Annotated in this window: 383 protein-coding genes, 18 pseudogenes and 1 riboswitch (1 of these 402 cut by a window edge); of the genes and pseudogenes, 201 read left to right on the top strand and 200 right to left on the bottom strand. The window is 73.8% G+C overall.

Annotated features, from left to right (window positions below; translation table 11 throughout):
* Positions 1 to 57: 57 nt before the first annotated feature.
* The 6 genes from QHG49_RS32625 to QHG49_RS32600 all read left to right on the top strand — a co-directional run bounded on the left by QHG49_RS32625 (position 58) and on the right by QHG49_RS32600 (position 6,040).
* A complete protein-coding gene (locus QHG49_RS32625; RefSeq protein WP_145484706.1) occupies positions 58 to 1,239 on the top strand; it encodes an acyltransferase in 1,182 nt (393 codons plus the stop codon).
* 383 nt (positions 1,240 to 1,622) lie between these two features.
* Positions 1,623 to 2,519 (top strand): STAS domain-containing protein, encoded by an 897-nt coding sequence (locus QHG49_RS32620; protein ID WP_370530540.1) that lies wholly within the window; start codon positions 1,623 to 1,625, stop codon positions 2,517 to 2,519.
* Positions 2,516 to 2,896 (top strand): STAS domain-containing protein, encoded by a 381-nt coding sequence (locus QHG49_RS32615; protein ID WP_301492380.1) that lies wholly within the window; start codon positions 2,516 to 2,518, stop codon positions 2,894 to 2,896. The genes QHG49_RS32620 and QHG49_RS32615 overlap by 4 nt, the downstream gene beginning before the upstream one ends.
* On the top strand, positions 2,896 to 3,342 hold the full coding sequence (locus tag QHG49_RS32610) for an anti-sigma regulatory factor (protein ID WP_159708855.1): 447 nt from the start codon (positions 2,896 to 2,898) through the stop codon (positions 3,340 to 3,342). Before QHG49_RS32615 ends, QHG49_RS32610 begins: the two co-directional genes overlap by 1 nt.
* Positions 3,339 to 4,376 (top strand): SpoIIE family protein phosphatase, encoded by a 1,038-nt coding sequence (locus QHG49_RS32605; protein WP_301492379.1) that lies wholly within the window; start codon positions 3,339 to 3,341, stop codon positions 4,374 to 4,376. Before QHG49_RS32610 ends, QHG49_RS32605 begins: the two co-directional genes overlap by 4 nt.
* On the top strand, positions 4,373 to 6,040 hold the full coding sequence (locus tag QHG49_RS32600) for a PP2C family protein-serine/threonine phosphatase (RefSeq protein WP_159707409.1): 1,668 nt from the start codon (positions 4,373 to 4,375) through the stop codon (positions 6,038 to 6,040). Before QHG49_RS32605 ends, QHG49_RS32600 begins: the two co-directional genes overlap by 4 nt.
* A 51-nt stretch (positions 6,041 to 6,091) precedes the next feature.
* Here the strand turns inward: QHG49_RS32600 and QHG49_RS32595 are convergent, their stop codons facing one another.
* From QHG49_RS32595 to QHG49_RS32575, 5 genes are all read right to left on the bottom strand, one after another.
* Entirely contained in the window at positions 6,092 to 6,334 is a 243-nt protein-coding gene (locus tag QHG49_RS32595; protein WP_145484699.1) for a chaplin, read from the bottom strand.
* A gap of 133 nt (positions 6,335 to 6,467) precedes the next feature.
* Positions 6,468 to 8,732: a catalase gene (locus QHG49_RS32590; RefSeq protein ID WP_301492378.1), complete on the bottom strand. Its 2,265-nt coding sequence runs from the start codon at positions 8,730 to 8,732 to the stop codon at positions 6,468 to 6,470.
* 592 nt (positions 8,733 to 9,324) lie between these two features.
* Entirely contained in the window at positions 9,325 to 11,865 is a 2,541-nt protein-coding gene (locus tag QHG49_RS32585) for a discoidin domain-containing protein (RefSeq protein ID WP_145484696.1), read from the bottom strand.
* 380 nt (positions 11,866 to 12,245) lie between these two features.
* Positions 12,246 to 14,027: an RICIN domain-containing protein gene (locus tag QHG49_RS32580; RefSeq protein WP_301492377.1), complete on the bottom strand. Its 1,782-nt coding sequence runs from the start codon at positions 14,025 to 14,027 to the stop codon at positions 12,246 to 12,248.
* 138 nt (positions 14,028 to 14,165) lie between these two features.
* Positions 14,166 to 15,338 carry an NAD(P)/FAD-dependent oxidoreductase gene (locus tag QHG49_RS32575; RefSeq protein ID WP_301492375.1) on the bottom strand — a complete coding sequence of 391 codons (1,173 nt, stop codon included), beginning with the start codon at positions 15,336 to 15,338 and terminating at the stop codon, positions 14,166 to 14,168.
* Between the two features lie 230 nt (positions 15,339 to 15,568).
* Here QHG49_RS32575 and QHG49_RS32570 point away from each other — a divergent pair, with 230 nt between their 5' ends.
* Positions 15,569 to 16,576, top strand: a complete 1,008-nt coding sequence (locus QHG49_RS32570) for a Ppx/GppA family phosphatase (protein WP_301492374.1) — start codon at positions 15,569 to 15,571, stop codon at positions 16,574 to 16,576.
* A 35-nt stretch (positions 16,577 to 16,611) separates the two neighbouring features.
* Here the strand turns inward: QHG49_RS32570 and QHG49_RS32565 are convergent, their stop codons facing one another.
* Complete coding sequence (locus QHG49_RS32565) at positions 16,612 to 17,721, bottom strand: GNAT family N-acetyltransferase (RefSeq protein ID WP_301492372.1); 1,110 nt, start codon at positions 17,719 to 17,721, stop codon at positions 16,612 to 16,614.
* A gap of 211 nt (positions 17,722 to 17,932) precedes the next feature.
* On the opposite strand from QHG49_RS32565, the gene QHG49_RS32560 reads away from it, so the two are divergent.
* From QHG49_RS32560 to QHG49_RS32545, 4 genes are all read left to right on the top strand, one after another.
* Complete coding sequence (locus tag QHG49_RS32560) at positions 17,933 to 18,349, top strand: PaaI family thioesterase (protein ID WP_301492370.1); 417 nt, start codon at positions 17,933 to 17,935, stop codon at positions 18,347 to 18,349.
* A gap of 362 nt (positions 18,350 to 18,711) precedes the next feature.
* Positions 18,712 to 21,348 carry a TIM-barrel domain-containing protein gene (locus QHG49_RS32555; RefSeq protein WP_370530539.1) on the top strand — a complete coding sequence of 879 codons (2,637 nt, stop codon included), beginning with the start codon at positions 18,712 to 18,714 and terminating at the stop codon, positions 21,346 to 21,348.
* A gap of 128 nt (positions 21,349 to 21,476) precedes the next feature.
* A complete protein-coding gene (locus QHG49_RS32550; protein ID WP_301492369.1) occupies positions 21,477 to 22,691 on the top strand; it encodes a carbohydrate-binding protein in 1,215 nt (404 codons plus the stop codon).
* 192 nt (positions 22,692 to 22,883) lie between these two features.
* Positions 22,884 to 23,363 (top strand): hypothetical protein, encoded by a 480-nt coding sequence (locus tag QHG49_RS32545; protein WP_159707397.1) that lies wholly within the window; start codon positions 22,884 to 22,886, stop codon positions 23,361 to 23,363.
* Between the two features lie 52 nt (positions 23,364 to 23,415).
* Here the strand turns inward: QHG49_RS32545 and QHG49_RS32540 are convergent, their stop codons facing one another.
* From QHG49_RS32540 to QHG49_RS32525, 4 genes are all read right to left on the bottom strand, one after another.
* Positions 23,416 to 26,790 carry a pyruvate carboxylase gene (locus tag QHG49_RS32540; RefSeq protein ID WP_159707395.1) on the bottom strand — a complete coding sequence of 1,125 codons (3,375 nt, stop codon included), beginning with the start codon at positions 26,788 to 26,790 and terminating at the stop codon, positions 23,416 to 23,418.
* Positions 26,791 to 26,990: 200 nt separating this feature from the next.
* Complete coding sequence (locus tag QHG49_RS32535) at positions 26,991 to 27,887, bottom strand: hypothetical protein (RefSeq protein ID WP_301492367.1); 897 nt, start codon at positions 27,885 to 27,887, stop codon at positions 26,991 to 26,993.
* A gap of 288 nt (positions 27,888 to 28,175) precedes the next feature.
* Complete coding sequence (locus tag QHG49_RS32530) at positions 28,176 to 29,312, bottom strand: MFS transporter (protein ID WP_301492990.1); 1,137 nt, start codon at positions 29,310 to 29,312, stop codon at positions 28,176 to 28,178.
* A gap of 327 nt (positions 29,313 to 29,639) precedes the next feature.
* Positions 29,640 to 29,969 carry a DUF6343 family protein gene (locus QHG49_RS32525; protein ID WP_145484682.1) on the bottom strand — a complete coding sequence of 110 codons (330 nt, stop codon included), beginning with the start codon at positions 29,967 to 29,969 and terminating at the stop codon, positions 29,640 to 29,642.
* Positions 29,970 to 30,340: 371 nt separating this feature from the next.
* Here QHG49_RS32525 and QHG49_RS32520 point away from each other — a divergent pair, with 371 nt between their 5' ends.
* On the top strand, positions 30,341 to 31,588 hold the full coding sequence (locus tag QHG49_RS32520) for an MFS transporter (RefSeq protein ID WP_145484783.1): 1,248 nt from the start codon (positions 30,341 to 30,343) through the stop codon (positions 31,586 to 31,588).
* A 39-nt stretch (positions 31,589 to 31,627) separates the two neighbouring features.
* Here the strand turns inward: QHG49_RS32520 and QHG49_RS32515 are convergent, their stop codons facing one another.
* Genes QHG49_RS32515 through QHG49_RS32505 form a run of 3 tightly spaced genes read right to left on the bottom strand, consistent with a single transcriptional unit; the run spans position 31,628 to position 33,446 of the window.
* A complete protein-coding gene (locus tag QHG49_RS32515) occupies positions 31,628 to 32,359 on the bottom strand; it encodes a metallophosphoesterase (RefSeq protein WP_301492365.1) in 732 nt (243 codons plus the stop codon).
* Complete coding sequence (locus tag QHG49_RS32510) at positions 32,356 to 32,625, bottom strand: BON domain-containing protein (RefSeq protein ID WP_145484678.1); 270 nt, start codon at positions 32,623 to 32,625, stop codon at positions 32,356 to 32,358. Before QHG49_RS32510 ends, QHG49_RS32515 begins: the two co-directional genes overlap by 4 nt.
* The gene (locus QHG49_RS32505) at positions 32,622 to 33,446 is read right to left on the bottom strand and encodes a nucleotidyltransferase family protein (protein ID WP_301492363.1); all 825 of its coding nucleotides are present in this window, start codon (positions 33,444 to 33,446) and stop codon (positions 32,622 to 32,624) included. Before QHG49_RS32505 ends, QHG49_RS32510 begins: the two co-directional genes overlap by 4 nt.
* A gap of 178 nt (positions 33,447 to 33,624) precedes the next feature.
* Between QHG49_RS32505 and QHG49_RS32500 the strand changes: the two genes are divergently transcribed.
* Positions 33,625 to 34,815, top strand: coding sequence for a PP2C family protein-serine/threonine phosphatase (locus tag QHG49_RS32500; protein ID WP_159707389.1), 1,191 nt, complete (start codon positions 33,625 to 33,627; stop codon positions 34,813 to 34,815).
* Between the two features lie 51 nt (positions 34,816 to 34,866).
* On the opposite strand, the gene QHG49_RS32495 is transcribed toward QHG49_RS32500, so the two are convergent.
* Together QHG49_RS32495 and QHG49_RS32490 are read right to left on the bottom strand one after the other, a co-directional pair.
* Complete coding sequence (locus QHG49_RS32495; protein ID WP_145484675.1) at positions 34,867 to 35,367, bottom strand: hypothetical protein; 501 nt, start codon at positions 35,365 to 35,367, stop codon at positions 34,867 to 34,869.
* A gap of 287 nt (positions 35,368 to 35,654) precedes the next feature.
* Positions 35,655 to 36,530 (bottom strand): helix-turn-helix transcriptional regulator, encoded by an 876-nt coding sequence (locus QHG49_RS32490; protein WP_301492362.1) that lies wholly within the window; start codon positions 36,528 to 36,530, stop codon positions 35,655 to 35,657.
* Between the two features lie 375 nt (positions 36,531 to 36,905).
* Between QHG49_RS32490 and QHG49_RS32485 the strand changes: the two genes are divergently transcribed.
* Entirely contained in the window at positions 36,906 to 37,403 is a 498-nt protein-coding gene (locus tag QHG49_RS32485) for an ATP-binding protein (protein ID WP_301492359.1), read from the top strand.
* Positions 37,404 to 37,619: 216 nt separating this feature from the next.
* Here QHG49_RS32485 and QHG49_RS32480 read toward each other — a convergent pair whose 3' ends face one another.
* The 3 genes and pseudogenes from QHG49_RS32480 to QHG49_RS32470 all read right to left on the bottom strand — a co-directional run.
* Positions 37,620 to 37,931, bottom strand: a complete 312-nt coding sequence (locus tag QHG49_RS32480; RefSeq protein WP_301492358.1) for a hypothetical protein — start codon at positions 37,929 to 37,931, stop codon at positions 37,620 to 37,622.
* Between the two features lie 35 nt (positions 37,932 to 37,966).
* Positions 37,967 to 40,057: an acetoacetate decarboxylase family protein gene (locus tag QHG49_RS32475; protein ID WP_301492357.1), complete on the bottom strand. Its 2,091-nt coding sequence runs from the start codon at positions 40,055 to 40,057 to the stop codon at positions 37,967 to 37,969.
* 354 nt (positions 40,058 to 40,411) lie between these two features.
* A pseudogene (locus QHG49_RS32470) lies at positions 40,412 to 40,715 on the bottom strand (IS5/IS1182 family transposase); the annotation flags it as partial.
* A gap of 401 nt (positions 40,716 to 41,116) precedes the next feature.
* On the opposite strand from QHG49_RS32470, the gene QHG49_RS32465 reads away from it, so the two are divergent.
* The 3 genes from QHG49_RS32465 (at position 41,117) to QHG49_RS32455 (ending at position 42,811) form a co-directional block, all read left to right on the top strand.
* Positions 41,117 to 41,248 carry a hypothetical protein gene (locus tag QHG49_RS32465; protein WP_260864736.1) on the top strand — a complete coding sequence of 44 codons (132 nt, stop codon included), beginning with the start codon at positions 41,117 to 41,119 and terminating at the stop codon, positions 41,246 to 41,248.
* Between the two features lie 792 nt (positions 41,249 to 42,040).
* A complete protein-coding gene (locus tag QHG49_RS32460; protein ID WP_159707381.1) occupies positions 42,041 to 42,406 on the top strand; it encodes a hypothetical protein in 366 nt (121 codons plus the stop codon).
* A gap of 213 nt (positions 42,407 to 42,619) precedes the next feature.
* Complete coding sequence (locus QHG49_RS32455) at positions 42,620 to 42,811, top strand: hypothetical protein (RefSeq protein ID WP_301492355.1); 192 nt, start codon at positions 42,620 to 42,622, stop codon at positions 42,809 to 42,811.
* Between the two features lie 208 nt (positions 42,812 to 43,019).
* On the opposite strand, the gene QHG49_RS32450 is transcribed toward QHG49_RS32455, so the two are convergent.
* From QHG49_RS32450 to QHG49_RS32440, 3 genes are all read right to left on the bottom strand, one after another.
* Positions 43,020 to 43,868, bottom strand: a complete 849-nt coding sequence (locus QHG49_RS32450; RefSeq protein ID WP_301492354.1) for an ABC transporter permease — start codon at positions 43,866 to 43,868, stop codon at positions 43,020 to 43,022.
* Positions 43,865 to 44,824 (bottom strand): ABC transporter ATP-binding protein, encoded by a 960-nt coding sequence (locus QHG49_RS32445; protein ID WP_145484662.1) that lies wholly within the window; start codon positions 44,822 to 44,824, stop codon positions 43,865 to 43,867. Before QHG49_RS32445 ends, QHG49_RS32450 begins: the two co-directional genes overlap by 4 nt.
* Before the next feature lie 322 nt (positions 44,825 to 45,146).
* Positions 45,147 to 45,599 carry a flavodoxin family protein gene (locus tag QHG49_RS32440; protein WP_159707375.1) on the bottom strand — a complete coding sequence of 151 codons (453 nt, stop codon included), beginning with the start codon at positions 45,597 to 45,599 and terminating at the stop codon, positions 45,147 to 45,149.
* Between the two features lie 145 nt (positions 45,600 to 45,744).
* Here QHG49_RS32440 and QHG49_RS32435 point away from each other — a divergent pair, with 145 nt between their 5' ends.
* From QHG49_RS32435 to QHG49_RS32410, 6 genes are all read left to right on the top strand, one after another.
* A complete protein-coding gene (locus QHG49_RS32435) occupies positions 45,745 to 46,404 on the top strand; it encodes a bifunctional 2-polyprenyl-6-hydroxyphenol methylase/3-demethylubiquinol 3-O-methyltransferase UbiG (protein WP_301492351.1) in 660 nt (219 codons plus the stop codon).
* Between the two features lie 59 nt (positions 46,405 to 46,463).
* Positions 46,464 to 46,799 carry a hypothetical protein gene (locus tag QHG49_RS32430; RefSeq protein WP_145484656.1) on the top strand — a complete coding sequence of 112 codons (336 nt, stop codon included), beginning with the start codon at positions 46,464 to 46,466 and terminating at the stop codon, positions 46,797 to 46,799.
* Between the two features lie 234 nt (positions 46,800 to 47,033).
* A complete protein-coding gene (locus QHG49_RS32425) occupies positions 47,034 to 48,398 on the top strand; it encodes an FAD-dependent oxidoreductase (protein WP_301492350.1) in 1,365 nt (454 codons plus the stop codon).
* A 399-nt stretch (positions 48,399 to 48,797) separates the two neighbouring features.
* Positions 48,798 to 49,982, top strand: a complete 1,185-nt coding sequence (locus tag QHG49_RS32420) for a hypothetical protein (protein WP_301492349.1) — start codon at positions 48,798 to 48,800, stop codon at positions 49,980 to 49,982.
* Between the two features lie 27 nt (positions 49,983 to 50,009).
* Entirely contained in the window at positions 50,010 to 50,300 is a 291-nt protein-coding gene (locus QHG49_RS32415) for a DUF1232 domain-containing protein (protein WP_145484651.1), read from the top strand.
* A gap of 18 nt (positions 50,301 to 50,318) precedes the next feature.
* A complete protein-coding gene (locus tag QHG49_RS32410) occupies positions 50,319 to 50,723 on the top strand; it encodes a 2-phosphosulfolactate phosphatase (protein WP_159708839.1) in 405 nt (134 codons plus the stop codon).
* A gap of 33 nt (positions 50,724 to 50,756) precedes the next feature.
* Here the strand turns inward: QHG49_RS32410 and QHG49_RS32405 are convergent, their stop codons facing one another.
* Complete coding sequence (locus QHG49_RS32405; protein ID WP_301492348.1) at positions 50,757 to 51,992, bottom strand: hypothetical protein; 1,236 nt, start codon at positions 51,990 to 51,992, stop codon at positions 50,757 to 50,759.
* Positions 51,993 to 52,212: 220 nt separating this feature from the next.
* Here QHG49_RS32405 and QHG49_RS32400 point away from each other — a divergent pair, with 220 nt between their 5' ends.
* Together QHG49_RS32400 and QHG49_RS32395 are read left to right on the top strand one after the other, a co-directional pair.
* Complete coding sequence (locus QHG49_RS32400) at positions 52,213 to 54,732, top strand: GAF domain-containing SpoIIE family protein phosphatase (protein WP_301492347.1); 2,520 nt, start codon at positions 52,213 to 52,215, stop codon at positions 54,730 to 54,732.
* 286 nt (positions 54,733 to 55,018) lie between these two features.
* The gene (locus QHG49_RS32395; RefSeq protein WP_159708835.1) at positions 55,019 to 57,640 is read left to right on the top strand and encodes a SpoIIE family protein phosphatase/ATP-binding protein; all 2,622 of its coding nucleotides are present in this window, start codon (positions 55,019 to 55,021) and stop codon (positions 57,638 to 57,640) included.
* A 109-nt stretch (positions 57,641 to 57,749) separates the two neighbouring features.
* Here QHG49_RS32395 and QHG49_RS32390 read toward each other — a convergent pair whose 3' ends face one another.
* The 3 genes from QHG49_RS32390 to QHG49_RS32380 form a co-directional block, all read right to left on the bottom strand.
* Positions 57,750 to 58,250, bottom strand: a complete 501-nt coding sequence (locus tag QHG49_RS32390; RefSeq protein ID WP_301492346.1) for a nucleoside deaminase — start codon at positions 58,248 to 58,250, stop codon at positions 57,750 to 57,752.
* Positions 58,251 to 58,291: 41 nt separating this feature from the next.
* Entirely contained in the window at positions 58,292 to 58,762 is a 471-nt protein-coding gene (gene cynS / locus QHG49_RS32385) for a cyanase (protein WP_159707367.1), read from the bottom strand.
* Positions 58,763 to 58,858: 96 nt separating this feature from the next.
* The gene (locus QHG49_RS32380) at positions 58,859 to 59,443 is read right to left on the bottom strand and encodes a carbonic anhydrase (protein ID WP_159707365.1); all 585 of its coding nucleotides are present in this window, start codon (positions 59,441 to 59,443) and stop codon (positions 58,859 to 58,861) included.
* A 127-nt stretch (positions 59,444 to 59,570) separates the two neighbouring features.
* Between QHG49_RS32380 and cynR the strand changes: the two genes are divergently transcribed.
* Positions 59,571 to 60,479, top strand: coding sequence for a transcriptional regulator CynR (cynR, locus tag QHG49_RS32375; protein ID WP_159707363.1), 909 nt, complete (start codon positions 59,571 to 59,573; stop codon positions 60,477 to 60,479).
* A gap of 14 nt (positions 60,480 to 60,493) precedes the next feature.
* Here cynR and QHG49_RS32370 read toward each other — a convergent pair whose 3' ends face one another.
* Positions 60,494 to 62,341, bottom strand: coding sequence for a glycoside hydrolase family 15 protein (locus QHG49_RS32370; protein ID WP_145484637.1), 1,848 nt, complete (start codon positions 62,339 to 62,341; stop codon positions 60,494 to 60,496).
* A gap of 211 nt (positions 62,342 to 62,552) precedes the next feature.
* Here QHG49_RS32370 and QHG49_RS32365 point away from each other — a divergent pair, with 211 nt between their 5' ends.
* A complete protein-coding gene (locus QHG49_RS32365; protein ID WP_145484635.1) occupies positions 62,553 to 62,759 on the top strand; it encodes a hypothetical protein in 207 nt (68 codons plus the stop codon).
* Positions 62,760 to 63,057: 298 nt separating this feature from the next.
* Here QHG49_RS32365 and QHG49_RS32360 read toward each other — a convergent pair whose 3' ends face one another.
* Entirely contained in the window at positions 63,058 to 63,519 is a 462-nt protein-coding gene (locus QHG49_RS32360; RefSeq protein ID WP_159707359.1) for a DUF5709 domain-containing protein, read from the bottom strand.
* Positions 63,520 to 63,614: 95 nt separating this feature from the next.
* The gene (locus tag QHG49_RS32355; RefSeq protein ID WP_186337761.1) at positions 63,615 to 64,766 is read right to left on the bottom strand and encodes a HoxN/HupN/NixA family nickel/cobalt transporter; all 1,152 of its coding nucleotides are present in this window, start codon (positions 64,764 to 64,766) and stop codon (positions 63,615 to 63,617) included.
* Between the two features lie 374 nt (positions 64,767 to 65,140).
* Between QHG49_RS32355 and QHG49_RS32350 the strand changes: the two genes are divergently transcribed.
* The 6 genes from QHG49_RS32350 (at position 65,141) to QHG49_RS32325 (ending at position 70,111) form a co-directional block, all read left to right on the top strand.
* On the top strand, positions 65,141 to 65,809 hold the full coding sequence (locus QHG49_RS32350) for a DedA family protein (RefSeq protein ID WP_159707357.1): 669 nt from the start codon (positions 65,141 to 65,143) through the stop codon (positions 65,807 to 65,809).
* Positions 65,810 to 65,879: 70 nt separating this feature from the next.
* Positions 65,880 to 66,587 carry a phosphatase PAP2 family protein gene (locus QHG49_RS32345; RefSeq protein WP_301492343.1) on the top strand — a complete coding sequence of 236 codons (708 nt, stop codon included), beginning with the start codon at positions 65,880 to 65,882 and terminating at the stop codon, positions 66,585 to 66,587.
* 27 nt (positions 66,588 to 66,614) lie between these two features.
* Entirely contained in the window at positions 66,615 to 67,055 is a 441-nt protein-coding gene (locus tag QHG49_RS32340; protein WP_145484627.1) for a MarR family winged helix-turn-helix transcriptional regulator, read from the top strand.
* 46 nt (positions 67,056 to 67,101) lie between these two features.
* Entirely contained in the window at positions 67,102 to 68,856 is a 1,755-nt protein-coding gene (locus QHG49_RS32335; protein ID WP_301492340.1) for an MFS transporter, read from the top strand.
* A gap of 77 nt (positions 68,857 to 68,933) precedes the next feature.
* The gene (locus QHG49_RS32330) at positions 68,934 to 69,554 is read left to right on the top strand and encodes an isochorismatase family cysteine hydrolase (protein WP_159707353.1); all 621 of its coding nucleotides are present in this window, start codon (positions 68,934 to 68,936) and stop codon (positions 69,552 to 69,554) included.
* Positions 69,551 to 70,111 (top strand): YbhB/YbcL family Raf kinase inhibitor-like protein, encoded by a 561-nt coding sequence (locus QHG49_RS32325; protein WP_301492339.1) that lies wholly within the window; start codon positions 69,551 to 69,553, stop codon positions 70,109 to 70,111. The genes QHG49_RS32330 and QHG49_RS32325 overlap by 4 nt, the downstream gene beginning before the upstream one ends.
* Positions 70,112 to 70,153: 42 nt before the next feature.
* Here QHG49_RS32325 and QHG49_RS34230 read toward each other — a convergent pair.
* The 3 genes and pseudogenes from QHG49_RS34230 to QHG49_RS32315 all read right to left on the bottom strand — a co-directional run.
* A pseudogene (locus tag QHG49_RS34230) lies at positions 70,154 to 70,207 on the bottom strand (hypothetical protein); the annotation flags it as partial.
* A gap of 206 nt (positions 70,208 to 70,413) precedes the next feature.
* Entirely contained in the window at positions 70,414 to 71,268 is an 855-nt protein-coding gene (gene prcB, locus QHG49_RS32320; RefSeq protein WP_301492338.1) for a proteasome subunit beta, read from the bottom strand.
* Positions 71,269 to 71,295: 27 nt separating this feature from the next.
* A complete protein-coding gene (locus tag QHG49_RS32315) occupies positions 71,296 to 72,816 on the bottom strand; it encodes a hypothetical protein (RefSeq protein ID WP_301492337.1) in 1,521 nt (506 codons plus the stop codon).
* Positions 72,817 to 72,969: 153 nt separating this feature from the next.
* On the opposite strand from QHG49_RS32315, the gene QHG49_RS32310 reads away from it, so the two are divergent.
* A complete protein-coding gene (locus tag QHG49_RS32310) occupies positions 72,970 to 73,353 on the top strand; it encodes a BlaI/MecI/CopY family transcriptional regulator (RefSeq protein WP_145484618.1) in 384 nt (127 codons plus the stop codon).
* A gap of 668 nt (positions 73,354 to 74,021) precedes the next feature.
* On the top strand, positions 74,022 to 74,201 hold the full coding sequence (locus tag QHG49_RS32305; RefSeq protein WP_301492335.1) for a hypothetical protein: 180 nt from the start codon (positions 74,022 to 74,024) through the stop codon (positions 74,199 to 74,201).
* Between the two features lie 49 nt (positions 74,202 to 74,250).
* Here QHG49_RS32305 and QHG49_RS32300 read toward each other — a convergent pair whose 3' ends face one another.
* Positions 74,251 to 76,608 carry a glycoside hydrolase family 65 protein gene (locus QHG49_RS32300; RefSeq protein ID WP_301492334.1) on the bottom strand — a complete coding sequence of 786 codons (2,358 nt, stop codon included), beginning with the start codon at positions 76,606 to 76,608 and terminating at the stop codon, positions 74,251 to 74,253.
* On the bottom strand, positions 76,605 to 77,345 hold the full coding sequence (locus QHG49_RS32295) for an HAD family phosphatase (RefSeq protein WP_301492333.1): 741 nt from the start codon (positions 77,343 to 77,345) through the stop codon (positions 76,605 to 76,607). The genes QHG49_RS32300 and QHG49_RS32295 overlap by 4 nt, the downstream gene beginning before the upstream one ends.
* Positions 77,346 to 77,451: 106 nt before the next feature.
* Here QHG49_RS32295 and QHG49_RS32290 point away from each other — a divergent pair, with 106 nt between their 5' ends.
* The 4 genes from QHG49_RS32290 to QHG49_RS32275 all read left to right on the top strand — a co-directional run bounded on the left by QHG49_RS32290 (position 77,452) and on the right by QHG49_RS32275 (position 82,616).
* A complete protein-coding gene (locus tag QHG49_RS32290; RefSeq protein ID WP_159708831.1) occupies positions 77,452 to 78,102 on the top strand; it encodes a nucleoside/nucleotide kinase family protein in 651 nt (216 codons plus the stop codon).
* 308 nt (positions 78,103 to 78,410) lie between these two features.
* A complete protein-coding gene (locus QHG49_RS32285) occupies positions 78,411 to 79,328 on the top strand; it encodes a MurR/RpiR family transcriptional regulator (RefSeq protein ID WP_167532215.1) in 918 nt (305 codons plus the stop codon).
* Between the two features lie 386 nt (positions 79,329 to 79,714).
* Positions 79,715 to 80,083, top strand: coding sequence for a hypothetical protein (locus QHG49_RS32280; protein ID WP_167532222.1), 369 nt, complete (start codon positions 79,715 to 79,717; stop codon positions 80,081 to 80,083).
* Positions 80,084 to 80,225: 142 nt separating this feature from the next.
* A complete protein-coding gene (locus QHG49_RS32275) occupies positions 80,226 to 82,616 on the top strand; it encodes a SpoIIE family protein phosphatase (RefSeq protein ID WP_301492987.1) in 2,391 nt (796 codons plus the stop codon).
* 41 nt (positions 82,617 to 82,657) lie between these two features.
* Here QHG49_RS32275 and QHG49_RS32270 read toward each other — a convergent pair whose 3' ends face one another.
* Positions 82,658 to 83,143, bottom strand: coding sequence for a flavin reductase family protein (locus QHG49_RS32270; RefSeq protein WP_301492331.1), 486 nt, complete (start codon positions 83,141 to 83,143; stop codon positions 82,658 to 82,660).
* A 226-nt stretch (positions 83,144 to 83,369) separates the two neighbouring features.
* On the opposite strand from QHG49_RS32270, the gene QHG49_RS32265 reads away from it, so the two are divergent.
* Entirely contained in the window at positions 83,370 to 85,793 is a 2,424-nt protein-coding gene (locus QHG49_RS32265; RefSeq protein WP_301492329.1) for a polysaccharide lyase 8 family protein, read from the top strand.
* Here QHG49_RS32265 and QHG49_RS32260 read toward each other — a convergent pair.
* Positions 85,780 to 86,622, bottom strand: coding sequence for a hypothetical protein (locus QHG49_RS32260; protein ID WP_301492327.1), 843 nt, complete (start codon positions 86,620 to 86,622; stop codon positions 85,780 to 85,782). The genes QHG49_RS32265 and QHG49_RS32260 overlap by 14 nt on opposite strands.
* Before the next feature lie 385 nt (positions 86,623 to 87,007).
* Here QHG49_RS32260 and QHG49_RS32255 point away from each other — a divergent pair, with 385 nt between their 5' ends.
* The gene (locus tag QHG49_RS32255; protein ID WP_301492325.1) at positions 87,008 to 88,165 is read left to right on the top strand and encodes a CaiB/BaiF CoA-transferase family protein; all 1,158 of its coding nucleotides are present in this window, start codon (positions 87,008 to 87,010) and stop codon (positions 88,163 to 88,165) included.
* 35 nt (positions 88,166 to 88,200) lie between these two features.
* Here QHG49_RS32255 and QHG49_RS32250 read toward each other — a convergent pair.
* Positions 88,201 to 89,319 (bottom strand): annotated as a pseudogene (locus tag QHG49_RS32250) (substrate-binding domain-containing protein).
* A gap of 210 nt (positions 89,320 to 89,529) precedes the next feature.
* Here QHG49_RS32250 and QHG49_RS32245 point away from each other — a divergent pair.
* The 3 genes from QHG49_RS32245 to QHG49_RS32235 all read left to right on the top strand — a co-directional run bounded on the left by QHG49_RS32245 (position 89,530) and on the right by QHG49_RS32235 (position 93,901).
* Positions 89,530 to 90,291 (top strand): TetR family transcriptional regulator, encoded by a 762-nt coding sequence (locus tag QHG49_RS32245; RefSeq protein ID WP_159707329.1) that lies wholly within the window; start codon positions 89,530 to 89,532, stop codon positions 90,289 to 90,291.
* 201 nt (positions 90,292 to 90,492) lie between these two features.
* On the top strand, positions 90,493 to 90,909 hold the full coding sequence (locus QHG49_RS32240; protein WP_159707327.1) for a Zn-ribbon domain-containing OB-fold protein: 417 nt from the start codon (positions 90,493 to 90,495) through the stop codon (positions 90,907 to 90,909).
* A gap of 172 nt (positions 90,910 to 91,081) precedes the next feature.
* Positions 91,082 to 93,901, top strand: a complete 2,820-nt coding sequence (locus QHG49_RS32235) for a hypothetical protein (RefSeq protein ID WP_370530538.1) — start codon at positions 91,082 to 91,084, stop codon at positions 93,899 to 93,901.
* 31 nt (positions 93,902 to 93,932) lie between these two features.
* Here the strand turns inward: QHG49_RS32235 and QHG49_RS32230 are convergent, their stop codons facing one another.
* Together QHG49_RS32230 and QHG49_RS32225 are read right to left on the bottom strand one after the other, a co-directional pair.
* Positions 93,933 to 94,322: a PPOX class F420-dependent oxidoreductase gene (locus QHG49_RS32230; RefSeq protein ID WP_145484594.1), complete on the bottom strand. Its 390-nt coding sequence runs from the start codon at positions 94,320 to 94,322 to the stop codon at positions 93,933 to 93,935.
* A gap of 46 nt (positions 94,323 to 94,368) precedes the next feature.
* Positions 94,369 to 95,550 carry a MalY/PatB family protein gene (locus QHG49_RS32225; RefSeq protein ID WP_301492323.1) on the bottom strand — a complete coding sequence of 394 codons (1,182 nt, stop codon included), beginning with the start codon at positions 95,548 to 95,550 and terminating at the stop codon, positions 94,369 to 94,371.
* Positions 95,551 to 96,009: 459 nt separating this feature from the next.
* Here QHG49_RS32225 and QHG49_RS32220 point away from each other — a divergent pair, with 459 nt between their 5' ends.
* Both QHG49_RS32220 and QHG49_RS32215 read left to right on the top strand, forming a co-directional pair.
* Entirely contained in the window at positions 96,010 to 96,132 is a 123-nt protein-coding gene (locus tag QHG49_RS32220; protein WP_301492322.1) for a hypothetical protein, read from the top strand.
* Positions 96,133 to 96,236: 104 nt separating this feature from the next.
* Entirely contained in the window at positions 96,237 to 97,067 is an 831-nt protein-coding gene (locus QHG49_RS32215; protein WP_301492320.1) for an SAM-dependent methyltransferase, read from the top strand.
* A gap of 55 nt (positions 97,068 to 97,122) precedes the next feature.
* Here QHG49_RS32215 and QHG49_RS32210 read toward each other — a convergent pair whose 3' ends face one another.
* The 3 genes and pseudogenes from QHG49_RS32210 to QHG49_RS34225 form a co-directional block, all read right to left on the bottom strand.
* On the bottom strand, positions 97,123 to 97,308 hold the full coding sequence (locus QHG49_RS32210) for a hypothetical protein (protein WP_145484587.1): 186 nt from the start codon (positions 97,306 to 97,308) through the stop codon (positions 97,123 to 97,125).
* A gap of 238 nt (positions 97,309 to 97,546) precedes the next feature.
* The gene (locus tag QHG49_RS32205; protein WP_159707318.1) at positions 97,547 to 98,245 is read right to left on the bottom strand and encodes a L,D-transpeptidase family protein; all 699 of its coding nucleotides are present in this window, start codon (positions 98,243 to 98,245) and stop codon (positions 97,547 to 97,549) included.
* A gap of 192 nt (positions 98,246 to 98,437) precedes the next feature.
* A pseudogene (locus tag QHG49_RS34225) lies at positions 98,438 to 98,743 on the bottom strand (maleylpyruvate isomerase N-terminal domain-containing protein); the annotation flags it as partial.
* Between the two features lie 18 nt (positions 98,744 to 98,761).
* On the opposite strand from QHG49_RS34225, the gene QHG49_RS34220 reads away from it, so the two are divergent.
* Positions 98,762 to 99,223 carry a LysR substrate-binding domain-containing protein gene (locus tag QHG49_RS34220; RefSeq protein WP_370530537.1) on the top strand — a complete coding sequence of 154 codons (462 nt, stop codon included), beginning with the start codon at positions 98,762 to 98,764 and terminating at the stop codon, positions 99,221 to 99,223.
* An 88-nt stretch (positions 99,224 to 99,311) separates the two neighbouring features.
* On the opposite strand, the gene QHG49_RS32200 is transcribed toward QHG49_RS34220, so the two are convergent.
* The 4 genes from QHG49_RS32200 to QHG49_RS32185 form a co-directional block, all read right to left on the bottom strand.
* Positions 99,312 to 100,106 carry an SDR family NAD(P)-dependent oxidoreductase gene (locus QHG49_RS32200; RefSeq protein ID WP_301492319.1) on the bottom strand — a complete coding sequence of 265 codons (795 nt, stop codon included), beginning with the start codon at positions 100,104 to 100,106 and terminating at the stop codon, positions 99,312 to 99,314.
* 68 nt (positions 100,107 to 100,174) lie between these two features.
* Entirely contained in the window at positions 100,175 to 100,543 is a 369-nt protein-coding gene (locus QHG49_RS32195; protein WP_145484579.1) for a DUF4180 domain-containing protein, read from the bottom strand.
* Positions 100,544 to 100,571: 28 nt separating this feature from the next.
* Entirely contained in the window at positions 100,572 to 101,201 is a 630-nt protein-coding gene (locus QHG49_RS32190; protein WP_145484577.1) for an MBL fold metallo-hydrolase, read from the bottom strand.
* Entirely contained in the window at positions 101,201 to 102,289 is a 1,089-nt protein-coding gene (locus QHG49_RS32185; RefSeq protein WP_301492317.1) for an S-(hydroxymethyl)mycothiol dehydrogenase, read from the bottom strand. Before QHG49_RS32185 ends, QHG49_RS32190 begins: the two co-directional genes overlap by 1 nt.
* A gap of 237 nt (positions 102,290 to 102,526) precedes the next feature.
* Here QHG49_RS32185 and QHG49_RS32180 point away from each other — a divergent pair, with 237 nt between their 5' ends.
* The gene (locus QHG49_RS32180) at positions 102,527 to 103,309 is read left to right on the top strand and encodes an acyltransferase domain-containing protein (RefSeq protein WP_301492315.1); all 783 of its coding nucleotides are present in this window, start codon (positions 102,527 to 102,529) and stop codon (positions 103,307 to 103,309) included.
* Between the two features lie 78 nt (positions 103,310 to 103,387).
* Here the strand turns inward: QHG49_RS32180 and QHG49_RS32175 are convergent, their stop codons facing one another.
* Positions 103,388 to 103,684 (bottom strand): hypothetical protein, encoded by a 297-nt coding sequence (locus QHG49_RS32175; protein WP_145484572.1) that lies wholly within the window; start codon positions 103,682 to 103,684, stop codon positions 103,388 to 103,390.
* 171 nt (positions 103,685 to 103,855) lie between these two features.
* Here QHG49_RS32175 and QHG49_RS32170 point away from each other — a divergent pair, with 171 nt between their 5' ends.
* From QHG49_RS32170 to QHG49_RS32160, 3 genes are all read left to right on the top strand, one after another.
* Positions 103,856 to 104,221 carry a nuclear transport factor 2 family protein gene (locus QHG49_RS32170; RefSeq protein WP_145484570.1) on the top strand — a complete coding sequence of 122 codons (366 nt, stop codon included), beginning with the start codon at positions 103,856 to 103,858 and terminating at the stop codon, positions 104,219 to 104,221.
* On the top strand, positions 104,209 to 104,460 hold the full coding sequence (locus QHG49_RS32165; protein WP_159707308.1) for a hypothetical protein: 252 nt from the start codon (positions 104,209 to 104,211) through the stop codon (positions 104,458 to 104,460). Before QHG49_RS32170 ends, QHG49_RS32165 begins: the two co-directional genes overlap by 13 nt.
* 143 nt (positions 104,461 to 104,603) lie before the next feature.
* Positions 104,604 to 104,683: riboswitch (ZMP/ZTP riboswitch) on the top strand.
* Positions 104,684 to 104,709: 26 nt separating this feature from the next.
* On the top strand, positions 104,710 to 105,570 hold the full coding sequence (locus QHG49_RS32160) for a bifunctional 5,10-methylenetetrahydrofolate dehydrogenase/5,10-methenyltetrahydrofolate cyclohydrolase (RefSeq protein ID WP_159707306.1): 861 nt from the start codon (positions 104,710 to 104,712) through the stop codon (positions 105,568 to 105,570).
* 129 nt (positions 105,571 to 105,699) lie between these two features.
* Here the strand turns inward: QHG49_RS32160 and QHG49_RS32155 are convergent, their stop codons facing one another.
* Both QHG49_RS32155 and QHG49_RS32150 read right to left on the bottom strand, forming a co-directional pair.
* Positions 105,700 to 106,725: an alcohol dehydrogenase catalytic domain-containing protein gene (locus tag QHG49_RS32155; RefSeq protein ID WP_301492313.1), complete on the bottom strand. Its 1,026-nt coding sequence runs from the start codon at positions 106,723 to 106,725 to the stop codon at positions 105,700 to 105,702.
* 166 nt (positions 106,726 to 106,891) lie between these two features.
* Positions 106,892 to 107,072 (bottom strand): annotated as a pseudogene (locus tag QHG49_RS32150) (hypothetical protein); the annotation flags it as partial.
* A 258-nt stretch (positions 107,073 to 107,330) separates the two neighbouring features.
* On the opposite strand from QHG49_RS32150, the gene QHG49_RS32145 reads away from it, so the two are divergent.
* Both QHG49_RS32145 and QHG49_RS32140 read left to right on the top strand, forming a co-directional pair.
* Entirely contained in the window at positions 107,331 to 107,861 is a 531-nt protein-coding gene (locus QHG49_RS32145; RefSeq protein WP_301492311.1) for a (2Fe-2S)-binding protein, read from the top strand.
* Positions 107,858 to 108,150: pseudogene (locus tag QHG49_RS32140) on the top strand (xanthine dehydrogenase family protein molybdopterin-binding subunit); the annotation flags it as partial. The gene QHG49_RS32145 and the pseudogene QHG49_RS32140, both read left to right, overlap by 4 nt.
* A 248-nt stretch (positions 108,151 to 108,398) precedes the next feature.
* Here QHG49_RS32140 and QHG49_RS32135 read toward each other — a convergent pair.
* The 4 genes and pseudogenes from QHG49_RS32135 to QHG49_RS32120 form a co-directional block, all read right to left on the bottom strand.
* Complete coding sequence (locus tag QHG49_RS32135) at positions 108,399 to 108,989, bottom strand: GNAT family N-acetyltransferase (protein WP_301492310.1); 591 nt, start codon at positions 108,987 to 108,989, stop codon at positions 108,399 to 108,401.
* Between the two features lie 22 nt (positions 108,990 to 109,011).
* Positions 109,012 to 109,512: a metallophosphoesterase gene (locus QHG49_RS32130; RefSeq protein ID WP_145484562.1), complete on the bottom strand. Its 501-nt coding sequence runs from the start codon at positions 109,510 to 109,512 to the stop codon at positions 109,012 to 109,014.
* 106 nt (positions 109,513 to 109,618) lie between these two features.
* Positions 109,619 to 110,626: an SDR family oxidoreductase gene (locus tag QHG49_RS32125; protein WP_301492309.1), complete on the bottom strand. Its 1,008-nt coding sequence runs from the start codon at positions 110,624 to 110,626 to the stop codon at positions 109,619 to 109,621.
* Positions 110,627 to 110,670: 44 nt separating this feature from the next.
* Positions 110,671 to 111,790, bottom strand: a pseudogene (locus tag QHG49_RS32120) (FAD-binding oxidoreductase); the annotation flags it as partial.
* A 145-nt stretch (positions 111,791 to 111,935) separates the two neighbouring features.
* Here QHG49_RS32120 and QHG49_RS32115 point away from each other — a divergent pair.
* Together QHG49_RS32115 and QHG49_RS32110 are read left to right on the top strand one after the other, a co-directional pair.
* Positions 111,936 to 112,373: a MarR family winged helix-turn-helix transcriptional regulator gene (locus QHG49_RS32115; protein WP_145484558.1), complete on the top strand. Its 438-nt coding sequence runs from the start codon at positions 111,936 to 111,938 to the stop codon at positions 112,371 to 112,373.
* A gap of 124 nt (positions 112,374 to 112,497) precedes the next feature.
* Complete coding sequence (locus QHG49_RS32110; protein WP_145484557.1) at positions 112,498 to 113,082, top strand: isochorismatase family protein; 585 nt, start codon at positions 112,498 to 112,500, stop codon at positions 113,080 to 113,082.
* Positions 113,083 to 113,190: 108 nt separating this feature from the next.
* On the opposite strand, the gene QHG49_RS32105 is transcribed toward QHG49_RS32110, so the two are convergent.
* The 3 genes from QHG49_RS32105 to QHG49_RS32095 form a co-directional block, all read right to left on the bottom strand.
* Positions 113,191 to 113,376 (bottom strand): hypothetical protein, encoded by a 186-nt coding sequence (locus QHG49_RS32105; RefSeq protein ID WP_145484555.1) that lies wholly within the window; start codon positions 113,374 to 113,376, stop codon positions 113,191 to 113,193.
* A gap of 135 nt (positions 113,377 to 113,511) precedes the next feature.
* A complete protein-coding gene (locus QHG49_RS32100) occupies positions 113,512 to 113,880 on the bottom strand; it encodes a DUF6479 family protein (RefSeq protein ID WP_236576588.1) in 369 nt (122 codons plus the stop codon).
* 66 nt (positions 113,881 to 113,946) lie between these two features.
* Positions 113,947 to 114,234 (bottom strand): hypothetical protein, encoded by a 288-nt coding sequence (locus QHG49_RS32095; protein ID WP_145484553.1) that lies wholly within the window; start codon positions 114,232 to 114,234, stop codon positions 113,947 to 113,949.
* A 186-nt stretch (positions 114,235 to 114,420) separates the two neighbouring features.
* Here QHG49_RS32095 and QHG49_RS32090 point away from each other — a divergent pair, with 186 nt between their 5' ends.
* The 6 genes and pseudogenes from QHG49_RS32090 to QHG49_RS32065 all read left to right on the top strand — a co-directional run bounded on the left by QHG49_RS32090 (position 114,421) and on the right by QHG49_RS32065 (position 122,364).
* Entirely contained in the window at positions 114,421 to 116,565 is a 2,145-nt protein-coding gene (locus tag QHG49_RS32090) for a SpoIIE family protein phosphatase (RefSeq protein ID WP_370530536.1), read from the top strand.
* 267 nt (positions 116,566 to 116,832) lie between these two features.
* A pseudogene (locus QHG49_RS32085) lies at positions 116,833 to 117,218 on the top strand (ATP-binding cassette domain-containing protein); the annotation flags it as partial.
* A 361-nt stretch (positions 117,219 to 117,579) separates the two neighbouring features.
* On the top strand, positions 117,580 to 119,358 hold the full coding sequence (locus QHG49_RS32080) for a hypothetical protein (protein WP_301492307.1): 1,779 nt from the start codon (positions 117,580 to 117,582) through the stop codon (positions 119,356 to 119,358).
* On the top strand, positions 119,351 to 120,301 hold the full coding sequence (locus QHG49_RS32075) for a hypothetical protein (protein WP_301492306.1): 951 nt from the start codon (positions 119,351 to 119,353) through the stop codon (positions 120,299 to 120,301). Before QHG49_RS32080 ends, QHG49_RS32075 begins: the two co-directional genes overlap by 8 nt.
* 97 nt (positions 120,302 to 120,398) lie before the next feature.
* Positions 120,399 to 121,694 (top strand): MFS transporter, encoded by a 1,296-nt coding sequence (locus QHG49_RS32070; RefSeq protein WP_301492305.1) that lies wholly within the window; start codon positions 120,399 to 120,401, stop codon positions 121,692 to 121,694.
* Positions 121,695 to 121,728: 34 nt separating this feature from the next.
* Complete coding sequence (locus tag QHG49_RS32065) at positions 121,729 to 122,364, top strand: FMN-binding negative transcriptional regulator (RefSeq protein WP_145484544.1); 636 nt, start codon at positions 121,729 to 121,731, stop codon at positions 122,362 to 122,364.
* A gap of 11 nt (positions 122,365 to 122,375) precedes the next feature.
* Here the strand turns inward: QHG49_RS32065 and QHG49_RS32060 are convergent, their stop codons facing one another.
* Positions 122,376 to 123,221, bottom strand: coding sequence for a ribonuclease BN (locus QHG49_RS32060; RefSeq protein ID WP_370530535.1), 846 nt, complete (start codon positions 123,219 to 123,221; stop codon positions 122,376 to 122,378).
* A 236-nt stretch (positions 123,222 to 123,457) separates the two neighbouring features.
* Between QHG49_RS32060 and QHG49_RS32055 the strand changes: the two genes are divergently transcribed.
* A complete protein-coding gene (locus QHG49_RS32055) occupies positions 123,458 to 124,516 on the top strand; it encodes a galactosyldiacylglycerol synthase (protein WP_301492986.1) in 1,059 nt (352 codons plus the stop codon).
* A gap of 29 nt (positions 124,517 to 124,545) precedes the next feature.
* On the opposite strand, the gene QHG49_RS32050 is transcribed toward QHG49_RS32055, so the two are convergent.
* From QHG49_RS32050 to QHG49_RS32040, 3 genes are read right to left on the bottom strand one after another with little or no spacing between them, the layout of a single operon-like run.
* The gene (locus QHG49_RS32050; protein ID WP_370530534.1) at positions 124,546 to 125,307 is read right to left on the bottom strand and encodes a polysaccharide deacetylase family protein; all 762 of its coding nucleotides are present in this window, start codon (positions 125,305 to 125,307) and stop codon (positions 124,546 to 124,548) included.
* Entirely contained in the window at positions 125,300 to 126,211 is a 912-nt protein-coding gene (locus QHG49_RS32045; RefSeq protein ID WP_301492304.1) for a DMT family transporter, read from the bottom strand. The genes QHG49_RS32050 and QHG49_RS32045 overlap by 8 nt, the downstream gene beginning before the upstream one ends.
* A gap of 6 nt (positions 126,212 to 126,217) precedes the next feature.
* The gene (locus QHG49_RS32040) at positions 126,218 to 127,069 is read right to left on the bottom strand and encodes an SDR family oxidoreductase (protein WP_301492302.1); all 852 of its coding nucleotides are present in this window, start codon (positions 127,067 to 127,069) and stop codon (positions 126,218 to 126,220) included.
* A 288-nt stretch (positions 127,070 to 127,357) separates the two neighbouring features.
* On the opposite strand from QHG49_RS32040, the gene QHG49_RS32035 reads away from it, so the two are divergent.
* The 5 genes from QHG49_RS32035 to QHG49_RS32015 all read left to right on the top strand — a co-directional run bounded on the left by QHG49_RS32035 (position 127,358) and on the right by QHG49_RS32015 (position 131,154).
* On the top strand, positions 127,358 to 128,860 hold the full coding sequence (locus QHG49_RS32035; RefSeq protein WP_301492300.1) for an MFS transporter: 1,503 nt from the start codon (positions 127,358 to 127,360) through the stop codon (positions 128,858 to 128,860).
* Positions 128,861 to 129,053: 193 nt separating this feature from the next.
* Positions 129,054 to 129,245 carry a hypothetical protein gene (locus tag QHG49_RS32030; RefSeq protein WP_145484536.1) on the top strand — a complete coding sequence of 64 codons (192 nt, stop codon included), beginning with the start codon at positions 129,054 to 129,056 and terminating at the stop codon, positions 129,243 to 129,245.
* 28 nt (positions 129,246 to 129,273) lie between these two features.
* A complete protein-coding gene (locus tag QHG49_RS32025; RefSeq protein ID WP_301492297.1) occupies positions 129,274 to 130,287 on the top strand; it encodes an iron-containing redox enzyme family protein in 1,014 nt (337 codons plus the stop codon).
* A gap of 14 nt (positions 130,288 to 130,301) precedes the next feature.
* A complete protein-coding gene (locus tag QHG49_RS32020) occupies positions 130,302 to 130,976 on the top strand; it encodes a HemK2/MTQ2 family protein methyltransferase (RefSeq protein ID WP_370530533.1) in 675 nt (224 codons plus the stop codon).
* On the top strand, positions 130,957 to 131,154 hold the full coding sequence (locus QHG49_RS32015) for a CDGSH iron-sulfur domain-containing protein (RefSeq protein ID WP_145484530.1): 198 nt from the start codon (positions 130,957 to 130,959) through the stop codon (positions 131,152 to 131,154). Before QHG49_RS32020 ends, QHG49_RS32015 begins: the two co-directional genes overlap by 20 nt.
* A gap of 215 nt (positions 131,155 to 131,369) precedes the next feature.
* On the opposite strand, the gene QHG49_RS32010 is transcribed toward QHG49_RS32015, so the two are convergent.
* From QHG49_RS32010 to QHG49_RS32000, 3 genes are all read right to left on the bottom strand, one after another.
* Complete coding sequence (locus QHG49_RS32010) at positions 131,370 to 131,804, bottom strand: protease inhibitor (protein WP_159707276.1); 435 nt, start codon at positions 131,802 to 131,804, stop codon at positions 131,370 to 131,372.
* Positions 131,805 to 132,188: 384 nt separating this feature from the next.
* The gene (locus QHG49_RS32005) at positions 132,189 to 132,566 is read right to left on the bottom strand and encodes a toxin Doc (protein WP_145484527.1); all 378 of its coding nucleotides are present in this window, start codon (positions 132,564 to 132,566) and stop codon (positions 132,189 to 132,191) included.
* Positions 132,567 to 132,570: 4 nt separating this feature from the next.
* Positions 132,571 to 132,810, bottom strand: a complete 240-nt coding sequence (locus QHG49_RS32000; RefSeq protein ID WP_111581720.1) for a hypothetical protein — start codon at positions 132,808 to 132,810, stop codon at positions 132,571 to 132,573.
* A 235-nt stretch (positions 132,811 to 133,045) separates the two neighbouring features.
* Between QHG49_RS32000 and QHG49_RS31995 the strand changes: the two genes are divergently transcribed.
* Positions 133,046 to 135,445, top strand: coding sequence for a SpoIIE family protein phosphatase (locus tag QHG49_RS31995; protein WP_301492293.1), 2,400 nt, complete (start codon positions 133,046 to 133,048; stop codon positions 135,443 to 135,445).
* Here the strand turns inward: QHG49_RS31995 and QHG49_RS31990 are convergent.
* Positions 135,432 to 135,980 (bottom strand): RNA polymerase sigma factor, encoded by a 549-nt coding sequence (locus QHG49_RS31990; protein WP_159708819.1) that lies wholly within the window; start codon positions 135,978 to 135,980, stop codon positions 135,432 to 135,434. The genes QHG49_RS31995 and QHG49_RS31990 overlap by 14 nt on opposite strands.
* Positions 135,981 to 136,026: 46 nt before the next feature.
* Between QHG49_RS31990 and QHG49_RS31985 the strand changes: the two genes are divergently transcribed.
* The 4 genes from QHG49_RS31985 (at position 136,027) to QHG49_RS31970 (ending at position 140,137) form a co-directional block, all read left to right on the top strand.
* Positions 136,027 to 137,424: a serine/threonine-protein kinase gene (locus QHG49_RS31985; RefSeq protein ID WP_159707272.1), complete on the top strand. Its 1,398-nt coding sequence runs from the start codon at positions 136,027 to 136,029 to the stop codon at positions 137,422 to 137,424.
* Between the two features lie 159 nt (positions 137,425 to 137,583).
* Positions 137,584 to 138,291, top strand: coding sequence for a DUF4232 domain-containing protein (locus QHG49_RS31980; protein WP_145484521.1), 708 nt, complete (start codon positions 137,584 to 137,586; stop codon positions 138,289 to 138,291).
* 115 nt (positions 138,292 to 138,406) lie between these two features.
* The gene (locus tag QHG49_RS31975; protein ID WP_301492291.1) at positions 138,407 to 139,630 is read left to right on the top strand and encodes an SLC13 family permease; all 1,224 of its coding nucleotides are present in this window, start codon (positions 138,407 to 138,409) and stop codon (positions 139,628 to 139,630) included.
* Between the two features lie 15 nt (positions 139,631 to 139,645).
* Positions 139,646 to 140,137, top strand: coding sequence for a universal stress protein (locus QHG49_RS31970; protein ID WP_301492289.1), 492 nt, complete (start codon positions 139,646 to 139,648; stop codon positions 140,135 to 140,137).
* Between the two features lie 17 nt (positions 140,138 to 140,154).
* Here QHG49_RS31970 and QHG49_RS31965 read toward each other — a convergent pair whose 3' ends face one another.
* Complete coding sequence (locus tag QHG49_RS31965; RefSeq protein ID WP_145484516.1) at positions 140,155 to 141,123, bottom strand: aldo/keto reductase; 969 nt, start codon at positions 141,121 to 141,123, stop codon at positions 140,155 to 140,157.
* Positions 141,124 to 141,224: 101 nt separating this feature from the next.
* Between QHG49_RS31965 and QHG49_RS31960 the strand changes: the two genes are divergently transcribed.
* Together QHG49_RS31960 and QHG49_RS31955 are read left to right on the top strand one after the other, a co-directional pair.
* Positions 141,225 to 142,031 (top strand): endo alpha-1,4 polygalactosaminidase, encoded by an 807-nt coding sequence (locus tag QHG49_RS31960; protein ID WP_159707268.1) that lies wholly within the window; start codon positions 141,225 to 141,227, stop codon positions 142,029 to 142,031.
* A 135-nt stretch (positions 142,032 to 142,166) separates the two neighbouring features.
* Positions 142,167 to 143,024 (top strand): hypothetical protein, encoded by an 858-nt coding sequence (locus QHG49_RS31955; RefSeq protein ID WP_145484513.1) that lies wholly within the window; start codon positions 142,167 to 142,169, stop codon positions 143,022 to 143,024.
* Here the strand turns inward: QHG49_RS31955 and QHG49_RS31950 are convergent.
* From QHG49_RS31950 to QHG49_RS31940, 3 genes are read right to left on the bottom strand one after another with little or no spacing between them, the layout of a single operon-like run.
* A complete protein-coding gene (locus QHG49_RS31950; protein ID WP_159707266.1) occupies positions 143,021 to 143,563 on the bottom strand; it encodes a flavoprotein in 543 nt (180 codons plus the stop codon). The two genes, QHG49_RS31955 and QHG49_RS31950, sit on opposite strands and share 4 nt — an antisense overlap.
* A gap of 46 nt (positions 143,564 to 143,609) precedes the next feature.
* Positions 143,610 to 144,386, bottom strand: a complete 777-nt coding sequence (locus QHG49_RS31945; protein WP_159707264.1) for a thioesterase II family protein — start codon at positions 144,384 to 144,386, stop codon at positions 143,610 to 143,612.
* On the bottom strand, positions 144,383 to 145,381 hold the full coding sequence (locus QHG49_RS31940) for an LLM class flavin-dependent oxidoreductase (protein ID WP_145484508.1): 999 nt from the start codon (positions 145,379 to 145,381) through the stop codon (positions 144,383 to 144,385). Before QHG49_RS31940 ends, QHG49_RS31945 begins: the two co-directional genes overlap by 4 nt.
* 348 nt (positions 145,382 to 145,729) lie before the next feature.
* Here QHG49_RS31940 and QHG49_RS31935 point away from each other — a divergent pair, with 348 nt between their 5' ends.
* From QHG49_RS31935 to QHG49_RS31925, 3 genes are all read left to right on the top strand, one after another.
* Positions 145,730 to 146,599, top strand: coding sequence for an AfsR/SARP family transcriptional regulator (locus QHG49_RS31935; protein WP_236576586.1), 870 nt, complete (start codon positions 145,730 to 145,732; stop codon positions 146,597 to 146,599).
* 443 nt (positions 146,600 to 147,042) lie between these two features.
* On the top strand, positions 147,043 to 148,497 hold the full coding sequence (locus QHG49_RS31930; protein WP_301492284.1) for an NAD(P)/FAD-dependent oxidoreductase: 1,455 nt from the start codon (positions 147,043 to 147,045) through the stop codon (positions 148,495 to 148,497).
* A 199-nt stretch (positions 148,498 to 148,696) separates the two neighbouring features.
* On the top strand, positions 148,697 to 149,662 hold the full coding sequence (locus QHG49_RS31925; protein WP_301492283.1) for an alpha/beta hydrolase: 966 nt from the start codon (positions 148,697 to 148,699) through the stop codon (positions 149,660 to 149,662).
* A 214-nt stretch (positions 149,663 to 149,876) separates the two neighbouring features.
* Here QHG49_RS31925 and QHG49_RS31920 read toward each other — a convergent pair whose 3' ends face one another.
* From QHG49_RS31920 to QHG49_RS31910, 3 genes are read right to left on the bottom strand one after another with little or no spacing between them, the layout of a single operon-like run.
* Complete coding sequence (locus QHG49_RS31920) at positions 149,877 to 151,460, bottom strand: long-chain-fatty-acid--CoA ligase (RefSeq protein ID WP_370530532.1); 1,584 nt, start codon at positions 151,458 to 151,460, stop codon at positions 149,877 to 149,879.
* Positions 151,457 to 155,989 carry a type I polyketide synthase gene (locus QHG49_RS31915; protein WP_301492281.1) on the bottom strand — a complete coding sequence of 1,511 codons (4,533 nt, stop codon included), beginning with the start codon at positions 155,987 to 155,989 and terminating at the stop codon, positions 151,457 to 151,459. Before QHG49_RS31915 ends, QHG49_RS31920 begins: the two co-directional genes overlap by 4 nt.
* Before the next feature lie 25 nt (positions 155,990 to 156,014).
* Positions 156,015 to 156,278 (bottom strand): acyl carrier protein, encoded by a 264-nt coding sequence (locus tag QHG49_RS31910; protein ID WP_236576583.1) that lies wholly within the window; start codon positions 156,276 to 156,278, stop codon positions 156,015 to 156,017.
* Positions 156,279 to 156,476: 198 nt separating this feature from the next.
* On the opposite strand from QHG49_RS31910, the gene QHG49_RS31905 reads away from it, so the two are divergent.
* Positions 156,477 to 157,931, top strand: coding sequence for a CoA transferase (locus QHG49_RS31905; protein WP_159707258.1), 1,455 nt, complete (start codon positions 156,477 to 156,479; stop codon positions 157,929 to 157,931).
* Between the two features lie 56 nt (positions 157,932 to 157,987).
* Complete coding sequence (locus QHG49_RS31900; RefSeq protein ID WP_301492280.1) at positions 157,988 to 158,545, top strand: carboxymuconolactone decarboxylase family protein; 558 nt, start codon at positions 157,988 to 157,990, stop codon at positions 158,543 to 158,545.
* 780 nt (positions 158,546 to 159,325) lie between these two features.
* Here QHG49_RS31900 and QHG49_RS31895 read toward each other — a convergent pair.
* Both QHG49_RS31895 and QHG49_RS31890 read right to left on the bottom strand, forming a co-directional pair.
* On the bottom strand, positions 159,326 to 159,535 hold the full coding sequence (locus tag QHG49_RS31895; RefSeq protein WP_145484495.1) for a ferredoxin: 210 nt from the start codon (positions 159,533 to 159,535) through the stop codon (positions 159,326 to 159,328).
* A 12-nt stretch (positions 159,536 to 159,547) separates the two neighbouring features.
* A complete protein-coding gene (locus QHG49_RS31890; protein WP_301492277.1) occupies positions 159,548 to 160,777 on the bottom strand; it encodes a cytochrome P450 in 1,230 nt (409 codons plus the stop codon).
* Positions 160,778 to 161,103: 326 nt separating this feature from the next.
* Between QHG49_RS31890 and QHG49_RS31885 the strand changes: the two genes are divergently transcribed.
* Positions 161,104 to 161,553, top strand: a complete 450-nt coding sequence (locus QHG49_RS31885) for a nitroreductase family deazaflavin-dependent oxidoreductase (protein WP_145484492.1) — start codon at positions 161,104 to 161,106, stop codon at positions 161,551 to 161,553.
* A 79-nt stretch (positions 161,554 to 161,632) separates the two neighbouring features.
* On the opposite strand, the gene QHG49_RS31880 is transcribed toward QHG49_RS31885, so the two are convergent.
* Positions 161,633 to 162,544, bottom strand: coding sequence for a cation diffusion facilitator family transporter (locus tag QHG49_RS31880; protein WP_236576738.1), 912 nt, complete (start codon positions 162,542 to 162,544; stop codon positions 161,633 to 161,635).
* 290 nt (positions 162,545 to 162,834) lie between these two features.
* On the opposite strand from QHG49_RS31880, the gene QHG49_RS31875 reads away from it, so the two are divergent.
* A complete protein-coding gene (locus tag QHG49_RS31875) occupies positions 162,835 to 163,851 on the top strand; it encodes a glutathione S-transferase family protein (RefSeq protein ID WP_301492276.1) in 1,017 nt (338 codons plus the stop codon).
* A 28-nt stretch (positions 163,852 to 163,879) separates the two neighbouring features.
* Positions 163,880 to 164,164 (top strand): annotated as a pseudogene (locus tag QHG49_RS31870) (DUF4235 domain-containing protein); the annotation flags it as partial.
* A 294-nt stretch (positions 164,165 to 164,458) separates the two neighbouring features.
* Here QHG49_RS31870 and QHG49_RS31865 read toward each other — a convergent pair.
* Positions 164,459 to 164,923: a pyridoxamine 5'-phosphate oxidase family protein gene (locus QHG49_RS31865; protein WP_301492274.1), complete on the bottom strand. Its 465-nt coding sequence runs from the start codon at positions 164,921 to 164,923 to the stop codon at positions 164,459 to 164,461.
* Positions 164,924 to 165,448: 525 nt separating this feature from the next.
* Between QHG49_RS31865 and QHG49_RS31860 the strand changes: the two genes are divergently transcribed.
* Positions 165,449 to 166,399: an NADP-dependent oxidoreductase gene (locus QHG49_RS31860; RefSeq protein WP_301492272.1), complete on the top strand. Its 951-nt coding sequence runs from the start codon at positions 165,449 to 165,451 to the stop codon at positions 166,397 to 166,399.
* A 126-nt stretch (positions 166,400 to 166,525) separates the two neighbouring features.
* Entirely contained in the window at positions 166,526 to 166,906 is a 381-nt protein-coding gene (locus tag QHG49_RS31855) for an anti-sigma factor antagonist (RefSeq protein ID WP_145484480.1), read from the top strand.
* A gap of 23 nt (positions 166,907 to 166,929) precedes the next feature.
* Here QHG49_RS31855 and QHG49_RS31850 read toward each other — a convergent pair whose 3' ends face one another.
* The 8 genes from QHG49_RS31850 to QHG49_RS31815 all read right to left on the bottom strand — a co-directional run bounded on the left by QHG49_RS31850 (position 166,930) and on the right by QHG49_RS31815 (position 174,069).
* Positions 166,930 to 167,874, bottom strand: coding sequence for a ribose-phosphate pyrophosphokinase (locus QHG49_RS31850; protein WP_145484479.1), 945 nt, complete (start codon positions 167,872 to 167,874; stop codon positions 166,930 to 166,932).
* 43 nt (positions 167,875 to 167,917) lie between these two features.
* The gene (locus QHG49_RS31845; protein ID WP_301492270.1) at positions 167,918 to 170,089 is read right to left on the bottom strand and encodes a glycosyltransferase family 39 protein; all 2,172 of its coding nucleotides are present in this window, start codon (positions 170,087 to 170,089) and stop codon (positions 167,918 to 167,920) included.
* A gap of 153 nt (positions 170,090 to 170,242) precedes the next feature.
* On the bottom strand, positions 170,243 to 172,012 hold the full coding sequence (locus tag QHG49_RS31840) for a complex I subunit 5 family protein (protein WP_301492269.1): 1,770 nt from the start codon (positions 172,010 to 172,012) through the stop codon (positions 170,243 to 170,245).
* A complete protein-coding gene (locus QHG49_RS31835) occupies positions 172,012 to 172,371 on the bottom strand; it encodes a sodium:proton antiporter (RefSeq protein WP_232987066.1) in 360 nt (119 codons plus the stop codon). The genes QHG49_RS31840 and QHG49_RS31835 overlap by 1 nt, the downstream gene beginning before the upstream one ends.
* Positions 172,368 to 173,108, bottom strand: coding sequence for an MnhB domain-containing protein (locus QHG49_RS31830; protein WP_301492267.1), 741 nt, complete (start codon positions 173,106 to 173,108; stop codon positions 172,368 to 172,370). Before QHG49_RS31830 ends, QHG49_RS31835 begins: the two co-directional genes overlap by 4 nt.
* The gene (locus QHG49_RS31825) at positions 173,105 to 173,365 is read right to left on the bottom strand and encodes a hydrogenase subunit MbhD domain-containing protein (protein WP_159707236.1); all 261 of its coding nucleotides are present in this window, start codon (positions 173,363 to 173,365) and stop codon (positions 173,105 to 173,107) included. The genes QHG49_RS31830 and QHG49_RS31825 overlap by 4 nt, the downstream gene beginning before the upstream one ends.
* A 60-nt stretch (positions 173,366 to 173,425) precedes the next feature.
* Complete coding sequence (locus QHG49_RS31820; protein ID WP_301492265.1) at positions 173,426 to 173,878, bottom strand: monovalent cation/H+ antiporter complex subunit F; 453 nt, start codon at positions 173,876 to 173,878, stop codon at positions 173,426 to 173,428.
* The gene (locus QHG49_RS31815; RefSeq protein WP_145484469.1) at positions 173,875 to 174,069 is read right to left on the bottom strand and encodes a hypothetical protein; all 195 of its coding nucleotides are present in this window, start codon (positions 174,067 to 174,069) and stop codon (positions 173,875 to 173,877) included. The genes QHG49_RS31820 and QHG49_RS31815 overlap by 4 nt, the downstream gene beginning before the upstream one ends.
* Positions 174,070 to 174,347: 278 nt before the next feature.
* Between QHG49_RS31815 and QHG49_RS31810 the strand changes: the two genes are divergently transcribed.
* A complete protein-coding gene (locus QHG49_RS31810) occupies positions 174,348 to 175,592 on the top strand; it encodes a family 16 glycosylhydrolase (RefSeq protein WP_301492263.1) in 1,245 nt (414 codons plus the stop codon).
* A gap of 9 nt (positions 175,593 to 175,601) precedes the next feature.
* Here QHG49_RS31810 and QHG49_RS31805 read toward each other — a convergent pair whose 3' ends face one another.
* Positions 175,602 to 175,847, bottom strand: a complete 246-nt coding sequence (locus QHG49_RS31805) for a hypothetical protein (protein WP_145484466.1) — start codon at positions 175,845 to 175,847, stop codon at positions 175,602 to 175,604.
* Positions 175,848 to 175,999: 152 nt separating this feature from the next.
* Here QHG49_RS31805 and QHG49_RS31800 point away from each other — a divergent pair, with 152 nt between their 5' ends.
* Entirely contained in the window at positions 176,000 to 177,040 is a 1,041-nt protein-coding gene (locus tag QHG49_RS31800) for a PHP domain-containing protein (protein ID WP_301492262.1), read from the top strand.
* A gap of 47 nt (positions 177,041 to 177,087) precedes the next feature.
* A complete protein-coding gene (locus QHG49_RS31795) occupies positions 177,088 to 177,747 on the top strand; it encodes an HAD family hydrolase (protein ID WP_159707226.1) in 660 nt (219 codons plus the stop codon).
* Between the two features lie 344 nt (positions 177,748 to 178,091).
* Here QHG49_RS31795 and QHG49_RS31790 read toward each other — a convergent pair whose 3' ends face one another.
* Positions 178,092 to 178,985: an alpha/beta fold hydrolase gene (locus QHG49_RS31790; protein WP_301492260.1), complete on the bottom strand. Its 894-nt coding sequence runs from the start codon at positions 178,983 to 178,985 to the stop codon at positions 178,092 to 178,094.
* 217 nt (positions 178,986 to 179,202) lie between these two features.
* On the opposite strand from QHG49_RS31790, the gene QHG49_RS31785 reads away from it, so the two are divergent.
* Entirely contained in the window at positions 179,203 to 180,234 is a 1,032-nt protein-coding gene (locus QHG49_RS31785) for an SDR family oxidoreductase (RefSeq protein ID WP_301492259.1), read from the top strand.
* A gap of 485 nt (positions 180,235 to 180,719) precedes the next feature.
* Positions 180,720 to 181,472, top strand: coding sequence for a dienelactone hydrolase family protein (locus tag QHG49_RS31775; RefSeq protein WP_301492257.1), 753 nt, complete (start codon positions 180,720 to 180,722; stop codon positions 181,470 to 181,472).
* A gap of 40 nt (positions 181,473 to 181,512) precedes the next feature.
* Here the strand turns inward: QHG49_RS31775 and QHG49_RS31770 are convergent, their stop codons facing one another.
* Both QHG49_RS31770 and QHG49_RS31765 read right to left on the bottom strand, forming a co-directional pair.
* The gene (locus tag QHG49_RS31770) at positions 181,513 to 182,805 is read right to left on the bottom strand and encodes an ROK family transcriptional regulator (protein ID WP_159707216.1); all 1,293 of its coding nucleotides are present in this window, start codon (positions 182,803 to 182,805) and stop codon (positions 181,513 to 181,515) included.
* 141 nt (positions 182,806 to 182,946) lie between these two features.
* Entirely contained in the window at positions 182,947 to 183,831 is an 885-nt protein-coding gene (locus QHG49_RS31765) for a DUF3626 domain-containing protein (protein WP_301492256.1), read from the bottom strand.
* 83 nt (positions 183,832 to 183,914) lie between these two features.
* Here QHG49_RS31765 and QHG49_RS31760 point away from each other — a divergent pair, with 83 nt between their 5' ends.
* The 3 genes from QHG49_RS31760 (at position 183,915) to QHG49_RS31750 (ending at position 187,085) form a co-directional block, all read left to right on the top strand.
* Entirely contained in the window at positions 183,915 to 184,409 is a 495-nt protein-coding gene (locus tag QHG49_RS31760) for an FBP domain-containing protein (protein WP_301492254.1), read from the top strand.
* A 144-nt stretch (positions 184,410 to 184,553) separates the two neighbouring features.
* On the top strand, positions 184,554 to 185,804 hold the full coding sequence (locus QHG49_RS31755; RefSeq protein WP_186337749.1) for an aromatic acid exporter family protein: 1,251 nt from the start codon (positions 184,554 to 184,556) through the stop codon (positions 185,802 to 185,804).
* An 87-nt stretch (positions 185,805 to 185,891) separates the two neighbouring features.
* Complete coding sequence (locus QHG49_RS31750; protein WP_301492248.1) at positions 185,892 to 187,085, top strand: lactonase family protein; 1,194 nt, start codon at positions 185,892 to 185,894, stop codon at positions 187,083 to 187,085.
* On the opposite strand, the gene QHG49_RS31745 is transcribed toward QHG49_RS31750, so the two are convergent.
* Positions 187,053 to 187,778 (bottom strand): DUF2470 domain-containing protein, encoded by a 726-nt coding sequence (locus QHG49_RS31745; RefSeq protein WP_145484452.1) that lies wholly within the window; start codon positions 187,776 to 187,778, stop codon positions 187,053 to 187,055. The two genes, QHG49_RS31750 and QHG49_RS31745, sit on opposite strands and share 33 nt — an antisense overlap.
* A gap of 160 nt (positions 187,779 to 187,938) precedes the next feature.
* Positions 187,939 to 188,544: a TetR/AcrR family transcriptional regulator gene (locus QHG49_RS31740; RefSeq protein ID WP_145484450.1), complete on the bottom strand. Its 606-nt coding sequence runs from the start codon at positions 188,542 to 188,544 to the stop codon at positions 187,939 to 187,941.
* 121 nt (positions 188,545 to 188,665) lie between these two features.
* Here QHG49_RS31740 and QHG49_RS31735 point away from each other — a divergent pair, with 121 nt between their 5' ends.
* The gene (locus QHG49_RS31735; protein WP_159707210.1) at positions 188,666 to 190,243 is read left to right on the top strand and encodes a cytochrome P450; all 1,578 of its coding nucleotides are present in this window, start codon (positions 188,666 to 188,668) and stop codon (positions 190,241 to 190,243) included.
* Between the two features lie 377 nt (positions 190,244 to 190,620).
* Here QHG49_RS31735 and QHG49_RS31730 read toward each other — a convergent pair whose 3' ends face one another.
* Positions 190,621 to 191,469, bottom strand: a complete 849-nt coding sequence (locus tag QHG49_RS31730; protein ID WP_159707208.1) for a pentapeptide repeat-containing protein — start codon at positions 191,467 to 191,469, stop codon at positions 190,621 to 190,623.
* A 207-nt stretch (positions 191,470 to 191,676) separates the two neighbouring features.
* Between QHG49_RS31730 and QHG49_RS31725 the strand changes: the two genes are divergently transcribed.
* Positions 191,677 to 192,831: a glutathione-independent formaldehyde dehydrogenase gene (locus QHG49_RS31725; RefSeq protein WP_159708813.1), complete on the top strand. Its 1,155-nt coding sequence runs from the start codon at positions 191,677 to 191,679 to the stop codon at positions 192,829 to 192,831.
* A 55-nt stretch (positions 192,832 to 192,886) separates the two neighbouring features.
* On the opposite strand, the gene QHG49_RS31720 is transcribed toward QHG49_RS31725, so the two are convergent.
* Entirely contained in the window at positions 192,887 to 194,188 is a 1,302-nt protein-coding gene (locus QHG49_RS31720; RefSeq protein WP_301492245.1) for an alpha/beta fold hydrolase, read from the bottom strand.
* A 243-nt stretch (positions 194,189 to 194,431) separates the two neighbouring features.
* Here QHG49_RS31720 and QHG49_RS31715 point away from each other — a divergent pair, with 243 nt between their 5' ends.
* The 4 genes from QHG49_RS31715 to QHG49_RS31700 all read left to right on the top strand — a co-directional run bounded on the left by QHG49_RS31715 (position 194,432) and on the right by QHG49_RS31700 (position 198,530).
* Positions 194,432 to 195,187 (top strand): (Fe-S)-binding protein, encoded by a 756-nt coding sequence (locus tag QHG49_RS31715; RefSeq protein ID WP_159707204.1) that lies wholly within the window; start codon positions 194,432 to 194,434, stop codon positions 195,185 to 195,187.
* Positions 195,184 to 196,659, top strand: a complete 1,476-nt coding sequence (locus QHG49_RS31710; RefSeq protein ID WP_301492243.1) for a LutB/LldF family L-lactate oxidation iron-sulfur protein — start codon at positions 195,184 to 195,186, stop codon at positions 196,657 to 196,659. The genes QHG49_RS31715 and QHG49_RS31710 overlap by 4 nt, the downstream gene beginning before the upstream one ends.
* Positions 196,656 to 197,300, top strand: a complete 645-nt coding sequence (locus QHG49_RS31705; RefSeq protein ID WP_301492242.1) for an LUD domain-containing protein — start codon at positions 196,656 to 196,658, stop codon at positions 197,298 to 197,300. The genes QHG49_RS31710 and QHG49_RS31705 overlap by 4 nt, the downstream gene beginning before the upstream one ends.
* A 75-nt stretch (positions 197,301 to 197,375) precedes the next feature.
* Positions 197,376 to 198,530, top strand: a complete 1,155-nt coding sequence (locus QHG49_RS31700) for an ABC transporter ATP-binding protein (RefSeq protein ID WP_159707198.1) — start codon at positions 197,376 to 197,378, stop codon at positions 198,528 to 198,530.
* Positions 198,531 to 198,558: 28 nt separating this feature from the next.
* Here QHG49_RS31700 and QHG49_RS31695 read toward each other — a convergent pair whose 3' ends face one another.
* From QHG49_RS31695 to QHG49_RS31685, 3 genes are read right to left on the bottom strand one after another with little or no spacing between them, the layout of a single operon-like run.
* Positions 198,559 to 199,494 carry an ABC transporter substrate-binding protein gene (locus QHG49_RS31695; protein ID WP_301492239.1) on the bottom strand — a complete coding sequence of 312 codons (936 nt, stop codon included), beginning with the start codon at positions 199,492 to 199,494 and terminating at the stop codon, positions 198,559 to 198,561.
* On the bottom strand, positions 199,491 to 200,162 hold the full coding sequence (locus QHG49_RS31690; RefSeq protein WP_159707194.1) for an ABC transporter permease: 672 nt from the start codon (positions 200,160 to 200,162) through the stop codon (positions 199,491 to 199,493). The genes QHG49_RS31695 and QHG49_RS31690 overlap by 4 nt, the downstream gene beginning before the upstream one ends.
* The gene (locus tag QHG49_RS31685) at positions 200,159 to 200,839 is read right to left on the bottom strand and encodes an ABC transporter permease (RefSeq protein ID WP_145484434.1); all 681 of its coding nucleotides are present in this window, start codon (positions 200,837 to 200,839) and stop codon (positions 200,159 to 200,161) included. Before QHG49_RS31685 ends, QHG49_RS31690 begins: the two co-directional genes overlap by 4 nt.
* Positions 200,840 to 201,140: 301 nt before the next feature.
* Between QHG49_RS31685 and QHG49_RS31680 the strand changes: the two genes are divergently transcribed.
* Together QHG49_RS31680 and QHG49_RS31675 are read left to right on the top strand one after the other, a co-directional pair.
* On the top strand, positions 201,141 to 201,998 hold the full coding sequence (locus QHG49_RS31680) for a MoxR family ATPase (RefSeq protein ID WP_159707192.1): 858 nt from the start codon (positions 201,141 to 201,143) through the stop codon (positions 201,996 to 201,998).
* On the top strand, positions 201,995 to 203,347 hold the full coding sequence (locus QHG49_RS31675) for a VWA domain-containing protein (RefSeq protein ID WP_301492238.1): 1,353 nt from the start codon (positions 201,995 to 201,997) through the stop codon (positions 203,345 to 203,347). Before QHG49_RS31680 ends, QHG49_RS31675 begins: the two co-directional genes overlap by 4 nt.
* Positions 203,348 to 203,569: 222 nt before the next feature.
* On the opposite strand, the gene QHG49_RS31670 is transcribed toward QHG49_RS31675, so the two are convergent.
* Genes QHG49_RS31670 through QHG49_RS31660 form a run of 3 tightly spaced genes read right to left on the bottom strand, consistent with a single transcriptional unit; the run spans position 203,570 to position 206,416 of the window.
* On the bottom strand, positions 203,570 to 204,619 hold the full coding sequence (locus QHG49_RS31670) for a thiolase domain-containing protein (protein ID WP_159698633.1): 1,050 nt from the start codon (positions 204,617 to 204,619) through the stop codon (positions 203,570 to 203,572).
* The gene (locus QHG49_RS31665; protein WP_301492237.1) at positions 204,616 to 205,557 is read right to left on the bottom strand and encodes a Zn-ribbon domain-containing OB-fold protein; all 942 of its coding nucleotides are present in this window, start codon (positions 205,555 to 205,557) and stop codon (positions 204,616 to 204,618) included. Before QHG49_RS31665 ends, QHG49_RS31670 begins: the two co-directional genes overlap by 4 nt.
* A gap of 58 nt (positions 205,558 to 205,615) precedes the next feature.
* Entirely contained in the window at positions 205,616 to 206,416 is an 801-nt protein-coding gene (locus tag QHG49_RS31660) for a crotonase/enoyl-CoA hydratase family protein (RefSeq protein ID WP_301492236.1), read from the bottom strand.
* A gap of 168 nt (positions 206,417 to 206,584) precedes the next feature.
* On the opposite strand from QHG49_RS31660, the gene QHG49_RS31655 reads away from it, so the two are divergent.
* Positions 206,585 to 208,207 (top strand): acyl-CoA synthetase, encoded by a 1,623-nt coding sequence (locus tag QHG49_RS31655; protein WP_301492233.1) that lies wholly within the window; start codon positions 206,585 to 206,587, stop codon positions 208,205 to 208,207.
* Here the strand turns inward: QHG49_RS31655 and QHG49_RS31650 are convergent.
* Positions 208,189 to 209,115, bottom strand: a complete 927-nt coding sequence (locus QHG49_RS31650; protein WP_301492232.1) for an alpha/beta fold hydrolase — start codon at positions 209,113 to 209,115, stop codon at positions 208,189 to 208,191. The two genes, QHG49_RS31655 and QHG49_RS31650, sit on opposite strands and share 19 nt — an antisense overlap.
* A gap of 214 nt (positions 209,116 to 209,329) precedes the next feature.
* Here QHG49_RS31650 and paaK point away from each other — a divergent pair, with 214 nt between their 5' ends.
* Positions 209,330 to 210,640 (top strand): phenylacetate--CoA ligase PaaK, encoded by a 1,311-nt coding sequence (paaK, locus tag QHG49_RS31645; protein WP_301492230.1) that lies wholly within the window; start codon positions 209,330 to 209,332, stop codon positions 210,638 to 210,640.
* Positions 210,641 to 210,683: 43 nt separating this feature from the next.
* Here paaK and QHG49_RS31640 read toward each other — a convergent pair whose 3' ends face one another.
* The 5 genes and pseudogenes from QHG49_RS31640 to QHG49_RS31620 all read right to left on the bottom strand — a co-directional run.
* Positions 210,684 to 212,210: a fatty acyl-CoA synthetase gene (locus tag QHG49_RS31640; protein WP_301492229.1), complete on the bottom strand. Its 1,527-nt coding sequence runs from the start codon at positions 212,208 to 212,210 to the stop codon at positions 210,684 to 210,686.
* A 94-nt stretch (positions 212,211 to 212,304) separates the two neighbouring features.
* Positions 212,305 to 213,864 (bottom strand): acyl-CoA synthetase, encoded by a 1,560-nt coding sequence (locus tag QHG49_RS31635; RefSeq protein ID WP_159698652.1) that lies wholly within the window; start codon positions 213,862 to 213,864, stop codon positions 212,305 to 212,307.
* Complete coding sequence (locus QHG49_RS31630; protein ID WP_301492228.1) at positions 213,861 to 214,973, bottom strand: nitronate monooxygenase; 1,113 nt, start codon at positions 214,971 to 214,973, stop codon at positions 213,861 to 213,863. Before QHG49_RS31630 ends, QHG49_RS31635 begins: the two co-directional genes overlap by 4 nt.
* A 67-nt stretch (positions 214,974 to 215,040) precedes the next feature.
* On the bottom strand, positions 215,041 to 216,606 hold the full coding sequence (locus QHG49_RS31625) for an NAD(P)/FAD-dependent oxidoreductase (protein ID WP_301492226.1): 1,566 nt from the start codon (positions 216,604 to 216,606) through the stop codon (positions 215,041 to 215,043).
* Between the two features lie 41 nt (positions 216,607 to 216,647).
* Positions 216,648 to 217,254: pseudogene (locus QHG49_RS31620) on the bottom strand (oxygenase MpaB family protein); the annotation flags it as partial.
* Between QHG49_RS31620 and QHG49_RS31615 the strand changes: the two are divergent.
* From QHG49_RS31615 to QHG49_RS31595, 6 genes and pseudogenes are all read left to right on the top strand, one after another.
* Positions 217,144 to 217,887 carry a sugar nucleotide-binding protein gene (locus QHG49_RS31615; RefSeq protein ID WP_370530593.1) on the top strand — a complete coding sequence of 248 codons (744 nt, stop codon included), beginning with the start codon at positions 217,144 to 217,146 and terminating at the stop codon, positions 217,885 to 217,887. The pseudogene QHG49_RS31620 and the gene QHG49_RS31615 overlap by 111 nt on opposite strands.
* The gene (locus QHG49_RS31610) at positions 217,884 to 218,819 is read left to right on the top strand and encodes an adenosine kinase (protein ID WP_301492224.1); all 936 of its coding nucleotides are present in this window, start codon (positions 217,884 to 217,886) and stop codon (positions 218,817 to 218,819) included. The genes QHG49_RS31615 and QHG49_RS31610 overlap by 4 nt, the downstream gene beginning before the upstream one ends.
* Positions 218,816 to 218,932, top strand: a pseudogene (locus QHG49_RS34215) (lycopene cyclase family protein); the annotation flags it as partial. The gene QHG49_RS31610 and the pseudogene QHG49_RS34215, both read left to right, overlap by 4 nt.
* Positions 218,933 to 218,978: 46 nt before the next feature.
* A complete protein-coding gene (locus QHG49_RS34210; protein WP_370530592.1) occupies positions 218,979 to 219,158 on the top strand; it encodes a GMC oxidoreductase in 180 nt (59 codons plus the stop codon).
* Positions 219,159 to 219,171: 13 nt separating this feature from the next.
* Positions 219,172 to 220,131 (top strand): aldo/keto reductase family oxidoreductase, encoded by a 960-nt coding sequence (locus QHG49_RS31600; RefSeq protein WP_301492222.1) that lies wholly within the window; start codon positions 219,172 to 219,174, stop codon positions 220,129 to 220,131.
* A complete protein-coding gene (locus QHG49_RS31595; protein WP_301492221.1) occupies positions 220,128 to 220,349 on the top strand; it encodes a hypothetical protein in 222 nt (73 codons plus the stop codon). The genes QHG49_RS31600 and QHG49_RS31595 overlap by 4 nt, the downstream gene beginning before the upstream one ends.
* 37 nt (positions 220,350 to 220,386) lie before the next feature.
* Here QHG49_RS31595 and QHG49_RS31590 read toward each other — a convergent pair whose 3' ends face one another.
* Entirely contained in the window at positions 220,387 to 221,154 is a 768-nt protein-coding gene (locus tag QHG49_RS31590) for an SDR family NAD(P)-dependent oxidoreductase (RefSeq protein WP_159698670.1), read from the bottom strand.
* 230 nt (positions 221,155 to 221,384) lie between these two features.
* On the opposite strand from QHG49_RS31590, the gene QHG49_RS31585 reads away from it, so the two are divergent.
* Positions 221,385 to 221,948: a GNAT family N-acetyltransferase gene (locus QHG49_RS31585; protein ID WP_301492220.1), complete on the top strand. Its 564-nt coding sequence runs from the start codon at positions 221,385 to 221,387 to the stop codon at positions 221,946 to 221,948.
* A gap of 9 nt (positions 221,949 to 221,957) precedes the next feature.
* On the opposite strand, the gene QHG49_RS31580 is transcribed toward QHG49_RS31585, so the two are convergent.
* Together QHG49_RS31580 and QHG49_RS31575 are read right to left on the bottom strand one after the other, a co-directional pair.
* The gene (locus QHG49_RS31580) at positions 221,958 to 223,136 is read right to left on the bottom strand and encodes an acyl-CoA dehydrogenase family protein (RefSeq protein WP_301492219.1); all 1,179 of its coding nucleotides are present in this window, start codon (positions 223,134 to 223,136) and stop codon (positions 221,958 to 221,960) included.
* A gap of 72 nt (positions 223,137 to 223,208) precedes the next feature.
* On the bottom strand, positions 223,209 to 223,583 hold the full coding sequence (locus tag QHG49_RS31575) for a ferredoxin (protein WP_145489572.1): 375 nt from the start codon (positions 223,581 to 223,583) through the stop codon (positions 223,209 to 223,211).
* Positions 223,584 to 223,697: 114 nt separating this feature from the next.
* Between QHG49_RS31575 and QHG49_RS31570 the strand changes: the two genes are divergently transcribed.
* Complete coding sequence (locus QHG49_RS31570; RefSeq protein ID WP_236576204.1) at positions 223,698 to 224,063, top strand: DUF6479 family protein; 366 nt, start codon at positions 223,698 to 223,700, stop codon at positions 224,061 to 224,063.
* A 95-nt stretch (positions 224,064 to 224,158) separates the two neighbouring features.
* Here QHG49_RS31570 and QHG49_RS31565 read toward each other — a convergent pair whose 3' ends face one another.
* From QHG49_RS31565 to QHG49_RS31505, 13 genes are all read right to left on the bottom strand, one after another.
* A complete protein-coding gene (locus tag QHG49_RS31565) occupies positions 224,159 to 225,403 on the bottom strand; it encodes an ANTAR domain-containing protein (RefSeq protein WP_301492218.1) in 1,245 nt (414 codons plus the stop codon).
* 882 nt (positions 225,404 to 226,285) lie between these two features.
* Positions 226,286 to 227,284 (bottom strand): glycosyltransferase family 9 protein, encoded by a 999-nt coding sequence (locus QHG49_RS31560; protein ID WP_301492217.1) that lies wholly within the window; start codon positions 227,282 to 227,284, stop codon positions 226,286 to 226,288.
* A 70-nt stretch (positions 227,285 to 227,354) separates the two neighbouring features.
* Complete coding sequence (locus tag QHG49_RS31555) at positions 227,355 to 228,803, bottom strand: PfkB family carbohydrate kinase (protein ID WP_301492216.1); 1,449 nt, start codon at positions 228,801 to 228,803, stop codon at positions 227,355 to 227,357.
* Positions 228,800 to 229,471: an SIS domain-containing protein gene (locus tag QHG49_RS31550; protein ID WP_301492214.1), complete on the bottom strand. Its 672-nt coding sequence runs from the start codon at positions 229,469 to 229,471 to the stop codon at positions 228,800 to 228,802. Before QHG49_RS31550 ends, QHG49_RS31555 begins: the two co-directional genes overlap by 4 nt.
* Positions 229,468 to 230,700 (bottom strand): glycosyltransferase, encoded by a 1,233-nt coding sequence (locus QHG49_RS31545; protein ID WP_145489564.1) that lies wholly within the window; start codon positions 230,698 to 230,700, stop codon positions 229,468 to 229,470. The genes QHG49_RS31550 and QHG49_RS31545 overlap by 4 nt, the downstream gene beginning before the upstream one ends.
* Positions 230,697 to 231,659: a glycosyltransferase gene (locus tag QHG49_RS31540; protein WP_301492211.1), complete on the bottom strand. Its 963-nt coding sequence runs from the start codon at positions 231,657 to 231,659 to the stop codon at positions 230,697 to 230,699. Before QHG49_RS31540 ends, QHG49_RS31545 begins: the two co-directional genes overlap by 4 nt.
* Entirely contained in the window at positions 231,656 to 232,666 is a 1,011-nt protein-coding gene (locus QHG49_RS31535; protein WP_301492210.1) for a glycosyltransferase family 9 protein, read from the bottom strand. Before QHG49_RS31535 ends, QHG49_RS31540 begins: the two co-directional genes overlap by 4 nt.
* Positions 232,663 to 233,205 (bottom strand): HAD-IIIA family hydrolase, encoded by a 543-nt coding sequence (locus tag QHG49_RS31530; RefSeq protein ID WP_301492208.1) that lies wholly within the window; start codon positions 233,203 to 233,205, stop codon positions 232,663 to 232,665. Before QHG49_RS31530 ends, QHG49_RS31535 begins: the two co-directional genes overlap by 4 nt.
* Entirely contained in the window at positions 233,202 to 233,489 is a 288-nt protein-coding gene (locus QHG49_RS31525) for a hypothetical protein (RefSeq protein ID WP_301492207.1), read from the bottom strand. Before QHG49_RS31525 ends, QHG49_RS31530 begins: the two co-directional genes overlap by 4 nt.
* On the bottom strand, positions 233,486 to 234,481 hold the full coding sequence (locus QHG49_RS31520; RefSeq protein ID WP_301492206.1) for a glycosyltransferase family 2 protein: 996 nt from the start codon (positions 234,479 to 234,481) through the stop codon (positions 233,486 to 233,488). The genes QHG49_RS31525 and QHG49_RS31520 overlap by 4 nt, the downstream gene beginning before the upstream one ends.
* On the bottom strand, positions 234,478 to 236,112 hold the full coding sequence (locus tag QHG49_RS31515; protein ID WP_301492204.1) for a carbamoyltransferase C-terminal domain-containing protein: 1,635 nt from the start codon (positions 236,110 to 236,112) through the stop codon (positions 234,478 to 234,480). Before QHG49_RS31515 ends, QHG49_RS31520 begins: the two co-directional genes overlap by 4 nt.
* A 47-nt stretch (positions 236,113 to 236,159) precedes the next feature.
* Positions 236,160 to 237,167, bottom strand: a complete 1,008-nt coding sequence (locus QHG49_RS31510; protein ID WP_301492203.1) for an NAD-dependent epimerase/dehydratase family protein — start codon at positions 237,165 to 237,167, stop codon at positions 236,160 to 236,162.
* Between the two features lie 398 nt (positions 237,168 to 237,565).
* Positions 237,566 to 237,931 carry a DUF3040 domain-containing protein gene (locus tag QHG49_RS31505; RefSeq protein ID WP_301492202.1) on the bottom strand — a complete coding sequence of 122 codons (366 nt, stop codon included), beginning with the start codon at positions 237,929 to 237,931 and terminating at the stop codon, positions 237,566 to 237,568.
* A gap of 448 nt (positions 237,932 to 238,379) precedes the next feature.
* Here QHG49_RS31505 and eccCa point away from each other — a divergent pair, with 448 nt between their 5' ends.
* The 15 genes from eccCa to QHG49_RS31430 all read left to right on the top strand — a co-directional run bounded on the left by eccCa (position 238,380) and on the right by QHG49_RS31430 (position 276,853).
* Positions 238,380 to 242,375, top strand: coding sequence for a type VII secretion protein EccCa (eccCa, locus tag QHG49_RS31500; RefSeq protein WP_301492201.1), 3,996 nt, complete (start codon positions 238,380 to 238,382; stop codon positions 242,373 to 242,375).
* Positions 242,376 to 242,445: 70 nt separating this feature from the next.
* Complete coding sequence (eccD, locus tag QHG49_RS31495; RefSeq protein WP_159698715.1) at positions 242,446 to 243,840, top strand: type VII secretion integral membrane protein EccD; 1,395 nt, start codon at positions 242,446 to 242,448, stop codon at positions 243,838 to 243,840.
* A 13-nt stretch (positions 243,841 to 243,853) separates the two neighbouring features.
* On the top strand, positions 243,854 to 245,332 hold the full coding sequence (gene eccB, locus QHG49_RS31490; protein ID WP_301492200.1) for a type VII secretion protein EccB: 1,479 nt from the start codon (positions 243,854 to 243,856) through the stop codon (positions 245,330 to 245,332).
* Between the two features lie 4 nt (positions 245,333 to 245,336).
* Positions 245,337 to 248,714 carry a hypothetical protein gene (locus QHG49_RS31485; RefSeq protein WP_301492198.1) on the top strand — a complete coding sequence of 1,126 codons (3,378 nt, stop codon included), beginning with the start codon at positions 245,337 to 245,339 and terminating at the stop codon, positions 248,712 to 248,714.
* Positions 248,711 to 252,340, top strand: a complete 3,630-nt coding sequence (locus QHG49_RS31480; RefSeq protein ID WP_301492197.1) for a right-handed parallel beta-helix repeat-containing protein — start codon at positions 248,711 to 248,713, stop codon at positions 252,338 to 252,340. Before QHG49_RS31485 ends, QHG49_RS31480 begins: the two co-directional genes overlap by 4 nt.
* A gap of 151 nt (positions 252,341 to 252,491) precedes the next feature.
* A complete protein-coding gene (locus tag QHG49_RS31475) occupies positions 252,492 to 252,833 on the top strand; it encodes a WXG100 family type VII secretion target (RefSeq protein WP_111583519.1) in 342 nt (113 codons plus the stop codon).
* A gap of 64 nt (positions 252,834 to 252,897) precedes the next feature.
* Positions 252,898 to 253,185, top strand: coding sequence for a WXG100 family type VII secretion target (locus tag QHG49_RS31470; RefSeq protein ID WP_037655754.1), 288 nt, complete (start codon positions 252,898 to 252,900; stop codon positions 253,183 to 253,185).
* Positions 253,186 to 253,188: 3 nt separating this feature from the next.
* Entirely contained in the window at positions 253,189 to 253,743 is a 555-nt protein-coding gene (locus tag QHG49_RS31465; RefSeq protein WP_145489536.1) for a hypothetical protein, read from the top strand.
* Positions 253,744 to 253,834: 91 nt separating this feature from the next.
* The gene (locus tag QHG49_RS31460) at positions 253,835 to 256,969 is read left to right on the top strand and encodes a WXG100 family type VII secretion target (RefSeq protein ID WP_301492194.1); all 3,135 of its coding nucleotides are present in this window, start codon (positions 253,835 to 253,837) and stop codon (positions 256,967 to 256,969) included.
* Positions 256,970 to 257,084: 115 nt separating this feature from the next.
* The gene (locus tag QHG49_RS31455; RefSeq protein WP_145489531.1) at positions 257,085 to 257,525 is read left to right on the top strand and encodes a YbaB/EbfC family nucleoid-associated protein; all 441 of its coding nucleotides are present in this window, start codon (positions 257,085 to 257,087) and stop codon (positions 257,523 to 257,525) included.
* Between the two features lie 48 nt (positions 257,526 to 257,573).
* Positions 257,574 to 257,942: a WXG100 family type VII secretion target gene (locus tag QHG49_RS31450; RefSeq protein ID WP_145489529.1), complete on the top strand. Its 369-nt coding sequence runs from the start codon at positions 257,574 to 257,576 to the stop codon at positions 257,940 to 257,942.
* Positions 257,939 to 274,600, top strand: a complete 16,662-nt coding sequence (locus QHG49_RS31445; protein ID WP_301492191.1) for a hypothetical protein — start codon at positions 257,939 to 257,941, stop codon at positions 274,598 to 274,600. Before QHG49_RS31450 ends, QHG49_RS31445 begins: the two co-directional genes overlap by 4 nt.
* 205 nt (positions 274,601 to 274,805) lie before the next feature.
* Positions 274,806 to 275,798, top strand: a complete 993-nt coding sequence (gene dhaK / locus QHG49_RS31440; RefSeq protein WP_145489525.1) for a dihydroxyacetone kinase subunit DhaK — start codon at positions 274,806 to 274,808, stop codon at positions 275,796 to 275,798.
* 46 nt (positions 275,799 to 275,844) lie between these two features.
* On the top strand, positions 275,845 to 276,444 hold the full coding sequence (gene dhaL, locus QHG49_RS31435; RefSeq protein WP_145489523.1) for a dihydroxyacetone kinase subunit DhaL: 600 nt from the start codon (positions 275,845 to 275,847) through the stop codon (positions 276,442 to 276,444).
* A 1-nt stretch (position 276,445) separates the two neighbouring features.
* Complete coding sequence (locus tag QHG49_RS31430; protein WP_159698736.1) at positions 276,446 to 276,853, top strand: PTS-dependent dihydroxyacetone kinase phosphotransferase subunit DhaM; 408 nt, start codon at positions 276,446 to 276,448, stop codon at positions 276,851 to 276,853.
* Positions 276,854 to 276,881: 28 nt separating this feature from the next.
* Here QHG49_RS31430 and QHG49_RS31425 read toward each other — a convergent pair whose 3' ends face one another.
* A complete protein-coding gene (locus QHG49_RS31425; protein ID WP_301492980.1) occupies positions 276,882 to 277,748 on the bottom strand; it encodes a glycoside hydrolase family 75 protein in 867 nt (288 codons plus the stop codon).
* Between the two features lie 465 nt (positions 277,749 to 278,213).
* Between QHG49_RS31425 and QHG49_RS31420 the strand changes: the two genes are divergently transcribed.
* Positions 278,214 to 279,191, top strand: coding sequence for a fibronectin type III domain-containing protein (locus QHG49_RS31420; RefSeq protein WP_301492188.1), 978 nt, complete (start codon positions 278,214 to 278,216; stop codon positions 279,189 to 279,191).
* 206 nt (positions 279,192 to 279,397) lie between these two features.
* A complete protein-coding gene (locus tag QHG49_RS31415; RefSeq protein WP_145489516.1) occupies positions 279,398 to 279,961 on the top strand; it encodes a hypothetical protein in 564 nt (187 codons plus the stop codon).
* A gap of 7 nt (positions 279,962 to 279,968) precedes the next feature.
* On the opposite strand, the gene QHG49_RS31410 is transcribed toward QHG49_RS31415, so the two are convergent.
* Together QHG49_RS31410 and QHG49_RS31405 are read right to left on the bottom strand one after the other, a co-directional pair.
* Complete coding sequence (locus QHG49_RS31410; RefSeq protein ID WP_145489514.1) at positions 279,969 to 280,541, bottom strand: PadR family transcriptional regulator; 573 nt, start codon at positions 280,539 to 280,541, stop codon at positions 279,969 to 279,971.
* Between the two features lie 31 nt (positions 280,542 to 280,572).
* The gene (locus tag QHG49_RS31405; RefSeq protein ID WP_301492186.1) at positions 280,573 to 282,588 is read right to left on the bottom strand and encodes an NADPH-dependent 2,4-dienoyl-CoA reductase; all 2,016 of its coding nucleotides are present in this window, start codon (positions 282,586 to 282,588) and stop codon (positions 280,573 to 280,575) included.
* Between the two features lie 153 nt (positions 282,589 to 282,741).
* Here QHG49_RS31405 and QHG49_RS31400 point away from each other — a divergent pair.
* Positions 282,742 to 282,957 (top strand): annotated as a pseudogene (locus QHG49_RS31400) (tautomerase family protein); the annotation flags it as partial.
* 69 nt (positions 282,958 to 283,026) lie between these two features.
* On the opposite strand, the gene QHG49_RS31395 reads toward QHG49_RS31400, so the two are convergent.
* A complete protein-coding gene (locus QHG49_RS31395; RefSeq protein WP_301492184.1) occupies positions 283,027 to 283,401 on the bottom strand; it encodes a hypothetical protein in 375 nt (124 codons plus the stop codon).
* A gap of 114 nt (positions 283,402 to 283,515) precedes the next feature.
* Positions 283,516 to 284,391, bottom strand: coding sequence for a hypothetical protein (locus QHG49_RS31390; RefSeq protein ID WP_301492183.1), 876 nt, complete (start codon positions 284,389 to 284,391; stop codon positions 283,516 to 283,518).
* A 313-nt stretch (positions 284,392 to 284,704) separates the two neighbouring features.
* On the opposite strand from QHG49_RS31390, the gene QHG49_RS31385 reads away from it, so the two are divergent.
* Positions 284,705 to 286,780: a SpoIIE family protein phosphatase gene (locus tag QHG49_RS31385; RefSeq protein ID WP_301492182.1), complete on the top strand. Its 2,076-nt coding sequence runs from the start codon at positions 284,705 to 284,707 to the stop codon at positions 286,778 to 286,780.
* A gap of 54 nt (positions 286,781 to 286,834) precedes the next feature.
* Here the strand turns inward: QHG49_RS31385 and QHG49_RS31380 are convergent, their stop codons facing one another.
* On the bottom strand, positions 286,835 to 287,629 hold the full coding sequence (locus tag QHG49_RS31380) for a putative protein N(5)-glutamine methyltransferase (protein ID WP_159698757.1): 795 nt from the start codon (positions 287,627 to 287,629) through the stop codon (positions 286,835 to 286,837).
* A 310-nt stretch (positions 287,630 to 287,939) separates the two neighbouring features.
* On the opposite strand from QHG49_RS31380, the gene QHG49_RS31375 reads away from it, so the two are divergent.
* Positions 287,940 to 288,338: a MarR family winged helix-turn-helix transcriptional regulator gene (locus QHG49_RS31375; RefSeq protein WP_236576648.1), complete on the top strand. Its 399-nt coding sequence runs from the start codon at positions 287,940 to 287,942 to the stop codon at positions 288,336 to 288,338.
* 63 nt (positions 288,339 to 288,401) lie between these two features.
* Here the strand turns inward: QHG49_RS31375 and QHG49_RS31370 are convergent, their stop codons facing one another.
* Positions 288,402 to 289,220: a GNAT family N-acetyltransferase gene (locus QHG49_RS31370; protein WP_370530531.1), complete on the bottom strand. Its 819-nt coding sequence runs from the start codon at positions 289,218 to 289,220 to the stop codon at positions 288,402 to 288,404.
* 153 nt (positions 289,221 to 289,373) lie between these two features.
* Between QHG49_RS31370 and QHG49_RS31365 the strand changes: the two genes are divergently transcribed.
* The 5 genes and pseudogenes from QHG49_RS31365 to QHG49_RS31345 all read left to right on the top strand — a co-directional run bounded on the left by QHG49_RS31365 (position 289,374) and on the right by QHG49_RS31345 (position 293,876).
* A complete protein-coding gene (locus QHG49_RS31365; RefSeq protein ID WP_159698763.1) occupies positions 289,374 to 289,979 on the top strand; it encodes a sulfite oxidase-like oxidoreductase in 606 nt (201 codons plus the stop codon).
* Entirely contained in the window at positions 289,972 to 290,736 is a 765-nt protein-coding gene (locus QHG49_RS31360; RefSeq protein WP_301492181.1) for a ferredoxin reductase, read from the top strand. Before QHG49_RS31365 ends, QHG49_RS31360 begins: the two co-directional genes overlap by 8 nt.
* Positions 290,737 to 290,924: 188 nt before the next feature.
* On the top strand, positions 290,925 to 291,503 hold the full coding sequence (locus tag QHG49_RS31355) for a hypothetical protein (protein ID WP_201300505.1): 579 nt from the start codon (positions 290,925 to 290,927) through the stop codon (positions 291,501 to 291,503).
* Positions 291,504 to 291,593: 90 nt separating this feature from the next.
* Positions 291,594 to 292,577 (top strand): annotated as a pseudogene (locus QHG49_RS31350) (acetylxylan esterase); the annotation flags it as partial.
* A 99-nt stretch (positions 292,578 to 292,676) separates the two neighbouring features.
* Positions 292,677 to 293,876 carry a serine hydrolase gene (locus tag QHG49_RS31345; protein WP_145489599.1) on the top strand — a complete coding sequence of 400 codons (1,200 nt, stop codon included), beginning with the start codon at positions 292,677 to 292,679 and terminating at the stop codon, positions 293,874 to 293,876.
* A 26-nt stretch (positions 293,877 to 293,902) separates the two neighbouring features.
* Here QHG49_RS31345 and QHG49_RS31340 read toward each other — a convergent pair whose 3' ends face one another.
* A complete protein-coding gene (locus QHG49_RS31340) occupies positions 293,903 to 294,634 on the bottom strand; it encodes a class I SAM-dependent methyltransferase (protein ID WP_159707893.1) in 732 nt (243 codons plus the stop codon).
* A gap of 74 nt (positions 294,635 to 294,708) precedes the next feature.
* Between QHG49_RS31340 and QHG49_RS31335 the strand changes: the two genes are divergently transcribed.
* From QHG49_RS31335 to QHG49_RS31325, 3 genes are all read left to right on the top strand, one after another.
* Complete coding sequence (locus QHG49_RS31335; protein ID WP_301492179.1) at positions 294,709 to 295,104, top strand: nuclear transport factor 2 family protein; 396 nt, start codon at positions 294,709 to 294,711, stop codon at positions 295,102 to 295,104.
* 431 nt (positions 295,105 to 295,535) lie between these two features.
* Entirely contained in the window at positions 295,536 to 296,684 is a 1,149-nt protein-coding gene (rho, locus tag QHG49_RS31330; protein WP_301492178.1) for a transcription termination factor Rho, read from the top strand.
* 103 nt (positions 296,685 to 296,787) lie between these two features.
* Positions 296,788 to 297,999 carry a D-alanyl-D-alanine carboxypeptidase family protein gene (locus tag QHG49_RS31325; protein ID WP_301492176.1) on the top strand — a complete coding sequence of 404 codons (1,212 nt, stop codon included), beginning with the start codon at positions 296,788 to 296,790 and terminating at the stop codon, positions 297,997 to 297,999.
* Between the two features lie 272 nt (positions 298,000 to 298,271).
* Here QHG49_RS31325 and QHG49_RS31320 read toward each other — a convergent pair.
* The 10 genes and pseudogenes from QHG49_RS31320 to crcB all read right to left on the bottom strand — a co-directional run.
* Positions 298,272 to 298,874, bottom strand: a pseudogene (locus QHG49_RS31320) (glycosyltransferase family 87 protein); the annotation flags it as partial.
* A gap of 221 nt (positions 298,875 to 299,095) precedes the next feature.
* Positions 299,096 to 300,514: a polyprenol phosphomannose-dependent alpha 1,6 mannosyltransferase MptB gene (mptB, locus tag QHG49_RS31315; RefSeq protein WP_159698775.1), complete on the bottom strand. Its 1,419-nt coding sequence runs from the start codon at positions 300,512 to 300,514 to the stop codon at positions 299,096 to 299,098.
* A gap of 708 nt (positions 300,515 to 301,222) precedes the next feature.
* Entirely contained in the window at positions 301,223 to 302,161 is a 939-nt protein-coding gene (locus tag QHG49_RS31310) for a glutaminase (RefSeq protein WP_145489484.1), read from the bottom strand.
* A 63-nt stretch (positions 302,162 to 302,224) separates the two neighbouring features.
* Positions 302,225 to 303,631: an aspartate ammonia-lyase gene (gene aspA / locus QHG49_RS31305; protein WP_370530530.1), complete on the bottom strand. Its 1,407-nt coding sequence runs from the start codon at positions 303,629 to 303,631 to the stop codon at positions 302,225 to 302,227.
* 124 nt (positions 303,632 to 303,755) lie between these two features.
* Positions 303,756 to 304,754 carry an asparaginase gene (locus tag QHG49_RS31300; protein ID WP_159698778.1) on the bottom strand — a complete coding sequence of 333 codons (999 nt, stop codon included), beginning with the start codon at positions 304,752 to 304,754 and terminating at the stop codon, positions 303,756 to 303,758.
* 225 nt (positions 304,755 to 304,979) lie between these two features.
* Positions 304,980 to 305,657: a FadR/GntR family transcriptional regulator gene (locus QHG49_RS31295; RefSeq protein WP_145489593.1), complete on the bottom strand. Its 678-nt coding sequence runs from the start codon at positions 305,655 to 305,657 to the stop codon at positions 304,980 to 304,982.
* 194 nt (positions 305,658 to 305,851) lie between these two features.
* The gene (locus QHG49_RS31290) at positions 305,852 to 306,688 is read right to left on the bottom strand and encodes an undecaprenyl-diphosphate phosphatase (protein WP_145489481.1); all 837 of its coding nucleotides are present in this window, start codon (positions 306,686 to 306,688) and stop codon (positions 305,852 to 305,854) included.
* Between the two features lie 81 nt (positions 306,689 to 306,769).
* Positions 306,770 to 307,018: pseudogene (locus QHG49_RS31285) on the bottom strand (CrcB family protein); the annotation flags it as partial.
* Entirely contained in the window at positions 307,012 to 307,398 is a 387-nt protein-coding gene (locus QHG49_RS31280) for a DUF190 domain-containing protein (RefSeq protein WP_145489477.1), read from the bottom strand. The pseudogene QHG49_RS31285 and the gene QHG49_RS31280, both read right to left, overlap by 7 nt.
* Entirely contained in the window at positions 307,395 to 307,859 is a 465-nt protein-coding gene (gene crcB / locus QHG49_RS31275; protein WP_301492173.1) for a fluoride efflux transporter CrcB, read from the bottom strand. The genes QHG49_RS31280 and crcB overlap by 4 nt, the downstream gene beginning before the upstream one ends.
* Positions 307,860 to 308,145: 286 nt before the next feature.
* On the opposite strand from crcB, the gene QHG49_RS31270 reads away from it, so the two are divergent.
* The gene (locus QHG49_RS31270) at positions 308,146 to 308,502 is read left to right on the top strand and encodes a VOC family protein (protein ID WP_301492171.1); all 357 of its coding nucleotides are present in this window, start codon (positions 308,146 to 308,148) and stop codon (positions 308,500 to 308,502) included.
* 43 nt (positions 308,503 to 308,545) lie between these two features.
* Positions 308,546 to 308,944: a MarR family winged helix-turn-helix transcriptional regulator gene (locus tag QHG49_RS31265; protein WP_301492170.1), complete on the top strand. Its 399-nt coding sequence runs from the start codon at positions 308,546 to 308,548 to the stop codon at positions 308,942 to 308,944.
* A gap of 15 nt (positions 308,945 to 308,959) precedes the next feature.
* Here QHG49_RS31265 and QHG49_RS31260 read toward each other — a convergent pair whose 3' ends face one another.
* From QHG49_RS31260 to QHG49_RS31245, 4 genes are all read right to left on the bottom strand, one after another.
* Entirely contained in the window at positions 308,960 to 310,057 is a 1,098-nt protein-coding gene (locus QHG49_RS31260) for a hypothetical protein (protein WP_186337933.1), read from the bottom strand.
* 117 nt (positions 310,058 to 310,174) lie between these two features.
* Positions 310,175 to 310,573, bottom strand: a complete 399-nt coding sequence (locus QHG49_RS31255; RefSeq protein WP_145489470.1) for an SseB family protein — start codon at positions 310,571 to 310,573, stop codon at positions 310,175 to 310,177.
* Positions 310,574 to 310,733: 160 nt separating this feature from the next.
* Complete coding sequence (locus tag QHG49_RS31250) at positions 310,734 to 312,248, bottom strand: cytosine permease (RefSeq protein ID WP_145489468.1); 1,515 nt, start codon at positions 312,246 to 312,248, stop codon at positions 310,734 to 310,736.
* 83 nt (positions 312,249 to 312,331) lie between these two features.
* Entirely contained in the window at positions 312,332 to 312,484 is a 153-nt protein-coding gene (locus QHG49_RS31245; protein WP_301492167.1) for a hypothetical protein, read from the bottom strand.
* Between the two features lie 273 nt (positions 312,485 to 312,757).
* On the opposite strand from QHG49_RS31245, the gene QHG49_RS31240 reads away from it, so the two are divergent.
* The gene (locus QHG49_RS31240) at positions 312,758 to 313,837 is read left to right on the top strand and encodes an NAD(+)/NADH kinase (RefSeq protein ID WP_145489466.1); all 1,080 of its coding nucleotides are present in this window, start codon (positions 312,758 to 312,760) and stop codon (positions 313,835 to 313,837) included.
* A gap of 178 nt (positions 313,838 to 314,015) precedes the next feature.
* Here the strand turns inward: QHG49_RS31240 and QHG49_RS31235 are convergent, their stop codons facing one another.
* A complete protein-coding gene (locus tag QHG49_RS31235) occupies positions 314,016 to 314,498 on the bottom strand; it encodes a hypothetical protein (protein WP_236576207.1) in 483 nt (160 codons plus the stop codon).
* Positions 314,499 to 314,556: 58 nt separating this feature from the next.
* Positions 314,557 to 315,078 (bottom strand): SHOCT domain-containing protein, encoded by a 522-nt coding sequence (locus tag QHG49_RS31230; RefSeq protein ID WP_301492163.1) that lies wholly within the window; start codon positions 315,076 to 315,078, stop codon positions 314,557 to 314,559.
* Between the two features lie 431 nt (positions 315,079 to 315,509).
* On the opposite strand from QHG49_RS31230, the gene QHG49_RS31225 reads away from it, so the two are divergent.
* The gene (locus QHG49_RS31225) at positions 315,510 to 316,076 is read left to right on the top strand and encodes a potassium channel family protein (protein WP_159698796.1); all 567 of its coding nucleotides are present in this window, start codon (positions 315,510 to 315,512) and stop codon (positions 316,074 to 316,076) included.
* Positions 316,077 to 316,128: 52 nt separating this feature from the next.
* Here QHG49_RS31225 and QHG49_RS31220 read toward each other — a convergent pair whose 3' ends face one another.
* The 4 genes from QHG49_RS31220 to QHG49_RS31205 form a co-directional block, all read right to left on the bottom strand.
* Complete coding sequence (locus QHG49_RS31220; RefSeq protein WP_301492160.1) at positions 316,129 to 316,326, bottom strand: hypothetical protein; 198 nt, start codon at positions 316,324 to 316,326, stop codon at positions 316,129 to 316,131.
* 111 nt (positions 316,327 to 316,437) lie between these two features.
* The gene (locus tag QHG49_RS31215) at positions 316,438 to 319,332 is read right to left on the bottom strand and encodes a LuxR C-terminal-related transcriptional regulator (protein WP_301492159.1); all 2,895 of its coding nucleotides are present in this window, start codon (positions 319,330 to 319,332) and stop codon (positions 316,438 to 316,440) included.
* A gap of 98 nt (positions 319,333 to 319,430) precedes the next feature.
* A complete protein-coding gene (gene msrA, locus QHG49_RS31210) occupies positions 319,431 to 319,952 on the bottom strand; it encodes a peptide-methionine (S)-S-oxide reductase MsrA (protein WP_159698808.1) in 522 nt (173 codons plus the stop codon).
* Positions 319,953 to 320,720: 768 nt separating this feature from the next.
* Entirely contained in the window at positions 320,721 to 322,439 is a 1,719-nt protein-coding gene (locus QHG49_RS31205) for a sigma-70 family RNA polymerase sigma factor (protein ID WP_301492156.1), read from the bottom strand.
* A 314-nt stretch (positions 322,440 to 322,753) separates the two neighbouring features.
* On the opposite strand from QHG49_RS31205, the gene QHG49_RS31200 reads away from it, so the two are divergent.
* The 3 genes from QHG49_RS31200 (at position 322,754) to QHG49_RS31190 (ending at position 329,600) form a co-directional block, all read left to right on the top strand.
* The gene (locus QHG49_RS31200) at positions 322,754 to 324,505 is read left to right on the top strand and encodes a carbohydrate binding domain-containing protein (RefSeq protein WP_301492155.1); all 1,752 of its coding nucleotides are present in this window, start codon (positions 322,754 to 322,756) and stop codon (positions 324,503 to 324,505) included.
* An 84-nt stretch (positions 324,506 to 324,589) separates the two neighbouring features.
* Positions 324,590 to 326,980, top strand: coding sequence for an FUSC family protein (locus tag QHG49_RS31195; RefSeq protein WP_236576208.1), 2,391 nt, complete (start codon positions 324,590 to 324,592; stop codon positions 326,978 to 326,980).
* Positions 326,981 to 327,143: 163 nt separating this feature from the next.
* Positions 327,144 to 329,600 carry a SpoIIE family protein phosphatase gene (locus QHG49_RS31190; RefSeq protein ID WP_301492152.1) on the top strand — a complete coding sequence of 819 codons (2,457 nt, stop codon included), beginning with the start codon at positions 327,144 to 327,146 and terminating at the stop codon, positions 329,598 to 329,600.
* Between the two features lie 21 nt (positions 329,601 to 329,621).
* Here the strand turns inward: QHG49_RS31190 and QHG49_RS31185 are convergent, their stop codons facing one another.
* Positions 329,622 to 330,083, bottom strand: coding sequence for a MarR family winged helix-turn-helix transcriptional regulator (locus tag QHG49_RS31185; RefSeq protein ID WP_301492150.1), 462 nt, complete (start codon positions 330,081 to 330,083; stop codon positions 329,622 to 329,624).
* A 95-nt stretch (positions 330,084 to 330,178) separates the two neighbouring features.
* On the opposite strand from QHG49_RS31185, the gene QHG49_RS31180 reads away from it, so the two are divergent.
* Positions 330,179 to 330,550: a VOC family protein gene (locus QHG49_RS31180; RefSeq protein ID WP_301492148.1), complete on the top strand. Its 372-nt coding sequence runs from the start codon at positions 330,179 to 330,181 to the stop codon at positions 330,548 to 330,550.
* 33 nt (positions 330,551 to 330,583) lie between these two features.
* On the opposite strand, the gene QHG49_RS31175 is transcribed toward QHG49_RS31180, so the two are convergent.
* The gene (locus QHG49_RS31175) at positions 330,584 to 331,324 is read right to left on the bottom strand and encodes an FAD binding domain-containing protein (RefSeq protein WP_301492146.1); all 741 of its coding nucleotides are present in this window, start codon (positions 331,322 to 331,324) and stop codon (positions 330,584 to 330,586) included.
* A gap of 258 nt (positions 331,325 to 331,582) precedes the next feature.
* Between QHG49_RS31175 and QHG49_RS31170 the strand changes: the two genes are divergently transcribed.
* The gene (locus QHG49_RS31170) at positions 331,583 to 331,972 is read left to right on the top strand and encodes a hypothetical protein (RefSeq protein WP_145492601.1); all 390 of its coding nucleotides are present in this window, start codon (positions 331,583 to 331,585) and stop codon (positions 331,970 to 331,972) included.
* A gap of 236 nt (positions 331,973 to 332,208) precedes the next feature.
* Here the strand turns inward: QHG49_RS31170 and QHG49_RS31165 are convergent, their stop codons facing one another.
* Positions 332,209 to 333,078, bottom strand: coding sequence for a universal stress protein (locus tag QHG49_RS31165; protein WP_145492603.1), 870 nt, complete (start codon positions 333,076 to 333,078; stop codon positions 332,209 to 332,211).
* 282 nt (positions 333,079 to 333,360) lie between these two features.
* Between QHG49_RS31165 and QHG49_RS31160 the strand changes: the two genes are divergently transcribed.
* Positions 333,361 to 335,313 (top strand): PAS domain S-box protein, encoded by a 1,953-nt coding sequence (locus QHG49_RS31160; RefSeq protein ID WP_301492144.1) that lies wholly within the window; start codon positions 333,361 to 333,363, stop codon positions 335,311 to 335,313.
* 77 nt (positions 335,314 to 335,390) lie between these two features.
* Here the strand turns inward: QHG49_RS31160 and QHG49_RS31155 are convergent, their stop codons facing one another.
* The 4 genes from QHG49_RS31155 to QHG49_RS31140 are packed head-to-tail and all read right to left on the bottom strand — an operon-like array spanning position 335,391 to position 340,152.
* Positions 335,391 to 336,299 (bottom strand): carbamate kinase, encoded by a 909-nt coding sequence (locus QHG49_RS31155; RefSeq protein WP_301492142.1) that lies wholly within the window; start codon positions 336,297 to 336,299, stop codon positions 335,391 to 335,393.
* A gap of 3 nt (positions 336,300 to 336,302) precedes the next feature.
* Positions 336,303 to 337,325, bottom strand: a complete 1,023-nt coding sequence (gene argF, locus QHG49_RS31150) for an ornithine carbamoyltransferase (RefSeq protein WP_145492609.1) — start codon at positions 337,323 to 337,325, stop codon at positions 336,303 to 336,305.
* A gap of 22 nt (positions 337,326 to 337,347) precedes the next feature.
* Positions 337,348 to 338,562: an arginine deiminase gene (locus QHG49_RS31145; protein WP_145492610.1), complete on the bottom strand. Its 1,215-nt coding sequence runs from the start codon at positions 338,560 to 338,562 to the stop codon at positions 337,348 to 337,350.
* 30 nt (positions 338,563 to 338,592) lie between these two features.
* Positions 338,593 to 340,152 (bottom strand): APC family permease, encoded by a 1,560-nt coding sequence (locus tag QHG49_RS31140; RefSeq protein WP_159698835.1) that lies wholly within the window; start codon positions 340,150 to 340,152, stop codon positions 338,593 to 338,595.
* Between the two features lie 252 nt (positions 340,153 to 340,404).
* Here QHG49_RS31140 and QHG49_RS31135 point away from each other — a divergent pair, with 252 nt between their 5' ends.
* Together QHG49_RS31135 and QHG49_RS31130 are read left to right on the top strand one after the other, a co-directional pair.
* Positions 340,405 to 341,994: an oleate hydratase gene (locus QHG49_RS31135; protein WP_301492141.1), complete on the top strand. Its 1,590-nt coding sequence runs from the start codon at positions 340,405 to 340,407 to the stop codon at positions 341,992 to 341,994.
* Between the two features lie 161 nt (positions 341,995 to 342,155).
* Entirely contained in the window at positions 342,156 to 342,560 is a 405-nt protein-coding gene (locus QHG49_RS31130) for a pyridoxamine 5'-phosphate oxidase family protein (protein WP_145492615.1), read from the top strand.
* Positions 342,561 to 342,566: 6 nt separating this feature from the next.
* On the opposite strand, the gene QHG49_RS31125 is transcribed toward QHG49_RS31130, so the two are convergent.
* From QHG49_RS31125 to QHG49_RS31100, 6 genes are all read right to left on the bottom strand, one after another.
* Positions 342,567 to 343,361, bottom strand: coding sequence for a 3-hydroxybutyrate dehydrogenase (locus tag QHG49_RS31125; protein ID WP_159698838.1), 795 nt, complete (start codon positions 343,359 to 343,361; stop codon positions 342,567 to 342,569).
* Between the two features lie 85 nt (positions 343,362 to 343,446).
* Positions 343,447 to 343,926: an NUDIX domain-containing protein gene (locus QHG49_RS31120; protein WP_145492619.1), complete on the bottom strand. Its 480-nt coding sequence runs from the start codon at positions 343,924 to 343,926 to the stop codon at positions 343,447 to 343,449.
* 52 nt (positions 343,927 to 343,978) lie between these two features.
* Positions 343,979 to 345,589, bottom strand: a complete 1,611-nt coding sequence (gene lnt / locus QHG49_RS31115) for an apolipoprotein N-acyltransferase (RefSeq protein ID WP_145492621.1) — start codon at positions 345,587 to 345,589, stop codon at positions 343,979 to 343,981.
* Positions 345,590 to 345,652: 63 nt separating this feature from the next.
* Positions 345,653 to 346,204 (bottom strand): GNAT family N-acetyltransferase, encoded by a 552-nt coding sequence (locus tag QHG49_RS31110; protein WP_301492137.1) that lies wholly within the window; start codon positions 346,202 to 346,204, stop codon positions 345,653 to 345,655.
* 57 nt (positions 346,205 to 346,261) lie between these two features.
* Positions 346,262 to 346,807 (bottom strand): hypothetical protein, encoded by a 546-nt coding sequence (locus QHG49_RS31105; RefSeq protein WP_159698847.1) that lies wholly within the window; start codon positions 346,805 to 346,807, stop codon positions 346,262 to 346,264.
* Positions 346,808 to 346,924: 117 nt separating this feature from the next.
* Positions 346,925 to 347,719, bottom strand: a complete 795-nt coding sequence (locus QHG49_RS31100) for a glutamate racemase (protein ID WP_370530529.1) — start codon at positions 347,717 to 347,719, stop codon at positions 346,925 to 346,927.
* Between the two features lie 58 nt (positions 347,720 to 347,777).
* On the opposite strand from QHG49_RS31100, the gene QHG49_RS31095 reads away from it, so the two are divergent.
* Complete coding sequence (locus tag QHG49_RS31095) at positions 347,778 to 348,953, top strand: glycosyltransferase (RefSeq protein ID WP_301492135.1); 1,176 nt, start codon at positions 347,778 to 347,780, stop codon at positions 348,951 to 348,953.
* Position 348,954: 1 nt separating this feature from the next.
* On the opposite strand, the gene QHG49_RS31090 is transcribed toward QHG49_RS31095, so the two are convergent.
* Positions 348,955 to 350,379, bottom strand: a complete 1,425-nt coding sequence (locus QHG49_RS31090; RefSeq protein WP_301492975.1) for a TerD family protein — start codon at positions 350,377 to 350,379, stop codon at positions 348,955 to 348,957.
* Positions 350,380 to 350,684: 305 nt separating this feature from the next.
* Here QHG49_RS31090 and QHG49_RS31085 point away from each other — a divergent pair, with 305 nt between their 5' ends.
* The 4 genes and pseudogenes from QHG49_RS31085 to QHG49_RS31070 all read left to right on the top strand — a co-directional run bounded on the left by QHG49_RS31085 (position 350,685) and on the right by QHG49_RS31070 (position 355,449).
* Entirely contained in the window at positions 350,685 to 351,128 is a 444-nt protein-coding gene (locus tag QHG49_RS31085; protein ID WP_301492134.1) for a DUF6643 family protein, read from the top strand.
* A gap of 43 nt (positions 351,129 to 351,171) precedes the next feature.
* Positions 351,172 to 351,991 (top strand): annotated as a pseudogene (locus QHG49_RS31080) (MOSC domain-containing protein); the annotation flags it as partial.
* A 196-nt stretch (positions 351,992 to 352,187) separates the two neighbouring features.
* Positions 352,188 to 352,787 carry a hypothetical protein gene (locus tag QHG49_RS31075; protein WP_159698856.1) on the top strand — a complete coding sequence of 200 codons (600 nt, stop codon included), beginning with the start codon at positions 352,188 to 352,190 and terminating at the stop codon, positions 352,785 to 352,787.
* A gap of 220 nt (positions 352,788 to 353,007) precedes the next feature.
* Positions 353,008 to 355,449 carry a right-handed parallel beta-helix repeat-containing protein gene (locus QHG49_RS31070; protein ID WP_201300506.1) on the top strand — a complete coding sequence of 814 codons (2,442 nt, stop codon included), beginning with the start codon at positions 353,008 to 353,010 and terminating at the stop codon, positions 355,447 to 355,449.
* A 23-nt stretch (positions 355,450 to 355,472) separates the two neighbouring features.
* On the opposite strand, the gene QHG49_RS31065 is transcribed toward QHG49_RS31070, so the two are convergent.
* The gene (locus tag QHG49_RS31065) at positions 355,473 to 358,577 is read right to left on the bottom strand and encodes a hypothetical protein (protein ID WP_370530528.1); all 3,105 of its coding nucleotides are present in this window, start codon (positions 358,575 to 358,577) and stop codon (positions 355,473 to 355,475) included.
* A gap of 212 nt (positions 358,578 to 358,789) precedes the next feature.
* Here QHG49_RS31065 and QHG49_RS31060 point away from each other — a divergent pair, with 212 nt between their 5' ends.
* Together QHG49_RS31060 and QHG49_RS31055 are read left to right on the top strand one after the other, a co-directional pair.
* A complete protein-coding gene (locus QHG49_RS31060) occupies positions 358,790 to 359,692 on the top strand; it encodes a DeoR/GlpR family DNA-binding transcription regulator (protein ID WP_301492133.1) in 903 nt (300 codons plus the stop codon).
* A gap of 94 nt (positions 359,693 to 359,786) precedes the next feature.
* Positions 359,787 to 360,256, top strand: a pseudogene (locus QHG49_RS31055) (SRPBCC family protein).
* A 117-nt stretch (positions 360,257 to 360,373) separates the two neighbouring features.
* Here QHG49_RS31055 and QHG49_RS31050 read toward each other — a convergent pair.
* The gene (locus tag QHG49_RS31050; RefSeq protein ID WP_301492132.1) at positions 360,374 to 361,087 is read right to left on the bottom strand and encodes an SDR family oxidoreductase; all 714 of its coding nucleotides are present in this window, start codon (positions 361,085 to 361,087) and stop codon (positions 360,374 to 360,376) included.
* 76 nt (positions 361,088 to 361,163) lie between these two features.
* On the opposite strand from QHG49_RS31050, the gene QHG49_RS31045 reads away from it, so the two are divergent.
* On the top strand, positions 361,164 to 361,976 hold the full coding sequence (locus tag QHG49_RS31045) for a helix-turn-helix transcriptional regulator (protein ID WP_301492130.1): 813 nt from the start codon (positions 361,164 to 361,166) through the stop codon (positions 361,974 to 361,976).
* Between the two features lie 64 nt (positions 361,977 to 362,040).
* On the opposite strand, the gene QHG49_RS31040 is transcribed toward QHG49_RS31045, so the two are convergent.
* Positions 362,041 to 363,165, bottom strand: a complete 1,125-nt coding sequence (locus tag QHG49_RS31040; protein ID WP_145492810.1) for a PLP-dependent cysteine synthase family protein — start codon at positions 363,163 to 363,165, stop codon at positions 362,041 to 362,043.
* A 314-nt stretch (positions 363,166 to 363,479) separates the two neighbouring features.
* Here QHG49_RS31040 and QHG49_RS31035 point away from each other — a divergent pair, with 314 nt between their 5' ends.
* The 5 genes from QHG49_RS31035 to QHG49_RS31015 all read left to right on the top strand — a co-directional run bounded on the left by QHG49_RS31035 (position 363,480) and on the right by QHG49_RS31015 (position 367,042).
* Positions 363,480 to 363,803 (top strand): hypothetical protein, encoded by a 324-nt coding sequence (locus QHG49_RS31035; RefSeq protein ID WP_145492808.1) that lies wholly within the window; start codon positions 363,480 to 363,482, stop codon positions 363,801 to 363,803.
* Positions 363,804 to 364,218: 415 nt separating this feature from the next.
* Entirely contained in the window at positions 364,219 to 364,764 is a 546-nt protein-coding gene (locus QHG49_RS31030; RefSeq protein WP_301492128.1) for an ATP-binding protein, read from the top strand.
* A 211-nt stretch (positions 364,765 to 364,975) separates the two neighbouring features.
* A complete protein-coding gene (locus QHG49_RS31025; protein WP_236576211.1) occupies positions 364,976 to 365,539 on the top strand; it encodes a TetR/AcrR family transcriptional regulator in 564 nt (187 codons plus the stop codon).
* Between the two features lie 25 nt (positions 365,540 to 365,564).
* Complete coding sequence (locus tag QHG49_RS31020; RefSeq protein WP_301492126.1) at positions 365,565 to 366,143, top strand: DUF4865 family protein; 579 nt, start codon at positions 365,565 to 365,567, stop codon at positions 366,141 to 366,143.
* Positions 366,140 to 367,042, top strand: coding sequence for a phosphotriesterase (locus QHG49_RS31015; RefSeq protein ID WP_370530527.1), 903 nt, complete (start codon positions 366,140 to 366,142; stop codon positions 367,040 to 367,042). Before QHG49_RS31020 ends, QHG49_RS31015 begins: the two co-directional genes overlap by 4 nt.
* Positions 367,043 to 367,249: 207 nt before the next feature.
* Here the strand turns inward: QHG49_RS31015 and QHG49_RS31010 are convergent, their stop codons facing one another.
* From QHG49_RS31010 to QHG49_RS31000, 3 genes are read right to left on the bottom strand one after another with little or no spacing between them, the layout of a single operon-like run.
* Positions 367,250 to 368,488: an ROK family protein gene (locus QHG49_RS31010; RefSeq protein WP_159698874.1), complete on the bottom strand. Its 1,239-nt coding sequence runs from the start codon at positions 368,486 to 368,488 to the stop codon at positions 367,250 to 367,252.
* Positions 368,489 to 368,535: 47 nt separating this feature from the next.
* Positions 368,536 to 369,258, bottom strand: coding sequence for an alpha-ketoglutarate-dependent dioxygenase AlkB (locus QHG49_RS31005; protein ID WP_145492798.1), 723 nt, complete (start codon positions 369,256 to 369,258; stop codon positions 368,536 to 368,538).
* Between the two features lie 15 nt (positions 369,259 to 369,273).
* Complete coding sequence (locus tag QHG49_RS31000) at positions 369,274 to 370,500, bottom strand: MFS transporter (RefSeq protein WP_159698880.1); 1,227 nt, start codon at positions 370,498 to 370,500, stop codon at positions 369,274 to 369,276.
* Between the two features lie 92 nt (positions 370,501 to 370,592).
* On the opposite strand from QHG49_RS31000, the gene QHG49_RS30995 reads away from it, so the two are divergent.
* Both QHG49_RS30995 and QHG49_RS30990 read left to right on the top strand, forming a co-directional pair.
* The gene (locus QHG49_RS30995; protein WP_301492124.1) at positions 370,593 to 371,576 is read left to right on the top strand and encodes a helix-turn-helix transcriptional regulator; all 984 of its coding nucleotides are present in this window, start codon (positions 370,593 to 370,595) and stop codon (positions 371,574 to 371,576) included.
* A gap of 315 nt (positions 371,577 to 371,891) precedes the next feature.
* Complete coding sequence (locus QHG49_RS30990; RefSeq protein WP_145492818.1) at positions 371,892 to 373,025, top strand: methyltransferase; 1,134 nt, start codon at positions 371,892 to 371,894, stop codon at positions 373,023 to 373,025.
* Here the strand turns inward: QHG49_RS30990 and QHG49_RS30985 are convergent.
* Both QHG49_RS30985 and QHG49_RS30980 read right to left on the bottom strand, forming a co-directional pair.
* A complete protein-coding gene (locus QHG49_RS30985; protein WP_159707907.1) occupies positions 373,012 to 373,887 on the bottom strand; it encodes a class II fructose-bisphosphate aldolase in 876 nt (291 codons plus the stop codon). The two genes, QHG49_RS30990 and QHG49_RS30985, sit on opposite strands and share 14 nt — an antisense overlap.
* Before the next feature lie 302 nt (positions 373,888 to 374,189).
* Positions 374,190 to 375,065: pseudogene (locus QHG49_RS30980) on the bottom strand (SIS domain-containing protein); the annotation flags it as partial.
* 162 nt (positions 375,066 to 375,227) lie between these two features.
* Between QHG49_RS30980 and QHG49_RS30975 the strand changes: the two are divergent.
* Positions 375,228 to 376,007 (top strand): DeoR/GlpR family DNA-binding transcription regulator, encoded by a 780-nt coding sequence (locus QHG49_RS30975; protein WP_145492792.1) that lies wholly within the window; start codon positions 375,228 to 375,230, stop codon positions 376,005 to 376,007.
* 16 nt (positions 376,008 to 376,023) lie between these two features.
* Here the strand turns inward: QHG49_RS30975 and QHG49_RS30970 are convergent, their stop codons facing one another.
* Complete coding sequence (locus tag QHG49_RS30970; protein WP_301492119.1) at positions 376,024 to 376,422, bottom strand: luciferase family protein; 399 nt, start codon at positions 376,420 to 376,422, stop codon at positions 376,024 to 376,026.
* 178 nt (positions 376,423 to 376,600) lie between these two features.
* Positions 376,601 to 377,458, bottom strand: a complete 858-nt coding sequence (locus QHG49_RS30965) for a sigma-70 family RNA polymerase sigma factor (RefSeq protein WP_301492117.1) — start codon at positions 377,456 to 377,458, stop codon at positions 376,601 to 376,603.
* A 78-nt stretch (positions 377,459 to 377,536) separates the two neighbouring features.
* On the opposite strand from QHG49_RS30965, the gene QHG49_RS30960 reads away from it, so the two are divergent.
* Entirely contained in the window at positions 377,537 to 377,893 is a 357-nt protein-coding gene (locus QHG49_RS30960; protein ID WP_159698891.1) for a DoxX family protein, read from the top strand.
* Here QHG49_RS30960 and QHG49_RS30955 read toward each other — a convergent pair.
* On the bottom strand, positions 377,872 to 378,288 hold the full coding sequence (locus tag QHG49_RS30955; RefSeq protein WP_301492116.1) for an NUDIX domain-containing protein: 417 nt from the start codon (positions 378,286 to 378,288) through the stop codon (positions 377,872 to 377,874). The genes QHG49_RS30960 and QHG49_RS30955 overlap by 22 nt on opposite strands.
* Before the next feature lie 317 nt (positions 378,289 to 378,605).
* Between QHG49_RS30955 and QHG49_RS30950 the strand changes: the two genes are divergently transcribed.
* Entirely contained in the window at positions 378,606 to 379,856 is a 1,251-nt protein-coding gene (locus tag QHG49_RS30950; protein ID WP_301492114.1) for a helix-turn-helix transcriptional regulator, read from the top strand.
* A gap of 720 nt (positions 379,857 to 380,576) precedes the next feature.
* Positions 380,577 to 381,746 carry a methyltransferase domain-containing protein gene (locus tag QHG49_RS30945; RefSeq protein WP_301492113.1) on the top strand — a complete coding sequence of 390 codons (1,170 nt, stop codon included), beginning with the start codon at positions 380,577 to 380,579 and terminating at the stop codon, positions 381,744 to 381,746.
* Positions 381,747 to 381,944: 198 nt separating this feature from the next.
* Here the strand turns inward: QHG49_RS30945 and QHG49_RS30940 are convergent, their stop codons facing one another.
* Positions 381,945 to 382,205 carry a nuclear transport factor 2 family protein gene (locus tag QHG49_RS30940; protein WP_370530526.1) on the bottom strand — a complete coding sequence of 87 codons (261 nt, stop codon included), beginning with the start codon at positions 382,203 to 382,205 and terminating at the stop codon, positions 381,945 to 381,947.
* A gap of 244 nt (positions 382,206 to 382,449) precedes the next feature.
* Here QHG49_RS30940 and QHG49_RS30935 point away from each other — a divergent pair, with 244 nt between their 5' ends.
* From QHG49_RS30935 to QHG49_RS30925, 3 genes are all read left to right on the top strand, one after another.
* Entirely contained in the window at positions 382,450 to 383,655 is a 1,206-nt protein-coding gene (locus QHG49_RS30935) for an MFS transporter (RefSeq protein WP_301492110.1), read from the top strand.
* 243 nt (positions 383,656 to 383,898) lie between these two features.
* Positions 383,899 to 385,011: a tryptophan--tRNA ligase gene (gene trpS / locus QHG49_RS30930; RefSeq protein ID WP_301492108.1), complete on the top strand. Its 1,113-nt coding sequence runs from the start codon at positions 383,899 to 383,901 to the stop codon at positions 385,009 to 385,011.
* A 42-nt stretch (positions 385,012 to 385,053) separates the two neighbouring features.
* Positions 385,054 to 385,797, top strand: coding sequence for a maleylpyruvate isomerase family mycothiol-dependent enzyme (locus QHG49_RS30925; protein ID WP_301492106.1), 744 nt, complete (start codon positions 385,054 to 385,056; stop codon positions 385,795 to 385,797).
* A 21-nt stretch (positions 385,798 to 385,818) separates the two neighbouring features.
* On the opposite strand, the gene QHG49_RS30920 is transcribed toward QHG49_RS30925, so the two are convergent.
* Positions 385,819 to 386,217: a MarR family winged helix-turn-helix transcriptional regulator gene (locus QHG49_RS30920; RefSeq protein WP_301492105.1), complete on the bottom strand. Its 399-nt coding sequence runs from the start codon at positions 386,215 to 386,217 to the stop codon at positions 385,819 to 385,821.
* A gap of 60 nt (positions 386,218 to 386,277) precedes the next feature.
* Positions 386,278 to 386,964, bottom strand: coding sequence for a TetR/AcrR family transcriptional regulator (locus QHG49_RS30915; protein ID WP_159698912.1), 687 nt, complete (start codon positions 386,962 to 386,964; stop codon positions 386,278 to 386,280).
* Between the two features lie 128 nt (positions 386,965 to 387,092).
* On the opposite strand from QHG49_RS30915, the gene QHG49_RS30910 reads away from it, so the two are divergent.
* Positions 387,093 to 387,548 (top strand): nitroreductase family deazaflavin-dependent oxidoreductase, encoded by a 456-nt coding sequence (locus QHG49_RS30910; RefSeq protein WP_159698915.1) that lies wholly within the window; start codon positions 387,093 to 387,095, stop codon positions 387,546 to 387,548.
* Here QHG49_RS30910 and QHG49_RS30905 read toward each other — a convergent pair.
* Positions 387,538 to 388,806, bottom strand: a complete 1,269-nt coding sequence (locus tag QHG49_RS30905; RefSeq protein WP_301492104.1) for a geranylgeranyl reductase family protein — start codon at positions 388,804 to 388,806, stop codon at positions 387,538 to 387,540. The genes QHG49_RS30910 and QHG49_RS30905 overlap by 11 nt on opposite strands.
* A 169-nt stretch (positions 388,807 to 388,975) precedes the next feature.
* On the opposite strand from QHG49_RS30905, the gene QHG49_RS30900 reads away from it, so the two are divergent.
* Positions 388,976 to 390,328: a dipeptidase gene (locus QHG49_RS30900; RefSeq protein ID WP_301492103.1), complete on the top strand. Its 1,353-nt coding sequence runs from the start codon at positions 388,976 to 388,978 to the stop codon at positions 390,326 to 390,328.
* A gap of 142 nt (positions 390,329 to 390,470) precedes the next feature.
* A complete protein-coding gene (locus QHG49_RS30895; protein ID WP_301492102.1) occupies positions 390,471 to 391,220 on the top strand; it encodes an MBL fold metallo-hydrolase in 750 nt (249 codons plus the stop codon).
* Positions 391,221 to 391,222: 2 nt separating this feature from the next.
* On the opposite strand, the gene QHG49_RS30890 is transcribed toward QHG49_RS30895, so the two are convergent.
* Positions 391,223 to 392,266 carry an NUDIX hydrolase gene (locus QHG49_RS30890; RefSeq protein ID WP_159698924.1) on the bottom strand — a complete coding sequence of 348 codons (1,044 nt, stop codon included), beginning with the start codon at positions 392,264 to 392,266 and terminating at the stop codon, positions 391,223 to 391,225.
* A gap of 137 nt (positions 392,267 to 392,403) precedes the next feature.
* Complete coding sequence (locus QHG49_RS30885; RefSeq protein WP_186337992.1) at positions 392,404 to 392,622, bottom strand: hypothetical protein; 219 nt, start codon at positions 392,620 to 392,622, stop codon at positions 392,404 to 392,406.
* Positions 392,623 to 392,873: 251 nt separating this feature from the next.
* Between QHG49_RS30885 and QHG49_RS30880 the strand changes: the two genes are divergently transcribed.
* A complete protein-coding gene (locus tag QHG49_RS30880; protein ID WP_301492099.1) occupies positions 392,874 to 393,635 on the top strand; it encodes a maleylpyruvate isomerase family mycothiol-dependent enzyme in 762 nt (253 codons plus the stop codon).
* A 27-nt stretch (positions 393,636 to 393,662) separates the two neighbouring features.
* Here the strand turns inward: QHG49_RS30880 and QHG49_RS30875 are convergent, their stop codons facing one another.
* Positions 393,663 to 394,610 (bottom strand): ROK family protein, encoded by a 948-nt coding sequence (locus QHG49_RS30875; RefSeq protein ID WP_145492455.1) that lies wholly within the window; start codon positions 394,608 to 394,610, stop codon positions 393,663 to 393,665.
* Positions 394,611 to 394,828: 218 nt separating this feature from the next.
* Here QHG49_RS30875 and QHG49_RS30870 point away from each other — a divergent pair, with 218 nt between their 5' ends.
* Entirely contained in the window at positions 394,829 to 395,878 is a 1,050-nt protein-coding gene (locus tag QHG49_RS30870) for a LacI family DNA-binding transcriptional regulator (RefSeq protein WP_159698927.1), read from the top strand.
* Positions 395,879 to 396,058: 180 nt separating this feature from the next.
* Here QHG49_RS30870 and QHG49_RS30865 read toward each other — a convergent pair whose 3' ends face one another.
* From QHG49_RS30865 to QHG49_RS30845, 5 genes are all read right to left on the bottom strand, one after another.
* Positions 396,059 to 397,354: an aldolase/citrate lyase family protein gene (locus QHG49_RS30865; protein WP_301492098.1), complete on the bottom strand. Its 1,296-nt coding sequence runs from the start codon at positions 397,352 to 397,354 to the stop codon at positions 396,059 to 396,061.
* 194 nt (positions 397,355 to 397,548) lie between these two features.
* Entirely contained in the window at positions 397,549 to 398,511 is a 963-nt protein-coding gene (locus QHG49_RS30860) for an electron transfer flavoprotein subunit alpha/FixB family protein (RefSeq protein WP_159698933.1), read from the bottom strand.
* 53 nt (positions 398,512 to 398,564) lie between these two features.
* Positions 398,565 to 399,350, bottom strand: coding sequence for an electron transfer flavoprotein subunit beta/FixA family protein (locus QHG49_RS30855; RefSeq protein ID WP_145492447.1), 786 nt, complete (start codon positions 399,348 to 399,350; stop codon positions 398,565 to 398,567).
* A gap of 229 nt (positions 399,351 to 399,579) precedes the next feature.
* Positions 399,580 to 400,089, bottom strand: a complete 510-nt coding sequence (locus QHG49_RS30850; protein WP_159698936.1) for a flavin reductase family protein — start codon at positions 400,087 to 400,089, stop codon at positions 399,580 to 399,582.
* A gap of 217 nt (positions 400,090 to 400,306) precedes the next feature.
* Complete coding sequence (locus QHG49_RS30845; protein ID WP_301492094.1) at positions 400,307 to 400,747, bottom strand: thioredoxin family protein; 441 nt, start codon at positions 400,745 to 400,747, stop codon at positions 400,307 to 400,309.
* A 272-nt stretch (positions 400,748 to 401,019) separates the two neighbouring features.
* Here QHG49_RS30845 and QHG49_RS30840 point away from each other — a divergent pair, with 272 nt between their 5' ends.
* Positions 401,020 to 401,748, top strand: coding sequence for a 1-acyl-sn-glycerol-3-phosphate acyltransferase (locus QHG49_RS30840; RefSeq protein ID WP_301492093.1), 729 nt, complete (start codon positions 401,020 to 401,022; stop codon positions 401,746 to 401,748).
* A gap of 251 nt (positions 401,749 to 401,999) precedes the next feature.
* On the opposite strand, the gene QHG49_RS30835 is transcribed toward QHG49_RS30840, so the two are convergent.
* From QHG49_RS30835 to QHG49_RS30820, 4 genes are all read right to left on the bottom strand, one after another.
* Positions 402,000 to 402,593, bottom strand: coding sequence for a transglutaminase family protein (locus QHG49_RS30835; protein WP_301492092.1), 594 nt, complete (start codon positions 402,591 to 402,593; stop codon positions 402,000 to 402,002).
* 89 nt (positions 402,594 to 402,682) lie between these two features.
* Positions 402,683 to 403,753, bottom strand: a complete 1,071-nt coding sequence (locus tag QHG49_RS30830) for a low specificity L-threonine aldolase (RefSeq protein WP_145492439.1) — start codon at positions 403,751 to 403,753, stop codon at positions 402,683 to 402,685.
* A complete protein-coding gene (locus QHG49_RS30825) occupies positions 403,750 to 404,514 on the bottom strand; it encodes an SDR family NAD(P)-dependent oxidoreductase (RefSeq protein WP_145492438.1) in 765 nt (254 codons plus the stop codon). Before QHG49_RS30825 ends, QHG49_RS30830 begins: the two co-directional genes overlap by 4 nt.
* A 47-nt stretch (positions 404,515 to 404,561) precedes the next feature.
* On the bottom strand, positions 404,562 to 405,959 hold the full coding sequence (locus tag QHG49_RS30820) for a DUF6421 family protein (RefSeq protein ID WP_145492436.1): 1,398 nt from the start codon (positions 405,957 to 405,959) through the stop codon (positions 404,562 to 404,564).
* Between the two features lie 394 nt (positions 405,960 to 406,353).
* Here QHG49_RS30820 and QHG49_RS30815 point away from each other — a divergent pair, with 394 nt between their 5' ends.
* Positions 406,354 to 407,037: a glycerophosphodiester phosphodiesterase family protein gene (locus QHG49_RS30815; RefSeq protein WP_145492434.1), complete on the top strand. Its 684-nt coding sequence runs from the start codon at positions 406,354 to 406,356 to the stop codon at positions 407,035 to 407,037.
* 48 nt (positions 407,038 to 407,085) lie between these two features.
* On the opposite strand, the gene QHG49_RS30810 is transcribed toward QHG49_RS30815, so the two are convergent.
* Positions 407,086 to 407,628, bottom strand: coding sequence for a GNAT family N-acetyltransferase (locus tag QHG49_RS30810; protein ID WP_145492433.1), 543 nt, complete (start codon positions 407,626 to 407,628; stop codon positions 407,086 to 407,088).
* Positions 407,629 to 407,700: 72 nt separating this feature from the next.
* Here QHG49_RS30810 and QHG49_RS30805 point away from each other — a divergent pair, with 72 nt between their 5' ends.
* A complete protein-coding gene (locus QHG49_RS30805) occupies positions 407,701 to 408,093 on the top strand; it encodes a VOC family protein (RefSeq protein WP_159698948.1) in 393 nt (130 codons plus the stop codon).
* Between the two features lie 122 nt (positions 408,094 to 408,215).
* On the opposite strand, the gene QHG49_RS30800 is transcribed toward QHG49_RS30805, so the two are convergent.
* Positions 408,216 to 408,794 (bottom strand): MarR family winged helix-turn-helix transcriptional regulator, encoded by a 579-nt coding sequence (locus tag QHG49_RS30800; protein ID WP_128788858.1) that lies wholly within the window; start codon positions 408,792 to 408,794, stop codon positions 408,216 to 408,218.
* On the bottom strand, positions 408,791 to 410,455 hold the full coding sequence (locus QHG49_RS30795; RefSeq protein WP_301492086.1) for an FUSC family protein: 1,665 nt from the start codon (positions 410,453 to 410,455) through the stop codon (positions 408,791 to 408,793). The genes QHG49_RS30800 and QHG49_RS30795 overlap by 4 nt, the downstream gene beginning before the upstream one ends.
* Positions 410,456 to 410,654: 199 nt before the next feature.
* On the opposite strand from QHG49_RS30795, the gene QHG49_RS30790 reads away from it, so the two are divergent.
* Together QHG49_RS30790 and QHG49_RS30785 are read left to right on the top strand one after the other, a co-directional pair.
* Positions 410,655 to 411,248 carry a DUF5134 domain-containing protein gene (locus QHG49_RS30790; RefSeq protein WP_301492085.1) on the top strand — a complete coding sequence of 198 codons (594 nt, stop codon included), beginning with the start codon at positions 410,655 to 410,657 and terminating at the stop codon, positions 411,246 to 411,248.
* 85 nt (positions 411,249 to 411,333) lie between these two features.
* Positions 411,334 to 411,963: a PASTA domain-containing protein gene (locus QHG49_RS30785; RefSeq protein ID WP_301492084.1), complete on the top strand. Its 630-nt coding sequence runs from the start codon at positions 411,334 to 411,336 to the stop codon at positions 411,961 to 411,963.
* Here the strand turns inward: QHG49_RS30785 and QHG49_RS30780 are convergent.
* Positions 411,938 to 413,452 carry an FAD-dependent monooxygenase gene (locus QHG49_RS30780; RefSeq protein ID WP_301492082.1) on the bottom strand — a complete coding sequence of 505 codons (1,515 nt, stop codon included), beginning with the start codon at positions 413,450 to 413,452 and terminating at the stop codon, positions 411,938 to 411,940. The genes QHG49_RS30785 and QHG49_RS30780 overlap by 26 nt on opposite strands.
* Positions 413,453 to 413,603: 151 nt before the next feature.
* On the opposite strand from QHG49_RS30780, the gene QHG49_RS30775 reads away from it, so the two are divergent.
* From QHG49_RS30775 to QHG49_RS30760, 4 genes are all read left to right on the top strand, one after another.
* The gene (locus tag QHG49_RS30775; RefSeq protein ID WP_301492081.1) at positions 413,604 to 414,569 is read left to right on the top strand and encodes an Lrp/AsnC family transcriptional regulator; all 966 of its coding nucleotides are present in this window, start codon (positions 413,604 to 413,606) and stop codon (positions 414,567 to 414,569) included.
* A gap of 103 nt (positions 414,570 to 414,672) precedes the next feature.
* Entirely contained in the window at positions 414,673 to 415,608 is a 936-nt protein-coding gene (locus QHG49_RS30770; RefSeq protein ID WP_145492420.1) for a M56 family metallopeptidase, read from the top strand.
* A 72-nt stretch (positions 415,609 to 415,680) separates the two neighbouring features.
* Positions 415,681 to 416,391, top strand: a complete 711-nt coding sequence (locus QHG49_RS30765; protein ID WP_301492077.1) for an HAD family hydrolase — start codon at positions 415,681 to 415,683, stop codon at positions 416,389 to 416,391.
* Positions 416,392 to 416,548: 157 nt separating this feature from the next.
* A complete protein-coding gene (locus QHG49_RS30760; protein ID WP_159698960.1) occupies positions 416,549 to 417,220 on the top strand; it encodes a TetR/AcrR family transcriptional regulator in 672 nt (223 codons plus the stop codon).
* Between the two features lie 74 nt (positions 417,221 to 417,294).
* Here QHG49_RS30760 and QHG49_RS30755 read toward each other — a convergent pair whose 3' ends face one another.
* The gene (locus QHG49_RS30755) at positions 417,295 to 417,804 is read right to left on the bottom strand and encodes a DUF6214 family protein (RefSeq protein WP_301492970.1); all 510 of its coding nucleotides are present in this window, start codon (positions 417,802 to 417,804) and stop codon (positions 417,295 to 417,297) included.
* Between the two features lie 195 nt (positions 417,805 to 417,999).
* Between QHG49_RS30755 and QHG49_RS30750 the strand changes: the two genes are divergently transcribed.
* The gene (locus QHG49_RS30750; RefSeq protein ID WP_301492076.1) at positions 418,000 to 419,334 is read left to right on the top strand and encodes an FAD-dependent oxidoreductase; all 1,335 of its coding nucleotides are present in this window, start codon (positions 418,000 to 418,002) and stop codon (positions 419,332 to 419,334) included.
* A gap of 69 nt (positions 419,335 to 419,403) precedes the next feature.
* On the opposite strand, the gene QHG49_RS30745 is transcribed toward QHG49_RS30750, so the two are convergent.
* Positions 419,404 to 419,760 (bottom strand): helix-turn-helix domain-containing protein, encoded by a 357-nt coding sequence (locus QHG49_RS30745; protein WP_301492075.1) that lies wholly within the window; start codon positions 419,758 to 419,760, stop codon positions 419,404 to 419,406.
* A gap of 146 nt (positions 419,761 to 419,906) precedes the next feature.
* Here QHG49_RS30745 and QHG49_RS30740 point away from each other — a divergent pair, with 146 nt between their 5' ends.
* Positions 419,907 to 420,986 (top strand): NADH:flavin oxidoreductase/NADH oxidase, encoded by a 1,080-nt coding sequence (locus QHG49_RS30740; protein ID WP_301492073.1) that lies wholly within the window; start codon positions 419,907 to 419,909, stop codon positions 420,984 to 420,986.
* A 3-nt stretch (positions 420,987 to 420,989) separates the two neighbouring features.
* Here the strand turns inward: QHG49_RS30740 and QHG49_RS30735 are convergent, their stop codons facing one another.
* The 3 genes from QHG49_RS30735 to QHG49_RS30725 all read right to left on the bottom strand — a co-directional run bounded on the left by QHG49_RS30735 (position 420,990) and on the right by QHG49_RS30725 (position 427,805).
* Positions 420,990 to 425,306, bottom strand: coding sequence for an HAD-IC family P-type ATPase (locus QHG49_RS30735; RefSeq protein ID WP_370530591.1), 4,317 nt, complete (start codon positions 425,304 to 425,306; stop codon positions 420,990 to 420,992).
* Between the two features lie 412 nt (positions 425,307 to 425,718).
* Positions 425,719 to 426,234 carry a hypothetical protein gene (locus QHG49_RS30730; RefSeq protein WP_301492069.1) on the bottom strand — a complete coding sequence of 172 codons (516 nt, stop codon included), beginning with the start codon at positions 426,232 to 426,234 and terminating at the stop codon, positions 425,719 to 425,721.
* 809 nt (positions 426,235 to 427,043) lie between these two features.
* Complete coding sequence (locus tag QHG49_RS30725) at positions 427,044 to 427,805, bottom strand: PaaX family transcriptional regulator C-terminal domain-containing protein (RefSeq protein WP_301492068.1); 762 nt, start codon at positions 427,803 to 427,805, stop codon at positions 427,044 to 427,046.
* A gap of 83 nt (positions 427,806 to 427,888) precedes the next feature.
* Between QHG49_RS30725 and QHG49_RS30720 the strand changes: the two genes are divergently transcribed.
* A complete protein-coding gene (locus tag QHG49_RS30720) occupies positions 427,889 to 429,559 on the top strand; it encodes a DNA alkylation response protein (RefSeq protein WP_370530525.1) in 1,671 nt (556 codons plus the stop codon).
* Positions 429,560 to 429,643: 84 nt separating this feature from the next.
* Here the strand turns inward: QHG49_RS30720 and QHG49_RS30715 are convergent, their stop codons facing one another.
* Positions 429,644 to 430,225, bottom strand: a complete 582-nt coding sequence (locus QHG49_RS30715) for a hypothetical protein (protein WP_301492067.1) — start codon at positions 430,223 to 430,225, stop codon at positions 429,644 to 429,646.
* A gap of 338 nt (positions 430,226 to 430,563) precedes the next feature.
* On the opposite strand from QHG49_RS30715, the gene QHG49_RS30710 reads away from it, so the two are divergent.
* Genes QHG49_RS30710 through QHG49_RS30700 form a run of 3 tightly spaced genes read left to right on the top strand, consistent with a single transcriptional unit; the run spans position 430,564 to position 433,219 of the window.
* Positions 430,564 to 431,241 (top strand): uracil-DNA glycosylase, encoded by a 678-nt coding sequence (locus QHG49_RS30710; RefSeq protein ID WP_145486010.1) that lies wholly within the window; start codon positions 430,564 to 430,566, stop codon positions 431,239 to 431,241.
* The gene (locus tag QHG49_RS30705) at positions 431,238 to 432,281 is read left to right on the top strand and encodes an N-acetylglucosamine kinase (protein WP_301492066.1); all 1,044 of its coding nucleotides are present in this window, start codon (positions 431,238 to 431,240) and stop codon (positions 432,279 to 432,281) included. The genes QHG49_RS30710 and QHG49_RS30705 overlap by 4 nt, the downstream gene beginning before the upstream one ends.
* 11 nt (positions 432,282 to 432,292) lie before the next feature.
* A complete protein-coding gene (locus tag QHG49_RS30700; RefSeq protein ID WP_301492064.1) occupies positions 432,293 to 433,219 on the top strand; it encodes a sirohydrochlorin chelatase in 927 nt (308 codons plus the stop codon).
* 83 nt (positions 433,220 to 433,302) lie between these two features.
* Here QHG49_RS30700 and QHG49_RS30695 read toward each other — a convergent pair whose 3' ends face one another.
* Positions 433,303 to 434,328, bottom strand: a complete 1,026-nt coding sequence (locus QHG49_RS30695; RefSeq protein ID WP_370530524.1) for a lactonase family protein — start codon at positions 434,326 to 434,328, stop codon at positions 433,303 to 433,305.
* A 361-nt stretch (positions 434,329 to 434,689) separates the two neighbouring features.
* Positions 434,690 to 436,183, bottom strand: a complete 1,494-nt coding sequence (locus tag QHG49_RS30690) for an FUSC family protein (protein WP_145486013.1) — start codon at positions 436,181 to 436,183, stop codon at positions 434,690 to 434,692.
* A gap of 250 nt (positions 436,184 to 436,433) precedes the next feature.
* Between QHG49_RS30690 and QHG49_RS30685 the strand changes: the two genes are divergently transcribed.
* From QHG49_RS30685 to QHG49_RS30675, 3 genes are all read left to right on the top strand, one after another.
* Positions 436,434 to 436,910 (top strand): Lrp/AsnC family transcriptional regulator, encoded by a 477-nt coding sequence (locus tag QHG49_RS30685; protein ID WP_145486014.1) that lies wholly within the window; start codon positions 436,434 to 436,436, stop codon positions 436,908 to 436,910.
* A gap of 19 nt (positions 436,911 to 436,929) precedes the next feature.
* Positions 436,930 to 437,622: an HAD family phosphatase gene (locus tag QHG49_RS30680; RefSeq protein WP_159698995.1), complete on the top strand. Its 693-nt coding sequence runs from the start codon at positions 436,930 to 436,932 to the stop codon at positions 437,620 to 437,622.
* A gap of 109 nt (positions 437,623 to 437,731) precedes the next feature.
* On the top strand, positions 437,732 to 439,207 hold the full coding sequence (locus QHG49_RS30675; protein WP_145486016.1) for an MFS transporter: 1,476 nt from the start codon (positions 437,732 to 437,734) through the stop codon (positions 439,205 to 439,207).
* A gap of 182 nt (positions 439,208 to 439,389) precedes the next feature.
* On the opposite strand, the gene QHG49_RS30670 is transcribed toward QHG49_RS30675, so the two are convergent.
* Positions 439,390 to 440,241 carry a LysR family substrate-binding domain-containing protein gene (locus tag QHG49_RS30670; RefSeq protein ID WP_301492062.1) on the bottom strand — a complete coding sequence of 284 codons (852 nt, stop codon included), beginning with the start codon at positions 440,239 to 440,241 and terminating at the stop codon, positions 439,390 to 439,392.
* A gap of 112 nt (positions 440,242 to 440,353) precedes the next feature.
* On the opposite strand from QHG49_RS30670, the gene QHG49_RS30665 reads away from it, so the two are divergent.
* From QHG49_RS30665 to QHG49_RS30640, 6 genes are all read left to right on the top strand, one after another.
* Positions 440,354 to 440,758, top strand: a complete 405-nt coding sequence (locus QHG49_RS30665) for a DUF5997 family protein (protein ID WP_145486017.1) — start codon at positions 440,354 to 440,356, stop codon at positions 440,756 to 440,758.
* A gap of 112 nt (positions 440,759 to 440,870) precedes the next feature.
* Complete coding sequence (locus QHG49_RS30660) at positions 440,871 to 441,725, top strand: DUF4132 domain-containing protein (RefSeq protein ID WP_301492059.1); 855 nt, start codon at positions 440,871 to 440,873, stop codon at positions 441,723 to 441,725.
* Complete coding sequence (locus QHG49_RS30655) at positions 441,722 to 446,716, top strand: hypothetical protein (protein ID WP_301492057.1); 4,995 nt, start codon at positions 441,722 to 441,724, stop codon at positions 446,714 to 446,716. Before QHG49_RS30660 ends, QHG49_RS30655 begins: the two co-directional genes overlap by 4 nt.
* Positions 446,717 to 446,892: 176 nt before the next feature.
* Positions 446,893 to 448,062, top strand: a complete 1,170-nt coding sequence (locus QHG49_RS30650) for an AAA family ATPase (protein ID WP_301492056.1) — start codon at positions 446,893 to 446,895, stop codon at positions 448,060 to 448,062.
* Positions 448,063 to 448,067: 5 nt separating this feature from the next.
* Complete coding sequence (locus QHG49_RS30645) at positions 448,068 to 451,625, top strand: DUF5682 family protein (protein WP_301492054.1); 3,558 nt, start codon at positions 448,068 to 448,070, stop codon at positions 451,623 to 451,625.
* Positions 451,622 to 452,251 carry the 5' end (the start) of a hypothetical protein gene (locus QHG49_RS30640; RefSeq protein WP_301492053.1) on the top strand. The gene runs 1,098 nt beyond the window's last position, so 630 of the gene's 1,728 nt are visible here — the first part of the coding sequence; it begins with the start codon at positions 451,622 to 451,624; its stop codon lies off the right edge, out of view. Before QHG49_RS30645 ends, QHG49_RS30640 begins: the two co-directional genes overlap by 4 nt.

The following is a 452,251-nucleotide window of genomic DNA, read 5'->3' as shown; positions in this document are numbered from 1 at the left end:
GCGGGCAGCAGTCTCCTTCATTACCCACGCCAACCACCCTCTGCGGCAGGTGATTCGATGACCACGGCGACGACCCGGGCGCTCCGGACGACGCCGCTCGCCCCGACCGGCACGACGAACGCCCGGGTCCCACCCGTCGCCACTCCCTCCCTGCCGTCCCTGACGGGGCTGCGGTGGATGGCGGCACTGCTGGTGTTCGGAACGCACGTCAACAACTTCGGCTACTTCGGTGGCACCGGCGGCCACCTGGTCAACTGGGGGTTCGGTGCCGGTGCCACCGGGGTGTCGTTCTTCTTCGTCCTGTCGGGCTTCGTCCTGACCTGGTCGGCCCGGCCCGGTGACAGACCCCTCGCCTTCTGGCGGCGGCGCATCGCCCGGATCTACCCGGTGCACCTCGTCACCCTCGCCGTGGCCCTGCTGATGGCCCTCACCCTGGCGCACCAGGGCAACCCCACGCCGAAGCCCGCGCTCGCCAACGTGCTGCTGCTGCACTCCTGGTGGCACCCCTGGTGGCAGACGCTCAACCCGGTCAGCTGGTCGCTCGCCTGCGAGGCGTTCTTCTACGCCTCCTTCCCGCTGCTGATCCTGCTGCTGCGCCACCTCGGCGCACGCGCGTCGGCCGCGCTCGGCGCCCTGTCGGCGGCCTCGGTGCTGGTGCTGGCCTGGTCGGACGCGCACCACTGGTGGACGTACACGCTCTACTCGTTCCCCGCCGCGCGGCTGCCCGAGTTCGTGCTCGGCGCGGTCACCGCCCGGCTGGTGCTGCTCGGCCGGTGGCGCGGGCCGGGCCTGGAGGCGTCCCTCGCGCTGGCGATCATCGGCTACTTCCTCGTGCCCCAGGTCACCCCCGGCTATTCCGCCACGGTGTGCACGCTCACCGGGTTCGCCCTGCTCATCCCGGCGGCCGCCGTCGCCGACCTGAACGGGCTGCCGTCCCTGTGGCGGCACCGGCGCCTGGTGCGGCTCGGGGAACTGTCGTTCGCCTTCTACATGATCCATCTGCTCGTACTGCGCGCCAGCAGCAACATCCTGGGCACCAAGCCCCACTTCGGCGCCCTCGCGGGGCTCGCGGTCACCGCCGCCGCGTTCGCCGTCTCGCTCGGGCTGTCCTGGGTGCTGTACGAGGGGGTCGAGTGCCCGGCCCGACGGCTGCTGCTGCGCCGCCGGCGGTCCTCGGCGAAGCCACAGCCCGATCCCGTGCCGGCCCGCCGCGAGGCCCCCGCGGGCGCGCGGGACTGAGGGGGCAGGGCCGGACACGAGCCCGCTGCCGTGCCTGGACCCCGGCTGCGGGCTCGGTTGCGACGCGCTGCCGGAACACCTCCCGCCGCCCGGTCACGGGAGTGACGGATGTGCACCCGCGAGGGTGACATTCGCAACAGTCGGGAGACTCCGGCGCGATCCGGGGTAGACGGCCACCCGGCAGCCGCGCCGCACCGGCGCGGGGGCCACCGCCGGGACGGCTGTCACCGGGTCGGCTGTTGGTGTGAACTCGCCGTGAAATACGAGGAGTTGGCACGTCAGCGGCCTTCTCGGGTTGGCCCGGCCGGGCGGCCGGGGCTAGGGTGCCGGAACGGTGAGGATCAGCCGCCGGCCGGCGGCTCCCGGGCGGGCGAGAGGAGAGTGTGACAGTGCCGGAGGACCAGGACGCGGCAGCGTCGGCGCCGCGATCGGTGGGTTCCTTCCTGGAGCGGCGCCGGGAGCAGATCGCCCAGCGCTGGGCCGACGCGCCCCTGTTCAGGTCGGTGTTCACGGTCTCCCGGGACGAGGCCGTCGAGGCCAGCAAGGCGGTCGTGGACGCGCTGTCCGACGTGGCCGTCAGCGGACGCCTGGAGGACACCGCCGCCCCCGGGTACGCACCGGTGCGCGAGCAGCTGGCCCGGATGACACAGAACCGGGCCCGCACCGGTGCGACACCGTCCGGGATCGCCGACGAGGTGGCCGCGCTGCGCGCCCCCGCCGTCGATCTGCTGCGCGAGGAGTTCGCCGACCCGGCCGCCCCGCAGGCCCAGGAGAGCGCGCTGGCGCTGACCCTGCTGCTGGGCACCCTGCGCCTGGTCGTGATGGAGACCGCCCTGGACGCGGGCGCGGAGCTGATCGAGCGGCAGCGCCAGCAGCTGCTCGAAGTGGCCACCCCCGTCATCAAGCTGTGGGAGCACACCGTCGCCGTCCCGCTGATCGGGACCCTGGACAGCGCCCGCAGCCAGGTCGTGATGGAGTCGCTGCTGGAGGCCATCGTCGAGCAGCGCGCCCGGTACGCCATCCTGGACATCACCGGTGTGCCCACGGTGGACTCGCTGGTGGCGCAGCACCTGATGAAGACGGTGGCCGCGGCGCGGCTGATGGGGGCCGAGTGCATCGTCTCCGGTATCCGGCCGGCCATCGCGCAGACGATCGTGCAGCTCGGCATCGACCTGGGCTCGGTGCTCACCCGGGCCTCGCTCGCCGACGCGCTGGCCTACGCGCTCAGCCGGCAGGGCATCGAGGTCTCCCGCGCGCAGACGGGTGCGAACGCCCGGTGACCGAACCCGCCCCCGTCCATCCGGCCCCGGTGCCGGTACTCGCCCTGGGCGGCATACTGCTCGTCTCGCTCCAGGGCGAACTGCACGACGGCCTCGCCGAGCAGTTGCAGCAGGACCTCAGCCACCGCATCGCCGCCACCGGCGTGACCGGGGTGGTCATCGACATCTCCGGAGTGGACATCGTCGACTCCTTCCTCGGCCGGGTGCTCGCGGAGATCGCCTCCACCGCCCGGCTGCTCGCCGCCCGCACCGTCCTCGCCGGGATGCGGCCCGCCGTCGCGATCACCCTGGTCGAACTGGGGCTGGCGCTGCCCGGTCTGACCACCGCGCCGGACGTCGACCGGGCCATGGAAGTGCTGTCCCAGAGGGGGAGATGATGCAGCCGTCCGGCCAGGCGTCCGCGACCACCGTGCCCATCGGTTCGGACGCGGATCTGGCCTGGGTGCGGCAGCAGGTGCGGCAGTGCGCGGCGGCCCTCGGATTCGGGCTGGTCCAGCAGACGAAGCTGGTCACGGCGGCGAGCGAGCTGGCCCGCAACACCCTGGTGCACGGCGGTGGCGGCCACGCGGAGATCACCCCGCTGGACAACGGCCGGGCCCGCGGCCTGCGGATGAGCTTCGTCGACAGCGGCCCCGGCATCCGCGATCTGGAGCTGGCCATGACCGACGGCTACACCTCCGGCGGCGGCCTCGGCCTCGGGCTCAGCGGTGCCAAGCGGCTGGTGCAGGAGTTCAGCGTGGACACCGAGCCGGGCCGCGGCACGACCGTCACCGCCACCGCCTGGGTCGCCCAGGTGCCCTCCTCGCGATCGGGGCTGGGATGAGCCGCGTGTGGGAGGTCCCGGTGCACGACTCCACCCGCGTCCGGGACGCCGCCACGGCGGTCCGCGAGGCGTGCGGGCAGGCGGGGCTGAATCCGGAGCGTACGGCGGCCGGGGAGCTGGTGGCCACCGAGCTGGCCACCAATCTGCTCCGGCACGCGGGCGGCGGCACCCTGGTGGTCAACCTGGTGACAGCGCCGTCCGGTACGGGGACGTCGGTACGGCTGTTCGCGCTGGACCATGGTCCGGGCATCGCCGATGTCACCGCGGCCCTGCGCGACGGCTGCACCACCGCCGAGCCCTCCCTCGGCGCGGGCCTCGGCAGCTGTCTGCGCAAGGCCGACGCCTTCCAGCTGTACGGCGCCCCGGGCCGGGGCACGGTGGCGACGGCACGGATCGACCCGGAGCGCGCGCGGGTCCACCGGGCGCTCGAAGGTCCCTCGGCCGGCGGCGTCGTCGTATCGCTCGACCGGGCCGAGGCCTGCGGTGACGCCTGGGAGTGCGTGCGCCACGAGGGGCTGGTGACCCTGCTGCTCGCGGACGGGCTCGGGCACGGGCCCAAGGCCGGGCACGCGTCCGGCGCGGCGGTCACCGAGCTGCGGCGGGCCGTGCAGTCGCCGCCCCAGGAGATCCTGCGGCGGCTGCACACCGCCCTGCGCCCCACCCGGGGAGCCGCGATCGGCGTGGCCCAGGTGGACACGGTGAAGGGGGAACTCGCCTTCGCCGGGGTCGGCAACATAGGGGCCCGGCTGCGCACCTCCCACGGGTGGACGTCGCTGGTGTCGCACCCGGGGATCGTCGGGGCGTACTTCCCCGCGCATGTCCCCTTGCGCCGGGCGCCCTGGCACCGCGACAGTCTGCTCGTGCTGCACAGTGACGGGCTGCCCAGCCGCTGGACCCCGCCCGAGGACCCCCGGCTGCTCGCCCACGATCCGTCGGTGCTGGCCGCGACCGTCCTGCGGGACGCCGGCAGCCCCGCCCGCCCCCTCCGCGACGACACCAGCGTCGCCGTACTGGCCCCGGACCCGCGCCCATGACCACGACCTGCGACACCTGGACCCTGAACGGCCCCGTCGACGCGGCCCGTGCCCGTGCCCTGCTGGCGCGGCTCACGGCGGACGCGGGGGTGCCGGCGCGGGACCGCGCCCGTTTCCTCGCCGCGCTGACCGCCCTGCTGCGGCCCTGCCGGGAGGGGCGGCGGCAGCGGCTGACCGTGACCGCCGGGCAGGACCTGCACATCGCGCTGGACGGCACCGAGCCCTGGCGGCACACGCTGGCCTGTTCCGCTCCCCTGCCCCGGCCGCTGCCCCGGCCGGACGACCTGGCCGAGGCGGACCTCGCCGAGGCGCTGCTCGGCGCGGGCGAGGACACCGCCGTCGTCCTGGCCGGTCTGGACGAGGCGGAGGAGCTGGTCCGGTTCCACCGCGAGGAGCTGCACCAGACCAACCAGGGCGTGCTCGCGCTGCACGCGGAGCTGGAGGCGGCCGCGCTGGCGCAGCGGGAGCTGCTGGACGCCGAGCGGGCGGCGCGCGCGGAGGCGGAGAACGCCCGGCGGCTGCTGACCTTCCTCGCCGACGCCAGCGCGTCCCTCAACGCCTCCCTCGACCACGAGGACATCCTGCGCCGGCTGCCCAAGCTCCTCGTGCCGGAGTACGCCCGGCACGTGGACGTATGGCTGGTGGACGACGAGCGGACCCCGCCGGCCGAACGGGCCGCGGCCGCGGTGACGGCGGCCCGCACCGGGCGCCCCCAGCACGCGGGGCCGCGGCCCGGCGGGCTGCCCGGGGTGGACGATCTGCCGGCCTCGGCGCTCTCCCCCGACCGGCCGCTGCTGTGCCTGCCGCTCGGCGCGCGCACCGCGCAGGGTGTGCTGACCCTCTCGGCGCCCGGCGAGCGGTTCGCGCCGGACACCGCCGTGATGCTGCTGGAGCTGGCCCGGCGGGCGGGCATCGCGCTGGACAACGCCCGCCAGTACGAGCAGCACCGGGACGTCGCCGAGGCTCTCCAGCGCGCCCAGCTCACCGAGTTGCCGGACACAACGGGGCTCGCCCTCGCGGCCCGCTATCTGCCCGCCACGCACGGCCTGAACATCGGCGGCGACTGGTACGACGCGTTCCCGGGGCCCGACGGCAGTGTGCTGGCGGTGATCGGGGACGTCACCGGGCACGGGCTGCGGGCCGCGGTGATCATGGGCCAGTTGCGTACCGCGCTGCGCGCCTACGCGGTCGAGGGCAACGGGCCCGCCCGCATCCTCACCCTGCTGCACCGGATGCTGCGCCATCAGCAGCCGGAGCTGTACGCGACCTGTGCCATCGCCCGGTTCACACCGGGTGAGCCCGGAGTGGTGTGGGCGGCGGCCGGGCATCCGCCCGCGCTGGTGCGCGGGCCCGGGGGCGAGGTGCGGGTGCTGGACGCCAAGCCGGGGATCATGCTCGGGGTCCCGGTGCCCTACGAGTACGAGGAGCACCACGAGGAGTTGCCGGCCGGTGCCACGCTCGCGCTCTACACGGACGGTCTGGTGGAGCGCCGCTCCGCCGGGATCGACGCGGGCATAGAGCGGCTGGCGACCGCGCTGGGCACGCTCGGCGCGGCGGAGCTGGAGCGGTTGGACGGGGCGGCCGACGCGCTGCTCGAACCGATGCTGCGGGACTCCGAACACGACGACGACATCTGTCTGTTGCTCTGCCGCACCGCCGTCTGACGCGCCCGTGCGCCGGTACCCGGGACGGGGAACCGGCGCACGGGCGTGCGCTCACTGGTTGACGCAGGTGTTCCCGGCGGCCGGGTTCAGCAGCCCGATGATGTCGATGCTGTCACCGCAGACGTTGACGGGGATGTGGATCGGGACCTGGATGACGTCCCCGGACAGGAGACCCGGGCTGCCGACGGCCGTGCCGGTCGTCGGGTCGGGGTCGGCCGCGAAGGCGCTGGCGGTGCCGCCCAGCGCAAAGACGCCTGCGAGTACGGCCGTTGTGGCGATGCTGCGGATACGCATGAATCTGCCTTACTGGTCGAGCGGTAGGGACAAGCACCATCACACCCGGCCCCCGGGGGCTTCGCCTCTCCGGATACGCCGACGGGGTGGCCCCCTTCGGAGGGAACCACCCCGTGCCGGGGCCGGTGTCTGCTCAGGCGGCGGACGGGAAGCGCTCCCAGACCCGGTGCGCGCCCAGCAGCCCGACGAGTTGCCGGAGCACCGCGCTCGCGTCGTCGCCGACGATCACCCCGGGGGCGTCGAGCGGGATGCCGGCGGCCTCCAGTGACTCCTGGCCGCCCTTGGCGGCGCCGATGGCCTTGCCGTGCCGGTAGGCCTCCGTCAGCAGCAGCCCCACCCGGGGGTCGGCGGTGGACGGGACGGAGGGCAGCCCGGCCTTGGCGTCGCGGGCGCCGTACGCGTCCTCGCCGACGCCCGGGATGCCCGCCACCAGCAGGGTGTCGAACTCCACGGAGCGGGCGGTGGCATAGGTCCGCTGCACGGTCAGGGCGCCGTCGCCGGAGCCGAGTTCGCCGCCCTTGGGCGCGATGACGAGGGGGACCATGCCGCCGTCCAGCACCGCCCGGCGGACGGCCGCCACGCCGTCGAGGTCGCCGTCCTCGCCGGTGATGATGCCGACGGTCCGGCCGTCGGTGGGCCAGGTGCGGCCGAGCTGGGACAGGGCGGGGCTGGGCTCGACGTCCGCGAGCGGCCCGGTGGGCTCGGGGGCGGTCAGACCGAGCCCGTCGGCGACGCCCGCGCACAGCTCGGGGTCGATGTTGGCGAGGACCTGCAACGCCCTTTTCCGGATGGCCTGTTCGTAGCACTTGGCAAGCTCGAAGGTGTAGGCGCCGATGATGTGCTCGCGCTCCACCGGGCTCATGCTGAGCCAGAACCGGCGCGGCTGGCTGAAGTGGTCGGCGAACGACTCCGGCGCCGCGCGGACCTTGGTCGCCTCCGGCACCCGTACCGGCGCCTCGACATAGGCGCCCAGGTCGGCGCCCGCGGTGAACGGGCAGCCGCCGTCGAGGGAGTTGGGGCGGTAGGGGGCGACGCCCCGGTGCACGGCGGTCTGGTGGAGGCCGTCGCGCAGCATGTCGTTGACGGGTGCGTGCGGCCGGTTGATCGGGATCTGCGGGAAGTTGGGGCCGCCGAGTCGGGTGATCTGGGTGTCCAGGTAGGAGAAGAGCCGGCCGGCCAGCAGCGGGTCGTCGGTGATGTCGATGCCGGGGACGAGGTGGCCGACGTGGAAGGCGACCTGCTCGGTCTCGGCGAAGAAGTTCGAGGGGTTGCGGTCGAGGGTGAGCAGCCCGATCGGCTGCACCGGGGCCAGTTCCTCGGGGACGATGTTCGTCGGGTCCAGCAGGTCGATGCCCTCGAAGGTCTGGTCGGGGGTGTCGGGGAAGACCTGGATGCCGAACTCCCATTCGGGGTGGGCGCCCGCCTCGATCGCGTCGGCGAGGTCCCGGCGGTGGAAGTCGGGGTCCACGCCGCTGATGATCTGTGCCTCCTCCCACACCAGGGAGTGCACGCCCAGCTTCGGCTTCCAGTGGAACTTCACCAGGGTGGTCTCACCGGCCGCGTCGACCAGGCGGAAGGTGTGGACGCCGAAGCCCTCCATGGTGCGCAGGGAGCGCGGGATGCCCCGGTCGGACATGTTCCACAGGGTGTGGTGGGTGGCCTCGGTGTGCAGGGTGACGAAGTCCCAGAAAGTGTCGTGGGCGCTCTGTGCCTGCGGGATCTCCCGGTCGGGGTGCGGTTTGCCCGCGTGGATGACGTCCGGGAACTTGATCGCGTCCTGGATGAAGAAGACCGGGATGTTGTTGCCGACCAGGTCGAAGACGCCCTCGCTGGTGTAGAACTTCGTGGCGAAGCCGCGGGTGTCGCGGACGGTGTCGGCGGAGCCCCGGGAGCCGAGGACCGTGGAGAAGCGTACGAACACCGGGGTCTCGACGTCCTCGGCGAGGAAGGCGGCCTTGGTGACGTTCGCCGCCGTGCCGTAGCTGCGGAAGACGCCGTGGGCGGCGGAGCCGCGGGCGTGCACCACGCGCTCCGGGATGCGCTCGTGGTCGAAGTGCATCACCTTCTCGCGCAGATGGTGGTCCTGGAGGAGGACCGGGCCCCGGGGGCCCGCCTTCAGGGAGTGGTCCGTGTCGGCGAGGCGGGTGCCCTGCGCGTTGGTGAGGTAGCTGCCGCTCTGGGCCATCCGGGCCTGGTCGGCGCCGGTGGGCTGGCCGGTCGGCGAGACGGTGTCCGGGCCGGTCTGGTCGGGCTTGGGGGGCAGCGGCTCACGGGCCCCGACCGGCTCGGCGACCGGCGGCGACTCGGTGCCCGGCTTGCCGGGGATGCCCTCTTCCGGCCCCTTGCCCGCGCCTTTCAGGGCGTCCGCCGCTCGCTTCAGGGGATTCTTCTCGCTCATCAGTTCCATTCCTTCGCTGATCACGGGACGGGGTCCGGCGCGGCGGGACGCGATGGCCGAACCATTGCGGCCAGGAGTGAGCAAAGGGGGGGTGGGCCGGCCGTGTACCGAGGTCCCCGGGCCGGGGCGTCCGAAGCCGGGAATCGGGGGATCACCGGCCGGGGTGAAGTCGGACCGTCTCCCGTCGCGTTGCCGGGACAGCTGGCCCGCCGGACGCGCTGGTCCGGTCCCGGGGACCGCTCGGGCAGGGTCAAGTCCCCCTTGCCGAGGGCGTGTTCGTCAGGGGCCGGCTTCTTGACCCGGGAAAGGGCAGCACCCGGCCGCCCGCATACGACACCCTAGGGGCCGGCCCGGTCCGGCGCAGGTCGACAGGGCCGGTCAGGCACGGCTCGGGACCGGTCGGGTGGTACGGGCTCCGGTGCGGTCCGGGGTTCGGCCGTGGGCGGCGGCACGCTCGGCGGGCACCTGTTCGGCGGAGAGCGGGGCGCCGGAACACAGGAGCGCAGGGTGCCCGGGGCGCGCGGGCGCTCCGGGCACACAGTGGGTCCCGGGACCGGACCGGTGGAACCGCCCGGTCCCGGGGTGTGGCGGGTTACGGGAAGGACGTCACCTTGGAGGGGACGGTGCTGGTTCCCGAGGTGGCCGCTCCGGTGTTGTTCACGACGTGGGCGTACTGGCCGTTGCCGCCGAGGGAGATCACCAGGAGGTCGTGCAGCTTGATGCCGGGTCCCGTCGGCACCTGGAAGCCGTGGGCCTGCACGATCGAGGGGTCGGCCGTGTAGTTGCAGTAGCTGCCCAGGCCCCAGGCCTCGTGCGTGGTGACCGAGTCGTCGACCTTGTAGGCCGCGTAGCCGGTGATGCCGTCGTGGGTGATGGCGGCGGCGTTCGGGGCGTCGTACGCCTTCTCGTTCTGGAAGAAGATGGTCCTCCCGCGCTCTCCGCTCCAGTAGACGTCGTACTTGTTGAAGTGTTCGACGAACAGGCCGGTGGCGAGGACGTCGTCGCCGTTGACCCGCAGACCGTAGTCGGCGCGGTTGGTGGTCCAGCCGACGCCGCTGCCGTGGTCGGCGCGCCAGATCCAGGTGTGGTCGATGATCGTGTCGTCGCTGTTGACCACCAGCGAGTTGGTGGCGAGGCCGGGTCCGGCGCCGCCGATGCGGAAGAACACGTCCTGCACGGTGGTCGGGTTCGCGGCGTGGTCGGCGCTCGCGCCGGGGTCGCCGATGCGCAGGAGCGTGTCGGAGTTGACGGATCCGGCGTCGATCAGCAGACCGGCCAGCTTGACGCCGTCGACGTCGGAGACGTGCATGGCGTCGACGCCGTTGTCCGGGACCAGGGTGGCGAGCCCGAGGCCGAGGACCACGGTGTTCGCGCGGGTCACGTTGATGGTCTGGTCGAGGTGGTAGACGCCCGGGGTGAACAGGAGGTTGAGGCCCTGGGCGAGGGCCGCGTTGATGGTGGCCGCGGTCGCGCCCGGCTTGACGACGTAGAACTGGTCGAGCGGGAGGGAGGTGCCCGGCGTGTTCGGCCAGGAGACACCGCGGGCGTTGGTGCGCTTGGACGGGACGAACACCTTGTACGTGGAGCCGTCCAGGTACAGGAACGGCTTCTCGCGGGAGACGGGCGTGTTGTCCAGCGTGGTGTACGGGCCGCTGTCGAAGTTGGTGGCGGGCGCGCCCTGGACGCCGGAGAAGGTCATGTTCCACACGCCGTTGGTCCAGCCGCCGACCGAGCTGTCGCGGGTGTACCACTGCTGCTGGGAGTACGGGCCGACCGTGCCGTCGATCTTCGAGTCGGCGATGTAGCCGCCGGAGGCCCAGCCATAGCCGTTCGGGGCGAGGTTGAGGCCGCCCTCGACGTGGATGCGGCGGAAGGGCGCGGCCTGGGCGACGGCCCAGCGGTCGTCCCCGTTGGAGGGCCTGATGGCGAGGTTCTCGGCCGAACGCCAGAAGTTCTGGGTGGCGTTGCCGTTGAACCAGCCCGCGTCCACGGTGACATCACCGTTGATCTGGGTGTCGTCCGGGTTGAGGCCGAGGCCGGAGATCGAGGTGTAGAAGCCGATCTGGGCGTTGATGTTGTTGTAGGTGCCGGGCTTGAGCAGGAACTGGTAGCGGCCGGTGCCGAACTGGGCGGATTCCTGCTGGGCGAAGACGGAGTCGAACTTCTGCTGGAGGTTCGGCGTGGAGGGGTCGACGACGATGACGTTCGGCCCGAGGTCGCCGCCGCCCTGCACGGGCGGGGTGCCGGTGGTGCCGGTGTGCACGGCGACCTCCCACAGGGAGTAGCCGTAACCGGTGCCGCGGGCGGTGCCGTAGACGCGCACGTACCGGCCGGAGCCGCTGACGTCGTAGGAGGCGGTGCCGCCGGTGGCGCCTGTGACGCTCTTGAGGGTGCTCCAGTTCTGGCCGTCGGTGGACGTCTGGATCTGGAAGTTCTTGCCGTAGGCGGCCTCCCAGTTCAGATCCACCTTGCACAGGTCCTGGACGGAGCCGAGGTCGACCTGGACCCACTGCGGGTCGGACGCCTGGCTCGACCAGCGGGTGCCGGTGTTGCCGTCGAAGGCGGCGGAGGCGGGGGTGCCGGCGTTCTCGGTGGAGGAGGCGGCGGCCGGCTTGCCCTGGGCCGCGTTCGCCGTGCCGCAGCTGGGCTGCGCGGTGTCGGTGCTGCCGTACACCTGGAACTCCCAGAGGGAGTAGCCCCATTGGGTGGCGCGGTGCACGCCGAGCATCCGGACGTAGCGGCCCTGGCCGGAGACGTCGAGGGTGTCGTTGCCGCCGTCGGAGCCGGTGACGGACTTCAGGTCGGTCCAGTTGACGGCGTCCTTCGATATCTGGACCTTGTAGTCCTTCGCGTACGCGGCCTCCCAGTCGAGGACGACGCGCGAGACGGAGGCGGTGGCGCCGAGGTCGACCTGGAGCCACTGGGCGTCGGTGGCGGCGGAGGACCAGCGGGTCCCGGTGTCGCCGTCCACGGCGTCGGCCGCGGTGGTGCCGTAGTTCTCCTCGGAGGAGGCGGTGGCCGTCTTCCCCTGGGACAACGGCGTGTCGGCCGCGACGGCCCGGCCGTGGCCGAGGGGCAGGGTGATCAGCGCGGCCATGGCGGCCAGCGCGACACCCGCGGATCGGAATCTCATATGCGGCTCCCTGAAGACAGGTGGGTGAACCTCGATCGCTCACTACTTAGTTCACGTTTTGATTTAAGTGGCGAGACGGATGCCGCACAAGCCTTCGGGAGCCGAACGTTTCCGCGTGCCGCTCGGGGCGTCGCGTCACGTCCCTTTTCGCCCCTGCCGCCCGGCCATCGCGAGGGGGCCGACCAGCCGGCGGCGAGGCCGGCCTCGGTGGCGAAGTGCCTGGCGCCCTTCTCGTGGCGCGCGAGCCGTCCGCCGTAGAGGTCGCGTACGACGGCGGCGCCCGCCCGGGCCGCGGTCGCGGCCGGGCGGGCGTCGGATTCCCCGTGGGTGGATCGTCGTCCGCGCGGCCAATGCCTCACTCGTGCGCGGGCCCTTGGAGGTCAGCTTCGTACCGGGGTGAGCGCGAGGGTCTGCTCGGCGGCGGTGCGGCCACGGCCGACGGCGCTGTGGGTGGGGTCGGTCCAGGTGCGCACCGGGACGGTCTCCGCGCCGCGCCCGGGGTCGGCGGACAGGCCGAGGACGAGGCCGCTGTAGCGGTTGACGAGGTGGAAGGCGCCGGCCGGGGAGGCGTCCGGGATCAGGAACCACTGCTGTCCGGCGGCCGGGCTCTTCCCGCGCTGCGGGGTGACGGCCGGCCGGGTGCCCCAGGCGCGGTCCCCGGTCCTGGTGGAGTCGACGCCGAGCAGGGCGCCGGTGGCCGCGTTGGCCACGGTGTAGGCGCCGTCGCCGGTGGGCCGGAAGGTCCAGGTGGCGCGGGCCGAGGAGGCGGACCGGGCCGCGGTGGTGGAGGAGGCGCCGGGGTTCTGGGCGAGGACGCGGCCGGTGCCCGCGGCGATCCGGTAGCGGTGCCCGGTGGCCACGGGCGGGGCCGCGGGCGTGGTGGAGTCGAGGGTGAGGTCGACGTACTCGCCGTCGGCGCCGTGCGCGCAGCCGAAGGCGCAGTACGAGCGGACGGTCCTGCCCACGATCGAGGAGCTGGTGCGGTTCGCGCCGTCGAGGAACCAGCGGTACCAGGAGGCGTTCGTGTAGCCGCCGGTGTCGCCGATCAGGTGCCACTTCTGGGTGGCGAGGTCGTCGGTGGCGTAGAGGTGCTGCGGCGCGTTCCCGCTCTGGTCGACGGCCTGCGGTTCGCCGATGTACAGCCCGAGGTAGGCGTCGTAGGCGATGTTCATCACGAACAGCGGGGAGGTCGGGGGCGTCTTGCCGGCCGCGATCTGCTCGGCCGTGGTGCCGGTGTTCGCCGGGTCGTACTCGGCGGACGCGGGGGTGTGCCCGGTGGGGTGGTCGGCGTCGACGGGGACGATGTTGCTCTCCTTGCCGCCGGTGCCGGGCTGGGACCAGGCGCCGTCGTACCACTTGCGCCAGGAGCCGGGGGCCATCTTGGCGGCGATCGGGGCGCGGGCGACGTGCTCGTAGAACGCCTTCCAGCCGCCCTTCTTGTCCACGATCCGGGAGCCGTAATAGACGTAGAAGTAGCCGGAGGCGGTGTCCACGAACAGGCGCTGGTCGCCGTCGCCGTAGTCGTACGTCTGGTTCGGGAAGGCGGCCGTGTCCCCGCGCACGGTGCTGAACGGGGACGTGATGACGTGGTCCTCGATGGTCCAGGTGCGGCCCCGGTCGGTGGAGACGGCGTAGTCGACGGCGTCGAAGTGCAGCCCGTCGCCGAAGGGCTGGGGGGTGAACTCGTTGTGGACCAGGCCGTACCAGTCGCCGGTGTCGGGGTCGATCCACACGCCGGACAGGTCGCAGTAGTTCTTCTGGGAGTAGCCCGATCCGGCCGGCGGGTAGCTCGCCTCGCGGCCGGTGGGGCTGTTGTCGCACCGGGCGGTGGTGTCGTCGTTGCGGTCGGCGGGGTCGGACGGGTTCGCCGCGGTGCTCAGCGCGGTGTCGAAGGTGGCGGAGTCGAAGTCGGTGCCGGTGTAGAAGTCCCAGCTGCGCGGGTCGTTCGCGCCGTACAGGGCGGCGGACTGCTGGTAGTGGAAGGTGCCGTCCCGGTCGAGGAAGGGGCTCGCGGGGGTGTCCGTGGGGTACGGGAAGGGCACCGGGATGCCCACGGTGACGGTGTAGGCGGGGGCGGCGGACGCCGGGGAAGCGGTGGCGCCGCCCAGGACGAGGGCGACGGCCGCGGCCGCGGCGCCGCCCGCTCTGCTCAACAGTCGCACGGATGCTCCTCGTTGCCGAAGGTGATGCCGGAGGGGATACCGGCGGGCCGGTCCCACGGAACGATCAACCCCCGGCGGTGTCCCGGCAATGGACTCCCGTGCGCCGCCTCTTGCACTTTCGCGCGCGGACCGGCCCGCTCAGCCCTCCTCGGACAGCGGTGTGTCCCAGGCCAGTCGGCGGATCAGCGCGTCGTCCCGGTGGTCGGGGCGGTGGTCCGGCCCGGCGGGGCGGGCGGGGGCGTGGGTGCCTCGGGAGATGCCGCCGCTGACGGTGATGTTGTGCTCCACCCGCGGGCGCCGGTGCCGCTCGTACGCCGCGAACGCGCGGGCGGTGTCCGGCAGATCGCGCAGCGCCTTGGCGAGCACGACGGCGTCCTCCAGCGCCGTCGAGGCGCCCTGCCCGGTGGCCGGGGACGCCGCGTGGGCCGCGTCGCCGACGAGCAGCACCCTGCCGGTGTGCCAGCGGGCGCCGAGCGGCATCTCGGTGGCGTTGGTGACCATGACGGGGCCCGGGCAGGCGGCGACCAGCGCGGCGGCGGGTGTGCTGTCCTTCCGCAGCAGGGGCAGCAGTTCCTCGCGCGGTACGGCGCTGCGCGCGCCCGGCCCCCGCTCGGGCAGCGGATCGCCGCCGACGCGCGCGAACCAGTACGCCTCCCCCGTCGGCGCCTGCGCGTACCCGAAGGCGCTCTCGCTGCCGCGCACCATGGTGATGACGCCGCCGGCCGCCGTGCCCGGGGTGCCGGGTGTGCGGCCGTAGAAGACGCGCTGTCCCGCGTAGCCGGGCCGGATCTCGGGGCTGAGGGCGCGGCGGACGGCGGAGTTCACGCCGTCGGCGCCGATCAGCAGGTCGCCGGTGGCGGTACTGCCGTCCGCGAAACGCGCGGTGACGCCGTACGGCCCGTCGGTCACCGAGGTCAGCCGGGCGCCGTGGGTGAGGCGGATGCCGCGCGCCGAAACCTCCTGCTGGAGCGCGGAGTTCAGCTCGCCGCGGCGCAGACAGCGGTAGCGCAGATCGGGTTCGGCGACCTCGCCGAGCGGGACATGGGCCAGTTCGGCGCCCGCCGCGTCCAGCAGCCGCAGCGAAGTCAGCGGAAAACCGATGGCCGTCACGGCCCGGGTGGCGTCCAGCTGGGCCAGGGCGCGCATGCCGGTGCTCGCCAGGGTGAGGAAGGCGCCGATGTCCTGGTCCGCGCCGGAGTGCGCCTCGAAGACGCGCACGTCGAAGCCCGCGCGGCGCAGGCCCAGGGCGGCGGCGCTGCCCGCGATGCCGCCGCCGATCACCAGGACCCTGATCGCTTCCGTACCGGTCATGTGCCGCTCCCCATGCCGACAGTGGTGACGACCATCCAAGTACAGCCGTGGGGCGTGGGCGGCGGGTGGGGCACGGATCCGGACAGGGGCGGGACAGGGGCGGCCGTCCCGCCCTCGCGCGCCGGCGGGTGCCGGGAGTGCCCCGGGAGCCGCCCGCCGGGGCGTGGTGTGCGCACGACCGCCCCTCGGGGGCAGGCGTTCCGGCGCCCCCAGTGGGTACGGACCCGGCCATGCGGGTGAGTGTGGTGGACGCGGGATCGAACACGGTCCGACTGATGATCGCCGATGTGGAGGGGGGTGTTCCGCTGCCGGTGCACACCGTCAAGTGGAAGCTGCGCCTGTCCGAACAGGTCGGCGTGGACGGCACGATCGGTGAGGAGGCGGTGGAGCGGCTGGTGGCGGCGGTGGCCGAGGCGGGCGACACGGCGCTGCGGTGGAAGGCCGCGGGGCCGCTGGCGTTCGCCACCACCGTGGTACGGGGCGCGCCGAACCGGACGGAGGTGCTGGAGCGGGTGGCGGCCGGCACCGGGATCCGGATGTGCACCCTGCCGGGCGAGACCGAGGCCGAGCTGACGTTCCTGGCGGCCCGCCGCTGGCTCGGCTGGAACGCGGGCCCGCTCGCGCTGCTCGACATCGGCGGGGGCTCGCTGGAGGTGGCGTTCGGGCGGGGCCGGCTGCCCGACTTCGCGGCCTCGCTGCCGCTGGGCGCGAGCCGGCTGACCCGGGAGTACCTGGATGTGCAGGACCCGCCCGGGGCGGGCGAGTTGAAGGAGCTGCGCCGCCGGATCCGGCACGAGCTGCGGGACGTGGCGGCGCGGATACGGTGGGAGTCGCCGCGCACCGCCGCGGTCAGCTCCCGTACGTTCCAGCAGCTGGCCCGGCTGTGCGGGGCCGCGCCGGGGCGGTTCGGCCCGTTCGAGCCGCGCGCGCTGCGGCGCCGGGACCTGCGCGAGGCGGCGCGCACCCTGGCCGCGCTGCCCGCCGCCGAGCGCGCCCAGTTGCCCGGCATCTCCGCGCCGCGTGCCGCGCAGAGCCTGGCCGGTGCCGTCGTCGGGCACACGGCCCTGAAGCTGATGGGGCTGCGCCGGGCCGTGGTCTGCCCGTGGGCGATCCGCGAGGGCATCCTGCTGCGCTACATCGAGGACGGCGCCGACTGGTGGACGCGGACCGCGGGCGCCTCTCCCCTCGGGGCGTCGTCCTCGGCGGTGTCGCTGCGGAGCGTCGGGCCTTTTGCGTAGCGCGCGGGAGGGTGGCGGGGCCGCCCCTCCCCGGGTCAGCGCGGTTCGCCGATCCGGTCCTGGCCCTGCGCGCGGGTGCGCAGGGCGCCCGCCGTCCGCAGCAGGCGGTCGGCGGGTTCGCGCAGCCGGGGGTGGGCCAGCACGGTGTTGCGCAGGCCGCGTGCGGGGCCGCGCCACAGGCGGTGGGCGAGCGCCACCGGGTGCGGCCGGGTCAAGAAGCCCTCCCCGACCCGCAGTTCGCGGGTCTTCAGCCAGTCCTTGTACTCCTTGTCGCCGCGCCCGAGGTCCACCACGGCGACCCCGTGCCGGGAGGCGGCCTCGGCGGTGCGCAGATGCATCATCAACCCCGGTGAGTAGCGGTGCAGTTCGGGGTCGTACGCGGTGAACCAGGCCGCCAGTACCGTGCTGGACCGGGGCCCGAAGTGGGCGGCGACCGGGCGGTCCCCGGCGTAGAGCACCGACAGCACACCGGTGCAGTGCGGCGCGCGCAGGTGGAACAGCTCCTCGACGAGGGCGACGATCCAGGGCCTGGCGAACCGGTCCATGCGCCCGGTCCTGCGGTACTGCGCGGACTTCCAGCGCATGAGGGTGCGCAGCACGTCGGGGTCGCGCTCGTCGAACACGAAGCGCGCCTCGCCGACGTCCCGGCCGAGGCGGCGCTCCTTCTTCAGGGTCGTCTTCGCCTGCCCGGGGTAGGTGCCGCGCAGCCAGGCGGCGTAGTCGCCGTCGCCGGGCCGCACATCGATGACGGGCGAGGCGAAGGTGGCGGTGACGTACGGCTCGAACGGCCGCTGCCCGCCCGCGAGATGGTCGAACTCGAAGCTGCTCAGCTCGCAGGCCCGCAGCAACTCGCCCGTGTCCCAGGTGGTTCCGGGACGGTGTACCAGGGCCTGGCAGTCGGACAGTCCGAGTCCGATCGCCCGGCCGATGCCGAACGGCCCCCGCTCGTACGGCAGGAAGCCGACGTCCCGGCCGTCCTCGCGCAGCACCGCCACCCGGGCGCCGCCCCGGTGCCGGCCGACCGCGAGGGCGAACTCGGGGGCGAGGAAGGGGTTGGCGAACGCGGGCGACTCGTCCATTGCCTCGTGCCAGGCCCGGTGTTGTCCGGGCGTCAGCTCGCCGGTTCCGTGGACGGTGATCTCCACTCGGCTCCCCCGCCTTCCCGCCGCGCTGTGGGCGCCCGGTCCCCCGCCCTGCGCCGCTGCTCAAAACTGGCGAGACAGACGGACCCTGTCAAGGGCGCGCAGGGCGAGGCGGGGGCGGCCGCTCGCTCGCGGACTCCCCGTTCCGCCACGGGGGAAGGCGCCGGCTGGCAGACTCTTCGCTCACCCTGGCCCTCATGAAAGGCGGTACGTCATGACGTCCCCCATCGAGCCCGCCGAGCTGCTGGCCACCATGCCGTTCGCGGCCGGTCTCGGCATCGAGCTGCGGGAGGCCACCGCCGAGCGCACGGTGGGCTCGCTCGCCTGGTCGCCCGAGATGTGCACGGCCGGTGGCGCGCTGCACGGCGGGGCGCTGATGGCGCTGGCGGACAGCGTGGGCGCGGTGTGCGCCTACCTCAACCTCCCCGAGGGAGCGGCCGGCACCTCCACGGTCGAGTCCAAGACCAACTTCCTGCGCGCGCTCACCTCGGGACACGTCCACGCCACGGCCCGGCCGCTGCACCTCGGCGGCACCCTCATCGTGGTGCAGACGGATCTGCGGGACGACCGGGACCGGCTGGTCGGGCAGACCACGCAGACGCAGATCGTGCTGCGCGAGCAGGCCGGCTGAGACACGCGCCGAAGGGGCCGGACCGCGCCGAGGGGCGGGGTCCGGCCCTTTGTCATGTGTGCCGGGAGGCTTTCCATGCGCGCCGGAAGCCTTGTGCTGCGCGCCCGAAGGCTAGTCACGCGTGCCTGAAGGCTTGCCATGCGTTCCGGGAGGCTTGTGATGCGTGCCGGGAGGCGGGGGCCCGGCTCCTGCCGCCCGCGCCCGCGCCACCCCGGAAGGCGCCCCGGATCCGCCCGCGCTATTGACATGAACCTGTGCTTCCTCCGAGTCTTCGTGCGTGAAGTTGCTTGATTCCGCGCATCTTCAAGCACTTCCACGCATGCTCATGTACTCCGCACCGACGCGAGGGGAGCTGTTCCGCCGTGCGAAGACTCCGACACCGGGTGCCGTGGCCGGCCTGGGTGCCACTGGGGCTGGTGACCGCCCTGGCCGGCACCGCGCTGGTCGTCCCGGCGCCCGCCGCGGCCGCCGCCACCGGCGCCGTACTGGACCCCGCCCACAGCAGTGTCAGCTGGCAGAGCCCCGTCTACACCAAGGGCACCGTCGGCGACCCGAAGGACTGCCCCGCCCCCGGCACCGACCCCGACAACAAGGTCTGCGACCGCTTCGACCTGTCCGTCTCGGTACCGGCCGGATACTGGGACGACAACCCCGAGGGCGGCGTCCCGCTGGCCGTCAAGTGGGAGCACCCCACCGACGACTTCGACCTGTACGTGTACGACGACCACGGCACCCAGGTGGCCTCCAGCGCGGGCACCGCCGACCCCGAGGCCACCGTGATCCCGCGGGCGTCGGGGACGTACCACGTGGTGGTCGTGCCGTACGACGTGCACGACAACTCCTTCACCGGCACGGCGTACCTGCCCGCGACCGAGGACGCCGGTGATCTGACGTCCTTCTCGGGCGGCGCCGGCGGCTACACCATCCACGCCGGGCAGCTCACCGCGCGCGCCGACTTCCTGACGGGCGGCCAACTCCGCCTCCAGGCCGACCCGTCGGGCTCGCTGAGCGACCCGGCCGGCACCGAGATCGTGCGCGAGGAGCCGGCCGCGGAGCGGCACACCTCGTCCTTCGACGCGGGCGCCTACTACGGCATCCGGGCGCCCGGGGCCGTGCTGCGCGTGTACAAGAAGCCGCTGCGGTTCGGGCTGTACAAGGCGGACAACCGCACCCGGATCTGGCAGGAGGACAGGCCGCTGCGCTGGTCCACCGGCGGGATGCGGCAGAGCCTCGACCGCGGCGCGAACGAGCAGTTCTTCGGCGGCGGCGAGCAGAACGGCAGCTTCTCGCACCGCGGGCAGACGATGTACGTGTCCAACAGCTTCGACTGGGACGAGGGCGGCTACAACAACTCCCAGCCGTTCTACCTCTCCAGCGCGGGCTACGGCGTCTTCCGCAACACCTTCGCGCCGGGCGTGTACACCTTCGGCGCGCCGGTGACCACCGGGCAGCAGGAACGACGCCTGGACGCCTACTACTTCCTCGGTGACGCCAAGCAAGTCATCGGCAAGTACACGAAGTTGGTGGGCAAGCCGTTCATGCCGCCGGTGTACGGCCTGGAGCCCGGCGACTCCGACTGCTATCTGCACAACGCCAACCGGGGCGAGCGGCACACCCTGGACGCGCTGAAGGTCGCCGACGGCTACACCAAGAACCAGATGCCGCTGGGCTGGATGCTGGTCAACGACGGCTACGGCTGCGGCTACGAGGACCTCCAGCAGACCGCCCAGGGCCTGAACGACCACCACGCCCAGCTCGGCCTGTGGACGCAGGACGGCATCGACAAGCTGGCCGACCAGGTCAAGGCGGGCCAGCGGGTGGCCAAGCTGGACGTGGCGTGGGTCGGCAACGGCTACAAGTTCGCGCTGGACGCCTGCGACGCGGCGAAGAAGGGCATCGAGGACAACAGCGACGCCCGCGGCTTCGTCTGGCTGCCCGTCTCCTGGGCGGGCGCCCAGCGCTGCGGGGTGCTGTGGAGCGGCGACCAGCAGCTGTCCTGGGACTACATCCGCTGGCAGATCCCGACGTACGCCGGGGCGACGATGTCCGGCATCGCCTACGACACGGGCGACGTGGGCAGCATCTACCGCCACGACGCCAAGATGTACGCCCGCGACCTCCAGTGGAAGGCGTTCCTGCCGGCCATCATGACCATGGACGGCTGGGCCACCGACCTGACCACCAAGAAGCCCGCCGATCAGCAGCCGTGGCTGGACGGCGAGCCGTACACCTCCATCAACCGCAAGTACCTCCAGCTGAAGGAGCGGCTGCTGCCGTACATGTACACCCTGTCCGCCGACGCGGCGAAGAGCGGTGTGGGCGCGGTGCGTCCGCTGTGGCTGGAGTACCCGGACGACCCCGGCACCCTGGGCGCGAACGCCAAGTACGAGTTCCTGTCCGGCCCCGACTTCCTGGTCGCGCCGGTCTACCAGGACTCCGACACCCGCGACGGCATCTATCTGCCCAAGGGCACCTGGACCGACTACTGGACCGGCCGCACCTACCACGGCCCGACCACGGTCGACGGCTACCACGCGCCGCTGGACACGCTCCCGCTGTTCGTGCGCGAGGGCGCGATCGTGCCCATGTGGCCGAAGGGCACCACGAGTTGGCAGACCCGGGACCGGCACGAGCTGGACTGGGACCTGTACCCGTCGGCCCACGGCACCAGCCACTACACGCTGTACGAGGACGACGGCGTGACCCGTGACTTCGCCAAGGGCGCGGCCGCCGCCCAGCGGGTCTCCCTGCACCGGGACGCGCACGGGACGACCGTGTCCGTCGGCGCCAGCAAGGGCGCCTACCGGGGCAAGGTGGCCGCCCGGACGTACCGGTTCACCGTGCACGGCGGCTCCGCGCCCGCGCGGGTTCTGGTGAACGGCCGTCAACTTCCCCGCTCCGCCTGGTCGTTCGATCCGGCCATCCACGTCACGACGATCACCACGGCGAGCCTGCCGCTGGACCGGGGCTTCGGTCTGCGATTGGTCGACAAACAGTAAAGGGATCGTATGGTCTAGTCCAAAGAGCAGGTTGGTCTAGGCCAACTTATTGACGTGGCCGCAACAGCTCCCGGAGGGTGGGGGCTCCTCCCCCACCCGGGTCTCTCCCCACCCTCTGGAGGCACGCAGTGAGACGTCTTCACGCCTGTCTGAGCGCGGCGGCAGCCGTCGTGCTCGCCGCCGCGGGCACCACCGCCCTGGTCGCGGCCAACGCCTCGGGCGCCACTCCCCAGGACGCCCTGAGCAACCGCTGGTACGCGGCCGCCCCCTATCTGATGCCGCTGGACAACGACCCGCCGGACCCGGCCGCCATCATGGACGCCACCGGCCTCAAGGCGTTCCAGCTGGCCTTCGTGCTGGCCCCCAACGGCGGCGGCTGCTCGCCCACTTGGGGCGGTACGGCACCCGTCTCCTCGGACACCGCCGTGCAGTCGATGATCAACACCATCCGCGCCAAGGGCGGCGACGTGTCCGTCTCCATCGGCGGCTACGGCGGCACCAAGCTCGGCCAGGCCTGCGCGGACGCGGCGTCCACGGCGGCGGCGTACCAGCAGGTGATCACCAAGTACGGCCTGCACGCCATCGACTTCGACCTGGAGGAGCCGGAGTACGAGAACACCGCGGCCATCAAGAACGAGATCGGCGCGGCGAAGATCCTCCAGCAGAACAACCCGGGCCTGTACGTCTCCGTGACGACGGCCGGCACGGCGGACGGCACCGGCTGGTTCGGCAAGCAGATGCTCCTGGAGGCGAAGTCGCAGGGGTTCACCCCGAACAACTTCTCCATCATGCCCTTCGACGGCGGCTTCAACGGGGCGGCGAGCCAGACCAGCGCGCTGACCAACTTCAACTCGGTCCTCCAGTCCACCTTCGGCTGGGACGCGGCCACCGCCTACGCCCACGAGGGCTTCTCCGGCATGAACGGCCGCAGCGACACCGGCGAGATCTTCGGCCAGAGCGACTTCCAGACCGTGCTGGACTACGCGACCAGCCACCACATGGACCGCTTCACCTTCTGGTCGCTCAACCGCGACCGCCAGTGCAGCCCGCCCGACAACGGGGGCCGTACGTCCGGGACTTGTTCGAGCGTGGCGCAGAGCGACTGGGACTTCGCGAAGTACTCGGTGAAGTTCGCGGGCGTCACCCCGCCGACCGGCACCCCCACCCCCACCCCGACGCCGACCCCGACCTCGTGCAAGCCCGCGTGGAACTCGTCCACCGCGTACACGGGCGGCACCGAGGTGTCGTACGGCCAGCACAACTGGAAGGCCAAATGGTGGACCCAGAACGAGGTGCCCGGCGCCTCCACCTGGGGGCCCTGGCAGGACGAGGGCGCCTGCTGATCCCGCGCCCGCCCCGTGGCCGGGGACGCGTCCGGTGCTCGTCGCACCGGACGCGTCCCCGGCCGTCCGGCCGTCCCGGAACCGGTCCGTCCGCATGACACACGGTGCGACCTGCGCGACTGGTGGAATACGCCAAGTGGCCGTAGCGTCGAGGTGACCTGCTCGGACACGGGACGAACGGTGGGAGCGGCCATGCGCGGATCAGTGGTGGGAACGGCGGTGACCCTGGCGGCAGCGGCTCTGCTGACGGCGGGGACGACGACGGCTTCGGCCAGTCCGCCGACCGCGTCCGTGTCGCCGACGGCACGGGCCGGGGACCGGGTGCTGGTGGACTGCTTCTCCCACCGCAATGTGCGCCCCACGGACTTCATCCTGGCCTGCGGTGACGGCAACAGCCGGCTCAAGGGCCTCAACTGGACCTCTTGGGGCGCTGGCGGCGCCACGGGCACGGGCACGAACTGGGTGAACGACTGCAAGCCGTACTGCGCGGCCGGCACCTTCCACCCCTACCCGGTGGTCATCCGGCTCAGCGGCGGCACACAGTGGAAGAAGCACCCGTCCTTCGACCGCTTCACCCAGCTGACCGTGACCTACAGCGGCGCACGGCCGCAGGGGTTCCAGCACGTGATGTCGTACCCGCTCTGGGACGGCCCCACGGCGCCGCAGGGCTGAGCACACGGAAGCGGCCGAGTCCGGTTGAGGACTCGGCCGCCTTCGCGCGATCTCAGCCGATCTCGACCAGCAGGTCACCGCCCTCCACCTGCTGGATCCGGTTGATGGCCAGCCGGGACACCCGGCCCGCCTTCGGGGCCGTGATCGCGGCCTCCATCTTCATCGCCTCGATGGTGGCGACGGTGACCCCGGCCGCCACCTCGTCGCCCTCGGCCACGGAGAGCGTCACCACACCGGCGAACGGCGCGGCCACATGGTTCGGGTTCGAACGGTCGGCCTTCTCCGTCACCGGCACGTCCGAGGCGGCCGCCCGGTCCCGTACCTGGATGGGCCGCAGCTGGCCGTTGAGCGAGGACATCACCGTGCGCATACCGCGCTCGTCGGCCTCGCCGATCGCCTGCAGCTCGATCAGCAGCCGCACCCCGGGCTCCAGATCGACGGCGTACTCCTTGCCCGGGCGCAGACCGTAGAAGAACGCCTTGCTGTCCAGGACGCTGGTGTCGCCGTACGACTGCCGGTGGCTGTCGAACTCCCGGGTGGGCGCCGGGAACAGCAGCCGGTTCAGGGTCGCCCTGCGGTCCTTGGCCAGGCCCTCGCGGTCCTCGGCGGACAGCTCGGGCACCGGCTTGGCCGCGGCGCGGCCCTGGAGCGCCTTGGTGCGGAACGGCTCCGGCCAGCCGCCGGGCGGGGTGCCCAGCTCCCCGCGCAGGAAGCCGATCACCGAGTCGGGGATGTCGAACCGGTCGGGGGTCTGTTCGAAGTCCTTGGGGGAGACCCCGGCGCCCACCAGATGCAGCGCGAGGTCGCCGACCACCTTGGAGGACGGGGTGACCTTGACGAGCCGGCCGAGGATCCGGTCGGCGGCGGCGTACATCGCCTCGATGTCCTCGAAGCGGTCGCCGAGGCCGAGCGCGACGGCCTGGGTGCGCAGGTTGGACAGCTGGCCGCCCGGGATCTCGTGGTCGTAGACCCGCCCGGTCGGAGCGGCGAGGCCCGCCTCGAACGGGGCGTAGATCCGGCGCACGCCCTCCCAGTACGGCTCCAGGTCGCCGACCGCCTTGAGGTCGAGGCCGGTGGGCCGCTCGGAGTGGTCGGTGGCGGCCACGATCGCGGACAGCGACGGCTGCGAGGTCGTCCCGGCCATGGAGGCGACCGCGCCGTCCACCGCGTCCGCGCCCGCCTGGATCGCGGCGAGGTAGGTGGCGAGCTGGCCGCCCGCGGTGTCGTGGGTGTGCAGATGCACGGGCAGGTCGAACTCGCGGCGCAGCGCCGAGACCAGGGTGGCGGCGGCCGGGGCGCGCAGCAGTCCGGCCATGTCCTTGATCGCGAGGACATGGGCGCCCGCGTCGACGATCTGCTCGGCGAGCCGCAGGTAGTAGTCGAGGGTGTAGAGCCGCTCGCCGGGGTCGCTCAGGTCGCCGGTGTAGCAGAGGGCGACCTCGGCGACCGCCGTCCCGGTCTCGCGCACGGCCTCGATGGCGGGGCGCATCTGGCCGACGTCGTTGAGGGCGTCGAAGATGCGGAAGATGTCGATGCCGGTGGCGGCGGCCTCCTGTACGAAGGCGTCGGTGACCTCCGTCGGGTACGGCGTGTAGCCGACGGTGTTGCGGCCGCGCAGCAGCATCTGGAGGCAGATGTTGGGCACGGCCTCGCGCAGGGCCGCCAGCCGCTCCCAGGGGTCCTCGGCGAGGAAGCGCAGGGCGACGTCGTAGGTGGCGCCGCCCCAGCACTCCAGGGACAGCAGCTCGGGCAGGGTGCGGGCGACGACCGGGGCGACGGCCAGCAGGTCCTTGGTGCGCACCCGGGTGGCGAGCAGCGACTGGTGGGCGTCGCGGAAGGTGGTGTCGGTGACCCCGATCGTCGGCGACTCGCGCAGCCGGCGGGCGAAGCCCTCGGGGCCGAGTTCCACGAGGAGTTGGCGCGATCCGGCGGGCGGCTCGGCGGCGGCCGGCACCGGCAGCTTGGTCAACGGGTCGAACAGGTCGGGCCGTTCGCCGTGCGGTTTGTTCACCGTGACATCGGCGAGGAAGGTGAGCAGCTTGGTGCCGCGGTCCGCGGAGGAGCGGGCGGTGAGCAGATGCGGGCGCTCCTCGATGAACGAGGTGGTGATCCGCCCGGCCTGGAAGTCCGGGTCGTCCAGCACGGCCTGGAGGAAGGGGATGTTGGTGGACACCCCGCGGATGCGGAACTCGGCGACGGCGCGCCGGGCGCGGCCGATGGCGGCCTTGAAGTCCCGTCCCCGGCAGGTGAGTTTCACCAGCATCGAGTCGAAGTGGGCGCTGATCTCCGTACCGGCGTGGGTGGTTCCGCCGTCGAGGCGGATGCCGGAGCCGCCCGGCGAGCGGTAGGCGCTGATCCTGCCGGTGTCCGGGCGGAAGCCGTTGGCGGGGTCCTCGGTGGTGATACGGCACTGGAGCGCGGCCCCGTGCAGGGTGATCGTCTCCTGGGCGAGGCCGAGGTCGGCGAGGGTCTCGCCGGCGGCGATCCGCAGCTGCGCCTGGACCAGGTCGACGTCCGTGACCTCCTCGGTGACGGTGTGCTCGACCTGGATGCGGGGGTTCATCTCGATGAAGACGTGGTTGCCGTCCCGGTCGAGCAGGAACTCGACGGTGCCCGCGTTGCGGTAGCCGATCTCGCGGGCGAAGCGCACGGCGTCGGCGCAGATCCGCGTCCGCAGCTCGGGGTCGAGGTTCGGGGCGGGCGCCAGCTCGATCACCTTCTGGTGGCGGCGCTGGAGGGAGCAGTCGCGCTCGAAGAGGTGGATGACATTGCCCTCGCCGTCGGCGAGGATCTGCACCTCGATGTGGCGCGGGTCGACGACGGCCTTCTCCAGGAACACGGTCGGGTCGCCGAACGCGGACGCGGCCTCCCGGGAGGCGGCCTCGATGGACTCGCGCAGCTGGGCGGGGTCCTCGACCCGGCGCATTCCGCGCCCGCCGCCGCCCGCGACCGCCTTCACGAACACGGGGAAGCCGATGTCCTCGGCGGCCCGCACCAGTTCGTCCACGTCGGTGGAGGGCTGGGAGGAACCGAGGACCGGGACGCCGGCGGCGCGGGCGGCGGCGACCGCGCGCGCCTTGTTGCCGGTCAGCTCCAGTGTGGCCGTACCGGGGCCGACGAAGGTGATGCCCGCCTCCTCGCAGGCGCGGGCCAGCTCCGGGTTCTCGGACAGGAAGCCGTAACCGGGGTAGACGGCGTCCGCCCCGGCCCGGCGGGCGGCGGACACGATCTCCTCGACGGAGAGGTAGGCGCGCACCGGGTGCCCCGGCTCCCCGATCTCGTAGGCCTCGTCGGCCTTGAGCCGGTGGAGCGAGTTGCGGTCCTCGTGCGGGAACACGGCGACGGTGCGCGCGCCGAGTTCGTAGCCCGCCCGGAACGCGCGGATCGCGATCTCTCCGCGGTTGGCGACCAGCACCTTACGGAACATCCTGGAATCCCTTCAGCTGCCTGGCGGCGACGAACGTCATGGTGGTTGGGACACGCCCTGCCCTGCCGTTTCCCGCGCAACCCTAGGGGCTGCCCGTGCGGGGCCGTATGCGAAAACCATCACACCGACGGTGTGGGCGGCGCCACAGGTGCGCGCGGCGGTTCGGGGCGGATTTCCGGCCGGGCGCGGGCGTGTGCCGGTCAGCGTTCGAGAGAGGTCACCGCGGCGGCGGTGGGGTGGGGGGTCGCGGGGGCGGGCACGGTGGCGGAGGCGGTCACGGCGAAACCCGGGGACGCCGTAGGGGCCGTAGGGGCCGTAGGGGATGGTCCGGGGGTGCGGCGGGTGGGGAGGAGGGAGTGGACGAGGGAGCGGGCGAGGGCGCGCACTTGGGTCCGGCGGCCGTGCAGGAGGCCGAGGACGACGGCCGAGCCCACCGCGATCAGATGCTCGCGGCCGGCGAGGTTGGGGACGGCGATCGACTCCCACACCATGGAGCCGCCGGTGAGGGTGAAGACCACCGGCGCGCGCCTGATGACCGAGAGATAGGTGAACAGGCCGACGACCGCCGCCGAGGGCCCGGTGTCCAGGATGTGCCCGCAGGCGGCCGGCAGGCCGAAGCCCGACCAGCCGGGCCCGACCGCGATCATCAGCCGGGCGACCAGGGTGCCGGCCAGCGTGGTGGCGTAGGCGATCGCGAGGGTGCGGGAGCGGCCGAGGGTGAGTTCGGCGAGCGCGAAGGCCAGGAACAGCTGGGTGATGCCGGCCCAGACCGGCAGGTCGAGCGCCGGGACGTACAGCGACACCGGGGTGCGCAGCAGGGACAGCCACAGCGGCAGGTCGGCCTTGACGCCGCCGAGCCGGGTGACCCACACCGCGCCGGTGGGGTGCTGGGCGATGTCGTGGAAGAAGATGACGCCGAACGCGGCGACGAACGCCAGCAGCAGCCCGGAGAGCCCGCGCCGGGCGAGTTGCCGTACCGGGTCGACGACGATGGCGTGCCACTCGCCGCGCAGGGTGCGCGCCACGAACCGGGCGAGCCGGGCCACCGACGGGCGGAGCCGGTCGGGACGTCTTTCCGTGCTTCTCTCCCCGCTCATGAGACGCGGCAGCCCGTCACCTTCGTCTTCCCCGCACCCGTCATGCACATCGCCCCCTTCGGCCCGCGTCCGGTGATCGACCGTACGAGGCTTTTCCCAGTACCCGCTCGTTTCAGGCATCACCGGCTGGACGCCGGCCGATTTCCCCGGGCCGTGAGGTCGCACGGCCCGGGGGACAGTTCAGCGATCCGCGCGACGGTCGTCAAGATCTTTAACGGGTGGGAAGCCCCACAGGCGGACGGAAGGGAAAAGTGGGGAGGGAAGGCAACCTCTCCCCCGTCGGCCACGTCATCCGACTCGGAAGCTCTCGCCGCGGCGGCGGGCCCGGCCGGCGGCCCCGGCGAGCAGGACCGCGCAGGCCCCGGCGGTCAGCAGCCCACCGGCGAGGAAGGTGCCGCGTACGCCCGCGAGCGGCAGGATCAGCGCGCCGAGGGCGGCACCCGCCGCGATGCCGGCGTTGTAGGCGCCGGAGTTCGCCGCGAGGGCGAGGTCCGTGCGGCCGGGGGCGCAGATCAGCATCTCGTTCTGTGCGGCCATGAACACCGGTCCGAGCGCGCCGCCCGTCAGGGCGAGGAACGCCACCGCGGCCACCGGATGCGCGCCGGTCGCGCAGAGGCCGAGCATGCCGAGCGCCTGGACGGCCACGGCGGTGGTCAGCGCGGCGCGCGGGAAGCGGTCCAGGAGCGCGCCGGTGACGCCCACCCCGGCCAGGCACGCCGTGCCGAACACCACGAGCAGCAGGTCGACGGCGCCCGGCGGGAGCCCGCTCACGGCGCCGAGGAACCGCACGAGGTACGTGTATCCCGTGAACGCCCCGGTGGCGGACAGGGCGCCGGCCGTGACCACGGTCGCGAAGCGGCGGGTGTCGGGGGCGGCGCCGTGGGCGGCGGGCTCGGCCCCGGGGGGCGAGGTGGGGAGCAGCGCCGCGATCGTCACCAGCGGGACGAGACCCAGGGCGGCGAGCGCGCCCATGGGCACCCGCCAGTCGGTGTGGCCGCCCAGCCAGGTGCCGGCGGGCACGCCGAGCACGAGGGCGAGCGAACCGGCGACGGACAGCGCCCCGATCACCCGCCCGCGCACCCAGGGCGCGAACAGGCCCACCGCGACCGGGCCCGTCACCGCCCAGAACAGCGCCTGCGCGAGCGCGGTCAGCAGCCGGGCCGCGAGCAGCGGCCCGTAGGAGCGGGCGGACGCGGCGAGCAGGCTGGAGAGCACGAGCGCGGCCAGCAGTCCGGTGAGCACATGGCGCCGGGGCACCGCGCGGGTGCCGTGGGCGAGCGGCAGGGAGGCGAGGGCGACCGTCGCGCCGTAGCCGGTGACCAGGAGGCCGATCGTCGACGGCGACGCCCGCAGGCCGCGGGAGATCGCGTCCAGCAGGCCGACCGGCAGGTTCTCCGCCGTGTTGAAGGTGAAGGCGGCCAGCATGAGGGCGCCGAGCACGGCCGGGCCGCGCCAGGAGCCCGATCGCCGGGTCCCGGCCCGTTCCGCTCGCTCGACGCCGTCCGCCATGGTGTCCATGGCTCCAGCCCACCGAGTGCGCGGGGCTCGCCGCAACGTATTTCCGGCCCGAACGTATTTCCGGCCCGTGGGAACACCGGCCCCGCCGTGTGCGGGGAGGCTTCCGGACCTCGTGAACACGGCGGGGCAGGCGGTACGTGAGCAGACTGCCCCCGGAATCCGGGATTCAGTAGTGTGCGTATGGCATATTCACGCCCTGCTTCCGGCCAAAGCCGCGCAAAGCGCGCCGGGGGGTCAGCCGAGGGCGTCGTCGGTCGTGTCGCGCTCGCGTCGTCGGCGGGACGTCACCCGTACCAGGTCCAGGGCCGCGACCAGGGCGAGAACCCCGCACACCACCGCGAGGACGGTCAGGGGGCCGCTGCCGGGGCTGTCGCCTGGGCCCTGGTGCGTGGACCAGAGGGCGAAGCCCACGGTGGCGGCGGTGAAGACGGGGAGGAAGAGGGCGGAGAGGATCAGGCGCAGGCGCAGGTCGCTGCGGGCGGTGACCGGTTCGGTGCCGCTGGGGGTGCGCGGGCGGGCGCGGCGTTCCGGTGAGGGCGTTCGTCCGTGCTGGTCATCGGCCATGAAAGCCTCCTCGGACCCGTGACGGCCCGTTCCGGGGACCCCGTCCGCGTAGCCCGGCACCGGCGCTCGTAAACCGGCGCCCCGCGAAGCCTGTGAGCAACCCCACGCGCTGCTTCAACTGCCGCGCCCGTACGACGCTTTGGGTGTCGTGAGGCCTCGCTGTCCGGGGCGTTCTCCGACGTCTGCCGCCCGCCGTCTGCCACGATGGTCGACGCCCTGACCGGGTGGCCCGGCCGTGCAGCGCAGCCGGCCCGCGGGTCACCCTCGGTCACTCTTCCCCACCCCTTGGCGAGTACCCCCTCGTGTCCTTCTCCCCTGACCTGGCCGCACCCGCCTCGCGTGCGCCGTGGCGGTCGCTGCGGCACCCCGGTATGCGCTGGTGGTCGGTCGCGAACCTCGTCTCCAACGCCGGCACCTGGATGCAGCTCACGGTGCAGAACCTCCTGGTGCTGCACATCACGGGCTCGGCGGCGGCGACCGGTCTCTCGATGTCCGTGCAGGCGGCGCCCGCGCTGTTCGTGAGCCTGCTCGGCGGCGCGGCCGTGGACCGCTGGCCCCGGAAGCTGACGGTCGCGGTCAGCCAGGCCCTGCTGGGCGTGGTGGCGTTCACCATGGCGCTGCTCGTGGCCCTGGACCGGATCGACATGACGTCGCTGCTGGTGCTGGCCGCCGTGACCGGTGTGATCGCCACCGTGGACGGCCCGGCCTGTGCGCTGCTCGGCAACGATCTCGTGCCGGTCGCGGACGTGCCGTCCGCGATCGGTGTCGGCGCCCTCGTGCACAGCGCGGGGCGGCTCGCGGGCACCGCCCTGGCCGGTGTGGCGGTCGCCCTCCTCGGCACCGGCGCCGCGTACGCGGCCAACGGGCTGTCCTTCCTGTTCGTCGCGTCGGTGGTGCCGTTCCTGCGGCCCGTGCGCGCGGCCACCGGGCAGCGGCCCGTGGCCGAGGTGCGCCGCGAGCCCGAGCGGGCCGGTGCCCGGGAGGGACTCGCCTACTTCGTGCGGCGTCCCCGGCTGATGGCGCTGGCCGGGATCACCGCGATCAGCTCCGTCTTCGGCCGGAACTACGGCCTCACGCTCGCCGTCCTGGTCACCGGACCGCTCGCGGGGGGCGCCGGCTCGTTCGGCACCGTCTCCACGGTGCTGGCGATCGGCGGCATCCTCGGCGCGGTGCTCGGCGCCCGGCTGCGCAGCCCCTCGGTGCGCACGGTGGGTCTGCTCGCGGCGGCGGGCGGACTGCTCCAGGTGGTCGCCGGGCTGTCGCCGTCGCTCGCGGTGCTGCTGGTGCTGGTGCTGCCGATGGCCGTCGTGGAGTCCGTCTCGGACACCGCGGGCACGGCCGTGCTCCAGACCGATCCGCCCGCGCATCTGCGGGGCCGGGTGCTCGGGGTGTGGAGCACCATCGGCACCGTGTGGGGCCTTGGCGGGCCGCCGCTGCTGGGCCTGCTCATGCAGGCGGCGGGCGCACGGGGTGCCCTGGTCGCGGGTGGTCTGCTCATCGCCGCGTCGGTGGGCGCGGGCATGCTGCTCCGGGCCCGGGGCGGCTCGGAGCCGGTGACGGCGGTACCGGCGCCGGACGGCGACGTGCCGCGGCGGGTGGCGCTGGGTACGGCGGCCTGACGGAGCCGTACCCGGCGCGCGGCGGCCCCGGCGCCCGCTTCACTCCGGGCGGCCGGGCAGGTGGTACACGTGGAAGGCCTGGCCGATCACCGGCTGGGCGACGTTGCGGACGCGGACGCCCCCGCTGGTCATGCCGTGCTCGGTGCCGGCGTGGGCGTGGCCGTGGACGGCGAGGTCGGCGCCCGCGGTGTCGATGGCCTCGGCGAGGAGGTAGCTGCCGAGGAACGGGTAGATCTCCGGCGGCTCCCCGGCGAGGGTGTCGGGCACGGGCGAGAAGTGGGTGAGGGCGATCCGGACGTCCGGGTCCCACTGCTCCAGGTCCTTCAGGGCGGCGTGGAGTCCGTCGGCGCAGCGGCGGGTGTAGCGCACGAACTCCTTCATCAGCGGTTCGCCGAACTCGCCCGCGCAGCGTCCGACGAAACCGCCGCCGAAGCCCTTGGTGCCGGCGACCCCGATGCGCGCCTCGCCCGCGGTCACGACGGCGGCCTGGCCCTCCAGGACGTGCGCGCCCGCGTCCCGGAGGATCGCGGTGACCTCCTCGGGGTGCTCGTCGTGGTGGTCGTGGTTGCCGAGGACGGCGACGACGGGCACCTTGAGGCCCTCGATCTCCCGGGCGACGACGACGGCCTCCCCGGGAGTGCCGTGCCGGGTCAGGTCCCCGGCGAGCAGCAGGACGTCGGCGCAGTCGGGGAGCGTCTCGAAGGAGGGGCGCAGGGTGCCCTGGCTGTCGGGGCCCATGTGGATGTCGCCGACGGCCGCGACGCGGATCATGTCAGGTCCTCTCCGTGGTCGGGCGTGGCGGTGCCGGCCACGAGCAGGTCGCTGTGCAGCGGGTGGTGCGCCAGCTCCTCGCGGGCCGCGGCCAGGATCTCGTCCCGGCACCGGGCGGACGGGACGGTGCCGGTGAGCAGGACGGTGTCGCCGCGCAGTTCCAGGCGTACGCCGAGTTCGCCGAGCGTTCCCGAGGCCAGGCGTTCGGCGAGGTGGGCGACGCGGTAGTCCAGCTGGGTGTCCGCCGGGGGCGGGGCGTCGGTCATGGCCGGTCCTCACGGGGTGCGATGACGTTCAGGCGTTCGAGGAGAAAAAGGAAGGCGGCGGGCATGGGCTGCTCGCCGCAGGTGTCGCGGACGACGTCCCAGTCGACCTTCTCGCGCATGGCCCGGGCGACCGGCAGCACGGCCCCGAAGTCGCAGTAGTGCTCGCAGAACGCGCTGATCAGGCTGCGGATCAGATCGGTCGGGCAGAGCACCGGCATCAGCACCGAGTCGACCGGCAGGACATGCGCCCGGTCGAGCATCTCCGCGGTGACGGGCTGGTGGGCCAGCGTGAAGATGATGTCGACGTTCTGCCCCTGGCAGGTGGTCTTCAGCAGCCAGTCCTCGGGTGGGGTGCGCACGGCGAAACCGGCCTCGTGCAGGGTGGCCGCCACGGCGTCGGCGTCGTCGGGGAGCACGCAGAAGTCGGCGTCGTGCTGGAGGTAGCGGCTGCCGCCGTGCGCGTACACGGCGACGCTGCCCGCCAGTGCGAAGGGGTGACCGGCCCGCTTGAGCAGGGCCCCGATCCGCTTGGCGGCCTCCAGGATGGCCTGGCTGCGGTCATGGGGGAGGTCGGGGGCGCCGGGCCGCGTCTCCGGCTCGTCTGCGGGAGGGGGCTGCGGCGGGGATCCGGCGTCCGGCGGGGCCGGCCGCCGCGGCGTCTGTCCCGGTGCGGTCTGCGGCTGCGGCCCGGAATCAGGCGGGATGTCCGGCCGTACACCCCCTGCTCCCGGCTGGGTCGGGTCCGTCGCGAGGCGCAGCCCGGTGGCCTCCGGTACATCCTGCCGGCGTACGGACGCGGTCTCCTCCCCGTGGTGCGCCATGGCCCTCCCTCTCCGGCCCGTGACCCGGTGACCCGGGCGGGCACCGAGGGCCGTTCGGGTACCCGGGGCCACGACGGCGACACGGCGACGGCGGGACGAGGGGGCGGCGCGCGGGGGCTCGGGGGCGTACCGGGGGCGCAAGTGGCCGCCCGTCGCGCCCGGTAGCACGCTGGTAGGCATGGGATCTCGGGTCGGGCCGGCGGGTGAGCGGCGATTCTGGCAGTCGCCGCAGGCGCTGCTGTTGCTGCCGATCATGCTCATCGTGGTGATCACGGTGGTGGACGTACAGGCACCGGAGAGCATCCACCTCGGCCCCGCCCTGGTGATCGCGCCCGCGCTGACCCCGTCCTTCGCCGGTCCCCGGACCACGGCGGCCGTCGGCGCGCTGGCCACGCTCGCGCAGATCGTCATCGGCATCGCCCACGGCGGGATCGGCACCTCGAACCACATCGTGCAGATCATCACCCTCGCGGTGCTCTCGGTGATGGTGGTCCTCTACAGCGCCCTGCGCGAACGGCGGCAGGCCCAGCTGGCCCAGGTCCGCACGGTCGCCGAGGCCGCGCAGCACGTGCTGATGTGGCCACTGCCCGAGCAGATCGGCCCGCTGCGGATCGCCTCGCTGTACCTGGCCGCGGAGGACGAGGCCCAGATCGGCGGCGACCTCTACGCGGCGACCGTGTGCGACAACGCCGTACGGGTCCTGATCGGGGACGTCCGCGGCAAGGGGCTGCCCGCCATCGGGGAGGCCGCGCTGCTGCTCAGCGCGTTCCGGGAGAGCGCCCACCGGCACCGCACGCTGGCGGACCTGGTCGACACGCTGGAGCAGAGCGTCACCCGGTACACGGCCGATCTGGAGACGGCGGACGAGGCGGGCGAGCGGTTCGCCACCGCGCTGCTGGTGGAGATCCCGGACCGGGACCAGATCACCCGGATGACCAGCTGCGGGCATCCGCCGCCGCTGCTGCTGAGCCCGGGGCACGTGGTGACGGTGCCGAGCCTGCACCCCTCGCCGCCGCTCGGCGTGCAGGGGCTGCCGGCGAGCGTGGAGCACACGCTGGACGTCTTCTCCTTCGAGCCCGGTGACACGCTGCTGCTCTACACCGACGGCGTGGTGGAGGCCCGGGACGCGCGGGGCCGGTTCTATCCGCTGGCGGAGCGGGCGGCGCGCTGGACCGACGACAGCCCGGAGGCGCTGCTGCACCACATCCGCCGCGATCTGCTCGCCCACGCCGGGGGCCGCCTCGGCGACGACGCCGCGCTGATCGCGCTGCACCGCACCCCCGTCGACCGGCACCGCCACCACGGCCATGGGCGCGGCCACGGCCGGGCGGCCGGACGGCAGGACACGGCGGGCGCCGAGCGGTCGTAGCCCCGCCCGGCCGGGGCCGGACGGGGCGGTCGTACGGCCGTGCCGCCGGGGTCAGTCGGCCGGCCGGAGGTCGGTGATCTTCAGGGTGCGCAGGTCGGACTGGACGTCGATCCGGGTGACCGCGGCGCGCGGGCCGTCGCTCCAGGTCAGGGTCACCTGACTGGTGGCGTGGCCGGCGCCCGAACCGGTGTAGGCCACCTGCCAGCGCACCGGCACGTTCTGGGCGAAGAGGATGCCGTCGGCGTGCTCCTTGGTCTCGTAGGCGGCGACCCTCTTCTGGGCGGCCGAGGAGAGGTAGAAGGCGCGCAGGGCCTTGGCCTCGGCGCCCGCGGCCTTGTCGTCGGTGGCCCAGACGGCGTCGATGTAGGCGCCGTAGAAGTCGGCGACGTGCTGGGTGGCGTTGCGCGCGTCGCCCTGGGCGACGGCGGTGGTGCGCGCGGTGGCGGCGTGCGCGGTGGCGGGTCGGGCGAGGGCGGGCGTCACCGCGGCCAGGCTGAGGCCGGCGGCGAGGGCGAGGGCGGTGAACAGGGTCGTACGGCTGCGGACGGACATGTGTCTCGTTCCCCCGGTTTCGTGACGGGCGGGCTGGTCCCGCCCGCTGACGGCTGGTAAGACCGCGTTTCGGCAAGGGTGGTTCCGGTGGTTTCCGGATGATTCCGGGCATGCGGCAAGGCGGAAAAGGTTGCGTCGTTTTCCGGCCTCGGGGCGTGCCGGTCCGGTCATATCTCTGGTTCTACCGCTCCTCCAGCCGCCGGGCGAACCGGTCGAGGGCCATGCGGGTGCCCCGCCCGCGACCCGGACGGCGTACCGGGGATACGCGGTGGCCGGGGCAGGCCCTTCTACAGCTCCCCGCGGATCGCGCCGAGCAGGGTCTCGGTCCGGGCCGCGGGCGCCGCCTGGGCGGCGAGGCGGTCCAGGGTCTCGCGGTACGGCTCCACGTGCTCGGGCCTGTCGAGGTGGACGGCCCCGAGCAGGCCGTCGACGTAGACGGTGTCGGGCAGTTCGCAGGCCCGGAACCGGAGGAGGTGGTAGGCGGCCGCGGGCATCGCGGGGTGCGGGCCGTGCGCGAACGGCATGAGCCGCACGGTCACATGGGGCAGCCGGCCGATCTCGGCCAGGTGGTCGATCTGCGCGCGCATCGTACCGGGGCCGCCGACGGTACGACGCAGCACGGCCTCGTCCAGCACCACCCACAACCGCGGCGGTTCGGGTCCGGCGAGCAGCCGCTGCCGCCGCATCCGCAGGGCGACCCGGCGTTCGGTGGTCTCCGCCGAGGCGCCCGGGTGGGTCGCGCGGAGCAGGGCGCGGGCGTAGTCCTCGGTCTGCGACAGGCCGGGCACGCAGCTGTTCTCGTAGCCGCGGATGCGGACGGCGGCCTGCTCCAGACCGAGGTGGGCGGCGCACCGGTCGGGCACGACATCGCGGTAACCGTGCCACCGGCCAGGCTTGTCGGCCTCGCGCACCGAGCGCAGGAAGGACTCGATCGCGTGCGGGTCCGTCACACCGTAGACCCGGAGCAGCTTCTCGGCGTCCGCGAGCCGCAGCCGGGCCACCTTGGCGGCCTCCATGCGGCGGATCGTGGAGTGGCTGACCCCGATGGCGGCACCCGCCTCGGCGTGACCGAGTCCGGCCCGGATCCGCAGCTGTTCGAGCCGCCGCCCGAGGATCATGCGCAGCACGGAAGGGGCGCCGCCCCAGTCGGTCTCCGTGGTCATCCACACTCCCGGGAGCAGGCAGCAGGGTCGCCCTCGTACAGCGTCGCCGCGGGCACGCCACGCAGGGTGTGCCCCTCGGTGCAGCATGCACACGGCCGACTGCCATTTTCAACTCGCAGGTTGCGGGCCGTTGTTGGCAGGTGGGAAAGTGGGTCGACTGCTCCGGCCGACCGAGGAGCAGGCGGCGCGGCCGGTCGGGGGACCGGGCCGCGGCACGGCCTCGTGCGGGGCGGTGTGCCGTCTGCTGCGCGCGTCCGGCCGGCCCAAACCCCCCACCACGCACGGCCGGACGCTCCCCACGCGAGGCCGGACGAAAGGCGCACGGCGATGGCTCCGCCCTTCCTCCCCCGACCGCTCCACCGCCCGCCCCCGGGCGTGAGAACGGACCGGTCGTCCCGCGCGGACGGTCCGGGCCCGAGGCAGGGCGCACTGTCCGAGAAGCCCGGCCGGGCGGTCCCCGGGGCCCGACTACCCGCGTCGGACGCCTCCTTCGACCTGCCGGCCCGCTCCCTGTCCGTCGGCACCGCCCGCCGGGCCGTACGGGACCTGCTGACGGTGTGGGACGTACCCGAGGGGGTACGGGACGACGTGGTCCTGGTGGTCTCCGAGCTGATCACCAACGCGCTGGTGCACGCGGGCGGCACACGGATCACCTGCCGGCTGCACCGCGCGGCCGAGCGGATACGGGTCGAGGTGGCGGACGAGATCACCGGGGAGGCGGAAACCGCGCTCCCCGTGGCCTGCCGTCCCGGGCCGGAGGACCAGCACGGGCGCGGGCTGCTCCTGGTGGAGGCGCTGAGCCTCGGCTGGGGCGTCACCCTCCCGTCCGACCGGCCCGCCCGGGTCGTCTGGGCGGAACTGCGGTCCGCCTGAAACACCCTGCCCCACCCGGCACTTCGAGGGCGCGCGGCCGCTCCTCCAACCGCCGAACCGGACCAACCCCCACCAGTCCGAAGGATCCCCATGCACCACACCGCTCCCCTCCCCCAGCCCCTTCCGGTCGTCGACCCCTCCTGGACCCGCGCCCGCCCGAAGCCCGGCTCCGAGGAACAGCCCGACTGACCCCCCGCTCCCACTCGACTCCCCCCGTCACAGGCCTTCGCGGGGCTTCTGCGACCCCGACATCGCGCCCCGCGTCGGCCGGGCGGCGCGCGCGTGCGCGAGCAACGCCTCGGCGGCGGTGCGCAGTCGGACCGCCGCCGAGGCGCAGGCGGCCGCCTGCCGCTCCAGGGCCGGGCGGCTCCACCCGGGCGCCGCCGGACAGCCGCCGAGCGTGGCGGCGGTGTCGCGCAGACGCCGGGCGTAGCCGTCCATCAGATCGGCGTCGGCCCGCAACCGGCCGATGTGGGCCAGGAGTTCATCGGCCTGCGCCGCGCTCGCCCGGCCGGACTCGGTCACCATGGGTACTCCCAACTGGACTGTGTGCGTACGGGGCTTCAGCGCGCCAGCTCCGCGCCGCCGCCGCGGTGCGCCATGAACTGCGGGCAGGCCAGCACGAACAGGGGCCGGGCCGCGTCGATGCCGAGCCGGCGCAGCTGCCCGGCGAGAGGTTCGGCGGCCGCCGTGTCGAGCCGTACCCGCACGCCCGCGCCCGGGTGCAGCCGGAGCCAGCCGTGGGCGCGGACCAGGGTGCGTACCGTGCCGGTGCCCCGGCGGCCGTACAGGGCCCGGTCGGCGTCGGGGCAGCGGACGCCCGGCCCGAGCCGGCCCTCGACCACCAGCCCGAGATCCTCGGAGCGGGCCCGGATCTCCCTGCCCGTCAGGTCGGCCTCCGCGCGCATCCTGAGCACCGGCTGCCCCCAGACCTCCTGGGCGACCACGCGGGCCGCCTCGGTGGTGACGGCGAGCGAGAGGACGTAGCGGCCGGTGCGGCGCAGGTCGACGCGGCGCAGCAGATCGGTGACGGCGTCGTACCGGCGCGGCCGCCACAGGTCGTCCACCAGGACGGACAGGGCGATCTCGGTGTACGGGCCGATGGTGGTGCAGCGGTGCTCGTGCACGGAGAGCACGGCGAGGGCCCGGGGGCCGAGCCGGCTCGGTGTCAGCCAGTCCGCGTCGGGCAGCAGGCTCCGGGCGGCGGCCGGGTCGACGGGGAAGCAGAGGTGCGCGGCGGCGGAGTCGTAGTACCGCACCGGCACGTCGACCGGGCCCACCGTGGTGCGCACGGGGGCGGTGGCGAGGGTGAGGAAGGGGTGGCCGGCGGGCGGGTGGGCGTGATCCGTGAGCCGGTACGCCTGGGTGCGGACGACGGGGCCGCGGTAGGGGGCCAGCGCCTCGTCCAGGTCCGCGCGGGCCGCCGGGAGCAGGGTCCGCAGGTGCTCGATGTACTCGCGCAGGCGGTGGCAGAGGGGGAACTCGCGGGTGGGACCGGCGTATTCGAGGCGGTAGCGGGTGGTGTCGGCCGGGTCGGCGGGGGGCGCCGCCGGGTCGGTGCGGTGGCCGTCGGGGGCGGCCACCAGGTCGTACTGGTTGGTGACGGTGGCGATCCAGGTGCGGGGGTCGGCGGGCTTGCGGTCGCCGGACGGGGAGCCCACGGCGATGGCGTGGGTGACGCGGTAGGTGCGGCAGAAGTCCTCGTCCTGGGCGAGGTTGAGGACCGCGTTGCCGCCCTCGCCGTGGCCGATCAGGGCGAGTTCGGCGCCGCGCGGGATGCCGTGGACGGCCAGGGCGTGCGCCAGGGAGCGGGTGTACGGGGAGTCCGTCGCGCACAGGTCGCGCCAGGCGCCCACGAGATCCTGGGGGGCGTCGGCGCGGGGGCGTCCCGGGGCCGTGCCGGGGGCCTGGACGACGTAGCGGACGACGCCGTCGGGGCCGCGCACGTTCTGGACGAGGATCCGTCCGTCGGTGGACAGCGCCTCGATGTTGCGCAGGAAGCCGAGGAGCGAGCCTTCGGTGGCCATGATCCGGCGGCGCTGGTCGGTGAGGTCGACGGGCTCGGCGCCGCCCTCGGGGGTGCCGCCGCCCTCGGGCTGGCCGTCCAACAGGGCGCGCACGGCGAGGAGTTCGGATATCAGCGGGGCGAGCCCGGACAGCGCGCGCTGGGCCGTGCGGTCCCGGAGCAGGGCGCGCAGGGCCCGTACGGCGTCCTCGTCGCGGCCGGCGGTGAGGGCGCGGTCCAGCAGGCGCATGCCGGGGGTGCGGGCCAGTTCGGGGTGGTCGGTGAGTACGGCGGTGACGCGCAGCCGCAGCGAGGTGAGGGCCACGAGGGCGGCCAGGTTCGCCGTGCCGCGCGTCCGGCCCGCGAGGTGGCGGGCGCGGGTGAGGCCGCCGCGGGGCTCGGTGCCGGCGAGGCCCGGTCGCGCGGTGAGGGCCCGCAGCAGGGCCCAGTATCCGGCGGGGCCGGTGCGGGGGTGGCGGCGGGTGGCGGCGGTCAGGTCGGGGGCGGACAGGGTGGTGGCGGTGCGTTCGGACACCGCGCGGATGCCCTCGGCGATCTCCAGCACGTCCCGCGCGCAGCCGCGCAGCACGTCCCCTGGGTCCGGACCGCCCGGCGCGGGCCGCCCGGGTGCGGTGCCGTCCGCTCGCATCCAGCGCTCCCTCGGTTCGACGACGTACGACGGCTGCGGCCGCGTCGGCGGGACGCGGCCCGCGTCCATCGTGTGCCAGCCCCACCCGCCCCGCACCTCCGTCCGGGGCCGGGACGGGGGCGGCGGGGGTGCGGCTGAGCGGGGGGACGGGCCGTGGGGTGGAGGAGGGGCGGGTCGGGGGCGCCTGGGCCGTTGGCATATTCCCGGTGGCCGCACGACCCGTTACGACGAACGGGCCCGCGTCTTCCACGGCATCCTCACTGCGGCAGCGATCCGCCTACGGCTCCGCACATGATCCGCCGGACAGCGCCTAGGCCACCCGGGTGACCCGCGGCACGGGAGTCCTTGAGCCCCGTCGACGGTCCGCTCGGCCTCGTCACGACGCCGGTGGCGCTCGCGGTCGAACCCGGCGGGTCCGCCTCCGGTGCGGCCTCTGCGCCGGCGGTCGGCCCACTGGCCCCTCGGCCCCGGCATCGTGTGCCGGATCCTGCGACTTCGCGGGTAGCCGTGGTCCCGTCGGAAACGGTATGCCTTTCGCCGCCGACATGACCGAGCCGGCACCGGGGCCGGAGCCGACCTCCCGACGGCCGGAAATCCGGATCCGGTCCAGGACCTCGATCATCTGCGGGGCCTCGGCCGGACGGTCGCCGCCGGTTCCGCATCGCCCACTTCGACGGTCCCCAACCTTGGCTCAACGGGGGTGCGTTCACTCGTGCCGCGTACTTCATGTGTGAGCTTCAGCACGCCGACGCGAGAGGCTGGCACGCCGTATCAGACATGTCGTCACACGGCTCCCCCAGGTAGGGCGTTTGAGCGTGGCTTGAGCTTCGACTCAAACCGCCGAGCGACCGCTCAGCATGGCACCGGGTGCCGTTCTCCCTCTGATAGAGGGGCAGTTGCCGGGAAACGATATTCGTTGCGCTCCGGTAAAGTCGGCACACCTCTTGCCCCAGGGCCTACGCACACGCGTGGGCTGCCCGATCGGGAGCCCACGAACGCCGTGGCCTCCCCGGGACCTGCGAAATCCGCAGGCTCCAGAGGAATGGGGTGATAGGCCCGATGACTGAGCTGATCGAGTCGGAGGGGCACTGCCAGTGCTGCGGCAAGCGGGACCGGCCCGAACGGGTCGCCCGGTGGCTGGGGATTCTGGTCCGCGTGGTCTACGAGATTGCGCTGACCTGGCCCTGGTAGCGGAAAGCCCCGACCTGAGGGTCGGGGCCCGACCGGCCTGAACAGGTCGGCCGCACTGCACACGGTGTGCGAGAGAAGGTCTCACCGGGATGCTTCGCGGGCGTCGGGTGGGGCCTTCTCTTTATGCCCGAATGCGGTTACCGCCGCGTACGCAAGAGAATCTGGGCCTTTGTGATGCCAGTCACACTTGGGGGCGGCGATGCCCCCACTATGCCTTGCCTTACCGCTCCCACGACAGGGAGCCGCGTGTTGATCCGGCCACACCCAGCAGTCGACGCGGGAAACCGTGCTGGTAGTTCCCGATTTAGGTCCCGTGAGCGTGACGCATGTCACACGCCGATTGAGTGAATGTCCGTACTGGCGTGCGGTTGGATTTTGCACGGTTTGCCAGGGGATCATCATCGTGCAAGTGCAACATCAGGGCCCATCCTCGTGGGTGGCCGAACTGTACACGTCTCCTCTGACAAACACCGCCCCTTCCAGGCCCATTTCCACAAGGACCCTTCGAAACGTCTGCGCCCAAGGGCCGTCGGTGACCACATACATCCCGCCACGAAAGAACAGCGCCTCGGCGTCGGCCAAGCGGAATCTCCGGCGATGCTGCCTGTCGTCCCTGCGGACCAGGCGGGCGGCTTAAAGGGCCCAGGCATGCGAAGCCCGGGACAGCGGGGCCGCTCGGTCGGCGCCCCCGGCTCCTCAGGAGGTGCGCCCGAGCGCTTGGCTGACGATATGAACGCCCGCTGATGAGCCATCTATGCTGGTCCGCAGCATCACAGGGGGAAGGAATAGCAGGTGGACTGGCTTTGGTGGGTTCTCGTCGTCTTCTGGACGGGTGGCTTCGCGTGGGCAGCGGACAATGTCCGCACCGCACTGCGTCATCGGCACGAGCGCAAGTTGCAGCTGCTGGAGGGGGCGCGACAGGAGCGCTTGGCCCTCGAAGCAGCGAAGAAGGCTCCGGAGCCGGTGTGCGGTTGCACGCACCATCTCGCCAAACACGACAAGCAGGGTCAGTGCCACGAGCGCGTCGAGTTGCCCGTGGCCTGGGATGAGAACAAGAAGCCGCTGCGTTACGAGGCCGGCCAGTGCAACTGCCAGCAGTACGTGGGGCCGCAGCCTCTGTCGCAGGTGTTCGCGGAGAACCTGACAGATCTCGTCTGACCAGGACGGCGAGGCCGCTCTCCCGCACGCCGCCGGAGACCCGGATCCCCGCCCTCCGGTGTGCCCGGCCGTGAACGGCTGGGGATTTCCGGCGGGCAGGGGTGGCCGGCTGCTGTGCTGGAGTCGGGGACGGTGGGTGGGGCGTCGCGGTGTTGCCCAACATGCCGTATGTCTCCCCGGGGTTGGCCGAGGCACTGGCGACCGGGGTCACCGATGAGCCTGAGCGCCTCGGCGCCGCGTCCGGAGTCGGCGGTGGCGGCGGCGAAGGCCGTCGCGGGGCGGCGTCGGCGCCACAGCAACGGCAACGGCAACGGCAACGGCAACGGCAACGGCAGGCTCGCTCGCCTGCGCGGCGGGCATGGCCGTGAGCGGCAGCCGGGTGAGCGCGAGCCGGACGCGGTGTGATCCGTCGGCGGCGCCGCCGTGTCGCAGGTCCGGCAGGCAGAACGTCGGGAAGGCGACGGCCGCCCCGGCCGTGTCCAGCGCTCAGGGTCGGGCCGGCCCCGCAGCCGCCGCCCGCACCGCGCGGCCGGCGGTCCCATGGCGCCGAGTCCCTCCGTGACCGCCACGGGTACGGGGGCGGGAGACAGGGTGGTCATGGCGGGGTGCCCGGTCAGACGTCCCCGCGCCGCAGCCGGTGCGCCGCGCCCGCCAGCGCCAGCACGGTCCAGGCGAGGAAGACCAGCAGCCCGGCGCCGGGGGACAGCGAGGTGGCGTCGTGCGTGAGGGCGTACATCGCCTGGCCCGCGTTGCTCGGCAGGTAGGGGCCGATGTCGTCCTGCCAGGAACTGGGCAGCAGGGAGGCGAGGCCGGGGACGAGCATGAAGGCGGCGACCAGGACCGTGATACCGCCGGCCACCGAGCGCAGCAGGGCGCCGAGGGCCGTACCGATGACACCGACGAGGCCGAGGTAGAGCCCGGCGCCGAACAGGCCGCGGACGACGCCCGCATGACCGAGCGTCAGGGCGGCGGACGTGTCGGAGACGACGCGACTGCCGACGAGGAAGGCGGCGAACGCGCCGACCGTGCCGACGACGAGGGCGACCAGGCCGTACACCGCCGCCTTGGACCAGAGCACGGGCAGCCGGCGCGGCACCGCCGCCATGGTGGAGCGGATCATGCCGGTGGAGTACTCACCCGCCGTGACCAGCACGCCCAGCACACCGAGGGCGAGTTGGGCGAAGTTGGCGCCGAAGAGGGAGAGGCTGAGGGCCGTGGAGCGGGCGAACTCCTGGTCCATGCGGGGCGATCCCGTCATGGACCGGAAACGGTAGGAGGCGATGACGCCGAAGACGACGAGGAACAGCAGTCCCAGGCCGAGGGTGATCCAGGTGGAGCGCAGCGACCAGAGTTTGGCCCATTCGGAGGCCAGGACGCGGCGCCCGGTGACCCGGTAGACGGGGCGGCCCGGTGCGACGCCGGTGTTCCCCGCGGCTGAGGTGCTCTCGGTCAGGGTGCTCATGCGGCGCTCCCGGTGCGATCGGTGCGGGTGCCGGCGGCGTCGGGGCTCGTCGTGCCGCCGTGGTACTCGACGGCGTCCCTCGTCAGGTCCATGAAGGCCGACTCCAGGGACACCGCCTTGGTGCTCAGTTCGAACAGGGGGATGCCGTGTGCGGCGGCCTTCAGCCCGATCTCCCGGGCGCTCACCCCGCTGACCTGGAGTTCCTCCGAGCCGATCCGGCCGGTGATCTCCACGCCCGGCCCGGCGAGCACCTCCCGCAGCCGTCCCGGGTCGTCGGTGGCGACCCGGACGGTGTCCCCGCCCGCCTCGCGCACCAGGTCCCGTACGGTCGTGTCGGCGAGCAGCCGCCCCCGGCCCACGACGATCAGATGGTCCGCGACCTGCGCGACCTCGCTCATCAGGTGGGAGGACACGAAGACGGTACGGCCCTCCGCCGCGAGCGAGGTGAGCAGGTTGCGGATCCACAGGACGCCCTCGGGGTCGAGGCCGTTGACCGGCTCGTCCAGCATCACCGTGCGGGGGTCGCCGAGCAGGGCCGCGGCGATGCCGAGCCGCTGGCCCATGCCGAGCGAGAAGGAACCGGCCCGCTTGCCCGCGACGCTGCCGAGCCCGGCGAGCCCGACGACCTCGTCGACGCGGCGGCGCGGGATGCCGTGGGTCAGCGCGAGCGCCCGCAGATGCTGGTAGGCCGAGCGGCCGGGGTGCACGGACCTGGCCTCCAGCAGAGCGCCGACCTCCTGGAGCGGGGCGCGGTGACCGGCGTAGCGGCGGCCGTTGACGGTGACGGAGCCGCTGGTCGGGGCGTCGAGGCCGACGATCATGCGCATGGTGGTGGACTTCCCGGCGCCGTTCGGGCCCAGGAATCCGGTGACGGTGCCGGGTTCGACGACGAAGTCCAGTCCGTCGACCGCCGTCTTCTCGCCGTACCTCTTGGTCAGTCCTCGTGCCTCGATCATGCGGGCTCCCTCTGTCGCGGACCGCGCCGTCCGTCGTGCCCTCACGGGCGGCGGCGTCCGTCGCGTCTGACGTCTCATCCGCAACGCTAGGCGCCGAAACCCCGCATACCCGTGGCAGTAGGGGCTGAACGGGGCAGAAAGGGTGGCACCCGGGTACTGCATGTCGGGTACCGCATGTGCGGGGCGCGGTGGTGGTGCCGGTGCGGGCCGCGGTGATGGGTCTGGTGCGGTGCGCCGCGCGGGGGCGTGTCGGGGGCGGCGGCGAGGGGGCCTGCACCGTAAGGGGCGGCCCCGCCATCGCTCCGGGTACCGGCCGGTTCTCTCAGGCGGACAGGCCCGCGGCGAGGGTGGCGCCGAGTTCCCAGCAGGATTCCGTGTCGGTACGGCCGGGTTCACCCGTGACGGTGACCGGTTCGGCCGCGCGGCGCCAGCCGAGGCCGGTGGTGATGGTGTCGAGGGCGCGGACCGCGCCGGTGACGTCGTTGCCCCCGTGGACGTAGTAGCCGAAGGGACGGCCGCGGGTCTCGTCCAGGCAGGGATAGTAGATCTGGTCGAAGAAGTGTTTGAGGGCGCCGGAGATGTAGCCGAGGTTCGCGGGGGTGCCGAGGAGGTAGCCGTCGGCTTCGAGGACATCGGCGGCGGTGGCCGCGAGGGCCGCGCGGCGCACCACCCGCACGCCCTCGATCTCGGGTGCCGTGGCGCCGGAGACGACGGCCTCGAACAGGGCCTGGCAGTTGGGCGACGGGGTGTGGTGGACGATCAGCAGGGTGGGCACACCCGCACCCTGCCGGGTCCGGCGCGCGGTGCGCAAACGCGCCGTCGCGCCACGCCGTTGTGGGCGCCGCGCGCGGGTGCGAGGATGCCCGGCGTCGGCGCCGTACGGGTGCCGTGCGGGTCGGCGCCGTACGGTTCGGTGCCGCGTGACGGGAGGAGCCGTGGTGGCCGAGGACGAGCGCCGGGTGCCGGCGGCCGTGGTGTTCGACGCGCTGGGTCTCGACTACGAGAAGGCGTTCGCCTCCTCCGCGGCGCACCGGGCGTCCCTGCGGTGGCTGCTGGAGCGCCTGGCGCCGGGCAGCCGGGTGCTGGACGTGGGCTGCGGGACGGGGCGGCCGACCGCGCGGGCCCTGGCGGACGCGGGGCACCGGGTGCTCGGCGTCGATGTGTCCCCGGTGATGGTGGAGTTGGCGGAGCGGCAGGTGCCGGAGGCCGAGTTCCGTCGCGCCGACATCCGTGAACTCCCGCTGGAGGAGGGTTCGTTCGACGCGGCCTGCGCCTACTTCTCGCTGCTCCAGATGGACCGGGCCGAGCAGGAGGCGGTGGTGGGCCGGCTCGCGCGGGCGGTGCGGCCCGGCGGGTTCGTGGTGCTGGCGACCGTGCCCGTCGACGTCGAGGGCGCCGAGGGGCTCTTCATGGGGCAGCCGGTGCGGGTGACGAGCTTCGGCGCGGACGCGTTCAGGGACGTGGCGGGCCGGGCCGGACTCGCCGTACTGGCGGCGGAGCGAACGGAGTTCGCGCCGGCGCATCCCGAGGCCGTACCGGAGCCGCATCTGTTCCTGCACTGCCGGCGGCCCGCGCGGTAGCCTCTGGTCTTCCTCAAGCCGCTTGGTCCTCGGGACCCTTGGCGGCGAGGATGGTCGGCATGATGGGAATCGCGGGTCTGAACAGGAAGCACGACCACGTGCTGGTCATCCGGGACGCGGACGTGGTGTCCTCGGTCCTGCGCGAGGCGCTGGCGCAGGCCTCGCCCGAGGAGCGCCCGGGTCTGGAGCACGCGGTCGCGCTGGTCGAGTCGGCCGCGGGGGCCACCGAGGCCAAGCTGCGCGCCGACTGGACCCGCGCGAGATTGGCCGCCGTCGGCTTCACGGGCGACCTCTCCTCGGTCGCGGCGATCAAGGCTCTGCGCCAGGCGGAACCGGGGCTGAGCCTGCTGGCGGCGGTGCAGCTCCAGAAGGAGGCGCTGACCCAACCGGAATGATCCGGGCGGGTGTTCGCCGCCGCCGCGGGCGGAGCCCCGGAACGGCCGGATCCGGCACCCTAGGGGCCACAAGAGGCCGTTGGGGGTGACCGTAGGGGAAGGCCATAAGGCACCCCTAGGGAAGTCATAAGATATGCTTATGAGGTCATAGGCGGGACCCGCGTACCAACTTAGGTCTGCCTTAGCTTAGGCTTCCCGATCGAGTCGACTTTTTCACTCGAAGGGAATCTGATCATGCCGCGCCCCCTGCGGGTAGCCATCGTCGGAGCCGGCCCCGCCGGGATCTACGCCGCCGACGCCCTGCTCAAGTCCGAGGTGGCCGCCGACCCCGGCGTGTCCATCGACCTCTTCGAGCGCATGCCCGCCCCCTTCGGTCTGATCCGCTACGGCGTCGCGCCGGACCACCCGCGCATCAAGGGCATCGTCACCGCCCTCCACCAGGTGCTGGACAAGCCGCAGATCCGGCTGTTCGGCAACGTCGACTACCCGACGGACATCAGCCTGGACGACCTGCGCGACTTCTACGACGCGGTGATCTTCTCCACCGGCGCCATGGCCGACCGCGCGCTGTCCATACCCGGCATCGACCTCGACGGCTCCTATGGCGCCGCCGACTTCGTCTCCTGGTACGACGGCCACCCGGACGTGCCGCGCACCTGGCCGCTGGAGGCCGAGAAGGTCGCGGTGCTGGGCGTCGGCAACGTGGCCCTGGACGTGGCCCGCGTCCTCGCCAAGACCGCGGACGAGCTGCTGCCGACCGAGATCCCGCAGAACGTCTACGACGGTCTGAAGGCCAACAAGGCCGTGGAGATCCACGTCTTCGGCCGCCGGGGCCCGGCCCAGGCGAAGTTCAGCCCGATGGAGCTGCGCGAGCTGGACCACTCCCCCAACATCGAGGTCATCGTCGACCCCGAGGACATCGACTACGACGCCGGCTCGATCGAGACCCGGCGCGGCAACAAGCAGGCCGACATGGTCGCCAAGACCCTGGAGAACTGGGCGATCCGGGACGTCGGCGACCGCCCGCACAAGCTGTTCCTGCACTTCTTCGAGTCCCCGGCGGAGATCCTCGGCGAGGACGGCAAGGTCGTCGGCCTGCGCACCGAGCGCACCGCCCTCGACGGCACCGGCAACGTCAAGGGCACCGGCGAGTTCAAGGACTGGGACGTCACCGCCGTCTACCGCGCGGTCGGCTACCTCTCCGAGAAGCTGCCCAAGCTGCCCTGGGACCTCGGCTCGGGCACCGTCCCGGACGAGGGCGGCCGGGTCATCGAGGAGGGCGGCACGCACCTGCAGTCCACCTACGTCACCGGCTGGATCCGGCGCGGCCCGGTCGGCCTCATCGGCCACACCAAGGGCGACGCCAACGAGACGGTGTCCAACCTGCTCGCCGACCGCGCGGAAGGCCGGCTGCACACGCCCGCCTCGCCCGCGCCGGAGGCCGTGGACGCGTTCCTCGCCGGGCGCAACGTCCGGTACACCACGTGGGAGGGCTGGCACCGCCTGGACGCCGCCGAGCGCGCCCTGGGCGAACCGCAGGGCCGCGAGCGCGTGAAGATCGTGGAGCGCGAGGAGATGCTGCGCAAGAGCGGCGCATGAGCGCTCCGCGCGCTGCCTCGGCCGGGGCTGGGCTCGAACGGGGCTGAGCCTCGGCCGCCGCGGGAGGGGGCACGCGGGTAGGCGGCACTCGGGTGAGTGGAACGCGGGTGGGTGGCTGATGGCAGGGGTGCGGGTGCGGGCTGGTCGCGCGGTTCCCAGCACCCCTGGAGGATCGCCCTGCCGTCGACCGGGAGGCCGACGTGTCCGAAAGGTCCGAAAGGGCGCCCGGCGCGAGCAGGGCGCGCGCCCCGGCGGAAGCCGCTCGCACGCGCCGGGTGAAGGCTCCCGCGCGACCCCCGGGAGGGGCACGCGCCGCGCGCGGGCGTGGGGCCGTCTACGTTTCCCCGGGGCGAACCGTGATACTGGAAGGCGCACCCGCCTCCATCAGCAGATTGGCCTATGTCGAACTCCGCCACCGACCGCGCCCCCGTCCCGCAGTCCGTCTGGGCGGCCCGCGGCCGTCACACCGGCCCCACCCCCGAGGACGTCGTCCGCCGCACCCTGCGCCGGCACAAGGAGAGCGGGGACATCGACGACTTCGCCGAGCCCCCCGCACCCGAGGACGCCTCCGGGAGCGGCGCACCCCCCACGGTCTTCGAGGCACGCTGGCGGGTGGGCGGCACGGTGACGGTGCGGGCCCGGCTCACCCTCGTACCCCGGCAGGGCAAGCCACAGGGGCACGAGTGGCGGCTGGTCGCGGAGGCCGAGCGGCCGTGGGACGAGGGCTGGCCCTCGCCCGCGACGCTGTTCTGGCCCGAGGGCGGCACCGGCGACGACGGCTCCTGGGACCATCACCCCACGGTCGCGGGCGTGCGCTTCCGGCAGGTCAACGCGCTGCCCGCGGACGACAAGGAGATGCGCCGCCGGCTGCGGGAGGCCGCCCGTGAGGCCTGGTGCGTCAACCTGGTCGTGCACGAGGCCATGACCCCCGACGAGCAGGGCAGGCTGCCGCTCGCCCGGCTGCTCCCGCCCGCCCTGCGGCACCGCGTCGTGGAGCACCGCGCCGCCCCGCACCAGCTGCGCGGCGTCAACTGGGCGCTGAAGGACCTCGGCGTCGAGGTGCCGCGCGGCGGCGCCGTGATCCTGCCGCCGGACCCGGCCCCCGAGGACTACGACGGCGACCCGCACCGGGTGCGCAGCGTCTTCCTGGACGGCTCCGAGCCCCCGGAACTCCTCGCCGCGCTGCGCCACTTCGTCGCGCTGCCCCGCCCCGCGCCGCAGGACGCCACCGAGGCGCTGGCGGACCTCAGGGACAACTGGACCCTGATGACCCACCAGGAGGAGCTGGAGCGCGAACGGCGTCTCGTCACCATGTACGCCGAGGCGCTGGAGGCCATGACGAAGTCCCGGGACCTGTACAAGCAGGCCGCCGAGGAGGCCCTGGAGGCGCTGGCCGCCTACCGTGACGTACCGTCGGCCGCCCTGCCGCAGCAGCGGCCCGCCGCCAAGGCGCCCGCACCGCTCCAGCAGCTCACCCGGACGTTCGAACGGCTGCGGTTCCCCGGTCTTCCCGGCCGGGCGAAGGCGGCCCCCGAGGACTCCGCCGACGGCGCGGACGTGCCGTCCTCCGACCTGCCGTCGTAAGCCCCTCGTGCCGGACAAGGAGCCCCGATGGACACCACCACCCTGCTGCTGATCATCGCCGCCGTCGTCGCCGCGGGCCTGGCCGCCGGTGCCGTCGCGCTGCTCGTACGCCTGGTGCGCACCCGGCGTACGCTGCTGCGGGCCGGGCTGCCCACGGGGCCGCGCTGGGTGTTCTGGGGCGCGGTGGCGTATCTGCTGCTCCCGACCGATCTGCTGCCCGACCCCATCTACCTGGACGACATCGGCGTCCTGCTCCTCGCCCTGCGCAGCCTGCGCGCCGCCCGGCCGGACACTCCGGAGACACCCCGGCTGCCCTGAACCGGCGGTGCCGAGCGGATCGTGTTCGCGGGCACCCGGCGGGAGGCGCTGGCGCTGAAGGCCCGCGACCCGGGCTGGCTCGCCTTCCAGGACGGGGCGCCGGTCGCGGGCTTCGACCTCGCCGACTCGCCCGCGCGGCTGCGCCCGCTCGATGTGCGCGGCCGTACGATCGCGCAGAAGACCACCGCCGGCACGGTCGGGGCGCCGGCTGTGGCGGACGCCGGCTGGTGCTGTGCGCGAGCTTCGGCGGCCGGGGCGACCGCCGAGGTGCTGCGCCGGGCCGGGGCGCGCACGGTGACCTTCGTCGCCACCGGGGACGACGGGCGGGCGGAGGAGGATCCGGCCCGCGCCGAGTACATCACCGCCCGGGTGGGCGCCCCCGACGCCGATCCCGGGCCCTGTCTGGAGCGGGCCCCCGCCTAGAGCTGCGGGCGCTCGATCAGTCGGACCTCCGGCTCAACTCCCGCGACGACCGGGGACGTTGACCCCGAGCAGGACGGCCAGCACCACCGCGAGCGCCCCGAGCGCGGCCACCGCGGCGGCCGTACCGGCGAGCCAGGGCGGGGCCAGTGTCGCCGCCCACAGCCGTGCCGGGTCCGGCAGTCCGAACCGTCCGCCGAGCACCTGTCCCGCGCCGAGCCCGGCCGTGACCGCGAGGGCGGCCGCCGCCGCGCCGAGCCGGGCGTGCACCGCCCGCGCGGGCAGGGCGAGGCCCAGGAGCATGCACAGCGCGGAGGCGACGAGCGTGGCGCCGAGCAGCCCGTGGGAGAGCCCGGCCCAGTAGCGGGGCGCGTGGGCGGCTCCGCAGAGGAACACCAGCAGGGCGGCGACGCGGACGCCGGTGCCGGCCGGGACATGCAAAGCGGCCTTCTTCGGCGGGGGCTTCTGGACGGCGGGGTCGAGCCGCAGGAGCTTGAGCCGTGGCGCCCGGCGCGGTGAGGCCCCGGGCGGGTGTGCGTGTGAGGGGCCCTCGGCGACCGGCGCGCCGCCCTCCGGTGCCGCGGGCGCGAGTTCCCGTACCGGCCGGTCCGCGCCCGCGCCCGCGTCCGCGGCCAACTCGCCGATCAGCTCGGTCAGTTCCCCGACGGTCCGCCCGGTGGCCGCGGCCTGGACGGCGGTCCGGCGGCAGCGCGGCTCCAGGGGGGTGCGGTGCAGCAGCCGCAGCAGCGGGCCGACCTCGGCCACGGGGCGCAGCCCGGCGGCGGCGCGGAGCACGGCGTCGGCGCCTGCGGGGGTCCGCGGTGGCCGGGTGAGCAGGACCGCCAGCCGGGTGACGTCCGCGACCGAGCGGTCGACTCCCGCCGAGCGCACCGCCTCGGCCAGGGTCCGGGTGTGCTCGGGGGAGCTCTCCAGCAGGGCGATGAGGCGGACGACGTCCTCCAGCGGGCGGGTGGCGACGGCCGTACGGACCAGGCCGAGCAGCGGATCGTCGTACCGGTCGTCCTCCCCGTACTCGGACCCGTACCCGTAGCCGGACCCGGGCGCGGCCTCGGGCACCGCCTCGTGCGCGAACGTGGACGCGGCCTCGCGCGGGGCGCCGGACGCGGTCCCGGGCGGCCGTTCCGCCCAGGTCCCGGACGGCGGCGCCGACCGCGTCAGGACCCGGACCGGCCGGACGCGGACACCGGCCGTGACCGGCTCGGGCCGTATGCGGGAGTCGTCGGAACAGGTGGACGAAGAGCGGCTGGTCATCTCGGCTCCAGTGCAGGAGTGCGGCCGCACCCGACGCCCCCGACCGCGGCACGCGCAGTACGCAGTCCATTACTAGGAGCCGCTCCCCCGCGCCGCCACCCGGGTGCGGCACTGGTGTGAGAGCCCGCCGCCCCTCCCCCGCCGGGGTGCGCCCTCTGCTCCTCCTGGCGCATTCTTGCTGTGTGATCCACCCGGAGGCGGACAGGACGAGGTAGGGCCGATGGCGGGCAGCGGGGAGCGGGCGGTCCGTACACGGGCCCGGCTGACCGCGCTGCTGGCGGACGCCTCCACCGCGGCGCTCCGCGCGGCGGGCGGCCGGGTCGCGGGCGTGTATCTGCGCGCCGACGCGCCCGGCTTTCTGCGCCTGGCCGTGCTCACCGGCCTCCCCGGCCCCCTCTTCCGCACCTGGTGGCGGGTGCACGTGGACCGTCCCTTCCCCGTCTGCGACGCCTACCGGCGCGGCCTGCCCGTGGTGCTGTCCAACGCGACGGAGGCCGTGCGCCGGTACCCGCAGTTCGCGGCGGGGCTGCCGTTCCCCTTCGCCTCGGTGTACATGCCGGTGCCGGGCGGCGGTGAGCCGCTCGGGGTGCTCGCGGTGCTGCGCCCCTCGGCCGGCGACGACGACGGCGAGCCGCTGGACCGGGAACTGCTGGCCAGGCTCGCCGAGGGCCTGGGCACCGAGCTGCTCGCGCTCGCCGACGGGGACCGGGACGCCCTCGTCTGGGACGGGGAGCCGCAGTGCGTACGGCCGCCCGCGGCCCGGCCCCCGCAGGCCGCCGTCGGACGCTTCACCTGGGACCCCGGCACCCACGCGGTCCGCGCGGACGACCGGCTGCACACGCTGCTCGGCCTGGCGGCGGGCGACTTCGCGGGGACCGACACCGCGCTCGCCGAGGCGCTCGCCCCGACGGAGGCGTACCGGGTGCTGGCCGCGCTGCGCGACACCGCCGCCGGGAAACCGCCGGGCGCGCCGCTGAGCCTGCGGGCGGCCGACGGCGCGCCCCGGCTGCTGGACCTGTGGTCCGCCCCGGACGGCGGCGCGCTGCCGTCCGGGGCGGACGCGGAGGCGGAGGCGGACGGCGGCGCGCCGGCACGGGTCGGCGGCGTGGTGTTCGACCCCGGCCGGGCCGCCCTCGCCGACGGCGCCGCCGACCAGCTGCCGCAGGGCGTGTTCTGCCTGGACCGGCTGGGGGTGGTCGTCTACGCCAACGCGGCCGCGGCACGGTTCGCCGGGCAGGCGCGGGAGTCGCTGCTCGGGCGGACACTGTGGGACGCGCTGCCCTGGCTGACCGGACCGCCGTACGACGATCATCTGCGCGGCGCCCTGCTGTCCCCGGAGCCGGTGCACTTCCATGTGCGGCGGCCGGACGGGGCGCACGGCGGGTACGACGGGTTCGCGGTGTCGGTGCATCCCGGCGACGACCTGCTGACCTGCACGCTCGTCCCGGCCAGCCGGATGGAGGCGCCGGACGGGCCCCCGCCGCCGGGGCACGCGGTGGCGGCCGGGCCCTCGATGGCGGCGGCCTACCGGCCGATCGCGCTCGCCATCGCGCTGACCGACGCGGTGACGGCCCAGCAGGTGTCGGCCGTGGTGACGCAGGAGCTGCTGCCCGCGTTCGGCGGCCGCAGGCTCGCCATCCACCTGCTCCAGGAACGGCATCTCCATCTCGCGTGGGAGTCCGGTTTCCCGCCGGGGTTCCTGGAGCCGTTCGACGGGGTGGCGCTCGACGCGCGGATCCCGGCCGTGGAGACCCTGGCCACCGGGCGCCCGCTGTTCTTCGAGTCGATGCGGCAGCTGGCGCAGACGTACCCGGGGCTGCCCCTGGACGCCGAGGAGGGGGCCCGGGCGTTCCTGCCGCTGATCGCGTCCGGGCGGCCGGTCGGCTCCTGCGTCCTCGGCTTCGACCGCCCGCGCGGCTTCAGCGCGGAGGAACGTACGGCGCTCACCGCGCTCGCCGGGCTGATCGCGCACGCGATGGAGCGGGCCCGGCGCTACGACAGCGAGGCGGCCCTCGCCCGGGGCCTCCAGCAGGCCCTGCTGCCGAGCCGGCTGTCGGCGCATCCCCGGGTGGAGACGGCGGGCCGCTATCTGCCGGGCACCGAGGGCCTGGACGTGGGCGGCGACTGGTACGACGTGGTGGAGTCCGGGGACGGTCTCGCGCTGGTCATCGGGGACGTGCAGGGGCACGGGGTGCAGGCGGCGGCGACCATGGGCCAGCTGCGCAGCGCGGTGCGGGCGTTCGCGCTGGGCGACCGGCCGCCCGACGAGGTGCTCAGCGGCACCAACCATCTGCTCATCGGCCTCGACCCGGGCCAGTTCGCCAGCTGCTGCTGTCTGCGCCTGGACCCGGCCACCGGGCGCACCCGGATCGCCCGCGCCGGCCATCCGCCGCCGCTGCTGCTCTCCCCCGGCGACCGGGCCCGGGTGCTGGACATCCCCGGCGGTGTCGTCCTCGGGGTGGACCCGGAGGCGCGCTACCCGGTGACCGAGCTGGTCCTCGAACCGGACGCGATCCTCGCGCTGTACACGGACGGGCTGGTGGAGCGGGCGGGCGCCGACATCGACGACGGGATCGCCGAGCTGCGCCGGGCCCTGGACCGGGCGGGCGCGGCCGCCGGGCGGCGCGACGGCCTCACCCTGTCCGGGGTCGCCGACCGCCTCACCGCCGCCGCCCGGCACGCCGACGCCCGCCCCGACGACGTGGCCCTGCTCCTGGCGAGGAGGCTTCGCCATGGGTAGCCGCCCGGTCCGCTCGCGGTGGTTCCCGGCGGCCGGGCGGAGGTGGCGCGTCGAACGCCTGCGCCCCTTCCGCGCGCTCCTTCCCCCGGCGCGCCCCGTCCGCCTCACCCGGCACCCACTTCCCGGGGTGACGGTCTCGCCTGAAGGCGTCGGGCAGTGTAGACATGGGCACATGGTGCGACTGCCCGGCCGGCCAGTGACCCGGCCGCCCCGACCTTTCGGGCACCCGCGCGCACCACTGGCCCCGCCGCCGGACGGCCCCGGTGCGAACGGCGACCGGCCGGGCATGCTGTGGGCGGCGGTGACCGGGCGCAGCGTCGCCGGCCAGGTGTTCGTGCTCCAGGTCGTGATCGTGCTGCTGCTGGTGGTCTCGGCCGTGGTGGCCCAGGTCCTCCAGGTGCGCCACGACAGCGAGACCGAGGCCCGCAACCGCTCCCTGGCGGTGGCGCAGACGTTCGCCAACGCGCCGGGCACGGCCGCCGCGCTGCGCTCACCGGACCCGACGGCGATCCTCCAGCCGAAGGCCGAGGCCGCCCGCAAGGCGACCGGCGTGGACTTCATCGTCGTGATGAACACCCAGGGCATCCGCTACACGCACCCCCGTCCCGACCGCATAGGCAAGAAGTTCGTCGGCACCATCGGCCCGGCCGTGGCCGGCGGCACGGTCGTGGAGAAGGTCAACGGCACGCTCGGCCCGCTGGTGCAGAGCGTGGTCCCGGTCAAGGACGCGAACGGCACCGTGGTGGGGCTGGTGTCGGCCGGCATCACCACCGCGCATGTGGGCGGAGCCGCCGACCAGCAGCTGCCCCTCCTGCTCGCCGCGGCCGCCGCGGCCCTCGCGCTGGCCACCGCGGGCACCGCGCTGGTCAGCAGACGGCTGCTGCGCCAGACCCATGGCCTCGGGCCGTACGAGATGACCCGGATGTACGAGCACCATGACGCGGTGCTGCACGCGGTCCGCGAGGGCGTGCTGATCGTCGGCCGCGACGGCCGGCTGCTGCTCGCCAACGACGAGGCGCAGCGCCTGCTCGATCTGCCGAGGAACGCCGAGCGCCGACACGTCCTGGAGCTGGGCCTGGACGACGACACGGCGCGGCTGCTGGCCTCGGGGCGGGTGGCCACGGACGAGGTGCACCTGGTCAAGGACCGCCTGCTGGCGATCAACCAGCGGCCCACCGAACTGCGCGGCGGCCCGGCCGGCAGCGTCACCACGCTGCGCGACTCCACCGAGCTGCGGGCGGTCTCCGGGCGGGCCGAGGTGGCCCGGGAGCGGCTGAACATGCTGTACGACGCCGGGGTGGGCATCGGCACCAGCCTGGACGTGACCCGCACCGCCGGGGAACTGGCGGAGCTGGCGGTGCCCCGGTTCGCGGACTTCGCGACCGTGGACCTGTTCGAACCGGTGCTGAACGGGGAGGAGCCCCGGCCCGGGAGCGATCTGCGCCGGGTGGCCTGCGCGGGCATCCGCGAGGACTCCCCGCTGTACCCGGTGGAGCACCGGATCCGGTTCGTGGCGACCTCGCCGCAGGCGCACAGCCTGACGACCGGGCAGTCGGTGGTGGAGCCGCGGCTGCGCGACGCGCCGGGCTGGCGGGCGCAGGAGCCGGAGCGCACCGACAAGGTGGTGGAGTACGGCATCCACTCGCTGATCACCGTGCCGCTGCGGGCGGGCAGCCTGGTGCTGGGCGTGGCGAACTTCTGGCGTTCGGAGAAGCCGCAGCCGTTCGACACCGAGGAGCTGGCGCTCGCCGAGGAGCTGGTGGCGCGGGCCGCGGTGTCCATCGACAACGCCCGCCGGTACACGCGCGAGCACAGCATGGCGGTCACGCTCCAGCGCAGCCTGCTGCCGCGGACGCTGCCCGAGCAGGGCGCGCTGGAGATCGCGTACCGGTATCTGCCGGCGCAGTCCGGGGTGGGCGGCGACTGGTTCGACGTGCTGCCGCTGTCCGGGGCGCGGGTGGCGCTCGTGGTGGGGGACGTGGTGGGGCACGGGCTGCACGCGGCGGCGACCATGGGGCGGCTGCGCACGGCCGTGCACAACTTCTCCGCGCTGGACCTGCCCCCCGATGAACTGCTCGGTCTGCTGGACGAACTGGTGGGCCGGATCGACCAGGACGAGAACCCGGACGAGGGCGCCGCGGTGACCGGGGCGACCTGTCTGTACGCGGTGTACGACCCGGTGTCGCGGCGGTGCACCATGGCCCGCGCGGGGCATCCGCCGCCCGCGCTGGTGCGTCCGGACGGGCGGGTGGAGTTCCCGGAGATGCCGGCCGGGCCGCCGCTGGGCCTCGGCGGACTGCCGTTCGAGACGGTCGATCTGGAGCTGGGCGAGGGCAGCAGGCTGGTGCTGTACACGGACGGCCTGGTGGAGGACCGGGAGCGGGACATCGACGTCGGCCTGGAGCTGCTGGGCGACGCCCTGCGCTCGTCGCCGGACGGCTCTCCGGAGACGACCTGCCGTACCGTGCTGGAGCGGATGCCGGCCCGGCCGAGCGACGATGTGGCGCTGATCGTGGCCCGCACCCGGGTGCTGGGTCCGGACCAGGTGGCCGAGTGGGAGGTGCCGTCCGATCCGGCGGCCGTCTCCGAGGTGCGCTCCTCGGTCACCCGGGCGCTGGACGCGTGGGGCCTTGAGGAGCTGGCGTTCACGACCGAGCTGATCCTCAGCGAGCTGGTCACCAACGCCATCCGCTACGGGCGGCCCCCGATCGGGGTACGGCTGCTGCGCGACCGCACCCTGATCTGCGAGGTCTCCGACCGCAGCACGACCTCCCCGCACCTGCGCTACGCGGCGAGCACCGACGAGGGCGGCCGGGGCCTGTTCCTGGTGGCCCAGGTCGCCGACCGCTGGGGCACCCGCTACACGCCGAACGGCAAGATCATCTGGGCGGAGCAGCCGCTGCCGTAGGGGCTCGCTCCGCCCGGACCCTGCCGTCCGGCGCGCCGGTCGACCGGCGGTGGGGGGCGTCGGTCGACCGACGGCGGGGGTGGCTGTCAGCCGGTGGTGGGGGTGCCTGTCAGCCCGCGGTGGGGGCGCCGGCGACGCGGCGTTCGCCGCCGTTGTGACGCTGCCACATCCGGTAGACCTCCACCGCGTCCTCGCGCGGCTCGTACCGCATCGGCAGCCGGCGCTCGTCCCAGTTCTTGCCGAACTCCTCGTAGAAGGTGTCCAGTTCGAAGTACTTGCGGTCGTCGACGTAGTGCGGCTCGTAGGCGTCGCGGGTGGTGAGGAAGACGACCTCGTCCGGGGAGCAGTAGTACAGCGAGCCCAGGCACATCGGGCAGGGGTGGGCGAGGACGTAGACGGTCGTGCCGGTGAGGTGCTCGGTGCCCAGCTTCACGCAGGCCTCACGGACGGCGAGGATCTCCGCGTGCGCGGTCGGGTCGTTCGTCTGCGCGACCCGGTTGGGGCTCTCGGCGAGGATCTCGCCGTCCTTGACGATGACGGTGGCGAAGGGGCGGCCGCCCTCGGCGACATTGCGGCGGGCGAGGTCGATGGTGCGCTGGACGAAGTCCATGCGGTCCTCCAGAAAAGACGGGCGGATCAGAAAGGCGCGGGTCAGAAGGGCTTGGTCGGCAGGTACTTGCCGTCCAGGGTGATGACGGCGCGCTCGCCGCCCTCGGGGTCGGCGACCTTCTTGACGTCGAGCCTGAAGTTGATCGCGGAGATGATGCCGTCGCCGAACTCCTCGTGGACCAGGGCCTTGAGGGTGGTGCCGTAGACCTGGAGCATCTCGTAGAAGCGGTAGATCGTCGGGTCGGTGGGGACCGCGCCGGGGATCGAGCCGCGGGTGGGGACGGTGGTCAGCAGCAGCGCGGCGTCCGCGTCGAGACCGAGCAGTTCGGCGACGGCCTTCGCGGCGTCCTCGGGCAGGGCGTGCTGGCCGAGCACGGCGGCGGTGGTGAAGGCGACCGACAGGCCGGAGGCGTCGGCGATCTGCTGCCAGGAGAGGTCCTTGCGGGTCTTGGCCTCGACGGCGGCGACGGCCAGGTCCTGGCGGGCGGTGGGGTCGAACTGGGCGTGGATCATGGGAGGGTTCCTCACTGTGCGATGGGGATGGGTGCCGGTCGGCTCCGGCGGGGCCGGTCCGGAGATCGGGGTGTCGGGCCGCGAGCGGGGCGGGGCTCAGGCCGCGAGCGGGGCGCCGGCGGTGAGGTCCTCGACATGGCCGGTGGCGATGTCGAAGACCCAGCCGCGCACCGTGACCTGGCCTCGCGCGAGGGCGCGGGCGACGCTGGGGTGGGTGGCCAGGTTCGCCAGCTGGGCCAGCACGTTCTGCCGTACCAGGGCGGGCACGTCCGCGGCGCCCGGGGTGCGGGCCACCGAGGCGTCGGCGAGCCGCAGCCAGTCGGCGACCGCGGGGGCGCCGCTGAGGTCGTGACCGTGGGCGAGGGCGGTCATCGCGCCGCACGCGGAGTGCCCGCAGACGACGATGTCCTTGACGCCGAGCGTGCCGACGGCGTACTCGATGCTCGCCGCGACCCCGTCGGCGCCGGGGGTGCGGGCGGGGACGAGATTGCCGGCGGTGCGGATGACGAACAGCTCGCCGGGCTCGCAGCCGGTGATCAGCTCGGGCACGACGCGGGCGTCGGAGCAGCCGATGAACAGCGTGTGCGGCGTGTGGTGCGCGGCCAGGTGGCTGAACAGCTCCCGCTTGGCGGGGAAGACGTCCTGCTGGAAGCGCGCGACGCCCTGGGCGAGGTCTTGCATGGGGTCACTCCCTTTCGTGGCGGCCCGGCCCGTGGGGCCCGGCGAGATCCACCATGCATGACCTCGGGCTATAGAGTCCAAGACGTGCTGGACATGAAAGCTATTGATGCCATCTATAGTGTTGTCCATGGCCCTGGAACTGCGTCATCTGCGCTATCTGCTCGCCGTGGCCGACCACGGCGGCTTCACCCGTGCCGCCGAGGATCTGCACATCTCGCAGCCCACGCTGTCCCAGCAGATCAAGCAGCTCGAACGGACCCTCGGTGTCCAGCTGCTCGACCGCACCGGGCGGACGGTGCGCCTCACCGACGCGGGCGAGGCGTACGCCCATCACGCCCGGGGCGCGCTGCACCGGCTGGCCGCCGCCGAGCGCGCCGTCCACGATGTGCGGGACCTGAGCCGCGGGCGGCTGCGACTGGCGGTCACCCCCACGTTCACGGCCTATCTCGTCGGACCGCTCACCGCCGAGCTGCACAGCAGGCATCCCGGCATCACCCTGACCGTGCGGGAGACCACCCAGGACCGGATCGAGACGGGGCTGCTGGCCGACGAGTTCGACCTCGGCATCGCCTTCCGGGGCACCCATCTGCCGGGCATCACCGCGACCGCCCTGTTCACCGAGACGCTCACCCTGGTCACCGGCAACTCCACTGCCACCGGGGGACGTTCGGACGCGCTGCCGGTACGGGAACTCGCCGACCGCCAACTCGCGCTGCTCAGCGGCGACTTCGCCACCCGCGGCCATATCGACGCCTATCTGGAGGGCCACGGCGTCAGCCCGCGCATCGCGGTGGAGGCGAACTCCATCCAGGCCCTGACCGAGGTCGTGCAGCGCACCTCCCTGGCCACCGTCCTGCCGGACGCGATCACCCACGACCACCCCCGCCTCGTCCCCGTGCCGCTCGACCCCGCCCTGCCGACCCGCACGGTCACCCTCCTCGGCCGCGCCGACGCCTACCGCAGCGCCGCGACCCTCGCCTTCACCCGTCTCACCCATGAGCTGGTGCGCGACCGCGGGTACACGGCGGCCTCCTGAGCCGAACCCCCGGGTCAGCCGAGGGCGCGGTCGAGGTTGAAGGCGGCGCTGATCAGCGAGAGATGGGTGAACGCCTGCGGGAAGTTGCCCTGTTGCTCGCCGGTGCGGCCGATCTCCTCGGCGTACAGGCCGAGATGGTTGGCGTAGGTGAGCATTTTCTCGAAGGCGAGGCGGGCCTCGTCCACCCGGCCGGCCCGCACCAGCGCCTCGACGTACCAGAAGGAGCAGATGGAGAAGGTGCCCTCGTCGCCGCGCAGCCCGTCGGGGCTGACCAGCGGGTCGTAGCGGTAGACCAGCGAGTCGGACACCAGGTCCTCGGTGAGGGCGTCCAGCGTGGACAGCCACTTGGGGTCGGTGGGGGCGATGAACTTGGCGAGCGGCATCATCAGCACGGAGGCGTCCAGTACGTCGCCGTCCTCGTGCTGCACGAAGGCGTGCCGGTGCTCCGACCAGCCCCGGTCCATGATCCGCCGGTAGATGGCGTCCCGGGTCTGCCGCCAGCGCAGCAGTTCGGCGGGCAGCCCGCGCCGGTTGGCGAGCCGGATGGCGCGTTCCACCGCGACCCAGCACATCAGCCGCGAGTACAGGAAGTTCTTGCGGCCGCCCCGGGTCTCCCACACGCCCTCGTCGGGCTGGTCCCAGTGCTCGCAGACCCATTCGACCAGCTGGGTCACGTCGTCCCACTGCGCGCTGGAGATGGGCTGGGCCCATTTGTCGAACAGGTAGACGGAGTCGATCAGGGCGCCGTAGATGTCGAGCTGGAGCTGGTCGGCGGCGGCGTTGCCGACCCGGACCGGGGCCGAGCCCTGGTGGCCCTCCAGATGGGGCAGCTCGCGTTCGGGCAGGTCGGTGCGGCCGTCGATGCCGTACATGATCTGGAGCGGGCCGGAGGCGGCGCCGTCGCCGGGGCTGATGTGGGTGGTGAGGAAGCGCATGAACGCCTCGGCCTCGCCGCTGAAGCCGAGCCGCAGCAGCGCGTACACGGCGAAGGCGGCGTCGCGCACCCAGACGTACCGGTAGTCCCAGTTGCGCTCGCCGCCGAGCTGCTCGGGCAGGCTGGTGGTGGGGGCGGCGACGATGGCCCCGGTGGGGGCGTAGGTGAGCAGCTTGAGGGTGAGCGCGGAGCGGTGCACCATCTCGCGCCAGCGGCCCCGGTAGCGGGACTGCTGGAGCCAGCGCCGCCAGTAGGTGACGGTCGCGTTGAACTCGTGCTCGGCCTCGGCGTGGGCGCAGCCGCGCGGGGCGAGGGCGCTGTCGGCCTGGTCGAGCGCGAACACCGCCGTCTCGCCCTCGCCGAGCTTGAACTCGGCGCACGCGTCGCGGCCGTCGCACTCCATGGCCACGGTCGCGGTGAGCGCGAGGGCCAGGTCGGGCGACTCGAACAGCAGCGTGCCGTCCGTGTCGCGGACGGTGTGCTGGGCGGCGCCGTAGTCGAAGCGCGGGGCGATGAGGGCGCGGAAGGGCACACGGCCGCGTACGCACACCACCCGCCGGATCAGCCGGTGCCGCCCGGTGTCGCAGGGCTCTCCGGCGTCGGCGGAGACCGGCATGAAGTCCTGTACCTCGCCGACGCCCTCCTCGGTGAAGAAGCGCGTGATCAGCACATTGGTGTCGGGGAAGTAGAACTGCTTGGTGCGGGCCGGGACGGCGGCGGCCAGCTCGAAGCAGCCGCCACGCTCGGCGTCCAGGACGGCCGCGAAGACGCTGGGCGAGTCGAAGGACGGCGAGCAGTACCAGTCGATGGTGCCGTTGCTGCCGACCAGGGCGACCGTGCGCAGGTCGCCGATCAGGCCGTGCTCGGCGATGGGCAGGTAGCGGGGGCTCGCGGAGGTGTCCGCGGCGAACGGCGGCGTCTGGCTCATCGGCGGCCTCCCGGTGCGGGTGCGCGAACTCGTCCCGCTGTGTCTCCAGCTTAGGAGCGAGTGAGGCGGCGTGGAGTGGGCAGGCGCTCCGCACCCGTCACCGGCGTCTCCTCCGGATGCAGGGTGCGCCGCGGCGGGCAATGGTGAGAGTGTGCCCCGTTCGGCGGCACCGGCACGGATGCGGTCATCCGGACCGAGGAGGAGGCAACACATGTCGACATCCGCAACTGGAGGGTCCCGGTCGCCCGACGACCACTGCACCCCGGACTCCCTGCTCCACTCGGCTCCCCAGCAGGACGTCACCCCGGAGGACCTGGTGATGGCGGCCGGCAGGGACATCACCCCGAAGACGCTCGACTGGGCGCGCCGCAAGCTGGAGACGGAGGGTCCGTCGGCGATCGAGAAGCTGCTGCCCTGACGGGGGCGACGGGGAGCCAGGGCGGGCGGCGCGGATGGGCGCCGCCCGCCCTGGCTCGGTTCATGGGCGGGTCCGTACGGGTCAGGCCCGTATGGGGGCGAACCCGTACGGGTTCAAGTCCGTACGGGTTCAAGTCCGTACGGGGCAAGTCCCTACGGGGTCAGGTGCGGGTGGTCGGCCAGGTACGGGTGGCCGGCGGTCGATCGCGCGGTCCCCCGCACCCCTGGAGCGGCGGGCCCGGCGCCGGCCGGAGCGCGCCCGTCACTCCGCGCCCCTTACTCCGCCCGGACCGCGCCCCTCACTCCGCCCGGTCCTGCTCGTCCGGTACGACATGCACCGCGGCCTCCTCCGCGCCCGCCGCGCCCCCGTCGATGCCCACGTCCTCGGCGAAGGTGTCCGCTTCCGGGTCCCGCGCCGACAGGCGGCCCGCGCGGACGTCGCCCGCCTCGGGGTCGACGGGTTCGCCCGCGCCGCCGGGCAGGTCGCCGATGCCGTCGCCGGCCGGCTCGTCCTGGTCGGGGACCTCCTGCCGCAGCCGCTGGTCCAGGCTCTCGCCCGCGCGCTGCTCGGCGGCGGTGGTGCCGTACTTGGTGACGCCGAGGGGGCGCTCGGGCGGGGAGTAGCCCTCGTCGAGCATGTCGTCGTAGGAGCGTCCGCCGATCGCGTCCTGCGGGTCCAGGGGCGCGGCGTCCTCCTGCTCCTCGTTCGTTCCGGTGGGCTGGTAGGCGTCGTCGCCCATGGGGGCCTGCGCTTCGCTCATCGTCGGCTCCTTCCGTGCTCGCGCGGCGGTCCCGGTCCGCGTTTCCCGCAGCCGGGACGTCAACCCCGCGAATACCGGATTCGGCGCGACCGGGTTCAGTCGGCGGACTGCTCCGCCAGGCCCGAGGTCCACTTCTCCTCGATGCGGCCCGCCTTCCACACCAGCAGCGCGAGCGCCCAGGTGACGAAGAACAGGCCGACGATCACGAAGCCGACCGTGTTGAGGTCGAGCCCGGCGACCCAGTCCCAGAAGAAGCCGTGCAGGTCCATCTTGTCGGCGAGGAGCCCGAGGAGTTCGACGGAGCCGATGATCAGGGCGACGGCGACGGACAGGCCGGTGATGGTGAGGTTGTAGTAGACCTTGCGGACCGGCTTGGAGAACGCCCAGCCGTAGGCGAAGTTCATGAACGAGCCGTCGATGGTGTCCAGCAGCGACATCCCGGCCGCGAACAGCACCGGCAGGGTGAGGATCGCGTACCAGGGCAGTCCGGAGGCGGCGCCGGAGCCGGCGAGGACCAGCAGGGCGATCTCGGTGGCGGTGTCGAAGCCGAGGCCGAACAGCAGACCCAGCGGGTACATCTGCCAGGGCTTGCTGATCGAATGGGTGACGCGGCCGAGCAGGCGGTTCATGAAGCCCCGGTTGTTGAGCTGGGTCTCCAGGGCCGCCTCGTCGAAGTGGCCGGTGCGCATCTTGCGGAAGACCTTCCAGATGCCGGCCAGGATGACGAGGTTGATCACGGCGATGAGGTAGAGGAAGGCGCCGGAGACGGTCGTACCGATGAGGCCGGTGACCTCGTGCAGGTGCGAGTTGTCGTTCTGGACCGGCCCGGCCAGGGACTTCATGCCCAGGGAGAGCAGCAGGGCGAGGCCGAAGACGATGGTGGAGTGGCCGAGGGAGAACCAGAAGCCGACGGACAGCGGGCGCTGCCCGGAGCCCATCAGCTTGCGGGTGGTGTTGTCGATGGCCGCGATGTGGTCCGCGTCGAAGGCGTGCCGCATGCCGAGGGTGTACGCGGTCACGCCGATGCCGATACCGAAGGACTGGGTGCCGACGCTGAAGTGCTGGGGGGCGATGATGCCGACCAGGGTGCCCCAGCCGATGACGTGCAGGGCCAGCACGAAGGCGGCCATCGAGCCGACCCTGATCCACTCCTGGCGCGTCATGGAGCGGCGGACGCGTTGCCAGGCCGACGGCTTGGCGCCGGCCTGTGCGGGGAGGGACGGAGCGGAACCAGGGGCGGCCGTCATCGGGAGGGTCATTCCTAACGTCGTACGAGTACGGCTGCACACCACAGCCTTGTGCCATCATCCCGTACCTGCAACTGGTGTGCAGTAAAGGCGGCGGCAGGCCTTTCCCATGGTCAGGAAAAGACCATGAACAGGAAAAGGCCGCTCCCCCGGGCGGGCGGAGCGGCAAAGAGGCCGTACTCGGCGGCGCGGCCGGCCGGCGGGTCCGGGGACGCACCGGCCGCGGCGCATCCATGCGCAACCGGTCATGAACCGGTAATCCCCGGGCAAAGTCCGGGAAGGGTGCCTGTCCATGTCCGCCGGTCGCCCGGGGAACGTCTACAAATGTGTAGTCACATGTTGTCGAAGCACGTCGAAGGAAAGGGTGTGCGGCCGTGGCCACTCCCCCACATCTGGCACATCTGGCGTCGCGACTCGCGGTCAACGTGCTCGACGCCCACTCGCTGCTGGCCGCCTTCGGGGTGCTCGGCGTCGGCGTGGTGCTCTTCGCGGAGACCGGCCTGCTGATCGGGTTCTTCCTGCCCGGCGACTCGCTGCTGTTCACGGCGGGCCTGCTGTGCACCGGCACGGCCGACCGCGGGCTGCGCCTCTCGCTCGGTCCGCTGCTGGCCGCGGCGGCGCTCGGCGCGCTGGCGGGTGCCCAGTGCGGGTTCCTGATCGGCCGCAGGGCGGGCGGCGCGCTGCTGGCCCGCACCCGCTCGGCGAAGCTGCGCGAGGGCGCGCACCGCGCGGAGGAGCTGCTGGACCGGTACGGCCACGCGAAGGCGATCGTGCTGGCCCGCTTCGTGCCGGTGGTGCGTACGGTGCTGAACCCGATGGCGGGCGCGCTCGGCGTGCCGGCCCGCACCTTCGCCCTGTGGCAGGTGATCGGCGGCCTGGCCTGGAGCCTCGGCCTCACGCTGGGCGGGTACGCGCTGGGGTCCTCGATCCCGAATGTCGACAAGTACCTGCTGCCGGTGATCGCGCTGATCGTCCTGGTCTCGCTGATCCCGCTCGCGGCGGAGGTGCTGCGTTCGCGCCGGGCGGCGAAGGAGACGCCGTGACGGGCCCGGTGACGTGCGGGCCTGCGCTGCGGGCGGCGGGGGCGTACCGGGCGTGGCCGCCGTCGGCGTCGTGAGCCGCCGCAGGGCCGCGGCCGTCGTCGGTCTCGGCGTCTGCGCCTGGTCGGCGTTCGCGGCGCTGACCCTGGTCGTGGTCTCCCGGCACGGCGCCCCGCTCCCCCCGGACCGCGCCCTGCTCGCCTGGGCCCTCGGGCACCGGCCGCCGACGGCGGTCGCCGCGGCGCGCGGACTGACGGACACCGGCACGGGGGCGGTGCCGTACGCCGTGGTGGTCACGGCCGGACTGATCGCCGGCCGGACGCCCCGGCAGCGGTACGCCGCCGTCCTCACGGGCCTGCTCTGCCTCGCGCTGGGGCAGGCGGTGCGGTACGGCGTGATGGACCTGGTCGGCCGGGCCCGGCCCCCGTACGGGTACTGGAAGGCGCTCCCCTCCGGCTGGTCGTACCCCTCCGGGCACACCACCACCTCGGCCCTGGCGGCCGGGCTGCTGATCACGGCGCTGTGGCTGCGGGCCCCGCACGGCCGGGGCCCGCTGATGTCGCTGGCCGCCTGCTGGGGCGCGGGGGTCGGGCTGACCCGGATCTTTCTCGGGGTGCACTGGTCCACCGATGTGCTGGGCGGCTGGCTGTTCGCGGCGGGCTGGCTCGCCCTGCTGCTCACGGCGGCGGCCCGGTGGCTGCCCGCCGGCCTCAGGCCCGGCGCTCCGGACCCCGATTCCGCCCCGCTCGCCCCGACGGAAGAAACCCGGCGGAGATACTAAGGCAACTTTATAAGCTAGCCTTAGCATATGAGTGATGATCTGGACCCCGAGGCGGTCGCCTCGGACCTGCTCGCGGGCATCGGCGTGCTGGTGCGCCGCGTACGCCAGGTGCCGGTCGAGGGCGGGCTGACGATCCCGGAGCGCGGCGCGCTGGCGCAGCTGGACCGCTCGGGCCCCACCACCTCCTCCGCGCTGGCCCGGGAGGCGCAGATCACCGCGCAGTCCATGGGGGCGACGCTGGGCGCGCTCCAGGCCCGGGGGCTGGTCGAGCGGCGCCGGGATCCGGACGACGGCAGGCGCGTGGTGCTGACGGTGACCGACGCCGGACGGCAGGCGCTGCGGGACAAGCGCAACGCGCGGGCCGAGCTCATCGCGGGCGCCCTGACCGGCGGCGCGTTCACGCCCGCGGAGCTGGAGCGGCTCGCCGAGGCCGCCCCGCTGCTGCGACGGCTGGCCCAGAGCATCTGACGCCGACGCGCCTTTCGCGCCGACGACCCTTCGAGGAAGCAGGCCGATGACGGACCCTCCCCAGCCGCACGCCCCGTACCGCTCATCCGGTGACCGGTACAAGTGGACGGCGCTGACGAACACGACCGCCGCGGTCTTCATGTCCGCGCTGGACGGCTCCATCGTGCTGATCGCCCTCCCGGCGATCTTCCGCGGTGTGCACCTGGACCCGCTGGCCCCGGGCAACATCGCCTACCTGCTCTGGATGATCATGGGGTACCGGCTGGTCCAGGCCGTCCTGGTGGTCACGGTGGGCCGGCTGGGGGACATGTACGGCCGGGTCCGGATCTACAACTGCGGCTTCGCGGTGTTCACCTTCGCCTCGGTCCTGCTGTCCTTCGATCCCTTCGACGGCGGCCACGGGGCGATGTGGCTGATCGCCTGGCGGGTGGTGCAGGCCGTGGGCGGGTCGATGCTGACCGCGAACTCGGCGGCGATCCTGACCGACGCCTTTCCGAAGGAGCAGCGCGGTTTCGCCCTGGGCATCAACCAGGTCGCGGCGCTGGCCGGAATGTTCATCGGCCTGGTCGCGGGCGGTCTGCTGTCGGCGTGGGACTGGCGGGCGGTCTTCTGGGTGAACGTGCCCGTCGGCGTGTTCTTCACGCTGTGGGCCTACCGCACCCTGCGCGAGACCGGCGGGCGGGGCGGCGGCCGGGTCGACTGGTGGGGCAACATCACCTTCGCGGTGGGCCTCAGCGCGGTCCTGATCGCGGTCACCTTCGGTCTCCAGCCCTACGGCGGGCACACCATGGGCTGGACGAACCCCCTCGTCGAGGCGCTGATAGCCGGCGGCCTCGCGCTGCTGGCCGCGTTCGTCGTGATCGAGTGCCGCACCGCCGCGCCGATGATCCAGCTGAGCCTGTTCCGCCGCCGGGCCTTCACCTTCGGCAATCTGGCGGGCCTGGCCATCTCGATCGGGCGCGGTGGGATGCAGTTCGTGCTGATCATCTGGCTCCAGGGCATCTGGCTGCCGCTGCACGGCTACGACTACGGCGACACGCCCCTGTGGGCGGGCATCTTCATGCTGCCGCTGACGGCCGGCTTCCTCGCGGCGGGGCCGGTGTCGGGGTATCTGTCCGACCGGCTCGGCTCCCGGGGCCTGGCCACCGGCGGCGCGGTGCTGTTCGGTGCGAGTTTCCTCGGTCTGATGCTGCTGCCGATCGACTTCGGCTACGGGGCGTTCGCGGTGCTGATCGCGGTCAACGGGATCGCCAGCGGCATGTTCGCCTCCCCCAACTCCTCGGCGATCATGGGCAGTGTGCCCTCCGAGCTGCGCGGCGTCGCCTCGGGTATGCGCGCCACCTTCCAGAACTCCGGTACGGCGGTGTCGATCGGCGTGTTCTTCTCGCTGATGATCGCCGGTCTGGCGAGCCGCCTGCCGCACACCCTCACCGCGGGCCTGCGGCAGCAGGGCGTGCCCGCCCATGTCGCCGCCCAGGTCGGCGATCTGCCCCCGGTCTCCTCGCTGTTCGCCGCCCAGCTGGGCGTGAATCCGATCCGGCATCTGCTGGAGCCCAGCGGCGCCCTGGCCCGGCTGACCCCGGCGCGACAACAGGCTCTGACCGGGCGGGAGTTCTTCCCGAACCTGATCTCCGGGCCCTTCCACTCCGGGCTGGTGGTCGTGTTCGCCTTCGGCGCGGCCCTCGCCTTCCTCGCCGCGATCGCCTCCCTGCTGCGCGGCGCCAACACCCCGGCCGGGGCGCCGAAACCGCGCGAGGCGGGTGACACGGCCACCCGTCCGGACCGGCACACCAATGCCTGAGACACCGAACCGGCCCGGGCACCTTCGCTCCAGGGCCCGGCCCCGCCCCACGGACATCCACAGGAGAAGCAACCACCATGGCACTGACCACGATCGACGCGATGTGCGCCCTCGTCGTGATCGATCTCCAGAAGGGCATCGTCTCCGCCCGCACCGAGGCTCCGGTGACCGCCGCCGTCGAGCGATCGGCGCGTCTGGCGAGCGAGTTCCGGCGGCACGGCCTGCCGGTGGTCCTCGTCAACGTCACCGGACGCGCGCCGGGTCGTACGGACACCGTACGGTCCCGGGACGGCGCGCGGGCCGGGGGCGAGGCGCGGGCCGGGGGCGGCGCGCGGGCCGGGGGCGGGGCCGGGCGGCCGTCCGACTGGGCCGAACTCGTGGCCGAGCTCGGCGTCCGACCGGGCGATCATCTGATCACCAAGCGGCGGCGCAGCGCGTTCCACGACACCGGGCTCGACACCCTGCTGCGGGACCTGGGCGTCACCCAGGTCGTGCTCACCGGCATCTCGACCAGTTCGGGCGTGGAGTCGACGGCCCGCTCGGCCTCCGACCACGGCTACCACGTGGTCCTGGCCACCGACGCCATGGCCGACCCGGACGCCGAGGCGCACCGGCACAGCGTCGAACGCGTCTTCCCCAAGCTCGGCGAGACCGCCACCACGGCCGAGGTCGTCACCATGCTGGAGGCGACGCGATGAGCCTCCTGGGCCGGCTTCTGAGGAACCGCAGGGCGGGCGAGACCCATGCGGCGTGGAACATGCCCCACCTCCAGGGTCCCGGGCCGCTGACCCTCACCAGCCGGGACTTCGGCGACGGTGAGGTCATGCCGCTGGAGCAGTGCGCGAAGACCATCGGGGGTGCCGACCTCTCGCCCCACCTGGCCTGGACGGCGCCGCCGGCCGGTACCGCCCAGCTCCTGCTGGTGGTCGAGGACATCGACGTGCCGATGGCCAAGCCCGCCGTGCACTGCCTCGCCCTGATCGACCCGGCGGCCGGGCACCTCGACCAAGGCGCCCTCGGGGCACGGCGACCGGCGCCCGGCGTACGGCTGCTGCGCTCCACCATCGGCCGCGGCTACCACGGTCCGGCCCCGGTCAAGGGCCATGGCCCCCACCGCTACACGTTCCAGCTGTTCGCCCTGGCCACCCCCGTGGATCTCCCGCGCCCGGAACGGGCCCGCCCCCGTGCCTTGCTGCCCGCCGTCACCGGGCCGGTCCTCGCCCGCGGCCGCCTGACCGGCGTCTACGAGCGCTGACCCGGCCCGTCGGACACCTCGGGCGCCGACCTCGTACCGCCCGTGCTCCAGGAAGGCGCGCAGCGCCTCGGGCGTGCCGTCGTCCAGGGCCTTCTCGGCCGCCGCGCGGCGCTGGTACCGGCCATGCCGCTCCGCTCACCGCCCCGGCCTTCGCCGCCGACGCGCCCGCCACCGCCACCGTCGCCGCCACGAGCGTGGCGGCGGTGACGGACGGCTCCCGCACACCGGTCGACGACATGTCCGACGACGATGTGCGGGTCGCGGTCTTCCTCGTCGCCGCTCGGGTGACTCCGCGTCAGGGTTCAGGGTGCGACGTGCGGGCCGTCCGGGCGGCCGTCGCGCTGGCGCACCATCTCGCGGCTCAGCTCCTCGGTCTCGGCCTCCGGCAGCCGTTCGTAGCCGTCCTCGGTGATGAACGACAGGATCGGGAAGATACGGCGGTTGAGATCGGGCCCGCCGGTGGCCGAGTCGTCGTCGGCGGCGTCGTACAGCGCGTGCAGCGCGGCGAGGGCGGCCTCGCGGCGGGTCAGTCCGGGCCGGTAGAGCTTCTTGAGCGCGCCCCGGGCGTACGGCGAGCCGGAGCCCTCGGCGTGGAACTCCCGCTTCTCGTACAGACCGCCCACCGCGTCGTAGGCGAAGATGCGGCCGCCCTCGCCGGTGGGCGCGCCGAGGTCGTACCCGGCGAGCAGGGGGACGACGGCGAGGCCCTGCATGGCCTGGGCGAGGTTCTGCCGGATCATGGTCGCGAGGCGGGTCGCCTTCGCGCCCAGGGTCATCGGAATGCCCTCGATCTTCTCGAAGTGGGCCAGTTCGACCTGGTAGAGCCGCACCATGTCGAGGGCGAGCCCGACGGTGCCGGCGAAGGCGACGGCCGTGTGGTCGTCTGCCGGGTGGACCTTCTCCAGGTCCCGCTGGGCGATCAGGTTGCCCATGGTGGCCCGGCGGTCCCCGGCGAGCAGCACACCCTCGCCGTAGGTGAGCGCGAGCACCGTGGTGCCGTGCGGGAAACTGCCCTCGGCCGCGCTCGTGCCGGGCGGCAGCGGGGAGGCGGTGGGCAGCAGCCGGGGGCGGTGGGCGGCCAGGAACTCGGCGAAGGACGAGCTTCCCGGCGTGAAGAACGCCTCGTCCATGAGCCCGGCGGTGTCGTTCCCCGTCATCTGCTTCCCCTCCATAAACACGCGGTATCACCCGTCTCCTACCTGACGCGGCCTGACCGGAAACCCTTCCGCGCGCCCCGGCGTGTAGTACAACCGTCGGCTTTCGGCCGCGACCCACGGCCAGTCGCGGGCGTACCCGGGCGGTTTCGCCCCCGCCGGTACGAGGGTGGCCGTCGGAACGCGCCGGACCGTGCGCGCGAGGGCGTCCGCCGTGGTGTCGGCGTTGGGGCCGGACGTCGCGGCCGAGGCGCAGCCGGCGTAGAAGGCGACGGGCAGGGCGTCCTCGCCGGTGACCAGGCAGGGGGCGCGCACGCCGAGGCGGTGCAGGGTGGCGGCGGTGCGCGACCAGGAGCGGTGGCCGTCGGCGGCGACGCCCGCCGTGCGCGCCAGCACGGTCAGTTGGGCCCCGAGGTGGACGGCGAACGCCAGGCAGAGCGCGCCCGCGACCACCGGACGCCAGGGCCGGGGCGGGGCGCTCGCCAGGTGGAGCAGGGCGGCGGCGACGGGGAGGGCGAGGAGGGCATAGGCGGGGAGCAGGAAGCGGGGGGCCGCGTAGCCGATCAGGAACAGGTAGGGGAAGGCCGCCGACGCCGCGCACGCCACCGGCAGTGCCGTGGCCGCCGTCCGTCCGGCGCGGACCGCGTACAGCAGGGCGAGCGCGGCGAGCAGGGGCAGCGCGCACCACCAGAAGGTGACGAGCGGGCCGGGCAGCGCGCCGGCGCAGGGACGGCACAGGGTGCGGCCGCCGAGGCTGCGCAGCTGGTCGACGACGGCGAGATGCCAGCCGAGGCCGCCCTGGATCGCCGAGCCTTCGGACAGCCGGTGCAGCAGGCCGCCGTAGCGCGCGTACGCCTCGACCACCCACTCGGCGACCCCGGCCGCGAGCCCGGCGAGCAGCACGGACAGCCGCCGCCAGTGCCGGTGCCGCAGACCGACGGCGAGCAGCGGCAGGACGGCCCACACCGCGTCCATGGGCCGCATCCAGCCCATCAGCGCGGCGCCCGCGGCCAGGCCCCCGAGCGCGGCCCGGCCGGACGGGGGCACGCCCGCGCGCAGGTAGGAGCCGACCGTCACCAGGGCCCCCACCGCGACCCAGTAGTTGGGCATCGCCTGGAGGCCGTAGAAGAGGGTCACCCACAGGGAGGCGAGGAGGGCGGCGGCGAGGGTGAGGGCGCGGGGCGGGAAGAGGCCGCGCCAGGTCCGCAGGGCCAGGTACAGGGCGAGGCCGGAGAGGGCGGCGAGGTAGCAGCGCAGCAGGACCGTGGAGGACGACCACGCGGCGACCGGCGCGACGAGCAAAGAGATGCCGCGGGCCCGGGGCGCGCTGAAGTAGGCGGCGGGGGCGCGGACGCCGAACTGGCTGACGTACACCGCCTCGTCCCAGCCGAGGCCCATGCCGGGGCGGACCAGGAGCAGTTGGACGAGGGTGAAGGCGGCGGCGACGGCCGCGAGCGGGAGGGCGGCCCGGCGGCTTCGGGCGGCCTCGGACGGGGGCCGGGAGCGGGCGGATCGCGTCCCGGTGAGTACGGCGTCGGCGCTGCCGGTCATCATCCTCCCCTTCGCCCCGAAGGGGGCGGAACCGGAAAGGTCCACCCCATCACAGAGTGACCGGAGATCTCGGGCGAACCCGCCGTTCACCCCGCTGTCCGGGAAGGCGGTACGGCCCGCGAGCACCGCCACTACGCGCTGTAAGGTTGGAACATGGCTGGTACAGGGTCCCGGGGCAGGGCGGAACGGCGCAGCGCCGGGGAGCTGGAGAGCGAGGTGCTGGCCGCCCTCTGGGCCACCGACCGGCCGCTCACCCCGGCGGAGATCCAGGCCGAGATCGGCGGCGGTCTCGCGTACAACACGGTGCACACCATCCTCAAACGCCTGTACGACAAGGGGCTGGTGCTGCGGGACGCGGACGGGCGGCGCGGCGCGTACCGTCCGGCGAAGAACGCGGCCGAACTGACCGCCGAGGCCATGCGCCAGGCCCTGGACCGGGGCCCGGACCCGATCGCCGCGCTCCAGCAGTTCGTGACCGGTTTGAGCCACGAGGAGGAGCGGGCACTGCGCGAACTGCTCACCGAGGGCGACACCTGAGCCGACGGGTCCTCGCACCAGGCCCCCGTACGACGCCCGGGTACGAGGGCTTCGCACAGGGTCCGGGACACGGGGCTGCGCGCACGACGTCCACGGCAGGAGGTCTCCCGCAAAAGATCTCGCGCAGGAGATCCGATGTGTACGGCCCGCTGGCGCTGTCGCTGCCGCTCCCCCTGGCGGACCCGCTGACCGGCCGGTACGTGGCGCGGGTGCCGGCCGCGGCCGCCGTGGTGACCGCCGGGGCCACCGCCTGGACGCTGGCGCTGCTCGACGCCACGCTGCTCGGGGACGTGCCGCCGGTGGCGCGCGGTCGGGCGGGGAGGGGCGGGCAGGCGGCGGCCTCCGGTGCCGGTGGTGATCGGTCCTGCCGCGTGTCCGGCACTGGTGGTCGTCGGCGTGCGGCTGCGCTGTGCCGTACCGGCCGGGCGGCGCACCGGCCGGGCGCTGCGGCGGCTGTGCGCGGGGCAGCCGACGGACACCGGGCGGATCGTGGCCCGCGTCGGCTGTGCTGGTCACATCGGCGCTGCTGCGCGCTCCGGTCCGCCGAGCGGCGGGGGCCCCTCGCGCACGAGCGGGTCCATCGCGCCCACCGGCACAGGCGTCCTGGTGACGGCGGCCGACCCGCTCCTGTGGTCGGTGCGTTCGACCGCGAGCCACCTGGTGGAGCGGTGGGCCGACAAGCGCACTGCGGCCGTCGTACCACCGCCCACGCACCGGCGCGGGCCGCGCTCACAGCGCGGCGGGGCGACGCGGTCTGCGCGCCGCACCTCGCCGACCGCGCCGTCACCCGTCGTATCGCCGCCCTCCAAGCCGCCCCGCAGCCCGGCCTGGGAGCGCCGCCGCGCTGAGCGGACCGGGCCCGCTGCCCGGGTCTCAAGAGACCTGGAGATCCGGGTCTCAGGAGGTCTCGTTCGGTACCCGGTGGCGGGGCTGCTGCGGCAGCGGGCGGCGGATGGTCGGGGGTACCGCGCGGACGGCCGGCTCGCTCGTGGTCACCGTGATGGCGTCACCGTGGTGCCGCAGCTCCAGCGGCGGGCCGTCGAGCAGCTCGTACGTCGTCTTGTCCGCGTCGATCTCCACCCGCAGCCTGCGCCCCCGGAACTGCACATGGAAGGCGAGCCTGGAGAGCCGCTCGGGCAGCCGGGGGGCGAAGCGCAGCCGTTCGCCGTCGCGGCGCATCCCGCCGAAGCCCGCGACCAGCGCCATCCAGGTACCGGCGAGCGAGGCGATGTGCAGCCCGTCGCGGGTGTTGTGCTCCAGGTCGTGCAGGTCCATCAAAGCCGCCTCGGCCGTGTAGTCGTAGGCGAGGTCGAGATGGCCGGTCCGGGCGGCGACGACGGCCTGGCAGCAGGCGGACAGGGAGGAGTCGCGGACGGTCAGCGGCTCGTAGTAGGCGAAGTTCCGGGCGATCTGCTCCTCGTCGTACCGCTCGGCGAACCAGCTGTCGCACGTGTACAGCGCCAGCACCAAGTCGGCCTGTTTCACGACCTGTTTGCGGTAGAGGTCGAAGTACGGGAAGTGCAGCAGCAGCGGGTACTGGTCGGAGCGGGTGCCGTCGAAGTCCCAGCGCTGGTAGCGGGTGAACCCGGAGTGCTGTTCGTGGACGCGGAGTTCGGCGTTGTACGGCACGTGCATCGCCGCGGCCGCGTCCCGCCACGCCGCGCTCTCCTCCTCGTCCACCCCGAGCCGGGCGGCCTCGCGCGGATGGCGTTCGACGATGTCGGCTGCGGCCAGCAGGTTCTGACTCGCCATCAGGTTGGTGTAGGTGTTGTCGTCGGCGACCGCGCTGTACTCGTCGGGTCCGGTGACGCCGTCGAGGTGGAAGACGCCGTGGGCGTCGTGGTGGCCGAGCGAGCGCCACAACCGGGCCGTCTCCACCAGGAGTTCGACCCCGGCCTCGCGTTCGAAGGCGGTGTCGCCGGTGGCCTCGACGTAGCGGACCACGGCGTCGGCGATACCGGCGTTCACATGGAAGGCGGCGGTGCCGGCCGGCCAGTACGCCGAGCCCTCCGGCCCCGCGATGGTCCGCCAGGGGAACGCGGCCCCGGCGAGCCCCAGTTGGGCCGCACGCTCGCGGGCCTCGTCCAGGGTGCTGTGCCGCCAGCGCAGCGCCTCGGCGACGGCCGCGGGCGCGGTGTGGGTGAGCACCGGCAGCACGAACATCTCGGTGTCCCAGAACGCGTGCCCGTCGTAGCCGGAACCGGTCAGACCCTTCGCGGGTATCGCGCGCTGCTCCGCGCGGGCCCCCGCCTGCAGGACGTGGAACAGGGCGAACCGTACGGCCTGCTGGATCTCCTCGTCGCCGCTGACCTCGACGTCGGCACGTGCCCAGAAGTCGTCCAGGCAGGCCCGCTGGTCGGCGAGCAGCCCGGGCCAGCCGTCGTGGGCGGCGGCCGCGAGCGCGGCGTCGACCTGGTCGGCCATCGCGGGCAGCGAGCGGGTCGCGGACCAGCCGTGGGCGACCAGCTTCTCCACCCGCAGGCTCTGCCCGGGCTCCAGGACCGAGGTGACGGTCAGCCGGGCCAGGTCCGTGCCGCTCTCGCTGCGGGTGGTGGTGCGCTCGGGCCCGCTGACGACGTGGTCGGCGGCGACCGCGACCCGCAGACCGCTGCGCCGGGTCCGGTGCACCAGGCGCAGCCGGTTGCCCGTGGCGAAATCGTCCTCCTGCTCCAGGGGCGACTTGAGCGCCACGGCCGCGCGCGGGTCGCCGTCGGAGCCGGGCAGGCTCTCGTTGGCGACCAGCTCGGACTGGATCACCACCCGGCTGCGGGAGCCGACGGCCTCCACCTCGTACGCCACGGCGGCCACCGCGCGCTGGGTGAGCGAGACCAGCCGGGTCGAACGCACCCGGACCGTGGAACCGGCCGGCGAGGTCCACTCGCAGGTCCGCTCCAGCACCCCGCGGCGCAGGTCCAGGACCCGTTCGTGGGCGGTGAGGCGGCCGTAGCGCAGATCGAACGGCTCGTCGTCCACGAGCAGCCGCAGCACCTTGCCGTTGGTGACGTTGATGACGGTCTGGCCCGACTCCGGATAGCCGTACCCGGCCTCCGCGTACGGCAGCGGGTGCACCTCGTGCACGCCGTTCAAGTAGCTGCCGGGCAGCCCGTGCGGTTCGCCCTCGTCGAGGTTGCCGCGCCAGCCGACATGGCCGTTGGACAGCGCGAACACGGACTCGCTCTGGGCGAGCAGATCGAGGTCGAGGGTGGTCTCGCGGACCGCCCACGGCTCGACGGCGTACGACCCCTGGGTGATCACCGCTTGCCTCCCAGCTCGGCGAGGTCCGCCACGACGACGCTCGCGCCGTGCGCGTACAGCGCCTCGCGCTGGCCGACCCGGTCGAGGCCGACGACGTACCCGAAGCCGCCCGCGCGGCCCGCGTCCATCCCGGCCTGCGCGTCCTCGAAGACGGCCGCCCGGGACGGTTCGACGCCCAGGTCGTGGGCGGCGGCGAGGAAGGTGTCGGGGTGCGGCTTGCCCGGCAGCTTGCGCTCGGCGGCCACCACGCCGTCGACACGTACGTCGAAGAAGTGCTCGGCGTCCACGGCCCGCAGCACGTCACGGCAGTTGGCGCTGGAGGAGACGATCGCGGTGCGCAGCCCCTCGGCGCGGACCGCCTCCAGGTAGCGCAGGGTGCCCTCGTACGCCTCGACGCCGCCGGTGCGGATCCGCTCCAGGAGCAGCTCGTTCTTCTGGTTGCCGAGGCCGTTCACGGTCAGGGCCTCCGGTGGGTCGTCCGGCGTGCCCTCCGGCAGATGGATGTCGCGTGACTCCAGGAAGGCGCGCACCCCGTCGGCGCGGGGGCGGCCGTCGACGTACTCGTCGTAGTCGGCGACCGCGTCGAACGGCCGTGCCTGTGCGCCCTCGTGGGAGCGCAGGAAGGCGTCGAACGTCTCCTTCCAGGCGGCCGCGTGCACCACGGCCGTCTTGGTGACGACCCCGTCGAGGTCGAAGAGGCAGGCCTGGATGTCGTCGGGGAGTCCGAGCTGATTCATACCGAGGACTGTTCCCCATGAGCGGCTCTCCATCGAGTGTCCCGCGCCACAATTTTCCCGGTTTCGGGGTGACACACTGAAAGGTGTGCCGTTGACCTCCGACCGTGTGCCCCCGACCTTCGACGACCTCCTCGCGCGCGCCCGCGCACTCCCCCGGGACGGCCGGCGCGCCCTGCTCGGCATCGCGGGCGGCCCCGGCGCGGGCAAGTCCACGCTGGCCGCGTGTCTGGTGCGCGCCCTGAACGCCGACGGGCCCCCGTGGGCCGCCCATGTGCCCATGGACGGCTTCCATCTGGCCGACGCCGAACTCGACCGGCTGGGGCGCCGGGACCGCAAGGGCGCGCCGGACACCTTCGACGCGGCCGGGTACGCGGCGCTGCTGCGGCGGCTGCGGGAGGAGAGGGAGGAGGTCGTGTACGCGCCCGGGTTCGAGCGGGTCCTGGAGCAGCCGCTCGCCGGTGCGGTCCCGGTGCCGCCGACCGCGCGGCTCGTGGTGACCGAGGGCAACTACCTTCTTCTGAGGGAGGGTTCGTGGGCGCGGGTGCGGCCGGCTCTGGACGAGGTCTGGTACTGCGAGATCCCCGAGGAGGAGCGGATCCGCCGGCTGGTGGCCCGGCACGTGGAGTTCGGCAAGGAGCCCGCGGCGGCGCGCGCGTGGGTGTCGGGCACGGACCAGCGCAATGCCGAGCTGGTGGCGACGACGCGGGGGCGGGCGGATCTGGTGGTCCCGGAGGGCGCGCTGCCGTCGCCTTGGTGACATCTGCGGGGGGCCGCCGCCGTCGCCCTCGGGAGGTCGGTCTCAGCGGGACCGGTCGACCCCTGGTCGGCGGGCTTGCCCATCCCCCGATCGGCGGAACCGGTCAGCTCCGGTCGGCCGGAGCGGTCGGTCCCGGTCGGCCGGAGCGGTCGGCCCCGGTCGGCCGGAGCGGTCGGCCCCGGTCGGCGGGGCCGATTCCCTTGGCCGCGCCGGGTGCTGGCCAATTCGCTCGATTGCTGGTCAACCCGCTGGTCACGGCCCTGGGTGAGCTATGTTGAGTGCTCGTGGGAGACAAAGGAGACGGACCGGTGCCCTCGCCGCAGCAGGCCCGCGCACAGGCCTCAGCGATCACCTCGGGCAAGACCGCGCCGGAGGTCGAGGCCGCCCCGACCTCCCAGCTCAGGGAGTTGTTCGACGGCCCCCGTCTGTCACCGGGGCAGCGGCGGATCGCCCAGTACCTGATCGAACACATCACCGAGGCCGCGTTCCTGTCCATCACCGAACTGGCCGACCGGGTCGGGGTCAGCCAGCCGTCCGTGACCCGCTTCGCCGGTGCCGTCGGCTTCAGCGGCTACCCCGCCCTGCGCGAACGGCTCCAGTCCATCGCGCTGAAGGCCCTGGCCGGCGGCCCCGGCGAGCCGGACCGCGCCAATGAGCTCCAGGCGGCCGTGGACGCCGAGATCGCGAACCTGGAGAACCTGCGCCGCGACTTCGCCGACCCGGACCGGGTGATCCACATCGGCCGCGAGCTGTCCCGCTCCACCCCGCTGACCGTGCTGGGCCTGCGCATCGCGGAGTCCCTGGCCGAGTACTTCGGGTACGCGGCGCGTCGTATCCACCCCGATGTACGGCTGGTCACCCGGGGCGGCAGCGTGGCCTACGACGCGCTGCTCCAGTCCCGCGAGGCCGGCGGCAGCTGGGTGCTGGCGTTCGCCATGCCCCGGCACTCGCACGAGACCCTCCAGGCGGTCCGGGTCGCGCACCGCGTCGGTCTGAAGGTCGCCCTGATCACCGACCTCGCGCTCGGCCCGCTGGCCGACGAGGCCGACGTCACCTTCGCCACCGGCACCGGCTCCCGGCTGGTCTTCGACTCCTACGCGGCACCCAACGTGATGGCCGCGGCGCTGCTCCAGGCGATGACCGACGCCGACCCGGAGCGGACGCAGGCGCGGCTGGAGAAGTACGAGCAGGTGTCCGACCAGCACCAGTTCTTCGTACGGGACTGATCCTCTCCCCCTTACGTCCCCTTACGGGGCTGATTCTTCGTACCGGATTTCGTGTGGCCGTGCGCCGTCGGTCCTGCGGCGCGGCCCTCACACCGGTGAAGATCTTGCGGTCACCGGTCGACCGTAGGCGGATCTTTCACCTCATTTCGAGCATGAATGTTTTCATACGTCTTGCAAACTGCTCGGTATATATAAATACTCGGCTCGCGGATCGCCCGCGCGGAGATCCCGGACCGCCGTCACCTACCCGGACGGCGCCCGGGGTGTCCGGTGGTGCGGCGCCCCTGTGCCGCACCGGGGGCGGCCCCGGTCATCCCCTAGGCCGGGGCCGCCCGCACCTCGTCGGATCACCCTCACGACGCCGCAGACCGGAAGTGACCATGCCCGTGACCATGCCCCTGACCAGCACGCGCATCAGCCCCGACTGGCCCTGCCAGGTCAAGACCCCGGGCTCGTACGACTGGGAGCGCTCGGCCGCCAAGTGGCTGCGCGAACTGATCCCGGCGCGCTACGCCAGCTATCCGGCCCTGATCCGGCACCCCGTGCTGCTCGCCCGGCACGCGCAGATCCAGGTCGAGCAGGAGATCCGGGTGGCCCGTACCGCGCTCCAGACGGCGCGGGCCGAGTTGCCGACGCTCGGGCTGCCCGAGGCCGTCATCGAACATACGATCAAGATGTACGCCGCCGAGGTGCTGCAACTCCAGCACATCGCCCGCAGCGTCCGCGCGGTCAGTACGGCCCTGGGCCGGCGCTGACCCCGTCCCGCCCCACGTCGGACCGGTCGCGCGCCCGGGAAGGGCGGGCGGTGGGCCGTGGCACTTCACCCCCTGTGGACAAGTGATCGAACGTGCCCGAATGTGCGATGCTCATCGCGTGACGAGCGAGTCCGTGCCCCCGATGGACGACCCCGGGACCGGCGCCGACAGCGCCACGTGGGCCCAGGTCGTGGCCCGGCAGCGTGCCGAGCTGGAGCGGCTGCGCGAGCTCACCGCGACGTCGGCGGTCCTCGAACGGGCCAAGGGCGCCCTGATGGCGGTCACCGGATGCGCCCCGGACGCCGCCGACCAGGAGCTGCGCAGGCGCGCCGAGGCCGGCGGGCGCACCCTGCTCGCACAGTGCCGGCTCACGCTGGACTCCCTCCCGTCGCCCCAGGAACGGCCGGTCCCCGCGCCGCCCGCTCCCCCCACGACGCCCGCGGCTCCGCCCGCCGACGCCTCGGAGATGGCGGAGACGGCGCAGGTGCTCGCGGAGATGGGGCGGGACCTGTTCCGGGTCCGTTCCGCGCACGAGCTGGCCGGGCGCCTTCTGGAGCACCTGGCGCCGCAGGTGCGCGCCGCCGCCGTACTCCTCTACGAGCGGCAGGCCGAGGGCGGTCTGGAACTGGCCGGGCACGCCGGGATCGACGTACGGTTCGCCACCCGGTGGCGGCATGTGCCCCCGCTGGCCGGGGTGCCCGTGTTCGAGGCCCTGGCGGCGGGCGAGCCGCTGTGGCTGGAGGACCTGGCCGCCGACCGCGTCCGCCATGTGCTGGTCGGGGACCCGCCGGAGCGGTGGCCGAGCCGGGTGTGGCTGCCGGTGCCCGCCGGGGGAGACGCCCGGTTCGCCCTGGGGGTGCTGCGCCGCTGCGGCGGGCCGTTCGAGCCGCGTGAACGGCGGCTGCTCGTCGCCGCGGCCCGGTTGTGCGCGGGGCGGCTGCGCGTCTTCGACACCGCGCGGGTGGCGCCGAGGGATCCGGCCGTCACGGAGGCCGTGCAGGCGGTGTTCGACGCGCTGCCGGGTGCCGCGGTCCTGCTGACGCCGTTGCGCACCGCCGCGGGTGAGGTGACGGACTACCGGATCGACGCCGCCACCCCGCAGGCGGTCGACGTGGCCGGCCGCACGGGCCTGGACATGGTCGGCCGGCTCATCCTGGAGAGCTACCCGTCCATGGCGGGCGAACCGCTGTGGCGGGGCTATCTGGAGACCCTGGAGTCCGGGGTGCCGTTCGAGAGCGAGCCGTTCGCCTACCAGGACACGGCCGACGGGATGGCCCTGACCGGCACGTTCTCGGTGCGGGCCGCTCCGCTGGACGGGGGCCTGCTGGTGTCCTGGATGCGGCACGACTCCCTGGACCGGCAGGAGCAGCGGCTGTCCGATGTGCAGCGGCTCGGCAACCTCGGCTGGGCGAACTGGAATCTGCTCACCCAGGAGATCTCCTGGTCCGAGCAGGCGTACGCCGTCCTGGGGCGCGATCCCGAGCAGGGGCCGCTGGAACTGGAGAAGCTGCCGCGGCTGGCGCTGGCGCAGGACGCGGATCCGCTGACCGCCGCGATCGCCGGGCTGATCCACCGGGGGCGGCCGTTCGACGTGCCGTTCCGGGTCGAGACGCCCGAGGGTGTACGGCATCTGCGGATGGTCGCCGAGGCCGTCAGCGAGCCGGACGGCACCCCGGCCGAGGTGCACGGCTTCGTGCAGGACCTCACCGCGCAGCGCAGCGCGGAACTGGCCCTGGTCAAGAGCGAGCGCACCATGTCGGTGCAACGCGGCGTCCTTCAGGCCGAACGCGCCCTCGCCGCCCGGCTCCAGCACGCCCTGCTGCCCCTGCCCAGCAAGCCGGTACAGCTGGCCGGGCTGCGTGTCGAGGTCGCCTATCTGCCGGCGCAGGCCGGGATCCATGTCGGCGGCGACTGGTTCAGCGCCGTCGAACTGCCCGACTACGACGCGCTGTTCGTCGTCGGCGACGTGGCCGGCCACGGCATCGACGCGGTGGCCACCATGGCCCAGCTCCGGTTCACCGCCAAGGGAATGGTCAGCACCGGCACCTCGCTCACCGTCGCCCTGGCCCGGCTGAACCATCTGCTGCTGCACTCCCGGGACAGCCGGATGACGGCCACCATGATCATGGCTCGCTACGACCCCGACCACCGTCTCCTCGCCTGGGCCCAGGCCGGTCATCCGCCGCCCCTGCTGGTCCGCGGCGACGAGGTGCGCTATCTCGACCGCCCCGGCGGCCTGTTGCTCGGCGCCAGCGCCGACCCGTACTACGGATCCGCCGAGCTGCACCTGGAACCCGGCGACCGGCTGCTGCTCTACACCGACGGCCTCGTCGAACGCCCCGGCGAGCCCCTGGACACGGGCCTCGCCCGCCTCACCCGGGCGGCCCGCGCCCACGGCGACGACGAATCCGGCTCCCTGGAGGCCCTGCTCGCGGCCATGCTGGTGGACGAGTGGCGGGACGACGTGTGCGTGGTGGACATCCGGGTGCCGGGGCGGGCGGAGGGCCGAGGAACGGGTGCCGGGGGCGTGTAGGGGCGCCCGGCACCGGGGGGGGCGGGCCGGTCGAGCAGGAGTCAGTCCACGGGATGTCCGGCCTCGATGTCGGTCGCGTCGGACAGCCGGAGCAGGGGGCCCGGCCGGTCGCCGCCCCACTTCAGGGGGTCGAGGACGAAGCCGATGTGGTCGCCGCCGTCGACGCGGTGCAGGATGTCGCCCACGAACCAGGCCGCCGCGTCGGTGAGGACGACCGCGCCGCCGGGACCCGGTGTCCAGTCGAGGCCGGTGAACTTGTCGGTGTCGTCGCCGGTCTCCCCGCCGAAGCGTTCCGCGAGGGCGTGCTGGTCGCGGGTGAGGAGGTGGACGGCGAGGCAGTGCGCGGCGCGGGCGACGCGACAGGTGTGGTTGGCCCTGGACAGCCATACGGTGAACCGGGGTGGCTCGATGGAACACTGTGAGGCGAAGCCGACCAGGCAGCCCGCCCGCTCGCCGCCGGCCGCGGCCGTGACCACGCACATGTCGGGGTCGAGCCGCCCCAGGAAACCGTCCTCAGCCCGCGCCATGTGCTCCACTCCGTCCGCCGCCGCCGTCGCTTTTCCGCTTCTGAGTGCTGCGCCCGCGTACCGGTCGTTTCGCGCACTCATCGTCCGTGATCCGGCGTTCCCCGCGTGCCGCCGTCGAATCGTCCCACCGGCCCAATTCACCCACCCCGTGCGACCAAACGATCAAATGATCACCCGGAACGCGTCTATTGAGCGTTTGAGCAAGCGCGTGCTAGAAAGCGCCGTCATGACGACTCCTTGGTCACGCCGTGGATTCCTGGCCGTCTGTTCCGGCACCGCCGCCGCCCTGGGACTGGGCACCCCCTCCCCCGCCTCCGCCGGACCGGACGAGTTCGGCGCCCTGCGCGCGAAATGGCGCACCCTGATCCTCGGCGAGGGCTTCGAGCCCACCGCCGAACCCTTCGCCTCCCGCCTGGCCGCCCTGGGCGGCACCGCACGGCAGTACCTCGCCTCGATGTCCCCGACGGCCGGAGCGCTGTGGCCCGACCTTCCGTACGCCGACCCGGATCCGGACACGGACCCGGAGTCGTACGTCTACTCGGGCAACATGAGCACCAGTTACACCCGGCTGAGCACCCTCGCGCAGGCGTACGCCCAGCCGGGCACCGGTCTCACCGGTGACGCGCGGCTGCGCGACGCCGTCCTCGCCGGTCTCGACCACCTCCACGACGACGTGTACAACGCCGGCCAGGCCCGGTACGGCAACTGGTGGAGCTGGCAGATCGGCGCCCCGCAGGCGCTGCTGGACGCCTGCGTGCTGATGTACGACGCGCTGACGGCCGAGCGACTCGCCGGGTATCTCGCGGCGGTGGACCAGTTCGTACCCGACTCGGCGGTGTCGGGCTACAGCGGGACGAGCACCGGCGCCAACCGGGTCGACCTGTGCCGGGTGCTGGCGCTGCGCGGGATCGTCGGGGCGGACGCGGCGAAGGTGGCACTGGCCCGGGACGCCCTGTCCCCCGTCTTCCCCTACGTCTCCTCGGGCGACGGTCTGCACACCGACGGTTCGTTCGTCCAGCACACCTGGGTGCCGTACACCGGCTCGTACGGTTCGGTGTTCCTCGGCGGTCTCGGCATGCTGTTCGCGCTGCTGGCCGGGTCGGTCTGGGAGGTGACGGACGCGCACCGGACGATCGTGTTCGACGCGGTCGAGAGGGCGTGGGCGCCGTTCCTGTACAACGGCCTGGTCATGGACGGTGTCGCGGGCCGGGCGATCAGCCGGGGCCTGTCCGCCGGCGACCCGTCGAACGTCCAGCAGGACGACCATCTGCGCGGTCACCCCATCCTGGCCTCCATCGTGCTGCTCGGGCAGGGCGCGAGCGCGGCGGAGAACGCGCGCTGGCGTGCCCTGGTGAAGGGCTGGATGCGGCGCGATAAGTACCGTCCGCCGCTCGCGGACCCGGTGCTCAGCCTGCCGAACCTGGCCCGGCTCAAGGGAGTCGAGGACGATACGACGGTGCGGGCGCTCCCGGAGCCGACCGGGCACCGGCTGTTCCCGGCCATGGCGCGGGCCACGCACCGCCGGCCCGGCTGGGCGGCCTCGCTGAGCATGGCGGACAAGCGGATCGCGTACTACGAGTCCGGCAACGGCGAGAACCCGCGTGGCTGGCACACCGGCTCCGGAATGCTGTACTGGTGGGGCGACACCTTCGCCAACGACCAGTACAGCGACGCCTTCTGGCCCACCGTCGACCCCTACCGGCTCCCCGGTACGACGGTCTCACGCAAGGTGCTGGCCGACGGCGCGGGCGGCGACTGGGGCGCGGCCAAGCCGGAGGTGAACTGGGTGGGCGGCGCGACGGACGGCAGCCGGGCCGCGGTCGGGCAGTACCTCAAGGGCCTCCAGTCGACCCTGGTCGCGAAGAAGTCCTGGTTCTTCCTGGACGACACGGTGGTCTGCCTCGGCGCCGGCATCTCCTGCGCCGACGGCACGGCCGTGGAGACGACGATCGAGAACCGCAACCTCGGCGCGGCCGGCGGCGCGGCGTTCACGGTGGACGGCAGGGCGGAACCGGCCGGGTATCCGTGGTCGCGGACACTCGACGGCACCGGCTGGGCGCACCTCGGCGGGCACGGCGGATATGTCTTTCCCGGGGGTGCGACGGTACGGGCGGTGCGCGAGGCGCGCGAGGGCAGGTGGAGTTCGATCAACACGGGCGGGTCGACGACCGTGTTGAACAGGAAGTACCTGACGATGTACGTCGATCACGGCACCGATCCGGTGAACGCCTCGTACGCCTATCTGCTCATGCCGGGCGCGAGCGCCGCGCGAACGCGCGCACGATCGGCGGATCTGCACTGGCTGACCGTATCGGCCAACACGAACGATCAGCAGGGCGTTTCGGTCCGTTCGCTCGGCTTCACCGGAGTGAACTTCTGGTTCGGCGGGACGGTCGGATCGCTCACGGCGAGCGATCCGTGCTCCGTGATGATCAGCGAGAAGGAGGACGGCACCGCGGTGATCGCCGTGAGCGATCCGATGCTGATGCGCACGGGCCTGACCCTGACCTGGCGGCGCCCGGTCGCGTCGGTCATTTCAGCCCCGGCCACGCTCACTTCGGCCCGGACGGGCGAATCGCTCGCACTGACCTTCGGTGACCTCACCGGCACGGCCGGAGTCACCCAGCTGATCACCGTCAGGCTGCGCTGACCGCCCCCCGTACGAACCGGCTCAGGGACGCCGTGAACGCGCCCACGAAGGCGTCCCTGTCCCCCTCCGGCAGGGCCTCCAGCGACAGATAGGGGTTGAGGTCCTCCAGCTCGACCAGCAGGAGGCTGTCGTCGGGGGCGCGGCAGGCGTCGACGCGCTGGATGCCGTGGCCGAGGTCGTTCCAGTCGATGAAGCGCCGGGCGAACTCCAGGTCGGCGGCGGTCGCGGCGTACGGCTTCAGCTCCCAGCGGCGGCGCGGGTCGGGGGCGTAGAGGGCGTACTGGAAGTCGTCGTCCACGAAGTAGAAGGAGATCTCGTGGGCGAAGTCGATGTTGGGCTGGATCAGGACGTCGTCCGCGGCGTGCGTGTCGAGGCGGGTGGCGGGGACGATGCGCAGGCCGAGGGAGTCCGCGCCGAGCCGGGGCTTGACCACATAGCGGTGCGCGGGCGGCAGCAGGTGCAGGTCGGCCAGGCTGTCGACGGTCGGGATCACCGGGTACCCGGCGGCGGTCAGGTCGAGGAGGTACTGCTTGCCGGCCATGTCCGCCTTGCCGGTGAGCGGGTTGTAGACGCGGCTGCCGCGTTCCAGGGCCCGTGTGCGGAAGGCGTCGTAGGCCTGCTGGTAGCCGAGGACGGGGCCGCTGTTGCGGACGACGACGGCGTCGTGGCCGTCCATCAGGGCCGCCGCGTCCAGCGGATGGCACAGGGCGAGGTCGAAATGGGCGCGCAGCCGGGAGGTGAGGAAGATGTCCTCGTCGCAGTAGCGGCGCCCGCGGGCCTGGTACGCCAGGTCGGTGACGTAGAGGACGCGGGGGCGGGCGGCGGGCATGCGGTTCTCCTTGGGCGGCTGGGGTCCGTGGGTGGGGGGGTGGGTTGGGCGAGCGGGTGGCCGGGCGGGCGCAGAAAGGTTACGCCTGGCTGGTCACGCGCTTTCGAGAGGGGCAAGGGCCCGGCAGGGCGGGCGGTGTCATCGACAGATCGGCGTATCCCGGCCCCCGGGAGCAGGCCATTTCGTCCAGTGCGTCGAAGCGCCGGCCGCCCCCACAATGGCCGCCTCAGCCGGGCCATCGCGCCCCGGGGCAGCCCGGTGTGCGGCGGCGTGCCGAAAGGAGTGGCGATTTGCGGTCCATCGCAGGCGGCGGGGAGGGGCGGACAGCCGTGGCCCGGCGGCCCCGGGTCACCGGGTGTCCGCACGGCCGCGGAGGTACGGCGTCATGAGCGGGGCCGTCGGACCGCTGCCGCTCAGCGGTGTTCTCGTCGCCGATTTCGGGCGGGTGCTCGCGGCGCCGTACGCGACGATGCTCCTCGCCGATCTGGGCGCCGATGTGATCAAGGTCGAGCATCCGGCGGGTGGTGACGACACCCGCGCGTGGGGCCCGCCGCACGCGCACGGCGAGGCGACCTATTTCCTGTCCGTGAACCGCAACAAGCGTTCGGTCACCCTCGATCTGCGCGAGGCGGCCGACCGGCGCCGGGCCGCGGAACTGGCGCGCCGGGCCGATGTGTTGTTCGAGAACTTCCGGCCGGGGACGCTGCGCAAGTACGGGCTCGGCTACGACGAGGTGCGCGCCCAAAACCCGGGCGTCGTGTACTGCTCGATCACCGGTTTCGGGTCCGGGCCCGGGGCCGCGCTGCCCGGGTACGATCTGTTGATCCAGGCCGTGGGCGGGCTGATGAGTGTCACCGGGTCCGGGCCCGGGGAGCCGGTGAAGACCGGGGCGGCGCTGGTGGACGTGCTCACCGGGCTGCACGCCGCGGTCGGGGTGCTGGCCGCGCTGCGGCACCGGGACGCGACCGGCGAGGGGCAGCTCATCGAGGTCGATCTGCTGACGACCTTGCTGTCGAGCCTGGTCAACCAGTCCGCGGGATACACCCTGGCCGGCCGGGTGCCGGGCATCATGGGCAACCGGCACCCGTCGATCGCGCCGTACGAGGTGTACCGGGCCAAGGACCGGCCGCTGGTGATCGCCGTCGGCAACGACCGCCAGTTCGCGGCGCTCTGCCAGGGCGTCGGCGCTCCCGAACTGGCCACCGACGCACGCTTCCGCACCAACGCCGACCGGGTGGCCCATGTCGACGAACTGGCTGCGGAACTGGGCGAGTTGCTCGCGACCCGTACCGCCGCCGAGTGGTTCGAGCACCTCACGCCCCTCGGCGTCCCCTGCGGCCCGGTCAACGACCTCGGCCAGGCCTTCGACCTCGCCGACCGGCTGGGTCTCGCGCCCCGGGCCACGCTGGAGGGGGACGACGGGACGGCCCTGGACCTCGTCGCCAACCCGATCTCGCTGTCCCGCACCCCGCCCCGCTACGACCGCCGCCCGCCCCGCCTCGGCGAGCACACCGGCGAGATCGCGGACTGGCTGGACTCCTGACCGGGCCGTCCGGGAGTTCGGACACTCCCGCCGGGTCAGTGTGCGGCGGCGGCCAAGGACCGGGCACCGCAGGAGGCGCGGATGCGCAACTCCGGGAGCAGGTCGAGGTGTTGGCGGGGGCCGGGGGTGAGCCGGCCGGTGCGTTCGGCGATGCGGCGCAGCAGGATGCCGGTGGCGAGTTCGCCGACCGAGCGCTTGGGCGGGGCGACGGCGGTGAGGGGGACGTCGGCGAGCGTGGCGACCTGGTCGTCGTAGGCGATGAGCGCGAGGTCCTCGGGCACCCGTACGCCGCGTGCCTGGAGGCGGGGTACGAGCACGATGGCGTCCTCGTCGCTGTGCACCAGGGCGGCGGTGACCGCGTGGGTGCGGACGGCGTCGGTCAGGTAGTCGACGGACGCCTCGTAGTCGCCGTACTCGCGTACGCTCGGGGCGCCTTGATGGATCTCCAGGCCGCGGGCGCGGGCGGCGGTCCGGAAGCCGTCGCCGATCGGTGTCGCGTGGGGGCCCTCCTGGAGGACGGCGGTGACCCGGCGGTGGCCGAGGGCGGCGAAGTGGCCGACGGCGACGGCGGCGCCGTGGGCGCGGTCGGTGCGTACCCGGTCGAGGTCGGCGGCGGGGTTGCCGGGCGGTGCGGAGCGTTCGACCAGGACGACGGGGACCTCGCAGCGGGTGAGTCACTCCTCCTGACCGTCGGCGGGGACGCCGCCGAACCAGCTGGGCGACACCAGCAGGCCCTGTGCGCCGCCCGCGATCAGGTGGTCCGCCTGGACGGAGTCCTCGGTGTCGACGTAGCCGGAGACGCCGAGGACGAGCCGGCCGCCACGGGCGCCGACCGTTTCGCGCGCGCCGTTCACGATGTCGGTGAAGATGGACATGGTGGTCGGCACGATCATGCCGATCACCGCCCCTTCGGGGGTGTCGTACGACCGGTCGGCGCGGGTCTGCCGGTCTGCGCCCTCGGCGTGGTCGCCGGGCCAGACCACGGCGCCGTGCATCCGGCGCAGCATGCCGCGGGTGGCGAGGGTCTCGACGTCGCGGCGCAAGGTGACGGCGGAGACGCCGAGTTCGGCCGCCAGTTCGGCCACGCGGAGGCTGCCCCGCTCGCGGACGAGTTCGAGCACCCGCTCGTGGCGCTGGTCGACGTGCAGTCGCATGGGGCTCCCCCTGGACAGTGATCCCGGGCCTGATCCCGAGCCTGATTTCGGGCCGCTCACTCTACGCCCCGCGGCCGTATCGACCGTTTCCCATCAATACGATCGCTCCGGTGTTCGAACGCACATCGCGTGCAGCACTCAGTTCCCTCGCGTCCCCACCGTCGCTGCACTGAGTGTCACATCGCCGATCCGGGTGCTACGTTCCCGTCCATGAGCTCCAGCAGTGCGGCGCCGGCCGCGAAACCGCCGATGCGGGACGCCCTGGTCGCGGCGGCCTTCCGGCTCTTCTCGGAACACGGCTACGAGCAGACCACGGTGGACGACATCGTGGCGCTGGCCGGAGTCGGCCGGCGTTCCTTCTTCCGCTACTTCCCCGCCAAGGAGGACGTGGTCTTCCCGGACCACGAGCGCTGCCTCGCCGACATGACGGCCTTCCTCGCGGCGGGCGGCGAGGGGTGCGAGCCGGTGCGGCGGGTGTGCGACTCGGCCCGGATGGTGCTGCACATGTACGCGGAGAACCCGGCGTTCTCCGTGCAGCGCTACCGCCTCACCCGGAAGGTGCCGGGCCTGCGGGCGTCCGAGCTGTCGGTGGTGTGGCGGTACGAGCGGGCGATGGCCGGATATCTGCGCGGCCGGTTCGCCGGGCGCCCCGACGGGACGCTGCGGGCCGATGTGATCGCGGCCGCGGTGGTCGCCGCGCACAACAACGCGCTGCGCTCCTGGCTGCGTTCGGACGGACAGGGCGACGCGGTCGCGGCGCTTGACCACGCGCTCGGGTACGTGCAGCGGGAGTTCGGTCGCCCGGAGGAGACGGCGCCCGCACCGGGCGGCCGTACTCCGGTGTGGCCCGGGTCGGCGCCGGACGATGACGAAGCGCCGCGGCCCGACGACGTGCTGGTCCTCGTCACGCGCCGGGACGCCCCGCTGTGGCGGGTGGTGCGGGAGCTGGAGACGGCCCTGCACCGCGTCTGAGCGGGGCGGCGCCGCGCCTGAGCGGGGGCGGCACCTCGGGCGCGCGGGTGGCCCCGGAATCAATTTAGGGGTACCGAGTGCCTTTACGGGTGACACTGAGTGCCATACCCTGACGGTCATGCGCGGTGGCCAGGCCGCCGGGCGCACGCGTGCACGGGACGCGCACGCGGGATTCCGGCCGAGTGCAGGGAGTTGACCAGGATGTACCACCACTCAGCGAGCGCCCCGCATGCGGCGGCCGGTTCCGCCACGGGTCTGCTCGATCCCGCCCCCGCCGATTCCAAGGACGCCATCCACTTCCAGCGCTGCACGTGGTGCGGCACCGCGATGTACCACCGGCTGCTGTGTCCGGTGTGCCAGGGCAGTGAACTGTGCACCGAGCGCAGCGAGGGGATCGGTACCGTCCGCCACTCCACGGTGGTGCACCGCAACACCCCGGCGGCGCGCAATGTCTCGCTGATCGAGATGGCCGAGGGCTTCGTCGTACGCGGCCGGGTGATGGGCCCGCCGGTCGGCGTCCACAGCGGTGACCGGGTGCGGCTGTCGACCACGAAGGACCCGGTGCGCGGCGAGCCGGTCTTCCAGCTGGTGGACGAGCCGTACCGGGCCTGGACCTGACCCTCCCGCACGCCGGATCCCCGCACACCCCACTCTCGTACACCTGATCCCCGTACATGTGATCCATCACTTCTCCTCCACAGGCAACCCACAGACTCCGTGTTCCGTCCTCCGGGAGCGAGGGGCTCCGGGACGGCCGGGGCGCCCGAGGTACGGGGGTCGAGGAGGAACAGTGGTCCGTGCCCGGCGCATATGGGTCACCGCCGCCGCGTTATGCGCGGTGGCGGGAGTGTCTCCAGGGGTGGCGGTCGCCCAGGGGCAACCACCGTCAGCGGCAGCGAAGTTGATGTCATCGGACGGCCGGGGCGCGCTGCCGCCGGGCTGGCGGCTGACCGGCGGGGCTTCGGCGCCCCGGCTGGAGTGGCGCTCCGACCGGCCGGTCCCGATGGGGGACGCGCGGGTCGAATTCCGTTCCGGTGGGCGCCTGTTGGGGGTGCCGAAGCCGGACGCGGACGGCCGTACGTTCCGTCTCCCGCTCGACGGGAAGCAGTCGAGCGGCGCGCACGGGCTCACCGGAATCGGCAGGCCCGAAGGGCTCCAGGTCTGGTCCGGTGGCCGTCGGCTGGACGGCCGTACGAATGACGCGGCGCCCGCCTCACCCGTGGCCCCCGTCTCCCCCGCCGAGCCGGCTCTTCCGCCCCAGCTCCCCGCGAACGGCGTCGACCCGGGCAAGCCGGGCAACTACCGCACCAGGACCGGTGAGTACACCCTGGAGTCGGTGCGGCTGCCGGGCTACGCGCAGCCGGTGGAGATGCGCGCGGTGGTCGTCGCCCCCGTCGGCGCCCCCGGCAAGCGGCCGCTCGCGCTGTTCCTGCACGGCCGCCACTACACCTGCTACCGGGGCGAAGAGATCAGCATCGACTGGCCCTGCAAGACCGGCTACCGGTCGGTGCCGAGCTACCGGGGCTATCTGCGCGACCAGCAACTCCTGGCATCGCAGGGGTACATGACGGTGTCGATCGCGGCCAACGGCATCAACGGCCAGGACAACGATTCGGAGGACGGCGGCGCCCAGGCCCGCTCCTCCCTGATCCGGCTCCACCTGGACCACTGGGCCGACTGGGCGCGGGACCCCAAGTCCGCGCCGGCGATCGTCCGTTCCGCGCCCCCCGCCGACCTCGGCCGGGTGCTGCTCGTCGGGCACTCCCGGGGCGGCGAGGGCGTCAACCGGGCGGCCCTGGACAGCCTGTACCCGCCGCCCGCCGACCAGGACGGCTATCACGGCGCGGTGCGCTGGACCGTGCGCGGCATGGTACTGATCGGCCCGACCGTCTTCGGCCAGAACCCGGTGCCCGACGTGCCGTCCGTGTCGGTCCTGCCGGGCTGCGACGGCGACGTCTCCGACCTGGAAGGCGAGTTGTACGTCGACGGGACGCGCGCGGTCAGCACGGGCAGCGCGCTGCACAGTGCCGTGTACGTCGTCGGCGCCGACCACAACTTCTTCAACTCCGAGTGGACACCCGGCACTTCGGCGGCTCCCGCCGAGGACGACTTCTTCGACGACCCGGACCGGCCGGACCCGGTGTGCGGCAAGCACTCCGCGACCCGGCTCACCGCCGACCGGCAGCACCGCGCCGGTTCGGTGTACATCGCCGCGGCGGCGCGGCTGTTCGTGGCGGGCGACGACCGGGTGCGGCCGCTGCTGGACGGCTCCGGGAAGCGGGCGCCGTCGGCGGATCCGGCACGGGTCCTCAGCCATGCGGTGGGGGCGGGCCGCGACGGCGGGTTCCTGCCGGACGGCGGGGTCTCGGTGAGCGGCGGCAGGCTGTGCGCCGTCGTGGATCCCAGCCCGGCCAAGCGCTGCCTCGGCGACGACGCGAGCGGCTCCTCGCCGCACTTCGCGCAGTGGGGGACCGACCAGGAGGCCGGCCGGCACGCGATCGCGCTGCGCTGGACGCACACCGGTGCCCGGACCCGGGTGACCGCGCAGCGGCCGCTGTCCCTGCCCGGGGCCAAGGATCTGTCGCTGCGGCTGTTCGTGCCGCCCAACTCCCGTGGGGCGCAGTTCGATGTGACCCTCACCGACACCCGTGGCCACCGTGCCACGCTGGGCCGGATCCATGCCGACGGGTTGCCCGGCAGTGAGCGGACCGCCTCCTACTGGGCCCGCGAGTTCCGCGTCCCGCTGACGGCCGCCGGCCGTGCCCATGTCGATCTGCGCTCCGTCAAGTCCATGGAGCTGACGGCGCGTTCGGCGTCCGGGCGGGCCTGGCTCGTCGACGCGTGGGGCTGGCGTCCGGGGACGCCCGCGGTGCGCGCCGCGGCGCTGCCGAGGGTGGACCTCGGACGGCTGACGGTGGCCGAGGGCGACTCGGGCACCCGCACCTACCATGTCCCGGCCCGCGTGTCGGGTCACGGCAGCGGCCAGGTCCGCGTCTACGTCCTGGACCCGAACACCGGGCACGCGACCGACCGGTTGGTCACGGTGCACCCGGGCGGCCGGGACATCGACGTGCCGATCAAGGTCGTGGGCAACACCCGCTACGGCTCGGACGTGACGTACGACGTGCTGGTCAAGGCGGTGCACGGCGCCGTCGTCGGATCGTACGGGGGCGGTGTCACCGTGCACGACGACGATCCGGCGCCCACCATGACCGTCACCCCGGTCGCGGACCGGGTCACGGAGGGCCAATCCCTCACCTGGCGCGTCTCGCTGTCGGAGCCGGTCGACGTGGACATGAGCGCGATGTTCGGCGTCACCCCGCCGGCCGAGGGCAAGGAGCTGTCCACCAAGGACGTCTCCGCCGCGTGGCTGCACGACGCCTCCGGTGAATCCCCGGACCCGGAGCGCCCGTTGTCCAAGGTGAACGGGCTCACCGTCTGGGTCGACATCCCCGCGCACCGGACCAGTGCGGACATCACGGTGCCCACGGTCAAGGACAAGGTCGCCGAGCCGGTGGAGTCGGTCCGGTTCCAGCAGCTCGACGACATGACGGGCCGACCCCGCAAGGACGGGCTGGTGTTGGAGGGCTCGGTGCTGAACGCGTCCTGATCCGGCGGTGGTTCCGGGTGGCTCTCGGCGGTCAGTCGCCGAGGGTCACCCGGATGCCCACGGTGCCGTCCGTGCCGCGCCGCAGCCGGCTGCCCAGCAGGGTGAGGCGGCCGAGGATGCCGTACTTGCGGGCGATCAGGGCGCGATAGCGGGCGGTGGTGGCCGCGTCGGTGATCTCGGCGGTGGCGGGGAGTTGGTCGCCGGTGGGGTTGCCGCGCACGTCGCAGGGTCCGGCGAGGATGTCGGCGCGGTTGCGGATCCGGGTGACCTTGAAGCTGCCGGCGGCCGTCCAGACGCCGAGGCTCGCGCCGTCCCGGACCACCCAGACCGGGGTGGCCACGGGGGTGCCGTTCCTGCGGAAGCTGGTGAGCAGCAGGTACTTTCCGGCGGCGAGCCGGGCCAGGCGCGAGTCGTCGTCCATGACGGGAAGTCTAGGCGCCTCCTCACGCCAAGGCGGCCTCCTCGCTTCAGGACTTCAGAGCGGCGGCCATGCGGTGCACGGCCTCGGTGAGGATCTCCGGAGACGTCCCGAGGTTGAGGCGGGCGTGGCCCGCGCCGCCGGTGCCGAACGGGGGACCGGCGGACAGGGCGACGCGGCCGCGGTCCAGGAAGACCTGGGCGGGGTCGTCGCCGAGGCCGAGGGCGCGGCAGTCGAGCCAGGCGAGATAGGTGGCCTCTCCGGGGTGGACGCGGACCGCGGGCAGATGCTCGGCGAGCAGGTCGGCCAGTAGAAGCCGGTTGTCCCGGATCCCGGTGCGCAGGGCGTCGAGCCAGCCGGTGGCCTCCCGCAGGGCGGCGGTGTGCGCGAGGACCCCGACGTGGCTGGCGCCGTGGCCGACCTCCTCGGGCATCCGGGCGAGATCGGCGGCGGCCTCCGGGCCCGCGAGGGCGAGGGCGGCCTTGAGACCCGGCAGGTTCCAGCCCTTGGACGCCGACATGAGCGAGAAGCCGCGGGCGGCGGCGGGCAGGCTGAGGTAGGGCACGAAGGGGGTGCCGGGTGCGGTGAGCGGGGCGTGGATCTCGTCCGCGACGACCCGCACGCCATGGCGTTCGGCCAGTTCCGCGACGGCCGTCAGCTCGGCGGCGGTGTGCACCGTGCCGGTGGGGTTGTGCGGGCTGCACAGCAGGTAGGCGGCGCGCCCGCCGCCCGCCGTGGCGCGCCGGAAGGCGCCCTCCAGGGCCGCCGGGTCGAGGCGCAGATCCGCGCCGAGCGGGGCTTCCAGCACGTGGCGGTCCATGTGGGTGATGAACAGGAAGAACGGCGGGTACACCGGCGGATTGACGATCACCGGATCGCCCGCTCCGGTCACCAGCCTGATCATTTCGACCACTCCGAGCATGACGTCCGGGACGATCGCCGTGCGGTCCGCCGCGATCCCGTCCCAGTGCCAGCGGTCGGCCGCGAAAGCGGCGAGGGCCTCGGCGTAGGCGGTGCCGGCCGGGTACCCGGTGTCGCCCAGGGCCAGGGCGTCGGTGACGGCGCGGACGACGGGCGGGGCGAGGGGTACGTCCATCTCGGCCACCCACAGCGGGAGGACGTCCTCGGGGTAGGTGCGCCACTTCATGCTCGTACGACGACGCAGCCGCTCCAGGTCGAGGGCGCGCAACGGATCCGGCTCACCGGCGGTGTCGTGCGGGAAGCTGGTCATGAGGCACAAGATAGGGGGCCGCTCGGCCAGCCGGAACGGGGCGGCCGAGGCGGGCGTGGCGGCGGAGCGCGTCCGGGTGATCCGGCACCGGCTCCGCTCGCGCGCCGAGGGGTACCCCGCGCCCAGGAGTACAAGGCGGACCGCCTGCTGCGGGAGAAGCACCGGGCTGCGCCGGAGCGGCTCCTGGACGAGACGGGTCCGGTCCATGGGCGCGCGCGGACGCCTGCCGGGCGCGTGTCCCGGCCGCCTCTCCCCTGTTCCCGGTGCTGAACCCGCTCTGCCCGGCGATCCGGCGCACGGCCGCCCGGCAGGGCGCGGGTGGGGCGCCGGTGACGCCGGTCCACGATCAGCGGAACGCGCTGACGCCGGTCCCCGGAGCGCGGCGGTCGTGCGGGCACCCGTCGTGACGGGATCGCGCTCGACGGTCCGCGGCTGGTCGGCCCCCGTGTCGCTGCCCGGGTGCAGATCGCCGGCTTCCTCGCCGGTATCGCCCGCCGGATCGCCTCCGACCAACTGGCCGGAACCGGCGACACGTTCCTGTTCGGGGCCCTGCGCGCGTACCTCGGCGACTGGTCCTCGTAGGTCCGGGAGCGGAATCGGACGCACCGGCGGCGCTGGGCAACTCGGGGGATTAGATTGCGCCTTGAAGGTTGAACCACTTCTCCCGGCATCCAGGAGCTACGCACGTGACCGACAACCCCGCAGCCACCAACGACGTGGCGGTGTCGCTGCGCGCCCGTATCAACACCAGCCAGCCGCACACGGCGCGGATCTGGAACTACTGGCTCGGCGGCAAGGACAACTACGAGGTCGACCGGGCGGCCGGTGACCAGATCCGCCAACTGCACCCGGGCATCGGGGAGTACGCGCGCGCGGACCGGCTGTTCCTGGGCCGGGCCGTGCGGCATCTGGTCGAGGAGGCGGGCATCCGCCAGTTCCTGGACGTCGGCACCGGGCTGCCCACCGCCGACAACACGCACGAGGTCGCCCAGCGCATCGCGCCGGAGTCGCGGATCGTGTACGTCGACAACGACCCGCTGGTGCTGGCGCACGCGCGGGCCCTGCTGACGAGCACGCCGGAGGGTCGTACCGACTATCTGGACGAGGATCTGCGCAATGTGGACGCGATCCTCGAACACGCGTCGAAGACGCTGGACTTCAGTGAGCCGGTCGCGCTGATACTGCTCGGAGTGGTCATCTTCATCGGCGCGGACGACGAGGCGTACGAGCTGGTGCGGGCGTTCATGGACCGGCTTCCCGCGGGCAGCCATCTCGTGCTGTCGCACACGGTCACGCATCCCTCGATGCCGGACGTGGACGAGGCGGTGAAGTTCTGGAACGAGCACGGCACGCCGAAGCTGACCCAGCGCGCGCCGGCGGACGTCGCGCGGTTCTTCGACGGTCTTCAGCTGCTGGAGCCGGGTGTGGTCTCCTGCTCGCGCTGGCGCCCGGAGCACGACAACGGGGCCGAGCCGGAGGAGGTCGCCATGTTCGGCGGGGTGGCCCGCAAGGGCTGAGGAGGAACTGGGAACCCGCGACTCCCGGTCGGGGTCGCGGGTTCGCGCCGTGAGGTCAGAGGGACCGGTACGGCCGGGGAGCCGCGGCGGCCCACTCCATCACGAGGCGCTGGTACTGCTTGCGCTGCTCGGTGGTCAGCGTCCCGCCCGATCGGCGCCACAGGGCCCGGATCTCCTCGTTGACCTCCGCGGCCGATCGCTCGGAGGCGGCTTCAAGAGTGGTGGACATGCTGTGAAGCATATGCCGATCGAGGTGAAGGCGCTGTGAGTAAGTACCCTCGATACGGACATTTCGGACCGTGTTGCTCATCACGTCGATGTGTCAAGCCCCGTACGGGAGTTCACACCCGGCCCTCACCCGGCGGTCGCGTCGGGACCGCCGGACGAGGGTGAGGAACGGCACACCACCCGACCGAAACGTCCGAAACGACCGGGACGATCAGGTGATCGGCCGGTCGATCGGTCGGCCGGTGGGTCGCTCAGGTGCCGGGCTTGCGGCCGTACACGAAGACGTCGTCGCCCGTGCGCAGCAGCGACCAGTACTTCTTGGCGTCCTTCGGGGTCATGTTCACGCAGCCGTGCGAGCCGGGCGGGTTCCACATGCTCAGGCCCACGGAGTGGAACGCCTCCCCGCCGTTGAAGAACTGGCTGTACGGCATCGACACGTCGTAGAGCGTCGAGACGTGGTGGAGGTCACGCCAGTAGACCTTCGTCAGGCCGGTGCGGGTGACGAAGCCCTTGCGGCCGGTGCGCACGGGCACCGGGCCGTAGACGAGCTTCTTGCCGTCCTGGATCCAGCTGAGCTGGTGCGTGAGGTCCACACAGGCGATCCGGCCCTTGTTCACCGGGCACTTGCCGCTCTTGTTCGGGTTCTTCCCGATGGCCTTCTGCTGGTTGATGAGGTCCATCACACTCCAGGTGACGGGCCCCGCGTAGCCGACGGCGGGCGTGATGCCGTTCTTCGTCTGGAAGGAGCGGATCGCCTGGCAGTCGGCGGTGGACTGGCGGCCGTCGACCGGGCGGCCGAGGAACTTCTCGGCCTGCTTCTGGTACGGCCCCGCCGATGTGGTGCAGGAGCCGGCGGCCTGGGCAGGGGCCGTGCCGAGGGCAAGTGTGAGCGGCGCCACCAGACCCGTGAGTCCGAGCGCTACGACACCTCGTCTACGTATGTCCCCCATGAGGGCTTTTCTCCTTCTTCTCACCGGTTTTTCCCAGGGCCTCCCCCGGGTGTCTTCATGCGCGTTTCCCACGATCTCGGACAAGTAGACCCGATCGGACGTTCCGGGGTTGCCTTTCCGGTCACCTCGTGACGAAACGGTGAGCATCCTCACTCCGGTGAGGTCGGTGCGGACGCGCCGGTCCGGGCCCAGGGCGGCCGCGTCCCGGCGGGCGAGCCGGTCGGTCATCCGGTGCAGGCTCCCGCGCGCCTCGGCCGGCTCCGGCAGCACCTTCGCGGTCGGGTACCGGGACCCCCTCGACCTGTGCGCCGCGACCTTCCGTACCCGCCAGTCGGCGCGGAGACTGGGTGCTTGCCACCGCGTGGGCGACAACTCCTCGCAGAGATTGGCCGATTCGCGGCGTTCGGCGGCGTGGTGGTGGAGGAGGCCGGTTTCACCCGGGCAGCCACTGCTGGACCGGTCGGGGCGTACGGTGCGGCAGACCGTGCGGGAGTACACGGGCCTGCTGCGCACGGGATGCTGTCCGCGCTGCGCGCCGGTGCGCTGGACCTCGCGGTGGCCGGGGTGGCGGACCAGGCTTCGCCGGCGGGCCTCGCCCGGGAGGTGTTCGTCGATGTGCCGCTGGTCGTGGCGACCGTACCGGGGCATCCGCTGACGGGCGCGCACCGGGACGGGGAGTCCGTCGAGGCGGCCGCCCCGGCGGGACACCGGCTGAGCGGTCTGCCGCGCGGGACCGGGATGCGGACGGTGCTTGGAACGGCTGTGCGCCGGGGCGGGGTTCCGGCCGGAGGTGGTGTTCGAGGCCGCGACGCCGGACGCGCTCGCCCGTCTCGCCGCGCGCGGCCTCGGCGTCGCCGTGCTGCCCGGCCCGGAACCCCGCCCCGGCCCGGATACCCGCCCGGCCTGCGCGCCTCCCGCTCGCCGATCCGCGCGCCCGCGGCCGCGTGGCCCTCGTCCGGCGGGCCCAGGGTCCGCTGAGTCCGGCGGCGCGGGAGCTGCTGGGCCGGCTGCGGCGGGAGGCGCGCGCGGAGACCTGAAAGCGACCGCAACCGCCCTGATACGAGGGTCAGTTGTGCCGCTCGTGCAGGGCGGTGTGGAAACCGGTGTGCACCGAGGTGAGGCCGCCGTCGACCACGAGTGTGGTGCCGGTGATCCAGGCGGCGTCCCGGGAGGCGAGGAAGGCGACGGCGGCGGCGATGTCCTCGGGTTCGCCGATCCTGCCCAGCGGGTACAGCGCGCGGACGGCGTCGAGTTCGTCGTCGCGGCCCTCCCACGCCGTGGTGCGCACCGTGCCCGGTGCCACGAGGTTCACCCGCACGCCCCGGGCGGCCGCGTGCCCGGCGAGGGTGCGGGTCAGGGAGCCGAGGCCGGCCTTGGCGGCGCTGTAGGCGTGGTTGCCGAAGTCCTGGAGGCCGTTGACGGAACCGATGCTCACGATCGCGCCGCGCCCGGAGGCGGCCAGATGGGGCAGGGCGGCGCGGCAGCAGCGGTGGACGCCGGTCAGGGTGATGTCGAGGTCGCGGGCCCAGGTCTCGTCCGTGCCGTCCTCGAAGCGCGGGGCGTCCGGGGTGCAGTGGGCGGCGCAGTTGACCAGGACGTCCAGGGAGCCGAAGGCGTCGACGGCACGGGCCACGGCCGCCTCCACGGCGGCGCGGTCTGCGACGTCGCAGGCGAACGCCTCGGCGGTCAGGCCCTGTTGGCGCAGCGCGGCGGCGGTCTGCTCGGCCTCGGCCGGGTCCCGGTCGGTGACCAGGATCCGGCCGCCCTCCTCGGCGAGCCGCCGGGCGACGGCGGCACCGATGCCGCGGGCCGCCGCGGTGACGAGAACTCCGTGTCCCGCGAAACGGGTGTGATCGCTCATGGGGCGACGGTACGGCCGTACCCGCGGTCTTTCACCGTCCTGTGCGGGGGTTCCCGTGCGACTCCGTACTACCGGGCGAGCCGCTCGGCGACGGCGTCGGTGTCCGGCAGGAACCACAGCTGGTCGCCCTGGTCGGACTCGTGCACGAAGTCGCGCAGGGCGTCGCTCTCCTCGACATGGGCCGAGATGTCGCCGACGACGGCGAGCCGCACCCGGTAGTTCACGAATTTCTGGACGACGGCGCCCGCGACACCGGACCGCAGCCGGAAGAACTCCCGTGCGATCCGTGCCACGGGCACCTCGACCAGCTGGGCGTCCTGCCCGAAGGCGTCGCCTATGAGGTCCAGTGCCGCGCGCTCGCCGTCCAGGGGCGGGCCGTCGGGGGCGCAGCGCAGGACGCGGACGCCGTGCAGGGTCACGAGCGTGTTCGTGGTCATGATCGTGACCCTATGCGCACGGTGCGGTTCAGTGCCCGCGGTTAATCCATTCCTCCAGGTGGGGGGCCTCGGCGCCGATGGTGGTGGAGTCGCCGTGGCCGGTGAGGACCTTGGTCTCTGGCGGGAGGGTGAGCAGCTTGCCGCGGATGGAGTCGATGATCGTCGGGAAGTGGGAGAAGGAGCGGCCGGTGGCGCCGGGGCCGCCCTGGAAGAGGGTGTCGCCGGTGAAGACGGCGCCGAGTCCGGGGTCGTAGAGGCAGACCGCGCCGGGCGCGTGCCCGGGGGTGTGCAGCACGGTGAGGTCGGCGCCGGCGGCCTCGATGACCTGGTCGTCCACGAGGAGCCGGTCGGGGTCGCGGTCGGGGTGGGTCATCCGCCACAGCGGCAGGTCGTCGGGGTGCAGCCAGATGACCGCGCCGGTGCGGTCGGCCAGGGCGGGCGCCGCGTCGATGTGGTCGTTGTGGGCGTGGGTGCACACGATGGCGGTGAGCCGGCGGTCGCCGACGGCGCGGGCGATGGCGTCGGCGTCATGGGCGGCGTCGATGACGATCGCCTCGTGGTCGTCGCCGACGATCCAGACGTTGTTGTCGACGTCCCAGGTGCCGCCGTCGAGGGTGAACTGCCCCGAGGTGACGAGCCGTTCGATACGTGCGGTCATCAGAGGACCACCACCGAGCGCAGCACGTCGCCCTGGTGCATCCGGTCGAACGCCTTCTCCACCTCGTCCAGTTGGACGGTCTCGGAGACGAACGCGTCGAGCGGCAGCCTGCCTTGCAGGTGCAGGTCGATGAGCATCGGGAAGTCACGGGAGGGCAGGCAGTCGCCGTACCAGCTGGACCTGAGGGCGCCGCCGCGGCCGAAGACGTCCAGCAGGGGCAGTTCGAGCTTCATCTCCGGGGTGGGGACGCCGACGAGGACGACGGTGCCGGCGAGGTCGCGGGCGTAGAAGGCCTGCTGGTACGTCTCCGGGCGGCCGACCGCCTCGATGACGACGTCGGCGCCGAAACCGCCGGTCAGCTCGCGGACGGCCTCGACGGGGTCCTGCTGCTTGGAGTTGACGGTGTGGGTGGCGCCGAGGGCGCGGGCCTTCTCCAGCTTGCGGTCGTCGATGTCCACGGCGATGATCTTCGCCGCGCCGGCCAGGCCGGCCCCGGCGATGGCCGCGTCGCCGACGCCGCCGCAGCCGATGACGGCGACCGAGTCGCCCCGGCCGACGTTGCCGGTGTTGATGGCGGCGCCGATGCCGGCCATCACACCGCAGCCGAGGAGGCCCGCGACCGCCGGGGAGACGGCGGGATCGACCTTGGTGCACTGGCCGGCGGCGACGAGGGTCTTCTCGGCGAACGCGCCGATGCCGAGGGCCGGGGAGAGTTCCTGGCCGGTGGCGGCGAGAGTCATCTTCTGCTTCGCGTTGTGGGTGTTGAAGCAGTACCAGGGGCGGCCGCGCAGACAGGCCCGGCAAGTGCCGCACACCGCACGCCAGTTGAGGATGACGAAGTCACCGGGCGCGACCTCGGTGACGCCGTCGCCGACGGACTCCACCACACCGGCGGCCTCATGGCCGAGGAGGAAGGGGAAGTCGTCGGAGATGCCACCCTGCTTGTAGTGCAGATCGGTGTGGCAGACACCGCAGGCCTGGACGCGTACGACGGCCTCGCCCGGCCCGGGATCCGGCACCACGATCGTCTCGACTCGTACGGGCTCGTTCTTGCCCGGTGCGATCACGCCGCGTACTTCCTGCGCCATGCTCTGGTTCCTTCCATCGAGTGCTTACGGTGCAGACCCTACGCGCGTGCGTCGGGGGGCGGGACGGGCCACGGCGGTGATCGTGGATCTTTCCCCCGGGGGGCACCCGAGCCGGGGATCGCTTATGAATTGCACAAGAATCGGATCGAATGACGACGTTCGGTGATGGCGATTCCTTTGCGCGGTGCGGGGAGCCGACCGGTCCGGGTGCTTACCCGGCCGTGTCTTCATGGGGGCATGCTCGCTGATGGCCGTAAGGGACGTACCGCATTCCTGTTCTCGGCCGGCGCCTCGCCGCGCCCGGGGACGGAACGTGAACTCGCGGCGGCTTTCCCGCTGTTCGCGAAGACGCTGGACGAGCTGTGCGCCCGTCTGGACCCCTATCTCGAACTGCCTTTGAAAAGCGTGATGTTCGCGGAGCCCGGCACCCGGACGGCGGCGCTGCTGGGCCGGGCGTCGTACGCCGGGCCGGCGCTCTTCGCGCTCCAGGTGGCGCAGTACCGGCTGCTGCGGAGCTGGGGCGCCCGCCCTGATGTGCTGTTCGGGCACGGGGCGGGGCGGATGGCCGCCGCGTACGCCGCCGGGGTCTTCTCGCTCGCGGACGGCTGCCACGCGGTCGGCACGCTGGCCCGGCTGCTGGACGGTGCCCTGGGCGAGGCGGCCCCGCAGGCGCTGCTCACCGCGTACGGCCGTACCCTCGCCACGCTGCACCCCTGCCCGCCGCGGCTCCCCCTCGTCTCCGACGTCACCGCCCGCCCGGTCGGCGCGGAGACCGCCGAGCCGGGGTTCTGGCTGCCGGGCCCGGGGACCCGGCGGCTCGCGGACGTGGCCGGGCTGCTGCACCGGGAGGGGGTGCGGACCTGGCTGGAGCTGGGCCCGGCGGACACCCTGGTCCGGGCGCTGGCCGAGAGCCTGCCGCCGGGCACCGCCCCGGCCCCCGGCTCGGCGTACGCCGTGGCCCGGGACTGGGCGGTGCTGAAAGCGGGCGGCGGTGCGGCACTGCGCGGCGCCTCCGCGTGAGGCACCGGGCCTCGATGTGGGACACGGGGCCTCGGTGTGAGGCACCGTGCTCTCGGCGCGGGGCGTCGGCTCGGGTCCCTACAGCGGCAGCAGGCCGGTCACCGGTGCCACGATGTCGGTGACCTGGTGGAGTTCGCTGAGCTGGTTCAGCTGGCTGACCTGGTTCAGGGCCTTGAGCTGCTGGGAGGCCGTGGGCATCTGCGCCCGCTGCTCGGCGGGGATGTTGCCGGTGGTGAGCGAGTCGAGCACGGTCATCGGGTTGATCTGCCCGGTGTGCGAGGCGCTCGCGTCGGCCGCGGTGGCGAGGGGTGCGGCCAGGCCCGTGACCCCGGCGGCGAGACCGAGGACGGCGACGATACGGCGTGTTGAGATCATGCCCTCAGCAACGCCCGAGGCCCCGTCCGGACACGGGCGGCGGCCCGCGCTCACTCGTGAGGCGGAGCGCGCCCCGTGCGCTTGCCGAGGCCGCCGGGCCGGGGGACGCTCGAAGACGGGGCCCGTACGGTCCGCCGCGCGCCGGGCCGCGAGCGCCTGAAGGAGGTCACCATGGGCACCGCGACAGGCTCCGCCTTCGACGTCGGGACACTGCGCCGGGGCATCGAGGGGAACACCGGGAACACCCTGCTGTCCCTGTACGCGGACGACGCGGAGATCCGCATCGTCGACCGCGACACCCAGCCCAGCCGTCCCAGGATCCTGCACGGCCGCGGCGAGATCGCCGAGATGCTCGACGACGTCTACCGCCGCGACATGATCCACAAGTTGGACCGCTGCGTGGTGCAAGGCGACCACGCCGCGTTCACCGAGTCCTGCCAGTACGGCGACGGCACCCGCGTCCTCGCCGAGTCGATGATCACGCTGCGGGACGGCAAGATCGCCGAGCAGATTCTGATCCAGGCATGGGACGAGTAGGCAGGAGGTCCGCCCGTATCCAGGTCAGCTCCCGGCTGACCTGGACCTTCTCGGCCCGCGCCGTGGTGGGCCGGGCGCGGCCCCGACGGCACGGGCCGGTCTCCGTCGCGGGTGTGCCGGTGACGAGGGCGGTGCTGCGGTCCGTGCTCAGGGCGGTGCGCGGGCGTCCGCCGGTCGCGGTGCCGCGCGCGTCGCGGGTGGTGCGGGTGCCGCGGGTCCGGCGTGGACGGATGCGGTGAGGCTCCCCGACGACCCCCGGCGGTGAGCTGTCAATAGGGGCTGGTTTCAAGGGACTTGGGGCGAGGGCATGCGTGCCGTAGCGGCGGAGCCATGGGGGTCGTGGCGCCCGCTCCTCGGCCCCGTACGCGCCTCGGTTACGCTGTACCCGGGCCGTGACTGGCGCTTGGGTGGAGTACCACCGGGGAGCGGTCCGTATGGTTGCCGCGCGCCTGGGCGAGAGACATCGATCCAGCTCAGGAGTGTGCCGCATGACCCAGGCCCGTCTCATGGACGGAACCGCCCTCGCCCGTCGCATCGTCGAGGACACCGCGCGCAGGGCGGCGGAACTCACCGCGCGCACCGGTGTGGTGCCCTGTCTCGCGACCGTGCTGGTCGGCGAGGACCCGGCGTCCGTGACGTACGTCCGGATGAAGCAGAACCGCTGCCGCAAGGCCGGCATCACCTCCCGGCACGTGGCGCTGCCCGCGAGCACGTCCACCGCCGAACTGGTGGGCACGTTGCGGGAGTTGTCGGCCGACCCGGCGGTGCACGGGATCCTGCTCCAGCACCCGGTGGGCGACCACGTCGACGAGCGGGCCGCGTTCGAGGCGATCGCGCCCGAGAAGGACGTCGACGGGGTCACCTTCGCCTCCTTCGCCACGATGAGCTTCGGCCTGCCGGGCTTCGTGTCCTGCACGCCGGGCGGCATCCTGCGGCTGCTGGACGAGTACGGTGTCGACCCGGCCGGGAAGCGGGCCGTGGTGGTGGGCCGCAGCGCGATCCTCGGCAAGCCGGTGGGCATGCTGCTGCTGGCCAGGGACGCGACGGTGACGTACTGCCACTCGCGCACCGCTGATCTGCCGGCGGCGGTCCGCGAGGCGGACATCGTCGTCGCCGCGGTCGGCCGGCCGCGGCTGCTGCGGGGCCAGGACATCAAGCCCGGCGCGGTGGTGGTCGACGCCGGTTACAACGCCGGGAACGTGGGCGACGTCGACTTCGACTCGGCCGTCGAACGGGCCTCCCTGATCACCCCGGTCCCGGGCGGCGTCGGCCCGATGACGATCGCCACGCTGCTGGAGCAGACGGTGACGGCGGCGGAGACCGCGGCAGGGGGGCTGGGGGCGGCCTGACGGCGGGAAGGGGGCGGGGCGGGCGTATCCGGCGGTACCGGCCGCGTACTCGTCCCCGGCCGCACCGGTCGGACTCGGTCGCGCGCGGCGGGAGTCGGCCGAGGGGGCGCCGGAATCGCGGCCCCCGGCTCACCCCTCCGTCAGGACCATCCTGAACCGCGCGTTCCCCGCGAGCATCTTCCGGTACGCCGCGTCCGCCTCCGTCAGCGGGACCTTCTCCGTCATCGGGCGGATGCCGTGCAGGACGCTGAACGCCATGGTGTCCTCGACCTCCCGCGAGGTTCCGGAGGGGTGGCCCCGGACCACGCGGGCGGCCATGAGGAGTTGGTTGGGGTTGATGCCGAGGGGGGCGATGTCCGCGCCGATGACGACCAGTTCGCCGCGGTGGGTCAGGCCGTCCACCGTGGCGGAGATGGCCTCGGAGTTGCCGGCGGTGGCGAGGACGACCTTGGCACCGCCGAGGGACTGCAGCGCCTCGGCGACCGGGGTGGCGGCGGTGCTGTCGACGTAGTGGTGGGCGCCGAGCTGCCGGGCGAAGTCCGCCTTCTGGGGGCCCCGGGCGATCGCGACCGTCTCGAAGCCCATCGCGACCGCGTACTGCACACCCAGGTGTCCGAGGCCGCCGAGGCCGAGCACCGCGACCAGGTCGCCGGGGCGGCCCGCGCTGCGCCGCAGCCCGTTGAACGTGGTCACGCCCGCGCAGGCCAGCGGTCCGGCGTCGCTCGCGGAGAGCGCGTCGGGGATCCGGGCCAGGGCGTCGGCGGGTGCGATCATCTGCTCGCCGAAGCCGCCGTCGTAGGTCCAGCCCGGCACCTTGAGGCTCTCGCACACGATGAAGTCGCCCTCGCGGCAGGCCCGGCAGTGGCCGCAGCTGCCGCCGAACCAGCCCACGGCCACCCGGTCGCCGACCTGCCATCCGCGCTCCCCCACGCCCTCGCCCAGCTCCGCGATCCGCCCGGCGATCTCGTGCCCTGGCACCTCGGGGAAGGTGATGCCGGGCAGCGCCGCGCCGACGAACAGCGCGTCGCTGTGGCAGACGCCGCACGCCTCGACGGCGATCCGCGCGTGGCCGGGCCCCGGCCGTGGCACCTCGCGCTCGACGACCTCGAACGTCCCGTTCGCGGCGGTCACTTGGGCGACTCGATAGCTGCTCATGGATCTCTCCGGGGAAGGGGGTACGAGCGTGGGCGGGGCAGCCGACCGGGGTGCCGGCCGCCGCTCTCCCGGACGGGCCGGTACGACGGGCCGCCCCTGACCAGCAGACCAGTTCCGGCGCGATCGCGCGCGCCGAACGGCTGCCGCCGGGCCCGGCCGCTCGGTCCCCCGCCCCGCGGATCTCGTTCAGCAGGTATTCCTCCTGTTCAGCGGGTTGTGGTCGGCGCGGCGCTCGGGGACCGGGCCGTGGGTGAGGGGTGTGTAGTGGTCGGAGGCGGTCTCCAGTTCTCGCCCTCGCCCCGGGTCAGCCCCGGCAGCCGTTGCTCCAGCTCATGGATGCGGGCGGCGCGCAGGGTGTCGGCCGGTGCGTTCCCCGGGGTGCCGTCGGCGCTGCCGAGCACCTGATCACCCCGGCGGAATGCGGCAGCCGTTCGGTATCGGTCGGTCACGTTCAGTGCGCGAAAGTCTCCCTCCTCAGCATTGGATCAATGCTCAACAGGTCAGAGGGCTGAGCGATCGCCGGGCCCCCCACCCCGGTCATAGAGTGACGTACACCACGCCGGACCGGCTGATCTCGACTCCTGCCCGCACGGTCCGGAGGGTGCATGACGCACATCGAGGTGACCGTGGACGGCACGGTCTACGAGGACGACGTGGAGCCGCGGCTGCTCCTCGCCCACTACCTGCGGGACCGCCTCGGTCTGACCGGCACCCCGATCGGCTGCGACACCTCCACCTGCGGGGCGTGCACGGTCGACCTGGACGGCGCGACCGCCAAGAGCTGCTCGGTGCCGGCCGTCCAGGCGGACGGATGCGCGGTGACGACCGTGCAGGGCCTGCCGGAGTACGGCGCGTGGACGCCGCTCCAGCGCGCGTTCCACGAGCGGCACGCCCTCCAGTGCGGCTGCTGCACCCCCGGCATGATCATGGCGGCGCGCGATCTCCTGCGGGAGAACCCGCACCCCACCTCCGAGGAGGTGCGCGGCGCCCTGGAGGGCAACCTCTGCCGCTGCACCGGCTACCAGAGCATCGTCCACGCGGTGCTCGCCGCCGCCGGGCGGCAGGACGGCCCCGGGCCCGGCGACCCTGCGGCGGACGCCTCCGGGGCGCAGGTTACCGAGGAGGTGCGGGCATGACCGGGCAGAGCGTGGCGGACGAGGTCGGGCGGGAGGTCGGCCGGTCCCGGCTGCGCAAGGAGGACGCCCGGCTGATCACCGGCCAGACCACCTGGACCGACAACATCCAGGTCGCCGGGCTGCCGCACCTGGCCGTCCTGCGCAGCCCGATGGCGCACGCCCGCCCCACCCGCGTCGATGTCGCCCCGCGCTCGAACGCCCCGGTGTCCTCGCCGCGTTCAGCGGCGCGGACCTCGCCGAGGGGCTCGGCTCGCTGCCCTGCGCGTGGCCGGTCCCTCCCCTGGCGGCGGCCCGCACCCCTCCCCCACCCCGGCCGAGGCTGCGCGCGCGGGACGCGGCAAGCGGCAGCCGTGGCCCCGGCGAACGCGATCCACTGGGCCCGCCCACGGCGACGCTCGCCAGCTCCACGGAGCTGCTGCGGCACCGCGACATCGCCGCGCTGGAACGGCTCGCGGCGGTGGTGCGCGGGGCGCGGAACGGCGCGGTGTCGGGCGCGGGGCCGAGCGTCGATTGCCGGTCCCCTGATCCCGTCCCCCGCTACCCCGGGTCGCCCGCCAGCCGTGCGTGCAGATGCTGGTCGTGCCAGCCGTCGGCGTGCAGCAGGGCGCCGCGCATCGTGCCCTCGTAGGTGAAGCCGGCCTTCTCGGCGACCCGGCAGGAGGCGGGGTTGGCGGTGGAGTGGCACAGCCGCAGGCGGTGCAGGCCCAGGTCGTCGAGGGACCAGTGGGCCAGGCGCCGGGTCGCGGTGACGGCGAGGCCGGTGCCGCGGGCCTCGGGCAGCAGCCAGTAGACGAGTTCGGCGGCGCCGCCCGCGAGGTCGATGTCGTTGAGCCCGATCAGTCCGATCGCGGTGCCACCGGTCCGGGCGACGGCCCAGACGGCGCCGGTCTCGCCCCGCCACCGCTCGTGCATCCGCTCGATCCGGCGCCGGGCGTCGGCGTGGTCGGCCGCGGTGAACAGGTTCCAGCGCCTGATCGCCGGGTCCCGCGCGGCGGTCAGCAGCGCGTCGGCGTCGTCCGCGCTCCAGTGCGGCTGCTCCATGCCCCGCGCGAGGCCGAGAACGGGTTGCGCGCCGTCGGCCATGCGGCCCGCGGGTACGACGTCGGGTATGCCCGCACCGGTGATCATCCGGTGATGATCGCACGCCGTGCTACCGCCGGGGCAGCCGGCGCAGGGTCACCTCGGTGAGGGTCCCGCCCTCGGTCTCGGCCGTCATATAGGTGCAGTACGGCTGGCGGCGGCGGTCGGTCGGCGACCCGGGGTTGAGGAGCCGGAGCCCGCCGGGGGCGGTGCTGTCCCAGGGGATGTGGCTGTGCCCGAACACCAGCACGTCGAGGTCGGGGAAGCGGGCGGCGCAACGGGCCTCCCGGCCCTGCGCGGACCCGGTCTCGTGCACCGCCCCGAAGCGCAGGCCGTCGAGTTCGGCGTACGCCACCTCGGGCAGCCGGGCGCGCAGTCCGGGGCCGTCGTTGTTGCCGTACACCCCGATCAGCCGGCGGCTGCGCTGCTCCAGCAGATCGAGCGTGGCGGTGTCCACCCAGTCCCCGGCGTGGAACACGACGTCCGCGCGCGGGAGTTCGTCCAGCAACTCCTCCGGGAGCCGCTTGGCGCGCCGGGGCAGATGCGTGTCGGACATGAGCAGGAGTCGCACGGCTCCAGCCTAGGCGGGTGCCGTCCGGCCGGGTGGCCGGGGCGTGCGGCGTGTCCCCGGGCCGGGTGCGGTTCCCCGCCTGGGGGGTGGGGTACGTCCGCGCCCCCTACGCCGACCGCCTCAGGCGTCGTACACCCGCGGCGGCGGCCAGGGCGGCCGCTCCCGCGCCGACGGCCGTGGTGGCGGGATGCCGTAGCACGGCCTCCTGCCAGGAATGGGCATGCGCGCTGTCGTCGAACGCGCCATGGGCGCCCCGGTCCCCTCCGGGGTCCCGGTCGACCGGGGTGAAGAGGTTGTCCTCGCCGGTGGGCGGGACATCGGTCGTCTGCTGGGCGTCGTAGCCGGTGCGGGCCAGGTAGCGGTCGAGGAGGGCGGGGAAGAGCCGGTTCGCCCAGAGGGTGGCGACGGTGGAGGCCCCGATGTAGTACTGCTTGCGGCGCGGGTGGTCGGCCGCGTACATCACGCCCCGGGCGGCGACCTCCGGCTGGTAGATCGGCGGGACCGGCATGGGGTGGTGGTCCAGGCGGTTGCGGACCCAGCCGAACTGCGGGGTGTTGACGGCGGGCATCTGGGCGACGGTGATGCGCACCCGGCTGCCGCGGTGCAGGAGTTCGGTGCGCAGCGAGGAGGTGAAGCCGTTGATGGCGTGTTTGGCGCCGCAGTACGCGGATTGCAGGGGGATCGAGCGTTCGCCGAGCGCGGAGCCGACCTGCACGATGGTGCCCCGGTCGCGCGGCAGCATCCGGGCGAGGGCGGCGCGAGTGCCGTTGACGAAGCCCAGGTAGGTCACGTCGGTGACGCGCTTGTACTCGTCCGGGGTGATGCGGTCGAAAGGCGCGAACACGGAGGCGAAGGCGCAGTTGATCCAGACGTCGATCGGGCCGAACTCCCGCTCGGCGGCGGCCGCGACGGCTTCCGCCTGTGCCGGGTCGGCCATGTCGGCGGGCTGTACGAGGGGGCGCCCGCCGAGCGCCGCGACCTCGTCGGCGACCGCTTCGAGGCCGCTCGCGCCCCGCGCGACCAGCACGACATCGGCTCCGCGCCGGCCGTAGCGGCGCGCGGTGGCGCGGCCGATCCCGGCGCTCGCACCGGTGATGACGACGGTCGTAGGCATGGCGCTCGACTCCCTTTCGTTGTGGGTGAGTTTCACTGTCGGTGGGTTTCACTGTCGGTGGGTTTCACTGTCGGTGAGCCGAGTCCGGCCTCGCGGGCCCTGAGCATCTTCTGCTCGCGCCCGGGGTCGTCGGAGAAGGCGACGGAGGGGCTGTTCTCGTCGCGGCCGACGGCGCGCAGCAGGGCGTGCGCCTGTCCGTCGACGTCCCTCCTGGCTGTGGCCGCTGTACTGCGCCATCAGCCAACTGTCGCCTTCGGGAAGAACGTCGAGGGGGTCGAGGTAGGCGCCCTCCTCGCGCATCAGCTGGGCCATGCGCCCGTCCAGGGCCTCCAGCTGGGTGGGCGAGGAGTGCTCCAGGAGGCGGGGGACGCCGTCGGCGGCGGCGCAGATGTCGTCGTAGCCGAGGACGAGGAGCGACTGGTACGGCGGGACGGGCACCAGGTCGGGGTTGTAGCCGGAGACGCGGCGCGGGATCTTCGGGTAGCCGTGGCGGATGTCGGCCAGGTGGTCGGTGACGATGCGGTCGAGGCCGGTGCAGAGGTCGGCGAGCCGGCCGCCGGCGGCGATGATCCGGGCGCGTTCGGCGGGCGGGGTGGGGCCGACCCAGGCGTGCTGCCCGTCGCAGGTGAGGATCTCCAGGCGCCGGACGTCGTCGACGGTCTTGCCGCAGGCCTGGGCGGAGGCGCCGCAGGAGTTGTTGCCGATCATGCCGCCGAGCGCGCAGTGGCTGTGGGTGGACGGTTTGGGCCCGAACCGGAGCTGATATCGGGCGAGTTGCGCGTCGAGGTCGTCGAGGACGATGCCGGGTTCCACCACGCAGGTGCGCCGCTCGGGGTCCACGGTGATCAGTCCGGTGCCGTACTTGCTCCGGTCGATCACCACGGCGGTGTTGGCGCACTGCCCGGCCAGGCTGGTGCCGCCGCCCCGGGACAGGACGGGGGCGCCGGAGCGCGCGCACGCCGAGACCGCGCGGGCGCCGTCCTCGACCGTGCGGGGGGCGACGACGCCGAGGGGCACCTGCCGGTAGTTGGAGCCGTCGGTGGCGTAGGCGCCGCGGCTGCCCGCGTCGAAGCGGATCTCGCCGTCCACCTCGGCGCGCAGGGCCGCGGCCAGTGCGGCCAGGTCGCTCGTGCCGCCGGTGTCGCTCATGTCCCCTGGGGTCATCCGCGCTCCTCGCTCCCGCCGGGCCGTCTTCTCCGGCCGCCTTCCGGGGGCTCTCGGGCCGTGCGACGAGTACCCGAGCGTTCTTCAGGCAAAGCTGAACAGTTTCGGCTGGACAGTCTGTCCTGGCGGACTTAGGGTGACCGGCATGGAAGACATCTCCGACGCGGCGGTCCGGGCGGCGCGCGAGCTGCGGGTGGCGTTCAGCCGGCTGCGGCGCCGTATCCGCGAGGTCGCCCAGGACGCGGACCTGACTCCGTCCCAGGAGTCGGCGCTGACCCTGGTCGGCAAGCACGGCGCGGCGACGGCGAGCGCGCTGGCCGCCGCCGAGGGGGTGCGCCCGCAGTCCATGGCCACCACGCTGGCCGGGCTGGAGCAGCACGATCTGATCCGCCGCGCCCCCGACCCGGACGACGGCCGCCGCCAGCTGGTCACCCTGACCGACGCCGGCCGGGCCCGCGTCGAGGGCAACAAGCAGGTGCGCGAGGAGTGGCTGGCACGCGCCTTCCAGGAGCGGTACAGCGACGAGGAACGGCAGACGATCCTGACGGCGCTGGAACTGATGCAGCGGCTGTCGCGGCCGTAGTCACCGCAAGGGCCGCGACCACCGGAAGAACGTGCGCACCCCCGCACGCCCGTTCGAGCCCGTGCGCGACCCCGCACGGCCCTGAACGAACCCCGAAACAACCCCCGAAAGGCCTGACCGACTCATGTCGCTCACCACGCTCGACCCCCGTACCGCCCTCGTCGTGATCGACCTCCAGCGCGGCATCGTGGGATCCCCCACCCAGCCGCACTCGGGCGCCGACGTGCTGTCCCGCTCGGTGGAGCTGGCCGAGGCGTTCCGCGCCCGGAACCTGCCCGTCGTCCTGGTCCGGGTCTCCTTCGCCGCCGACTTCGGCGACGTCATGCCCGGCCGCACCGAGCAGCAGGGCGGCGGCGCGGCGTTCCCGGAGGGCTGGGACGTCCTCGTCGACGAACTGACCGGCCACGCGGGCGACATCCAGGTCACCAAGCACAACTGGAGCGCCCTGTTCGGCACCGACCTGGACGTGCAGCTGCGCCGCCGCGGTGTCACCCAGATCGTGCTGACCGGCATCGCCACCAGCATCGGCGTCGAGTCCACCGCGCGTGACGCCTACGCCATGGGTTACCACGTCACCCTGGCCACCGACGCGATGGCCGACCGCGACGCCGCGACGCACGCGCACAGCGTCGAGAAGATCTTCCCGCGCCTGGGCGAGACCGGTACGACGGCGGAGATCCTGGAGCTGCTGGCGAAGACGCACGGCTGAGGCCCGTGTCCGGCCGCAGAGGGCCGGACAGCGCGGCGGCCCGGTTCCCTCGCCTGTGCGAGGGGCCGGGCCGGTGCACTTCTCCCTGGCCGCGCGTGTGCCGTGCGGTCAGTCCTCGCCGCGCACGATGGTGTCCTCGGGACCGTTTCCCGGCCGCGCGGTCCCGGTGCGGTCCAGGACGGCGGGCACACAGGTACGCACCCTCAGATCCGGGCGGTCCCGCCGGCTGTGCGCCTGCGCCCACCCCGTCTCGGCCTGCGGTATGTCCGGCTGCTCGGTCGGCTGCGCGATCACGTCGTGTCATCCACCCTCTGCGTACTGCGGCCGGCGGGACCGGCGTGGTGTCGGCCCCGCGGACCTGGTCTGGACTGTCCGGTGCGGGTAACCACTCGGGGCGCCCCGCAAACGCGGCCCGCGCGGCGCGGCCGCTCAGGTCTGGCCGCCGCCACCGCCGCCGAAGGACCCGCTCGACCCGGGCGACCAGCGCGGACGCCGCTGGTCGTCGGCGCGCTGGGAGCGGATGTTGTCGACCTGGTGCGGGGTGAGCCGCTCGCTCCCGTCGGCGGCCCTCGGCACCTCGCGGGGCTCGCGCATCTCACTGGTCTCGCCGACCGGGCCCGTCGGCGGCAGCTTGGGCTGCTCCTCCGGGCGCGGCGGGGCGGGCTCGCGCTGACGCACCTTGAATCCCAGCCGGAACGCCCAGATCAGCCCGCCGACCAGGACGATGCCGGCGACCAGGATGAGGACGTAGCCGAAGACCTGCCTGCTGGTGGCCGCTTCGTACATGGCAGTGTTCATGAACGGCGGGTACCCGGCGTTCGGCGACGAATACCGGCTCACATGGGCCTTTCCCCCGGCCGCCCGTCAACCGGTCGGGGGTTCCTTCTCCCGCGCCGCGGCGGCCCGCTCCACCTCGGCCTCGATCTCGGCGCGCGGGCGGCCCGTCTCCTTCGCGTACTCGCTCACCGCGGTCTGCACATCGCGGGCGAGGTCGCGCCAGGCCCGCAGGGCGGTCTCGTAGGTGCCCGACTGGGCGCCGGTCATGCCCCGTTCGGCCGGCGGCCCGTACGTCTCCCGCAGGTCCTCGACCGTGGTGTGGGCCGTGTCGGCCGCCCGCTGCTTCTGCACCAGTTCCTCGAAGGTGTGTGCCACCCCATCGAATCTAGGCGGGGTCCCGGCGGCGCGCCTGTCCAGCCCGCGATCAAGTTCTCCGGCGCCGGCCGGCGCGGACGGCACCCCGCCCCAGGGCGGGACCGCCCCCGGGGCGCGCTCGCCGTGCGCCGGGCGCCGCCACGGGGGAGTCTTGATCCGGGATGCGACACGCGGCCGTAGGAGGAGGTGGGCGGCGTGTCCGACGGGCCAGGGCCCTCGCGGGCGGCGGCCGCCGGGACACCGGCCGGCGAGCCGGTGCTGTCGTTCGCCCTGGCCGCGATGATGGAGGAGGTGCACGCCCATTCCGGCGCCGTGTACCTGCTCAGGCCCGACGAGCCCGTCCTGGAGATGGCGGTCCACGCGGGCCTGCCCCGGGCCTTCGCGGCGCCCTGGGAGCGGCTGGGGCTCGGCGCGTCGGTGCCGGTCGCGGACGCGGTGCGCAAGCGGCGCCTGATCTGGGTGGGCGGCGAGGAGGAGATGGCGGGGCGCTATCCGCGGATCGCGGTGGTGCTGCCGTACCCGTTCGCACTGGCCGCGCTGCCGCTGGCGACGGCCCACGAGGTGTACGGCGCGGTGTTCGTGACCTGGCCCGGGAGCCATCCGCCGGAGCTGTCCACCGAGGAGCGCGTCCGGCTGACCGCGGCCTGCAAGCGGCTGGCGCTGCGGCTCGCCCGGGCCGCGAAGGAACGCACCCCGCTGGGCCGTGAGCACGATCTGCTCGCGGCGCCCGGCCCCGAGGTGGCGGGCACCCTGGGTTCCGTCGAGGCCGCGCGGATGGTGGCGCGGCTGCCGTACGGCCTGGCGTCGCTGGATCTGCACGGGCGGATCGGCTACGTCAGCCCGGCCGCCGCCACCCTGCTCGGCAGGTCCCCGGACGAACTGCTCGGCACCCTGCCGTGGCTCTCGGTGCCCTGGCTGAACGACCCGACCTACGAGGACCGCTACCGGGCCGCGCTGCTCAGCCAGCAGCCGACCTCCTTCGTGGCCCTGCGGCCGCCCGGCGACTGGCTGTCGTTCCGGCTGTACCCGAACCTGACCGGGCTCAGCGTGCGCATCGGCCGGACACGCCCGATGGCCGACGCGGCACCGGCCCCGGCGCCGGTGGAGGCGGGTCCTTCCCGGCTGGTGACGATCTCCCAGGTACTGAACCTGGCGGGCGCGCTGACCGAGGCGGTGGGGGTGCGGGACGTGGTGCGGCTGGTGTGGGAGGAACTGGCGCCCGCGGTGGGCTGCCGGGCGCTGGCGATCGCCTCGCCCCAGAACGGGCGGCTGCATCTGCTGGGGCATCGCGGATACGACGATCCGCGCACGGTGGAGCAGTTCGAGGGGCTGCCGCTGTCCGAACGGACGCCGGGCATGCGGGCGCTGAGCAGCGGGGTGCCCGCGTTCTTCGAGTCCCGGGAGCAGATGGGACGGCTCTACCCGGAGCGGGAGGAGAGCCCGGACGGCTTCGAGGCCTGGGCGTACCTGCCGCTGATCGCCTCCGGGCGGCCGGTCGGCACCTGCGTGCTGGCCTACCCCGAGCCCCGGCTCTTCCCCGCCGACGAACGGGCCGTGCTGACCGCCCTCGGCGGGCTGATCGCGCAGGCTCTGGAGCGCGCGATGCTCTACGACGCCGAGCACCAGCTGGCGCACGGGCTGCAACAGGCGCTGCTGCCGCACTCGCTGGCGTCGCTGCCCGGTGTGGAGGCGGCGGCCCGGTATCTGCCGGCCACCCATGGCATGGAGATCGGCGGCGACTTCTACGACCTGGTCGCGGCCCGGCCCCTGACGGCGGCGGTGATCGGGGACGTGCAGGGGCACAACGTGACGGCGGCGGGCCTGATGGGGCAGCTGCGCACCGGGGTGCGGGCGTACACCGCGGTGGGGCAGGGCCCGCACGAGGTGATGGCCAGCACCAACCAGCTGCTGATCGACCTGGGCGCGGAGCTGTTCGCCAGCTGTCTGTATCTGCGCCTGGACCCGGCGGCCGGGCTCGCGGTGATGGCGCGCGCGGGGCATCCGCCGCCGCTGCTGAGGCGGCCCGACGGGCAGGTGCGGGTGCTGGACCTGGCCGGCGGTCCGCTGCTCGGCATCGACGCGTCGGCGGCGTACCCGACGACCGAGGTCGCGCTCGCCCCCGGTTCGGTCCTCGTCCTCTACACCGACGGCCTGGTGGAATCCCCCGGTGTGGACATCGAGGACGCCCTGGCGGAACTGGGCGCCCGGCTCGCGGAGCTGGGCGACCTGCCGCTGGAGACCCTCGCGGACGAACTGGTGCGCCGCAGCGTTCCGGCGGGGGCGCGGCGCGACGATGTGGCGCTGCTGCTCCTGCGGGCGCGCGGCGACTGAGAGCGCTCACACCCGGCACGACACGTTCAGCGATCGATCCATGACGCTCCGTCCCTGATCCATACCGGAATCCCCGCTTCAGCGGATCTGTACATTGCATGCTCAACCAAGGCACCGTGGTCGGCGCTTCCGCACATCCGGGCGCCCCGGCCGCCCCTGGCCGCCTCCGGGCCGGACCCGCCGCCCGAGGCAGGCCCGCGCCCGCGACGATGCCGTGCCGCATGGGAAAAAGTCGCCGACAAGCCGTGCCCGCGCCTGCGCGGTTGCTCCCTCCTGGACATCATCTGCGGCACCGAGCCGTACACCCCCGAGGAGGCGATGGCGGCGGCCGAGACGGCGGGGCTCGCGGAGGACATCGCGCGCATGCGGATGGGCCTGCACACCATCGTCTCCGGCGGCGGCTCGGTCTCGGCGGGCAGCGCCAACGGCTGATGATCGCCCAGGCGTTGATCCGCCGCCCCCGCATCCTCTTCCTCGACGAGGCGACCCGTGCGGTCATCGCCCACCGCCTGTCCACGGCCCTGGACGCGGACCGGGTCGTCGTCATGGAGGACGGCCGCGTGGTCCAGCGGGGCAGCCCGGCCGACCTGCTCGCGGACACCTCGGGGCGGCTGCACGAACTGGTGCGTCGGCAAATGGCCGAAACACATTGATCCATTGGACATCTTCTTGCCGGAACCCGATTCGGCCGGTATTCAGGTTGGCGACCTGCCGGCACTGACGAAGGAGAATGCGATGGCCGAGGAAATCTCGATCGAGGAACTCCAGGAGATCGCGGACGTCGAGGCGCGCGCCGCCGAGGCGTCGCAGGAACTGCGGGCCGCGGTCGTCGAGTAAACGTTCCCGCGCGTGCCGGTGCCGCCCCCACCGGGGCGGTACCGGCACGTCAGGACGAGTGCGGACACCTGACATCCGGCGTGGGAGAGAGAATTGACGAAGCTCCGTAGGACGGTTCCCTACCTTTCCCGTTCCCATGGCGAAGAAAAAACGGAACCGGTAATTCTCGTGGATTCCGTGGAGCTTCCGCTCGCCGCGGCCGGCCATACGGCGCTGCTGACCACCCTGCTGCGCCCGCTCGGGCTCGGTCCCGCCGACCGGTGCCTCCCGGCCGCCGAGGCCGAACAGCTGGTCGAGGCCCAGTACCGGGCGAGCCTGGAGTTCGTCTACGGCCACCCCGTGTGGCGGCGCATCCGCGCGGCACGCGGCACCGACGGCGCCGCGCCCGTCCTCGCCTACCTCCTGGAGTCGCGCCACTATCTGGCCGCGGCTCCGTTCCGGATGGCCAGCGGCATCACCGACGCGCTGCGGCCCGACCCCCTGATCCGCCTCCAGGCCCACCATGTGGTCGAAGAGGCCGACCACGACACGTACTTCGAGAACGGACTGGCCGCGCTGGGGCTGCCCCGCGACCTGGTCCGCGAGGCCCGCCCCGGGCCGGTGACCGTCGAGTGGATCCACCTCATGCGCACGGTCGCCGCCTACGGCCCGCTGGCCGCCGCGATCTGCTCCGGGCTGCTGGAATACACCGCGGGGGACCGCGAGTCGGTCGCCGGATGGCACACCATGCTGGTCGACCAGGGAGTGCTCTCCCGCGAGGCGGTCGACGCGATCTTCGAGCATGTGCAGACCGACCTCGGCCTCGGCCACGGCTCCAACTGGCGGCACGCCCTGGAAGCCGCCCGCGTCGTGCCCGCGGCCGAACTCGCCGACTGGCTCAACGCGGTGAGCCTGGTCGCCGAGATGATCGTGCGCTGGCTGGAGACGTTCACCGAGGGCCTGTCGGCGACCGTGGTCGAGGCGGCCCCGGCCCTCGCCCTGGACGGTCCCGTCCGCACCCTCGGCGGCGAGGCCGACGGACTGCCGGTGTGGCCCGCCGAGATCTACGACTCCGTGACGCACGGCCCGCGCAGCGCGCGCCCCGGCGTCCGCCGGACCCTCGCGCTCGCCTACGCCTTCGCCGGGCGCGCCACCGACCAGGACCCGGCCGCGCCGGGCACGGGACCCACCCCCGCCACCGCCGCCCGCGACCTGACCGCCCGCACCGCGCGCGACTGGGACGGCGGCACCGGGGCGGCCGACCTGGAGAAGCTGGTCGAGGGCTGGATGACGGCCATCGACGGACACCGGCTGTGGCGCCGCCTCACCGAGGAGCCCACCCTCCCGCTGGTGCACGGCTGGATGGTCGAGAACTACCACTACGTCGCCGGGATCTGGCAGCACTGCGGCGCCGCCGTCGCCGCCTGCCCCGACCCGGTGATCCGGGCCGAACTGGTCAAGCACCTGACCGAGGAGTTCAACCACGGCAAGATGTTCCTGCGCGGCATCGAACGAGCGCGCGGGGACCGCTACGCCGGGCTGCCCACCGACCGGATGCGGCCGCTGCCGACCACGGTCGCGTTCGTCGGCACCCTGCGCGAGCTGGGCCAGCGCGACTGGAAGGCGTACGTCATCGCCCTGACCTACCTCCAGCTGTCGCTCACCGCCGTGGACGGCGGGGTGCACGCCCGCCACGACGGCTTCTACCGCACCGTGTTCGACCGGTGCCCCGGCGCGGAGGCGATGGTGGCGGCGATGCGGCGCCACGACGACGAGGACACCCGGCTCGGCCACGGCGACGACACCCGGGTGCTGCTCGACCTGCTCACCGATCGGCACCGCGTCGACCGCGAGTCCGTCGCCGCGGCCGCCCTCGTCCCCCAGCTCACCTGGAGCTTCCTGGACGGGATCCTCCAGCACTACCGGCACGGCGAGGCGGCGATCGTCCAGCGCGCCGGCTGGCACACCGATGCCTGAGACGGCCCGACGAGCGGCCGGGGACGCCCTGTTCGGCGTGGGTGCCGTGCTGCCGCTGGAACGGCGGCCCCTGCGGGACCCCTTCGCCGCGCTGCGCGACCTGCTGGCCGAGGGCGTGCCCGGCGACGACATCGCGGCCCTGCGCGACCCCCGGCTCCCGCACGCGGTGTGGCCGGGGGCGCTCGCCCGGGAGGTGGCCGCCACCGCGCGCTGGGCGGCCCGGCGGACGCTCGCCCTCGCGGGCCGGGAACCCGCCGCCCGGGCCGGCTGGCACGGGCGCGGGCGGGTGCTCGCCCTGCTGCCCGCCCACGGGCACACGGTCCATCTGCTGCGGCGGGCCGCGCCGTTCGCGGTGTGCGGCGTCCCGGTGCTGGTCGCGGGCCACGACCGGCAGCGCGCCGCGATCGCCTCGGCGGTGTCCCGGACGGCACGGCTGCTGCGCCTGCCCGAGGACTCGCTGCGCCCGGCGGCCGCGCCCGCCGCCGAGGCGGTCACGGCGCTGACCGCCGACGACCTGGTGGTGGTCACCGGACACCCCGCCACCGCCGAGAAGGTGCGGGCGGCGTCCCGCGCGAGCGTGCTGGGCGCCACCGGCGGCTGCGTGGTGCTCGCCGGCCCCGGCGGCGAGCGGCTCGACGCGGCGGCGGCCGCGCTCGGCGCCCCTGAGCACCCCGGCAGCTGCACCCGCCTCGGCGGGGTGTGGCGCACCGGAGCGGCGGGCGCCCCGCCCTGGCGGCGCGACGACACCGCGGCCACGCCCGCGGAGGCCGTCGCCGCGGCCCACCCCTCGGCCGTCCTCCGGCTCGCCGACTCCCTCGACGAACCACCCGCGGACGTCGCCGGATACACCGCGCTGCCGTGCGACGCGGCCGGCGCGCTCGGCACCCTGGTGGGCTTCGGACGCGACCCGTGGCAGGGGTGGCCCGGCGACTTCCTCGTATGACACGCGGGACGCGGATGCCCCGCGAGATCCGGAGAACGCGCGGCACCGGCGACGGCCGACGAGCCGCCGACGAGCAAGCAGGCGAAGGAAGACAGACGTGGCGTTGAGCACGGGTACGGTCCGCAGCGGCACGTTCAGGCTGCTGTGGGGCGGTCAGACGATCTCCGTCATCGGGGACGGCGCGGCGGCCCTCGCCGTCCCCCTGCTGGTGATCCACGCCACCGGCAGCCCGGTCCTGGGCGCCCTCGCGGCGACCCCCCGCACGGTGGCGTACCTGCTCGTGGGCTTCCTCGCCGGACCCATCGTGGACCGTATGCGCAACCCCCGGCGGGTGATGCTGGTCTGCGACCTGCTGCGCTTCGCGGTGTTCGGCGCGCTGCCCGCCGCCGTGCACGCCCCCTTCGGCCCGGGGCTCGTCCTGCTGCTGGCCTTCGCCGCGTCCTCGGCCGGGGTGTTCTTCGAGACCGCCCTGGCCGTCGCCGTCCAGACCAGTCTGCGCCCGCGGGACCTGGTGACCGGCAACGCCCGCCTGGAGATGAGCAATCAGCTCGGTCTGCTGCTGGGGCCCGCCGTCATCGGGACCGGGGTGGCCGCGTTCGGCGTGCCCTCCGCGATGTGGTTCAACGCCGTCACCTTCCTGCTCTCCGCCCTCACCCTCGTCCCGATGCGCTTCGACGCGGGTGCCCCGGCCGAGCCCGGGGCGCGTGCCTCGGTCCGCCGGGACATGGCCGAGGGGCTGCGCTACATCCGCGGCCACGCGCTCGTCATGCGGCTGGTCTCGCTCCAGGTGGTCATCAACCTGGTCATCGCCGCCGAGACACTGGTCGTCTTCTACGCCACCCACGATCTGCACGCCTCGCCCACCTGGATCGGCGTCATCCTCGCGGCGGCCGGGCTCGGCGGCATCGGCGCCACCTCCGTCGCCGACGCGGCGGCCCGGCGCTTCGACGCCGGTCCGCTGATCGCCGTGTCCGTCATCGGCCTCGGCGGGACCCTGCTGGCCATGGGGGCGGCCCGCGATCCGCTGTTCCTGGCCGCCGCGAACTTCCTGCACGGGGGCCTGTCGGTGTTCGCGTCCGTGCACATCCGCGCCGTGCGCCAGCGCGTGGTGCCGCCGCAGCTGCTCGGCCGGGTGACCGCGAACGCCCGTACGTTCGCGTTCGCCGCCAACCCCCTGGGCGCCGTGCTGTTCGGCGCGATCGCCTCCGGCGCGGGCGGCGACGCCCGCTGGAGCTTCCTGACCGCCGCCGCCCTCAGCGTGGCCAGCGCGGCGACCGCCTGGCACGGACTCGCCGCACACCGCGCCCGGCCGGCCAGGGACGACGGTGAGGACGACGAACCGAAGGCCCCGGGTCCGGAGGTCGCGCCCGGATCGCGCGCGGCCTCCGAGTAGGCTCACGGCCCTGGAACCGTCGGAGGAGGGGACGTTGTTCGTTCAGCCATGGGACGCCGGGACGGCCGAGGAGGGCCTCGAACTGGCCCGGGCGCATCGGTTCGGGCAGTTGGTCGCGGCCGGGCGGGGGCGGGACGTGCCGGTGGTGGTGCCGACGCAGTTCGTCGTCGAGCGGGGTGCGGACGGGGCGGAGGTCCTGCTGCATCTCGCCCGCGCCAACCCCGTGTGGGCCGCGATCGAGGAGAACCCGGTCGTCATGATGTCGGTCGCCGGTGACTGGGCGTACATCCCGGGCGCGTGGAAGACCGTCGGCGACGAGGACCCCGCGCGGGGCGTCCCGACCACCTACTACGCCGCCGCCCAGCTCGTCGGCACCGCGCGGATCGTCGCCGACGCCGAGGGCAAGGCGGAGATCCTGCGCCGCCAGATCGCCCGCGAGGAGAGCGACGGCGGCGCCTCGCTGATCGACCCCGCCGAGCACGGCCGCCGCCTCTCCGGCATCCGGGGGCTGCGGTTCCGGGTGGAGAAGGTGACCGCCAAGTTCAAGTACGGCGGCAACGCGGACGCCCCGCACCGCGCCCACGTCGCCGACCTGCTCGCCCGCCGCGCGGGCCCCGGCGACGAGATCGCCCGCCGACGGCTCGTGGAACGCGCGGGCGACGAGGCGTAGGGGGCTTATCCCTAGGGGGTCTCGTCGTCCCGCTCCGGTGCCCGGCCGTCCTCGTCCTCGTGCCGGCGCAGATGGAGCGGCATCACCCAGTGGTGCTCGCAGAACCAGCGGCCGAACAGGGCGCCGCCGTAGAGGACGAAGCCGACGCCGATCAGCCAGGACTCCAGGACGAGGACGGTGCCGACCGCGCCGTAGCTGAGGGCGTTGGTGACGATGAGGGGCGTGAAGACGAGGTAGGAGAAGGCGCGCAGGCCGGCGAGGCCGATCATGGTGGCCAGCGCGCCGGGCAGCAGTTCCCGCCAGCGGACCTGGTCGCCGAGCAGGAAGTGCTGTCCCCACCAGAAGAACAGCACCCCGCTGAGCCCGGACAGCAGGATCCGCTGGGAGCCGTGCAGCGCGGCCTTGGTCGCCACCTCCTGGTAGAGGTAGGCCGTCAGCACGATCAGCCAGGTGGCCTGCCGCCAGACCCGGTGCCAGGGCCCGGCGGCGAGGCCCCAGATGCGTTCGTAGGCGTTCTGCACGCTGCCCCCGAAGGACACGCCGAACACGGCGAGCAGTACGGCGCTCCAGGCGCTGGTGGTGCCGATGACGTTGTGCGGGGGGCTGATGACGTCCGTGACCACGCGCGCGGAGGGCCCGGACAGTCCCATCCCGTCCGTCAGCCAGGAGGCGAACCCGCCCTGGACCAGCGGGTCGGCGGCGGCGACCACGATCAGCAGCGGGGCCAGCGTGACCAGCGCCAGGGTGGCGAAGCCCATGGCCCGGTGCATCAGCTCCAGCTCCCGGCCGTGCGCGAACAGGGCCTGGACGCGGATCCACCGCCAAGCGCGGTGCAGGCCGCGCCGCAACCGACTCACGGCACCTCCCGTGTTCACCGCGGCGCGCGTGCGGGTCCGGCGTGGACGCGCGCCTGGCTTCACTGTGGCACGGACCGGGCGTCCCGCCACGGAGGAGTCGGCCAGTCGGGTCCAACGCGGCGCTGCGACACGGCCCGGCTTGTCCGGTTCGGCCGCCCCGCCCCGCAGAATCGGGTCCCGTGTGCGCATCCGCCGAGGTGCCCCGGCGGCGCCGGACGCTGATCCTGAGCGCGAGCATGGGGGCCGGACATGACACGGTCGCCGCCGAACTGGCGCGGCGGGCCGGGGGGTACGGCCATGAGCCGTACGTCGTCGACGTGCTGACGCTGCTGCCCCGCGGGCTCGGGGCGGGGCTGCGCGGCTGGTACCGGGCGGTGGTCCGGCACGCGCCCTGGGTGTACGCGGGGGTCTACGACGCGTTCCTGCGCGGCGGTACCGGCGGCGCCCGGCCGAGCGGGGTGCCGCTCGCGCGGCTCGCCGGGGAGCGGTTGCTGTCGGTCGTGGACCGGGTGGACGCCGATGTGGTGGTGTCCGTCTTCCATCTGGCCGCCCAGCTGACCGGGCATCTGCGGGCGCGGGGGCGGCTGCGGGTGCCGAGCGCGGTCTATCTGGTCGACTTCGCCGTGCACCGGCAGTGGCTGCACCCGGGCAACGACCGCTATCTGTGCCTGACCGACGCGGCGGCCCGGGAGGTGCGCCGGGGTCTCGGGGTGGCGGCCGTGCCGACCGGTCCCGCCGTGGCACCGGCGTTCTCGGCGCCGGCCCCGGGCGCGGTGCGCTGGCGGGAGCGGTTCACCGCGAAGGCGCCCGGCCGGCCGCCGGTGCTGCTGTCCGCGGGCGCCTGGGGGGCGGCGACCCGGCCGGACGCCACCGCCGCGCTGCTCGCCGGTGCGGGGTATCTGCCGGTGGTGCTGTGCGGCCGCAACCGACGGCTGTACGACCGGGTCGGCCGGGTTCCCGGGGTGCTCGCCCTGGACTGGGTCGCGGACATGCCGGGGCTGCTCGGCGCGTCGTACGCCCTGCTGGACAACGCGGCCGGTCAGACGGCCGTGCAGGCCCTCGCGGCCGGGCTGCCGGTCGTCGGCTACCGTCCCCTGCCGGGCCATGGTCTGGAGGGCGTGCGCCGGATGGCCGGGCTCGGCCTGTCGGCCCTCGCCCCGGACCCGCCCGCCCTGCTGGAGGCCCTGGCCGCCCTGCCGTCCCACGCCCCGGCGCGGGCGGCGCGGGCCCGCGCCCTGTTCCGGGCGGACCCGATGGCGGCGGTGGCGGAACTCGCCGCTCCACGGACCTCCTGACCAGCGGCTCCCCCGCGCGAAGCCGCTGGTCAGCCGATCCCGTGCTCCCCCAGCGGCCCCACCGTCAGCCCCGCCTCGCGGCAGTCCCCGACGATGCCCGGCAGGGCGTCGAGGGCCGATCGCCAGCAGCCGGGCGCGGACTGCCGGTCCGAGTCGTGGAGCAGGATCGTGCCGCCGCCCCGCAGCTGCGCGGTGACCAGGGCGCGCACCGACTCCGGGGTGGCGTCCGCGCGCCAGTCCTTGCCCCAGGCGGACCACAGGACCGGGCGCAGCCCGGCGTGCCGGGCGGCCAGCCAGCGGGGGGAGGTGAGGATGCCGTAGGGCGGCCGGTACCAGCGGGGGCGGCGGCCGGTGAGGTCGTGGACGGCGCGGGCGGTGCGGACGACGCCCTCCCGTTCGCGGGCGAGCGCGGGGCGCCAGGGCCGGTCGTGGCTCCAGCCGTGCACCGCGATCTCGTGGCCGCGCCGGGCGGTCTCCGCGACCAGCGCGGGATGGCGCACCGCGTGCTCGCCGAGCATGAAGAAGGTGGCGCGCGCGCCGAGCGCGTCCAGGGCGTCCAGGAAGCGCGGCGTGGCGACCGGGTCGGGGCCGTCGTCGAAGGTCAGGGCGGCATGGTGGCGCGCTCCGGTGCCCGCGAGCCGGGGGAACAGCGGCAGCCGTACGGCGGGGAGCCAGGTGGCGGCCGGCCCGATATGGGCGCCCGCGAGCCCGAGCGGCAGCAGGGCCCCGGCCGTACGCAGGGCGCGCGCGGCCGGGGCGGACGCCCGCCAGGGAGCCGGGTGTTCACTCACGGCGCGCCCCGGCCCGGCTGCCGTCCGCGTCGGCGGGTGCGTCCCAACCGTGCCCGGCGGAGAGCACGTTGGCCAGCCCGATGCTGCCCGCGCCGATCAGCACGATGCCGATGACCTCCGGGACGATCCGCAGGCCGAGCTGCACGGACTCCCCGAACAGCGCCCAGCCGAGCGCCACGCTGGTGAGCGCGTCGCCCAGGGTGAGCGCGGGCTGGGACGCGGCCAGCGACCCGGCGCCGAGCGCTCTCTGGAGCAGCAGGAAGGCGACGAGCCCGACGGCGGCGGTGGCGTACGGCGACCAGTGGGAGAACATCACCCCGGGCCCGAACCGCAGCCGTCCCACGGTCTCCTTGAGCAGCGCGGCGGTGGTCGCGAAGGACACGGCGGAGGCGAGGCCCAGCAGCGCGGCACGGGCGGCACCCCGTACCGTACGGGCGGCCAGCACCAGCAGCAGGACGACGCAGCAGGCCACGGTCCCGGCCAGGAGCCACGCCCGGGACGTGGCGTCGTCGCGGCCCGGGCGCGGCGCGGCCGACAGCAGGAAGACGGCCAGTCCCACGGCGAGCGCGACGAACGCCAGCCAGGTGCGGCGGTCCGGGCGGCGCCGGAAGACGAGGCCGCCCACGATCAGGGTGAACAGCAGCTCGGTGGCGAGCAGCGGCTGCACCAGCGAGAGGCTGCCCACGGCCAGCGCCCAGCCCTGCATCACGGCGGACAGCATCAGCAGGCCGACACCGGCCAGCCAGTCCGGGCGCCGCGCCAGCCGCCGCAGCCCCCGCAGCAGCGCGCCCGCCCCGCCGGGTTCCGCCGGGGTGTCCTCCGCGGCGGCCCGGCGTTGCAGCACCGAGGAGGCGGCGTTCGCCAGGGCCGAGCACAGGGCGAGGCCGACCGTGAGGGCGAGCACGGGCGCTCACCCGAAGTGGGCGGCGAGCCGCCGGTAGAGCCCCGGCGCGGCACCGCGCACCCGGGCGGGCAGCCGCAGCCAGCCGGGCACGTACACCTCGTCGGTGCCGCGTCGTACGGCGGTGAGCACGGCGTCCGCGACCCGCTCGGGGGGCACCGGGCGGGGCCAGGAGCGCCGGTAGGGGGCGCCGCGCCGGTCGAAGAAGGGGGTGTCGACCACGCCGGGGACCACATGGGTGACGCCGACGCCGGTGCCGCGCAGTTCGTAGCGCAGCGCGTCCGCGAACGCGGCCAGGGCGGCCTTGACCGCGGAGTACACCGCCTCGCCGCGCACGCCCACGCTGCCCGCGACGGAGCCGAGCAGCACGATCCGCCCGGAACCGGCCGCGACCATGTGGGGCAGCAGGGCGCGCACGAGGTGCAGGGTGGCCAGCAGATCGGTGCCGACCAGCTCGTCGATGCGGGCGCGGGGCATGCCGGTGAAATCACCGGCCCAGCCGACGCCGGCGCCCGCCACCAGCAGGTCCACGCGGCCCAGGTGGGCCAGGGCGGCCTCGGTCACCCGGCGGTCGGCGCCGGGCCAACTGAGGTCGGCGGCGACGGCGGCCGCCGACATCTCCGCGGCCACCTGCTCCAGTCGGGTGAGGTCACGGCCGTTGAGCATCAGCCGCCAGCCGCCGTCGGCGGCCAGCCGACGGGCCACGGCCGCGCCGATACCGGAGGAGGCACCGGTCACCAGGGCCGTGGCGAGAGGGGCCTGCTGATCGGCGGGCCGGGCGTCACGTCCCGCCGCCGGGCCGGACTTCGTCACCGGCCGGGCGCGGTTCGACGGTCCTGCGGGGGACGGGGCGTGGGACATGGTGGCGACCTCATCGCGACGGCGTGCGGGGGGCGCGAACTCCTGGACCGGACCTCGCGGTGTATCCAGGGCGCCACACCCGGATACTCCGCGCACGCGGAAGCGGCGCGTACGGGGGCCCCGGCGGGGTCGCCGACGCGCGGGTCGCCGCGCGATGCCCTGTCCGGGCACACCAGCGAAACGTTGCCGTTTCGCTCGACCTGGTCTAGCCTCGACGCGTACGAAACCGTTTCGTTTATGTACGCCGCACGACCCGCCCGCGAACGACTTCCCTGGAGTGGTTCCCCCATGTCCCAGAAGACCCTGACCGACGGCCCCCGGACGGGGGCCGGACCGGCACCGCACGACGCCTCGCCCCGGCGGTGGTGGATCCTCGCGGTGATCGCCGTCGCCCAGCTGATGGTGGTCCTCGACGCCACGATCGTGAACATCGCCCTGCCCTCCGCCCAGCGCGACCTCGGCTTCTCCGACGGCAACCGGCAGTGGATCGTCACCGCCTACGCACTGGCCTTCGCCTCGCTGCTGCTGCTCGGCGGCCGCATCGCCGACCTGTTCGGCCGCAAGCCCGCCTTCCTCGTCGGCGTCGTCGGCTTCGCCGGTGCCTCCGCGCTCGGCGGCGCGGCGAACGGCTTCGCCATGCTGGTCACCGCCCGCGCCCTCCAGGGCGCCTTCGGCGCGCTGCTCGCACCGGCCGCGCTGTCCCTGCTGAACACCACGTTCACCGACGCCCGCGAGCGGGCCCGCGCCTTCAGCGTCTACGGCGCGATCGCCGGTGCCGGCGGCGCGGTCGGCCTGCTGCTCGGCGGGCTGCTCACCGACGCCCTGGACTGGCGCTGGACGCTGTACGTGAACGTGGCCATCGCGGTCATCGCCTTCGCGGGCGGCTGGATCCTGCTGGGCAACCACCGCGACGCGGGCCACGCCAAGCTGGACGTGCCGGGCACGGTCCTGGTCGCCGCCGGGCTCTTCTCCGTGGTCTACGGCTTCTCCAACGCCGAGAGCCACCACTGGCACTCCCCGCTGACCTGGGGCTTCCTGCTCGCGGGCGCCGTACTGCTCGCCGCGTTCACCTGGTGGCAGACCCGCGCCGCGCACCCGCTGCTGCCGCTGCGGATCCTGCTGGACCGCAACCGGTCGGCCTCCTTCCTCGCGGTGCTGATCACCGGCGCCGGCATGTTCGGCGTGTTCCTGTTCCTCACCTACTACCTCCAGCTCAACCTCGGCTTCAGCCCCACCAGGACCGGTGTGGCGTTCCTGCCGATGGTCGGCGCGCTGATGGTGGCGGCGCAGCTGGGCACCACGCTCCTGGTACCGCGCCTCGGCCCGAAGCCGGTCATCCCGCTGGGGTTCGCCATCGCCATGGCCGGCATGGCCTGGCTGACCGGCATCGGCCTCGGCTCGCACTACAGCGGCGCCGTGCTGCCGCAGCTGATCGTGACCGGCTTCGGCCTCGGCCTGGTGATGCCGCCCGCGATGCAGCTGGCCACCGGCGGGGTCGCAGCCGAGGACGCGGGCGTGGCCTCCGCGAGCGTCAACGCCATGCAGCAGGTGGGCGGCTCGGTCGGCACGGCCCTGCTGAACACCCTCGCGACCAGCGCCGCCACGCACTACATGGCCGGCCGTGACGCCACCAGCAAGCTGGTCCAGGCCCAGGCCACGATCGAGAGCTACACCACCGCCTTCTGGTGGTCGGCGGGCTTCTTCGCCGCGGGCACGGTGCTCACCTTCCTGCTCTACCGGCCCGGGGTGCCGCGGCAGGACCCGGGCGCGGCGGCCGTCGTCCACATGTGAGACCCCCCGGCCCCGGCAGAGCCGCCGAGGGGCCGCCCGAGCCGAGAGCCACCCGAGCCGAGGGGCCGCCGTCCGCAGGGAGACGGCGGCCTCTCGCCCTGTCCGGGGGCGGCCGTACCGGGCCCGCGCTTAGGGCGGGCCGTGCCGGGTATCCGGACGCGGACCAGGAACTCACCGACCGGCAGGAGACGCCATGACCAGCGAGAACAAGCACGGCAAGCGGCCCGAGACGGCGCTGGAGGAGGTGCTGCACGAGGCCGAGCAGGCCGAGCTGCGCGGCGAGAAGCGCCACGGGGACGGCGAGGCGGGGGACGCCATCAGCCCGAGCACGGAAGCCCAGGAACAGGCGTCCGGGGACCGTACGGCACCCGAACGGCGCCACTGACCTGCCCGGATCCGGGTACCCGGCCGCCATGAACCCACGAGGACCCGAGCTGCCGCCCGCACGGGGCCCGCTGTCCGCCGCGCTGATCGCCTACCTGCGCGGCACCGGACCGCTCCCCGGTACGGGACCGCTTCCCGCCCCCGCCGACGACGGGGACCCCTACGGGGACGACCCGCAGCTCGCCCTGTACCTCTGCTACGAGCTGCACTACCGCGGCTTCGCGGGCGTGCCCGCCGACGCCGAGTGGGACCCGGACCTGCTGCGTCTGCGGGCCGGGCTGGAGCACCGCTTCCTGGCCGCGCTGCGCGCCGACGCCCCCGGGCACGAGAGCCTCGACGACGCGCTCGGCGCGCTCCTGGTGGAACCGGCCGAGGGCACGGGGGTCAGCCATTTCCTGTGTGCCGAGGGCGAGTTGTGGCAGCTGCGCGAGTACGCGGCGCAGCGCTCCCTGTACCACCTTAAGGAGGCCGACCCGCACGCCTGGGTGCTGCCCCGGCTGTGGGGGCGGGCGAAGGCGGCGATGGCGGCGGTGGAGTACGACGAGTTCGGCGGCGGCCGGGCCGAGCGGGTGCACGCCCGCCTGTTCGCCGACCTGATGCGGGACCTCGGCCTGGACACCGCGTACGGCCGCTACCTGGACGCGGCGCCCGCCGAGATGCTGGCCGTCGTCAACCTGATGTCCCTGTTCGGCCTGCACCGCGCGCTGCGCGGCGCGCTGGTCGGCCACTTCGCGGACGTGGAGATCACCTCCTCCCCCGGCTCCCGGCGGCTCGCCGAGGCGCTGCGCCGCACCGGCGCGGGGGCCGCCGCGCAGTTCTTCTACGACGAGCACGTGGAGGCGGACGCGGTGCACGAACAGGTGGTACGGCACGAGGTGATCGGCGGACTGCTGGAGGAGGAACCGGAGTTGGCCCCGGACATCGCCTTCGGCATCGACGCGACCGAGCACCTGGAGGAGCGGCTCGCACGGCGGCTGCTCACCGACTGGCGCGCGGGCCGGTCCACGCTGCGCGCCCCCCTCGAACAGCCGAGCACGGTATGACCCATATTTTCGGTATGTCCGGGTACTCGCGTCGCGTGATCGCTTTGCTGCTTCCGGGCGTCTACGCCCCTCAGGACGACACCGCGCTGCTGGCCGAGGCCCTGCGCGAGGAGGCCGTACCGGCCGGGGCGCGGGTGCTCGACGTGGGCACCGGAAGCGGGGCGCTGGCCCTCGCGGCGGCCCGGCGGGGTGCCGAGGTGACCGCGGTGGACGTGTCCCGGCGGGCGGTGTGGACGGCCCGGCTGAACGCCCTGGTGTTCCGGCTGCCGGTGCGGATCCGGCGCGGCGACCTCTTCGCGCCGGCGCGCGGAGGGTCGTACGACGTGATCCTCGCGAACCCGCCCTATGTGCCCGCCCCGCACGGCGGACGCGGGCCGCGCGGCCCCTCCCGGGCCTGGGACGCGGGCCATGACGGGCGGCTGGTGCTGGACCGGATCTGCCGGGAGGCGCCCGCGCTGCTGGCGTCCCGGGGCGTGCTGCTGATCGTGCAGTCGGCGCTGAGCGATCCCGGACGCACCCTGGAACTGCTGCACGGCGCGGGTCTGAAGGCCGCGGTGGTGCGGCGGCGCTGGATCGCGCTGGGGCCCGTACTGCGTTCCCGGGAGCAGTGGTTGCGCGGGCGCGGGCTGCTCGCGCCGCACGAGACGACGGAGGAGCTGGTGGTGATCCGTGCCGAACGAACCCGCTGACCGCGCCCGCCGGATCACCGTGCGGCGGCGGGGGCCGCTGCTCGTGGAGGGTCCGGTCGAGGTGGAACTGGAAGACGGTACGACGGTGTCCTCGGACCGCTTCCGTGTCGCTCTGTGCACCTGCCGGCGCAGTCGCCGATACCCCTGGTGCGACACCAGTCATCGACGCAAGTCCTGAGCACCGTTGGTTTTTCGCCGCTCCCCGGGAGGCCCCCCACGGGCCTGTCCGGGGAGCGGCTCTGTGTGCCGGCAAACCGGCGGGCGACCCCACTTCGCCCGGCGGTCCGGCGCGAGATCACGGGTTCCCCGTTCCGAGAGGTCCGCACTCCCCAGTCACGGTCCTGATCCGGTGTGTACGAAGACCCTGCGATCCCGGTCCTTGGGCAGCCCTCGCTAGAACGCGAAGAGGCTGCCGCCGACGGCGTCCCGCTCACAGGAGTTGCCGAAGGTGCGTTCGTAGCTGACCCGCTGGCCCTGCCACACGCCCTGGGCGGTGACGACCACGGGGTCGTACAGCTTGTTGCACCACACGTCGTCGCGCGCCTTGAGGGCGGCGAAGTCGCCACCGACACCGCGCAGTTCCGCGCAGGCGGTGGCGGCGGCCGGGTGGGTGCCGGAGGCCTTCGGGGCGCAGCTGAGGGTGACGGCGCGTTCGGGGGTCGCGGTGGCCGCTTCGCCGCCGTGGCCGATGGTCAGCACCAGCGCCGAAGGGGCGTAGAGCGAGGCCGGGGCGGCGTCCGGGGCTGCGACGGCGGCCCCGGTCAGGGGTCCGCAGACGGCGACGGCCGTGAGGCCGAGGGCCGCTGCCCAGCGCGCGGTGTTCCGCATGGTGTGCATCCTTCCGCTCGAACTAGACGGGTGCCGGCTCCGTTTCCGGTAGGACGTCGGAGCGGCGTGCGCCACTCTGCCGAGTCCACGCCGGAAACACACATCGACCCCACAGGTTTCGGTAACCTTTCGTGTTGAAGCAGTGGCGTGAAGTCACGGAATTCGAACGGCGGGGCCCTGGAACTGGGCGGCGGCGGCCCTCGGGGAGTCGCCAATTGGCTGAAAATCAGCGGTTATTTAATCGTCCGGAAACATTCCGACACCGCCACCCGGGACCCCCTTCATGACTCCCCGTGTTCACCTGGTGATCACCGCCCGAGCGGGCGCCGGCCCGGCCGGCGGAGGAGTCGGGTCGGGCGGCCCTGGTCCAGGGTGGGCGGCGTTTCAGATCTGCCAGGAGCGGAGCCGGTCGGCGGCCCCGTACACGTCCGTCTTGCCGGAGATCAGATCGCGGGCGAGGTCCACCAGCGCGCCGTACGGCGGGTCGATGCCGGCGCCGCTGACGAACATGTAGGCGACGGCGGTGGCGCAGGCGAAGCGGGCGTTGGCCGCGGGCAGCGGCTTGAGCAGGGCGAGGGTGTGCAGCAGGGCGGCGGCCCGCCAGGCGGGGTCGGAGTCCACGCCGAGCCGGGGCGGGTCGACCCGGTGCCGGGCGACGGCGGCGACCAGCGCGGAGAAGTCGTCGATCGCGGGCTGCTCGGGCAGGACCTCTTCGTGGCGCTGGAGCAGCCACGGGACATCGATATGGATGACGGGCTGCATCACCTCAGGCGGCCTCGCCCCGTGCGGGAGGTTCGTCCTCGGGGAAGGCGGCGGCGAACTCCTCGGCGTGCGCGGTGAAGAAGCTGCGGAACGCCGCGGCGCCCTCCTTCAGCGCCCGGTGCCGGGCGATGTCGGCGGCGGCGGCCTCGCGGACGAGGGCCTTCATCGACGTACCGCGCTCCTTGGCGATCTGCCGCAGGTCCTCTAGTTCCCGGTCACTGAACTCCACGTTGAGAGCTGGCATGGACCAAACGGTACCGCTCGGGTACTCACCCGTAAATCTCCGCAGGTCGCACCGTATCCGCCGCGGTACCGGCTCCGGCGCGTACCGCTGCTTCACCCGCGGCCTGCCCGCCCCCGGTGCCGGCGCCCCCTCCCCTGCCGGGGCCCGGCGTCCACCGGTGTGCGCGACGCACTAGGCTGGGGGGCGCGAGGGGTGCCACCTGTTCACTGTGAGTGTGCGCTTGGGAGCGGCGACGATGAGCCGGGTCTATCCGTTCGACGAGGCGGCGACGGCCCGAGCTGTCATCGATGACGACGGAACGCTGGTGGAGTGGAACGAGGGCGCTCGGCGCCTGCTCGGCCACCCCGCCGACGCGGTCGTGGGCCGCCCCGCCGCGCGCCTGCTCATCGGGCCCGCGCCCACGCTGCCCCGGGACTCCCGCTGGCAGGGCACGCTCGCCGTGCGCCACCTCGACGGCCACCGCGTCGACCTGTGGCTGCTCGCCCGGTACCGCCCGGCGCCCGACGGCGCGGGGAACCGGTGGGTCCTGTTCGCCCCCGTGCCCCGCACGGAGCCGCCCGCCGCGGACGATCCGCTGGGCGAGGCGGGCCTGCTCCAGTCGCCGTGCGCGATCGCGGTCTACGACGAGGAGCTGCGGCTGCGCCGGATGAACGACGCCATGTCCGTGGTCTCCGGGCTGCCGGAGGACCACGCGCGGGGCCTGCGCTTCACGGAGCTGGTCGACGGCCCGCAGAGCGAGGAACTGGCGCGGGGCATGCGGGAGGTGCTGGCCACCGGCCGCCCGCTGGACGTGCGGACCTTCATGCGGGCCGGCGGCGAGAGCCGGGCGCACGCCTGGCTCGCCCGGATGGCGCCGGTGCGCGACCGCGCGGGCCGGGTGCGGGGCGTGTGCCTCGCCGCGCACGACGTCAGCGACAGCCACCGGGCCCGGCAGCGCCTCCAGCTGGTCAACGAGGCGAGCATGCGCATCGGCACCACCCTCGACGTCACCCGCACGGCGCAGGAGCTGGCCGACATGTGCGTCCCCGCGCTCGCCGACTTCGTCACCATCGACCTGCTGGACCCCGAGGAGTACGGCGGTGAGCCCCCGGCCCGCGTCGCCACCCCGGTGACCCTGCGCCGGGCCGCCCACCGCTCGGTCCTGGACGGGGTGCCGGAGGCGGTGATGGAACCGGGGCGGACCGAGCGCTATCCGTCCGGCTCCCCGCAGGCGGACTCGCTGACCGCGGGCCACACCATCATCGCCTCCCGCACCGCGGGCGACATGAGTCCCTGGACGGACTGGAACAGCGCCCGCACCCGGCAGGTGCGGGCCTTCGGCATCCACTCCACGATGTCGGTGCCGGTGCGGGCCCGCGGGCTCACCCTGGGCGTCGCCGTCTTCACCCGGCACCGGCGCCCGGACGGCTTCGACGCCGACGACCGGATGCTGGCCGAGGAGATCACGGCCCGGGCCGCCGTCTGCATCGACAACGCCCGGCGCTACTCGCGCGAGCGGGAGACCGCCCTCGCCCTGCAACGCAGCCTGCTGCCCCGCACGTTGCCGCGCACGGCCGCCCTCCAGGCGTCCTCCCGGTATCTGCCGGCGGCACGCGCGGGGGTGGGCGGCGACTGGTTCGACGTGATCCCGCTGTCGGGCTTGCGCGTCGCGATGGTCGTCGGGGACGTGGTCGGCCACGGCGTCCAGGCCTCGGCCGCCATGGGCCGGATGCGCACCGCCGTACGCACCCTCGCGGACATCGACCTCGCCCCGGACGAACTGCTCACGCACCTGGACGACCTGGTGATGCGGCTCGCGGAGGAGACCGGCCGGGACGGCAGCACCGGCGAGGTCGGCGCGACCTGTCTGTACGCGGTCTACGACCCGGTGTCGCGGCGCTGCACGCTGGCCCGCGCCGGGCATCCGCCGCCCGTCGTGCTGCCGCCGGGCGGCCGCCCGCACCAGCTGGACCTGCCCGCGGGTCCGCCGCTGGGCCTGGGCGGGCTGCCGTTCGAGTCCGCCGAGGTGGAGCTGGCGGAGGGCACCGTGCTCGCGCTGTACACGGACGGCCTGGTCAAGTCCCGGGACCGGGACGGGGACGCCGGGCGGGCGATGCTCTTCGAGGCGCTGAGCGCGGGCGCCGGTTCGCTGGACCTGTCCTGCGACCGGATCCTGCGCACCCTGCTGCCGTCCGGCGGCGCCGCCGACGACGTGGCGCTGCTGCTCGCCCGCACCCAGGGGCTGCCCGCCTCCCAGGTGGTGACCTGGGACATCCCGGCGGACCCGGCGCTGGTCGCGCCGATCCGCAAGCAGGTGGTGGAGCAGCTGGACGTGTGGGGGCTGAGCGAGGCGTCGTTCACGGCGGAGCTGGTGGTCAGCGAGCTGGTCACCAACGCCATCCGCTACGGCGCCCATCCGATCCGGCTCCGGCTGATCCATGACGCGGCCACGCTGATCTGCGAGGTCTCCGACACCAGCCACACCGCCCCGCATCTGCGCCGGGCCAAGACCTTCGACGAGGGCGGCCGGGGGCTGCTGCTGGTCGCTCAGCTCACCCAGCGCTGGGGCAGCCGGCACACCGGGGAGGGCAAGACGATCTGGGCGGAGCTGCCGCTGTTCGAGGAGGACGACCAGCCGCCGGTCAGGGGCTCGTGAGCCAGGGCCGTACCTGCCGGCGGGCCTCGTGCAGCCGGGACTTGAAGGTGCCGAGCGGGATCCCGGCGCGCTCGGCGGCCTCGGCGTAGTCCAGCTGGCAGATGTCCCGGTAGACCAGCGGCGCGACCAGCTGCGGATGCTCGCGCTCCAGCCGTTCCAGCGCCTCCAGCAGGTCCACCCGGGAACCGGCGATGACGCTGGTGGTGCGCGGGTCGACGGCGTGCGCCGGCTCGATGGCGACGGGCTGCTCGGCGGCCCGCCGCTTCAGCTCGCGGTACTTCTGCCGGCAGCAGTTGGCGACCACGGTGTACAGCCAGGTACTGAAGCGGCTGCGGCCCTCGAAGGTGCCGATGTACCGGGCCACTTGGAGCAGCACGTCCTGGGCGGCCTCCTCGGCGTCCTCCCGGCAGGGCAGGAAGCGCCCGCAGCGGCGTACGACGTCGGGCCGCAGCTCGCTCAGCAGCCGCTCCAGGGCCGCCGGGTCCCCGGCGGCGGCATGCCGGGCGAGTTCCTCCGCCGGCGCCTCGTCCTGCACGTCACGCACCCCTTCGAGTCGATCTCAGGGCAGGCATGATAGTCGTATGCACTCCCTGGAGCGGATCGGCCGCTACCGTCTCGAACGGCCGCTGGGCACCGGCGCCTTCGCCACCGTGTGGCTCGCCCACGACCCGGAGCTTCAGGCCCCGGTGGCGGTGAAGGTGCTCGCCGAGAACTGGTCGCACCGGCTGGACGTCCGGGAGCGCTTCCTGTCCGAGGCGCGGCTGCTGCGCCGGGCCGGTTCCAGCCGGGTCGTACAGGTCTACGACATCGGTGAACTCCCCGACGGGCGGCCGTACTTCGTGATGGAGTACGCCGACGGCGGCACCCTCGCCGACCTGGTGCGGAACGGCCCGTTGCCGGTGCCGGACGCGCTGGCGCTGACGGCCGAGGCGGCGCGGGCCGCCGCCGCGCTGCACGAGGCGGGGATCGTGCACCGCGACATCAAGCCGACCAATGTGCTGCTGCACACCGCCCCGGACGGCACCCGGCGGGTGCTGCTGGCCGATCTGGGGCTCGCCAAGAGCCTCGCGCAGGGCTCGGCGCTGACCCTGGCGGCGGGCTCGGCGGGCTACCGTCCCCCGGAGCAGGCGGAGCCCGGCACGGGCATCGACGAGCGGGCCGACGTCTACAGCCTGGGCGCGGTCGGCTACGAGCTGGTCACCGGGAGCGTGCCGGGGCCGCCGGGCAAGGTGGTGCCGCCCGCGCGGCTGCGGCCGGACCTCGGTGACGGCGTGGCGCGGGCGCTGCTGCGGGCGCTGGAGCCGGACCGGGCGCGGCGCTGGCCCACCGCGCGGGAGTTCGCGGCCGAGCTGGACCGGCTGGCGGGCCGGGGCGCTGCCGAGGGGAGGCCCGCGCGGCCGCGTCTGGACCGGGTCCGGGGCCGGCTGAACGCGGTGACGCTGTCGGTGGCCGCGCTGGTCGCGGCCGCGGTGGCGGCGGTCACGGTGACCGTGGTGCTCCACCGCGGCGGGGCCCCGGAGCAGCCGCGGGTGGCGGACGCGGGCGGCCGGGTGAGCGTCCGGGTGCCCGCGGGCTGGGACCGCGAGCTGCGCGACTCGGGCTGGGACCCGCGGGCGCTGGGCCTGGGCTCCGGGCACGAACCGGGCCTGGTGGTGGCGGACGACCTGGCCCGCTGGCCCGATCCGGCCGCCCCGGTCGACGGTGTGTTCGTCGGGGTCAGCGCGCGCGGCGATGTCACCGCACGGGTGAAGGCGCTCGCGCACTCCGGCTGCCACTACTCCGGCAGCCGCGACTTCCGCGGCGCCGACTGGCACGGCCTGGTGCGGGTCTGGAGCGGCTGTCCGGACGGCGGTTCGATCACCGAGTCCGCGCTCGTCCCGGCGGGCGGCGCCACCGAGCCGCAGGTGTATGTGCAGCTACGCCAGCGGGGTGACGGCGACGCCACCGATGGCGTACTGCGCTCGCTGCGGGTGCGCTGAGGAGTGAGCCGAGGGTCGGTCCGGGTCCGAAGCGGGGAAAAGAATCCTCGTGTTCCGAACTTTTCCCACGGTCCGTGCATCGGAGTGGGGTGACGGCGCACTCGGCACCGTAGGCACGCGTCCGTCGCGTGCCCCGACCAACCAGGAGTGTTGAGCGACATGGTGTACACCCCACGGTCCGCGCGGCGCGGAGCCCTGTTCGCGGGCTCGGTCGCCGTGCTGGGCCTGCTGACCGCCTGTGGCAACGGCCAGACCGTGCACAGCAATCCGCCCATGACGTCCTCGGGTACGGCGGCGCCCGCGACCGGCGACTCCCCATCGGCGGCCTCCGCCACCACGACCACGTCCTCCCCCGCCGCCCCGGCCTCCTCCGCGGCCACCGGCGCCCCCGCGACGGCGCCGACCCGGGCGACGGCCACCTCGGGCGGGGGCGGGAGCGCCGCGGCGAGCAGCCGCTGCCACACCTCCGAACTGCGCGCCTCCGTGGGCCGCAACGACCCGGGCGCGGGACAGGAGAACTTCCCCGTGGTGCTGACCAACACCTCCGGGCGCACCTGCACCGTGCGCGGCTTCCCGGGCGCGGCCTTCGTGAACGCGTCCGGCGGCCAGCTCGGCCCCAACCCCGGACGGGAGTCGGGCTCGTCGACGACGATCACGCTCAAGCCCGGCCAGAGCGCCTGGGCCGGGCTGACCTTCTCCAACCCGGGGGTCAGCGGCGCGAAGACGGCCAAGCCGGCGGCCCTGCTGATCACCCCGCCGAATGAACGCGATCATCTGAAGGTGACGTGGACGGGCGGCGAGGTCCCGGTCTCCGGGAACTCCTCGGCCGTCTTCCTGACCGTGTTCAGCCCCGGCACCGCTCCCTGACCGTCCCGCCCCGGCCGTCGCGAGGCGGCCGGGGCCATCTGTTTTCATGGGCGGGAAAGCGTGATCGAATCCGGAAGGACCCGCCCTGAACAGCGCGCTCGCCGAAGCACTGTCCGTGGTACTGCTCCTCGCGGTGCTCGCCTTCGCCGTCGTACGGCCCTTCGGGTGGCCCGAGGCGGTCATGGCCGTCCCGGCCGCCGGGATCGTGATCGCCTCCGGCGCCATCTCCCTGGACCACGCGCGCGCCGAGGCCGAGCGGCTGGGCCCGGTGGTCGGCTTCCTCGCGGCGGTCCTCATGCTCGCCCACTTCTGTGCCGTGGAGGGCCTGTTCCGGGCGTGCGGGGCGTGGATGGCGCGCTGGGCGGCGGGGCGCCCGGTGCGGCTGCTGACGGCGGTGTTCGTGCTCGCCTCCGCCATCACGGCCGTGCTCAGCCTGGACGCCACGATCGTGCTGCTCACCCCGGTGGTGTTCGCCACCGCAGCGCGCACCGGCGTACGCCCCAAGCCGCATGTGTACGCCTGCACGCATCTGTCGAACACGGCGTCGCTGCTGCTGCCGGTGTCCAATCTGACGAACCTGCTGGCGTTCGCGGCGAGCGGGCTGAGCTTCACCCGGTTCGCCGGGCTGATGGCGCTGCCGTGGCTGGCGGCGATCGCCGTGGAGTACGTGGTGTTCCGGCGGTTCTTCGCCGGTGATCTCGCGGCGGCGGCCCCGGCGGGGCGGGACACCGGCGAGGCGCCCGTCCTCCCCCGGTTCGCGGTGGTGACCGTCCTCTGCACGCTGGCCGGGTTCGTGGTGGCGTCGGCGTTCGGCGTCGAGCCCGCCTGGGTGGCGGCGGCCGGGGCGCTGGTGCTGGCCGGGCGGGCGCTGCTGCGCCGGGAGGCGACGCCGGTGGCGGTGGTGCGGGCGGCGGCCCCGGCGTTCCTCGCGTTCGTGCTCGCGCTGGGCGTCGTGGTGCGGGCGGTGGTGGACAACGGGCTCGCCGACGCGCTCCGGCACGTCGTGCCGGGCGGCACCGGGCTGCCCGCGCTGCTGGGGATCGCCGCGCTCGCCGCCCTCCTCGCGAACATCGTCAACAACCTGCCCGCCGTGCTGGTCCTGCTGCCGCTCGCGGCCCCGGCCGGTCCCGGCGCGGTGCTCGCGGTGCTGCTCGGGGTGAACATCGGCCCGAACCTGACCTACGCCGGGTCGCTGGCCACGCTGCTGTGGCGGCGGATCGTGCACCAGCACGCGCACGGCGTGAACCTCGGCGAGTTCACCCGGCTGGGTCTGCTCGCCGTGCCGTCCTCCCTCGCCGTCGCGGTGGTGGCACTGTGGGGGTCGCTGCGCGTTCTGTGACGGGAGGCCGACCCGATGCGGGTGATCGTCTGGCTGGTGGAGGGCACCTGGCCCGCCTGTGTGGACGCCGTGCGCACGCATGCGCCGGAGTCCGCCGAGGTGGTGCTGCTGCATGTCAGCGGGCCCGATGTGCCCGGGGTCGCGCACGGCGCGTTCGCCGGGCTGCTGGGCCGCGGGCATCCGGAACGCGACCCCGGTGTCCTGCTGGAGGAGCTGGGCGGCACATCGGCGGCCGCACTCCTGGCCGCCGCGGCCGGGCGGCTGGGCCGGCCCGCCGTGTGCGAGGAGCGGGCCGGCCGGGTGGAGCGGGAGGTGGTGACCGCCGCCGAGGGGGCCGATCTGCTGGTGCTGGCCCGGGACGGCGACCGGTCCCGGCTCGGGCCGCGCAGTCTCGGCCCGGCGGTCCGCTTCGCCGTCGACCACGCCCCCTGCCCGGTCCTGCTGGTCTGGCCCGAACCGGCCCCCGGCCTCGCGACCATCCCCCCGCCCCCGCCGCATCACCCCTGAGAACGCGCGCTCCCGCCTCAGTGACCGCTGATCGCGCGCGGTGTGTACGGCCGCTCCAACTCCTCGATCTCCTCGTCGCTGAGGGTGAGTTCGACGGCGGCGACCGCGTCCTCGATGTGCCCGCGCTTGCCGGCGCCGACGATCGGGGCGGTCACGGTGCTCTGGTGCAGCAGCCAGGCGAGGGCCACCTGGGCGCGCGACACGCCCCGCTCCCCGGCGATCCGGGTGACGGCCTCCACGATCGTCCGGTCGCCCTCCTGGTACAGCTTGCCGCCGAAGGCGTCGTGCTCGCTGCGCTCGGTGACCGTGCCCCAGTCGCGGGTGAGCCGGCCCCGGGCGAGCGGGCTCCACGGCAGCACGCCGACGCCCTGGTCCGCGCAGAGCGGCAGCATCTCCCGCTCCTCCTCGCGGTAGAGCAGGTTGTAGTGGTCCTGCATGGAGACGAACTTCGTCCAGCCGTGCCGCTCCGCCGTGTACTGCGCCTTGGCGAACTCCCACGCGTACATCGAACTCGCCCCGATGTAACGGGCCTTGCCCGCCTTGACCACGTCGTGCAGCGCCTCCATCGTCTCCTCGACCGGTGTGGCGTGGTCGTAGCGGTGGATCTGGTAGAGGTCGACGTAGTCGGTGCCGAGGCGGCGCAGGCTGTGGTCGATCTCGGTCATGATCGCCTTGCGGGACAGCCCGGCGCCGTTGGGGCCCGGCCGCATCCGCCCGTGGACCTTGGTGGCCAGCACGATCTCGTCGCGGTGCGCGAAGTCCTTGAGCGCCCTGCCGACGATCTCCTCGCTGGTGCCGTCGGAGTAGACGTTGGCGGTGTCGAAGAAGGTGATGCCCGCCTCCAGCGCCTGCCGGATCAGCGGACGGGCGGCCTCCTCCTGAAGGGTCCACTCGTGGTTGCCGCGCTCCGGCACCCCGTAGGTCATGCAGCCCAGACAGACACGCGACACGTCCAGGCCCGTCGAACCGAGCTTCACATACTGCATCGTTGCTGCTCCTGTCTTCGGGACGGGTGATCACGGCCGAGCCTACGACGTGGCCGGGGACCGCCTTGACCGCCGAAGCGTTTGAACGCTTTGATCCTGACATGTTCCGCGCCGCGTCACTCGTCGTACTGGCCGTCACCGTCTCCGTCCTGACGGGCTGTGCCACCACCGCGAAGGACGACGGCGCGCGGGCGCCCTCGGTGCGGCTGCCGCCCCGGCACACCGGGTTCGACTACCAGATCGGCGGCGCCTATCCCCCGCCGTCCGGCGTCCGCGTCGTCAGCCGTGACCGGTCCGACTCCCCCGCGGCGGGCCTGTACAACATCTGCTACGTCAACGCCTTCCAGGCCCAGCCCGCCGAACGCGCCTCCTGGCCGCGCGACCTGCTGCTGCGGGACGCGCACGGCAAGGCCGTCATGGACAAGGACTGGAACGAGGCGCTGCTCGACATCGGCACCCCGGCCAAGCGCGCCCGGGTGGCGCGGCGGGTGGACGGATGGATCGACGACTGCGCGCGCAAGGGCTTCGACGCGGTGGAGCCGGACAACTACGACAGCTACACCCGCTCCGACGGGCTGCTCTCCGCCTCCGACGCGGTCTCCTTCATCGCTCTGCTCTCCCGGCACGCGCACGCCCGGCACCTGGCCGTCGCGCAGAAGAACACCTCCGAACTGGCCGGTGAGCGGCGCCGGGCGGGGCTGGACTTCGCGGTGGCGGAGGAGTGCGGGCAGTACGACGAGTGCGGGGTCTACGCGAAGGCGTTCGGGGACCGGGTCGTGGACATCGAGTACACGTCGGCCGGACTGCGCAAGGCCCTGGCCGGCTGGGGCAAGCGGCTGAGCATCGTCCGCCGGGACCGGGACGTCTCCACCCCGGGCGCCGCCGGGTACGTACGCGCGGTGCGGTAGGGGCCGCCGGGACGGTTGTGCTGCTGCCCCCAGGTGACCGTTCGGCGTGGGAGCGACGGGCGGTCGTACCGTCGGATGATCCTCGTGGGCAGGCGACCGGCGACCGGCCGGTCATGGCCGCCCGGGAGGAACGCGGTGCCGACTCGTCCGACCACCCTGAGAGCACTGGCCGGGGCGGCGCTGCTGCCCCTGGCCCTCGTCACCCCGGCCTGGGGCGGCCCGGCCGCCGCCCCGGCCCCGAAGGCCGAGGACCCGGCCACCCTGTGCGCGGTCGCCGGCACACTGCGCGGCGACAACGGCCAGTACGCGCTGGTCAATCTGTGCGCGGGCAGCGGCACCCCGCAGTTCGCGGTCTCCGCCCCGGCCTCCTGCGGCCGCGCCGGCACCCGGGCCCGCTACAGCTGCCGGACCAACGGCACCTGGACCGCCACGCGCTCCGGGAAGACGCTGGCCGGCGGCCCGCTGCCCGGTTCCGGCGACTACCCGGGGCCGGGGACGTACGACATCACGGCCACCGTACGGGTACGGTCCGCGCCCGCCGGGGTGGACCTGACGGGCCAGGTGCGGGCCACCCTGACGCTGACCGCGCCCAAGGCGCCGCCCACCCACGCCATCACCGTCGACCGCACGACGCTGCGCCGCGACGCCACGACCACGCTCACCTACACGGTGCGCCGGGACAGTGCGCAGGGCGACGGCAGCGCCCGGTTCGGGCTGATCGGCGAGGCGGGCAGCGGGGTGCGGATCGCCACCTCCGACGCCCGCTGCGTCAACCCGCTGGTGGGCGAGTACCCGTCGAAGGACCGGCTGCCGTACTCCCTGGACTGCGCGCTGACCGAACTCCAGCCCGGCCACCCGGAGCAGGTGAAGGTCCGCGTCACCGTCGGCGCCACCTGCTCCACGGTGGTCTCCAAGCTGGGCTACTGGATGCCCGACGGCCAGGCCCTTTACACCGGCGGCATGCTGGAGGGGCCGGAGCTGACCTGCGCCTAGGCGCGTTCCAGCAGGTCGAGGGCGGTCGTCCAGGGGAACTGCGGGCGACCGCCGCCGGGGCCCGGCTCACCGGAGTACGCATCCCCGAAGCGCACGCCCATCCCGCGCAGCCGTTCCAGGCTCTCCCGGTAGGCGGGGTGGGCGGCCAGCGTGCCGGTCACACAGGGCAGCACCGCGATCGGCACCCCGAGGCCCGCGGCCTCGCACAGGGTGCCGACGGCCAGGGTGTCGGCGATGCCCGCCGCCCACTTGTTGACGGTGTTGAAGGTGGCGGGCGCGACCGCCACGGCGTCCGGCGCCGGGAACGGCCGCGGATCGGCCGGGGACCGCCAGGCCGACCGTACGACCCTGCCGGTACGGGCCTCGACCGCCGCGACGTCGAAGAAGCCGCCCATCGCGACCGGGGAGGCGATGACCCCGACCTCCCAGCCCCGCTCCTGCGCGGCCGCGATCAGTTCCTCGACGCCCGCGGCGATACCGGCCGCGCAGACGACGACGTACAGGAACGGCTTCTCGGATGCCCCGGCGTGTTCGGTCACCCGGGAAGCGTATCGACCGGCGGCGGCCCCTGACGGGGCGTGGTCGTCAGAGCCTGGCGGACAGGCGGCGCAGATGGCGGTCCAGGCTGTGCTGGAGGGCCGCGGTGTGCTCGAAGAGGTAGAAGTGGCCGCCGGGGAACTGGGTCGCGCCGAGGAAGTCGGCGCAGTGGCCGGACCAGGCGGCCATGTCGCCGGGTGCCACGATCGGGTCGGTGGTGCCGCAGTAGGCCGCGACCGGGCAGGGCGCCGGTTCGCCGTCCTCGCGCAGGCTGCCGGCCGCCAGGAAGTCGGCGCGCAGCGCGGGCATGATCGAGGCCAGGGTGGCCGGGTCGAGCGTCGTACCCTCCGGCATCAGGCCCAACTGGCCGACCCGGTCGAGGAGTTCGTCGTCCGTCATGGTGGCGACCCGGGCCAGTTCGGCGGCCGGTTCCAGCGCCGGGGCCCAGGCCGAGACACCGAGGAGCGCGGGGGGCGGCAGCCCGTTCCACGCGGCGGCCACGGACAGGCGGTAGGCGAGCAGCGCGCCGAAGCTGTGGCCGAACAGCAGATAGGGCCGGCCGTCGAGTTCGGCCTCGAAGACCTCCAGCAGCGCGTCCAGCAGGGGCTCCACGTCGGTGAACGGCTCCTCGCCCAACCGCTCCTGGCGGCCCGGCAGTTGCAGGGTGCGCACGTCCATGGTGGAGGGCAGGGTGGCGGCCCACGCCTGGTAGGCCGGGGCGGTGCCGCCCGCGTGCGGGAAGAGGAACACCTGGTGGTCGGCGTGCGGATCGGCCCCGGCGGTGGTGAACCAGCGGGCACGTCGGGTGCTGCCGGCGGTGCTCATGTGCTCTCCTGATCTGTCTGGCGGGCCTTGGAGACGAGTACGTCCGCTATCTCCCGCAGGTGTGTCTCCGGTCGCAGCGATCCGATGCGGAGCAGGATGTGCCGGGCGCCCGCGCGCACATAGTCGGCGAGGCGCTGCGCGCAGTGCTCGCTGGGCCCCCACGCGTAGGCGCGCAGGGCCGACATCTGCTCCAGGGCGCGCCCGTAGCAGTGTTCGAGGTAGTCGTCCAGCTCGACCCTGGCCCCGCGCTCGTCCGGGCCGACCGTGACCGTGAGGTACAGGGCCGGGGTGACCGCCCCGGCCCGGCGTCCCGCGCGCCGGCAGAGGTCCTCCAGGCGGCGCCGGGCACCGGCGTAGGACTCGGCGGAGGTACGGGAGGACAGCCAGCCGTCGTAGAGGCGGGCGGCCCGTTCGAGCGCGCGGGCGCTGTCGGCGCCGGTGGCCAGCCACAGGGGCGGTCCGTCGAGCGCGGCCGGGCAGATCAGCCGGTCCAGGCCCTCCGCCTGCCAGTGCCGGCCGGTGAAGTGCGTGGGCGCGCCGGGCCGGGTGCTGCTCCAGGCCGTCCGCCACAGTGCGGTGACCTCGTCGAGGGTGCCGGCCCGGGTGGCGGCCGAGGCGCCCACGGCGGCCAGTTCCTCGTCGGACTCCGGTACCGGGAAGCCGGATCCCACGCCGAGGACGAGTCGGCCGGAGCTGACGTGGTCGAGGCTGCTGACCATGCGCGCGGCCGTCAGCGGGTGGCGCAGCGCCGGTGCCATGGCCGCGGTGCCCAGCAGTACCCGGCGGGTCACCGCGCCCACGGCGGACAGCACCACCAGGGGGTCGAGCCGGGGGCGCGCGGTGAGCGAGTCGCCCGTCCACAGGGAGTCGAAGCCGAGCTGTTCGGCGCGGCGCGCGAAGTCCAGCAGGGAGGAGGCGCTGTGCTCGCCGAGGATCGCCTGCTCCCGGGTCGGCAACAGGACCCCCACGCGGAGCGGCTGACGAACGGGCCCCATCACACACCTCTTTCTCCGGTCGCGGTCGGCGGTACCCGCGATCCAAGCAACCGCACCTGACAGGTTCCTGATCGTCCGATGAAAGCGGGCGCGGGAATTGGAAAACCGTTAATACGGCGCCTTAACCGGCCGTGGCTGGGCTCGATTATCGGAACGCAGAGGTGGCGAACCCGCAATGATGATGTCCGACATGCTCCGATCCGTCCCGACATCACCGGCGGAAACCAGCATTGTTTCAAAGGGCACGCACTGGCCTGTAAGCGACGTCGGCCTGTGCTGGATACTTGCGGTTGCGAAGGTTACTGGAGTCAATTAAAGGAACCGCGTACGGCACGGCAGGAGGAAAAAGTGATCACCTATTCACACGTCGAGGACACCCATCCGAACAACGACCGCAGACTGCCTTCCGGGCCTTCCGGTCGCGGCGTTTCCCCGGCGCGTCCGGTCTGCGCGTTCCTCGGCCCCCTGGAGGTGCGCACCGGCGGCCGTACGCACACCGTCGGCGGCAACCGGCAGCGCACCCTGCTGGCGGCGCTGCTGGTGAGCCCCGGCCGGCCGCTGGCCGCCGAGCAGCTGTACACCGAGCTGTGGGGCGAGAACCCCCCGCCCACCTTCGAGAACTCGCTCCAGGCCCATGTGTACCGGTTACGCCGGACCCTCCAGCAACTGGCCGGGCCGGACGGCCGGGCACCGGAGCTGCTCACCCGCTCGTCGGGGTACGTGCTGGAGCTGGGCGACGAGGAGACCGACGCGGCGGCCTTCCGGCGGCTGGCCGGCCAGGCCCGCGCCTGCGCCCGGCACACCCCCGGCCAGGCGCTCCACCTGCTCGACGAGGCGCTGGCGCTCTGGCGCGGCGCGCCCTTCCAGGACGTCGCCCAGGGACCCATGTCGCAGAGCGTGGCGCTGGCCCTGGAGGAGGAGCAGCTGTGCGCGGTCGAGGACAAGCTCTGGCTGGAGATCCAGCTGGCGGACCCGGTGCACAGCATCAGTGAGCTCAAGCGCATGCGCACCATCCACCCCTGGCGGGAGCGGCTGACCGAGATGCTCATGCTGGCCCTGTACCGGACCGGGCGGCAGGCCGAGGCGGTGGAGACGTACAACAGCACGCGGCACCGGCTGGCGAGCGAGCTGGGCATGGAGCCCTCGCTCAAGCTGCGCCAGCGGCTCCAGCAGATCCTCAACCAGGCGCCCTCGCTGGACGCCGCCGTGCCCGCCTAGGGGCGCCGCGGCCGGCAGCGGCCGGCCGGCGACGAGGCTGCGGCAGTACGCCCGGAAACCGCCGGGGGCGTACCGCCGCAGCCTCGTTCCCGTTTCCGTTCCCGGACCTGTTCCGGAGGAGTCCGCGTCGCATCAGCTCCGTGTCAGCGCATCGCGCGAGACTATTCCTCGCGCATACCCCGCAAAGGAAGTCGACACGAGAAAGCAGAGAGCGCTGCCAAAGCGATCTCGGACGCTTTTCTCCTTCGAGTCGATGAGGGTTAACTTGCCGCATCCTTTTCTATTGCAATATCTGTGAGCAAATTTTTCCGCATGTTACTCCGGTACTTCACCCCATGGATGATTCCCGGATGCCCGCGATCGGTCCATCAGCCGTCCTTCAGCCGTCGATCAGCAGCCCTGTCCAGGGTGGACCGCGAAGAGGCACTACGAAGGGGATGACTATGGACGAGGACTTCGAGATCGTCATCATCGGCGCCGGGATGTCGGGCCTCGGCATGGCCGCCCGTCTCAAGGAGGCCGGCCGGCACACGTTCACGGTGCTGGAGAAGGCCGCCTCGATCGGCGGGACCTGGCGCGACAACACGTACCCCGGCGCGGCCTGCGACGTGCAGTCCCACCTGTACTGGTACTCCTTCGGCGAGCAGCCCGACTGGAGCCGTACCTACGCCGGGCAGCCGGAGATCCTGCACAACCTCGAACGGTTCGCCGAGAGCCAGGGGCTGACCGGGCACATCCGCTGCGGCACCGAGGTCACGCAGGCCACCTGGTCCGACGAGGACGGCCGCTGGCTGCTGCGCACCGCGCGCGGCGAGCGGCTGCGGGCCCGGGTGCTGATCACCGCGTGGGGGCAGCTCAACCTGCCGGCCTGGGCGGACATCGAGGGCGCGGAGCGCTTCACCGGGACCCAGGTGCACACGGCGCGCTGGCCGGAGGACCTGGATCTGACGGGCAAGCGGGTCGCCTGCATCGGCAGCGCGGCCAGCGCCGTCCAGCTGGTGCCCGCCATCGCGGAGGACACCGAGCGGCTGACGGTGTTCCAGCGGTCCGCCAACTACTTGCTGCCGCGCCAGGACCAGGCGCTGAGCGACGACGAGCGCGCCGCGCTGCTCGCCGAGCCGCACCGCTACGACGAGCTGCGCGAGGGCCTCTACCGGGAGCGCGACGGCTGGGCCGTCGGCCTGCGCGACGACGGCAACCCGGTGCGGGACGAGTTCCTGCGGGTGGCCAGGGACCATCTGGCCGCGCAGGTCGCCGACGAGGGGCTGCGCGACCGGCTCACCCCCGACTACGCGTTCGGCTGCAAGCGGGTGCTGATCAGCGACGACTACTACCCGGCGGTCTCCCGCGACAACGTCGAGCTGGTCTCGGAGCCCATCGCGAGGGCCGAGCCGCAGGGCATCAGGACGGCGGACGGGCGGCTGCACGAGGTCGATGTGATCGTGCACGCCACCGGTTTCCAGCCGCTCGACCGCACCGGCGGGGCGGAGATCGTCGGACGGGACCTGCTGACGCTGCGCGAGGCGTGGAAGGGCGGCCCCGAGGCGTACCTCGGGGTGTCGGTCAGCGGCTTCCCCAACATGTTCATGCTCTACGGCCCGAACACCAACCTGGGCCACCACTCGATCCTGTTCATGGTGGAGTGCCAGATCGACTACGTCCTCAAGGCGCTCGGCTCCCTGGACGGCGACCGGAACCGCACCCTGGACGTCGCCCCCGAGGTGCAGCGCCGCTACAACGAGGAATTGCAGCGGGACCTGGCGGGCACGGCCTTCGCCGCCGGCTGCGCGAGCTGGTACAAGACGGGCGACGGGCGCGTGGTCAACAACTGGCCCGCCAGCATCGAGGCGTACAAGGAGCGCACCGCCGTCTTCGAGCCGCGGGACTACACCCGCTAGGCGGTTCTCGTCCCGCTCCCGGCCGGGGCTCCGGGCGGCACCGCGGCCGCGTCGCGTTCACCGGTCCCGAACGGCGGCGACGCCCCGGTGCCGTCCGGGCTCTCACGCTCGCCGCGCCCCGGCCGGCATCGCCGCCCGCAGTCGGATTCGCCGCCTCGGGCGACGCCCCCTTGTTCCGGTCCCGGGAAGGAAAGAGACCATGGCCTACGACATCGACCCCGAGCTCGCGGCCGCGCTGGCCGCCGTGCCCAAGGCACCGAACGGCGCCCTGCTGGACCTCTCCGACATCCCCGCGTGCCGCGAGCGGGTGGCGGCGGCCGAGGAGTGGCTGCCCGCGCCCGACCCGGACCCGCGGGTCAGGATCGAGACGCTGAGCCTCCCGCGCGCGGACGGGACCCGGCTCGACGTGCTGATGTTCCACCCCGGCGACACCGACCGCGCCCGCCCGGCCCTGGTCCACTTCCACGCCGGCGGCCAGGTGCTCGGCAGCGCCCACGACCGCACGGCCCGGGCGTACGGCGCGGACCTGGCGCTGCGGCTGGATGTCGTACTGGCCGCGGTCGACTACCGGTTGGCACCGGAGACCCCGGCGCCGGGCGCGGCCGAGGACGGCCATCTGGCGTACACGTATCTCGCGGGGCACGCCGCCGAGCACGGGATCGACCCGGACCGGATCGGGCTCGCGGGCGCGAGCGGCGGCGGGGCGGTCGCCACGGCCACCGCGCTGATGCTCCGCGACCGCGGGGGGCGCCGTCCACGGCTGCTGTCGCTGCACTACCCGATGCTCGACGACCGCAACGAGACCCGGTCCAGCCGGGAGATCACCGACCTCGGTGTCTGGGACCGGCGGGAGAACCTGTACGCCTGGGCCGCGGTGCTGGGCGACCGGGTGGGGGCGGCGGACGTGCACCCGTACTCCGCGCCCGGCCGCGCCACGGATGTCGCCGGTCTGCCGGACACCTTCATCGCCGTCGGCCAGTACGACGTCTTCCGCGACGAGGACATCGACTTCGCACGGCGGTTGATCGCCGCCGGAGTCCCGGTCGACCTGCATGTGTACGCGCACGCCTTCCACTCGTGGGACGTGTTCGCGCCGCGGTCGGCCCTCACCAGGACCTTCGAACAGACCTGGCACGACTACCTGCGGCGCCATCTGCACGCCTGAGCCCCACCGGACGGCATCGAGCGGACGCCCCTCCCCCGGGGCGTCCGCTCGATGCCGTCCACACGCGCACCACGCCACCGGCGATCTCCCCCGAGGCCGTGCCCAAGCCGAACGGGCGGCATATCCAGACGGGTTCACCGGGCCGGGGTCCTGCGGTACGGCGCCGGCCCGCCCCTCGGTGAGGTGGCGGGCCGGCGTCGCAGGGGGCGTACGGTCAGCTCTTCGCGGCGGCGAGTTCGTCGCGTACCGCCCGGCGCAGGACCTTGCCGCTGGGGTTGCGGGGCAGGGCGTCGGCGAAGTCGTACGACGTGGGCATCTTGAAGTCCGCCAGCTTGCCGCGCAGGAAGAGGTGCAGGTCCCTGGCCCCCGCCTGCCGGCCGGGCTCCAGGACCACCCGGGCGTGCACGGACTCGCCCCAGCGCTCGTGCGGCAGGCCCACCACGGCGGCGCCGGACACGGCGGGGTGGCGGGCGAGGGCGTCCTCGATCTCCTTCGGGTAGACGTTCTCGCCCGCCACGATGATCATGTCGTTGACGCGGTCACGGACATAGAGGTAGCCGTCCTCGTCGAGACAGCCGGCGTCCCCCATGTGCACCCAGCCCTCCACCACGGTGCGCTCGGTGGCCTCGGGCAGCCGCCAGTAGCCGAGCATCCGGGCGGGGGTGCGCACACAGACCTCGCCGACCTCGCCGGGGGGCAGCACCCGGCCCTCGGGGTCCTCGATGCGCACCTCGATCCCCGGGTAGGGGCGGCCCGCCGCGCGCAGCCGCGGACTGCCGGGGACATGGTCGGCGGGCGGCAGGCAGACGGCGAAGTTGCCGGTCTCGCTGCTGCCGTAGATCTGGAGGAAGTCGCAGTCCATGAGGTCGATCGCCCGGCTCAGCAGGTCCTCGCCGATCGGCGAGCCACCGTAGACGATCTTGCGCAGCGAGCCGAGGGCGCCCCGGGCGGCGGCCGGTTCGAGGAGCATCAGTTCCAGCATGGCGGGCGCCACGATGCCGGTGGTGACCTTCTCCTCCTCGATCACCCGCACCGCGTCGGAGCTGATGAAGGCGGGCAGCGACACCACGGTGACACCGGCGTTGAACGCCTGCATCGCGTAGGACAGGCCGCCGATGTGGAAGCCGGGCAGGCCGATCAGGCTGCGGTCGCCGGGCTTCCAGTCGAGCCAGTCCAGGCCGTTGTCGTCCATCGCCCGGGCGACGTTGAAGAAGCTGCGGTGCGGCAGGACGACGCCCTTGGGCAGCCCGCTGGTGCCGCTGGTGTAGATCTGCACGACGGGGCTCTCCGCGTCGTCCGGCACGTCCCGGCCGCCGGACCTCCGCGGGCCGGCACCCGCGGCCACCGCGTCCTTGCGGGCGGCCAGGGACTCGGCGCCGGGCGTGTCGGCGTCCAGGCAGATCAGGGTCCGCAGCGTGGGCAGCCCCTCGCGCACCTCGGCGCCCACCGGCAGATGCTCCTGGTCGACCAGCAGCACCTGGGTGGTGGAGTCCCGCAGGATGTGGTCCACCTCCTGCGGGGTCAGCCGCCAGTTGACGGGGACCAGGACCGCGCCGGTGCGGGCACAGGCGAAGGCCAGCTCCCAGTACTCGACTGCCTCCTTGCCGAGGTAGCCCACCCGGGCGCCGGGTACGACACCGGCCGCGCGCAGCACCTCGGCCGTACGCGCGCTCTCCCGGTCCAGTTCCCGGTAGGTGAGCGACCGTCCGGAGCAGACGACGGCCGGCTGGTCGGGCCGGAGCGCGGCCTGGCGGGAGATCACTTCCCCCAGGGTCCGCGATCGTGTGGCTGTGGTCATCGGTGTGCTCCCGTTCCCGCCTCGTGCGCCGGTGCCTCGGCACCGGACAGCAGTTCTTCGATGTATGCGCCGAGCAGGTCCACGCTGGGCCGGTCGAAGGTGACCGACGCGGGCAGCGTGATCCGGAAGGCCGCCTCCAGCGCGTTGCGGATCTCGACCGCGTTGAGCGAGTCCATGCCCAGCGCGGCCAGTTCGGCGTCGGGTTCGATGTCGTCGGCCGACTCGAAGCGCAGGACGTCCGCGAGCCGGGCCCGCACGATGGCGTTGACCCCGGCCGAGCGGGCGGCCCCCGGGGTGCCGGTCAGCGCCTCGATACCGGTCGGCGTCCCGTCCGCGGCGGAACCCGAGACCAGTTCGGCGAAGAGCGCGCTGGGTGCCCTGCGGGCCACGAAGCGGTTCCAGTCGCAGCGGCCCATCAGGACCTGGGCGCGCCCGGCGTCCAGCAGCGCGGGCAGCGCGTCGGTGGCCTCATCCTCCTCCAGGAGCGTGATGCCCTGGCCCTCCCAGCTGCGCACCAGCGAGGAGCTGAGCCGCCGGCCGGGCTCGCGGGGCGCCCACGGGCCCCAGTTGACGGCGGTGGCGGGCAGTCCGGCACCGGCGCGCTGGGCCATCAGGTGGTCGAGGAAGGCGGCTCCCGCACCGGCTCCGGTCTGGGTCGCGGCGCCGAACAGGGCGCCCGCCGTGGAGCAGCCGAGGAAGAAGTCCAGCTCGGGCAGGCCGGCGGTGGCCTCGTGCAGCAGCCAGGCGCCGTAGACCTTGGCCTGGAACACGGCGTCCAGGTTCTCCCAGGTCTGCTGGGCGAGCGGCAGGTCCCGCGCGGCCTCCTGGGCGGCGTGCACGACACCGCCCACCGGGGGTGCGGTGGCGGCGAGTTCGGCCAGGACGCGGGTCACGTCCGGCGCGGAGCCGAGGTCGCAGGCGTGGACGTGCGCGGTGACGCCGTCGCCGAGGGCCGGGGCGGGGCCGCCGGTGCGGCTCAGCAGGGCCAGGTGGCGGGCGCCGAGGGCGACGAGACGGCGGGCGACGGCCCGGCCGACCATGCCCGTCGCACCGGCCACCACATAGGTGCGGTCGGGACGGACGGTGAGCGGGCGGGAGTCCGCGGGCACGGCGTCGGCCGTGCGCAGCCGTCGTACCCAGCGTCCGCCGTCGCGGTGGACGATCTCCAGCTCGCTCTCCCCGGCCGCCAGGCACTCCCCCACCAGAGCGGCGGCGCCGTCGGTGCCGGGCGCCAGGTCCAGCAGGGTCACCCGGTAGCCGGGGAACTCCGCTCCCAGGGCGCGGCCGAAGCCCCACAGGGTGGCGGCGGCCGCCGGTTCGGCGTTCTTGTCGCCGGGCAGGTGCTGCGCGCCCTCGGTGACCAGCCACAGCCGCTGTCCCCGGCCGAAGCCCGAGCGGCCCAGCGTGTCCAACACGGCGAGCAGTGCACGGTAGTTGGCCTCGGACTCGGCGCGCAGCCGCGCCGCTCCCGTCTCCTCGCCGGTGTGCGCGCGCCACAACCAGCAGACATCGGTGGGTGGTTCGCTCTCCAGCGCCCCGGCGAGGGCCGCGTGGTCCGGTACGACGTCGAGGGCGACGCCCTGCGCCGCGGCCGTCTCGGCGAGGGCGCGCGGCAGCCGGCCGGTGTCCCCGGTGACCAGGACGCGCCGCCCGTCGCGGCGGGTGTCCGGGAGGTTCTGGGGGACCCAGTGCTGTTCGTAGAACAGGCCGCCGTTCGCACCCTGTTGGTCCTCGCCGGTGCGCTCCGCCTGCCAGGCGGCCTCGGCGGCCCGGCGCTGCGGGGTGGGCAGCCAGTACCGCTTGCCGTCGAAGGGGTACGACGGCAGGGGGATCCGGCGCGGCGAGGCGCCCTCGTGGTAGCCGGCCCACGAGACGGGCACGCCCGCCTCGTACGCCTTGGCCAGGGACCGGCGGACCATGTCGCCGTCGCGGTCGTCGCGGAAGGTGCTGCTCAGCCAGACGTGGTCACCGTCGGCGGCCGAGGTGCGGGCCAGCGCGGTGAGCGCGCCGGAGGGGCCCAGCTCGACGAAGACGTGCCGCCCGCGCTGGTCCACCGCCTGGACACCGGCCTCGAACTGCACCGGTTCGAGCAGATGCCTGATCCAGTACTCGGGGTCCGCCATCTGCCGGCCGCGGGCCACCCGTCCGGTCACATTGGACACCAGGGCCATGCCCGGGGTGCGGAACTCGACACCGGCGAGGACCTCGCGGAACGCGTCGACGATCTCGGCCATCAGCGGCGAGTGGTAGGGCACGGCGCCCTTCAACGGGGTGAATTTGACGCCGCGTTCGGCCAGTCGCCGGCCCGCGTCGGCGAGCGACTCGTTGCCGCCGGTGAGCAGGCACTGGCCGGGGCCGTTGACGGCGCCGATCGTCAGGTCCGGGTAGTCCTCGACCAGCGGGGCGATGTCGGCGGCGGGCGCGCCGACCGCGGCCATGCCGCCCTTGCTGCGCAGCGCCTCGCTCAGCCGGCCGCGGGCGGCCACCAGGCGGGCGCCGTCCTCCAGGGAGAACAGTCCGGCCACCGCGGCGGCGGCGAACTCGCCCAGGCTGTGCCCCATCAGCACCGAGGGGCGCACGCCCCAGGACAGCCAGAGCCGGGCCATCGCGTATTCGAGGCTGAACAACGCGGGCTGGAGGTGACGGGGTTCGTGGATGCGCTCGGGTGCCTCGCACTCGCCGCGGACCAGCGCGCCGAGCGGGACGCCGAGCAGCGGGGTGAGGATGGCGTCGCACTCGTCCAGCGCGGCGCGGAAGACCGGGTACTGGCGGTAGAGCGCGGCGCCCATGCCGGGGTACTGGGTGCCGGTGCCGGAGAAGAGGAACGCCACCTTCGGGGCGCTCGCCGAGCCGCCGCCGCGGGCGGCGCCCGCCGCCAGGGACTCGGCCCGCCTGCCGAGGGCGCGTACGGCGTCGTCCCGGTCGCCCACCACCTCGGCGATCCGGTAACGGAAGTGCGCGCGACCGGTGTTGGAGGTGCGGCACAGGTCCGCGAGCGGGGTGCCGGGGTGGCGGTCCAGGTGGTCGAGGTAGCGCTCGGCGAGCCGGCGCAGCGAGGCGCGGCTCTTGGCGGACAGGGTGAGCACGGCGCTCGGGCGCGCCTCGGCCTCCGCCTCCTCGGCGGGTGCGGCCGGCGCCTCCTCCAGGACGACGGAGGCGATGGTGCCGGTCACGCCGAACCCGTTGACCATCGCGCGCCCGGGGCCGGTGCCGGGCCAGGGGCGGCACTCGGTCGGCACGGTGACGGGGGCCTCGTCCCAGGCGATGCGCCGGGAGGGGGTGACGAGGTTCAGGTGCGGGAAGACCGTACGCTCCCGCAGCTGGAGCACCGCCTTGATGAGCGAGCCGGCCCCGGCCGCGCCCTCCATGTGCCCGATGTTGGTCTTCAACGAGCCCACCACCATGGGCCGTTCCTTGGTGTGCGACTCCGCGAAGACATCGCTGATCGCGTCCATCTCGGTGGGGTCGCCGAGCGCGGTGCCGGTGCCGTGCGCCTCGACGTAGTGGATGTCGCCGGGTGTGAGCCGGCACCGGGCCAGGGCGGAGCGCATGACCTGTTCCTGGGCGGCGCCGTTGGGGGCCACCAGGCCCGCGCTCTCGCCGTCCTGGCCGACCGCGGAGCCCCGGATCACGGCGTGCACGGTATCGCCGTCCCGCTGCGCGTCGGACAGCCGCTTGAGGACCAGCACCCCGCAGCCCTCGGCGCGGGCGTAGCCGTCGGCCCGCTCGTCGAAGGTCTTGCACTGCCCGTCGGCGGAGAGCACCCCGCCCAGCTTCAGGATGGTGTGGTTCTGCGCGTTGTGGATGACGTTGACGCCGCCGCTCAGCGCGATCCCGCACTCGCCGCCCCGCAGGGCCTGCACGGCGAGGTGGGTGGCGGTCAGCGACGAGGAGCAGGTGGTGTCGACGGTCATGCACGGGCCGCGCAGCCCGAGGAAGAACGACATCCGGCCCGAGACGGCGCTGTGGGTCAGTCCGGGCGCGAGGTAGCCGTCGAGGTCGGCGGGGGCGAGGTCGGTGGACTCGAAGATGTAGTCGAGGGTGGTGACGCCCATGAACACGCCGGTGTCGCCGTGCCGCAGCGAGGTGGGGTCGATCCCCGCGTGCTCCAGCGCCTCCCAGGCGGTCTGGAGGGCCAGCCGCTGCTGGGGGTCGATGTAGGGGGCTTCCTTGGGGGAGATCGAGAAGAAGGCGGCGTCGAAGCGGTCGACGTCGCGGAGGAAGCCGCCGTGCGGCAGGCCGCCGTCCTCCCCGTCGGCTCCCTCCCCGCCGGCTCCCTCGCCGTCGCCCGGGGCCATCTGGCGGCGCTCGTCGGCCGGCAGCGGCCCGATGCCCGAACGGCCCTCGCGCAGGAACTCGGCGAATGTGTCGACGCCGTTGTTCCCGCCCGGAATGCGCAGCCCCATCCCCACGACGGCGATGGGTTCGTATTTCTCGCGTTCCAGGGCGGCGAGCGCTTCCTCCTTGCGTTGCAGTTCGGCGAGAACGGCGGCCAGTTCGGCCGCCGTAGGATTCGATGCGTCCGACATTTATTCCCTCCGGTCAGGAAAAAGATCACGCACAAAGATGGTCGATCAGCTGACCGGCGGTCGGATGGCCGAAAAGGGCGGCCGTCGAAATCTCTCGCCCCAGCTTCCGCTCCAGGGTGAGCTTCACCTCGCTCAGCCGCAGCGAGGTGAGTCCCAGGTCGAAGAAGCCCACGTCCAGGGCGAACTCCTCGCGGTCGGTCATGAAAAGGGCGCTCCTGAACTCCGCCACCACCAGGTTCTCGATGAGTTCCCGGCGCTCGTGCTCCGGCAGGTGTTCGAGCTCCTCCACGGCGGGAAAATCATGCGACATCCACGTCACCGCCTCTCTACGAATCGACTGCTTCAGAACAACCGAATCAGCCCTTCCTGATAGTGAACTGATAGCCGACTGATGACGTCCCAACATTCACCGGAACCTTGCTCCGCCCCTTCCGAAAATGACGCTCGGCCGGTTTACCACCATCTCATCGGTGCTATGTTTCCGGGCATGGAAGAAAACGAATTCGATCTGGTCGGTGAATTAGACAGGACACTGAAGACGCTCGGTCTGTCGCGGGACGGCGCGGTCAGCGACCTCGTCGTGCGCGGCCAGGATCCGCTGGTGCCGTCGACCATCAGGCTGGGCTCGGCCATGGGCATAGCCCTGCTGTCCGCCGCCGTCGGCGCGGCGCAGATCTGGCACAGCGCGACGGGCCGCCCGCAGCGCCTCGGCCTCGATCTCGGGCAGGCGATGCACCAGCTCACGCCCTACCTCGGCGGCGGCAACACGCTGAACGGCTACGGCTCCAACATGGGCAGCGTCCTCGGACTCGGCGGCGGGCTCGCCCCCGCGCTCTGGGATCTGTACCGCACCGCGGACGACCGCTGGGCCATCCCGATCGCCTGCTACCCGAGCACCCGCGACGCCTTCCTCGACATGCTCGGCGCGGCGCACACCCGCGAGCACATCGGCGCGGCCGTCGGGCGGCGGATCTCCTGGGAGCTGGAGGAGGAGGCGGCCGTCCGGGGGGTCCCGCTCGCGATCGTCCGCAGCCGGGAGGAGTTCCTCGCGCATCCGCAGGGCCGGGCCGTGCTGGACGAGCCCCTGGTGGCCGTGGAGCGGGTGGGCGACGCCCCGCCGCGTCCGCTGCCGGCCGGCGATCAGCCGCTGTCCGGGCTGCGCTCCCTGCAGTTCACCCATGTCTTCGCGGGCACCGCGGCCGGCCGGGTCCTCGCCGAGCAGGGCGCCGACGTACTGCATGTGTGCGAGCCGAACGCCTTTGACCACGACCTGTGCTGGAACGAGACCGGTGTCGGCCTGCGTTCGGCCCGGCTCGCCCTGGACTCCGGGAGCGAGGGCCGGCGGGCGTTCGAGGAACTGCTGCGCACCGCCGACGTGTTCGTGCACAATCACCGGGCGGGCAAGATGTCCCGGCTCGGGCTCAGCCCCGAGGAGTGCGCCGAGATCTCCCCCGGCGTCATCCATGTCTCGGTGCGCGCCTACGGCCACAGCGGCCCCTGGCAGGACCGGGGCGGCTTCGACCAGCACGCCCAGGCGCTGACCGGCGTCAACTGGAGCGAACGGCAGGACGGGCGCCCGCAGTTGCCGCCCGGCCGGATGCTCAACGACTATCTGGCCGCCTATCTCGTCGCCGCCGGCGTCATGAGCGCGGTCCTGCGCCGCGCCCACGAGGGCGGCAGCTACCGGGTCCGGGTCTCCCTCGCCGGTGTCTCCAACTGGGCCTACCAGCTGGGCACGTTCACCCACGAGCAGATCGAACGGCTGCTGCCCGCCACGCCGTTGGTCCAGCCCGAGCGTCTCACCCGGGCGACTCCGCTCGGCGAACTCTCCCTGGTGGCACCACCGGTGACCCTGAGCGAGACCCCGCCGGCCTGGCGCGGCCCGCTGCTGGTCCCGCGCGGCTCGTCACAGCCTCGCTGGCTGGACGACCAGGACTCCTGACCCTCCCCCGCCTTTCCCTCTGCCCCTCGTACCGATCCGTCCCGAGGAGAGACCCCATGTCCCGCATCCCCTGCCTCGACACCGAGGCGCTGCCCGAATCCCTGCGCTCGCTCAGCCAGGGGCGCATCATCAACGTGTACCGGATGCTCGGGCACGCGCCCCGGTCGGTCACGCAGATCGCCCGGCTGGGCGCCTCGCTCTTCGCCGACGCCAGTCTCAGCGCGATGGACCGCGAGCTGCTCATCCTCACCTACGGCACCGTGTTCGAGGCCGAGTACGAGTGGGCGCAGCACGTGCCCATCTCCCGGGCCGCGGGTGTCACGGACGAGCAGCGCTCGGCCCTGCGCGCCCAGCGGTACGACGCGGAGGTGTTCACCCCGGCCCAGCGGGCGCTCGTCGCCTTCGGCGCCGCCGCGGCCGCCTCGCCCGTCGTGGACGACGCCCGTTACGCGGCCGTCAGCGCCCACTACACCGAGGAACAGATCGTGGAGACCCTCGTCCTCGCGGGCTTCTACTTCCTCCTGGCCCGCGTCTGCACGGTCCTGGATGTCGAGATCGACGCGGCGGAGAGCGACGAACTGGTACGGATGGCGCAGAGCATGCACGCCAGCTGAGCCCCCGGCGGCGGGCGACCGGCAGGGGCAGCCGGGCCCACCTCACGGCGTCCGGCGCGGGCGGCCCCGGGAGACCGCGCCTCGGCCTGCCGCCCGCACCGGCTCGCCCAAGCGGCGGCCGACACGGGCACCGGCGCCATCGCGGATCGACCTGGGCGACGGGGGTCTGCGGGCCCCCTGGCCGACACCGGCGACACCGGCAGCGGCAGCGGCAGCGGCAGCGGCAGCGGCGCAGGCTCACCGCCCCGCCGGTCGGCCAGGGCGACGAGCCGACTCGAACGTCCACCCCGACCCGATCAGCCGACGGCGACAACACCCGGATCCACCTGCCCGAGGCACCCCGCCCGCCGCGCGCTCGGAGCGAAAGCCGCACCACGCGACGGCCCGCTGTCCACCGGTCGGGGGCGACGGCCGGTGCGGACGCCGCCCCGCCGACCAGAGGGGCGGGTCGGCAGCGGGGCAGGCGGGAGGCCGGCAGGCAAGCGCGAGCAGCCGGCTAGACAGGCGGGATCCGGGCTGGCGGGCTGGCGAACGCAGGCTGGCGGTCTGGCGGTCTGGCGGTCTGGCGGTCTGGCGGTCTGGCGGTCTGGCGGTCTGGCGGTCTGGCGGTCTGGCGGTCTGGCGGTCTGGCGGCCAACGCGAGCAGGCGGCGAGTTGGCACGCGGGCAAGCGAGCAGGCGGGCGAGTCGGCACGCGGGCGAACGCGGGCAGGCGAGCGGCCGACCAAGCCCACCGCCCGCTACCCGCTACCCGCCCCCGTCATCACCTCGCTCAGCCCACCTACGCCTCCGCCGCCGCCGAGTCCGTCACGGTGATCGCGCCCACCGGGCACGCCCGGGCCGCCTCGCGGACGTTCGGGTCGCCCGCGCCGTCCTCGCGGCCGGGGATCAGCATGCTGAACCCGTCGTCGTCCTGGGTGAACACACCCGGTGCGGTCAGCGCGCACTGGCCCGCGCCGATACAGACGTCCTTGTCGATCTCGATGTGCATGAGCTGAGCCTCTTACCAGGTCACGGGGAGTTCCAGCATCCCCTGGATCGTGTCGCCGGGTTTGAAGGGAATCTCCTCCGCGGGCGCGGCAAGCCGCAGGCCCGGCAGCCGGGTGAGCAGGGTGCCGAGGGCGATCTCCAGCTCCGCGCGGGCCAGGTTCTGCCCCAGGCACTGGTGGATGCCGAACCCGAACGCCACGTGGTGGCGGGTGGGCCGGTGGAAGTCCAGGGCGTCGGGGTCGTCGTACTGGCCCGGGTCCCGGTTGATCACCGACGTGGAGAAGAAGACCCCCTCACCGGCCCGGATGGTGGTGCCGTCGATCTCGATGTCCTGGAGCGCCACCCGCGCCAGCCCGTCGGCGATGGACAGCATCCGCATCAGTTCCTCGACGGCCGCGGGCAGCAGCGCCGGATCCGCGCGCAGCTCGGCCAGCCTGCCGGGGTTCTGGAGCAGGGTGAAGGTGCCGAGGGAGATCATGTTGGCGGTGGTCTCATGGCCCGCGACCAGCAGGATCACCGCGAGCGAGACGACGTCGGCGCGTTCCAGCGTGCCCTGGCCCAGCTGCTGGTGGACGAGGTCGTCGAGGACGCCGTCACCGGGCTCGGACTGCCGGGCCTTGGCGTCGACGAGGCCGCCCAGATACTCCTCCAGACGGTCGCGGGCGCCCTGGCTGTCCTCGGCGGTCGGCCCGCGCAGCAGCCGCCGGGACTGCTCCTCGAAGAACTCGTGGTCGGCGTAGGGCACGCCGAGCACATCGCAGATCACCATCGACGGCACGGGCAGCGCGAAGGCGGAGACCAGGTCGGCGGGCGGCCCCTGCTCGATCATCGTGTCCAGCAGGCCGTCCACGATCCGCTGGATGGCGGGCCGCAGCCCGCCGGCGCGCTTGAGGGTGAACGACGGGATCATCATCCGCCGCTGCCGCTGGTGCTCGGGGTCGTCCTGGCCGAGAAGCGCCACCCGGCGGTCGCGGACGCCCTCGAAACGGGGGGAGATCGACGGGAACTCGCCGCGGCGGCGGTCGCTGGACAGCCGGGGGTCGGCGAGCAGGGCGCGGGCGGCGGCGTGTCCGGTGACCATCCAGACCTCGCGGCCGTCGTACAGGGTGACGCGGGCCAGGGGCCGGGCCTCGCGCAGCGGGGCGTAGCCGGTCGGCGGGTGGTAGGGGCAGGTGCGGTCCTGGGGGAAGGCGACGGGGTCGGCCGGGTTCGCCGGGCCGGTGATGTCCGTCAGTTCCGTCATGGAAAGACCTCGCAGACGAAGAGGTGCGTCGTGCCGATCTTCATTAGATGCCTCAGGCACCTATGGGTCGATGACAAGTTCAGCCACTTCAAGGATCCTCCCGATCCGTCCGGATCGCGAAGGTGCGAGGGTCCGATTCCGGCCAGTCGGCGCAACCGCCGCTCACCGCCCCGGCCACGGTTGCCGGGCGCGGTGAGGGTGACGCGAGGACGGTGGCGGTAATGATCGCGGCGAGGCGGGGAAGCACGGTACGGATGAAGCGTGCGGCCGCCGGTGTTGTGACCGGTGCACATGCATGCGTTGGAGCGACGAAGGGGACGGATCCCATGCCTCTCGAGGGCGAGTACGAGCCGAGTCCGGAGCAGTGGGTGCGCGATCAGGTGGAGTTGTACGAGAGCTCCGGCGGGACGAAGGGGAACACCCTGCTGGACACCGGGATGCCGGTCATCGTCCTGACGACCCGGGGCGCGAAGAGCGGGAAGATCCGCAAGACGCCGCTGATGCGGGTGGCGCACGACGGCGCGTACGCGGTGGTCGCCTCGCAGGGCGGCGCCCCGAAGCACCCGGTGTGGTACTTCAACGTCAAGGCCGATCCGCATGTCGAGCTCCAGGACGGCCCGGTCAAGCAGGACATGCGGGCCCGTGAGGTCACCGGGGCGGAGAAGGCCCAGTGGTGGGAGCGGGCGGTCGCCGCGTACCCGCCGTACGCGGAGTACCAGCAGAAGACCGACCGGGAGATCCCGGTGTTCGTGCTGGAGCCGGCCGAGGGCAGCTGACCGCTCCCCACGGCGACGCCCACCGGAGAAATCCTCACCCCTCAGGTGTGAGGCCTCTTTGGGAGGGGCAGTCGTGCCGTCAGGCCCCGCCGCGCTCCCCCGTCGCGGCGGGGCTCTGCCGTGCCTCGCCGTCGGGGCTGTCGGTCACGTCGAGGAAGATCTGGTCGGCGGCCGGGAACGTCGCGGCCAGCGAGCGCTTGATGCGGTCGGCGACCTCCTCGACGCGTTCGCTGTCCAGGCCCGGCGCGAGGTCGATGCGCGCGGCCACCAGCGTGGAGTCGAGGCCCAGTTTCATGGTGAACAGCTCCGCCACGCTGTCGATCTCCGGCTGCGCCCGCAGCAGCGCGCGGATCCGGCCGCTGAGTTCCGGGTCGGCGGCCTGTCCGATGAGCTGGTCGCGGGCCTCGCGGCCCAGCCGGTAGGCGATGTAGACCAGCAGGACCCCGATGGCGAGCGAGGCGGACGCCTCCCAGGCGACCTGCCCGGTGGCCATGTGCAGGGCCATCCCGGCGATCGCCAGCAGCACGCCGAGCACCGCCGTGCCGTCCTCGGCGACCACCGTGCGCAGCGCCGGATCACGCAGCGCCGCCCGGCCGCCCCGGCTGCGCACCTGGTGCAGGGCGCGCAGCAGCGAGCCGCCCTCGGCGAGCAGCGCCACGCCCAGCACGATCAGGCCCACCACATAGCCGCGGGTCGTCTCCATGGTGTCCTGGCGCAGCGCCTCGAAGCCCTGGAAGAAGGAGAAGCAGCCGCCCATCACGAAGATCCCGACGGCGGCGAGCAGGGACCAGAAGAAGCGTTCCTTGCCGTAGCCGAAGGGGTGCCGGTCGTCGGCGGGGCGGCGGCTGCGGCGCAGGGCGGCCAGCAGGAACACCTCGTTGAAGGAGTCGGCGACCGAGTGCGCGGCCTCCGACAGCAGCGCGGGCGACCCCGAGAGGATGCCGCCGACGGCCTTGGCCGCGGCGATCAGCAGATTGGCCGCGAGGGCCACGAGGACGGTGAGCCGGGTGCGGCGGTCGCTCGCCCGGGTGCGCCGCTCGCGGGCCCGGACCCGCCGGTCGGTGGCCCCTTCGTGCTCGTCGGTGCGGGCGGCACCCGCCGGGGCGGCCCCGTCTTCCTGTCGTTCCGGTGATGTTCCGCTCACGGGGGCCGACTGCCCGGGGGCCGGGGAATCACACCGTGCGGGTGCCCGGAAACGGGGAAGTCGGTGCTCTGACGGAGAAGTCGGTGTTCCGGGGAGCCGGGCGGCAAGGGTCCGGGACCCGGTGGCGAGGAGGAGACATGGGCGGTGACGGCAACCGCGCCTACGGCCACAAGAGCTTCAGCCGGTCGCGCAGCCATTTCCGGGACCGGATCACGGCGGACGGGCGGGACGGGTGGCCGGTGGCGGCGGGGCGCTACCGCCTCGTGGTGTCGCGGGCGTGCCCCTGGGCGAGCCGGTCGGTGATCTCCCGCCGGCTGCTGGGCCTGGAGGACGCGCTGTCGATGGCGGTCGCCGACCCGATCCAGGACGACCGCAGCTGGCGGTTCACCCTGGATCCGGACGGCCGGGACCCGGTGCTCGGCATCCGCTACCTCGGTGAGGCGTACGACCGCCGGGAGAGCGGCTACCCGGGCGGGGTGAGCGTGCCCGCCGTGGTGGACGTGCGGAGCGGGAAGCTGGTCACCAACGACTACCAGCAGCTCACCCTGGACCTCGCCACCGAGTGGACGGCCCTGCACCGCGAAGGCGCCCCCGACCTGTATCCGGCGGCCCGCCGCGACGAGATCGACGAGGTGATGGCCGGGGTGTACGAGGACGTCAACAACGGCGTCTACCGGGCCGGGTTCGCCACCCATCAGAAGGAGTACGAGGAGGCGTGCGCGGGTGTCTTCCGGCGGCTGGAAATGATCGCCGAACGGCTGGCCGGACAGCGGTATCTGGTCGGCGACACCCTCACGGAAGCGGACATCCGGCTGTTCACCACGCTGGTCCGGTTCGACCCGGTCTATCACGGTCACTTCAAGTGCAACCGCTGGAAGCTGGCGGAGGACCCGGTGCTGTGGGCGTACGCCCGGGACCTGTTCCAGACCCCGGGGTTCGGCGACACGGTCGACTTCGACCACATCAAGCGGCACTACTACCAGGTGCACACCGGGATCAATCCGACCGGCATCGTGCCGCTCGGCCCCGATCTCGGGTCCTGGCTGAGCCCGCATCACCGCGAGGAGCTGGGCGGCCGGCCGTTCGGCGACGGCACGCCCCCGGGCCCGGTGCCCGAGGGCGAACGGGTGGCCCCCGCGGGCCGCCCCGTATGAGAACCCGCTGACGAGGAAGGAGTCACCCATGTCCAAGTCGAAGAAGACCAAGCTCCCTTTCGTCTACCAGCCGATCGGCTTCGTGCTCAGCTGGGCGAGCGGCGCGGTCGCGAGCCTCGCCTTCAAGCAGGCGTGGAAGGCGATCCGGCACGAGGACGACGCGCCCACCGCCCTGGACGAGGACCGCCGGCTGCGCGACATCCTGCTGGCCGCCGCCCTCCAGGGCGCGATCTTCGCGGTGGTGCGCAGCGCCGTGGACCGCACCGGCGCCAAGGCCATCGCACGCTCCACCGGGGTGTGGCCGGTGGCCGAGGACAGCGAGAACGGTACCGAGGGCAAGGACGGCAAGCGGGACAAGCACGGCAAGGGCGGCAAGCGAGGGCGGCGCTGAGGTCGCAGCGCGACCGACCCCGGGCGTCGGACGGCCGACCCCGGGCGTCGAGCGGCCAGGTCTCAGCCGTCTGACAGCCGGTGTCAGCCGCCAGGCGGCCAGTCTCGGCTCAGGCAGCCGGTCTCGGCTTCGGGCGGCCGGTCTCGGCTCAGGCATTGGCTCTCGGCCGTCGAGCAGTCCGGCTCGGCGGCCGACCGCCGTCCTCAGCCGCCGTCCTCACCCCTCGGCCAGCCACCGGCCCTCGCGCATGAGATCCCGCCCGGGCAGCTCGTTCGTCTCGCGCCAGGCCTGGACGCGCTCGGGCACGACCCGGAAGTACAGATAGCGGGTGGCGAGCCGCCGGGGGTCGAAGCCGGTCTTGCCGGCGAAGACCTCCGCGTCCTCCTCGGGCAGGTCCTCCGGGCTCACCGACTGCACGCTGCCGTCCACCATGACGACGTCCCGGGTCGACCCGATGCCGAGCCGGACCCGGCCGCTGTCGACCAGATTGCGGCCGGTGGGGCTGTCGGCCGGGGTGGCGAACAGCAGGAGGGCACCGTCCCAGACGAACGACAGCGGCACCAGGTAGGGCGCGCCGCCGTCGGGTCCGGCCGTGGCCACCCAGGCGTCCTCGTCGTGTTCCAGCCGGTGCAGGGTGTCCTTCTTGCGCTGCTCGGCGGTGCGGGCGGGCGGCGGGGTCATCGCGTTCGGCCTCCTGATGGGATGCGAGTGCGCCGGGGGAAGCGGGTGCGCTCCAGTGTGGCCGCAGGGGACGGCCCCGCGCGTCAGGCCTGTCCCCGACGGCGCGTCCCCCCGCCGAGGTCCTTTACCGCCGTACGCCCGCCCCCTCGGCGGCTCTCCAGGCGTCGGACCCGCCGCCGTCGAAGATCTTCCCGTCGCACTCCAGCGCCCGCCCGGCCGCCCCGGAGGTAGCGAGCAGCCCGTGTGCCGCTTGCGTCCGCCGCCTCGGTGCGGATGTGCAGCGGTCCGCCGTGCGGGCGGGGTTCCCCGCACCACCAGGCCGGGGCCGGGTCCCGTCCCGTGGCCGTCGGCGCCGCATCCCGCCACCGCCACGGCCGTCACCGCCGCCAGCCCTGCGCGCATGCTCCGCCCCCAACTCGTCCACCGGATCCCTACGCCCCCTGGACGCGGGAGCGGGCCGGAACGTTCGAAACTCCGTCATGGTGCCGGTCCGCCGCGAGGCGCGGCGGGACAGGCTGGGGGAGCATGAACGACGTGACCACCATGCGAGCCATCGGCCAGGACGTCCTCGGCGGCCCCGAGGTGCTGCGGGAAGTGACGCTGGAGCGGCCGGAGCCACGGCCGAACGAGGTACTGGTCCGGGTGCGGGCCGCCGGTGTGAACCCCACCGACTGGAAGCACCGCGCCACCGGCGGATTCCTCGGCGAGCCCCCGTTCGTGCTCGGCTGGGACGTCTCCGGGGAGGTCGCCGCGACCGGGATCGGCGTGGCCGGGTTCCGGCCCGGCGACGAGGTGTTCGGCATGCTGCCCTACCCCTTCGGACACGGCTCGCACGCCGAGTACGTGATCGCCCCGGTCCGCGCCCTGTGGCACAAGCCGGCCTCGGTCGACCACACCCAGGCGGGCGCGCTGCCGCTGGTGTCGCTGACCGCCTGGCAGGCGCTGACCGAGCGGGCCGGGGTACGGCAGGGGCAGCGGGTGCTGATCCACGCGGCGGCCGGCGGGGTCGGGCATGTGGCCGCGCAGATCGCCACGGCGCACGGCGCGTACGTGATCGGCACGGCGAGCGCGGCCAAGCACGGCTTCCTGCGGGAGATCGGCGTGGACGAGCCGGTCGACTACCACTCCACCGATGTCACGGAGGCGGTACGGGACGTGGACGTCGTCCTGGACACCCTCGGCGGCGACACCGCCCTGCGCTCCCTGCGGACGCTGCGGCCCGGCGGGATCCTGGTGTCGATCGTGCCGGTGGGCTCCCGCGAGCTGTACGACGAGGCCGAGCGGCTCGGCGTACGGGCGGTACGGATGCTGGTGGACGCCGACCGGGCCGGAATGCGGTCGGTCGCGGAACTGGCCGGGTCGGGGCGGCTGAGGGCGACGATCGCCGGGACGTACCTGCTGGCCGACGCCGCGAAGGCGCACGAACAGGGCGAGACCGGGCGCACCACGGGGAAGCTGGTGCTGCTGGCCGACTGAACGGCGGCCGGACACACGACAAACCCGAAGACATATGTCAATCGAACATGCTCAAATTCCTTCCAACGAGGGTAACTTGACGGTCGGAGATCCGACGTCCGGGCGCGGGTGGGAGGTGCTGCCGAGGTGCGACGGGAACCCGTGTCCCTCACCCGGCATCTGCGCGTGTACGCGTATCGGGCGTACACCGTCCTGGAGTTCCGGGGCGAGATCGACATCGTGGCGGCGGCGGAGATCCTCCCGCTGCTGGACCGGATCACCGGCCGCCCCGGCGCCCGGGTGGTGCTCGATCTGCGGCCGGTGGAGTTCTTCGACTGCTCGGGGCTGCGCCTGCTCTACCGGGCGCGGACCCGGCTCCTCGGGCACGGCGGGCAGGCGCACCTGGTGTGCACCCACCCGCTGACCCTGCGCGTGCTGCGGGCGACGGGCCTGTCCCGGCTGCTGCCGCCGCACGCCACGCCGGACGCGGCCCTGGCGGGAGCCGGTGCCGCGTCCGGTGCGCGCTGAGGGAGCCCGGGGACGGGACCGGCTCACCCCTCCTCGAACAGCGCGCTGACCGACTCCCCGTCGTGGATCCGCCGTACCGCCTCGGCGAGGGCCGGGGCGATGGACAGGACGCGCAGCTTGTCGGTGTGCTCGTCGGCCGGGATCGGCACGGTGTTGGTGCAGACGATCTCCAGCACGTCCGGCTGCTCCCCGAGCCGCTTCAGCGCACCGGCCGCGAACAGCCCGTGCGTGCACGCCACCCGGATCGAACGCGGCCCCAACTCGCGCAGCCGGTGCAGGAGTTCGAGCACCGTGCTGCCCTTGGCGATCTCGTCGTCCAGCACGATGACATCGCGCCCGGCGATCTCGCCGATGACGGAGCTGATGCTCACCCGGTCGTCCGCGTACCGCTGCTTGGCACCGGCCGCCACCTGCGCGCCGATGCGCCGGGCGAACGCGGCGGCCTCCTTGGCGTTGCCGAGGTCCGGGGAGACCACCGTGGTGCGCGAGAGGTCGTACTGCCTGAAGTGCGCGGCCAGTTCGCGCAGCGCGTGCAGATGGTCCACCGGTACCGAGAAGAAGCCGTGCACCTGCGGGGAGTGCAGGGTCATGGCGAGGACCCGGCTCGCGCCCGCCGCCACCATCAGGTCGGCGACGAGCCGGCCGCCGATGGAGATGCGGGGCGCGTCCTTCTTGTCGGAGCGGGCGTAGGAGTAGTGCGGCATGACGACGGTGATCCGGGAGGCGGAGGCGCCCCGGGCCGCGTCGCACATCAGCAGCAGTTCCACCAGGTGTTCCTGCACCGGTTTGACCAGCGGCTGGATCAGGAAGACGTCCCGTTCCCGGCAGTTGGCCTGGAGCTGTACCTCCAGGCAGTCGTTGGCGAACCGGCTGACCCGGGTGGGGCTCAGCGGCACCCCCAGATGCGCGCAGACCTCCTTGGCCAGTTCGGGATGGGCACTGCCGCTGAAGACGGCGATGTCGCGCACGATCTGCTCCTCGCATGATCATTCCGGGCTGCCGCCGCTCATGCTACTGGCCGGGGCCGCAGCGGTAGAGCGTCCTCGCGGCCCGCCCGGGGGCCGGGGGCGCGGCGGGGGTCTCCTTGCCGCCGTACGCCGAGGCGGGGACCTTCGCGCAGGTGGCCTCGACCCAGTCGGCGATCCGCGTCGCCACGGTCGGCCCGGCGGCCGTGTTGCCGGTGCCGGCGGCCAGGGGGCCGAGTCCTGCGGGGCCGCCCGCGAGCACGTACCGGACCTGCCCCGTGGCCACCAGCCGCCGGAAGCCGGCCTGGGCGGGGAAGGGCACCTTGCCGCTGAACCCGCCGAGCGGCAGGACGTCGGCGCCGGCCGACAGGATGTACGGGGAGGCCGCGTTCCAGTTGGTGGTGGCGAACACATAGCGGGCGCCGCCCCGGTGGGCGCGGGTGTAGTCGAGGAGGCGGCGCTCGTCGGGGGTCAGTGAGCCGTCCGAGGCGATACCGGCCAGGGCGGCGAAACCGGAGGGGGACGCCGTGCGCCCCCCGGCGGCCTGGGGTCCCGAACTCCCCCTCGCCCGCTCCCGGTTGGGGGTGGTCGGGCCCACCGATCCCATGCCCGAGGTGCCGTAAGCCGGGTTGAAGACCTGCACCGCCCAGGCGCTCGGGGCGAGGAGCAGGGCCGCGAGGGAGGCGGCGAGCCCGGCGAGCGCCGACCGGCCCCCGGGGCGCGGCCGTTCGGGGCGGCCGAGGACCAGCAGGACGACGGCGGCGAGGCCGAGCGCGGCGACGGCCGGTGCCAGCCACGGCAGGAAGGAGGCGGCGAACCGGTCGGCGAGGCAGGCGCTCCACACCGTGGTCGCCGCCACCGCGCCCGGCAGGGCCCAGGCGCGCCGCCCGCCCGCGCGGTGGGCGCGCCACATCAGCACCGTCCCGGCGCCGGTGAGCGCGGCGAGCGGCACCGCGATCACGCCCATGTAGTACGTGTGCGGGCCGACGCTCCCCGCGCTGAACACCAGGAAGTACGTGGCGAGCCAGGCGCCCCACAGCAGGAACCCGGCGCGCGAGGCGTCGGTGCGCGGCCGGCCCCGCCGCCAGAGCAGCCCGCAGGCGACGGCCACGGCGGCGAACGGGTAGAACCAGCCGGTCTGGGCGGCGAGCGTGGTCCCGAACATCTTCGCCCACCCGTTCTGCGCGCCGCCGAACCCGCCCGCGGCCAAGGGTGAGGTGCCCGCGGCGGCCTGCGCGCCCTGCCGTCCGGAGGCCCGGTGCGCGTCCGCGCGCACGCCCCCGGGTCCGGCCGCTCCCCTCTCCCGGTCGCCCCGGTGCCCGCCGCCCTGCGTCGCGCTGACGCTCCCGGTGGCGGCCGCGCTGATGCCGAGCGAGCCGAAGCGGTTCAGGAAGTTGTAGCCGACGACCATGCTGAACGCGGAGTTGTTGGTGGTGCCGTCCACGTACGGGCGGTCCTTGGCGGGTACGAGGGTCACCGGCAGCATCCAGGAGACCGAGACGGCGGTCGTCACCAGGCCGGCCAGGCCGAGGTGGGCGAGGCGGCGGCGCAGCGCGAGCGGGGCCGAGACCAGGTACACCAGGGCGAGGGCGGGCAGCACGGCCCACGCCTCCAGCATCTTCGCCTGGAAGGCGGCGCCCACCCAGACCCCGGCCAGCAGCAGCGGGCGCAGCCGGCCCGCCCGCGCGGCCCGCTGGGTGGCCTCGGCGGCGAGCAGCAGGCACAGGGTGAACGCCGGGTCCTCCACCGAGGTGCGGAACAGGCCGACGGCGACCGGGGTCACCAGGAAGGCCGTCGCGGCGATGAGAGCCGCGTGGGTCCCGGCCCAGCGGCGCACCAGGCGGTACAGCACCAGCAGGCTCGCCACGCCTTCCAGCACCTGGGGCAGCGTCAGGGTCCAGGGGTGGAAGCCGAGGAGGCGGGCGGACAGCGCCTGCGGCCACAGGAATCCCGGGGATTTGTCGAGCGTGATGGAATTCGCGGGGTCGAAAGAGCCGTAGAAGAACGCCTTCCAGCTGCCCGTCATGCTGCGGGCCGCGTCGGCGTAGAAGGTGTGGTACTGGCTATGGGCGATGCCCCAGGAGTAGAGCACCGCGGCGAGCACGGTGAGGACCAGGAGTGCCGGACGGGCGTACGAGGGCTCGCCCACCGGGGTTTTCCATGGTGCGCGGCGGCCGGTGCCGGTGGCGGCGGTCGCGTCGAGAACGTTCGTTGCCATGCCCGGAAGTTTTGGTCACGGCGCACGCCCGTCACGCCGTGTCGCGCCCTCTTCAAGGAAACTCTCATCACGAACAGAGCAATTCTTTGAACGCACGAGACGGAATTTGCTCCGGTAAAGCGGAGTCATTACCCGCGGCGCGCCGGCCGCCCGTCAGCCGCCGAGCACCCCCGGCAGGGCCAGCGCCGCCAGCAGGGTGGTGCCCAGGAGGAGCCAGGCGACGTAGTCGCCGACGTGACCGGACTGGAGGCGGCGCAGGGGCGTCAGCCACGCGGGGGCGGACGGGCGGCGGGGGCGGGTGACGGCGGCGGTGGCGAGGGCCAGGGCGAGAACGGCGCAGACCACTCCGAGCAGGACGCCGTGGAGGGTCCAGACGGCGGATGCCCGGGCGCCGCCCGAGCCCGCCTCGTTGACCGAGCGGGCCACGAGGTCGCCGAAGCCCGGGACGGATCCCACGGCGAGGGCCGCCGCGAGGAGCACGGCCGGGACCGTCGTCATGATGTCGGGCACCCGGCCCAGCAGCCCGGACGTCTCGGGCCGCTCCGCGGAGCCGCTGGTCTCGTAGGCGTCGGTGTCCTCGGGCGGCGGCCCGAGGCCGAGGAAGACCCGGGCGGCGACCCGCAGCACCGCGCCCGCCGTGACCGCCGAGGCGAGCACGTACACCACCGTCAGCGGCCCACCGACCGCCTCCTCGCTGACCGCCTTGCCGAGCCCGGTGCCGAAGGGCGGCAGCCCCGCGAGGGCGAGCCCGCCCACCGCGAACAGCACACCGGTGGCCCGCAGTTCGCGTGCCCGGCCGTGCAGTTCGTGCTCGTCCACGCTGCCGAACCGGTCGAGGAGCGCGCCCGCGCAGGCGAACAGGGCGGCCTTCACCCCGGCGTGCCCGAGGATGTACAGGGCGGCCCCGTCGTCGCCCTCGGGGGTGAGCACGCCGACGGCGACCAGGAACAGGCCGGTGTGCGCGATCGTGGAGAAGGCGAGCAGCCGTTTGATGTGCCGCTGGTACCAGCACATGACGGCGCCGGTCACGGCCGTGAGGACGCCGAGGGTGACCAGGGCGCGGGTCAGGTCGGCGGCCGGGATGCCGCCGGGTCCGGCGAACACGGTGCCGTAGACGCGCCAGACGCCGTAGACGCCGAGTTCGACCATCACCGAGGACAGCAGCACGCACACCGGGGTGGGGGCGACGGCGTGGGCGTCGGGGAGCCAGAAGTGGAAGGGCACGGTGGCCGCCTTCACCAGCAGCCCGGTCAGTACCAGCACGAACGCGGCGAGGACCAGCGCGTCCGGCCCGCCGTGCCCGGCCGACGTGTCCAGGCCCCGGCCGATCTTCGACATGGACAGCTCGCCGGTGCGGGCGTAGAGCAGGCCGATGCCGGTCAGCATGGCGTACGCGCCGAGCGAGTTGACGACCCCGAAGTTCAGCGCGCCCTGTACGGCCTTGGCCTCGTCGATGCGGAAGCCGGTCAGCGCGTACGCCACCACGCTCATCAGCTCGAAGAACACGAAGGCGTTGAACAGGTCCCCGGCGATGGCGAATCCGCACATGGCGCCCTGGAAGACCAGCATCAGCGCGGGGAAGGAACCGGCGTGGCCGCGCGGCGGCTCGTCGAAGTAGCGCCAGGAGTAGGCGAGCGCGGAGAGGGTGAGCAGCGAGACCAGGGAGACCATGCCGAGGGAGGGCCCGTCCCCGATCACCTCGATGCCGACGCTCTCCCCGCCGACGGGCACCCAGCCGCCGACCCATTCGACCATCGGCGGCGCGGAGTTCAGCAGGAGTACGAGGGCGAGCGCGGCCGTCGCGGCGCAGAAGACGAGGCCGGTCACCTCGGCGGCGGGCCGCGGCAGCCGGCGTCCGGCGGCGGTCAGCAGGGCGGCCCCGAGCAGCGGCACCGCGACGAGGAGCGGAAGCAGATGGGGCATCAGCCGCGCAGCTCCCGCAGTTCGTCCGGGTCGAGGGTGCCGTGCCGCTTGACGATCTGGAGCACCAGGGCGAGCAGCAGCGCGGTGACGGTGGCACCGACCACGATGTCGGTGAGGGTGAGGGCCTGGACCACCGGGTCCACCAGCGGCCGGGTGCCCGGCTCGATGTCGGAGAAGACGGGCGCGGTGCCGCCGGACCGGTAGCCGACCGCGAGGAGCAGGATGTAGGTGGACACCTGGCACACCGAGAGGCAGCCGACGGCATGGATCAGATTGCGGCTGGTGGCGAGGCCGTAGCAGCCGGTCAGGAAGACATAGGCGGCGATCAGGTACGGCAGGACCTGCATCAGGGCGCTCATGGTCCGTTCTCCTCCTCGATCTCCACGGCCTGGTCGAGGAAGTTGGCGAGCAGGACGACGACCGCGCTCGCCACCTCCATGCCCACGGCGGCGTTCAGCAGCGGGACGGTGCCGCCGGAGGACAGGGTGTTGAACGTGCCGTACGGCAGCAGGGTGTTGGCGAGGAACGCGGTCCCGGCCAGGACCCCGGCGAGGCCCAGCACCACGTAGGCGCAGACGGACAGGGCGTCGGTGGCCCCGAAGACGCCGAGGGGGCGGACCCGTTCGAGCGCGCGGTAGTCGGCGCCCAGGTAGAGCAGGTGCAGGGCGGTCGCGGTGACCACGCCGCCCTGGAAGCCGCCGCCGGGGCTGAGCTGGCCGTGGGCGATGATGTACAGGCCGCAGACCAGGGCGACGGGGACGACGAGGAGGGCGTAGCGCCGTACGGGACGGGCCACTTCGGCCGGCTGCGGCCGCTCGCGGTGTTCGTCGCGGGCCTGGCGCAGCAGCACCACGCAGCCGAGGACGGCGGCGAACAGGATGCTCATCTCGCCGAGGGTGTCGTAGGCGCGCTGGTCGAAGTTGACGGAGGCGATGGTGTTGGCGGTGTGCCGGGCGAGGGAGGCGCGCACGGCCCGGGTGCCGTAGGGGTGCGAGCGGCCGCCGAATCCCGGCAGGTCGAGGCAGGCGGCGGCCAGCAGGGCGGCGAGCCCGGCGCCGCCCGCGGCGAGCAGCCACAGCCGCAGCCGCCGGCTCACCGCGCGCCGTCCCGGTCCCGGCGGCGCCTGCGGATCTTGCGCACCGACAGCATGATCAGCAGCGGGGTGAGGGCGGCCCCGACGGCGAGCTGGGACAGGCCGACGTCGGGGGCCTGGAGCACGGTGAACAGCACGGCCAGGAGCACCCCGAGCACGGACAGCACGAGGGCCTGCCGGGCGGGGTCGCGCTGGGTGACGGCCGCGGTCGCGGTGGCGGCGACGAGCAGCAGGGCCACGAGGATCAGAGCATCGGACATACGACACCTCTCCTGCTCCTGGTTCCCCGCCGGTTCCCCCGGCCGCCTTGCCGTCCCCGGTCAGCCACCGCGCACCCCCCGGAAGCCGCCCGACAGGGCCCGGGAGGCGATCAGGTTGCCGCCGATCAGCAGCGCTCCGACGACCAGCAGTTTCACCATGGCCCGGCCCGGTCCGGTGGCCGCGCAGACCGCGATCACGACCGCGGCGCCCATCGCGGCCACGGCGTAGGTGAGTCCCCAGGCGCTCGGCCGCCGTCCCTCCAGGTCCTCGTGCAGCAGCCGGGCGAAGACCAGGGTGCCGACGGGTCCGAGGAGGGCGAGCAGCAGGGCGAGGTCGACATAGGCGGGGCGGCCGTAGCCCTGGGCGAGCAGCAGCAGCGCCGGGCACAGGGCGGCGGTGGTGAGGTTCTGGGCGACGACGCGGCGGGCGGTGGGGCCGGTGGTCACGCCCCACAGGGCGGCGGCCCCTCCCCCGCCGAGTTCCACGGTCGCCGCGAGGATCCAGCCGTTCACCGCCAGGTCACCGCCCGCCGGCCGGCCCGTGCCAGCAGCGCGCCGACGGCGGCGACGCTCGCGCCCACGATGCGTTCCAGGGTGTCGACGGTGCTGATCAGCACCAGCCAGAGCAGGGCCAAGGCGGCCCACCACAGGAGGAGTTCACCGGTCGCGAGGAGGACCGCACGAGGCGTCGTACGCCGTCGCATCCGCCGCCTCCTCTTTCCCCGGCTCCCGTCCGGCCGTCCCGGTTCGCGGTGGTGTGTCCGCTTCGCCGCTCGGTGCATCCAAGCACCGCCGGGCCCCTGGTGGGGCGGCGGCGCGCGGGTCCGCGGGCGGAGTGCCCCGGGAGCGTGAACGGAAACCGGCGCGCAGGCCGGTCATCAACTGCGGGTCTGCACCGGCCTCTTGACGCCTACTTATCTCACTCCTTAAATCAAGAGGCATCGCTTCATCCGAGAGCCTCCCCCCCACCGATCGGAGAGCCATGGCCTCCCCACGCCTGCTCCGCAGATGTCTGCTCGCCGCCCTGTCCGCCGCCCTGGTCGGCGCCGCCGCCGTCGGCCCCGCGCAGGCGCGCCCCGCCGACCGGGCCGCCGCCCCCGCCGCGGCCGTGACCACCTTCTCGGACACCTTCGACGGGCCCGCGGGCTCGGCGGTCGACTCCTCGAAGTGGACCGAGGAGACGGGCGACAACGTCAACAACCACGAGCGGGAGTACTACACCTCGGGCACCGACAACGCGGCCCTGGACGGCCAGGGCCATCTGGTGATCACGGCCAGGAAGGAGAATCCGGCGGGATACCAGTGCTGGTACGGCAGTTGCCAGTACACCTCGGCCCGGCTGAACACGGCCGGGAAGTTCAACGCCCAGTACGGGCATGTCGAGGCGCGGATGAAGATTCCGCGGGGGCAGGGCATGTGGCCCGCGTTCTGGATGCTCGGCACGCCGGTGAACTGGCCGGACTCGGGCGAGATCGACGTGATGGAGAACGTCGGCTTCGAGCCCTCCACCGTGCACGGCACCATCCACGGGCCCGGCTACTCCGGCTCGGGCGGCATCGGCGCCGCCTACAGCCTGCCGAACGGACAGGCCTTCGCGGACGGCTTCCACACCTTCGCCGTGGACTGGGCGCCCGACTCGATCACCTGGTCGGTGGACGGCACCGTCTACGAGCAGCGCACGCCCGCCGACCTGGGCGGCAAGACCTGGGTCTACAACGACCGGCCGTTCTTCCTGATCCTGAACCTCGCGGTGGGCGGCTACTGGCCCGGCGACCCGGACGGCAGCACCCGGTTCCCGGCGCAGCTGGTGGTGGACTCGGTCTCCGTCACCACCAGCGACACGGCGGCGGGGCTCCCGATCCGGGGGCTGGCGGGCAAGTGCGTGGACGTGGCGGCCGCGAACTCCGCGAACGGCACCCCGGTGCAGCTCTACGACTGCAACGGCACCGCCGCGCAGTCCTGGACGGTCGGTTCGGACGGCACGATACGGGCGCTCGGCAAGTGCCTGGACGTGACCGACCGGGGTACGGCGGACGGCTCGGCGGTCCAGCTGTGGGACTGCACCGGCGGCACCAACCAGAAGTGGACCGTCACGGGTGCGCACGACATCGTCAACCCGCAGGCGGACAAGTGTCTCGACGTCACCGGGAACAACTCGGCCAACGGGACACGGTTGCAGATCTGGACCTGCACGGGCGGCGCCAACCAGAAGTGGACGGTGGGCTGAGCCGGCGGCTCAGTGCAGCGTCCAGGTGTACTTGCCGCCGCCCACCCAGCGGACCACGTCCGGATCGTCGAGATCGTGGATGGTGATCCCGTAGGCGGCGGCGACCTCCAGCACATCGGTGACGTTCCTGGCCGCGCCGATCACCTCCCCGTCGATCTCCATGATCCGGAAGGGCGGCTCACCCGGCTTCCCCGGGCACACGCCCAGCACCAGGATCCGCGGCTGGGAGATGTGAGGGGCTGCTTGTTCGGTCATGCAATTCAGGTTAGGACGGAACGCCCTGGAAGGGGGGTTCACGAGCCCCGATCACCGTAGGGGCGCGGTGCCGTCGAGGGGGGCGGGTGGCGCGTGGCCGATCGCGCGGTTCCCCGCGCCCCCGGGGGGCGCCTGGTGTGAGGCTTGGTCGTATGGATGCCGTCGCCGCCCTGGAGCGGATCGCGTTTCTGCTGGAGCGGTCGCTGGCGCCCGGCTACCGCGTCAAGGCGTTTCGAACGGCCGCTCGGGTGGTGGGCGGGCTCCCCCCGGGGGAAGCGGCCGCGCGGACGGCGGACGGGTCGCTGGAGTCGCTGAAGGGGGTCGGGCCGAAGACCGCGCAGGTGGTGCGGGAGGCGCTGGCCGGGGAGGTGCCGGGGTATCTGCGCAAGCTGGAGGAGGAGAGCGAGAGCGCCGGCCCCGAGGGGCCCGGGTCGGCGCTCCGGGCGTTGCTGCGGGGCGACTGCCACACGCACTCGGACTGGTCCGACGGGGGCAGCCCGATCGAGGAGATGGGGCGGGCGGCGGCCGCGCTCGGCCATGAGTGGACCGTCCTCACCGATCATTCGCCGCGGCTGACCGTGGCCCGGGGGCTCTCCCCCGAGCGGCTGCGCGAGCAGCTGGACGCGGTGGCCGGGCTGAACGCGCGCTGGGCGCCGTTCCGGCTGCTCACCGGCATCGAGTGCGACATCCTGGACGACGGCTCGCTGGACCAGGAGCCCGAGCTGCTGGAGCGGCTGGACGTGGTCGTGGTGTCCGTGCACTCCAAGCTGCGGATGGACGCCGGCGCCATGACCCGCCGCATGGTGGCCGCCGTACGCGATCCGCACGCCGATGTCCTCGGGCACTGCACCGGACGCCTGGTCACCGGCCGGGGGCGCCCGGAGTCGCAGTTCGACGCGGACGAGGTGTTCGCCGCCTGCGCCGAGTCCGGCACCGCCGTCGAGATCAACAGCCGTCCCGAACGGCTGGACCCGCCCCGCCGGCTGCTGCGCCGGGCCGTGGCCGCCGGGACCCTCTTCGCGATCGACACCGACGCGCACGCGCCCGGTCAGCTGGACTGGCAGATCCTCGGCTGCGCCCGCGCCGAGGAGTGCGGGGTGCCCGCCGAACGGGTGGTCACGACCTGGTCGGCGCGGGAGCTGCTGGGGTGGACGCGCGAGGGGCGGATACCGGCGCGCGTGGCGGGCGCCTGACGTGGTACCCGGGGTGGAAGCACAACGAGCGTACAGAGAGGCCCCGGATGGAGCAGCGCGCCGCCGTCTTCGATGTCGACGGAACCCTCGTCGACACCAATCATCTGCACGTCGTCACCTGGTGGGAGGCGCTGCGGCAGGCCGGTCACACCGTGCCGATGCACGCCGTGCACCGGGCCGTCGGCCTCGGCTCCTCGGACCTGATCGCGCATCTGCTGGGCGAGGACCGCGACCGCGAGCAGGACGCGCAGCTCAGCGCGGCGCACAAGGCGCTGTACGGGCAGTACTTCGACCGGCTGCCCGCCCTGCCGGGCGCCGGTGAGCTGCTGCGACGGCTGCGCCGGGACGGCTGGACGGTCGTCCTCGCGACCTCGGCGAGCGGCTCGGAGCTGGGCGCGCTGCGCCGGGCCATCGACGCGGACGAGGCGATCGAGGCCACCGCGAGCAGCGACGACGTGCAGGAGGGCAAGCCCGCCCCGGAGCCGGTGGAGCACGCGCTGGAGCTGGCCGGGGTGCCGGCCGAGCGCGCGGTGTTCGTCGGGGACACGGTGTGGGACATGCGGGCGGGCGCCAAGGCCGGGGTGCGCTGCCTGGGTGTGCTGTGCGGCGGGATCCCCAGGGCCGATCTGACGGAGGCCGGTGCGGAGGCGGTCTACGCGGACCCCGCGGACCTGCTCGCCCGCCTCGACGGCAGCCCGCTGGCCTGAGCGCTCCGGCCTGTGGCACAGGTCACCGGCCGGGAGTGGAACAGCGGGTGCCGGTCGCCCGTTGAACCAGGCGTGGGTACGGACGGGACAGTGTCCCCGGGCCTCACCTTTTGCCCACAGGGACGATCGTTCGGCTGAAGCCCTGTGGAGCCTTTCGCCGAGAGGCGACCGCCGTCCGCACCCACTCCCGAGCCGCCCCGGCCGTGAATCCCCCCGTCACGGCCGGGGCTTCCTCTTTTCCCGGCCGCTCGCTTCTTCTCCGAACCGGGAGGCCGGGGCCGGGAGGCCAGGGCGGGGGCCGGGAGGCCGGGGCCGGGAGGCCGGGGCCGGGAGGCCGGGGCCGGCTAGCCGCCGATCCCAGCCACGGCCAGCATCCGGCAGATCCCGGTGGTGGCCGCCGTCGCCCCGGCCGCGCCGAGGAACCGCCGCAGGTCGGCGGTGAGGCGCTGCGCGTGGGTGAAGAACAGGCCGTGGCCGCCGTTCTCGTACACCTTCAGGGCGGCGTCCGGCACCAGCCGGGCCAGCCGTTCACCCGTATGGGCCAGCGGCGCGGAGGTGTCATGGGTGCCGTGCACGACGAGCACGGGTACGTCCACGGCGGGCAGCTCGGCGGTGAGGTCGAGGCCGGTCACGACGGACCGTACGCCGGTGGCGGCGCGGGGCGTGGCCACCAGGCAGCGGTCGACCAGATACCGCGTATACGCGTCGGAGACCTCGTTCCCCGCGCTGGTGGCCGCGAAGAAGGCGTCCGCGAAACGGGTGAACCAGGCGGGCCGGTCGCGCCGGAAGAACTCCTCGTCGGCCCGCGCGAGCGCCGGATCCACGCCGTCGGGCAGCCGCTCGGAGCGCATGATGCCCGGACCCACCCCGCAGACCAGCGCGGCCCGGGCCACCCGGGACGAGCCGTGCCGGGTCAGGCAGCGCACCACCTCGGCGGTGCCCACCGAGTGCGCGATCAGCGTGACCTCGCGCAGGTCGAGATGGTCGAGCAGCCCCTGGAGGTCGTCGGCGAGCGTGTCGAGGTCGTACCCCGACCAGACGTCGTCCGAGCGCCCGTGCCCGCGCCGGTCCAGGCCCACACAGCGGTACCCGGCCTCCGCGAGCGGCAGCATCTGGTGCTCCCACATCTCGTGGCCCAGATAGGCACTGGCGACGAAGACGGCGACGGCACCGGAGGCGGGACCGTGGTCGGCGTAGTGCAGCCGGGTGCCGTCGACGGGGCTCTCGTAGTACGGCATGGGGGTCCTCCTCGGGATACGGCGCGCGAGCACCGGCGGGCGCGCGGGGGCGGCGGTCCGCCGATGATCCCGATCGTGCCCACAGCAGACCACGCGGTCGATGACCCGGCACGTCAAGCACATGTGTCCGAGTCCCCGGCACGCGTGTGCGGGCGGACCGCCCGGGTACCCGGCCCCTCGTCGCGGACCCTTCGCCCGAGAACGGAAGGAGCCGAAGGTGAGCAGCTCAGCGGGGAGCACGGTGGTCGTCACGGGGGCCACCGGCAATGTCGGTACGAGCGTGGTGCGCCTGCTCTCCCAGGATCCCGGGATCGCCTCGGTACGGGGCCTCGCGCGCCGGATGCCCGAGTGGTCGCCGCCGGGTACCGACTGGTCCGCCGTCGACCTGGCGTCGGACGGGGCGGACCTCGCGGAGCGCTTCGCGGGCGCGGACGCGGTGGTCCATCTGGCGTGGGCGTTCCAGCCGACGCACGATCCGACGGCCACCTGGCGGACCAATGTGCTCGGCAGCATCCGGGTGTTCGAGGCGGTCGCCGCGGCCGGGGTGCCGGTGCTGGTGCACGCCTCGTCCGTGGGGGCGTACTCGCCGGGTCCCAAGGACCGCGCGGTGGACGAGTCCTGGCCGACGCACGGCTGGCCGGACGCCGCGTACTGCCGGGAGAAGGCGTATCTGGAGCGCACCCTGGACGTGTTCGAACGCGATCACCCGGAGGTGCGGGTGGTGCGGATGCGGCCGGCGTTCCTGTTCAAGCGGGAGTCGGCGAGCGAGCAGCGCCGGATCTTCGGCGGCCGCTTCCTGCCCGGCCCGCTGGCCCGGCCCGAGCTGCTGCCGTTCCTGCCGGACATCCCCGGACTGCGCGTCCAGGCGCTGCACACGGACGACGCCGCCGAGGCCTACCGGCTCGCGGTGCGCTCGGCCGCAGCCCGGGGCGCCTTCAACCTCGCCGCCGACCCGCCGCTGGACGCCGCGGTCCTCGGCGAGCTGCTCGGCGCGCGTCCGGTGCGCCTGCCGCGTACGGCCGTCCGCTCGGCCGTCGCCGCCGCCTGGAATCTACGGCTGCTGCCGGCGTCCCCGCATCTGTTCGACGCGGTGCTGCGGCTGCCGCTGATGGACTGCACGCGGGCGCACGAGGAGTTGGGCTGGCGGCCCCGGTGGACGGCGACCGAGGTGCTGGAGGAGTTCCTGGAAGGGCTCCAGCGGGGCGGCGGACTGGACACCGCGCCGATGCGGGGCCGCAAGGTGGGCTGACCGGCGAGCACGTTCTGATCGCACGCAAGGGGAGGAAGGCGAGAGCATCATGGCAGCACAGCGCGCACAGGAACCCACGGGGGCGCCGGAGCCGGATCCGGTCCCGAGGGACATGCCCGACCAGCTGGCACGGTCCGACGACCCGTGGGACCTGCCCGGGGACCGGCCGGCGGATCGACCGGAGGACCGTTCGGCGGACCGTCGGTCGAGCGAGAATCCGGGCGGCCCCACGGACGAGAACGACGGGAACGACCAGGACGGCGGAGACGGCGGAGACGGCGGAGACGGCGGAGACGATAGGGACCTCGGGGACGAACTGCCGGACACGGACGAGGCCGGAACCGGTCCGCGCGGCGCGCCGCGCACCGGCACGGTCCATCCCGAGCACCCGGGCCCGGACGAGTCACCTGGCTGAACGTCCGCTGTCCCCCGCATGGTTGACCTCCCTTGCGTGCGTCCGGCGACGCGGGCAAGGATGGTCGATCATGCCCACCAGGACTCCGCGCATTCCCACCCCGGACGGCGTCGCCGACGCGTTCGCCGCCTTTCCCGACGACGACCGGCGCCATCCCGCGGTGCTGATGTACCCCGACGCCTTCGGCCTGCGGCCGGTGCTGGAGGAAATGGCCCGGGAACTGGCCGGACACGGGTACTACGTGCTCGTGCCCAACGTGTACTACCGGCAGGGCCCGGCGCCGCTGATCGACCTGCCCGAGCACATCGGCGAGGATATCCGGCCCAAGGTCATCGCCCAGCTGATGCCGCTCGTCGAGGCGCACACCACCGAACGCGTGCTGCGTGACGCCGACGCCTACGTGGCCTTCCTGGCCGACCGGGCCGAGGTCGCCGCCGGGCCCATCGCCGCGATCGGCTACTGCATGGGTGCCGTCCTGGCCATGCGCACCGCGACGGCCCATCCCGACCGGGTGGCCGCGGTCGCCGGGTTCCACCCCGGGTCCCTGGTCACCGAGGAACCCGACAGCCCGCATCTGCTCATCCCGGAGCACCTCGCCGCCGAGGTGCATCTCGGCCTCGCCGAGAAGGACATGACACCCGAGGGCATCGCCACGCTCGACGAGGCGTTCGAGGCCGCGGGCGTCGGGCACCGCACCGAGGTCTGTCCCGGCACCGTCCACGGCTTCACCATGGCGGACACCGACGCCTTCGACGCCGCCGCCTTCCAGCGCCACCGGGACCGGCTGCTCCCGCTGCTCGGCCGCGCCCTGCCCCAGGTCTGAGGCCCCAACTCGCCCCGTCCGACGGCTCGTTACGCGCCCGTCACGCGCCCGGGGTCCGCTCCCGCAACGCCGTCCGCCAGGCGGGCAGCGGGCTCTCGGGGGCGGGGGCGGGCCGGTGGCCGCCGCTGGTGAAGAAGTCGGCCAGCGGGAGGATCGCGGCGCCGACGGTCACGGCATCCGGACCGAGGCGGCCGAGTTCGATGGTGACCTTGTCGGCGGGGTGCCGCAGGGAGTACGTCGTCGCATGCCGGCGTACGGCGGGCAGGAACCGGGCGCCGAGCTGGAGCCCGGCCCAGCCGCCGACGATGATCCGCTCGGGCTGGAAGAGGTTGATCAGGTCGGACAGGCCCGCCCCGAGGTACTCGGCGGTCTCCTCCAGGACGGCCAGCGCCACCGGGTCCGCCGCACCGCCGTCGGCCGGGTAGGCGGCGGCGAGCATGGCGGTGAGCGCGGTCTCCTCGTCGGCACCGGCCGGCGGACGGCCGCCCTCCTCGCGCCAGCGGGCGAGCAGCGACTCGGCGCCCGCGTACGCCTCCAGGCAGCCGGGGGCGCCGCAACGGCAGCGGCGTCCGCGCACCCGTACCGTCAGATGCCCCCACTCGACGGCCCGCCCGCGCTCCACCTCGGGGGTCACCAGGCAGGCGCCGACACCGGAGCCGAACAGCACGACGACGGCGTTGCGGGCACCGCGGCCCGCGCCGAACCACATCTCGGCCTGACCCAGGGTCTTGGCGCCGTTGTCGATGAAGTACCGCACGGGCTCGGGCAGTTCGGAGGTGGCCCGCAGCAGCCGCTCCAGCGGGACCGCGTCCCAGCCGATGGTCTGCCCGTGGACCACGGCGCCCCGGTCGGCGGTGTGCTCGACGATGCCGGGGACACCGACACCGATGCCCAACAGCCGCTCGGGCACGGCGTCCCGCGCCTCCAGCACCTCGGCGACGCCCTCGCGGATGTGTCCGGCGATGACGTCGGCGTCGTAACGCCGGGCGGTCAACGGGCGCTCGGTGCGGGCGAGTTCGTTCAGGGCCAGATCGAACAGCTCGACCCTTACGCGGGTCTCGCCGACGTCGACGCCGATCATCTGCCCGCTGTCCGGGGCGACGCGCAGCAGCGTGCGGGGCCGGCCGCCGTCGGAGTCGACGCTGCCGGCCTCCTCGACCAGCCCGTCGGCGACCAGATCGGCGACCACATTGCTGACCGACCCGGAGCTGAGACCGGTGGCCGGACCCAGCTCGAACCGGCTCAACGGGCCGTCGAAGTACAGCCGCTGCAACACGGCGGTGCGGTTGCCCCGCCGAAGATCACGCACCGTGCGTCCGTTCCGCCCCGCCATGCGGCTCCCTTCACGAACCATGCCCGACCTGCAACATACTCCTTCGGGCGACCGGAACGCGACTTTCCACCAACCCTTAGTTCATGCTGTGAGCTAAGCAGGAACTCCGTGAGTTCCGCGCGCCGGGGCAAAGCCGCCGGCTCAGCCCGCCGCGCACACCTCCTCGGCGCGCGCCGTGCCCGCCCCCTCCGGCGCGCCGAAGCGGGCCAGGGTGTGCCAGAGCATCTTCAGGTGCTGGAGGTCGTGACGGCCGGTGCGGGCGGCGTCGCCGAGGTGGCGGGGGGTCAGGACGCCGTCGGAGGCGAGGCGGGTGCCGAGGGCGGTGTACCGCGCACCCCGGTAGTCGGCGTGGTCGCGGAGCCGGTCGACGGTGAGGACGTAGCCCAGGTGCCGTTCCAGGGGGAAGGGGAGGCTCCGGGCGGCCGCCTCCACCGGGGTGCCGCGGTAGCTCGCGTCCAGGACCAGGGCCTCGACGTCCCGGGTCAGCAGCACTCCCCCGTGGACATGGCTCTCGATGTAGTCGTCGAGGGCGTCCCGCTCGTCCGCCTCGGCGAGGGCGATCAGCCCCATCGCCGAGGCCGCGCCGAAGTCCGCGGGCTCGGCGGCGCTGTCCGGGTAGCAGAAGGCCGCGCGGGCCGTGCCCCCGGCGGTGAGCCGCAGGTGCGAGGAGCCGAACCGCGGGGCGGAGCCCACCACTTGGCGACGGAAGTCCAGCGCGCCGTACACCGGCCGCTCCGCGGGCTCGGCGTCGTCGTAGGCGCCCCCGAAGATCCGGCTCTCCCAGCGCCGGCGGTCGCCGCCGCGGTGCGCGGTGAGCCCGCCGTTGCTGGTGCCGGTGACGAACTGGGAGTGGTGGACGCCGTCCCGGGCGAGCGAGTCGAGGATCGGCAGGCCGCCCGAGAGCCGGTCGGGGTGGAAGTCGAGGGTGATGCGCGGGCCGGGGGCGAGCGGGGGTCCGCAGGCGCGGGCGCCCACATGGCGCAGTGCGCGCAGGGCACGGCTCGAAAGCCCGTCCGGGAAATCCATTGGCCCGTCCTCCCCAGGGGTACCTAGGCTGATCAGGGGCCCCATCTTCCCGGGTCCGGCGCACGCACGACGAAGGATTTTCCATGAAGCCGCTCACCGAGCAGGACATCCGCAGCTCTTTCGTGAACTGCTCCAAGGGTGAGGCCAAGCGACTCGCCGTGCCGCGGGACCTGGAGGAACAGCCCTGGGAGGACCTGGACTTCCTCGGCTGGCGGGATCCGGGCGCGCCCGACCGCAGCTACCTGGTCACCGAGCGGGAGGGCCGGCCGGCCGGTGTCGCGCTGCGCTTCCCCTCCTCCCAGCGCGGCTTCCTGCACCGCAGCATGTGCTCCCTGTGCCTGACCACGCATCGCGGCGGCGGGGTGTCCCTGATGACCGCGCGCAAGGCGGGCACGGCGGGCCGCGAGGGCAATTCGGTCGGCCTGTACATGTGCACGGACCTGTCGTGCTCGCTGTACGTGCGGGGCAAGAAGGCCCCGGACACCGGGATGCGGATCGAGGAGAGCCTGACCGTGGAGGAGCAGATCGCGCGGACGACGGGCAATCTGGCCGCGTTCCTCGACAAGCTGTACGTCTGAGGCCCCCGGCCCCCGGCCCCCGGCCCCCGGCGTCCCGCCCCGCCCCCCGGCCGCCCGCTCCCGGCCCCCGCCGGATGGCCCAACCCCTCATCCCCCTCGAACAGCCACGTTCGACGCACCCGGGGAACGGGAACAGGCCAAGGGATGCACGAGGTACGCAAGGGGTTCGAGGGACTGCTGCGTCTGGCGAAGCGCCGCCGGGAGCCGGTGGTCGTCCAGACGCTGCGATCGGCCACGGCGGCGACGATCGCCTACGTCATCGCGCTCCGGCTCAGCCCCGAGCCGGCCCCGCTGACCTCGCCCCTGACCGCGCTGCTGGTGGTCCAGGTGACGTTCTACGCCACCCTCACCAACGGCATCCGCCGGGTGAACGCGGTGGTGGCCGGCGTCCTGGTCGCCATCGCCTTCAGTGTGCTGGTGGGCCTGACCTGGTGGAGCCTCGCGCTGCTGATCGTGGCCTCGCTGGCCGTCGGCCATCTGGTGCGGGTGGACGAGTACGTCGCCGAGGTGGCGATCAGCGCGATGCTGGTGCTCGGGGTGACCACGGTCGGGTTCACGGCCTGGGCGCGGATCGTGGAGACGCTGATCGGCGCGGTCGTCGGCACCGCCTGCAATCTGCTGCTGCCGCCGCCCGTCTGGGTGGACAAGGCGGGCGAGTCGATCGAGGACCTGGCGCGCCGGGTGCGCCAGTTGATGCTGCGGATGGGTGAGGAGGCCGCGGACCGGATCCCCTGGGAGCGGGCGGCCGAGCGGCTGCACGAGGCGCGTCGGCTGGACCAGTACATCGCCGAGGTCGACGCCTCGCTGCGGCAGGCCGAGGACAGTCTGCGGCTCAATCCGCGGGTCAAGGAGGGGCTGCTGCACCGGGTGGTGCTGCGCACCGGTCTGGACACGCTGGAGATCTGCACGGTGGTGCTGCGGGTGCTGGCCCGTTCCTTCACCGACCTCGCGAAGGCCCGCGAGTCCGACCATCTGTTCCCGCCCCACGTCGGGGCGACCGTGGAGGAGCTGCTGTCGGAGATCGGCGACGCGGTGGTCAGCTTCGCGGTGCTGGTGACCGCCCATCTGAGTGCGGACGCCGAGTCCGCGGAGTCCCGGCTGACGGCCGAGCTGCACACCGCGGCCGGCACCCGTGACCGGCTGGCCGAGCAGCTGCGCGAGGAGATCCGCGCGGACTGGGCGAACTGGCAGCTGCTGGGCGCCGTACTGACCGAGACCACCCGGATCATCGACGAGATGGACACCGAGCACCGCACCCATCGGCTGCTGGAGGAGCTGGACCGGGTCTCGCGCGAGCAGCGCGCCAAGCTGCCCCGGATGACCCGGTTGCGGGAGCGGCTCGGGGTGCAGGAGGAGCTGTGGCGCCGTACGGGATTTGGTGACCGGACGCGGTGAGCGGGCCGGGTCGGTGCCGGGCTTGCCCTGCGGGCCCGGCCCGGGCGAGGGTGGCCGTGCACGACCGGGACGACCTGAGGTGGGCGCATGAGCACGCGGGCAGGAGCGGACGGCCGCTGGAACAGGCGCAGATTCATCGGGATGGGCGCGGGCGCGGCCGCCGCCGTGGCGGTACCGGCACCGGCCGCCCCTCCCCCGGACCCCGCGCCGGGCACCGCCCCGGGGCGCCGGCCCGCCGGCCGTGCCGACGGGCCCCGCCCGCTGTACCTGGGCACGTACACCTCCGTGCCGGGCGGCGGCACCGGCATCGGGCTCGCCTCGTACGACCCGGAGTCGGGCCGGATCACCGGGTCCGGGACGCTCACCGGGGTCCCCGATCCGTCGTACCTCGCCGTCCGCCCGGACGGCCGGACCCTGTACGCGGTGGACGAGCGCCAGGACGGCGGGGTGACGGCCGTACGGCTCGCCGACCGGCGCGTCCTCGGCACCCGGAGCACCGGCGGGGCGGGCCCCTGCCATCTGTCGGTGCACCCGTCCGGGCGATGGCTGCTCAGCGCCAACTACACGTCGGGCAGTGTCGCCGTGCACCCGATCGACGCCTCGGGGGCCCTCGGCGAGCGCACCGACCTGGTCACACACACCTCACCGGCGCCCGGCCCCGGCCAGGAGGGGCCGCACGCGCACCAGTTCCGCACCGCCCCCGACGGCCGTCATCTGCTCGCGGTGGATCTCGGCACCGACACCGTCTACACGTACCGCCTCGACCCCGCGAAGGGCACGCTCACCGAGGTGGGCCAGGCGCACACCCGGCCGGGCGCGGGGCCGCGCCATCTGACCTTTCATCCGGGCGGGCGGTACGCGTATCTGGCCAACGAGGTGGACGACACGGTCGTCGTCTGCGGGTACGACCCCGCCGGCGGCCGGCTGACCATCGGCGAGCCGCAGTCCACGGGCGCCACCGGGGACGTCACCAACTACCCGGCGCAGCTGCTGGTCACGGCGAACGGCCGGTACGCCTTCCTCGCCAACCGCGGGCACAACAGCCTGGCCAGGTACGCCGTCGAGGCCGACGGGGCCCGGCTGCGGCTGCTCGGCACGGTGCCGGTGGGCGGGGACTTCCCCCGGCAGATCGCCTTCTCGCCGGACGGCCGGCTGCTGTTCGCGGCGAACCAGCGCTCCGGCACGGTCACCGTCTTCCGTGTCGACGCCGACCGCGGTGAACTGCGCTCCGCCGGCGAGCCGTTCGCGTCACCCGTCGCCGTCTGCGCGCTGCCGCTGTAGCGTCCGGGGGCACCCGGCGGCGCTGGCCTGCGCCAGCAGGGCGTGCACCCGCTCGGTGAGCTGACCGAGGTCGTCGGCCGGGGTGTGGAAGGGCAGGCGTACGTCGCCGTGGGCGCGGGTGCGTTCGATACGCAGGGTCAGCCCGTGCCGGTCGACGGCGAGGGGCAGTACCCGGATCGCGGCGTGCAGGCTCTCGGGCTGCACCAGCCGGGTGAGCCGCTCCACGGCGTCCGGGTGGGCCTCGGCGAGATGGGTGAGCAGTCCGGCCTCGGCGGTGGCCAGCGGGTCGGGGCGGGCGGCGGCGAACTCGTCCGGGTCGACGAGTACGGCGCCGCAGGATTGCCGCAGCACCACCCGGGCGGGGTGGAAGCGCAGGGCGTCGCCCGTCGGGGTGAGGCGGCCGGCCAGCCAGAGGCGGGCGCGGATCCGGTCGCGCACGGGGACGGGGGCCACGTCGGCGAACTCCAGTACCGCGCGGGAGTCCTGGCGCGGCACGCACAGGGCCGCGACGTGCAGGGCGCTGTCCTCGGGCACCGTCAGCAGGACCGCGCCCTCGTCGGTCACGGTGTGCGCGCCGACGTACTCCTCGCGTGCGCCGCCCGCGGTCACCGCGCACGACCAGGCGGCGGCGAGCACCGAGCGCGCCCGTTCCGCCGCGCCGGGGGCGGCCGTCCATGCCTGCGTGTCACCCATCCCGAGACCTCCTTAGGTAAGCCTTGCCTAACCTATCGGAGATCGAGTGGCACGCCAACCAGGCGCCCCGTCCTTTACTCGGTCTGTAGATCCCTGACGGCGCGGAGAGAAGCGGTGCGAGGGTGGTGTGAGGGCAGGTCGGCCCCGAGGCGCGCGAGGCTCAGGCGAGGGCGCCGAGGAGCGCGCGTGCGCACAGGTCGCGTACCTGCTTCCGGCCCGGCTCGCCGTCGCGCAGCCATTCCAGGCAGACGGCGGTGGTGAAGGCGAGCCAGCCGCGTACGGCGAGGCGCGGATGGGGGGCGCGCTCGAAGACCGGCCCGAATTCGGGGTCGGCCGCGAGGGCGGCGAGAATCTGCTTCTCCTGTGCGGCCAGGGCCCGTTGGTAGACCCTGCGGACGGCCTGGTCCCCCGCGGCGTCGGCGCGGTGGAAGGCGCGGAAGCCGTGGGCGTGGGCCTCGACGTAGCCGAGGTAGGTGTCGAGCCCTGCGGTCAGCTGCTCGCGGGCCGGTACGCCCGGCTCGGCCGCCGTCATGCGCAGCATCCGCTCGCTCTCGCGCTCCACGACCGCCGCGAAGAAGTCCCGCTTGGTCGGGAAGTAGTGGTAGAGCAGCCCCCGGGACACCCCGGCGAGATCGGCGACCTGCTCGATCCACACCTCGTCGTAGGGGCTCTCCGAGAACAGCCGCGCGCCGACCGTCAGCAGCTGCTCACGGCGTTCGCCGGTGCTGAGGCGGCGCCGGGCGCGCTCCCCCTGGTTCGCGGGCATGGCGTCACTTTACTTGACGTCGGTTCAACAAGCGGACGAGACTGAAGGCCGTTGTTGAATCCACGTACAACAGGCGTGCGCCGGGGCTCGACGGCCCGCCGGGTCAAGGGAGATCGGCGTCATGGCGCAGACGACGGAGAGCGCGCGGACCACGGATGCGGCCGGGGACCCGCGGCTGCCGAAGGGCTTCCGGAGTGCCGAGCTGGGGTGGCCCGAGCTGGACCGCGTCCCGCATCCGCCGCGCCGGCTGCCGCTGCTCGGCGATGTGGTGGGCGTCGACCGGCGCAAGCCCGTCCAGGACTCGATGCGGTTCGCGCGCGAGCTGGGGCCCATCTTCCGGCGCCGGATCTTCAACAAGGAGATCGTGCTGGTGTGGGGGGCGGGACCGGCCGCCGATCTCGCCGACGAGTCCCGGTTCGCCAAGCATGTCGGGCTGGGCGTGGCCAACCTCCGGCCGATCGCGGGGGACGGGCTGTTCACCGCGTACAACCACGAGCCCAACTGGCAGCTGGCGCACGACGTCCTGGTGCCCGGGTTCAGCCGGGACGCGATGGCGGGCTACCACGGGATGATGCTGGCCGTCGCCGGGCGGCTGACCGACCGCTGGGACCGGGAACTGGCCGCCGGGCGCCCGGTGGACGTGCCCGGGGACATGACCAAGCTGACCCTGGAGACGATCGCGCGGACGGGGTTCGGGCACGACTTCGGCTCCTTCGAGCGGGACCGGCCGCACCCCTTCGTCTCGGCGATGATCGGCACCCTGGCCTACGCCCAGCGGCTCAACTCCGTGCCCGGCCCGCTGGCCCCGCTGCTGCTGCGCGGCGCGGCCCGGCGCAACGCGGCCGACATGGCGTATCTGAACCGTACGGTCGACGCCCTGGTCGAGGAGCGGCGCGCTTCGGGCGGCGGTGACGGGGATCTGCTGGACCGGATGCTGGCCACGGAGCATCCCTCGACCGGCGAGAAGCTGTCCGCGCGGAACGTCCGGCAGCAGGTCGTCACCTTCCTGGTCGCCGGGCACGAGACCACCTCGGGCGCGCTCTCCTTCGCCCTGTACTACCTCGCCCGGCACCCGGACATCGCGGCGCGGGCGCGCGCCGAGGTGGACCGCGTCTGGGGAGACACCGGGCGCCCGGGCTACGAGCAGGTGGCCAAGCTGCGCTATGTGCGCCGGGTCCTCGACGAGTCGCTCCGCCTGTGGCCGACCGCGCCCGCGTTCGCCCGTGAGGCCCGCCGCGACACGGTGCTCGACGGGGACCATCCGATGCTCCGGGGCGCCTGGGCCCTGGTCCTCACGCCCATGCTGCACCGGGACCCCGCGGTGTGGGGCGCGAACGCGGAGGACTTCGACCCGGACCGCTTCACCCCGCAGGAGGTGCGCACCCGCGCCCCGCACACCTTCAAACCCTTCGGCACCGGGCTGCGGGCCTGCATCGGCCGCCAGTTCGCCCTCCACGAGGCGACCCTCGTCCTCGCGCTCCTCCTGCGCCGCTACGACCTCCACGCGGACCCCGCGTACCAGCTGGCGGTGACCGAACGGCTGACCTTGATGCCGGAGGACTTCCGCCTACGGCTGTCGCGCCGGTCGAATCCCGGGCGGTCGGCGCGGCCGGGCCCGGCGGCGGAGGGGGAGGACGACGGGGCTCCCGGGGGTGGCTGCCCGGCGCAGGCGAACGGGGGTGCGGAGAGCGGAGGCTGAGGGGACGGAGGCTGAGGGGGCTGGAGTGGCGTCGCGACCGGGGGCGGGCACGCCGTTGTGCGGCCGAGGGAGGCGGACGGGTCGGGGCGCGTACGGGAAAGACCCTGCCGGGCACGTACGGAGAAGGCCGTGTCGGCGCCCGGTTTCCTGCCCGGCGGGCGGTGGACCTGTGCTCCGCGACCGCTGGGGCCCGCCCGGCAGCAGTCGGCGGTGACCGGGGTGCGCTCCACACACCGGGGGACACCGCGCGGTGCGGAATGCCCGTCACCCGCACGGCGACCCCGCGCCCCGACCACGACGGCACCCGGTCCACACCGGTCCCGGCGCCGAAGCCCGCCCCGACCGCCCGGCGCCCGGTCACTCCCCCGTCGTCGGCGCTACTCTTCCGCCCAATGCCCCGGCCGGTTCAGCGCCCCCGGCAGCTTCGTCCCCGCGTTCCCCCTCGCGGCGTTCACCTGCGGCTGGGTGAGGAAGAAGGCGCCGGTCAGATCGGCGTCGGAGAGGTCGGCGCCGCGCAGGTCGCTGCCGATCATGTCGGCGTCGCGCAGGTCCGCGCCGGTGAGGTCGGCCGCGATGAGGTAGGCGCCGCGGAGGGTCGCCCCGCGCAGGTCGGCGCCCCGGAGCCGGGCGCCCATCAGGTCCGCGCCCCGGCGGTCCTTGCCCCTGCCGCCCTTCTTGCCCTTGCCGCCGGTGGCCCCGGCCCGGACCAGTTCGCTGGTGCGCAGCAGGAGGACGTTGATCTCCGCGCGGTGCGCGGCGACGTCCAGTGCGGCCAGTTCCCCGGCGGGCAGCAGGGTGAGGCGTTCGGTCTCGCCGAGGGCCCTTCGCAGCTCGGGGTGGACGGGCCGGGCGGCGGGCAGGGACAGCGCCTCGGTCAGGTACCAGAGCAGTTCGTGCAGCTGTCGTACGACGGGAAACACGTCGAACATCCGGCGCGCCCGGTCCTTCGGCGCCGTACGCCAGTCCTGCCCGTCGAAGGTGTGCCGCGAGACCTTCTGGCCGGCGCCGAAGCAGTCGTAGACGGTGCAGCCGGTGAAGCCCTTGTCCCGCAGCCGGGTGTGGATGCCGCAGCGGTGGTCGGCGGCGAGGTTGGGGCAGGGGCTGCCCGCGGGCTTGTCGAGCGCGAAGTCGGCGGAGGCGGCGAAGGGCAGGGCGACGCAGCACAGCCCGAAGCAGCTGCCGCAGTCCCCGCGCAGCTCTCCGAGCCCGGCTGTCGGATCTGGCATGAGCACAGCCTACTGGCGTCGACCAGCCGGAATGCCGGGCCGCCCGGTGGGGGGTTGCGACCCCCGGCGTGCGGGGGTTACCTGGAAGTACCGGCGGTGAAGCGCGCGCACGGGGGCTCCGGCACATACCGGGGGCCCGGGTGGGCGCCTGCTCCCCCGGTCCTGGCTCGCCGCCGCCGTCCAGCGTTCCACGCGGAGGTGACCAAGGTGAAAGCCGTCGTCTACGAAAAGCCGTTCAGCGTGGCGGTGCGAGACGTCGATGATCCGCGCATCGAGCACCCCAACGATGTGCTCGTACGCGTCACGTCGACCGCGATCTGCGGTTCCGACCTGCATATGTACGAGGGCCGCACGGCGGCCGAGCCGGGCATCGTCTTCGGGCACGAGAACCTCGGGGTGATCGAGGAGGTCGGCGGCGGTGTGACCTCGCTGTCCGTGGGCGACCGTGTCGTGATGCCGTTCAACGTGGCCTGCGGATTCTGCAAGAACTGCCTCGCCGGCGAGACCGGTTTCTGTCTGACGGTGAACCCCGGCTTCGCCGGCGGCGCCTACGGATATGTGGCCATGGGCCCGTACGAGGGCGGTCAGGCCGAGCATCTGCGGGTGCCGTTCGCCGACTTCAACTGTCTGAAGCTGCCGCCGGGCGAACAGTTCGAGACCGATTTCGTACTGCTCGCCGACATCTTCCCGACCGGCTATCACGGCTGTGAGCTGGCCCAGGTGTCCCCCGGTGAGAGCGTGGCCGTCTACGGCGCGGGGCCGGTGGGCCTGATGGCCGCCTACTCGGCGATGCTGCGCGGCGCGTCCAAGGTGTTCGTGGTGGACCGGGTGCCCGAGCGGCTGGCCAAGGCCCAGGAGATCGGGGCCATCCCCATCGACTTCACCCAGGGCGACCCGGCTGAGCAGATCAGGGCGCAGACGAACGGGGAGGGCACGGACAAGGGCGTGGACGCCGTCGGCTACCAGGCCCAGGCACACGACGACGCCGGCCACGAGGAGCCCGCCGTCGTCCTGAACGCGCTGGTGGAGACGGTGCGGGCGACCGGCAGGCTGGGCGTGCCGGGGCTGTATGTGCCGTCCGACCCGGGCGGGCCCGACGAGCACGCCAAGCACGGCCAGCTCCTGGTCTCGATCGGCAAGATGTTCGAGAAGGGCCAGAAGATGGGCACCGGCCAGTGCAATGTGAAGCGGTACAACCGCCAGCTGCGCGATCTGATCATCGCCGAGCGGGCCAGGCCCAGTTTCGTGGTCTCCCATGAACTGCCGCTGGACCAGGCACCGCAGGCGTACGAGAAGTTCGACAAGCGGATCGAGGGCTACACCAAGGTCGTACTGCACCCGGGGCACGCGCTCGCCGCGTGAGGTCCTGCCCTGCCCGGGGTCCGGGCGCCCGCCGAGGGTGCCCGGACCCGCTGTGTCACACCTCGTCCCGGACCACCGCGAGGAGCCGGTCCAGCACCCGGGGCGCGCCGCTGCGCAGCCCGTCGTGCTCGTACTCGTCGGTGACCCAGGTGCGCAGCCCGCGGATGGCGCGGGCCGTGCGCAGCGAGTGGCCGGCGTCGACGTACATGTCGTCGTGGTAGACGGCCGCGGCGACCGGGACCTCGTTGGCGGCGAGGCGGTCGCGGTCGTACAGCGGCGTCCAGTCGGTGCGGGCGGCGAGCAGTTCGGCGGTCTCGCGCAGCGGGCGCAGGGCGGGGTCGGTCTCGAACATCCAGGGGTGGATGGTCTCGCCGGTGAACAGCAGCGGCTCGTCGCCGGCGAGCGTCTTCGCGGCGTCGAACCGGGGGAACTCGGCGCGCACGCGTTCGGCGGCCCAGGCGGTGGGGCGGGCGTCCTGGCCGTAGATCGACTCGTGGACGAGGGCGTAGAGAGGGTGGCCCGCGAACGACAGCAGGCTCTGGACCTGCTCCTGGAAGGCGTCCGCCAGCTCGGGTCCGGCCGGGGTGCGGACGAACGCGTCCGCCAGGAGGTGGTGCAGGCGGTGGCTGCCGTCGCCGCTGCCGAGCATCAGGCCGAGGGACTGGAACGCCTCGACGGTGAGGCGGTAGCCGTTCGGCAGGACCACGTCATGGGTGAGCAGGTGGTCGGCGATGCGGCGGGCCCGCTCGATGTCCTGCGGGTACCGGGCGTAGTGCGCGGTGACCTTGCGTTCGATGCGGGGGTAGGCGGCGCGGTAGACGTCCTCGGCGTGGGCGTCCAGCGAGGGCAGTCCGCCGGTGATCAGGGCGGTGTCCAGGCCCTCGGGGGCGAGCGAGAGGTACGACACCGTGCAGAAGCCGCCGAAGCTCTGGCCGAGGACGGTCCAGGGGGCGCCGCCGGTGACCTCGGCGCGGACGGCCTCGCAGTCGCGCACGATGGAGTCGGCGCGGAAGTGGGCGAGGTAGTCGGCCTGTGCGGCCGGTCCGCCGCGCCGCGGGAGGGTCTGCCGGGTGGCGGGGGTGGAACTGCCGGTGCCGCGCTGGTCGAGCAGCAGGACGCGGTAATCGTCGAGCGCGCGGTCGAGCCACGCCTGCCGTCCGACGAAACGATTCGCCCCGAAGCCCGGACCGCCCTGGAGGTACAGCAGCCAGGGCAGTTCCTTGCCCGCCTTGTCCCCCGCGACCACCTCCCGCGCGTACAACTCGATGCTCTCGCCACCGGGATCGGCGTGGTCGAGGGGCACGGTGAACCGGCGATCGGTCAGAACGACGCCGGGCTGGCGGTAGCTGATGCTCAACGGGTCTCCCGGGAGGGGTGGGACGGACGGGTCAAGTTCAGCACATGGGGGGTGGGCCCGGGTGGACGGGTGGCGGGCCGTCACGGCACGCGGGCGCGGGCCCGCGCATACCGGCCGGGCCCGCTCATGAGGTGCTCGGCAGCCGCCGCCCGCGCGCGCCACGCCCCCGCTCCCCGGTCTGCGCCGCTGTCCCCGTGGCGATTAGGCTGCGTCGCGCCCCGTGATCCCTGCCGAGGAGCCGCGATGCGTGTCGCCCTGTTCCTGACGTGTGTCAATGACACGCTCTATCCGGAGACCGGGAAGGCCGTGGTGAAGCTGCTCACGAGGTTGGGGGTCGAGGTCGAGTTCCCGATGGGGCAGACGTGTTGCGGGCAGGCGCACTACAACACCGGGTACCGGCACGAGGCGGAGCCGCTGGCGCGGCGGTTCGCGGAGGTGTTCCGGGAGTACGACGCGATCGTGACGCCCTCCGGGTCGTGCGGGGCGATGGTGCGGGAGCTGTATCCCCGGATGGGCGAACGGGCCCGGGCCGAGGGCCGCGGGGACTCGCTCGCGCGGACCGTCGCGCCGGTGGTGCCGAGGACGTACGAGCTGACGGAGTTCCTCGTGGACGTGCTCGGCGTGACCGACGTGGGCGCCTGGTACCCGCACACGGTCACCTACCACCCCACCTGCCACGGCCTGCGCAGCCTGGGCCTCGGCGACCGGCCGCGCCGACTGCTGGCGGCCGTGCGGGGGCTGGACCTGGTGGAGCTGCCGGGCGCGGACGAGTGCTGCGGGTTCGGCGGCACCTTCGCCGTGAAGAACGCCGCCGTCTCGGCCGCGATGGGCACGGACAAGGTACGCAACGCCGAGTCGACCGGCGCCGACGTGCTGTGCGCCGCCGACAACTCCTGCCTGATGCACATCGGCGGCACCATGAGCCGTCTCAAGGTGGACATGCGCCCCGTCCACCTCGCGGAGATCCTGGCCGGCACGGAGGAGGACCCGTCCCTGTGAGCAGCACATTCGTCGGCATGCCGGCCTTCCCCGAGGCCGCCCGCGCCGCAGTGGACGACCCGACCCTGCGCGGGAACCTGCGGCACGCCACCCACACCATCCGCGCCAAACGCGCCGCCGCGGTCGCCGAACTGGCCGACTGGGGCGGGCTGCGCGAGGCGGGCCGCCGGATCAAGGACCACACGCTGCGCCATCTCGACCGCTACCTTGAGCGGCTGGAGGCGTCGGTGACCGCGGCCGGCGGCACCGTCCACTGGGCCGCCGACGCCGACGAGGCCAACCGGATCGTGGCAGAACTGGTCAAGGAGACCGGCGAGTCGGAGGTCGTCAAGGTCAAGTCGATGGCCACCCAGGAGATCGGGCTCAACGAGGCGCTGGAGGCCGAGGGCATCCGCGCCTACGAGACCGATCTCGCCGAGCTGATCGTGCAGTTGGGCAAGGACCGCCCCTCGCACATCCTCGTCCCCGCCATCCACCGCAACCGCGGCGAGATCCGTGACATCTTCACGCACGAGATGGCCGCCTGGGGCCGCCCCGCCCCCGGGGACCTGACCGACACACCCGCCGATCTCGCCGAGGCCGCCCGGCTGCATCTGCGGGAGAAGTTCCTGCGGGCCAGGGTCGGCGTCTCCGGCGCCAACTTCATGGTCGCCGAGACCGGCACCCTGGTCGTGGTGGAGTCCGAGGGCAACGGGCGGATGTGCCTGACCCTGCCCGAGACGCTGATCTCGGTCGTCGGCATCGAGAAGATCGTGCCCACCTGGCGCGACCTGGAGGTCTTCCTCCAGACCCTGCCCCGCTCCTCCACCGCCGAGCGGATGAACCCGTACACGTCGATGTGGACCGGCACGACGGACGAGGACGGCCCGCGCGCCTTCCACCTCGTGCTGCTCGACAACGGCCGCACCGACGCCCTCGCCGACCAGGTCGGCCGCCAGGCCCTGCGCTGCATCCGCTGCTCGGCCTGCCTCAACGTCTGCCCCGTCTACGAGCGGGCCGGCGGCCACGCCTACGGCTCCGTCTACCCCGGCCCCATCGGCGCCATCCTCACCCCCCAACTCCGGGGCACGGCCAGCGAGATCGACGCCTCGCTGCCGTACGCGTCGAGCCTGTGCGGCGCCTGCTACGAGGTGTGCCCGGTCGCCATCGACATCCCCGAGGTGCTGGTGCATCTGCGCGAACGGGTCGTCGAGGGCGGCCCGGCGGTGCGGCGCGGCAACAAGGTGGTGCTGCGCCCGGCCAGGGGGCACGCGGCCGAGCGCGCCGCGATGCGGGCGGCGGCGTGGGCGTTCGGGCACCCGGGCGCCCTGCGCACCGGCCAGCGGCTCGCCTCCCGCTCCCGCCGGCTGCACCCCCGTACGCTGCCGGGCCCCGGCCGGGCGTGGTCCGGCACGCGGGATCTGCCGACGCTGCCCCCGGAGCCGTTCCGCGACTGGTGGCAGCGCACGCGCGGCGGAAAGGACGCCAAGTGAACAGCAGGGAGCGGATCCTGGGCCGGGTGCGGCGCGCGCTCGCCGACGTACCCCCGGACGAGCGGCCGTACGCGGAGGCCGTGGCCCGGGACTATCTGCGCGAGCACGGAAAGCGGACGGTCGAGGAGACGGTCGATCTGCTGGCCGAGAACCTCGCGGACTACCGGGCGGTCGTGCACCGCACGGGCGCGCGGGACCTGCCCGACCTGATCGCCGGGCTGCTCGCCGCGCGCGGCTCCCGGGAGGTGCTGGTGCCCCCGGGGCTGCCACCGCAATGGCTGGCCGCCACGAACCTGGAGCGGATCGAGGACCGGCCGGGGGACACCCCGCAGCGCCTGGACCGGGTCGGCAGCGTCGTGACCGGCTGCGCCGTGGCGATCGCCGAGACCGGCACCCTCGTCCTCGACGGCTCCCCCGGCCAGGGCCGCCGCCGTATCTCGCTGATCCCCGACCACCACATCTGCGTGGTCAGGGTACCCGCGCAGGTCGTGGCCTCGGTCCCCCAGGCCCTCGAACGCCTCGCCCCCACCCACCCGTTGACCTGGATCTCCGGCCCCTCGGCCACCAGTGACATCGAGCTGGACCGGGTGGAGGGCGTCCACGGGCCGCGCACGCTGGAAGTGATCCTGCTGGACGACTGAACCACCGGACTGAACCACCGGAACGGCGCCCGGCGTCGGCGCGCGTCGTACCGGCGGCGCCGTTAGCGTGAGGACATGATCCGGTTCGAGCAGGTCACCAAGCGCTACCCGGACGGTACGACGGCCGTGGACGACCTCTCCTTCGAGGTGGCGGAGGGCGAGCTGGTGACGCTGGTCGGCCCCTCGGGCTGCGGCAAGACCACGACCATGATGATGGTGAACCGGCTGATCGAGCCGACCTCCGGGCGGATCACCGTGGACGGCGAGGACATCTCCGGGGTCGACCCGGTGCGGCTGCGCCGCCGTATCGGTTACGTCATCCAGCAGGTGGGCCTCTTCCCGCACCGCACCGTGCTGGACAACACCGCGACCGTGCCCGCGCTGCTCGGCTGGAAGCGGGCCAAGGCACGGGCCAGGGCCGCCGAGCTGCTCGACATGGTGGGCCTGGACCCGAAGACGTACGGGCCCCGCTACCCCGAGCAGTTGTCCGGCGGGCAGCGCCAGCGGGTCGGCGTGGCACGGGCGCTGGCGGCGGATCCGCCGGTGCTGCTGATGGACGAGCCGTTCGGCGCGGTCGACCCGGTGGTGCGCGAGCAGTTGCAGGACGAGTTCCTGCGGATGCAGGCCGAGGTGCGCAAGACGGTGCTGCTGGTCACCCATGACATCGAGGAGGCCGTCCGGCTCGGCGACCGGATCGCCGTGTACGGACAGGGCCGTATCGAACAGTTCGACACCCCGGGGGCGGTGCTGGGGGCGCCCGCCACGCCGTACGTCGCCTCGTTCGTGGGCGCGGACCGGGGGCTGAAGCGGCTCTCGGTGACCGCGATCGAGCCGGACGATCTCCAGCAGCCGCCGGTGGCCCGGCCGGACGAGCCCGCCGAACGGGCGCGGGAGCGGCTGGCCGAGCAGGGCGCGCGCTGGGCGGTGGTGCTGGACCAGCGGGGCGATCTGCACGGCTGGGTCGGCGTGGCGGATCTCGCGGCGGGCGGCACGGTCGGGGAGTTCGGCCATCGGATGACCGCGTGGGTGCCGGTCGGGGCCCCGCTGAAGCAGGCGTTCGGGGTGATGCTCCAGCACGACGCCGGGTGGGTCGCGGTGCTGGACGGGGCGCGCTTCCTCGGGGTGCTGACCCCGGCGAAGCTGCACGAGGCGCTGCGCCGCTCGGTGGACGCGGACGCGCGGGGCGTGGCGCGCGGGCAGGTGCCCTTCGACTCGGTGTCCGACGCGTGAGATCCGGTGCGCGCGGACCCGGGCGGGCCTACTTCAGCAGGCCCTTGTCCTTGAGGTAGGAGCGGGCCACGTCGGCGGGAAGCCTGCGCCAGCTGTCGACCTGCTCGTTCAGGTCGGCCAGGTCCACGGTGGTGAGGACGCCGCCCAGCCGGCCGAGGGCCTTGGCGACCCCGGCGCCGCCCGCGCGGGCGCGGTTGACGACCGGGACCACGTAGTCGGCGTTCTGGAGATGCCGGTCGTCGGCGAGCAGGACCAGGCCGAACTGGTCGAGGGTGGCGTCCGTGGTGGTGGTCAGCACCATCTGGTCCCGGCCCTGCTGCACCGCCCGTTTGGCCGGGGTGGTGCCGACGCCCTTGGGGTCGACGCCGGTGATGTCGATGCCGTACTCCTTCCGCAGGCCCGGCGCGCAGTACGGCCGTTGCACGCATTCGTCGCCCGCCGCGAGCCGTACCTTCAGGCCGGAGGCGCCGAGATCGCTGAGCGTCTTCAGGTGGTGCAGGCGGGCGTAGTCGGCGCTCACCGCGAAGGCGTTCTGGTCGACGGCGCGGCCCGGGGGCAGGACGGTGAGGCCGCGGGGGCCGGCGAGCGCGCGCAGGGCCTTCATCGTGGCGTCGAGGTCGGGTGAGCCGACCGGCGGGGCGTCGGTGCCGTGGGTCTTGGCGTTCAGCCAGTCCGCGAAGGTGGCGGCGAACTCGGGCACGACGTCGATCTGGCCGGACTCCAGGGCGGGTTCGTACAGCTCCCGGTTGGAGACGGTGAGGATCGAGGTCTTGTACCCGGCCTGGTTCAGCAGCTGGGCGTACAGCTGGGCGAGCAGATCGCTCTCGGTGAAGCCGGCCGAGCCGATGGTGAGGTGGTGGCTGTCCCCGGGCGGCGCGGTGACCCGGCCGCGGTTCTCCAGGGAGGGGCCGGTGGCGCAGCCGGTGAGGGCGAGGAGCAGCAGCAGACACAGGACGCGTCTCATCGCCCTCCCCTCGCCCGGGCGGGCCCGAGCCGTTCGGCGATCTCGAAGCCGCCCTCCACGAGGAGCGCGAACCCGGCGACCAGCAGGGCGCCCGCGACCACCTGGGGCGTGCTGGCGAGGTTGAACCCGGCGGTGATGATCCGGCCGAGCCCGCCGCCGCCCGCGAGCGCCGCGATGGTGGCGGTGGCGACGAGTTGTACGGCCGCGATCCGCACCCCGTTCATCAGCAGGGGGAGCGAAAGGGGCAGTTCCACGTGAAACATCAGCTGGCGGCCGGTCATGCCCATGCCCCGGGCCGCCTGGACGACCCCCCGGTCGACCTCGCGCATCCCGACGTAGGCGTTGGTGAGCAGCGGCGGCACCGCGAACAGCACCAGGGCGACGACGGTGGGGCCCTCGCCCCAGTTGCCGACCGGGGTGAGCAGCAGCAGGACCAGCACGGCGAAGGTGGGCACCGCCCGCCCGACGTTGGAGATGTTCACGGCGAGCGCTCCGCCCCGGCCGAGATGGCCGAGGACCAGGGCGACGGGCAGCGCGATCAGACAGCTCAGGAAGAGGCAGACGACGGTGAGGAGGAGGTGCTGGAGCAGCCGGTGCCACACACCGTTGTCGCCGGACCAGTGCGCGGGGTCGGCGAGCCAGTCCCAGGTGGCGGTGAGGGTGCTCATGCTCGGGCCGCCCTGGTCCAGGGGGTGATCAGCCGCTGCACACCGAGCAGCAGCAGGTCCGCGGCGATCGCGATCAGCACGCAGAGCACGGACGCGGTGAGCACCTGGGCCTTGAAGTAGGTGTTCATGCCCGCGTAGACGAGGTTCCCGAGACCCCCGTAGCCGACGATCGCGCCGACCGTGACCAGGGAGACCGCGGAGACGGTGGCGATGCGCAGCCCGGCCATCGCGGCGGGCAGGGCGAGGGGCAGTTCGACGGTGAGCAGCAGCCGGATCGGGCCGTAGCCGAGGCCCCGCGCCGCCTGCCGGGTCTCCTCCGGGACCGCGCGCAGGCCCGCGAGCAGGTTGCGGACCAGCAGGGTGAGCGAGTACAGCACGAGCCCGGCGACGACGAGGGTGGCGGAGAGGCCGTACAGGGGCAGGAGCAGGGAGAACATCGCGAGGGACGGGATGGTGTAGAGGATCGTGGTGAGGGCGAGCACCGGTCCGGCGGCCCAGCCCCAGCGGCGGGCCAGCACCGCGAGCGGCACCGCGATGAGCAGGCCGATCAGGACCGACAGGGCGGTCAGCTGGAGGTGCTGGACGACCGCGTCGAGCAGGATCCCTCGGCGGCTGCTCAGATAGGCGCCGCAGATCCACTCGTTGCGCGCGAGACAGTCGTCGGGGGCCGCGGTCACGGGTCCATTGCACCGGCGGGCGGGGCGGGGTGCGCGCGGTGGGGGGCCGTACGAGGGAGGGGGTGCGCGGTGCGGGGGCCGTATGAGGGAGGGGCGCGCGGTACGGGGGGCCGCATGGGGGAAGGGGCGGGCGGCGGGCCGTAGGAGCGGGCGGTCGGGTCGGGCGGATCGGGTCGGGCGGATCAGGTGGTCCGGGCGGGCCGGGGTTCCATGGGTGACAGGGGTGCTGAACAAGCGCTTAGATAGGAGGGCTTGGGCGGCATTCGCGCCCGGCTCTCCCCGACCCCGCCGGAGGACCCCGTTGTTCACGTCCGTCGACGACGTCTCCGCCCGCCTCGCCGAGACCGGCTATCTCGCCTCGCCCGCGGTCGCCACCACCGTGTTCCTCGCGGCCCGGTTGGGCAAGCCGCTGCTGGTGGAGGGCCCCGCCGGGGTCGGCAAGACCGAGCTGGCCAAGGCCGTCGCCCGGGTGGCCGACGCCCGGCTGGTGCGGCTCCAGTGCTACGAGGGCGTGGACGAGTCCCGGGCCCTGTACGAGTGGAACCACGCCAAGCAGCTGCTGCGCATCAGCGCGGGCCGGGACGAGAACTGGGACGAGACCCGCACCGACATCTTCAGCGAGGAGTTCCTGCTCCCGCGCCCGCTGCTGACCGCGATCCGCGGCGACGAGCCGACGGTGCTCCTGATCGACGAGACCGACAAGGCCGATGTCGAGATGGAGGGCCTGCTGCTGGAGGTGCTCAGCGACTTCCAGATCACGGTTCCGGAGCTGGGCACGGTCACCGCGACCCGCCGCCCGTTCGTCGTGCTCACCTCCAACGCGGGCCGGGAGCTGTCCGAGGCGCTGCGCCGCCGCTGCCTGTTCCTGCACATCGGCTTCCCGGAGGAGGAGCTGGAGCGGCGGATCGTACGGCTGAAGGTGCCGGGCCTCCCCGAGGCGCTGGCGGAGTCGGTCGTCCGGGTGGTCGGGGCGCTGCGCGCGATGGACCTGCGCAAGGCGCCGTCCGTCGCCGAGACCGTCGACTGGGCGCGCACGCTGCTGGCGCTGGGCGCGGACACGCTGGACGAGACGGTCGTACGGGACAGTCTCGGGGTGATCCTCAAGCACCAGGACGACATCCAGAAGGCCGCGGCCAAGCTCGATCTGGACGCGCTGTGACGGACCCCGCCGAGCGGATCACCGGCCTGGTCGGGGCGCTGCGGGCGCACGGGGTGCGGATCGGCACCGGGGAGACGGTGGACGCGGCCCGCGCGGCCGAGGCGCTGGGGCTCGCGGACCGGGAGCTGCTGCGCGAGGGGCTGGCCGCGACCCTGCTGCACGGTCCGGCCCAACGCGCCGTGTTCGACCCGGTCTTCGACCTCTACTTCCCGCGCGGGGTGGGCGCCCCGGACGCCGGTCCCGCCGACCGCGAGAGCCTGCGCGACCGGCTGGCCGAGGCGCTCGCGGCCGACGACCGTGCTCTGATGGCCCAGTTGGCGGCCCAGGCGGTCGACGGGCTCGGCGGATACGGGAGTTCGCCGGGGTCGGACGGCTGGTCGGCGTACCAGACCCTGGAACGGCTGCGCCCGGGAACCCTGTTGGCGCGGGTGCGTGCCGATGTACGGGCCGGGGCGGGCGCCGGCGGTGACTTCGCCGACCGGTTGCTGGACGACGAGATCCGGCGCCGTATCGAGGAGTTCCGGCGGCTGGTCGGCGCGGAGGCGCGGCGCCGGGTGGCCGAGCGGCGCGGCCGGGACGAGATCGCGCGGCGCGGGGTGCGGCCGACGGCCGACCGGGTCGACTTCCTGTTCGCGGGCAGGGACCAACTGGCCGAGCTGCGCAGGGCCGTTCAGCCGCTCGCGCGCAAGCTGGCCACCCGGCTCGCCGCGCGCCGCCGCCGGGCCGCGCGCGGCACCGTCGACCTGCGCCGCACCCTGCGCTCCTCGCTGTCCACGGGCGGTGTCCCGATGCGCCCGGTGCTGCGCCGGCGCCGTCCGGTCCGCCCCGAACTGGTCCTGCTCTGCGATGTGTCCGGCTCGGTGGCGGGCTTCTCCGACTTCACGATGCTGCTGGTGCAGGCGCTGCACGACCAGTTCAGCAAGGTCCGGGTGTTCGCCTTCGTCAACCGGCTCGACGAGGTGACCGGCCTGCTCGGCCACGGCCGCGCCGACCCCGAGGGCCTCGGCGCCCGCATCCGCGAGGAGGCCACGCTCACCGGCTGGCACGGCAGCAGCGACTACGGCATGGCGCTGGGCGAGTTCACCGAGCGGTACGGCGCCGCGGTCGGCCCGCGCACCACGGTGTTCGTCCTCGGCGACGCCCGCACCAACCGGAGCGACCCGAACCTGCCCGCGGTCCGGGAGATCGCCCGGCGGGCCCGGCGGGTGTACTGGCTGAACCCGGAGCCGGCCGGCCAGTGGGGCACCGGGGACTCGGCGGCGCCGGCGTACGCGGACCTGGTGGAGATGCACGAGTGCCGTACGGCGCGGCAGCTCGGGGAGCTGGTGGGGCGGCTGCTGCCGGTGTGAGGGGGCGGCGGGGGGGGACGGCGGCCTGTGGCGGGGGGACGTACGGGACCCGCGGAGTGACGTACGGGACCCGCGGAGTGACGTACGGGACGGCCCAGTCCAGCTCGGCGTCGTCCAGGGCGCGTCGGGCGGCCTCACGGACGAGCCCGGCGAGCGAGACGTCGCGGCGGGCGGCCGCGTGCTTGCTCTGGCCGATGCCGACGACGGCCACGGGCTCCTTGCTCATCGGGGATCCCCTTCGAGTACGGCGACCAGGTTCTGCTGGAGACAGGGGCCGGAGGTGGCGTGCGCCAGGGCGCGGTCGGAGGCGCCCCGGTGGATGCGGGCGGCGGCCTCGCCGATGCGGATGAGTCCGGCGGCCATGACGGGGTTGGCGGCGAGGGCCCCGCCGGAGGGGTTGACGCACACCTCGTCGCCGAGGCGCAGCGCCTTGCGCAGGACCACCTCCTGGGAGCTGAAGGGGGCGTGCAACTCGGCGGTGTCCACGGGCCGTTCGAAGGCGCCGGCCCGTTCGGCGGCGAGCCGGGCGGAGGGCGAGTCGGTGAGGTCGCGGGCGCCGAGGGAGTGGGGCTCGATGCGGTGGTCCAGGCCCCGGATCCAGGCGGGCCGTGCGCACAGCCGCCGGGCCCGGTCGCCGGCGGCGAGGATCACCGCGGCGGCGCCGTCGCCGATGGGCGGGCAGTCGCCGCTGCGCAGGGGCCGTACGACGTGATCGCCGCGCGGCACCGGGCCGCGCAGCTGGGCGTGCGGGTTGGCGGTGGCGGCGGCCCGGCTGCGGGCGCCGATGGCGGCGAGGGCCTGTTCGTCGGTGTCCCCGGCGTCGAGCAGGGCCTGTGCCTGGAGCGCGGCGAGGGCCACGGAGTCGGGCCACAGCGGGGCGAGGTAGTAGGGGTCGAGCTGCCGGGTGAGCACATCGCGCGGCGAGCCGGGCGAGGACTTGCCGTACGCGTAGACCAGGGCGGTGTCGGCGTCCCCGGTGAGCAGCTTGGACCAGGCCTCGTACAGGGCGAAGGCGCCGTCCATCTCGACATGGGACTCGGAGATCGGCGGCCAGGCGCCCACGCCGTCGAGGGTCATGGTGAAGGAGAAGGCGCGCCCGGCGAGGTAGTCGCTGGAGCCGGAGCAGGTGAAGTCGATGTCGGCGGTCCGCAGGCCGGTTCGCGCGAGGACCTCGTGCAGGACCGGCATCAGCATCTCGACCTCGGACAGTTCGTCCGTGGTGCGCCGGTGGTCGCTCTGCGCGAAGGCGACGACCGCGATCGGCCCGCTCACAGCAGTTCCTTGTAGGTGTCGTAGTCGGCGTCGGGCTCGCCGGTGGGGCGGTAGTGGTCGGGGTGCCGGGCGCCCTCGGTCCACACCGGTTCCACGCGCAGGCCCATGCGCACCCGGTCGTAGGGGATGCCGCCGATCCGGGCGTGCAGGGCGAGGTCGGCGCCGTCGAGGGCGATGTGCGCGTAGACGTAGGGCACTTCGATGTCGAGGTTGCGGGCCTTGATGTTGACGACGCAGAAGGTGGTGACGGTGCCGCGCGGGCCCACCTCGACGTGTTCGGTGGTGGCGACGCCGCAGGCGGGGCAGGCGCCGCGGGGCGGGACGTAGACCTTGCGGCAGCGGGGGCAGCGTTCGCCGACGATCCTGTGCTCGGCCAGCGCGTGGAGGTGGTCGGACTGGGCGCGGCCGGGTGTGTAGGTGTAGTCGAGCCGGGCGGGGACGACGATGCCGGTGACCGGGTTCTCGAACTCGCCGGTGTACGGGGCGGGTTGCTCCGGGGGGCCGTCGTACGGCTCGAAGCAGGCGATGTCGGTGATGGCGCCGGTGCGTTCGGCGGCCCAGCGGACGCGTACCCGCATGCCGGTGCGGACGGCGTCGGGGCCGGGGGCGTCGAGGGCGCCCAGCAGGGCGGTGTCGGCGCCGTCGAGGCGGACCAGGACCCAGGCGAAGGGGGTGGCGCGGGGCTGGCCGGGGCGGGGGGCGTGGTTCCAGGCCCAGGTGGTGACCGTGCCGGAGGCGGCGACGGGTACCAGGTCGTACAGCTCCTCGGCGGTGTCGGGGTCGTACTCGGCGGGCGGCACGAGGACCCGTCCGGCCGTGGTGCGCGCCCCGAGGAGGACGCGTTCGCGCAGGCCGGTGAGGAAGGCGCGCTGGACGGGGCCGAGGGAGCGGGTGAAGGGGAATTCGACGACGAGGGGCGCTTTGAGGACGTCGGGCATGGTGGCTCCTCGGGTCAGGCGCGTTGTTCGAGGACGTCGGGCATCGGGACTCCGCCGGTCAGGCGCGCTGGTAGTCGGGGGGCCGTTTCTCCGCGAAGGCGCGGACGCCCTCCTTGGCGTCGGCGGTGGCGAAGATGGGCCGGCCGCGGGCGAGTTCGGCGGCGAGGCCGTCGGTCTCGCTCATCTCGGCACTCTCGTACACGGACGCCTTCACGGCCTCGACGGCGAGCGGGCCGCACGCGTTGATCCGCTCGGCGATCTCCAGGGCCTTGTCGAGGGCGGTGCCGTCGGGCACGACATGGCCGATCAGTCCGATGTCCGCGGCCTCCCGGGCGCTGTAGGGGCGGCCGGTGAGCAGCATCTCCAGGGCGTGGGTGCGCGGGATCTGGCGTGGCAGGCGGACGGTGGAGCCGCCGATCGGGAAGAGTCCGCGCCGGACCTCGTACAGGCCGAAGGTGGCGGACTCGCCCGCGACCCGGATGTCGGTGCCCTGGAGGATCTCGGTGCCGCCCGCGACGCAGTACCCCTCGACGGCGGCGAGCACCGGCTTGCGGGGGCGGTGGTGGCGCAGCATCGCCTTCCAGTGCAGGTCGGGGTCGTCCTTCAGCCGGTCGCGGTGCGCCTGGCCGCGCATGCCGTCACCGGCCAGCGCCTTCAGGTCCATGCCGGAGCAGAAGCAGCCGCCGGACCCGGTGAGCACGATGGAGCGGACGCTGTCGTCCGCGTCGGCTGCCAGCCAGCCGTCGTAGAGGCCGACGAGCATCGGCAGCGACAGCGCGTTCCTGGCTTCGGGCCGGTCGAGCGTGAGCACCAGGGTGGCGCCCTCGCGTCGCACGGTGAGGTGTTCCGTCCCGCCCATGGGCCTCTCCCCTCGGTTCGGTGAGAACGAGAACAGGTTGCAGGAGACGGCCGGGCACTTCAAGAGTTTTCTGACGCCCAGTCAGTTTCTTTTGTTCCGGGGCCTTCCCAGTTGCGGCGGGCTTTGCTGTGCTGATGGCCGGACGGACCGACGGGGTCAGGAGGAGCGGTGGAGTACAACCTTGCCGACCTGTTCGAGTCGGTGGTCGACGCGGTGCCGGACCGCGAGGCGCTCGTGTGTCTCGACCGTCCCGGCACGGGGGCGGAGCGCCGGCTGACGTACGCCGAGCTGGACGCGGCGGCCAACCGCCTCGCCCATCACCTTCTCGGCAGCGGGATCCGCCCCGGGGAGCATCTGGGCCTGCATCTGTACAACGGCGTCGAGTACGTGCAGACGGTACTGGCCTGCCTGAAGGCGCGGATCGTCCCGGTGAACGTCAACTACCGGTATGTCGAAGAGGAGTTGGTGTACCTCTACCGGGACGCGGATCTGGTGGCGCTGGTCTACGACGCGGAGTTCGAGGACCGGGTGGGCGCGGCGGTGCCGCGCGCGCCGGGGCTGCGGCGGCTGCTGCGGGTGGGGCCGGGCCCGGCGGGGATCGGCATGGCGGCGCACTTCGCGCACGCCGAGGCGTCGGGTTCGCCGGAGCGCGGCTTCCAGACCCGTTCCGGGGACGACCAGTTCATCATCTACACCGGTGGCACGACCGGTATGCCGAAGGGGGTGATGTGGCGTCAGGAGGACCTGTTCTTCGCGGGGCTCGGCGGGGGTGCGCCGACGGGTGAGCCGGTGCAGGCGCCCGTGGAGCTGGCCGAGCGGGTCGCCGCGGGCGGCGGTGGCATCACCTTCTTCCCCACTCCCCCGCTGATGCACGGCACCTCGACGCTCACCGCCTTCATCGGCTTCAACTTCGGCCAACGCGTCGTGCTGCACCGCAGGTTCGTGCCCGAGGAGGTGCTGCGCACGGTCGAGCGGGAGAGGGTCACCAGCATGTCCCTGGTCGGCGACGCGATGCTGCGCCCGCTGATCGACGCGCTCAACGGGCCCATGAAAGGCACGGATTGCTCGGCGCTGTTCAGCGTCTCCTCGTCCGGCGCGATCATGTCGGAGACGGTGCGCCGGCAGTTCGCCGAACTCGTCCCGAACGCCGTGCTGCTGAACAACTTCGGCTCCTCCGAGTCCGGGTTCAACGGCACGGCGACGGAGGACTCCGGGCCCGAGCGGGGCTTCAGGCTGCGGGTCAACTCCCGTACCCGCGTGGTCGATCCGGCGACCCATGAGCCGGTCGCCCCAGGCGCGGTCGGCCGCATCGCGCAGTGCGGGCACGTCCCGCTCGGCTACTACAACGACCCGTCAAAGACCGCCGAGACCTTCTTCGAACGGGACGGGGTGCGGTGGGTGCTGCTCGGCGACATGGCCACCGTCGACGCGGACGGGGTCCTCACCGTGCTGGGCCGGGGCTCCCAGTGCATCAACACCGGCGGCGAGAAGGTCTACCCCGAGGAGGTCGAACAGGCCCTCAAGGCGCATCCGGACGTGTACGACGCCCTGGTCGCCGGGGTGCCGGACGCCGTCTGGGGCAACCATGTGGCGGCCGTGGTGCAGCTCCGCGCGGGCGCGCCCCGGCTCTCCCTGTCCGAGCTGCGGGCCCACTGCCGTACCCGGCTGGCCGGCTACAAGATCCCCCGCCAGCTCGTCCTCGCCGACACCGTCCACCGCTCCCCGAGCGGCAAGGCGGACTACCGGTGGGCGCGGGAGGTGGCGGTGGCCGACTACCCATCGCGCTCGTGATCGATGAACGCGGTCAGCGCGTCCACGACCGCGCCGGGCTGCTCGTCGGGAATGAAGTGGCCGGCCTCCGGGACGACGACACCGGTCGTGTGCTCCGCCCAGGGGCCGATGGAGGCGGCGATGTCCGGGATCGAGCCGTGGGAGCTGGAGATTCCCAGGACCGGGACGGTCAGACGCCCGCGTTCGAGAGCGTCGCGGTTCTCGCGCGCCGATCTCGGGGCGTCACGGTAGTAGGCGAGAGAGGCACGGAGCCCGCCCTCGGCCGCGATGGAGGCGGCGTACTGGTCGACCTCGGCGCCGTCGAACGTGTCCGGGGACAGCGTCTTGGCCGTCAGGAACCAGTGCACGTAGTCACGCTCGCGACCGGTGAGGAGCGTCTCGGGCAGCTCGGGTACCAGGTGGAACGCGAAGTGCCAGGTCTTTTTGGCCTGTTCGGGTTCCAGCGGGACGGATTCCGGGAGGGTGATGCCGGGAATGCCGGCGTCGAGCAGGGCGACGCCGTGCAGGCGGTCCTCGTACTTCAGGGCCAGCGAGAAGGCGACCCAGGCCCCGATGTCGTGGGCGACGAGCCAGTACTTCGGCACGTCGAGCGCGGTCAGCGCCGCCTGGACGTGCGAGGCGACGGTGTGCGTGTCATAACTGCCGTGCGGGCGCTCGGAGTGGCCCTGTCCGGGGAGGTCGACCGCGATCACGTGGAAGCGCTCGGCGAGGGCGGGCATCACCTTCCGCCAGGCCCACCAGGTCTGCGGGAATCCGGCGAGCAGGACGACGGTGGGGCCTTTTGACCGGCCGCCTTCCACGGCGTGCAGCCGGACACCGTCCCCCTCGACCCACCGGTGTGTGAAGCCCGCGAGATCGTGCAGCGGCAACCCGGGGACCGGGTTCCGGCCGTTCGAGGAGTCGGTCATGTCCAGAGCCTATCAATCTTGAAATATTCGGCTCGGACGGCAGGACACGCCTGGAGACGGGGCCCGGCGCGCCCGGCCGCACGGCGTTCGCGCAGGCGGCACGACAAATCTCCGCAGCCCTCTTGTCCAAAACCCCCTTGGCCTGAATTACTGGCTCCGAACAGTTCGACCGAATGATCGGTCGTCCGGAATGTCTGGGTGAGGAGACGTGCCGATGGCGGACGCGCGGGACCTGCTGGACGCGGGCGAACGGCTCGGCCCCGAGGAACTGCGGGCGCTTCAGCTGGAGCGGCTGCGCGCCTCGCTGCGGCACGCCTATGAGCGGGTGCCGTTCTACCGGGAGTCCTTCGACAAGGCGGGGATACACCCCGAGGACTGCCGTTCGCCGGCGGATCTCGCCCGTTTCCCCTTCACCACCAAGGCGGACCTGCGGGAGAACTACCCGTTCGGGATGTTCGCGGTGCCCAGGGAGCGGATCCGCCGGCTGCACGCCTCCAGCGGCACCACCGGCCGCCCGACGGTGGTCGGCTACACCGAGAACGACCTGTCCATGTGGTCCGACATGGTCGCGCGCTCCATCCGGGCGGCGGGCGGGCGCCCCGGTGACGTGGTGCACGTGGCGTACGGGTACGGGCTGTTCACCGGCGGCCTCGGCGCCCACTACGGCGCGGAGCGGCTCGGCTGTACGGTCGTCCCCGCGTCCGGGGGCATGACGGCGCGGCAGGTCCAGCTGATCCAGGACCTGGAACCAGCCGTGATCATGGTGACGCCCTCGTACATGCTGACGCTGCTGGACGAGTTCGAGCGGCAGGGCGTGGACCCTCGTACGACCTCGCTGCGGGTCGGGATCTTCGGGGCCGAGCCGTGGACCGAGCAGATGCGGCGGGAGATCGAGGAGCGGTTCGCGATCGACGCGGTGGACATCTACGGGCTGTCGGAGGTGGTCGGTCCCGGGGTGGCGCAGGAGTGCGTGGAGACGAAGGACGGTCTGACCGTGTGGGAGGACCACTTCTATCCGGAGGTGATCGATCCCGTCACCGGTGAGGTGCTGCCGGAGGGCGAGCGGGGCGAGCTGGTGTTCACCTCGCTGACCAAGGAGGCCATGCCGATCGTCCGGTACCGGACCCGGGATCTGACCCGGCTGCTGCCCGGCACGGCGCGGGTGTTCCGGCGGATGGAGAAGATCTCCGGGCGCAGCGACGATCTGGTGATCCTGCGCGGGGTGAACCTGTTCCCCACGCAGATCGAGGAGATCGTGCTGCGCACGCCGGGCGTGGCCCCGCACTTCCAGCTGCGGCTGACCCGCGAGGGCCGGATGGACTCGCTCACCGTGCGGGCCGAGGCGCGCGCCGGTGCCACCCCTCAGGCGCGGGAGGCGGCGGCCCGGTCCATCGTGACCGCGGTGAAGAACGGCATCGGGGTGTCGGTGGACGTGGAGATCGTGGAGCCGGAGTCGCTGGAGCGCTCGGTCGGCAAGATCCGCCGGATCGTGGACCTGCGGCCGCGCGACACCGGCCGGGGCTGAGCGGCTCGCCGGATGAATGCCCGGCGGACCGCGGGCGACGCCCTCACCCCCGCGTGAAGCGGTCCCGCAGTGCGCGCTTGAGGATCTTCCCGCTGGCGTTGCGCGGCAGCGCGTCCACGAACAGCACCCGCTTGGGCGCCTTGAAGGACGGCAGCTTCTCCCGTACGTGCGCGACGAGTTGCTCCTCGGTCACCTCGCCGCGGCGTACGACGATCGCCGTGACGGCCTCGATCCAGCGGGTGTCGGGCAGGCCGACCACGGCGGCCTCGGCGACCGCCTCATGGGTGTAGAGGGCGTCCTCGACCTGCCGGGAAGCGACCAGCACACCACCGGAGTTGATGACGTCCTTCACCCGGTCCACGATCGTGAGGCAGCCCTCGGCGTCCCGGACCGCGAGGTCGCCGGAGTGGAACCAGCCGTCGCGGAACGCCTCCGCGCTCTCCTCGGGCTTGTCCCAGTAGCCCTCGCACAGCTGGGGCGAGCGGTAGACGATCTCGCCGGTCGTGCCGTCGGGCACCTCCCGGCCCTCCGTGTCCACGACCCGGGCCTCCACGAACAGCACGGGCCGCCCGCAGGACGCCGGCCGCTCCTCGTGCTCGGCCGGTCCGAGGACCGTGGCGAGGGGGCCGATCTCGCTCTGCCCGAAGCAGTTGTAGAGGGCGAGGTGCGGCAGCCGGGCGCGCAGCCGCTCCAGGACGGGCACGGGCATGACGGAGGCGCCGTAGTACGCCTTGCGGAGTCCGTCGAGGCCGCGGCCGGCGAAGTCGGGCCGGTTCGCCAGGGCGATCCACACGGTGGGCGGCGCGAACACGCTGTCCACGCGGCCCGCCTCGATCAGGTCGAACAGCAGGTCCCCGTCGGGCGCGTCCAGGATGAGGCTGGTGGCGCCGACCGCGAGGTAGGGCAGCAGGAAGACGTGCAGCTGCGCCGAGTGGTAGAGCGGCAGCGCGTGCGCGGGGCGGTCGTCCGCGCGCAGGTCCAGGGCCGTGATCGCGCTCACGTACGCGTGCACCAGGGCCCGGTGGGTCATCATCGCGCCCTTGGGCAGCGCGGTCGTACCGGACGTGTAGAGCAGTTGCGCCAGGTCCTCGGCGCGCGGTCCCGGGCCGTCGTACGGCGCCGTGTCCGCGAGCCGCGCCAGGAGCGAGTCCCCGGTGTCCCGCAGCGGCAGCGACCGCACCCCGTCCGGGAGCCGGTCCGCGAGGCCGGGGTCGGTGAGCACCAGGGTGCTGCCGGACTGCCCGACGAGATAGGCCAGGTCGTCGCCGGTGAGGTGGTCGTTGACCGGGACGTGGACCAGGCCCGCGCGGGCGCAGCCGAGGAAGGCGATCAGGTAGGCGTCCGAGTTGTGGCCGTAGGCGCCGACCCGGTCGCCGGGGGCGAGGCCCTCGGCGAGCAGCAGGGCGGCGGCGCGGGAGACCGCGTCGTCCAGTTCGCCGTACGTCCAGGCGCGCTCGCCGTATTCGACCGCGATCCGCGCGGGGGTGCGGCGGGCGCTGCGCCGCAGCATCGCGTCGACCGTGCTGCCGCCCTGTCCGCCGCCGGCCGTGCCGCCCTGTGCCTTGCTCATGACCGCAGATCTTGCGGCGGCGGGACCGGGGGGTCAAGGACTGCGACAGGACCGGATTCCACCCGTACCGCGCCCTGGCCTGGACGGCACCGGATCAGACCGGCCGGGTGCGTCCCTGCCAGTAGGGGTCGCGCAGCCGTCGTTTGTAGAGCTTGCCGTTGGGGTCGCGGGGCAGTTCGGCGACGAAGTCGACGCTGCGGGGCCGCTTGAACCCGGCGAGCCGGTCCGCGCAGTGGCCGAGGATCGCCGCGGCCAGCTCCGGCCCGGGCTCGTGCCCGGGGGCCGGTTCCACGACGGCCTTGACCTCCTCGCCCCAGTCGTCGTGCGGGATCCCGAAGGCGGCGGCGTCGGCGACGGCGGGGTGGGCGAGCAGCACGGACTCGATCTCGGCCGGGTAGATGTTGACCCCGCCGGAGATGATCATGTCGATCTTGCGGTCGCGGAGGAACAGGCAGCCGTCCTCGTCCAGGTAGCCGAGATCGCCGACGGTGAAGAAGTCGCCGACGCGGTTCTTGCGGGTCTTGTCCGCGTCCTTGTGGTAGGCGAAGCCGCCGGTGTTCATCTTCATGTAGACGGTGCCCAGCCGGCCGGGCGGCAGCCGGTTGCCGTCGTCGTCGAGGACCGCGAGTTCGCTGATCGGCCAGGCCCTGCCGACCGTGCCGGGCTTCTTCAGCCAGTCCTCGGCGGTGGCGAAGGCGCCGCCGCCCTCGCTGGCCGCGTAGTACTCCTCCACGCACGTCCCCCACCAGTCGATCATGGCCCGCTTGACGTGCTCCGGGCAGGGCGCGGCGCCGTGGACGGCGTGCCGCATGCTGGAGACGTCGTAGCGGGCCCTGGTCTCCTCGGGGAGGGCCAGCAGCCGGTGGAACTGGGTCGGGACCATATGGGTGTGGGTGCACCGGTGGGTGTCGATCAGGCGCAGCATCTCCTCGGGGGTCCACCCGTCCATCACCACCAGCTGGTGGCCGATGTGCAGGGAGGCGCCCGCGAACTGGAGGACGGCCGTGTGGTAGAGCGGCGAGCAGACGAGGTGCACATTGCCGTCGTACGGCGTGATGCCGAAGATGCCGAGGAAGCCGCCCAGGTACGCCTCCTCGGGGGGCTTGCCGGGCAGCGGGCGGCGGATGCCGCGCGGGCGTCCGGTCGTACCGGAGGTGTAGTTCATGACCCAGCCGAGTTCGCGTCCGGTGGGCGCCGACTCCGGTTGTCCGTCGAGGAGTTGCGCGTACGGCCAAAAGCCCGGAGCGGTGCCGACCGCGTACCGTGCCTCCTGCGGAAGGCCGGCCTCGTCGGCGGCGGCGCGGGCGGGGTCGGCGTATCGCTCGTGCGCGATGAGCACCTTGGCGCCGGAGTCGGCGACGATCCAGGCGATCTCGGGGCCGACCAGATGGTGGTTGACCGGGACGAGGTACAAGCCGGCCTGGGTGGCGGCGAGGTAGGCGGTGAGGAACTCGACGCCGTTGGGGAGGACGACGGCGAAGGCGTCGCCGCGTTCCAGGCCCGCCGCGCGCAGCCCGTGGACCAGTTTGTCGGCGGCGGCGGCGAGGCGTCCGGCGCTCCACTGCGCGCCGTCGGGGGCGATCAGGACGGTGCGGCCGGGATCCTGGGCGGCCTGGGCCCAGAAGCCGATCGGGGGCGTCACCGGTGCGCTCATGATGTGCCGCTCCTTCGCGCGATGCGGTTGATCCGGTCCACGGCCCGCTCGAAGCCGCGGGTGAGGTCGTCCAGGACGGCCTGGACGGCACGTTCACTGGTCATCCGGCCGACGATCTGCCCGACGGGCGTGCCCAGCAGGGGTTCCACCTCGTGCCGCTGGATGCGGGAGACCGCCTCGGCGACCAGCAGTCCCTGGAGCGGCATGGGCAGCGGGCCGGGTCCCGCCGGGTCGTCCCAGGCGTCGGTCCAGGCGGTGCGCAGCTGGCGGGCGGGCTTTCCGGTCAGGGCGCGGGAGCGGACGGTGTCCCCGGACCCGGCGGCGAGCAGCTTGCGGGTCAGGGCGGGCGAGTGCAGCTCGGCCTCGGTGGTGGTCAGCCAGAGCGAGCCGAGCCAGACGCCCTGGGCGCCGAGGGCGAGGGCGGCGGCGATCTGCGCCCCGCTGCCGATGCCGCCGGCGGCCAGCACGGGCAGCGGGGCGACGGCCTCCACGACCTCCGGGGTGAGCACCATGGTGGCGATCTCCCCGGTGTGCCCGCCCGCCTCGTAGCCCTGGGCCACCACGAGGTCGATGCCCGCGTCCCGGTGCTTGCGGGCGTGCCGGGCGCTGCCCGCGAGCGCGGCGACGGGCACGCCCCGCTCATGGGCGCGGGCGACGACGTCGGCGGGCGGTGCGCCGAGCGCGTTGGCGAGCAGCCGGATCGGGTGGTCGAAGGCGACGTCCAGCTGGGCGCGGGCGACCTGTTCCATCCAGCCGGTGATCCGCCAGCCGGCCGTCTCGCCCTCGGGCAGTCCGGGGACCTGGTGCGCGGCGAGGGTGTCGCGCACGAACCGGCGGTGCTCCTCGGGGATCATCGCCTCGACGTCGGCCTCGGTGACGCCCTCCACCTTGCGGGCGGGCATGACGACGTCCAGGCCGTAGGGGCGGCCGTCGGTGTGCGCGTCGAGCCAGTCGAGGTCGCGTCCGAGGTCGTCGGGGGCGGTGTAGCGGACGGCGCCGAGCACGCCGAGGCCGCCGGCGCGGCTGATGGCCGCGGCGACGGCGGGGAACGGCGTGAAGCCGAAGACGGCGTGCTCGATGCCCAGTTGGTCGCTCAGCTCCGTCTGCATGGGCGCAGGATGCCGCACCGGCCCGCATGACGGAAGACCTTTTCTGACGTGCCGTCAGTTTCTGTCGTCAGCGGTCCTGTTCGAGCACCGCCATGGCCGCGTTGTGCCCGGGTACGCCGCTCACTCCTCCCCCGCGCACGGCTCCCGCCCCGCACAGCAGGACGCGCGGGTGCGGGGTCTCCACGCCCCAACGGCCGGTGCTCTCCTCGGAGTAGGGCCAGGACAGGGCGCGGTGGAAGATGTTGCCGCCGGGCAGCCGCAGGTCCCGTTCGAGGTCGAGCGGGGTCTTCGCCTCGATGCAGGGGCGGCCGTCGGCGTCGGTGGCCAGGCAGTCGGCGAGGGGTTCGGCGAGGTGGGCGTCCAGCTCGGCGAGGGTGGCGTCCAGCAGTTCCGCGCGGACGCCGTCGTTGTCCCGGTCGAAGAGGCGGGCCGGGGTGTGCAGGCCGAAGAGGGTGAGGGTCTGGTAGCCGCGCCCGGCGAGTTCGGGGCCGAGGACGGTGGGGTCGGTCAGGGAGTGGCAGTAGATCTCGGAGGGCGGCGCGGCGGGCAGCCGGCCGGCGGCGGCCTCGGCGTGGGCGGTGGCCAACTGGCCGTAGCCCTCGGCGATGTGGAAGGTGCCGGCGAACGCCTCGCGGGGGTCGGCGTCGGGGTCGCGGAGCTTCGGCAGCCGGGTGAGCAGCATGTTGACCTTGAGCTGGGCGCCCTCGGCGGGCTCGGGGGGTGTGTCCCCGGTGAGGGCGGCCAGCTCCTGCGGCGAGGCGTTGACGAGGACGTGCCGGGCGGCGGCGACGCCCTCGCCGTCGGCGGTGCGGTAGGTGACCTCGGCGCCGCTCCCGTCGCCGGTGACACGGACCGCCTCGTGCCCGGTGACGATCTCCGCGCCCGCCGAACGGGCCGCCGCCGCGAGGGCGTCGGTGAGGGCGCCCATGCCGCCCACGGGCACGTCCCAGGCGCCGGTGCCGCCGCCGATGACGTGGTAGAGGAAGCAGCGGTTCTGGGCCAGCGAGGGGTCGTGGGCGTCGGCGAAGGTGCCGATCAGGGCGTCGGTGAGGACCACGCCCCGGACCAGGTCGTCCTCGAAGTGCTTCTCGACGGCGGCACCGACCGGCTCCTCGAACAGGGTCCGCCAGGCGCTCTCGTCGTCGATACGGCGGCGCAGTTCGTCCCGGGTGGGCAGCGGCTCGGTGAGGGTCGGGAAGACGCGCTCGGCGACACGGCCGGTCATGCCGTAGAAGCGCTGCCAGGCGGCGTACTCGCGCTCGCCGCCGGTCAGCCGGGCGAAGGCGTCCCGGGTGCGGGCCTCGCCGCCGCCGACGAGGAGGCCGGTGGGGCGGCCCGCGCGTTCCACGGGGGTGTACGAGGAGATGGTGCGTGAGCGCACCCGGAAGTCGAGGCCGAGATCGGCGACGATCTTCTGCGGCAGCAGGCTGACCAGGTAGGAGTAGCGCGACAGCCTCGCCTCCACCCCGGCGAACGGCCGGCTGGACACGGCGGCCCCACCGGTGTGTCCGAGCCGTTCCAGCACCAGCACGGAGCGCCCGGCCCGGGCCAGATAGGCGGCGGCGACCAGACCGTTGTGGCCGGCCCCGACGATGACGGCGTCGTACGCGCGGGTTCCCTGGTTCACGGGCATGGTCCTTCGTAACACGGGGTGGTCCGGTGGGCCAGGGGGCGTCAGGGGACCTTGTGCGGGGCCGGGCACGCGGCGGGGCCGAGGCAGGAGACGGCGCGCAGGATGTGTCTCGGGGGGCGCTGCCGACGCAGGTGGGGTGGGATGCGGTGCGGCAGGGTGCCGGTGGTGTGCAGGCGGCGGGTGACGGTGGCGGGGGCCGGGCTGCCGTACAGGGCGTGGGTGTACGGGGGCAGCGCGGCGTGGGCGAGGGCCGCCGCCCGGCGCCGGAGCAGGTCGCGGGCCGGGATCGGCAGGGGGTGCACCGGTGGGCGGCGGAGGAAGGCGTCGATCTCCCGGGCCTCGGGTCCCGCCGCGAGGCGGGGGCGCATCTCCTACAAGTACGCGGCCGGTTCGGCGCGGTTCGCCGGGGCCTGTTCCGGGCCGAGGCCCACCAGGCGGGCGCTGACGCGGCGTTCGGCGATGTGACGGTCGGCCTGGGCGTCGGTGAGCGGGTAACCGGAGCGGCGCGGCACCTGGAGGTAGGTCGACCTCCGCGCAGTGCACCCGGAGCAGCAGCCCGGGTTCACCGACGCCGTGCCGCTCGCCGCTCTCGGGGGCGGTGGTGGTGAGCCGCCGGTGGCCGCCCCGGACCCGGGCACCGGAGTCTTCGGGGCCCGCGGCACGACCACGCTGATCGCCGGCAGCGGCTTCGTCGGCCGCGCCGTGGCCGCGCGACCGGCCGCCCGGGGTGACAACCCCGTCCTCGCCTCCCGCACCCCGCCGCCCGGGGTCACCGCGCCCTGGGTGCGGCTCGACGCCACCGACGCGGACGCCTGCGCCCAGGTGGTCGGTTCGGTGCGGCCGGACCGGCTCGTGCTGGTGCCCGGCCCCTCCGACGTGACCTGGTGCGAGGCCGACCCGGAGCGCGCGATCGCGCCGCACAGCGCCACGGCCCGCCATCTGACCGTGGCCGCGCGGGGCCGCCGTACCGTGCTGATCTCCACGGACAACGTCTTCGACGGCAGCGGCCCCGACAACGACGAGGCCACCCCGGCGGCTCCCGCGAACGTCTACGGCCGGGCCGAGCCGGCCGCCGAGCGGATGGTGGGCGCGGCCCCCGACGCCACCGTGCCGCGGGTGAGCCTGGTCTACGGCTGGGAGCCCGCGGACTCTGTCAAGTGGCTGAACTTCTTCGCCGCCCGCGCCCACTTGCTGAAAATTGCAGCAAGTTCTTGCCAGCCGGGTGGGCGACTGCTTGACTCACCAACCCGAGCGACGCGAGAAACGAGCCGACTGCCATGACCACCGAGACCGACGTCCTCGTCCTGGGCGGCGCGGGCGTGGACACCGTCGTCCACGTACCGGAGCTGCCGGTCCCCTACGCCGACAGCTACATGATCCGGCCGGGCATCGTGACCCGCGCCGGGCAGAGCGGAGACTTCGTCGCGCTCGGCGTGAGCGCCCTGGGCCTGCGCGCCCACCACATCGACCTGGTCGGCGCCGACCCGGAGGGCGACCTGGTGCGCGCGCTGCACCGGGACCGGGGCATCCCGCTCACCGATGTGCCCTCGCCCGCCGGCACCAAACGCGCGGTCAACCTGGTCGGCCCGGACGGGCGCCGGCTGTCCCTGTACGACGACACCCGCGCCCAGGAGTCCGACCGGCTGCCCGAGGACACCCTGCGCGCTCTCGCCGCGAGCAGCCGGCACGCGCACGTGGTCATCACCCACCCGTGCTCGTACGCCCTGCCGGTGCTGCGCGAGGCCGGGCTCACCGTCTCGACGGACCTGCACAACTGGGACGGCGCCAACCCGTACCACGAGCCCTTCGCGCTCGCCGCCGACCTGGTCTTCCTGTCCACCACGGCGCTGGCCGACCCGGAGCACACCATGCGCGACATCGCGGCGCGCGGCCGGGCCCGGATCGTCGTGGCCACCGCGGGCGCGGACGGCGCCCACCTGCTGGCCGACGGGGAGCTGACCCACGTGCCCGCCGTCGCCCCGCCGGAGCCCGTCGTGGACTCCAACGGCGCGGGCGACGCCTTCGCCGCCGCTTTCCTGCTGGGCTGGCTGGACGGCCTGGACCCGCTGCGCTGCGCCCGCTACGGCGCGATCGCGGGCGCCCACGCCTGCACCGTGCCCTCGACCCGCGCGGACGCCATCTCGCGGGACCGGCTCCTCGCCCGGGTCGCGGAGTCGGACGCGGACGAGCAGGCCGCCAAGGTGGGCGGATGAGCCCGGTCACGGGCCACCACGACGTGCTGGTGCTCGGCGGCGGCGTGGCGGGCTGTGTGCTCGCCGCGCGGCTCAGCGAGGACCCCACCCGCACGGTCTGCCTGGTGGAGGCCGGACCCGACCACGGAGCCGTCCCCTCGGACTGGCCGCGCTCGCTGCGTGACGCGCACGCCCTGCCCTACGGCCGACCCGCTCGCGGTCGCCGACGGCGCGGGCCGGGTGCACGGCGTGCCCGATCTGCGCGGCGCCGACGCCTCCGTGCTCCCCTCCGTTCTGTCCCCGCGGCCAACACCCGGCTCCCGGTGCTCGCCGCGGCCGAGCTGCTCGCCGACGCCCTGAAGGAGAAAGCCAGTTGACGACCGTATCCACCGATCCCGCCGCACGCGCCCCCGAGACGCGGCTGATCTACGGCTGCATGGGGCTCGGCGGCGGCTGGGACCGCACGCCGTACACCGCCGAGGACGTCGACCGGGCGCAGGCCGCCGTGGAGACCGCGCTGGAGTGCGGGATCACCGTGTTCGACCTCGCGGACATCTACCGGTTCGGCTCGTCGGAGGCCGTGTTCGGCGAGGTCCTGGCCCGGACGCCGGGGCTGCGGGAGCGGATCACCGTGCAGACCAAGTGCGGGATCCGGCTCGCCGAGGGGGACCGGCCGGGGTGGTACGACCTGCGCGGGGACTCGATCCTCCGGCGGGTCGAGGAGAGCCTCGCGCGACTGCGCACCGACGTGATCGACACCCTCATGCTGCACCGCCCCGACCCGCTGACCGGGCCCGACGAGATCGCCGCCGCCCTGCGTGAACTGCACCGGCAGGGGCTGGTGCGCCGCTTCGGCGTCTCCAACATGGGCGCCGCGCAGATCGCGCACCTCCAGTCCCGGCTGGAACTCCCGCTGGTGGCGAACCAGTTGGAGATGAGCCTGGCCCGGCGCGACTGGGTCGAGGCGGGGGTGCTGCTCAACACGCCGGCGGCCACGTCCAACGGGTTCCCCGAGGGCACTCTCGAAGCGTGCGTCGACCGGGGCATCCAGCTCCAGGCGTGGGGCGCCCTGGCCGGTGGCCGGTACACCGGGGACGCCGACTCCCCCACCGCCGGGCTGCTGCGCCGACTGGCCCGGAGCAAGGACACCACCCCCGAGACGGTCCTGCTGTGGTGGCTGGCCCGCCATCCCGCCGGGATCGTCCCGGTGATCGGCACCAGCCGCCCCGACCGGATCCGCGCCTGCCGGGACGCGGCACTGCGCGCACCGGACCTCACGCACGAGGAGTGGTACGAGCTGTGGATCACGGCACGGGAGACCCCACTGCCGTGACGAACCGGCCCGCAAGGGCCTCTCGCCCGCTCTTCCCCGCCGTACCGACCGACGGAGAACCGACCGCGACCGCGAGCACCGCCAGCGGCAGCGGCAGCGGCAGCGGCAGCGGCAGCGGCAGCGGCAGCGGCAGCGGCAGCGGCAGCGGCAGCGGCAAGCTGATCTATGTGGTGACCCGGGAGAACGTGGACGAGATACCACCGCTCGGAGTGCCGTAGTGCACGGGTGGACCACGGGTCAGGGGCGACGGCCGGGTCAGGCGCCGGGAAACAGCGGCGCGCCCGCCGTGAGGCCCCCGTCCAGGGTGAGGGTCTGGCCGGTGATGTACGACGCCCTGCCGGAGCCGAGGAAGATCACGGCGTCGGCCACCTCCTCCGGGGTGCCCGGCCGGCGCAGGGGCAGCACGGAGTTCACCGCCTCGCGCGTCCGGTCGTCCCCGGTGACCCGCTCGTACATCCCGGTCCGGGTGAATCCGGGGGCGACCGCGTTCACCCGGATGCCGTGCGCGGCGCCTTCGAGGGCGGCTGCCCTGGTGATGCCGATGACGGCGTGCTTGCTGCCGGCGTACACGGCGACCTCCGGGTAGCCCGTCCGGCCGTACACGCTGCTGACGTTCACGATGCTGCCGCCGCCGCGCTCCCGCATGGCGCGGAACTCGTGCTTCAGGCTGAGCAGGGTTCCCTTGACGTTGGTGTCGAAGGTGGCCGCGTAGTCGTCCTCGGTGACGGCGGTGATCGGGGCGGAGTGCCCCTCGGTACCGGCGTTGTTGAGGGCGACGTCGATCCGGCCGAAGCGGTCGACGGCCTGGTCGACGAGGTCGCGGACGTCGTCCTCCCGGCGCACATCGGCCTGGACGAACAGGGCCCGGCCGCCCAGCCCTTCGAGTTCCCCGGTGAGTTCCTTGCCGGGGTCCGGGTGCCGGCCGGAGACGACGACGTCGGCGCCCTGCCGCGCGTACGCGAGGGCGGTGGCCCGCCCGATTCCGCTGAGCGCGCCGGTGATGACGACCACGGGAGCTGACATGGGGTGAGTCCTCTCTCGGCCTCTCCGGGCCGCTCCGGACGGTGGACCGTGCGAAGCGTAGAAGCGCGTATGGGACAAAACACGCATACCTCGCGGCCGACGACCCGGACAGCGCACAGATGCGCCAAGAAAATCACACATACTGCCCTGATCGGGGACAGGGCGCGGCCTACGGCGGTGGCCGGGAAAAGCCGTTGGGCGGCCGGCCCGGCTCCGGCATGATCTGGTCCGTGGACACATATCTGGAGACCGAGCGCCTGGCCCTCCGCCGTTTCACGGCCGACGACGCCGACCTGCTGATCGAGCTGGACAGCGACCCGGCGGTGATGCGCTTTCTGAGCGGGGGCGAGGCGACCGCTCCGGAGATCGTCCGCGAACGCCAACTGCCGTCCGTCCTCGCCGGTTACGAGAGGTGGGACGGCGATCTCGGGCTGTTCGCCGCGTACGAGAAGGACGGCGGGGCGTTCATCGGCTGGTTCTGTCTGCGCCCCGAACCGGACGGCCCGCGCGACGAGACCGAACTCGGCTACCGGCTGCGGCAGGCCTCCTGGGGCAAGGGCTACGCCACCGAAGTCTCGGGGGCCCTGCTGCACAAGGGCTTCACCGAACTCGGGCTGCGGACGGTCTGGGGCGAGACGATGGCCATGAATCGCGGGTCACGCAATGTCATGGAGAAGCTCGGCATGACGCTCACCGACCGCATCCCCGCTTCCCCTGACATGCAGATGGTCGAGGGTGCCGAGCACGGGGGCGTGCGGTACGAGATCACCGGGGAGCAGTGGGCGCGACGCTGAACCGGCCGGCTAGCGCCGGACCCTCGGCATTCCCAGGCCGATCCAGGAGATGATCTCGCGCTGGATCTCGTTGTTGCCGCCGCCGAAGGTGAAGATGACGGCCGAGCGGTAGCCGCGTTCGAGTTCGCCGTGCAGGACGGCGCCTGCCGAGCCCTCCTTGAGGGGGCCCGCGGCGGCGGTGATCTCCATGAGGGCGGCATACGCGTCGCGGCGGGCCTCGGAGCCGTAGACCTTGACGGCAGATGCGTCCTGGGGGGTGAGGGTGCCGTCCTCGACGGCGGTGACCATCTGCCAGTTGAGGAGTTTGAGGGCTTCGAGGCGGGTGTGGCTGCGGGCGAGCAGCCGGCGCACCCAGCCGAGGTCGAGCACCCGGCGGCCGTCGGCGAGTCCGGTGCGTGCCGCCCAGTGCTGGACGTCGTGCAGGGCGCGGACGGCCATCGTGCCGTGCGCCGCGAGGGTGACGCGTTCATGGTTGAGCTGGTTGGTGATCAGCCGCCAGCCCTGGTTCTCGGCGCCGACGCGGCGGGCGACGGGGACCCGGATGTTCTCGTAGTAGCTGGCCGTGGTGTCGTGGGAGGCCAGGGTGTTGATGACGGTGCAGGAGTAGCCGGGGTCGCGGGTCGGCACCAGCAGCATGGTGATGCCCTGGTGCGGCGGGGCGTCCGGGTCGGTGCGCACGGCGAGCCACACCCAGTCCGCGGTGTCGCCGTTCGTCGTCCAGATCTTCTGTCCGTCGACGATGTACGTGTCCCCGTCGCGTACGGCCCTGGTCCGCAGCGCGGCGAGATCGGTGCCCGCCTCGGGCTCGCTGTAGCCGATCGCGAAGTCGATCTCACCGGAGAGGATGCGCGGGAGGAAGTACGCCTTCTGCTCCTCGGTGCCGAACTTCATGAGGGTCGGTCCGACCGTGTTCAGCGCCATCAGCGGCAGCGGTACGCCGGCCTGCGCGGCCTCGTCGAAGAAGATGAACTGCTCCATCGCCGACATGCCCCGGCCGCCGTACTCCTCGGGCCAGCCGACGCCGAGCCAGCCGTCGGTGCCGAGGGTGCGGATCGTGTCGCGGTAGAAGCGCTTGCGGGCGGCCGGGTCGGCGTACCGGGCGTAGGCGTTGTCCGGGACCAGGCGGGCGAAGTAGGCGCGCAGCTCGGCGCGCAGTCGCTGCTGCTCGGGCGTGTGGTCGAGGTGCACGGCGCCTCCAGGCTCCCCAAGGGCGGTCCTGACGGCGCACACCGTAGAACGTGTTCCAGAAATTGGGAAGCGTCAGGCCAGCGTCTCCAGGAAGTCGGCGCAGGCGTCGGCACAGGCCCGGCAGACCGCCGCGGTCGATTCGGCGCCCGGGTGCCCCTCGAAGGCGCGGGCGCCTTCGAGGCAGATCCGGCGGCACCAGTCCACCCGGCCCCGCAGCCCCTCCTCGTCCTGCCGGCCCTCCTCGGACAGCATCCGGCAAGTGGCGTCGCACACCTCGGCGCACATCATGCCCAGCCGGCGTGCCCGCTCCTGGCTCTCGGGGCCGCCCGGGTCGACCAGGCTGACCCGCACCGAGCAGGCGCGGGCACACTCCGTGCACGCCTGGGCGCAGCTGAAGCGATCCTCCAGGAACCGGTAGAGCTGCTGCGGGGAAGCCTGCTGGGTCACAGGGTGCGGGTTGCCCCGAGACTCCGGGACAAACCCCCGGGCCGCCACGCCTGCCAGGACCCTTTTATTCCATTTGTTCGATTCATCCGACTATCGGGGGGGTATCCCTCTCGTATGAACAACGCATCGATGCAGCTGGCCGCGGCGAGCGGCCTGATGAGCCTTGTGCTCTTCGTCGTGGCCGTCGGGCTGCTGGCACTGCTCGCCGGCGGCTTCTGGCTGACCTCGCGCGTCAGGTCCCAGGAGCCCGCTCGCCCACGTCCCGAGGAGCAGCCCAAGCTGCCACCGGAGGGCGCGATGCACGAGGTCCGGGAGAACCGGGACTACCAGGAGGTCCCCAGGATGCCCAAGGGCGGCCGTCCCCTCACCCCCTACGAGCTGAGCAACATGGACTCCAAGACCAGCGAGGACCAGAAGCGTCCGCGCTGGAGCGGCGGGTCCAGCGGGTCCTTCGGAGGCGGGGGGCTCGGCGCTCACTGAACCGACCGGTGACCCGGCCCGACTGATCGGTGACCCGGCGCAGAAGGACCCCGGCGGCTGCCGGGGTCCTTCTCCGTGCGCCTGAAGTCTCCCGCTCAGGGCCGGGTCAGCCGGCGATGCAGGTGTTCGAGGGCGTCCAGGAGGACCGTGCGGTGGTACCAGGCCAGCCAGGCCGCCGTGTCGGCGGCGAGCAGGCCGAGGGCCTCGGCCTGGGGGGAGGTCGGCCGGTGTCCGGCTTCGGGCCAGTGCACGGTGATCAGACCGGCGCAGCAGCCCGCGGAGGACAGGACCGGGACGCACTGCAGGGCCCGCGCGCCGCTCGCGAGCAGGGCGCGCCGGCCGTCCTCGGACAGCAGTTCCGCCGCGGCCACGTCGGGCATGCTCACCCGCCGCCCCCGGGTGCGGGCGACCGCCTCGGCCGTACCGTCGTCGCGGCCGCGTCCCAGGTGGTCGAGGTAGGCGTCCGTGCCGCCGTACCGGGCCTCCAGGGCGAGCGCGTTCACGGCGGGGTCGACGGACAGGACGTGACCGGCCGGGGCGCGGCCGATGGCGAGCGCCTCGCGCAGTACGGCGTCGATCATCCGCCCCCGGCAGCGGGGGTCGCGGTCGGTGCGGCCGAGGATGCGCAGCGGGGGCACGGGCAGTGGGCGGCGGCCGGGGAACCAGGCCGGGCCGTCCGGCGGGCGGGCCACCACGACGGCGGAGGCGAGGACTCGCAGCGGCACGTTGAACCGCTGGGAGGTCTCCCGCAGCACCCGGAAGGCGCCGCCGGTCTCGGGCAGCGCGTAGCGGGCCATGAGCATGCCCTGCGCCATGCCGATCACCGGGGCGGTGCGGACCCGGGCGCGCAGGGCGCGGACCTCCTGGTGCAGGTCCTCGTACGACGGCCGCAGGGGGTCGGCCATCGGTGAGCGCCAGGCGGGCAGCTCCTCCGCCTTGGCGGCGGCGCGGGCCAGTTCGCGCACGGCCTCGTCCAGGGTGGCGTACAGCCGCACGCCCTCCAGGCGGGCCAGGCGCACGGCCTCGCGGACGCCCGGCCGGGCCCGCACGATGATCAGGTCCGGGCGGCCGGTACGGACCCGGGTGGTCTCGCTGAGGGTGCGCAGCACGGCGGCGCCGCCCAGCTGTACGTGGGCCATGTCCAGGACGGGCCGCAGCCCGGCGCGGTCCGCCTGTTCCAGATGACCGCGCAGCTCCCGGGACCAGGCGTGGGCTCCGTGCGCGTCCAGGGTGCCCGACATGCGCAGCAGCAGCGCGCCCTCGGCGGGCAGGCCCTCCACGACGGAGGACTCGATCATCAGGGGGGCCGGTGCGCCCGGCCGCGGCGAGAAGGCTTTCATGGGTCACCCGGACAGGTCGGATGGGGGTCGGTGCGGCCGTGTCCCGGCCCTGAACCTGACCTCGGACCCCCACCTTGCACGGCGGACGCCCCGGTCTCAACCGGACGCGGCGGAGGCGCGCGGGGATTCGGGCCGTACGGGGACGGCGGACCTCAGCGGACGGGGCGGCGGACGGGGGAATCGCGGTGTGCCTGTTCCAGCGGGGAAGGGCGATGTCGCAGGTCGGGGGCGCGGGGGGGGGCGCCCCCGACGCAGAAGCCAGGGCAGGCGCGCGGTGCGTGAGCGAAGGCGCTCGGGGGGGGCGGTGTGGGGGGCCGTGCGCATCAGCCGACCGGTGCGGCGCGGGGCGGGCGGGCGGCCGGGTGGACCGCAGGGTGCCGCGCGGGCCGGGCCGTGCTGTCGCGGAGCCGGGAGGCCGGGTGGTGGACGGCGAGTCCCCCGGGCGTGGATCAGGTCGCAGGCGAACGGCGCCTCCTCTCCGCCGAGCCACAGGCCGGGACGGAAGCCGTCGCTCGCCCGGCAGGCGGCGGTGCGCATCGGGAAGGGGTCGGCAGCCGGTCCGGGGAACCGCCCGGGGCCGGGCGTCCAGCGGGTCGGCCGCGCGGGCGAGGCTGCCGGGCCCCATCAGGAGTCGTCGTCGCAGAAGGTCACGTAGGGGTTGTGGGCGTGCCGGACGGCCGGATCACGGCCCGGGGCAACGGAGTTGGCGGCGGGGCGCGGCGGGCGGGTGGCCGTGCACGGCCCGACGGGCGCGGCCGTCACCGGAGTTGTCCACGACGATGACCGGCGGCCGCTCGGGCAGCGCGGGCACGGGTGAGGGCGGCGACGGTGCCCGGTCGGTCCTCGTCGCCGGGGTCCGGGCGAACTCGGCCGGGAGCGGGCTCAGTTGGCGTGGGCCACCGCCGGTCGCACGGGCTGGTCCGCCGGTTCGCCCCGGTGACACCGCAGCAGTGTCAGACAGGCCGCCGCGACCTCGCCGGAGCCGATGCGCAGCAGCCGGGCGTCCGGGGTGGGGCCGTGTGGGTCGCCGGGTGGGCCGGGCCTCCACAGGGCCAGGTGGTCGGGGCTCGGGGGCGGCCCCCACAGGCGTGGGGAGACGGGGCCGAACAGGGTGACGGAGCGGGTGCCGTGGGCGTAGGCGAGATGGGCGAGGCCGGTGTCGCCGCAGAGCACCAGGGACGCCTCGGCCACCAGCGCGGACAGCTCGGCGAGGGGCATACCGCCGGCCCGTACGTCTTGGTGGTGCACACCGCTGCGTTCGGCGACCGCTCGGACGAGGGTCTCCTCCCCCGGTCCGCCGGTGAGCACCACCTGGTGTCCGGCGGCCCGCAGGCACCGCACGACGGCGGCGAACCGCTCGGCCGGCCAGCGGCGGGCGCCCGAGGCGGCACCGGGGTGCACGAGGACCGCGCCGGGCGCCGGGGAGGGCGCCGAGGGCGGGGGCAGGCGCAGGTCGCGGGGGTCGGCCGGGATGCCGTAGTGGGCCAGGAAGCCGCACCAGCGGTCCCGTTCGTGCGTCTGGGCGTGCCAGGGCGGGCCGTCCGGGCAGGCGTGGGCGAGCAGCCGGCGCGGGCGCAGGGCGGCGAGGGCGGCGCGGCTCTCGGGGCCGTTGCCGTGCAGGTCGATCGCCACGTCGGGCGGCGGGCCGGGCCAGTGGGTGAGCGTCGGTACCGCCCGGCCCGGCGCCTCGGCCGGGAACACGGCGTCCAACGCGCCGCTCTCCAGGGCCGGTTCGGCGAGCCCGGCGGGCTGTGCGAGCACGATCCGGTGCCCGGGGAACCCCCGGCGGATGCCGCGCAGCGCGGGCACCCCGGCCAGCAGATCGCCGAGGCCCAGGGCGCGCAGCACCAGGACGGTCGGGGGGAGGGAGGTGCGGGTCACGTGGTGTCCTCCAGGAGCCGGGGAACGGCGCCGGTCGGTGTGGGGAGAGGGGCCGTCCGGCCCCCGGGGCTCAGCCGCCCGGCCCCCGGGGGGCCGCCGGGGACAGGGCCGCCCTGCGCGCGAGGCCCGTCGTGGAACGGCCGTCCAGGTACGGCAGCAGCAGGACCTGGCCGCCCCAGCTCTCCACCAGGGACTGTTCGGGCAGCGGGGTGCGGGCGTAGTCGCCGCCCTTGGTCCAGATGTGCGGGCGCAGGTCGGCGAGGAGGCGCTCGGGGGTGTCCTCGTCGAAGACGGCGACCGCGTCGACGCACTCCAGGGCACGCAGCACCCGGACCCGGTCGGCGACGGGCACCAGGGGGCGGCCGTCGCCCTTGCGTCGGCGGACCGAGCCGTCGGAGTTGACGCACACGATCAGGCAGTCGCCGGCCCGTCGGGCGGCCTGGAGGAGGGCGACGTGACCGGCGTGCAGCAGGTCGAAGCAGCCGCCCGCGGCGACGACGGTACGGCCGGCGGCCCGGACCCGGGCGGCGGTGCGTACGGCGTCCGCGGTGCTGTCGTCGGACGGCGCCGGTTCCGGCTCCCCGGGGTGGTCCCGGTGCGCGGGTGCCGCCACCGCGCGGGCCCCGCCCTCGGCGACGTACCGGGTGGCCGCGTGGACGGCGCCCTGGACGGCGGTCTCGGTGAAGGCGCCGTCGGCGAGCAGTCCGGCGGCGGCCGCGGCGAACCGGTCGCCCGCGCCGCAGGGGTCGCCGGCCGCGGCGGCCGGGGTCGGCACCAGCAGCGGTGTCTCGCCCCGGGACAGCAGCGCGCCGCGTTCGCCGAGGGTGACGGCGACCGCCTGGACCCGCCAGGCCCGTACCAGGTCGCGGGCGTCCCGGGCGGCGGTGCGCAGCCCGGCGGGGCCGTCCGGCTCTCCTTCGCCGTCCGCGAGCCGGCGGGCGAGGACGCGGGCCTCCTGCGCGGAGGGCGTGACCAGCCGGGCCCCCGGCGCCGGGGCCCCGCCCCGCACATGGGGGTCCCAGACCAGGGCCGCGGCCGTACGGCACAGCGCGTCCCGCAGGACGTCCGCGGTGCCCCGGCCGTAGTCGGCGACCAGGACCCCCCGGGCCGCCGTGATCGCGGCCTGCGCCTCACCGGTGGCCTCGCGGGCGCGCCCCTCGCCGTCGTCCAGGCGCAGCAGCGGGCGGTCCCCGGCGAGGACCCGGGTCTTGCTGCTGAGGCTGCCCGCCAGCGGTATCTCCACCAACGTGACGCGGCCCGTGAGGAGTTCACGCAGAGCCGCGCTGGCGGGGTCGGTGCCGAGGGCGGTGACGAGGGTGACCGGGCGGCCGTCGGCCGCGGCCAGGCAGGCGGCGAGGGCCGCGCCGCCCGGCCGGGAGCTGCGCCGGGTGTCGTGGACGACGGGTACGGGCGCGTCGGGGGCCAGCCGCTCGGCGTGGCCGCACAGGTCGTGGTCGAGGAGGGCGTCGCCGACCACGACCAGCGGGGTGCGCGGGGCGGTCGTACCGGTGCGGGTCATGTCCGGTCCCTTCGCAGGGCCACCGGGCGGCCGTCCAGCAGCCGTCCCACCTCGCCCGGCCGGCCCTCGCCGCGGGCGTACGCCCGTCCGTCGGCCTCCCCCCGCTCCACCGCCCGGTCGAACGCCTCGCACAGCATGTGCACGGCGACCAGGTGGAGTTCCTGCACGGTGGCGGCCGTCGGCGCGTCCGCGCACAGGGTGTCGTCGGCGCCGAGCTGGAGCGGGTTGGGGGCCCGGCCGGTCAGGGCCCACACGGTCATGCCGAGGCGGTGGGCGCGGTCGGCGGCGGCCAGCAGGTTGGCGCTGGCGCCGCTGGTGGACAGCAGCATGAGCACGTCGCCGGCCCGGCCGTGGGCGGCGGTCTGGCGGGCGAACACCTCTTGGACGCCGTAGTCGTTGGCGATGGCGGTGGTGGAGGAGGTGTCGGCGTGCAGGGCGAGGGCGGAGAACGGGGGCCGGTCGTCGCGGTAGCGGCCGACCAGTTCGGCGGTGAGGTGCTGGGCCTGGGCGGCGCTGCCGCCGTTGCCCGCGACCAGCAGCCGGGAGCCGAGGCCCAGGCGGCGGGCCAGTTCGGCGCCCCAGCGGCCGATGAGCGGGCCGCACCCGCGGAAGTTCTCCAGGGCCTTCATCAGGTCGTCGCAGTGCCCGGTGTCGGTGGCGTTGTTCATCGGACGACTCCGGAGAGCGAGGGGCGCGGGGACACGGCGCCGTAGACCCCGGCGACCCCGTCGGCCACGCGGTCCCAGGTGTAGTGGGCCAGCACACGTCGGCGGCCCGCGGCTCCGTACCGGTCCAGGCGCCCGGGGTCGTCGAGCAGGGAGCGTACGACGGCGCCGAGGTCGTGGTCGTCGTCGGCCGGGACCAGGACGCCGGTGCTGCCGTCCACGACGGTGTCGAGCTGGCCGCCGACCGCGGTGGCGAGGACCGGGGTGGCGCAGGCCATGGCCTCCAGCGGGACGATGCCGAAGGGCTCGTAGCGGGGCAGCGACAGGACGAGGTCGGCGCCGGCCATCAGCCGGGGCATCCGGGTCCGGCTCACCCCGCCGAGCAGGGTGAGCCGGTCGGCCACGCCGTACTCGCCGGCCAGCGCGCGCAGGCGCCGCGCCTCGGGGTCGCCGCGGAGCAGTTCGGCCTCCGGGCCGCCCGCGATGAGGAGTTCGGCGCCCGGAACGCCGGCCAGGGCGCGGATGGCGCGGTCGAAGCCCTTGCGGGGGACGAGCCGGCCGACGGCCAGCAGCCGTCTGCGGGCCCCGGCCGGACGGGTGCCCGGCAGCGGGGCGAACTGGTCGGGGTCGACCCCGCAGGGCACCACGTCGAACCGGTCCTCGGGCAGCCCCATGGCCTTCAGTTCGGCCACCTCGTCGCTGCACGTGGCGATGATCCGGGCGCACTCGTGGCCGATGGCCTCCTCGACGGCGAGGCGCTGCGGCGGGCTGGTGTCGGCCCTGCCCTGGTAGCGCTGTTTGACGGTGCCGAGGGCGTGATAGGTCTGCACGACCGGGATGCCGAGGCCGCGGGCGCCGCAGAGGGCGGCCAGGCCCGACATCCAGAAGTGGGAGTGCACCACATCGGGCGGGCTCGCCGCCCACTGCCGGGCCAGGAACTGCCCGAACTCCGCCATGTGGGGCAGGAGTTCGTCCTTGGGGACGGGTGCGGGCGGCCCGGCGGGCACATGCACCACGCGCACGCCGTCGATGAGGGTCACCTCGTCCGGCAGGCCCGTCGAGTCCCGCCGGGTGTAGACGGTGACCCGGTGGCCCTTCTTGGCGAGGTGCCGGGCGACCTGGGCGACGTAGACGTTCTGGCCGCCCGCGTCCGGTCCGCCGAGCGCGGCCAGCGGGCTGGCGTGCTCGGAGACCATGGCGACGCGCCCGGCCGTGTGCGGAGTACGGCTCATCGGGTGACCTCCTTGATCAGGCGCTCCCAGTCGTCCAGGAAGCGCCGCTCTCCGTAACGGGCCCGGGCCGCGGCCCGGGCGGCGTCGCCGGTGCGGCGCGCGTGTCCGGGGTCGGCGAGGAACGCCTGGACGGCGTCCTCCAGGACGTCGAGGCGGTTGGAGACCACCCCGGCGCCCTCGGGTACGGCTTCGCGGACCTCGGTGGTGTCCAGGGCGACCACCGGCATGCCGAGGAACATGGCCTCCAGCAGGGACAGTCCGAGCGAGGTCCAGCGCACGGGGTGCAGATAGAGGCGGCACCGGGCCATCGCGCGGTGGAGTTCGCGCTGGGGCAGGTCGCGGGTGCGGACGCGGTCGGGCGGCAGGCCGAGGTGGCCGGCGAGTCCCTCGGTGCGCATCCCGAAGACGTCCAGGGGGGTGCGGCGGGCGAAGCGGGCCAGCAGGTCGGTGCCGGTCGTACGGCCCCTGCGCACGGGCTCGTTGACGACGACGGCGGCGCGCCGCTCGGTGCCGGTCCACTGCCGGCCGGGGTCCACGATGCCGTGTTCGACGACCTCGGTGGGGGCCCGGCCGTTGTCCCACATCAGCCGGTTGAAGTGGGTGACATGGGCGACGGGGATCGCCGACTGCCCTGCCAGCGGGTGGAGTTGGCGTTCAGGGGCGGCGTCGGGGCTGTTGTGCTCGACGTACACGGCGGGGACGTCCAGGCCGGGCCGGCGGCCGGTCCAGCGCTGGGCGAGGGCGAGTTCGCGCGGACGTTGCAGCACCATCAGGTCGATGTCGTCCGCGCGCAGTTGCCCGGGGGTGCGCTCGCGCACGGAGGCGGGCCAGTCCCAGGTGACGGCGCGGCCGAGGCCGTCGGGGCCGCGGTCCTCGGTCACCGGGACGAGGTAGGTGTGGGGGCCCTGCACGAAGGTGGTGAGCCACGATCCGTGCACGTGCCAGACGAGGATGTTCATGTCCGCCCTTCCTGGACGAGCTTGTGCACCGCGCCGACCACGTCCTGTCCGGTGACCTCGTCCAGGCAGGGGTGGCCGGGTACCGGGCAGACCAGGGCCCGGGTGTCCGCGCAGGGCGCCGCCTGGTCGCCGAGCAGGATGGCGGGCACACCGTAGGGGGCCCAGCGTCCGGCGGGGACCACGGGCGCGAACAGGGAGACGACCGGGGTGCCGACGGCCGCGGCGAGGTGGGCGGGGCCGGTGTTGGCGCTGACCACCACGTCGGCCGTGCGCAGCACTCCGGCGAGGGTGCGGGGGCCGGTGCGGCCGCCGAGGTCCACGGCCGCCGTACCGCTCACGTACTCGGTGAGTGCCTTCTCGTGCGGGGCGCCGGTGACGACGACGCGGTGCCCGGCGTCGGCGAGCAGCGTCACCGCCTCGGCGCAGCGGCGCGGGCTCCAGGCGCGGGCGGGCGCGCTGGCGCCGGGGTGCAGGACGACGTAGGGGCCGTTGCCGGTCAGGGCGCCGGTGTCGGGGGGCGGCAGGACGCGCAGCCGCCCGTCGTCGCCCGGCGGGGGTGTGAGGCCCATCGCGGCGGCCGTGTCGAGGGCGGCCTCGGCCTCGTGGCGGCCGGGCAGGCGGCGGTGGCGGACGTCGAGCAGCCGGCCGGGGTGGTCGGCGCTGTCGGCGCCGATGCGGCCGGTCCCGGCGAGGCGCAGCAGCAGCGCGGTGGGCAGCGGGCTCTGGTGGAAGGACGTCAGGATCAGCGCGGTGTCGTACGCTCCGGACCGCAGCCGCGCGACCAGGTCGCCGATGCCGGCCGGGTCCACGGGCGGCGGTTCGAAGCCCTCCCAGGGCGCCTCCCAGACGAGGACGTCGTCGACTCCGGGCAGCATGCGGGCGGCGTCGGCGCCGCGTGGGCCGCACAGCATGGCCACGCGGTCGTGGTGGGCCGCGACGGCGCGCACGGCGGGCCCGGCGAGCAGGACGTCGCCGAAACTGTCGAGCCGGACCACGAGCGCCGTCATCGCGACCGCCTCCCCGGGCGGACACCGAGGGCGGCGCGTACGGCGGTGAGCACGTCGGGGGCGCTGTGCCGGGCGAAGCGCCGTACCTCGGCCGGTGCGGTGGCGTCGTTGGGGACGAGGACGCCGTGCGCGCCGGCGGCGCGGGCGGCCAGGACGTCGGCGGCGATGTCGCCGACGACCAGGCACGCTCCGGGCGGGACGCCGAGGCGTCCGGCGGCGGCGAGGACCAGGCCCGGGCGGGGCTTGCGGCAGGGGCAGCCGGCGTCCGGGGTGTGCGGGCAGTGCAGCCAGGCGTCAAGGCCGCCCAGCAGCTCGTCCGCGCGCTTGTCCACCCGGGCGACGTCCTCGGTGGTGAGCAGCCCGCGGCCGATGCCGGACTGGTTGCTGACCACGGCCGTCGGCAGCCCGGCGGCACGTACGAGGCCGACGGCCTCGGCCGCGCCGGGCAGCAGCCGGACCCGGTCGGGGTCACCGTTGTACGGCACATCGGCCACGAGGGTGCCGTCGCGGTCGAACAGGACGGCGGAGAGGGCGCTCATGCGGGGCCTCCCGGGGGCCGGGCGTGCCGGTACGGGACGCCGAACGGCGCGGCGCTGCCGGGGATCGCCGTGCCGGGGCGGTGCGGGAGAGGGGCGACACCGACCGGGCGGTACCGCGCCACGAGCGGCCGGACTCCGTCGTGGTCACTGCCGTACGGCGGACGGTCGGCGTGGCGCTGCGGGGCCGGGGCGGCGCCGTCGGCGGGCCGCCGGACCGTCGCGCGCGTGCCGGTACGGCCGGACGTGCCGGTGCGGCCAGGCACGCCGGTGTGGTCGGCGGTCATCGGGGGCCTCCCAGTGGCTGGACGTGCCGGTGCCGGACGATGCCGGACAGCCAGTGGCGGACGGCGAGCGGTGGGATGAGGACGCTGGTGCCGAGCATTTTGGCGATCTCGTGGGCGGTGCGGGGGCCGGGCAGGATGCGGGCGAGGGCGAACTCGGCGGTGCCCAGGCCCCACAGTCCGGCGCAGACGGCGGCGGTGCGCCGGTGTCCGGCCAGGGCGCAGCCGGCCGCGGCGAGCGCGGCGCCGGTGACCAGGAGGTGGCGGGGCAGCCGGCCGCGGGGTGCCCGGGCGCGGGCCCACCAGCCGGGGCCGTGCAGCCGGTTCATCAGCGCGTCGTCGACGTTGCCGCGCTGCGCGGACAGCGAGGCCCACCAGCGGGCCGGGCGGACCGGATGCCGGGTGACACGCCGGCCGCGGACGAGGAACCAGCCGGCCCGCCGGACGCGCAGGGCGAGGTCGGCGTCCTCGCGGAAGGCGCGCGGAAAGCGTTCGTCGAAGCCGTCGACCCGGTCGAGCGCGGCGGTGCGGTAGGCCATGTCGGCCGTGGCCCAGGCCGCGTCCTCCAGACCCTTGGTGGTGCGTTCCCAGTCGGTGGGCCTGCGGTCCTGGGGCAGCGGGACCCGCAGCCGGCCCTGGACGCCGCCGATGCCCTCGCCCGCCTGCCGCAGGTCCTCGGCCAGTCGCCGGGACCAGTCGGGCCGCACCTGGACGTCGTCGTCCAGGAAGACGGTCCAGGGGGTCTCGACGGTGCGCCAGCCGGCGTTGCGGGCGGCGGCCGGGCCCTTGCCGCCGGTGCGCAGGATCCGGATCCGGTCGATCAGCACTCCGGCGGCGGCCAGGGGCAGTTCGCCCTCGGTCCCGGGCCGGTCGTCCACGAGGATCACCTCGTGCGGGACGTGCCCCTCGGCCGCGGCGAGGGCGCGCAGGCACTGGGCGAGGCAGGGGCGGCCGATCGTCGGGACGACGACGGTGTACGCGGGCGCGGCGCTCATGCGAAGGCCTTTCCGCGGCGGACGGCGAACGGGCCGAGCACCAGCAGGTCCACGGGGGCGGAGCCGAAGCACTCCAGGGCGTCGCGCGGGTCGTCCACCATGGGCCGACCCGCCGTGTTCAGGCTGGTGTTGACCACGACGGGCAGCCCGGTACGCCGTTCGAAGCCGTCGAGCACGCGCGCCACCAGGGGCTCCTGGTCACGGTCGACGGTCTGGATGCGGGCGGTGCCGTCGACGTGCACCACGGCCGGGATCCGGTCCCGCCAGTGCGCGGCCACGTCGTGCACGAACAGCATGTGCGGGCTGGGCAGCGGCCCGTCGAAGATCTCGGCGGCGCGTTCGGCGAGCACCATGGGGGCGACGGGCCGGAACTCCTCGCGGCCCTTGACCGCGTTGAGCCGCTCCAGGTTCCGCGCCCGGCCGGGGTGGGCGAGCAGCGAGCGGTGGCCGAGCGCGCGGGGCCCGTACTCGGCGCGGCCCTGGAACCAGGCCACGATCTGGTCCGCGGCGAGCGCCTCGGCGGCTGTCTCGGCGATGTCGGCGGGCTCCTCGTACGGTACGGCGGCCCGCTCCAGCCACCCGCGCAGTTCGGCGTCGCTCCAGTCGCGGCCGAGGGCGGCCGTCGGCATCGGCTCCACGGTGTCCTTCTGGCCGGCGACGTGCGCGGCCGCGCCGAGCGCCGTACCGGCGTCCCCGGCGGCGGGCTGCACCCAAAGGTGTGCGAAGCCGCTCTCGCGCCAAAGTCTGGTGTTGGCCACGCAGTTGAGCGCGACTCCGCCGGCCAGGGCGAGCGCGTCCTCGCCGGTGCGTCCGCGCAGCCACCGGGCGATGGTGACGACGGTTTCCTCCAGGCACAGTTGGGCGCTGGCCGCGAGGTCGGCGTGGTCCCGGCTCCAGGCGCCGCCGGCCGGACGCGGCGGCACCAGTTCGGGCCAGGGCACCGGGCGGGCCCGGAAGCCGCCCCGGTCGTCGGCGTGGACGTACTCGCGCAGCCGGCCGGCGAAGCGGGGGCTGCCGTAGGAGGCGAGGGCCATCACCTTGAACTCGTCGCTGCTGCGCAGGAATCCGAGGTGCTGGGTGAGGTCCTCGTAGAACAGGCCGAGGGAATCGGGCAGTTGCTGGGTGCCGAGGACGGTGAGTTCGCGGTTGGTGTAGCGGCCGGCCAGGTGGGAGCCGCATTCGCCGCGGCCGTCCAGGACGAGGACGGCGCAGTCCGGGTACGGCGAGACGGGCCCGGCGGAGGCGGCGTGCGCGATGTGGTGCGGGACGAACCTGACCTTGGCCGGGTCCAGGCCGGGCAGGGCCTCGGCGAGGAACTCCGGTGCGCGGCGGGCGTATTCCTGGCGCAGGTGGTCCCAGGGGTCGTGCAGGCCGAGTCGTTCGGCGGGGCGGGCCAGCGACGGGTCGTAGGAGTAGGCGACGGCGTCCAGGTCGGCCGGGGTGAGACCGGCACGGTCGAGGCACCAGCGGGCGGACCGCTCGGGCAGCTCCCAGGCGGAGAAGGGCAGGGGCCGCTTGCCGTGCTTACGGCGCGAGAACCGCTCCTCCTCGGCGGCCGCCACGATCCTGCCGTCGGTGAGGAGGGCGGCCGCGGGGTCGTGGAAGAGGGCGTTGATTCCGAGGACGTGCATGCGCTGCCTCCAGGGCGGCGGGGGACGCTCAGGGCTGCGAGGGACGCTCAGGGCTGCGGGGCCGGCTGCGGTGTGCTCGGCACCGGCTGCGGGAGCCGGGTCGCGAAGTAGGCGATGGTCTGCTTCAGGCCCTCCTCCCAGGGGATCTGCGGTGACCAGCCGAGCAGTTCGCGCGCGAGCGTGGTGTCGGGCCGGCGGCGGCCGGGGTCGTCCACGGGCCGGTCGACGAAGGCGAGGGACGAGCGGGACCCGGTGAGGGCGACGATGCGGCGGGCCAGGTCGGCGACGGTGATCTCGTCGCTGCCGCCGATGTTCACCGGCCGTACCGATCTGCTGGTGGCCACGCGGAGCACGCCGTCGACGGTGTCGTCCACGTAGCACAGCGAGCGGGTCTGGCTGCCGTCGCCGGCCACGGTGAGCGGCTCCCCCGCCAGCGCCTGGCAGATGAAGGTGGGCACGGCGCGGCCGTCGTGGGCGCGCATCCGGGGCCCGTAGGTGTTGAACAGCCGGACGATCCCGGCGTCGGCCTCCCGGGCGCCGGCGTACGCGGTGACCAGGGCCTCGGCGAACCGCTTGGACTCGTCGTACACGCTGCGCGGTCCGACCGGGTTGACGTTGCCCCAGTACCCCTCGTGCTGCGGGTGCACCTGGGGGTCGCCGTACACCTCGGAGGTGGAGGCCAGCAGGAAGCGGGCGCCGTCGCGTTCGGCGAGGCCGAGGGCGTTGCGGGTGCCGAGGCTGCCCACGTCCAGGGTCTCCAGGGGCATCCGCAGGTAGTCGGCGGGCGAGGCCGGGCAGGCGAAGTGGAGGACCAGGTCGTACGGTCCCGGCAGCCGGTCGGCGCACTCGGGTTCGCTGACGTCGCAGAACACGTACCGGAAGCCGGGCCGGTCCTCCAGGTGGGCCACGTTCTCCCGGCGCCCGCAGCACAGGTTGTCGGCGCAGTCGACTTCGACGTCCAGATCCAGCAGCCGTTCGCACAGGTGGGAGCCGAGGAAGCCGGCGCCACCGGTCACGAGGGCGCGCCGCCAGAAAAAGGGTGTGTCACCTGTCATGGTTGTTCCTTTTCGTCCTGCGTCCACGTACGCCGATGCCGGATGGCGTCGCGGCCATCTCGCTGTCGCATCGGTCGGTGTCGTCCGCGTCCCGAGAACGCTTTCGCGTGGCGTGGGGCCACACCCGGACCGGGTGTCGCCGGGCCGGCGGTGGGGAGAGGACAGGGCTCGTGTCCCGCGGCTTCGGGGGACTGCCCTGGTGCGGCCGCCGCTGTCCGGACGGCACTGGCAGCAGAGTGCCCTTATCAGTTGGTTTCACACGTTGGAGTCGATTGTCCGGTGGGGTGCGACCGGGCGCGACTCAACGCCTCGAAAGCGCAGGCGGGAGGCCATACGAGGGAAGGCGGAGACCATGAGGGAGGCCCCGCCGGGGGCATTCGGCGGCCCGCGTCGGCGGGTCAGAACCAGGAGCCGCGCCGGTCCCCGGAGCGGCCCCTGCGGCGCGCCAGCCGGCACAGCAGGCGGAATGCCTGGAAGAGGGTGAGCGGCCACAGTGCCGCGAAGCACCACAGCAGCCCGGGGTCCGCGGTGCGGATGCCCATGACCGCGCAGGACGCGGACGCGAGGGCCAGCAGCAGGACGCCCGTGGGCAGCCAGATCCGCCGGTGCGCCCGGTCCCCGCGTTCCCGGTGGGCGCCGCCGCCCATCCGGCGGGCGAAGCCCCGGTCCTCGCGAAGACGCGCCTCGATCTCCAGCAGCGCCAGCCGCTCACGCGGTGACAGCCGGGCCTGCGCGCGCCTGTCCCACATCTCCCAGTCGTCCACGGCGACGGCACCTCCTCCGCGGTCGGCGGCATCCGTCGCCCCGAGTTCCCCGCGTCGGCGGCGCCGAAGCGGAGGCACGGTGCGTAGGCGATACGTCACGTGCGGCGACGAACGCCGGGAACACACCGCGTGTTCGCATCTCCGTAACCAGAGGTTCACTTTCCGCCGCCGGACACGGGTGAACCTCAAACAATCATCAACAACCCCCAGATCCCGGGGGAGTGAGCGGCTCCCGGCACAAGGTGCGCGGATCAACTATTTAAAAAGCCAAGCAAAATTTCCGAGTTGGCGCCTCAGAGGTGAGATGTGTTCACCCGTCTCACCGTTCCCGCGCCTATCATCTGCCCAGTAGTGGATCACTGCCCTCCACATCACCGAGCATCAACCCGCGCCCACGCAGTAGTGGTTGACCAGCCATGCCCGTAAGCGCCTCAGAAAGGTCCCTGCATTGAGCACCGTGGTGGCCAAACGTTCACCGCGCGCCGAGGGTCCGCAGCTCCCCGAGGGACAGGTCGAGCTGGCGGAGCCCCCGGTCCTGGGGGAACCGGCGAGCGCCGATTTCGGATCGGCGCTGATGTACCTGCCCATGGCGCTGGGCACCGGCGCCATGGTGCTGATGTTCTCCATGCGCAGCGCCGGACCGACGACGTACATGATGTCCGGAATGATGGGCGTCGCCATGGTCAGCATGACGCTGACCCAGATCGGCCGGGCCGGTGCCGAGCGCCGGCGCAGGATGCGGGCCGAACGGCGGGACTATCTGCGCTATCTCGCGCAGAAGCGCCGGCAGGCCCGGCAGGCCGCCGAGCAGCAGCGGGCCGCCCTGCTCTGGGACAACCCCGACCCGGGACGGCTGTGGGCGCTGGTGATGGGCACCCGGCTGTGGGAACGCCGCCCGGCGCACGAGGACTTCGGCCGGGTCCGCATCGGACAGGGCGTCCGCCGCGCCGCGCTGGAGTTCCTGCCGCCGCAGACCAAGCCGGTGGAGGACCTGGAGCCGCTGACCGCGATCTCGCTGCGCCGGTTCACCAAGGCGCACCAGACGGTGCCCCGGCTGCCGATCCCGGTCGCGCTCCGACGGTTCACCAGTGTGGAGCTGGCCGGTGAGCCGGAGCCGGCGCTCGGGCTGCTGCGGGCGATGGTCGCGCAGCTCGCCGCGTTCCACTCCCCCGACGAGCTGCGGATCGCCCTGCTGGGCGGGGCGTCGGCACGGGCCGAGTGGGACTGGCTGAAGTGGCTGCCGCACAACGCGCATCCGCACGAGGAGGACGACGCCGGTCAGGTGCGGCTCGCCGCCGAGGACCACGAGGCGCTGATGGACCTGCTCGGCACCGAGGTGCGGGACCGGCCCGACCACGACCCGGACGCCTCGCCGAGCGTGGCCGAGCCGTTCGTGGTGGTCCTCGCGCAGGGCGTGCGGCTGCCGGAGACGTCGCGGCTGACGCACGGCGGACTGCGCAATGTCGTCCTGCTGGACGCGACGGGCGCGATGACCGGCGGTCCGAAGGTGCTGCGGCTGACCACGCGGGGCACCAGCGTCGCGTTCCCGGCCGGTGACGACACGGTGACCGCCGAGGCCGACACGCTCGGCCGCACCGAGGCGGACACCCTGGCCCGGCTGCTGGCGCCGATGCGCACCAGCGGCAGCGTGGACCTGGTGGACCGGTCGCTGGAGTCGGACTTCGACCTCACCGCGCTGCTCGGCATCCGGGACCCGCGCACCTTCGACGTGGCGGGCAAGTGGCGCCCCCGCATCGCCCAGTCCGCCCGTCTGCTGGTGCCGTTGGGCGTCACGGAGGAGGGCGAGGTCGTCGAGCTGGACATCAAGGAGTCGGCGCAGGGCGGCATGGGCCCGCACGGCCTGCTCATCGGTGCCACCGGCTCCGGCAAGAGCGAGCTGCTGCGCACCCTGGTGATGGGCCTGGTCGCCACGCACTCCTCGGAGATCCTCAACCTGGTGCTGGTCGACTTCAAGGGCGGCGCGACCTTCCTCGGCATGGACCGGCTGCCGCACACCTCGGCGGTCATCACCAACCTGGCCGACGAGATCCACCTCGTGGACCGCATGCGCGACTCCATCAACGGCGAGATGATCCGCCGCCAGGAGCTGCTGCGCGAGTCCGGGTACTCCTCGCTGTTCGACTACGAGAAGGCGCGGGGCGCCGGGGCGAATCTGACGCCGCTGCCCTCGCTGCTGATCATCGTGGACGAGTTCTCCGAACTGCTCGCCAGCAAGCCGGAGTTCGTGGATCTGTTCGTCTCCATCGGCCGCCTCGGGCGCAGCCTCGGGGTGCATCTGCTGCTGGCCTCCCAGCGGCTGGACGAGAGCCGTATCCACAAGGTCGAGGGACATCTGTCGTACCGGATCGCCCTGCGGACGTTCTCCGCGATGGAGTCGCGCAGTGTCATCGGCGTCTCGCACGCCTATGAGCTGCCGTCGGCGCCGGGCAACGGTTTCCTGAAGGTGGACACCACCAACCTGGTCCGCTTCAAGGCCGCCTACGTCTCCGGTGCCGCCCCGGAACCGGTGGGCGAGGCCGAGCATTCCGCGCAACTGGGCGCCGCCGGGCAGGAGATCACCCTGTTCGGGCTGGAGCAGCAGGGCACGCTGCTGTCCGAGCGGGTCGCCGAGCAGCAGGCGCTGGAGGCCGCCCGGGAGGCGTCGGCCGCCGCCGAACGCAAGGCCGCCGCCCAGGCGGCGGGCGGGGAGCAGAGCGAGGAGAGTCTCCTGGAGGTGCTGATCGGGCGCCTGGAGGAGAGCGGCCCGCCGGCCCGGCAGGTGTGGCTGCCGCCGCTGACCGAGTCCCCGAGCCTGGACCAGCTGCTGCCGGGCATCGTGCCGGACCCGGTGCGCGGCATGAGCGCGGCCGACCATCCCTCGCTCAGCTCGCTGCGGGTGCCGCTCGGCATCGTGGACCGGCCCTTCGAGCAGCTGCGGGAGCTGCTGGTCGCCGATCTGTCCGGCGCCGACGGCCACATCGGTGTGGCGGGCGCCCCGCAGACCGGCAAGTCGACCCTGCTGCGCACCCTGATGCTGTCCCTGGCGCTGACCCACACCCCCGAGGAGGTCCAGTTCTACTGCCTGGACTTCGGCGGTGGCGGTCTGGTCTCCACGGCCGGTCTGCCGCATGTCGGCTCGGTCGCCACCCGTCTGGAGCGCGACCGCGTGCTGCGCACGGTCGCGGAGCTGAGCCAGCTGCTGGAGAAGCGCGAGGAGGAGTTCACCTCGCGCGGCCTGGAGTCGATGGCGGCCTACCGCCGGCTGCGCGCCACCGGCGAGATCGACGACCCCTACGGCGATGTGTTCCTGGTGGTCGACGGCTGGGGCACGCTGCGCCAGGACTACGAGGAACTGGAGCCCCGGGTCATCGAGATGGCCGCGCGCGGGCTGTCGTTCGGTCTGCATGTGATCGGTTCCGCGGTGCGCTGGTCGGAGTTCCGGCCCCGGCTGCGCGACCTGCTGGGCACCAAGTTCGAGCTGCGGCTGGGCGATTCGATGGAGTCCGAGGTCGGCTCCCGGACCGCGGCGGCCGTACCGCACCAGCCCGGCCGGGGTCTGACCGCGGCCGGCCACCACTTCCTGTCCGCGCTGCCCCGCCTGGACGGCTCGGGCGAGACCGGCGATCTGACGACGGCCACCAAGTCGGCCGTGGCGGAGATCGACACCTTCTGGACGGGCCGCCCGGCCCCCGGCGTCCGGCTGCTGCCGACCCGCCTTCCGGTGACCGATCTCCCGGTGTCCGAGGACGACTTCAAGGTCTGCCTCGGCTGGGACGAGCAGCGCCTCGAACCGGTCTGGCACGACTTCACCACCAACCCGCACCTGATGGTGTTCGGCGACGGCGAGACCGGCAAGACCAACGCGCTGCGCCTGATGATCCGCGCCATCACCGCCCGCTACACCCCCGAGGAGGCGCGCATCATGGTCGCCGACCCGGGGCGCGGGCTCCTCAACTCGGTGCCCGAGGCGTACCGGGTCGGGTACGTCGTGGACAGCGACGCGCTCGCCCAGCTGGCCACCAGCGCCTCGGTGTCGGTGGGCAAGCGGGTGCCGGGCCCGGACATCAGCCCGGAGCAGCTCGCCCGCCGCGACTGGTGGGAGGGGCCGCTGCTGTTCGTCCTCATCGACGACTACGACCTGTTCTCCGGAGCCCCGGGCGCCCCCTCCCCGATGGCGCCCCTGGTACCGCTGCTCGCACAGGGCCTGCACATCGGCATGCACCTGATCGTCGCCCGCAGCACCTCCGGCTCGATCCGCGCCATGATGGACCCGGTGCTGCGCCGGCTGTGGGAGCTGGGCAACCCCGGTCTGCTCTTCTCCTACCCCAAGGAGGAGGGCAAGTTCCTCGGCGAGGCCAAGCCGCGCACGCTGCCCGCGGGCCGGGCGCAGCTCGTCACCCGGCGTTCGGTACGTCTCGTACAGACCGGGCTGGTGTCCTCATGAACGTCAAGAACGGCATGAGCGGCATGCGCCCCCTCCCCACGTCCCCCTCCCTCTCCCCAGGAGCAGTCCGATGACCACAGCCCCCGCGGTCACCGCACCCGCCTCGGAGGTCTGCCGGGTCACGGTGGTGGGCCCCACCGGCCAGGCCGACCTGGCGATCCCGCTCACCACCCCGGTCTCCGCGCTGCTGCCCGTCCTGGTGCGCCATGTGACGGCGGAGACGGCGGACCGCGGCACGCCCTGGGTGCTGCAACGGCTCGGCGAGGACCCGTTCGACGCCGACGCCACCCCCGCCACCGCGCACCTGCGCCATGGCGAGGTGCTCCATCTGCGGCCCGCCGACGAGCCGTTGCCCGCCCTGCACTTCGACGACGTCTCCGACGGGGTCGCACACGTCGTGACAGCGTTGCCAGGCGGCTGGCGCCCGGCGCTTACCCGGGGCCTGGCGCTCACCCTGGCGGCACTGGCGCTGCCCGCGGTGGCGTGGGCGCTGCTGGGATTCGGCCCGGGGCTCGGCGCCTCGGCCGGCGCCGGGGTGATCGCCGTACTGCTGGCCGCCGGATGCGTGGCAGGCGACCGGCTCTCCGCCGACGCGGGCAGTGTGCTGGTGGCCGGTCTCGGCGCGCTCGCGTTCGGCGCGCTGGCCGGGCTGACGTTCCGCCAGGGGCCGCACGGCGGGTTCGCGCCGGGGCTGCCCGGGATGCTGGCCGCGGCGGGCTGCGTCGCGGTCGTGGCCGTCGCGCTGCTGGCGCTGCGCCCGCTGCCGCTGGTGGTCCCCGGCACCGCGCTGGGCACCGCGCTCGCCGCCGCCGTCGGGACCGGGCTGATGCACGCCACCGGCTGGCACGGCGCCCAGGCGGTCGCCGTCGTCGCGGTCGCCATGTTCGTGCTCGGCCACTTCGGGCCCCGGCTCGCGCTGCGCACCGCCCGGCTGCGGGTGCCCCGGCTCCCGCACAACGCGGCCGAGTTGCAGGAGGACATCGACCCGGAGCCGCAGGAGCGGGTGGAGCGCAGGGTCAAGGCGGCCGGCTCCTTCCTGGACACCCTCAGCGTGTCCTCCGCGCTCGTCTACACGGCCGGGTTCTGGTACATGACCCGCGAGGGCGGCTGGATCGGCTGGCTGCTGCCGCTGGTCTTCGCGGGCGCGGTGCTGCTGCGGGCCCGCGGCCTGAACCGGTCCGCACAGCGCGTGCCGACCGTGCTCGCCGGTGCCGCAGGTCTGGTCACGGTGGCGCTCACCCGGTTCGCCGCCGCGGGCGACGGCGCCCGGGTGGTCGTGGTGGCCGTGCTGCTCGCCGCGGTCCTCGCCCTGCTGGTCGCCGCGTGGCGGCTGCCGAGCGGCCGGCTGCTGCCGGTGTGGGGGCACAGCGGCGACCTGCTGGAGACGGTCACCGCGATCGCGCTGCTGCCACTGCTGCTCCAGGTCCTGCACGCGTACGCCTACTTCCGCGCCCTGGCGAGCTGAGAGGGGCAGCGGCGTGCAGACCCGACGCGATCACATGCAGGCGTACCAGTTCGCCATGGGCCGCCTTGCGACCGCCCTCGTCACCGGCGACCCCGGCCGCGGCGACAGCCCCACCAAGCGGGCCGCCCTCGGCACCTTCTTCGGCGCGGGACTCGTCGTCCTGCTGTCCCTGGGCTTCCTGGTCTACGGCAAGCTGTCGCCGGTGACCACGGCGGCCTGGCGCGAACCCGGCTCGATCGTCGTGGAGAAGGAGACCGGCACCCGCTATCTCTTCCTCGACGGCAGTCTGCGCCCGGTGCGCAACTACGCCTCCGCGCTGCTGCTGACCGGCAAGGGCGCCGCCGTACGCACCGTCGCGGCGAAGGCACTGAGCGGCGTACCGCACGGCGCGCCCATCGGCATCGACGGCGCGCCCGACTCCCTGCCCACCCCGGCCACCCTGCTGGCCGGGTCCTGGACCGACTGCCTGCGCCCGGATCTGCCGTCCGGCCATGTGGTCGACTTCGCGCCGGGCGCGCACGCGGGCGCCTTCCCCGCCGGACGGCAGCTGCTGCTGAAGTCCGCGAGCGGGCAGCGGTTCGTGCTGTGGCGGGGCACCAAGTACCCGGTGCCCGCCCAGTCCGCGCTGATCGCGCTCGGCCTCGACGGCGACCGCCCGGTGGCCGCGTCCACCGCGTGGCTCGCCGCCGTACCGACCGGGGCCGCGCTCGCCCCGGCGAAGCTCGACCGGATGGGCAGCCCCGCCGGGAAGATCGCCGGACGGCCCGTCACCGTGGGCCAGTTGTTCACCATGAGCACGGCGGGCGCCCGGCACACCTACGTCATGACCGCCGACGGGGTGACCCAAGTCAGCGCCACCGAGGCCGCGTTGCTCGCGGCCCGGCCCGGCGCACCGGCCACCCGCGAGGTGTCGGTGACCGACATCGCCTCCGCCAAGGTCTCCGCCCACCACTCCCTCGACAGCGGGGCCCCGGACGTGCTCGGCGCCCCTGCGGTCGACACCTCCGGGCAGGCGGTGTGCCTGCGGGAGAGCACCCAGGGGGCCCGGCTCAGCGCGGCCGTGGTCGTGGAGAGCGGCGCCGCCGCGACGGGGAGGCAGCGGGTGCTGGTGCCGCCGTCGCACGGTGTGTACGCCGTGGACCAGCGGGAGGTGGCCGCGCGGGTGGCGAACCCGCACACCTTCCTGATCACCGACCAGGGCATCGTCTACCCGCTGGGCTCCTCCGCCGCGCAGTCCCTCGGCATCGGCTCCGGCACCGCGACCGCGCTGCCGGAGAGCCTGCTGGTGGCGCTGCCCCACGGACCGGTCCTCGACCGCTCGGTGGCGGCGCTGACGGTGAAGGCGGGACAGGACGGGGCGACGGCTTCGCCCTCGGCCGACTCCCATCAGGCACAGGGAACTTCGGATAGCGGCCGGACCACGGGCGAGGCCCCGGTCCCGGCGGTGTCCGCCGATCCGTCGCCCACCGGCTCCGCCGCACGGGTGGGGTGAGCGGATGCGCAGAGGACTGGGTACCGCCCGGGCGGGCGGGACGGCGTTGCAGTGCCGGGCCGAGGGCCGGGCCCTGCTGGTGCACCCCAAGGGCGAACCCGACCCGGGGGCCGCCGCGTTCGCCGCGGGGCTCGCCGCCGACCCCCAGCACACCCTGGCCGTGGTGGATCTCCCCTACGGGTCGCTGGAGGGCTCGGCGGACGCGGTGGCACGGCTGCTGGCGGGCCGGGGCGAGAGCCTGCGCCTGGTCTTCGGCCGCAGCACGCCCCAGGAGTCGCGGCGCGCCGCCCAGCGGATCGCGGACCGGCTCGGGCGGCTGGTGCTCGCCCCGGACGGCGCGGTGCTGCCGACCGACGGCGGCGGCCTGTTCATCCCGAGCGACCACGGCGCGGGCTGGCTGCGGTTCCGGCCCGGCCGTTCGGCGGAGCGCGACTCGCGCCGATTCCCCAAGCCGCGCTGGGAGTTCTCCACCTTCGACCGCCCCTGGACGACCAGTGGCCACGGCATCGCCGAGCCGGCGCCCTGCGGGGTGTGGGTGCGCAGCCCGCACGACCATCCGGCCGCCGAGAGCGGCCGGCGCCTGGTGGACCGGCTGCCGAGCCATCCCGACATCCTCACCGTGGTCCTCGGCAGCCCCGGCGGACCGCCGGTGACCCTGGCGGACGTGACCCGGCTGTGGGAGACGGTCCTGCCGTCCGCGCGCTCCTGGGTGCGCTTCCTGCACCTCGGTCCCGTCGCGCTGCCCGAGGGCGCCGAGGCGCTGGGCCAGGAACTCGCCGACGCGCTCGGCCAGCAGGTGGTGCTGTACGCGGGCGTGCCCGTCGAGTCGCGCGCCGGGCTCGACTCGCCCGAGGTGGCGGCGGTACGGCCGGACGGCACGCTCGGCCACCACCCGTTCGTCAGCGAGCTGATGTACTTCCCGCGCACCGAGAGCGTTCCGGCCCCGCCCGCCCTCTTCGGGCTGCGCAGGCCCCTGTTCGGGGTGCCCGAGATCACCACCGGTGTGTACGAGTACGCCGCCGACGCGGTGCTCGAAGTGGTGCAGAGCGGGCTGTGGATGCGCCCGCTGGCCGAGCCCGCCGACGGCGACGCGGTACGCCGGATTCCGGCCGCGCCCGGCTACGCGGCCATCCTCTACGACCGCAGCACGCCCGGCACGGCCGACCGTATGCGCTCGCTCGCCGAGGACATGCTGTGGCGGCTGGACCCCGAGCGCCGCGAGGGCTTCACCATCGCCCCGGCCGACGAGCCGGGCCATGTGGTCGTCCCGGCGGACGACGCCCACCTGTGGTCGGCACCGGACGCCACGGCGACCGGCCCGCAGGCGATCGCCCCCACCGCGTTCCGCGGCCAGGTACGGACGGCGGAGGCGGCACCCTGGAGTTCGCCGGAGCAGGCCGCAACTCCCGCGATCGACAACGGAGTTGTACGACGTGAGGGGTCGGGCGCGGCTTCGGCGCTCGCACATCTGGACCTCGACGAGGCGACCGTCCGGGTACGAGGGAACGCGGCACCGGCGGCACCGCCCGTGACGGCGCCTCCCCCGGCCAGGACCGAGTCCGAGGTGCCGTCGGCCGGGTTGCCGCGGGTCGAGTCGGGCGACGACGTCCAGGTGACCGGTGCGGCCGGGGAGACGGCCCCGGCCGGGCCCCCGGAGCGGGAGACCCTCGCCACCGCGTCGGAGGCCACGGCGACCGGCGGTCCCGCGCCGATGCCGGTGCCCGAGCCGGTGCGGGAGGCGCCGCGCCCCGCACCGGGGCCGATGCCCGACGCGCCGCGCACCGACGGTCCGGCGCCGACACCCGTGGGTGAGGAACCGGTTCCGGCGACGCCCGTGGTCCAGGGTCCCGTTCCGCCGGTGCCCGCGCCGCTTCCTCCCGCCGCGCCCGCGCGCCTTCCGCTGCCCCACCTTCCGGCCGTGTCCGAGCCGGGACGTGCGGCCGAACCGGGCCATCCGAGCGAGCCGGGGGTTCCGGGTGAGCCGGGGGTTCCGGGTGAGCCGGCGAGGGAGAATCCGCGCCCTGCGGACGGGCCCGGCGGCGGGGAGGCGGAGCGCCCGGCGCGGACCGACGTACCCGCGCGACCGACCGGCCCGGAACCGGAGCAGCGGCCTGCGCCGAAGCCGGAGCCGTCGGTCCCGCACGCGCCCGACAGCCCCGGCGCCGGTCCGTCGACGCCGCAGCCCACACCTGCGGCCGAGAACCCGGAGCCCGAGCCACAGCCACAGCCACAGCCGCAGCCGCAGCCGCAGTCGCAGTCGCAGTCGCAGCCGCAGTCGCAGTCGCAGTCGCAGTCCACTGTGCCGCCGACGGCACCCGCCGCTCCCCCGGCACCCCCCGTGCGGCCCGCGCAGTTGATCCGGCTGGAGTCCGACTCCCCGGCCGCCGCGCCCGTGGCGCCCGCCGAGACCGAGCGGGCCGACGGGCCGGCGCCAACCGCCCCCGCGCCGGGCACCCCGGACGGCCCCAGGTCCCCGGCGCCCGCACCCGCGGCCGTCCCCGGTGTCCGCGTCCAGCCGACCCCCAAGGCGTCCGCCTGCGCGGTACCGCCCGAGCGCGGCACCGAGAAGGAGCGGGACTGGGTGCGCCGGACGCTGAGCACGCAGTACAACGCGGTCGCGGGCACGGTGTCCCGGGTGATGTCGGAGTCCCCGGGACTGCGCGGCGGCGCGCGCGGCGAGGCCACGGACGCGCTCACCGACCTGGTGGCCGTACGGCTGTTCCTGTCCGGGGACAGCGCGCAGGTCAACGCGGCCGTACGCGCCGCGGCGGTCGGTCCGCACGTGCCGTTGGCCCGCTGTGTGGCGGCCGGGCTGCGCAGGCTGCCCTCGTACCGGGGCGCGGCGCTGCTGCGGGCCCGGGCGAGCGCGGCGGAGCGGGCGTGGTTCCGGGAGGGGCGGCTGGTGACGGAGTGGGCGTTCTGCACGGCGTACGGCGCCCCGCGTCCCGGTCCGCACGACGCCACCGACTTCCTCATCTGGTCGATCACCGCCCGCCGTACCAATCTGATCGACCCCGCCGAGCCGGACCGCGTGGTGTTCCTGCCCGGCACCACGTTCAAGGTGCTGCGCCCCGCGGAGGGTGAAGGGCCGGTGCTGCTAAGGGAGTTGTCGCCCTCGGAGATCGCCTCCGACGGCAAGGTCGACGTCCAGCGGGTGCCGTTGGACGAGATCGCCCGGGACGGACTCGACCGCGCGGCCGCCGCGCTGCGCGCCGACGACGCGGCGGGCCGGGACGAGCGGGGCGGCGGCAAGGACGGCCTCGGGACGCCCCCGGGTCTGATCGGCGGGGCGCCGACACCGCCGCAGCGTCCGCACAACGCCGGTGACGGCAACGGCAACAGCGGCGACCTGAGTGCGCCTGACGAGGGAGCGAAACTGTGACCCGGCCCGTGCTACTGGTGTCCCCGGACCGCCCCGGGGCCTACCGCGCCATCGCCGACGCCCTGGCGGACGCCACCGACGGCGCGCTGATCACCGTCGCGCCCGGGCGGTACGACGAGAGCCTGTACATCAATCGCGCGGTGACGCTGGCCGCCGAGGGCGCCGGCGGCACCGTGGAGATCGCGGCGGCCTCGGGCAGCACCCTCGTCCTGGACGCGGAGGCGGTCCAGCTCACCGGCCTCCAGCTGTCCGGCACCGACCGTGAGGCCCCGGTGCTCGACGTGCGCCGGGGGCAGGCCGCGCTGGACGGCTGCCGGATCTCCGGTGAGGCATGGGCGGCCGTGCTGGCCTGGCAGGACGGCGTGGTCGCGCTGCGGGACTGCCAGGTCACCAACGCGCAGGGCGCGGGCATCGTGGTCACCTCCGGCGGCGCCAACGCCGTGGAGGGCACGCAGATCAAGGAGGTCGGCTCGTCGGCGGTCGTGGTGGCCGAGCACGGCCGGCTGACCCTGCGCGACTGCCGGCTCGACCGGGCCCGGGGCAACGGGGTCTGCGTCAACGGGCAGGCCACGGCGGTGGTGGAGGCCACCCGGATCAGCGGCAGCGGCAAGCCCGCGCTCGCCGTGGAGCAGAACGCGCGTGCCACGCTCACCGGTGTCGAGGTGAGCGGCAGCGCGGCCCTGGACGCGTATCTGACCAGCGCGGCCGAAGTCGTGCTCACCCGCTGCTCGTTCACCGGTTCCGGTGGGCAGGCGGTCCGGGTCGGCGAGGGCAGCGCGCCGGTGCTGCGCGAGTGCCTTGTCGCCGGGGCCCGGCGGGAGGGCATCCATGTCTCGGCCGGCGCGCGGCCCCGTATCGAGGACTGCCGGATCACCGGCACCCCGACCGGTCTGCTGGTCGAGGCGGGCGGCCGTGCCGAGGGCGCGGGGCTGGCCGTCGAGGGCGCGAGCACGGCGGCCGTGCAGGTGGCGGACGGTGCGGTGGTGCTGGACCGGCTGACGGCCGACGCGGGCGGCCCCGCGCTGCGGGGCGCCGGGGCCAGGACCCAGGTGACGCTCCGCGACGCCGAGTTGGTGACGGGCGTCGAGCTGTCCGAGGGTGCCTCGGCGACGCTGTCCGCGCTGCGGCTGCGCTCCGGGGGCGGCACGGGCCTCGCCCTCGCCTCGGGTGCCCGCGCCGAGGTGACCGGCTCGGCGTTCACCGGCTGCTCGACGCTCGTCGGGGCGGAGTGCGAACTCAGCGCCCAGGACAGCGAGTTCACCGGCGCGGACGGCGACGGCATCCGGGTCAGCGCGGGCGGTGCCCTCACCGCGGTCGGCTGCCGGGTCAACGGGGCGCGTGGCCACGGTGTGCATGTGCAGGCGTCCTCGCGGGCCGAACTGACCAACTGCACCGTCTTCGACAACGGCGGCGACGGGGTGCGCTGCAACACCGACGAACCGGTACGGGTGCACGACTGCGAGATCCGCGACAACGGCGGCGCCCCGGTCCGCCAGCTCAAGTCGGGCCAGGTCTCGGTGGAGCGCGTCGACACCGGCGGCGATCCCGCCGGCCGTACGACCGGTGCCACCGGTGGTGGCGACTCCGGCGCGGCGGACGCCGAGGCGGCGACCCGGGCGGCCGCGCACACCGGTACCGGGCCCCTCGCGGAGCTGGAGGGGCTGGTCGGCCTGGAGAGCGTGAAGCTGGAGGTCACCGGCCTGATCAACCTGAACAAGATGGCGCAGCGCCGCCAGGAGATGGGCCTGCCGATGCCGCCCATCAGCCGGCACCTGGTCTTCGCGGGTCCGCCCGGTACCGGCAAGACCACGGTGGCCCGGCTCTACGGCGCGGTCCTCGCGGAACTGGGCATCCTCAGCCAGGGCCATATCGTCGAGGTGGCCCGCGCCGACCTGGTGGCGCAGATCATCGGCGGTACGGCCATCAAGACCACGGAGGTCTTCAACAAGGCGCTCGGCGGTGTGCTGTTCATCGACGAGGCGTACACGCTCACCAGCCAGTCCCGTGGCAACGGCCCCGACTTCGGGCAGGAGGCCGTGGACACGCTGATGAAGCTGATGGAGGACCATCGCGACGAGGTCGTGGTGATCGTCGCCGGGTACTCCGCGCAGATGGAGCAGTTCCTCGCCTCCAACCCGGGCATGGCCTCGCGTTTCGCCCGCACCGTGGAGTTCCCCAACTACAGCGCCGAGGAACTGGTCACCATCGTGCGGGGCCTGTGCGCCAAGCACTACTACGAGCTGTCGGGTTCGGCGCTTGAGGCCCTGGACCGCTACTTCCAGGACGTCCCCAAGGGCGCCACCTTCGGCAACGGGCGCGTCGCCCGCCAGGTCTTCGAGGAGATGATCAGCCGGCAGGCGTCCCGGCTCGCCGCCGGACCCCCCGGTGACGACACGGAGTTGTCCCGTCTCGACGGCGCGGACGTCATCACCGTGCCGGCCGGGGCGGCGGAGGCGCAGGGCGGCCCGGCGGCCCCGGCGAGCGGCCAGGGCGAGCAGCGCCCCGGCCGAGGGGCCCGCGCCCCGCAGCCCGCGGGCCCGGCGCCCGCCCCCTCCACGGCACCCGCCGCCGCGCCCCAAGCACCTGCGGGTCTGCGGAAGTTGGCCGCGATGGCCGGTCTCGACGCGGCCCGCGCCGCCCTGGCCACCCGGGTGGCGGCGCTCGCCGGTGCCGGGCGCGAGCCCGGCCGGGCGGTGTCCGCGCAGGCCAACATCGTGCTGGAGGGACCGCAGGGCAGCGGCCGGCGGGCACTGGCCCGGACCTACGCGCGCTGTCTGACCGAGGCGGGCCTGCTCACCTCGGGCACCGTGCACGAGGTACGGCTGTCCGCGCTCCCGGCGCGCTTCCCGAAGCAGCCCGCCCACCGGCTGGCGACGGCCCTGGAGGAGGCGGAGGGCGGCCTGCTGGTGCTGCGTCTCGACGAGGCCCTCGGCCGCCGTTCGCCCGCCGAGCGCTCGGCGGTGCTCGACGGACTGGCCCGGCTCGCGGGCACCCCCTGCGACACGGTGCTCGCCCTGTGCGGCTCGCCCGCCGAACTGCGCGCGCTGATCGGCGAACGGGCCGACATCGCCGGGGAGTTCGCCGAGTACCTGCGGCTCGACCCGTACACCGTGGAGCAGGCCATCGAGCTGGTACGGCGCCGGCTGTGGGCCTTCGGTTTCCAGCTGGCCGACGACGCGGCCGAGATGCTGGCCGCCGCCTTCGACGCCTCGCCGCCGCCCGGGGGCGCCTGGGAGGCGCACCGGCTGGCGGAACGGCTCGCCGCGTCCGCCCGCACCCGTACCGTCTCCGCGACGGACCTCCCGGGAGCCGCGGCCTCCGACACGACGCAGGGGCCCGGCCCTTCGGGCCCTTCGAGCGCGGCGGGCACCGCGCATTCGACGGGCACTGCGGGTTCGGCGGGTTCGGGGGCGGCAGGCCCGCCGCCCGCAGCGAACGGCGCGCGGGCACCCGAGGCCGCGCGGACCGCCGTACCCGCCGGTCCGCCGCCGCGTGCGAACGGCGCGCCGCCGCCCCACCCCGCACCGGCCACGGCAGCGCAGCCGGCGAACGCCCCGCACCCGGGGGCCGGGCTGCCGGGCACCACGGAGCCGCCGCCCCAGGCGAGGCCCCTGGTGCAGACATGAGAGACGTCCGCCCCGGCGCCGCGCACGATCCCGTGTGCGGCGGCGGACGGCGGGTGACCCCCCACCATCCGGCGTCGGCGCGCATCCCCCGTGGGTGCGACAGCGCTGTCAACGGCCAAGGCCGGCGCCGCAGTTCGAGAGAGGACACACGATGGCACTGACGTCAGTCGAACTACAGGGAATGACCGCCGCCCAGGGCAGCTTCCAGACCGCCCTGGACGAGACGACCGGCTCGTACGCGCAGATGGACGGCCAGATCGAGGGCCTGCGGGCGAGCTGGAGCGGCGAGGCCGCGAACATCTACCACACGGCCATGCAGGACTGGCTGACCGACTTCGACAAGGTCAACCAGTCGCTGCGCACCATGCTGGAGAAGCTGGCGCAGAACACCCACGTCTACGCCAACACCCACGAGAACACCCAGCAGCAGGCGCAGCAGGTCGCGCAGCAGATGGGCTCGGGCAGCGTCGGTCTGCCGGGCTTCCCCTCCTGACCGGTCCCCCGACCGACGCACATCCCTTCGTACTCGCATCCGTTCCCAAGGAGCCGGACAGCAGATGACCACGTACACCGTCCAGATGGAGCAGGTCGACTACATCGTCGGCGAGATGAACTCCATCACGCAGCGCATCAACCAGACTCTCACCGAGCTGGACAACGCGGCGAAGATGCACCTCAGCGAGTGGACCAGCGACGCCCAGCAGACCTACCAGCAGGTCAAGGCGCAGTGGGACGCGGCCGCCGCGGACATGACCCAGAAGGCCGCCTCCGCCACGCAGATGCTCGGTGAGATCAACGAGTACTACTCCAGTGGCGAGCGCCAGGGCGTTCGGCTCTGGGGGTGACCGATGGCCGACCAGCCCTTGCCGATCCCGGACACGCACTCGTCGACTCCGACTCCGGACCCGCAGCACTACGACGGCGGGACGACGCTCGATTCCGGGCACGGCACCGTGACCGCGTCCAACACCTTCAACCCGCCCAACGTACCGGGCGGTTCGGGTGACCCGGGCAGCGGTACCAGCGTGGACACCCCGTCGATGCTGTTGTTCGCCGACAACATCGACAAGCTGATCCAGCCCACGCGGGACGCCGCGACCGAGCTGGGGAAGGTGCAGACCGAGCCGGGCGCGTTCTACCACGCGAACCAGATCCGGACGAAGGTCAACGGTCCGAACGCCGACTCCGGGCTCAAGGAGTCGTACATCAAGGTGTTCCAGGACCTGGCCCAGGGCCTCGGTGATCTGCGCGACGGCGTCAAGCAGTTGGCGCAGCACTACACCACTCTGGAAGACGCCGGGCGGATGAAGGCCACTGATCTGCAGAACGCCATGCAGAGCACGACCAGTGACTTCACCAGCCTGGTGACCGACGCCGGCGGGTCCGGCGGCGGAGCAAGTTGACGGGTGGTCCTGGCCGCCCCCGGCACCGTACGACGGTGACCGGGGGCGGCGGGGACCCTGACAGGGGCGCAAGCGGGAGACTGGGGCAAAGATGGGCAGCCCGGACTACAACACCGGCGGGTTCAGCGACAGCGGTGACGGCATCTTCGCCGATCCCGGGAACGATCCGGGGTCGATCGACGACTACAACTCGTGGGACTGGAAGCAGATCATGGCGGCCATCAATGGCATGTCCGCCGGAACCGGCTCCGACGCCAACCAGGAGCGCGCCAAGGGCATCTCCGACCCCCAGTCCCTGATGGACGCGGCGGGCCACTTCCTGGACGCCCAGGTGGTGCTCGCCGGGATCGCCAAGAGTCTCGCCGACCAGGCGAACGCGCTGGCCGGGGAGAACGGCCCGTGGAAGGGCGCCGCGGCGGACGCCTTCTGCGACATGATCAACACCTTCTCCCGCCAGGTGAAGGCGACCGCGGACGTGCTCTCCGGCGGCGAGGCGGGCAACTCCGTGCCCCAGCAGCTCGCCAACAACTCGGTCAATCTGCACAACGCCCAGGTCAAGATCGCCGACATCGACGCCTGGTACGCCGACCAGGCCGTGAAGATGGGCGTCAAGCCGATGAGCAACGGCCTGATCCCGATCCACGAGAAGCCGCAGCTGGTCGAGATGATGACCAGCGACATGCGGGCGGTGCTCAAGAGCCTGGCGGGCGAGTACCAGGTCACCATCGACTCGGTGCACACCCCGCCCCCGGTCACCAGCCCCACCGACAGCCCGGATGTCACCGACGACGTCCCGGACGTCTCCGACCCCGATCTGACCGACCCGAACCTGCCCGACGTGAACGCGCCGGATCCGCAGGCGTTCTCGGCCCCCGACACCTCGGGCCTCCCGAATCCCGACATGCCCGGCGTGAATCCGATCAGCGCGCTCGCCACGCCCTCGCCGTTCTCCGGCGGCACGGACGTGGGCGGCGACGCGCCCGGCCTGGACGGGCTTCCAAACGACGCGTTCGGCAACGACACCCTCGACCCGAACGCCCTGGACAAGGCGCTCAACCCGGCCGCTTTCCCGGGTGGTTCCGGCGTGGGCGACGACCTTCCGACGCTGACGCCCACCGCTTTCCCGGGCGGTTCCGGCGTGGGCGACGATCTTCCGACACTGACGCCCACCGCCTTCCCGGGCGGCCTCAACACCGGCGGCGGCGTCGGCAAGTTCCCCACGCTGGCCGACAACCTCGCCGAGGACCCGGCCAGTTGGTCGGGCACCGACGGACTCCCCGAGGACTTCCCCGGCGACACGGGTGTCGGCGGCACCGGCGGCCTGAACACGGGGGAAGGACTCGGCGATGTCGCCCCCGAGCAGTTCCCGGGCGGCCTCGGCACGGAGTCCGAGCTGCCGGACGGACTCCAATCGCCGGCCGGCCTGAACGACGCGCTGGAGTCGCCCTCCCTCGACGGCCTGCCGGCGGGCGAAAAGGCGCTCGGCACGGGCGGGATGCCGATGATGCCCGGCATGGGCGCGGGCGGCATGCCGCAGAGCGGCGCTCCCGACCCCAGCGACGCCAGCGGGCTGATCGACAGCGAGGCCGAGCCCTGGCTCGGCGACCCGAGCGTGGCCGACGAGATCGGCGGCAAGGGCGCCGAGGCGGGCGGCGACGGCCTCGGGCTGCCGGTGGACGAGGCGGAGGCCGCGCACTACCCCGGCGGGCTCTCCACCGACGAGGGCCTCACCGGTACCGGGGCGGGCGGCATGCCGATGATGCCCGGCATGGGCGGGGGCGGCATGCCGCAGAGCGGCGCCCTCGACCCCAGCGACGCCAGCGGGCTGATCGACAGCGAGGCCGAGCCCTGGCTCGGCGACCCCGAGGTGGGCGAGGAGATCGGCGGTGCCGGCGCCCTGCCGGGCGGCGAGGGGCTCGGGCTGCCCCTGGACGAGGAGGCGGAGGCGCTGCCCGGCGCGCTCGCCACCGAGGAGGGCCTCACCGGCGCCGGGGCGGGCGGCATGCCCATGATGCCCGGCATGGGCGCGGGCGGCCCGGCCGCGCAGGGCACGACCGATCCGAGCGACGCCTCGGGGCTGCTGGAGCCCGAGGGCGAGCCGTGGACCGGTGAACCCGGGGTGCCCGACGAGATCGTCGGGGGCGCCGGAGCGGGCGGCGAGGGCCTCGCGCTGCCGGACCCCACCGAGGGAATGATGATCGGCTCGGACGGACTGCCCATCGCGCCGCAGCCGACGGCGGCCCCCGTGGAGCCCCTCGCGGAGACCGGGGACGCCGATGCCGCCTGGGCGGACGAGGCCGGGGCCGGGGAGACGGGTGCCGTCGCGGCGGGCGAGGCCGCGCCCGCGATGCCCGGCATGCTGCCCGGCGCGGGCGCCCCCTCCAACGGGGCGCGGGACGAGCGGTCGGACGCCTCCGGTCTGCTGACTCCCGACGCGGACGCCTGGACGCCGGAGGCGGAGGCCGACGGCGAGCGTCCGGTGGTGTCGGCCCAAGAGGGCGTGGGCGAGGGCGCGTTGCCCGCCACCCTGCTCGGAGCGGCGGCGGGAGCGACCGCCGCGGCGGTGGCCGCGACCGCCCTCGGCGCCGCTGCGGCGGGTGCCGCGGAGGAGTCCGCCGAACGACGGCATCGGCGCCGGGACGAGGACGACGCGGCGGCACTGGTCGTGCTTCCGGTGGGCGGTGAGGGCACCGCGCGGCCGCTCGACGCGGGCGACCCGGACGTGCCGGACGTGCCGGACGATCCCGAACTCCTAGACGATCACGTGGCGTTGACGCCCGCCACCGGTGCCGAGGCGGAGGCGGAGGACACGGCGGCCTGGGACAGCGCGGGAGCGGCGTTCGTACCGCTGCTGTGGTCCGTGCCGACCGAGGACGAGGAGGAGGTCCTCGCACCCGGCTACGCGACGGAGGACGCCGGCACCTGGACCGGCGAGGCCGGTGCCACGGCGGAGGAGGCGGACGGACCCCGGCTCTCCACCTGGCGCCCCAACCGGTCCGGGGCCGCGGGACCCGGCGAGATGGTCATCCCGGCCGTCCCGCTGCGCTCGTTCGCCGGCGACCCCTCGGAACTCACCGCCGAACTGCCCCCGCAGGAGGCGGCGTTGGAGGAGGCGGAAGCCGAGGAGGAACTGGCGCAGCCGTCCCGGGGCATCGCCGACCTGCTGGTCCAGGAGGGCGACACCTGGGGCACGGCGGCCTCCGACGGCTCCGGGGCGGTGCTGTGACCGCCCCCGGCACCCGGCGGCGCTCCGCCACCCGTCGGCCGTCCGCCACCCGTCGGCCGTCCGCCACCCGGCGCCGTCCCGCCGCCGCACCATCGCACGACGCAAGGAGACTCGGATGAGCAGCCCCTACGACCAGGAGATAGAGGACCTGCTGGCGCTGTACCGCAAGCAGCGCACGGAGGCCGTCGAGACACGGCGCCGGATCAACGAGGTGACCGGCACGGCGACCGCCCCCCGGCAGTCCGTCAAGGCGACCGTGAACGCGCAGGGCGAGGTCACCGCGATCGAGTTTCCCACCGGCGCCTACCACCGGATGGCGCCGAAGGAACTCTCCGACGCGCTGCTGTCCACCATCCGCCAGGCCCGCGCCAACGCGCTGGAGGCCGTCGCCGAGGTCGGCTCGCACGGCCTGCCGGCCGGGGTGCGGCTCACCGACCTGATCGAGGGCAGGGTCGACGCCACGGAACTGCTCGCGGAGGAACCGGCCATGCCCGACCAGGTGCGCGAGTATCTCGCCGAGGGGCGGCCGGACGTACGACGCGGTGACGGCCGATGACGCCCCGCACCGCACCCCACGACGACCACCGGATCCAGGGAGGAACGCATGGCTGACGGCGAGTTCTACGTCGACACCGACGGGCTGCGCAACCAGCTGCCGTACGTACAGCAACTGGCGGCGCGGTTCCGGGACATCGGCAAGGGCCTGGAGGGGCGCCTTTCCGAGCTGGGCGACTGCTGGGGCGACGACGCCACCGGGAAGCAGTTCTACGAGCAGTACGCCACGCCCCACAAACAGATCATCGACAGCACCGGGCAGATGGGCCAGCTGGTCGACAGCATGCACGACGGCATCCGCACGATGGCCGTCAATCTCGAACGCATGGAGGACCAGAACGTCGAGGCGACCCGGCGGCTGCACACCGCCGCCGAGGTCCAGCCCACCGAGACACGGGTGAAGAACACCAAGTCATGAGCATCGAACTGCCCCCGGAACTGGGCTGGGTCGCCAAGCTGGCCGTCGGACAGGACTGGCCCAAGGGTGACGAGGACAAACTGCGCAGCCTGGGCGCGGCGTGGGACGACGCCGCGCGCCAGCTCACCGCCATCAGCCGGGAGATCGACCCGGCGACCAGCGGTGTGCTGCACAGTGTCGGCGGCCAGGTCGCCGACGAGTTCACCGCCTTCACCCAGCAGTTGAAGTCCAACATCCCCGACATGGCCGATGCGGCGGGGCAGTTGGGCGAGCTGGGCCGGAACACGGGGTTGCAGGTCGAGTACGCCAAGTACATGATCATCGCCCAGCTGGTGTGGCTGGCGGTCGAGATCGCCGAACTCGCCTTCTGGGCGCCGGAGGCGATCCCGGCCCTGGTCACCGGTGTGCGGATGATCGTCAAGATGCTGCTGAAGCGGCTGCTGATCTCGATCGCCACCGGTGTCGGGTTCATGGTGGGCATGGACGCGGTGATCCAGGGGATCCAGTTCCTCAAGGGCGACCGCACCAAGTGGGACACCGCCGCCACGCTCCAGGCCCTGGAGGGCGGCGCGATCGGCGGTGCGATCGGCGGGCTCTTCTCCGGGGCGGGCTCGGCCTTCGCGCCGAAGTTCGCGTCCTCGCTGCTCGGCAAGGGCATCATCGGCGGTGCGTCCAGCATCGTCACCACCGAGGTGATGTCCGAGATCTTCGGCGGCGAGAACGACATGGGGTCCGCGCTGACCTCGGGCATCATCGGCGCGATGGGCGGCGGCGGGGGCAAGCGGCGGTTCGGCGGCGGCGAGCACACCGAGGTCCACACGCCCGACATCCATCTGCCGTCCGAGCCCGACCTCCACCTGCCGAAGCTGTCCCTCGACGGCGACGGCCCGCATCTGCCCGGCGCGGAGGACTTCGACACCAAGGGGCTGGGGTCGGGGCGGGGGGAGAAGGGCGCGGGCACCGGCAGCGGCATCGGTTCCGTCAAGTCGCTGGACACGGGTGGTAGTCGTACCGGCGAGAAGAGCGGCGACACCGGCGACAGTACGTCGCACGCCGCCCCGCACAGCACGGTCACCGAGTCCGAGGGCCCGGTCACCGGCGCCGCCCAGAAGACGACACCGCACATCGCCACGGAGTCCACCGGGTCCACCCGGACCACCGAGACCAACCGGACCGCCGAGTCCCACCTGTCCACCGAGACCAACCGGACCACGGAGACCGACCTGTCCACCGAGTCCGACCGGACCGCCGAGTCCGACCGGACCGCCGAGTCCACCGGGTCCACCCGGTCGACCGGCACCACCACGTCCATCGGCACCACCACGTCCACCGGCCCCACCCGGCAGACCAGCTCCACCACATCCGCCGACCCCACCGGCGCCCCCACGTCCCACCGCTCCCCCACGACGGACTACGGCCGGGACGAGGTCGCCCCCCGGGCACCCCGCGCCCAGTCGCCCACCGGCGAGAACCAGGCCCCGACGGCCGGCGGCCAGAACGGGTCTCCCACGGACGGCGGCCAGCACCAGACCCCGACCATCGGCGGGCACAACCAGTCACCGACGACCTCCGAGCCGCACCAGTCCCCCACGATCACCGAGTCCCATCAGTCCCCGACGACCATCGAGTCCCATCAGCCCCCCACGACCACCGAATCCCGCCAGTCCCCCACCATCACCGAGTCCCACCCGTCCCCGACGACCGAGCACACGCCCGTCTTCCCGGACGTCCCCCGGCACGAGCCCGGTACGACGCCGCACGTGGACACCGAGTCCACGGCCCCCGACGCGCATGTCACCGAGCAGCTGCACCAGCTGAACTCCGTCACCGTGCCCACCCATGACCCGAACCCGCTCCACCAGGCGCCGACACCCCCGACGGCCCGGCCCGTCGCGCCCGACGCCGGGATACGGCAGCGCGTGTCGGACCTGGACCGGGCCGCGCGGGCCGCCGGGATGTCCGAGGCGGACCGCTCGGCGTACACCCGTGCCGTGGAGCAGGCCGCCGCGTCCGGCGACTGGCAGCGCGCCGGGGAGCACCTGTCGGACTTCCGGACCCATGTCGAGACGCGTACCACCCAGCAGCGCTACGACGCGTTCCACGCGCACGCGCAGGGCGGCTTCGACCGGCTGACCGACTTCACCGGGTCCAGGCAGGAGTGGCAGAGCAGGGTCGACGCGGTCGAACAGGCCCACCGCTCCGGGGACTCCGAGCTGCTGGACAGCAGGCTCAACGAGTACTCGTCGTACGTCGAGAACCATGTCCCCGCCGAGTCGCTGACCGGGAACGACACCCCGCGCCCCTTCCACCAGGACGTGGAGGACCTGCGGCAGCGCCTCGCCCTGACCACCGACCAGCCCACCGCCGACCGGCTGCGCGAACAGCTGGACTCGACCCGCCAGGACGCCGAACTGCACGACCGGCTGGTCCAGTTGCGGCCCACCTCGGACCCCGAGACCACCGCGCTGTACGACCGCCTCGACAGCGCCCGCACCCCGGACGAGGCGAACCAGGCCCTGCACGACCTGGAACAGCACCGCGAGGACCAGCAGCTCCAGCAGCGTCTCGATCACCTGAAATCGGACGAGCCGACGCCCGACCGGCCCCCGACACCGGGCAGCGAAGCCGATCTCCGCCGGCGGCTCGACGCCCTCAACGACGGCGCGGACGAGCACGAACGCGAGCTGCGCGAGCAGGTGGACCGCGCGGCCACCGAGCAGGAGGCCGAGCGGGCCCTGCGCGACCTGCACGAGTACCGCACGGATCAGCAGCTCCAACAGCGCATGGACCGGCTGAAGTCCGACACCCCCGACCGCCCCTCCGAGCGCGAACTGCGCGAACGCCTCGACGCCCTGCACGACGGCGAGGACGACCCCCGCGCCGCCGAGCTGCGCCGCCGCGCCCAGGACGCGGCGACCGAGCCCGAGGCGAGGGCGGCCTTCGACAAGCTCGACCAGCATCTGCGCCAACGCGAGCTGGACCGCCAGGACCAGGTACGCGAACTCGGCGACCGACTGGAGCAGTTGCGGGAGCAGCACACCGAGCAGCTGCTCGGTGTGCGCGACGGCGCGCCCGAGGAGACGTCCCGTCAGATCGAGGACATCCGCACGGAGTTGTCCTCCCACCTGACGTACGACGAACGCACCAGCACCCTCCGGCAGGAGCTGACCCGTCCGGCCGTCGCCCCCGAGTCCCCCGGCCACCTCGACCGCATCACCACCGGGACCGAAGAGCACTCGAAGACCGCCGACGAGACCACGCCCGCGTCCGGCGACGGCGACGCTCTCAAGGTCCCCGCGGATCACACCCCGAGCACCGACTCCGACGGTTCCGCCGATTCCACGAATTCCACCGGTTCCACCGCCCACCGGACGAATCCGGCCCCCGCGCCGCAGCAGCCCGTTCCTCAACCCCATCAGCAGCCTCACGAGCAGCCCCAGCACCAGCCGCAGGAGGACCAGCAGCTCCAGGCGCGCAGGGATCAGCCGCAGGAGGACCCGAACCACCCCTCCCGGCAGCCCGTCCCCGGCACCGAGGGCCTGGACGACCTGCGCCGGCTGGCCGGCACCAACGGCCCCTCGGGGCCGCCGCCCCGGATGCGGCTCGACCGCACCCCGCGCTATGTGGTGCGGTCCGGCTTCGACCAGCGGCGCTTCACGGTGGGCGACACGTCGTACACCGATCTCACCGTACGGGTGGCGCTGCGGGACGACGGTTCGGGCGCGCATGACGTCGACGACACCTGGAGCCGGGCGCAGGAGGGCGTGCAGCGGTACTTCAACGACCCCCGGTACACGCTGCCAGGCGGCGACCGCCTGCATGTCACCCTGGAGCGCGTCGGCCCGGACGAAAAGCCGCATCTGACCGTCGACCTGGTGGGCGCGGGCCACGACATGGACCAGCGCAACTGGGCGCCGGGTGCCCGGCCGGTCGAGTACGCGCACGAGATCTCCCACCAGCTGGGGCTGCGCGACGAGTACGCCGACGAGACCGCGCCGCAGCGCCCGCACATCCTCGGCAGCCTGCCGGGCGACGTCCACCGGGACCCGGAGCACGAGGGGCTCCCGCACGGCGGGCTGCGCGACCGCCACCTCAAGCTTCTCGGTGCCCTGACGACGGGCCATGACGACCTGCTCGCCCAGCAGGGCGGGGGCCGCCACCCCCGGCACGAGGACACCGGGGATGGTTCGGCCTGGCAGCAGGCGCGGGCCGAGGCGCCGGCGGTTCCCCGGGAGCACGCCTGGGTGGATCCGGTGTCCGACCCGACCCGGCAGCCCGAGCCCAAGCCGGGCGAGGTCGACGCGCACACCGCGCGGGAGACGTACGGCATGCCGGAGAAGAACTTCAAGGGGTTCCGGCAGATCGCCCGCGAGAAGAACCTCGTCATCGACGTCCGCCCCACCAACCCGACCGCACCGAAGTGGCTCGAAGCCGGAGCCATGGCCAAACCGCAGGACATCAAGGCGAAGACCATCAACGAGGCCGACGTCCACCTCGGCGCCGACCCGAAGACCATCGGACTCGTCGGGTACTTCAAGCCCAGGACCCCCGACCGGGCCACCGTCCCGGAGGGGGACTGGGACAAGGTCCTGTCCCGCTACAACCAGCGCTCCACCGAATACCGCGAACTGAACGCCAAGATGGCGGTGTACGAGGCGGAGCACAAGTTCGCCGTCAAGGACGGCGTGGTCTACGGCGTCGACGACGAGGGCAAGCAGCGGCCCATCACCGGCGACCACGACCTGTTCGACATCTCCACCCCGGGCGGCACCCGCGTCCCGCATCCCCAGCACGACGAACTCATCAAGGAGATGCAGGCCAAGGACATCGCCGTGATGCACGGCGCCCATATGTTCTGGGACCCGCCCTCCCCCTTCAGCAAGACCGTCTTCGACAAGATCGTGGGATCGCACGAGGGCCCGGGCGGCGAGCCGCTGCTGCGTTTCCGGCCGGAGAACAAGCACGCCGAGCTCACCTGGACCAAGCCGCTCAAGGACGGTGAGGTCAACTCGTACACCGCGCGGCACACTTACGGCATCCCGGAGAAGAACTTCAAGGGGTTCCGGCAGATCGCCCGCGAGAAGAACCTCGTCATCGACGTCCGCCCCACCAACTCCACGGCACCGAAGTGGCTGGACGCCGGGGCCATGGCCAAACCGCAGGACATCAAGGCGAAGACGATCAGCGAGGCGGACATCCACCTCGGCGCCGACCCCAAGAACATCGGGCTCGTCGGCTACTTCAAGCCCACGATGCCGGAGAAGAGCGCCGTTCCGGAGAAGGACTGGGACAAGGTCCTCTCCCGTTACAACCAGCGCTCCGTCGAATACCGCGAACTCGCGGCGAAAATGGAGCTGTTGGCGAAGAAGAACAAGTTCGTGGTGGTCGACGGCGTGGTGCACGGTGTCGGTGAGGACGGTGCGCGGCTGCCCATCACCGGGGACCACGACCTGTTCGACATCTCCACCCCGGGCGGCACCCGGATCCCGCCGGAGGAGCACGATGCGCTGATCAAGGAGATGCAGGCCAAGGACATCGCCGTGATGCACGGCGCGCACATGTTCTGGGACCCGCCCTCCCCCTTCAGCAAGACCGTCTTCGACAAGATCGTCGGCTCCCATCACGGCCCGGACGGCGAGCCGCTGCTCCGCTTCCGCCCCGGCCACGAGAACGCCGAACTCACCTGGACGGAGAAGCCGCAGGAGCAGCCCAAGCCCGAGGAGCCACCGAAGTCCGAGGAGCAGACAAAGACCGAGGAGTCGCCGAAGCCCGAAGACCAGACCAAGACCGAAGAGCCACCCAAGCCCGAAGACCAGACCAAGACCGAAGAGCCACCCAAGCCCGAAGACCAGACCAAGACCGAAGAGCCACCCAAGCCCGAAGACCAGACCAAGACCGAAGAGCCACCCAAGCCCGAAGACCAGACCAAGACCGAAGAGCCACCCAAGCCCGAGGAAGCGCCGAAGCCCGAGGAGAAGCAGCCGGACACCGTCCTGGACGGGCGGCACATCCAGGGACTCGCCGGGAAGAAGATCACCGAGGACCCGGGCCCGAACGCCGTGCGCACCCGCGTGGAGACCCTGCTCGGCGGCCACTCCGGGGACACCTCCGTCACCCAGCGCCTGGACGCGGCTCTCGATCCCGCCAACTTCCGCAAGCAGCACGGGCAGATGGTCAACGGCGGCTGGCGCTTCGCCATGCACGTGGACGGCAAGCCGTACGAGGTCGAGGTGAAGGCGACCGCCTCCGCCTGGCGGCTGGATCCGACGAAGGACGCGGCGAAGGACAACGACGGGGACGGCTTCGACGTGCCCGTGGAGTCGACGCACGAGAGCGCCCCGCGCAAGACGGAGATGACCTCCTCCGAGGCGGGTCTGGAATTCGGGCCGACCATCATCCGGCCCGTCAACCCCCAGCTGTCCGCCCTGATCACGCCGTCCGGCAAGCTGGGCGGCGCCACGCACGGGCGCGAGACCACGGTCAAGTCCTCCGCGCAGACGGCGAACCAGTTCGCCTTCACCGGCAAGACCGACAGCTACACCTCCGACTTCACCTACCAGGTGACGGTCACGGACCACGAGGGCACCCGGCTGACCGCCCCCGGCGCGGACGGCGAGATCAAGGGTCAGGTGCGTGCCGACGTGCCCCGGCCACTGGAGCTGGACAAGGACCGGCCGCGCGCCTGGCAGGGCTGGGACGCCAAGCAGGCCAAGAGCGGCGCCGACCGGCCCGCCTCCGGGCATCCGGTGTCCATCACCGGCCTCGACACGGCCCGTGACGCCGTCTACAGGGCGCTGCCGCGCGAGGCACGCCCCGACGGCACCGCGCACCAGGACATCGAGGACTTCCTCCAGCCCTCGAACGTCATCAACGAGTTCGAGCACGCCTCGGGTCCCGGCCTGCTGTCGAAGCCGCTGACGCTGAGCGACGGCGGCAAGGCCCATCTGCTGCTGACGGTGGAACCGGACGACTCCCGGGCCCTGCACACCGTGGACGACAAGGCGACGCTGGGCTCGAAGTCGACGGGCGAGCACGGTCAGAGCCGTACCGAGAACAGCTCCTGGTCCCTGGGGCTCAGCGGCGGCGCCACCGGAGAGGTGTGGAAGGCCACGGACGGCAGCAAGGAGACCACCTGGCTGACCGGCACGGCCGGCTACACCGGCTCCAGCAACCTCGCCCACGGCGCCAAGGGCAAGAACAGCATCGGCACCGAGTCCAGCCGTGAACACACCGGCAAGGCCGACCTGGTCGCCACGAACGTACGGCTGCGGGTCCAGCTCATCCGGCACCACTTCGCGCCGGGGCCCGACGGCCTGCACTCCACCAGCACCGCGAAGATCGGCGACCACACCCCGCCGCCGTCCGTGAAGCAGCCGGCGCCCGCCCCGGGCGACGTCGTCCTCACCATCGATCCGCAGAACGGCGAGGTGCTGCGCGCCGTCCCGCACGAGCTGCCGCAGGTCACCACCGGTGATCATCCGCAGCTGGAGCCGGCCCGGCTCACCGATCCGGTCGCCGCCCCGCGCACCACGATCCTCGACGTCCCCGGCTCGACCGAGCTGGAGAACCACATCGTGCGGGAGATGCACCGGGACCATCCCGGTGTGCTGCCGCCCCCGGAGGCGATCCGCCCCGGCACCGGCGCCGTGGACCATCCCCGGGTCACGCCCGAGGCATGGGACAACCTGCGCGCGCTGCGGCAGCAGCTCGCGCCCTCCCGGCTGCGCGGCGGCGGCTCCAAGCTGCTGGACGGCACCTACCGGTTCACTCTCAAGGGCCCCCATCTGCCCGGGCGTTCGGGCACCACGCACGAGATCCTCATCAAGGCCGAGCCCGGCAAGGGCGACCACCTGGGCTCGGGGAAGTCGACGACGAAGGCCGTGAACACCCGGACCACCGGGGCCGACAAGTCCGTCACCCGCAGCACCAAGCACGTCGTCAACCTCGCCGGAAACGTGCGCAGTTCACTCGACCACCCGGACGTCACCCGGGGCTTCACCATCGGCAGCCTCGACATCACCGCCCACAACCCCTCCCACGGGCTCACCATGGGCACCGAGACCGAGGTGAAACGGCAGTTCTCCCTGGAGGCGGACACCGACACCTACGGCCACCCGGTGACGTACCACGTCATGGTCGGCGTGGAGGATCCCAAGCAGCCGACCACGCATCTGTCCACGATCGCGCCGTCCCCGCACATGCAGCACATCACGCAGGTGCGGCCCGACGGCCACCTCACGGTCGAGGTCGCGCGCAGCCCGGAGGGGACCGCCGAGAACCCGCCGCCGCGCACCATCCCCAAGGTGGAGGTGCTGCCGCAGCGGCACGCGATCCGCCATGTCACCGCCCCCGACGACTTCCGGGACACCGCGCAGCAGTCGCTGACCAGCGCCTTCCAGAAGAAGAGCGCGGCATCGGCGCTCGCCCGTGTGCCCGAGCTGAAGGACGCCCTGGACGGGCTCACCGACGAGGACCATCTGCGGTCCCTGGTCTCCGCCTCGCACGGCGGCTGGGCCAACAGCGGTGACGAGCAGGTCGGTTCGGGCCGCAACCGCGACACCGTCGGGCTGTCGACGCGTACCAGGCTGAGCAATCTCCACTTCCGCGAGACGCTGCCGGGCGAGGGCAAGCTGGAGATCGAGACCAAGTCCAGCGTGTCCACGCAGGTCGCCGACAAGAACACCCGGGCGTTCAAGGCCGGCGTGGGCTTCGACGCCGGCCGCTTCCCGTCCAAGGACAGCCCCGACGCCGCCCTCCAGGTGCGCGGCGGCTTCAAGGGCAAGGGCGGCGCCGGGCAGAACAGCGGCGAGAACATCAAGCAGAAGATGACGACCTCGCGCAAGGCCGCCTACAAGGGCACCTGGCACGTGTACGAGGCCGACGCGGACGTCACCGTCCAGGGCCGGGTCACCGACGCCAAGGGGAACACCACCCTCGGTGACCCGCAGCACAGCAAGCACCGGGTGCTGGTGCTGCTCTCCGACGACGACGTACGACGGCTCGGCGAGGACGCCTCGAAGGCGCCGGACACCACCGGGACCCGCCAGGCCCCGCTGCTCGCCAAGGGGTTGCTGGGCGGCGCCACCGCCGAGATCCCCCGCTCCGACGAGATCCTCGGCGAGATCGACCGGCAGATCCGCGGCCTCGACAAGGCCTCCGACGTGCCCGAGAGCGCGCTGCCGTTCGCCGACACCTTCTCGCCGGAGAACCTGTCGGCCAACTACGAGGACCTGGTGGGCCGGGGCATCCTCGACTACCACGTGCAGGAGTCCCGCACCCAGCGGGTGATCACCGAGGTCCTGGTGCGGGGCGTCCCGCGGGACGAGTGGGCCGACGAGGGCGACCACTCCACCGGGGACACCACCCGCAAGGTCGGCCTCAGCGAGACCGTCAAGGGCAGCGCGGGGCACAACTGGTCGCTGGGCGCCGACGGCAACTTCCGTATCTCCTACGCCCCGGTGGTCAAGCCCAAGCCCGGCGAGAGCGCCGCCGCCGTCAAGGCCGAGGAGAACAAGTTCGGCCTCGGCAGCGTGGCGTGGGCGCCGTCCGGGGGCGCCGAGGGCAGCCGGACCAAGAGCGCCGAAACCGGGGTCACCACCAAGGTCGAGCACAAGACGTCGAAGTTCGGCGACACCGTGCGGTTCGGCAACCGTATGCGCTTCGAGGTCACCGTGACCCGGCGCACCGAGTACGGCCGCTTCGTCAACCTCGTCAAGCCGCGCCCCGTGGAGCCGACTTGGCGAGTCCACGTCGACGTGCCCAAGTCCCTGACGGAGACCGCCGAACAGGCGGCCGCCCACCGGCAGGAACAGCAGAAGCAGCAGCCGCCGAAGGCGCAGCAGCAAATCCTGGACGGCGGCGGCACGGTCGAGATGCGGCCCCTCGTCCCCAAGGCGGACCGGGACCGCTGGCAGGCGTCGCTGGACTCCGCCCACGACCTGGTGGGCTTCGACAACCACGCCGGGCTGTACGACCGGGCGCAGACGGTGCTCACCACGCCCCGGCCCTGGGGCGACGGCGTGCTGGGCAAGACGGGTGCGGCCCTCTCCTGGGGGCTGGGCTCCGCCGCGACCACGATCGGTCACTGGGCGGGGGCGATGACGCCCGAGGCGGCGACCAAACTGATCGGCTCCTTCGTGTCCGATCCCCGTCTCGACGCCGATCATCCTCTGGTCAGTGAGCAACGCCTGCCGCTGGAACAGCAGTTCTCGCTGCGCCGGGCGCTGGGCTCGGGCACCCTGCCCACGGTCTTCCACCAGCTGAAGGACCCCGCGAACGGCTACCGCACGGTGCCGCTCGGCAGCGACGGCAGGACCGGTGTGGAGGTCCGGCTGGAGCCGACCGGGGACGCGGTGGAGATCTCCACCCGGGACAACGGCAGCGACGAGATCACCGTCGCCACCGAGCACGAGTCGGCCGCGACCGCGAGCAACGGCCTCAACGCGAGCCTGACGCCGCTGGCCGTGCCCGTGACCACCAAGAATCCGAGCGTCGTCGTCCCGCTGCCCACCAACGCCCTGAAGCTGGACCGCGACCAGACCTTCGAGAGCGGCTCGCCGGTGACCCGCGCCCCGGGCGTCCCGACCCGCACCCTCGCGCCCCCGGTCCTGCCGCACGGCAAGACCGCCACCGAGCCGGGCAAGGCCACGCTCAAGGGCGCCCAGGTGCTGATGCGCCAGCCGGTGCGGCTGAGCACGCAGAAGTACGACGAGAACGGCACGTACGGGAACACCGCGCACACGGACGGGCACGTCTACTACTGGACGGCGAAGAAGACCGAGGACGCGACCACGACGACGTCCACGTCCACGTCTACATCCACATCCACGGACACCACCGCTGTCAAGGACAGCTCCACGTCCAAGGACAGCACGGCGACCACGGACGCGACCACGACCACCGACACCAAGCCGGTGAAGGCGCCCGAGGAGACCCAGCAGCAGGACACGACGCACCAGCCGGCCGAGACGCAGAATCCGGTCGAGACGCAGGAGCCGGTCGAGAGCCAGAAGCTCGTCGACACGGACAAGCCGGCCGAGTCGCACGAGTCCATCAAGCCCGCCCAGGAGAAGTCCGAGGACCCCAGGTCCACCGAGGAGACGGCCCAGACCGTCAAGCCCTCCCCGCCGGAAGACCACACCCAGCAGGACCACACCCAGCAGAAGAACGACCACCAGGACCACGACCAGCAGGAGCACACTCAGGAGGAGCACACCCAGCAGGAGCACACCCAGGAGGAGCACACCCAGCTGGACCACACGGCCGAGGACCACACCGCCGACGACCACACCGCCGAAGCCCCGCCCCAGCCCCGCGTCCCCGTCCCCGGTGACGGCCGCTGCCTGCTGTACTCCGTGCTCGCGAGCACCCCGCCCGAGCACTGGCCGAGCGCCCTGCACGGCGGTACGGCCGACCAGGCGCGCGCCCAGCACGGGGCCGTCGTGCACCAGATCCGCACCCAGCGGGGCCCCGTCGGCGCCGACACCGCGCTGGGCCGGGCCGCCCGCAACCTGCACCAGATGGTGCTGGACCGGGTGCGGAACTCCCGTCCGCAGGATCTGCCCTTCGACGTCACGGAGTTGTACCGCCGCAGCCAGGAGAACCGGCTGCGGCAGACTCTCCGGACCGAGTCCTACGAGCAGTTGCAGCAGCGGCTGCACGACGCCGGTGTGGACCACGTCACCTCGCCCGACTGGCTCAGCCCGCGGGCGCTGCGCACCCTCTATGTCGGCGCGCGGGCCCAGGAGTTCACGGCCCCTCCCCATCAACTCTCCGCGCAGGAAGCCGCCGACCGCGCGGCGGCCGAGGTGCCCGAGACCACGGACGCGCAGGGCCGCTGGCAGCTGGGCGACACCGCCCTCGCCCCGCATGCCCAGTTCGCGTACCTCGCCACCCACTCCGAGCCGCTGAGCCTGGACTACGTCGACGACCACGGCCGTCTGGTCGGCGCCGTCGTGGACACCGCGCTGCACCAGCCGCTCACCCCGGCCGAACACCGGGCGCTGATCCGGGCCGTGCAGAACTGGGTGCCGGGCAACGACGCGTGGAACACCGACGAGGGCGAGATGTTCCCCGGCCTCGTCGCGCACACCCTCGGCATCCGGCTGCGTACGTTCCAGGCGACCGGCGACGGCACGGCCCATCTGCGCACGGTGGGTCCGCAGGGCGGCGACCGCACGGTCGACGTGTACTACAACGGCCGTAACCACTACGACGCCAGCCGCACCCCGGACCACCCCTCCGGCCAGAGCACCACCACCGCACCGCCGAAGGCCAAGCCGCCGTTCTCCGACGAGGCCGCGCCGAAGGCACCGAAGGCCCCCGCCACCACCGCGCACACCACCACCGCCTCCACGGCCACCCCGCACACGGCTACCGCGCACACGGCCAGTACGTCGACCGCCCCGCGCCGCCCCCTCGACCGCACCCCCCGCTTCGTCGTCCGCTCCGCCTTCGACGCCCGCGCGTTCCGCGTCGGCGACACCAAGGTCACCGATCTGACCGTGCGGGTCGCCTTCCGGGACGGCTCGGGACACGACCCGGGCACCGCCTGGCAGCGGCTCCGGCAGGGCGCCGAGGAGTTCTACAACCGCCCCGACCACCGCCTCCCCGACGGCAGCCTGCTGCATGTGACGGTGGAGCGCGTGCCCGTGGACGCCGACCCCCACCTGGTGGTCGACCTCGCGGGCCACGACCGCCCGATGGACCAGCGCACCTGGTGGCCGGACGCCGAACCCGTCGCCTACGCCCATGAGTTGGGCCACCAGCTCGGGCTGCGCGACGAGTACCGCGAGGACGACGAGGGCTCGGGCCGGGCGCAGGTGGCGGGCAGTCTGCTCGGCGACTTCCACCGGCCCGCGCCGGACGGCCTCGCCCAGGGCGGGCTGCGCGGCCGCCACCTCCAGCTGCTCGGGGCGCTCGTCGGCGACGTACCCGAGTCCGTCCCCCGCGCCGGCGGGGAGCCGCCGCACACGGTCCCCTCGGACACGGTCCCGTCGGAGCAGGATCCCCGCTGGCAGCAGGCCCGTACGGACGCCGAGCCGGTGACCAGGCGCCATGTCTGGGTCGACCCGGTGACCGATCCCCGGCGCGACTTCGCCGAGGAGGAGCACACCTCCCAGGACCCGCGCATGCCGCGGTCCGAGAGTTACGGGGAGCGCGGCGACGAGGAGGAGACGGACTGGTCGGAGATCCTCCAGGAGTACACGCAGGAACGCCGGAGCGAGTACGCGTGGCTGGACGGGCTGTACGGCGACACGCTCGACCAGGATTCGTACGACCGCGCCCATGACGCCCTGCTCACCCTCCAGTCGATGGATCTGGCGCACCCGGTGCCGGACGCGGAGCACCGGCCGCATCTGGAGCTGCTGGCCGAACAGGTGCTGCATCTGGACGGGGCGCCGAGCGCGGACGACTACCGGTACCTGCTGGCCCTCACCGCGCACGCCGGGCCCGAGTCGACGCGGGACGCCGCCGCGCTCGGCGCGCACTTCCTGGCCACCGAGCACGGCGCGCTCGACAATCACACCGCGCTGGTCGACTCCTTCGGACATGTCACGGGCCGCGACTGGACGGGGGCGCGGGCGGTGCCGCCGGACCTGACGAGCTACACGGTGTCCGGGCCGGGCGGGGAGTCCGCCGAGCACGCGGCGCCCTGGCGGGAGCCGTACGTGGTGACCGCTCTGGGCACGCCAGGGGACGGGCTGTCCTTGCAGATGGGCGGCCGGACGATCCAGGTGTCCGGTCCGGCGGAGTTCGCCGAACTCGTCGCCCGCGACCCGCTGCGCGGCCCGGACCAGGACATCCTGCTGCTGGTCTCGCACGCGCAGGACCAGGGCCTCGCGCAGCTGGTGGCGGACCGGGCCGGTACGGCGGTGTGGTCGACCGGCGCCGAGGTGCGCCCCACTCTCGACTGGCGCACCGGCACCGAACGCCTCGACCTGAGCGGCGGGGACGGCGGCTGGTCGCTGCATCTGGGCAGTGCGCGCGGGCCGCTTGACCTGTTCGACGCCCCTCCCCCGGAGCACGACCCGGGCAGCCCCGACTACGCGGCCAAGCTGCTCCCGCACCCGGGTGATCACGGCTCGCCCCTGACCCCGGAGAACCTGCTGGACCGGCTGGGCGCCCACCCGCTGACGACCAGCGACTACGAAGTGATCGGAGCCGGACCCGGCACGACGCTGTTCGAGGAGCCGACCGGCATGCGGCAGACCGGCTTCGACTACGGCCCGGCCGACACCGGTGACGTGCCCCGGCTGATCGTGCCGACGCAGGGCCACCAGCAGACCCTGGTGAGCCAGCATCCGCCGCTCCATGTGTCCGGTGACCTCTCGCTGGCACACCGTCAAGGCGGTTACGGCCAGCAGGTGTTCGCCTCCCCGAAGGCGATCGAATCGGCCAACCACCAACTGGCCCTCGCGGGCAGCCTGGTGCGGCTGAAGGCCGACACGGTCAGGCTGCGGGTCGGTGACGGCCAGGGCGGTCACCGCGAACTGCTGCGTGTCACCCCGCAGTTCCTCACCCGGTCCGGGAAGTCGGAGGAGGAGATCTGCCGGGACTTCGCCCAGATGGTCTCGGGCAATGTCGCCGCCTCGCACGTGGTCTTCCGGGGTCCGGACGGCACCGGGCTCGCCAAGGCGCCGATCAACGCGCTGGGCCGTACCGAGGTCACCGGCATCCACCATCTCGCCGAGTCCCTCACCCTGGTCGCCGACGGTGAGCGGTCCGAGGCGCTGGATCCCTCGTGGGCGGCCCGGCAGGTGGGCCGGGACGACCGGTTCATCGCCGAGAGCGACGGCCCCGCCCCGGGCAAGTCCTATGGCAGCGCCCTGAGTTACGACCCGCTGGACAATCCGCGCCGTGACGTGCTGTCGGCCGCCGCGCGCGAGATCGGCATCAACGAGCACGCCTGGGCGAAGATCGGCGAGGCGTATCTCGTGCACTCGATCAACGCCGTCGACGAGAACGGCGTGCCGAGCCTGGCGCACAACTACGCCAAGCCGAGCGAGCCGGACCACAGCCACTTCGGCTACCACTTCGCCGCCGTCGTGCTCGCCAGTGAGGACGGCAAGCACCAGATCACACTGGAGAACTTCGCCCGCCGCGCCCATGTGGCCGCCATCGTGAAGTCGGCCGTGGCCCGGAACCTCCGGCACGCCACCCCGGACGGCGTCCACAAGCTGCACGAGGCCATCGGCGACGAGCTGGACAGCGCGCGCACGGGCGCGGCGGACGAGGCGCAGGTCAAGCGGCTGGAACGCCATCTGGCCCTCGCGGACGCCCTCGGCAGGGCGGTGGACGCGCGGGAGGCCCGCGACGCGATCCCCCAGCACGGCCCGGGGCGCGCCGACGCCGACGCCGCGTACGAGAAGGCGGTCAAGGTGGCCGAGGCGCGGATGAAGCAGGCGTCCGAGCTGACCAAGGGCAGCGACCTGTGGCACTTCCGGATGTTCTCCCAGCGGCCCGGCGAGTCCATGCACGAGGTCAGCGCGGACCTGCTGACCTCCGCCCCCTCGGCCGAGGCCAACCCGCTGACCTCCGTCATCGTGCACGGCCACCGGCTGCCGCAGGTGGACATCGGGTTCCGCGAGGGCTCCCGGCAGATCAGCCGGGACGAGGGCCGCAAGCTCAACTACGTGGCCGAACTGGCGACCCGCGCCGGGCTGTGGAACCACCACAACGGTCTGCCGCTGCCCCGGATCACCGTGACCGGGCGCGGCAACGCCCGCCGACCCACGCTCGGCGGGGTCCTGCCCGAGGCCGCGCGGCAGCGGGCCGAGGCCGTGCACGGGGAGCTGCGGGACCGGCTCGACCGGTATCTCATCAACTACCAGCACGGCATCGCGCAGCGGCGGCTGACCGCGGCCGACTTCCCGGTCGCGGTCTCCACCGAGCACCCCACGCCGGGCGGCGACCGGGAGCAGGGCCGCCGTACGACGGTCGCGGTGCACGACCCCCGGCCGCGGGACACCACCGCCGACCCCACCACGGCCCCACCCTCGCCCTCGTCCTCGTCCGAGGCGGCACCCCGGGCGCCCCGGGCCCCCCGGACGGAGCACCGGCCCACCGAGCAGCCGCAGCCGGCCCCGGTACGGCCGCACCGGCCGGCGGAGCAGCCGTCGGCCCAGCCGCACCACCCGGCCACGGCGCCCGCACCGGCACCGGCAACCACCCCGGCGGCCCCGCCCCCGTCGTCGTACCGCAGTGAACGCCTCACCATCGGCGGGGTGGAGTTCGCGGACGGCTCGGTGGAGCTGTCGGGAGCGCGGCGGGAGACGGTGCACCGGCTGGCCGCCGAGGTGGCCTGGGCCGCGGTGGCGAACACGCGTGCGGGTTTCCCGCCGCCCCGGGTCGTGGTCGTCGGCCACGCCAACGGGATGCGCGGCGGTCTCCCCCACTTCGGGGAGGCGCTGCGGCGCGGGCAGGCGCGCGCGGACGGGGTGGCGGAGGTGTTCCGCTCGGCGCTCGCCACGCACCTGGCGCGGCTCCAGGCCGACGGGGACGCCGTCACGCTCCTGGCGGACATCGAGGTCACCACCCGTTCCGAGGGCAACGCACCGCCGCTCGGCGCCCCCTCGGACCCGGACGCGACGGCCGCGCGCCGGCAGGCGTTCGTCGTGGTCGAGCTGCCCCGGCCGGGGGGAGGTGACGCACGGTGAGCGCGCCCGTTCCGCGCCACGACGCGCCCCGCCGGGGCCGGTTCGGGCGGTGTGCGGCCGGGCAGAATGCCGCAGCGCACATGACCTTCACGGCCACAAGGCCGATACTGAGGTGCAAGGCTCCGACCACCTATCCGGTCCCACCCGGCCTGAGCAGGGCGAACGCCGGTCAGGGACCACCTGCTGAGCTTTCTGGGAGACGGGCATGAAGATGTTGATCAACGTGCCGGAGACCGTCGTGGCGGACGCGCTGCGCGGGATGGCCGCCGCGCATCCGGATCTGACGGTGGACGTGGAGAACCGGGTGATCGTCCGCCGGGACGCCCCGGTGCACGGACAGGTCGCCCTGGTCTCCGGTGGCGGGTCGGGGCACGAGCCGCTGCACGGCGGGTTCGTCGGTCCCGGCATGCTCTCCGCCGCCTGTCCGGGTGAGGTGTTCACCTCGCCGGTGCCCGACCAGATGGTGCGCGCGGCGGCGGCCGTGGACAGCGGCGCCGGGGTGCTGTTCGTGGTGAAGAACTACACCGGTGACGTGCTCAACTTCGACATGGCGGCGGAGCTGGCCGAGGACGAGGGCATACAGGTCGCCAAGGTGCTGGTGAACGATGACGTGGCGGTCACCGACAGCCTCTTCACGGCGGGCCGGCGCGGCACCGGGGCGACGCTGTTCGTGGAGAAGATCGCGGGCGCGGCGGCGGCCGAGGGCCGGCCGCTGGAGCAGGTGGAGGCGATGGCCCGCCGGGTCAACGAGAGCTCCCGCAGCTTCGGCGTGGCGCTGAGCGCCGTCACCACTCCGGCGAAGGGCAGCCCCACCTTCGATCTGCCGGACGGCGAACTGGAGTTGGGCATCGGCATCCACGGGGAGCCGGGCCGGGAGCGGCGGCCGATGATGACCTCCGGGGAGATCGCGGACTTCGCGGTGCACGCGATCCTGGAGGACATGTCCCCGCACAACCCGGTGCTCCTACTGGTCAACGGCATGGGCGCCACGCCGCTGCTGGAGCTGTACGGCTTCAACGCCGAGGTGCAGCGGGTACTGGCCGAGCGCGGGGTCGCCGTGGTGCGCACCCTGGTCGGCAACTACGTCACTTCCCTGGACATGGCGGGCGCCTCGGTGACGCTGTGCCAGGTCGACGAGGAGATGCTCGGGTTGTGGGACGCGCCGGTGCGCACCCCGGCATTGCGCTGGGGGATGTGATACGGCGGTACACGTCTCAACGCCCTTAACTATGCTGGGAGGTCCAGTGCTCGACGCCGACTTCTTCCGCCGTTGGATGACGGCGACCGCAGCGTCCGTCGACCGCGAGGCGGAACGGCTCACCGCCCTCGACGCGGCCATCGGGGACGCCGATCACGGCAGCAACATGCGGCGCGGGTTCACGGCCGTGCAGGCGGAGCTGGACAAGGAGACGCCGGGTACCCCGGGTGCCGTGCTGATGCTCGCCGGGCGCCTGCTGATCTCGACGGTCGGCGGCGCCTCGGGGCCGCTGTACGGCACGTTGCTGCGCCGCACCGGCAAGGCGCTCGGGGAGGCCCCGGAGGTCACCGAGGAGCAGTTCGCCGAGGCGCTGCGGACGGGGGTGCAGGGGGTGATGAAGCTCGGCGGGGCGGCCGCGGGCGACAAGACCATGGTCGATGCCCTGCTGCCGGCCGTGGACGCGCTCGGCGACGGTTTCGCCGCCGCCCGCGCCGCCGCCGAGCAGGGCGCGGAGGCGACCGTCCCGCTGCTGGCCCACAAGGGCCGGGCGAGTTATCTGGGCGAGCGCAGCGTCGGGCACCAGGATCCGGGTGCGACGTCGTCGGCGCTGCTGATGGCCGCGCTGGCCGAGACCGCGGAGGGCTGACGTGAGCGAGGAGAAGCTGGTCGGGATCGTGCTGGTGTCGCACAGCGCGGAGGTGGCCGCCTCGGTCGCCGCGCTGGCCAAGGGGCTCGCGGGCGGGGCCGCCGCGGTGCCGGTGGCCCCGGCGGGCGGCACGGAGGGCGGTGGGCTCGGCACCAGCGCCGAGCTGATCTCCGCCGCGGCGGCCTCCGTCGACCGGGGCGCGGGGGTCGCGGTCCTCACCGACCTCGGCAGCGCCGTACTGACGGTGAAGGCGCTGCTCGCCGAGGACGAACTGCCCGAGGACACCCGGCTGGTGGACGCCCCGTTCCTCGAAGGGGCGGTGGCCGCGGTGGTGACGGCCTCCACGGGCGCCGACCTGGCCGCGGTGGAGGCCGCCGCGACGGAGGCGTACGACTACCGCAAGGTGTGACACGCTCTCAAGGCACCGGTGCGGCTGGTCAGTTGTCGGTCACGAACTGCCGGGCCAGCCGCTCCCCCATCATCACCGCCGCCTGGTGGTCCTCGATGGGGACCGCCTTGGAGTCCTTGAAGACGATGTAGGTGACCCCGGAGGGCACCCCGCCGTCGCTGGGTCCGGCGGGGATGCCGAGGCCCCGCGCGGTGGCGTAGGAGGCCTCGCCGATGAGGTCGCTCGGGCCGGTGTCGCCGACGACCGCGTACTGCACCCGGTCCTGGTAGACGACGGCGGCGACGGAACCGCCCCGCACCCCGCTCGCGGCCGGGCTCCAGCGGCTGCTCGCGGCCGGTACGACGATGTAGGGCAGGGTCTCCGCGTTCAGCGGCCGCCCGTCGGACTGCACATAGGCGGTACCGGGCGAGTACAGCGGGTCGGTCTGGCTGTTGCAGTGGGCCGTCGCCTGGCCGTCGCAGTCGATGTCGAGGTCGGCCCTCCAGAAGACGGCGCCCTGGGCGCCGCAGACGGGCACCGTCGCGGGGCTGTCCGCGTCGGTGCGGTAGCGGCCGGCGGAGATCTGGGCGCAGGTGCCGACCTTGGCCAGCAGATCGGCGGCGGTCACGGCGCCCTCGGCGCGGTCCGGGGCGGTCCCGGCGTCCGTGCGGGGCGGGGCGGTGCTGGTCCTGCCCCGGCTCGGGGTGGTGGCGGCCCGCTCGGGGCGCGCGACGGCAGGAACGTCTCTGCTGGCGGCGGGCGCCGGGCCCGCGCCGCGTCCGGCGCCCGGATCGGCGCCGTCGCCATGGGCCGCGGTCCGCGCCTCGGGCGGAAGGGCCGCGGCCGCGCCGGGCAGCGTGGCGGGGGCGATCAGGGCGACACCGGCCGCGGCCAGCGTCAGCGTCGGAACACGCACACGCACGATGCGGAACCCTCTCCTCGGGGACATGTCGAGGCCACTGTGGTCCGCGGCCCGGACACCCGTCCGCCCGGGCCACCCCGAAGCGACCGGATGGAGCACGCTTCTGACAACCCATGAGGGAATAATTTCGGCATTTGGTGCACAAAGCGCATAAACGGAAGTAGGTGCGCAGGGACAACAGGGGCCGGGGACCCGGACCGGCCTCGGTCCAGACCCCCCGGCCGCCCGCGCCGGCGCGGATTCGGCGACGACAGCGTTTCCGCGCCAGGGGCATGAACTCCCGCTCTCTCGCAGGAAGTTCAGCCGTAGGGAGGTTCAGCATACGTAACTTCCGGGCGTGCTCCGCAACGGCCTCTTGCCGTCGGCGCACCGGCCGGTCCATATTGGTCCGGACCATTGCCGGGGCCGTCGATGTGCCGAACTCATCATCGAATGCCGAACAGCCGTGGAGGCAGAACCGTGCGACGCGTTCCCCTTCCGCTCGTGCTGGTCGCCGGAGCCCTGCTGCTCCTCGCGTCCTGCGGCCTCGGCCGGGCCGACGACGGCGACGAGGGCCGGATGCCGGGCGCCCCGACCGGGGTCACCGCCCAGGCGGGCAGCGCCACCACCGTGCATGTGATGTGGAACGCGGTGCCCGACGACAGCCCCGGCATCCGCTCCTACGAGGTGTACCGGGGCGGCACCAAGGCGGCCGAGGTGCCCGGCGCCGAGCGCATGGTGGACGTCATCGGGCTCAGCCCGTCCACCGCGTACGCCTTCACCGTGCGCGCCCGGGACAAGGCCGGGCGCCTGGGACCGCCGAGCCGGACGGTACGGGCCCGCACCCCCGCCCGGGTCGCGGCCGACCGCTCGGCACCTTCCCGCCCCGGCACGCCCACCGGGCATCCCGTCGGCAGCCGCGAGGTCCAGCTGGCGTGGGGCGCCGCCCGGGACGACCGGGGCGTGGTGTCGTACGACATCGAGCAGGGCGGGGTCCAGATCCACAGCGTGGGCGGGACGCAGACCTCGACGGTCGTCACCGGGCTGCGCCCCGGCACCCGGTACGTGTTCACGGTGCGGGCCCGGGACGCGGCCGACAACCTCTCCCCCGCGAGCGCGCCGGTGCGTCTGACCACCCCGGGCACCGACGACGGCCGGGCGACCGCGCCGACCGGCTTCACCGCCGCGACCCACCGCACGGACGGCGCCTACTACCTGGACCTGGCCTGGGACCCGCCGGACACCGACGGGGTGATCACCGAGTACTCGATCCGGCTGGACGGCACCACCACGACCTCGCTGGAATGGGGCGGCAACCCGCCGCGCGGCCGGGCGCGCTACAGCTTCTACCTGGGCCGCACCGCCGGGGAGGAGCACCGGGTGCGGCTGCGGGCCCGGCTGCCGGACGGCACCTGGGGCGGCTGGTCGGCGGAGCGCACGGTGACCACGGGACGCTGACCGGGCGCCCCCGACCACAGGTCGCCGCCCGGCGCATCCCGGCGGGCCCCGCCCTGCGCCGGGCGTGGGGTGCCGTCACCCGGCCGGGTGCCGTCCGGATGCGGCGGCGGCCGGGGCCGCGTTGGCTGCTGACCAGGCAGCACGGATGTTCCCCGACCCTGGGCGGCGCATGGGACGTACCGCCGGCCGTGCCGCCGGAGGCCCCGATGCGCAACTCCATATCCATGCTCCGCTTCGCTCCGAGCCTGGCGGCCGCCGCCGTGCTCCCGGCCGTGCTCGCGGCGCCCTCGGCCGCGGTCTCCGGCATCTCCGTCAGCACCACGGGATCCAGCGTCTCCGTGGTCACCAGCGCATGTGCCCAGATCAACGGCAGCTGGGGCACCGCGGCCCTGCTCACCAGCAGCCAGGCGAACTTCGCGCAGGGCCGGCAGGTGGCGCTGTCCGGCACCACGATCAGCCAGTCCGCGGCCTGGTCCAAGGTGAGCCCGGGGACGTACACCGTGGTGGTGGTCTGCTCCAGCGGCAGCACGGCGGGCAGCCAGTCGGTGATCGTGTCCGCCGGTTCCGCGCCGACGCTCGCGGCGACCTCCCGGCCGGGGACGGCCACGACGACCCGGCCGGCGCCGAACCGGGGGGTGAACGGCGGACTCGGCGGCGCCTCCCGCGACTACGGCCCGCTGACGCTCGGCGCCGGCGCGGCGCTGGTGGGCGCGGGCGCCGTCACCACCGCCTGGTATCTGCGCCGCCGCACGAAGCCGTACCGGTTCTGAGGGCCTCTCAGTCCCCTGCGAAAGGCGGCGGGACCTTGTCGGACTCCGGCAGCCGCGCGAACTCCGCGAGGGCGTGGGTGAGCCACCGGGTCCAGAAGGTCTCCAGGTCGATGCCCGCCCGCAGCACCAGATGGCGCAGCCGGTCCTCGGGGGCGTCCCGGTCCGGTGGGAAGTCGCGCTTCTCGATCTGCTCGTACTCGGCCAACTGCCGCTGGTGCAGCTCCAGATGGCGGCGCAGATCCGTCTCCAGACCGGCCGTGCCGACCACCGCCGAGGCGCGCAGCCGCAGCAGGAGCGTGTCCCGCAGCGGCTTGGGGTCCTGCCCGGCGGCGGCCCAGCGGGCCAGTTCGGCGCGGCCCGCGGGCAGGACCTCGTAGCTCTTCTTCTGCCCGCGGGACGGCTGCGCGGCCGGCAGCGCCCGGATGAGCCCCTCGCCCTCCAGCTTCCCCAGCTCGCGGTAGATCTGCTGGTGCGTCGCGGACCAGAAGTAGCCGATCGACTTGTCGAACCGGCGGGTCAGCTCCAGCCCCGACGACGGCTTTTCCAGCAGGGCGGTGAGGATCGCGTGCGGGAGTGACATGGGCTCATCCTAGGGATCCCCCGCAGGGGGCCTACAGCGCCGCCGCCACCTCGGTGCCCTGCTTGATGGCGCGCTTGGCGTCCAGCTCGGCCGCCACGTCCGCGCCGCCGATCAGATGGACGCTGCGCCCGGCGGCGACCAGCGCCTCGTACAGGTCGCGGCGCGGCTCCTGGCCGGTGCACAGGACGACGGTGTCGACCTCCAGGACCGTGCTCTGCTCGCCGACGGTGATGTGCAGTCCGGCGTCGTCGATCCGGTCGTAGCGCACGCCCGGGACCATGGTGACGCCGCGGTGCTTCAGCTCGGCGCGGTGGATCCAGCCGGTGGTCTTGCCGAGCCCGGCGCCGACCTTGGTGGTCTTGCGCTGGAGGAGGTGGACCTGGCGCGGCGGGGCCGGGCGGCGCGGCTCGGTGAGGCCGCCGGGCGTGGAGTACTCCATGTCGACGCCCCAGTTGCGGAAGTACGTCTCGGGGTCCTCGCTCGCCTTGTCGCCGCCGTCCGTGAGGAACTCGGCGACGTCGAAGCCGATGCCGCCGGCGCCGAGGACGGCGACCCGCTCGCCGACGGGGGCGCCGTCGCGCAGCACGTCGAGGTAGCCGAGCACCCGGGGGTGGTCGATGCCCGGGATGTCGGGGGTGCGCGGGGTGACGCCGGTGGCGACGACCACCTCGTCGTAGTCGGCCAGGTCCTCTGCGCCGACCCAGGTGTCGAGCCGTACGGCGACCCCGTGGGCGTCGAGCTGGTGGCGGAAGTAGCGCAGCGTCTCGTCGAACTCCTGCTTGCCGGGGACCTTGCGGGCGACGTTGAGCTGCCCGCCGATCTCGCTCGCGGCGTCGAACAGGGTGACCTCGTGGCCGCGTTCGGCGGCGCTGACGGCGCAGGCGAGTCCGGCGGGTCCGGCGCCGACCACGGCGACGCGCTTTCTCGTGCGGGTCGGGGAGAGCACCAGCTCGGTCTCGTGGCAGGCGCGCGGGTTGACCAGGCAGGAGGTGAGCTTGCCGCCGAAGGTGTGGTCCAGGCATGCCTGGTTGCAGCCGATGCAGGTGTTGATGGCCTCGGGGGTGCCGGCGGCGGCCTTGGCGACGAAGTCGGGGTCGGCGAGCATGGGCCGGGCCATGGAGACCATGTCGGCACAGCCGCCGGCCAGCAACTCCTCGGCCAGCTCGGGGGTGTTGATGCGGTTGGTGGTCACCAGGGGGATCGCCACCTCGCCCATCAGCTTCTTGGTGACCCAGGTGTAGGCGCCGCGCGGCACGGAGGTGGCGATGGTGGGGATGCGGGCCTCGTGCCAGCCGATGCCGGTGTTGATGATGGTGGCGCCCGCGGCCTCGACGGCCTTGGCGAGGGTGACGACCTCGGCGTGCGAGGAGCCGCCGGGGACGAGGTCCAGCATGGACAGCCGGTAGACGATGATGAAGTCCTCGCCGACGGCCTCGCGGACCCGGCGCACGATCTCGACCGGGAAGCGCGTCCGGTTCTCGTAGGAGCCGCCCCAGCGGTCGGTGCGGTGGTTGGTGCGGGCCGCGATGAACTCGTTGATCAGATAGCCCTCGGAGCCCATGATCTCGACGCCGTCGTACCCGGCGTGCCGGGCGAGGCGGGCGGCGCGCACATAGTCCTCGACGGTCCGCTCGACATCGGCGTCGGACAGCTCGCGGGGCACGAAGGGGCTGATCGGCGCCTGGAGAGGGCTCGGGGCGACGAGGTCCTGGTGGTAGGCGTACCGCCCGAAGTGCAGGATCTGCATCGCGATGCGGCCGCCCGCCTCGTGCACCGCCCCGGTGACGACCCGGTGCCGCTCGGCCTCCGCCTCGGTGGTGAGCATGGCCCCGCCCTCGTACGGCCGGCCCTCCTCGTTCGGCGCGATGCCCCCGGTCACGATGAGCCCGACACCGCCGCGCGCCCGGGCGGCGTAGAACTCCGCCATCCGCTCGAACCCGCGCTCGGCCTCCTCCAGGCCCACGTGCATGGACCCCATGAGCACCCGGTTGGGCAGCGTGGTGAACCCCAGGTCGAGCGGGGTCAGCAGGTGGGGGTAGCGGCTCATGTCAGGCCCTCCGTGCACAGATGCGGTCGCATCTTGTTGTAGAGCACCCGTCCCCGTTTATGCAACTAGTTGCACAACGATGTGCCCCGCGCCACGCCCTCAGTACCTACTAGTATGTACAGTCCGTTCGATCCGCACCCTTCATCCGCATCGGGCGTGCGCCGGGACGACTCCCTGGTGATCGTGGCGGTCACGATGCGCGCCGGACGCGACGCGGAGGTGAAGCGTGCGATGTACCGGCGGATCGCGGAGCTGGTGCGCGAGCGCACCGGGACCGATCCGGCGAACGTGTTCGTGACGGTCACCGAGAACGCGTCCGCCGACTGGCCCTTCGGGCACGGCCTGGCGCAGTACGCCCCGGCCGGTGCGGGACCGGCCGGGGGCGTCGTAACGGCGTGTCGTCGGTCGTGGCAGAGGTGCGCCGTCAGTCGTGCGTCGTCACAGGCTCTCCAGGCGCAGATGCAGATCGCGTTCCTGGTCGCCGGAGGCCGCGCTGGTCTCCTCGACGGTGAACATGGAGTCCAGGGTGTGGCGGAAGCGGTCCACGGCCCAGTAGCCGCCCTGGACGTCCGCCTGCACGGACGAGCCGAGGTGGACCGGTGGGCAGCCCCCGCCCCGGGTGTCCGTGACCTCGTAACTGCCGAGCCACACCATGGGGCGGCTCTCGTGGAGTTGCCGGGGCACCTCGTCCTTGCCCCGGTCGGACGCGAAGCACGTGTTCAGCGCCTCGAAGACGAGACGCGCGTCGTCCATGGAGCATCCGCTGATCTCCACCGTGACGGTTTCCGGATGCGACCGGTCCTCGTTCGCCATTGATCGCTCCTTTCGTGGCCGGGCTGCGCTGCCCGGAGTACCCCGCCGCGCCGCGCCCATCCCCCCCCGCCCAGGAAAACACCGCCCTCCTGCGCCCGCACGCGCGGCGCGGGGTCAGCCGAGGGAGAACTTGTACGTCTTGCTGTCGGTGAGCACGCAGATGCCCGGCGACACCACGATCACGCGCAGGATGCCGCTGCGCCGGTCGTAGTCGATGCCCTCCGCCTCGAAGGTGCCGGAGCACGCGCTGCGCAGCGGCAGCCGGCGCAGCGCCGTGACATGCCCGGTGACATCGCCGGAGCCGCTCGGCGGGGCCGACAGGTCGATCTGGAGCAGCGGCTCGGTGATGCCGAAGAGGCTCCCGTCGGAGTCGTCGGAGGAGCAGAGCAGGGTGGTCGGGCCGGAGAAGTCGCAGCCCTGGACGTCGCTGACGGCGTGGTCCAGGCGCACCGTGGCGGCCAGCGGGAGGTTCACCGAGGGCGACGTACCGCGGTTCTCGCCCGGTGTCGGGAAGACCAGCAGCCGGTTCATCGTGCCCCACTCGCCGGACAGCATCCACTGCCCGTCCGGGGTGATCGCGTCCCAGGAGTTGTTCAGGGCCTCGCCGGGGCTCAGCTGGTGCACGTACTCCGACCAGGTGCCGTCGGGCGCCTGCACCCGGTACATCTTCGCGGTGCCGGAGTCCTCCTGGTAGGGCTCGATGTAGTAGCCCTCGTACGACGCGTCCGGGTCGCCGACGTGGTTCCAGCCCCGGACGGAGTCGCTCAGCGGGACGGTGCCGATGCCGGTGTAGCGGTTGGGGCTGCCCGCCGGGACCTCGACGGAGGCCAGCCCCTGGCTCTCGGTCAGCGGATCGGCGCGGTCCGAGCCGGTCTCCGTCCAGGTGCCGGCGGCGGAGGCGGGGGCGGGCACGGCGAGGGACAGGGCGGCGGCGAGCGTGACGAACGCGGCGAGGGCTCCGTTGCGGCGTGACCGGGCGGACGCGGGCATGACCAACTCCTCGAACGGGCGGTGGGGACACTCGAACGGCGCACAGTCTGGCCCGGACTGGATCGTCATGTACAGGCCAATGCAGCAACCCGGACATGAACTCTCCCGGCGCCCCCGGCCGCGCGGTACGGTCCGCGCGGACCCTCCCGGCGCCCCGGCCGGGCGCCGGCTCGGGCGGACGCCCGCCGCCGGGTTGAGAGATGGTGGAGGTTGACGGCGACGGCGTCGGAGAGTCGGATGTGAGCGCGACAGGACGTGGGGAACCGGCACGGGGGACGGCGTGCCGTCCGGACGGGCGAAGGCGGTGCGTGGCATGAGTGCAGCCGGGGCTGCGGCGGCGGAGGGCGGCGAGCCGGCCCGCGGGCCCGTGCCGCCGGGCGGCCTCCTCGACGTGCTCGCGGTGGCCTCGGTGGTCCTGGACACCGACGGCCGGATCGCGCTGTGGAGCCCCCAGGCCGAGGAGCTGTTCGGCTACACGGCGCGGGAGGCGCTCGGCCAGTACGCGGCCCGGCTGATGGTGGACGAGCGGCACATGCAGCTGGTCGGCAAACTCTTCGCCGATGTCATGACCACCGGGCAGAGCTGGGCCGGCGGCTTCCCGGTCCGGCACAAGGACGGCAGCACCCGTCTGGTGGAGTTCCGCAACATGCGGCTGCTGGACGCCCGCGGCAGGGTGTACGCCCTCGGGCTCGCCGCCGACCGCTCGACCGTACGGCGCCTCGAACAGGACGTGGCGCTGTCCGAGCGGATGGTCATGCAGTCCCCGGCCGGGCTCGCCGTGTTCGACACGGAGCTGCGGTTCGTGTCGGTCAACCCCGCCCTGGAGCGGATCAACGGGCGCCCCGCCGCCGAGCACCTGGGGCGCCGGATGGCCGACGTGGTGCCGGAGCTGGACATCGCGGGCATGGAGGCCGGGGCCCGCCGGGTGCTGGAGACGGGCGCGCCGCTGATCGACCACATCGTCGTCGGCCGTACGCCCGCGGACCCGGACGCGGACCACACCTGGGCGGTCTCGCTGTACCGGCTGGACGACGCGGCGGGCCATGTGCTGGGCGTGGCCTGCTCGGTGGCCGACATCACCGAGCAGCACCGGGCCGCCATGGAGGCGGAGGCGGCACGGCGCCGGCTCGCGGTGATCGCCGACGCCGGGGCCCGGATCGGTACGACGCTCGAACTGGACCGTACGGCCCGGGAGCTGGCCGAGGTCGCGGTGCCGGAACTGGCCGACGTGGCCGCCGTGGACCTGCTGGAGGCGGTGGTGGAGGGCCGTCCCAGCACCCTCGGTCCCATGGACCCGGCGGTGCTGCGGGCCCTCGCGCTGCGCCCCGAGGACGCCTCGGACGCCGTACGGGCCGCGGACACGCCCGGCAGGATCGCCCGGTACGCGCCCGACCGGCTGGTCACCGAGTGCGTGCGCACGGGCGAGGCGGTGCTGGTGCCCCGGGTGAAGGACGAGGACCTGCCGCGCATCGCCCGCTCCCCGGAGGCGGCCGTGCTGCTCGGGCGGGCGGGGCTGCACTCGTACCTCGCGGTGCCGCTCATCGCGCGCGGCGAGGTGCTGGGCGCGCTCGATCTCAAGCGGACCGTCAACGCGCGGCCGTTCGACGCGGACGACGTGCTGCTCGCCCGGGAGCTGGCGGCGCGCGCGGCGGTGCAGATCGACAACGCCCGCTGGTACCAGAACGCCCGCAACACCGCGCTCACCCTCCAGCGCAGCCTGCTGCCGAGCAGCCCGCCGGTGACGACCGGGCTCGAAGTGGCCTCGCGCTATCAGCCGGCGGGGGCCACCAGCGAGGTCGGCGGGGACTGGTTCGACGTGATCCCGCTGGAGGGCGGGCGGACCGCGCTGGTGGTCGGCGATGTCATGGGCAGCGGGATCGGGGCGGCCGCGACGATGGGCCGGCTGCGCACCGCGACCACCACACTGACCGCGCTCGGCCTGGACCCCGCGGTGCTCCTGGCGCACCTGGACAAGACCACCTCGGCCCTGGACCACTCCATCGCGACCTGTGTGTACGCCGTCCACGACCCGCGGCTGCGGCAGTGCCGCATCGCCAACGCCGGCCATCTGCCCCCGGCCCGGATCCGCCCCGGCCGGCCCCCGGAACTGCTCGACCTGCCCACCGGTGTCCCCCTCGGCGTCGGCGGCGTCTCCTTCTCCACCGTCACGGTCGACTTCGCCCCGGGCGACGAACTGGTCCTCTACACCGACGGCCTGGTGGAGACCCGCCACCACACCCTGGACGAACGCCTGGACCTCATGCTGTCCCTGCTGACCGACCCCACCCGCCCCCTGGAGGAGACCTGCGACCTCCTCCTGCGCACCCTCCACCACCCGGACAACCACGACGACGTGGCCCTGCTCATCGCCCGCGCGAAGGAGTGCTGACGGCGCGCGGGGCGGCTTCCGTCGTGTTCACACGGCTGTCGGCTTCCGTCGTGTTCACACGGCTTTATCCCGCACTCCGATCACCACATGCGCCGACCACTCCTCCGAGACCGCCACATGGGCGCTCAGGCCCGCCTCGGTGAAGGCGGCGAGCGCGGCCGGGGCCTGGCGTTCGCTGGTCTCGGACAGGAGCCGGCCGCCAAGGGCGAGCCAGGCGGGGGCCCCGGCGGCGACCCGGCGCAGGACGGCGAGGCCGTCGGGGCCGCCGTCGAGGGCGGTGGGCGGCTCGTGGTCGCGGGCCTCGGCGGGGAGCAGCGGGAGGTCGGGAGTGGGGACGTAGGGCACGTTGGCCGTCAGGAGACCGACACGGCCGCGCAGGACGGCGGGCAGGGCGGCGTAGAGGTCGCCCTGGTGGGCGTGGCCGCCGTAGGGGGCGAGGTTGCGGCGGGCGCACTGGACGGCGGCCGGGTCGATGTCGGCGGCGTGCACCCGCGCCCCGTCCAGCGCGGCGGCGAGGGCCGCGCCGAGCGCGCCGGAGCCGCAGCACAGGTCCACGACGACGGAGGCGTCCGGGGCCTCGGCCAGCGCCCGGTCCACCAGGAACTCGGTACGGCGGCGGGGGACGAACACGCCGGGCTCGACGGCGATGCGCAGCCCGTGGAACTCGGCCCAGCCGAGGACGTGTTCGAGCGGCAGACCGGCCGCGCGGCGGTCCACCATCGAGGCGAGTTCGGCGGCGTCCCGGGCGGTGGCGAGTATCAACTCCGCCTCGTCCTCGGCGAACACGCACCCGGCGGCACGCAACGCGGAGACGACGGCCGCCGGGGAAAGGGAAGAGGGAGTGGGCATGGAAGGACGGATGCCTTTCGGGAGCGCGAGACCGCAGGGCGCTCCCGCGGTCACCGCTGCCGGTGCACCGCGCCGTCACGAGGAGAGAGCACCCCGGCTGACACAGCGGATATGGGTCCCACCTCCTCGCACTCGGGGCCGCGCACCTCCGCGACCGGACGGTCACCATACCCCACCGGACATGGCCGGGTTCGGCCCCCTGACGTCGCGAGTTGTACTCTGCAACCGGAATGCGGAGCACCGGAGAACGCCGCAGGAGGGAGGTCCCGTGCGCACCACGGAGTCGGCCGTCGAGGCGATCCAGCGCGAGATGACGGTCTTCGCCCGCCGGGCCCGCGCCTCGGCCGGCCGTATGCACCCCGAGCTGTCCCTGGTGTCGTACACCCTGCTCGGCCATCTGGAGGAGAGCGGCGGCTGCCGGGCCACCGATCTCGCGGCGCACTACGCCCTGGACAAGTCCACGGTGAGCCGCCAGGTCGCCGCGCTGGAGCGGGCGGGCCTGATCGAGCGCCGCCCGGACCCGGAGGACCAACGGGTCCAGGTGCTCCAGCTGACCGAGGCCGGGCAGGAGATCCTCGCCCAGGTCACCCGGCGCCGCCGGGCCGCCTTCCGGGAGCGGCTCGCCGAGTGGCCCGAGGACGACCTGGTGCGCTTCGCGGCCTATCTGGAGCGCTACAACGCGGGGGCCGAGGGCATCGGCACCGACTGAGCGCCCCGTCGGACGACCACCTCCGCATGCCGTACGACGATCACCCCGGACGCGGTACGACGATCACCCCACCGGCACCGCCGGCCGCCCGTCCGTCAGCCGTTCCGGGGCCCGCGCCGCCAGGAACGACGTGGTCCGGCGCAGCCGGAAGCCCAGGGACTCGTACAGCCGGATGGCGTTGGTGTTCTTGGCGCTGGTGTGCAGGAACGGCGTGTCGCCGCGTTCCCGGATGCCGTGCGCGACGGCGAGGATCAGCCGGCTGGCCAGGCCCTGGCCGCGCACACCGGCGTCGGTGCACACCGCGCTGATCTCGGTCCAGCCCGGTGGCCGCAGCCGCTCCCCCGCCATGGCGACCAGCGCGCCCCCGCGGCGGATGCCGAGGTAGGTGCCCATCTCGACGGTGCGCGGCAGGAACGGCCCCGGCTGGGTGCGCGCCACCAGGTCCAGCATCTCGGGCACGTCGGCCGGGCCGAGGCGGACCGCCTCCGCGTCCGGCGCCGCGGCCAGACCGTCGTCCACGAGCTGGACGCCGCCGACGTGGAAGGTGATCTCCCAGTCCTCGGGGACGTCCCCGCAGTAGCCGTTCAGCGGGACCTCCGCGCCCGCCCCGGCCAGCGCGGCGAGGTCGGCCCAGTCCCGCGCCTCCGGCTCGTCGGGCAGCGCCGGCCACGGGGAGACGTCGACCGGATAGCGCAGCACCCGGCCGCGCCGCTCGGCGAAGCGGGCGTGCGGGCCGGTGAGGGAGGCGCGGGCGGGGTTGTCGAGGACGTGCGGATGGGACCGGGGGCCGATGACGCTCACGCGGCCACCTCGATCACCGTGCCGGAACCGTACGCCTTGCGCATTCTCATCCCTCACTTCTCTCGCACCGGTGTCCGGCATGCCATGGCCGGTACCGATCGCCAAGGAGCGGCCCGCGTCCGGTATTCCCGCTCCCCGGCCCTGTTCATACGACCGCAACGATCGACCCCGTGGCCGGGCACCGGGCCGGTGACCAGGCACGGAGCAGCCGCCCGGACAGCGTACGGTTGAAGCATGAACGTCACGCGAGGCTTCACGGGCCGCGCGCGCGAGCACAACCCGGGGCTGCCGCCCGGTCAGTACGACGCGCGCGAGGACTGGCCCGTCCTGTCCGCCGAGGTCACCCCCGACCTCACCCCCGCCGACTGGACCTTCCGCGTCGACGGCCTGGTCGAGCGGCCGTACACCTGGGACTGGGACGCGGCGCACGCGCTGCCCGCCTCAGCGTACGAGGGCGACATCCACTGCGTCACCGGGTGGTCGAAGTTCGGAGTGCGGTTCGGCGGGGTCTCGCTCGACGCCTTCCTCGACGTGGTGCGGCCCGCCCCGGCCGCCACCCACGCACTCGCCCGCTCGCACACCGGCTACACCGCGAACCTGCCGCTCGCCGACCTCACCGGCGGCCGCGCCTGGATCGCCTGGGAGTACGGCGGCGCGCCGCTGCCGGCCGAACACGGCGGCCCGGCGCGCCTGGTGGTGCCCCATCTGTACTTCTGGAAGAGCGCCAAGTGGATCGCGGGCCTCACCCTCCTCGACCACGACGAGCCGGGCTTCTGGGAGGGCAACGGCTACCACCCGCGCGGCAACCCCTGGGAAGAGCAGCGGTACGCCGGTGACTGAGACGACGACCATGCCCGGTGGCGCGCCCCGGTTCGCGGTGCCCGGCCGGATCGCCGTGGGCGAGCAGGCCGAGTCGACGTGGCAGACGGCCACCCTGACGGAGATCCGCCGCGAGACCCCGCACGCGGCCACCTTCCGGCTCGCCGTGCCCCGGTGGGCAGGGCATCTGCCCGGCCAGCACCTGATGCTGCGGCTGACCGCCAAGGACGGCTACACGGCGCAGCGCCACTACTCGATCGCCTCCGCGCCCGACGACAGCGGACATGTCGAACTGACCCTGGACCGGGTGCCGGACGGCGAGGTCTCCGGCTGGTTCCACACCGTGGCCCGGCCCGGGGACACGATCGACGTGCGCGGCCCGCTCAGCGGCTTCTTCGCCTGGCCCGGCGACCGGCCCGCGCTGCTGCTCGGCGCCGGCTCCGGGGTCGTACCGCTGATGTCGATGATCCGGCACCACCGGGGACGCGGTCTCCAGGTGCCGCTGCGGATGCTGGTGTCCGCGCGCAGCCCCGAGGAGCTGATCTACGCGGCCGAGCTGGGCGCGGAGACGACCCCGGTGTTCACCCGCAGCGCCCCCGCCGGAGTGCCGGTGGGCCGGGTGACGGCCGCGCATCTGGCGCCGCTGCTGGCCGAGCGGCCGCCCGGCGGATGGGAGGCGTACGTGTGCGGCTCCAACGGGTTCGCCGAGCATGTCTCCCGGCTGCTGGTCCGCGCCGGTCAGCCGGCGGACCGTATCCGCATCGAACGCTTCGGCTGAGCCGCGCCACCGGCGCGTTCGCGGGGCACATGGCTCGAACGTGCCTCAAGTGGGCCTGAACTCGCGGTTCACCGGGTGGGCCGGGTGCGCCGTACGGGGTACGAGACGGGTGTGGACGCTCGTGCGCGCACACCGGAGCGGGTGGCGGCGCGGGCGGGCGGCCGGTCGGCTTCGGCGAGGAGGCGGACATGCGGACCCGGGTGCGTGTGCGTGGCTGGCGCTGGCGGCGCAGTCCGCTGCGGCGGCGCTGTGATGTCGTCGAGGCGTGGACGGTGCTGGTCGTCGCCGTGCTGCTGCTGGTGGTGGCGCCCCTCGCCGGGGTGGCCGCGGGGCTGTACACCCACGACCGGGACGCGGCGGGCGCGGCGGCGCAGCGGGCCGCGCGCCACCGGGTCACGGCCACGGTGTCCGGCGATCCGGCCGCCGTCCGGGTCGAGCGCGGGCATCTGCACCGCGCCGAGGTGCGCTGGACCGAGCCCGGCCGGGTCACCAGGACCGCCTGGGCGCGGGTACCGGCCGGGACCCGGACCGGGGACACGGTCCCGGTGTGGGTCGACTCCCGGGGGCAGGTCGTCGCCGCGCCGGCGTCCGGTGCGGCGATCCTCCAGCACGCGGTGACCATCGGGGTGTGCGCGGCGGCCTGTGCCGGGGGCGCGGTGGTCCTCGGGCACACCGTCGCCCGCCGGGTCGCGCTGCGCCACCGGCTCGCCGAGTGGGAGCGGGCGTGGGCCCGCACCGGGCCGAGGTGGACCCAGCCGCGAACCTGAACACCCCGGTTCCGGGCCATGGTCGGCCGGGGCGCCGTCCTCGAACGATGGGCTCCCCGCTTCCCGCTCCCCCGGCGAAGGCGGTGGCCGATGGCCCTGTTCGACCTGCCCCCGTCCCGGTTCGACCTGCCCCCGTCCCGACTCCGCGCCCACCGGAGCGAGTCGGCCGAGCCCGAGGACTTCGACGCGTTCTGGGACACCACCCTCGGCGAGGCTCGCGCACATGAACTCGCCGTCCGTTTCGAGCCGGTGGAGTCCGGGCCGGCCGCGGTCGAGGTGTACGACGTGACGTTCGCCGGGTTCGGCGGGCACCCGGTCAAGGGCTGGCCGCGGCTGCCGGCCGGCGCCGGACCCCTGCCGCTGGTCGTGCAGTTCATCGGGTACGGCGGCGGGCGCGGCTGGCGCACGAGGACCTGCTGTGGGCGTCGACGGGCCGGGCGCACTTCGTGATGGACACCCCGGGGCAGGGCAACGCCTGGGGCGGCGGGGGCGGCACCGCAAACCCGGTGCGTTCCGGGCCCGCCCATCCCGGCTTCCTCACCCGGGGCATCGACGCGCCCGAGAACCACTGCTACCGGCAAATGTTCACGGACACGGTGCGCGCGATCGAGGCGGCCCGCGCCCATCCGCTGACCGACGCGGCGCGCACGGTGGCGCTCGGCCACAGCCAGGGCGGCGGCATCACCCTCGCCGTCGGCGCGCTGGTCCCCGGCCTGGTCGCGGTGGCGCCGGACGTGCCGTTCCTGTGCGACTTCCCGCGCGCGATCACCCTGACGGACCGCCGCCCCTACCGCGAGGTCGGCCTGTCCCTGAAGACCCACCGGGGGCCGGGCGGCGCAGGCCCTGCGCACCCTCTCCTACTTCGACGGCGTGCGCTTCGCGGCCCGCGGCCGGGCGCCGGCCCTGTTCTCGACCGCCCTGGAGGACGAGACCTGCCCGCCGTCGACCGTGTTCGCGGCGTTCACCTCCTGGGCGCACCCGGACAAGACGATCGAGGTGCACGAGTTCGACGACCACGAGGGCGGCGGACCCTTCCACGACGCGGTGAGGATGCGCCGGCTGCGCGCGTACGCCCGAGATCACCTCTTCCTCGATGGCCGACCGGTCGGTATGTTCGGGGTGCCCGGTCCGGGGCCGACACGGGCCGGGCGTTCCCGCGACCACGGAGGGCCCATGTCAGCCACGCACGACGCCCGGCAGACCCGGCCTGCTCCGGAGGCGGCCGGGGTGCACGGCTTCTGCGCTCCCCGGTTCGCGGCCGTGCGCGAGGCGTTCGAGGAGAACTTCCGCGCCCGGCGCGAACTCGGCGCGGCGGTGGCGGTCACCCTCGGCGGGGAGACCGTGGTGGACCTGTGGGGCGGCTGGGCGGACACGGCCCGCACCCGGCCCTGGGAGCGGGACACGCTGGTGAACGTGTGGTCGACGACCAAGGGCCCGGTGGCGCTGTGCGCGCATCTGCTGGCCGACCGCGGGCTGCTCGACCTGGACGCGCCGGTGGCCCGGTACTGGCCCGAGTTCGCGGCGGCCGGCAAGGAGAAGGTGCTGGTACGGCATCTGCTGTCGCACCGCGCCGGGCTGTGCGGACTGCGCCGGCCGCACAGCGTCCAGGACCTGTACGACTGGGAGCTGACCACCGCGCGGCTCGCGGCCACCGAGCCCTGGTGGGAGCCGGGCACCCGGTCCGGGTACCACGCGGTGACGTACGGCTTCCTGGTCGGCGAGGTCGTACGGCGGATCACCGGGCTGAAGCCGGGGGCCTTCCTGGAGCGGGAGGTGACCGGGCCGCTCGGCATCGACTTCAGCGTGGGCCTGCCGGTCGGGGAGTACGGGCGGGCCGCCGAGCTGACGTACGCCCCGGACACCTCGGACGACGAACGCTCCCCCGCCTTCCGCCAGTGGAACCGGCTGACGCTCGCGGCGATGGCCAACCCGGCGATCGGCCCGGTCCAGGCGAACACACCCGCGTGGCGGGCGGCGGAGGTCCCGGCGGGCAACGGGCACGGCACCGCGCGGGCGGTCGCGGCGCTGTACGGCGTCTTCGCCGGGCGCGGCTCCTTCGGCGGGCGGCGGATCCTGTCGCCCGAGGCGGCGGAGCGGGTGCGCGAGGGGCAGGGCAGCTGTGTCGACCTGGTCCTCGGGGCGGGCCTCGGCGGCGCGAGCGAGGCCGGGCTCGGCCTGTGGCTGAGCGGGCCGCAGGGCGCGTACGGGCCCAATCCGCGGGCGTTCGGCCATGACGGGTTCGGCGGTTCGTGCGGGCTCGCCGATCCGGAGGCCGGAGTGTCGCTGGGCTACGTCATGAACCGGATGGGTCCGCGCGTCATGGACGACCCCCGGAAGATGGCCCTGATCGACGCCCTGTACGGCGCCCTGTGATCAGCGGACCGGCTTCAACTCGCGCGCTACGCCGCCGCCTTGGTGGCCACCACCAGCCGGACGCGGGGGCTGCCGTCGGCGCGCCGCCCGAACTCGGGCAGGGCGCGCAGCTCGGTCGTGAACCCGGCGCGTGCCAGCTCCGCGCGCACCGTGCCCAGCCGGAACGTCCGGTAGTACATGACGAACGGCGGCCGCCACAGGGCGTTGCGCACCCGCATCACCGCGTCGAAGCCGAGCAGCGTCCAGAACAGGGGACCGGTCGCGGGGGCCGGCGCCGGCAGCGGGAAGGCGAAGCTGCCGCCGGGCCGCAGCGCCGAGTGGACCTGGGCGAACAGGCCCGGCAGCTCGCGGGGCAGGAAGTGGCCGAACGCCCCGAAGCTGACGACGAGATCGAAGGCGGAGGCGAACGGCAACGCCCGCGCGTCGCCGCGCACCCAGCCGATCGCGGGCCCGGCCCCCGAGCGGACCTCGCGCCGGGCGACGTCCAGCATCCCGGCGCTGAAGTCGACGCCGACGGCGCTGCGGCGGCACAGCCCGGCCAGCACCCGCACACCGGCGCCGGTCCCGCAGCACAGGTCGAGCCCGTCGTCGAACGGGCCCAGCGGGGCGAGCGCCCGCGCCACGGCGTCGAGCACCCGGCCACCGGTACGGAAGGGCGTGTGGTCGAACTTCGGCGCGAGCAGGTCGTATCCGCGCTCGACGGAGGACAGCGCCTGGACGGCGAGTTCGCGCAGCGAGGGGCCTTCGGGTCCGAACATGTCCGTCAGCCCGTCAGCTCTCGTACCCATGGATCAGTTTCATCCGCACCGACCCAACCTACAGGGGTGATCCGATGCACGCGTTCCGTTCGGCAGTCGAGGCCGGGGACCCGGACGCCGTGGAGGCGCTGCTGGCCGAGGACGTCGTCTTCACCAGTCCCGTCGTCTTCAAACCGTACAAGGGCAAGGCCATCACCGCCGCGATCCTGCGCGCGGTCTTCCAGGTCTTCGAGGACTTCCGCTATGTCCGCGAGTTCGGCGCCCCGGACTCCCCCGACCACGCGCTGGTCTTCACCGCCCGGGTGGGTGGGCGCGAGCTGACGGGCTGTGACTTCCTGCACGTCGACGCGGAGGGGCTGATCGACGACTTCATGGTCATGGTCCGCCCGCTGTCGGGCGCGCAGGCGCTCGCCGAGGCGATGGGGGCGCGGTTCGAACAGATCGCCGAGGAGGCGCAGGCGCGTTCCTGACGCCGGGAGGGGGCGGTCCGCACGGGGCCGCCCCTTTTCCTGGGCCCCCGCCTTTTACCGGGCCTCCGCCTTTTACCGGGCCTCCGGACCTTTTTCGCGGGGCCCGCGCACCGGCCCTCGGGAATACCCCCGCGCACCGATCTGTTGACGACACCGAGCGCACCGGTATAGTGCGAACAGCGCATGTGCGTGCCCCTCGTACCGGCACCGATGTCGCCGTCTTCTCTCCAGCCCCTCGGCCGAGCCGTTCGCACGGCCCCGGGCTTCTTCTCCGCACCACCTCGTGACCAGGGCTTTCGCCGTCGTGTCCGGGGTGTGGTTCCCGCCGCCCGGAGGCAGGTCGTATCCGCCTCCCGCTCTCGCGGCCGTTCCCCCTCCCACGCTCTTCTCTGCGCTCTTCGTCCGCGAAATCCGCGAAAGGACACCCCTCCATGACCACCACACTCGAACACCCCCCGGTCGAGCCGCAGGCCCCGGCCGCCCGGCTCGTCACCGGCGTTCTCGACATCGACACACACGGGAAGGGACACCTGCGGGCCCCCGGCCTCCTTCCCGGACCCGCCGACCCGCAGGTGCCGGCCGCGCTGATCCGCAGGTACGGGCTGCGCAAGGGCGACCTCGTCGAGGGCGCCCGGGGCGCGCAGCGCGCGCTGACCGAGATCGCCCGGGTCGAGGGCCGCGCGCCCGGCGACCTCGCCGCGCGCCGGCACTTCCGCGACCTCACCCCGCTGCACCCGCGCCGCCGGCTGCGCCTGGAACACCCGGACGCCGGGATGGCCGGGCGGGTCGCCGATCTGTTCACCCCGGTCGGCAAGGGCCAGCGCGGTCTTCTCGTGGCCCCGCCGAAGAGCGGCAAGACCGTGCTGCTGCGGCAGCTGGCCGCGGCCGTCGCCGGGAACCACCCCGAGTGCCGCCTGATGGTACTGCTGCTGGACGAACGCCCCGAGGAGGTCACCGAGATGCGCCGCACCGTGCGCGGCGAGGTGTACGCCTCCACCTTCGACCGCACGGCCAAGGAGCACATCGCCCTCGCCGAACTCGTCGTCGAACGGGCCAAGCGGCTGGTCGAGGCGGGCGAGGACGTCGTCGTCCTGCTGGACTCGCTGACCCGGCTGTGCCGGGCGCACAACAACGCCTCCGGCGCGGGCGGCCGCACCCTCAGCGGCGGCGTCGACGCGGGCGCGCTGATCGGCCCCAAGCGGTTCTTCGGCGCCGCCCGCGAGGCCGAGGAGGGCGGCTCGCTCACCATCCTGGCCACCGCCCTGGTGGACACGGGCTCCCGTGCCGACGGCTACTTCTTCGAGGAGCTGAAGGGCACGGGCAACATGGAGCTGCGGCTCGACCGGGAACTGGCCGGGCGGCGCGTCTTCCCCGCCGTGGACCTGGACGGCTCCGGCACCCGGCGCGAGGAACTGCTGCTCACCCCGGCCGAGTTGGGCGCCGTACACGGGCTGCGCCGCGCCCTGCGCGCACGCGAGGGCTCCCCGGCGGGCCTGGAGACCCTGCTGGAGCGGATGCGGCGCACCCCCGACAACGCGGCCTTCCTGCGGCAGGTCCTGCCGACGCTGCCCGCGAGCTGACCGGGTACGGCAACCGGGTTGCTCCGCTGGCATCCGGGTTGCTCCGTTGGGCCGGACGGCGCGGCCGACGCGCGCACGCCACTCCCCTTCGTACGTTGATCATATGATCACCAGATTCAGATATCGGGCGGTCGTACCCGCCTGCTCCCTGTGTGTGGCGGGCCTGCTGGCGTTCACCCCGGCCCTGGCCGGCGCCGCACCGGCCGCCGCGCGGCACCACAGCGGCGCGCTGCCCCGCAACGGCGAGCCCGCGCCGCCCGCGCCCCGGGCGGCCACCCCGGCCCCGGCCCTGCTCTACCGCTCCGGCGTACAGGTACGCCCGCGCCGGAGCGCCCCCGATCTGCCGGACGTCTCCGCGCTGTCCTGGCTGGTCGCCGACGCGGGCAGCGGGCAGGTGCTGGCCGCGAGCGAGGCGCACCGGCCGCTGCCCCCGGCCAGCACCCTGAAGACCCTGTTCGCCCTCACCGTGCTGCCGAAACTGCCCAGCGGGATGCAGCACACCGTCAGCTACCAGGAGTTGGCCGACGTCGCCGAGGGCAGCAGCCTGGTCGGGGTCGAGGAGGGCCACAGCTACCGGGTGGCGGACCTGTGGCGGGGGGTCTTCCTCAGCTCCGGCAACGACGCGGTGCACGTGCTCGCCTCCCTCAACGGCGGCTGGCAGACCACCGCCCGGCGGATGCAGACCAACGCCCGCGCCCTGGGCGCCCTGGACACCCATGTGCTGTCCCCGGACGGCTACGACACCCCCGGCCAGGTGTCCTCCGCCTACGACCTCGCCGTCTTCGGCCGCGAGGGCCTGCGCAACCCCGACTTCGCGAAGTACTGCTCCACCGCGCAGGCCGAGTTCCCCGGCGACGGCACGCCGTTCGCCATCGAGAACACCAACCGGCTGCTGACCGGCGCCGACGGCGTGGCACCCTACCCGGGCCTGATCGGCGTCAAGAACGGCTACACCAGCAACGCGGGCAACACCCTCGTGGCCGCCGCCCGGCGGGGCGGGCGCACGCTGGAGGTGACCGTGATGAACCCTCAGTCGGGCGACGGGTTCGAGGTGTACGAGGAGGCCCGCCGGCTGCTCGACTGGGGCTTCGCGGCGGACGGTCAGGTGGATCCGGTGGGCTCGCTGGACGGGCTGCGCCCCAAGGCACGGCCCGCCGCGTCGGCCGCGCCGGTGGCGGCGGCCACGTCCGGGACGCCGGACGACGACTGGTCCGCCGCCGCCGTCGGGGCGGGGCTCGCCGGTCTCGGCGCGGCCGGGCTGGCACTGGCGCTGCGGGCCAGGGGCCGGGGCAAGGGCCGGGCCGCGCGGGGCTGACCGGTCGGCAGACCGAGCAGCAGGCCCAGGGTGATCCAGGTGTAGAGGTTGCTGCCGAGGAAGCCGTCGAGACCCGAGGCGTCGTCGGACCACAGCCAGACCACGCTGGTGCACAGCACCGCGTACAGCGCGCCCGCGACCAGGCGGTGCCCGGCGCGCAGCAGGACCGCGAAGGAGGGCAGCAGCCACACCAGGTGGTGCACCCAGGTGATCGGGCTGACCAGGCAGGCGGCCGCCCCGGTGAGGGCGAAGGCCGCGGTCCAGTCGCCGGCCAGCGCCGCCCGACGGCTCCGCCACGCCCAGACGCACAACGTCCCCAGCACCGCGAGCGCCCACAGCGGGCGGCCGCTCTCGCCGAGCCGGGCCAGCACCCCCTGGAGCGACTGGTTGGAGACGTAGTCCAGGCGGCCCACCCGGCCGGTGTCCCACAGCGCCCGGGTCCAGTAGAACCGGGACGCGGCGGGGTCCACCAGGGCGGCGAGCGCGGTCACGGCCGCCGCGACGGCGGTCGCCCGCGCGGCGGCCCGGCGGCGCCCGGCGAGCAGCAGCAGCCCGATGAACAGGGCCGGCGTCAGCTTGATCGCCGCCGCGAGGCCGGTCCCGGCGCCCGCCCAGCGGCCCCGGCCGCTCGCCAGCAGCCGGGCGTCGGTGAGGACGAGGGCCAGGAGTACGACATTGACCTGGCCGAAGCTGAAGGTGTCCCGCAGGGGCTCGAACAGCGCGAGCGCGCACAGGGCGAGCGACCAGCGGTACCAGCCGTGCCGCCGCCAGTGGTCGCCGGCCAGGACGCGCAGGACGACACCGAGGGCGACCGCGTTCACCACCAGGGAGGCGACGATCGCGGTGTTCCGGCCGAGCAGCGCCAGGGGCAGCATCAGGACCGCCGCGAACGGCGGATACGTGAAGCCGTAGCGCGTGCCCGGCACCCGGTAGTCGTAGATCAGGCCGCCGTGGTGCACCCAGGTGTGCACGGTGCCGTAGTAGACGCGCAGGTCGAAGAAGCCGCGCAGCAGCGGCACGGTCGCGGTGAACGCGGTCACGGCGGCGGCGAGGGCGAGGACCAGCGCCAGCCTGCCCCGGTCGGTGCACGGTCCCCTCATGCGGCGCGCCCCGGGGCCGGGGACGGGGCCGGGGACGCGGCGGGTCCCTGGGCCGCCTGGTGGGCCTGCCACAGGACGACCACGCCGAGCAGCCCACCGCAGACGGCGAGCGCCAGCTGACCCGCGTCGGCGGGGCCGCCGCTCGGCAGGACGGCGAGGGCGAGGACCCCGGCGAGGGCGGCGACCCGGTGCCGTACCGGGGTGCTGGGCGCGGCGGCGGCGATCAGGAACAGGCCCCACAGCACGTACCAGGGGCGGATCGCCGGGCCGAACACGGCGACGGCGAGCAGGCTCAGGCCGAGCGCGTACACCGGTTCGAGGCGTAGCCGCAGCCAGATGAGGCCGATCGCGACGGCGGTGGCGGCGAGGCCGAGCAGCTGCCAGCCGGGGACCGCCAGCGGGGCCAGGCCGCTGCCGAGGCGGTCGAGCAGGGCGCCGGTGGCCCGGCCGAGCAGGCTGGTCAGCGCCCAGTTCCGCGGGGAGACGGGGGTGCCGAGGGCGCCGATCCAGCCGTAGCCGGTGCCGGCCACCGCGGTGGCGGCGACGGTGGTCGCGGCGCAGACGGCCGCGGTGGTCAGGGCGGCGGGCAGGGGGCGGCGTCCGGCGCGGGCCTGGAACGCCACCACGGCGAGCAGGCCGAGCGCGGCGGGCGCCTTGACCAGTGCGGCGAGGGTGACGAGTACGGCGCCCGGCACGGGCCCCCGCCGCCGGGCGGCGACCAGGCCGAGGCCGAGCAGTCCGAGCATCAGCGCGTCGTTGTGGGCGCCCGCGACCAGGTGCAGCGGCACCAGCGGGTTGAGGGCGCCGAGCCAGAGCGCGGCGGCCGGGTCGGTGCCGCTGTGCCGGGCGAGCCGGGGCAGCGCGAACGCCATCAGGGCCACCCCGAGGAGCGCGAGCAGCCGCATGCCGATCAGGCCCGCGGGCAGTTCGCCCCGGGTGAGACCGGACAGCGCGGCGGCGGGGCCCAGGAACGCGGGGCCGTACGGCGCCCCGGTGTGCTGCCACAGGGGGGCCACCTGGTCGGCGAGCGGACCGCCGAGGGCGGCGGGGCCCTGGGTGTAGACGTCCAGGTGCGCGGCGGCCATGGCGCCCTGCGCGAGATAGCTGTAGACGTCCCGGCTGAACAGCGGCGGGGCGAGCGCCAACGGGGCGGCCCAGACGGCCAGTACGAGCAGCAGGGCGCGCGGCGCGGGCGGGCGCGGCCCGCGCACCAGGCGGCCGAGGAGCACCCAGGCGGCGATCAGCAGCACGACGCCGAAGTACGCCGCGACCAGCCCTGTCGCCTCCTGGGCCGAGGCGGGCGCCGGCAGATCCGCCACGGGCAGCGCACCGGCCGTCTCCCCGCCGAGCGCGAGAAAGGCGCTACCGACCAGCCCGAGCAGCCGGCAACACCGCAGATCGAAGGGGAACGCCATGGCCAACACCGGCTCAGCGTGGCAACGCCGGATGTCCACGAGACGACGAGTGCCCGTCCGGACGGGGACCGAGGTGTGGCCGGGGCGTGGTGGGGCGGAGAGGGGGAAGGGCAGCGGGAGGGGGGCCGGTGCTCGGTGGGTTCCGGGCAGGTGCTCGGTGGGTTCCGGGCAGGTGCTCGGTGGGTTCCGGGCAGGTGGCTGGCGGTTTCCGGGGCCGGTGCCCGGCGGATTCCGGAGTTGAGGCCCAGCGGATTCCGGGACCGATGGCCGATGGCTTCCGCGGCCGATGCCCGACGGTCCTGGGGGCCGGTGCCCGGCGACGGTCCTGGGGCCGGTGTCCGGCGAAATCACGGAGCCGAGGTCCTGTCGATTCCGCAGCCGACGCCCGACGGCTTCCCCGGCCAATGCCCAGCGGATCCCGCAGCCGATGCCCGACGGCTTCCGCAGCGGTGCCCGGCGGTCTCCGGGGCCGATGGCCGACAGCTTCCGGCGCCGGTGTCCGATGGCTTGCCAGGCCGATACCCAGCGGATCCCCCACCTGATGCCCGACGGACCCGAAGCCGACGTCCGGCAGTTCCCGGAGGCCGATGCCCAACGGATCCCGAAGCCGATACCCAGCGCATTCTGCAGCCGACGCCCGATAGCTCCCCCGGCCGACGCCCAGCGGGTCGCGCAACCGGTGCCCGGCGGGCCCCGGGGCCGGTGTCGTCAGAAGACGGACAGGCCGGTCAGGGTGGTGAAGCGGTCGAGGGCTGCCACGCCGGCCACGGAGTTGCCGCGTTCGTCCAGGCCGGGGCTCCACACGCACAGGGTGCAGCGGCCCGGTACGACGGCGATGATGCCGCCGCCGACGCCGCTCTTGCCGGGCAGGCCGACCCGGTAGGCGAAGTCGCCCGCGGCGTCGTACGTGCCGCAGGTCAGCATCACCGCGTTGACCTGCTTGGCCTCGCTGCGGCTGAGCAGCCGGCTGCCGTCGGAGCGGATCCCGTGCCGGGCGAGGAAGCCGGTGGCGAGGGCGAGGTCGGCGCAGGAGGCGGCGATGGAGCACTGGCGGAAGTACTGGTCGAGCAGGACCGGTACCTCGTTGTCGATGTTGCCGTAGGACGCCATGAAATGGGCGAGCGCGGCGTTGCGGTCGCCGTGCGCGGTCTCGGAGGCGGCGACCTCCTGGTCGAAGTCCAGCGCGGGGTTTCCGCTCTCGGCGCGCAGGAAGTCGAGCAGTTCACCGGCCGCGTCCCCGGTACGGGTCTGGAGGCGGTCGGTGACGACGAGCGCGCCCGCGTTGATGAACGGGTTGCGCGGGATGCCGTTCTCGTACTCCAGCTGGACCAGCGAGTTGAACGGGTTGCCGGACGGCTCGCGGCCGACGTGCTCCCACAGCTCGTCGCCCTCGCGGGCCAGGTCGAGGGCGAGGGTGAACACCTTGGTGATGGACTGCGCGGAGAACGGCTGCTGCCACTCCCCCACCCCGTACACCGTGCCGTCCAGCTCGGCGACGGCCATGCCGAAGGCACGGGGGTCGCACGCGGCCAGCGCCGGGATGTAGTCGGCGGCGCGGCCGCGGCCCGGTGTGTGCTCCAGCTCCTCGGCTATGCGCTCCAGGACCGGCAGGAAGGTGGGGGACGACGTCGTTGTCATGATCACCATTGTGCCTCCGTACCGCTCCCGGAGCCCACTCGCCCCCGCTCCGATACCTCTCGTCGCCGCAGGTCAGGCGGCCGGTGCCCCGCTGCCCGCGATGATCTCGGGGCGCAGCAGCCCGGTCAGTGTCCCGACCGGCAGCAGGCCCTTCTCCAGGACCAGTTCGGCGACCCCGCGCCCGGTGGCGAGGGCCTCCTTGGCGATCTCGGTGGCCGCCGTGTACCCGATGTGCGGGTTGAGCGCGGTGACCAGTCCGATGGAGTTCTCCACGCTCGCGCGCAGCCGCTCGGTGTTGGCGGTGATGCCGTCGACGCAGCGCTCGGCCAGCGTCCGGCAGGCCCGCTCCAGATGGGTGATCGACTCGGAGAGGGAGTGGAGGATGATCGGCTCGAAGGCGTTGAGCTGGAGCTGTCCGGCCTCGGCGGCCATGGTGATGGCGACGTCGTTGCCGATGACCTCGAAGGCGACCTGGTTGACCACCTCGGGGATGACCGGGTTGACCTTGCCCGGCATGATCGACGAACCGGCCTGCACCGGCGGCAGGTTGATCTCCCCGAGCCCGGCGCGCGGACCGGAGGACAGCAGCCGCAGGTCGTTGCAGCTCTTGGAGAGCTTGACCGCGATCCGCTTGAGCACCCCGGACATCTGTACGAAGGCCCCGCAGTCCTGGGTGGCCTCGACCAGGTTGGCGGCGGTGACCAGCGGCAGCCCGGTGATCGCGGACAGATGCCGGCGGGCGGCCTCGGCGTACCCGGACGGAGCGTTGATCCCGGTGCCGATCGCCGTGGCGCCCAGGTTGATCTCCTGGATCAGCTCGACGGCCTCGGCGAGCCGGCTGCGGTCCTCCTCGATCATCACGGCGAACGCGGAGAACTCCTGGCCGAGCGTCATCGGCACCGCGTCCTGCAACTGTGTACGGCCCATCTTGAGCACGTCACGGAACTGCACGGACTTCCCCGCGAAGGAGTCCTGGAGTACAGCCATCGCCTTGAGCAGTCCACGGACCGCGAAGACCGTCGCTATCTTGACGGCGGTCGGGTAGACGTCATTGGTCGACTGGCTCAGGTTGACGTCCTCGTTCGGGTGTACATACATGTACTCGCCCCTGGCGCGGCCGAGGAGCTCCAGCGCCCGGTTCGCGACGACCTCGTTGGCGTTCATGTTGGTCGAGGTCCCGGCCCCGCCCTGGATGACGTCCACGACGAACTGCTCGTGCAGCTCGCCCCGCCGGATCTCCTGGCAGGCGGTGACGATCGCGCGGGCCTTCTCCGGTGCCAGCAGGCCGAGTTCCGCGTTGGCGAGCGCGGCGGCCTCCTTCACGGCGGCCAGGGCGTCGATCAGATGCGAGTACGCCGAGATCGGCATGCCGGTGATGGGGAAGTTCTCGGTGGCCCGCAGGGTGTGGATGCCCCAGTAGGCGTCGGCGGGCACGTCCCGATCGCCGAGGAGGTCGTGTTCGCGCCGGGTGGTGGTCATCAGGGGTGCTCTGCTTTCTGGGCTTCGGGGCTGTTCGGGCACCCCGGGCTTCGAGGCTGTCCGGGGTTCCCGGGGTTCGGGGCTTTCCGGGTTTCGGGAGGGAAAACACCGGCGAGGGGTGAACTCAGGCGGTCTCGGCCCCGCCCACCACGCGTACGGCGCCCACCGGGACCCCGCCGCCGAGCAGCGCCTGTCCCGCGAAGCCGGTCAGCAGGGCGGGGTCCACCCCGGCCCGCTCAAGTGCCCGTGCCGCGACCGGTATCCGGGCGCGGTCCGCGCCGTCCGCTATCTTCACGGCCACCGCCCGCCCGTCCGGCAGCGCGGCCACCTGGACCCCCTCGAAGCCGTCCTTGGCGAGCAGCCCCGGCACGGCCCGCATCAGCGCGGCGACATCGCGGCTCGCGCCGGACGCCATCTCCGCGTGGTCCCGCATCGCGTCGGCGACCTTGGCCTCCGCGGTGCCGGGCGCGGCCGAGGTGATCCGGGACAGCGCGCGGGCGAGCCCGTGCAGGGAGATGGCGAACAGGGGCGCGCCGCAGCCGTCCACGGTGATGTGCGCGACCCGCTGTCCCGTGAGGTCCTCGACGGTCTCCCGGATGGTCCGCTGCAAGGGGTGCGCGGGGTCCAGGTAGTCCGGCAGGGACCAGTCGTTGAGGCGCGCGGTCCACAGCATCGCCGCGTGCTTGCCGGAGCAGTTCTGGGCGAGCCGGGAGGGCGTCCGGCCGTCGCGCACCCAGGTGTCCCGGACGGCGGGGTCGAAGGGCAGGTCGGGGACGTTGCGCAGATCGTCCTCGGCGAGTCCGCCCAGTTCGAGGATGCGCCGGGTCCCGGCGAGGTGGCGCTCCTCCCCGGAGTGGCTCGCGGCGGCCAGGGACAGCAGTTCGCCGTCCAGCGGCAGCCCGGCCCGCACCATGGCGACGGCCTGGAGGGGTTTGACGGCCGAACGCGGGTAGAAGGCGGCCTCGATGTCGCCGACCTGGTGGTCGACGGTGCCGTCGGCGCCGAGGACGACGACGGAGCCGTAGTGGATGCCCTCGATCACACCGCCGCGGACGAGGTGGGCGACGGGGGCGTGGCCGGGTGCGCGGACGACGGGCGCGTCGGCGGGGAAGCTGATGTCCATTTCTGCCTGCATCAAGGAGTCGGGGCGGCCGGTTCGCGGGTCACGCGGCGGCACGCCGGGCGGGGGCGCGGGGTGCGGACGGCACGGGGGCGGGCACGGGCGTCGTACGACCGCACCCGGTGCCGTGGTGGCCGGCGGCGGAGGGGCACGGTGGTGCGTCCGGTGCCGACGTCGGTGTGTCCGGGGGTCAGGGGGTCTTGTCCGGGGGTCAGGGGCGGGCGGCGCTCATGCCTCGGGCGCGCCGCTCGCGGCCGGGTCCGGCCGTCTGGGGCGCACGATGTCGGTGAGGGTGCGTTCGACGCGGTCCAGGTGGTGGCTCATGGCCGCGACGGCGTCCGGCTCGGAGCCGTCGGTGAGCGCCTCGACGATGGCGCGGTGCTCGCGGTCGGACTGCTCGCGTCGGCCGCCCAGCTCGTTGAGGAAGGCCGACTGGCGCGCCAGGGCGTCGCGGATCTCCTCGATGACCCGGCGGAAGACGGGGTTCTGGGCGGCCTCGGCGACGGTGAGGTGGAAGAGGGTGTCCATCGCGACCCAGGCGGTGGTGTCCGTCTCCCGCTCCATGCGGTCCAGCAGATGGGCCAGGCGGTCCAGGTGGTCGGGGGTGCGGCGCAGGGCCGCGTAACCGGCGACCGGGATCTCGATGTGGCGGCGGACCTCCAGCAGGTCGCTGGCCGCGTAGTCGCCGAAGGTGGGGTCCTCCACGGCGTCGGCGACGACGAAGGTGCCCTTGCCGGTCCGGGAGACCGTGAGGCCCATCGCCTGGAGCGCGCGCAGCGCCTCGCGCAGCACGGGCCGGGAGACCTCCAGGGTGCGGCCCAGCTCGGCCTCGGAGGGCAGCTTGTCGCCGATGGCGTAGTCGCCGCGTTCGATGGCGGCGCGGAGGTGGCCGAGGACCGCTTCCATCGCGCTCACGCGCCGCGGGCCGGTACCACCTGTCTGGCTGTCTGACAGGTTCACGGGCCGATCCTGCGCGCTGCCCGCCCGCTCTGTCAAGGCGGCCGGTGCAAACCCGCCTGGGGCGGTGGGAGGGAACGCCGACGGGGTGCGGTGCCCGCTCTCGGGCGCCGCACCCCGCCGGGTGGCCGGGAGGTGATGGCTCAGGCGTTGAGCACACCGGTGCCGAGCAGGGCGAGCAGGCCCACGCCGATGATGATGCGGTAGATCACGAAGGCGTTGAAGGAGTGCTTGGCGACGAACTTCAGCAGCCAGGCGATCGAGGCGTAGGCCACGACGAAGGAGACGAGGGTGCCGACGGCCAGCGGGGCGGCGCCCACGCCCGCGCCCAGGGCGTCCTTCAGCTCGTAGATGCCGGCGCCGGTCAGCGCGGGGATGCCGAGGAAGAAGGAGAGGCGGGTCGCGGCGACGCGGTCCAGGTCCAGGACGAGCGCGGTGGACATGGTGGCGCCGGAGCGGGAGAAGCCGGGGAAGAGCAGGGCGAGGATCTGGGAGCAGCCGACCCACATCGCGTCCTTGAAGGACGTGTCGTCCTCACCGCGCTTGTGGCGGCCCATCTGGTCCGCGCACCACATCGCGCCGGAGCCGACGATCAGCGAACCGGCCACCACCCACAGCGAGGCCAGCGGCCCGTCGATCAGCGGCTTCGCGGCAAGGCCGACCAGCACGATCGGGATCGTCGCGGCGATCACCCACCAGGCGAACTTGTAGTCGTGGTGGTAGCGCTCCTCACGGTTGACCAGACCGCGGAACCAGGCGGAAACGATCCGCTTGATGTCCTTGAAGAAGTACACGAGCACGGCGGCGATGGCGCCGACCTGGATGACGGCGGAGAACCCGACGACGGACTTGTCGTCGACGGGGATGTCCATGAGCCCCTCGGCGATCTTGAGGTGGCCGGTGGAGGACACGGGGAGGAACTCGGTCACCCCCTCGACGACTCCGAGGACGACGGCCTGACCGACAGAGATGGCGCTCATGGGATCCAGTTCTGAGGAGAGTAGGTCGACAGTGTTGTAGACAGTACTTGCCGCGTCCGGCGGGGTGCCGGGCGCCCGGGTCTACACAGCGCCGGCGAGCCAGTACCCGGCGAAGGCCGCGGCGAGCCCGGCCGCCACTCCGGCGACGACGTTCACCGAAGCGTAGAGGCCGGAGCCGGCCCCGGTCAGCCGCAGGGTCTCGTAGGAGAAGGTCGAGTACGTGGTCAGCGCCCCGCACAGACCGGTGCCGAGCAGGAGTTGCGGACGGGGTCCCGCGGCCCCGGTGGCGACGGCGCCGGTGACCAGGCCGGGGATCAGCCGGTTCACAACGGCTCCTCACCTTCGGACCGGTCCGTCCTGGCGTCCTCTCCGGGCGTCCGGCCGACGTACCGTACGACCTCGCACTCGTCCAGCGTGACCAGGCCCTCGCGGACCAGTTCGTCCAGCTGGGGCAGGAAGGCGCGGACCCGCTCCTCGGTGTCCACGAGGACCACCGCGACCGGCAGGTCCTCGCTGAGCGAGAGCAGCCGGGAGGTGTGGATGCGGGAGGAGGCGCCGTAGCCCTCGATCCCCCGGAAGACGCTGGCGCCCGCGAGCCCGGCGGCGTGCGCGCGGTGCACGATCTCGCTGTAGAGGGGCTTGTGGTGCCAGGTGTCGTCCTCGCCGATGTACACGGTCAGCCGCAGCGCGCGGCCGGTGAGCGAGGTCATGCCTGTTCCCTCCTGGTCAGCACCCGGCGGGCGGTGGCCGAGGCGAGCCACACCGCCGCGAGGGCCGCGCAGGGCGTCGCCACCAGATAGACGAGCCCGATCCCGGGGCGGCCGGCCTCGACGAGGCGGCGGATGTCGACGGTGTAGGTGGAGAAGGTGGTGAAGCCGCCGAGGACGCCGGTGCCGAAGAAGGGGCGGACGAGGCGGTGGGCGGCCCACACCTCGGTGATGAACACCATGAACACGCCCATCACGGCGCAGCCGATGAGGTTGGTCCAGAAGGTCGCCCACGGGAAGCCGTCGGGCGCGGTGGTCCAGGCGAGGCTGAGCCCGTAGCGGGCGCAGGCGCCGAGGGCGCCGCCGGCCGCGACCACCGCGACGACGGGGCCCTGGGCACGCCACTGGGTCCGCCGTCGTGGTGCGCGGCGGGCGTGGAGGGTGTCGGCTTCGGGGGTTGTCATCGTTCCTACGTCTCCTGCTCGGCCGTCCCCCGGCGGGTGATCACGGCCGGGCCCCACATTACCGCCGGATCGGCCGCGCCCGGCCACGCCGCGGCCCGTCCGCCGCACCGTTCACCCGCCCTTCCCCGGCGGGGCACCTCGCCGTAACCGCGGCCGGTCGCGCCGGGGCCGAACCGGTCAGGATTCGAGAAGCCGTGACGGACTCCCCCGGCCTAGCGTGGGAGCACCGAAGGGGAGCCCGCCGGGCCCCTGCCCCTGACCCTTTGCCTCGCGAGGAGTGAGCCATATGACCGCCGGTGTGCAGACGATCATCTACCCCGTCAAGGACCCGGAGCGGGCCAAGGCCCTGTTCGGCGCGCTGCTGGGCGTCGAGCCGTACGCCGACGAGCCGTACTACACCGGTTTCAAGGCCGGGGGCCAGGATGTCGGCCTGGACCCGGACGGGCACGCGCAGGGTCTGACCGGGCCGGTGCCGTTCTGGCACGTCACCGATCTGCGGGAGCGGCTGGCGGCGCTGGTGGCGGCGGGCGCGGAGATCGTCCAGGACGCCCGGGACGTCGGCAACGGCCGGCTCGTGGCCTCCGTGCGGGACGCCGACGGCAACATGGTGGGTCTGCTCCAGGATCCCGTCACCGAAAAGTAGTTGCACACTCAACGAGTGGCTGGATCGGTGCTACCGTGCCGGTATGGCAGTGCGAACGGCCGACGCCCGGCTGGAGGAACGCTGGCGGGACATCCTCGCCGTACACGCGCGCACGATGTGCGAGATCGACCGTGCGCTGCACCCCTACGGCCTGGGCGCCAGCGACTTCGAGGTGCTGGACATCCTGGCCGCCGAGTCGCCCCGCGACGGCGACCACTGCCGGGTGCAGAACCTGGTCGGGCGGGTGCATCTGAGCCAGAGCGCCCTGTCCCGGCTGATCGGCCGGCTGGAGAAGGACGGCCTGGTGGAACGCTCGGTGTGCGCCGAGGACCGCCGGGGCGTCTGGGTCGCCCTCACCGCCAAGGGCCGCGGCCTGCACACCGAGGTACTGCCGGTGCAACGGGCCGTCCTCGGGCGGATGCTGGCCGCCCGGGAGAGCTAGGGTCTTTCGTTCGGATCAGACGCCCTCCGGCGGGTCGTCCGGGCGCCGGTCCACCGGGCGGCGCGGCGGGATCGGGGTCGTCGGGAAGTCGCGGGGGCCGGTCCACAGGGACGGTACGGCGTCGCAGCGGCGGCACAGTTCGTAGGCGACGGCCTCGTAGTTGACCCGCCAGCCCCGGAAGTGGGGCCAGGCCTCCTCGGGGGTGCGCTCGGCGCGGAAGCCGGTCGAGTCCAGCATCGCCACGGCCGCGTCGAACTCGGCGTAGGTGAGCCGGATGGGGGCGCTCGGCGCGGGGTCCTCCTCGAAGGGGGCGCGCACCGCGCGGGCGATGTCGCGCAGGGCGCTGAACCCGGCCCGCAGCACCAACCGGGCCTCCGGCGGCGCGGACTTCGGGTCCAGGGCGAGCTGGAGCGCCGCCGCGTCCATCACGGCCACCAGTCCCACCAGCCAGCTGCGGTAGGGGCGCGGGGAGCGGAACGTCAGCAGCACCGGGTAGGTGGAGTGGCTCTCGCCCATGTCCGAGGCCAGCCGCTCCCAGGCCCGGTACAGCTCCGGCAGCGCGGTCTCGGTGTCGACCAGCCACTGCCGGGCCAGGATCTCCGGGCCCCAGGAGGGCTCGCCCGCCCTTGCCTGGAGGAGGGTGACCTCGACCTCGCGGCGGTTGTAGGCGGCGTAGAGCGTGGGCAGGTAGGCGATCTGGAGCGCGATCAGGACCGGGCCGGTGGCCGCCGCGACGAAGTCGAGGACCGACAGCTTCCACCGGGCGCCGCTGGCGAAGCCGAGCGTGAACAGGCTGGAGCCGGCCTCGCGGAACGCGGTGGTCCAGGTCAGTGAGGACAGCGCGTACAGGAGCAGGCCGAAGCCGAGCAGCGCGCCGACGAGCCAGCCGGCGAGCATGCCGATCAGCATGAGGGGCGCCAGCCAGGTCTGGGCGCGGTCGATCGCCTCGTAGTCACCGCGAGGGGTGGTCAGCCGGAGCAGTCTGCGCAGCAGCCACCACAGGCGGAAGACCAGCGCGGAGTAGAGGCCCCTCGGGACGACGAGGGTGCGCAGGATGCTGCTCAGCACGGCGAGGAGCAGCAGGGCGCCCGCCGTGCCGGCGATGTATTCCATGGGGGCATTTTGGCGCCCCGGGAGCGCGGTGATCCATTTCGGGGGTGGCCGCGGGAGGCGCGTCCACGCGGCGGGGCCGTGGACCGGCACCGCCCCGCGCCCGTCGGGCGCCCCGGCTCAGCGGGCGAGCAGGGTGCGTACCCCCTGGGACGTCAGCGTCAGCGCGTGCTCCGAGCTGCCGTCTATCGCCAGGGAGATCTCCTCGTCCGGCCACTGCGAGGCCAGCGCGCCCAGCGGGATGAGGCGGTAGCGGGAGATGAAGGGCAGGAGCTCGGCCATCTCGTTCTCCGTGGTGAACACGGGGACGACCGGGTCTCCCCCGGGCTGTTCCAGGATGGGCAGGGCCACCGTCGTGGCGTCGGTGCCCTCGCCGTCGATCGCGTCGTCCGGCACGGGGACGAGCACGTCGCTGTGGGCGAGGGTGTCCAGGGCCCTCTGGTCCTCGGCATTGGCGACCAGGGCGTCCAGCGCCTGCTGGGCCGGCGTCGGAAGGGCGTCGTGTGCGGGTGTCTCCATGGCAGATCCCCAGGTAGCGGTGGTCGTACGGGCCACCCGGACGGACTGCCCGGGCGGGCTCCCGCCTCGCGTACCCGGTGCGGACCCGGGGCATGCGTGCGAGCCGCAAGAGGCATGGCCGTACGGGCCGCGAGACGGTCCTCAGGTGCTGCGGACCGCGCTAGGCCCTGAGGACCTCCTCGCCCGGCGCGGGGCTCGGGGCCAGGGCCTCCTGGGCGCGCACGCGGCGCCGGCCGAGGAGCAGGGTGCCGAGGAAGGAGAGGAGGAGGGCGACCACGACGCCCAGGTTGGCGTACGCCCACGCGCCGGTACGGCCGCCGAGGCCGAGCGGTCCGAGGAGGTAGCCCTGCCAGCCCAGCCAGTGCGCGGCGGTGTTGGTGACCAGGCCCCAGCCGACGGCCGTGGCGGCGAGGGTGAGCAGCGGGGGCACCAGCGGGACGTCGCCGTAGCGGCCGTGCGGGCGGAACAGGTCGCCGTCGTCGTAGTTGCGGCGGCGCAGCGCGAGGTCGGCCAGCATGACGCCGGACCAGGCGGCGACGGGCACGCCGAGCGTGGTGAGGAAGCCCATGAACTGGCCGAGGAAGCCGCCGGCGAAGAACACGATGTAGATGGATCCGGCGATCATCAGGCAGCCGTCCCAGAGCGCGGCCAGATAGCGGGGCACGCGCAGCCCGGCGGAGAGCAGGGCGAGGCCGGAGGAGTAGATGTCGAGGACGGCGCCGCCGACCAGGCTGAGCACGGCGACCACGGCGAACGGCACCAGGAACCAGGTGGGCAGGATCGTGGTCAGGGCGCCGATCGGGTCGTCGGCGATGGACCGGCTCAGCTGCGGCGAGGACCCGGCCAGCAGGACGCCGAAGACCAGCAGCAGCACGGGCGCGAGCGAGCCGCCGAAGGTGGTCCAGCCGATCACGCCCCGGCTGGAGGAGTCGCGGGGCAGATAGCGGGAGTAGTCGGCGGCGGCGTTGATCCAGCCGAGGCCGAAGCCCGCCATCATGAACACCAGCGCGCCGATCATCTGCTGCGCGGATCCGCCCGGCACCGCCTTGACGGCGTCCCAGTCCACCTGGTGGGCGACGAGACCGACGTAGACGACGGTCAGCACGCCGGTGACCACGGTGATCACGGTCTGGAGCCGCATGATCAGGTCGAAGCCGATGACGCCGGCGACGACAGTCAGCGCGGCCACCACCATCAGGGCGACCACCTTGGTCTCGGTGCCGCCGCCCCAGCCGAGGCTGGTGAAGACGGTCGCGGTGGCCAGGGTGGCGAGCGAGATGAGGGCGGTCTCCCAGCCGACGGTGAGCATCCAGGAGACCACCGACGGCAGCCGGTTGCCGCGCACCCCGTAGGCGGCGCGGCTGAGCACCATGGTGGGCGCCGAGCCGCGCTTCCCGGCGACCGATACGAAGCCGCACAGCAGGAACGAGGCGACGATGCCGATCGTGCCGGCGACGAGCGACTGCCAGAAGGAGATGCCGAAGCCGAACGCGAAGGCGCCGTAGCTGAGCCCGAGCACGGAGACGTTCGCCCCGAACCAGGGCCAGAACAGCATGCGCGGGGTGCCCCTGCGGTCCGCGTCCCCGATCACGTCGAGCCCGTGCGTCTCCAGCTGGATCGGGCGGGTGGCGGCTCTGTCGTCGGTGATGCCGAGGGGGTCGTGCGGATGCGTCATCACGGCCTACCTGTCTGACGTGTCGAGATCACGCTAGGTCGGCACCGCGGGGGCCGCAACGCAGGCAGCACTCGGGATCCTCGTCAGTCGCGGCCCTCCTGGACATCCTGCTCAAGGCTCTCCTCGGCGGCACCCTCCGCCTGGGACGGGGTGGTGCGGGCGGGCTGCCGCGCCGCCTCCGCCTCCTCCGGCTCGCGCTCGCCCTCGGCCTGGGAAGGAGTGGTGTATTCGCTCATCGGGGCCTCCCCGCCGTCCGTGGATCTGTGGGCATGCCCCGGGTACCCGTCCGGTAGGGGTGTCATGAAGAGCGGTCGGGTGAACCGTTCCGGCGCGACCCTGGATCGGCGCGGTCCTGCATCGGCGCCGTCCTGGATCGACGGGAGGGGTACGACGCCGCCCCCGGCGGCGTGGCGTGCGCGAGCCCCGTGCCGTCCCCGGCGAGGATGGCGCTCGGCAGGAGCCGGCTCCGAGGCGGGCGGCGCGGGTACGACGAGGCGGGTGGTGCGGGTATGACGGTGAACCGTGTCGGCCTGGTCGTGCACGGCGGGCGCGCCGAGGCACAGGCGGCCGCGGGAGCGGTGCGCGACTGGTGCGCGGAGCACGCGGTGGAGTGCACCGACATCGACGTATGGCAGGAGGGCGCCCGGCACAGCGCCCGCGCGGAGGTCGACGCGGCGGGCGACCCGGACCTGATCGTCACGCTCGGCGGCGACGGCACCTTCCTGCGCGGCGCCCGGCTCGCGGCGGAGAACGACGCCCTGGTGCTCGGCGTCGACCTCGGGCGGGTCGGCTTCCTGACCGAGGTGCCGGCCCCCTCCGTACGGGCGGCCCTGGACGCCGTGCGCGAGGAGCGGATCACCGTGGAGAGCCGGATGCTGCTCACCATGCGGGCGTCGTGCCGGCTGGAGGTGCCCGCGCAGGTGGAGGCGCTGACGCGGTACGGCCGCGGGCCGATGCTGCCGCCGCCCCGGGTACGCGTGGACTGCGCGGCGGGCGGCGACTGGGGCGTCGCGCTGAACGTCACCGCGCTCAACGACGTCGTCCTGGAGAAGCTGTCCCGGGACCGGCAGGTGTCGGTCGCGGTGTATCTGGCCGGGCGGCTGCTCGCCTGCTACTCGGCGGACGCGCTGCTGGTCGCCACGCCCACGGGTTCCACGGCGTACAGCTTCGCCGCCGGGGGCCCGGTGGTCTCGCCGCGCGCCGAGGCGCTGGTCTTCACGCCGGTCGCCCCGCACATGGTGTTCAACCGCTCCGTCGTGGCCGCCCCGGACGAGCCCGTCGCCCTGCGGGTCCTGGAACGCTCGGGCCAGGCCGCGGTCAGCATCGACGGCCAGCTGCGCGGGGTGCTGAGCCCCGGTGACTGGATCGGTGTGTACGCCGCGCCCCGCCGGCTGAAGGCGGTGCGGCTGGGTCCGACGGACTTCTACGGCCGGCTGCGCGAGCGCATGAACCTCACCGACGCGCCGGCCGCGCTCGCCGACGGCGGGGCCGCCCCGCTGTGGCCGGTGTCCTCGCCGCGCCCGGCCGACCTCGCCCATCTGGCCCTGCCGGGCGCACCGGACATCACGGCCGAGCCCCCTCCGGAGTGACCCGGGTACCCTCGCGGGCGGCATCCGCGAGGGTACCCGGGTCACTCTCGCGGGCGGCGTCCGCGAGCCGGTCGCGTCACTTCGCGAACCGGGGCGCGGGGGCCGCCCGGAGGGTCACGCCGTCCCACCGCGGGCCGGGGTGTCCGAAGCACGGCGCCGATCGTGCGGCGCGCGCGGTTCAGTCGAACAGGCCCTGGTTGCCGTCCTTGCGCACCACGCACAGCGCCCAGATGGTGAACGCGGCGAGGGCGATCATCACGATCGACCAGACCGGGTAGTAAGGCAGGGACAGGAAGTTGGCGATGATGATCAGCGCGGCGATCACCACGCCGGCCGCCCGCGCCCAGGTCGACACCTTCATGAGCCCCAGGCCGACGATGACGGCCACGGCACCGAGGACGAGGTGCACCCAGCCCCAGCCGGTGAGGCTGAACTGGAAGACGTAGCTGCGGGTGGCGAGGAAGACGTCGTCCCGGGCGATCCCCATGATGCCGCGGAAGATGTCCAGGACGCCGGTGAGCAGCAGCATCACCGCGGCGAACGCGGTCAGGCCGGTGGCCCACAGCTCCTTGGTGGTGTGCTCGCGCGTGGTGCCGGCGCCGGTGCCGGTACCAGGGCCGCTGCCGGGGCCGGTGTTGTGGTGTGCGTGGGGTGCGGTCATCGTGCCACCTCGATTCTCTCCGGTGTGCGGTAGGTCGGTGGGGTCGGTGCGGGGCGGTTCAGTGCGGGGAGGTGGAGGAGACGGTTCCCGAGCGGCCGGATCCGGTGGATTCCGGCCCCGTGCCGCCGGGCGCGCCCCCGGACGGTCCGTGGGCGGCGGACGGTCCGTGGGCGGCGAACACCATGTCCTTCGCCTTGCGGAACTCGTCCTCGGTGATGTCGCCGCGTGCCTTCATCTCGGACAGCCGGGTGAGTTCGTCGGCGCCGGAGGTGCCGCCCCGGGCGGTCTCGCGGATGTAGCTGTCGAACGCGCGCTGCTGGGCGCGGGCCTGCTCGACCTCGCGGCGGCCCATGCCCTTGCCGCGCGCGATCAGATAGACGAAGACGCCGAGGAACGGCAGTACGACGACGCACACCAGCCAGGCGGCCTTGGCCACGCCGCCCATGGAGTCGTCGCGGAAGATGTCCATGACCACCCGGAAGAGCAGCACGAACCACATGATCCACAGGAAGAACACCAGCATGGACCAGAAGACGCTCAGCGCCGGATAGTCGTACGCGAGGTAGGTCTGGACGCTCATGTCGCTCCCTCCGTCCCGGGTCCGCGCCCGGTGGTCGGTCGTCCGCCGTCCTCAGGCTGCGCCTCGGCGGGAGAAGGGCGCTTCACCCCCCGCGGGTGAACGGCGGCCGGCTCCCGGGCCCGGAAGGCTCCGGTGCGCGGCCGTCGCCGGGGGCGGCCCCGTCGGGATCGTGCTCCGGTCCGGGGTCGGGCCGCGGGGGCCGTACGGACCCGGGTCGCGCGAGGGAGGTCATGGCTCCTCCCTCCCGTGCCCGGGGCCGCTCCCGGCCGGCCGACGGGGCCTTGTGCGGGGACCTCACCCGGACAGCGTCGCTCCCGACGGTCCCTACGGGATCACCCCTGGCGGGTGATCCCGTACGGGGGCCGGGGCGCTGAGGTGGGGAGCGGGCGCGGGCGGGCCCGCCCGCGTCGACGCGGCGGAAGAGACACGCGATGACCGATCCAGCGGGGCGCGCCCCGTCGAAGGACGCCCGCCGTCCCCTGTACAGCGGGGCGGAACGCCGGGCCGCGACCGCGTCGTTCACGCGGACGACGGCCATCCTGACCGCCCTGACCGTCGCCTACTACCTGGTGCCGCTGGACACCCGCACCACCCTGGCGACGGCCCTCCTGCTGCTGTGCGGGCTGCTCGCGGTCGCGCTGGTCTTCGGCTGGGAGGCCTGGCTGATCATGAACGCGCGGTACCCCCGGCTGAAGGCGGTGGAGGCGCTGGTCGCCACGGTGGGCCTCTATCTGGTCGTCTTCGCCAGCGTCTACCACATCCTTGAGCGCGACACCCCCGGCTCCTTCTCCGAGCCGCTGACCAGGACCGACGCCCTCTACTTCACACTGAGCACGTTCACCACCGTGGGGTACGGCGACATCACCGCGCGCTCGGAGGCGGGGCGGGTGGCGGTGATGTGCCAGATGGCGTGCGGTCTGCTGCTGGTGGGGGTGGCGGTACGGCTGCTCACGGCTGCGGTGAACGCGGGGCTGCGCAGGAAGGGGCGGGAGCCCTAAGGGGCGGCAGGGCCCTTACCGGGATCGGGCCCTTGTCGGGGTCCCCCAGGGCTCACTGTGGAGGCTGGTGCATCTCCAGGACGCGCAGGCCGAGGGACTGGCAGCGGGCGAGCAGGCCGTAGAGGTGTGCCTCGTCCAGGACGCGGCCGAACAGGATGGTGTGGCCGGACACCACCACGTGGTCCAGCTCGGGGAACGCCTTGGCCAGCGTCTCCGTCAGCTCGCCGTCGACGCGAATCTCGTAGCGCATGAGGTGCCTTCCCCGCGTGCCGCGGACGGGCGTACCCGGCCCTCTCCCTGCGATCCTGCGCCCCGGTCCGGCGCCGGGCCTCACCCGTCGCAGGTGATGTGGGCCGCGCGGTCAGAGCAGGCCCAGTTCGCGGGCGCGGTGCACGGCGTCGTGCCGGCGGTTCACGCCCAGCTTGCGGTAGGCGCTCTTGAGGTGGGTCTTGACCGTGTTGACGGAGACGAAGAGGTCGGCGGCGATCTCCTCGGTGGACATCATCTCGGCGAGCCGGACCAGCACATCGCGTTCGCGGCCGCTCAGCTCCTCGATCACCGGCGGCGGTTCGGGCACGGCCGCGGTGCCGTCCGGAGAGCCGGCGCCGGGCAGCAGCCAGCCCTCGGCGAGCGGGCGCAGCGCCGGGGTGGCGAGCAGCGGCCGCAGCCAGGGCCCGGCCTCCTTGAAGGGGCGCCGCAGCCGGTCCCGCCGGGCCTCGCGCAGCGCCTGCGCCACGAACCGGCGCCGGGCCTCCCGGTCGCCCTCGGCCCCGGCGAGCTCCGCCCTGACCAGGGCCGACCGTACGGCGATCAGGGGGCCGGGGGTGTGCTGCGGGCGCATCCGGGCGAGGCGGGGGGCGGGCTGCGGGCGTACCCGGGCGAGGCCGGGGGCGGACTGCGGGCGCAGCCGGTCGAGCAGGTCCCGGGCGTGCGCGGGGCGGCCGGCCGCCAGCTCCGCCTGGGCCGCGCCCACCAGGCACAGCGGGTCCTCGCCGGGCAGGTCCGTCAGCAGTTTGACGGCCAGCTCGGGGCGGCCGTCGGCGAGATGGGCACCGGCGGCCACCAGCGCCGCGTGGGCCTCGGCCCAGGGGGACGGTTCCTCGGCGGCGACGGTCCGGTCGGCCGCTTCGAGGGCGCCCTCGGTGTCGCCCCGGGCGAGCAGGAGGCGCGCGGTGACCAGGGTGTGCAGCGCCCGGGCCACCGGGTCGCGCACCGGCTGCCGGGCGTCGGCCGCATCGGGCGGCGCGTCGAGGAGTGCCTCGGCCCGGTCCAGTTCGTCGCGCTCGGTGGCGACGGCGACCAGGACGAGGGCGGCCGGGCCGACCCCGGGGAGCACGGAGGGGTCCGTGTGGTCGGCGGCGGCGAGCGCGGCGAGGGCCTTGCGTTCGGCGCGGCCGGGGTGGCCGTCGAGGTGGTCGAGCAGGGCGAGATGGGCGAGGCACTCCTCGCCGACCTGGGCCGTCGAGGGGCGCCCCGGCGCCGCCGGGGTCCGTGTTCCGACCGGGGAGGCCGGTTCCGGGGCCCGTACCTGCGCCGATGCCGCCGGTGTCGTACGGCCGTGGTCCGTCACCGCGGTCAGGGCCGCGCGCGCCTGCGTGAACCGTCCGGCCCACAGGCGGGCCGCGCCGAGGTGGGCGCGCAGCAGGGCGGTCAGCTCGGGATGCCGGTCCAGCAGCCGGCCGGGGACCTCCCGCGTCAGCTCCTCCGCGCGGCGGGCGGCGGCCTCGGCGCGCGAGGGGGACCCGGCCAGCCGGGCGGCGAGGACCTGGAGGAGGGCGCAGCCGAGGCGGGCGGCGGCCACCTCGCCCGGATCACCCCGCTCCCGCTGCTGCTCGCGGCCGGGGCCGTCCGGCCCCTGGACCGGCCGGAACGCGACGTCCTCCAGTTCGCGCGTGGCCCGTTCCAGGTGCGGCAGGGCCCGGTCGAGGTCGCCGAGGGACAGCGCGCGGGCGGCGCGGACGAGGTCGGTGGCCGGGGTACGCGGCTCGGATCCCATGGCGCAGAAGAGCGCGGCCAGGGGCTCGGCGCGCGGTCCGGTGAGGAGTTCACCGAGGGCGAGGTCGCCGACCAGGGCACCGGCGGCGGCCTCCCGGTCGCCCGCGGCGGCGGCGTGCTCCAGGGTCTCCCCGAGCGGTCCGTGGCGGCGCAGCCAGGCCGCCGCCCGGCGGTGCAGCTCAGTCTCCAGGCCGGGGTGGCGGGCCCGCAGATGGGCGCGCAGGATCTCCCGGAACAGCGGGTGGAGCCGGAACCAGGAGTGCCCGAGGTCCTCCACGAAGGCGTTCTCGCGGTGCAGCGCGGTGAGGATCAGCTCGGCGTCGGCACGCCCGGTGAGCGCGTCGGCGAGGGCGGGCCCGAAACGGTCGAGGACGCTGATCCGCAGCAGCAGGTCCTGCGTCTCGGCGCGCTGCCGCTTGAGCACCTCGGCGATCAGGTAGTCGCCGATGGTGGTGCGGTCGGCCTCGAACTCCTTCAGGTACGACCGCGGGTCGCGCTCCCCCTGCGCGGCCAGGGCGCTCAGCCGCAGGCCCGCCGCCCAGCCCCGGGTGCGGGCCAGCAGCGCGCCGATCTCGTCGGGCGGCAGCCGCAGGCCGTGCAGGGCCAAGAGGTCGCCGGCCTCCTCGGGGGTGAAGGCCAGTTCGTCGTTGCGGATCTCGGTGACCGCGCCTGCCGCACGGTAGCGGTGCAGGGGCAGCAGCGGCTCGGTGCGGGTGACGAGGACCAGGCGTACACCGGTACCGGCGTGCCGGAGCACGAACTCCAGCTGGTCGGCGATCTCCGGGTCGGTGACGCGGTCGTACTCGTCGATGACGGCGGTCACGGGTGCCGCGCGGGCGCCGAGTTCCACGGCGAGCCGGGTGAGCAGCGCGTCGTCCACGCGACCGGCCTCGGCGGGCAGGCCCACCTCGGCGGAGAGGGTCACCCCGGCGAGCCGCAGGGCCTGGAGGAGATAGGCCCAGAAGGTGCCGTGGCCCTTGTCGGCCATCTGCGCGGTGAGCCAGGCGACGGGGGTCCCGCGGGTCGCGGCCCAGTCGGCGACCAGCAGTGTCTTGCCGGCCCCCGCCGCGCCGCCGACCACGGTCAGCGGGGTGCGCGGGGCGGCGTCCAGGTGTTCGAGCAGCCGGTCGCGGCGCAGATGGGTCGCCGGGAGGGCGGGGATCGCGAACCGTGTCCGCAGGAACGGATCCCCACAGGGATCGGCGGGCCCGTGGGGGTCCGCTCCGGTCTCGTCCGGCACGCCCATGGTGGTCACCACCATCGTCGTCGGGTCGCGGACAGCGTGCTCCGCTCCTTCCCCCAGGATCACCCCTGAGGGAAGGAGCGCCACACGAGACGGTGGCGCCCGGTGCGGGGGGCTCAGTCCGTGGTGGACGAGGCGCGGCGCGGCAGCTTCCAGTTCGGCCGCGGGAAGTGGCAGGTGTAGCCGTTGGGGTAGCGCTCCAGGTAGTCCTGGTGCTCGGGCTCCGCCTCCCAGAAGTCACCGACCGGCGCCAGCTCGGTGACCACCTTGCCGGGCCACAGTCCGCTGGCCTCGACGTCCGCGATGGTGTCGACGGCGGTGCGGTGCTGCTCCTCGCCGTCGTAGAAGATCGCGGAGCGGTAGCTGCGCCCGATGTCGTTGCCCTGGCGGTCCCGGGTGGTCGGGTCGTGGATCTGGAAGAAGAACTCCAGGACGTCGCGGTAGCTGGTGACCGCGGGGTCGTACAGGATCTCGATGGCCTCGGCGTGGTCGCCGTGGTCGCGGTAGGTGGCGTTCGGGGTGTCGCCGCCGCTGTAGCCGACGCGGGTGGAGACCACGCCGGGCTGTTTGCGGACCAGATCCTGCATGCCCCAGAAACAACCGCCCGCCAGTACGGCTCGCTCGGTTCCCGCTGTCATCGGTCGCTCCCTGTTTCGTCCGGCCCCGCACCCCTGTTGACGTGCCGGGGGCACGGTCATCCAGCGTAATACCGCCCGCGCGCGAGGGTCGAAGGGCCACCGGTCCAGCGCGGGCGGCACGGTCAGGCGGGCATGCGGGGCATCCGGGCGGGGGGTGCGGGGCAGCGCGATGCGGGGCAGCGCGATGTCAGGGCTCGGCGATATGACGGCGGAGCCGCGAGGGCGGCGACGAGGACCGGGAATCAGCGGCCAGGCGGCGATGACGGTCAGGGGGGCGCCGGGCGTAGGCCGTCCAGGAGGCCGAGACGGTTGAGGTGGGGGGCGGCCGGGGTGCGGGGACGGCCGAGATCGCTGAGGTCGGCGGGGCCGGGGGTGACCTCAGGGGCGCTGTCGGGAGCGTTCTCGGGGGCGCCCCTGGGGTGCCTTCCGAGGCGGGCGGGCGGGTGCGGTTCGGGCGGCGCCGAAGGGGTGGGGGGATCTGGTCCAACACCGCTGCGGCGCGCGTTCGGCACCCTGCGGGAGAACGGCGGGCGGGGTGCCGGTGAACGGGCCTGACAGCGGGGCGAGTTGAGCGGTCGTACCGGTATCCGCGCGACAGGGGCCGCCCGGCGACGGGGGCAGCCGGTCGCCGGGCCGACCCGCGGCGCGGCGACGGGGGCAGCCGGTCGCCGGGCCGGCCCGCGGCGCCGGTCGCGCAACGGCACTGACGGCGCTGCGAGTCGACGCCCTGGGCGTTCCCCCCGCCCAGGGTGTGTCACACGGGCGGGGTCACATCTTCGCGCCGAAGTCCTGGGTCCACCACGGGCCGCCCGCGCCCTTGTGCACGCCGACGCCGATGTTTTTGAAGGCGCAGTTGAGGATGTTGGCGCGGTGGCCGGAGCTGTGCATCCAGGAGTCCATCACGGAGGCCGGGGTCTGCTGGCCCCTGGCTATGTTCTCGCCGTACGTGGACCACCGGTAACCCGCGGCGGTGATGCGCTGCCCGGGGTCCACACCGTCCGGGTTGACGTGGTCGAAGAAGTTCCGCGCGGCCATGTCGTCGGAGTGCGCCTGCGCCGCCTGCTGGAGCTGCGGGTCCGCGGTCAGCGGGGAGCAACCGGCGCTCGCGCGCTCCTTGTTGACCAGCGCGACCACCTGGCTGACGGTGTCACCGGCCGGCGCCGGCGCGGTGGTGCGCGCCGGGGGCTTCGGGGTGGTCGGGCGCGGGGTGGGCGTGCTCTTCCGCGTCGGGCTCGGACTCGGGCTCTTCGTGGCCTTCTTCTTCGGCTTCTTCGGCTCCTTCGGCTTCTCGGACTTCGACGCGGACGGCGAGGGCGACGCCGAGTTGGGTACGGCGCTGGGCGCGGAGAGGTCCGCCACGGAGGCGTTCGCGCTCCGCTCGACGGTGGTGTCGCCGGTGCCGGACCCGGTGTCCGTGCCGAAGTACCAGAGGCCGCCGCCCGCGACACAGGCCACGACGACGCCGCCGACGACCCGGCGGCGCGTGCGCCTGCGGCGGCGGGACGCGCTGCGCGAGCCATCGCGTCCGTCGCCGCGCCCGCCCGAACGGCCCCGCGCGGCACGCCGTCCGCCCCCGGAACCGGAACCGGAACCGGAACCGGAGACCGAACCCGAGGCCGAGGCAGAACCCGGACCGCCCGTCCCGGCCGGGGCGTCGAACGGGGAGGCCGCTCCGACCGGCGCCATCCCGCCCGAGGCGGAGCGCAGCGCGGCGAGCAGTCCGGGCGCCGCGGCGACCAGCGCGAGTCCGGCCAGCAGCCCCTCCGCGGGCATCAGTCCGCTCCACAGCCCGGAGCAGAGCGAGCAGCCGCGGGCGTGCCGGGCGATGCGCTTGCGCCACAGCGCCGAGGGCTTGCCGTCCCAGGCGGCCAGCACGCCCCGCAGCTCCTCGCAGCGCGGTCGCGCGTCGAGCGCCCGTACCACCACCCGGGCCGCCTCCAGCTGGGCCTTCATCCGCTGCACGCGGACCGCGGTGTGCTCGGGCGTCAGCTCCAGGGCGGCGGCGACCTCGGCGCGGGTCAGCTCGCCCGCGCACTCCAGCCACCACAAGGACAGCAGCCCCCGGTCGTCGGGCTCCAGCCAGCGGGTCGCGTGCGCGGTCTCCTGGCGCTGGCCCGACAGTTGCAGCTGCACCACCGTCAGGTCCACGAAGTCGGCGCCCGGGTCGGCCAGGTCGTACGCCTCCTCCACGGTGGCGGGCGCGGACTGCCGGTCCTGCCAGTGGCTGCGGACCTGGTTCATCGCGATCGCGACGAGCCAGGAGCGGAAGCGCTCGGGGGCGCGCAGCCCGCCCAGGCCGTCGAGGGCGCGCAGCATGGTCTCCTGCACCACGTCGTCGACGTCCACCGAGCCGTTCAGCGCCCGCCCCACGATGTTGTAGACCAGCGGCAGATAGGCGCTGACCAGGGCGTCCTGGGCCGCCGCGTCGCCCTCGCGGGCCGCGATCACCAGGGCCGCCGTCTCCGCGTCCGTGTGCCGTGTGCTCATCTGATGTTTCCCGTCCTCGACGCCGAACGATTGTTCCCGATGACTGGGAGACCGTTCGAAGCGGCCCGGATAACAGTTCTCGGGGAGAGATTTCCGGCCACTTGTGGCGACGAGTTCCCGACAGGGTGTGCGGAGGGTGCGGTACGCACCGACTCGGGCCGGTGACCGCCAGGTTCACAGGTTCAAAGTTGGTCTAGTCCTCTTGACGGAGGGGGACGGCGGCGGTTTGGTATGTACCAACATCCCCGCCGTGCACGGCACCCTTACCCCACCACCCCACGCCCTTGGGGCATCCCCGAGAGGGGCACACTGTCATGCACCTGGCACGACTTGGCGGACTCGCCGCCTCCGCCTGCGCATTCGCGCTCGCGGCCACCGGCGCGGCCGTCGCCCCCGCGAGCAGCGCGGCCACGAGCGGCGCGGCGAGCAGCGCCACGGGAAGCAGCGTCTACTCCGTCGCTCCCTACGTCGACATGTCGAACGGTCAGGAGGGGCTGCTCGACACCGCCATCACCGGGCACCATCTCAAGGCCTACACCGCCGCCTTCGTCCTCGGCGAGGGCTGCAACCAGGTCTGGGGCGACACGCTCCCCATCGGCAACGACTCCTACACCGACCCCGAGATCGCCCGGGCCAAGTCCGAGGGCGCCTCGGTGATCATCTCCTCGGGCGGTGCCAGCGGTCTGCCGCTCGCCTGGACCTGCACCACCCAGAGCAGCATCGACGCCGGGTACCAGGCCCTCATCAACGACTACGGCGTCAACCAGCTGGACTTCGACGTCGAGGGCGCCGCCGTCGCGGACACCGCCGCCGCGGCCCGCCAGATGCAGGCGATGAAGGACCTCAAGGCGGCCAACCCGAACCTCCAGTTCTCCGTCACCCTGCCGGTGCTGACCAGCGGGCTGACCAATGACGGCGTCAACATCCTCAAGGCCGCCGAGAACGCGGGCGTCAGGATAGACGTGGTCAACATCATGACCATGGACTACTACGCCGGTACGGGCGCCGAGATGGGCCAGGGCGCGATCGACGCCGCCAAGGCCACACTGGCGCAGATGCGGTCCGTCGACTCCGGGTACGGCTACGCCAACCTCGGCATCACCCCGATGATCGGCAAGAACGACGACGGCTCCACGTTCACCCTGGCCGACGCCCAGACCGTGGAGGACTTCGCCGCGCAGAACGGCGTGGGGCGGCTCGCCTTCTGGTCGGTCAACCGGGACCAGCCGTGCGGCGGCAGCGCCAACTCCCTGCCCACGTGCAGCGAGATCAGCCAGAGCAGCCTGGCGTTCACGGACGCGTTCGTGCCGTACGAGGGCAGTTCGGGCGGCGGGGGCGGGGGCGGCGGTACGACCAGTGACTTCTCGCTGTCCCTCTCCCCCGGTTCCGCCTCGGTCGCCCAGGGCGGTTCCGCGACCGCGAGCGTCGCCACGGCCACCACCTCGGGCGGCGCCGAGTCCGTGGCCCTCACCGCCTCCGGCGCGCCCTCCGGCGTCACCGTCTCCTTCAGCCCGGCGTCGGTGACCTCCGGCAGCGCCTCGACCCTGACGGCGGCCGTCGGCTCGTCCGTGGCCGCGGGCACCTACCCGATCACGGTCACCGGCACGGGCACGGGCGGCACCCACAGCGCGACCTACACGCTCACCGTCACCAGCAGCGGCGGCGGGGGCGGCGGGGGCGGCGGGGGCTCGCTGACCAACGCCGGGTTCGAGACCGGCAGCCTCGGCCCCTGGACCTGCACCGGCGGCAGCACCCTGGTCTCCACCCCGGTCCACTCGGGCGGCCACGCCCTCCAGGTCACCCCCGACTCCGGGGGCACCGGCGAGTGCGACCAGACCGTCACCCTGTCCCCCAACCACAGCTACACGCTCACCGGCTGGGTGCAGGGCCCCTACGCCTACCTCGGCGTCAGCGGCGGCGCGACCGCCAGTACCTGGTCGAACAGTTCCAGCTGGAACCAGCTGAAGGTCTCCTTCACGACCGGCAGCAGCGGCACGGTCACCGTGTACGTCCACGGGTGGTACGGCCAGGGCAGCGTGTACGCCGACGATCTCGCCCTCGGCTGAGCGGCACCCGCAGGGACCCCCCGGCCGCGCGCCCGGTGCCTGTCCGCAGGTGCCGGGCGCGCGGTGATGCGTGAGCCTGGAGGGGTGTCTGGTGTTCCCGCCGGCGTGATCCCCGCGCCGTACGCCGCCCCGGCGCGCCGGGCGGTCCAGGTGACGCTGGTCGCCGCGGCCGGTTTCTATCTGTTCCGGTACGGCCTGGACCGGCCCGTCGCCGCCACGTACGCCCTGTTCGCCGCGGTGGCGCTGGGCGGGCTCGCCAGGATCCCGGGCACCGGGCGGCAGCGCGCCGAGGTGGTGCTGCGGCTGATCCCGGTGGGCTGGCTGCTGGTGATCGTCGGGACGTATCTGTCGGTGCGGACCTGGAGCGCCGTCCTCGGCATGCTGGCCGTCGGCTTCGCGCTGGCCTTCTCCGCCGTCGGCGGACCGCGCCCGGCCGGGGCGGCGCCGGGTCTGCAACTCCTGTACATCCTGCCGTCCTTCCCGCCCTACGACCCCGGCCAACTCGGCGACCGGCTGCTCGGCACGACCACCGGCACGGCCCTGCTCGTCCTCGCCGAGGCCCTGCTCTTCCCCGAGCCCACCCCGCCGCCGTACCGGGCGCGCGCCGCCCACGCCGCCGCCGTCGCGGGCCGCTGCACCGCTCTGCTCGCCGCCCCGCCGTACACCCTCTCCCGGGCCGAGATCCGTACCGCCCGCGAGGCCGGTCACCGGCTGCGCTCCCTGACCGTGCCCGAGGCGGACCGCCCGGCGGGTCCGGGCGTGCGGGACCGCGCCCTGTCCCACACCTGCCTGGCGACCCGGGCGCTGCTGAGCAGGCTGCCCCGGTTGTCGGCCATGTCGGGGGGCGAGATCCGGCCACTGGTCACCCCGGGCGGCGATGTCCGGCCGCCGGCCGCGCCCCGCTGCCCGCCCGACCCCGTCGCCACCGCCGTACTCGACGCGGTCGCGCGGCTGGCCACCGCCACCGCGGGCTGCCTCCGCGCGGGCGCCTCGCCCCTGGTGCCGTACAAGGAGCTGGCCGCGGCCCGTGCCGTGCTCTCCGCCCGGTCCGCCGCCCACCCCGGGGAAGAAGGGGAGACACCGGCGCCGGACGTGCTGCGGCGGCACGCGGCCGTGCTGGAGGTCGCCGACGCCGCGCTGGCGATGGGGGCGGCGGCCGATCTCGCGGTGCACGGCCGGCGGGCCTCGGTGACGGGGCCGCCGGAGCGCTTCTGGTACGCCACCGCCCGGGCCCCGGCGCTGTGGTGGCACCGGGTGCGCGGGCATGCCGGGCGACGGTCGGTGTTCTTCCAGAACGCGGTGCGCATCGCCCTGGCGCTGACGGCGGCGCGGCTGGTCGCGGGCGTGGACACGCTGCCGCACGGTTTCTGGGCGACGCTGGCGACGCTCACCCTGACCCGCACCACCATGGACGAGACCTGGAGCACCATCCGGTCCGCGCTCGCGGGCACGCTGGCCGGCGCCCTCATCACCGGCGGCACCCTGGCCCTGGTCAGCACGCACACCAACGTCTACGCCGTACTCCTCCCCCTGTGGATGCTGTTCGCCTTCACGGTCGGGCCGGTCAAGGGGGTCGGCTGGGCGCAGGGCCTGTTCACGGTGCTCGTGGCCCTGGTCTTCGCCCAGCTGGCGCCGCCGACCTGGCGGCTGGCGGAGGTACGACTGCTCGATGTGCTGGTCGGCAGCGCGATCGGCGCGGTGTTCGGGCTGCTGGCCTGGCCGCGCGGCGCCCATGACGAATTGCGGTACGCGGCGGCGGAGCTGCTGCGCCGGGCGGCCGAGATCGTGGTGGCGACCAGTGCCTCGGTGGCCCTGGAGGGGCCGCTGCGGCGGGAGGGTCAGGCGGTCGTCCCGGCGGGGATGCCGGGGCACCGCTCGCTCCAGCATGCCGTGATCCTCGCGGAGTCCGCGTACGGGCAGTTCCAGAGCGAGCCGACGCCGTTCGGCGGCCGGGGGCACCGGCCGGTGCTGCCGGGGGTGGACTGGCAGGCGGCCCTGATGGCCGGGCACCACACCCTGTGGGGTTCCGAACGGCTGCTGGAGCCGCCCTGCACCGGCCTCGGCCCCACCGCCACCGCGGTCAGCGGGCTCGGGGACCGGGTGGCCGGGCGCATGCTCCTGGTCTCGGCGGCCCTGGACCCCGGCGGCGACACCCCTACGGGCCCGGTGCCCCGCCTCGCCCGCTCGCTGGCGGGCGCCGACGCCGAGCCACCGGGCGCTCCCCGCCTCTACTACGCCACCGTGTCCTGGCTGGACTCCCTCATGGCCGATCTGTCCAGGATCACGCGCGCGGGCGGGGAACTCGGGGTGGAAGCGCAGGCGGCGGGTGAGGGCCGACCGGGTGGTACCGGAGACGGGCCCGAGGACACCGAGGACGGAGCCGCCGGCACCGGAAACAGGCCCGCCGGCACCGGGGACACGGCCGGCGGCCCCCGGGCCGGACCGGCCGGACCCGGACCGGTTCGCCCGCCGTGACCCCTCCGGGCCGCTGCGGACCACCCGTCCACGGGTAGGCGTGAGGTGAGGCCCGGCCCGGTCTCACCGGCGTACGGCACTCACCACGGTGCGGGCGCGGCGGACGGCGGGGCCGGACACATCGGCGTCGGCCCCCGAAGGGCCGGCGGAAGGAGCGAGTGGGATGAGCGGAGGGACGCGGCACCCGGACCCGGACCGGCCCGAGAGGGCGGGTGCGGAGGCCGGGACGGACCACGCCGCCGGGCCCCGGACCGACCCGGCCGACCGGCCCCGGACCGACCCGGCCGACCGGCCCCGGACCGACCCGGCCGACCGGCCCCGGGCCGACCGGTCCGCACGCCCCGGGGCTGACCCGGTCGCGGAAGCCCCCGCCGACCACGCCATGGCACCCGAGACCGGCCAGGACCCGTCCGCACGGCCCCGGCCGGACCCCACCGCGACGTCGGACCACACGGCGGCACCGGATCCCACCGCGACCCCGGACCACACGGCGGCACCGGACCCCACCTCGGCGTCGGACCGCACTGCGGCCTCGGAGCACAACGCGGCGCCGGGCCGGGCCACCCCGCCCCGGGCGGACACGGAAGCCGAGGCGGAGCAGCCGACCAGCCTCTTCGACCTCCTGGGCGTGGCCGCCGTACTGCTGGAGGCCGACGGCCGGATCGACATGTGGAGCCCGCAGGCCGAGGAACTGTTCGGGTACGACCGTGCGGAGGCCGTCGGGCAGTACGCGGCGCTCCTGCTGCTGAACCCCGAGCACCGGGACGCGGCGATCCAGCTGTTCGCCGAGGTGATGGCGACCGGCCGGGGCTGGGCGGGGGCGTTCCCGGTGCGGTGCAAGGACGGTGGCACCAGGATCGTCGAGTTCCGCAACATGCGGCTGACCGACCACCTCGGCGACCACTACGCGCTGGGGCTGGCCGCCGACCGCTCCACCCTGCGCCGGGTGGAGCGCGACGCCGCTCTGTCCGCCCGGCTGGTCACCCAGGCCCCGATCGGGCTGGCCGTCCTCGACACCGAGCTGCGGTACGTGGCCGTCAACCCCGCCCTCGCGGCCATGCACGGCGTGTCCGAGGCCGACCATGTGGGCCGGCGCCTCGGCGAGCTGTTCCCCGGCACGGCGTTCGAGGCGCTCCAGGGGTCCATGCGCGGGGTGCTGGACACCGGTGTCCCCCTGGTGAACCAGCAGGTGGTGGGCCGTACCGCCGCCGACCCGGGCAGCGATCACGCCTGGATGACCTCGCTGTACCGGCTGGAGGACCACCAGGGGCACACGCTGGGCGTCGCGAAGGTGGCGGTGGAGGTCACCGACCGCTATCGCGCGGCCCAGGAGGCCGAGCGGGCCCAGCGGCGGGTGCGGCTGATCGCCCGGGGTTCGGCGCGCATCGGCACCACGCTGGAGGTGGAGCGCACGGCACAGGAACTGGCCGATGTCCTGGTGCCGGACCTCGCCGACATGGCGGCGGTGGATCTGCTGGACAGCATGCTGCGCACGGGCCGTACGGACCCGGGGGAAGGCCCCCCGCTGTTCCGCGCGCTGGCGGTGAAGACCGCCTACCCGACCGACGCGGCCGGGGCACTGGTGCCGCCCGGCCGGCTCACCGTCTACCACGCCGCCCACCCGGCGGCCCAGAGCGTGCGCACCGGGCGGCCCGTGCTGATCACCCATCTGGACAGCGGCGAGGTCGGCCGGGTGGCCGCCGATCCCGAGGCCGCCCGGCTGCTGGCCCGGGCCGGGGTGCACACCGACATGGCCGTGCCGCTGATCGCGCGCGGCCAGTGCATCGGCGTCATGGGCCTGGCCCGGGCCCGCAACCCCGCGCCCTTCGACGCCGACGATCTGGAGCTGGCCTGTGAACTCGCCTCGCGCGCGGCGCTGAGCATCGACAACGCCGTCCTGCACCAGCACACCCGCAGCACCGCCGAGGCCCTCCAGCGCAGCCTGCTGCCCCGGCTCTCGCCGTACCATCCGGGCCTGGAGATCGCCGCCCGCTACCGGCCCGCGCAGGCGATCGGCGAGGTGGGCGGCGACTGGTACGACGTCATCCCGCTGGACGGCGACCGCACCGCCCTCGCGGTGGGCGACGTCATGGGCAGCGGGATCGCGGCCGCGGCCACCATGGGACGGCTGCGCACGGCCACCTCCACGCTGGCCGATCTCGATCTCGGCCCGGCGCGCGTCCTCACCCACCTCGACCGCATCACCCTCGGCCTCGACCCGTACATCGCCACCTGCGTCTACGCCGTGCACGATCCCCGGCTGGCCCGCCTGGAGGTGGCCTCGGCCGGGCATCTGCCGCCGGTCCTGATCCCCTCCGACGGGCCGCCCCGGCTCCTCGACCTGCCGACCGGCACCCCGCTGGGCGTCGGCGGTGTGCTCTTCGAGTCCACCACGCTCGCACTGCGGCCCGGCGACCAGCTGGTGCTCTACACCGACGGCCTGGTGGAGACCCGGGACGACCCGATCGACGCCCGCCTGGACGAACTGGTCCGCCTGCTCTCCGCGCCGTCCCCGTCCCCGGAGGACACCTGCGACCGCCTGCTGCGGGAACTGCGCCACCCGGCCGGGCACGACGACGTCGCCCTCCTCATCGCGAGGGTGCTGCCGCTGGACTCCTAGCCACCGCTGCGGCCCCGCCGGTCACGTCTCCAGGGCCCTGGTCATCGTGTCGAGGTCGGCCAGCAGCGCCGTCAGCCGGCGCGCGGGGATGCTCTCGATCATGCGTTCCTCGATGGCGTACACCGCACCGCGCGCGGCGCGCAGGCGCTCCTGCCCGGCGGCGGTGAGGTGGACGGGCAGGGCCCGGCCGTGGTCGGTGCTGGCCGCCTGGGTGATCAGGCCGGCCTCCTTCAGGCCGCGCAGGACGACGTTGGCCGACTGCCGGGTGACGAAGGTGCCGCGCGCGAGGTCGGCGTTGGACAGGCCGGGCCGTTCGTCGAGGAGTTCCAGACAGGAGTACTGCGGGACGGTGAGGCCGTGCTCGCGCAGCGCCTTGTCCATGGCCCCGCGCAGCGCGGCCGAGGCCTTCTTCAGGCGGTATCCCACGTGTTCGGTGACGTCCCGCGCCGGATGCGGCGAAGGGACGGGCGCTCGATCTTCCATGTCAGCATTTTGACATACCCAAGGCCGGCGGCCTACGGTCGGTGATGTCAAAGTACTGACATGCACCCCATCGACAGACCACCCTTGGAGTCACCATGACCGCCACCGTCGAAGGCCCCGATTTCATCGCCCTCCAGGTGAGGGACGTACCGGCCGCGGCCGCGTTCTTCGAGGAGCGGCTCGGACTGCGGCGGGCGCCGGGCGGACCGGCGAACGCGGTCGTCTTCGCCACCAGCCCGATCCCGTTCGCCGTCCGCGAGCCGCTGCCCGGCGTCGATCTGGACGGCGCCGGGCGCCCCGGCCTCGGTGTCGCCCTGTGGCTGCGCACCACCGACGCCCCGGCCCTGCGCGAGCAGCTCGTCGCGGCGGGCACGGGGGACGTCACCCCGCTCCAGGCGACCCCGTTCGGCCCGTCGTTCTCCTTCACCGGACCCGAGGGCTACCGGCTCACCGTCCACGGCGACTGACCGGGAGCCCGTCGCCGGCCGGCGCGCGGCGGGTTACCGCTCGCGTGCCAGCAGGTCCAGCACCTGCGGGCGTACGATGCGCCACGCGGAGGCGGGCAGATCGCCGAGGGCGGTGGTGCGCAGGGACTCCAGGGTCTCCTCGGGGTCGGCGCTTCGTACGGCGGCGCCCTCGAACACCTCGTAGCCGTCCCGTACGGCGACCCGGACGACGTACCCCGCGCCCCCGCGCGAGCGGTCGCCCGCACCGTCGTCCGTGTGCAGCGCCGAGGCCACCACGAGGGGCGGCGGGCCGCCCGCGTCGGCGGGGAGCTTGCGGTAGGCGCAGGCGAGCGGTGCGCGCCAGCGGAGGCTGAGCAGCAGGGGCCGTTTCGCGACGACTTCGGCCAGGTCCGTCTCGCGGACACCGTCGGACTCCAGCACCACGCCCCGCGCGTCGAGGACCAGCGCGGCCGGCAGCAGGCAACGCAGCGCGCTGCCCACGAGATTGCCGCCGACCGTCGCCGCGCGGCGTACCGCGCCGGTGCCCACCGTGCCGGCCGCGAGGCGCAGCACGTCCGGCACCCGGTCGTCGATCCGCCCGAGCAGCACGGCGGCGCCCAGCGTCTCGGGTCCGATGATGTTGGCCTGCGGCAACTGCCTCAAGGACATGGCCAGTTCGGGGAAGCCCTCGCGCTGCCACGTGGCCCACACCAGGGTCGCCCCGCCGACGGGGACGGCCCCCTCGGCCAGGCACTCCCGCGCCTCGGACACGGACGTGGGCAGACGCAACAGCATGGCGACCGACCTGCCTTCCTCGGGGAGACCGCAGTCTGCTCGCGTACGCGGGGGCGCGTACAGGGCTCACATGGGCACGATCGTCAACTTATGCCGATTCAAGAAGAGTTGGCCGGTTCCGGAATGCGGGTCCGGCGGGCGGGACCACCGGCCCCGGACCCCGGGTCGGCCGGCCCTGGGGAAGGGGGTGGCGCTGGGGGGACGCTGGGTGCGCTGCACCGAACGATCAGCACGCACCGATCAGAAGGAGTGGAGCACATGACTGCCAGGCACACCGGCGTCCGCGCCCACGAGACCGCCGTCGCCGTCCGGGTACGGGCGGACAGCGAGATGTCCGAGGAGGACCTCGCCTATCTCCGGGAGAAGCTGGACGCCGTGCTCGGCCGGCCGGGGCTGCCGCCCGTGAGCGGCGAGATCCGGATCGGCAGGACGGCCGCCGCTCACACGGGACAGCCCTGGACCGCCGGCGCCGAGATCCGGGTGGGCCACTACCTCGTCGTCGTCCACGCCCGTGAGCACAGCGCCCGCGAACTCGCCGACCGCCTCCAGGACCGCCTGCGCAGCCGCACCGAGCGGGTCGCCCACCGCGCGCACTGCGTCCGCAGGACGGCGACGCCACCGCCGTGGCGGGGCGGCGAGGAGTCGTGAACGGCCAGTAGAACAGGGTGAGTTGTCCGCTCACCGGCCGGAGGCTCCGGGGCGCTCCGTCACACCGGCAGGACCGGTGCGGCGGGGCGCCCCGCCGCTCCCCCGCCAAAGCCTCAAAGCCTCAGCGCGTCAAGGCCTCAACGGGTCAACGCCTCAAGGCCCAGTCACGCCAGAACCCCACGCGCCCCACCCGGACCAACCCGGGTGGGGCGCGCCGCAGTTCCTGTCCGTCACCCTCAGTCGTGAGGCACCACCGCCACCGGCGCCATCGCGTGGTGCAGCGCCGCGTGCGTCACCGGGCCGATGTGCGTGCCGAACGACGCGGGGCGGCGGCGCCGGCCGACGACCACGAGTCCGGCACCGTGCGACGCCTCGACCAGGTGCAGCGGGGCGCTCCCGTAGCCGCACTCCTCGGTGACCTCGACGGAGGGGTACTTCTGCCGCCACGGCTTGAGCACCTCCGTGAGCGCGGCCTCCTCCTGGAGCGACCACTCCTGGTCGAAGGTGGGGTCGGCGGCGAATCCGTAGACGTAGTACGGCGGCATGGACCAGGTGCGCACGGCCCGTACCGACGTCCCGCGCCGCTCGGCCTCCTCGAAGGCGAACGCGAACACCGTGTCGTCCGGCGCGGTGGTGTCGACGCCGAGGACGACCGGGCCCTCGGGGGCGTCGCCGTCGGGCCGCCAGCCGGACCGCACCAGGACCACGGGGCGGCCGGCCCGCGCGACCACCGAGAAGCCGACGGAGCCGACGAGGTAGCCGCCGACCCGGCCGAGGCCCCGCGAGCCGAGCACCAGCAGCTCGGACTCCTCGGCCACCGCGGCGAGCAGCTCGCCCGGGAAGCCGTCCTGGTGCTCGGACAGGATCTCCAGGTCGGGGTGGCGCAGCCGCAGTTCCTCGGCGGTCTCGCGCGGGATCCGCTCGGTCCAGTGCCGCTGGGTCGCCACGCCGATGACCGGATCCTGTGCCATGGTCTCCGTGACCGGTTCCCACACGTGCACCAGGCGCAGCGGCAGACCGCGCAGTCGCGCCTCACCCGCCGCCCACTCGGCGGCGGTACGGCTCTCGGGGGAGCCGTCGAGGCCCACGGTGACGGTGCGGGACATGACGTCCACCTCCTGTTGTCGGACATCCCGTTCGGGATCGACCCCAGTCTCGTCGCGGCGGCCCCCGGACCGGCAGGGCCCTCAGGACCCCTGTCCGGGGGCCGATCGGCCCTGGGGCGGGCACCATGACGGAGGCGATCGCTTGTGCTCGACCGGGACCGGTCCTGCACGGGTTCGTCCGCCGTGGGGATGTGTTCCGGCCAGGACGCGACAAGTCACGGCGGTGGGAGGCCGGTTGCGCTGGGATGTCCGTAGCATCACGAGCGACATGGCGGGGTATATATGAATGGTTGCGTGGACGAGCCGGCCTGTGCGGCGGACCCCGCGGTCCCCCAGCGGTGCCGGTGCGGAGCCCCCTTGGCGCAGGGCGGTCCGTCGACGGGCGAGGAGCGGTTCCGGGGGTTGCTGGAGGCGGCGCCGGACGCGATGGTGATCGTCGACGACACCGGTGTCATCCGGCTGGTCAACGCGCAGACCGAGGCCGTGTTCGGCTACCGCCGCGAGGAACTGCTGGGCCGCCCGGTCGAGTTGCTCGTCCCGCACCGCTTCCGCGGTCACCACACCCGGCACCGCGACGGCTACGCGGCCAACCGGCAGGTGCGGCCCATGGGCGCGGGCCTGGAACTGCACGGACTGCGCAAGGACGGCAGCGAGTTCCCCGTCGAGATCAGCCTGAGCCCGCTGGAGACGGCGGACGGACTGCTGGTCTCCGCCGCGGTGCGCGACGTCAGCGACCGCAAGGCGGCCGAGGCCCGGATCAACGAACTCGCGGCGCTCGTGGAGTCCTCCCAGGACGCCATCCTCGCCAAGACCCTCGCCGGCGAGATCACGTACTGGAACGCGGCCGCCACCGAGCTGTACGGCTACACCGCCGAGGAGGCCATGGGCCGGCATGTCTCCATGCTCGCCCCCACCGAACTCCAGGACGACATCTGGGCGTTGCTCGAACGTCTGCGCCACGGGGAGAAGGTCGAGCACTTCGAGACGCTGCGGGTCACCAAGGACGGCTCGCTGCTGGACGTCGACGTCACGCTGTGGCCGACCCGGGACACCGCGGGCAAGGTCGTCGGGGCGTGCGCGATCGTGCGGGACATCAGCGACCGCAAGCAGGTGGAGGCGGAGCTGACCGCCCTGCTGGAGCAGCAGCGGCACATCGCCCTCACGCTCCAGCGCAGCCTGATGGGCACCCCGCCCGCGCTGCCCGGTCTGGACACCGCGAGCCGCTACCGGCCCGCCACCCAGGGCGCCGGTGTCGGCGGCGACTGGTTCGATCTGATACCGCTGGGCGCCGGCCGGGTCGGTGTCCTCATCGGCGATGTGATGGGCCGCGGCCTGGAGGCGGCCGCCGTGATGGGCCAGCTGCGCTCGGCCGCGCACGCGCTCGCCAAGACGGGCATGCAGCCACGCCAGCTGATGCAGGCCCTGGACACCGTGGTCGGTGACCTGGACGTGCCGGACCAGCTGGTCACCTGCTGCTATCTGGTCATCGCCCCGGACGCGGGCACCGTCACCGTCTGCTCCGCCGGGCATCTGCCGACCCTCGTCGTCGGCCCCTGGGAGGGCGTCCGCGCGCTGCCCGCGCCGGTCAACGCGCCGCTCGGGGTGGGCGGAGTGCTGTACGAGCACGCGGCTTTCGACATCTCCCCGGGCGCCACGCTCGTGCTGTACACCGACGGTCTGATCGAGACGCCGGGCAGCGACATCGAGGCCCGGGTCGGTGAACTCACCGCCGTCCTGGACACGTTCTTCCCGCACTCCGCGAGCCTGGAGGCGGCCGCCGACCATGTGCTGGCCGAGCTGCTGCCGGACGCCGACGGCCATGACGACGATGTGACGCTGCTGTTCGCGCGGCTCCCGGCGGCGCCGCTGGCCGCCGTCACCACCGAGCTGCCCGCCGCCCCCGCCTCGGTCCCCGAGGGCCGGGCCTTTCTGCGCCGGACGCTGGCCTCCTGGGAGTGTCCCGCACCGGCCGACGACGCGCTCCTGCTGCTGTCGGAGACCCTCACCAACGCGGTGCAGCACGCCGAGGGCCCGGTGGGGCTGCGGCTGTGCCGTACGGCCACGGATCTCACCGTGGAGGTCAGCGACCGCAGCCCGCACCTGCCCCAGCCCCGGCACGCCGCCGGGGACGAGGAGTCCGGGCGCGGCCTGTTCCTGGTCCGCACGCTCGCCGACGGCTGGGGGGTACGGCCGACCGACGAGGGCAAGACGACCTGGTTCACGCTGAAGCTGTGAACGCCCGCGCACCGGTGGGCCCTTGGGGGGCTCACCGGTGCGGACGCGCAGCCGTCAGGGGTGCGGGCGAGGTGTCGTCACGGCTCGGGCCGTACCAGCGTGCCCGCCCTGCCCCGCACGATCTCGTACGCCGCGTCGAGGGCGCCGATCGCGGCGAGGCCGCCGGTGCGCTCCACGAACCGGGCCGCCGCCTCCGTCTTGGGGCCCATGGAGCCGGCCGGGAAGCCCCCGGAGCGCAGTTCGGCGGGCGTGGCCTCCAGGAGGGGGCGCTGGTGGGGGCCGCCGTAGTCGGCGTACACATGCGGAACGTCGGTGAGGATCAGCAGGAAGTCCGCCTTGAGGTCCTCCGCGAGGAGCGCCGCGGACAGGTCCTTGTCGACGACGGCCTCCACCCCGCGCAGCCCGTGCTCACCGTCCACGACCGGGACGCCACCGCCCCCGGCGCAGACCACGAGGGTGCCGAGGCCCAGCAGGTCCTGGACGGTGCCGGTCTCCATGATCCGTTCGGGCGCCGGGGAGGGCACCACACGGCGCCACCCGGTGGTGTCCCGGGCGATGTGCCAGCCCCGTTCGCGGGAGAGCGCGCGGGCGGTCTCCGCCGAGTACACCTGGCCGATGAACTTCTCCGGGTGCCCGAAGGCGGGGTCGTCGGCCCGTACCTGGGTGTGGGTGACAAGGGCCGCGATCCGCCGGCCGGGCAGCGCGTCGTACAGGGCGCGCGCCAGCAGGGAGCCGATCATGCCCTGGGTCTGCGCCCCGAGCAGATCCAGCGGGTAGGGGGCGCTCAGTGCCGCGTCGGACGCGCTCTCCATGGCGAGCAGCCCGATCTGGGGGCCGTTGCCATGGGTGACGACCACCTCGTGGTCCTGGGCGAGGGCGGCGATGGCGAGGGCCACACGGTCGATGTTGGCCTGCTGGACGGCGGCGTCGGGGCGTTCGCCGCGGTGCAGCAGCGCGTTGCCGCCGAGGGCGATGACGATGCGCATCGGTCAGCCCTCCACGGCGGCGGGCCGGTCCGCCAGGGTGGCGACGAGGACCGCCTTGATGGTGTGCAGCCGGTTCTCCGCCTGGTCGAAGACGAGCGAGCGGGGCGCGGAGAACACCTCGTCGGTGACCTCCAGGCCGGTCAGGCCGTAGGTGTCGCGCAGTTCGCGGCCGAGGCGGGTGTGATCGTCGTGCAGGGAGGGCAGGCAGTGCATGAAGGCGACGTCGGGGTTGCCGGTGGCGGCCAGTGTCTTCTCGTTGACCTGGTAGGGCAGCAGCAGGTCGATGCGTTCCTTCCAGGTCTCGGCGGGCTCGCCCATGGAGACCCAGACGTCGGTGTGCAGGTAGTCGGCGCCGCGTACGGCGGTCTCGACGTCCTCGGTGAGGGTGATCCGGGCCCCGCTGCGCTCGGCCTGTGCCCGGCACTCGGCGACCAGTTCGGCGGCGGGCCACAGGGCGCGCGGGGCGGCGATGCGGACGTCCATGCCGAGCAGGGCGCCCATGGACAGCAGCGAGTTGCCCATGTTGTTGCGGGCGTCGCCGAGGTAGCAGTAGGCGATGTCGGACAGCGGCTTGGCGCTGTGCTCGCGCATGGTGAACACGTCGCACAGGCTCTGGGTGGGGTGCGTGGTGTCGGTCAGGCCGTTGAAGACGGGGACGCCGGAGTGCGCGGCGAGTTCGCCGACGATGGTCTGGGCGGAGCCCCGGTACTCGATGCCGTCGAACATCCGGCCGAGGACGCGGGCGGTGTCGGCGACGGACTCCTTGCCGCCGAGGTGGGTGTCGCCGGGACCGAGGTAGGTGGTGGCGGCGCCCTGGTCGCGGGCGGCGACCTCGAAGGCGCAGCGGGTGCGGGTGGAGGTCTTCTCGAAGATCAGCGCGAGCTGCTTCCCGGTCAGCCGGGGGCGTTCGGTGCCGGCCCGCCGGGCCGCCTTGAGGTCGGTGGCGAGATCGAGGAGGTGGCCGATCTCGGCGGCGGTGAAGTCGAGTTCGCTCAGGTAGGAGCGGCCTCGCAGGTCGATGGTCATCTCTGGTGTCCTCGGGGAAGTGTCAGGCGACCGGGTCGCGTTCGATGGGGCAGCTCATGCAGCGCGGGCCGCCGCGGCCGCGGCCGAGTTCGGCGCCGGCGATGGTGACGATCTCGATGCCCTGCTTGCGCAGATAGGTGTTGGTGGTGACGTTGCGCTCGTAGCCGACGACGACGCCGGGTTCGAGGGCGAGGAAGTTGCTGCCGTCGTCCCACTGTTCGCGTTCGGCGCCCCGGATGTCCTGCGGCGCGGACAGCATCCGCACCTTGTCCAGGTCGAGGGCCTCGGCGAGGGCGGTCGCGAGGTCCGAGTCGGGGGTGACGGCGAAGCGGACCGGGCGGGCGTCGCTGGGCGTGAGGGTCCACGAGCGCAGGGAGTCGGCGAGGCCCGGGTAGACCACGAAGGCGTCCCGGTCGACCATGGTGAGCACGGTGTCCAGGTGCATGTAGGCGCGCTGGGCCGGGAGTTGGACGGCGATCACCTTGGTGGCCGTACCGGCGGCGAACAGCCGGGCGGCCAGGTTCTCCACGGCCTGGGGGGTGGTGCGCTCCCCCATGCCGACCATGACGGCCCCGTTGCCGAGGACATGGACGTCGCCGCCCTCCAGGGTGCCCACCGGTCCGTCCAGGATCGGCTGGGGTGCCTGGGCGGCGAACAGCGGGTGGAACCGGTAGATGGTCTCGGCGTGCAGACTCTCGCGCCGCCGGGCCGCCTTGGCCATCGGGTTGACGGACAACCGGTCGTATATCCAGCAGGAGTTGTCGCGCGGGAAGAGGTGGTTGGGCAGCGGGGCGAGGGCGAACTCCTCGTCGTCCAGGGCGTTCCAGACCAGGCTGTGCGGGCTGGCCAGCGGCAGGTCGCTCTTGAGCAGCCCCCCGATGAGGTACTCGGCGAGGGTCGCGCCGTCGATGCCCGCGCACAGTTCGCGTACCGGTTCGACGAGCGCCGGGCCGACGGTGGCGGTGGTCACCACGCGGTCGAGGAGCCAGTCGCGGGCGCCGGGGATGTCGAGGCTCTCGGCGAGCAGGTCGGCGAAGTAGTGCACGCGGGTGCCGTGGTCGCGCAGCGCCTGGGCGAAGGCGTCGTGCTCCTCGCGGGCCCGCTTGGCCCACAGGATGTCGTCGAAGAGCAGCGCGTCGACGTTGCGCGGGGTGAGGCGGGAGAGTTCGAGTCCGGGCCGGTGCAGGATGACCTGGCGCAGCCGGCCGGCCTCGGAGTCGACGTGGAAGGTGCTCATGATGGTTGTCCTTCGGGGAGTTCCGTGGGATCAGTGGTCGTGGCGCAGGGGGTTGAGGCGGTGCGCGCGTTCGGCCCAGGGGCGCCGGACGGCGCGGGCGGCCGGGGGTGTCTCGGGGGCGCGGGCCCCGCTCGCCGTGGCCGGGGCCGGCGCCGTCTCGCCGTACTCGCCGCGGTCGCGCTTGAGCCAGATGTAGACCGGCAGTCCGAGCAGGACCACGAACAGCCCGTAGTAGACGGTCTGGTAGCCGCTGCCCTGGATCGACCAGTAGGAGAAGGCCATCGCGAGCGCGGCGACGACGGTGTCCCGCGCGAGGCGTCCGGGCCTCAGGCTCGCCCGGCCGCGCACCAGCAGCCAGTACAGCTGGGCGGCGGCGGAGAAGAGGTACGGGATGACCGCGGTGAGCACGCTGAGCAGCACGATCTTGGTGAAGACGTCCTGGAAGCGGGTGTAGCTGAACACCGTGATCAGCGAGGCCAGTACGGTCGAGGCGACGATCCCGAAGACCGGTACGTCGTTCTTGCCGCGCAGCCGGGCGAAGGCGGCCGGGAAGAGTCCGTCGCGGGCGGCGGCGTACGGCATCTCGGCGCACAGCATGGTCCAGCCGTTCAGCGCGCCGATGCCGGAGATGATGGCGGCCACCGCGACGGCGTCGCCGGCCCAGCCGCCGCCGAAGATGTTGTTCGCCGCGTCGCTGAACGGCGCGCTGGAGGAGCCGAGTCGGCCGTGCGGGACGGTGCCGAGGACCGCGAGGGTGCCGAGGATGTAGATGACGGCGCAGGCGAGGGTGCCGTACAGGGTGGCGCGCGGCACGTTGCGCCCCGGCTCGCGCACCCGTCCGGCGACGACCGAGGCGGCCTCCAGACCGAGATAGCTGAACAGGGCGATGGCGGCGGCGGCCGAGATCGCGCCCGGCGCGGACTGGTGACTGGCGTTGAACGGGCCGAAGTTGTCCGCCTTGATGAACAGCAGCCCCACGGTGGCCATGAAGACCAGCGGCACGAACTTCAGGACCGTGGTGACGACTTGGAAGGCGCCGGTGTTGCGCATCCCGGTGAGGTTGACCGCGGCCGGTATCCACAGTCCGGTGAGGGCGATCAGGAGCGAGATCCCGGTGCGGTGGCCGGTGTTGACGAACACCTCGACGTAGCCGACCCAGGCGACCGCGATCGCGGCGTTCCCGGCCCAGGCGGTGATCCAGTACGACCAGGCGTTGAGGAACCCGGCGAACTCGCCGAACGCCTCCCGGGCGTAGACGTAGGGGCCGCCGCTGCCCGGGACGCGCCCGGAGAGCGAGCCGAAGGTCATCGCCAGCGCGAGCGCGCCCAGGGTGACGACGCCGAAGGCGACCAGGGCGATCGGCCCGTAGGGGGCGAGCGCGGAGGGGAGCGCGAAGACCCCGGTGCCGATGATGCTGCCGATCACCAGGGCGGTGGCGGCGGGCAGCCCGAGGGCGGCCGGTGGAGCGGGTTCCTCGCCGCCGCGAGGTCTTCCCCCGTCGGGCGACTCTTCCCCGCCGCGGGGCCCTCTCCCGCCAGGGGACTCTTCCCCGCCGCGGGTGTCTTCCCCGCCGCGTGTGGTGGTGGTCATGCCTGTGCTCCTTGTGCGCCTCGAAGGGCTCCGGTGCTGGTGCCTCACCGATCCTGCTGGTCACCGGGGTGCGTGCCGTACGGCAACCGGTCCCCACTTGGGCGCCCACAGGCCCTCCGACCGGGGACCTACGGCCCTGCCGCGAGAGGCACCCGGAGGTATTGGCTGAATGCCGTACCACTTCCGCCGTCCCGGTCCGCCGGGGCGCACAGAGCTGTCCGGGTCCGCCCGGGCGCAGAACGGAGGAACGTCATGGCAGACGCTCCGCGCCAGTCCCGGGTCCATCTCGTCGGCGGCGGCATCGCCTCGCTCGCGGCGGCGGTCTTCCTCATCCGCGACGCCGGGCTCCCCGGCGAGAACATCCGGGTGCTGGAGGAGCTGCCGGTGGCCGGCGGCTCCATGGACGGCGCCGGGGAGCCCGCCGGCTACGTCACCCGTGGCGGCCGGATGCTGGAGGAGGAGGCGTACACCTGCCTGTGGGACCTGCTGGAGACGATCCCGACCCTGGACGACGAGACGGTCTCGGTGCGCCAGGAGATCATCGACTTCAACGAGAAGTGGCCCACCGAGGCCAAGGCCCGGCTGATCGGCACGGGCGCGCGCATCCTGGACGCCGCCGACTACGGCCTCGACACCCATGACCGACGCGAACTGCTGCGGCTGCTGATGCTGCCCGAGCGGGAGATCGGCGCCCGCCGCATCGAGGACTTCTTCTCCCCGCACTTCTTCGGCACGCACTTCTGGACGATGTGGCGCACCACGTTCGCCTTCCAGAACTGGCACAGCGCCATCGAACTGCGCCGCTACTTCCTGCGCTTCCTCCAGGAGTTCCCGCGCATGCACACCCTGTCCGGAGTGCGCCGCACCAAGCTCAACCAGTACGACTCGGTCATCCGCCCCGTACGGGCCTGGCTGGAGGCCCGCGGGGTGCGCTTCGAGCACGGGGTACGGGTCACGGACGCCGACTTCAGCACCGACGAGCAGGGCGTACGACGGCTGTGGCGGCTCCACCTGGAGCGCGCGGGCGTGCCGGAGACCTGTGAACTCGGCCTCGACGACCACGCGTTCCTCACCCTCGGCTCGATGACCGCCGACGCCACGTACGGCGGCGACGACCGGGCGCCCGAGCTGGTGCGGGACAAGCGCGACGGCGGCTGGCGGCTGTGGGAGACGGTCGCGGCCAAGGCGGACGACTTCGGCCGGCCCGCGGTGTTCAACGGCGACGTGGACGAGGCGAAGTGGGAGTCCTTCACGCTCACCATGCGCTCCCCGCGGCTGCTGCACCGCATCGAGGAGCTGTCGGGCAATCTGCCCGGCACCGGCGCGCTGATGACCTTCACGGACTCCGGCTGGCTGATGTCCGTGGTCGTACCGCACGCCCCGCACTTCGCGGACCAGCCCGAGGACGTGTACACGCTGTGGGGCTACGGCCTCTTCCCGGACCGGCCCGGCGACTTCACCGGCAAGCCGATGGCCGAGTGCACCGGCCGCGAGATCCTGACCGAACTCCTCGGCCACCTCGGGATGTCCGACATCGAGGAGGACGTGGCGGCGACCACGACCGTGGTCCCGGTCATGATGCCGTACATCACCAGCCAGTTCGCGCCGCGCACGGCCGGCGACCGGCCGCTCGTGGTGCCGCGCGGATCGGCGAACTTCGCCTTCCTCGGCCAGTACACCGAGGTCCCGGAGGACGTCGTCTTCACCGTCGAGTACTCGGTGCGCGGCGCGATGCACGCCGTGTACGAGCTGTTCGGCGTCGACCGCGAGATCCCCGGCATCCACCACGCCCTGGCCGACCCGCGCAGCGCCTTCGGTGTGCTGCGGGCCGCGCTGGTGTGAGCCCCGGCCGCGCGGATCCGGCCGAGCCGCGCCACCGGGGCACCCGAGGAGGGGCCCCGGCGGCGGGCCGGGCCGCACAGGCACGGAGAAGGTACGGAGAAGCTACGGACAAGGGCCGACCGGCCCTATCCCGGCCGGTTCCGCGCGGGGACGATGGGCGGGTGCTCCAGAACGACGGCTTCCGCCCGCTCGACCGGGGGACCTGCCTGCGCCTGCTGGCCGGGGTACCGGTCGGCCGGGTCGTGTACACCAAGCAGGCGCTCCCCGCGGTCCTCCCCGTCAATTTCTGCCTCGACGCGGACTCCTCCGTGCTGCTGCGCACCTCGGCGGGCTCGGACCTCGCGCACGCCATCGACGGTGCCGTGGTCGCCTTCGAGGCGGACGAGTTCGACGCGGCGACCCGCTCCGGCTGGAGCGTGGTCGTCACCGGCCGCGCCACACTGCTGGACGACGCCGACGGCCAGGAGATCCCCGACGGCCCGGACTCCTGGATGCCGGTCCGCGACGACGTGCTCGTACGGATCGACTCCGAGGTGGTCACGGGGCGCGAGCTGACCGGCGCGTGAGCGTGCTCAGTGGGCCGTCCAGCCGCCGTCCAGGACCAGGGACGTACCGGTGACGAAGGACGCCTGGGGGCTGCACAGATAGGCCACCGCCTCGGCGACCTCCTCCGGTTCGATCAGGCGCCGCAGCGCGCTGTCCTTCAGCAGCACCTCGGACAGCACCCGCTCCTCGGGGATGCCGTGGGCCGCCGCCTGGTCGGCGATCTGCCGCTCCACCAAGGGGGTGCGGACATAGGCGGGGTTCACGCAGTTGGAGGTGACGCCGTGCGCGGCGCCCTCCAGCGCGGCCGTCTTGGACAGGCCCTCAAGTCCGTGCTTGGCGGCGACGTACGCGGACTTGAACGCCGAGGCGCGCAGCCCGTGCACCGAGGACACATTGACGATCCGGCCCCAGCCCTGCCCGTACATGTGCGGCAGGGCGCCGCGCACCAGGCGGAACGGCGCCTCCAGCATCACGGTCAGCACCGTGTGGAAGACGTCCGGCGGGAACTCCTCGATGGGGCGCACCAGTTGCAGCCCCGCGTTGTTGACCAGCACATCGGTGCCGGCCGCCGCCGCCTCGGCCGCGTCCAGGTCGGTCAGGTCGAGTACGTGCGGCACGACGGCGCCCGCGAGGTCCGGGGTGTCCCGCGCCTCCTCGGCGAGTCCGGCGAGCCCCGCCTCGTCCCGGTCGACGGCTCTCACCCGCGCCCCGGCCGCCGCGAGACGCAGCGCGCAGGCACGGCCGATACCGCTCGCGGCACCGGTGACGAGCGCGGTGCGGCCGGCGAGATCGAGGGCGAGGGGCTGGATGCGGGAGGTCATGGACCGACCCTAACGAAGGCCGCCGACCCCGGCGGGGAGGGCCCCGGCCCCGGCCGCCGCGCCGGTCTCAGCCGACGTGCCGGTCTCAGCCGAGCGTGGCCGGCTCGAACCAGGTGGGCTCCTCGGTCATGGCCTGCTTGATCCGGGAGAGCGCGAACTCGTTCAGCTCGGGCAGCGCGTCCACCGCGAACCAGCCGACATCCAGCGACTCGTCGTCGTTGACCCGGGCCTCGCCGCCCACCGCCCGGCAGCGGAAGGTGATGTCCATGTACTGGCAGACGTCCCCGTTGTCGTACGTGACCGGCTGGAGCGCCTGGACCAGGACGACCCGTTCGGGCACGCACCGTACGGCCGTCTCCTCGAAGACCTCCCGCGCCGCGCAGTCCGCGGGCTGCTCGCCCGGCTCCGCGATGCCGCCGATCACCGACCATTTCCGGGTGTCGGTGCGCCGGCCGAGCAGCACCCTGCCCGCGTCGTCGAAGACGATCGCCGTGACTCCGGGCAGCCAGAGCAGCTGGTGGCCGGCCGAGGCGCGCAGGGTGCGGATGAAGTCAGGAGTAGCCATGGGAGCGACCCTAACCGGGCGTCGCTCACCCAGGGGCCCCGCGTCGCGGGTGCTACGCCGCGCCGGTGCGGCGGGCCCGCAGCCCGCTCCCGATGGCCCAGCCGATGCCGCCCGCGGCGACGAGCACGAGGGCCGTCTCCGGCAGGATGCCGAGGTCGGTCGCGGGGGTGGTGGAGGTGCGCAGCGGCACCTTCTGTTCCAGGTAGGCGGGTACGAACATGCCGGTCCTCTGGGTGATCCTCCCGTCCGGCATGATGATCGCGCTGACGCCGCTGGTCACCGGGACGGTCACGGTGCGGCTGTGCTCGACGGCGCGGATCCGGGACATGGCGAGCTGCTGGTAGGTCATCTCGCTGCGGTCGAAGGTCGCGTTGTTGCTCGGCACGGAGATCATCTCGGCGCCGTGCGTCACGGTGTCCCGCACGTCCCAGTCGAAGGCGGCCTCGTAGCAGGTGGCGAGCCCGACCTTGGCGCCGTCCATGTCGAACACGCCCGGCTTGGTGCCCCGGCTGAAGTCCTGGCGGAGCATCGCGGTCCAGTCCTTGTTGATGGCCCCGACGAACCCGCGCAGCGGCATGTACTCACCGAACGGCTGGATCTGCCGTTTGTCGTACGTCTGCGTCGGGCCCTTGGCGGGGTCCCACAGGATCTGCTCGTTGAGCTGCTTGCCGTCCTTGTCCACGACGGCGCCGACCGAGATGGGCACCCCGATGGCCGCCGACGCCTCGTCGATGACGGCGGCTGCGTCGGGGTCGTTGTAGGGGTCGAGGTCGGAGGAGTTCTCCGGCCAGAGCACGAAGTCGGGCTTGGGGACCTTGCCCGCCCTGACGTCGGCGGCGAGCTTGAGGGTCTCCTTCACATGGCGGTCCAGCACCGCGCGGCGCTGGGCGCTGAATTCCAGGCCCTCGCGGGGCACATTGCCCTGGATCACGGCGACCGTCCGGGTGCCGTCCTCGGCCTTGTCGCTGACCAGGCCGCGCGCGGCGAACGCGCCGGCCACCGGCACGGCCACGCTGAGCAGCGCGGCGGCCGCCGCGGCCCGGCGCACGGTGCGCGAGCGGCGCCGTTCGGCGAACAGCCGGGCCGCCTCGTACAGGCCGAAGCCGCACAGCACGACCGCGAAGCCCAGCACCGGGGTGCCCCCGACCGCGGCGAGCGGCAGGAAGATCCCGTCCGCCTGCCCGAACGCGATCTTCCCCCAGGGGAAGCCCCCGAAGGGCATCCGCGCGCGTACGGCCTCACCGGTGATCCAGACGGCCGCGGCCCACACCGGCCAGGCGGGCAGCCGGGACACGGCGGCGACGCCCACGCCGACCAGGGCGACGAACACGGCCTCCACCGCGACCAGGGCCACCCAGGGCAGGTAGCCGACCTCCACGCCGGTCCACACCAGCAGGGGCAGCAGGAAGCCGAGGCCGAAGAGGTAGCCGAGCCCGAGGGCCGCCTTCCAGCCGCGCCCGCGCAGCACCCATCCGAACCCGGCGAACGCGGGCAGCGCCAGCCACCACAGGGGGCGCGGCGGAAAACTGACGTAGAGCAGCACTCCGCACAGGGCGGAGGCGGCGGCCGGGACCAGGCGCAGCAGCCGGCGACGCCAGACGCCGGGCGCGGGGGACGTCCGGAGCCGGTCCGGCTGGTCCACGGAAGTTGCGGTGACGGTCACCCGGGTGAGTGTACGGCCGCTGACCTCGGCGTCGACAGCCGCGGTCGGCGGGCGCTCAGCGCCTCAACTCGGCTGTGCGGCCGGGGACCACACGCCGAACCACTGCTCGGCGCCGTACTCCTCGAACCGCTCCACCTCGGTGAACCCGAGCTTCGCCGCGAGGCGCATCGAGCGGGCGTTCGCGGTCTGTGTGGTGAGCACCACGGGCTCGCCGGGCAGCGCGTCCGCGAACCAGTCGAGCGCCGCCGTACACGCCTCGGCCGCGTATCCACGGCCCCACGCGTGCGGCAGGAACATGTAGCCCAGCTCAGCCTCCCCGCCCTCGGGGCTGAGGTGGCCCGGGCGCTCCGGGGCGCGCCGGTCGAGCAGCTGGATGAAGCCGATCATCGTCCCGTCGAGCTCGACCACGAAGAAGCCGGGCCGCCGTCCGGGCACCTCGGGCACCACGCGTTCGAGTTCGTCGCGGGGCCGGGCGCCACCGACGTAGGTGCCCACCTCCGGCGAGGCGGACAGGTCGATGAGTGCCGCCCGGTCCCGGGCCTGCGACTCGCGCAGCACGAGCCGCTCGGTCTTGATCGGGGCGGGTGGCCAGGCGGCGGTTCCGGGATCGGTCATGGCGGCAAGCTACCGGGATCGTTCCGGGACCTGCCATGCGGCTGTCCCCCGGATCCGCTATGCGGCCGTCCCCGGGGTGATCGAGCGCAGCCGGGCCCTGATCACCCGGACCGCCGATTCCGCGTTGTCCACGGTGACGGTGAAAGTGTGTCCGTCCCAGAGGCTGAGCACGATGCCCTCGCCCCGGCGGACGACGACCGCGGTGCCCTTCTCGGGGCGCCAGCGGTAGCCCCACCCTCCCCATTGCCGCGGGGTCACCAGGGCGGTGAAGTCGGCGCCCGCCACATGGGAGAGCGGGATGCGCCGGCGCGGCAGTCCGATGTGGCCGCAGCGCACCTCGACGCACTCCCGGTCGAGTCTGAGGTCGACGTGGACGAAGGCCAGGGTGCCGAAGATGACGAGCAGTCCGGCCGCGATGCAGCCGACCACGGACATCGTCAGCGCGGTGATCCCGGACGTCCACGCGGAGTCCACCGCCAGCTTGATCCCCAGGGCCAGGCAGGCCGCTCCGGCCAGCGCCAGCAGCCACTGCACCCGGTTGGTGGCGCGTCCGGTCCAGACCTCGGGGGTGAGATCGTCCTCGGTACGGGGCTGGTCCCTCATGACTTAGAGATTACTCAGGATTCCCCGGGCGGGTACCACCTCTCGGCCCGCGCCCGCCCCGGCATCTCGGCCCGCGTCCGGTCCCGTGCGGCCCTGGGCGGCGCGCGGGCGGCGGGCTCAGCGGCGGTCGGCGAACGGCCCCACCGGGGGCAGCAGCCGCCCCTCGGCGTAGTGCAGCGCCGCCGCGGGCAGCTCGCCCTCGCGGCCGCTGAGCAGCACCGTGAGGCCGCCCTCGGCGGGCGCCTGGGGGGCGGGAAGTTCGCCCAGCCGGCGCAGTGCCTGCGCGGCCACCGCGCCCGCGGAGCCGTGCAGGACCAGCGGGGCCGCGCCCGGGCGCTGCACGGCGGCGCGGATGCGCTCGGCGACCAGTTCGTAGTGGGTGCAGCCCAGGACGACGGTCGTCACCTCGTCCGGGGTCAGCGCGGCGGCCGCGGCGACGGCCGCCTCGATCGCCGCCTCGTCCGCGTGCTCGATGGCCTCGGCGAGGCCCCAGCAGGGCACCTCGGTCACCGGCACGCCGTCCGCGAAGTCCGTGATGAGTCCGCGCTGGTAGGCGCTGCCGGTGGTGGCGGGGGTCGCCCAGATCGCGAAGGGGCCGCCGCCGGCCGCGGCCGGTTTGATCGCCGGGACGGTGCCGATCACCGGGATGCCGGGCTCCAGGCGGGCGCGCAGCGCGGGCAGGGCGTGCACGCTGGCGGTGTTGCAGCCGACGATCAGCGCGTCGGGCCGGCGGGCCGCGGCGGCCTCGGCGACGTCCAGCGCGCGCCGGGTGAGGTCCTCGGGGGTGCGTGGTCCCCAGGGCATGCCGTCGGGGTCCAGGGAGAGAACGAGATCCGCGTCGGGCCGCAGGCGTCGTACCGCGGCCGTGGCCGCGAGCAGACCGATTCCGGAGTCCATGAGCGCGATCTTCACCCGGCCACGATAGTCGATCCGCTCATGTGACCGGCCCGGGTGGGGCAGACTGCGGGCCGTGAGCGCCTTCCTGTGGATCACCGTCGTCTCGCTGGCCGCCTGGTGCTGGCTGCTGCTGTGCCAGGGGTTCTTCTGGCGCACGGACGTCCGGCTGCCGCGGCGCCGGGATCCGGACGCGTGGCCGTCGGTCTGCGTGGTGGTACCGGCCCGCGACGAGGCCGCCGTGCTGCCCGCGAGCCTGCCGTCGCTGCTCGCGCAGGACTACCCGGGGCGGGCCGAGGTCCTCCTGGTGGACGACGGGAGCACGGACGGCACCGGGGAGCTGGCCCGCGCGCTGTCCGGGCGGCACGGCGGGCTGCCGCTCACCGTGGGTTCGCCGGGCGAGCCGCCGGCGGGCTGGACGGGCAAGCTGTGGGCGGTGCGGCACGGCATCGCGCTGGCCCGCGCGCGCGAGCCGGAGTACCTGCTGCTGACGGACGCGGACATCGCGCACGCCCCGGACAGCCTGCGGGAACTGGTCGCGGCGGCCCATGGCGGCGGCTTCGACGTGGTCTCGCAGATGGCGCGGCTGCGGGTGGAGAGCCGCTGGGAGCGGCTGGTGGTCCCGGCGTTCGTGTACTTCTTCGCGCAGCTGTATCCCTTCCGGTGGATCGGCCGCGAGGGTTCGCGCACCGCGGCCGCGGCGGGCGGCTGTGTGCTGCTGCGCGCCGGTACGGCGGAGAAGGCGCGGATCCCGGACGCCATCCGGCACGCGGTCATCGACGACGTCGCGCTCGCCCGCGCGGTCAAGGGCGCGGGCGGCCGGGTCTGGCTGGGCCTGGCCGACCGGGTGGACAGCGTGCGGCCCTACCCGCGGCTGCACGACCTGTGGCGGATGGTCTCGCGCAGCGCCTACGCCCAGCTGCGGCACAGCCCGCCGCTGCTGCTCGGCACGGTGGCCGGGCTCGCGCTGGTGTACCTGGTGCCGCCGGTGGCCGTGGTCGCGGGCGCGGCGGCGGGCAGCGCGCCGGTGGCCGTCGTCGGCGCGCTGGCGTGGGCGGTGATGGCGGGCACGTACGTGCCGATGCTCCGGTACTACCGGCAGCCGCTGTGGCTCGCCCCGCTGCTGCCGTGCACCGCGTTCCTGTACCTGCTGATGACGGTGGACTCGGCCGTGCAGCACTACCGGGGTCGCGGGGCCGCCTGGAAGGGGCGTACGTACGCCCGTCCCGACGCGGTGTCCGACGAGGGCTGAGTCACTTGCGGCCGGGCGTCCAGTTCATGCCCCAGCCGTAGGCGCGGTCCATGGTCCGCTGCGGGCTCACGCCACGTTCCGGTACGAGGTAGCGGGCCTCGCGCCGGACGACGAGATCGCCGCCCGTGTTGGTGATCAGGGCGAGCGCGCACACCGGGGAGGGGACCGTGCACTCGTCCAGTGAGAAGTCGACGGGGGCGCCGTACTGCGGCTGGAGGGTGACGGTGGCGTGCAGTCCGGCGAAGGACGACGCGCCCTCGTAGACGGTGACGAAGACGAGGACGCGGCGCAGGTCCGCCAGGTGGTCGAGGTTGATGGTGAGGTTCTCGCCGCTCGCCACCGCGCCGGTGCGGTCGTCACCGTCGAGATGGATGTACGGCGGCCGGTGCAGCGCGCCGAAGGAGTTGCCGAGCGCCTGGACGACGCCCTTGCGGCCGTCCGCGAGTTCGTACAGGGCGCACAGGTCTAGATCGAGGTCCCCGGGCCCGCCGCCGCCCCAGCGCGCGCCCCAGCCCGAAAACTGTTTGCGCGTCTGCCAGTTGAGGTTCACCCGCATGACGCCCGAGGTGCCGCCCTGCTTCGCCAGCGAGACGGAGGGGGCGGCCTTGGTGAGGGTGACTTTCGCGAGGCGGACGGGGGGCGCGGCGGCCGGCGGGGGCGGCGGCACGTCGGTCACGCGGGCCCAGGCGGGCGGGGGCGGGACGTCGGCGAGGGATGCCGGTGCGGGCGGGGGCGGTACGTCCGCCGGAGGCACCGGCGGGGGCGGCGGTACGACGGTCGGTGGGATCGGCGCGGGTGGGGGTACGTCGGTCGGCGGGGCCGGGGCGGACAGGGGGACGTCGGTCGGCGGGGCCGGTGCGGACAGGGGGACGTCGGTCGGCGGGGCCGGTGGGGGTGCCGGGTGCCGCGGTTCGTCCACGGTGATGCCGAACTCCGTGGCGAGGCCCGCCAGTCCGCTGTCGTAGCCCTGGCCGACGGCGCGGAACTTCCAGCCGCCCTGGCGGCGGTAGAACTCGCCGAGCAGGAAGGCGGTCTCCACGGTCGCGCCCGGACTGTCGAAGCGGGCGGCGACCTGGCCGGTCGCGGGGTCGGTCACCTCGATGTACAGGCCGGGGACCTGTCCGAACGTGCCGCCGTCCGCCGAGGCGGCGAGGACGATCCGCTCGATCGCGGCCTCCACGCGCGTGAGATCGACGGACACGGTGTCGACGACGAGCGCGCCCTCGGTGCGCTTGCCCTCGTGGCGTACCGCGCCGGAGGGGTGGGCGGGCTGGTTGCAGAAGACGAAGTCCGCGTCGGAGCGGACCTTCCCGGCGGCGAGCAGCAGCGCGGAGGCGTCCGCGTCCGGCACTCCGGGTCCCTGGCGCCGGCCCAGTTCGACCCGCAGCGCGGTGGCCGGAACCGGTGTGTTCGATCCCTTCGACATTGCCATACAGACCCCCTCGCCTCCCGCCCGCGGTGTCCGCGGACGTCCGGATCATCCCCGCATGCCCAACCTATGCCCGGACCCACCGAACTCCCCTGGGCCGCGCGGGCAAAGACGCAGGAAGATCGCCGGTCGACCGCCGGTAACCCGGCCGAGAAGTCCGTTCCTTACATGATCTATACGTGAACCGCTGCCCTTTTTCGACAAGTTCGCTCTGATTGAGGATCCCCGGTCACCGCCGACACGGAAAACAACCCTCTTATCGGTCTCCCCAACCAGCACATCGTGGGCTTAACTTATGTGCCATGACCTCCCCCCGCTCCACCTATGGCGGCGGCTATTACTCCGCCTCCTTCCGGGACACTCCGATCTACGACTCCCTCGTGGCCGAGCGGGGAACCCCGCAGATCGCCCCGATCCGGGTCCCCGCCGCCTACGACATGGGCAGCAACCTGCCCGCCCTGCCGTCGGCCCTCCCCGCCCTCCCGGCCGCGCCCTCCCCGCAGCCCCCGGCCCCCGGCTACGGCTACCCCCAGCAGCAACAGCCCGCCCCGTTCCAGCAGGCGCCCACCGCGTACATCCCGCAGCAGGCGAGCGCCCCGCGCGGCTACCCCGGACCGCAGGCCCCGCAGCAGCAGCGGCCGATGCAGCCCGGTACCGGCTACGAGGCGATGCGTCCGGCCGCGCCGCGGCCCATGCAGACGCCGTACCCGGACCCGTACAACAATCCTCAGCAGCGGGGTTACTGATCGAAGCGCCCCCGCTGTCGGTGGCACCTGGCACGATGGCGACATGGAACCCGCCGCGGTGCAGTCGATCCATCTCTACCCGGTCAAGGCGTTCCAGGGCCTGACGGCCGACGCGGCCGCGGTGGAGCCCTGGGGACTGGCCGGTGACCGGCGCTGGGCGCTGATCGACGCCGGGGGGAAGGTCGTCACCCAGCGGGAGCAGCCGCGTCTCGCCCTGGCCGCCGCCGAGCCTCTGGCCGGCGGCGGTCTGCGTCTTTCGGCGGCCGGACGGCCGGCGGTGACCGTCGAGGTGCCGGAGCCGTCGGGCACGGTGCCGGTGAACATCTTCGGGCAGAAGGTGGAGGCGATACCGGCTGCCGCGGCGGCGCACGCCTGGTGCGCCGCCTATCTCGACCAGGACGTGCGCCTGGTGCATCTGGACGACCCGGCCACCCGCCGCCCCGTCGACCCGGACTACGCGCTGCCGGGCGAGACGGTCAGTTTCGCCGACGGCTATCCCCTGCTCGTCACCACGTCGGCCTCGCTCGACGCTCAACTCCCTGATGGCCGAGGGCCGTCACGCCGCCGAGGGGCCGCTGCCCATGAACCGGTTCCGGCCCAGCGTCGTGGTCCGCGGCACCGAGGCGTGGGCGGAGGACGAATGGGCGCGCGTCTCCATCGGCGAGGTGGTCTTCCGCGTGGCGCGCACCTGCGGCCGCTGTGTGGTGACCACCACCGACCAGGGCACCGCCGCGCGCGGCCGGGAGCCGCTGTACACCCTGGCCCGGCATCGCCGATTCGACGGGGGCCTCATCTTCGGGCAGAACGTCGTTCCGCTCACGCGCGGGACCGTCCGGGTCGGCGATCCGGTACGGGTGCTGGAGCGGGGCGGGGTGGGGCGGAAACAGGAACGGGAACGGGCCGATCGAAGATCGGTAGGCCGGGTAGGCCGGTAGGTCGGTGGATCGGGGAACCGGTGGATCGGGGAACCCTGGGGATGTTCCCGGTCGTTGGGGTGACATGAGAAATGCCTGAGACGTCGCGGCCGCGACCGGCCGCGGGTACGTGGGGGGTGGGGAGATGCGAGCCGTCACGGGTCTGTGGCGCTGGAGGCGCAATCCGCTGTGCCGCGCGACCGATCTGGCCGAGGCGTGGGTGGCGCTGGTCGCACTGGTGCTGATCACCGTGGTGGCGCCCTTGACCGGCGCGCTGGCCGGCTTCGTCGCCGAGGACTCGCTCCAGCGTGCCGCGCGGGTGGAGCAGCACACCCACCACCTGGTCATGGCCACCGTGGTACGACCGCTGGGCCGGGCCCTCGAGAGCGATCCCGACTCCGCCGGGCGCGAGGCCCGCAGCCGCGTCGTCGCCGACTGGTCGGCGCCGGACGGCACCGCGCACCACGGCCCGGCCCTCGCCGACCTCAAGTCCCCGCACCCCGGGGACCACTTCGCGCTCTGGACGGATCCGCAGGGCCGAATAACGACCCGCCCGCTGGACTCCGTCACGGCGACGGCCCACGCGGTCCTCGCCGGGTTCGGCGCCGCCCTGCTGACCGCGGGCCTGGTCGAGACCGTCCGGCGGCTCACCCTCTGGCGCATGGTCCGCCGCCGGTACGCACGCTGGGAGCAGGCATGGGACCGGGCGGGCCCGGACTGGGGCAAGGCGGGCACCGGCAGCTGACCCGGGCAGGCTGTGGTCAACCCACCCCGGGCGCACACGCTACGGTGGACCGGCCGAAGCGCTTTCGGCGACAACCCGCAGGCGGGCGCACATCAGGACTCGCGGACACGCGGGGACGCGAACGGGCAGGCCCAGGGGCCGGACACGCTCACGGACCCGGCGGCGCCGCCCGGACGGGGCGTCGGCCATCAGTACGACGAGGTGGGGGCACAGCAACGCCATGGCACAGGGCACGGTCCAGGTGACGCACACCGGCACCTCGCGGTGGCGGCGCCGCACAGGTGAGTACGCATCGCTCGCCGCCGCCCTGGAGGCCGCCGCCGACGGCGACGTCCTCACCATCGCCCCCGGCACCTACCGGGAGAACCTGGTGATCCAGCGCGCGGTGACGCTCCGCGGGCCGGACGGCTCGCCCGGCTCGGTGCGGATCGCGCCGGTGGACGGGGTGCCGCTGACCGTGCGGGCCTCGGCCGTGGTGCACGACCTGCATGTGGAGGGCCAGGACGCGGCGGCGCCCGCGCTGCTGGTCGAGGAGGGCACGCCCGAGCTGATGGACGTGCGGATCGTGACCCGCTCGGCCGTCGGCGTGGAGGTGCGCGGCGCGGCCCGGCCGACCGTGCGCCGGCTCACCGTGGACAACCCGGCCGGGATCGGTATCGCCGTGCTCGACGGCGGCAGCGGGGTGTTCGAGGAGTGCGAGATCGTGGCGGCCGGACAGGCGGGCGTGGCGGTGCGCGGCGGCGGCCGTCCGCGCCTGGACCGCTGCCGGGTGCACCACGCCTCGGGCACCGGGTTCACCGTGACCGGGGAGAACTCCGCGCTGGAGGCGGTCGGTTGCGAGATCTACGAGGTCCGCGGCAGCGGGGTGCAGGTCACCCAGCGGGCCACCGCGCAGCTGACCGACTGCGATGTGCACCGCACCACCGGCGACGGCGTCACGCTGGACACGGACGCGGTGCTCACCCTGGAGGACTGCCGGATCCACGACATCCCGGAGAACGCGGTCGATCTGCGCTCGCGTTCGGTGCTCACCCTGACCCGGACGACCGTCCGGCAGTTCGGGCGCAACGGGCTGTCGGTGTGGGACCCGGGCACCCGGGTGGACGCCAACCAGTGCGAGATCTTCGACAGCACCGGTGACTATCCGGCGGTGTGGGTGAGCGACGGCGCCACCGCGGTGCTGGACTCCTGCCGGGTGCACGATGTGCCGGACGCGCTGTTCGTGCTGGACCGCGGGTCGCGCGTGGACGTGGTGGACAGCGATCTGTCCCAGGTGCGCAACACGGCCGTGTCGGTGAGCGACGGGGCCACCGCGCAGCTGGACGACTGCCGGATCCGGGACGCGGCGACCGGCGCCTGGTTCCGGGACCACGGCAGCGGCGGCACCCTCGCCAACTGCACCGTGGACGGCACCCAGACCGGTGTGATCGTCACCAAGGGCGCCGACCCGACCATCGAGCGCTGCACCGTCGACTCCCCCGCCGAGGCCGGTTTCTACGTCTCCGCGGGCGGCCGGGGCAGCTTCCTGAACTGCCGGGTCAGCGGGAGCGGCGGCTACGGCTTCCATGTGATCGACGGCTGCCGCACCACGCTGCGCAGGTGCCGCACCGAGCGCTGTGCGCGCGGGGGGTACGAGTTCGCCGAGGGCGGCCCGGACGCCGGGTCCGGTTCGGGTCCGGTCGTGGAGGACTGCACCAGCGACGAGAGCGGCAGCCTGCGGCCCCCGGTGACGCGGGAGACGGCCGTGCAGACGGTGTCGCACTCCCCCGGGCTGCTCGGCTCGGTCCCCGGGCAGCGCGGCATCGATCAGGAGCCGACGGTCACCGCCCCGGAGTTGGTGGAGCCGGCGCGTACGTCGAAGGACGTGCTCGGTGAACTGGACGCGCTGGTCGGCCTGGAGAGCGTCAAGCGCGAGGTGCGGGCGCTGACCGACATGATCGAGGTGGGCCGGCGCCGGCAGCGGGCCGGTCTGAAGGCCGCGTCCGTCAAACGGCATCTGGTCTTCACCGGTTCCCCCGGCACCGGCAAGACGACGGTCGCCCGGCTCTACGGCGAGATCCTCGCCTCTCTCGGTGTGCTGGACAAGGGCCATCTGGTCGAGGTGTCCCGGGTCGACCTGGTCGGCGAGCACATCGGCTCCACCGCGATCCGCACCCAGGAGGCGTTCCAACGGGCGCGCGGCGGAGTGCTGTTCATCGACGAGGCGTACGCGCTGTCGCCGGAGGACGCCGGGCGTGACTTCGGCAAGGAGGCCATCGACACCCTGGTGAAGCTGATGGAGGACCAGCGGGACGCGGTGGTGGTGATCGTCGCCGGGTACACGGCGGAGATGGAGCGCTTCCTGTCCATCAACCCGGGAGTGGCCTCCCGTTTCTCCCGCACCATCACCTTCGGCGACTACGGCCCCGAGGAGCTGCTGCGGATCGTGGAGCAGCAGGCCGACGAGCACGAGTACAGCCTCGCGCCGGGCACCGCCGAGGCCCTGGTCACCTACTTCACCACCCTCCCGAAGGGCCCCGCCTTCGGCAACGGGCGCACCGCCCGCCAGACCTTCGAGGCCATGGTCGAACGCCATGCGAGCCGTGTCGCCCAGCTTCCCGACCCGAGCACCGACGACCTGACCCTGCTGTATCCGGAGGACCTGCCGGACCAGCAGCCCTGAGCACCGCCGTCGCCGGGCGCGCGTCAGGTCGCCGACTCCCCGCGCGGCGACGGGAGTTCGGTGCGCAGTCGGGACAGCAGGTCCGCCCGTACCTGGGCGAAGGCCGGGTCGGCCTGGTAGTCGGAGTGGCCGAGGATCGGGGTGGGGAGCGGATACTCGGGGGTGCGTCCGTAGGTGAGGGGGTCACGCAACGGCGGCCGGTCGACGGGCGGTCGGCCGTCGGCGGGCAGACGGACCGGGCCGCCGATCGGGTCGGTGCGCCGGTAGAGGTTGTGCCAGCAGGCCACGTCCCGGTGCAGTCCGGCGAGGGCGGCGGGTCCGAAGTGGGCCGGGAACCAGCGGCCGTACAACCGCTCCAGCGGTGACCCGTACGTCAGCAGCGCGATCCGCGCCCGGGTGGCCGGCGTCAGCTGCCAGGCCGCCGCCGCGGCGAGCACGCTGCCCTGGGAGTGACCGGAGAGCACCAGCCGGCCGCCGGTCGACTCGGTCCAGGTCGCCATCCGCCAGGTCAGGTCGGGCACCGCGCGCTCGGCGTAGCACGGGGGCGCGAAGGGGTGTGCGGCGCGGGGCCAGAAGGTGCCGACGTCCCACAGGATGCCGACGGTGCGCCGGGCGCCGCGGTCCTTGTAGGCGCGCCGCCCCCAGGTGACGAACAGCAGGAAGCCGAGCCCGACCAGCCATGAGCCCAGTCCCTGGGAGATCCCGGCGGCGATCTGTACGACGGCCACCGAGCCGTCCGCCGCGCCGTCCGGCGGCCTCCCACTGGCCAGGGCCCCGGCCAGCGCCCCGCCACCGAGCACCAGGGCGGTGGCGGAGAGCACGGTGAGGACGAGCGGGGCGCGGTCGGTGAGGGCGGCCATGGCCCGGGTGTGGGCGATGGCACGGGTACGGGCCGAATCCTCGGGCTCCCCGGGATGCTCCCGGCGTACGCGGTCGCGTTCGGCACGGGCGAGCCGCGCGGTCCCGGCGGCCAGCCGTACGGCCAGCCCCAGCAGGACCGCGAGCAGCGGCGGAATCATGGACGCCTGCCAGGTCAACGACACCGGCGGCCCGGAGATGGTGACACCGGTCCCGTCCAGCCAGTCAGCCATCCGCTGAGCGACCCCACCGGACATCACCCCACCCAACGCACAGGCGAGCAGGGCAGTGGCAGGACCACCGAGCCCGTAGGTACCGGGGGCGGGACGGGGGCCGGGGTCGGGATCGGGGCCAAGGTCGGGCTCGGGGTCGGGGGCGCGGCCGGGGCTGGGACCGAGGCCGGAGCTGGGGCCGGGGTCAGGGCCGGGGTCACGGTCGTGGCCGAGGCCGGGGCCAGAGCCGAACTCAGGGCCAGAGCCGAAGCTGGGGCCGAGGCCAGAGCCAGGGTCGCGGCCAGAGCTGAGACCGGGGCTTGAGCCGGGGTCGGGACCGAGGCCGGGGCCGGTATCGGGGCCAGGGCCGGGGCCGGGGCCGATATCGGGGCCAGGGCCGGGGGCAGAGCCTGAACCGAAACCGGAACCAAGGCCAGGACCGAGGCCAGGGCCGGGACCGGGTCCGGAGCCGGGCTCGGGGCCTGAGCCAAAGCCGGGGCCGAGACCGGGGCTGGGACCGGGGCCGGGGCCGGGGGCAGGGTCGCGGCCGGTACTGAGGCGGGGGCCCGAGCCAGGGACGCGGCCGGGGCTGGGACCAGAGCCAGGCTCGGGGCCTGAGCCGAAGCCGGAACCAAGACCGGGGCCGAAGCCGGGGTCGAGGCCGGAGCCGAAGCCGGAACCAAGACCGGGGCCGAAGCCGGGGTCGAGGCCGGAGCCGAAGCCGGGATCGGCGACCGGACCGGAGTCGGAGCGGGAACCGGAGCCGGTATCAGTGGCGGGAGGCGGCTGTTGCGTTCCCCTGCGGTACATCCCCCGCGCCACCACCCCGAGCGCCACCACCAGTACTCCCTGTGCCAGCATCAGGCCGCCGAAGGCCGGGTCCCCGGGCAGGCGGCCCGAGGAGTGCCAGTCGGGGCGGGACCAGCCGGTGTAGAGCGCGGCAAGGAGGAGCAGGGCGAGCGCGCCGAGCGGGAGCCGTCGTACCAGGTGCGGGTCGAGCCGCTGGTCGACGCGGTGTTCGTCGCGGCCCCGGCGGCAGACCGCGGCCACCGTCGTGCCCGCCCCGGCGAGCAGGCAGGCGGTCAGCAGCCAGCCGAGGACGTCCAGTGTCCCGGGCCCGCCGGGCCGGTGGTCGAAGCGGGCCGCGGGCGTGACGAGGGCGGCGGCGACCGTCAGCAGCCCGGCCGCCGTATGAGCAGCGCGCAGCCGGGCCACCAGTCGGCGCCCGTACCAGAAGCCGGGCCGCGCCAGGGCGCTGCCGTCGGGGTCCGGCGCCTGGTCCGGTCCCTGGAGCAGCGGGCGGTGGGACTCGTACGCGCTCCAGGTGCGGTGCGACAGATACCAGAGCAGGAGGATCAGCCCGCCCGGTACCAGCGCCGCGAGCGCGAGCCGCCGTCCCGGCTGGGCCCACCAGCCGCCGGACGTGCCGAGCAGCTCCGCCCACCGGCGTACGCCGGGCCCCTGGATCGCGTCCGGGGTGAGGAAGGCCAGCCAGAAATGGCGCCGGGCGCAGGCGCGTACGCCGGCGCACTGCCAGGCCGCCAGGTCGAGGGCCACCTCGCACGCGGCCGCCACCAGCAGCACCGTGAGGGTGAGCGCGGCGAGCCGTACCAGCAGGCCGTAGAGGCGGACGGCGCGCGGCCGGGCCGGGGCGGCGGGGCGCATCCAGTGGGCGAGGTTGACCACCATGAACGGCAGCAGCAACAGCCACAGGGCACGGCCCGCGTCACCGGAGGTGAGGTTGCACCAGACGTACGCCTCCCGCACCGGCCCGCACCGGGAGACCGCCCCGGTCGGCGAGACGTCCTCGGCACGGCGGAAGACGGCCGCCGTGTCGTCCCCGGCGACCCGCACGGTGCGCGCGTCGCCCAGCATCTCCTCCGGGGTCGTACCGCCGACCCCGTGCACCAGTAGTTCGAGGTCGGCCGGCTCGGGCGTGCGGCCCCCGGTCACCGGTCCGCTGGGGCGTTCCTGAGCGCGTTCCACACTTCCCCCGTGCCGCCGTACGGCCTGTGTCGGCTGTGCCCGTGCGCGCTTCAGGATGTCCGGTTCCGGCATGCCGTACACCACTCGTCACAGAATCTCCCCGATCGGTGCGGCCTTGACCACGTCCCCGGGCCGACCGCCCGCGTGGCACCGGGCGGTGGCGCATCCCGTGCCGTCCCGTGAAAAGATGGACGCCCGCGCACCCCGGCCGGACGAACGCACTGCTCGCAGGCGGGCGCGCCGGGTGTGTCGAACGGTTTGGCGGCGAAAGGACCGGAGCGTACGTGAGCGAGAATCAGCACCTCCTCGCGGAGCAGCGCCGCGCCCTGATCCTGGACGAGGTCCGGCGCCGCGGTGGCGCCCGGGTCAACGAACTGACCCGCAGGCTCGGGGTGTCGGACATGACCGTGCGCCGCGACCTGGACGCGCTGGCCCGGCAGGGCGTGCTGGAGAAGGTGCACGGCGGCGCGGTCCCGGTGGTCGAGGCGAGCACCCATGAGCCGGGCTTCGAGGCCAAGTCGGGTCTGGAGCTGTCGGCCAAGGAGGACATCGCGCGGGCCGCCGCCGAGCTGGTCGCCCCCGGCACCGCGATCGCCCTGTCCGGCGGTACGACGACCTACGCGCTCGCACAGCATCTGCTGGAGGTGCCGGACCTGACCGTGGTGACGAACTCGGTGCGGGTCGCGGACGTCTTCCACGCGGCGCAGCGCACCTCGGGGCAGCGCCAGGGCGCGGCCACGGTGGTGCTGACCGGCGGGGTGCGCACCCCGTCCGACTCGCTGGTGGGCCCGGTCGCGGACCAGGCGATCGCCGCGCTCCACTTCGATCTGCTCTTCCTCGGGGTGCACGGCATATCGGCCGAGGCGGGCCTGTCCACGCCGAACCTGGCGGAGGCCGAGACCAACCGCCGGCTGGTGCACTCGGCGCGGCGCGTGGTGGTGGTCGCCGATCACACCAAGTGGGGCACGGTGGGCCTCAGTTCGTTCGCCACGCTGGCTCAGGTGGACACCCTGGTGACCGACTCGGGGCTGCCGCAGCAGGCGCGCACCGAGGTCGCCGAGCGGCTGCGGCGGCTGATCGTGGCCGGGGAGCCGGACATCGGGGACACGGCCGAGGGCGACGAGGAAGACGAGGAAGCGGACGGCGACACCGCCACGGAACCCGGCGACACCGTCGAGGACAACTGACACTGCGTCAACTGCGCTGCCCTGACGGCCCGCCCGCATGGAAGGGGCCCCAACGAGCCACTTGGGTGCGGGACTTCACGAGGGGGTTGCCGCCATGGCCCAGCGTCTGCGTCCGGTCGGCCCGGACTTCGTCGATCACGCGCCCGTACGGCTGGTGTTCGGCCGGGACATGAACGCCGCCCCGGATCTCGTCCACCGGGCCCTCGCCGAGGACGTGTCGAGCAGGCCGCGGTGGTTCCCGGCCGTGGCCTCCGCCCGGTCGACGGACGGCGGGCGCGATGTCCGGCTGCGCGGCGGCATCCGCTTCAAGGAGACCGTGAGACCGTGCTGGCCGCGGAGAAGTCCGAGCTGTACACGTACCGCGTCGATGTGACCGACACCCCGGGTGCCCGTGCCTGGGCCGAGGAGTGGCGGCTGACGCCGTCCGGCACCGGGACCCGGATCCGGGTGGTCTGCGCGCTCGACGGCACCGCCGCGTTCCGCCTCGGCTGCCGGCTGGCCGCGCCGGGCGTGGGCCGCGCCTTCCGGCAGGCTGCCGGGGCGCTGGACCGGCACCTGGCCTAGGGTCGTCCGCTCGGACCGGGCCGGGCACAGGCCGCACAGCCCCGCTCGAACCAGGCCGGACAGCCCCGCTCGGACCGGGCCGGACAGCCCGGCATGGTCCGAGCGGGAGTCCCTGGTTCACCAGGGCACGGGCGTCCCGTCCCAGGAGAAGAACGCGCCGGTCGGCCCGTCGTCCGGGAGCAGCGCCAGGCGTACGGCGCCCTCGGCGGCCTCCGCCGGGTCGCCGCTCGCTCCCGCTGCCCGGGGGTTGAGGTCGGTGGCCCGCAGTCCGGGGGCGAGCGCGTTGACCTTGATGCCGTCCTCGGCCAGCGTCTGGGCGTACAGGACGGTGAGGGCGTTGAGGGCGGCCTTCGAGGACCGGTACGCGGCCGCGCCGCCGCCGGGCGCGAACTGGGGGTTCGGCCTTGTGCTCCAGGTCAGTGAGCCGGTGCCGCTGGAGATGTTGACGATCCGGGGGTGCGGGGAGCGGCGCAGGGCGGGCAGGAAGGCGTTGGTGACCGCGGCGACCCCGAACACATTGGTCTCGTAGGTGCGCCGGAACTCGTCCGTGCCGGTCTCGGTGGCCGGGGCGAGCGAGGGCGAGACACCCGCGTTGTTGACCAGGACGTCGAGGCGTTCCACCTGGTCCGCGGCCGCGGCGATGCCGTCCGGGTCCGTCACGTCGAGGACCAGGAGCCGCGCGCCGCCGCCGATCTCCTCGACGGCCGCCCGCCCGCGCCCGGCGTCGCGGGAGCCCACGTACACCGCGAATCCCTCGGCGGCGAGCAGGCGGGCGATCTCCTTGCCGATTCCCTTGTTGGCACCGGTGACCAGTGCTGTGCGATCGTTCATGGCACCCACGGTCCCCCGGCACCGGCCATCGTGCCAGGGATCACCTGTACCAGGCGGTGGACGGAGATGAGGCGGTATGGCGCGGCCCGAACTGGCCCGCTTCCTGCGGGAGCGCCGCGCGGCCCTGCGCCCGCGGGAACTCGGCCTCCCCACAGGCTCCCCGCGCCGCACCCCGGGCCTGCGCCGCGAGGAGGTGGCCGACCTGGCGCACATCTCGGTCGACTACTACGTGCGGCTGGAACAGGCCCGCGGCCCCCGCCCGTCGCCCCGTGTCCTGGACGCGCTGGCCCGGGCGCTGCGTCTGACACCGGCCGAGCGGAGCCATCTGTTCCGGCTGGCCGGGACGACCGCGCCGCCGCCCGCCACCGGCGCCGTACGGCACGTACGCCCGCACGTGGAGCGGATGCTGCGCCGCCTGCCGGAGACCGGTGCGATCGTCACCGACGCGGCCTACGGGGTCGTCGCCTGGAACCCGCTGGCCCAGGCCCTGCTGGGCGGTGACCTCGGACAGGGGACGACCAACCTCGCCCGGCGCCGCTTCCTCGGCGGGGGCGGCGGACACGAGAACTCCGGCGCCAAGGAGTTCGGGCACATCGCGGTGGCACGGCTGCGCCGGGCCGCCGACCGCTATCCGCACGATGCCCGGCTCGCCGCCCTGCTGGCCGAACTGCGCGCCGGCAGCGAGGAGTTCGGCCGGCTCTGGGAGACCCGGCCGGTGCACGCCCCCGGGCACCGCACCAAGACGATCGTCCATCCGGCGGCGGGCCGGCTGCGGCTGAACTGCGACGTCCTGCTCGTCCCCGAGGACGACCAGGAGGTCGTCCTGATCACCGCCGACCCCGGCTCCCCCTCGGCCGGGGCCCTGCGCGATCTCGCGGACACGGCCTGAGGGGGCCTTTCGTTCGGGGCGAGCCGGCGTGATCCAAACGAGAGGGCCTGGCGGAGCCGGTCGCTCACTCGGGCCAGACCCCCGTGGCCAGCAGCGTCTCGATGGCCGATGTGTACGGCGCGATGTCCAGGCCCTGTTCCGCGAGCCACGCGTCCGAGTAGTACTTGTCGAGGTACCGGTCGCCCGGGTCGCACAGCAGGGTGACGACGCTGCCGGTACGGCCCTCGGCCACCATCTCGGAGACGATCTTCAGCGCGCTCCACAGCCCGGTCCCGGTGGAGCCGCCCGCCTTGCGGCCGATGACCCCTTCGAGGGCCCGTACGGCGGCGACGCTGGCCGCGTCCGGGACCTTCATCATCCGGTCGATCGCGCCCGGCACGAAGCTCGGCTCCATGCGCGGCCGGCCGATGCCCTCGATCCGGGAGCCGCAGTCGCAGGTGACGTCCGGGTCACCACTGGTCCAGCCCTCGAAGAAACAGGAGTTGTCCGGGTCGGCGACGCAGACACGGGTGTCGTACTGCATGTAGTGCACATAGCGGGCGAGCGTCGCCGAGGTGCCGCCGGTGCCCGCCGTGGCGACGATCCACGCCGGCTCCGGGAACCGCTCCAACTCCAGCTGGCGGAAGATCGATTCGGCGATGTTGTTGTTGCCGCGCCAGTCGGTGGCCCGCTCGGCGTAGGTGAACTGGTCCATGTAGTGGCCGCCGGTCTCCACCGCGAGGCGTGCGGACTCCTCGTACATCTTCCGGGAGTCGTCCACGAAGTGGCAGCGGCCGCCGTGGAACTCGATGAGGCGGCACTTCTCGGCGCTGGTCGTGCGGGGCATGACCGCGATGAAGGGCACGCCGATCAGCTTGGCGAAGTACGCCTCGGAGACGGCGGTGGAGCCGCTGGACGCCTCGATCACCGGTCGGCCGGGGCGGATCCAGCCATTGCAGAGGCCGTAGAGGAACAGCGAGCGGGCGAGGCGGTGCTTGAGGCTGCCGGTGGGGTGCGTCGACTCGTCCTTGAGATAGAGGTCGATGCCCCAGCGCTCGGGCAGCGGAAAGCGCAGCAGGTGGGTGTCGGCCGAGCGGTTGGCATCGGCCTGTACCTTGCGGACGGCCTCTTTCAGCCAGTCGCGGTAGGCGGGGTCGGTACGGTCGACATCGAGGGTGGCGCCGGTCCGGGTCTGGTGGGTGATGCTCACGTCGGTGCTCCTTACGCTCCGCGCCGACGGCGCCTCGGGCGGGCCGGCACGTTCGAGCATAAGCATCTTTCAGACCGCTTCCCACCTGCATAAACGCATCTTTGGGCGGCCCAAAGAGACCCTGGGGCACAGGCGTACGAGAGTCCGGGGTGTGCCGCCGCGCGCGCTCCGGGCCGCTGCTGTGCGCGCCCCGCGCGCACTGGTGCTCCGTGCCGTGGCGCGGCAGACTGCACGCGTACGGGACATCGGCCCCGTACGCGGACGGGGGCGCACAACCGGAACACGGGAACACGCGCGCAAGGGGGCGGCGAGGGATGGCGGAGCCGGAGTTCACGGCCAAGGGCGTGCGGATCGGGAAACGCATGCGCTCTCTCACCCGGGCCGGACAGGTCCGGATCAACGACGGCAGGGTGGAGTTGCTCAACAGTTACGGCAGCGAGATCGACAGCGCGCCGGTACAGGCGGTGCGCGCCTCCAAGCCGTGGTACGCCCCGGACGACAAGGCGCTGGCCGACATCAACGGCCAGCGGTATCTGCTGACCCTGGCCGAGCAGGACCCCGCCCCGGGCGAACCGGGCACCCCCGCGGCCCGCCGCTTCATCGAGGCGGTCCGCCGGGCGGCGGGACGCGGCGGCTGAACGGGGCTCGCGGCGGAGGCGACGGCGTTCGACGGCACTCGGTGCCCGGTCGGCACATGATGTCCGGGCGGCGTACGGCGCCGGGGTGGCACGCGGTGCACACCGGCCCGCGCGGCGTCAAACCTCCGCATGACACGCGGTGTTCGGGCGCCCGGCACGACCCCGGCCCCGGACACCGGTCCCTCCCCCGCCACCCGAAACCACCATCCGTATCCATCCGGACGCGGCGAGTTGCATCACTCCGCCCCCTGCGCCACGCTGGTCTCACGTCACTCTGGGTTTACCGGCGACAACGCTGCGAACCAGCCCGCCGGCCACCGACAGCAGGCGGCCGCTTTCCCAGGGGGCCTGCTGGATCCGTTGTTCTCCGTGTTTTCCGGTTCCGTTCCGGACCTCATACCGGGGAGTCGCAGCCGTGATCAGTCACCCAAGCAGGCACTGCACGGTGGAGCTCCAAGCCCTGCCGTCGCGGATCGGCCAGGTCCGCAGAATCGTATCTGCGCAATTGCGCTACTGGCATCTGGACCCGTTGATAGACCGGGCCGCGCTCGGTGTGACGGAGCTGCTCAGCAACGTCCACCGGCATGCCAGGCCCGACAAGTCGTGCACCGTCGAGCTGGAGCTGCGACCGGACCGGCTCACCGTGTCGGTACGCGATCACGATCCGCGATTGCCCGTGCCGGCCGACGAGGCGGACGCGGACGCGGAGGACACCACACCGCTCGCCACCTGCGGGCGGGGCCTCGCCATGGTCGCCGCGGTCAGCGAGAGCTGGGGCGCGCGGCCGGACGGCGACAACGGCAAGGTCGTCTGGTTCACCCTGCCCGCGACGCCCGGCCAGCCGGCCCGGGTGCCGTACCGCGCCCCGGAGCGCCAGCCGATGCCCACACCGGTCGCGGCGGCTGTCGTCGCTTCGGCGGTCCCGTCGGCCCCACCACGCGCGCCGGTCGCGGCGGGCTGAGCCGGGCCGGTGGGCGGGTACGCGGCGCGCGATGCGCGATGCGCGCGGGGGACGGCGAGCGGCGACGAACCGCCCGCCGTCCCCCGCCCACCCGTAGGACGAGCACCCCTACGCCTCCAGGACAACCGCTAGGACAAGCAGGCCAAGCAGGGCAAGCAGGGCAAGCATCAGGAAAAGCACTTCTGTATCTACCAGTATGTACACTGCTCCCATGAGCACTTCCGAACGACTCATCGAGTCGACCCGCGACCTGCTCTGGGAGCGCGGCTATGTGGGCACCAGCCCCAAGGCGATCCTGGAGCGCGCGGGCGCGGGGCAGGGCAGCATGTACCACCACTTCAAGGGCAAGCCGGACCTCGCGCTGGCGGCGATCCGGCGCACCGCCGAGCAGCTGCGGGCGTCCGCCGAACGCTCGCTGGCAGGCCCCGGCACGCCGTACGAGCGCATCGAGGCGTATCTGCGCCGCGAGCGGGAGGTGCTGCGCGGGTGCCCGGTCGGGCGGCTGACCATGGACCCGGACGTGATCGCCAGTGACGAGCTGCGCGCCCCGGTGACGGAGACCATCGCCGCGATCCGGGAGCGGATCGCCGGGATCGTCGAAGAGGGCAAGCGGCAGGGGCAGTTCGCGCCGGAGCTGGACGCCGGGCGGATCGCCGCGACGATCCTCGCGACCGTGCAGGGCGGCTATGTGCTGGCCCGCGCCGCCGGTTCCCCCGCCGCCTTCGACGCGGCCGTCGACGGTCTGCTCGCCCTTCTCGCGCCACGAACCCCCTGAACCGCCTGAGGAAAAGGGCCATTTGATGCATGCCATGCAGTACGAGGTGACGCTGCCCGCGGACTACGACACGGACATCATCCGCGCCCGTGTCGAGCGCCTCGGGCATCTGCTGGACGACTGGGAGGGGCTCGGCCTCAAGGCGTATCTGCTGCGGGAGCGCGGTGTCCAGGGCTCGCCGGTCAACCAGTACGCGCCGTTCTACCTGTGGCGCACGGTCGAGGGCATGAACCGCTTCCTGTGGGGCGGCGGGTTCCAGCGCCTGGCCGACGACTTCGGGCGTCCGGCCGTACGCCGGTGGACGGGCCTCGGTTACGCGGAGGGCTCCGGCGGCCGTGCCGCGTTCGCCGTGCGGCGGCGGCAACCGGTCCCGGACGGGGCCGACTTGCCGTCCCTGATGGAGGAAGCGGCTGGTGCGGCAGAGAAGTTGGCGGCCGAGGACGGTGCCGTGCTGGCCGCGACGGCCGCCGACCCGCACCGCTGGGAGCTGGTCCACTTCTCCCTCTGGGAGCACGACGCCCCGAAGGCCGAGGGCGATCTCTACCGGGTGCTGCATCTGTCCGCCCCCGGCCGCGACCGGCTTCCGCGCGGGCGGCACTGGTGATCCGTACGGTCCTCGGCGACATCCGCCCGCAGGAGCTGGGCGTGTGCGACGCGCACGACCATCTCTTCCTGCGCAGCAGGCAGTTGCCGGGCAGGGAACTGGACGACGTCGCCGCCGCGCGGGCCGAACTGGAGGCGTTCCGCGCGGCGGGCGGTGCCGCCGTCGTGCAGTGGACACCGCACGGCATGGGCCGCCGCGCGGCCGACCTCGCCGCCCTGTCCCGGGCCACGGGGGTGCACCTGGTCTGCGCGACGGGTCTGCATCAAGCCCCGCACGTGGCACCGGAGTTGCTGGACGGGCTGCGCGGCCGGCTGGCCGAGGTGTTCGTCACCGAGCTGACCGAGGGCATCGGTACGACCGGAGTGCGGGCCGGGCTGATCAAGGTGGCGGGCGGCTTCCACGCGCTCGACGCGCACGCCCGCTGGACCATGGCGGCGGCGGCCGAGGCGCACCACGCGACCGGCGCGCCCATCGCCGTCCACCTGGAGCTGGGCACCGGCGCGCTCGACGTACTCGATCTGCTCTGCGGCGAGTTGGGCGTTCCCGGCGACCGGGTGATCCTCGGTCACCTGAACCGCTTCCCCGACCCGGTGACCCAGCGGCAGGCCGCCGCCTCGGGCTGCTGGCTCGCCTTCGACGGCCCCTCGCGCAGCCATCACGCCACCGACTGGCAGATGCCGGCCGGCGCCCGCGCCCTCGCGGAGGCCGGCTTCGGCGACCGTCTGCTGCTCGGGGGCGACACGGTGACCGCCGGGGCGCGCTCGGTCGACGGCGGCCCGGGAATGCCGTACCTGCTGCGCCGCCTGCGTCCGCGCCTGGCGGCGGAGTTGGGCACGGAACTGGTCGACCGGATCCTCACCGAACACCCGGGGAAGGCGTTCTCCGTCGACTGGGCGTGAGAGACGGGCTGTGACTTCGGCGGACCACGAGTGGACCACTGTCGCCGCGCACGGGAAGGTGCCGGGACGTGCGGGTGGCGCCGACGCCCTGTGGCGGCTCGGGCTGCGCCCCGGGCAGCCGACCGCTCGCGTCAACGGGCCCTCCCCGCCCGGCTGGTGGCGTGCCGTGGCCGAGCGGCGGGCTTGGCTCCCCCCTGCCGAGGGCGTTCAGCGCAGTGCGGCCGGCGGGTCGTCCAGGACCGGCTGCCAGGCCAGTTCGGCGGCGCCGACCAGGCTGTTGTGGTCGAGGGTGCACGGCAGGATCGGGACGCCGCCGCTCTGGCCCCACAGGCTGCGGTCGGCGACCACCGCGCGCAGCCGGCTCGGATCGGCGTCCAGCAGGGTGCGGTGGAGGCCGCCGAGGATGATCCGGTCGGGGTTGAGGATGTTGACGAGACCGGCGAGTCCGAGGCCCAGCCGGTCGATCAGCGCCTCGGCGGCACGGCGCACGGCGGGGTCGTCGTACTGGTTGCGCAGCAGATCGTCGGCCTGCTTCAGGAGCGAGTCCTCGGGGCCCGGCTCACGGCCGGCCTCCACGAGCAGCGCCAGCGGATCGGCCTCGACGTCCAGGCAGCCCCGGCCCCCGCAGTGACAGGGGCGGCCCTCGGGGTTGACGGTGAGGTGCCCGACCTCCAGCGCCAGTCCCGAACTGCCGGTGTGCAGGCGGCCGTCGAGGACGAGCGCGCCGCCGACGCCCCGGTGCCCGGTGGCCACGCACAGCAGATCGCGGGCGCCCCGGCCCGCGCCGTGCCGGTGTTCGGCGAGCGCCGCGAGGTTGACGTCGTTGCCGGTGAACGCGGGACCCTCGATGCCCGCCGCGCGCACGCACTCCTCGAACAGCCGGCGGACCGGCGCCCCGACGGGCCAGGCGAGGTGCAGCGGGTTGAGGGCGAGGCCCTCGGGCTGGGCGACGGCGGACGGCACGGCGAGCCCGGCGCCGACACAGCGGCGGCCGGTGGTGCGCAGCAGTTCCGCGCCCGCCTCGACCACCGAGCCGAGCACCTTCGCCGGGTCGGCGGCCACGGTCTCGCAGCCGGGCGCGGTGGCCACGATCCGGCCGCCGAGGCCGACCAGCGCGGCCCGGAAGCCGTCGGCGTGCACCTGCGCGGCCAGCGCCACCGGGCCTTCCTCGGCGACATCGAGCCGGTGCGAGGGGCGGCCCTGGGAGCCGGCCGCGGCGGCGGGGCGGGCGTCCACCCGGATCAGGCCGAGGGCCTCCAGTTCGGCGGCGACCGCGCCGGCCGTGGCCCGGGTGACGCCGAGTTCGGCGGTGAGCACGGCCCGGGTCGGCGCCCGCCCGGTGTGCACCAGTTCCAGCGCGGGCCCGAGCGCGCTCCGCCCCCGGTCCAGCCGCGCCCTCGTGGTGGTCCTCTCCCCCGCCGCCCGGGGTTCCGCCTTGCCGCTCATGAGGGCGAGTCTCCCATGATCCGCATCGCTCGGGGCCCGCGCCGCCGTCACAGCCCGCTCACCCGCAGCGTGATGTTCAGCCGCCCGGCCAGCCCCAGCCAGGGCGGTGCCGTGCCCGGGTGGACGCGGGGCACCCCGTGGTAGGCGGCGCGGGCGGGACCGCCGAAGACGAACAGGTCGCCGCTGCGCAGCTCGACGTCGGTGTACGGCCGGGTCCGCGTCGCGGTGTTGCCGAAGCGGAAGACGCAGGTGTCGCCGAGGCTCAGCGAGACCACCGGCGCGTCGGCCCGCTCCTCGCTGTCGCGGTGCATGCCCATGTGGGCGGCGCCGTCATAGAAGTTGATCAGCGCGATGTCGTACGGCGGCCCGGGTACGGCCGTGGGGCCGAGCGCGTCGGCCACCGCGCTCCGGGCGACCTCGCCGAGCCACCCGGGGAAGGGCTTGACGGGGGCGCCGTCGCCGTCGGCGGCCGTAGGGGTGTACGCGTAGGGGTACTGATGCGGGCCGGGGCACTCGGGGTTGTCCCGTAGGGGCCGTCCGCAGGCCGGGCAGGCGCGTACGACGCCCCAGTGCAGGCCGAGGCAGACCTGGCGGGCGGTCATGGTGCCGCCGCCCGGGGTGCGCACGGTGCGCAGCCCGGCCGGGGGCCGCGCCCAGTCCCGGCAGGCGGCGAGGAGTTCTCGCTGCCGCTCGGCCGGCAGCCAGTCCGGGACGTGCGCGGCGCCCGGCGCGATCTCCGCGCGCTCCCGGGGGAACAGTTCCGCGTCCACGTTCCCCATCCTGCCTCACGGCTCCTGCCGCCAGCCGAGGATCCAGCCCGCGGTCAGCACTGCGGCTCCCCCCGCCAGGGCGATCGCGCCGCCCGTGCCGATGCCCTCGGCGACCGAGCCGAAGCAGGCCGGGCCGACGCCCTGGAGTGTCATGTTGCCGGAGCCGAGCAGACCGAAGGCCTGGCCCTGGCCGTCCCCCGGCAGGGCGTCCAGGAAGGGTCGTTGCAGACCGAGGCCGTAGGCGAAGCCGGAGCCGGTGAGCAGCAGCAGAGCGCACGAGACGCCCACGCCGGGCTCGGCGGCGAAGCCGATCAGCGGCAGTCCCATCAGGGCGACCAGCGGGACCACCAGGCGCTCCCGGGTGGGCGGCCGCAGCAGCCGGCCCACCAGCAGGTCGCCGGTCAGCATGCCGACCGGCAGACAGCCCATCAGCACCGCGTACCAGCCGGGCGCGAAGTGCCGCCCGCCCGCGTAGGCGACGATCAGTCCCTCCGCGCCCGCCACGAACGCCGACGGCAGCCACTGGGCCAGCATCAGACGTCGTACCGTACGACCGCGCAGCAGCAGACCGGCGCCGCGCAGGCTGGCCCGGACGGCCCCGCCGTCGCCCCGGGCGCCGCCGGTCACGTCCGGCTCCAGCCGGGGCAGCCGCAGGCGGACGGCGAGCGCGCAGCCGAGGTGGAGGGCGGCGCTCACCGCGAGCGCCCGGTGGGCGCCGAGCACCGCGACGGCGGCGCCGCCCAGCGCAAGGCCGAACAGTTGCGCGCCGGAGGAGGCGATGTTGTTCAGCGAGCGGCCCAGTACATAGGCGTCGCCCTGAAGCCACCGCGCGACCAGCCGACTGGACGCACCGCTGAACAGCGGGGTGGCGAGCGCGATCAGGGCCACGGCGCCGAGGCTCGCCGCGATCGGCATCCGTACCAGGGCGAGCAGCGCGGCGGCGGCGCACTCCAGGGCGTAGCCGCCGGCGATGAGCGCGCGGGGCGGCAGCCGGTCGGCCAGGGAGCCGAGCAGCAGCGAGCCGAACAGCTGCGGCAGGAAGCTGATGCCGAAGGCCAGCGCGCTGAACAGCGCGGAGCCGGTGGCGGTGAAGACCAGCACCGAGAACGTGGTGATCCGCAGCGAGTCCGCGGTGATCGCGACGGCGCGGGTCGTGAAGAGCAGCCGGAAGCGCGGCTCGGCCAGCACTTCCCGGTAGGTGGCCCGGTGGTCGTCCCGGGCGGGTTCGGCGGTCGTGGTCACGCCGGACAGCCTCGGCGTACGCCCCCTGTGGCCGCCAATGATTCGTCCCTACACGAAACGAAGCGGGCGGCGTCCCGCGATAGCGTGACCGGGTGCTCCGCTTCGAAGTCTCCGTCGAGGACCTGCTGCGCAGCCGGTTCGCGCTGTCGCCCGCGATGGAGCTGTCCGCGCTGCTGCGCTCGCTCGACGGCCGGAACCGGCCACTGCCGCGCGCCTGGGCGACCCGGCTTTGGCCGGCCTTCGAACGGCTGCGCCGGGAGACCGAACTGGACGCCTTCCTCGCGCTGCACACCGCGCGATCCGGCGCCGACTTCGTCGCCCCGCCGCCGCGCGGCCTCGGCCAGACCTGGGCGGACGACCTGGCCGCGATCCGGGCCACTCCACCGGCCGCCGCCCGCCGTGAACTCGCCGCCGCCGCGGCCCGGCCGGCCGGCCGTGCCCCCCGGGTCCGCGCGGTGCTGGACTCGGCGGACGCGGTCCCCCGGATCGCCGAGGCGATGGACCGTGCCTGGCGGGAGCTGCTCGCCGGGGACTGGCCGCAGCTGCGGGCGATCTGCGAGCGCGATGTCGTGCACCGGGTGGGGGTGATCGGCGAGCACGGCTGGGCCGTGGCCATCGAGAGCCTGCATCCGGGCATCGTCTGGCGCGCGGGCGGCATCGAGCTCGGTTTCTTCCCCCGGGGCGGCACGGCCCGCCTGGTCGGGGACGGGCTCCTGCTGATCCCCTCGGTCTGCGTCGGGCCGTCCGTCGCCGCCCACTTGGAAGACCCCTGGCCCAGGACCCTGGTCTATCCCGCCCGTGGCACCGCCGCCCTGTGGGAGGCGCCGGAGACCGTGCCCGGACCGGACGCGCTGACCGCCCTGGTCGGCCGGGCCCGGGCCCGGCTGCTGGTGGCGCTGGACGCCCCGGCCAGCACCAGCCATCTCGCGCGCAGCCTCGCCATGGCGCCGGGCGCGGTGGGTGACCATCTCGCCATCCTGCGCGCCGCGGGGCTGCTGGTCCGCGCGCGCTCCGGACGGTCGGTGCTCTACCGGCGCACCCCGCTAGGGGAGGCGCTGGTCGGCGGCTCGGGCTGAGGCCGCGGACCGGCGCGCCAGGCCGCCCGCGCCACCGGTACGGCTCGGTGCCGGGATGGGCCGGTGGCCGGGGACGGGCCGGTGCCGGTACGGCTCGATGCTGGTACGGGCCGGTGCCGGAACGGGCCGATGCCAGTACGAGCCGATCCCGCTACGAGCCGCTACTGGCAGGAGCCGCTACCGGCAGGAGGAGAACGCAAGCCGACAAGCAGCCGTTCTCGGTGGCCGCTTCGTGTCCGAGAAGTCCCCATGGGGCTCCGGTCGTACGGGCCCTGATCTGCGGTTCCGCTAGCCTGGAGCGCGATGAGCGACCGTATGACGACACCGTGGGGCGAGGTCGAGCTGTCCCGCTTCCCCGAGGATCCCCGCGACCGGCTGCGTGCCTGGGACGCCTCCGACGCGTATCTGCTGCGCCACCTGGCGGCGGAGCACGTGCCGCTGACCGGCGAGGTGGTGGTGCTCGGGGACCGCTGGGGCGCGCTGGTGACGGCGCTGGCGGAGCACCGGCCGACGCAGATCACCGACTCCTTCCTCGGCCAGGAGGCGAGCCGCGCCAACCTGGCGCGCGCCGGTGTCGAACCGGGCGCGGTCCAGCTGCTGACCACCCAGGACGAGCCGCCCGAGCGGATCGACGTGCTGCTGGTGCGGGTGCCGAAGAGCCTGGCGCTGCTGGAGGACCAGCTGCTGCGGCTGGCGCCCGCCGTGCACCCGGGCACGGTGGTGATCGGCACCGGCATGGTGAAGGAGATCCACACCTCCACGCTTCAGCTCTTCGAGCGGATCCTCGGCCCGACCCGCACCTCCCTGGCCCGGCAGAAGGCCCGCCTGATCTTCTGCACTCCCGACCCGGCGATGGAGCGGCCCGCGAACCCGTGGCCGTACCGCTACGACCTTCCCGCCGGTGTCGGCGCGATCTCCGGCCGCCCGGTCGTCAACCACGCGGGCGTCTTCTGCGCCGACCGGCTGGACATCGGCACCCGCTTCCTGCTCCAGCACCTGCCGGGCCCCGGCCCGGCCCGGGTGGTGGACCTCGGCTGCGGCAACGGCGTGGTCGGTACGGCGGTGGCGCTGGCCGACCCGGCGGCCGAAGTGCTGTTCGTGGACGAGTCGTTCCAGGCGGTGGCCGCCGCGGAGGCCACCTACAAGGCCAACGGGGTACCCGGGCATGCCGAGTTCAGGGTCGGCGACGGGCTCACCGGGGTGGCGCCCGACAGTGTGGACCTCGTCCTGAACAATCCCCCGTTCCACTCCCACCAGGCGACGACGGACGCGACCGCGCGGCGGATGTTCACCGGCGCGCGGCGCGCCCTGCGGGAGGGCGGCGAACTGCTGGTGATCGGCAACCGCCACCTGGGCTACCACATCACCCTGAAGCGGGTGTTCGGCAACTGCGAACTCGTGGCCGGCGACCCGAAGTTCGTGCTGCTGAAGGCGGTCAAGAAGGCATAGCGGACCCGGCGGCGCCGGTCACGACCGAGATCAGGCGCCGCACCTCCAGGGCCATCGCCTCCCGGCCGACGCTGAGGTACTTGCGGGAGTCGACCGCCTCCGGGTGGGCGGCGAGGAACTCCCGGATCGCGCCGGTCATGGCGATGTTGAGCGCGGTGCCGACGTTGACCTTGGCGATGCCGCCCGCGACCGCCTCGACCAGACCGCCGTCCGGTACGCCGGAGGAGCCGTGCAGCACCAGGGGGACGGGCAGCGCGGCGGACAGCCGTTTGAGCAGGGCGTGGTCGAGGGCGGCGGTGCGCGTGGTCATGGCGTGCACACTGCCGACGGCGACGGCCAGGGCGTCGACCCCGGTGCCGCCGACGAAGTCCCGGGCCTGCGCGGGGTCGGTACGGGCGCCGGGCGCGTGCGCGTCCAGCGGTGGCCGCCCGTCCTTGCCGCCGACCTCCCCCAACTCGGCCTCGATGTACAGCCCTTGGGAGTGCGCCCAGTCGGCGGCGGCCCGGGTCGCGGCGAGGTTGTCGGGGTACGGCAGCCGGGCCGCGTCGTACATCACCGAGCTGAACCCGGCGCCGGGCGCCTGGCGCAGCAGGTCGTCGCTCTGCACATGGTCCAGGTGCAACGCGACGGGTACGGCGGCCCGTTCGGCGGCGGCACCGGCCGCGCGGGCGAGCGGCAGCAGCCGTCCGTAGCGGAACTTGACCGCGTTCTCGCTGACTTGGAGGACGACGGGGGCACCGGCCGCCTCGGCGCCGGCGATGACGGCCTCGATGTGTTCCAGCGTGATGACGTTGAACGCGGCGACGGCCGAGCGGTCTTCGACGGCGCGGGCGACCAGCTCGCCGGTGGGCGCGAGGGGCACTTCGGGTGTCCTTCCGGGGCGCGGTGCGGCGGGTACGACGGGGTACGGGTCAGGCGGGGTCGGAGGGAAGGGAGGGGTCGGCGGAGGCGGCGGCCTCGGGGGCGTCACGGGGGTCGCGGGGCCCGGGGAACCCGGGGGATCCGACCGCCCCACCAGTACCGGCGGAATCAGCCACATCGGCCGCACCCGCCATATCCGCCGAGCCCGCCGAGCCCGGCGCATCCGCCGCGTCCCCCCGCATCCGCCGCATCCGCCGCATCCGCCGCATCCGCCGCATCCGCCGCATCCGCCGCATCCGCTGTGAGGATCACCGAGCGCGTGAGGTGGCGCGGCCGGTCCGGGTCGAGGCCGCGCGCGGCGGCGACGGCGACCGCGAGCCGCTGGGCGCGGACGAGTTCGGCGAGCGGGTCGAGGCCGCCCCCGACCCACAACCCGCCGGTGTCCCGTACCTGTTCGGCGAGCCCCTCGGGCGCCTCGCCGAACATCCAGGTGGCGGTGCCCTTCGTGGTGATGCTGATCGGGCCGTGCCGGTACTCCATCGCCGGGTACGCCTCGGTCCAGGACAGGGACGCCTCGCGCATCTTCAGCCCGGCCTCGTTCGCGAGTCCGACCGTCCAGCCGCGCCCCAGGAAAGTGAACTGGGTGCATTCCACCAGCCCTTGGGGAAGACGGGTGGTGAGCGCGGTGCGTCCGTCGGCGACGACGGAGTCCGTGTGCAGGCCGAGATGAGCGCGCAGCAGGGTGAGGGCGGTGGTGGCGAACCGGGTCTGGACGACGGAGCGTTCGTCGGCGAAGTCCAGCACCACGAGATCATCGGCGGCGCTCGTCACGGGCGTCGCCGGGTCGGCGGTGACCGCCGTGGTGCGGGCCGCCGTACCGCTCAACCGGCCCAGCAGTTCCAGTACTTCGGTGGTGGTGCCGGAGCGGGTGAGGGCGATCACCCGGTCGTACGACCGTCCGTACGGGAACTCCGAGGCGGCGAAGGCGTCGGTCTCGCCCTGCCCGGCCCCCTCGCGCAGGGCGGCCACCGCCTGCGCCATGAAGTACGAGGTACCGCAGCCCACGACCGCGACCCGCTCGCCCGCCGCCGGCAGCGCGTCCCGGTGCCGTCCCGCCTCCTCGGCGGCCCGCGTCCAGCACGCGGGCTGGCTGTTCAGCTCGTCCTCGACATGGGTCATGCCCATACCCTCCCCTGGCCTGGCTGATTGTTCCTGCAAGATATAGCGAGCTTTCGAGCACAATCAAGCATTCCGGTGGGACCGGGGGCGCACCACGGGGGTGCGCTAGGGTCACCGGTCGGGGAAGCGAGTCGAGAAACGATCGGAGAACGGAGGCCGCGGATGTCCCGGGACGCCCGGTGGAAGGCGCTGCTGGAACTGCTCGTGGAGCGCGGCCGGCTGGACGTCGAGGAGGCGGCAGCGGAGCTGGCGGTGTCGGCGGCGACGATCCGGCGGGACTTCGACCAGCTCGCCGAGCAGCAGATGCTGGTCCGCACCCGGGGCGGCGCGGTGGTGCACGGGGTGTCGTACGAACTGCCCCTGCGCTACAAGACGGCACGCCGTGCCTCCGAGAAGCAGCGCATCGCCACCGCGGTGGCCGATCTCGTCGCGCCGGGCGAGGCGGTGGGGCTGACCGGGGGTACGACGACCACGGAGGTGGCCCGCGCCCTCGCCGTGCGCGGTGATCTGGCCACCGGTTCCCCGGCGTTGACCGTGGTCACCAACGCGCTCAACATCGCCAACGAGCTGGCGGTGCGGCCCCAGTTCAAGATCGTGGTCACCGGTGGGGTGGCCCGCCCGCAGTCGTACGAGTTGATCGGGCCGCTCGCGGACGGGGTGCTCGGGCAGATCAGGCTGGACGTCGCGGTGCTCGGGGTGGTCGCCTTCGACGTGGTGCACGGCGCGGCGGCGCACGACGAGGCGGAGGCGGCGATCAACCGGCTGCTGTGCGAGCGCGCCGAACGGGTCGTGGTCGCCGCGGACTCCAGCAAGCTGGGCCAGCGGGCGTTCGCCCGGATCTGCCCCGCGCACCTGGTGGACACCCTGGTGACGGACACGGCGGTGGACCGGGAGACGGTCCACCGCTTCGAGGAGGCGGGGGTCCGCGTCGTCGCCGTATGACGCGGGAGCCGTCCGGCTACCAGAAGGCGCCGAGGTCCACCTTCACGAACCCCGCGCCGCGCTGGTCGTTGCAGCCCATCAGGGGGCGGTCGGCCGTGTCGGGCGGGGACTGCTGCGCCTGGAGCGCCACGCTGACCAGGGTCAGCAGCAGATCGACATCGCTCGCGGCGTCGAGGCGCAGGGTCACCCACGGCGAGCCGGGCACGATCCTGATCACGCCGGAGCGCTTGAGATCCCTGGCGAACCGCCGGATGGCCCGGTCGGTCAGCCGCAGATCGACATCGCGGTCGGAGTGGAAGTGGACGATCTCACCCTTGGCGGAGACCACCGCCTGTCCCTGACCGCAGCTCGGCACGGCCTGTCTCAGGTCCGGCCAGGTCGCCAGTTGCGCGCATGCGCGCGAGGCCAACGTCATGGGCCCATCATGACGCGCTCACCCCGTTGCAACCAGCGCGTGAGCAAGCATTAACCGACCTGTATCCGGACCGGATTGCCGAACCCATACACGCGTACGAACACAACGCGACCGACCGGCATGCCGATTCGGCCCGCCATCCGGCCAAACCCCCACGTCCGGGCCCCACTTCACCGGTTCACGGCACCGCACGTGCCGTGAGGACGTCCGAAGGCCGTACCGGCCGCAGGGTGATCCGGGTGACCTGTCCACCGCCGGTGCCGACGTGGAGGACCGCGAGGGGGTGGCCGCCGGGTGCGATGAGGTGCGCGGGGACGCCGTTGACGGTGAGCGGGCAGATCGCCCGGATACGGTCGGCGAACCGCACGGTCTCGGTGGCGACGGCGGTCGCGCCGGTGACGACGGTACGGGCCCCGGGCGGAAGGAGCGCCGCGTCGGCGTCACGCACGCTGTCGGGTGCCAGGAGCCGGATCATCGCCCGGGTGTCGCCGGTACGGGCCGCGGCCAGGAACGCCTCGGCGATCTCACGGTCCGCTGCTCGTCTACTCTCCTCGACGAGTGCCGGGGAGCGCAGGCGCTGCCGGGCCCGGCTCGCGTGCTTCTTGGCGCTGGGCACCGTCCCGTCGAGGACCTGGGCGATCTGGTCGAACGGCACGGCGAACAGATCGTGCAGGACGTAGGCGATGCGCTGGGGCGGGGTCAGCTGCTCCAGGAGGACCAGCAGAGCGCGCGAGACGTTCTCGGCCCGCAGGACCGCTTCGTCGGCGGACAACTGCTCGGCGGGGATCGCGTCCGCGCGGAGCGGTGCTTCGCCGCGACGGCGGCGGGCGCGCAGCTCGTCCAGGCAGACCCGGGCCGTGACGGTGGTGAGCCACCCGGCCGGATTCCCGATCCGCTGTGAGCCGCGCCCGGCGGCCGCGCGCAGCCACGCGGTCTGGACGGCGTCCTGGGCGTCATGGACCGAGCCCAGCATGCGGTGGGCGACCGACAGCAGCTGAGGCCTGGCGGCCTCGAAGTCCTCGACCGTGATCGGCACGGGTGTCACCTTTCGGAGCTCGCGAACGTCGGGAGGGTCGGTTCAGCCCATTCCTGTTCGCACCCCAAGGAGACCCTCATGAGTCTACCGATCACCTGCGCCCTGACCGTCCTGTGCGTCGCCGCCAACGCTCTCATCGCGATCGCCGACTACCGCAGGGCCCGGTTCGTCTCCGCCAACGCCGCCCTGGTCGGCGTCCCGCCCACCGCCGTGCCCTACCTGGCCACCCTGAAGCTCACTGGCGCGCTCGGCCTCGCCGCCGGCCTGGCCGGCGCACCCTGGCTGGGCCTCGCGGCGGGCGCCGGCCTGACCGCGTTCTTCACCGGCGCGATCATCACCCACGTCCGCGCGCACGTCCTGCACAACATCGCGTTCCCCGGCGTGTACCTGCTCCTCGCCATCGCGTCGACCGTCTACTTCACGGGTCGGCCATGACCTACCCGGACACCCGGCTCACCGACCGAGCCGCACCGCTCCGGCCGGAACGACGTGGCGCGCACCAGGAAGTAGTCATTGATCACCCCGTCATAACCCACCGCGTACCCAGGGCTGATGACCTCCTGGTGCCAGACCTGCGGCGGCTCGGCGTCAGCGGTGAGCCCCACCTCTTCCCGCAGCTCCCGGCACAACGCGACAAGAACGGACCCACCGGCCTCCACGCCTCCCCTGGGCGCCGCCCACACAACGATCGGCCCGGCCGGCTTCGGCTTCGGCTTCGGCTTCGGCTTCGGCTTCGGCTTCGGCTTCGGCTTCGGCTTCGGAATGACGAACCGGCACAGCAGGACGCGGTCCTCCTCATCGAGAACAACCGCCCGGACCGAATGACGCATACGCCCCAAGCCCATCGACGCGTGCTAGCCGTCCGCCCACGAACAGCACGAGGTGCGAGCCTTCTCCGCAAGCCTCCCGCCGGTTGAACTGGTGGATGGGCGGAGGATCGCACCACAGCAGCCGAGGAGCAAGCACGTGATCATTCTGTACTGACGGCCGTGGCCTTGTCGTGGTGGCGTCGCGCGTGATGGAAGACATGGCAGTACTGAGGGCGCGTCGCTCGGAGGCCGTAAGGGCCTGCGTCAGGTATCCCACAAGAAAGCAGCCTGGCCCCTACGCTGGCAATGACGAAGCTGCTGGGAGGGGCAAGGCCGTGATGTCTTCCAATGCTACTCCGGACCCGTACGCCGACCCGCTGAAGTTTGGCCAGAGGGTGCAAGTCCTGCGCGAACGTCGAGGGATGACCCGGCTCCAAGTAGCTGATCTCCTCGGCATCTCACCGCACACGTACCGCAAGATCGAGAACGGGCAGCAGAAAGCACCCGGCCTGGACACCGTTCTACGCATAGCCGAGATCCTTCGGGTGCGGGACCTCGCGGATCTCACCGGACGACCTGACGGGCATGTTGATCTGTTTATCGGCCCCGGTCATCCGCGCCTCGCCGCCGTCAAGGCCGCCATCGATTCCTTCCAGTTCACCGCAGGTGTCGAGCCACCACCCGTCGCACACCTTGAGGCCCGACTGCACGCTGCATGGAAGGCGCGGCACGCGTCGAAGAACCACAGGGAGGCCATCGGCAAGCTGCTGCCCGACCTCCTCCGCGACGCCCAGGCCCTCGTGCGGCATGCGGAAAGCGCAGCAGACCGCCGCGCTGCACAGGCACTGCTGGGCCAGATATATTCTCTGTCGCAGTTCTTCATCGCGTACCAGCCGGATAGCTCCCTGCTGTGGCGCGTTGCGGAGCGCGGCATGATCGCTGCCCAGGAAAGCGAAGACCCGCACACGATCGGCGTCGCGGCGTGGCTTCTTGCCCAAGCCCACCGGGATAACGGGCCTCGCCACTACGATGCCGCCGACGCCGTAAATCTTGAAGCGGTTCGTTTCCTGGAGCCCCTTCTTCCTGAGGCCGGCGACGACGTTCTTGCCATCACCGGAGCCCTGGAGTTCGAGCTGGGCTACACCGCGGCTCGCCGCCGGGAGACCGGCACAGCGTGGCGGCACTGGGACAGGGCGAACGACATGGCCGCCCGGTTGCCCAGCGACTACTACCACCCCGTCACATCGTTCTGCCGTGCCGTCCTGGGCGCGCATGCGGTCACCGTCGCCGTCGAACTACGTCAGGGCGGTGAGTCTGTTCGGCAGGCCGCCAGAGCTGACCGGAGCGTCATCAAGTCCCGCCCACGCCGCGCCCGTCACAGGATCGAGGAGGCCCGCGGATACCAGTTGGACAACCAGCCGGACGTCGCCATCGCCTCACTGGAGAAGGCGTTCGAGGCCGCACCCGAGACCATCCGTTACAACGGGTACGCGCGGGCAATCCTTCTGGAGGAAGTTGAGTCGACACAGGCACCTCGTCGGCGCAGGGCCGCAGAACTCGCGGACAGGGTAGGCATCTTGGCTGCCTGACATAGCGACCGGATTACGGTCGGCGGTACCTCTCGGACGCCTCTACGGTCGAGACCGGACCCGGGCGAGGTGGTTGAGACCTCCCGGGGCATGGCCAACGCTCGAACCCGAGAGGGAGCGTCGACATGACAAACGCCACCGCCTGATGTGCTGTTGAGAACGGGGATGCCTACCCAACGGGGTTATTGCGCCTCGGCGTTGGATCGGCTGCGATGGCACCCGGCGTCGGTGGGCGACGGATGAGGGCGGCAGCGGCTGGTGCGCGTGGCCAAGAAGGTCGCGGCGGACGATGACTTCTTCGCCGAGCAGATCAACCTCGCGCGGCACATCGCCGCCGGCCACCTGGACGAAGTACCCGCCGCACAGTGCCGACTGCCCCCTCTGCCCCAAGTACGCCGAACTGCCGGACGACTCAGACGTGTGGGCCCAGCGCAGGGCACGGGACCGGTTTCTCCCGGAGGGCGTCGCCCGGCGGCTATAGGCCGCCGCCTGTTCCGGGAGAGCCCATGATCTTCCGTCCCGTCGGGACGGAGGCCGCCTTCCCACCAGGGTCGGTGGCGAGGAGCATGAACACGAAGAGGTACACGATGAAGGAGTCGCTCACCTGGCGGACGGCCGGAGGCGGCCAAGGCGGGAACGGTGGCAAGCTGCCCGGTTCACCGTGGCCCCTGCCGCCGACCCCTCCGTCCCCCGACGGCGGCCCGCGGATGATCGGCTGAGATGGCACTCATCGGAGTGGAGGGGGAACGGTCCGAGCTGGGCCGCTCCCTCCTCGAACGCAAGCACCTGGCGGCGGACTGGTTCCCGGCGTTCGCCGCCGTCGACCGGGCCGCCTTCCTGCCGGATGTGATCTGGCCGTTCGACATGGACACCGGCACCACTGTCACCGTGGACCGGCGTGACGAGCCGGACCTGTGGTCGTCGTATGCCAACGCGGACGTGCCGATCGTCACCCAGTGGGATGACGGCGTGAGCGAGGGGCGCGGCAATGTGCCCACCTCGTCCGCATCCATGCCGTCAGTCGTCTTCCGCATGCTGTCGGCCCTGGAGGTCGAGACCGGACATCACGTCCTGGAGGTCGGTACCGGGACCGGATGGAGCGCGGCGCTCCTGGCCCATCGTCTCGGGGTGGAGAACATCGTCAGCATCGAGATCGACCCCAAGGTGGCCGACACCGCTCGTGACCGTCTGGCGGCTCAGCAGTTGCTCGGGCGGGTTCTGACCCGAGACGGCACGGACGGCGACGAGATGGGAGCGCCGTACGACCGGATCATCGCCACGGCCGGTGTCCGCCGGATCCCGCCCGCGTGGCTCCGGGACGCTCCCGGCGGGATGATCCTCGCCCCGTGGGGAACGCACTTCGGCAACGAGGACGCGCTCGTACGGCTCCGCGTGTCCGAGGACGGCGGAACTGCCGTGGGCCGCTTCCTGGGGCCGGTCGAGTTCATGAAGCTGCGCTCCCAGCGCTCCCCGTTCGCCGGCCACGACATCTACGTGCCGAACGGGGTGGACGGCGCCGACTGCGGCACCACCACCGTCACCGAGGAGCAGTTACTCGGAGACGGCGGCCAGTTCGCCGCCCGGCGGTTCGCTGTGGGACTGATGGTGCGCAACTGCCGCCAGCAGGTGGCGGACAAGCGGGACGGCGCTCGGCCGGTGTGGTTCTACGGGCTGACGGACCGGTCCTGGGCGTGCGTCATGTTCCAGGACGGCCGCGAGGAGGCCACGGTGTGGCAGTCCGGGCCCCGGCGGCTGTGGGACGAGGTCGCGACGGCTCTCACCTGGTGGCGGGCGGCCGGGGAACCGGGCTACGAACGCCTCGGTCTCACCGTCACCGCGCACAGCCAGCGTGCCTGGCTGGACCGCCCGGCGGACTCCTGGGCGATCTGAAGCCCGGGAAGGCCTGCTCGTCTGCCGCCCCAAGGCGGACGAGCGGTGCTTTCCGCGTTGCCCACCACGGACATGGCGAAGAGCCCCCGCCGCAGGAATGCGGCGATGGCTCGGTGCTCAGTACTGGCACCGTTGCAGGTAGAGGCAGAAGGACCGCAGCAGGGCGGGCAGGAGGGCCGCGATGCGTTTGCCGCCCCCCTACACCCGCAAGTGCCCGCTCACGTCCCCCACAAGATGAACCCGCACCCTCCGCTCCACGAACCGCCACCGCCCTCCCCCGCGTTCGAAACGGTCCCGGTACCGCCCCGCGGCGATGGGTTGCAACGGCAGCTCCGGCAAAGCCTGAAACACGGTGACGCAGGAACGCGCGGTCGCGACACCCGAGTCCTCGTCCACCTCCACGACGAGATTCGACACGGCATGGTGCGTCCGGGGCGTGCCGTCCTCGTAAAGGATCATGGTCTCCCTGAGCATCCTCTCGACGGCCTCGGCGCCTCGGCCGGTTCCCCGCTGCCGATGAACACCGCGTCGGCGAACAGCTCCCCGACCCCCGCGAAGTCGCCGCTGCCCACCGACTCGGCACACCTGGCGATCAAGTCCGGCACGGCGGTCGTGCCCACGGCCGCGTTCATGGGGCCCGGGGGTAGGGGGCCTCGGGACAACCCCCTTGCCCCGCGCTTCGGACGCCCCCTACGCTGAGTTTGTGCCGCTAATAAACAAAACCCGAACGCACAGCGTCGTGCCGGGCCGGGAGTTCGTCGGGCTGCGGGTCGCGATCACCGCGTTCTTCGCGCTGGACGGGTTCATCTTCTCCGGATGGGTGGTGCGGATCCCGGACATCAAGCACCAGACCCACGCCTCCGCCGGGGCCCTCGGGCTCGCGCTGCTCGGTGTGTCCGCCGGGGCCGTGCTGACCATGATGCTGACCGGGCGCCTGTGCCGACGCTACGGCAGCCATCCGGTGACCGTGGTCTGGATGGTCGTCCTCGCCCTCAGCGTCGCCCTCCCCCCGCTCACCCGCTCCGCGCTCGCGCTCGGCGCCGTACTCCTCGTTTTCGGCGCCGCGTACGGGGGCGTGAACGTCGCTTTCAACGCCGCCGCCGTCGATCTCGTCGCCGCCGTACGACGGCCGATCATGCCCGGTTTCCACGCCGCGTTCAGCCTCGGCGGCATGGTCGGCGCGGGCGTCGGCGGGCTGGTCGCCGCGCACCTCTCCCCCACCCGCCATCTGCTCGGGATCACCGTGCTCGGGCTGCTCGTGACGGCCGTCGCCGGGCGGAGCCTGCTGCGGCACGAGCCCCCGGTTCCGCCCGGGGACGACCGGGAGCCCATGGCGGCCGGTACCGGCCGGGCGGCCCGGGTCGCCGGGCGGTGGCTCGTCGTGGGATTCGGGCTGGTCGCGCTGTGCGACGCGTACGGCGAGGGCGCCATGGCCGACTGGGGCGCGCTGCACCTCAGGCAGGACCTGACGGCGTCCACGGGAACGGCGGCGGCCGGGTACGCCTGCTTCGCGCTCGCCATGACCGCCGGGCGGCTCTCGGGCACGGCGCTGCTGGGCCGCCTCGGCCGGGCCCGCACGGTGATCGCCGGCGGCTCGGTCGCGGCGGTGGGCATGCTGCTCGGCTCGCTCGCCCCGTCGGTGTGGGCGGCGCTGGCCGGCTTCGCGGTCACCGGGCTCGGGCTCGCCAACATCTTCCCGGTCGCCATCGAGCGGGCGGGCGCGCTGGCCGGGGCGTCCGGCGTCGCGATCGCCTCCACTCTCGGGTACGGCGGCATGCTCCTCGGGCCGCCGATGATCGGGTTCATGACCGACTGGTTCTCGCTGCCCACCGCGCTCACCAGCGTGGCCGCGCTGGCCGCCGTCGCCGCGCTGATCGGGGTGGCGACGCGCCGGGCTCTGAACGGCTGACGCCCTTCGCAGGGGCCCGCGCCGGCGGTGACCGGACCGAAGCCGGCCGCCCAGCGCACCCCTCCGCTATCATTGCGTCATGCATCTTTCGTCGTGTCCGTGCTGGTGGCGCTCCTCGTAGGAGCGGCCGCCGCACAGGCATGAAGCGGGCCGTTCGCATGGACGGCCCTTTTTCCATGTCCCTGGAACCAGGGGGGCGGGGCGTCCCGACGGCCCTTCCGACCCCACCACCAGGAGACCGAGATGAAGTCCCACCCGCAGTCCGCGCCGTCCGAGGCCCCGTCCGCCCCGGACACTCCCGACGCGCTCGGCGCCTCCGCCGCGCGGGCCCGCAGCGCGGAACTGGAGAAGCTGATCGCCGAGGACCCGGGGAAGTTCCGGATCCTGACCGGCGACCGGCCCACCGGAAGACTGCACCTCGGCCACTACTTCGGCACCCTCCACAACCGGGTCCGGCTCCAGAACCTCGGCGTGGAACTGTTCGTGATCATCGCGGACTACCAGGTGCTGACCGACCGCGATGTCGCCGACGACCTCCGGTCCCACGTCGACGAGCTGGTCCTCGACCACCTCGCCATCGGCGTGGACCCGGAGCGCAGCACGATCTTCACGCACAGCGCCGTCCCCGCCCTCAACCAGCTGATGCTGCCCTTCCTCAGCCTGGTCTCCGTCGCCGAGCTGAACCGCAACCCCACGGTCAAGGACGAGATCGCGCACTCCCGCCAGTCCGCCGTCAGCGGGCTGATGTTCACCTATCCCGTGCACCAGGCCGCCGACATCCTCTTCTGCAAGGCCAACCTGGTCCCGGTCGGCCAGGACCAGCTCCCGCATCTGGAGATCACCCGGACCATCGCCCGCCGCTTCAACGACCGCTACGGGCACGGCGCCCCCGTCTTCCCCCGGCCCGAGGCCCTGTTGTCCGAGGTGCCGCTGCTGCTGGGCACGGACGGCACCAAGATGAGCAAGAGCCGGGGCAACTCCGTGGTCCTCGCCGCCGACGCCGACGAGACGGCGCGGCTGCTCAAGGGCGCGAAAACCGACTCCGAGCGCCACATCACCTACGACCCGGCCAACCGTCCCGAGGTCTCCTCGCTGCTCCTGCTGGCCGCGCTGTGCCAGGGCCGGACCCCCGAGGAGATCGCCTCGGACATCGGCTCCGCGGGCGCGGCGGCGCTGAAGAAGACCGTGACCGAGGCGGTCAACGAGTACCTGGCCCCGATCCGCGCCCGCCGCGCCGAGTACGCCCGGGACCGCGGCGAGCTGCGCCGCATCCTGCGCGCGGGCAACGAGCGGGCGAACGCCGTGGCCGACGCCACCCTCGCCGAGGTGCGTGCCGCGATGAACAGCGACTACTGAAACTTGGTGCGGCGCGGCGCGCGGGTCCGGCAAGATCATCCCATGCAAACCGTCGATTTCCTCCATGCCCTCGATCGCGAGGGTCAGTTGCTCGCCGCGGCCGCCGAGCGGGCCGGCACCGACGCCAAGGTGCCGACCTGCCCCGAGTGGCAGGTGCGGGACCTGCTGCGGCACATCGGCGCGGTGCACCGGTGGGCCACGGGCTTCATCGCCGAGGGGCACACCGGTCCCCGGCCGATCGGCGAGGCACCGGACCTCGCGGGCGCCGAGCTGGTGGCCTGGTACCGGGACAGCCACCGCCTGCTGGTCGACACCCTGGCCGCCGCCCCCGCCGACCTGGAGTGCTGGACCTTCTTCCCGCTGTCCGGCCGCTCGCCCCTGGACTTCTGGAAGCGGCGGCAGGCCCACGAGACGACCGTGCACCGGTACGACGCCGAGGCCGCCCGGGGCGGCGCGCCCTCCCCGATCGCCGCGGACCTCGCGGCCGACGGCATCGACGAGTTGCTGCGCGGCTTCCACGCGCGGTCCAGGAGCGGGGTGCGTACGACGGAGCCGAAGGCGCTGCGGGTACGGGCGACGGACGCGGGACCGGACGCGGTGTGGACCGTACAACTCGGGCCGGACGGACCGCCGGTGACGTCGGGTCAGACGGCCGGGGACGCCGATGCCGAACTCTTCGGTCCGGCCGACCAGTTGTACCTGGCGCTGTGGAACCGCGCGCCCGTCCCGGAGGTCTCCGGTGACCGGTCCCTCGCGGACCTGTGGCGGGAGACCTCAAGCATCTGACGTACCGTCGACGCGGCGGAGTCAGCTCGCTTCTTCGGTCAGCATCCGGGCCAGTACCGCGCGTTGCACCGGCCGTACCTCGGTGTGCAGCGCGCGGCCCTTCGGGGTGAGGGCGACGCGGACGCCCCGGCGGTCCTCCGCGCAGGCGCCGCGTTCGACCAGGCCCTCCTTCTCCAGGCGGCCGATGAGCCGGGAGAGCGCGCTCTGGGTGAGATGGACGCGCTCGGAGATCTCCTGGACACGGTAGGCGCAGCCGTGCGAGCCCCGGCGCTCGGCCAGCAGGTCCAGGACCTCGAAGTCGCTGGCGCACAGGCCGTGGCCGCCCAGGGTCCGGTCCAGTTCGCACTGGGTGCGGGCATGCAGGGTCAGGATGCCCCGCCACTGCGCCACGAGTGCCCGCTCGTCCGTCGTCGACGTCATCGACGCACCGTAGCAGCCCCATGGACGGGCAAAGAAAAGCGGCGGCGGGCGCCGGGGCGGCTATCGGAGCCCGGCCCCGTGCGCCAGTCCCGTCACCGCGTGCCGGAAGAACCGCTCCCGGTCCTCGATCACCTTGTTGAACTGGCCGAACAGCTCGAAGCTCACCAGCCCGAACAGCTGCGCCCAGGCGGCGACCAGGGCGGCGGCCACCTCGGGGGGCAGGTCCGGGGCGAGGTCCGCGGCCAACCGCTCGGCCTCGGGGCGCAGTTCGGCCGGCAGCGGGAGTTCGGCGAGGCCGGGACCCTCGCGGGCGTCGCGGAAGATGCCGAGGAGGACCATGCCGGTACGGGCGGCGGCCGGGATGGTGGTCTCGGGGGCGGCGTAGCCGGGCACGGGCGAGCCGTAGATCAGCGCGTACTCGTGCGGGTGGGCGAGCGCCCAGGTCCGTACCGCCTCGCACACCGCGGTGAAGCAGGCCACGGGCGCGGCCTCGCCCGCGGCGTCCCGGGCCTTCTCGGTGGCCGCGCCCAGGGCGTCGTACGCGTCGATGATCAGGGCCGTCAGCAGTTCGTCACGGCTGGGGAAGTAGCGGTACAGGGCGGAGGAGACCATGCCCAGCTCGCGGGCGACGGCCCGCAGGGAGAGCTTGGCCGCGCCCTCGGCCGCCAGTTGCCTGCGGGCCTCCTCCTTGATGGCCGCGGTTACCTCGTTCCTGGCCCGCTCGCGGGCTCCCTGTGCGGTGGTCATGCCCGTCATTCTGCCACGCACGAGAGCGGTGCACACAAAAAAGAGCAGTGCTCTTGCAATGGAGCACCGGTCTCCCCCATGCTGGTGTCGACCGAGAGCACCGCTCTCCCGAACCGTGGGGGTCCACCATGTCGTCGTCCGCGCCGTACTACCTCAAGGGCAGCCCGCTGAACGTGCGGCTGAACAGCGTGATCGGCTGGCTCGCCCGGCACGGGATCAGCCTCGCCGGCACCGCCGAGCTGTCCGTGCGGGGCCGCAAGAGCGGCGCGATGCAGCGCGTCCCGGTCAATCCGCACACCCACGAGGGCGCGCAGTACCTGGTCTCGGCGCGCGGCCACTCGCAGTGGGTGCGCAACATGCGGGCGGCGAACGGCGGTGAGCTGCGCGTCGGGCGCAAGGTGCGCGCGTTCACCGCGGTGGAGCTTCCCGACGCCGAGAAGCTCCCCGTGCTGCGGACCTATCTGGAGAAGTGGGGCTGGGAGGTCAACCAGTACTTCGCCGGGGTGACCGCCGCCTCCACCGACGAGGAGATCGCCGCGTGCGCCGGCGACCACCCCGTCTTCCGGATCATCGTCACGAAGTGACGGGCTCCTCCTCCGGCTTGGCGGCCTCCTCGGTGTCCGCCGCCTGCGCCGGGGCCGGGTCCAGCATGGTCAGGGCGCGCTGCGCGAGCGGGTGGGAGCGGACCAGCTCGCCGAGGGTGGTGGCGCCCCGGGTGATGTTGCGGAACGCGTTCCACGCCGGGCGGAAGCCGGTGAGGGCGGCGTGGAAGAGGCCGGGCCGCCGCTCGAAGGCCGCGAGCAGGCGCCGGCCGACGCCCATCTCGACGCCGAGCCCCGCCTTGACGGCGAACGCGTAGTTCAGGGCCTGGCGGCGGGTGTCGACGGCGTCGTGCGCCTCCGCTATGCGCACCGCCCACTCCCCGGCCAGCCGGCCCGAGCGCAGCGCGAAGGAGATGCCCTCGCGGGTCCAGGGCTCCAGGAGTCCGGCCGCGTCGCCGCAGACCAGGACCCGGCCACGGGAGAGCGGCGAGTCGTCGGCCCGGCAGCGGGTCAAGTGCCCGGAGGAGACGGCCGGTTCGAAGCCGGCGAGGCCCAGCCGGGCCACGAAGTCCTCCAGGTAGCGCTTGGTCGCCGCGCCCTGGCCACGGGCGGAGATCACCCCGACCGTCAGCGTGTCGCCCTTGGGGAACACCCAGCCGTAACTGCCCGGCATGGGGCCCCAGTCGATGAGCACCCGGCCCTTCCAGTCCTCGGCGACGGACTCGGGGACCGGGATCTCCGCCTCCAGACCGAGGTCCACCTGGGCCATCTTCACACCCACATGGGCGCCTATCCGGCTGGCACTGCCGTCGGCGCCGACGACCGCGCGGGCCAGGACCGTCTCCCCGCCCTGGAGGACGACGGCGACCGTGCGCCGGTCGGGGACCGCCGAGCCGTGCTGCTCGACGCGCTGCACGATGACGCCCGTACGCAGCTCGGCGCCCGCCTTCTGGGCGTGCTCGACCAACTGCTGGTCGAACTCGGGCCGGTTGATCAGCCCGAACAGCATCTGCCGGGAACGGCGGGTACGGGTGAAGCGCCCGTTGTTGGAGAAGGTGACCGCGTGCACCCGATCCCGCAGGGGCAGTTCGAAGCCCGGCGGCAGGGAGTCGCGCGAAGGGCCGATGATGCCGCCGCCGCAGGTTTTGTACCGGGGCAACTCGGCCTTCTCCAGCAACAGGACGCGGCGCCCCGCGACCGCCGCCGCGTAGGCGGCCGACGCCCCCGCGGGTCCCGCGCCCACCACGACGACGTCCCACACTCGCTGCACGTCGTCCGCCGAAGAGTTCTCGCCGCTCACGATGGTCTACTGCTCCGATCAAGCCGCTGCCGCTCCCCCGCGCCCACGACATCCCGCGAGCAGGGGGTAACCGATGTATCACGCATCCTACGGCCGCGAGCCGGGTGCGCCGCTGTGGGAGGATCGATCCACCCAGCTGTACAACGTCGCACCTACGAGGAGCGTGCCCATGTCGTCGAATCCGGTCGCCGAGACCGTCGCCTCGCTGATGCCCCGAGCCAAGGCGGAGCTGGCCGAGCTGGTCGCCTTCCGGTCCGTGGCGGACTTCGAGCAGTTCCCGAAGAGCGAGAGCGAGGCCGCCGCGAACTGGATCGCCGACGCACTGCGTGCCGAGGGATTCGTCGACGTCGCCCTGCTCGACACCCCCGACGGCACCCAGTCGGTGTACGGCTATCTGCCGGGCCCGGAGGGCGCCAAAACGGTTCTGCTGTACGCGCACTACGACGTCCAGCCGCCGCTGGACGAGGCCGGCTGGACGACTCCGCCGTTCGAGCTGACCGAGCGCGACGGACGCTGGTACGGCCGGGGCAGCGCCGACTGCAAGGGCGGTGTGATCATGCACCTGCTCGCCCTGCGCGCGCTGAAGGCGAACGGCGGCGTCCCGGTGCACGTCAAGATCATCGTGGAGGGCTCCGAGGAGCAGGGCACGGGCGGCCTCGAGCGGTACGCCGAGCAGCACCCGGAGGTGCTGACCGCCGACACCATCGTCATCGGTGACGCGGGCAACTTCCGGGTGGGCCTGCCGACGGTGACCACGATTCTGCGTGGCATGACGCTGGTCCGGGTGGGTGTCGAGACCCTCGCGGGCAATCTGCACTCGGGCCAGTTCGGCGGCGCCGCGCCGGACGCGCTGGCCGCGCTGATCCGGGTACTGGACTCGCTGCGCGCGACGGACGGCTCCACCGCGGTGGACGGTCTGGACGCGTCGGCCGAGTGGAACGGCCTGGAGTACACCGAGGAGCAGTTCCGCTCGGACGCCAAGGTGCTGGACGGCGTGGGCCTGCTCGGCTCCGGTTCGGTCGCCGACCGGCTGTGGGCCCGCCCCGCGGTCACCGTGCTCGGCATCGACTGCCCGCCGGTCGTCGGCGCCACCCCCTCGGTGCACGCCGGGGCCCGCGCGCTGGTCAGCCTGCGGGTGCCGCCGGGCGTGGACGCGACGGAGGCGAGCAAGCTGCTCCAGGCCCACCTGGAGACGCACACCCCGTGGGGCGCCCGGGTCACCGTGGAGCAGGTCGGCCAGGGCCAGCCGTTCCGCGCCGACGTCTCCAGCCCCGCCTACCAGGCGATGGCCGACGCGATGGCGGTCGCCTACCCGGGCGAGACCATGCAGTACGCCGGCCAGGGCGGCTCCATCCCGCTGTGCAACACCCTCGCCGGCCTCTACCCGGACGCCGAGATCCTGCTGATCGGCCTCAGCGAGCCGGAGGCCCAGATCCACGCCCTCAACGAGAGCGTCTCGCCGGAGGAACTGGAGCGCCTGTCGGTGGCGGAGGCGCTGTTCCTGCGGAACTACGCGGGCTAGGGCCTCTCGTTCGGATCACGCCGGGCCGGGGGCCGGTCCCGCCTTGGGGCACCCGGCCGTGCGGTTCCGCCTTGGGCGGACACCCGTCCGCCCAAGGCGTAGAACCCGCCTCCCCGCTCCCGCCCCGGCCTACGGTCGGGGCATGGACGTGATCGAGCTGCTCCCCCGGTTGCATCTGCTGCGCTTCCCGGTCGGCCAGGCGTACCTCTGGCGGGACGGCGAGGAGTTGACACTGATCGACGCGGGGACGATCGGGGCGGGACCGGTGATCGCCGAGGCGATCAGGGCGTCGGGCCGCGCGCCCGAGGACGTACGGCGCGTGGTGCTGACCCACTTCCACGAGGACCATGCGGGCGGTGCGGGCGAGTTCGCCGCGCTGAGCGGGGCCGAGGTGCTGGCCCATCGCCTGGACGCGCCGTTCGTACGAGGTGACGCGCCGGGCCCCGCGCCGCGGCTCGCGGAGTGGGAGCTGCCGATCCGGGCGGAGGTCGCCGGGCGGCTGCCCGAGGGCACCTTGCTGCCGCCGCCGTCCGTCACGGAGGTCACGGACGGCGAGGTGCTCGGCTTCGGCGGCGGGGCACAGGTGGTGCACGTCCCCGGGCACACCGACGGCAGCATCGCGCTCCATCTGCCCGCCGAGGGCGTGCTGTTCACCGGGGACACCGTGGCCGCGCTGCCGCCCGAGGGCGTGCTGTCCCCCGGGGAGCCGGTGCCGACGGTGGCCCCCGCCGAACGCACGGTGATCCCGGGCGTGTTCAACCTCGACCGGCCCCGACTCCTCGACTCCGTACGGCGGTTGGCGGGCCTCGGCGCCGACGTGGCGTGCTTCGGCCACGGCGACCCGGTGCTGCGGGGCGCCACCGCCGAACTGCGCAGGGCCGCCGCGATGTGACGTCAGCCGAGGGGCACCCCGGCCTCCAGGTACAGGGCCTTTCCGCGCTCACGGGCGCGCAGGGCCCAGCGCAGCCGCTCGTAGCGGACCGGGGGCAGCATCCCGGCGGCCTCCTGCTCGGTGGCGAACCGCCAGCCGCGCAACTCCGGGCCGGGCAGCGCCACTTGGGCCGCCTCGTCGGCAGGGAGCCGGCCGCCGTCGAAAAGCAGTCGCAGCCCGCCGTAGCCGGGCGGCACAGGCCGTTCCCAGTCCACCACCAGCAGCCGGGGCACCTCCCGCAGCCGTATCCCGGTCTCCTCGGCGACCTCGCGCATCCCCGCGCGGGCCGGGGCCTCGCCGCGCTCCACCACACCGCCGGGGAACTCCCAGCCGGGCTTGTAGGTGGGGTCCACGAGCAGCACCCGGTCCTGCTCGTCGAAGAGGAGCACCCCGGCGGCGAGGGTCTCGGCGGTGGGCTCGGGCGTCTGCACGATGTCGCAGGGGGCGAAGTCACCCCTGCCGACCGACTCCGCGATCCGCACGGCGGTCTCGTACGGGGTCAGCGCGCTGGTGTCGATCAGATGGGCGTCGGCGGTGAGCCAGGAGGCGAGGGCGGCGTGGTACGCCTCGATGTGGTCGTACGACCACTGCCGTACCCGCATCTCCCCGTCGGGCAGGTCGGGCGGCACCTCGCGCCCGGCTATTCGCGCACGCAGGATCGTTTCGGCCGGGGCGAGGACCAGATGCCGTACGGGAATCCGGCGGGCGGCGAGGCCGCCGAAGATCTCGTCGCGGTGCTCCTGGCGCAGCAGGGTCATCGGCACGACGAGGGTGCCGCCCAGCTCGGCGAGCATCGCGGCGGCCGTGTCGACCACGAGGCGGCGCCAGATCGGCAGGTCCTGGAAGTCGCCGACCTCGGCGAGGCGCTTGGGCGGCAGCAGGTGCGCGAGCGACCCGCCGATGACCTCGGGGTCGAAGAGCGTGCTGTGCGGGATCAGTTCGATCAGCTCCCGTGCGGTCGTGGTCTTCCCCGCACCGAACGCGCCGTTGATCCAGACGACGGTCACGGACTTCCCCCTCTTCTGTTGGCCCCCTGAGGCTTGCCCGCTCCACCCTGCCACGGAAACCCCGCCGCGGTGAGGGTGCGGTAAAGCGCGGTGCCGGTGCCCCCGCGGCGGGGCACCGGCACGCATACGCCGGTGGCCTAGTCCTGTCCGGCGGCCCGCCCGGTGGTGTGGCCGGTGGCCGGGGAGTCGGCGGGGGCCAGGCTGTCGTGGCTGACCAGATCACCGGCCGAGTGCAGGGTGTCGGAGACGTTGAGACCGTCCAGGGGACCCTTGTCCGCGGCGTGGGACGGGGTGATGGCGGCCACGACGAAACCGGTGGCCAGGGAGGCGAGGGCGAGCATGCTGCGCTTCTTCATGCGCGTATCAACTCCCCGAGGGGGCCCGGGGTCACGCGGATACCGCCGGAACGGCGAAATCCCCTGGCCGGGACTCCGGTCGGCACCGAGTTCCCGCGCCGCTACCGGTGGAGCGGGCAGGGGGCGCGACGCCCCTGGAACTGTGGTTGCCCGCCGAGGAGTTGAACGAGTTCACCACGCATATCGTGGGACCGGCCGAGGTAGTGCACACCTTCCGGTGAGCCGCGGCACCCGCACGGCGAGGAGTACGCGTGTCCCCTGACTTCCCCTCCGGCACGGTCGGCGCCGGGCTCGGTGACGTGATCGGGGACGTCGTACGGTCCGCGGGCCGGCTCACCGCGGCCGCGGCCGGGCTGTCCGGGACCGCGGTGCGGGCGCCTTCGGGGCTGCCGGACCGGACGCGGGGGCAGGTGCTCGCCCATGTCGCCTACAGCGCCGACGCCTACACCTGGATGCTGGAGCTCGCGCGCACCGGCCGGGAGCCCGGTCCGCGCCCGGATCCGGCGCGGGTGGCGCGGGACGCCGTACTGCCCGCCGGGCCGCTGGCCGAGCGGCTGCGGGAGAGCCTCGGCCGGTTCACGGACGGGGCGCGCGCGTTGCCCGCGCCCGCCTGGGAGCGGCTGGTCCCGGCGCTGGCCGGCTGGTGCCATCCCGCCTGGTACCTGCTGCTGCGCGCCCTGCGGGAACTGGAGACCCACCATCTCGACCTCGGCACCGGGTACGGCACCGAGCGCTGGCCGGACCGGTATGTGCGCTGGGCCCTGGACGACACCCTCACCACCCTCGGCGCCCGCCGCTTCCCGCTCGCCGCCGTGACGGCCGTCGATCTGGGGCGGCGCTGGCCGGTCTCGGCCGAGGGCCCGGAGCTGAGCGGTGAGGGGCACCGCCTTCTCGGCTGGCTCACCGGACGGCTCCCGGCCGCCGGACCCCGGCTGCCCCCAGCCCTCCCCACCCCGCTCCCCTGGCCCCAGCCCCCGCTTCCCGGCTGGGGGCGCCTCGGCGACGACGGGTAGGCCACCGAGGCACCCACGTCCGAGGGTCTAGAGCCGCACCAGCCCCGGTCCCCTGAGCAGCGCCGCCGCCGCGGCCCCCACCAGCCCGGCGTCCGTGCCCATCTGCGCGGGCACCACCGTCAGCCGCCGTACGAACGACAGCGTGGCGTAGTCCGCGAGTGCCTCGCGCAGCGGGGTGAAGAGGACGTCGCCCGCGTTGCCGACCCCGCCGCCGATCACCGCGATGTCGATCTCGGCCAGCGTCGCGGTGGCCGCGATCCCGGCGGCGAGCGCACGCGCGGCCCGCCGGAAGGAGGCCACGGCGACCGGGTCGCCGGCCCGGGCCGCCGCCGCCACCGCGGCGGCCGAGGCGTCGCCGTCCGGGCCCGGCCGCCAGCCCTCCTCCAGGGCGCGGCCGGCGATGTTCGGGCCGCTGGCGATCCGCTCCACACAGCCGCGCGAGCCGCACGGGCAGGGGTCGCCGTCGAGGTCGACGCTGATGTGCCCGATGTGCCCGGCGTTCCCGGTCGGGCCGGGGTGCAGCTGTCCGTTGAGCACCAGGCCGCCGCCGACGCCGGTCGAGACGACCATGCACAGCGCGTTGTCGTGGCCCCGGGCGGCGCCCTGCCAGTGCTCGGCGGCGGTGATCGCGACGCCGTCCCCGATCAGCTCGACGGGCAGTCCCCCGGTCGCCGTCCGCACCCGCTCGACCAGCGGGAAGTCCCGCCAGCCCGGCACGTTCACGGGGCTGACGGTGCCCGCGGAGGCGTCCACCGGACCCGCGCTGCCGATGCCGACGGAGCGGACGTGTCCCCACCGGGGCGAGGCGGCGAGTTCGCCGAGCACCTCCTCGACGGCCCGCATGACCGTTTCGCCGTCCCGCCGGGCGGGCGTGGCGCGCTGGGCCCGCTCCAGGATCAGTCCGCGGCCGTCCACGAGACCGCCGGCGATCTTGGTGCCGCCGATGTCCAGGGCTGCCACGAGGTCGGTGCGCATCAGAGTGTGATCTCCCCGTCGAACGATCGAAAACCATGGGTCCGAGCGGGCCGGCCGGGTGGTGGGGGCGCGGTCCCGCGCAGAGTGGTCGACAGTCTCCCGCGCACCTGACAACGTTGTCCAGGCTCTATGCTCGACGCCACATCCTCATACAAGCCCATGGGCCGCCCGCTTCACACCCCCATGGGGACACGGACGACAGGACAGGACAGCGCATCGTGCCCAAAACCACCCGCCGCGCAGATCGCCACCCCGGGAACCGCTACGGCAACCGGCCGACGATGAAGGACGTGGCGGCGCGGGCCGGGGTCGGGCTGAAGACGGTGTCCCGGGTGGTCAACGGCGAGCCCGGGGTCACGCCGGACACCGAGCGCCGGGTGCAGGAGGCCATCGACGCGCTGGGCTTCCGCCGCAACGACAGCGCGCGGGTGCTGCGCAAGGGCCGCACCGCGAGCATCGGCCTCGTCCTGGAGGACCTCGCGGACCCCTTCTACGGCCCGCTGAGCCGCGCGGTGGAGGAGGTGGCCCGCTCGCACGGCGCCCTGCTGATCAACGGCTCCAGCGCCGAGGACCCGGAGCGGGAGCGGGAGTTGGCGCTCGCGCTGTGCGCGCGGCGGGTGGACGGCCTGGTGGTGATCCCGGCCGGGGGCGACCACCGCTATCTGGAGCCGGAGATCCGGGCGGGCGTGGCGACCGTGTTCGTGGACCGGCCGGCCGGGCGGATCGACGCCGACGTGGTGCTGTCCGACAACTTCGGCGGGGCCCGCGACGGTGTGGCCCATCTGATCGCGCACGGCCACCGCAGGATCGGGTTCATCGGGGACATGCCCCGCATCCACACGGCGGCCGAGCGGCTGCGCGGCTACCGGGCGGCGATGGAGGACGCGGGGATACCGGTCGAGGACCGCTGGATGTCGCTCGGGGTGACGAGCCCGGAGCGGGTGCGCCGGGCCGCGCAGGAGATGCTGTCCGAACCCGAGCCCGTGACCGCGGTGTTCACGGGCAACAACCGGGTGACGGTCACCGTGGTCCGGGTCCTCGCCGAGCGGTCCCGGCAGGTGGCCCTCGTCGGCTTCGACGACTTCGAGCTAGCCGATCTGCTGCGGCCGGGCGTCACGGTGGTCGCCCAGGACTCGGCCGCCCTCGGCCGTACGGCGGCGGAGCGGCTCTTCCGCCGGCTGGACGGCGGCCTGATCGCGCCGGAGCGTATCGAGTTGCCGACCCGGCTGATCACCCGCGGCTCGGGCGAACTGCCCCCGGTCGGTTGAGACACTCCTGCCGACGCTGGACGGCCTCCCCCTCTCGCCCGTCAACCACCTTCCGTCACACGGGAGTTGCGCGTGCCGTGGCTGGACCGGCGGCGACGTGACGTCATCGACGCCCGTGAGAGGTGCCGCTGCCGGACGACGGCGACTTGCGGCACACCCCGCTGTCCGCGTAGCCCCCTCCTACGCGGAGGCCGTGAGGTCGCCGCGCCTCGGGGACGCGAAGCCCTCCAGCCCGGCGCGGGTCAGGCCCGTGCGCTCGGTGACCTCCGTGAGGTCGAGGGCGCCGCAGTGCAGGCCGCGCAGCAGATAGCCGCTGAGCGCCTTGGCCGTGGCGGGTTCGTCCATGACGTCGCCGCCGGTGCGGCTGGCGTAGCGGGCGAGGCGGGCCGCGGCCTGCTCGAAGCCCTCGCGGTAGAAGGCGAAGACGGCCGCGTAGCGGGTCGGGATGTGGCCCGGGTGCATGTCCCAGCCCTGGTAGTAGGCACGGGCGAGAGCGCGCCGGGTGAGGCCGTAGTGCAGCCGCCAGGCGGCGTGCACCTGCTCGGCGGGGCCGACCGGGAGGACGTTGGTGGAGCCGTCCGAGACGCGTACGCCGGTACCCGCGGCGGCGACCTGCATGACCGCCTTGGCGTGGTCGGCGGCCGGGTGGTCGCCGGCCTGGTAGGCGGCGGAGACGCCCAGGCAGGCGCTGTAGTCGAAGGTGCCGTAGTGCAGCCCGGTGGCGCGGCCCCCGGCGGCCTGGATCATGCGGGCGACGGTCGCGGTGCCGTCGGTGGCCAGGATGGCCTGGCTGGTCTCGATCTGTATCTCGAAGCCGAGGCGGCCCGCGTCCAGGCCGTGCGCCTTCTCGAATGCCTCCAGGAGCCGCGCGAAGGCGGTCACCTGCTCGGGGTAGGTCACCTTCGGCAGGGTCAGCACCAGCCCGTCGGGCAGCCCGCCCGCCGCCATCAGGCCGGTGAGGAAGACGTCGAGGGTGCGGATGCCCCGCGCCCGCACCGGGGCCTCCATGCACTTCATGCGGATGCCCATGTACGGCGCCGCGGTCCCCTTCTCGTACGCCTCGGCGATCAGCCGGGCCGCGCGGGCCGCGGTCGCGTCCTCCTCGGCGTCGGGGCGGGGGCCGTAGCCGTCCTCGAAGTCGACCCGCAGGTCTTCTACCGGCTCGCGCTCCAGCTTGGCGCGGACGCGGGAGTACACCGGCTCGGCGAGTTCGCCGGCGAGGCCGAGGACGGCGGCGAAGGAGGCGGCGTCGGGGGCGTGTTCGTCCAGCGCGGCGAGGGCCTTGTCGCCCCAGGAGCGGACGGTGCCAGCGGTGAAGGCGTCACCGGGGACGTACACGGTGTGCACGGGCTGCCGGGTGCCGGGGTCCCCGGGGTAGCGGCGGGCCAGTTCCGCGTCGACCGGGGCGAGCGAGGCGCTGATCTCCTCGCCGACGGCGCCGGCGAGGCTGGTCGCCACCTTCTCCTGCTGACCCATCCCGCACCCTCCAATATCCACTGCGATTCCGCTGTGCGGAATCAACAATCCGTAGAATGAAGTTATCCGGCGGGGTTCCGGCTGGTCAACACCTTGGTCGGCACCTCGGTCGAGGGCCCTGTGCCGCCTTCAGGATGCACCGAGGCCCCCGTGACCGCGAGGGTCGGCGGGGGCCTCGGACAGCCGGTCGGCGATCAGCCCTTGCGGGTCTTGATCTCGTCGGTCAGCTGCGGCACGACGTCGAACAGGTCGCCGACGACGCCGTAGTCGACCAGCTCGAAGATCGGGGCCTCGGCGTCCTTGTTGACGGCCACGATGGTCTTCGAGGTCTGCATGCCGGCGCGGTGCTGGATCGCACCGGAGATGCCGTTGGCGATGTACAGCTGCGGCGAGACCGACTTGCCGGTCTGGCCGACCTGGTTGGTGTGCGGGTACCAGCCGGCGTCGACGGCGGCACGCGAGGCACCGACGGCCGCGCCGAGCTGGTCGGCGAGGGCCTCGATGATCGCGAAGTTCTCGGAGCCGTTGACACCGCGGCCGCCGGAGACCACGATCGCGGCCTCGGTCAGCTCCGGGCGGCCCGTGGACTCGCGCGGGGTGCGGCCGGTGACCTTGGTGCCGGTGGCCTTGTCGGAGAAGGTCACGTCGAGGGCCTCGACCGCGCCCGCGGCCGGGGCGGCCTCCACGGCGGCCGAGTTCGGCTTGACCGTGATGACCGGGGTGCCCTTGATGACACGCGACTTGGTGGTGAAGGACGCGGCGAACACCGACTGGGTGGCCACCGGGCCCTCGTCGCCGGCCTCCAGGTCGACGGCGTCGGTGATGACGCCGGCGCCGATGCGCAGCGCCAGGCGGGCGGCGATCTCCTTGCCCTCGGCGGAGGACGGGACCAGCACGGCGGCCGGGGAGACGGCCTCGTGCGCGGCCTGGAGGGCGTCCACCTTCGGTACGACCAGGTAGTCGGCGTACTCGGACGCGTCGTGGGTGAGGACCTTCACCGCGCCGTGCTCGGCGAGGGTGGCGGCGGTGTCGGCGGCGCCGTTGCCCAGCGCGACGGCGACGGGCTCGCCGAGGCGGCGGGCCAGGGTCAGCAGTTCAAGGGTGGGCTTGCGGACGGCACCGTCCACGTGGTCGACGTAGACGAGGACTTCAGCCATGGGATTGCTCTCCTGCGTAACGAAGTTGAGGGGCGGTCGGCGGGCGCGAACCCTTAGATGAACTTCTGGCCCGCGAGGAACTCAGCGAGCTGCTTGCCGCCCTCGCCCTCGTCCTTGACGATGGTGCCGGCCGTGCGGGCCGGACGCGCGTCCGCAGTCTCGACCTTGGTGAACGCGCCCTCCAGGCCGACCTCTTCCGCCTCGATGTCGAGGTCCGACAGGTCCCAGGACTCCACCGGCTTCTTCTTGGCCGCCATGATGCCCTTGAACGACGGGTAACGTGCCTCGCCGGACTGGTCGGTCACGGAGACCAGGGCCGGCAGCTGCGCCTCCAGCTGCTCGGAGGCGGCGTCGCCGTCGCGGCGGCCCTTGACGGTGCCGTCCTCGACCGAGACCTCGGACAGCAGGGTGACCTGCGGGACACCGAGGCGCTCGGCGACCAGCGCCGGGACGACGCCCATGGTGCCGTCGGTGGAGGCCATGCCGGAGATGACCAGGTCGAAGCCGGCCTTCTCGATGGCCTTGGCCAGCACCAGGGAGGTGCCGATGGCGTCGGTGCCGTGCAGGTCGTCGTCCTCGACGTGGATCGCCTTGTCGGCACCCATCGACAGCGCCTTGCGCAGCGCGTCCTTGGCGTCCTCGGGGCCCACGGTCAGCACGGTGACCTCGGCGTCGTCCGCGTCCTCCGCGATCTGGAGCGCCTGCTCGACCGCGTACTCGTCCAGCTCGGAGAGCAGACCGTCCACGTCGTCGCGGTCGACGGTCAGGTCATCGGCGAAGTGCCGGTCGCCAGTGGCGTCGGGCACGTACTTCACAGTGACAACGATCCTCAAGCTCACGCCGGCTCTCCTACTGCATCGTGATTTCCTGGCTGCCTCTTGCAGGCAGCATAGGCGCCTGAAGCGGCCGATCCCGGTCGGGGCGTCAGCGCGCTCCGACCGGAATATTACTCGTCAGTACACCCAGTTCGTTCCCGCTGAGCAAGCGCTTTGAACTGTGACCTTCGCAACGCAGCGTAACCGGAACTCGACCGCCGTGCAGGGGAACGGAACGTGATCCGCGCCGCACTCAGTCGCGCAGCGCGGTGAAGCGGCCCTGGTGGTAGAGGAGGGGGCGACCGCCGCCGGTGGGATCGCCGAGGACGACCTCCGCGAGCACGATCCGGTGGTCCCCGGCGGGGACGCGGGCGACGATGCGGCAGACCAGCCAGGCGAGCACGTCGTCGAGCACGGGCACACCCTCGGGGCCGTCGCGCCAGGCGGTGGGCGCGCCGAAGCGGTCGGCACCGCTGCGGGCGAAGGTGGCGGCCAGGTCGCCCTGGTGCTCGCCGAGTATGTGCACGCCGATGTGGTCGGCCTCGGCCATCGCGGGCCAGCTGGAGGCGCCGGTGCCGACCCCGAAGGAGATCATCGGGGGTTCGGCGGAGACCGAGGTGAGGGAGGTGGCGGTGAAGCCGACCGGTCCGGCGGCGCCGCGCGCGGTGATCACCGCGACACCGGCGGCGTGCCGGCGGAAGGTGGAGCGCAGCAGATCGGGAGAGGCGAGCCGGGGGGTGCCGAGTTGGGGCAGGGCCGTCATGGAGTTGTCCTTCTGTTCGGGAGGGCGAGCGGGTCCGTGGCTGCTCAGCGACCCGGACAGCAGGCGCTCGCGGTGCGCGCGAGGTCGACGTGGGCCCGCCCGTGGAGAAGGAGTTCGGTCGGCATACGGTCAGGCTGACGATAGGTGGCGCGCGCAGTCAAGTGCGGTCCGGGAACTGGGACGTCCCTCACCTGGTGCTCCCGGTGCTGAAACCCCCTCACACCGCCTCCCCAAGCGCCGCGATGACATCGGCCTTGCGGGGCTGCCCGGCGGCCCGGCGCACCTCCCTGCCGTGCGCGTCCAGGACGAGGACGGTGGGGGTCTTCAGGATCCCGAGGGCGCGTACGAGGTCGAGGCGGGCCTCGGCGTCGATCTCGACGTGGGCGACGCCGGGCACCATCGCGGCGACCTCGCCGAGGACGCGCCGGGTGGCACGGCAGGGTGCGCAGAAGGCACTGGAGAACTGGACGAGGGTGGCCCGTTCGCCGAGACCGCCGCCGAGTTCGACCACACCCGGCCCGTCGCCGGGTTCGGCGACGCCCGGTCCGCCGCCGGGTTCGGCAACGCCCGGTCCGCCGCCGGGTTCGGTCACGCCCGGTCCGGCCGTGCCCGGTCCGGTTCCGGTCCCGCCCGCTTCGGCGTCGTCGCGCCCGCTCACCCGTGCCCTCCCGCTCCGCCGCCGGTGCGGCACTCCAGGGGCGCCCGCTTCTACGGGCGTCGGGGGTCAAACAACCGGTGCGCCGTAGAGATTCCCGGCGTCCGGGTGAAAGCTGTGCGGACGTGACGAGGATCTCGCCCCGGCCGGGCACCAGAACTGGCTACCCGCACGTTCTTCGGGCACGATCTGCGAGACGCCGTAAACCTACGGCTGCGTAACTTGTCCGCCGGGAGCCCCTTTCCCGAGCAGAGCAGAAAGGGTTCACCCCACTCATGGCAGAGCTGGTCTACCGTCCCGTCATCGGATTCGCCAAGACGCTGTTCAAGGTTTGGGACCTGAAGATCGACTGCCAGGGGGTCTCGAACATCCCGCGCTCCGGCGGCGCCGTGCTGGTGAGCAATCACATCAGCTATCTGGACTTCATCTTCAACGGCCTGGCCGCGCTGCCGCAGAAGCGCCTGGTGCGGTTCATGGCGAAGGACTCGGTCTTCCGGCACAAGATCTCGGGCCCGCTGATGCGCGGCATGAAGCACATCCCGGTGGACCGCGGACAGGGCGAGGCCGCGTACGCGCACGCGCTGGACTCGCTGCGCTCCGGTGAGGTCATCGGCGTCTTCCCCGAGGCGACCATCTCGGAGTCGTTCACGCTGAAGAGCTTCAAGTCGGGTGCGGCCCGGCTCGCCCAGGAGGCCGGGGTGCCGCTGGTCCCGATGGCGCTGTGGGGCACCCAGCGGCTGTGGACCAAGGGTCACCCGCGCGACTTCAAGCGCAGCCACCTGCCCGTCACCATCCGCGTGGGCGAGGCCGTGGAGGCACCGCGCGACCAGTACGCCGGGGCCATCACCCGCCGGCTGCGCGAGCGGGTGCAGGAGCTGCTGGACGCGGCCCAGCGCGCCTACCCGGGCCGCCCGAAGGGCCCCGAGGACTCCTGGTGGCTGCCGGCCCATCTGGGCGGTACGGCACCGACGACGGAGGCACTGCGGGCCACGCCGGTCCACTGACACCCGGGCCGGTGGCTGCCGCACACCGTCTGCGACGGCGCGCTGCCCTCGGGTCCGGTACGGCAACCCGCCTCGGACGGCGGCCACTTCACCGGCGCGTGCACAACGGGGCGCGCGGGGCCCGGTGACGACGGGTGCGGGCCGCACGGCCGGGTGAACCGTCCCGTCGTACCCTCCGCCCCTTCACCCGGGCGGCACGGCGGACGCCGTCGGTCTCCTCCGCCGCCGCTCCCCGTGCGTCACACCGGGGACTACAGGGCACTCGGCAGCACCCGGCCCAGGGCCTCGCGGTCGGGGGCGGTGCGCAGGGCGTCGAGGACGGCCGGATGCGCGGCGGCGTACAGCAGCGGGTGGTCCCGTTCGCCGGCGGCCGGGCCGGGGGTCCGGGCGAGCCGCTCGCCGGTCAGGGAGAACCGCGCGTCCACGCCCGGCTTGTTGCCGCGCGGGTCCTGGCGGTGCCAGGCGCCGTGGAAGCGGACGGCGACCAGGCCGTGCAGCACGTGCCCCTCGCCCTCGTCGGCGCGCAGGCGCTGGTGGCACAGGGCCGTCGGGACGTCCTCGGCGCGCAGCAGGGCCGTCAGCGCGTGCGCCTTGGCGTGGCAGACGCCGGCCCGCCGCGTCAGGACGTCGGAGGCGCGCCAGGTGACGCGGGGATCGCCGGTGTCGGCGGAGTGCGGGACGGTGTCGCGGACGAACTCATAGGCGAGGCGCGCACAGGCATACGAGTCCGCCGCCTCCGCCGCCAGCCGGGCGGCCGTCTCCCGGACCATCGGATGGTGATGGTCGATGACCTCGTCCGCGGCCAAGTAGGCGTAGAGGTCGGCGGTTTCCTGGATCAGCCGCATGCCCGCGGAGCATAGGTATGCGGCCACCCATCAGTCAATGACTTTTCAGGTGACCGCATACCTATGCACTTGTTCGGGCGGGCGCGCAACTAGCGCGCCATCTCCTCCTTGACCGCCGCCACGAAGGCGTCGACATCCTCCTCCGTGGTGTCGAAGGAGCACATCCAGCGCACCGTGCCCAGGGCCTCGTCCCAGAAGTAGAAGCGGAAGCGCTTCTGGAGCCGCTCGCTCACGTCGTGCGGGAGCTGGGCGAAGACGCCGTTGGCCTGCACCGGGTAGAGGATCTCCACGCCGTGCACCGCGCGCACGCCCTCGGCGAGCCGCTGGGCCATCTCGTTGGCGTGCCGGGCGTTGCGCAGCCACAGGTCCTTGGCCAGCAGGGCCTCCAACTGCACCGAGACGAAGCGCATCTTGGAGGCGAGCTGCATGGACAGCTTGCGCAGATGCTTCATCCTGCGCACCGCGTCCTGGTTGAGGACCACGACCGCCTCGCCGAACACGGCGCCGTTCTTGGTCCCGCCGAGCGAGAGGATGTCGACACCGACCGCGCTGGTGAACGTGCGCATCGGCACGTCCAGGGAGGCGGCCGCGTTGGCTATCCGGGAGCCGTCCAGGTGCACCCTCATGCCGTGCGCGTGGGCGTGCTCGCAGATCGCGCGGATCTCCTCGGGCGTGTAGAGCGTGCCCAGTTCGGTGGACTGGGTGATCGAGACGACCTGCGGCATCGCCCGGTGCTCGTCCTCGAAGCCCCAGGCCTGCCGGTCGATCAGCTCGGGGGTGAGCTTGCCGTCCGGCGTGGCCACGGTGAGCAGCTTGAGCCCGCCCATCCGCTCGGGCGCCCCGCCCTCGTCCACGTTGATGTGCGCGCTCTCGGCACAGATCACCGCGCCCCAGCGGTCGGTGACCGCCTGGAGCGCGACCACGTTCGCACCGGTGCCGTTGAAGACCGGGAAGGCCTCCGCGGTGGCGCCGAAGTGGCTGCGGATGATCCGCTGGAGGTTCTCGGTGTACTCGTCCTCGCCGTAGGCCACCTGGTGGCCGCCGTTGGCCAGGGCCAGGGCGGCCATCACCTCCGGATGCGCCCCGGCGTAGTTGTCACTGGCGAAACCGCGGACCTCCGGGTCGTGATGGCGACGCGCGTCGGTCTTGGGAGGGTTCACGGCTTCTCGGTCAGCCACAGACGGTTTCCGTTCAACTCGGCGGCGGGCTTGCTCCAGACGCCCTCGATGGCCTCGGCCAGATCCTTGACGTCCGTGAAGCCCGCGAACTTCGCGTTGGGGCGTTCGGCGCGCATCGCGTCGTGCACCAGCGCCTTGACCACGAGGATCGTAGCCGCCGAGGTCGGGCCCTCGGCGCCCTCCGCCTTGCCCGCCTTGCGGAAGTAGTCCCCCATGGCCAGCGTCCACGCCTCGGCGGCGGCCTTGGCCGCGGAGTAGGCGGCGTTGCCCGCGGTGGGCTTGGACGCGCCGGCCGCGCTGATCAGCACGTAGCGGCCGCGGTCGCTGCGCTGGAGGGCCTCGTGGAAGGCGAGCGAGGTGTGCTGCACGGTGCGCACCAGCAGCAGCTCCAGGAAGTCCCAGTCGTCGAGGCTGGTCTTGGTGAAGGTCTCGCTGCCGCGCCAGCCGCCGACCAGGTGCACCAGGCCGTCGACGCGCCCGAAGTCCTTCTCGACGCGCTCGGCCCACTCCCGGGTGGAGCGGAGATCGAGCAGGTCCACGGTCTCCCCCGTGACCGTGGCACCGCCGGAGGCGTAGCGGGCCGCGTCCACGGCCTCCGACAGCCGCTGCGGGTCGTTGTCCGCTCCGACGACGGTCGCCCCGGCCTCGGCCAGGCGCAGCAGCGCCGCCCGGCCGGCGGGTCCGCCCGCGCCGGCCACCGCGATCACCGCACCGCTGAGCGCCCCGTTCGACCCGTTCCCCATGATCTTCCCCTCTGCAGCAGTGATGTGTGTGGACGGTGCGCCGTCAGTCACGCGGCGAGCCGCTCGGCGCCGTCCGCCGTGATGCCCTTGGTGGAGGCGATCACATTCTTCAGCTTCTTGGACAGGGCTTCAAAGAACATGCTCAGCGGAAACTCGTCCGGGAGCACGTCGTCGACCAGCTTGCGCGGCGGCAGCGTCAGATCGAGGGCGTCCGGACCCTTGGCCCACTTGGAGCCGGGGTGTGGAGCCAGGTACTCGGACACCAGCTGGTAGCCGGCGAACCAGTGCACGAGCTTGGGGCGGTCGATGCCGTCCCGGTACAGCTTCTCTATGTCGGCGCACAGCTGGTTGGTGACCTGCGGGGCGCGCTCCCAGTCGATGGACAGCTTGTTGTCCGTCCAGCGCACGACGTCGTGCTTGTGCAGGTAGGCGAAGAGCAGCTGGCCGCCGAGACCGTCGTAGTTGCGCACCCGGTCGCCGGTGACGGGGAAGCGGAACATGCGGTCGAAGAGCACCGCGTACTGGACGTCACGGGCCTGCGGGATGCCGTCCGCCTCCAGCTTCACGGCCTCCTTGAAGGCGGTGAGGTCGCAGCGCAGCTCCTCCAGGCCGTACATCCAGAACGGCTGGCGCTGCTTGATCATGAAGGGGTCGAACGGCAGGTCGCCGTGGCTGTGGGTGCGGTCGTGGACCATGTCCCAGAGCACGAACGCCTCTTCGCAGCGCTTCTGGTCGTGCACCATCGCGGCGATGTCCTCGGGCAGCTCCAGGCCCAGGATGCCGACGGCGGCGTCGGTGACCCGGCGGAAGCGCGCGGCCTCGCGGTCACAGAAGATGCCACCCCAGGAGAAACGTTCCGGCGCTTCGCGGACGGCGATGGTCTCCGGGAAGAGGACGGCCGAGTTGGTGTCGTAGCCCGAGGTGAAGTCCTCGAACGTGATGCCGCAGAACAGCGGGTTGTCGTACCGGGTGCGCTCCAGCTCGGCCAGCCACTCGGGCCAGACCATGCGCAGCACGACCGCCTCCAGGTTGCGGTCCAGGTTGCCGTTCTGCGTGTACATCGGGAAGACGACCAGGTGCTGGAGGCCGTCCGCGCGCTGTGCCGCGGGGTGGAAGGCCAGCAGGGAGTCCAGGAAGTCCGGCACCTCGAAGCCGCCCTCGGCCCAGCGGCGCAGATCCTTCACCAGGGCCTCGTGGTAGGCGGCGTCGTACGGCAGAAGCGGCGAGAGCTGCTCGACGGCCTCGGCGACACGGCGCACGGCGGCCTCGGCGTCGGCCTTGGCGGGCGCGCCGTCGGCGTCGAAGTCGATCGACCCATCCGCCGACTGCCATGGCCGAATCTGCTCCACGGCATCCTTGAGCACGGGCCAGGCGGGGTGCTCAACCACCCTGGCCTGCGAAGAAACCTGCCCCTTCGTACCCGGCTGCACAAGAATTTCCGTCATTTTCCATCCTCCACGGGAGAACCTCGCGTCCGGACACCGTATGCATACCCCGATGCCCCCATCAAGAGGCAGCGCAGGAGATTTTTCTGTCCGGGGACATGGTCACCGACATTTTTCCTGCCGTAAACCGTGACGGCGCTCACTTTCGACTGTCGGCCCCGACGGCCCGGGAGGGGCGGTATCCGGCCTGTCAAGCGCGTGGGGACTCGCCCACGCGTGGGTGATGCCGCAACGGGGTGGCAGCCAGTCACCGCCCGGGGCGCGTCCAGATCGTCCGCGCGCGTGCGGGTTCATCCCGGGTCGGGGCCGTTAGGCTGCGATCTGCCCGCACGGACGACGGCGTCCGCCCGTCGCCGCGCGTGCCGAGCCGCCGTCGACGGAAGCGAGTCGAACCTTGAACTTCCTTACCATCGGTCACCGCGGGGTCATGGGTGTGGAGCCCGAGAACACCCTTCGCTCCTTCGTCGCCGCGCAGCGGGCCGGCCTCGATCTGATCGAACTGGATCTGCACCTCAGCAAGGACGGCGCCCTGGTCGTCATGCACGACGCCGAGGTGGACCGCACGACCGACGGCTCCGGGCCGATCGCCGAGAAGACCCTCTCCGAGCTGCGCGCGCTGGACGCGGGGCGCGGGGAGCGGGTGCCGGTGTTCGAGGAGGTCCTGGACGCGGTGGGCACCCCCCTGCAGGCCGAGATCAAGGACGTGGCGGCGGCGCGGGAGCTGGCGCGGGTGATGCTGGAGCGGGACCTGGTCGCGCGGGTGGAGGTGTCCTCGTTCCACGACGAGGCGGTCGCCGAGATCGCCCGGCTGGTCCCCGGGGTCCGCACCGCGCTGATCGCCGGGCGCTACGGCCCCGAGGTGGTCGAGCGCGCGGTCGCGGTGGGCGCGCCGACCCTGTGCCTGGACATCCGCCGGATCACCCTGGAGACCGTCGAGCACGCGCGGGCGGCCGGGTTGCGGATCATCGGCTGGACGGTCAACACGCAGGAGCATCTGCGGCTGGTCCGCGCGCTCGAACTCGACGGCGCCACCACGGACTTCCCGGAGATCAAGCGCACCGGACGGTTCACGGCGTAGCGGGCGCGGCCCCGGCGCGGTGGGAGTTTGGGCGGGCGCCGCGCCGGTTCAGCCGAGCTTCTTGACCAGCAGCTCGAACTGGAGGTCGGCGCGCTGCGGGATGCCGAAGCGCTCGTCGCCGTACGGGAACGGGGACATCTGTCCCGTACGGCGGTAGCCGCGGCGCTCGTACCAGGCGATCAGGTCGTCCCGCACGGAGATCACGGTCATGTGCATCTCGCTGATGCCCCACGCCGCACGGGCCTGCCGCTCGGCCTCGGCGATCACGGTCTTGCCGAGGCCCTCCCCCTGGAGGGTGGGGCTGACCGCGAACATGCCGAAGTAGGCGTGATCACCGCGGTGTTCGAGCTGGCAGCAGGCGACGACACGGCCGTCGCGCTCGACGGTGAGCAGCCGGCTGTCCGCCGACTTGATCACCTCCAGGACGCCCTCGGGGTCGGTGCGCTGCCCCTCCAGGATGTCCGCCTCCGTGGTCCACCCGGCCCGGCTGGCGTCGCCGCGGTACGCCGACTCGATCAGCACGACCAGCGCGTCGACATCGGCGTCGGTGGCGTCTCGGAAGGTGAGGCCGGGGGCGGCGGCGCTGTGCATGGGGGCGGTTCTCCGATCTCGGGCGTGCCTGGGGCTGGGACGAGGGTAACTGTGCCACTTGGCTGCGCGGGCATGGTGCATGTGCTCAGCAGCCGGACACTTCTGCGACCCATCGACCCCGAGCGCAGCCGAGCCTTCTACGGCGAACGGCTGGGCCTGCCCGTCTACCGCGAGTTCGGTACGGGTCCTGAACGGGGGACGGTCTACTTCCTCGGCGGCGGCTTCCTGGAGGTCTCGGGCCGCGCCTCGGAACCGCCCTCGCCGGCCGTGGCGCTGTGGATGCAGGTCGAGGACGTCACGGCGGCGTACGACGAACTCCGCGCGAAGGGCGTCGAGATCACCCGCCCACCGGTGAAGGAACCCTGGGGGCTGATCGAGATGTGGCTCACGGATCCGGACGGCACGCGGATCGTGCTGGTGGAGGTGCCGGGGGACCATCCGTTGCGGTACCGGGCGGGGGTTTAGCGGACACCTCACCTCACAGCCGACGCCGGCCGCGGTTCTCCCAGGGGCGCGGGGAACCGCGCGACCAGCCCCGACGGATCCGCGCCCGGCCCACGACCCGCCCCCGGGCGCGCGCCCGAGCCTCAGCCCCCGGCCCGCAGCGCGCCCATACGGCCCTCCAGCCGGCTGAGCAGCTCCGCGAGCAGACCGGCCAGGTCGTCGCGCCCGGTCGGTGCCAGCACCGAGAGGACCGCCGTCTCGTACGCGAGCTGCTCGGGCAGGACCCCGTCGACCAGGTCCCGCCCGGCGTCGGTGAGACGGACATGGGCCACCCTGCGGTCCCGGGTGTCGCCGCGGCGTTCGACGAGCCCCCGCTCGGTCAGCTGCTTGATCCGCTTGGTGACGGCGGCCCCGGAGGAGAACGTCTCCCGGGCCAGCTCCCCCGGCGTCAGCTCGTGGCCGGTGCGGCGCAGCGCGCCGAGCAGGTCGAACTCGGGGCGGCTGAGCCCGGCCCGGCGCAGCGGCGCGTCCTCGGCCTGCTGGAGCAGCGCCGCGCACCGGTTGATCCGCCCGATGACCTCCATCGGCCCGGTGTCCAGCTCGGGATGGACGGCCCGCCACTGCCGTACGACCGCGGCGACCGTGTCGGCCGTGGACGCCTCGCGCCGCGCTGACGTGCCGCTCGCGTCCCCGGCTGCCGGTGTGCCGTTCGTCGCCGTCATGGCCGTATGTCCTCCGTCGTCGTGCCCGGGTCGTGCTGACACGGTGCGAGCCCCTGGCGTCGTACCGTCGCCGCGAGCGTACGGTGTCCGGCCTGTTCGGCGAGCACCACCCGGTCCTCGGGCAGAGCGCGCTGCCACCATTCGCCGGCCGCGGCGTCGGCGGTGTCGCGCAGCTCCACCAGGGCGGCGGCGAGCCCGCGGCGGGCCCCGTCCAGGGCACGGCGCTCCGGGTGCGCCTCGGCGAGCAGCCGGGCGGCGTTCTCGCGGGCGCGTTCCGCCTCGGTCAGCGCGTGTTCCAGACGGTCGCCGGCGCGCCGGTTGGTGACGGCGACGGCCGCGACGAAGCCGACCAGGGCCCCGATGAGGGTGTCCACGACCCGGTCGGTCATCAGCTCGGTGGCGTCCTGGCTGCGGGCGAACTCGGTGACGAGCAGGGCCATCGGGGTCACGCAGATGCTGCCGAGCCAGTAGTTGCGGCCCATCAGCGCCTCCGCGCCGAAGTTCAGGGCGACGCAGCACAGCACCAGGGCCACCCCGTCGACATGGGCGAGCGGGGCGAGCACGGCGAAGGCGAGGACGCCGAGGACGTTGCCGACGACGCGCTGCACGCCCCGGCTCCAGGTGAGGGTGACGTTGGCCTGGTAGAGGGAGGCCGCGGTGACCAGCGCCCAGTAGGGGCGGCCGACGCCGAGCGCGAGGGAGGCGTACCCGGCGAGGGCGCAGCCGATGGCGGTGCGGGCGGCGAGGGGGGCGAGCGGCGCGAGGCGGTGGCGCGGCGCGGGGCGTGGCAGGGCCAGCTCGGTGTCCAGGCCGAGGAGTTCGTCGGCGTGCTCGCCGGGGATGTCGAGGCTGAGGGTGCGGCGCGCGCCGCGCAGTTCGCGGGCCCAGGCGCGCAGCCGTGCCGGGTCGGTGTCGGCGGGGGCGGCGAGGGCGACCTCGGCGCGGACGAGGAGGCGTTCCAGGGCGCGCCGGGTGGCGTCGGGGCGCGCGCCCGCGGCGAGCAGCGACTGCCAGGCGGCGTGGATGGCGGCGGCGCTCGCGGCGCGGGCGGCGGCGTGTCCCTCGCCGGTGCCTCGGGTGTCGGCGTAGGCGGCGGTCGCGTTCAGGGCCCCCGCGGTGGCCCGGCGCTCGGGGCCGTGCGGGCGGACCAGTCCGGGTGCCATGCCGACGAGCCAGGACCAGGCGCCGGCCGCGAGGACGAGCCCGAGGTGACCCGGCACCTGGCCGAGGGTTCCCGGGGCGAACAGGGAGGCGGAGCTGATGAAGGTGAAGATCACGTGGGCCGGGGGGCCGATCCGGGTGGCGTCGCAGGCGCCCTTCTGGACCGCCGCGAGCACGGCGCCGACGGTCACCAGGATCACGGCGTCGGAGGTGAGCGAGGCCGTGACCAGGGCGACGGCGACACCGGCGGTCATGCCGAGCACCACCCAGGCCAGGGTCCGGGCCCGCGCGGCGTAGGGCCGGTTGTGGCCGTAGAGGGCGCACAGCGATCCGGCCATCGTGTACATGGCGAGGTCGAGGCGGCCGAGCGCCAGCAGGATCAGGTTGGGCGGGGCGACCGCGGCGACGACGCTCAGGGCGGGCTTGAACCAGATGTCCGAGGGGCGGCCGAGGCGGAGTATCCCGGCGAGGGGAAGACGGTGACGGGTCGCGCTGCTCATTCATCGAATTTAGCATGTGTTTTATTCGTAAAACATATGGCGCGATGAGTGCCCCGTCACACCGCCTTGCCGGGCGACGCCCGCGCGCCCGCCGTCCGTGCCCCCTGCGGCGCTCCCGTGCACCCCCCTGCGCTCGCATGCGCCCCGCCCCGGCTGGGCATCGCATCCCTCGACCGACCGTCGAGCGGGGGAGGTACCCGTGCACGGACCCGTGTCGGCCGCCTGGTTGCTGGTCGCGCTGTGCGCGGCCACCGGGGCCTACTGTCTGCTGCGGATGGGCAGCGCCGTCGAGGAGCAGCGCCGGTCGGCCGGCGGTGAGGCGCTGATGGGCTTCGGGATGGCCGCGATGGCGGTGCCCGCGGCGGTGTTCACCCCGCCGGGCTGGGCCTGGCCGGTGTACGCGGCCGTCTTCGGCCTGGCCGCGCTGCGCGCCCTGTGGGCCGCGCGCCGCGACCGGCATCATCTGCACCACCTGGTGGGCGCCGGGGCGATGGCCTACATGGCGGCAGCGATGGCCGTGGCCCCGCCCGCCGCCCACTCCATGGAAGGCGTGTCCATGGAGGGCATGTCCATGGAGGGCATGCACGGCGGCACCGGGGTCCCCGTGGTGACCGGTGCCCTGCTCCTGTACTTCACGGGCTATGTGCTGCTGTCCGGCGCCCGGCTGGTCCCGGCCGCCGTGACCGTCGGCGGCCCCCCGTCCCCCGCCCGCTGGGGCGACCGCCCGGAACTGGCCCTCGCCTGCCGGCTGTCGATGGCGATCGGGATGGTGGCCATGCTCGTGACGATGTGAGTCCCGGGCGCACGAGCGGCATTCACGTCTTCTTCACGCATGGTCTAGCGTGTCCGGCCTGTAGTCGTCTCACCCGGGGGGAATCGTGCGGACCCGCATCATCAGCGCTGCCCTGCTCTGCGCCGCGGTCGGGCTGACCGCCTGCCAGCCGGCCGACAACGGATCCGGTGGGGGCAACTCCTCTACGACGCCAGGTAGTTCGGCCTCCAAGAGCGGCACGTCGGCGCACGCGGCACCGAAGGCCGTGCGGAACTTCGTCGGGATGGGCCTCCAGTCCGCGCAGGACGCCGCGCAGGCCGACGGCTTCTACTCGCTGAAGTCGCACGACGCGCTCGGCCGCGACCGTATGCAGGCCCTCGACCGGAACTGGAAGGTGTGCTCCCAGAACGTGGCCCCGGGCAGATCGGTGCCGACGCGCACGACACTGGACTTCGGCGCGGTGAAGCTGGCGGAGTCCTGCCCCGGCACGGACCAGAAGGAGCCGACCGTCCAGGGCGGCAGGATGCCCGACTTCAAGGGCAAATCCGTGAAGGCGGCGCGCGCGGCCCTGGACTCGGGCACGTCGATCACGGTCAAGGACGCCTCCGCGGACGGCCGTTGGGTCCTGGTGGAGAGCAACTGGCAGGTGTGCGGGCAGACACCGGCCGCGGGCAGCGCGCTGCGCGGGCAGCCGGTCACGTTCACCGCGGTCAAGTTCGGCGAGAGCTGCCCGTAGGCCCGGTGGCCGGCGCCCCGCCCCTCCGGAGGGGCGGGGCGCCGGCCACCGGGCCGCCGAACCAGTGGGTGAGCGCCGCTTCCAGGCCGTCCGCACCGTCCGCGCCCGCCCAGCACACATAGCCGTCCGGCCGGATGAGCATCGGTTCGATACCCGCGCCCTTGCCCGCCCGGTCCACCCGGTCCGACCAGGGCCCCGCGGCCTCGGCGAACGCGTCGGCCGGGTCCAGCAGGACACCGCGCCCGGACCGCAGCAGTTCGTGCACCCGGGCCGGGCCGAGGTCCAGGTCCGGTGCGGGCCGGCCGACGAGCGGTTGAGACGCGGTGCCGGGCATCGGATAACGGATGGCCATCCCGGACATCAAGTCGCCCAGGTATCCCTGGACTTCAGGGAGTTCGGCCATGTCCGTGAAGATCTCCCGGGCGGCCAGCACATCCGCGTCGCGGGTGCCCGCCCAGTCCATCAGCAGGCTCTGCGCGCGGACGTTGCGCAGTACGGCGGCCCCGGCCGGATGCCGTTCCGCGTGATACGTGTCGAGCAGGTTCCCCGGCGCCCAGCCGTGCACGGCGGCGCCGAGCTTCCAGCCGAGGTTGAGCGCGTCCTGCATCCCGGTGTTCATGCCCTGCGCGCCGAGCGGAAGGTGGACATGGGCGGCGTCGCCCGCCAGGAACACCCGCCCGTGCCGGTACTGCTCGACCTGCCGCGAGGCGTTGGTGATACGGCGGGCATAGCACAGTTCGCGCAGCTCCACCCGCGTCCCGAACACGGTGCGCAGACCGTCGCGGATCTCGTCCTCGGTGACCGGGACCTCCCTCGGCAGCGACCGGTCCGGCCCGCCGAGGACCAGCCGCCGCAGCGGCCTGCCCCGCGCATCGGTGCCGAGCGGGAACAGAGCCGCCCAGTGGCCGTCCTCGCCCCAGGTGTGCGAGGTGGCCGGATCGGTGCCGCCGAGCCGCACATCGGCCGCCACGATCGTCAACGTACCGGGCTCACCGGGGAATTCGGCCCGCAGCAGCGACCGTACGGTGCTGTGGGCGCCGTCGGCCGCGACGAGGTAACGGGAGCGCAGGGCCGTACCGTCGGCGAAGGTCGCGGTGACCTGCTCGTCGTCCTGGGCGAGGCCGACCAGTTCGCGGTCCCGGCGGGCGTGCAGGCCGTGCGCGGCGAGATGCCGCTCGAAGAACCCCTCGATCACCACCTGCGGCACGGACCGCCAGGGCAGATGGTGCCGTCCGCCCTGGAGCGGGAGGGGGATTCCGGCGAAGTGGCCGGTGGTGACGGGGTGGTCCCCGGTGGCCAGCAGGGGTTCCAGCAGCCCTCGCTGGTCGAGCGCCTCCAGGGTGCGGGACTGCACACCGCCCGCCTTGGACAGCTCGCTGCGCCGCGCGAGCCGGTCGACCAGCACGGTCGAAACCCCCGCCAGCAGCAGCTCGTTGGCCAGCGTCATACCGGTCGGGCCGGCGCCGACGACGAGCACATCGGTGTCCACGGGTTCTCCTCTGTCCAGGCCGATTCCGTCTGCCCCGATCGGGACTCCGTCTGTGTCGATCGGGACAGGGACAACGCTCCGCCGATCGAGCCGCCCGGACCAGAAACCGGACCGATCGCGCCGATATCCGACACCGGCTAGCCTTGATCCGGTGGAATCCGACTACGACGAGCTGGACCGTCGGCTCGTGCACGCCCTGCAGATCGACGGCCGTGCACCGTTCAGCACGATCGCCGCGGTTCTGGGCGTCTCGGATCGCACCGTCGCGCGCCGCTACGCCCGGTTGCGGTCGGCCGGGTCGGTGCGGGTGCTCGGCGGGGTCGATCCCACCGCGCTGGGCGCCGTCCTGTGGTTCCTGAGGGTGCGCTGTGCGCCCGCCGCGTCGCTCCCGGTCGCCGAGGCGCTCGCCGCCCGCCCCGACACGTCCTGGGTGAGCCTCAACTCCGGTGGCACCGAGATCACTTGTGTGGTCCGCACCGAGAGCGAGGCGGACAGCGAGGCACTGCTGCTGGCCAAACTCCCCCGCACCCCGCGCGTGGAGGGCGTGACCGCGCACTCCGTGCTGCACGCCTTCTACGGCGGCCCGGACAACCTGGTCGGCAAACTTGGGTGGTTGGACGCGGCGGCGGTCGAGCGGCTGCGCCCGCCTCCGGTGCCGCACCGGCCGGGACCGGTACGGCTCGACGACGGCGACCGCAGGCTCCTCGCCCTGCTCGCCACCGACGGCCGGGCCGGGTACGAGCAACTGGCCGCGGCGACCGGCTGGTCGCCGACGACGGTCCGGCGCCGGATGACGGAGCTGCGCGAACACGGCGTGCTCTACCTGGACCTCGACGTCGACTGGCACGTGTTCGGCCAGAACGCCCGCACCCTGCTCTGGCTCTCGGTCGAACCCGCCCACCTGGAGGAGGCCGGCCGGGCGCTGGCCGGGCATCCGGAGATCGCCTTCGCCGCGGCCACCACCGGCCCGACCAATCTGTACGCGAGCGTGGTCTGCGCCAACCAGCGGGACCTGTACCGGTACCTGACCACCCGCATCGCCGCGCTCCCGGCCATCACCCACCTGGAGACGGCACCGGTGATCAGGACCGTCAAGCAGGCGGGCAACCGGATGTAGCCACGGCGGTGCGACGGGACGCGCGCCCGGGGCGCGTTGCCTGCGTCACTTCGGTGTGACGGACCGTACCGCCGGAGGGTCCCGCGCTCATAGGGTGCTGCCCATGATGGTCCCGGTGGTCCTGTTGCTGCTCGGCGCTCTCACCGCCGTCCTCGGTCCGCGGCTGCTCGCCCGCGCCGACTGGCCGGACCGCGAACCGGTCGTCGCCCTGTGGGCGTGGCAGTGCGTCGTGGCGGCCGTCCTGCTGTGCTGCGCGCTGTCGATGACGCTGAGCGCCGCCGCGGCCTGGGCGCCGGTGCGCGGGCAGGTGTTCGCGCGGGCGCCGCGCGCGGTCGTGGACGCGTACGCCCTCGGCACCGCGAGCCCCTGGGCGGCCACCACCGCCGTGCTGCTGGCCTGCGCCGGGCTGTGGAGCGCGGCCATGCTGGTGCGGGAGATCGTACGATCCGGCGCGCGACGGCGTGCGCAGCGGGCCGAACTCCTGGTGCGCGCGCCGCTGTTGCCCGGTGAGGAGCCGGGAGAGGGGCGGCTCGTGGTGCTGGAGGACGGGCGGCCCGACGCCTGGTGGCTGGCCGGTGCGACGCCCCGGCTGGTCGTCACCACGGCCGCGTTGCGGCGCCTGAAGGAGCGCCAGCTGGACGCGCTGCTGGCCCATGAGAGGGGGCACGCGCAGGCCCGGCACGACTGGCTGCTGCACTGCTCGGCGGCGCTCGCGGACGGGTTCCCGCAGGTACCGGTGTTCGCCGCGTTCCGGGACGAGATGCACCGGCTGGTCGAGCTGGCCGCCGACGACACCGCCTCGCGGCGCTTCGGCCGGCTGACGACCGCGCTCGCACTGGTCGAACTCAACGAGGAGCGGGGCGTGTTCGGCCCCAGTCCGACCCCCGAGGCGCATGTGCCCCAGCGGGTGGACCGGCTCCTCACCCCGCCCGACCGGCTCCCCGCCCTGCACCGGCTGCGGCTCACGGCGGTCGCCGCGCTGGTACCGGCACTCCCGGTGCTGCTGACGCTGGTGCCGGGACTGCGCGCGCTGGGCTGAACATGGTCCGACACCCTCGGCCGACCACGGTTCAACTCCCTTGCGAGTGGCCCTGGCCAGGGTCGGCCGCATGTGACTGCCGTGCTGTTCGACTTCTCCGGGACGCTGTTCCGCGTCGGGTCCACCGGGTCCTGGCTGCGGGCGACGCTGGACGGGACCGGGCGGGACCTTCCCGAGCCCGAACTGAAGGAAGCGGCACGGGCGTCGGAGGCGGCCGGCGCGCTGCCGGGCGGGGTGGCGCCGGTGCGGGTGCCCGAGGGGCTGGCCGGGCTGTGGGCGCGCCGGGACGAGAGCGCGGAGCTGCACCGGGCGGCGTTCACGGGCATGTCCCGGCTGGTGCCGCTGCCCGATCCCGGTCTGCATGACGCGCTCTACGCGCGGCACATGACCCCCGCCGCCTGGACCGCCTACCCGGACGCCCCGGAGGTGCTGCGCGTCCTGCGCGAGCGCGGTATCGGCGTGGCGGTGGTCAGCGACATCGGCTGCGATCCGCGCCCGGTCTTCCGCGCGCACGGCCTCGCCCCGTTCGTGGGCGCCTGTGTGCTGTCGTACGAGCACGGGGTGCGGAAGCCGGACGTGCGGCTGTTCTCGGTCGCCTGCGCGGCGCTCGGCGCCGATCCCCGGCGGACGCTGATGGTCGGTGACAGCAGGGAGGCGGACGGGGGCGCGGCGGCGCTCGGCTGCCGGGTGCACTTCGTGGACCATCTGCCGGCCGCCGACCGCCCCGACGCGCTGCTGCCGGTTCTCGACCTGGCCGCGGGTCTCGCCTCGGACCCGGCCTGACCGTTTCCCGGCCGGTCCCCCGGTGTCCGACGGACGCGCACCGTCCGCCGAGGTGATCCCCCGCGTCACCCCGGCAGACGGCAGCTCGGACCGGACCCGTGGGTTCCGGATGCGTTGAGTATAGTTGGCTGGCAGCCAGTCAACGCAGGAGTCCAGCATGTCCCCGCGCAGCGCCTCGGTCAATGAAGAGTTGCGAAGGCGTTCCCGGGAGCGGCTGCTCCAGGCCGCCGTGGAGCTGGTGGACGAGCGGGGCTTCGAGGCCACGACGCTCGGCGACATCGCGGACCGCGCCGGTTCCGCCCGCGGTCTGGTGTCGTACTACTTCCCCGGCAAGCGCCAGCTGGTGCAGTCCGCCGTGCACCGGCTGATGCACCGCACGCTGGAGGAGGCGCTGGAGCGGCCCCCGCGCAGCGAGGACGGCCGGGAGCGGCTGGCACGTGCCGTCGACGCGATCCTCGGGCTGGCCCGCGACCGGCCGGTGCTGATGCGCCAGCACATGGCGGGGCTGCTCCAGGCCGAGGGCTTCGTGGAGTGCCCGGAGCAGCGGCGGCTCTCGGAGCTGCTCGGTGACACGGTCGCCCGGTACGGCTCGGCGGCGGATGTGACGGCCGGCTACCCGATGCTGCGGGCCCAGCTGATGGGCGCGGTGTACGCGGCCCTGGTCCCGGGTGTGCCCATGCCGGTTCCCGCGCTGCGCGCCGAGCTGTTCCGGCGCTACGGGCTCGACTGGGAGCTGGGGGTGCCGCCGGAGCGGGACGCCGGGTGCGGGACCGCGGGACGCGATCTGTCGCGGTTCTTCGCGACCGGGGAGCGCCCGGAGGGGTCGTAGCGGATCCGAGGGGTCGTAGCGGATCCGAGGAGTCGTAGCGGATCCGAGGAGTCGTAGCGGCTCTGGGACGACGGCTAGCGGCGGGCATGCCTGGGTGTCAGCAGGCCCGCGTCCCTGGCCCGGGCGATCAGGCCGAGGGAGCGCCGGCGACCGTGGCCGGTCGCCCGCATCACGGCGAGCACCGGGTCGGCGCCCGCCGCCTGGGCGGCGCGGTACTCCCGGGCGAGCAGCAGCCGGCCCTCGGCCCCGCGCGGCCAGGCCGGGCGGGCCCGCCGCCGGGCCGCGCGGGAGGTGCCGTGACCGGGGTCGTCGTGGTGCGCCGCCGGGGCCGGGGTACGGCCCGCGGCCCGCTCCGCCGCCCAGAACGCCTCCAGGAGCGGCTCCTCGATCCAGTCCGCGAGGACGGTGAGGTCGTCCAGGGAGAGGGCGGGGCGGGCCCGGATCTCCTCGACGCAGACGCTGCCCCCGTCGCTGACGACGGCCAGGGCGTCGACCCCGGCGCCGTCGGGGAAGTCCAGCCGGACGTACAGCCAGGACAGGGTGCCGCCGTGCTCGCGCACCTCCCACGCGGGCCACACGGACAGCGCGCCGTCCTCCGCGTTCCGCTCGGAAAGATCAAGAAAGGATGCTTCGAGCACCTACGCAACGTATCCGCGCGCACACCCTCCATACGGTGGGACACGCGCCCGCGTCACCCCGCCGGGCTCTGCCCTCGTGGCCCCGTCGGTGGGACCCTGGAGACGTCCGCGCACTCTCCTTTCGCTGTCAGGAGTACCGCCGTGCTGCGAGTCGCCGTCGTCGGATCCGGACCGAGCGGGTGCTATGCCGCCCAGCAGCTCGTCCAGCAGGACCCCGAGGTGCGCGTGGACGTGCTGGACCGGCTGCCGTGCCCGTACGGACTGGTCCGGTACGGCGTCGCCCCGGACCACGAGAAGATCAAGTCGCTCCAGGCGAGCCTGCGTACGGTGCTGGAGCACGAGCGGGTGCGGTTCCTCGGCGGGGTGCGGGTCGGCGGGTCCGACGGGGTGCCGGTGAAGGTGCTGCGCGGGCTGTACGACGCGGTGGTGTACTGCGTGGGCGCCGCCACCGACCGCCGCCTCGGCATCCCCGGCGAGGAGCTGCCGGGCTGCTGGTCGGCGACCGAGTTCGTGGCCTGGTACAGCGCGCACCCGGACGCGGCCGACACGGGTTTCCTGCGGGACGTGCGCTCGGCGGTGGTGATCGGCGCGGGCAATGTGGCGGTGGACGTCACCCGGATGCTGATGCGTGACGCGGCCGAGCTGCGGCCGACGGACATGCCGCAGGGGGCGCTGGACGCGCTGGCGGCAAGCGGGATCGGCGAGGTGCGGATGGTGGCGCGGCGCGGCCCCGCGCAGGCCCGCTTCACCACCAAGGAGCTGCGGGAGCTGGGCACCCTGCCCGGCACCCAAGTCGTGGTGGAGCCGGGCGACTTGGCGCTCGATCCGGTCGGCCCCGAGACGCTGCCCGCGGTGCAGCGGCGCAATCTGGAGGTGCTGCGCGCCTGGGCGGAGCAACCCCCTTCGCAGGCCGGGCGGCACATCCGGCTGCGCTTCTTCCTGCGTCCCGTGGAGCTGCTGGCGGACGGCGGCCGGGTGGGCGCGGTCCGCTTCGAGCGCACGGCGCCGGACGGGCGGGGCGGGGTGACGGGTACGGGGCGGTACGAGGAGATGCCCGCGCAGCTGGTGCTGCGCTCGGTGGGCTATCGCGGGGTACCGCTGGAGGGGCTGCCGTTCGACGAGTCGAGCGGCACGGTCCCGCACACGGCGGGGCGGGTGGTGCGTGACGGCGTGGCCGCGCCCGGGGAGTACGTCGCCGGGTGGATCAAGCGGGGCCCGTCGGGCGTGATCGGCACCAACCGGCCCTGCGCCAAGGAGACGGTGGCCTCACTGCTCGCGGACGCCCCCGGGCTGGCGCGCTCCGACGCGCCCGAGGACGCGGTGCCCGCGCTGCTGGCGGCCGGGTTCGAGCCGGTGGCCTGGGACGGCTGGCTGGCGATCGAGCGGGCGGAGACCGAGCTGGGCGCGCGGCTGGGCCGGGGTGTGGTCAAGCTGGCCGACTGGGACACCCTGCTGGCGGTGGCCCGGTCGTCGTGACCCGGCCGTAGCCCCGACACGGTGCCGTCGTAACCGCTCGCATCCGCTCGTAACCGTCGACCCGCGCGCTCAGGTGTCGTCGCCGAGGCGGGCGTGCTGGCGCTCGGCGGCGGCGAGGAGGGCGTCGAGCAGGCCGGGGAAGAGGTCGTCCAGGTCGTCTTGCCGCAAACCGCTCATCTTGGCCGTGCCCCGGTAGCACTGCCGGATGACGCCGCTCTCGCGCAGCACCCGGAAGTGGTGCGTGGAGGTGGACTTGGTGACCGGCAGGTCGAAGCGGGAGCAGGACAACTCGTCGGGCGCCATGGAGAGTTCGCGGACGATGCGCAGCCGTACCGGGTCCGAGAGCGCGTGCAGCACGGTCTCCAGTCGGATCTCCGCCCGGCCGGGGTGCGGCAGCACCCGGCCGGGAGCGGCGGTCTCGGTCACGGCGTCCCACCTTCGTCGCTGGCGTCATGGAACTTTTACGCCCCCGCATTGTACGAGAGCTATCGTAGTTTGACATCTCTCGTACTACGAGGTTTATCGTACGACGAGTTCTGCGGTCCGGGACGAATGACGAAACGGAGTCTGTCGTGAGCGTGCTGTTCGAACCCGTCACCCTGCGCGAGGTGACCATCCCCAACCGGGTGTGGATGCCCCCGATGTGCCAGTACTCGGCCGACTCCGCGGGCCCGCTCACCGGCGCCCCGAACGACTGGCACCTCGCGCACTACGGGGCGCGGGCCACCGGCGGCACCGGTCTGATCGTGGTCGAGGCCACCGCGGTCTCCCCCGAGGGCCGGATCTCCCCCTACGACCTCGGCCTGTGGAACGACACCCAGGTGGAGGCCTTCCGCCGGCTCACCCGCTTCCTGTCCGCCCAGGGCACGGTGGCGGGCGTGCAGCTCGCGCACAGCGGCCGCAAGGCCTCGACCGAGCGGCCCTGGAAGGGCGGCGCGCCGCTCGGCCCAAAGGGCCACGGCTGGCAGCCCCTCGCTCCGAGCCCGCTGCCCTTCAGCGAGGCCCACCCGGTTCCCACCGAGCTGACGGTCGATCAGATCAGGGAGATCGCCGGGCAGTTCGGGCAGGCCGCGCGCCGGGCGCTGGAGGCGGGCTTCGAGGTCGTGGAGATCCACGGCGCCCACGGCTACCTGATCAACGGGTTCCTCTCGCCGCACTCCAACCACCGCACCGACGCCTACGGCGGCTCGTACGAGAACCGCGTCCGCTTCGCACTGGAGGTCGTGGACGCCGTACGCGAGGAGTGGCCCGCGGACAAGCCGCTGTTCTTCCGCGTCTCGGCCACCGACTGGCTGGAGGAGGGCGGCTGGACCGCGGACGACACGGTCCGGCTGGCCCGCGATCTGCGCGCCCATGGCGTCGACCTCCTCGACGTCTCCACCGGCGGCAACGCCTCCGGCGTCCGCATCCCGGCCGGGCCCGGCTACCAGGTCCCGTTCGCCGCCCAGGTGAAGGCCGAGACCGGCCTCCCGGTGGCGGCCGTCGGCCTGATCACCGAGGCCGAGCAGGCCCAGAAGATCGTGGCGAACGGCGAGGCCGACGCCGTCCTGCTCGGCCGCGAGCTGCTGCGCGACCCCTCCTGGGCCCGGCACGCCGCACGCCGGCTGGGCGGCGACGTGCGGGTGCCGGAGCAGTACCTGCGCTCGGTGTGAGCCTCAGGACGGCAGCAGTCGTACGACCGTCTCCTCCAGGCGGGGCAGCGCGCGCTGGCCCGCCAGGGCGAGGGCGATGGCGACGGCCACGCCGGCCCAGGCGAACGGACCCAGCGGGGTGCAGCCGAAAGCGCGGCTGAGCACCGGGGTCTGGACGACGGCGACGAGCACGGCGGCCGAGCCCAGTGAGGTGATCTGCACCAGCCTGCTGTCGCGCCGGTCCAGGAGGGTCTGCATCAGCTGGGTGCCGACCACCCCGCACAGCGCCATGGTGCTGGAGCGGCGGGCGGTGCCCGGGGTGAAGCGGCCGATCAGCCAGGCGGTGAGCGCGCCCAGGCAGGTGGTCAGCGCCCGGTGCCTGATCTGCCGCAGCAGCGGGTCGCCCAGCACCCCGGCGGCCTCCTCCACATGGGCGAGGTCCGCCTCGCCCTCCTTCTCCGTGACGGCGACCGCCATCGACGGGAACAGGTCGGTGAACAGGTTCACCATCAGCATCTGCCGGGTGGACAGCGGCGCCCGCCCGGACACCAGGGTGCCGATCAGGCCGAAGCCGACCTCGCCCGCGTTGCCGCCGATGAGGATGGCGATCGCGTCGGCGACGCTGTGCCACAGGGCGCGGCCCTCGCCGACCGCGTCGATCAGGACCGTGAGGTCGTCGGCGGTGAGCACGATGTCGGCGGCGTTGCGGGCGGCGGCCGAGCCACGGGCGCTGATGCCGACGCCGATGTCGGCGGCGCGGATGGCCGCCGCGTCGTTGGCGCCGTCGCCGACCATGCCGACCACCCGGCCGGCGTCCCGCAGCGCCTCCACGACCTGGAGCTTCTGCTCGGGCGCCACCCGCGCCACCACACCCGCGTCGCGCAGCATCCGGGCCCGTGCCCCCCGGTCGGCCGCGGCCAGTTCGTCACCGGTGACCACCACGGTGTCCTCGGGCCAGCCCAGTTCGGCGGCGATGGCCCGCGCGGTCTGCGGATGGTCGCCGGTGAGCACGACGGGCCGTACGCCCGCCTCCAGCAGCCCCTTCACCAGTGCCGTGGAGGTGTCGCGCGGTACGTCGGACAGCGCCAGCACTCCGGCGAACTCCAGGCCCTGGAGCGGCTGTTCGAGTACGGCGGACTCGTCCTCCCCGCTGTCGAGGCGCCGTTCGGCCACCGCCAGGACGCGCAGTCCCGAACCGGCCAGCTCCTGGGCCGCGTCGGCGGCGCCCGCCGGGAGACCGGTGCAGGCGGGCAGTACGGTCTCGGGGGCGCCCTTGACCACCAGGACACGGGAGCCGTCCCCGGTGCGTCCGACGGCGGCCGCGTAGCCCCGGGCGGCCTCGAAGGGCAGCCCGGCGAGCTGGGTCCAGTCGGGATCGGGGCGGGCCGCGTCCAGGACGGCCTCGTCGGTGGCGTGCACCGGCCGCTCGGAGCCGCCGTCGAAGCGGGGGCAGGCCCGGACGGCGGCCCGTACGGTGTCCGCGGACCCGGCGGCGGCCACGGCACGCACGGTGCCCTCGGCGTCGGAGACCCGCACCAGGCGCAGCCGGTTCTCCGTGAGCGTGCCGGTCTTGTCGAAGCAGATGGTGTCCATCCGGCCGAGCGCCTCCAGGGTGCGCGGGGTGCGCACCAGGACACCGACGCGGCTGAGCCGGCGGGCCGCGGCCAGCTGGGCGACGGTGGCCACCAGGGGCAGCCCCTCCGGTACGGCGGCCACCGCGACCGCCACCCCGCCGCTGACCGCCTCCCGGATCGGGGTGCCGCGCAGCAGCGCGAGGCCGGTCACCGCGGCGCCGCCCGCCAGGGTCAACGGCAGTGCCTTGCGGGTGAGTTCCTGGAGACGGGCCTGCACGCCGGCGGCCGGGGGCGTGCGCGCGGCGAGGTGCACGGCGCGGGCGGCCTCGGTGTGCTCGCCGGTGTCGACCACGACGGCACGGGCCTCGCCCGCCACCACGGTCGTGCCCTCGAAGACCATGCAGCTGCGGTCGGCGACCGGGGCGTGCGGGGTGGGGTCGGTGTCCTTCTCCACCGGCAGGGACTCGCCGGTGAGCGCGGACTCGTCGACCTCCAGGCCCTCCTGCCACAGCAGCCGGGCGTCGGCGGGCACCACGTCGTCGCCCTTGAGCTGGATCACATCGCCCGGCATGAGCTTGCCCGCCTCCACGGTGCGGGTGCCGCCGGCCGGTGCCTCCGCCGCCCCGGGCACCACGCGCGCCTTGCGCTTCTGGTCCGCGACCAGACCGGACAACGCCCGCTCGGCGCGCAGCCGTTGGACCCCGCCGACCAGGGCGTTCAGATCGAGGGCGCCGACCACGAGCAGGGCGTCCACGGCCGAGCCGAGGATCGCGGAGGCGGCCGAGCCGACCGCGAGGACCGGGGTGAGCGGGTCGTGCAGCTCGCCCCGGACGGCCTGGCCCAGCTGGTAGGACCAGCGCACGGGGGCGACGAGCGGATGCCGGTAGACCCCGTCGGCCGCCTCGCGCAGCCCCTCGGCCAGCGTGCCCAACGGCGTGCTCCCGGCGCCGGGTTGGTGTTCGAGCCGGTCCCTGGCCTGGTCCGGGTCCAGTTCGTGCCAGTGCACCCGGGGGCGGGGGTGCGGGGCGCGGGCCACCGCCACGCCGAGCGCGGCCCGCATCCCGGACAGCAGGGCCATGGCGGCGCCCGCGTCGACGGGCGCGTGCCGCAGCCCCGGCAGCATGGCGAACCGCCGCCGGCCGCCCTTGGCCTCGCCGACGGCCACGAGGAGTCCGGACAGGGCCGCGCCGGAGCGGGCCAGGGTCTGGGACCGGCCGCCAACCGCGCGGGCGGCCGGGATCGCGATCAGCACCCGCCACACGTCGGGCAGGCCGTGCAGGGCCAGCATGTCCGCGCCCCACACCACCGCGCCGTCCCGGTCGGTGAGGGCGACGGCGACATCGCTGGCGCGCAGCGCGGCCAGGACGTCGCTCTCCTCGGCCGAGCGCACCCGGGCGACGGTGAGCACGGTGTGCGTCTCGCCGCGCGCCTCGTGGACCACGTCGTCCAGCGGCCGGCGGGCGTCCACGACCCGGTCGGCGAGGCCGGTGAAGTCCTCCAGGGCGGGATCGTCCACCAGTACCACCCGCAGCCCGGCCCGGCGGGCGGCGTCCAGCACCGGCTCGGCCCACGGGTCCGCCTCGCCGTCCGCGCCGCGTAGCGCGCCGGCGTGCAGGACGACGGTCCCGGCCATGTCCAGCCGGCGCAGCCGCTCCGGGTCCCGGACCAGGACCCCGGTCCGGGACAGGGCGGCGCTGAGGACGGCGTGGAAGGCGGCGGGGCCGTAGCGGGCGGCCTTGGGGGAACCGGCGAGGACCGCCTCGGCCGCCTCGGTGCCGTCGTGCTTGACCAGCAGGGTGGCGGCGGCGCCCAGGACACTGCCGGCCGAGGCGTGGGAGGCGTACTCCTGGGCGGGCGACTCCCGCAGCGGCGGCCGGGGCTCGCCGCCGGGGGCGAGGCTGACGCGGCCGGGGGCGCACAGGTCGTCGTGCACCGCGTCGAAGGCGGCGGCGCGGGCCACGGTCTCGGCGACCTGGCAGGCGCGCAGGGTGCCGTCGAGCAGCAGCGACGCGGGGGTCTGCCCGAGCCCGTGCACGGTGGCGTTGGCGGTGGCCAGCACCAGGTCCATACGGTCGGGGCCGAGGCGGGCACGCAGCCAGGCGCGGAACCGGGGGTTCTCCCGCAGCAGCGTCACCACGGCGGTCAGCAGCCGGGGCGAGGGCGGCAGCCGCAGCGCGTACCCGGTGACCGCGACGGCGGTGCCCAGCGCGTCGGCCCCGAACGTCGCCACGGCGGTGCGCACCCCGGCCGGATCGGCCGGGTGTGTGGTCTCCTCCACGTCCCCGGCGGCCAGTTCGAACCCGTGCCGGGCGGCGAGCCGCGCGGCGTGCTCGATCACGTCATCGGTGGCCTCCTCCTCGGTCGCGCTCACGACGAGCCGGGCGAGGCCGTCGTCCCAGTAGGCGAAGAGCACGTCGGGGCGGTCGGCGAGGGTCTGGGCGATGCGGCGGGCGATGTGGGGGGTGGGGTGCGGGGGCGGGGGTGGCGGCTCGGGAGTGGGCGGGGGTCCGGGGGGTGGGGGTGCGGTCGCGGTCGCGGGGGGTTCGGGGGCCCGGTGCTCGGGGGTGGGGTGTTCGGGGGCGGGGTGTTCGGGGGCGGGGTGTTCGGGGGCGGGGGGTGTCGTGGGGTCTGTGGGGCCGGTGGCGGGGCCGGGAGTCGGGGTGTTGCCTGCGGGGCCGGTGGCGGGGCCGGGCATCGGGGTGCCTGCGGGGCCGGTGGCGGGGCCGGGCATCGGGGTGCCTGCGGGGCCGGTGGCGGGGCCGGGCATCGGGGTGCCTGCGGGGCCGGTGGCGGGGCCGGGAGTCGGGGTGTTGCTTGCGGGGCCGGTGGCGGGCTCGGGGGTCGGGGGTGCGCTGGTTTCGCCCGGCGACGGCTCGGGGGGTGGGGGCTGGGTGCCGGTCCCACCGGTGGGAGGCGTGGGTGCGACGGGGCGGAGGGCGAGGTGGGCGCGGGTGCCCGAGCGCCAGTGGTCGCCGGAGCCGGGGAGGGCGTTGCGGGCGACGCGGGCGACCCGTGCGGCGGCGTCCATGCCGCGCACGCCGGCCCGCGCGGTGCCCGCGGCCGCGCCGGCGGCCACCCCCACCGCGGGCGCTGCGGAGCGGGCCAGCAGGCGTGGTGCGGCGGGCAGCAGCCGGAGGGTGGCCCGCGGCACGGTGAACAGACCTGGCAAGGGGCTCTCCTCAGCGGGTGGTGCGGTCGGGGCGCGCGGTGGGGCCGAGGGGGCCGGTCACCGTCTTCGGGGTGGTGTCCTGGGCGCCTTCGGCGGGGACGGGCCCGGGTCCGGTTCGGTGGCCGTGTCCGTGTCCGCCCTCGCCGTGGTGCCGGTGGGGCTGCTCCTGGGGGCCGTGCGCGTGCGGGTCCGCGCCGGACCGGAGCGCGGCGGTACCGAGATCGTGCGGAGCCTCAGCTTGATCCTCGCCGGTCCCGTCGCCGTGCCGGCCGGGCCGGGGCTGGGTGAGCCAGGCCACCGCCGCGCCGGTCAGCGCCACGGGCCACTCCACGACGCCCGCCGCGCCGAGCACGCCCGCTCCGGCGTACACCGCGATGCGCCGCCCGCGCGGGGAGACGGCGCCCACCTTGTCCAGGGTCTCCTCAGCGGCGCGACCCACCGCCGCGGCACCCGGCACCTTGCGCAGCACCGAGGCGGCACCGCGCAGGGGCGCCATGAGGACCGACGACGCGTTCTGTTCAGCCATGACTCTCCTCGGGTGAGATCGTCGTCCGATTTGCCCCACCGAGTCCCCGCGACCGTGCCGGTCATCCTCCTGTCTCCCAGGGAACGCCCTGCGCGCCGGGCGCGCCACCTGCTGGGAGAGGGGCCGGGGGGTGGGTCGGTCACCGGGGGCGTTGGGCTGTCGTGGCCGGGGTGCCTGGAGGACCGGAGGAGGGAGGGTGCGGGGGGTTGCTCCGCATGGGGTGGGGGGCGGAGTTCTTGGGCTGGGGGGCGCGGCGGGGCAGAAGGGCGTGGCGGGTGATGCCGGGCTCGGCGGTGGGGGGTGGCAGGCATCGCGCGGTCGGTGGCGGTGGCGGTGGCGTCGTGATCGATGGAGGGCGTAGGGCCCCGGTCAGGTGGTGCCACGGTCGACAGAGGGGCACGGAGTCGGCGGCTGGTGTCATGGTCGGCAGCGGCGGACGCGGCTCCCCGCCCGGTGCCGTACTCCGCGTCGACGGCGCGATTTCCTACGACTGCTACCGATCCCGGCGGCGAAGGACCGGAGCCCCTACGGGCCGTGCCGTCATGGCCGACCGGGATCCCTCGCGAGCACCATCGGCGGGCCGTGTTGCCGCGCCGACGGTGCCCCACTCGGCGCTGGCGGCCACGCCAGTCCCTGGCCGCTCGGCAGCCCGTCTCACCCCGCTGCCAGCGCCCGACCACGACTCCCCCGCGCTCCCGGCCCCGCGCCAGACACGCCCGGCCAGCGCCGACACGCGAGCGCCCCCTCGTACCGCCCCGTGCCGTGCCGTACTACCACCCGACGAAAGCCCGCTCCCCGTCAGCACCCCCTCACCCCTTCACGCTCCCCTCCACCCCGACCGACGCCCCCACCTCCCGCTGGTACCCGGCGTACGCCGAGCGCAGTTCAGGCCCCGGCCAGGCCGGGGGGAGGAGGGCCGGGGGGAGGACGGGGTCGCCGAGGAGGTGGCGGACGATCGCGGCGAAGGCGGTCAGCCGGTCGGCGGGGCGGGGGGCGTCGGATGCGGACCTGAGCAGGGTGTGGGCGGTGCTCGCCCAGGCGGTCAGGGGCCACAGGCGCGCGACGAGGTCGTGCGCGGGCTCGTCCGGGCGGGCGGTGTACGTCGCCGCCACCTGGCGGAGTCCGTCCGGCAGCGGCCGGTCGAGGTTGGCCGGGCGCAGCCACACGCCCTCGCGCAGCTCGGCCAGCCGCAGCGCGGTCAACCGGGCGCGCAGCTCGGCGCGTTCGGCCGCGCCGCGCCCCGTCGCCGTGACGACCACCATCTCCCAGTCGCCGTCCCACGCCCGGGTGCGGGGGTGGACCGCGTCGTCCTGGCGGCGCTGCCTGGCCAGCAGCCGCTCGCTGAGCCCGTGGACCCCGTCCGCGCGCCACAGGTCGCCCGCGGCCACCATCCGGCTCAGCGCGGCCCGCAGCGTGGAGCCGCCGATGCCGAAAGGCTCGACCAGCCGTACGAGGTCCTTCACCGGCAGCTCGGGCGGATGGACGGCCAGGAGCATGCTCAGCACGACCGACCGGGCGGACAGGGGCCGCAGACCGGCCGCCGCAGGCCCGGCCGACACGTTCACGCGCATGGGCACGTACTTTACGTGCGCCCCCTGGTCCTCACGCGCGCCCCCTTGTTGCACTATTGCGACAGCCGCAGGGAAAGCGCAACATGACGCGTATGGCCTCCACGCAGACAGAGACGCAGCCGCCGGTCGCGACCCACGACGTCACCAACCAGCCCCCGCCCCTCGCCCCCTACGACGCCTCCGAGGACACCGCCCTCCTGGAGGGCCTGCGCCGCGAGGGCGCCGAGTGGGCCGAGGCGGAGATCCGCCGGCTCGGCGCCCGCGCCGGCAGCGCGGAGGCCCAGGAGTGGGGCGAGCTGGCGAACCTGCACGAGCCGGTGCTGCGCACCCACGACCGCTACGGCAACCGCGTCGACGAGGTGGACTTCCACCCCAGTTGGCACCATCTGATGCGGGCCGCGGTCGGGGCCGGCCTCGCCGGTTCGGCCTGGGCGGACGAGCGGCCCGGCGCCCATGTGGCCCGTACCGCGGGCGGGTTGGTGTGGGGGCACACCGAGGCGGGGCACGGCTGTCCGACGTCGATGACGTACGCCGCCGTACCCGCCCTGCGCGCGCAGCCCGAACTGGCCAAGGTGTACGAGCCGTTGCTGACCAGCCGGGAGTACGAGCCCGGGCTGCGGGTGCCGGCCGAGAAGCCCGGGCTGATCGCCGGGATGGGCATGACCGAGAAGCAGGGCGGCTCGGACGTGCGGACGAACACCACGGCGGCCACGCCCACCGGCGAGCCCGGCGTGTACACGCTGCGCGGGCACAAGTGGTTCACGTCGGCGCCCATGTCCGACGTCTTCCTCGTCCTGGCGCAGGCTCCCGGCGGCCTGTCCTGCTTCCTGGTGCCGCGCATACTGCCGGACGGCAGCCGCAACGCGTTCCGCATCCAGCGCCTGAAGGACAAGCTGGGCAACCGCTCCAACGCGTCCTCGGAGCCGGAGTTCGACCGGACCGTCGCATGGCTGGTGGGGCCCGAGGGACGGGGTGTGAAGACCATCATCGAGATGGTCAACTGCACGCGCCTGGACTGCGTGATGGGCTCGGCGACGCTGATGCGCAAGACGCTGGTCGAGGCCGGTCATCACGCCCGTCACCGGAGCGCGTTCGGGGCCCGGCTGCTCGAACAGCCGCTGATGCGCAATGTGCTGGCGGACCTCGCGCTGGAGTCGGAGGCGGCGACCACCCTCACGCTGCGGCTGGCCGGGGCCGCGGACCGCGCGGTGCGCGGGGACGCCGGGGAGCGCGCCTTCCGGCGGATCGCCACGGCCGTCGGCAAGTACTGGGTCACCAAGCGGGGGCCCGCGTTCACCGCCGAGGCCCTGGAGTGCCTGGGCGGCAACGGGTACGTGGAGGAGTCCGGTATGCCCCGGCACTACCGGGAGGCCCCGCTGCTGTCCATCTGGGAGGGGTCGGGCAACGTCAACGCGCTGGACGTGCTGCGCGCCCTCGGCCGCGAACCGGGCGCCGCCGACGCCCTGTTCACCGAGCTGGCCCTCGCCCGGGGCGCGGACGCCCGCCTGGACTCCGCCGTCGCCGCCCTCAAGGCCGAGCTGCCCCGGGCCGACCAGCTGAGCGCCCGCCGCCTGGTCGAACGCATGGCGCTCGCCCTCCAGGCATCCCTCCTGGTCCGCCACGCCCCCCAGCCGGTCGCGGACGCCTTCTGCGCGACCCGCCTGGCCGGCGACTGGGGCCAATCCTTCGGCACCCTGCCCCCCGGAACGGACCTGGCCGCGATCCTGGAACGCTCCCTGCCCGACCACGACTGAACCCGCCGAACCGACACGGGCCCGGCCACCTCCGACCGGACCCGTACGGGTCCCGAGGTCGGCGTTTCGGCGGGGGGCGGCCGCTCAGACCGTGCGTCCCCAGCGCGGTCCCAGCCGGGCCCATTCCGTGTCCCAGGCGGTCATCCGGCGGCGCTCCAGCCGGGCGCGCAGCAGGCACCCGCCGGTGAAGGGGACGAGCGCGGCGCCGAGTCCCGCCAGGGTTCCGACGAGGTCGGCCCGGAAGGCGGCCTGGCCGGGGGCGACGGGGCTGCCGACGAGGTGGCCGCGGGAATCGGTCCAGACGGTGACCCTGGTGCCGATCCCGCTGCCGGCGGCCGCACGGACCCGGCCGGTGTGCACGGAGCCGTCGGCCACCGTCCAGCGCACCTCGGCCCAGCCCCGGGGGTTGTGGGACACGTGCCGGCGCCCGGCGGGCGCGTCCGGGATCTCGGCGACGACATGGGCGACGGCGGGGCGCCAGTCGGCGCGTTCACGGGCGAGTCCCTGCGCCACCGACCGCGCCACCATGAGCCCGGCCAGCACCCCGGCGAGCACGGTCAGCAGCCCGACGCCGAGCACCACCCAGCCCTCCACCACGTCCGCCCGGCGCCTGAGCGGATTGCGCCGCCACCGCCACAGCCACACCCTGGGACTCCGGAACGCCATCAAGGGCATCCTCCTCGCGACCGCAAAGACCGGCCGGACCGCCCTCCTTCGGGGAGGAATCGTTCCGTTGCTCATGACAAGCCGTCCTCGACGTTCGCACGCGCGGCCCGCCTCGCGCAGGCGCATCGGGGAACGGACCTCGCGGCTCCTCGCCGGAATCCGATCTCACCCCCGCTGAGCTGGGGCGACGGCCGCTCCAGGGGGACTGTCAGTGGTGGGGTGCAGACTGGCCGACATCTGACGCGACCCTGGGCAACGGCGCCCCGGAGGAGATCGGCATGACCGAGGTACTGCCGGCGATTGATCGCCGGCCGCCGTACGGCAGTAGGGTGACGCCCGTGGCACCACGACCCTTGCATGAAATCGTCGAACCGGGCTGGGCGAAGGCCCTGGAACCCGTGGCCGGACGGATCGCCCAGATGGGCGACTTCCTGCGCGCGGAGATCGCCGCGGGACGCACCTACCTCCCGGCCGGAAACAACGTCCTGCGGGCGTTCCAGCAACCCTTCGACGAGGTCAGGGTCCTGATCGTCGGTCAGGACCCGTATCCCACCCCGGGGCACGCGGTGGGCCTGTCGTTCTCGGTCGCTCCCGAGGTACGGCCGCTGCCGCCGAGCCTGATCAACATCTACCGCGAGCTGAACAACGACCTGGGGCTGCCCCAGCCGTCCAACGGCGACCTCACCCCCTGGACCCAGCAGGGCGTCCTGCTGCTCAACAGGGCGCTCACCACCGCGCCGCGCAGCCCGGCCGCCCACCGGGGCAAGGGCTGGGAAGAGGTCACCGAGCAGGCGATCCGGGCGCTCGCGGCCCGCGGCAAGCCCCTGGTGTCGATCCTGTGGGGCCGTGACGCGCGCAATCTGCGTCCACTGCTGGGGAATCTGCCGGCGGTGGAGTCCTCGCACCCGTCGCCGATGTCGGCCGACCGCGGGTTCTTCGGCTCGCGCCCCTTCAGCCGGGCCAACGACCTGCTGGTCCAGCAGGGCGGGCAGCCCGTGGACTGGCGCCTGCCGTGACCGTCGCCGGGTATCTCGCCGTGGACTCCGGCGGCTCCGGCCTCCGGGTCGCCGTCGGCGTGCCGGGGCGGGCGCCCTCGGCACAGCGGGAGACCCGGGAGCCGGTCCGCACCGGCGCGCGCGGCATCGACCCGGCCCATCTGATGTCTCAGCTCACCCCGCTGGCCAGGGAGTTGACGGCCGAGGCGGGGGTGGCCGAGCTGGGTACGGCCGTCGTCGGCGCCGCCGGGTTCGCCACCCTGGGCGACGCCCTGCGCGCCGAACTGCCGGACGCCCTCGCCCATGAGCTGGGAGTACGACGGGTCGCGCTCGCCGCCGACGCCGTCACCGCGTATGCCGGGGCCCTCGGTTCCCGGCCGGGCGCGGTGCTCGCCGCGGGCACCGGGCTGATCGCGATCGGCACCGACCTCACCGGCTGGCGGCGGGCCGACGGCTGGGGGCATCTGCTGGGCGACTGCGGCGGCGGCGCGTGGATCGGCCGGGCCGGTCTGGAGGCGGCGCTGCGGGCCCACGACGGCCGTGAGGGCGGCTCGGCCGCGCTGCTGAGGTGCGCGGAGGAGCAGTTCGGGCCGGTGCGCGGACTGCCCGCCCGGCTCTATCCGAGGACCGACCGGGCCGCCGTACTCGCCTCGTTCGCGCCCCAAGTGGCCGGTCAGGCCGCGGACGATCCGGTCGCCGCGGGCATCCTGCGTGCGGCGGCGCGGCACATGGCCGATTCCGCCGCGGCCGTGTGCCCGGCGGACGGGGCTCCCGAAGTGGCGCTCACGGGCGGCCTGTCGAAGATGGGCGACCACCTGCTCGTGCCGCTGCGCGAGGAGTTGGCGCGGCGGCTGCCGCATGCCCGCCAGGTGCCGCCCGAGGGTGACCCGTTGCACGGCGCGGTGCGGATCGCCGCCGAGCTGGCGGCCGGACGGCTCACGCTGCCGGGTGAACCGACGATGCTGCACGTCACAGCCGCCACCCGGAAGCGAGCAGACAAAACCGGACGGATACCGCTCACCTGTACCCTCCCCGAACAGGACCATCCGGGAAACCAGTAACATGCGGCGCCATGAGCTCCTCCACTGGACCCGAGTCCGGCCTCCCAGTTCGAATGCCGCGACCCCGCCAGCCCGGACGGCACCGCCGGCCCGAACCGCTGGTGGCTCCCGAGGGCGCGCCCGCGCTCGTCCTCGCGGTGCCCGGTGTGCCCAGCGCTGCCACACGTGGCCTCGCCGAGGAGGTCGTGAGCATCGCCCGTTCCGAGCTGCCCGGCCTGAACGCCCGGATCGGCTACCTGGACGGTGACGACGCCGAGTTCCCCTCCCTGCGGTCGGTGCTCGCGCACGCCGCCGAGGAGCGCACGGCCCGTTACGAGCAGGCCGTCGCCGCGGGCGTCGAGGGCGTGCGGGAGCCCGACGGCCCGGTCGCCGTGGTCGTACCGCTGCTGGCCGGTCCGGACAGCGCGCTGCTGCGGCAGATCCGCCAGTCGGTGAACGACAGCCGGGTCGCGGCCGAGCTGACCGATGTCCTCGGCCCGCACCCGCTGCTCGCCGAGGCGCTGCACGTACGGCTGTCCGAGGCGGGCCTGGCCCGTGCCGACCGCGCCCGGCTGTTCACCGTGGCCACGGCCGCCGACGGCATCGTGCTGGCCTCCGTGGGCGGTGAGGAGGCCGTGCAGGCGGCCGGGATCACCGGCATGCTGCTCGCCGCGCGCCTGGCCGTGCCGGTGATGGCGGCGGCCCTGGACCAGGAGGGTTCCATCTCCTCGGTCGCCGAGCAGCTGCGGTCCTCCGGTTCGCAGCAGCTGGCGCTCGCGCCGTACCTGGTCGGCCCGGAGATCGACGCGTCGCTGCTCGCGGCCGCGGCCGAGGAGGCGGGCTGCTCGATGGCCGAGCCGCTGGGCGCCTACCCGGCGATCGGCAAGCTGGCCCTCGCCAAGTACACGACGGCCCTGGGTATCGCGCCGCAGCAGGCGCAGGGCACCCCGGTCCGCTGACCGCACGGAAATTCACACCGGCAGGGCCCGCTCCCCTCGGGGGCGGGCCCTTCGCCTCGCCGGGACCAGGTGTCGTGCCCCGCTCAGCCGAAGACGACGCACGAAGCCGCGGCGACCTGCACCGAGCCGTCGTAGCGCGGCAGGCCCGTCGCCTCGTCCACGGCGAACCAGCTGACGTCGCCGGAGCGCTCATTGGCCACGTACAGGAAGCCGTCGTGCTCGGCCAGGGCGCGGGGCCAGTGGCCGGCGCAGGGCACCGTGCCCAGCAGCCTGAGGCCGTCCGCCTCGACCGCGAGCACCGACAGGACGTCCTCGCCCCGGGTCGCCGTCCACACGAAGCGGCCGTCGGGGGCCACCGCGATCCCCGAGGGGTAGGCGTCACCGGCCGGGGCGCCCGGCAGCAGGGGGACCTCGGTGAGCGGCTTCAGGGAGCCGGCCGAGGCGTCCCAGCGGCACACGGTCACCGTCGGGGTGAGTTCGTTGACGACGTAGGCGCGCTCGCCGTCGGGGTGGAAGGCCAGGTGGCGGGGCCCGGAGCCGGGCCGCAGCGCGCACTCGCGGTGCAGCGCCGGGACACCGGCCTCCAGCGCGCACACCCGCACCGAGTCGGTCCCGAGGTCGACGCTCACCGCCCAGCGGCCGCTCGGGTCGGGCTGCACCTGGTGGGCGTGCGGGCCGCGCTGGCGGCGGTCGTGCGGCCCCGAACCGGTGTGCTGGAGCCGGCCGGAGGGCTTCGCGGCGAGGGTGCCGTCCGGGCGCAGCGGTACGGCGGTGACGCTGCCGCAGCCGTAGTTGGCGGTCAGCACATGCCCGGCGTACAGGCTCAGATGGGTGGGGCCGCTGCCGTCCACCGGCACGGACGGTCCGGCGAGCTCCGGACGGCCGCCGTCGACACGGTAGGCGGCCACGGCGCCCTCGGCGGTCTCGCTGACCGCGTAGAGCATGGTGCCGTCCGGGGAGAGCGTGAGGTAGGAGGGGTCCGGTACGTCGTTGACGGCGGCCAGGAGGGTCAGGGCGCCGCCCTGCGCGGCGACCTCGGCGGTCACCAGCCCCGGGCCGCCCGCCGCCGTGAACGACCCGATGAACACCCTGCCGCCGCTCCGCACCACCGCTGTCCCCTCTCGGTCGAGCCCGTCAAGCGCCGACGGTAGCAGCCGACCCGCTTCGGTCTAGACCAAGCGGACGGCGTGGGGCGGGAGTCCTTCACTCCGGTGCGGCATCCTCCGGAGGGGGCGGGGCTGGACCGAGGCCGGGCCGAGCACAGGGGCCGCACACCTGCGCGCGGCTGGGCGGCTGGGCGGCTGGGCGATCCCCCGGGCACGTCCGCTTCTCGGCCTACGGCAGGGCAGTTCCCCAGGGGCGCGGGGAACTGCGCGGCCAGCCACGGCGAACCCGCACCCTTTTACCAGCCAACTGGCCACCCCGAATCGAACCAGTCGCCACCCGGAAACCCTCGTCCCCAGCCACACATCACGCCCCGACCAGCCGCGACCCCGCCGCCCCCCGCAACGGCTCCGCGAGCGCGGCCAGCGCATGCTCCAGGCCATGCAGATGGGCCAGCGCCGGCGACGCCGGAGACTCGGCCACCGCGACCGCCGGCCCCGCCGAGCCCCCCGTCAGCGCCTCGACCGCCGCCTCCACCCGCCCGCACGCCGCGGCGAGCCGCGCATCGTGCGACGCCTCCGGATCCGCCGCGACGGCCACCAGCCCCCGGATCTCGCGCGCGCAGTCGTCGAGCAGCGCCAGCACCCTGCGGGCCCGCCGCTTGCGGCCCTGCAAGGGGTGCAGCGGGTGCACCAGCGGCGCCACGGACAGCCGTACCCGCCCGAGCAGCTGCTCCAGCTCGGCCACCTTCGGCGCGGGATCGGCCGTCGGCGAGCCCGCCAGCCGCGCCGCCGCCTCCGCCGTGCAGGCGTGTACACACCGCAGGGCCCGCTGGATCCAGGCGTCCGTCGTGGCGTGCGTGGTCACCGGCAGCAGGAGCAGCACCGCGAGCGCCGCGCCGAGCGCGCCCACCGCGGTCTCGCCGAGCCGCAGCGCCAGCAGCCCGGGGGTGAGGACGCCGAGAAGGCCGTACAGGAGTTCGGCGAGGACCGTCACGCAGAGCATCATCCAGGTGTAGGAGACCGCGGCGGAGTAGAAGATCCCGAAGACGGCGACCGCGAGCAGCGCGGCCGTCGGCACCGGCGCGCCGTGCAGGGGTACGGCGACCAGGAAGCCCAGGCCGACGCCGATCAGCGTGCCGAGGACGCGGCGGAAGCCCCGTACCAGCGTCTCGCCGCGCGAGGCGGTGTTGACGAAGACCCACCAGGTGGCGCCGACCGCCCAGTACCAGCGCTGCCCGGACACCAGTTCGCCGACGACCAGCGCGAAGCCCCCGCCCGCCATCGCCTGGATCGCCTGGCGTGTGGTCACCCGGGCGAGCCCGGGGCCGGTGGAGAGGGAGATCAGGACGGCGGCCGGGGGCAATCGGCGCTCGTAGCACCACAGCCCGAAGCGCACCGCGGCCGCGCTGAGCACGGACAGCAGGACGGCGGCGGACAGCTCGGGCAGCCGGCCGGGGGTGGCGTGCAGGAACTGGGCGGCGAAGAACATCATGAAGGCGAACACGCCGAGGCTGTGCCCGCGCGGCCCCCAGCGCCGGGCGTACACCCCGGCGCCGACCACCGCGAGGAAGGCGAGGTCGCGCGCCATCGGGTACGGGTGCAGCGCGGCCGCGGCCCCGAGCACCGGCAGGCCCACGGCCGGCAGCAGCGCGGTGGTGACCACCTGCCCGCGCACGGTGGGGTCGGCGACCGTGAACAGCGCGAGCAGCGCGGCCAGGCCGCCGGTGACCGCCCCGACGACGGAATGCCCGACGAGCAGACAGACCACCACGGCGAGCCCGATGCCGAGGACGGCCCGGGACGCCCAGCGCAGTCGCGCCCGACCCGGGTCCGGAGCCACGAACACCTTCTTCAGCACTGCTTGCCCTCCCCATGGACGCCTTGGAAGACCAAGGAAGACCGGAAAACAAAAGGCGCCGCGGGGATCCGCAGCGCCATCGACATGTCCATAAGAGCATCCCGTACCGCAGTGGCTCAAGTGATGCCCGATCCAGTGGGCCAATGGCCCATCAAGGGGTCCAGTCGCGAGCACCTTGCCACGCCAACGGCGCAGGTCGAGCGGCACAGCGGTCCGAACGGGTACTGGGCCATTGGTACAGTCGTACATCATGGCCGTGGACGAGCTCGACACCCGCATCCTGCGACTGCTCCTGGAGCAGCCGCGCACCAGCGTGCGCGAGTACGCCCGGATTCTCGGCATAGCCCGCGGCACGCTCCAGGCCCGGCTCGACCGCATGGAGCGGGACGGTGTGATCACCGGCACGGGCCCCTCCCTGTCCCCCGCCGCCCTGGACCACCCGGTGCTGGCGTTCGTGCACATCGAGGTCACCCAGGGGCACCTGGACGACGTCGGGGACGCGCTGGCGGCGGTGCCGGAGATCGTGGAGGCGTTCTCGATCACGGGCGGCGGCGACATGCTCGCCCGGGTGGTGGGCCGGGACAACGCCCATCTGGAGGACGTCATCCAGAAACTGATCAGCCTGCCCGGCGTGGTCCGCACCCGTACGGAGGTGGCGCTGCGCGAGCGCGTCCCCTACCGGCTGGGCCCTCTGGTGGAGTCGTTGGGCCGCGCCGCCCGCGCCTGATCCCGGCATGCTGGAGCGCATGAGCGATCTCGGCGTCCTCGCGGTCATCTTCGATCTCGACGGAACGCTCGTGGACAGCGAGCCGAACTACTACGAGGCGAGCCGCCTGGCCCTGGCCGAGTACGGCGTCCCGGACTACACCTGGGCTGACCACGAGAGCTACGTCGGTGTCAGCACCCGGGACACGGTCCTGCTCTGGCGGGAGCGCTACGGGCTGCGCGTCCCGGCCGAGAAGCTGCTGGCCGCGACGGACCGGCGCTATCTGGAGCTGGCCCGCGCCCATACGCGCGTGTATCCCGAGATGCGGGCACTGCTGGAGCTGCTGGCCGCCGACGGCGTGCCCACGGCGGTGGCCTCGGGCTCCTCCCCCGAGGCCATGGCCGCGGTCCTGACCGGCACCGGCCTCGGCGCCCTCGTCTCCGTGGTGGTCTCGGCGGCCGACGTCCCGCGCGGCAAGCCGGCGCCGGACACCTTCCTGGAGGCCGCCCGGCGGCTCGGCGCGGATCCGTACGACTGCGTGGTCCTGGAGGACGCGGCACCGGGCGCGGCCGCCGCGCACGCCGCCGGGATGCGCTGCGTCGCCGTCCCCTATGTCGCCGACCAGGCCGACGATCCCGGGTTCGGCACGGCGGCCCTTCTGCTGCGCGGCGGGCAGAAGGAGTTCACCGCGCGCGCGGCGTACGCATGGCTCCGGGAGACGGCCCGCACGTAGGGCACCAGGCACGACGCGATGCTTGGCGCCTTATAGCAGGACAAACACCGACGCGCCGGATTTTCCTCTCTTACCCGCTCAGGGCCCGGCCGCTGCTTAGCGTGGCCCCATGACCATGGACACGGCCCGGCCGGCCGACGACCGGCGCCGCTGGCAGGCGCTCTGGGTCTGTCTGACAGCGGGCTTCATGACGCTGCTCGACAGCTCGATCGTGAATGTCGCCCTCCCCTCGATGGAACGCGGCCTCGGCGCCGACACGGCCGCCCTGTCCTGGGTCGTCTCGGGCTACGCGCTCACCTTCGGACTCGCCCTCGTGCCCGCCGGACGGCTCGGGGACCTGCGCGGGCGACGCACGGTCTTCCTCTACGGGCTCGCCCTGTTCACACTGGCCTCGGCGGCGTGCGGGCTGGCCACCGACGCCGGGTGGCTGGTGTTCTTCCGGCTGTCCCAGGGCGTGGCCTCGGGCATCCTGGCGCCGCAGACCACGGGGCTGATCCAGCAGATGTTCCGGGGCACCGAGCGGGCCCGGGCGTTCGGCATGCTGGGCAGCGTCGTCGGACTGTCCACGGCGATCGGCCCGCCCGCCGGCGGACTTCTGATCCATCTGTTCGGCACCGACGACGGCTGGCGCTGGGTGTTCTACGTCAACCTGCCGATCGGCGTCGCCGCCTTCTGCGCGGCGCTGCGGCTGCTGCCGCGCACCCCGCCCGTGACCGGCAGGCGCGAGGGCATCGACCTGACCGGGGTGCTGCTCCTCGGCACGGGTGTGCTGGCGCTGATGCTGCCCCTGGTGCAGGAGCAGCAGTGGACGGGCCGGCTGAAGTGGGCGCTGCTGCCGGTGGCCGCGCTGCTGCTGGCGGGATTCTGGGCGTGGGAGCGCTGGCAGGGCTGGTGGGGGAAGGCGCCGCTGCTGGACCTGCGGCTGTTCGCCCAGCGGTCCTTCTCGCTCGGGGTGCTGCTGAATCTGGTCTACTTCGCGGGTTTCACCACGCTCTTCTTCGTCTACACGCTGTTCCTCCAGAACGGCGTGGGCTACACCGCGCTCGCGGCCGGTTTCTCCTCCCTGCCGTTCGCGTGCGGTTCGGCGATCGGCGCGGGGGTGAGCGGCCGGCTCGTCGTACGGCACGGGCGCAAGCTGGTGGTCGCCGGTCTCGCGGTGGTGGCGCTGGGCCTGCTCGCGGTGATCGCGACGGTGCAGCTGGTGCCGGGGCAGGGCGTGGCCTGGGCGGCGGCGCTGCCCCTGCTGGTCGCGGGTCTCGGCTCGGGCGTCACCATCTCCCCCAACACCACGCTCACCCTGGCGACCGTTCCCGTGCAGCGGGCGGGGGCGGCGGGCGGGGTGCTGGTGACCGCGCAGCGCATCGGATCGGCCGCCGGGATCGCCGCCGTGGGCGCCGTGTACTTCGCTCATCTGGCCAACCACGGCAGCCCGGCGCGGGCGCTCCAGCTGGGCCTGCTGACCGCGGTGGGCATCATCGTCCTCGCCCTCATCCTCGCGGTCGCCGACCTGCGGGAACGGCAGACGGAGCCGGTCGCACCGGTGCGCGGCACGGCACGGCCGGAGGAACACGACCGAGCGGTTTGAGAGGGGTTCGGCGGGATAGTCGCCCGGTTGCCCGGCAGGGGTTCGAGGGGTTCGGCGGCATAGTCGCCCGGTTGCCCGGCAGGGGTTCGGAACGGCGGCGGCGACCAAGGCCGCCGTCCGCCCGCCCACGACGCCCCCCTAAAGGCTCACGTCGAAGGCTTCCGCCGAAAGCTTCCCCGCCCCTACGAACGCTTCCGCGGCTTCCCGCGCTTCGCCGCCGGCTTGGCCCCGCCCGTGCGGGCCCGCTGCCCCCGGCCGCCCGCGGACTTGGCGGCCCCGGGCTTCTGCCGCGCGGCGGACTGCCCCGCGCCCCGGTCCTTCTTGTCGCCCTGGGGCTTGCCCGCCGCCTTGGCCCCCGACTTGGTTCCCGGCTTGGCCGTACGACCCTCCGCCGTATCGCCGTCCGCCGGGCGTCCCGCCGCCCCGCGTCCCCGGGTGCTGTTGACCGTGCGGCCCCGGACGATGCCGATGAACTCCTCGACCAGGTCGGTGGTGGCCTCCTGGGGCCAGGACAGGGCGACGCCGGACTGGGGCGCGTCGATGACCGGGCGGTAGGTCAGGTCGCGGCGGTGGTGGAGGCGGGCGAGCGACTGCGGGACGACGAGGAGGCCGACGTTCGCCGCGACCAGCTCGATCGCGTCCTGGGTCGTCGCGGGCCGCTCGAACGCGGCCTCGCCGGGCGGCCGGTCCCAGTCGAAGACGTCGTCCAGGGGGTGGAAGAGCACCTCGTCGGCGAGGTCCTCCAGGGTCACCTCGTCGGCGGCCGTGATCACGTGGTCCTTGGGGACGACGACCACGCTGGTCTCGGTGTAGAGCGGGATCGCGCTGAGGAAGTCGCGGTCCACGGGCAGCCGTACGAGCCCCGCGTCGGCCTCGCCCGCGCGCATCAGCTCCGGCGCCTCGGCGGCCGGGACCTGCGTGAGGGTGAGCGGGATGTCGGGCAGGCGTTCGTGCCAGACCTTCACCCATTTGGCGGGCGTCACTCCGGGGACGTACGCGAGCCGGAACGACGGTGATTCCTCCGAGCCTGTCACCAGGCCAGGTTACCGGCCGCGACGCCACCCGCGGTCACCGGCCATGATCCCCCGCCGCCGCCCGCCCGGCTCGTGGTCGGCTCCCGCACGCACGGCCGATACCCTTGTCCTCATGAAGTCGCAGCAGAGCACCCAGACGATGAAGCCCGCGACCGCGGCGAAGAAGCTGGGTGTGTACCTCCCCGCCACCCCCGCCTCCTTCCAGGAGGGTGTGGTCTCGCGTGCCGAGCTCGACGAGCTCCAGGCCGACCCGCCCCAGTGGCTGCGCGAGCTGCGTCTCAACGGTCCGCACCCGCGTCCGGTGGTCGCCTCGAAGCTCGGTGTGTCCATCGCCGGTCTGGCGCGCGGCGGCGTCACCGAGGCGCTGACCACGGAGCAGATCGAGGCGCTCAAGCAGGAGCGGCCCGAGTGGCTCCTCAAGGAGCAGGCCACCCAGGCCGAGGTCCGCAAGGAAGCTGCGCGGATCAAGAACCTGAAGCAGCAGAAGGACGCGGCGAAGGACTCCGCGCAGAGCTGATCGCCCGCTTCTCCACAGCCTTGTCCCCAGCGCCCTCCGTTCGTCGGAGGGCGTTGTCAGTGGTCGCCTCTAGAGTTCCCGTCACTTGATCACTGCGGTGCGGGAGGCACGTATGGGGTGGGTGTCGGCCGGTGACTACGAGGTCGCCCTCGACGGCAAGAGGGTGGTGTGCCGCAACGCGTCCGGGCGCTTGCTGAAGTCGGTGCCGCCGAAGATCGCGGACGATCCCGCGGTCGTCGGTCTGAAGCAGCTCGTGGAGTGGCTGGAGCGGCACGAGTCGCAGTGCCTGGCCGATGCCGAGCGGTGGATGGTCCGCTCGCTGCCGGTGCCGTCGGCCCTCCTCACCGGCGTCTGGCCGGATCCCGCCTGGCAGTCAGCGCTGCGCGACCTCGTGGTCACCGGCGCGGACGGAGCGGTCGCCGGATTCCTGCGCGACGCCGACCCCGAGCGGGGCCTCGGCCTGGTGGACCTCGACGGCGACACCGTCCGCATCGCCCCCGGCCTGGTGCGCATCCCGCACCCCGTACTCCTCGAAGACCTGGAGGAGCTGCGGGAGTTCGCCGTGGAGCTGGGGGTCGAGCAGCGCGCCCAGCAGCTGTTCCGCGAGGTCTGGCACCGCCCGGCCGCCCTCGACGCCAAGGCGACGCAGATCGAGGAGTACGCGGGCGGCGTCTTCAAGGAACTGCGCTTCCTGCACGGCCGGACCGCCCAGCTCGGCTACCGCGCGCGTGGCGGCTACGCGGTGTGCTCCGTGGTGGAGGACGGCCGCGCCGTCGAGGCCCGCGTCTGGATCGGTGACTACGACGGCTACGCGCGGACCGAGACCGGCCCGCTGGCCTGGTCCGAGCCGGGCGGCCGGGTGCTGAGGCTCGATCAGGTCGGGCCGGTGGCCTGGTCGGAGGGCATGCGCATGGCGGCGGCGCTGTACGCGGGGCGGGACATCGAGGACGAGGAGCGGGCGGCATGACGTACGACGAGAACACGGTCACCGCGCTGCTGGACGCCGGCGCCGTACTGCCGCCCGGGAGCACCGCCCGCGAGGACGCCGACGGCCTGACGGTGCGCACGTACACGCATCCCGCGCTGGACGGGCGCCGGGTGGTGCGGCTGGTGCCGGGCACGCTGGGCGAGGCCGAGGACCTGGCGCTGGAGTTCCTGGGTCTGGCCCGGGAGCCCGAGCCGCCCGTGGTCGGGCAGGTGCGCAAGGAGACACTGGGCTTCCCGGCCTGGGCGCTGGTCCACGACCCGGCGAACGGCCATCACGCGCTCGCCCTGGTGAAGGACGTCGAGCGGCTCGCCCGGCAGGCCAAGTCCCGTCCGGGCACCGCCAAGGAGGGCTTCGAGGCACTGGGCGAGCGGCTGGGCCGGGCGGTGCCGCACTTCCTGCCGACGTTCTACGAGCAGGCCGCGCGGGTCTTCCTGGGGCACGAGAACACCACGTACGCGGCGGCGTTCTTCGGCAAGGCCCGCGAGGCCGAGCGGGTGCACGCGCTGGCGGTGGACGAGGAGCGGCGGCGCGCGGTGTTCCTGGAGTTCGCGTTCGCCGGGGCGCTGACCGTCAAGGCCCTCAAGGAGTATGTGAAGGATCTCGCCGCGCGGCTCGAACCGGCAGCGGCCTGGGCGCAGTTCCGGCAGCTGACGGTGGAGCGCTGCGCGGCCGGCATGCCGCCGTACGCCTCGTTGCCGCAGGACGCGCGCGGGCTGATCAAGGCGGCGGGCCTCGACCGGGTGACGGAGGAGTGCGCTCTGGTCGCCGACCTGATCGCCTCCCCGGCGGCGGTGCGCGCGCCCCGGTCCTTCTGGACCGCCTACCGCGCGGTGCTGCCGGTCCTCGCCGAGCGCCGCCCCGAGACCCGGATCCGGCTGCTGGAGATCATGCCGGCCGGGCTCGGCCGGGACGTCGAGGACGACGAGTTCTGGCTCGCGCTGCTCGCGGAGACGGGGGCCGAGCGGCTGCTGACGGAGCCGGCGCGGGCCGTGGCGCACGGGGTGGATCCGGCGGACTGGCTGAGCCGTTGGGCGTCCTTCCGCAAGCACGGCGGGTCGTACTCCCCGCGTTCTCCGGGCACGCTGGAGCTGGTCCGGCGGATGGCCCCCGGACTGGTCGCCGCCGGGCGCCCGGTGGCCCTGTTCGCGGGCGGCTGGCACGCGGGCGCCGACCTCGACCTGCTCGACCTGTGCCTGGCGGAGGGCATCGCGCTCACGGTGCCGGCCAGCGGCGAGCGGATGTTCCTGCCGCTGGCCAACTGGCTGACGGACACCCGTGAGGACGCCCGCGACCTGGCGGCGGTGGCGGCCGACCCGCGGCTGCGGCGGCTGCTGCACACGGCCCTGGGCCCGGTCGGCGGGCATGCCCGCGCCACGGAGATGCTGCGCACGGTCGCCGGGCACCCGGTCCTGTCCGAGGTGCTGCGGCAGTGGCTGGACGAGGCCGCCGACGACTTCACGGGATCGGTGGGCCTGCCCGGTGCCGGCCACGCGCTGAACCGGCTGCACGCCTTCCGGGCGATCGCCCCCGAGGTCAACGCCGGGGCCGTGGCCCGGATCGCCGCCCACCCGGCGGCGCCGCTGCTGGCGCGTACGCTGCGCGCCGGCATCCTGGACGAACTGGGCTGGCCCGCCCTGGAGGAGGCGCTGGCCGTGCTCGACGCGCAGACCCGCGTCCAGGGGCCCGGCCACCGGCACGCCGACGCGATCGCGGTGTACGAGGCGTGGCCGGCGCTGATCGTCGCGCGCGGCCACAAGGCGCTCGTGGTCGGGCCGCAGGAGGTGCTCCTGGACCACGAACTGCGGCTGCCGCACGACCCGGACCGCCGACAGCAGCCCCGATTCCGTTATGTGGACGGCGAGTTGCTCGTCATGTGGCGGCAGGGCGGCAAGCAGTACGGCTACTGGTCGTCGCGGCCGGCCGACGTGTTCGAGCTGGGCGGCGAGCAGCTGCCCTCCTGGTGGAACCCGAACGAGACGCTCGTCGCCTCCCTCCCGCTGCCCGGCGGCGGCCGTGCGAGCGGCGGCAAGGCGCTGCACGCCGGTGACACGGTCCTGCCGCCGACGCGGAGCCTCCTCGGTGACGGCAGCACCCTGTGGCGCCGGGGCAGGGACGGCCGGCGCACGGTGTGGCTGGAGTACGACCCGGCGACCGGCACGCACGGCCGCGCCTCCCTGCCCGCCCTGCTGCGCGCGGGCATCCGCGAGGACACCGAGCTGCTGACCGAGCGCTGCGAGGTGCTGCCCTTGCAATCCGGCCTGGAGGACAGCCCGTTCGGCACCGACGGCACCGTGCTCGGGCGCTGGGTGCGCGCGGAGGGCGAGGGCGACGCCGAGCTGCGGACCGCGGGGACGCCGGACGGGCGGACCGTGTCCATGCCGACGGCCGCGACCCGGCCCGACGGCATCCCGGTGGGGGCGCTGCGGCTGCCGGGCGGTGCCGGACCGGTCGTCGTGGAGCGGCACCGCGCCATCGGGCTGATGACCCCGGGCGGCGACGGCTTCGGCCCCGGCGAGCTGGGACGCGTGTCGCCCCAGGGCCCGGGCGGTGAGTACGCCGCGGGCACCCGGTTCGTGCCCCCGCTGGCCTTCTGGCACGCGCTGCGCCCGCGCGACATCCAGGGCTCGGCCGTGCTGCGCGCCCTGACCGACGAACTGGCCGCCGAGGTGCTCCGCGCGGCCGCCGAGGCGCTGGCCGTGCGTGAGGAGGCGCTGTCCCGCGCCGGGGACGACGAGCGGGCCAGGGCCGCCGTGCCGAGCGCGGACCACGTCGTCCGGCAGACCGTGGCCGACGCCCTGCCGGGGCTGACCGACGTCCGGCTGCTCACCGGCGTCGCCGCGCTGGTCGGGTCGGCACTCCGGATCGCCGACTCGGCGACCGCGTTCGCCCGGCCCCCGCAGCAGCGGTCCCGGCTGCCGCGCAACCGCACCGAGGGCATGTTCGCCGACTACCGCCCCGCGCACGGCGACGACCACAGCGTGTACACGGCCGTGGCCGGGCTCGGCCCCCTCCAGGGCTGGTGGCGGCGGGAGGTGTGGAACGCGCTGCGCCAGATCCGGGCGGTGAACCATGTGCTGTCCGGCCACCCGGCCGACGGCATCCCCCTGCCCGGCCGGGAGAAGCCCGGCACCCTCACGGACGGCTGGGAGAGCGAGGAGTTCACGATCCCGGGCATCGGCATGGTGTGGCCGCAGGCGCTGGGCCGGCTCCGCGCGCTGGCCTACCGGGCCGCGTCGCCCGCCCTGACCGGGGCCCGGCGGGAACCGCTGCTCCTGCTGTTCGAAGCCCTCACCGAGGGACCGCTCGCCGGGGCCGGCGGCACCCTCCGCCAGATCGTCCTCGGCGAACCGCACGACGAGCAGCGGCGCGCCGGCCAGGTGCTGCGCCACGCCGGGCGCACGGTGGTGATCCTCGGCTGCGAGAACGTCGACACCCGCCGGAACCGCGTCAACTGGCTGGCGCTGGACCACGATCCGAGCGGCACGTTCGGCGTGGTCGCCCACTTCACGCTGGACCAGGAGGTGCGGTACGACACGACGATCGGCGCCGAGGACCTGGCCGCGCTGGCCCGCCTGGTGCGTGAGAAGGGCCCCGCGCCCTGGACGGCCGGGGCGCCCGAGGCGCTGGTCGCGGCGAGCGGCGGCGGTCTCGGCCCCGTCCAGGCCGCCGTCCTGCTCGCCGGGCAGCCGCAGGACATCGAGGCCGAGGGCCTGGCCGTGATCGGACTCAAGCCCAAGCAGGCGGAGTTCGGCGCCGCCCTGCTGCACGGCCTCGGCGGCGAGCCGCGCACGGCGCTGCTGGGCGCGCTGCTGCCCGCTGATCCGGCCGACCTGTGGCGGACCGGTCCGGACACGGCGGGCGCGGGCCGGGTGTGGGCCGAGCGGCTCGGCTCGCTGGTCCGGGTGCCCGAGGACATCAGGACCGAGCTGGCCGGGCTTCCCGTCGGATACGCCGAGGAGGTGCTCAACCCGTCCCGCACGCCGTGGCTGAGCCGCACCACGGTCCTGCGGCCGGACAAGGACGGCAACCTCGTCCCCGAGGACCCCTCGGCGGTGCCCTCCGGGCGCGATCTGGTGAACGCCGTCGACGGGCTCGCCGCCCTCGCCTACGGCCTGCCGCACGGCCACCCCCTGCGCGCCGCGCTCCCGGCCGGGCTCGCCGCCGTACGCCGGCGGCTGACCGATCCCGAGCTGATCATCGGCCTCGGCGTCGAGCGGACGGAGAAGGGCGCCCCGACCGCGGCCGAGCTGCGCAAGGTGTACGGGCTGCCCGCGACCGGCGGTGCCGACGCGCACGGACTGACCCGGGTGGGCGAGGCGATCGTGCTGCGCCCCTGGTACCAGGACGCGGAGACGGTGCTGATCCGGCCGGCCGGGCTCGACGGGCCCGACGACGCCGTGTTCGGGCTGCTGGCGGGGCTGGTCGGACCGCACCAGGGGCGTCCGCTGCACGCCGTACGCACGCTGCTCGGCGAGGAGCTGGGCCGCGCGGTCGGCGCCGAGGGCGTCCCGGGGTACGCGCAGGACCCGACGGTCGGCGTGCCCGCGCTGGTCGCCGAGGTCGCCGGGACGCAGGGGCTGAGCGAGGACGCGGCCGCGCTCTACCTCCAGTTGCTCGCCCTGCCCGACCCGACCGACCGCGACTGCGCCCGCTGGACCGGCTGGCGGCCGGCCCGGCTGAGGAAGGCCCGGGCCGAACTGGCCGCGACGGACCTGGTGGTCGAGGCCAGACGCCCGCGCGCCGGGCGGACCCTGTTCCTGCCCTGCGGCTGGCGCGACCCGGGCTCCCCCGGGCTGCCGCTGGAGACCTGGAAGGAGTCCCTGTACCCGTTGCCCCCGCGGCAGCGCGCGATACCGCTGCTCCCGGTGTCCGAGCTGTTCGCCCGGGCGTGGAACCGCGTCCGGGCGGGCGACACCCCGGCGTACGAGGAGCTGCGGACCCGGGCGACGCGCAAGGGGAGGCGCCGGTGAGGAACGGGGGCGGGGGCGCGGCCGTGGGCCTCTCCGGCGGCGCCGCGCACCGTGCGAGGCCCAGCCGAGCCCTCCGCCGCCCCGCCCCCGGCCCCCTCCGCACCACTCCCCGCTCCCTCTCCCCCCGCGTCCCCGCTCCCCGCCCCGCCCAACATCCCCTCGAAGGACTCCCGCCGATGACCACCGTCCTCGTTCCCGACGCCACTCGACAGATCGTTCCGCCCGAGGACCGGTACGCCACCGAGCTGGCGTTCCTCGCGGCCTACGACGCCGGTCCCCGGCCGCCCGCCTGGCGGCTCACGCCCCGGGCCGTGGTCACCTTCGTGATGGGCAGCGGCGGGCAGGCGCTGCGGCTGCCCGAGGACCCCGCGGTGCCGGACGGCGTGCCGCGGCGGCTGGAGATCGGCGGCAAGTTCGTCGGCGACCGCGCGCTGGTGGAGCGGTGTGTCGTCACGCTCGCCGGGGAGCGGGGCCTGCTGCTCGTCGGCGAGCCCGGCACCGCCAAGTCCATGCTGTCGGAGCTGCTGTCCGCCGCCGTGTGCGGCACGAGCGGCCTGGTCGTGCAGGGCACGGCGGGTACGACGGAGGACCAGCTGAAGTACGGCTGGAACTACGCCCTGTTGCTCGCGCAGGGCCCCACCCGGTCCGCTCTGGTGCCGTCGCCGGTGCTCACCGCGATGGGCCGGGGCGCGGTGGCCCGGGTCGAGGAGGTCACCCGGTGTCTGCCCGAAGTGCAGGACGCCCTGGTGTCGTTGCTGTCGGAGCGGCGCATCGCGATCCCCGAACTGGCGGGCGGCGAGGACGCGTTGGCGCACGCGGCGCCGGGTTTCACCCTCATCGCCACCGCCAACCTGCGGGACAAGGGCGTCTCCGAGATGTCTGCCGCGCTCAAGCGCCGCTTCAACTTCGAGACGGTCGGCCCCATCGCGGACCTCGACGCCGAGACCGCGCTGGTCCGCGGCCAGGCCCGGGCGTCGGTGGAGCGGGCGGGCGCCCCCTTCCAGGTCGACGACGCGGTCCTGGAGGCCCTGGTCACCGTCTTCCGCGACCTCAGGGAGGGGCGTTCGGCGGAGGGCTGGGAGGTGGAGCGGCCGTCCACGGTGATGAGCACCGCGGAGGCCGTCTCCGTGGCGGGCGCCCTGGGCCTGGCCGCCGCGTACTTCCCCGGCGACCGTGACGTCCTCGGGCTGCTGCCGGGCCATCTGCTCGGTGTCGTACGCAAGGACGACCCGGCGGACGCGGCACGGCTGCGCGGCTACTGGGACGGCCCGGTCCGCCGCCGCGCCGAACAGGGCTCCGCCACCTGGCGCACCCTGTGGGACCTGCGCACGGTCCTGGAGGGCTGAGGACGGTGCCGTACGACACCCCGGAGGCGGCCGTCGCCGCCCTGACCGACCCGGCGGCGCCCTACCTCATCGGCGTACGCCATCACGCGCCCTCGCTGGCCGCGGCCGTGCCCGAACTGCTTGACGCGGCCCAGCCCGACGTGCTCCTGGTGGAACTCCCCGCCGAACTGGAGGAGTGGCTGCCCTGGCTCGCCCACGAGGACACCCGCGCCCCGGTCGCCCTCGCCGCCGCCCCCGCGACCGGGGCGAGCGGCCCCGCGTTCTACCCCTTCGCCGACTTCTCCCCCGAACTCGCGGCCGTACGGTGGGCGGCGCGGCGCGGAACACCGGTCCTCGCGTGCGATCTGCCGTTGGCGGACCGGGCCTGGGCGGGGGCACCGGAGGAGGACGGATCGACGGCCGGCCAGGACGCGGCCTCGTCCTCGCCCTCGTCCGAGGTGCCGCGATCGCACGCGGTCGGAGACCGGCCGGGGATCGCCTCCGCGCTGCGCTCCCGTCTTACCGGGCGTCCGGGGGACGACCTGTGGGACCGGTTGGTCGAGGCGGCCGCGCCCGGTTCGCCGCCGGAGGCGCTGCGGCGGGCCGCGCTGCTGACGGGGTGGGCGTTGCGGCGGGAGGCGGAGGCCTCGGGCGGTGTGCCGACGCTGGATCTGCGGCGGGAGCGGTGGATGCGGACGTGTCTCGCCCGGGCCACCGCGCGCGGGGAGCGCGCGGCGGTCGTGGTCGGCGCGTTCCACGCCCCGGCGCTGACGGCACCGGCCGACGGCGACGACGCGAGCGCCGCCACCGCGCCCGGGCAGACCTCGGCCTGGACGACGTCCCTCATCCCTTACACCTACGCCCTCCTGGACGCGCGTTCCGGCTATCCGGCCGGGATCCGCGATCCGGAGTGGCAGCACCTGGTGCTGGACGCGGCCGGTGATCCCGCGGCCCTGGAGGACGCGCTGACCGGCGCCGCCGTACGGATCTGTGCCGGACTGCGGGCGCTCGGGCATCCGTCCGGGCCCGCCGACGCCCGGGAGATCGCGCGGCTCGCCGGTGATCTGGCCCGGCTGCGGGACCTGCCGGCGGCGGGCCGTGGCGAACTGGTCGAGGCCGTGCAGACGGTGCTGACCCAGGGCGAGCCGTACGGCCGGGGGCGGGCCGTGGCGAGGGCGATGGAGAAAGTGCTGGTCGGGACTCGTACCGGTCGGCCCGCGCCGGACGCGCCGCGCAGCGGCCTCGCCCCCGTGGTGGAGGCGGAGCTGGCCGCGCTGAACCTGCCCGGGGCCGCCGACGTGGCCCCCGGCGCCGCCCGGGACCTGCGCCTCGACCCGCTCCGCTCGGATCTGGACCGGCGCCGCGAACTCCTGCTGCGCCGCCTCGCGGTGTGCTCGGTGCCGTACGCCGAGCCGAAGCCGGTGACCGGCGCGGGCGGCGCCGACGCGCTGACCTCGCGCTGGGAGGTGCGCTGGACCCCGGCCACGGCGGCCATGCTGAGCGTGGCCGGTATCCGCGGGGTCACCCCGGCCCAGGCCGCCGAGGGTGTGCTGCGGGAGCGGCGGCGTCAGGAGCGGGGCGAGGGCGGGCCCACGGCCGCGCAGCTCCTGCGGGGCCTGGAGGAGGCGGCCGAGTGCGGCCTGCCCGCCCTCGCCGACGAGCGCCTCACCGAGACCGCCGGGATACTCCCGGACACCGCCACCCTGCCCGAACTCCTCGCCGGACTGGCCCTGTCGGACCGGCTGCGGGCCGGGCACATCCCCGGCCTGGCGGCGGCCGAGGACCGTACGGGGCGGGCGGCGGCCGTGGCCGAGGCGCTGACCTCCGCCGCCGTACGGCAGCTCGACGGGCTCACCGGTTCGGAGGACCCGGCCGACGCCCGAGCCCTGCTGGAACTCGCCCAGCGCGCCGACCGGTCGGGCGGCATCCGGCTCGGGGCCGCGCTGGCCCGGCTGGCGGCCGACGGTTCCCCGCTGATGCGCGGCGCCGCCGGGGCCGTACGGGTGCTGCTGGGGCAGGAGGAGGCGCGGGCGTTCGGCGATCGCGTGGCCTCCTGGGTGGACGGCGCCGCCGACCCGGAGTCCCGTACGGCGCTCACCGCCCGCCTGACCGGTCTGCTGACCGCGGCCGGACCACTGCTCGAAGCGGCGGCGCCCGCGCTGGAACCGCTGCTGAACCGGGTGTCGGAGCTGTCCGACCGCGATTTCCTCGACCGGCTCCCGGCCCTGCGCGGCGGCTTCGACACCCTCAGCCCGGCCGCCCGCGAACGGCTCCTGTCCGCCGTCGAGGAACGCCTCGACGGCGAACTCCCCTCCGACACCGGCGACATCGACCCCACGGCCCTGGCCCGCTGGACCCGCGCCGACCTGGCGGCCCGCGAGGCACTGGCCGCACTGGGCCTGCTGCCCGAGGGGGACGGCACCACCGAGACCCCTGTGGACGGCACCATCAAGCCCTCCGCGCCGACGACTTCGGCCCGCACCCTTGCGCCCGCCGACCGCTGGCGTCTTCTCCTGGGCCGCCGCGGGGACCGACTGCCCGCCGCCGCCCGCTCGTTGGCGACCGCGCTCGACGAGCTGTACGGCCACGGGCGCGGCGAGGGCAGCCGGGGGGACATGGCGGGGCGGGGACGCGGCGGGCGCGAGGCGTCGTACCCCGGTGTCCGGGAGTGGTCCGAGGAGCTGGCCGCGCTGTTCGGGCCGGGCATCCGGGAGGAGGTGCTGGCGGCCGCGGCCGCCACGGGGCGGCGGGACGTGCTCACGGAGCTGGACCCGGACACCGTACGGCCCTCCGTGGACCTGCTGCGCTCGGTGCTGCGGCACGCGGGCGGGCTGCCGGAGGCCCGGCTGGCGGCGCTGCGCCCACTGGCGCGCCGGCTGGTCGAGGCGCTGACCCGGCAGCTGGCGACCCGGCTGCGCCCCGCGCTGCACGGTGCCGCCCTGCCCCGGCCCAGCCGGCGCCCCGGCGGCGGCCTGGATCTGCCCCGCACCCTGCGGGCGAACCTGGCCACCGCCCGCCGCCGCCCGGACGGCACGGTCCTCGTCGTCCCCGAACGCCCCGTCTTCCGCAGCCGTGCCCGGCGCGCGGCCGACTGGCGGCTGGTGCTGGTCACCGACGTCTCGGGCTCCATGGAGGCGTCCACCATCTGGGCGGCGCTCACGGCCTCGGTGCTGGCCGGGGTGCCCACGCTGTCCACGCACTTCCTGGCGTTCTCCACCGAGGTGATGGATCTGACCGACCATGTCGAGGATCCGCTGTCGCTGCTCCTGGAGGTCCAGGTCGGCGGCGGCACCCATATCGCGGCCGGGCTGCGCCACGCGCGCGAACTGGTCACGGTGCCCTCGCGCACCCTCGTCGTGGTCATCAGCGACTTCGAGGAGGGCTACCCGCTCGGCGGGCTGCTCGCCGAGGTCCGCGCCCTGGTCGGCGCCGGCTGCCATGCGCTGGGCTGCGCGAGCCTCGACGACGCGGGCCGGCCGCGCTACTCGACCGGTGTCGCGGGCCAGTTGGTCGCGGCGGGCATGCCGGTGGCCGCCCTCAGTCCGCTCGAACTCGCCCGCTGGGTAGGGGAGAAGATCGCATGAGCCCGCAACTGCCCCCGGTCGCACCGGCCGTGACCGCCGCACTCGTCGCGGCGCTCTCACCCCGGTTGCGCAAGCGCCTCGACTCCGGCATCGCCAAGCTGGCGGACCGGCCCGTGGTCCGCGTCGGCGCTGTCGTCCGCATCGCCGTGGACGACGACACCGACCTCGAACTGCACGCCCCCAACGGCTCGGTGACCGGGACGGACGCCGTGCGCTGCGGCTGTCTGCTGGCCCCGGACTGCCTGCACCGCGCCGCGGCCGTCTCCCTGGCCCCGGTCGCGGAGGACACCGGCTCCGCCGCTGTGCCGGACGGCTCGGCCACGGAGGAGGACGCCGCCCAGGCTCCCGAGACGGCCACAGCGGAGCAGCGTGCCGCCGTCCGTGCCGTACAACTGGCCACGTCCGCCGTGCTGGAGGCCGGTACGGACGGGGCGGGCGCCGTGCTCCAGGCGGAGTTGCTGCGCGCCGCGCACACCGCGCGGCTCGCGGGCCTGCACCGGGCCGCGGCCTCGGCCGTCTCCGTGGTCACCGCCCTGCGCGCCGCCCGCGCGGCCGATCCGGCGTACCACCTGACCGATCTCGCCGCCGGTCTGTACGACCTCCTGTCCGTCGCCCACCGCCTGCCG

This window comes from Streptomyces sp. WP-1 (genome assembly GCF_030450125.1).
Taxonomy (GTDB): Bacteria; Actinomycetota; Actinomycetes; order Streptomycetales; family Streptomycetaceae; genus Streptomyces; species Streptomyces incarnatus.
Note: the sequence above shows the minus strand (reverse complement) of the source record. Positions and strands in the feature narration are given on the sequence as shown.

What these genes read in the sequence shown, in the direction of transcription:
- QHG49_RS30835 (WP_301492092.1), bottom strand. Translation starts at nt 402,593, where the DNA reads ATGCGGCTGATCCAGGAAACCGCCGACCTCTACGCCTACTTGGCCGCG.
- QHG49_RS31700 (WP_159707198.1), top strand. Translation starts at nt 197,376, where the DNA reads ATGATCCGGTTCGAGCAGGTCACCAAGCGCTACCCGGACGGTACGACG.
- QHG49_RS32575 (WP_301492375.1), bottom strand. Translation starts at nt 15,338, where the DNA reads ATGACCGGTACGGAAGCGATCAGGGTCCTGGTGATCGGCGGCGGCATC.
- QHG49_RS30925 (WP_301492106.1), top strand. Translation starts at nt 385,054, where the DNA reads ATGCAAACCGTCGATTTCCTCCATGCCCTCGATCGCGAGGGTCAGTTG.
- QHG49_RS31900 (WP_301492280.1), top strand. Translation starts at nt 157,988, where the DNA reads ATGTCCCGCATCCCCTGCCTCGACACCGAGGCGCTGCCCGAATCCCTG.
- QHG49_RS32505 (WP_301492363.1), bottom strand. Translation starts at nt 33,446, where the DNA reads ATGGCGCACCACGGGGAGGAGACCGCGTCCGTACGCCGGCAGGATGTA.
- msrA (WP_159698808.1), bottom strand. Translation starts at nt 319,952, where the DNA reads ATGACAGCGGGAACCGAGCGAGCCGTACTGGCGGGCGGTTGTTTCTGG.
- QHG49_RS31475 (WP_111583519.1), top strand. Translation starts at nt 252,492, where the DNA reads ATGGCACTGACGTCAGTCGAACTACAGGGAATGACCGCCGCCCAGGGC.
- QHG49_RS32100 (WP_236576588.1), bottom strand. Translation starts at nt 113,880, where the DNA reads ATGAACACTGCCATGTACGAAGCGGCCACCAGCAGGCAGGTCTTCGGC.
- QHG49_RS32200 (WP_301492319.1), bottom strand. Translation starts at nt 100,106, where the DNA reads ATGAGCGATCACACCCGTTTCGCGGGACACGGAGTTCTCGTCACCGCG.
- QHG49_RS31755 (WP_186337749.1), top strand. Translation starts at nt 184,554, where the DNA reads ATGCACGAGGTACGCAAGGGGTTCGAGGGACTGCTGCGTCTGGCGAAG.
- QHG49_RS30885 (WP_186337992.1), bottom strand. Translation starts at nt 392,622, where the DNA reads ATGAAGAAGCGCAGCATGCTCGCCCTCGCCTCCCTGGCCACCGGTTTC.
- QHG49_RS32590 (WP_301492378.1), bottom strand. Translation starts at nt 8,732, where the DNA reads ATGAGCGAGAAGAATCCCCTGAAGCGAGCGGCGGACGCCCTGAAAGGC.
- QHG49_RS32165 (WP_159707308.1), top strand. Translation starts at nt 104,209, where the DNA reads ATGGGACGAGTAGGCAGGAGGTCCGCCCGTATCCAGGTCAGCTCCCGG.
- QHG49_RS32445 (WP_145484662.1), bottom strand. Translation starts at nt 44,824, where the DNA reads ATGATCGAGGCACGAGGACTGACCAAGAGGTACGGCGAGAAGACGGCG.
- QHG49_RS31390 (WP_301492183.1), bottom strand. Translation starts at nt 284,391, where the DNA reads ATGCCCGCGTCCGCCCGGTCACGCCGCAACGGAGCCCTCGCCGCGTTC.
- QHG49_RS30955 (WP_301492116.1), bottom strand. Translation starts at nt 378,288, where the DNA reads ATGCGTCATTCGGTCCGGGCGGTTGTTCTCGATGAGGAGGACCGCGTC.
- QHG49_RS31410 (WP_145489514.1), bottom strand. Translation starts at nt 280,541, where the DNA reads ATGTCACTCCCGCACGCGATCCTCACCGCCCTGCTGGAAAAGCCGTCG.
- QHG49_RS32020 (WP_370530533.1), top strand. Translation starts at nt 130,302, where the DNA reads ATGTCCGGGTACTCGCGTCGCGTGATCGCTTTGCTGCTTCCGGGCGTC.
- QHG49_RS32265 (WP_301492329.1), top strand. Translation starts at nt 83,370, where the DNA reads ATGACGACTCCTTGGTCACGCCGTGGATTCCTGGCCGTCTGTTCCGGC.
- QHG49_RS31825 (WP_159707236.1), bottom strand. Translation starts at nt 173,365, where the DNA reads ATGTCCGATGCTCTGATCCTCGTGGCCCTGCTGCTCGTCGCCGCCACC.
- QHG49_RS31905 (WP_159707258.1), top strand. Translation starts at nt 156,477, where the DNA reads ATGGAAGAAAACGAATTCGATCTGGTCGGTGAATTAGACAGGACACTG.
- QHG49_RS31770 (WP_159707216.1), bottom strand. Translation starts at nt 182,805, where the DNA reads ATGGCGGGGCGGAACGGACGCACGGTGCGTGATCTTCGGCGGGGCAAC.
- QHG49_RS31155 (WP_301492142.1), bottom strand. Translation starts at nt 336,299, where the DNA reads ATGCGCATCGTCATCGCCCTCGGCGGCAACGCGCTGCTGCACCGCGGC.
- argF (WP_145492609.1), bottom strand. Translation starts at nt 337,325, where the DNA reads ATGACCATCGACCTGCGAGGCCGCTCCTACCTGAGCGAACTCGACTTC.
- QHG49_RS31510 (WP_301492203.1), bottom strand. Translation starts at nt 237,167, where the DNA reads ATGACAGGTGACACACCCTTTTTCTGGCGGCGCGCCCTCGTGACCGGT.
- QHG49_RS31380 (WP_159698757.1), bottom strand. Translation starts at nt 287,629, where the DNA reads ATGCCCACTCCCTCTTCCCTTTCCCCGGCGGCCGTCGTCTCCGCGTTG.
- QHG49_RS31075 (WP_159698856.1), top strand. Translation starts at nt 352,188, where the DNA reads ATGCGAGCCGTCACGGGTCTGTGGCGCTGGAGGCGCAATCCGCTGTGC.
- QHG49_RS32135 (WP_301492310.1), bottom strand. Translation starts at nt 108,989, where the DNA reads ATGATCACCGGTGCGGGCATACCCGACGTCGTACCCGCGGGCCGCATG.
- aspA (WP_370530530.1), bottom strand. Translation starts at nt 303,631, where the DNA reads ATGACCACCACCCGGCGCGAACACGACCTCCTCGGCGATCGGGACGTG.
- QHG49_RS32040 (WP_301492302.1), bottom strand. Translation starts at nt 127,069, where the DNA reads ATGTCCCACGCCCCGTCCCCCGCAGGACCGTCGAACCGCGCCCGGCCG.
- QHG49_RS32190 (WP_145484577.1), bottom strand. Translation starts at nt 101,201, where the DNA reads ATGACCGCACGTATCGAACGGCTCGTCACCTCGGGGCAGTTCACCCTC.
- QHG49_RS31220 (WP_301492160.1), bottom strand. Translation starts at nt 316,326, where the DNA reads ATGCGCTACGAGATTCGCGTCGACGGCGAGCTGACGGAGACGCTGGCC.
- rho (WP_301492178.1), top strand. Translation starts at nt 295,536, where the DNA reads ATGACCACCACACTCGAACACCCCCCGGTCGAGCCGCAGGCCCCGGCC.
- QHG49_RS30725 (WP_301492068.1), bottom strand. Translation starts at nt 427,805, where the DNA reads ATGCGCGTGAACGTGTCGGCCGGGCCTGCGGCGGCCGGTCTGCGGCCC.
- QHG49_RS31145 (WP_145492610.1), bottom strand. Translation starts at nt 338,562, where the DNA reads ATGAGCACCTTCCACGTCGACTCCGAGGCCGGCCGGCTGCGCCAGGTC.
- QHG49_RS31635 (WP_159698652.1), bottom strand. Translation starts at nt 213,864, where the DNA reads ATGAGCGCACCGGTGACGCCCCCGATCGGCTTCTGGGCCCAGGCCGCC.
- QHG49_RS30895 (WP_301492102.1), top strand. Translation starts at nt 390,471, where the DNA reads ATGGACGTGATCGAGCTGCTCCCCCGGTTGCATCTGCTGCGCTTCCCG.
- QHG49_RS31890 (WP_301492277.1), bottom strand. Translation starts at nt 160,777, where the DNA reads ATGACGGAACTGACGGACATCACCGGCCCGGCGAACCCGGCCGACCCC.
- QHG49_RS31760 (WP_301492254.1), top strand. Translation starts at nt 183,915, where the DNA reads ATGAAGCCGCTCACCGAGCAGGACATCCGCAGCTCTTTCGTGAACTGC.
- QHG49_RS32340 (WP_145484627.1), top strand. Translation starts at nt 66,615, where the DNA reads ATGAGTGATGATCTGGACCCCGAGGCGGTCGCCTCGGACCTGCTCGCG.
- QHG49_RS31840 (WP_301492269.1), bottom strand. Translation starts at nt 172,012, where the DNA reads ATGCCCCATCTGCTTCCGCTCCTCGTCGCGGTGCCGCTGCTCGGGGCC.
- QHG49_RS30820 (WP_145492436.1), bottom strand. Translation starts at nt 405,959, where the DNA reads ATGACGGAAATTCTTGTGCAGCCGGGTACGAAGGGGCAGGTTTCTTCG.
- QHG49_RS31265 (WP_301492170.1), top strand. Translation starts at nt 308,546, where the DNA reads ATGGCAGTGCGAACGGCCGACGCCCGGCTGGAGGAACGCTGGCGGGAC.
- QHG49_RS32520 (WP_145484783.1), top strand. Translation starts at nt 30,341, where the DNA reads ATGCGCTGGTGGTCGGTCGCGAACCTCGTCTCCAACGCCGGCACCTGG.
- QHG49_RS31255 (WP_145489470.1), bottom strand. Translation starts at nt 310,573, where the DNA reads ATGGAGACACCCGCACACGACGCCCTTCCGACGCCGGCCCAGCAGGCG.
- QHG49_RS31090 (WP_301492975.1), bottom strand. Translation starts at nt 350,379, where the DNA reads ATGTCGAAGGGATCGAACACACCGGTTCCGGCCACCGCGCTGCGGGTC.
- QHG49_RS32230 (WP_145484594.1), bottom strand. Translation starts at nt 94,322, where the DNA reads ATGGACGACGACTCGCGCCTGGCCCGGCTCGCCGCCGGAAAGTACCTG.
- QHG49_RS31185 (WP_301492150.1), bottom strand. Translation starts at nt 330,083, where the DNA reads ATGGAAGATCGAGCGCCCGTCCCTTCGCCGCATCCGGCGCGGGACGTC.
- QHG49_RS32125 (WP_301492309.1), bottom strand. Translation starts at nt 110,626, where the DNA reads ATGCCTACGACCGTCGTCATCACCGGTGCGAGCGCCGGGATCGGCCGC.
- QHG49_RS32330 (WP_159707353.1), top strand. Translation starts at nt 68,934, where the DNA reads ATGGCACTGACCACGATCGACGCGATGTGCGCCCTCGTCGTGATCGAT.
- QHG49_RS31070 (WP_201300506.1), top strand. Translation starts at nt 353,008, where the DNA reads ATGGCACAGGGCACGGTCCAGGTGACGCACACCGGCACCTCGCGGTGG.
- QHG49_RS31105 (WP_159698847.1), bottom strand. Translation starts at nt 346,807, where the DNA reads ATGAGGGACCAGCCCCGTACCGAGGACGATCTCACCCCCGAGGTCTGG.
- QHG49_RS32545 (WP_159707397.1), top strand. Translation starts at nt 22,884, where the DNA reads ATGCGCGGATCAGTGGTGGGAACGGCGGTGACCCTGGCGGCAGCGGCT.
- QHG49_RS30975 (WP_145492792.1), top strand. Translation starts at nt 375,228, where the DNA reads ATGTCCCGGGACGCCCGGTGGAAGGCGCTGCTGGAACTGCTCGTGGAG.
- QHG49_RS31535 (WP_301492210.1), bottom strand. Translation starts at nt 232,666, where the DNA reads ATGACGGCGCTCGTGGTCCGGCTCGACAGTTTCGGCGACGTCCTGCTC.
- QHG49_RS32270 (WP_301492331.1), bottom strand. Translation starts at nt 83,143, where the DNA reads ATGGCGCGGGCTGAGGACGGTTTCCTGGGGCGGCTCGACCCCGACATG.
- QHG49_RS32255 (WP_301492325.1), top strand. Translation starts at nt 87,008, where the DNA reads ATGAGCGGGGCCGTCGGACCGCTGCCGCTCAGCGGTGTTCTCGTCGCC.
- QHG49_RS31225 (WP_159698796.1), top strand. Translation starts at nt 315,510, where the DNA reads ATGACCGATCCAGCGGGGCGCGCCCCGTCGAAGGACGCCCGCCGTCCC.
- QHG49_RS31795 (WP_159707226.1), top strand. Translation starts at nt 177,088, where the DNA reads ATGGAGCAGCGCGCCGCCGTCTTCGATGTCGACGGAACCCTCGTCGAC.
- QHG49_RS32185 (WP_301492317.1), bottom strand. Translation starts at nt 102,289, where the DNA reads ATGGCGCAGGAAGTACGCGGCGTGATCGCACCGGGCAAGAACGAGCCC.
- QHG49_RS31775 (WP_301492257.1), top strand. Translation starts at nt 180,720, where the DNA reads ATGCCCACCAGGACTCCGCGCATTCCCACCCCGGACGGCGTCGCCGAC.
- QHG49_RS32395 (WP_159708835.1), top strand. Translation starts at nt 55,019, where the DNA reads ATGCTGTGGGCGGCGGTGACCGGGCGCAGCGTCGCCGGCCAGGTGTTC.
- dhaK (WP_145489525.1), top strand. Translation starts at nt 274,806, where the DNA reads ATGAAGATGTTGATCAACGTGCCGGAGACCGTCGTGGCGGACGCGCTG.
- QHG49_RS31065 (WP_370530528.1), bottom strand. Translation starts at nt 358,577, where the DNA reads ATGCCGGAACCGGACATCCTGAAGCGCGCACGGGCACAGCCGACACAG.
- paaK (WP_301492230.1), top strand. Translation starts at nt 209,330, where the DNA reads ATGGCGGACGCGCGGGACCTGCTGGACGCGGGCGAACGGCTCGGCCCC.
- QHG49_RS32475 (WP_301492357.1), bottom strand. Translation starts at nt 40,057, where the DNA reads ATGCGAGCGGACGGCACCGCACCCGGGCGGCCCGCGCCGGGCGGTCCG.
- QHG49_RS32005 (WP_145484527.1), bottom strand. Translation starts at nt 132,566, where the DNA reads ATGCAGCCCGTCATCCATATCGATGTCCCGTGGCTGCTCCAGCGCCAC.
- QHG49_RS30920 (WP_301492105.1), bottom strand. Translation starts at nt 386,217, where the DNA reads ATGACGTCGACGACGGACGAGCGGGCACTCGTGGCGCAGTGGCGGGGC.
- QHG49_RS32430 (WP_145484656.1), top strand. Translation starts at nt 46,464, where the DNA reads ATGATGGGAATCGCGGGTCTGAACAGGAAGCACGACCACGTGCTGGTC.
- QHG49_RS31205 (WP_301492156.1), bottom strand. Translation starts at nt 322,439, where the DNA reads ATGAGCACACGGCACACGGACGCGGAGACGGCGGCCCTGGTGATCGCG.
- cynR (WP_159707363.1), top strand. Translation starts at nt 59,571, where the DNA reads ATGGCCCTGGAACTGCGTCATCTGCGCTATCTGCTCGCCGTGGCCGAC.
- QHG49_RS32295 (WP_301492333.1), bottom strand. Translation starts at nt 77,345, where the DNA reads ATGAATCAGCTCGGACTCCCCGACGACATCCAGGCCTGCCTCTTCGAC.
- QHG49_RS32405 (WP_301492348.1), bottom strand. Translation starts at nt 51,992, where the DNA reads ATGACCAGCCGCTCTTCGTCCACCTGTTCCGACGACTCCCGCATACGG.
- QHG49_RS31465 (WP_145489536.1), top strand. Translation starts at nt 253,189, where the DNA reads ATGGCCGACCAGCCCTTGCCGATCCCGGACACGCACTCGTCGACTCCG.
- QHG49_RS31735 (WP_159707210.1), top strand. Translation starts at nt 188,666, where the DNA reads ATGGCGCAGACGACGGAGAGCGCGCGGACCACGGATGCGGCCGGGGAC.
- QHG49_RS32075 (WP_301492306.1), top strand. Translation starts at nt 119,351, where the DNA reads ATGCCTGAGACGGCCCGACGAGCGGCCGGGGACGCCCTGTTCGGCGTG.
- QHG49_RS32225 (WP_301492323.1), bottom strand. Translation starts at nt 95,550, where the DNA reads ATGACCAGCTTCCCGCACGACACCGCCGGTGAGCCGGATCCGTTGCGC.
- QHG49_RS31660 (WP_301492236.1), bottom strand. Translation starts at nt 206,416, where the DNA reads ATGGGCGGGACGGAACACCTCACCGTGCGACGCGAGGGCGCCACCCTG.
- QHG49_RS31520 (WP_301492206.1), bottom strand. Translation starts at nt 234,481, where the DNA reads ATGAGCGCCGCGCCCGCGTACACCGTCGTCGTCCCGACGATCGGCCGC.
- QHG49_RS31200 (WP_301492155.1), top strand. Translation starts at nt 322,754, where the DNA reads ATGCACCTGGCACGACTTGGCGGACTCGCCGCCTCCGCCTGCGCATTC.
- QHG49_RS30715 (WP_301492067.1), bottom strand. Translation starts at nt 430,225, where the DNA reads ATGGCGTTCCGGAGTCCCAGGGTGTGGCTGTGGCGGTGGCGGCGCAAT.
- QHG49_RS30720 (WP_370530525.1), top strand. Translation starts at nt 427,889, where the DNA reads ATGACGCGTATGGCCTCCACGCAGACAGAGACGCAGCCGCCGGTCGCG.
- QHG49_RS31515 (WP_301492204.1), bottom strand. Translation starts at nt 236,112, where the DNA reads ATGCACGTCCTCGGAATCAACGCCCTCTTCCACGACCCCGCGGCCGCC.
- QHG49_RS31125 (WP_159698838.1), bottom strand. Translation starts at nt 343,361, where the DNA reads ATGACCTCCCGCATCCAGCCCCTCGCCCTCGATCTCGCCGGCCGCACC.
- crcB (WP_301492173.1), bottom strand. Translation starts at nt 307,859, where the DNA reads ATGACAACCCCCGAAGCCGACACCCTCCACGCCCGCCGCGCACCACGA.
- QHG49_RS31175 (WP_301492146.1), bottom strand. Translation starts at nt 331,324, where the DNA reads ATGCTGTTGCGTCTGCCCACGTCCGTGTCCGAGGCGCGGGAGTGCCTG.
- QHG49_RS30770 (WP_145492420.1), top strand. Translation starts at nt 414,673, where the DNA reads ATGATGGTCCCGGTGGTCCTGTTGCTGCTCGGCGCTCTCACCGCCGTC.
- QHG49_RS30675 (WP_145486016.1), top strand. Translation starts at nt 437,732, where the DNA reads ATGACCATGGACACGGCCCGGCCGGCCGACGACCGGCGCCGCTGGCAG.
- QHG49_RS31805 (WP_145484466.1), bottom strand. Translation starts at nt 175,847, where the DNA reads ATGACCGAACAAGCAGCCCCTCACATCTCCCAGCCGCGGATCCTGGTG.
- QHG49_RS30900 (WP_301492103.1), top strand. Translation starts at nt 388,976, where the DNA reads ATGTCGTCGAATCCGGTCGCCGAGACCGTCGCCTCGCTGATGCCCCGA.
- QHG49_RS31610 (WP_301492224.1), top strand. Translation starts at nt 217,884, where the DNA reads ATGACCACCGAGACCGACGTCCTCGTCCTGGGCGGCGCGGGCGTGGAC.
- QHG49_RS32480 (WP_301492358.1), bottom strand. Translation starts at nt 37,931, where the DNA reads ATGGTGACCGAGTCCGGCCGGGCGAGCGCGGCGCAGGCCGATGAACTC.
- QHG49_RS32595 (WP_145484699.1), bottom strand. Translation starts at nt 6,334, where the DNA reads ATGCGTATCCGCAGCATCGCCACAACGGCCGTACTCGCAGGCGTCTTT.
- QHG49_RS31980 (WP_145484521.1), top strand. Translation starts at nt 137,584, where the DNA reads ATGGTGTACACCCCACGGTCCGCGCGGCGCGGAGCCCTGTTCGCGGGC.
- QHG49_RS31085 (WP_301492134.1), top strand. Translation starts at nt 350,685, where the DNA reads ATGACCTCCCCCCGCTCCACCTATGGCGGCGGCTATTACTCCGCCTCC.
- QHG49_RS31240 (WP_145489466.1), top strand. Translation starts at nt 312,758, where the DNA reads ATGACGGTGAACCGTGTCGGCCTGGTCGTGCACGGCGGGCGCGCCGAG.
- mptB (WP_159698775.1), bottom strand. Translation starts at nt 300,514, where the DNA reads ATGGCGTTCCCCTTCGATCTGCGGTGTTGCCGGCTGCTCGGGCTGGTC.
- QHG49_RS31300 (WP_159698778.1), bottom strand. Translation starts at nt 304,754, where the DNA reads ATGGACATCAGCTTCCCCGCCGACGCGCCCGTCGTCCGCGCACCCGGC.
- QHG49_RS31860 (WP_301492272.1), top strand. Translation starts at nt 165,449, where the DNA reads ATGAACGACGTGACCACCATGCGAGCCATCGGCCAGGACGTCCTCGGC.
- QHG49_RS32530 (WP_301492990.1), bottom strand. Translation starts at nt 29,312, where the DNA reads ATGCTGGCCGCCTTCACCTTCAACACGGCGGAGAACCTGCCGGTCGGC.
- QHG49_RS31985 (WP_159707272.1), top strand. Translation starts at nt 136,027, where the DNA reads ATGCACTCCCTGGAGCGGATCGGCCGCTACCGTCTCGAACGGCCGCTG.
- QHG49_RS31965 (WP_145484516.1), bottom strand. Translation starts at nt 141,123, where the DNA reads ATGCAGTATGTGAAGCTCGGTTCGACGGGCCTGGACGTGTCGCGTGTC.
- QHG49_RS31790 (WP_301492260.1), bottom strand. Translation starts at nt 178,985, where the DNA reads ATGCCGTACTACGAGAGCCCCGTCGACGGCACCCGGCTGCACTACGCC.
- QHG49_RS31025 (WP_236576211.1), top strand. Translation starts at nt 364,976, where the DNA reads ATGAGCACTTCCGAACGACTCATCGAGTCGACCCGCGACCTGCTCTGG.
- QHG49_RS31995 (WP_301492293.1), top strand. Translation starts at nt 133,046, where the DNA reads ATGAGCCGGGTCTATCCGTTCGACGAGGCGGCGACGGCCCGAGCTGTC.
- QHG49_RS31625 (WP_301492226.1), bottom strand. Translation starts at nt 216,606, where the DNA reads ATGCCCGTGAACCAGGGAACCCGCGCGTACGACGCCGTCATCGTCGGG.
- QHG49_RS30875 (WP_145492455.1), bottom strand. Translation starts at nt 394,610, where the DNA reads ATGCGCACCGACCTCGTGGCAGCCCTGGACATCGGCGGCACCAAGATC.
- QHG49_RS31140 (WP_159698835.1), bottom strand. Translation starts at nt 340,152, where the DNA reads ATGACCACCACCACACGCGGCGGGGAAGACACCCGCGGCGGGGAAGAG.
- QHG49_RS32425 (WP_301492350.1), top strand. Translation starts at nt 47,034, where the DNA reads ATGCCGCGCCCCCTGCGGGTAGCCATCGTCGGAGCCGGCCCCGCCGGG.
- QHG49_RS31325 (WP_301492176.1), top strand. Translation starts at nt 296,788, where the DNA reads ATGATCACCAGATTCAGATATCGGGCGGTCGTACCCGCCTGCTCCCTG.
- QHG49_RS32115 (WP_145484558.1), top strand. Translation starts at nt 111,936, where the DNA reads ATGGAAGACATCTCCGACGCGGCGGTCCGGGCGGCGCGCGAGCTGCGG.
- QHG49_RS32510 (WP_145484678.1), bottom strand. Translation starts at nt 32,625, where the DNA reads ATGACCGACGCCCCGCCCCCGGCGGACACCCAGCTGGACTACCGCGTC.
- QHG49_RS32030 (WP_145484536.1), top strand. Translation starts at nt 129,054, where the DNA reads ATGACCAGCGAGAACAAGCACGGCAAGCGGCCCGAGACGGCGCTGGAG.
- trpS (WP_301492108.1), top strand. Translation starts at nt 383,899, where the DNA reads ATGAAGTCCCACCCGCAGTCCGCGCCGTCCGAGGCCCCGTCCGCCCCG.
- QHG49_RS32420 (WP_301492349.1), top strand. Translation starts at nt 48,798, where the DNA reads ATGTCGAACTCCGCCACCGACCGCGCCCCCGTCCCGCAGTCCGTCTGG.
- QHG49_RS32260 (WP_301492327.1), bottom strand. Translation starts at nt 86,622, where the DNA reads ATGCCCGCCGCCCGCCCCCGCGTCCTCTACGTCACCGACCTGGCGTAC.
- QHG49_RS31215 (WP_301492159.1), bottom strand. Translation starts at nt 319,332, where the DNA reads ATGGTGGTGACCACCATGGGCGTGCCGGACGAGACCGGAGCGGACCCC.
- QHG49_RS32000 (WP_111581720.1), bottom strand. Translation starts at nt 132,810, where the DNA reads ATGCCAGCTCTCAACGTGGAGTTCAGTGACCGGGAACTAGAGGACCTG.
- QHG49_RS30650 (WP_301492056.1), top strand. Translation starts at nt 446,893, where the DNA reads ATGACCACCGTCCTCGTTCCCGACGCCACTCGACAGATCGTTCCGCCC.
- QHG49_RS32245 (WP_159707329.1), top strand. Translation starts at nt 89,530, where the DNA reads ATGAGCTCCAGCAGTGCGGCGCCGGCCGCGAAACCGCCGATGCGGGAC.
- QHG49_RS31875 (WP_301492276.1), top strand. Translation starts at nt 162,835, where the DNA reads ATGGGCGGTGACGGCAACCGCGCCTACGGCCACAAGAGCTTCAGCCGG.
- QHG49_RS31375 (WP_236576648.1), top strand. Translation starts at nt 287,940, where the DNA reads ATGACGGTCTTCGCCCGCCGGGCCCGCGCCTCGGCCGGCCGTATGCAC.
- QHG49_RS32210 (WP_145484587.1), bottom strand. Translation starts at nt 97,308, where the DNA reads ATGCTTCACAGCATGTCCACCACTCTTGAAGCCGCCTCCGAGCGATCG.
- QHG49_RS32315 (WP_301492337.1), bottom strand. Translation starts at nt 72,816, where the DNA reads ATGACCGGCAGCGCCGACGCCGTACTCACCGGGACGCGATCCGCCCGC.
- QHG49_RS32160 (WP_159707306.1), top strand. Translation starts at nt 104,710, where the DNA reads ATGACCCAGGCCCGTCTCATGGACGGAACCGCCCTCGCCCGTCGCATC.
- QHG49_RS31290 (WP_145489481.1), bottom strand. Translation starts at nt 306,688, where the DNA reads ATGAGCGCCATCTCTGTCGGTCAGGCCGTCGTCCTCGGAGTCGTCGAG.
- eccD (WP_159698715.1), top strand. Translation starts at nt 242,446, where the DNA reads ATGACCACAGCCCCCGCGGTCACCGCACCCGCCTCGGAGGTCTGCCGG.
- cynS (WP_159707367.1), bottom strand. Translation starts at nt 58,762, where the DNA reads ATGATCCACGCCCAGTTCGACCCCACCGCCCGCCAGGACCTGGCCGTC.
- QHG49_RS31450 (WP_145489529.1), top strand. Translation starts at nt 257,574, where the DNA reads ATGGCTGACGGCGAGTTCTACGTCGACACCGACGGGCTGCGCAACCAG.
- QHG49_RS32455 (WP_301492355.1), top strand. Translation starts at nt 42,620, where the DNA reads ATGAGCCTGAGCGCCTCGGCGCCGCGTCCGGAGTCGGCGGTGGCGGCG.
- QHG49_RS32325 (WP_301492339.1), top strand. Translation starts at nt 69,551, where the DNA reads ATGAGCCTCCTGGGCCGGCTTCTGAGGAACCGCAGGGCGGGCGAGACC.
- QHG49_RS32025 (WP_301492297.1), top strand. Translation starts at nt 129,274, where the DNA reads ATGAACCCACGAGGACCCGAGCTGCCGCCCGCACGGGGCCCGCTGTCC.
- QHG49_RS32415 (WP_145484651.1), top strand. Translation starts at nt 50,010, where the DNA reads ATGGACACCACCACCCTGCTGCTGATCATCGCCGCCGTCGTCGCCGCG.
- QHG49_RS32055 (WP_301492986.1), top strand. Translation starts at nt 123,458, where the DNA reads ATGGGGGCCGGACATGACACGGTCGCCGCCGAACTGGCGCGGCGGGCC.
- QHG49_RS30685 (WP_145486014.1), top strand. Translation starts at nt 436,434, where the DNA reads ATGGCCGTGGACGAGCTCGACACCCGCATCCTGCGACTGCTCCTGGAG.
- QHG49_RS30660 (WP_301492059.1), top strand. Translation starts at nt 440,871, where the DNA reads ATGGGGTGGGTGTCGGCCGGTGACTACGAGGTCGCCCTCGACGGCAAG.
- QHG49_RS31365 (WP_159698763.1), top strand. Translation starts at nt 289,374, where the DNA reads ATGAACGTCACGCGAGGCTTCACGGGCCGCGCGCGCGAGCACAACCCG.
- QHG49_RS31310 (WP_145489484.1), bottom strand. Translation starts at nt 302,161, where the DNA reads ATGGTGATCATGACAACGACGTCGTCCCCCACCTTCCTGCCGGTCCTG.
- QHG49_RS30910 (WP_159698915.1), top strand. Translation starts at nt 387,093, where the DNA reads ATGTCGTCGTCCGCGCCGTACTACCTCAAGGGCAGCCCGCTGAACGTG.
- QHG49_RS30665 (WP_145486017.1), top strand. Translation starts at nt 440,354, where the DNA reads ATGAAGTCGCAGCAGAGCACCCAGACGATGAAGCCCGCGACCGCGGCG.
- QHG49_RS31835 (WP_232987066.1), bottom strand. Translation starts at nt 172,371, where the DNA reads ATGAGCGCCCTGATGCAGGTCCTGCCGTACCTGATCGCCGCCTATGTC.
- QHG49_RS31815 (WP_145484469.1), bottom strand. Translation starts at nt 174,069, where the DNA reads ATGCGACGGCGTACGACGCCTCGTGCGGTCCTCCTCGCGACCGGTGAA.
- QHG49_RS32335 (WP_301492340.1), top strand. Translation starts at nt 67,102, where the DNA reads ATGACGGACCCTCCCCAGCCGCACGCCCCGTACCGCTCATCCGGTGAC.
- QHG49_RS32570 (WP_301492374.1), top strand. Translation starts at nt 15,569, where the DNA reads ATGCGGGTGAGTGTGGTGGACGCGGGATCGAACACGGTCCGACTGATG.
- QHG49_RS31865 (WP_301492274.1), bottom strand. Translation starts at nt 164,923, where the DNA reads ATGACCCCGCCGCCCGCCCGCACCGCCGAGCAGCGCAAGAAGGACACC.
- QHG49_RS31470 (WP_037655754.1), top strand. Translation starts at nt 252,898, where the DNA reads ATGACCACGTACACCGTCCAGATGGAGCAGGTCGACTACATCGTCGGC.
- QHG49_RS31010 (WP_159698874.1), bottom strand. Translation starts at nt 368,488, where the DNA reads ATGAGCGGCAAGGCGGAACCCCGGGCGGCGGGGGAGAGGACCACCACG.
- QHG49_RS31035 (WP_145492808.1), top strand. Translation starts at nt 363,480, where the DNA reads ATGGCGGAGCCGGAGTTCACGGCCAAGGGCGTGCGGATCGGGAAACGC.
- QHG49_RS31250 (WP_145489468.1), bottom strand. Translation starts at nt 312,248, where the DNA reads ATGACGCATCCGCACGACCCCCTCGGCATCACCGACGACAGAGCCGCC.
- QHG49_RS31020 (WP_301492126.1), top strand. Translation starts at nt 365,565, where the DNA reads ATGCATGCCATGCAGTACGAGGTGACGCTGCCCGCGGACTACGACACG.
- QHG49_RS31370 (WP_370530531.1), bottom strand. Translation starts at nt 289,220, where the DNA reads ATGCCGGACACCGGTGCGAGAGAAGTGAGGGATGAGAATGCGCAAGGC.
- QHG49_RS31280 (WP_145489477.1), bottom strand. Translation starts at nt 307,398, where the DNA reads ATGACCTCGCTCACCGGCCGCGCGCTGCGGCTGACCGTGTACATCGGC.
- QHG49_RS30810 (WP_145492433.1), bottom strand. Translation starts at nt 407,628, where the DNA reads ATGCACAGCGCCGCCGCCCCCGGCCTCACCTTCCGAGACGCCACCGAC.
- QHG49_RS30800 (WP_128788858.1), bottom strand. Translation starts at nt 408,794, where the DNA reads ATGACGGCGACGAACGGCACACCGGCAGCCGGGGACGCGAGCGGCACG.
- QHG49_RS31485 (WP_301492198.1), top strand. Translation starts at nt 245,337, where the DNA reads ATGCGCAGAGGACTGGGTACCGCCCGGGCGGGCGGGACGGCGTTGCAG.
- QHG49_RS31960 (WP_159707268.1), top strand. Translation starts at nt 141,225, where the DNA reads ATGTTCCGCGCCGCGTCACTCGTCGTACTGGCCGTCACCGTCTCCGTC.
- QHG49_RS31745 (WP_145484452.1), bottom strand. Translation starts at nt 187,778, where the DNA reads ATGGGTGACACGCAGGCATGGACGGCCGCCCCCGGCGCGGCGGAACGG.
- QHG49_RS32110 (WP_145484557.1), top strand. Translation starts at nt 112,498, where the DNA reads ATGTCGCTCACCACGCTCGACCCCCGTACCGCCCTCGTCGTGATCGAC.
- QHG49_RS31715 (WP_159707204.1), top strand. Translation starts at nt 194,432, where the DNA reads ATGCGTGTCGCCCTGTTCCTGACGTGTGTCAATGACACGCTCTATCCG.
- QHG49_RS31940 (WP_145484508.1), bottom strand. Translation starts at nt 145,381, where the DNA reads ATGGGGCCCGTTCGTCAGCCGCTCCGCGTGGGGGTCCTGTTGCCGACC.
- QHG49_RS31570 (WP_236576204.1), top strand. Translation starts at nt 223,698, where the DNA reads ATGAACAACGCATCGATGCAGCTGGCCGCGGCGAGCGGCCTGATGAGC.
- QHG49_RS31455 (WP_145489531.1), top strand. Translation starts at nt 257,085, where the DNA reads ATGAGCAGCCCCTACGACCAGGAGATAGAGGACCTGCTGGCGCTGTAC.
- QHG49_RS30825 (WP_145492438.1), bottom strand. Translation starts at nt 404,514, where the DNA reads ATGGGGAACGGGTCGAACGGGGCGCTCAGCGGTGCGGTGATCGCGGTG.
- QHG49_RS31230 (WP_301492163.1), bottom strand. Translation starts at nt 315,078, where the DNA reads ATGAGCGTCCAGACCTACCTCGCGTACGACTATCCGGCGCTGAGCGTC.
- QHG49_RS31925 (WP_301492283.1), top strand. Translation starts at nt 148,697, where the DNA reads ATGGCCTACGACATCGACCCCGAGCTCGCGGCCGCGCTGGCCGCCGTG.
- QHG49_RS31110 (WP_301492137.1), bottom strand. Translation starts at nt 346,204, where the DNA reads ATGACCGATCCCGGAACCGCCGCCTGGCCACCCGCCCCGATCAAGACC.
- QHG49_RS31235 (WP_236576207.1), bottom strand. Translation starts at nt 314,498, where the DNA reads ATGACCGCACCCCACGCACACCACAACACCGGCCCCGGCAGCGGCCCT.
- QHG49_RS32010 (WP_159707276.1), bottom strand. Translation starts at nt 131,804, where the DNA reads ATGCGGAACACCGCGCGCTGGGCAGCGGCCCTCGGCCTCACGGCCGTC.
- QHG49_RS32525 (WP_145484682.1), bottom strand. Translation starts at nt 29,969, where the DNA reads ATGGCCGATGACCAGCACGGACGAACGCCCTCACCGGAACGCCGCGCC.
- QHG49_RS32275 (WP_301492987.1), top strand. Translation starts at nt 80,226, where the DNA reads ATGGACGACCCCGGGACCGGCGCCGACAGCGCCACGTGGGCCCAGGTC.
- QHG49_RS31045 (WP_301492130.1), top strand. Translation starts at nt 361,164, where the DNA reads ATGGCGCGGCCCGAACTGGCCCGCTTCCTGCGGGAGCGCCGCGCGGCC.
- QHG49_RS32205 (WP_159707318.1), bottom strand. Translation starts at nt 98,245, where the DNA reads ATGGGGGACATACGTAGACGAGGTGTCGTAGCGCTCGGACTCACGGGT.
- QHG49_RS30795 (WP_301492086.1), bottom strand. Translation starts at nt 410,455, where the DNA reads ATGAGCAGCGCGACCCGTCACCGTCTTCCCCTCGCCGGGATACTCCGC.
- QHG49_RS32180 (WP_301492315.1), top strand. Translation starts at nt 102,527, where the DNA reads ATGCTCGCTGATGGCCGTAAGGGACGTACCGCATTCCTGTTCTCGGCC.
- QHG49_RS31340 (WP_159707893.1), bottom strand. Translation starts at nt 294,634, where the DNA reads ATGTTCGGACCCGAAGGCCCCTCGCTGCGCGAACTCGCCGTCCAGGCG.
- QHG49_RS30735 (WP_370530591.1), bottom strand. Translation starts at nt 425,306, where the DNA reads ATGCCCGGCCCCGCCACCGGCCCCGCAGGCACCCCGATGCCCGGCCCC.
- QHG49_RS32400 (WP_301492347.1), top strand. Translation starts at nt 52,213, where the DNA reads ATGGCGGGCAGCGGGGAGCGGGCGGTCCGTACACGGGCCCGGCTGACC.
- QHG49_RS31810 (WP_301492263.1), top strand. Translation starts at nt 174,348, where the DNA reads ATGGCCTCCCCACGCCTGCTCCGCAGATGTCTGCTCGCCGCCCTGTCC.
- QHG49_RS31695 (WP_301492239.1), bottom strand. Translation starts at nt 199,494, where the DNA reads ATGAGACGCGTCCTGTGTCTGCTGCTGCTCCTCGCCCTCACCGGCTGC.
- QHG49_RS31930 (WP_301492284.1), top strand. Translation starts at nt 147,043, where the DNA reads ATGGACGAGGACTTCGAGATCGTCATCATCGGCGCCGGGATGTCGGGC.
- QHG49_RS30865 (WP_301492098.1), bottom strand. Translation starts at nt 397,354, where the DNA reads ATGGGTCAGCAGGAGAAGGTGGCGACCAGCCTCGCCGGCGCCGTCGGC.
- QHG49_RS31540 (WP_301492211.1), bottom strand. Translation starts at nt 231,659, where the DNA reads ATGAACATCCTCGTCTGGCACGTGCACGGATCGTGGCTCACCACCTTC.
- QHG49_RS30915 (WP_159698912.1), bottom strand. Translation starts at nt 386,964, where the DNA reads ATGACCACCGCACAGGGAGCCCGCGAGCGGGCCAGGAACGAGGTAACC.
- QHG49_RS31845 (WP_301492270.1), bottom strand. Translation starts at nt 170,089, where the DNA reads ATGGCAACGAACGTTCTCGACGCGACCGCCGCCACCGGCACCGGCCGC.
- QHG49_RS31630 (WP_301492228.1), bottom strand. Translation starts at nt 214,973, where the DNA reads ATGCAGACGGAGCTGAGCGACCAACTGGGCATCGAGCACGCCGTCTTC.
- QHG49_RS32500 (WP_159707389.1), top strand. Translation starts at nt 33,625, where the DNA reads ATGGGATCTCGGGTCGGGCCGGCGGGTGAGCGGCGATTCTGGCAGTCG.
- QHG49_RS31800 (WP_301492262.1), top strand. Translation starts at nt 176,000, where the DNA reads ATGGATGCCGTCGCCGCCCTGGAGCGGATCGCGTTTCTGCTGGAGCGG.
- prcB (WP_301492338.1), bottom strand. Translation starts at nt 71,268, where the DNA reads ATGACGGGGAACGACACCGCCGGGCTCATGGACGAGGCGTTCTTCACG.
- QHG49_RS31970 (WP_301492289.1), top strand. Translation starts at nt 139,646, where the DNA reads ATGCGGGTGATCGTCTGGCTGGTGGAGGGCACCTGGCCCGCCTGTGTG.
- QHG49_RS32600 (WP_159707409.1), top strand. Translation starts at nt 4,373, where the DNA reads ATGACCACGACCTGCGACACCTGGACCCTGAACGGCCCCGTCGACGCG.
- QHG49_RS31650 (WP_301492232.1), bottom strand. Translation starts at nt 209,115, where the DNA reads ATGACCGACTCCTCGAACGGCCGGAACCCGGTCCCCGGGTTGCCGCTG.
- QHG49_RS31945 (WP_159707264.1), bottom strand. Translation starts at nt 144,386, where the DNA reads ATGAGCACCGCCGGCAGCACCCGACGTGCCCGCTGGTTCACCACCGCC.
- QHG49_RS32370 (WP_145484637.1), bottom strand. Translation starts at nt 62,341, where the DNA reads ATGAGCCAGACGCCGCCGTTCGCCGCGGACACCTCCGCGAGCCCCCGC.
- QHG49_RS31915 (WP_301492281.1), bottom strand. Translation starts at nt 155,989, where the DNA reads ATGTCGGACGCATCGAATCCTACGGCGGCCGAACTGGCCGCCGTTCTC.
- QHG49_RS32175 (WP_145484572.1), bottom strand. Translation starts at nt 103,684, where the DNA reads ATGATCTCAACACGCCGTATCGTCGCCGTCCTCGGTCTCGCCGCCGGG.
- QHG49_RS30730 (WP_301492069.1), bottom strand. Translation starts at nt 426,234, where the DNA reads ATGGCTGAACAGAACGCGTCGTCGGTCCTCATGGCGCCCCTGCGCGGT.
- QHG49_RS31120 (WP_145492619.1), bottom strand. Translation starts at nt 343,926, where the DNA reads ATGGCTACTCCTGACTTCATCCGCACCCTGCGCGCCTCGGCCGGCCAC.
- QHG49_RS32560 (WP_301492370.1), top strand. Translation starts at nt 17,933, where the DNA reads ATGACGTCCCCCATCGAGCCCGCCGAGCTGCTGGCCACCATGCCGTTC.
- QHG49_RS31180 (WP_301492148.1), top strand. Translation starts at nt 330,179, where the DNA reads ATGACCGCCACCGTCGAAGGCCCCGATTTCATCGCCCTCCAGGTGAGG.
- QHG49_RS31190 (WP_301492152.1), top strand. Translation starts at nt 327,144, where the DNA reads ATGAGCGGAGGGACGCGGCACCCGGACCCGGACCGGCCCGAGAGGGCG.
- QHG49_RS30655 (WP_301492057.1), top strand. Translation starts at nt 441,722, where the DNA reads ATGACGTACGACGAGAACACGGTCACCGCGCTGCTGGACGCCGGCGCC.
- QHG49_RS34220 (WP_370530537.1), top strand. Translation starts at nt 98,762, where the DNA reads ATGCTGTCCGCGCTGCGCGCCGGTGCGCTGGACCTCGCGGTGGCCGGG.
- QHG49_RS32585 (WP_145484696.1), bottom strand. Translation starts at nt 11,865, where the DNA reads ATGAGATTCCGATCCGCGGGTGTCGCGCTGGCCGCCATGGCCGCGCTG.
- QHG49_RS30960 (WP_159698891.1), top strand. Translation starts at nt 377,537, where the DNA reads ATGAGTCTACCGATCACCTGCGCCCTGACCGTCCTGTGCGTCGCCGCC.
- QHG49_RS31555 (WP_301492216.1), bottom strand. Translation starts at nt 228,803, where the DNA reads ATGACCCGCACCGGTACGACCGCCCCGCGCACCCCGCTGGTCGTGGTC.
- QHG49_RS30990 (WP_145492818.1), top strand. Translation starts at nt 371,892, where the DNA reads ATGACGACACCGTGGGGCGAGGTCGAGCTGTCCCGCTTCCCCGAGGAT.
- QHG49_RS32145 (WP_301492311.1), top strand. Translation starts at nt 107,331, where the DNA reads ATGACGCACATCGAGGTGACCGTGGACGGCACGGTCTACGAGGACGAC.
- QHG49_RS32360 (WP_159707359.1), bottom strand. Translation starts at nt 63,519, where the DNA reads ATGAGCGAAGCGCAGGCCCCCATGGGCGACGACGCCTACCAGCCCACC.
- QHG49_RS31160 (WP_301492144.1), top strand. Translation starts at nt 333,361, where the DNA reads ATGAATGGTTGCGTGGACGAGCCGGCCTGTGCGGCGGACCCCGCGGTC.
- QHG49_RS31245 (WP_301492167.1), bottom strand. Translation starts at nt 312,484, where the DNA reads ATGAGCGAATACACCACTCCTTCCCAGGCCGAGGGCGAGCGCGAGCCG.
- QHG49_RS30840 (WP_301492093.1), top strand. Translation starts at nt 401,020, where the DNA reads ATGGCAGAGCTGGTCTACCGTCCCGTCATCGGATTCGCCAAGACGCTG.
- QHG49_RS32365 (WP_145484635.1), top strand. Translation starts at nt 62,553, where the DNA reads ATGTCGACATCCGCAACTGGAGGGTCCCGGTCGCCCGACGACCACTGC.
- QHG49_RS32465 (WP_260864736.1), top strand. Translation starts at nt 41,117, where the DNA reads ATGACTGAGCTGATCGAGTCGGAGGGGCACTGCCAGTGCTGCGGCAAG.
- QHG49_RS31395 (WP_301492184.1), bottom strand. Translation starts at nt 283,401, where the DNA reads ATGGCGAACGAGGACCGGTCGCATCCGGAAACCGTCACGGTGGAGATC.
- QHG49_RS30850 (WP_159698936.1), bottom strand. Translation starts at nt 400,089, where the DNA reads ATGACGGCCCTGCCCCAACTCGGCACCCCCCGGCTCGCCTCTCCCGAT.
- QHG49_RS32490 (WP_301492362.1), bottom strand. Translation starts at nt 36,530, where the DNA reads ATGACCACGGAGACCGACTGGGGCGGCGCCCCTTCCGTGCTGCGCATG.
- QHG49_RS32515 (WP_301492365.1), bottom strand. Translation starts at nt 32,359, where the DNA reads ATGATCCGCGTCGCGGCCGTCGGCGACATCCACATGGGCCCCGACAGC.
- QHG49_RS30945 (WP_301492113.1), top strand. Translation starts at nt 380,577, where the DNA reads ATGGCACTCATCGGAGTGGAGGGGGAACGGTCCGAGCTGGGCCGCTCC.
- QHG49_RS32390 (WP_301492346.1), bottom strand. Translation starts at nt 58,250, where the DNA reads ATGGACTTCGTCCAGCGCACCATCGACCTCGCCCGCCGCAATGTCGCC.
- QHG49_RS31295 (WP_145489593.1), bottom strand. Translation starts at nt 305,657, where the DNA reads ATGGAAGCGGTCCTCGGCCACCTCCGCGCCGCCATCGAACGCGGCGAC.
- QHG49_RS32605 (WP_301492379.1), top strand. Translation starts at nt 3,339, where the DNA reads ATGAGCCGCGTGTGGGAGGTCCCGGTGCACGACTCCACCCGCGTCCGG.
- QHG49_RS31385 (WP_301492182.1), top strand. Translation starts at nt 284,705, where the DNA reads ATGAGTGCAGCCGGGGCTGCGGCGGCGGAGGGCGGCGAGCCGGCCCGC.
- QHG49_RS31460 (WP_301492194.1), top strand. Translation starts at nt 253,835, where the DNA reads ATGGGCAGCCCGGACTACAACACCGGCGGGTTCAGCGACAGCGGTGAC.
- QHG49_RS31260 (WP_186337933.1), bottom strand. Translation starts at nt 310,057, where the DNA reads ATGGAATACATCGCCGGCACGGCGGGCGCCCTGCTGCTCCTCGCCGTG.
- QHG49_RS31445 (WP_301492191.1), top strand. Translation starts at nt 257,939, where the DNA reads ATGAGCATCGAACTGCCCCCGGAACTGGGCTGGGTCGCCAAGCTGGCC.
- QHG49_RS32495 (WP_145484675.1), bottom strand. Translation starts at nt 35,367, where the DNA reads ATGTCCGTCCGCAGCCGTACGACCCTGTTCACCGCCCTCGCCCTCGCC.
- QHG49_RS30680 (WP_159698995.1), top strand. Translation starts at nt 436,930, where the DNA reads ATGAGCGATCTCGGCGTCCTCGCGGTCATCTTCGATCTCGACGGAACG.
- QHG49_RS31885 (WP_145484492.1), top strand. Translation starts at nt 161,104, where the DNA reads ATGCCTCTCGAGGGCGAGTACGAGCCGAGTCCGGAGCAGTGGGTGCGC.
- QHG49_RS31135 (WP_301492141.1), top strand. Translation starts at nt 340,405, where the DNA reads ATGGCAGACGCTCCGCGCCAGTCCCGGGTCCATCTCGTCGGCGGCGGC.
- QHG49_RS31525 (WP_301492207.1), bottom strand. Translation starts at nt 233,489, where the DNA reads ATGACCGCCGACCACACCGGCGTGCCTGGCCGCACCGGCACGTCCGGC.
- QHG49_RS31590 (WP_159698670.1), bottom strand. Translation starts at nt 221,154, where the DNA reads ATGTCAGCTCCCGTGGTCGTCATCACCGGCGCGCTCAGCGGAATCGGG.
- QHG49_RS31550 (WP_301492214.1), bottom strand. Translation starts at nt 229,471, where the DNA reads ATGAACAACGCCACCGACACCGGGCACTGCGACGACCTGATGAAGGCC.
- QHG49_RS31050 (WP_301492132.1), bottom strand. Translation starts at nt 361,087, where the DNA reads ATGAACGATCGCACAGCACTGGTCACCGGTGCCAACAAGGGAATCGGC.
- QHG49_RS32380 (WP_159707365.1), bottom strand. Translation starts at nt 59,443, where the DNA reads ATGCAAGACCTCGCCCAGGGCGTCGCGCGCTTCCAGCAGGACGTCTTC.
- QHG49_RS30760 (WP_159698960.1), top strand. Translation starts at nt 416,549, where the DNA reads ATGTCCCCGCGCAGCGCCTCGGTCAATGAAGAGTTGCGAAGGCGTTCC.
- QHG49_RS31170 (WP_145492601.1), top strand. Translation starts at nt 331,583, where the DNA reads ATGACTGCCAGGCACACCGGCGTCCGCGCCCACGAGACCGCCGTCGCC.
- QHG49_RS32610 (WP_159708855.1), top strand. Translation starts at nt 2,896, where the DNA reads ATGCAGCCGTCCGGCCAGGCGTCCGCGACCACCGTGCCCATCGGTTCG.
- QHG49_RS32450 (WP_301492354.1), bottom strand. Translation starts at nt 43,868, where the DNA reads ATGAGCACCCTGACCGAGAGCACCTCAGCCGCGGGGAACACCGGCGTC.
- QHG49_RS32535 (WP_301492367.1), bottom strand. Translation starts at nt 27,887, where the DNA reads ATGAGCGGGGAGAGAAGCACGGAAAGACGTCCCGACCGGCTCCGCCCG.
- QHG49_RS31335 (WP_301492179.1), top strand. Translation starts at nt 294,709, where the DNA reads ATGCACGCGTTCCGTTCGGCAGTCGAGGCCGGGGACCCGGACGCCGTG.
- QHG49_RS31165 (WP_145492603.1), bottom strand. Translation starts at nt 333,078, where the DNA reads ATGTCCCGCACCGTCACCGTGGGCCTCGACGGCTCCCCCGAGAGCCGT.
- QHG49_RS30860 (WP_159698933.1), bottom strand. Translation starts at nt 398,511, where the DNA reads ATGGCTGAAGTCCTCGTCTACGTCGACCACGTGGACGGTGCCGTCCGC.
- QHG49_RS31530 (WP_301492208.1), bottom strand. Translation starts at nt 233,205, where the DNA reads ATGAGCGCCCTCTCCGCCGTCCTGTTCGACCGCGACGGCACCCTCGTG.
- QHG49_RS31895 (WP_145484495.1), bottom strand. Translation starts at nt 159,535, where the DNA reads ATGCACATCGAGATCGACAAGGACGTCTGTATCGGCGCGGGCCAGTGC.
- QHG49_RS31415 (WP_145489516.1), top strand. Translation starts at nt 279,398, where the DNA reads ATGCGCAACTCCATATCCATGCTCCGCTTCGCTCCGAGCCTGGCGGCC.
- QHG49_RS31750 (WP_301492248.1), top strand. Translation starts at nt 185,892, where the DNA reads ATGAGCACGCGGGCAGGAGCGGACGGCCGCTGGAACAGGCGCAGATTC.
- QHG49_RS31665 (WP_301492237.1), bottom strand. Translation starts at nt 205,557, where the DNA reads ATGCCCGACGTCCTCAAAGCGCCCCTCGTCGTCGAATTCCCCTTCACC.
- QHG49_RS31740 (WP_145484450.1), bottom strand. Translation starts at nt 188,544, where the DNA reads ATGCCCGCGAACCAGGGGGAGCGCGCCCGGCGCCGCCTCAGCACCGGC.
- QHG49_RS30940 (WP_370530526.1), bottom strand. Translation starts at nt 382,205, where the DNA reads ATGATCCTTTACGAGGACGGCACGCCCCGGACGCACCATGCCGTGTCG.
- QHG49_RS32625 (WP_145484706.1), top strand. Translation starts at nt 58, where the DNA reads ATGACCACGGCGACGACCCGGGCGCTCCGGACGACGCCGCTCGCCCCG.
- QHG49_RS31345 (WP_145489599.1), top strand. Translation starts at nt 292,677, where the DNA reads ATGTCAGCCACGCACGACGCCCGGCAGACCCGGCCTGCTCCGGAGGCG.
- QHG49_RS31690 (WP_159707194.1), bottom strand. Translation starts at nt 200,162, where the DNA reads ATGAGCACCCTCACCGCCACCTGGGACTGGCTCGCCGACCCCGCGCAC.
- QHG49_RS32195 (WP_145484579.1), bottom strand. Translation starts at nt 100,543, where the DNA reads ATGACCACGAACACGCTCGTGACCCTGCACGGCGTCCGCGTCCTGCGC.
- QHG49_RS32310 (WP_145484618.1), top strand. Translation starts at nt 72,970, where the DNA reads ATGGCTGGTACAGGGTCCCGGGGCAGGGCGGAACGGCGCAGCGCCGGG.
- QHG49_RS30970 (WP_301492119.1), bottom strand. Translation starts at nt 376,422, where the DNA reads ATGACGTTGGCCTCGCGCGCATGCGCGCAACTGGCGACCTGGCCGGAC.
- QHG49_RS32155 (WP_301492313.1), bottom strand. Translation starts at nt 106,725, where the DNA reads ATGAGCAGCTATCGAGTCGCCCAAGTGACCGCCGCGAACGGGACGTTC.
- QHG49_RS31730 (WP_159707208.1), bottom strand. Translation starts at nt 191,469, where the DNA reads ATGCCAGATCCGACAGCCGGGCTCGGAGAGCTGCGCGGGGACTGCGGC.
- QHG49_RS30805 (WP_159698948.1), top strand. Translation starts at nt 407,701, where the DNA reads ATGGTGCATGTGCTCAGCAGCCGGACACTTCTGCGACCCATCGACCCC.
- QHG49_RS31765 (WP_301492256.1), bottom strand. Translation starts at nt 183,831, where the DNA reads ATGGATTTCCCGGACGGGCTTTCGAGCCGTGCCCTGCGCGCACTGCGC.
- QHG49_RS31405 (WP_301492186.1), bottom strand. Translation starts at nt 282,588, where the DNA reads ATGAGCCGCTACCCCCACCTGCTGACCCCGCTCGACCTGGGGTTCACC.
- QHG49_RS32540 (WP_159707395.1), bottom strand. Translation starts at nt 26,790, where the DNA reads ATGTTCCGTAAGGTGCTGGTCGCCAACCGCGGAGAGATCGCGATCCGC.
- QHG49_RS31355 (WP_201300505.1), top strand. Translation starts at nt 290,925, where the DNA reads ATGCGGACCCGGGTGCGTGTGCGTGGCTGGCGCTGGCGGCGCAGTCCG.
- QHG49_RS30950 (WP_301492114.1), top strand. Translation starts at nt 378,606, where the DNA reads ATGTCTTCCAATGCTACTCCGGACCCGTACGCCGACCCGCTGAAGTTT.
- QHG49_RS32240 (WP_159707327.1), top strand. Translation starts at nt 90,493, where the DNA reads ATGTACCACCACTCAGCGAGCGCCCCGCATGCGGCGGCCGGTTCCGCC.
- QHG49_RS32170 (WP_145484570.1), top strand. Translation starts at nt 103,856, where the DNA reads ATGGGCACCGCGACAGGCTCCGCCTTCGACGTCGGGACACTGCGCCGG.
- QHG49_RS32355 (WP_186337761.1), bottom strand. Translation starts at nt 64,766, where the DNA reads ATGACGGCCGCCCCTGGTTCCGCTCCGTCCCTCCCCGCACAGGCCGGC.
- QHG49_RS31640 (WP_301492229.1), bottom strand. Translation starts at nt 212,210, where the DNA reads ATGAGCAAGGCACAGGGCGGCACGGCCGGCGGCGGACAGGGCGGCAGC.
- QHG49_RS31565 (WP_301492218.1), bottom strand. Translation starts at nt 225,403, where the DNA reads ATGAAAGCCTTCTCGCCGCGGCCGGGCGCACCGGCCCCCCTGATGATC.
- QHG49_RS32035 (WP_301492300.1), top strand. Translation starts at nt 127,358, where the DNA reads ATGTCCCAGAAGACCCTGACCGACGGCCCCCGGACGGGGGCCGGACCG.
- QHG49_RS31545 (WP_145489564.1), bottom strand. Translation starts at nt 230,700, where the DNA reads ATGAGCCGTACTCCGCACACGGCCGGGCGCGTCGCCATGGTCTCCGAG.
- QHG49_RS31270 (WP_301492171.1), top strand. Translation starts at nt 308,146, where the DNA reads ATGACCGCCGGTGTGCAGACGATCATCTACCCCGTCAAGGACCCGGAG.
- QHG49_RS31920 (WP_370530532.1), bottom strand. Translation starts at nt 151,460, where the DNA reads ATGACCACAGCCACACGATCGCGGACCCTGGGGGAAGTGATCTCCCGC.
- QHG49_RS30700 (WP_301492064.1), top strand. Translation starts at nt 432,293, where the DNA reads ATGAGCTCCTCCACTGGACCCGAGTCCGGCCTCCCAGTTCGAATGCCG.